This window comes from Cronobacter dublinensis subsp. dublinensis LMG 23823, assembly GCF_001277235.1.
GTDB classification, from domain to species: Bacteria; Pseudomonadota; Gammaproteobacteria; order Enterobacterales; family Enterobacteriaceae; genus Cronobacter; species Cronobacter dublinensis.
In genome coordinates this window covers 629,012-1,090,384 of record NZ_CP012266.1, presented here as the reverse complement: position 1 = coordinate 1,090,384, position 461,373 = coordinate 629,012, and the positions used below count along the sequence as shown (strand labels likewise).

Sequence of the window (461,373 nt, the reverse complement as noted above, 5' to 3'; positions counted from 1 at the left end):
TCCACAGATAGTGCGCCACCTGACGCACGCCGATTTCATGCGCGGCGCCGCCGAGGTTAAAGAAGCAGTAATGCACGCGGCAGCCGCGACGCATCAGCATGTAGCTGGAGACACCGGAGTCGAAACCGCCGGAAATCAGCGACAGCACATCTTCCTGGGTGCCTATTGGGAAACCGCCGATGCCTTCGTAGCGGCCTTTGATCAACAGCAGACGATCATCTTCAATCTCCAGATTGACGGTGACGTCTGGCTGCTTGAGTTTGACGCGGGCGGATTCAATATGCTGATTTAAACCGCCGCCGACATAGCGCTCCACTTCAATAGAGCTAAACTCATGTTGACCGCGTCGCTTAACGCGCACGCAGAACGTTTTCCCTTCGAGCTGCTCACGCCAGTTGGCGAGCGCTTTCTCGAAAATGTCGTGCATGTCCGTGAACGGCACATCATCCACTTCCAGCACGTGGTGAATGCCGGGAATGCGGGTCAGCGCGTCAAGCACGGTATCGTGCATGGTTTCATCTTTAATACGCACCACGATATGGTCCCAGTGGCGAACCACGGCAAGATTTTCATCGTAGTGTTTCAGTACGTTACGAATATTCCCGGTCAGGATTTTTATAAAGCGCAACCGCACAGACTGGCTTTTAATGGTGATTTCCGGGAATAATTTAATGATAAACTTCATGGTGGCTATGATTCGTTGGCAAGCCCACCGGGGCTTAGAAAAGAGTACTGCAGGACGTCGAGCGCCTGCATCGTGAGCCCGGCAGTATATCACCATCGCGGTGTAACTGCGCCAGTTACCAACCCACAAGGCGTTATTTGCTAATCTTTGCGTCTCCGCTACCATGCAGTGTCGCTGAAATGACAGTTAACCCATAGAGTCAGACATTTACTATGCCGAAGAAAAATGAACAGCCGGCCAGCTTCGAAACAGCCCTGTCGGAACTTGAGCTTATCGTCACCCGTCTGGAAAGCGGCGACCTGCCGCTCGAAGAGGCGCTCAATGAATTTGAACGCGGCGTGCAGCTCGCGCGCCAGGGCCAGGTAAAACTGCAACAGGCGGAGCAGCGCGTGCAGATCCTGCTTTCTCAGAACGAAGACGCGCCTCTTACCCCCTTTACGCCGGACGCCGAGTAAACATGGATTTCAGTCAACAGCTTCAGTCGCAGGCTGAGCGGGCCAACAGCGCGCTGCAGCATTTTATCGGCGCCCTGCCGTTTCAGAAGAGTCCACTGGTTGAGGCGATGCTCTACGGCACATTATTAGGCGGTAAACGCCTGCGGCCGTTCCTGGTCTACGCGACCGGCGAAATGTTCGGCGTCAATCCGACCGCGCTGGATGCCCCGGCCGCCGCCATCGAGTGTATTCACGCCTATTCGCTGATGCATGACGATCTGCCGGCGATGGACGACGACGACCTGCGCCGCGGTCAGCCTACCTGCCATATCCGCTTTGGCGAAGCGAGCGCTATTCTCGCAGGCGACGCGCTGCAAACGCTGGCGTTCTCTATTTTAAGCGACGCGCCGATGGACAACGTGACGCTGCGCGACCGTCTCGCGATGGTCTCTGAGCTCGCGAAAGCGAGCGGCGTGGCGGGCATGTGCGGCGGTCAGGCGCTCGATCTCGAAGCCGAAGGCCAGCAGGTCGATCTCGACGCGCTGGAGCGCATCCATCGCCATAAAACCGGCGCGCTTATCCGCGCGGCGGTTCGCATGGGCGCCTTATGCGCTGGCGATAAAGGCCGCGAGGCGCTGGGTTATCTTGACAGCTACGCAGAAAGCATCGGCCTCGCCTTCCAGGTACAGGATGACATTCTGGATGTGGTGGGTGATACTGCAACCCTTGGTAAACGCCAGGGTGCCGATCAGCAACTTGGCAAAAGCACCTATCCCGCCCTGCTGGGTCTTGAGCACGCTCAGGCGAAAGCGCGCAGTTTGTGCGACGACGCGCTGGCGGCGCTGGCGCCGCTGAAAGCCCAGGCGCTGGATACCGCGACACTGGAAGCGTTAGCGAATTTCATAATCCAACGTGATAAATAAACGTATAACACCACGATGAGTCTCTGATGAGTTTTGATACTGCCAAATACCCGACCCTGGCGCTGGTGGACTCCACTGCACAGCTGCGCCTGTTGCCAAAAGAGAGTCTGCCGAAGCTGTGCGACGAGCTGCGTCGTTACCTGCTCGACAGCGTGAGCCGCTCAAGCGGACACTTCGCCTCCGGGCTTGGCACGGTGGAGCTTACCGTGGCGTTGCATTACGTCTACAACACGCCGTTCGACCAGCTGGTCTGGGACGTGGGCCATCAGGCCTACCCGCATAAAATTCTGACCGGACGCCGTGACCGCATCGGCACCATTCGTCAGAAAGGCGGCCTGCACCCGTTCCCGTGGCGCGGCGAGAGCGAGTATGACGTGTTAAGCGTCGGCCACTCGTCCACCTCCATCAGCGCAGGCATCGGCATCGCCGTCGCCGCGGCGCGCGAGGAGAAAAACCGCCGCACCGTCTGCGTGATTGGCGACGGCGCCATCACGGCCGGCATGGCGTTCGAGGCGATGAACCACGCGGGCGATATTCGCCCGGACATGCTGGTTATCCTTAACGACAACGAAATGTCGATTTCCGAGAACGTCGGCGCGCTGAATAACCATCTGGCGCAGCTGCTTTCCGGCAAGCTCTATTCACGGCTTCGCGAAGGCGGCAAACGCGTCTTCTCCAATGTGCCGCCCATCAAAGAACTGCTCAAGCGCACCGAAGAGCACATCAAAGGGATGGTGGTGCCGGGCACGCTGTTTGAAGAGCTGGGCTTTAACTATATCGGCCCGGTAGATGGCCACGACGTGCTGGGCCTGGTGCATACGCTCAAAAACATGCGCGACCTCAAAGGCCCCCAGTTCCTGCATATCATGACCAAAAAAGGTCGTGGTTATGAACCCGCCGAGAAAGACCCCATTACTTTCCACGCGGTGCCGAAATTCGATCCGGAAAGCGGCACGCTGCCGAAAAGCAGCGGCGGCCAGCCGAGCTATTCGAAAATTTTCGGCGACTGGCTGTGTGAAACCGCGGCGAAAGACGACAAGCTGATGGCGATCACCCCCGCCATGCGCGAGGGCTCCGGCATGGTCGAGTTCTCCCGCCAGTATCCGGGGCAATATTTCGACGTGGCGATTGCCGAGCAGCACGCGGTCACCTTCGCGGCGGGTCTCGCGATTGGCGGTTATAAGCCGGTGGTGGCTATTTACTCTACCTTCCTGCAACGCGCCTATGACCAGGTTATCCACGACGTCGCTATCCAGAAATTGCCGGTGCTGTTCGCGATTGACCGCGCGGGCATCGTCGGTGCCGATGGTCAGACGCATCAGGGCGCGTTCGATCTCTCTTATCTGCGCTGCATCCCTGATATGGTCATCATGACGCCGAGCGATGAGAACGAGTGCCGCCAGATGCTGTTTACCGGCTATCACTACAACGACGGCCCGAGCGCTGTCCGTTACCCGCGCGGCAATGCGCTTGGCGTCACGCTGGAGCCGCTCCAGAAACTGCCGATTGGCAAAGGCGTGGTGAAACGCCACGGCGAAAAAGTGGCGCTGCTCAACTTCGGCACGCTGCTGCCGGAGGCCACTCAGGCCGCCGAAGCGCTCAACGCGACGCTTGTGGATATGCGCTTTGTGAAACCGCTCGATGAAGCGCTGATCATGGAGCTTGTCGAACGCCACGAGGCGCTGGTGACGATCGAAGAGAACGCCATTATGGGCGGCGCAGGCAGTGGCGTTAACGAGCTGCTGATGGCGAAGCGTAAACCGGTGCCGGTGCTGAATCTCGGTCTGCCGGATCACTTTATCCCGCAGGGCACCCAGGACGAAGCGCGCGCGGAGATTGGCCTTACCGCCGACGGCATCACGCGGCGCGTGCGCGACTGGCTCGCCTGACCTCTGCTTCGTTTCCGCTCCTGCTATGCTTAAAGGTACCTTTGTGACCCTAAAGCAGGAGCGGAACCATGCAATACAAGCAATTAGGAAAAACCGACCTTCAGGTTTCCCGTCTGTGCCTGGGCTGTATGACATTTGGCGAGCCGGACCGCGGTAACCACGCCTGGACTCTCCCCGAAGAAAGCAGCCGCCTTATCATCAAACACGCCCTCAATGGCGGCATTAACTTTTTCGACACCGCCAACAGCTATTCCGACGGCAGCAGCGAAGAGATCGTCGGGCGCGCGCTGCGCGATTTCGCACGCCGCGAGGATGTCGTTGTCGCCACCAAGGTCTATCACCAGGTCGGCGACCTGCCGCAGGGGCTCTCCCGCCCGCAGATCCTGCGCTCCATTGACGACAGCCTGCGCCGCCTCGGCATGGAGTATGTCGACCTGCTACAAATCCACCGCTGGGACTACGACACGCCGATTGAAGAGACGCTGGAGGCGTTAAACGAGGTGGTGAAAGCCGGTAAAGCGCGCTATATCGGCGCGTCTTCCATGCATCCGCACCAGTTCGAACAGGCGCTGAACCTGCAAAAAGAGAACGGCTGGGCGCCGTTCGTCACCATGCAAAACCACTACAACCTGATTTATCGCGAAGAGGAGCAGGAGATGCTGCCGCTCTGCTATCGCGAAGGCGTGGCCGTTATCCCGTGGAGCCCGCTGGCGCGTGGCCGTCTCACTCGTCCGTGGGGCGAAACCACGGCGCGGCTGGTGTCTGATGAATTTGGCAAAACGCTCTACAGCGAAACCGAAGAGAACGACGCCAGGATCGCCGAACGGCTGGCGTATATCGCGCAGGATAAAGGCGTCAGCCGCGCGCAGGTGGCGCTCGCCTGGCTGCTGAGCAAACCGGGCGTTGTCGCGCCGATTATCGGCGCGTCGCGCGAGGAGCAGTTGCAGGAGCTGATCGAAGCGGTTGAGGTGACGCTCACCAGCGAGGAGATGGCCGAGCTGGAAACGCCTTATAAAGCGCATCCGGTCGTTGGGTTTAAATAAGCCAAAAAAAATCAGCCCTCAGAAGCGAGGGCTGACGGTTTTAAATCAGGCCGATGGGCCAGTGATGGCCAATCCAGTAGAGCAGGCCCGCCGAGATAATCCCTGCCACGATGTCATCCACCATGATCCCCATGCCGCCGTGAACGTTGCGGTCAAACCAGCGGATAGGCCAGGGTTTCCACATATCGAAAATACGGAAAATCACAAACCCGGCGGCGACCCATTGCCAGTCGTGGGTGGGCAGCGCCATGAGCGTTATCCACATGCCGATAAACTCATCCCAGACGATGCTGCCGTGATCGTGCACGCCCATGTCTTTGGCGGTCTGATGGCAGAGATAGACCCCGAGGCTGATGCCGAACATCACCACCAGCGAGTAGAGCTGCCAGGGCAGAAACGTCATCAGATACCAGAACGGGATCGCGGCAAGCGAGCCCATCGTGCCCGGCACCCACGGGCTTAAACCGCTGCCAAAGCCCGTGGCGAGCAGGTGCCAGGGGTTGCGTAAATTCAGCCGGCTTTTAGCGACATCCTTATTAAACGTGCGTTTCGAAGTGGTCATATCCTTTCCAGTCGAGCGTTACCGGCGCGCCATCGCGTAAAAAAACCATGCCTTCGGCAGCAGTGGTCAGCTGTCCGATGCAGGTCACGGGCACGCCGAGATGATTCACCGCCACCTCCAGCGCACCGCGATTAATCTCCGACACCGTAAAGCAGAGTTCGTAATCTTCGCCGCCCGACAACGCCCAGCGCAGCGCCTGTTCCGGCGTGGTGTTGCGCGTCATTGCGGCTGAATACGGAATTTCGTCAAGATCGATGCGCGCGCCGCAGTCGCTTGCCTTGAGGATGTGCCCGAGATCGGAAATCAGCCCGTCGGAGAGATCGATAGCCGCGCTCGCCAGCCCGCGCAGCGCCTGACCGTGCAACACACGCGGCGTCGGGCGCAGGTGGCGTTTAATGAGATAGTCGGCATCGGGGTCGTTCTCTGGTGTCAGGCGCTGCTGCAAAATCGCAAGCCCCGCGGCGCTGTCGCCCGGCGTGCCGGTGATGTAGACCCAGTCGCCAGGCCGCGCGCCCGAGCGTTTCAGCGCCCGTCCGGCCGGGACGAAACCGTGAATGCCAAGCGTCATCGACAGCGGGCCGCGCGTGGTGTCGCCGCCGATAAGCTGCATATCGTAATAGTTGAGTTGTTCAAACAGGCTGTCGCTGAAGGCCTCAAGCCAGGGCTCATTGACCTCCGGCAGGGTTAATGCCAGCGTCAGCCAGGCCGGGTCGGCGCCCATCGCCGCCAGATCGCTCACGTTGACTGCCAGCGCCTTGTAGCCGAGATCGCGCGGATCGATATCCGGTAAAAAGTGAATGCCTGATACCAGCGTGTCGGTACTGATCGCCAGGGTCTGCTTCTCCGGCACGGTTAACAGCGCGCAGTCGTCACCGATGCCGGTTTCAACATCAAGACGAGAGCTTCTGACCCGATCGAAATAACGTGCAATCAGGGAAAACTCGCCGCATGCCATAGGGTTATGCCTCAACACAAGAGAAAAGAAGAAAAGGCCGGAAGCCCGGCCTCAGACAGCAGACGAAGAACAGCAGGTTCTTCGCATTGATGACCATAGTAGACAATCGCCAGCTTTTTGCCCGTCTGACGCACAGAACGGTAAAAGAAAACGAGCGCCAGGTCTCGCCTGCCGATGGCAGGCGGATTTTACTTTTTGTTGGGGCGGATATACGGCGCGGCTTTGTCGAGCACGCCATTGACGAACTTGTGGCTGTCTTCGGCACCGAAGACTTTCGCCAGCTCAATCGCTTCGTTGATGGCCACTTTGTACGGCACATCGTCACGTTTTGAGAGTTCGAACAGCGCGATGCGCAGCACCGCTTTCTCCACCTGGCCCAGCTCTTCGAGCTGACGGGACAGGTACGGCTTCATCAGGCCGTCGAGATAGCCGCTGTTGGTCGCCACCCCGGAGAGCAGTTCGCGGAAATACATCACGTCCACATCTTTGACATCCTGTTCCGCCAGGAACTGGTATTCAACATCGGCGATGTCGTTATGGGACAACTGCCAGGAGTAAAGCGCCTGGACGGCACACTCACGGGCGCGGCGACGAGCAGCAGGTTTCACGGAATTCCCCTTACAAAAAAATCAGGCCTGGATAGCCTTCAGGACATTAATCATTTCAAGCGCGGTCAGCGCCGCTTCGGCGCCCTTGTTACCGGCTTTGGTGCCAGCGCGTTCGATGGCTTGTTCAATACTTTCAGTGGTGAGTACGCCAAAAGCTACCGGGATTTCGCTGTTCTGCGCCACGTGGGCCAGACCATTGCTGGCGCCGCCCGCAACGTATTCGAAATGCGCAGTGCCGCCGCGGATCACCGTACCGAGCGCGATAACCGCGTCATACTTTGCGGTTTTCGCCAGCGCCTGTGCCGCCAGCGGCAGCTCGTAAGCGCCTGGCACCCACACCACGGTGATGTTTTCATCTTTTACCTGACCAATACGTTTCAGGGCGTCGATCGCGCCTTCCAGCAGGCTGTCATTGATGAAGTTGTTGAAACGCGCAATGGCGATGGCGACGCGAGCGTCCGGGGCAGCAACGGTAGCTTCAATAATGTTCATACTCTTACCTTAGGGTTATGTAGCCCCCGCAGGGGGCGGATTTTATCATACTCTTTCGCGCACTGCTTACGTTTTACGTCCCGCCGTCAGGCGAGCGCGAGGCGCAGGCGCAAATCGGGGCCGACCTGTACGACGTCGCGAAATTCCAGACGCGGCGCGTCGCAGAGTCGCTCAAGGCCTGGCAGCGCGAAAAGCCCGCGGGCCTCGCTGCCGAGCAGTTTCGGGGCCATATACACGATAAGTTCGTCCACCAGACCGGCATGGAGCAGCGCGCCGGCGAGCTGCGGGCCCGCTTCCACCCACAGGCTGTTCACCTGGCGTTTGCCCAGTTGCATCATCAGCAGGACGAGATCCAGCTTGCCGTTATGTACCGGCGTCGGAAGTTGTTCAACGCCCGCAGGCCAGACGGCGTCGTCAGGGGTGGCGCGGGCAAGCCAGGTTTCGCCAGGCTGATTGACAATCCTGTGTGCGGGCGTCACCTGATTCTGACGGTCAAGCACGATACGCAGCGGCTGGCGCAGGTTTTCACGCGGGTAAAGCGCCTGCGTGTCTTCGCCGAGTTCGTCCCAGCGCACGGTCATCGACGGGTCGTCCGCCAGCACGGTGGCGCTGGTAGTGAGGATAGCATGGCTTTCGGCGCGCAGACGCTGCACGTCCCGCCGGGCCTGCGGCGAGGTTATCCACTGGCTTTCACCGCTCGCCATCGCCGTGCGCCCGTCAAGCGACGCGCCAAGCTTGAGTTGAATAAACGGAAAGCCGGTGCGCATGCGCTTGAGAAAACCTTTATTCAGGGCCTCGGCCTCGCTCATCATCAGCCCGTGGCTGACGTCGATGCCCGCCTGCTGCAAACGATAGAGCCCGCGCCCCGCCACTTGCGGGTTCGGGTCCTGCATCGCCGCGACGACGCGCGCGACGCCCGCGTTAATCAGCGCGTCGCAGCACGGCGGCGTGCGTCCGTGATGGCTGCACGGCTCCAGCGTGACATACGCCGTCGCGCCGCGCGCCCTGTCGCCCGCCATACGCAGCGCGTGGACTTCCGCATGCGGCTCGCCTGCGCGCAGGTGGAAGCCTTCGCCGACAATCGCGCCATCCTTAACGATAACGCAGCCTACGCGCGGGTTGGGGTGTGTGGTAAAGCGTCCCTGGCCCGCGAGCGTGAGCGCGCGCGCCATGTAAAATTCGTCGGACATCGGTTAATCCTGTAAGCGGGCGATCTCTTCGCCGAATTCGCGGATATCTTCAAAGCTGCGGTAGACCGAGGCGAAGCGGATATACGCCACTTTATCGAGCTTTTTGAGCTGTTCCATGACCAGATTGCCGATAAGTTTGCTCGGTACTTCGCGCTCGCCGGTGGCGCGCAGGTGGGATTTGATATGGTTGATGGCCATTTCGACGTCGTCGGAACTGACCGGACGCTTTTCCAGCGCTTTCTGCATGCCGCTGCGCAGTTTGTCTTCGTTAAAGGGCTCGCGCACGTCGTTGCTTTTCACCACGCGCGGCATCACCAGCTCGGCCACCTCAAACGTCGTGAAACGCTCATGGCACACCAGGCACTGGCGGCGACGGCGTACCGAGGAGCCCTCACCCACCAGGCGGGAATCGATCACTTTAGTGTCAACGGCGAAACAGAACGGGCAATGCATAGCGCTTCCTGACTGAAAAAGTTAACTGAACAACAGTTTACCCTGAACTGGCGGGACTACAAAGACGCAACCATTTTGAGACAAAGGCGCTATGCCAGACGCGCCGCCAGGCTCTACCATTACTGCACCTCACCTTTTTCAGGAAAAGCGAACAATGACAACACGTTATCTGAAATGGCTGATCGCAGGCAGCACCCTGGCCCTGAGCGCCTGCGCCCCGCAAAGCGAAGTGCGCCAGATGCACCAGAATGTCAGCACGCTGAATCACGAAATGACGAAGCTGAAGCAGGAAACCGTCAAAATCACGCAGCAGAACGCGCTGAATGTAAAATCGCAAAGCGGTGTTTACCTGTTGCCGGGCTCGAACACTCCGGCGCGCCTCAGCAGTCAGCTCGGGATGCTGAAAATGTCGCTGCGCAACGTCTCGGCAGGCGCGAACGGCACGCAGGCGGCGCTATTTATTCAGAGTGAATCCAACGAACCGCTGCCCGCCTTTACCGGCACCGTAGAATGGGGCCAGCTGCAGGGCACGACGGAAAACTATCAGGAAGTGAACGTGCAGAATCAGCCGTTCAGCGCGCCTGCCAGCACGCTGGCGCCAGGCGACGTTTCGATTCCACTGACGCTTAGTGGTATTACGCCAGAACAACTGGGTTTTATCCGCGTGCATGATATCCAGCCGCTTATCGCCAGCGACGCCGTCGTCGCGCCGTAATGCTCCCTTAGCCAGCGGCGCACCATTTGTTACATTCGCGCCGCTGCGCCCTCTTGCGTTCTCACGCCGTTAACTTCCGTCTTTTGCCGCCATTTCCATAAAAAGTGGCACCACGAATGTTGGCAGAGTTCCCTTATGCCGTTAGAATCCGCTTTCCGATGTACGCAAACGTGAACGCAATCGATTACGTACATGACAAGAATGTGAAATGCCACATATTTTTGTGAGGCTGGATACTTATAATAGGCAGCACAATTTATGCGGTGGCGGCCAGCCCGCCAAATGCGAAAGCTTTACTCCACCCAGAAATGGGGATTTCCTTAAAACAGTGGCTCTATTATGAAAAAAATTGTTTTAGCTGCCGGTGCAGCCCTGGCGCTCTCCACCTCTTTTACTGCCAGTGCGGCAGAAACCAGCAATAGCGAGTTTGTTTCCGACTGGTGGCACCAGAGCGTGAACGTCGTGGGCAGCTACCACACCCGCTTCGGACCGACCATCCGCAACGATACCTATCTGGAATATGAAGCTTTCGCGAAAAAAGACTGGTTTGATTTCTATGGCTACCTGGATGCGCCGGTATTCTTCGGCGGCAACCGCGATGCCAAAGGGATCTGGAACAAGGGTTCCCCGCTGTTTATGGAGATCGAACCGCGTTTCTCCATCGACAAACTGACCGGCACCAGCCTGGCGTTCGGCCCGTTCAAAGAGTGGTACTTCGCCAACAACTATATCTATGATATGGGTCGTAACGACTCTCAGGAACAGAGCACCTGGTATATGGGCCTCGGCACCGATATCGACACCGGCCTGCCGATGAGCCTCTCCCTGAACGTCTATGCCAAATACCAGTGGCAGAACTACGGCGCCCCGAATGAAAACGAGTGGGATGGCTACCGCTTCAAAGTGAAATACTTTGTGCCGATCACCCAGCTGTGGGGCGGCAACCTGAGCTATATCGGCTTTACTAACTTTGACTGGGGTTCAGACCTCGGCGATAAAGGCGGTTACGCGCTCAATGGCGTGAAGGCCCGCACGAACGACTCCATCGCCTCCAGCCATATCCTGGCGCTGAACTACGATCACTGGCACTACTCTGTAGTGGCGCGTTACTGGCACAACGGCGGCCAGTGGAACGACGATGCCGAACTGGCATTCACCAACTACAACACCCGCTCTACCGGTTGGGGTGGTTACCTGGTCGTCGGTTACAACTTCTGAGCCTGACAAGCTCAATGAAAAAGCCAGCGTATGCTGGCTTTTTTTATGGGCGCGGGTGACAAATAGCGAGCAAACCTGCTGCCTGCAACGCGCACGGCGCATCATCAAGGCGAAAAAAAACCGCAGGCCAAAACCTGCGGTTTTTACTGTCACGTAACGTCTCAGGCGATTACGGCAGAATGGAGGGCTGATCGGCGCCCTCTTTTTCCACCTTCTGCTGCAGCAGATGTTCACGCTTCATGCCGAGCTTGAGCGCCAGCGCGGACGCGACGTAAATCGACGACGCCGTACCGATGGACACGCCGATAAGCATGGTCAGCGAGAAGCCCTTCAGCATCGCGCCGCCGAACAGGTACAGCATGAGGATCACGACAAGCGTGGTGCCGGAGGTGATCAACGTCCTTTGCAACGTCTGGGTCAGCGACACGTTAAAGATTTCGTAAGGCGTACCGCGACGGATTTTGCGGAAGTTCTCACGAATACGGTCGGAGACCACGATGCTGTCGTTCAGCGAGTAACCGATGACCGACATCAGCGAGGCGATGATGGTCAGGTCAATCTCTATCTGGAACAGCGACAGTATGCCCATCGTGATGATAACGTCGTGCGCCAGCGCGATAACCACACCCGCCGCCAGACGCCACTCAAAGCGGAATCCGACGTATACCAGAATGGAAATCAGCGCGACCAGCAGCGCCATCGCGCCCGCCTGGGCGAGATCCGCGCCTACGCTCGGACCGACGAACTCGATACGCTTCACCGCCGCGTTCTGGCCGGTGGCTTCGTTAATCACGTTCAGCACTTTGCTGCCAAGCGTCTGACCGCCGGTTTCGCTCGGTGCTGGCGGCATACGTACCATGATGTCGCGGCTGCTGCCGAAGTTCTGCAGCAGCGGCTCTTCAAAGCCCGCCTTTTCCAGCGACTGGCGCATTAAATCCAGATCCGCAGGTTTTTCCAGCGCTATCTCGATGACCGTACCGCCAGTGAAATCCAGGCCCCAGTTAAAGCCGCGCACGCCCATCACCACAATCGAGGCGACAAGCAGCAGGCCGGAAATGGCGAAGGCCCAGTAGTCCCAGCGCATAAAGTCATAGACTTTACGGCCGTGGTTCAATTGTTCAACAGTATATTCCTGTGCCACAACGCACTCCTCAGATAGACAGCTTGTTGATGCGTTTGCCGCCGTACAACAGGTTTACAATGGCACGGGTACCGACAATAGCGGTGAACATGGAGGTCGCCACGCCGATACCGGTCGTGATAGCAAACCCTTTAATCGCGCCGGTCCCCACTGCGTACAGGATGATGACCTTAATCAGCGTCGTGATGTTGGCGTCGAAAATGGAGCTGAACGCCCCGCGATAGCCTTCATCAATCGCCTGCTGGACCGAACGACCGTTGCTGAGCTCTTCTTTAATACGCTCGTTAATCAGTACGTTCGCATCGACCGCGACCGCAAGGGTTAACACAATCCCCGCGATACCCGGCATGGTCAGCGTCGCGCCCGGCAGCAGCGACATAATGCCGACGATCAGCACCAGGTTCGCCAGCAGCGCCGAGGTGGCGATAAGACCGAACTTCTTATAGAACAGGACCATGAAGAGGATGGAGACCGCGAGGCCCGCCAGACACGCTTCCAGACCCTGAGTGATGTTCTGCATACCCAGCGTCGGGCCGATGGTGCGCTCTTCTACAATCTGGATCGGCGCAATCAGCGCGCCCGCACGCAGCAGCAGCGAGAGTTGACGCGCTTCGTTCGCATTGTCGATGCCGGTAATCACGAAGTTCTGACCAAGACGCGCCTGAATGGTCGCGACGTTAATCACCTCTTCGTCTTTCGCCAGAATGCTGCGCCCGTTAGCGTCTTTCTTACCGCTGTCCTTATATTCCACAAAGAGCGTCGCCATCGGTTTACGCAGGTTGTCTTTGGTGAAGTTGGACATGATATTGCCGCCCGAGCTGTCGAGCGAAATATTCACCTGCGGCATGTTGTACTGGTCAACGCCGGAGGTGGAATCGGTAATATGATCGCCGGTCAGAATCACGCGTTTGTACAGCACCACTGGCTGGCCTTCACGCGTCATCTTCACTTCGGAATCGCCAGGAATACGGCCCGCGGCGATGGCAGAAGGGTCGACAGAGTTGTTAACCAGACGGAATTCAAGCGTCGCGGTCGCGCCGAGGATCTCTTTGGCGCGCGCGGTGTCCTGAATACCCGGCAGTTCAACCACAATGCGGTCGGTGCCCTGACGCTGTACCAGCGGCTCAGCGACGCCCAGTTGGTTAACGCGGTTACGCAGGATATTAATGTTCTGCTGAACGGCATATTCACGCGCTTCGCGCAGACGTTCATCAGACGGCACCGCGCGCAGGCTGTTATCACCCTGGCTTGAGATAACCATATCGCGATGACGGGCAGTCAGATAAGAAACCGCGGCGTCACGGGTGTCGCCGTCGCGGAACTGGATCGTCATGCCGTAGTTTTCAGCTTTACGGACGTTAGTCCAGTTCAGGCCTTTATCGCGCAGATCGCTGCGCATGCCGTCCATGTTCTGCTCCTGGAGCTTGCTAAGCGCGGTTTGCATATCCACTTCCATCAGGAAGTGCACGCCGCCGCGCAGGTCAAGACCCAGCTTCATTGGTTCAGCGGAAATAGTGGTGAGCCAGCGTGGGGTGGCAGGCGCGAGGTTAAGCGCAACGACGAATTGATCGCCCAGCGCGCTCATCAGCGCTTCGCGAGCGCGCAGTTGAGTATCGGTGGAGTCAAAGCGCGCAAGAATGGCGCCCTCTTCCAGAGCCACAGATTTCGCGGAGATTTTTTCTTTTTGTAACGTATTCTGGACCTGGACCAGCGTTTGATCACTGGCGGCGACGCCGCGCGCGCCAGTGATTTGAACAGCCGGATCCTCACCATACAGGTTGGGAAGTGCATAAAGCAGGCCGACGAGAAGCACGACGACCAGCATAAGGTACTTCCACAAAGGATAACGGTTTAACACGGCAGTTCCCTTTGGGAAAACAATGGATTACAGCGCCTTCATGGTGCCTTTCGGCAGGACGGCTGCGACGAAGTCACGCTTGATAACCACTTCAGTGGTGTCGTTCAGGGCGATAGCAATGTAGCCGTTTTCCGCTACTTTGGTCACGCGGCCGACCAGACCACCGTTTGTGAGCACTTCATCGCCTTTCGCGATAGAGCTCATAAGGTTTTTATGTTCTTTGGTGCGCTTCTGCTGCGGACGCAGGATCATGAAATAGAAGATCAGACCAAATACCACCAGCATCAGGATCAGTGACATCGGGCTGCCCTGAGCCGGCGCACCGCCAGCGGCTACCGCATCAGAAATAAAAAAGCTCATTCAAATTCCCTCATTATTAAATTAATCAACGTTCAACGGTGGCACCGGCCGCCCCTGACGTTGGTAGAAATCCGCGACGAAGTGCTCTAATTTACCCTCTTCAATAGCCTTGCGTAAACCAGCCATTAAGCGCTGGTAGTGGCGAAGGTTATGAATGGTATTAAGACGCGCGCCCAGTATTTCGTTGCAACGGTCGAGATGATGCAAGTAGGCGCGTGAATAATTGCGACAGGTATAGCAATCACACTCAGGATCCAGCGGCCCCGTATCGCTTTTGTACTTCGCGTTGCGGATTTTCACCACGCCTTCGGTGACGAAAAGATGGCCATTGCGAGCGTTACGCGTCGGCATTACGCAGTCGAACATATCAATGCCGCGACGTACGCCTTCGACCAGGTCTTCCGGTTTGCCCACGCCCATCAGGTAGCGCGGTTTATCTGCCGGGATCTGCGGGCAGACATGTTCCAGAATGCGGTGCATATCTTCCTTCGGCTCGCCGACAGCCAGGCCGCCGACAGCGTAGCCATCAAAGCCTATCTCTACCAGACCTTTAACTGAGATATCGCGTAAATCTTCGTAAACGCTACCCTGAATAATACCGAACAGCGCGTTTTTATTACCGAGGCTGTCAAAGCGGTCGCGGCTGCGTTTCGCCCAGCGCAGCGACATCTCCATCGAGCGCTTCGCGTAGTCCCAGTCAGCCGGGTACGGCGTGCATTCGTCGAAGATCATCACGATGTCAGAGCCGAGATCGAACTGGATCTCCATCGATTTTTCCGGGTCGAGGAAAATCGGATCGCCGTTGATCGGGTTGCGGAAATGCACGCCCTGCTCGGTGATTTTACGGATATCGCCCAGACTGAAGACCTGGAAGCCGCCGGAGTCGGTCAGGATCGGGCCTTTCCACTGCATAAAATCGTGCAGGTCGCCGTGCAGTTTCATGATCTCCTGGCCAGGACGCAGCCAGAGGTGAAAGGTGTTGCCGAGGATAATCTGCGCGCCGGTGGCTTCCACTTCTTCCGGCGTCATGCCTTTAACGGTGCCGTAAGTGCCCACAGGCATAAACGCCGGGGTTTCCACCACGCCGCGATCAAATACCAGGCGGCCGCGGCGTGCGCGGCCATCGGTCGTATCAAGTTCGAATTTCACGTTTTTCTCCACATCAGAGAGACAGTCTGATGATTAATGTTACAGGGTGAAGGCCCCCTTCACCCCGGCCCTCTCCGGTTAAGGAGAGAGAAAAAAGCGGCAAGCGCCCGGTTATTCGCCCGGACGCTCGAAAATGGCCTGCGGATTGTACGTGATATACATCGCGTCGCCGTAACTAAAAAAGCGATACTCCGCTTTTACCGCTTCGCGGTAGGCGTTCATGGTGTGCTGATAGCCCGCAAACGCCGACACCAGCATGATGAGCGTCGATTCCGGCAGGTGGAAGTTCGTCACCAGCGCGTCGATCACCTGATACTGATAGCCCGGGTAGATAAAGATCTGGGTGTCGCCGAAAAACGGCGCGATCGGCGCGTCTGTCGCGGCCTGCGCCGCGCTTTCCAGCGAGCGTACCGATGTGGTGCCGACGGCAACTACTTTATTACCGCGCGCTTTCGCCGCCAGCACCGCGTCAACCACGTCCTGCGGCACTTCCGCGTATTCGGAGTGCATCACATGATCTTCGATGCTCTCCACGCGCACCGGCTGGAACGTGCCCGCGCCGACGTGCAGCGTCACGAACGCCATCTCAACGCCTTTTTCGCGCAGGCGCGCCAGCAACGGCTCGTCAAAATGCAGTCCCGCCGTCGGTGCCGCGACCGCGCCCGGTTTTTCGCTGTAGACGGTCTGATAGAGTTCGCGGTCGGACGCTTCGTCCGGGCGTTCGATATAGGGCGGCAGCGGCATATGGCCGATGCTGTTGAGAATATCAAGCACCGGACGCTCGTCGTTAAACTGCACTTCAAACAGCGCGTCGTGGCGTGCGGTCATGGTCGCGTTTACGCTTTCATCATCGCCCAACAGCAGCTCTGCGCCCGGCTTCGGCGCTTTGGACGCGCGGATATGAGCCAGCACGCGGTGGTCGTCGAGCATACGCTCCACCAGCACTTCAATCTTGCCGCCGCTCGCCTTACGGCCAAACAGGCGCGCCGGGATCACGCGGGTGTTATTAAAGACCAGCAGATCGCCGGGGTTGAGCTTATCGAGTAAATCGGTGAAAGTGCCGTGCGTGAGATCGCCCGTCGGCCCGTCGAGCGACAGCAGGCGACAGGCGCTGCGCTGAGCTTGTGGATAGTGAGCTATCAGGGATTCGGGTAATTCAAAGGAGAAATCGGTCAAACGCATGGCTGGAACTCTGACTTAAAAAACAGGCGGCTAGTCTAGTGCCGGGGCGCGCTCCCTGCAACTGATAAGCCGCTTTATCTCTCTTTCTGGAAAGGATCGTTATGAATTTTCTCGCCCATTTGCACCTCGCGCATCTTGCGCAAAGTTCGCTGCCCGGCAACCTGATGGCGGACTTTGTGCGCGGCAAACCGGACGCGCTTTACCCGGCGGATGTCGTGGCGGGAATTTACATGCACCGGCGCGTGGATGTACTCACCGATAACCTGCCGGAAGTCCGTGAAGCGCGCGACTGGTTCCGCCCGGAAACCCGCCGCGTAGCCCCGGTCACGCTGGACGTGATGTGGGATCACTTTCTCTCGCGACACTGGGCGCAGATCTCGCCCGCTCTCCCGCTCGGCCAGTTTGTCGGCTATGCGCACGCGTTGATCCTGCCAACGCTCCCCGACGCGCCCGAGCGTTTCGTCAACCTCAACGAGGTGCTCTGGCGCGAACGCTGGATGGAGCGCTACCGCGAAATGGACTTTATCGCCCGCGTGCTCAACGGCATGGCGAGCCGCCGCCCGAAGCTGGCGGCCCTGCGCGACTCCTGGGACGATCTCGATACCCATTACGCCGCGCTGGAGCGCCAGTTCTGGCGCTTCTACCCGCGTATGATGGAGATGGCGCGCCAGCAGACCCTCTGATTACGCCGCTTTTTCGCCGCGGATCTCCCGCCACAGCCGCCAGGCGAGCAGCAGCAGCCCGGCGGCGCCCGCCACCAGTACAGCCCAGATAAGCCACGTGTAGCTCGTGCTGCGCTGCGCGACGGCGTCTTTCGCGACCAGCCGCGCATCGCCGCCCAGCGCCACGGATCTGGCCGCCTGCGCGTAAGGCAGCGTCTCAAGGCTGCGCTGCCCCGGCACCAGCGTTTGCAGCGCGAGCGCCTGCGGCTGTGCGGCGCCATTGCCCCAGGCGAGCAGGAACGGACCGCTCCCCTGAGCGTTAAACACCAGCGTTTTTTCATCACGCTCGCCGGTCACTTCCGGCAGCGCCTCCCCGAAGCGCTGATTGACAGCGCGCACGCGCAGGGAGGAAATCAGCTCGCCGTGCAGGGCGATCCTCACCACCGGGCGATCCGCCAGGCGGTAAATCACGGTGCGGGCGAGCGGCTGCCAGGCCATGTTGTCCGCGCTGCGGTAGTCGATTTCTACCGGCACGACGGCGTTCTCCTGCGCCGGGCGCAGCGTCAGCGCATCAAACGGCTGCGGGCGCGACCAGCGGTAGACCGCCGCGTCGTCGGGCGTTTTCACGCCCTGCGCGGGCAGCGGTATGCGCACCGGCTGCGGATGCGGCGCCTGCCACTGTCCGGTCGCTGCGGTAAAACTGAGCGGCGCGCTGGCGTTTTTCACCACCACCAGCAGGTATTTCGCGCCGGAGAGCCTCAGCCCGTCACTGAAATCCACCTTGTCCTGCAACAGACGACGATCGCCCGAGGTTAAATCCATCAGCGGCGCGTCGGTCACTTCCGGCTGCCAGTCGCGCAGCGCCTCGCTGCTGAGGATATCGACCCGCGCCTGCCAGCCCTTCGCCTGCTGCGGCCAGGCGAGGCGCAGCTGCGTCAGCACCTGCTCGCCATGCCCTTCGCCAAGCGGAATAAGCCAGCTCGCGCTCATCGTCTCGCCGGGCGAGTTTTCCAGACGAACCTGCACGCCCGACGGCATGGTCAGCAGCACCGCGTTCGGGTCATCCTCGCGGGTGGGTTGTTGCGGCTGCGCCTCGAGCTTATATACCGTCAGCGGCGCGCTTTGCGGCGCAGGCGCGGGCGGCGTCGTGGTTTCCAGCGCGAAAGGCAAGTTCGCGCCCTGCGCGTTGAATACGCGGACATCACGCAGATCCGGGAAGGCGCTCTGCTGATAGACCGCCTCCGGCAATACCAGTTGATACCAGGGCGACTGCCCTTCGACGGCGAGCTCCATGCCGCGCGCGTAAGCCTGCGGGCTCTCCGCCCGGGTTGACGCGTCATCACCTGCCGCGCAAGCGGCGGCCACCGCCCAGACGAGGGCTATCCAGTATGATTTCATTCTGACTCTCCCTGACGGGTGTTGACCGGCTGCGCCGCTTTCGGCGGCAGCGGAGAAAAATAACCCACAATCAGCACCAGCACCGCGACGCCGATAAACGCCACGGCGCGCGCGAGGCCGCCGCCATGAGCGCTGTCCACCAGCATCAGCTTCACAATCACTACGCCAAGCAGCCCCGCGCCGCAGAACCAGCCCTGCCGCGCGCCTTTACGCGTGGCGCGCACCATGACCAGCAACGCCAGCAGCATCCAGAGCAGCGCGAAGGTGGTCTGCACCAGGCGCGAATCCCACAGCGCATCAGCATACCAGGGAATGTCGCCTGCCCAGGCGAGCGTGCGCAGCACCAGCCCGTTGCCCCACCAGAACAGCAGCGCCAGCCAGGCGAGCGGCGCCCAGGGCTGCGCCTGGCGCAGAAGCGGCATCCAGAAGCGCGTCAGCAGCCGCCACCAGCTCAGCACCGCCAGCAGCGCAAAGCCCGCGCCAAGCTCCAGCGGGTTGAGCAACGGCAGATACGGCCAGTCGGCCGTCACGCCATTGAGCAGATTGCCGGTGAGCAGTAACAGCGCAAGCGCAGGCGCGAGCGGCGCGAGCCCCGGCCCGCTGTAAAGCGCAGGCCACGCCGCGAACGGCCACCACTGCCGCCGTAATGCCGCCTTCACCAGCAGCACGATGGCTGCGCTGACGGCCAGAATAATCCCCGTCTGCCACGCCTCGCTGCCCCACGGCAGGCTGTCGGTAAACCACCAGGTCTCGGCAGCAACGGCCAGCAGCAGCATCCAGAACAGCGACAGATGCAGCCCCTGCTGAAGACGAACCGGCAGCGCGCTGGCATCCCGGCGCAGCAGCCACAGCGCGCACGGCAGCGCCAGACACCAGACGAGGCTGTGCCAGCCTGCCCGGACCAGCGCGCCGTCAATCATCAGATGGCACAGCAGCATCAGCGTCATGCCCGGCCACAGCAGCCAGACGGCATGACCAAGATCCGGCCACGCGGCTTTACGCGCGGTCACGCGCCACAGCAACGCGGAGAGCGCGAGCAGCGCAAGCGTACAGGCGACGCCCGTAGAGGCATCATGGAACGCCCAGCGCGACGCCGCGATCAGCGCCATCAGCCAGAACGCGATACCCGCGCCAAGATGCGCGCGGCTCACCTGTCGCTGCGGCTCACGCCACAGCCAGCCGCCCGCGAGCCAGCAGAGCGCCAGCACCGCGCAGATAAACGCCGCGTTCAGCAGCGCGATGCCGTCGAGCCAGGCGTACATCGCGCTCGCCGCCGCCAGCGCCAGCAGCGCGCTGCCGCTGTAGCTCATGCGGCGCTGGGCCTGTTGCATGCCGAACCACAGCAGTCCGAGCCCTTCCAGCGCCCAGGCGAGCGCCGTCCAGCGTGCCGAGAGCGCCAGCGGAATGGCGAGCGTGACAAACGCGCCGCCGAGCGCCAGTCCGCCCATCGCCAGTATGCGCCCGTGCTGCGGGTAGCGGCGCAGCGCGAAACGAGCGAGCAGCAGATAGACCAACCCGAAACCGAGCGCGGAAAACGCCGGGCCGTAGGTCCAGTGGCGGGTTATCGCGTACTGCATCCCGAACCCGATCAGCGGCGGCGCAAACAGCAGCACGCCGTCGACGATTTTCTTCTGCTGCTGCGCGCGTAGCGACAGCGCCACGCAGACCACGCCGAAGAGCAGAATATTGGCGATTAAAAAGATCTGGCAGCTCAGCCACTCATCCGGCTGATAACCATTGATCCCCCAGAGACCCGCCACGCCGAAGGTAAACAGGAGCCCGAGCAGATTCAGCTCGCGCCAGTGCTGCCAGACGCTCACGGCGGCGATGCCCACGGAAAGCAGCAGATAGAATGAGAACAGCGCGATATGGCTGCCGCCGCCGGTAGAGAGCAGCAGCGGCGCGAGATAACCGCCGAGGCTCGCCAGCATCGCGAGACTTAATGCGCGTTGCAGCACCGCCAGCGCCACGCTCGCGGCGCATACGACCAGCATCAAACCGAAAGCCAGCGGCATCGGCAGCATCTGCCAGAGCCGGAACGCGCCGAAAATGGTGATATAGAGCGCGCCAACCGCGCCGCCCTGAAGGATCAGCGCGTAGAGGGGAGAGGTATGCCGCAGCCGCCAGCCGAACGCCAGCAGCGCCAGTCCTGCGACGCCCGCGCCCGCGACGCGCAGCTCCAGCGGCAGCATGTCGCGCTCGACGCTATAGCGCAGGAGGAAAGAGAGCCCTAAAAAGAGCAGGATCACGCCGATTTTGGCGAGCGGATTGCCCTGCATAAACCAATGGGCCAGGCCTGAAAACACGCCGCCCAGAGCTGACTCGCCGCCGTTTTCCTGAACCGGCGTCTCGCGGCGCGGCGCAGTGTCACGCGTCTTCGGTTTCGCCGCAGACCGCACCGCCTGCGACCAGACCGGCGGCGCATCAGCCGCCTGCGGCGCAGGTGTCGGTTCAGGTTCATTTACAGGCTCAGCCGCAGCGGTGACAGGCGCAGGCGCCGCCTGCCACGCAGACGATACGACAGGCGCAGGCGCGCTCGCCGCCGGGGCGCCCTCAAGCCGCGCTTCCAGCGTCGCTACCCGCTCGCGCAGGCGCTGCAGTTCGGTTTCGTTACGTGCGCTGCGCGTGAGCGCCATGATGGCCATGATGGGCACCACGACCACGCAGAACAGCGCAATCAGAGCAGCAAACACAAAAATCTCATCCATTGATTTCAGACCCTGCGGCAGATGTGCGGCTACTTTCCCATATCTGAATGAAAAGCGGTATTCCTTTACCGCGTTTCGGTGCGCTTATCGCGCGCGCCAGATAACCGCCGCTCCTGCCGCCAGCCGCAGCGCCTGTCCTTCCAGCGCGCCGTCGCCCTCTTCACGCGTCCAGGTATTGCCCTCAAGCAGCGGCGAGAACGCCAGCGTCACGTCGCAGGCCGCGCCGCGATTGAGCGCCACCAGCACCCGCTCCTGCTGAAAGACGCGCGCGAAGACGATAACGTCGCCTTTTGCGTACATCACCTGACACCCGCCGGCGCGCAGCGCCCGGCTGCGGTGGCGCAGGCGCGCGAGGCGCTGATAGAGCGCGAGCAGTTCGCCGTCCTGCTGCGCCTTATCCCACGGGAACGGCTGGCGGCAGAACGGATCGTTGCCGCCCTCGACGCCCACTTCGTCGCCATAAAAAATGCAGGGCACGCCAGGCCAGCAGAAAAGCCATACCGCCGCCGCCCGCAGACGCGCCGGATCGCCGTTAACCAGCGTCTTAAAGCGCGCGGTGTCGTGACTGTCGAGCTGGTTAAACATCCGCAACTGCTGCTGGTGCGACAGCGCCGCGCGGTACTCTTCCATCCAGCGGATGCAGTCGGCGGCGTCGAGCCGTTGCGGCTCAAGGCCCTGATCCACGCCCGCGAGAAAACTCCACAGCGGCGTGGTAAAGCCGCGGTAGTTCATCGCCGCGTCTTCCGCGTCGTTTTGCAGCCACTGGCGCGCGTCGCCGAAATGCTCACCAAAGACAAACGCCTGCGGATTAACCGCTTTGGCGGCGCGCGTAATGCCCTCAACATGGCGCAGGTTTTCTTTCGCCCCGCCGCGCTCGCCGAGCATATGCACCACGTCGAGCCGCCAGCCGTCGATACTCCACGGCGCTTTCAGCCAGTGTTTCACCACGCTCGCTTCGCCCGCGTAAATTTCCTCCACCACGCCGCGCTCGGCGAAATCGAGCTTCGGCAGGCTGTCGTAACCGAGCCAGCAGAACGCGTGGCCGTCATCGGTGAAGCTGTACCAGTTGCGCGTTGGCGAGTCAGGGTGATGGCACGCGCCATCAGCGCCGTGGTTCTGGCGATCAAACCACGGGTGCGTGTCGCCGGTGTGGTTAAAGACGCCGTCCAGAATCAGGCGCATATCCGCCTCACGCGTTTTTTCGCGCAGGCGCAGCAGCGCCTCGTCACCGCCGAACTGCGGATCGACGTGGCGGTAATCGGCGGTGTCATATTTATGCACGCTCGGCGCGCTAAAGATCGGGTTGAGGTAGAGCGCCGTGACGCCGAGCTTTTTCAGGTAGGGAAGCTTTTCGCAGATGCCATCGAGATCGCCGCCGTAAAACGTCGAGGCGCCCGCCTCCTGGCTTACCGGCTCATGCCAGTCGCGCAGGATGATGTCGCGTCCCTGGTCGTGGTGATAGTAAACCTTGTCCTGCTGCGCCCCGCGCGGCGTGCTGCGGGCAAAGCGGTCCGGGAAAATCTGATAAAACACCTGGTCCTGCACCCAGTCCGGGCCGTCGTCCGGCGCGTCAATCGCGAACAGCGCCAGGCGGGCCGGCGGAAATTCGCTAAAGCCCAGCGGGCTGAACCACTGCTGGCGATCGCGCCAGAGCAGTTTAAAGGCGTAGCGGCGGCGCGGCTGGCCGTCGCCGAGCGGAATGCTCGCCTGCCACGCGCTGACCTCCGGGTGCGGCGCGCCTGGCAGGCGCTTCATGGTAAAGGGCGTTTCTTCGTTATCGCGCTCATAGCGCAGTACGACAGTTTCCGGCAGCGCGTCGCCCTTGAGCCAGAGGGTTATCTGTAACGTCTCCCCTTGCTTGCGAATAAAGGGCGCGACGGGGAGATGCCAGGCATTCAACATACACTTAATCCTTAATCGACAGAAAACGGGGCGATCTTTTCACACGGGCAACCGCGCGCCTTCCTCATTCTGGATTTTATTGGGGGAGGAGACGGGAGGCGGAGAATCTCAGGTGAGCGTAGAGCGAAAACGACATCCCCGCCAGGCGGCGGGGATGATGGGAGAAATTACGCGGACAGGCGGGCGTCGCGGCGGCGTTTAAACACCCAGCCGACCAGTAGCAGCGCAATCCACGCGAAACCGACGTAGAGCGAAATGCGGGTATCCGGATGCCAGCCAATCAGCGCGATAATAAAGGCCAGGAAAATCAGGCCCACAATGGTGGTCGCCACCCCGCCCGGCACTTTGAATTTCAGCGCGTTGGCTTCATCCGCGCTCAGGCGGCGGCGGAACGCCACCTGCGAGAGAAGGATCATAATCCACACCCAGACGGTCGCGAACGTCGCGAGCGACGCAATCACCAGGAAGACGTTTTCCGGCATGATGTAGTTGAGGTACACCGCCAGCAGCATCGCGAAGCACATCACCACGACCGTCACCCACGGAATGCCGCGGCGCGAGGTTTTGGCGAACACTTTCGGCGCGCTCCCCTGCTCCGCCATGCCGTGCAGCATACGGCCAACGCCGAACACGTCGCTGTTAATCGCCGACAGCGAGGCGGTCAGCACCACGAAGTTCAGGATGCCCGCCGCAATAGTAATGCCCATATGCTGGAAGGTCAGGACGAACGGGCTGCCGTTGGTGCCCACTTCATTCCACGGGTAGATAGACATGATCACAAACAGCGTGCCGACATAAAACACAAGGATACGCAGCGGTACCGAATTAATGGCGCGCGGAATGGATTTCGCCGGGTCGTTCGCCTCGCCCGCGGTGATGCCGATGATCTCAATACCGCCGTAGGCGAACATGACCATTTGCAGCGCCATCACGGTGCCAATCCAGCCGTTCGCGAAGAAGCCGCCGTTGCTCCACAGGTTATGGATGCCGGTCGGCTGACCGCCGTTGCCGAAACCCCAGATAATGATGCCGATACCGGCGGCAATCATGATGATGATGGTGGCGACTTTAAAGAACGAGAACCAGAACTCCAGCTCGCCGAACACTTTTACGCTCATCAGGTTGATGCCGCAGATAATCAGCACCACGCTCAGCACCCACACCCAGTGCGGCACCGTCGGGAACCAGACGCCCATATAGATGCCGAACGCGGTGACGTCGGCGATGGCGACAATCAGGATTTCAAAGCAGTAGGTCCAGCCGGTGATATAGCCAGCGAGCGGGCCGAGGTAGTCCTGCGCGTAGCGAGAGAAAGAGCTCGCCGCCGGGTTATGCACCGACATTTCACCGAGCGCGCGCATAATGATATACGCCGCCACGCCGCCGATGATGTACGCCAGCAGTACGCTCGGGCCCGCCATTTTGATAGCGTCCGCCGAGCCGTAAAACAGGCCGGTGCCAATCGCTGAACCCAGCGCCATAAAGCGGATGTGTCTTGTACTCAACCCGCGCTTGAGCTTGTTCTCGTTTTCCATCTTTCCAGTACCACGTCATACAATAAAAAACCACGGAGCCAGGCCCCGTGGTTCAACAATCAACCGACGATCAATGTGCGGTGGAAGTCACGCTCCGTCCGGCCGTACGATCCCAGACGGCCGCCGCCAGTGCAATCACGATGGTCGGCAGCAGCCAGGCCAGCCCCTGATCCGCCATCGGCAGTTTCTGAGTCCAGGCCGGAAGGATACCGCTTATCGCCGAGGCTTTCACCCCATCAATCAAACCAAACAGCAGACTGACCGCCATCGCCGGGGCGATAACACGGCTCGCATTATGCCACCAGCCGCGGGTAAAGCTCAGTACAACGAGTGCGATACACGGCGGATAGATGGCCGTCAGCACCGGGATCGAGAACTGAATCAGCTGGCTTAAGCCGAGATTCGACACCACCATTGAGAACAGGCCGAGGATAAACACCAGCGTGCGGTAGGAGAGCGGCAGATACTGCGCGAAAAACTCGGCGCAGGCGCAGGTCAGGCCGACCGCGGTCACCATGCACGCCAGGAAGATCAGCCCCGCCAGCAGTAAGCTGCCCGCGCCGCCAAAGGTATGCTGAACATACGCGTGCAGAATCGCCGCGCCGTTAGCGGATTGATCGACAAGCGTCGCGCTGTCAGAGCCCAGACGGAACAGCGCCAGATAAAGCAGCGTCAGGCCGACGCCCGCCATCAGGCCCGCGAGCACCGTGTAGCGCGTCAGCAGACACGAGTCTTCAACACCGCGCGAACGCGCCGCGTTGACGATAACAATCCCGAACACCATCGCGCCCAGCGTATCCATCGTCAGATAGCCGTTCACAAAGCCGTTGGAAAACGCTGCTTTCTGATAGGTTTCCGTCGCCACGCTGATATCGCCCGCCGGCCAGACAATAGCCGCCACCGACAGCACCACCAGCGCGATGATTTTCAGCGGCGCCAGGAAGTTGCCCACGGTATCCAGCAGTTTGCCCGGATAGAGCGACACCAGGATAACCAGCGCGAAGTAGACCAGGCTGTAAATCAGCAGCGGCAGCGTGCCGTCACCGGTCAGTGGCGCGATGCCCACTTCGAACGACACGGTCGCGGTGCGCGGCGTGGCGAACAGCGGCCCCACGGCCAGATAGCAGACGGTCGCGAGCAGAATACCCGCCACGCGGCCAATCGGGTGGCTCAGGCTGTCAACGCCGCCGCCCACTTTCGCCAGTGCCACCACGGTCAGCACAGGCAGACCAACGGCGGTTATCAGAAAGCCGATCGCCGCCGTCCAGACATGCGGACCGGCCTGCAAACCAACCATAGGAGGGAAAATGATATTGCCCGCGCCGACGAACAGCGCAAAGGTCATAAACCCCAGTGCGATAATGTCGCGCGATTTTAACTGATGGGTCATAAGATTTACTGCCTGTGGATGTGGTGTTGAAATTGAATAGTTTTTATCGTCAGCCTGCTGACGAAAACACGGCCATTTCAGACGCTGACAGCGGGATATGCTTCCCGATCACGCTGGCGAAGAATTGTTTTTCGGTTTACCGCGCAAAAACAGTCGGTCTGGCAATAGCAGGGGCGCAATTTAAACGCTTATAACGTTTAAAGGCAAGACGGGATCGTAAAACCAGACCTTTATGCCAGATCTAAGTTTCAGGGCAGTGATAAAATCTAATTTCGTAAAAAACCTCCGGCGATTCGCGCGGGCAAAAAAGCAGCAAACGATGAAAAAAGCGCTGAATGGCGGATAAAAAATGAATAAGGCCAGCTTATGGCTGGCCCTGGAAAGCAGACGTTACAAGCTACAGCGCAGAATCGGCGCTGGCAGGCGCGGCAGCAATGAGTCTTTCCGGCAGCAGAAACGAAAACGTCGTTCCTTTACCGGGCGTGCTTTCTATCTCAAGACGCGCGTCGTGGTGCGTCAGCGCATGTTTCACAATCGCGAGCCCGAGTCCGCTGCCGCCGGTCTGGCGCGAGCGCGCCTTATCCACCCGGTAGAACCGCTCGGTCAGGCGCGGAATATGCTCCGCGGCGATCCCAGGCCCGGTATCCGCCACGCTAAAGCGCGCGCCGTGAGCCACATGTTCCCAGCGTACCGTGATATGCGTGCCCGCCGGCGTATGGTTGACCGCGTTATACACGAGGTTGGAAATCGCGCTGCGCAACTGCTCATCATTGCCGAGCACTTTAAGCTGCGAGTCTACTTCGAAGGTAAAGGTGTGCTTCTGCTGGCTCAGCGTCTGCGCTTCGCGCTCCACCACCCGCAGCATCATCGGCACGTCGATGGTTTCGTTAAGCTGCATCGCGGGCGCCGCCTCGATTTTCGAGAGCGTCAGCAGCTGTTTCACCAGCCCTTCCATCCGGTAGGTTTGCTCGCGCATGGTATGCAGCGCTTTCTCGCGAAGCGGCCCTTCGAGCACCTGCTCATGCATCATCTCAAGATAGCCCTGCAATACGGTGAGCGGCGTGCGCAACTCATGGCTGACGTTGGCGAAGAAGTTGCGCCGCGCGCCTTCGAGCTGATGCATCTGCGTCACGTCGCGCGCTACCATCAGCAGCTGATCTTCGCTGTAGGGCATCACGCGGAACTCCAGATGCCGCCCGTTATTGAGCACCAGATGCAGCGGGCGGTTAAACGCCTGCCCGCGCAGGTAGCTGGTGAACTCGGGGTAGCGCAGCAGGTTAAGGATATTCTGCCCGTTATCGTCGGGCCAGCGCAGGCCAAGCAGCTGTTGCGCAAGGCCGTTACACCAGAAGATGACGCCCTCTTCTGTGGTCAGCACCACGGCGTCAGGCAGCGATTCCGCGCCGCTGCGAAAGCGTTTGATAAGATTGCCCAGTTCGCGACGGCGCTTTTTATTGCGCAACTGCATCTGGTGCAGGCCGTAGAGCAGCGGCTCCCAGCTGCCGCTGCCGGGCGGCGGCGTCATGCTGCGATCCACCCACAGCCACCAGGAGAGCCGCAGCAGATTCCAGAAATGCCAGATAAGCAATCCGGTCACCGCCGCCAGTAAAAACCATGCCAGATAGCCGAATATCGCCCCGAGAACCAGCGCCGGGATACAGCAGAGCATCAGCTCCAGCACCAGTCTTTTCCATGACAGCCGTTCCAGCACGCGTCACACTCCTGTTTTGGGTTTAAAAACGCGTCGAGAACCGATAACCCGTGCCGCGCACCGTTTGTACCATTCTGTCATGACCGCTATGTTCCAGCGCCTTGCGAAGGCGGCGAATATGCACATCGACGGTGCGATCCTCCACATACACATTGGTGCCCCAGACGTGGTTCAGCAGCTGTTCGCGGCTGTATACGCGCTCCGGGTGTGTCATAAAGAAGTGTAACAGTTTGAATTCGGTCGGCCCCATATCGAGGGGATTTTCGCCGGTCATCACGCGATGTGATGACGGATCGAGGCTTAAGCCCTGCATTTCAATGACTTCATCTACCGCCATCGGTGAAATGCGCCGCATGACAGCTTTAATACGCGCCACCAGCTCTTTCGGGGAAAACGGCTTGGTAATGTAATCATCCGCGCCCGTTTCCAGGCCGCGCACGCGATCTTCTTCTTCGCCGCGCGCCGTCAGCATCACCACCGGGATCTCGCGGGTCAACGCTTCACGCTTGATATGTTTAATAAACTGGATCCCCGATCCGCCAGGCAGCATCCAGTCCAGCAAAATCAGATCCGGCCAGGGCTCATTGAGTTGGTTCACCGCACTGTCATAATCTTCCGCTTCCACCGGCTGGAAACCGTTTTGTTCCAGTACGAAGCACACCATCTCGCGGATAGGTGCTTCATCTTCAACGACCAGAATACGTCTCGCCATGATTCGCCCTGTTAAATAAAGTAAACAGTATGTTATGCGGCGCCATTATGCGTCAGATTTATGACAGATTTATGAAAAAGATGACCGTAAGATGACCTGTCAGCGCAGGCGAAAAAACCACGCGGCGCGACGAAACAGGACACCCGCCGTACCGGATGTTTATAATCCCCTTCTCGCTTTTTAGCCACAGGGCATCCCATGCGTATTCTGCATACCTCAGACTGGCATCTTGGTCAAAATTTTTATGCCAAAAGCCGCGCGGCTGAACATGAAGCCTTTCTCGACTGGCTGCTCGGCGCGGCCATCGCGCATCAGGTGGACGCGATTATCGTCGCGGGCGATATCTTCGATACCGGCGCGCCGCCAAGTTATGCGCGCGAGCTCTACAACAGATTTGTGGTCAAACTGCAGGCGGCGCAGTGCCCGCTTATCGTGCTTGGCGGCAACCACGACTCGGTCGCGACGCTCAATGAATCCCGCGAGCTGCTCGCCTGTCTCAATACGCAGGTGATCGCCAGCGCGCAGCTCACGCCGGAAAGCCAGGCCACATTATTATACCGCCGCGACGGCGAGCCCGGCGCGGTGCTCTGCCCCATTCCGTTCCTGCGCCCGCGCGATGTGCTGCGAAGCCTCAGCGGGCAGTCGGGGCGCGAAAAACAGCAGCAGTTGCTGGAGGCCATCAGCCAGCACTACCAGCAGAGCTATGAGGCCGCCTGCGCGCTTCGCGGCGAGCGTAATTTGCCGATTATCGCCACCGGCCATCTCACTACCGTTGGCGTGACCAAAAGTGACGCGGTACGCGACATCTATATAGGCACGCTTGACGCTTTCCCGGCGGACCGTTTTCCACCCGCCGATTACATTGCGCTTGGCCATATCCACCGCGCCCAGAAAGTGGCGGGCTGCGAGCACATCCGCTACAGCGGCTCACCGATTGCGCTGAGCTTTGATGAAACCGGCAAAGAGAAAAGCGTGTTTCTGGTGGAGTTCGCTGACGGCAAATTGCACGACGTCACGGCGCTCCCGGTGCCGGTCAGTCAGCCGCTCGCGGTGTTAAAAGGCAGCCTGGAATCCATCACCGCGCAGCTCGAACAGTGGCGCGACGCGCCGGATGAGCCCAAAGTCTGGCTCGATATCGAAATCGACACCAGCGAGTTCCTGCACGACATGCACCGTCAGATAAGCCAGATTACCGAAAGCCTGCCGGTGGAAGTCGTCCTGCTGCGCCGCAGCCGCGAAATGCGCGAGCGCGCGCTCGGCACGCTCAGCACCGAAACCTTAAGCGAGCTTGGCGTCGAAGAAGTATTTGAGCGCCGTCTGGAGCTGGAGGCGCTGGAGGAACCCGAGCGGGCGCGGCTGCGCACGCTGTTCGCCCGCACGCTGGAGAGCCTGCACGAGGAGGACGACGCATGAAAATCTTAACCCTGCGGCTGAAAAACCTGAACTCGCTGAAAGGCGAATGGAAAATCGACTTTACCGCCGAGCCGTTCGCCAGCAACGGGCTGTTCGCCATCACCGGCCCGACGGGCGCGGGCAAAACCACGCTGCTTGACGCCATCTGCCTCGCGCTCTATCACCGCACGCCGCGCCTGAACGCGCTGTCGCAAAGCCAGAACGACTTAATGACCCGCGACACCGCCGAATGCCTGGCGGAGGTAGAATTTGAAGTCAAAGGCGTCGCCTGGCGCGCCTTCTGGAGCCAGAGCCGCGCCCGCGGCCAGCCGGACGGCAATCTGCAAGCCCCGCGCGTGGAGCTTGCGCGCTGCGACGACGGCAAAATCATCGCCGATAAAATCAAAGACAAACTCGATCGCATCGCCGCGCTCACCGGGCTCGATTACGACCGCTTTACCCGCTCGATGATGCTCTCGCAGGGGCAGTTCGCCGCGTTTCTCAACGCCGAGGCCAGAGCGCGTGCCGAACTGTTAGAAGAACTGACCGGCACTGAAATTTACGGCCAGGTCTCGGCGCGCATCTTCGAGCAGCATAAAGAGGCCCGCAGCCAGCTTGAGAAGCTGGAATCTCAGGCGCAGGGCGTCACGCTACTGGACGAGGCACAACGCGAAAGCCTGACGACAGGTTTGCAGGCGCTCACTGACGATGAAAAAACGCAGCTGGCGCAGCAGCGTCAGTTACAGCAGCAGCACCTGTGGCTGACCCAGCGCGGCGCGCTCGCCGCCGCGCTTGAGGCGGCCCGCCGGGGTACGGCACAGGCGGAACAGGCGTTACAGGACGCCGCCCCGCAGCTCGCCCGGCTGGAGGCGGCGCTGCCAGCGGAAAAACTGCGTCCGGCCTGGCTGCGCTGTCAGGAGCTGGAGACCTCGCTTGCCGCCACCCGACGTCAGCACGAAGAAGTGAGCGTTCGCTTACAGGAAAGCGCGCAGCGCCGCCGGGCGATCCGCCAGGCGGCGGCGGAGCAGGCGCAGACCCGCAGCGATGAGCTCGACCAGGTGGCCCGCTGGCTGACAGAGCACGACCGCTATCGCCTCTGGAGCAGCGAACTGGCGGGATGGCGCGCGGTGCTGGCGCAGCAAAAACGCGACAGCCAGCAGTTACAGGCGCTCAACGACAGCATCGCGGCCACCCGGCGCAAGCGCGACGCGCTGGCGCAGACCGGGCTTGCGCTCTCGCCAGAAGACGCCGCCCGCGCGCTCGCAACGCTCAATGAACAGCGCCCGCTGCGCCAGCAGCTGGCGACGCTTCAGGCCGCCTTTGCGCCACTCACCCGCCGTAAAGCGCGCCAGCAGGAAACCAGCGCCGCGCTGCAAACGCAAATCCAGCAGCTGGAGCAGCAGCTTGCGCAAAAACGCCAGGATTACAAAACCAAACAGGATGAAGTGACCCGCGCGAAAGCGGTGTGCGAGCTGGAGCAGCAGATAGCAAACCTGGTCGACGCGCGCGCGCGCCTGCAACCTGGCAGCCCCTGCCCGCTCTGCGGCGCGACCGAACATCCGGCGGTGGAGGCGTATCAGGCGCTGAAGCCCGACGCCAGCCGCCTGCGTCTCACGCAGCTGGAGCAGGAAAAAGAGCAGCTCGGCGCCGAGGGCGCAGCGCTGCGCGGTCAGCTCGACGCGCTGGTAAAACAGCGCCAGCAGCAGGAAAGCGAAGCGACAAGCCTGCTGGAAGAAGAGCAAGCGCTCACCTCTCAGTGGCAGACGCTCTGCGCCGCCGCCGCACTCAACGCGGCGCCGGGCGACGATATCAACCCGTGGCTTGATGAACAGACACAGCGCGAGCAGCAGCTGCATCTGCTGCGCGAACGCCAGACGCTGGATGACGCCCTCCACAGCGCGCAGCGTCAGCGCGCCGCGCTTGAGGACGCGTATCAGGCCCAGCAGGCGGCGCTTCGCGCCCAGCTGGCGGCGTTCTCGCTCACCGCGCCGGACGATAACGACCCGGCGCCATGGTTCGCCGCGCGTGAAGAAGAAGCGCAGCGCTGGCAGCAGCAGCACGAGCACCAGCAGCGCCTGCGCGAGCAGCTCGCGGCCTGCGAAAATCTCCTCGCCCTGCTGCCGCAGGAGGGCGACGCGCCCGCCGCCGCCCTGCCGGTGGATGACCTGCCGCGCGCGGGCCAGCAGGCCCACACGCTCTGTCTGTCGCTGGAAGCCCAGTGGCAGACGCTCGGCGCGCAGCTTGAACAGGAACGCACGCGCCATCAGGCCGCCCTGCGCGCCTTCGATGAGGCGCTGGCCGCGAGCCAGTTTGCCGATAAAGCGGCGTTTCTCGCCGCCCTGCTGGACGACGCGACGCTGCGTCAGCTGGAGGCGTTACAGCAGCGGCTGACGCGCGAGCGCGAGGCGCAGCAGACGCTGCTGGCGCAGGCGCAACAGGCGCTGGAGAGCCATCTCAACGCCCGCCCGGCAACACTTGATGACGCCGTCGACGCGCGCCAGAGCGAAGCGGCGCTGGCGCTTATCGCGGAGCAATTGCGCGATAACACCACGCGGCAGGGCGAGCTGCGCCAGCAGCTGCGTCAGGATGAAGAGAACCGCGCGCGCCTGACATCGCTGCTGGCTCATATCGACGCGGCACGCCGCGAGGCCGACGAGTGGGGCCAGCTCAACCACCTGGTCGGTTCCCAGAAAGGCGACAAGTTCCGTAAATTCGCCCAGGGGCTTACGCTCGATAATCTGGTGTGGCTCGCCAACAATCAGCTGACGCGCCTGCATGGCCGTTATCTGCTTAAGCGCAAGCTGAGCGAAGACCTGGAGCTTGAAGTGGTCGATACCTGGCAGGCGGACGCGGTGCGCGACACCCGCACACTCTCCGGCGGCGAGAGTTTCCTGGTGAGCCTGGCCCTGGCGCTGGCGCTCTCGGATCTGGTGAGCCATAAAACCCGCATCGATTCGCTGTTCCTTGATGAGGGCTTCGGCACGCTGGACGCGCAGACGCTCGACACCGCGCTGGACGCCCTCGACGCGCTGAACGCCAGCGGCAAAACCATCGGCGTCATCAGTCATGTCGAGGCGATGAAAGAGCGCATCCCGGTGCAGATTAAGGTTCGTAAGATTAACGGGCTTGGCGTGAGCCGGCTGGCGCGGGAGTATCAGGTCGACTGATAAAAGGGGCATCGCGCCCCTTTTTTATTGTTGTGCTTATGCGCGTGTCGCGGGCCAGAGCCAGGCCGCGCCGCGCACGCCGCTGGAGTCGCCGTGTACCGCTTTGCGCACCGGCGTTTCGCACTCGCCGCCAAACACCCAGTGTTTCATCAGCGGCGGTACGGTTTTATAGAGCCGGTCGACGTTGCTCATCCCGCCGCCCAGCACAATGACATCCGGGTCGAGAATATTGACGATATGCGCCAGCGATTTCGCGAGCCGCAGCTCGTAACGGCTGAGCGCGAGCTCCGCCAGCGCATCCTGCGCGTCCACGAGGCGAATGATTTCGCTGCCCTTCAGCGGCTGACCGCTCAGGCGATGGTAGTCGGTCGCAAAGCCCGTGCCGGAGATGAAGGTTTCGATACAGCCCTGCTTGCCGCAGTAGCACGGCACCTCGTCGCGATAGCGCAGCTCATCTTCATCCATCCACGGCAGCGGGTTATGGCCCCACTCGCCCGCGTTGCCGTTGGCGCCGATATGGCTTTGACCGCCCAGCGCAATCCCGGAGCCGCAGCCGGTGCCGATGATCACCGCGAACACGGTCTGCGCGCCCGCCGCTGCGCCATCCACCGCCTCGGAGACGGCGAAACAATTGGCGTCGTTCGCGAGCCGCACCTCGCGCGACAGCCGCGCGCTCAGGTCTTTATCCAGCGTCTGACCGTTCAGCCAGGTGGAGTTGGCGTTTTTCACTACGCCAGTGTAAGGCGAGAGCGTGCCCGGAATACCGACGCCCACCGTGCCGCGCTCGCCGGTCGCCTGCTCCGCCATCTCCACCAGCCCGGCGATAGTTTCAACGGTTTGCGCATAATCGTCGCGCGGCGTCGGCACGCGGTGGCGAAAACGCTGCTCGCCGTCGTCGCTAAGCGCAATCACTTCGGTTTTGGTGCCGCCTAAATCGATCCCAATACGCACGTCTGCTTCCTCATATTCAATGACTTACCTGGAGAGTAGATAACCTGCCCGTGAAAGGCAATGAAACGCCGCGGCTGATTCGTTATCATGCCCGCTGCGTTTAACTACCAGGCCGTGGAAATCAACATGCTGTGGTTCAAAAATTTAATGGTTTACCGTTTAAACCGCGACGCGGCGCTGCGTGCCGATGAGATGGAAAAGCAGTTAGCGGCGTTTACCTTCACCCCGTGCGGCAGCCAGGATATGGCGAAAACCGGCTGGGTCCCGCCAATCGGCGGCGGCAGCGACGCGCTGACTCATGTCGCCAACGGTCAGATTGTCATTTGCGCGCGCAAAGAAGAGAAAATTCTGCCGACGCCGGTAATTAAACAGGCGCTGGAGGCGAAAATCGCCCGTCTGGAGGCCGACCAGGGCCGCAAGCTGAAAAAGACGGAAAAAGATTCGCTGAAAGATGAAGTGCTGCACTCGCTGCTGCCGCGCGCGTTCAGCCGCTTCAGCCAGACGATGATGTGGATAGACACCGCCAGCGGGCTTATCGTGGTGGACTGCGCCAGCGCCAAAAAAGCGGAAGACACGCTGGCGCTGCTGCGCAAAAGCCTCGGCTCGCTGCCGGTCGTACCGCTGACGCTGGAAAACCCGATTGAGCTGACGCTCACCGAGTGGGTGCGCGCGAACAACGTGCCGCAGGGTTTTCAGCTGCTCGACGAAGCGGAGCTTAAGGCTATCCTCGAAGACGGCGGCGTGATCCGCTGTAAAAAGCAGGAGCTGGTCAGCGATGAAATCGCGGTGCATATCGAAGCGGGCAAAGTGGTCACCAAACTGGCGCTCGACTGGCAGCAGCGCGTGCAGTTTATGCTGTGCGACGACGGCTCGCTCAAGCGCCTGAAATTCGCCGATGAACTGCGCGATCAGAACGACGACATCGCGCGTGAAGATGTGGCACAGCGCTTTGACGCCGATTTCACGCTGATGACCGGCGAACTGGCGGCGCTTATCCAGAACTTAGTGGAAGCGCTGGGCGGCGAAGCCCAACGCTGATGCATTCGCGTCGCCCCGTCCGGGGCGGCGCCATTACAGGTAACGGCAGAGATACGACGTCGGCTCAGCCACCTGCAAATGAAATTCGCTGTGTCCCGGCACGTGAAATACCTGCCCCGCCTCATACGTTTTCCATTCGGTTTCGCCCGGCAGCAGCACGTTCAGCGCGCCGCTAATCACCGTCATCTCTTCCGGCTGCGCGGTACCAAACGTGTACTCGCCCTCCGCCATCACGCCCACACTGGCGCGGCCTGTGCTGCTGCTGGTGAAGCCGATAGATTTCACTTTACCGGAGAAGTAGTCATTACTCTGAAGCATAAGCAGGCCCTTATCGAAAAAATGGTTGGAAAAACAATATAGAGGGCCAGCCTGAGGGCTGTCACGTAAATTGTGACGCCCGCTCAGACAAGGAGTTCGGAGGCAAGCCGCGCCACCAGCACATTGCTGAGGAGCACCGGCACATCCAGCGCCTTTTGCAGCAAATCGCGGTGTTTTTGATGGAAACCGAGGCAGTCGAGCAGCAGAACATCCGCCCCTTGCGCCAGCAGATCGCGCCCCGCGCCAATCAACTCATCTTCCGTGCCGTAAAAGGGATTCGCCAGCGAATAGTGCGGCGGGTTTTCAAGCACCTGCCACTTCCGGGCCTGCGCTGGCATTAACTCCGGGACAGGCAAAATGATGCCGACCTGATGCCCGTCGACAATCGACGCCACCAGCGGCGGAATGATGCGATCCGGCTCCAGCAGCATCGCATTGCGCGCACGCAGACCAGAAAAGCGCTGCGTGCTCATCAGTAAAATGACGTCATAACCCTGGTTATCGAGCACTTCGATAACGCTTTGCAGCGCCCTTTCGGTTTTGGCTTTCGATACCGTCGCTTTTTCGCCGTCGCTCAGCATGGTGATAAGCGTCTCTTCGTCGCCAGAAACGCCGTAATCCGCCAGCGCTTCCTCGCGCGACAGCTTGCCCATGAGACTCAGATGGGTGATTTGCTGTTCATCAATATGTTCCGTTAACAGCGGCAGAACCTCGCTGACAGGCACAACGCCGATGGTGAGTATCGCCAGAGTCGCACGCATTTTCTTATCGCCTTTTTTTACAGCTTCTCACATTAATAACGGCACCCTTTGCCCAAAACTTGAGCGCAAGCGAAGGGGGAATCAACAAGCGTAGCAGCTTTCCGGCGCCGCACCGTGACAAAAAACCACCGCCGCGCCTGCTGCTGTGGTTAATCATAACGTATCGTTAACATTAGTTTTGGATGAAAGGTGTGATGCAAAACGGCAGGCACGTTTTTTCAGACTGGCGGTAAGCGCAGCGTCACGCTGGCACCTGCCGCCGGAGGGGCGGTCAGGATTTATCCGGATCTTCGTAACGGCGCTTGGCGTCCAGCGCTTCCTGCTCGGTGGGGTGCTCGCTGATAAGCGAATCGGGCTCCGGGTGATCGGCGCGCAGCTGATAGCTGGTGACGGTTTTACCCGGCACGCCTTTTTCAACGGGAACCACGCGCGCCTCGCGCGGATAGGGGGGTCTGCTCGGCATAGCTCTTCCTTAATGATCGTGGACGAGCTGTAAGTATAGACAATCCCGGCACTTAGCTGGCATGCGCCGGTTGCAGCGCCGCGATAATGCGCGAGACAACGCTTGCCGGGGTATCGGCAGCGTCAATAACATGATGCGCGCAGGCGCGATAGAGCGCGTCGCGCACCGCGAGCACTTCCGCGATCTCTTCGGTCACTGGCTTGCCGGTCAGCGTCGGGCGCTGCCCTTCTTCCGGGAACGCCTCAAGGCGCTGCGCCAGCACCGCCACAGGGACATTCAGATAAATCACCACGCCGTGCTGGCGCATAAACTCGCGGTTCCCGTCGCGCAGCACCATGCCGCCGCCGGTCGCCACGACCGTCGCAGGTAGGGTGACCGCCTGCAACGCCTCGCTTTCACGGTCACGAAAGCCCGGCCAGCCCTCTTTCTCCACCACCTCGGCGACGGTCATTTGCGTCTGCTCGAACAGCCAGCGGTCGGTATCGGCAAAGCCGTACCCCAGCGCGCGAGCCAGCGCCTCGCCAGTCGTGGTTTTGCCGCAGCCGCGTGCGCCGATTAAATAAATGGGTTGATTCATGGATGGATTACCTCACCTTTCGCTAGTGCGAAAGGGTTAGAACGCAGGCCGTAAGCCATGAGTTTAACAATAAACTAGTACACAGGACAGGCGTAAATTTAAACTTACAAAAGTGCTGATATTGCGCGTGATCCCGCGCAGGATAACCGTTCTGCCAAAAGCAAAGTGTAAACCAGCGCTACCACTTGCGAGAATACGCAAAACGCGCCCACCTTACTTGAAAGCGGATGTCGAACACAACCCCGCCCTTAGCCGCACCCGGTTACATATTTCTTATTTCCTTTACGCGCCGGACATTTACAAGTGTGGATTTTTCTCCAGACTTACTATTAACGCCATCAATGACAGAGGGATGAATCATGCAATCTGAAGAGCAACGTCTGATTGACGGGCTTTTTGACCGACTCAAAGCCGCCAGCGAAAACAGCGCGCCGCGCGATGCCGACGCCGAGCGCTGGATCGAGCAGCATATGCGCACGCAACCCGGCGCGGCGTATTACATGGCGCAAACTATTCTTATCCAGGAAGCGGCCATGAAGCAGCTTAATGCTCGCCTCCAGTCGCTGGAAGCGGAAGTGGAGCAACTAAAACACTCCGCCAGCCATCAGCAGAGCAGCGGCGGCTTCCTGGCCGGACTGTTCGGCGGCAACAAAAACGAACCGCAAGCGCCGCGTCCGCAGGCAAGCCTGCGCGGCTCAGACCCTATCCCCGGCGCGCAGCAGTATCAGAGCGCGCCGCCTTCTGGTTATGCGCCGCAGGCGGCTCAGGGGCAGTATTATAACAACGCGAACGCGCCGCGCGGCGGCGGCTTTATGGCGGGCGCCCTGCAGACCGCGGCAGGCGTCGCGGGCGGCGTGGTGCTCGGCAATATGCTGACCAGTATGTTCAGCCACCACCAGCCGGAAGAAATCGTCAACATCATCAATGAACCGGCGCAGGCGGCCGACGCGAGCCCGGTCAATGCTGTCGAGGATTACAACCAGGCGGATGACAGCCAGTTCCTGAATCAGGACGCTGGCTTACAGCAGGACAACGGCAACGACTACGTCCCGGCGAGCGGCGAAGATGACTGGAATAACGACTTCGCCGGCGATGACTTCGGCGGCGACGATTTTGGCGGCGACGACGATAACTGGGTTTAAGCCTGCCGCTTCTGGCCGCTGAGCCATTTGTCGAGCTCAGCGGCGAACTGCTGGCGATCGCGCTGGCTCAGGGCATCCGGGCCGCCGGTCTGGATGCCGCTGGCGCGCAGCGTATCCATAAAATCGCGCATCGTCAGGCGCTCGCGAATCGTGGCTTCGCTGTAGCGCTCGCCGCGCGGGTTCAGCGCCACCGCCCCTTTCGCTATCACTTCAGCCGCCAGCGGAATATCCGCCGTCACCACTAAATCGCCCGGCTCGCAGCAGCGCACAATTTCGTTATCCGCTACGTCGAAGCCCGCAGGTACCTGGCGGGCGCGGATAAACCGCGACGGCGGCACGCGCAGGGGCTGGTTCGCCACCAGAATCACCGGGGTTTCGGTGCGCTCGGCGGCGCGGAACAGCACTTCTTTAATCACTTTCGGACACGCATCGGCATCCACCCAGACTGGCATTACGACTCCTGATTGTCGGCGGGAATAATGGAGATTTTGCCATTTTTCTCAAGGATGGCGAATTTTATCTCCTCCAGCCGCTCGATCCCCTGGCTGGTGCGGGCGGAACTTAAAATATCGTCACGGGAAATCCCCGCTTTCTTCATACGTGCGGTGAGCAGCCGGCCATGTTCCACCAGGATCAGGGGCGAGCCGTCAAGCAGCAGATCGAGACGCGGAAACGCATTCTTCAGATAACTCAGCAGGATATCCAGCACAATCAGCGTAATGATGGTGATGGCCGCGCCGGTAAAGGAAAAATCGTTGCCCAGCAGCGCCTGCTGTGTCGCCTCGCTGATAATAAGCAGCAGCACGAAATCAAAGGAATTCATCTCCATCAGCGTGCGGCGACCGGCGATTTTCAGCACCACCAGCAGTAAAAAATACATGCCTGCGGCGCGTAATACGCTGTCCATGTTGTTCTCCTACGGATAAACCCACTGGGTGAGATGCACCGGCGACGCGCCCTGAAGCGTCACGGCAGAGGTTAAGCGCCCCGCCGACTGCGGCTGCGTCACCATCCAGACGGCGTGCGCGCCATCGGGCGTCGGCGCAAAGGTGAGCGTCAGCGTGTGCTGGCCGGTATGAGTAATAAGCGGCTGTGGCTGTAGGGTTTGCAGCGTCAGGTTGTCGGGGAAATCGCCGCTGAAGGTCAGCGTCACCGGCTGGTTTTTCGGCCCCTGAATACGCAGCGCAAACGGCTCATCGCTTTCGGCGCGCAGAAAGCGCTGGTATTCGATAGTCAGGCTTTTTTCGCGATTGGTGGCCGACGTTTCACTCAGCCAGCCGTCGGAAAAGCCGCCGAGCAGCGCGATAAGCACTATCGCGAACAGCAGCCAGTTACCGCCCTGCTGGATACGCCACTCGACGCGCTGGGCGTGCATATGTTCGCGCACCGGCACCTCACGGCTGGCGCGTTCGTCACAGACAGATTTCGCCATCACACACCTCCCTGGATTCAGGATAAGCGTAGCCGAAGCCTTAACGTATTGCCTGAAAGCGCGTTAAGCTATACCTCTTGTGAATCTGGACGCGATAAAACGGAGTGATGCTGTGGAAAAGAAAATTGGCTTTATCGGTTGCGGCAACATGGGCAAGGCTATCCTCGGCGGCCTGCTGGCAAGCGGCCAGGCACAGGCGGAAAGCGTGTTTGTGTATACGCCATCTGAAGAGAGCCGGGCTGCGCTGAAAGAAGAATATGGCGTGAACACAGTCGCCAGCGCGCAGGAAGTGGCGCAGGCGGCCGATATCGTGTTTGGGGCAGTGAAGCCCAATATCATGCTGAAAGTCATGAGCGATATCGCCTCCAGCCTGAACAAAGATTCGCTGGTCGTCTCCATCGCTGCCGGTATTACGCTCGATCAGCTCGCCACCGTGCTGGGACACGATCGCAAAATCGTGCGCACCATGCCAAACACGCCTTCATTAGTGGGTGCCGGGATGACCTCCATCACACCGAACGCGCTCGCCAGCGACGAAGACATTCAGAATGTGCTCGCGATATTCCGAAGCTTCGGCGAAGCGGAAGTGGTAGCGGAATATCTGATCCATCCTGTGGTGGGCGTGAGCGGCTCGGCCCCGGCATATGTCTTCATGTTTATCGAAGCAATGGCCGACGCGGCCGTACTTGGCGGTATGCCGCGCGCGCAGGCGTATAAATTCGCCGCCCAGGCGGTGATGGGCTCGGCGAAAATGGTGCTGGAAACCGGCAAACATCCGGGCGAGCTGAAAGATATGGTCTGCTCGCCAGGCGGCACGACCATCGAAGCGGTGCGGGTGCTGGAGGAGCGCGGCATGCGCGCTGCGGTCATTGAAGCGATGGCCCAGTGCATGGTGAAATCGGAAAAGCTCAGTAAGGGCTAAAACGAAAGGGCTACCACCGGTAGCCCTTTTTGCTGGTTCACTGCCCGATATCGCGCAGCTTCTTGCCCGACATCAGGTTCTTCTCGATATGTTCGAGCGTGACGTTTTTGGTCTCCGGGATAAGCCAGAACGTGACGCCGACAAACGCCAGGTTCAACGCCGTGTAAAGCCAGAACGTCCCCGCCGCGCCGATATGGTCAATAAGCGTCAGGAAGGTGGCTCCGATAATCATGTTCGACACCCAGTTGGTGGTGGTGGAACAGGTGACGCCGAAGTCGCGGCATTTCAGCGGCTGGATTTCCGAGCACAAAATCCAGACCACCGGCGCGGCGCTCATGGCGTAACCCGCGATACACATCATGGTCATGCCAACGGAAAGCCAGGAGATGCCGGTAGAGATCTGTCCGCGATCGACCTGCATCAGGCAGTAGCCGAGCACCAGCGTGCCAAGCGCCATCACGCTAAAGCCGATTTTCAGCGCCGGTTTACGCCCGGCTTTATCAACGGTAAACACCGCGATAAACGTCGCGAGCATAAAGGTCAGCCCTACCACGACCGTTGCGATCATCTGCTGTTCAGTGCTGGCGAACCCCGCCATCTGGAAGATTTTCGGCGAGTAATACATGATGATATTCATGCCGGTGAACTGCTGCATCGCCTGCAACAGCATGCCGAGAAACACGGCGCGGCGCACGTTGCGGTTGGCGGTAAACAGCGCCCAGCCGCCCTGCTTCACCTTCAGGCTTTCGCGAATTTCATTAAGCTCCTCGCGCGCTTTTTCCGAGGTGTCGCGCAGCATCCGCAGCACGTTTTCCGCCTCAATATGCATCCCTTTGGCCGCAAGCCACCGCGGGCTGTTTGGCAAAAACACCACCATCACCAGCAGGATCACGGCGGGCAGCGCCAGCACGCCGAGCATGGCGCGCCAGTTGCCGCTGTAGCTAAGCGCGGTATCAGACAAAAACGCCAGCAGAATGCCGAGCGTCACCATCAGCTGATACAGGCTTATCATTTTGCCGCGCACTTTTTCAGACGCCATCTCTGAAAGATAGAGCGGCGCGGTATAGGAGGCGATCCCGACCGCGACGCCCAAAAGCACGCGGGCCGCGAGCAGGATTTCCAGCGAATGCGCAAACGCGGATCCGAGCGAACCGAGAATAAACAGCACCGCGCCCGCCAGCAGGCTGTACTTACGCCCGAGCCGCGACGAGAGCCAGCCGTTAAACAGCGCGCCCAGCGCCGCGCCGAGCATCATGCTGCTCACCACCCATTCCTGAGCGCGACTGCTTAAGCTGAAATGATCGGTGATAAAGGGCAGCGCCCCGGCGATAACGCCGATATCCAGACCAAACAGCAGGCCCGCGACGGCGGCAGAAAAAGAAACAAACAGATTCATGCGGCGCGCTTTACGTTCCTGAGCGCTGGCAGCAGGCGAGAATTCACTTACCGAGGACATCTTATTTCTCCCGTTAAAGGCAATCAGCCATCCTCATAACGGTAGTGGTAACGCCGCAGAGACGTCAGGCGGGAAACGGCGAAGATATGGATAAAATTGCTATGAGGTTGGGTTTTGTGATGCAGGTTATAAAACAGAAAAAACGCTTCACCTCGCGCTATAACCCCACATGGCGGGAATTAATGTGATGCCGCTCGGTAATTTTCACTAATGAAAGCCGCAATCCGGCTTTTCTCTCATGGACAATCAAGGAGTTTACTGTCTTCATCCGTGCGCTGATGCCTTTTTAACCTGACGCAAAGACGCCCGTCAGCGGTGACCTGAGCTCACGCACTGTGGCGCCTACCAGCGATATAAAGAGAATACAGAAAAAGCGCAGCCGGTTATTTTTATCGGCACGCTTATCAGTCAGACAATAAACTTATGACAACAGCGAGAATATATTTTAAAGCGTGGGGGAAGCACCTTTGCAATTAGCACTGGCGCAATACGTAAAAGCTATTATCGTGGAGCCGCGGTTACCTCTTAAGCATTAAGCTCCGCACGGACCAGCCGCTGCTTAAAATAACCGTAACACTGCCAGCTATTCTTTGATTCAGAGCGTGAGAATAATCCGCCTCACGAAGAAGCCAGCAAATAAAAGCGCGTATTAGCATACTGTTATTCTGTGACAGAAAAATAACGCGGCTCGCCCGTTATGCGCTCAGGTTCTGGGGTGCCGCAGCAGCTTTTTTACGTATTGCAGGAGCAGCTCGGTATCGCGCTGCGGAATATGGCTTTCCGGCTCCACCCCTTCGAGCGCCCCTTCCACGCTTGCGATAAGCGTCTGTTGCGTTTCGCTATCCAGATGACGCAGCAAGGCGGTGACGACAATCTCCAGGGCCTCGACCTGCGCCACTAACTCTTTGGACTCTTCTTCCTTTTCTGCAAGCTTGAGCAGCAGTTCAGCTATAAGGTTTTTCATAACTGTCTTCCCGTGAAATTGTTGCTGTGAAGTTATCATTAGCCATCGGGGTTGCCTAGTGATCGCAACGGCTTTTTTTAATGTCGCACCGGTTTTGTGCGGTGCCACAAAAAATCCATCTGAGCGAAACGTTTTACTTACAGAAATAAGACAGGGGCATAAGAAAGCGATTATCAGCGCGCTATTCGCCGTGGTGTGCCGCAAGCCATTAATTGGCCGCGAGGGCGGTTTTAATTATTCGCGGCCTTTGCGTTACGTCTTAACGCCGCAGCGAACTGCCAGACGTTCAGCACCAGCACGATTGCCGTGGCGATAAAGACCCAGCGGTAGCCTGCCGCGGCGGAAATCCCGGCCCCCATCAGCGGCCCCAGCACGTTGCCGAGGTACATAAACGACTGGTTGTAGCCGAAAATCCGCCCGGTCACGTTATCGGAGGAGTACTTCACCAGCAGCGTCTGCACGGCCGGGAACATGGCGCCGTCGGCGAAGCCGAGCAGAAACCGCAGCACCGCGAGCTGCAAGGGCGAGGTGACGAACGACATCGCGAAAAACAGCACGACCGCGATGACAAGGGTTGCCATCAGCACCCGCGCGGTACCGATACGGTCGCCTAACCGCCCGAGACGCGGCGCGCTGAGAAGCGCCGAGACGCCAGGCACCGCCGCGATCATCCCGCTTAAGAAGGCGATATTGCTGCTGTCCGGCGTCAGTTCTTTAATAAAGAGCGCGAGTATCGGGCTGACGGAGCCGTTGGAGAGCTGGATAACCATGGTGGTGATAAACAGGCTCACCACCAGCCACGGGGCCGGCAGCGTGGCGAACACGGCTTTGCCGCTGAGCTGTTCGCGCTTTGAAAGCCTGGGGCGCGCGCCCTCTTTAATCAGGAACAGCGTTACCGCGAAACTTATCATCAGCAACAGCGCGGTTATCAGAAAGACCGGACGCAGCCCGACGCTGTCGGCCAGGAAGCCGCCCATCAGCGGGCCTAAAATGACGCCGCTTATCTGCGCGGTGGAGAGCGTACTGAGCGCCCAGCCGCTGCGATCGCGCGGCACCTGAGACGCCACCAGCGCCATCGCGTTCGGAATATACCCTGAGGTAAGCCCCATCAACGCGCGCAGCGCGAAGAGCTGCCAGACGCTGGTCGCGAAGGCCTGCAGCAGAATCGCCACCGCCATGCCGAGCGAGGCGCGCAGCAGCATCAGCTTGCGGCCCTTACGGTCGGCAAGGCTGCCCCAGAGCGGCGAGACAAACGCCGATACCAGAAAGGTGACGCTGAATGTCAGCCCGGACCAGAGCGACAGCGCCTCATGCGACTGCACGCCGAGCTCGGCGACATAGAGCGGCAAAAACGGAAGGATTTGGCTGATAGCAAGGCCGGTGAAGAAACAGCCAAACCAGACGGAGATAAGATTAACCTTCCAGGATTCCATACGCGCGCTATCTGCTTTCTGTAAGTCGATGAAGAGTAAGAGTATCAGGATGCGTCCAGGGAGAAATGCCCATCAGTGCGGCCTGTAATATTTTGGACGCTTATTATTAATATAAAATCATTTGTGACATTTATCACACCACCGGGCCGTATTCGCCGACGATTATCCTTAGCGGCAGATCCCGAAACCGCGCATGCCGAAGTGGAAATGGTTGGCGTGCGCCGCGTTATAGTCCGGCCCGAGCGCGTTGCCGAAGTAAAGGCAGCTCTGGCCAAACAGCGCGCGCAGCGTCTCGCCGCGCGGTCCGCTCTCCTTCCAGCCTTTCAGCACGCTTATCTGCTGGCCGTTGGCGAAACGAAACGCGCTGACATCCAGCGCGTCCGCCGTCGCGTGTTCGCTTAAGCGCGCGTTGGCGCGATGATAGATATTGCGGCAGGCGTAGCTGCCATAGTGGTCGATGCGTACCAGTGGGCTGCCCACCATCGCCGCGCCGATGGGTTTCGCCTGTTGCTGTACATACATGGCGCTACTGAGCGCCAGCGGGCAGCTTGCGAGAAACGAGCTGCTGAGTTTTACCTCACCGAAGCTTTGCACCCGCACCGGCGAGTCGAGCGGGCAGTTGCCCTGGGTTGAGGTCTGGACGCGATACTGGATCATGTCCCGCTTGCGGGCTTCGTCGAGCAGCGCCAGGCACGCCTGCGGATCGTTCGCCATCTGGCGCAGTTTGTAGCGCGTCACCATCGTCGGCGGATCGAGCGGCGACAGCGGCGCGAACGGGTTATACCAGGCAGGCAAATAGTCATACAGCCAGACGCCTGCCAGCGCCGTTAATGCCAGCGTCGTTACCATCGCTATCCCTTTTTTCGCCATGTCACCGCCGTAAACCCGTCACAAAATCAAAGTATAACCGCTTCGCGCCAGGGGGCGACGAACCACATGAATCCGCCTGCCGGGCGTGCTATGTTGTGGACTTTCGTCTGCTTTGAGGATGGGTTGTAAAAATGGCAAAACTGCGCGTGGGCATTGTGTTTGGCGGAAAATCAGCGGAGCACGAGGTGTCGCTTCAGTCGGCGAAGAATATCGTCGATGCGATTGATAAAGAAAAATTCGACGTGGTGCTGCTTGGCATTGATAAACAGGGCCAGTGGCATGTGAACGACGCGTCGCGCTATCTGCTGAACGCCGATAACCCGGCGCGTATCGCCCTGCACCGCTCGGAGAAAAACGTCGCGCTGATCCCAGGCCAGAGCGCGCAGCAGCTGATCGATTCCGATAACCGCCAGGCGCTGCCGCAACTTGATGTTATCTTCCCCATCGTCCACGGCACGCTCGGCGAAGACGGCTCCCTGCAGGGGATGCTGCGCATGGCGAATATTCCGTTTGTCGGCGCAGGCGTGCTGGGCTCGGCGGTCAGCATGGATAAAGACGTCGCCAAGCGTCTGCTGCGCGACGCCGGTCTTGCCGTCGCGCCGTTTATTACGCTGACCCGCGCGAACCGCCAGCGCATCACCTTCGCCGAGGTTAAAGCGCAGCTCGGCCTGCCGCTGTTCGTCAAACCGGCGAATCAGGGCTCATCGGTCGGCGTCAGCAAGGTCAACGACGAGGCGCAGTATCACGCCGCCGTCGCGCTGGCCTTTGAGTTCGACCATAAAGTCGTGGTGGAAACCGGCATTCAGGGCCGTGAGATTGAGTGCGCGGTGCTGGGTAACGAGGATCCGCAGGCGAGCACCTGCGGCGAGATCGTGGTGAACAGCGAGTTTTATTCTTACGACACCAAATACATCGACGATCAGGCCGCCCGCGTGGTGGTGCCTGCCGATATCGCGCCGGAGATCAACGAGAAGATCCGCGCCATCGCAGTACGCGCGTTTCAGGCGCTGGAGTGCGCCGGCCTCGCGCGCGTCGACGTGTTCCTGAGGCCGGACAACGAGGTGATCATTAATGAGATCAACACGCTGCCGGGCTTTACCAACATCAGCATGTATCCAAAACTGTGGCAGGCGAGCGGCATCGGTTACCAGGAACTGATCACCCGCCTGATTGAACTGGCGCTGGCGCGCCATCAGGCCGATGCGGCGCTGAAAAGCTCCATCACCGGCTAAAACGCCCTACTCTTGCGCCGTCCCCGGCTCTTCCGGGCGACGGCGGATAATAAAGCCCGCTATCCAGAAGCAAATCACCCACGTCACCAGTCCCACCGCATAGGTTTGCCAGCCTTTCGCTTCAAACCCCAGCAGGCCAATCACGCCGTTCATAATAAAAATCAGGCCCAGTGCGACCGCGTAATAGTGCCAGTCACGGCGAATTTTGGCAGAGAGTTGCATGGTGGCTCCTAAGCGTCAAAAAAAGCATCTTCGCATATCCCTCAGCGCCTGTCTGTGGCCCGTGTCGCGCGGTGTGAAGCCCATTACGGTTACGCTTAAAAGACGCCAAAAAGCGCCAGTAACCTGATTTTCTGAAGGGGAATATCGATAAGCGGCGCGGGCAGGAAAAGTCTGAATGTTAACCACTTATTAACGCAGTTACAGAAATGTGAGAATCGACATAATTTTGACATTCAGGAGTAATCTGCCCGCCAAATTACCACGAATCCGATATTGACAAATAAATTCTCCTGCCAAACTTCACCCTGTACCACCTGGCGTCACGCCAGTACGAAGGTCGAATACCCGGAGGTCTGTATGGCTGAGATATCGTTACCCAAACCCATAATCGCCGGGAAACCTGGAAAGTCCTCCGCGCTGGGCAACCTCGCTTACGCGCTGTTTGTATTGTTTTCTTTCTGGGTTGGCGCGCAACTCCTGAATGTCGTGGTGCACGCGCCGGGCGTTCTGGATAATCTGATGCAGATGCAGGAGAACGGCCGTCCCCAAATCAAAATGGGGCTCGCGGTCGGCACCGTGTTCGCGCTGGTGCCGTTTCTGGCAGGCTGTGTCTTTGCGATGGTCATGGCGTTTTTCTTTCGCCTGCGACGTCGTCGCCTTTAATCTTTACTCATACAGCGTGCCCGACGATCGTCCACGCGCTTTGCGAACCACGCTGTGGTGAGCTTACGCGTGATCTTCGGGCTTTCTAATTGAATACCCGGCAACAGCTCACGTGGCAGCGCCTTACCGGCGCGTTTATCCGCGAGCGCAAACACCTTTTTGTACAGTTCGCTGTCGCTGAAATCCTCGCTATCCCCTTTCGCCAGCGCACGATGGATCTCGCTCTCGCTCATATCGAGCCTGCCCGCCACTTTACGCACCGCGTTTTCGGTCGCGCCCGGCTCGTCGCTGTCATAACGGATCAGATCGCCGTCAAGCGCCAGCTTCACGCCGCTCGCCTTGCTGACCGCATTCTGAAACGCCGCGTTGCGGCTCGCATACCAGCCGGCGTTGAAATCGGCGAAGCGATAGAGCGGACGCGAGTAGTCCACCGGGTAGTTAAGCAGGTGATAAATACCGAACCAGAGCCCGCCGCGCCGCGTAAAGACCTCCTGGCGCAGCGTGCCGTCAACGTCATACGGGTAACCGCGCGCGTGGGCTTCGGCAAACGCGATGCTGACCTGCATCGGCCCGCCGGTATGCACCGGGTTTAAGTTGCCGAACAGCGTCTGACCGAGCGGCACCATGCCGATGAAATCATCGAAAATCGCGCTCAGCTCGCGTTCGGACTTCACGTTATCGAGCCGTTCGCTGTAGCTTTTGCCGTTGGGGGATTTAATCAGCAGCGCGGTGCGCACCACAAAGGCGGGAATGTGCAGCTTACCGGCGCGGCGCTCAATCTCCTTCCAGGCGATATTGCCAAGCCCCGGCACCTGCGGATCGGCCTGATAATTCGACTCCTGCTCCGCTACCGCCAGCACCGAACAGATGTTCTCTTCGCTGGGCGTAATCTTCTGCGTTTCAAACGCGCGGGCGATGTCGCGCGCCCAGCCGTCACGGTCTTTCACGCTGGCGGGCATTTTCTGCTTCACCACGGCGCGCACGTCGAGCGGTTTTGCGCCTTTTGGCGTCTCAGAGGTCTGGCTGGTACAGCCCGCCAGCGCCAGCAGCGCGGCGAGCGTGAGGGGGCGAAAGCGGGTGGAAAAGTCAAACGTGGCGGCCATGATTATCCTGTCAGGCGGGGTTCAGGCCGATTACCCTGCCACGTTTTTGCCGCCGCGAAAAGCGGATCGCTCCGAAGACGCAGCGGCAGCGCGCGTTACATCGCTTCGTGCGCCTCTGGCTCGGGGGCGGGTTTATCATTCAGCGTGCGCTCAAAGCTGCGCAGACGTTTGTAGATAGACAGCAGCTCCACCAGCGTCGTCCAGGAACTGATCAGATACTGGAACGCGCCGCGAACCTCGCCAAACACGTTGCCAATCTGCGACATCAACCCCAACGTAATCGTCCCTGCCGCAATCGACGGGAACATCAAAAACAGGCCGAAGATCGCATCCACCTGCAAATAGAGAATGCGGGCGATGTTGAAATAGGTGTAGTGGAAATAGAGGCGGAAATAGTTAAAGCGCACGTTGCTGAAGAGCGCCTGCACGGTCTGCGGATCGGCGCGCGTCGGATCGTCTTCGCCATACACCAGCTCTTTACGGTAGGCGGCCTCGACGCGCTGGTTGCGAAACTCCAGTCCCGGCAGCTTGATCCCAACCAGCGCTAACAGCCCGGTGCCGAGCAGCGCCCAGATGAGCGCGGCAAATACCAGACCATACGGCACGGCCCCCACCACCGGCAGTTCTTTCACATGCGGCGAGAGCGCCACCAGCACCGGCAGAAAGGCTATCAGCGTCATCACCGCTTTCAGCAGCGACACGCCCATATCTTCAAGCGTGCTGGCGAAACGCATGGTGTCTTCCTGCACGCGCTGCGCGGCGCCTTCGATGTGGCGCAGCCGCTGCCAGTTCGCCATGTAGTATTCGTTCATGGCGGTGCGCCAGCGGAAGATGTAATGGCTGATGAAAAAGTTGTTAAGCACGCCGACGGTCACGTAGATAAGCGCGATGCCGAGAAACACCATGAGGCCGCTATACAGCTGCTCGATTTTCACTTTATTCGGCGCGCCGAGCGCCGTCTGGATCAGATCGAAAAACGGCGCGTACCAGGCGTTAATGGCGACGCTCAGCTCCACCATAAACCAGGTGACGAAGATCAGCAGCGCCGAGCCCAGAACTGACCAGCGCTGCCAGCGGTGCGGGCTGTAAATGCGCCAGAAGAGGGCGAACAGCCCGACGCAGAGCGCGTAATACGCGTAGAAAAGCAGAAAACTGCCCGACCAGAAACGGGCCGCGCTGATGGGCAGTTCGCCCGCGACACCGAGCCGGTGGCTAAGCCAGTCGCCGCCGAGCTGCCAGGCGATGACGGCAAGCATCGCCCAGACCAGCGCCGATAAAAAAAACGCGGTGGGACGAGGAAAAAAGGATTTAAACATCAATCACTCCTGCAAATATTCTTGTTTTTGCTGTTGCTGTATGACCGCAGCCCTGCCCTCGCGGCAGGGGCGTTGAGTGTAACCTGACGAACGGCCAGCACGCCGCCCGGATTGTTTCTGAAAATGTAACCTTTGCAAAAATGTCACGGCGTGGCCCACGCTCGCGCCGTGATGAGACAGACCGCAGGCGCGTTAGTTCGCCTGCCACGCGGTGAGTATCGACGCGGTGCTCAGCACCCGCAGCGGATTGCCCGGCACCGTCAGGTTGGCCCACACCTCGTTGTAATGCTCAATAAGCACCGGCGCGGTCGCGGCCGTTCGATTGGCGGTGGTGTGGGCGTCCCCGGCGATGGTGACGCGAAAACCGCGGCTTGCCGCCTGTTTGATAGTCGTGTCCACGCAATAGTCGCTCGCACAACCGCACACCACGAAGGCCTCAATGTTGCGCTCGCGCAGCAGCGCCTCAAGCGGCGTGTTCCAGAAGGCGTCGCAGGCGGTTTTGGTCACCCTCAGAGCGTGTTCGGGCACATTCAGCGCTGGCAGCAGCGCGAACCCTGGCGAGTCTTCTTCCAGCCCGCCCGCTTCGGCGTGCTGAATAATAATCACCTGTTCCGCGCCCGCCATCAGCGCATTGATGCGCGCGGTTCGCCCTTCCCGGTCAAAACGCGGCGTCGCGAAAACACCGTTCTGCATATCAATCACCATCACAACCTGGGGTACAGACATTGCACACTCCTCCTGCGGGGAAAGCAGGAGGTTACCACAGGCGAAGCGGTACCGATTGCACAAAAAATTGGCGTAAAAAAACCTGTTGTTACGCGTCGTTACGTTTTTTCGACAACGGACGCGCTTTTCGGGCCTTTGCAGATCCGCGCGCAGTAGTATAAATACCCTCTATCCCCGCTCACTGAATGGATTGCTTCGTTGAAACGTTGTCTGCTCTCCTGCGCCCTGCTGATTAGCGCAGCCTTTCCTGCGGCCCAGGCCGCGCAAACCTCGCCGGACCCGATCTTTGCGTCCGATATCGTCGACCGTTACGCCAACCATATTTTCTACGGCAGCGGCGCGACCGGCATGGCGATCGTGGTGATTGACGGTAACCAGCGCGTGTTCCGAAGCTTCGGCGAAACGCGCCCCGGCAATAACGTTCGCCCGCAGCTCGACTCGGTTATCCGTATCGCCTCGCTCACCAAACTGATGACCAGCGAAATGCTGGTGAAAATGCTCGATCAGGGCGTGGTGAAGCTTGACGATCCGCTGAGCCGTTACGCGCCGTCCGGCGCGCGCGTGCCGACGTATCAGGGCGAGCCTATCCGGCTGGTGAATCTCGCCACGCATACCAGCGCCTTGCCCCGCGAGCAGCCGGGCGGCGCGGCGAAACGCCCGGTGTTCGTCTGGCCGACGCGTCAGCAGCGCTGGGAGTGGCTCTCCACCGCGACGTTAAAAGCAGCGCCTGGCGCGACGGCGGCCTATTCCAATCTCGCCTTTGACCTGCTGGCCGACGCGCTGGCGAACGCCGCAGGTAAGCCTTACACCCAGCTGTTTGAAGAGCAGATAACCCGTCCGCTCGGCATGAAAGACACCACGTTTACGCCCTCGCCGGATCAGTGCAAGCGCCTGATGGTGGCCGAAAAAGGCGCCAGCCCGTGCAATAACACGCTGGCGGCGATTGGCAGCGGCGGGGTCTACTCCACGCCGGACGACATGATGCGCTGGATGCAGCAGTTCCTGGCGTCCGATTTTCACCGCCGCAGCGCGCAGGCCGACCGGATGCAGACGCTGATTTATCAGCGCACGCAGCTGACCCGCGTGGTGGGTATGGACGTGCCGGGCAAGGCCGACGCGCTCGGGCTTGGCTGGGTCTATATGGCTCCGAAAGACGGCCGCCCCGGCATCATCCAGAAAACCGGCGGCGGCGGCGGTTTCATCACTTACATGGCGATGGTGCCGCAGAGCAATATCGGCGCGTTCGTGGTGGTAACCCGTTCGCCGCTCACCCGCTTTACCAACATGAGCGACGGCATCAACGATCTGGTGACCGAACTGAGCGGCAACAAACCGCTCTCAACGCCGGAATCGTAACCGCACTCACGGCGCCCCGGGGCGCCGTTTTCTTTCCGCATTCAATAGTTGAGCGGCAGCTTATTCACCGCCACCAGCTTTCCCTTCTGCATTTCAATGTATTTGCCTTTACGCAGCTCAGCGAGCACTTCGGCAATCACCGAACGGGAAATATGGGTGTGATTCTGGATATGGTGGATGACGCCTATCTGGGCGCGCAGCTCCGGGCTCCAGCCCGCCATCGTCAGCAACGTGGCGCGGATCTGTGAATAGGTCGTGGTGCCGATAAAGTGCGCGTCGCGCCACTCAAACCAGCGCATCAGCCAGGTCTGCCAGTGGCAGAACGATTTCCACAGCTGGCGATGCTCGATAATTTCTATCGCCCGGCGCACCGGCATACGAAAGCCACGACACGGCGTCTCGGTCATCAACGTATAGCGCAGCGGTTCCGGGATCACGGCGTCGGAAAAGCTCAAATAAAGCGGCGCGGTCATTAAATCGACGTGAATGCGGTTCTGCTCACGCCAGACATTGAGGCTCCCGTCCTTAAAAAACCAGCACTGCGGCTCGCCCTGCTCGTTGAAAAACGAGAGTTCACAATGGGCGTCAATATCAAAAGGGGTTCCTGCCGGGCCGAGATGACGCGCAAGCGCATCGAGATGATGACGGGGTTTTACCAGATCTAACACGCGAGATATCCATTTCAGGTGTGTTGATGGGAACTGCCTGTCCGCGCGGGACAGGCAGCTTTTAACGCTACATCATGCGGTTACCAGGTGTATTTGACGCCGACATTGGCCGCCCAGTCCTGGTCCACATCGCCGCCGCCCAGATAGTTGGCGTCCGCGTAGGCGCTGAAGTTTTTGGTGAAGCTGAATTTGCCGCCCAGACCCGCACGAACCGCCGAGCCTTCGACGCCGTTATCGATAGCATCGCCGTTCACGTCGGCGTCGTTATCGTTCGCATCGTCGTAGACGTAAGCCAGTTTCGCATACGGGGTGAAGGACTGATCGTTACCGTAGTTGAAGGTGTAACCGAGATCCGCGCCCAGCTCGTAACGCAGGCTGTCATAAGACTGGCTGTTGACGCGCATATCGTTGCTCAGCTGATAGCCGTCGCCGTCCTGGAACAGCCCGGAGACGCTGGCATAAGGCGTCAGGTAGCCCTGCGGGTTAAACGCCCAGTCGTAGCCCAGTTTCAGCCCGAAGCCCCAGGCGTCGGAAGACACATCGCCGGACACCGCCTGGCCGTCGCTCATCACCGCGCTCAGGTCATTGCTGAAATGGCTGTAGCTCAGGCTGGAGTCGAGGAACACATTATTGGCGAACTGCGCGGAGGCGTACAGGCGCGCTGACTGGCTGTCCTGGTCGACGCTGCCGGTGCGATCGTCCATATCGCCTTTCGCAAAGCCTGCGGCCGCGCCGATCATCCATTTGGCGTTATTGCCGTCCACCTGTTTATCGATACCCACCATCAGGCCGCTCACATCCTGGTCATAGCTCAGCTCGCCGGTATCGCCATTGAAATTGCCGCCGAAGTAGGTCACCCAGGCGCCGCCGGTATCCGCCGCGCTGTGACGCCCCTGCGCGAGACGCGTGCTCAGCACATCCTGCTCCAGGTTCCAGATATTGGTATTGGCGGAAGGAATACTCAGCGCCATATTCGCGTAGTCGGTCAACTCGCGCTGCTTCAGCACCACGGTGTCGCCCTGCTGCTGCGACTCGTAAGTGTACGCGCCCAGATCGGCCTTATTGGCGGCGGTAAAACGCGCGGTCGTGGCGTCGTTATCGTCGTACACCCGCACCACTTCGTTGCCCTGATAGTCCGCGATCGCGCCCGCGCCGGTAGCGTTATCGATACGCACCCGGTAGTTGCCCGATATATCGCCGTTCACCGCCAGATGGCCGTCGGCATTCAGCGCAATCACGCCGTCATCGTAGTCTTTCTGATGCGGATCGTTGGTGACGTAACGCGCGTTGCCAAGCGAGGCGTCCAGCACATAGTCGCGGCTCGCCACGTTCAGTACGCCGCCGTCGGTCAGTACCACGTGGTCGGTGTCCACTTGTCCCAGGCCGAGGTTCAGCTGCGCGCCGTTATCAACGGTCAGCGTGTTGGCGTACAGCGCGGCGGTCTCTTCCGTAAGCGTCGCCTGGCTGCCGCTGTCGAGGGTCAGGGAATCGGTCGCCACCGCGCCGTCGTCGCCGATATTCAGCGTTGACGCATTGGTCAGCGTGATGGAATCCGCCAGCAGCGAGGAGCTTTCGACGTTCACTTGTGAATAGTTATCCACCGCCAGCGCGTCGATGTTCGAGACTTTACGGGTATCCCACTCGGAGCCGTTTTGCAGCGTCACGTTGAAAAGGCCGCTCTGGTAGACTTCGTTGCCCGTTACATGGCCCGCTTCGTTAAACGCCGTGTCGCTGTTTTCGATGCCATAGGTAGAGCCCGGCCAGAGGCTGTTCGGCTGATAGTCATACAGCTCGGCGGTCGCTTCGACATTCGAAATCGCAGCGCCGACCCATTTGCTGCCGTTGGTGAGCGTCACGTCCAGACGGTCGGTATCATCCCAGCCGTTGGAATCCAGCGTGCCGTCGCCGTTGACGTCATAGGCGTTAACGTGCGTCGTGACCGGATTGCCGTCATCGTCAGGCGTCGTGCGATCATACCCGCCGAAATTCTCATCAAACGTGCTTTCGAAATAGATATCGCCGTTAATGGTTGAGCTATCGAAAGCGGCCGTCGTCTGCATGGCGTTATCCGCAGCCGGACTGGCAACCACGGCCAGCGCAATATCATCGGCGGTAATGGCGTTATCGTAATCGCTCGCCTTGCCGGTATGGCCGTAAAAACCGCGGGTGCCTTCATCCGTCCATGAGCCGGAGCTCAGCACGGAATCTTTCACCACAAGGGTGTTATTAAAAATCTCGCTGCTATTTGAGCCCGTCGCAGACGTCACATCCTGATTATCTTCCCATTCATATCCCTGCGTCAGCGTAATACCAGCGACATGGGAGTTATTCTGGATAACCAGATCGGTTTCCTGATCGAGCGTAATAGCCGTGCCGAGGTTGTAAATATCCTGGGACGCCGTCGTTTTATCGTCGGCGTTATAATAGGTATAATGCTCGAAATCATCGTCGATGGTTGAATTATCGACGGTTAACGCCAGCCGATTATAGAGATAATCCCCGGTGCGGTTATCGCAATTATCAGTCATACACTGGGAGGTGATCATCCCGTGAATGGTGCTGTCTTTAATGGTCAGCGCGTTGCGGTTGTTATTATTGCTGGTGCCATCGTCGAGATACCAGGTGGAAATAACGCCATCGACATGCGCGCCGGAAATTTGCGGATAAATATTGCCATTATAATAATCAGCGCCATAGTCATAGCCGACATAGCCCTGATACATAATGCCGCCATCATAATAAAACGTGTCGTAGCTTTTGCCAGAAATATCCGTGGCAGCGGAGGCCTGAGAAGCGATAGCCATCGTACAGGCCACGGCTAATTGTGAGACTACAAGTTTCTTTTTCCAGGAGCGCATTTATCATCCCTCCTCAGGGACATCACAAAGTTGGTCCATCAAATGGTTTGCCGTAATACAAACGCGGTGTATTAACGACAAAATTATGCACGCCGGGAAATTAAAGGTTCAATTCTTCTTTACGCTTTGTATGAATTCAAACTCTTTGGTTTTTAACGCCAGCACGCATAATTGATGCCGCCGCCTTTTATCGCCTCGTTCTGGAAATAATCACGCCTGCGCGCCACGGGAAAACGATTACTCATTCAAATAAAACCTCGTTGCTTTATTGGATTGAAAAATAAAATAACCACCAGCAATAAAAATAATTACCGCTGCGCTCCGGGCACTTTTTACATTTCCTGCGGCATACTCATCTATAATGTGAATATCTCAACGGCATGGAGAACAGAAATCGAATGAACGAAAAACTTCAGCACGCCGCGAAACAGGCCGGCATTTATCTCAGCCAGCGCGGGCTACGACTGGCGACGGCGGAATCCTGCACCGGTGGGCTTATTACCTATACGCTGTGCGCCACCGAAGATACCACTGCCTTTTATTCGAGCGGTTTTATCACTTACACCAATGAAGCCAAGCAGCGCATGCTGGGCGTGAAAGAAGAGACGCTGCGCCTCTACACCGCCGTGAGCGAACAGACGGTACATGAAATGGCGGCGGGCGCGCGTGAGCGCTCCGGCGAAGATATCAGCCTGTCGGTAAGCGGCTACGCCGGGCCATCTGGCGGCGAAGACGGCACGCCGCCCGGCACCGTGTGGTTCGGCTGGGGGATGCCCGGCCAGGAAACCGTGGCGGAAAAACGCCACTTCAACGGCGACCCCAAAACCGTTATCGATCAGGCTGCGGTCTTTGCGCTGGAGCGCCTCGTTGAACTGCTAAAAGAACGGGAATGACCGACGCAATCAGGCCTGCCCGCGCGGTTGCACCCCGGCAGGCCTTGCGCGCTGCGCCTGCGCGCGGGTTAGCGCCCACAATCGTCAAACATCCGCCCCCGTTTCGGGTTAAAATAAAACCTGTCTCATTTCTCTGATAAGAAGCAATTATGGTCGATTTTTCATTGAGTTCCCGCCCGCGCCGCCTGCGCCAGTCCGCCTCGCTGCGTGCCATGTTTGAAGAAACCACGTTAAGCCGCAACGATCTGGTGCTGCCGATTTTCGTTGAGGAAGCGCTGGACGACTACAAGCCGATTGCCGCCATGCCAGGCGTGATGCGCATCCCGGAAAAATACCTTGCCCGTGAAATCGAGCGTATCGCGAAAGCGGGCATCCGCTCCGTCATGACGTTCGGCATTTCGCACCACACCGACGAGTGCGGCAGCGACACCTGGAATGAAAACGGCCTGGTGGCGCGCATGTCGCGTATCGCCAAAGACGCGGTGCCGGAAATGATCGTGATGTCGGACACCTGCTTTTGCGAATACACCACGCACGGCCACTGCGGCGTGCTGTGCGAGCACGGCGTGGATAACGACGCCACGCTGATCAACCTGGGCCGTCAGGCCGTGGTGGCCGCTGCTGCAGGCGCGGACTTTATCGCCCCTTCCGCCGCAATGGACGGCCAGGTGAAGGCTATTCGCCAGGCGCTGGACGCGGCGGGCTTCACGGACACCGCGATTTTCTCGTATTCCACCAAGTTCGCGTCGTCGTTCTACGGCCCGTTCCGCGAAGCCGCTGGCACCGCGCTGAAAGGCGATCGTAAAACCTATCAGATGAGCCCGATGAACCGCCGCGAAGCGATCCGTGAATCGCTGCTGGATGAAGCCGAAGGCGCGGACGCGCTGATGGTCAAACCGGCGGGCGCGTATCTCGATATCCTGCGCGATGTGCGCGAACGTACCAGCCTGCCGCTCGGCGCTTATCAGGTGAGCGGTGAGTACGCGATGATCAAATTCGCCGCCCAGGCGGGCGCGATTGACGAAGAAAAAGTGGTTCTGGAAAGCCTCGGCGCTATCAAGCGCGCGGGGGCGGATCTTATTTTCAGCTACTTCGCCCTCGATCTGGCCGAGAAAAACATTCTCTGACCTGCCGCGGCGGACGCCCTGTCCGCCGCCGTTTCTCCCGCGCTCCACGCGCTGTGACCGTTCCTTCACGCCCCTGACATGCTGGCGTCATCTTCCGGGTCTATCACTGTCTGCAGACGGTTCCCGAGGAGACACAACCGTGTTTAGCATCGACAACGTTCTGGACGATCTCTACCCGCAGAAAACCCCCGCCCCCTGGCTTAAAAAAACGCTCAAGCGTCTGCTGTATGAACAGGAGTTTCAGGATTTTGCCGCCCGCCATCGCCACCTTAAGGGGCTCGATATGGTCGAGCAGGTGCTGGAGCATCTTGATATTCGCTGCGATTTGCCAGCGCGCGCGCTGGAGCAAATCCCCGACAACGGCCCGCTGGTCGTCGTCGCCAACCACCCGACCGGCACCGCCGACGGCCTGGCGCTGCTCTACGCCATCTCCCGCGTGCGCCGCGATGTGCGCGTGGTGGCAAACCGCATGCTGAGCCATCTGGAGCCGCTTTCATCGCTCTTTATCGCCGTCGATAATCTCGGCAACCGCACCCGCAAAACCGCCATTAAAGAGATGGAAACGCATCTGGAGCGCGGCGGCGCCCTGATTTTCTTCCCGTCTGGCGAGGTCTCGCGCCCCGGAATGGAGGGCATCCAGGACGGCGTCTGGAACGCCGGGTTTGTGAAGCTCGCGAGCCGCTACCGCGCGCCGGTTTTGCCGGTCCATATCGCCGGGCGTAACAGCCTGGCATTCTACGGCGCCGCCCTTGTCGCCCCGCCGCTCGCCATGCTTATGCTCATTCGCGAAATGTTCCGCAAGCGCGGCACGACGCTGCCGGTGAATATCGGCGAGCGCATTCCCTGGAGCGCCTGGCACGATGCGAGCACGCCGCCGCGCGAGATGGCGGCACGCTTTCGCCTGCACGTGGCGCGCCTCGGCAAGGGACAAAAAGGCTGCTTTAAAACGGAATGCGCCATCGCGCGCCCGGAAGACCGGGCGGTGCTGCGCCGTGCGCTGGCCAGCGCCGAGACGCTCGGCAAAACGCCGGATGGTAAAACCATCTACCTGTGGCGGCGCGACGGTATGGAAGAAGCGCCGGTGCTGCGCGAGCTGGGACGGCTGCGCGAAATCGCCTTTCGCGCGGTGGGCGAAGGCAGCGGCAAGCGTCGCGATACCGACGCCTATGACGACGACTACTGGCATCTGGTGCTGTGGGATGACGCGGCGCTGGAGATTGTCGGCGCGTATCGCTTTATCCCGACCGCGCAGCAGGTGGCGCTGCGCGGGCCGCAGGGGCTGTACAGCCACAGCCTGTTTCACTACGACGAGCGGATGAATGACGTGTTAAGCCAGGGGATTGAGCTTGGTCGCAGCTTTATCCAGCCGCAGTATTGGGGACGGCGCGGGCTCGACTATCTCTGGTCGGGTATCGGCGCGTATCTGGCGCGCTACCCGCAGTACCGCTATCTCTTCGGTCCGGTGTCGATTTCCGGCGGCCTGCCGCCCGCCGCGCGGGATCTGCTGGTGGCGTTTTACCGGCTCTGGTTCCCCGCGCAGCACCCGCTCGCCGCCTCGCGCCGCCCTTATCCGGTTTCGTTGCCGGAGGCGTTGGCGCAGTTCGGCGGCGAAAATTATCAGGAGGATTTAACGCGCCTGAAATCGCTGCTCGGCAATCTCGGCTGCGGCATACCGCCGCTCTACAAGCAATATTCGGAGCTCTGCGAGCCCGGCGGCGTGCAGTTTATCGATTTCGGCAGCGATCCGGCGTTCAGCGACTGCGTCGATGGTCTGGTGCTGGTCGATTTAACGCGCCTTAAAGCGTCACGCCGGGAGCGTTATCTCGGCGCGATATAGCGCTCGCCCGGAAGATGGAGGGTGCGCTTCGCTTACCCGCCCTACCAAAAACTGATGTGAACTCTGTAGAGTGGGTAAGCGCAGCGTACCCACCGGTTAACCACAACCCCACGCCACATTTCACCCATAAAAAAACACCCGGCAAGCCGGGTGTTTTAATTACTGGGGGAATCGTAAGACTTATGCAGCAGGCTGGGCAGCCGGTTTAGCCGCGTCGTGTTTTACGGCTTTTTTGTGGTGCTTTTTAGCAGCCTGGGCTTTCTGCTCAGCAGCCGGTTTCTGCTCGGCGGCTTTCTTGTGGTGTTTTTTTGCAGCCTGCGCTTTCTGCTCTACGGCTTTCTTGTGCGCTTTTTTGTGGTGCGTTTTCGCTGCAGGCGCTTTAGCCGGCGCGGCAGTGGTCGTGGTGGTTGCAGCAGCAGCCGGAGCCGGTGCAGCGGTGGTATCAGCCGCGAACGCAGCAGCAGACAGACCCATAGTGGCGGCAACAACCAGCGCTAATACTTTTTTCATCTCTATACCCTCGAATTGGCTTTTAGTTACCCCGCGTCGGGGCTCTGGAAATCACTATAGAGATGCAACGCCGCCGCTTCAGTGAGTGATTGGTATCGGCGTGTAACCGAATGTACAAGCGAGCGTAAAAAGAGAGGGCGCCGTAGCGCCCCTGGTTTAACCGGCCCGGTAAAAGGGCTTATCGCCTAAGATTGTCGCGCGGTGCATCACGCGCCGCTCGGGCAGATAATCGGCGTTGGCGTAATGCTGCGTCACGCGGTTATCCCACAGCGCCACGTCGTTTTCCTGCCAGCGCCAGCGCACCTGAAACTCCGGTTTGGTGACGTGTGCGAAAAGAAAGCCCAGCAGCGCGTCGCTCTCTTTGGGCGACAGATCCACAATGCGCGTCGTAAAGCCTTCGTTGACGAACAGCGCCTGTTTGCCGCTCACCGGATGCGTGCGCACCACCGGATGCAGCAGCGGCGGGTTTTTCTGTGCCGCCGTGCGCCAGCGCTGATGCTCTTCCGGCGTTTTCATGTGCTTCCACTCCGGGAAGGAGTGACGGAAATCGTGCTCGGCGCGCAGGCCGCTTAACAACTGCTGAATTGGGGCGGAGAGCGCTTCGAACGCCGCGATGCCGCTCGTCCAGAGCGTGTCACCGCCGGTTGAAGGCAGTTGCTTCGCCGCAAGGATAGCGCCTGCGGGCGGCCTGTCGATAAAGGTTACGTCGGTGTGCCAGTTGTCATTATCCGGCGGGTTATCGTTATGCGTATCCAGCACGATTATCTCCTCGACGCCCTCGGCGTGCGGGTAGACCGGGTGAATATGCAGATCGCCAAAGCGCATCGCCAGCGCCCGCTGCTGGTGCGGGGTAATGGGCTGGTCGCGCACGAACAGCACCTGATGGCGGATCAGCGCGTGATACAGCTGCTCGAACTGGCTGTCGCTCAGCGGTTTCGCCAGAGTGATATCGGATACCTGAGCGCCGATGTACGGCCCCAGCGGCGTGATAGTAATGCGTTCGCTCATTGTGTTTCTCCATGCCAGGGCGTAAGACGGCGCGTCAGCGCGCGCAGCCCCAGTTCTAAAATAAAAGCCACCAGGGCTATCACCGCGATGCCTGCCAGCACCACGTCGGTCGCCAGAAACTCCCCGGCGGACTGCACCATAAACCCCAGTCCGCGCGTGGCGGCGATAAGCTCGGCGGCGACCAGCGTCGACCAGCCCACACCAAGCCCAATGCGCAGACCGGTTAAAATTTCCGGCAGCGCGCCGGGCAAAATCACGTGCCAGAGCAGCTGCCAGCGGCTTGCGCCCAGCGACTGCGCGGCGCGGATACGCACCTGCTGTGCGCTTTTAACGCCCGCCAGCGCCGACATCGCCACCGGCGCGAAAATCGCGAGATAGATAAGCAGCACTTTGGCGGTCTCGCCGATGCCGAACCAGATAACCATCAGCGGCAGATAGGCGAGCGGCGGAATGGGCCGGTAAAGCTCAATCAGCGGGTCGAGAATGGCGCGAAGCGTGGGGTTCAGCCCCATCGCGATGCCGACCGGAATGCCGATAAGCGCCGCGGCCAGCAGCGCGGTCAGCATGCGCCCGAGACTCGCGCCGAGGTGCGCCCAGAGCGTCGCATCCATAAACCCCTGCGGCCCGGCGATGGTGATAAGCTGGCGCAGCACCTGCTGCGGCGCGGGCAGAAACAGCGGGCTGACCAATTGTAGGGCCGTCGCCGCCCACCACAGCGCCAGCAGCGCGCCCAGCGTGGCGAGGCTGATGGTCAGCGGGCGGGGTGCCGCCCGGCGACGACGCGCGGGTTGGCGTGTCGCGTTATCGTTAATCAGTACGCTCATGGGCGCTCTCCCGTAATTCAAAGACCCGGCTCAGAACATATTCCCGGCGGGCGATAAACGCCGGATCGGATTTAATGCTGCGCGCCGGTTCGCCTGCGACAAACCGCCTCGCGAAATCAAGCCGCAGCCGCTCCTGTACCTGGCCTGGCCCTGGCGAGAGAAGGACTAAGTCGGTCGCCATAAAGACCGCCTCTTCGATGTCGTGGGTGATGAGCAGCACTTTCTTGCCGCTCCCGGCCCACAGGCGCAGCAGCAGCGTCTGCATCTGTTCGCGGGTGAAGGCGTCGAGCGCGCCGAACGGTTCGTCGAGCAGTAATAGTCGCGGATCGGCCGCCAGCGCGCGGGCGATGCCGACACGCTGGCGCTGACCGCCGGAGAGCTGCCAGATAAACCGGCTGGCCGCGCCCTCAAGCCCTACTTTCGCGAGCATCTCGCGGGCCCGGACGCGGCGTTCTTCACGCCCGACGCCCTGCAACTGCAACCCGAACGCGACGTTATCCAGCACGCTGCGCCACGGCAGCAGCCCCTCATGCTGAAACACCACGCCGCGGTCAGCGCCGGGGCCGGTAACCGGCTGGCCGTCCAGCGTGATGCTCCCGGCCGTAAACGGCAAAAAACCGGCGATAAGATTCAGCAGCGTGGTTTTTCCGCAGCCGGACGGACCGAGCACCACCAGCAGCTCGCCGTCGTCCAGCGTCAGGTTGATATCGGCAAGCGCGGGCTTGCCGTCGAAACTGGCATGCAGATGAGAGACCCTTAACATCGCGCCCCCTTACGGCTGAGCCAGCGGCTTCACAAAGCGGTCAGTTACGAACGCGCGGTAATCCTGGCCGGCCTGCGCCACTTTGCCCTGCGCTTTCAAAAAGGCCGCGGTATCGACGATAGCCTGATTCACCGGCCCGTTAAGCTGCTCTACCTGCTGGCTTGCGGTGAGATAGGTGTTGCCCTGCACCAGCCCCGGCACATCGCTTTGCGGCACGCCGCTTAAGCGCGACAGCTTTTCCAGATGCGCGGGCTGCTTCAGCCACGCCTGCGGATTGTCGATATAACCGCGCTGTGCCGCGAGCGCGCTGCGGGCAAAGGCGCTCACCACCTCCGGGTGTTTCTCGGCGAAGTCCTTACGCACTACCCAGACATCCAGCGTCGGCGAGCCCCATTTCCCGACGTCAGCGGAGTCGGTCAGTACGTTGCCCTCTTTTTCGAGCGCGTTAACGGCGGGTGCCCAGACGTACGCGCCGTCGATATCGCCCCGCTGCCAGGCGGCAATGATCGCGGGCGGCTGGAGATTCACAATCTGTAGCTGATCGGGTTTGATGCCCCAGTGTTTCAGAGCCGCAAGCAGGCTGTAGTGAGTAGTGGAGATAAACGGCACCGCGATGCGTTTGCCGATAAGATCCTGCGGCGAGCGAATCGACTTTTTCACCACCAGCGCTTCGGAATTACCGAGCTGCGAGGCGAGCAGAAACACTTCGATGGGGAGATTCTGGCTTGCCGCCACGGCGAGCGGGCTGGAGCCGATATTGCCTATCTGGACGTCGCCCGAGGCGAGCGCGCGCACCACGCTTGCGCCGCTGTCGAATTTACGCCAGTCGACCTTCGCACCGCTCTCTTTCTCAAAGGTATTGTCCGCCTGCGCCACTTTCGCCGGTTCGGCGGAGGTCTGATACGCGACGGTAACGTCGACCGCCTGCGCCTGGAAGGCCCACAGCGCCAGTGCGCCCAACAAGGTAATGCGCGATGAAATTGCCATAATGTCTGCTCCCCTTCTTTTGTTATGGGGGCAGTATTTCCGGCACGCGACGTTTGATAAAGGAATAAAAAGGCATCGCTCATGCCGAATCGTTTTTAGAAAAAAAGCGGCAATGGATAGTTAATTTTGTGCGGTATGGCGGGGTGATGAGCGGGATGGCGGGTGAGGCCAGAAATGGCGGGTGCGCTTCGCTTACCCGCCCTACATTCTGACGTGTGAGCCCGGCAATATCCTCAACGCCGCGCGCTCAGCGCCGCGATATCGGCAGGCGTGGTGCGACAACACCCGCCAATAAGCGCGGCACCCGCGGCGCGCCAGGCGTCGAGATGGTGCGACAGCGTATGGCAGGTATGGCCGTCGTGACGCCAGGTTTTACTGACCGCGTCATACTGTTCGCCAGAGTTAGGATAAACCACCAGCGGCAGCGGCGTGGCGTCATGCAGGCGCGCCAGCGCGGCGCAGGCGTCTTCCAGCGGAACGCAATTAATACCGAGCGCCACAATCTGTGGATATGGCGCGAGCGCGGCTGCTACATCGGCGAGCGGCGAGCCGTCGCTGATGTGCTCGCTGTCGCGAAGCGTAAACGAAAACCACGCGCGGGCCTGCGGGTACTGCGCCAGCAGCACGGCGAGCGCGCGGGCCTCGGCAAGCGACGGCAGCGTTTCGCACGCCAGCAGATCCACGCCCGCCTCAAGCAGCGCCTCCACGCGCGGGCGATGGAACGCCGCGAATTGCGCGTCGGTCAGCTGGTAATCCCCGCGATATTCAGAGCCGTCCGCCAGGTACGCGCCATACGGCCCGACGGAGCCCGCCACCAGCAGCGGCCCGGCATCCGGCTGCTCCCTGAGGAAATCCTCGCGTGCCTGCCGCGCGAGCGCAACGCTTCGCGCAATCAGCGCGCGCGACTGCGCCTCATCCAGCCCGCGCGCCGCAAAACCGGCGGGCGTCGCCTGATAGCTCGCGGTAATAGCGCACTGCGCCCCGGCGCGGAAGTAATCAAGATGCACCGCGTAAATCAGCTCCGGCTGCTCCATCAGCACTTTCGCCGACCACAGGCTGTCCGCGAGATTGCAGCCGCGCGCCTCAAGCTCGGTGGCGAGCGCGCCGTCCAGCACCACAAACGGCTGCTGGCTTAAAAGAGGGGTTAACGGGTTATTCAGCGACATGGCGAGACTCCTCGTGGCGGCGCGTGCGGAAAAAGTGCGTCAGATAATACGCGCCGTAGCAGAACGCGACAAACGGCAGCCCGCACCATAGCGCGATGCGCTGGCCTGGGTCGAACGCCAGCCCGACGCAGGCGATAAGGCAGAGCGCGAAGCCGAGGATCGGCGTCAGCGGATACCAGGGCGCGCGGTAGTGCAGTTCACTGAGCGCCCGGCCTTCGGCCAGATGACGACGGCGAAATAAAAAGTGCGCGGCGCAGATACTGAGCCACACCGCCACCACCGCAAAACCGGAAATCGCCGACAGCGCCACGAAAACGGTATCCGGCGCCACCACGCTTGAAAAGAGCGCCAGCACGCCGCCCAGCATACTCACCGACAGTGCGGTCAGCGGCACGCCGCGGCGCGTCAGGCGCGAGAAGCTGCGCGGCAGCGTGCGCTCGTTCGACAGCGACCAGAGCATCCGACCGGAGGCATAGAGCCCCGAGTTCGCCGCAGAAAGGATCGCGGTGAGAATAACGAAGTTAATGATATCGGCGGCGTACGGGATGCCGATTTTCTCAAACACCAGCACGAACGGGCTTTTCACCACGCCCGCCTGATCCATCGGGATCAGCGCCGCCAGCACCAGCACGGTGCCGAGGAAGAAAATCACCAGCCGCACGATGGTGGTGCGGATAGCGACCGGCACCACCTGCTGCGGGTTTTCGGTCTCGCCCGCCGCGATGCCGATAAGCTCGGTGCCGGAAAACGCGAAGTTCACCGCAACCATCGTCATCAGGATAGGCAGCGTCCCGGCGGGGAACCAGCCTGCGGCGGTCAGGTTATGAAATAGCGGCGCGGGCGAGCCGTCTTTCATCGGCAGAATGCCGAACATCGCCGCTCCGCCCAGTACGATAAACGCCACGATGGTGACCACTTTAATCAGCGAAAACCAGAACTCGCCCTCGGCGAACAGGCGCGTGGAGAAGACGTTGAGCGCGAAAATCACGACGCAGAACACCAGACACCAGACCCACACCGGCACCTGCGGGAACCAGTATTGCATACAGAACCCGGCGGCGGTAAAGCTTGAGCCAAGCGCCACCGTCCACGTCAGCCAGTAAAGCCAGGCGACGGTATAGCCGGTCGCCGGGCCTAAATAGCGCGCGGCGTAGACGTGAAACGCGCCGGTCTCGGGCATCGCGACGGCGAGCTCGCCGAGACACTGCATCACCAGCCAGACCACCAACGCGCCGATAAGGTACGCCAGCAGCGTGCCCGCCGCGCCAGTGGTGGAAATGATATAGCCGGTATTAAAAAACAGCCCGGTGCCGATAACGCCCCCCAGCGAGAGCATCACCAGATGACGGGCCTTCATGGTGCGTTGTAACTGCTGCGATTCCTGCATAAACCCTTCTATACGTTCAGACGTCTAAACATCCATAAGTGAACGTTATACCGGGAAGCCGCGTAAATTGCAAAAGCCCTCGCGCTACCAGCCAGTTATCGGCAGCTCGCCGTTCTGCTCCCGTCTTATCATTCACCGCATACATACTTCGCAACATCCTTACCTGGCGAAGCCCGGGGGGCGTTACTACCTTTAAGTCACTATAACAAGGGTGCCTCCCCAGCGGAGAAGCCGCTCTTATTCGCTGCGGCACACGTTCGCAGCCCTGGCAAGGTGAGTCTGAGGAAGCATGATGAGTGAGTCTCTCTGTACCCTGTTTTATGACGGGAGGCCAGTGACTGGCCAGGCAAACATCCCCCTGATTGATTTTTTGACCGCAGGTGGCCTGAAGCTGCCCCACGTGTGCTATCACCCTTCTCTTACGCCAATGCAGACCTGCGATGTCTGCTGGGTGCAGTATCAGGGAGAACTGGTGCGCGGCTGCACGCTGAAAAGCGAAGAAGGCATGGAGATAACCAGCCGTACCCCCGAGGCTGAAGCCGCACAGCATGAAGGCATGGACAGGCTGCTGGCGAAGCACGAGCTTTACTGCACCGTCTGTGAGCACAACACCGGCGACTGCACGCTGCATAACGCCGTCGCCGATATGCACATTCCCATTCAGCGCTACGAATACCAGCGCAAGCCTTATGTGAAAGATCACTCCAACCCGTTTTACACCTATGACCCTGACCAGTGCATTCTGTGCGGGCGTTGCGTGGAAGCGTGTCAGAACGTCGAGGTCAATGAAACGCTGAGTATCGATTACACCATGGAACATCCACGCGTGCTGTGGGACGGTGGCGACACGATTGCGGGTTCGAGCTGCGTCAGTTGCGGTCATTGCGTCACCGTCTGCCCGTGTAACGCCTTGCTTGAGAAAACCATGCAGCCCGACGCCGGGCCGTTTACCCGCATGAAGCAGACCCTCAAGCGCCCGATGATCGATCTGGTAAAAGCTATTGAAAACACGACCGGCGCTGAAATCATCACAGGTATTTCGGTCATGGACATGCACTGGCGGCAGCCGGAAATCAAACGGACCAAAACGGTCTGCACCTACTGCGGCGTGGGGTGCAGTTTCGAAATCTGGACGCGAGACCGCCATGTGCTGAAAGTGCAGCCGGTCGCCGATGCCCCCGCCAATGGGATTTCCACCTGCGTAAAAGGCAAGTTCGCCTGGGATTTTCTTAACGATAAAGCCCGCCTGACCACACCGCTTATCCGTGAAAATGACCGGTTCCGCGAGGCGAGCTGGGATGAAGCGCTGGATGTGGTGGCGCGCCGCCTGCTCAGCATCCGTGACGAACATGGCCCGCAAAGTATTGGTTTTATTGGCTCCAGCAAGGCGAGCAATGAAGAAGCGTATCTGACGCAGAAAATCGCGCGGCTCATTCTTGGCACCAACAGCGTCGATAACTCCTCGCGCTACTGTCAGAACCCGGCCACCAAAGGGCTGTTTCGCACCGTCGGCTACGGCGGCGACGCGGGCACCATTGACGACCTTCATAACGCGTCATTGATAGTGATCGTCGGCAGCAATACCGCAGAAAACCACCCGGTGATCGCCGCACGGATGAAAGCAGCGAAAAAACATCACGGGCAACAGTTGCTGGTCGTCGACCCGCGCCGTCACGAAATGGCCGAACGCGCCGATCGTTACCTGCGTATACGCCCCGGCACCGATATGGTTTGGGCATCGGCGATGGCCCGCTACATGTTTGATAACGGCTACGCCGACGAGGCGTTTCTCGCAAGCCGCGTTAACCAGGTGGATGACTATCGCCAGTCGCTCGCGCCGTTCACGCTGGAATACGCTGCCGACATCACCGGGCTTACGGTCGAAGAACTGACCGCCGCCGCCGAGCTTATCGGCAACGCGCCCTCTGTCTGCATCGTTTGGGCGATGGGTATCACCCAGCACAGCCACGGCGCAGACACCAGCACGGCGCTCTCTAACCTGCTGCTGGTCACCGGCAATTACGGTCGCCCCGGCACCGGCGGCTACCCGATGCGCGGACACAATAACGTGCAGGGCGCGAGCGATTTCGGCTGCCTGAAAAACTACTACCCCGGTTATGAATCGGTCAGCGATGAAAACGTACGCGCCCGATGGGCGAAAGCCTGGGGAGTGGCACCGGAAAAACTGTCGCTGGAGGTGGGCGCAGATAACTTCGAAATGGTGGCGCGCGCGCGCACGAAAGAGGTTCGCGCCATGTATGTCATTGGCGAAGAGACGGCGTTTTCCGACGCCGACAGCGCTAATGTCCATGAAGGCTTTGCCAGCCTCGATTTTCTGGTCGTTCAGGATCTCTTTTTTAGCCGCACCGCGCAGTTCGCCGATGTGGTGCTGCCCGCCTGCCCGAGTATCGAAAAAGACGGCACCTTTGTGAATACCGAACGGCGCATTCAGCGCTTTTACGAGGCGATGCCGCCGCTTGGCGACAGCCGCCCGGACTGGCGCATTCTCACCGAGCTCGCCGCCCGCATGGGCCATGACTGGGGCTACACCCACCCGTCGCAAATCATGGCGGAGGCGGCTGGCATCGCCACGCTATTCGCGGGTGTCAGCTATGAACGACTTGAGGGCTGGAACTCCCAGCTCTGGCCGGTGAAGCCCGATGGTGAAAGCACGCCGCTGCTCTACACCGACGGGTTCAACTTTCCGGACGGGCGCGCTGTTCTTTACCCACTGGAGTGGCGGCCGCCTGCCGAAGCGCCGGATGAGGAGTACGATCTGGCACTCAACAACGGGCGCATGCTGGAGCATTTCCAGTCCACCAACCAAAGCGGACGCGGCGGGCGCACGACCTCGCTGTCGCCTGACTGGTTTGTGGAGATAAGCCCTGACCTTGCCGCCGAGCGTGAGCTTTTCGAGGGCGACTGGGTGAAACTCACCTCGCGGCGCGGCTCGCTGGAAGTGCCGGTGGTTATCACCGACCGCGTGGCGGGCCCGTCGCTCTTTATCGCTATCCATCAGGGCAAACCTGGTATTAATGCGCTCACTGGCGAGCATCGCGATCCCGACGTCAACACGCCTGCGTATAAAGAACTGGCAGTAAGGCTTGAGAAGCTCTCACGCGCGCCGCACCCATCCCCGCTGCCGCCGCACAATTTCCGCTACGGCGACCGCACGCCGATAGCGCATGTGCCGGTCGAAGAGAAATGGCAGCGTGACGATTATCGCCTGCCGCCTGAACAGGAACCTCATCCGGAGAAATTTTAATGGCCAAAGCGATTGACTATCAGCCCGAGCCGCCGCAAATCGGCCCAACGGCAGACGAAGAGCTGCAACGTCTGCTCCAGACGCTGCATGAACATGGCGTGCTGCGTCTGACCAACGATCTGGTGGCGTCCAACAACGAGTGGATCAAGGTCATTATCAACGGCCTGAGCCGACAGGGCTCGCTGAATGTTATCCAGAATATCTCCGTCCTGCTGATGGCGCTTTCCACCATTCCGCCGGAGCGAATGTATAAGCTTGCCTTCGGCGTGCGCGATTTCGCCGCGGAACTGAGCCGGGAAGAAGAACGGCCTGAGAGTGAACAGACCAACGCGCCGGGGGCGCGTGGTGCCTGGAAAATGCTGCATGACGACGAGCTGTGGCGCTCGCTGACGCCGCTGCTGAACGGTCTGAAAGCCTTCTCCCGCCGGATGGAGGAGGATGTGGACAAACCCATCTCATCGTTTACCGGTAAGCCGAGCGACGCCTGACAATGATAAGTCCGGAAACCGCGCTGCTGCTGGCGCGCAGCCAGTTTGCCTTCACTATCGGGTTTCACATCGTGCTGGCGGCGCTGACGATGGGCCTCGCGCTGTGGCTGATGCTGCTGGAGGGCCTGTGGCTGTGGCGCAGGCAGCGCGTTTACCTGAACCTCTATCAATACTGGTGCAAGGTGTTTGCGCTGAACGTCGCGGTGGGCGTGGTGACGGGCGTGCTGATGGAGTTTCAGTTCGGCGCCAACTGGGGCGAGCTCTCCAGCCGGGCCGGGGCGGTGATAGGCCCGCTGATGTATATGGAAGTGCTGGTGGCATTTTTCCTCGAAGCGGGCTTTATGGGCGTGGTGCTGTTCGGCATGGGCAAAGTGCGCCCGTGGGTGCATTTTCTCGCGACCTGCGTGGTGGCCGCGGGCTCGCTGTTCAGCGCCTTCTGGATACTTGCCGCGAACTCATGGATGCAGACGCCCGCCGGTTTTATCATCGGGCCCGATGGCCGTTTTCAGCCCGTCGACTGGTGGGCCGTTATCTTTAACCCGTCCTTTCCCTTCCGGCTTACCCATATGTCCATCGCCGCGCTACTGTCGACTGCCTGTCTGGTGGCCGCCGTCGGCGGCTGGCATCTGCTGAAACGCCCCGATGAGCCGGGCGCACGGCGGATGTTCTCCTGGGGGCTGTGGCTGCTGCTCGTGCTCGCGCCGGTGCAGGCGGTGGTGGGCGACCTGCATGGCGAAAACACCCGCGATCATCAGCCGGTGAAACTGGCGGCGATGGAAGGCAGCTGGAACCCACCCCCGCCCGGCGAAGGCGAGCCGCTGCGGCTGTTCGCTATTCCGGATATGCAGGCCCGGCGCAACCATGCTGAAGTGGCCATCCCGTCCGCAGGCTCGCTCTACCTGCGCCATAATCTCACCGGCGTGATCCACAGCCTCAATCAGTATCCGCCGGATGAACTCCCGTGGGTGCCGGGCGTGTTTTTCGCGTTTCGCGCAATGGTGGGGCTTGGCTTTCTGATGATGTTCGCGGGCGTCGCCGGGCTGGTGGTGCGCCTGCGAGGCCGGTTGTGGGACGCGCGCTGGCTGCAACGCGGCATGGTGGCGATGGCCCCTGCGGGGCTTATCGCGATGCTCGCGGGCTGGGTCGTCACGGAAACGGGCCGCCAGCCGTGGACCATCTACGGGCTGCTGCTGACCCGCGACAGCGCCTCGCCCGTGGCGCCCTCGCTGGTGCTGGGCTCGTTTGGCGCGATTGTCGCGGTCTATCTGCTGGTGTTCGGCCTCGGCCTGTGGTTTATGCTGCGCCTGCTCGCCAGACCGCCCGGTGAAGCCGGGCCTGACGCCAACCCCGCGGTGGCGGCGCAAACCGGCCGCGGCATCGCGCCGCAGAGCCTGCGAGAGCGCGCGGATGACTGAATTGCTGTTGTCTCTCCCGCTGTTAACGCTGCTCTGCGCCGTCGCGCTCGCCGCGGGCGTGCTGATTTATGTGCTGCTCGACGGCGCGGATCTCGGCGTCGGGCTGCTCGCGCCGTTTCACTCGTCGCAGGCGCGCCAGCAGATGAATATTTCTCTGCTACCGGTCTGGGATGGCAACGAAACCTGGCTGGTGCTGACCGCCGGCGCGCTACTGGCGATGTTTCCCGTCGCCTTCAGCATTCTCTACAGCGCGCTCTACCTGCCGGTCTATATCATGCTGCTGGCGCTGATCGTGCGCGGCATGGCGATTGAGTACCAATCGCTGCACCCACGGCTCTTCGATGCGCTGTTTATCATCGGCTCCTGGCTTGCGAGCCTGAGCCAGGGCGCGACGATGGGCGCCTGGGTGGAAGGCATTACGCATGACGGCGCGACATTCACCGGCGGCGCGATGGACTGGTTATCGCCATTTTCGGCCTACTGCGCGATAGCGCTCAGCGTCGGGTACGCGCTGCTGGGCGCCTGCTGGCTTATCTGGCGCGGCGAAGGCGAGCTCAACGCCTTGGCGCGACGTCAGGCGATGTGGCTTGCGCCGCTCACCGCCGCGCTGCTGGCGGGGTTGCTTATCTGGACGGTGCAACTGAATGAGGCCTACCGGCTCCATTTGCAGGCGTGGGCATGGAGCGGGCCGCTGGCCGTCACCGGGCTGCTGGCGTTCGCCGGACTTATTGCGGCCCTGCGCCAGCGGCGCGATTTCCTGCCGCTCGCCATGACGCTGGTGTTATTTATGGTCGCGTTCGGCGCGATGCTGCTCGCCGTTTTTCCGTTTATTCTGCCGCCGAAACTGCTCCTCACCCAGGCCGCCGCGCCGCCCGCCACGCAAAAGCTGATGCTGGCCGCCTTCGGCGTCTTCGTGCCCGTTACGCTTATCTATAACAGCTGGGGCTTCTGGGTATTTCGCGGCAAAATTCACGCCGCGCGCGACGATGACCGCCCCTGACAGCGCCGCGCGGAAAACAGAAATAAGAAAAAGAATAACAGGAACCCCTAATGTGAATATTCGCGGCGCGAAAGCGAAGTGAATATTCACTCGGGTAGTTTTTAAAGAAACCCAAAAAGGAAACGATTTTACCGGGGTAAAAGAAGCGTATTATTCGCGGCGGGTGCCTGAAGCTTTTTGGTTTCAGGCATTGTGCAGGTTCCCAAAAAGATGAAGGCCCCGAGTTAATTAACTTAACCCGAGGCCGACACATGAACCCGAACAGTTCATATGTTAGCCTCTTACTCGCCTCACGGCAAGGAGAATGGCTATGAAGGACAATACTTTTATCTGGTGCGTTATTATTGTCTGCGTGACGCTATTAATGTTCACCACCCTCTCACGGGAAACGCTTTGCGAGCTGCGCTTGCGGGGCGCGAGCATGGAGGTTGTCGCTTCACTGGCTTGTAAATCCAGAGAGTAAGCGTCTGACGCGGGGAGCAATCCCCGCGATTTGACTGGCGGTTTTATGCCTCTCAGGCACCCTTTTTTATCACGCCTTATTATTATCGCCTTAATACGCGCGCGCTTTATTATTCCGTTAACCCGTAACAGGAGCCTGTATTATTGGTAATTGCGAAAGCCGGCTGGCGGTGCGGCCAATATCGTCAAGCGCCACGCCGTCAATAATCTCCGCCACCTTATATTCACTGGCGACAAATACCTGCCGCTGTTTATCATAGAGCACGTCAATAAGATTAATAAACCGCTGCTGCGCGGCCGGATTAACCTGCGCGAGCCGCGGCACCGCGTCAATAAACCAGCAGGAATACGATTCGCAGAGCGTTAAATAATCCATTACGGCCGTCGTCGCTTCGCATAATCCCGCAAAGGTAAAGTGCAGTATCTCGCCCGGCGGCGAGGCGGCATAAAACGTGTGATACCCCGCCGCGACGGCAAATTCGCCGTGGACGACAGGCAGCCCGAAAGCCTCGCGCTGGGCAACAGTTCCGGGATAGAGCCACGCGCCCTGGCTGAACGGCCCGGCGTCGCTTGCGGCAGTAAGACGGTAATCGCGCTCGCCGTTGAGCGCGAAAATCGTCATTTCGCGCTCAATAAGGGCAATCGACGGCACAAACAGCTCGTGATAAAGCGGGTGCGCCAGCAGCTCGCGCGGAGAATAGTTGGAGGTCAGGATAAGCGTGATGCGCATCGACAGCGCTACCTCCAGCAGCTTTTTCGCCAGCATCGCATCGCCCGGATCGTGCAGGTGGAATTCATCAAAGCAGAGCAGCCGCGCGTCGCCGAGCAGCTCACGCAACGCCGCCTCCAGCGGCTGATGCATCATGCACTGATGCAGTTCACGAAAGAAATCATGAAAGTGGGCGCGTTTTTTCGCGGCGCACGGCAGCGAGGCAAAAAAGCTATCGACGATAAAGCTTTTGCCGCGCCCCGGTCGGCCCCAGACATAGAGCCCGGCGAAGCGCGCACGGTCCGCCAGCAGCGGGGCCGCGAGCGCCTCCAGCGCCGCGACCAGCTGCGCCTGATCGGCATCCAGGCGCAGCGCATGCTCCTGCGCGCGCTGGCGCATGACGTCGCTAAACGAAAAGGGTACGGCGGTCCCGGCCATCGTGACGGCTCCATATGTAAACAAAATGTTATTAACCCACAACCCGCACGCTTTTTCAAAGCCTGTCGCACGATTCACCAAAGCAGCGCACTGTCAGCACCACGCTGGCGCATGCAGACCTGGCGGCCCCGCGCCGTGCGGGCCTGCGCGGCTGGTACGCTCTTTGCAGCGCTCGCCAGGTCTATCCGTCGTCTTACGAGGTGAGGTATGAGCGAACAGCAGGCAGGGTTAAAACGCACGCTGGGCAGTTTCCGGCTGTGGGGCATCGCGGTGGGGCTGGTGATTTCCGGCGAGTATTTCGGCTGGAGCTATGGCTGGTCTCAGGCGGGCACGATGGGCTTTCTGGTGGTGGCGCTGGCGATTGCCGCCATGTATTGCGCGTTTATCTTTAGCTTTACCGAACTGACGACCGCCATTCCGCACGCGGGCGGGCCGTTCGCTTACGCCTGCCGGGCCTTTGGCCCCACCGGGGGGTTTATCGCGGGCTTCGCCACGCTGGTAGAGTTTGTGTTCGCCCCGCCTGCCATCGCGATGGCCATCGGTGCTTATCTTAACGTGCAGTTTCCGTCGCTCGACCCGAAATGGATCGCCTGCGGCGCTTATGTCATCTTTATGACGCTCAATATTCTCGGCGTCGGCATCGCCGCCACTTTTGAGCTTATCGTCACCCTGCTCGCCATTTTCGAGCTGCTGGTGTTTATGGGCGTGGTTGCACCAGGCTTTTCATGGAGCCACTTTACCGCGCACGGCTGGTCGGGGGCGGAGAATTTCAGTAGCCTCGCTCTGCCGGGTATGTTTGCCGCCATCCCCTTCGCCATCTGGTTTTTCTTAGCCATTGAGGGCGCGTCGATGGCCGCGGAAGAAGCGAAAGATCCGCAGCGCACCATTCCGCGAGCGCTCGGCGGCGGCATTATCACCCTGACGGTGCTGGCGCTCGGCGTGATGATCTTCGCAGGCGGCGTCGGCGACTGGCGCGCGCTCGCGAATATTAACGATCCGCTGCCGCAGGCGATGAAAACCATCGTCGGGGCCAACAGCGGCTGGCTGCATATGCTGGTGTGGCTCGGCCTGTTTGGCCTGGTGGCGTCGTTTCACGGCATTATCATGGGTTATTCACGGCAGATTTTCTCGCTGGCGCGCGCAGGCTTTCTGCCGGCGGGCCTCGCGGCTGTCCACCCGCGCACCCGCACGCCGCACCGGGCGATCCTCGCGGGCGGCATTGTCGGGATTGCAGCTATCTTCTCCGATTCGCTGATCACCATAAACGGGATGTCGCTCACGGCCAGCATCGTCACCATGTCGGTGTTTGGGGCTATTGTTATGTATATCGTCTCGATGGCCGCGCTGTTTAAGCTGCGGCGCAGCGAGCCGCATCTGGCGCGGCCTTTCCGCGCGCCGCTCTGGCCGCTGGCACCCGCGTTCGCGCTGGGTATGGCCCTGCTCTGCCTCGTGGCGATGGTCTGGTTTAACCCGGCGCTGGCCGCGATTTTCGCCGTGATGATGCTGGCAGGCTACCTGTGGTTCCGGCTGACCGCCAGCGCGCGGGCCGCCGCCGCCGTTGACGCCCAGCTACGCGTCGCCTCATAAGGAGCGCTTGTGTATCGCACTACGCTTACGCATTCGACATACCGTTTCGACAGCCTGAAAACGCTGCTGGCGAAAGCCACGCCCGCGCGTTCGGGCGATATGCTGGCGGGCATCGCGGCGCAAAGCGCCGCCGAGCGAATGGCGGCGAAGATGGCGCTGGCCGACGTGCCGCTGCGCGACATCCTCGATAACCCCGTCATCCCGTATGAGCAGGATGAGGTGACGCGGCTGATTATCGACACTCATGACCGCGACGCCTTCGCGCCGGTCAGCCATCTGACGGTCGGCGATTTTCGCGACTGGCTGCTGGATGAGTCGACCACCAGCGAGACGCTGGCGCGGGTAGCGCCGGGCATCACGCCGGAGATGGCGGCGGCGGTCAGCAAATTAATGCGCAATCAGGATCTGATCCTCGCCGCCAGCAAATGCCGCGTGGTGACGCGCTTTCGCAACACCATCGGCCTGCCGGGCCATTTAAGCGTGCGCTTACAACCGAATCATCCGACGGACGACCTGCGCGGCATCGCCGCCAGTATGCTCGACGGGCTGTTCTACGGCAGCGGCGACGCGGTGGTCGGCATTAACCCGGCGAGCGACAGCCTGCCGGTGCTGGAGCGGCTCAACTATATGCTGGATGATGTCATCAGCCGTTTTGAGATCCCGACGCAGTCCTGCGTGCTGACGCATGTGACCAATACGCTCCAGCTTATCGAGCGCGGCGCGCCGGTGGACCTGGTGTTTCAGTCAGTGGCGGGCACCGAGGCGGCGAACAGCGGCTTTGGCATCAGCCTGGCGCTCCTTCAGGAGGCACACGAGGCGGCGCTGAGTCTCGGGCGCGGCACGCTCGGCGACAACGTGATGTATTTCGAGACCGGCCAGGGAAGCTGTCTTTCTTCAAACGCGCATCACGGCGTCGATCAGCAGACCTGCGAGGCGCGGGCCTACGCGGTGGCGCGCCACTTTAAGCCGCTGCTGGTCAACACCGTGGTGGGGTTTATCGGCCCGGAATACCTCTATGACGGCAAACAGATCATCCGCGCCGGGCTTGAGGATCACTTCTGCGGCAAGCTAATGGGACTGCCGCTCGGCTGCGACGTCTGTTACACCAACCACGCCGAGGCGGATCAGGACGACATGGACACGCTGCTGACGCTGCTTGCCGCCGCCGGGCTGACGTTTCTTATCGGCGTGCCGGGCGCGGACGACATTATGCTGAATTACCAGAGCACGTCATTTCACGACGCGCTCTACATCCGTCGCCTGCTGGGCCTGAAGCACGCCCCGGAATTCGCCGCCTGGCTTGAGAAAATGCAGATAATCAACGCCCAGGGCGACCTGCGCCTGACCGGCGCGAACCATCCGCTGTTGACGGCGCTGCCGCAGGGGGAAAACGTATGAGCATCCACGACAGCTGGGAACTGCTACGCCAGTTTACCGACGCCCGCATCGCGCTCGGGCGCAGCGGCGCGAGCCTTCCTACCGATGAGGTGCTGAAATTCGGTCTGGCGCATGCGCAGGCGCGCGACGCCATCCATCAGCCCTTCGACAGCGAGCAGTTGCGTACCGCGCTGGAGGCGCTCGGGCTTGCGACGCTTACCGTGCACAGCGCCGCGCCCGATCGCGCCACCTATCTGCACCGCCCGGATCTGGGCCGCCGTCTGGATGACGAGAGCCGCGCGATGCTGAGCGCGCGTAAACGCGACGCCGATTTGCTGCTGGTGATTGGCGACGGGCTCTCATCCCACGCCGTGCACCGCCAGTCGGTCGGGTTTATCCGCGCCCTGCTGCCCTATATCGACACGCTCGGCTTATCGCTTGCGCCCGTGGTGCTGGCGCACCAGTCGCGGGTGGCATTAGGGGATGATATCGGCGAGGCGCTGGGCGCGCGGGCCGTCGCGATCCTGATTGGCGAGCGCCCCGGCCTGTCGTCGCCGGATAGCCTCGGGGTCTACCTCACCTGGCAGCCGCAGCGCTCGCGTATTGAGTCCGAGCGCAACTGCATCTCCAATATCCGCCCGGAAGGGCTGCCGTGGGAGGCAGCGGCGTTTAAGCTCGCCTGGCTGCTGGAGCAAGCGTTTTTACGCAGGCTCACCGGCGTGAAGCTCAAGGATGAGAGCGATAACCCGGCGCTGCATGGCGTGGTGAAACCGCGATTAAGCCAAAAAAAAGCCCCGCACTGAGCGGGGCTTTTTTATTAAGCGAATTAAGTGTAGAGCGACGCTTCACCTGCCGGGCGGGTTTTGAAGCGGCGGTGGATCCAGAGATACTGCTCCGGCGCGCGCAGAATTTCGCGCTCGATAACCTTGTTCATGTAACAGGCCGCGGCGGCTTCGTCTTCGCGCGGATAACCCTGCAACTCCGGCTGGATAATCAGCTTATAACCGCTGGCGTCGGGGTTGCGGATCATCACAATGGTCAGCATCGCCGCATTGCTCAGGCGTGACAACACATAAGTGCCGCGCGTGGTCGCCGCGTTATTGACCGCGAACAGCGGCGCGAAGGTGCTGCCGCGCGGGCCGTAATCCTGGTCCGGCGCGAACCAAACCGCTTCGCCCTGCTTCAGCGCGTGCACCATGCCTTTGAGATCTTTACGGTCGATCATCGCTTTGTTGGAACGCATACGCCCTTTGGTCTGCGCCCATTCCATCGCTTTATTATTGTGCGGGCGGTACATCGCCATCATCGGCTTGCACAGCCCCATCACGCGACCGCCCAGCTCCAGCGACATAAAATGCACGCCGATGACGATAACGCCGCGCTGCTGCGCGTTCGCCTGGTGCAGATGGTGAAGCCCTTCAACGTTAAACCATTTTTTGATGCGCGCGTCCGACCAGAACCAGGCCATGCCGGTTTCCAGCAGCGCCATGCCGAGCGACAGAAAGTTTTCCTGAATCAGCTGCTCTTTTTGCGCCTCGCTGAAGTTCGGGAAGCACAGCTCAAGGTTGCGACGCAGGATTTTTTCACGGCGCTTGAGAAAGCGGCGCGAGTTGCCGCCGAGGAACGCGCCTAAGCGCATTAGCAGCGGATGCGGCATCTGCACGAGCAGCCACAACAGGCCGAGCCCGAACCAGGTAAACCAGTAACGCGGATTCAGCAGCGCGCGGGAAAACGGCATGACATTTTTCATAAAGCACCTTTATGCACAGCGGTGTATCGCATAAAGAAGCCGTTCCGTAAGCGGTACAAACCAGACAGAGAATGATTCAGCAGGGATAATGCCTTCCTGCTACAAAATAAAATACGGGGAGGTAAAAAAGAAGATGCGCCGTAATGGCTCCCGGTTTGAATTAAAGTAATGTCAGAATGTGAATAAAAAGTGGCCTTTTCATGAATTCTGAAACATTTCGCCGTATTACGTGGTAATTTCTGGCGACAGCCGCAGCAAAACGCCGCAGTGAGTAATATTAACCCGCTAATGATAACAACCTTAATTAACTGAAACTGGCTCCAGCCTTTGGGGCATTCTGCGGCTGGTAATTTGCATCGTCTTGTATTTGAAACATATTTGTAACGCAGTGCGGTGTGGTTCAGCACGTTATCAACTACAGCGATGACGCTAAGCGTCAGAATGACGGCTTTGCGCGCGAAAAGATAGCGTAATTTTGTAAAGAAAGCGATGGAATTATGGAGAACGGGTAAAAATAAAACCTTTAGGAATAATACCCTCGCTATTTACTTTTACGACATAATGGCGTTATCCGCCGGGTATTATTTCCCGGCACGTTATTATACTGGCTAAAAATAATGCCTTAATCCGAAAATGGCCCAGTAAATCGCCGAGGCCCCCAGATACGCCCAGCATCCCCAGTACGCGAGCGGCTCACGGTCACTTTTCGCGCGCGGTAAAAAAGCAAACAGATAACAGGCCGCTGCAATTAACGATACAAAATAAAAAAACTTCATGCCGTCCCTCCTGAAATTATCCGCATAACCGTTTTCGGACGTCGTCATTCACAGAATAGACAGCTTTGCCCGGTTATGCGCAGTTTCCGTCCGGGGCCTCGCGGTGCGCCACAATGTTAAACCCCTCTTGCGCGCCAGGCGGAACGAAATAGCGCGTTACCTGCGCGAACTGGGCGTCCGTGGCGGCGAAATCGTGCCCACCCTGCTGGTTACGGCGACGCAGACGCGCCAGGCAGACCGCGTCCGGCACATCCAGCCAGTGCAGCTCATGCGCTGCGCCGCTGGCGTCAATCAGATTTTTCATCCAGGCGCGGCTCTGCGGCGTGTTAGCCGGGAAATCAAGCACCAGGCTCAGGCCGGCGTCAAGCAGCGCGGTGAGATGCGGCGTCATCGCTTCGCGAAGCCGGGCGGCGAAACGGACATAATCGGCGACCTCCGTCATCTCCGGGCCATAAAGCCGCGCAAGCCAGACGTCCTCACTGACGATCACCGCGTTCGCCTCGCGCGCCAGCGCGGCGGCGAGCGTCGATTTCCCTGCGGCGATTTTGCCGCACAGCAGATAGAGCGTCGGTCCGGGTTTACAGGAAAGCGTGTGGGACATCGTCAGCCTCGCAGCAGTGGCCTGCAAGGCGCCCGCCCTGCAGGCGGGTAAGCGATACGCGTTATCCCTCCGACCAGAAGGCGGTGCGAATAATCGCGGCGATAACAGCGTGTGGGAGTCGGTTCATGCCTTCACGCTAACAGGCGGGCATTTTCCAGGCAATGCCCGCCTGCCAATCCCACCGATTCCAGGGGGCGCGTTACGCCTTTAAGACCGTCACGCCCTGCGCGGCAAACGGCGCGAGCAGGCTGTCGGCGGTGTCGCCTTCCACCACCAGCGTATGGATAAGCGAGATGTCGCCGATGCAGAACGCGGAAGCGGCATTGAGCTTTTCACGCGAGGCCATAACCACCGTTTCGGCCGCGCGCGAGGCCAGCGCGCGCTTCACGCACGCCTCTTCATAGTCGCCGGTGCTCAGGCCCGCGTCGGCGCGAATGCCGGTCACGCCCATAAAAAACAGGTCGGCGCGCAGATGGCTCATCGCCTCGATAGCCGCCGCGCCCACCGAGACGATGGAGTGTTTAAACAGCCGCCCGCCGATAAGGATCACCTCAATACGCGGATGCTCCACCAGCAGCAGCGCGATGCCGGGGCTGTGGGTGATGACGGTAATCGCGAGATCCGGCGGCAGGCATTTCACCAGTTCGCTGGTCGTCGTGCCGCCGTCGAGCATCACAATCTGTCCCGGCTCAATCAGGGCTGCGGCGCGCCGGGCTACCGCCCGTTTGGAGTCGAGCGACAACTGGCTGCGGCCCGCGAAATCCACCACCGCCGCCGATGCCGGTAACGCGCCGCCATGCACGCGTTGCAGACGGCCTTCGGCGGAGAGCTCGCGCAGATCGCGCCGTATCGTATCTTCCGAGACGTTAAACCACTCGCTGAGCGCCCGGGACTGCACCTGCCCTTCTGCCGCCAGTTTTTCCAGGATGAGTTTTTTACGTTGTGACGTCAGCATACGGGTTTCCTGTTGCACGATATTTCTTGACCATGCACGAATATGCACGTTATGTTGCCAATTCTACCTGTGGAGACGCCATCATGCCATCTGTTCGTGAAAAAGTACGCATTATCGGGACGCAAACCCTGTCTGACGACTGGTATGTGCTGAAGAAATATACCTTCGATTACCAGCGCCGCGACGGTCAGTGGCAGCGCCAGAGCCGCGAAGCCTACGATCGCGGCAACGGCGCGACCATCCTGCTGTATAACCGCGCCGAGCGCTGCGTTGTGCTCACCCGCCAGTTTCGCCTGCCGGTTTTCCTTAACGGTTACGACGGGCTGCTGACCGAAACCGCGGCGGGCCTGCTCGATGACGCCGAGCCTGAAGCGCGCATCCGGGCGGAAGCCGAAGAAGAGACCGGCTATCTGGTGGAAAACGTGGAGAAAGTGTTTGAAGCCTATATGAGCCCCGGCTCGGTCACGGAAAAACTCTATTTCTTTGTCGGCGAATACCATCCGACGCGCCGACGCGGCGCGGGCGGCGGGGTCGCGGAAGAAGGCGAGGATATCGAGGTCGTAAAAATGCCCATCGACGAGGCGCTGCGCGCGGTGCGCGACGGCGAGATAGTCGATGCCAAAACCATCATGCTGCTGCAATACGCGGCGCTGAACGCACTGATTTAAGGATACGACGATGAGCAAACTGATTCTGGTGGCAGGCCCGTGGCGCAGCGGCACCAACGGCGATGAAACCCTGATGCGGCAGAACCTGGCGCGCCTTGAGCAGGCGGCGCTGGCGCTGTTTGAGCGTGGCCATGTGCCAGTTATCGGCGAATGGCTCGCGCTGCCGCTCGCCGGAGCAGCTGGCAGTGAGAAGCCCGGCGATGCGATAAGCGAGCGGTTTTTGTATCCGGTCGCACACCGTCTGGTGGCGAAATGCGACGCGGTGTTGCGCCTGCCTGGCGCCTCCGGGGGCGCGGATCGTGATGTGGAAATTGCCCGGGAACATGGGCTAACGATTTACTTTTCGCTGGAGGACGTGCCGCAGGCGTAATGCCTGAAGTTGCACGTTTGGCGCCGCAACCGGCAGGTTCGGGCGACGGCGCCGGTATTAAATAATCCTGTCGCCCCACTCCACCGCTTCGAGAAACAGCTGCTGCACCTGCGCTTCGCTCATATTGAGCTGTTTCATCCCCTGCGTGACGCCCTGCCAGTGGTTCTGCTCGTAGCCTTCGTAGAGATCCAGCAGCGCGCCGAGCGTACCGCTGCGGTTCAGCAGCGCCTCGCGCACGATGACCGGTACGGTTATCTGCTCCAGCAGTACCGCCATCGGCACGCTCAGAATAATATCCAGCCGCGAGAACAGCCCGGCGATAAAGGCGTCGTTTTCATCGACGCTCGCGCCCGTTTGCGCAACCGCCATTTCGCAAAAGCGCCCGCAGGCGAGGCTGTAGTTAAACAGCTCGGTGACCGCAGGCTCGCTGCTGTGGGTGACGGCCAGAATCGCGATAAACCGCCGCAACTCGCTGAGCCCTAAGAAATAAAGAATATTACGGAAGGGCAAAACATCCGCATTGGCGTGGTGGTTGATTTTATATTTGATGTTATTGACGTAGCGCATCAGCTTGTAGGTAATCGCCACATCGCGGCTGATGAGCTCTTCAATTTTGCGCATATCCGGATTTGCCGACACCACTTCATTGAGCAATTGCAGAATAAACATCTGCTGCTCCGGCAATTTACGGGTCTTGATCATTTCCGGCTCGCCATAAAAATAGCCCTGGAAACGCTGAAATCCCATCTCTTTGTAGAGGGTAAATTGCTCGCGGGTTTCGACTTTTTCAGCCAGTAATTTGCGGTTGCTAATATTATTGTCACGAATAAAGCGTGCAATTTGCTCCGGTGTTAATGCCTGAATATCGAATTTAATAATGGTGACATACGGCAGGAAATTCGACCACGCCTCGCTCAATCGAAAGTTATCAAGAGCAAAACGAAAGCCTTTGTAATACATCTCCCGTACCATTTTTAACAGCTCGGGTTCCGGGGCCGCGTTCTGATGGATCTCAATCACCACTTTTTCCGCCGGCAGCGTTTGCGCCAGGCCGTTGACGATCATCTCATGCGGAAAATTGATATAGGACGTGTGCGGTCCCACCAGACGTTGCAACGGCGTGACAAGGAATTGCTCCGCCAGCAGATGGTTGGTGGCGTATTCTTCCGTTACCAGCGGAAACGTATTGGTCAATCCATTGCGATAAAGCAGCTCATACGCGACGGTATTAAGCGCAGCGTCAAAGATTGGCTGCCTGGCGATAAAGGAATACATATTCACCTCCAGTCTGGTATTTACGTAGCATCCCTGGCGAAAACGCAGTTTACGCTGAAGCTCACGGCCCGCAGACATTTTTAACGCGGATTTTATGAAAAAATATGATGATGGTTAAGTTTTATCTTATTCATCGACTCTGGTCGGCGCAGTCTTGCTCACGTATCGCTGTTTTTTTATTCGATCCGCCGAAATAATAGGTTATTTTCTCTACGCTTTTTTTTAGCGGTAATAAACTTTTATTTTGTTGTCATAAAAAAATCGGTTTGCGTACCCGCTAAATTTCAGGGGGAGAATAGGTTGCGCCGCTCTCGATTGCAGGCGACAGGCGCGTATGCAACGGCCGGGTCAGCGACACAAACCCGCGCGCCGCCGCCCGACCATATCCCTCTCAGCCGCAAGCACCTCGCGCGCGGTCATTCCGGGCACTCGAAAACGCAGGTTCTTAACCGCGTTCGGCAAAAGAAGCCTGTCGATATCTCACCCCAAAACATAAACAATGCTTATCATCAAAAGAAAGCGTTATCGGAAAACAAAAGACGAGAAGCAATATATTCTCGCAGAAAACCACGCGCCCACGAATTTTAAAAGATGCTTTTCTTATCCACGTTATAACAAAGACTTACTCAGGCTGACTATCACCAGACTCATCATTTCATGATGAATTACTTTTTGTTTCTGTTATAGCCACTCGCATTTGCTTACCCAGAATTTTTAAAACTTTACAAAGCTGATAAACCTTTAAACTTTAATTTCTCTTATAGGAATTTCCTGAGGCATAAATATCGCTGAATAATGCTACTTATTAATTTCGCCGTAGCGAGCTCACGGAGAATGCCCGTCACGGGCCGTCGATATTCGCTCGTTGGATCCCTCATGGAGACCGTATTTTGACCACCCTAAAACCTCTTCTGGCCAAAAACCGTAGCTGGGCGCAGCAGCGTCTTCAACGGGACCCGGATTACTTTGACAAACACCGCGATCAGCAGCAGCCGCACTCGCTGTGGATTGGCTGTTCCGACAGCCGTGTACCGGCGGAAGTGCTCACCGGCTCTCACCCAGGCGAGCTGTTCGTGCACCGCAACATCGCCAACATGGTCGACCCGGACGACGATAATTTTATGAGCGTGCTGCAATACGCGCTGCACTACCTGAAAGTGAAACGCATCGTGGTGTGCGGCCATTACGGCTGCGGCGGCGTGCAGGCGGCGCTGACCCTGCCGCAGATGTCGCTTGCCCAGGAGTCTTCTTCGCTGGCGCGGCGTATCAGCCACCTGCGCGAGGCGCTGTCGCAGCATATCGCCGGGCGCGACGCGTCGCCGCCCGATACGCAAACCCTGAATCATCTGGTGGAAGCCAACGTCATCGCGCAGTTCAACCGTCTGGTGCAGACCCGCACGGTGCGCAACATCTGGCGCAGCGGTCAGGAGCTGAACGTGTACGGTTGCGTCTATGACCTGGCCTCCGGCCATCTGGACATGCTGACGGAACAAACGGGGGAGGAAGCATAATGAACATGAATACGCTGCGCCAGGACAGCCTGGCGGGGGTGGTTGTCTTTCTCGTGGCGCTGCCGCTCTGCCTTGGCATCGCCCAGGCAAGCGGCCTGCCGCCGTTTGTCGGTCTGCTGACCGGCATTATCGGCGGCCTGGTGGTCACGGCATTAAGCCCATCGCGCTTTGCGGTCAGCGGCCCCGCCGCGGGCCTGGTGACGATTGTCGTCGCCTCGATTGAAAGCCTCGGCTCGTTTTCGGCGTTTCTGCTGGCGCTGGTGCTGGCGGGCGTGCTGCAAATCGCGCTCGGGCTTATCCGCGCCGGGCGGTTTATCGCGCTGGTGCCGGGCAGCGTCATTAAAGGGATGCTGGCGGCGATCGGCCTGCTGTTAATTATGCAGCAGATCCCGGTGGCGCTGGGCGCGGCGGATGAAAACAGCCTGCTTGCGGTGTTTCGCGAGGGCTTCACGTTCTCGCCGGTCTCCATCGCGGTCGCGGCAGCCGGGCTGCTGTTAATGGCGCTCTGGAGCTCCCCCGCCATCCGGCGCGTGAAAAGCCTCGCCTGGATCCCAGGCCCCCTGGTGGCGGTGCTGGCAGGCTGCGTCACGACGCTTGCCCTCAGCCACAGCGCGCCCGCGCTGCTTGAGCGCCTGCCGCTTATCACGCTCCCGGAGTTCGCAAACTTAGGCGCGCTGGTCTCCGAACTGGAAGCCCCCGCCTGGCAGGCGCTGACCAATCCGTCGGTGTATGTGGTGGCGGTGACGCTCGCGCTGGTGGCGAGCCTGGAAACGCTCTTAAGCCAGGAGGCGCTGAAAAAGCTGCGCCCGCAGAATCCGCCGCCGTCGCCCAACCGCGAAATGCTGGCGCAGGGCGCGGGCAATCTGCTGGCAGGTCTTGTGGGCGCGATGCCGATCACGGCGGTGATCGTGCGCAGCTCCGTGAACGTCAGCACCGGCGCGCAGACCAAACTGTCGATTTTCATTCACGGCGCGCTGCTGCTTATTTGCGTGCTGTGGTTTCGCGACGTCTTAATGACCATCCCGCTGGCGAGCCTCGCGGCGGTGCTGCTCTATACCGGCTACAAGCTCGCCACGCCGCGTCTTTTTGTCGGGCAGTTTCGCGCGGGCGCGCAGCAGTATGTGCCGTTCCTCGCGACCATCATCGGCATCATCGCCTTCGGGATGCTCGCAGGCATCGGCATCGGTCTTGTCGCCCAGATAGCGCTCAGCCTCTGGCACAGCCATCGTAACGCCATGCAGCTGGCGCGCTATGACGACCACTACGTGCTGCGCATTCACCAGAACCTGACGTTTATGCACAACCCGCGCCTGCAAGCGCTGCTGGATAAAATTCCGGAAAAGAGCGTGGTGATTGTCGAGCATGACAACGCCGACTATTTCGACCCGGATGTCAAAGCCGTGCTGAGCGACTTCGCGCAGAACGCGCCGCAGCGCGGTATTCGCCTCACCCAGTGGCCGGTTACCTGACCCCGCCGGGGGCCTTTTCACAGGCCCCCGCCGTTCCCCTTCGACAATCTCTGCGCCCTTCAGCTACGTTTATAAGACCCTCCGGGATGAAGTGGATGCCGCGACGCTGTAGTATCCGGCTGCTTTTAATGACAATAAGGACGCACCATGAACTCGAAAGAGATGTCCAGGGGCTTTTTTATCCTGATCCTGTTTATCGTTTCGATCCTCTTTTTCAATCTTGTAAAACCGTATCTTTCCGCCGTGCTGTGGGCGGTGATCCTGGCCGTCATCTTTTACCCGATAAAGCGCAGGCTCTGTCACATGATGAACGGGCGCAACAACATCGCCTCGCTCTTAACCGTGGTGCTTATCTGCCTGCTGGTCTTCGTGCCGCTGGCGGTGGTGGCCTCGTCGCTGGTGAGCGAATTCAACGCCGTTTACAGCGATGTGCAGGCCAATAACACCTCGCTACCGACGTTGCTGGCCGATGTGGTGCGCATCCTGCCGGACTGGGCGCAGCGGATGCTGGCGGAAAACCAGCTCGACAACGCGACCGCCATCCAGGAGAAGATCTCCGGCGTGGCGCTTAAGGGCAGCCAGTATGTAGCGGGCAGTCTTTTTCTCATCAGCCGCAACACGTTCAGCGTGGTGATAGGCTTCGGCATCATGCTCTACCTGCTGTTTTTCCTGCTGAAGGATGGCTCGCGGCTGGTGTCAGTGGTGCTGAGCGCGGTGCCGCTCTCCGATAAAGTGAAACAGCGGCTGTTTCGCCGCTTCGCCGCCGTGGCGCGCGCCACGGTGAAAGGCACGGTCGTGGTGGCCATCGTACAGGGCATTCTGGGCGGCGTGGCGTTTTACTTCGCGGGTATTGGCGCGAGCATCCTCTGGGGTTCGCTGATGGCATTTCTGTCGCTGGTGCCTGCGGTCGGCGCCGCGCTTATCTGGGTACCGGCGGTGATTTATCTCTTCACGACCGGCGCGATAATCAAAGCCGTGCTGCTGACCGCGTTTTTCGTGGTGGTCGTGGGCCTTGCCGATAATCTGCTGCGCCCGCTGCTGGTGGGGAAAGATATCCGTATGCCCGACTGGCTGATTTTACTCTCGACCCTCGGCGGGCTGGAAGTGTACGGCATTAACGGCTTCGTGGTGGGGCCGCTTATCGCCGCGCTCTTCGTCACCTGCTGGAATACGTTCTCCGCCGGTCCCGGACGCTCCTCCGTCGCGGTTGAGAAAAAAGACGATCTGCCTTCCTGACCAGGCGTTCACACCATCACCAAAAGAGAAAGGGCCGCGCCGCGCGGCCCTTTTTTTACAGGGACGGTCAGTCGCGCTGCCAGTAAACCGGCGTGCCGAACGCCTCGACAAAGTAGTCGATCGCCGCGCGCACGTTGAGCGGCGGATGCCGTGCGTTCGGGTAAATGGCCGCGATATGCTGCGCCTCCGTGTTGATTGCCGCCTCATACTCCGGCAACACTTTCGTCAACCTGCCCTGCTTAAGCCACTCCCCCATCAGCCAGTCCGGGAACAGGACAAGCCCCATGCCGTCGAGCGCCGCCGTCAGCAGCGAGCTGGCGTTATTCGAGACGAGCCGCGCGCTTATCGGGTAATGCACCCACGGCTCGCCGGGCCTGCGCGCCAGCCAGCGGTTGGGCCCTGACGAACCGCTGTAGACCAGACACTGATGCGCGCGGAAATCCTCCGGCGACGCGGGCGCGCCGTAGCGCGCCAGATAACGCGGCGCGGCGGCGAAATAATAGCGCTGTTCGCAAAACACGCGGGCGTGAAAGCTGGAATCGGTGAGCGTGCCGATGCGCACGATAAGATCGGTAGCGTCGCGATGCGGGTCGACATAATCGTCGGTCTGGGTCAGTTCCAGCTGCAGGCGCGGGTAGCGCTCCGCAAGGCCGGTCAGCCACGGCGCGATATGCCGCTGGCCGAAGAACACCGGCGCGTTGATGCGCAGCAGCCCGGAAGGTTCAAGCGCCCTGTCCTGCAACTCGCGCCTGGCCTCGCTGAACTGCTCGGCGATGCCGCGCGCGTACTGCGCAAACAGCCGCCCGGCTTCGGTAGGGATGACGGCGCGGGTGTTGCGGTAGAAAAGCTGCTGGCCGAGCGCCTCCTCAAGCTGGCGGATAACCCGCGAGATCATCGAGGCCGACACGCCCTCCCGGCGCGCCACGGCCGAGAAACTCTCCCCGTCAAAGACGCTGATAAACAGCTGTAGCGCCCGAATATTGACTGAACCGGTATCCATCATCTGTGCCAATCCTGCAAAGGTGTTTCGTGCATCGTAGCGTTTTTCAGCACAGCGCGCTGCACTACACTGCGCGGCCTTCGCGATTTTTTTAAGGATAACCATGCAGCTTTTATTGATAGCGCTCGTGATTGCGGGCGGGATGGGGCTTTCCGTTGAGGCGGGCCTGCTGGGGCCGCTCGGCGGCGAAGTCGGCGATTTCTGGGCGGCGTTCAGCATCTTCGGCGTCGGCGCGGCGCTCACTTTTCTGCTGATGCTGTTCTACAGCCCGCGCAATAGCCCGTCGTTTTTCGCCCAGCCCGGCTGGCAGCTGACCGGCGGCCTGCTCGGCGCGGGGTATGTCGTGATCCTCACCGTCGCGACGCCCGTTATCGGTATCGCCATGACGATGATAGGCATTCTTGCAGGCCAGGTTTTTAAGAGCCTGATTATCGACCACTTTGGGCTGTTCGGCGTCGAACGCCGACCGATGGACATACTGCGCCTGCTGGCGCTGCTGTTTATTCTCGCCGCCCTGGCGCTGGTCGCCCACAGTTAAGGAAGCGCAATGACAACCATCATGATTATTCTCGCCATTATTGGCGGCGCGCTGCTGAGCATTCAGGCGGCCATTAACGGCCAGCTCGGCGGTAAAGTGGGCGTGTTCCGCTGCGCCTTTCTGACGTTTTCAGTAGGCGCGCTGGTCTGCGCGCTGCTGATTTTCTTCTTCGAGCCGACGCACGCGACCTCGCTGCTGGACGTGCCGAAGTGGCAACTTACCGGCGCGTTGTGCGGCGTACCTTATATTGTGATTATGGTGCTGGCGGTACAGCGCATCGGCACGGCGGTCGCGACGGTGGCGGTGATTTTCGGCCAGCTCGCCATGAGTATGCTTATCGATAACTTTGGCTGGCTCGGCAACGCGGCCATCCCGTTTTCACTCAGCCGCCTCGGCGCGGTGGCGTGCCTTGCGGTCGCGCTGGCGCTGATTTACCTCAGCAACCGGCGGGCGGCTACGCCTCGCGCAGCTGACTAAACAGGGCAATCAGCGTACTGACGGCGGCGTCCGGCACCACCAGATCCTTTTTCACGATCAGATGCAGGGGCGTGGCGCGTCGCGCGCCGTGGGCAAGCGGCAGCGCGCGCAGCAGCCCCTGCGAGAGCGGGCCTGCGATGCGCGCCTCCGGCAGCCAGCCATAGCCCACCTGATGCAGCACCGCCTCGATGGCGGCGTCCACCGTTGAAAACACCCACTGCTCGGGCTCGCCGCCTGCGCGCGGCGACTCGCCGCCCGCCAGCCGGATGCGGGCGTAGCGCCCGAGCGCCTCTTCGCCAATCGGCCCCGGCATCTGCGCCAGCGGATGATCGCGGTGCGCCACCGCCACAAAATTCACGTTCATCAGCCATTCGCCGCGCCCGGTGCCGTCTTCGCGACGCGAGAGCACCAGCAGATCGGCGCTGGCGTGCGCGGCGAGCGTATCGCTCTGGCTCTCCAGCACTTCGGTCAGCTGTACCTGGGTGGACGGATGCTGGCGCTGGAACTCGCGCAGAATGGCGAACAGCGCCTCGCGCGGGAAGATATTATCAACCACCAGCTCAAGCCGCGTGCGGGTGCCGTCGCGAAGCGTGGCGGCGTGCGCCTCCACCCAGCTAAAGGCGCTGAGCAGCGGGCGCACCTGCGCCAGCAGCAGTTCGCCTGCGGGCGTCAGCACCGCGCGGCGGCCCCGGGTCTCCAGCAGCGCCACGCCGAGCCGCTCCTGCAGCAGCGCCAGGTTATAGCTCACCGACGACTGGCTGCGGTGCGTGCTGTCCGCCGCCCGCGCGAAACTGCCTTCTTCCACCACTTTGTCCAGCAGGGCCCACTGTTCCAGCGTTGTTTTATGCATAACCCATCGAATTTTTGAATCAATTTTATGCAAAATTAGCGTTATTCATTAAAAAAATAAAGGTCTATGCTTATTTCAACAACATAAAGGAGGCCAATCATGAGCAACTTCGACAAACATGACTTAAGCGGTTTTGTGGGTAAACATCTGGTCTATACCTACGACAACGGCTGGAACTACGAGCTGTACATTAAAAATGAAAACACCATCGACTACCGCATCCACAGCGGCATCGTCGGCAACCGCTGGGTGAAAGATCAGCGCGTGTATATCGTTCGCGTCGGCGAAAACATCTATAAAGTGTCCTGGACCGAGCCGACCGGCACCGATGTCAGCCTTATCGCCAACCTCGGCGACCGTCTGTTCCACGGCACCATTTTCTTCCCGCGCTGGGTAATGAACGATCCGAAGAAAACCGTCTGCTTCCAGAATGACCATATCGCACAGATGGAAGCCTACCGCGAAGCCGGCCCGGCGTACCCGACCGAAGTGATCGACGAGTTCGCCACCATTACCTTCGTGCGCGACTGCGGCGCCAATGACGACAGCGTCATCGCCTGCCCGGCGAGCGAACTGCCCGCGGATTTCCCGAACAATCTGCGCTAATCCTCTCCTCGCGCAGCCACGGCTCGCCTTATGGCGGGCCTTTTTTTGCCTTTCTCCCGTCATCTGCCGCCAGACTGTGACCGCGCTCTCATAGTCTACGCTTAAAGCATTACCGTTTCGCCGCCCTGCGGCGGTTGCGCAAGCGTTGACCAGAGAAAGGATTATCCCGCCTGTGAAAAATAAGACCTACCGCTCCCCCGCGCGTCAGCAAGGCTACGCGGGTCTCGGTGATTACGCCGTCATCGGCGAAGGCCGTTCGGTGGCGCTCATCGCCCCGGATGGCGCTATCGACTGGTGGTGTGTGCCGAACCTCGATTCGCCGCCGCTCTTTGACCGTATTCTCGACGCGCCCGAAGGCGGCTATTTCGCGCTGACGCCGGAAGAAGAATGGGAGATGTCGCGCAGCTATCGTGAAAACAGCAATGTGCTGGAGACGCGCTATAAAACCGCCTCCGGCGAAGTGCTGATTACCGAATCGATTAACAGCACCTTTGCCGGACGCCTGCCGTGGAGCGAAATGGCAAGGCGTGTCGAGGGCATTAAAGGACACGTGCGCCTGAAGGTGCAGTTTAAGCCCGGCACGCGCGCCCGCACCTGTTCGCCGTGGCTGGATCACGTCCAGGAGAAAACGATTTTCCATCTTGATGACCTGATGATTGCCCTGCGGCTCTCTGAGGATGTGGAGACCACGCGCTGTGACGACGAAGGAATGGAAGGCTCGTTAATCACCGCGCCCGGCTCGCACTCGCTGGTGGCACTGGTCGCGACGGAAAAAGAGCCGCTGGCCATGCCGCCGCTTGAAAAAATCGATCAGCGTATTGAAACCAGCCATCTTGCCTGGCGTGACTGGGCAGAAAACCTCTGCTGGAATGGCCCGTTTGGGCATCATGTGAAACGCTCGGCGCTGGCGCTGAAATTCCTCTGGTACGCACCGACCGGTGCGCTCGCAGCATCGGCCACAACCTCACTGCCGGAAGGGCTCGGCAAAGAAAAAAATTATGACTATCGCTACGCCTGGGTACGCGACGCCTGCCTGATTATCAAATCGTTCGTCTACATGGGGGCGATTGAAGATTGTAAGGCAGCGTTTTCGTGGCTTACGTCGACGATCATCCGCCACGACGGCAGGCTGCGGGCCTGCTACACGCTGGAAGGCGGCCTGGTGCCGGAGGAGCGTTACCCGCAGCTGGAAGGTTACCAGGGCACGGAGCCGGTGCGGGTCGGCAATAATGCTCGCGATCAGTTTCAGCCCAGCATGTATGGCGATTTGCTGGCGACCGCGCGGCTGTTCGTTGAAGTGGGGCATGTGCTCGATCTCGCCACCTCGCGTCTGCTTGGGCATCTGGCGAACCGCTGCGCCGATCGCTGGCGGCTGCCCGATTCCGGCATCTGGGAGTTGCCCGAGGAGCGCCAGTATACGCACTCGAAAATGGCCTGCTGGCTGGCGCTCGATCAGGCAGTAGCGCTCGCCGAAATAGGACATATCGAACCGACCTGGAAGGGCCGCTGGGCGCGCGAGCGTGACCGCATCAGCGAGTGGATAGAAACGCACTGCTGGAGCGAAAGCCGTCAGGCGTACACCTTCTATGCGGGCAGTGAGACGCTCGACGCCGCCATCAGCCTCACCCACTATTACGGCAGTAAAATTAACCGCAAGCGAATGCTCTCAACCCTTGAGGCGATTTATCAGGAGCTTGGCCACAACAGTCCGATGCTCTATCGCTACTCGGGCGTCGAGGTGGAAGAGAGCACGTTTGTGGCCTGCGCCTTCTGGCGCGTCGAGGCGCTGGCAGAGCTTAAAAAGCGCGATCAGGCGCAAAAAGATATGAAAGAAATCCTGGATACCCTGTGCCAGAGCGGCAATGTGCAAATTTTCAACGAGATGTACGACACTCGCACCGGCGGCTGGCGCGGCAATATGCCGCTCGGGCTAAGCCATCTTTCGCTGATTTGCGCCGCCAACGCGCTGTCCGAGGAGAATCCGGGGCACAGGATTTGAGAAAGCAGGCGGCTTGCCGCCTGCTGGCGCGCTGGTTTTATGGGGCGGTAAACTCCGCCGCATATTTCCGTAATGCCCACGATGTCGTCCTGAGCGTTATCCAGACTTCGTAGCGCTCGCCGCGCCTGTAAGCGATATTCGGCAGGCAGGTTTTCCAGGCAGGGAGCATTTTATGGGTTTCAGTAAACAGGCCATTGCCATCTGAAAACGCGTAATAAGTGATGACGTCATGCTTTGCCGCGTCGGGGATCGAGATACAAATAGGGTTGCTCTGTATCGTCACACTGGCCGCCTCAGAAAATACCGGCCGATCGGCGCCTGACCACACGCAGCCCGCCAAAAGGCTACTCATCGAAACGGTCAATAACGGTTTCATATAAGCTCAGCAATCGGGCGACATCATTAAACGAGAAAGGGTTGAGGCATTTCTTGAGTTGGGCCCACTGCCTGATGGTGTGATATTTAAGAACCCAGTAATCCGCGACGATGCACGCCTGCTGTTCCATCGCGTATGTCTTCAGAGGACGGTTTTTCTCGAGCGTATAAAAATAGCTTACCGCCCAGGAGAACAGGCCCCGTAATTTGACCTGATAGCCATGTTGAAATTGCCAGACATGCATCATTTCATGCATGAATAAGTGCTGTAAACGCAGCGGGCTGCTGGCGAAATTGTCACAGTACTCTGTGGGTAAAAACCAGATATCGCCATCAGGGGATACTGCGGTATGCGCGGTCTGAAATCCGAACGGAAACCAGGGCGCGTTGTGAATATAAGTCTTTTGATAATTCAGCGAGTTTTTATAAAGCAGTTTCGCTGCGCTGATTTCGCCTGGGGTTAAATGGCGGGCGCTCTCCATTTCCATGTACTGCCTCCGTTATGACGCATTGCTATGATTTTGTGGTCAAAATCATAGCATTCAGCCGACACCGACACGGGCTGAGCCCTGTCCAGATATACACATACCGGGCATACGAACGCCCAGGCGAAGATTATGACGCGGTTCGGCGCTCAAAATAAAACGGGGCTGCACGCTGGCAGCCCCGTAAAGATATCGCTATCGCTAATCAGTTATTTACCGGAATGACCGCACCTTTATATTTGGTGCGGATCCAGTCCTGAATCTGTTTAGAGTGCAGCACGTTCACCAGCGCCACGATATCTTTTTTCTTCTCGTCGCCTTTATGCACGGTAATGATGTTGGCGTACGGGTTGTTTTCACCGCTCTCGACGGCAATCGGATCTTTCACCGGGTCGAGGCCTGCGTCGATGGCGTAGTTGGCGTTAATCACCACCGCGTCGCCTTCGTCGTTGTTATACATCTGCGGCAGCAGAGAGCCTTCCACGTTCGGCAGGAACTTCAGCTTTTTCGGGTTATCCACGATGTCACTGATGCGCGCGTCAACTTTACTCACGCCCGGTTTCAGCTTGATAACGCCTTCGCGCTCGAAGATTGAGAGGATACGGCCTTCTTCCGCCACGGCGTCACGCATGATGACTTTGCCGCCTTCCGGCAGGTCTTTAAGCGATTTGTATTTTTTCGAGTAGATGCCGATAGGCTCGATGTGGATCGCGCCCGCGCTGACAAAATCATAGGTTTTATCGTCGGCGTGGTCTTTGAGCACGCTGTTCAGATACGGGATGTGCTGGAAGTAGTTCGCGTCGATGTCGCGACTCGCCAGCGCCGTGTTCGGCAGGATGTAATCCTGGAACGGGCGGATTTCCAGATCGATCCCCTGCTTCGCCAGGATAGGCTTCGCCTGCTCCAGAATTTCCGCGTGCGGCACGTTGGACGCGCCTACGGTCAGGGTGTCGGCCCACGCGGAAACGCTCAGGGTGGCGGCGGCAATCAGCGTCAGTACTCTTTTCATGATGTGTGTTCTCTGTTGTTGTTAGCGTTTATCTAAATAAGAGGTTAAGGCGTCACCGATGAACTGAATGATGAAGACAATCACCAGTATAGCGACCGTCGCCACCAGCGTGACGTCGTTGTGGTTACGCTGGAATCCTTCCAGATAAGCAAGGTTCCCTAACCCGCCAGCGCCGATCACCCCGGCCATCGCGCTGTAGCTGACCAGCGCAATCAGAGTCACGGTAATGCCCGACACCAGCGCGGGGGACGATTCCGGCAGCAGAACCCGGAAAATCAACGTGCTCATGCGCGCGCCCATCGAACGGGTGGCTTCAATCACCCCTTTGTCGACTTCGCGCAGGCCAATCTCCACCAGACGCGCATAGAACGGCGCGGCCCCGACAATCAGCGCCGGCAGCGCGGCGTTAGCGCCGAGAATGGTGCCGATAATCGTTTTGGTAAACGGGATCAGCAACACAATCAAAATGATGAACGGGATGGAACGGAACACGTTCACCACGATGGAGATAACGCCGTAGACCAGACGGTTTTCAAACAGCCCGCCGCGCGCCGTCAAAAACAGTGCCAGGCCGAGCACAATACCGAGCACAAAGGTGGCGACGCCGGAGAGCGCGGTCATGTAGAGCGTCTCCTGGGTGGCGGCCAGCAGCTGGTCGAGCTTCAGATGAGGAAAAAGTGACTCAAGCATGTTTGATAACCTCGCAGTGGATCTCATGCAGGCGTAAATCGGCGAGGATATTCTCCAGCTGTTCCGGCGTCGCCACCACGTGCAGCCAGAGCTGGCCAAACACGCCGTGGGCGGTCTGGGTCATTTTGCCGTGCAGAATATTAAAAGGCAGGCCGTAGCGCAGCGTCAGTTCGCCCACCACCGGCTTGTGCGTGCTGTGCCCGACGAACGTCAGTTTGATAACGGCGCCGTTAAGCTCGCCTGCAAGCGCCGGGTCGAACGCTTCATCACCATCTTCCTGGCTAATCTGGCGCACGAACTGGCGGGTGATCGGCTGCTGCGGATGCGTAAAGACCTGCAACACGTCGCCCTCTTCCACCACGCGCCCCTCCTCCATGACCGCCACGCGATCGCAGATTTTACGCACCACGTGCATCTCATGGGTGATGAGTACAATGGTGAGACCGAAGCGGCGGTTAATATCCTGGAGCAGATCGAGGATCTGATCGGTGGTTTGCGGGTCGAGCGCCGAAGTGGCTTCGTCGCACAGCAGGACATCCGGGCGGTTCGCCAGCGCGCGGGCGATGCCGACGCGCTGCTTCTGCCCGCCGGAAAGGCGTGAAGGATAGGCGTTTTCGCGCCCCTTCAGGCCGACAAGGTCGATAAGCTCCGCCACGCGGGTTTTAATTTCCGCTTTCGGCACGCCGGCGATTTGCATCGAAAAGGCGATGTTCTCGCTGACGGTGCGCGACCAGAGCAGGTTGAAGTGCTGGAACACCATGCTGATTTTCAGGCGCGCCTGGCGCAGCGATTCGCCGCGCGCGGCCGAAATCTCTTTACCCGCGATAGTCACGGTGCCGGAGGTCGGTTTTTCGAGACCGTTTAACAGGCGAATCAGGGTGCTTTTCCCCGCGCCGCTGTAGCCGATGATGCCGTAGATCTGTCCACGCTCAACGTTCAGGTTGACGTCATCTACCGCCGTAATGGTGTCCTTACCCTGATGAAACAGCTTTGAGATGTTCCTTAAAACTATCATAAGGTTTTACTTTCCTTCAGCGGCGCACTGCCGCAAAACACAGGGTGCGCCACGCGCAGACGTTCCGACTTTAGGTCTTATCCTGGAGGAATATACCGAAAGGCCTGAGGGTGAACATGAATAAAAGAGAATGTTATATAACAGATGATTCTAAACCGCACCAGCGTATGAAGCGTGACCAGCGCCTGCGCGGCTCGCGGTCGAGACGGGCTGGTTTTGCCCCATAAAAAAACGCAGGCTGACTGCGCCTGCGTTGTTCTCTGAACGGTTTATTGTCAGGTGCCTATCATGCCGCCGTCGGCCTTGACGATAACCACGGTCGAGGAGCGCGGACGGCCCGCGTTCGCGCCGTCAGGCCAGCTTGAAACCGCCGTCGGATGTTGCGGGTCGCTCAGTCCTTCGCCCGGCTCGCCCGGATGCTGGATATTGATAAACAGCGTGCGGTTATCCGGCGTGAACGCAATGCCGGTGATTTCGCAGCCGCGCGGCCCGGTCAGGAAGCGGCGGAACTCGTTGGTGCCGGGGATCGTCGCCACCATCTGGTTGTTGCCCATGCCGTCATAATCTTTGCGGTTGATGGTCGAGGACGACACGTCGGTCTGGATCCAGAGCACGCCACGATGATCGAAGCTCAGGCCGTCGGCGCTGCCGAATTCCGCGCCCTTCATGCTGCCTTTGGCTTCCGGTTTGTCGGTATCGGTGCGACCGCCCATCACCAGAATATCCCAGGCGAACTGCTGCGCGGTCGGGTCGCCGTTCTGCTCCAGCCAGTGCATGATATGGCCGTAGACGTTTTTGGCGCGCGGGTTGGCGGCATCCACCGGCGCTTTGCCTTCCTTGCCGCGATCGCTGTTGTTGGTGAGCGTGCAGTAGACGCTGCCGGTATGGTACGGGTCGACGGCAATCCATTCCGGGCGGTCCATTTTGGTGGCGCCTACGGCGTCTGCCGCGAGACGGGTTTTCACCAGCAGATCGCCCTGGTTCTCAAAACCTTTGCTGGCGTCGAGCCCGTTCTGGCCGAAGACCAGCGGCAGCCACTCGCCTTTGCCGTCGTCGTTAAATTTCGCCACATACAGCGTGCCGTTCTCCAGCAGGTGCATGTTAGCTTTGCGATCGTTCGGGTTGTATTTACCTTCGGAGACGAATTTATAGATGTATTCGAATTTCTGGTCATCGCCCATATAGACCACAACGCGATTATCCGGCGCGAGCGTCACGGCGGCGCCTTCATGCTTGATGCGGCCAAGCGCGGTGTGCTTGCGCGGTACGGAATGCGGATCGTAAGGGTCGATTTCCACTACCCAGCCGAAACGGTTCGGTTCGTTCGGCGTGGCGTCGACGCTGAATCGCTTGTCGACTTCGTTCCAGCGGTAGGAGTCGTCGCTGTCGCTGATGCCGTAGCGCTTCTCCAGCGGGTTCATTTCCGCTTTCTTGACGAAAATATCGGACCAGTTCTCTTCGCACGTCAGGTAGGTGCCCCACGGCGTAAAGCCGTTGGCGCAGTTCTGCATGGTGCCGAGAATGGTCTCGCCTTTCGGGTCGGCGGCGGTCTGCATCAGTTTATTGTGCAGCGCCGGGCCGGTAATTTTCATCGGCGTGTTGACCGTGATGCGGCGCGCGAAGGAGGAAGGGCGCACCACTTCCCAGCCTTGCTGGCCTTTTTTCACTTCGATAACCGACACGCCCATCGCGTTCTGGCCTTTCAGCGCTTTATCCGCGTTCCAGTTGGCTTCGCCATCTTTAAACAGCAGGCCGTTATCGATGTATTCGTGGTTCAGGGCGAGCAGGCCATGATCGGCGCTGTGTCCGCCCTGCGGCAGGCTAAACCACGCCATGCCGTCGTGGTGCATCCCGGCCTGCGCCGCCTGCTCTTGCGCGGTGTTGCTGCCGTCGGTTTTGAAAACCGGCAGGTTGCCCGCAAGCCCGGTGGCGTCGCCCCACTTATAGAAAGGCTTCGCGATGTAGCCTTCCGGCACGATAACCGTATCTTCCGTGGAAACCGGCAGACTGGTGAAGCCGAGCGCCGTGGCTTTGCCGAGGTTGCCGCTGGCGTGCGCGACCGCTTTCGCCAGCGCGTTTTCCGGCTTCAGCAGAAACGGAAACGCTGCCGCAGCGCCAGCAACCGCGCCGGCCTGCAACAGGCGACGGCGCGACAGATAGACTTCCGCTACCTGCGAGAACGCGCGGTTATCGCTCTGGTTGCTGATCTCTTCACTATGCTCACGTTTGAATAAGGTTTTTAACGGTCTGCCCATCGCGGTTTCCTTTCGGGATGTCGTTTTTGAGGGGAATAGTTTTTATGCACGTGAGGCTACGGAATATTTGTTACAGAATTATAACAATCAGCGGTAAAAAAAAAGGGAAGCCAGACGGCTTCCCTGTGTGGATCCACGCGCCTGTTACGATCGCGCTTTATCCATCTGCGCCCGATACGCCCGGCGTTCGCGGGCGCGGCGCTGGCCTTCAGGGCTGTTATCCAGCCAGTCGTGCAGGTAGTGCTCAATTTGTTCCAGGCTGCGGTTGCGGGTTTCCGGCACGCATTTGATAACAAATGTCGCCCCCAGGATGCCGATTGCCGCGAAGATAAAGAAGGTGCCGGAGAGCCCGACCCAGGCGAGCAGGATCGGGAAGAAAAGCGAGATCAGGAAGTTGGCTATCCACATCGCGAACACCGCGCCGCCCATAAAGATACCGCGCAGGCGGGTAGGGAAAATCTCCGAGAGCAACAGCCAGGTGACCGGCGAGAGCGCGCCCTGCTGGAAACACAGGAACATCAGCATTCCCGCCAGCACCATATAGCCGCGCAGCGCATCCGGCTGGCCGTTGACGGTTTCCGGCAGCAGATAACTGATAGCGCCGATAAACACCAGACAGGCGGTACAGCCGAACTGACCAATCATGGTCATGGTACGCCGCCCGATTTTACCGAGCATCCAGATGCCGACAAACGTCATCAGTACTGAGACCACGCCGTTGGCGACGGTCGCCACCAGCGCGCCGTTATCGGACATTCCGACCGCCGTCAGCACCGTCGGCGCGTAATACATAATGGTGTTCACGCCGGTTAACTGCTGAATAACGGCGATGCCGATACCAATCAGGAACAGTTTAAACAGCCACGGGGTGAGCAGTTCGCGCAGACGCGGTTTGCCCTGCGCGCGCTGGGCTTCGAGCGTCTCTTCAATCTCCATCATTTCCCAGTCTACGTCCTCGGGGCGACGGGTGCGATCCAGCACGCGACGCGCTTCGGCAAGACGCCCTTTCATGGCGTACCAGCGCGGCGTATCAGGCATAAACATCATGCCAAACCACAGCAGCACGGCGGGCAGCGTCGCAACCGCCAGCATCCAGCGCCAGGTGGACTCGCCGCCCCACAGCTCGTGGAACGACGCGTTAGAGATATACGCCAGCAATTGCCCGGAGACGATCATCAGCTCCTGCAACGTGACCAGCTGGCCACGCTTGTTAGCGGGCGCTATCTCCGCGATATAGACCGGTACCGTTGCCGCGGCACCGCCCACCGCCACGCCGAGCACCAGGCGAAAGAAAATCATCCACGACACGTCCGGCGCCATCGCCGTGCCAACGGCACCGATAGCAAAAATGACTGCCAGATAAATGATGATTTTCTTTCGTCCCGCAGCGTTCGCCATATGGCCCGCCAGCAGCGCGCCAAAGGCGGCGCCAAACAGCAGCGAGCTGGTGATAAGGCCTGTTGTAAGCGGGGTAAGGTGCAGTTCGCTGCCCATAAACAGCAACGCGCCGGAGATAACGCCGGTGTCGTAACCAAAAAGCAGACCGCCGAGCGTGGCGATAAGCGCAATCACTTTGACAAACGGCGACGTCGGCGCATCGCTGTTAGGCCCTGATGCTCTGTTAAGGGTGAGATATTGTTCTTTAGTCATAAAAGACTCCAGTAACCTGCCGTTCAGGGAAAACGAGGCGGCCAGTTGCCAGGGGCCGGGCTCGGTTGATGATATATTCACCACAACTAATTTAGATCGAATATTTCATTTATATAAACAATGAAACTTTAATTTTGAGTTACTGGTCATGTTTTGTTATTGATTTGTGATAATCAGCACGTAGCTGAACAAGGATCGCCAGAGTCCCAACAGACACACAGAGATAGAAACATCACAATAGACTGATATAAATGAATAAATAAGATGAGGAAGGCAAAGACCAGCGGTAACGTAACGCGGGGCGTGCCGACACCGCCATGCAGACAGCGCCAGCCATAATGAAACGTTGTTTTCATAATAAAGCAGATTGGATGGCTGTGCCCGCCAGGTTGCACGTGACGGGCCAGCACGTCATGGTCAGATCCCGGCGGTCTCCCGGATATAACGCCGCGCTTTTACCGCGTATTCAAAGGGATTCGCGAGTGCCGGGTCCTGCTCGGCCTCCACCACCATCCAGCCCCGATAGCCATGCTTATCCAGCAGCTGGAAGACCGGGCGGAAATCAATAGCCCCGTCGCCTGGCACGGTGAAGGTGCCCTTCCTGACGCCCGCCAGGAACGACAGCCCGTCGCGCTTAACCTCGTCTATCACGGCCGGGCGCACGTCTTTGAGATGCACGTGATTGATGCGCGGCAGGTGTTTTTCCAGAATCGCGAGCATGGCCGCTTCGCTGCCTTCGGAATACCAGGCGTGTCCGGTGTCATAGAGCAGATACACCGACGCATCCACCCGGGACATAAACGTGTCTATCTCCTGCGCGGTCTGGATGCCGGTGCCCATATGGTGATGCAGACAGACCTGCATGCCCTTTTCGGCGGCGAGCTGTCCAAGCGTATTGTAGCCCTCCGTCACGCGCGCCCACTCCTCCTCGCTGAAACAGGGTTTATCCGCCCCCATCACCGGCAGCGTGGTGCACTGAATGCTGCCGCTCTGCTCGGAGCAGCCAATCACTTTCGCGCCCATCGCATGCAGGAAATTCATGTGATTGACGAACTCGTCGAGGGTTTTCTCCCGCTCGCCCGCCGCAAAAAAGGTGCTAAACCAGGCGTTGCAGATTTCCATACCGCGGATAGCCAGCATCGGTTTCAGAATGGCCGGATCGCGCGGGTATTTGCTGCCGACTTCGCTGCCGGTAAAACCCGCCAGCGCCATTTCGCTGACCGTCTGCTGGAAGGTGTTTTCGCTGCCCAGCTCCGGCATATCGTCGTTTGTCCAGCCGATCGGGGCGATGGCCAGCTTCACGTGTTGCTTATTCATAATGCGCCTCTCTGGCAAACCGCTGCGGCTTAACGGCCCAGCAGTTCGCGCTCAATCAGTTCACGGGTTTCCACCGCCTGGTATTTCATTTTCTCCGGGTAGCCGAAGAGCGACGCGGCGACAATCGGCTCGCCGCCGACCTTAAAAGTCTGGCGGGCGAACCCCATATCGCGCAGCGTGCTGAACAGCGCCTGAAAATCGACGTCGCCCTCCCCTACGCCGACATGCTGATGAACCGCGGCGTCGACGCCCGGCGGGTTGACGATATAGCGACAGTGGCGGGTGTGGTTCATGGTGTCGGCGATCAGCACATGCGACAGGTCATCCCCGGCGTAGCGCAGCATCTTTTCCACCTCGCCTTTGCCTTTGTCATAAAAGAAGGTGTGCGGCACGCTGTAGACATATTTCACGTTATCGCTGCGAAACGATTTCACAATATCGACGGTCTCGTTGTTCTCTTCGCAGAAATCCCACGGGTGCGCCTGGATCTCCACGCGCAACCCCTCGCGCTCGAAAATCGGCAGCAGTTCCTCCATTGAGCGATAGAACATCTCCTCGCAGATCTCCGGCTGGTTTGGGTCGCCGGAAAGCTCGGTGTTGATCACCTGCACATCCATCTCGATAGCGATTTCGATAAGGCGCTTCCAGTTTTTCACCGCCGCCTGACGCCGCAGCTCGTCCGGGCCCGACCAGCGGTAGACGCAAATAAAGGAAGAAAGCGCAACGCCGGTGTCGCGCAGCGCCTTTTTATACTCGGCAATCACCTCGCGGCCCGCTTTCGGGTGCTTATAAAACGGGTTGATTTGCGGGTGCGGCGACTGCTCAATGTATTGATACCCCCACTCCGCGACCTGCCGGACCATATTCGTAATCCCGAGGTCTTTAATGACGTCGACGTCAAATGCGATTTTCATGGTTAACCCCTGTCAGTTCAGTAGCCGGCTGCGACATTAGCGCAGGTAAAACGCCGGGCGCTCCGGCAGGCTGATGCTCTCCTGCGCGCCGCTCTCCTGCGCCTTCAGACACGCATCCGCCGCAACAGACGCCGCATAGCCGTCCCAGGCGGACGGGCCGCGCAGTTCGCCCGCTTTTACGTCATTGATAAACGCCTGCAGCTCCACGTCATACGCTTTAATGAAGCGGTCTTTCCAGTCGGTCAGGATCGTGGTGGCAAGCTTCGCCGCTTTACGCATCTGCACCGACGACGGCTCCGGCAGACGGGCAATGCCGGTCTCGCCGACCACTTCGCACTGGATGTCGTAGCCGTAGCGGCAGTTAACGAAAATCTCGACGTCGATAAGCGTTCCTTTGCGGGTCTCCAGCATGACGATTTGCGGATCTTTGAGCTGCGCGTGGGTGTGCGACGTGGCGCGCGGGAAACGCACCTGCACCGAGGTGTAGTCGTCGTTCAGCAGCCAGCGCAATACGTCGAGCTCATGGATAAGCGTGCTGGTGATGGCCATATCGGTGGTGTAGTTCTCGCCCACTTCCGGGTTGCGGTGCGCGCAGTGCAGCATCAGCGGCGCGCCAATGTCGCCGCTATCGATAACGCCTTTGAGCGCCTGGTAGCCTTCGTCGTAAGGGCGCATAAAGCCGACCTGCACCAGGCGGCGGCCCGCTTTCATCTCTGCATCGACAATGCGGCGACAACCTTCAGCGGTCATGGCGAGCGGCTTTTCGCAGAACACCGGTTTGCCTGCTTCGATAGCACCAAGCGTAAACGCTTCGTGCGTCGGGTCCCATGAGGTGACAATCAGCGCGTCCACATCCTGCGCCTTAATCACATCCTGCCCGTCGGCATACACTTCCGCTTGCAGGCCAAGCGTGGTCACCGCGGCGCGCGCGTTGTCCAGGTTGATGTCCGATACGGCAACGACGGTTGCGCCTTGCAGCACCTGAGTGCAGCGACGGATATGTTCTTTACCAATGGCGCCTGCGCCAATTACGCCTAATCTGAGCGACATAAGGGTTATCTCCGGAATAATCAGGGTTAAGGTAAGTTGTCTTGTTAAGTGAACAATCAGTAATCCCGCGCCTGCGCGCGTTTTTCGTTAATCTGTTGCGCCACCCGTTGAATACGTTCGCTCAGCGCCTGCTGCGCCACGCCGACGTTCCACCAGCTGCCATATTTGTGCACCATCGTTTTGGGCAACACTTTGATATCAATAAGGGTGCTGACCGTCTCGCGCTGGGCCGCTTCCAGCGCCGCTTTCAGTTCATCAAGCGTAGTGACGCGCCAGGTTTTGCAGCCGTAGCCCGCCGCGATGGCGGCGAAGTTCACCGGCACCAGCCCGCCGTTTAACTGGCCGCTTTCGGCGGAGCGGAAGCGGAATTCGGTACCGAAACTGTCCATGCCGTGTTCCATTTGCAGATTGTTGATACAGCCGTTGGTCATGTTGTCGAACAGCAGCACGTTGATTTTCGCGCCTTCCTGTAAGGAGGTGATGAGCTCTGAATGCAGCATCATGAACGCGCCGTCGCCGACCATCGCGTAGACCTCGCGCTGCGGCTCGGCGAGCTTCACGCCGAGCGCCGCGTTCACTTCATACCCCATGCAGGAATAGCCGTACTCGACGTGATAAGCATTGGGCGCGCGGGTGCGCCAGACACGTTGCAGATCGCCCGGCAGGCTGCCCGCCGCCGCGACGATCACCGCCTCTTCGGGTAATGCCTCATTAAGCAGGCCGAGCACGCTGCTCTGGGTCAGCGTCGAGTCGGTCAGTTGACGAAACTCCCGATAGACCGATTTGCGGTCGAGATGGTCGTCTATTTCCGGGACAAAGCCGTTTTCCTGAAAGGTGGCCTGATAAACGCGGTGCGTCTCTTTCATCTGGCGGCTCTGTACGGCGGCAATCTGCTCGCCCCAGCCCGCCTGCCACGCGGTATCGCCAAGCGCCGCGTCAAGCGCCGTCAGCGCCTCGCGGGCGTCGGCCAGCAGCGGAATACCGTCAAGTTTCCAGGCGTCGAAATTGCTGACGTTGATGTTGAGAAACCGCACGCCCGGATGCTGGAAAATCCATTTCGAGGCGGTGGTGAAATCGGTAAAACGGGTCCCGACGCCGATCACCAGATCCGCCTCTTTGGCAAGCAGGTTCGCTGCAAGACAGCCGGTTTCCCCGACGCCGCCGACGTTATACGGGTGCGACGAGAGGAGCGTGCCTTTTCCTGCCTGGGTCTCGGCGAACGGAATGCGATAACGCTCAGCGAACTGCGCCAGCGCCTCGCCCGCCCCGGAATACTTCACCCCACCGCCGCAGACAATCAGCGGTTTGCGGCTCGCCAGAATCGCATTCACCGCGTCGTTTAGCTGCGCGGCGCTTGCCGGACGACGGTCGAGACGATGCACGCGGCGGACGAAAAATTCCGGCGGATAATCCCAGGCTTCGCCCTGGACATCCTGCGGCAGCGCCAGCGTCACCGCGCCGGTTTCCGCCGGATCGGTCAGGACGCGCATGGCGTTAATGCAGGCGCTCATCAGCTGTTCCGGGCGCGTAATGCGATCCCAGTATTTACTGACGGCGCGAAAGGCGTCGTTGGTGCTGATGCTAAGATCGTAGCTCTGCTCTATCTGCTGCAATACCGGATCCGGCTGGCGGGTGGCAAAGACATCGCCCGGCAGCAGCAAGAGCGGAATACGGTTGGCAGTGGCCGTCGCGGCGGCGGTTATCATGTTGGCGGCACCGGGGCCGACCGACGAGGTGCAGGCGAGGATCTGGCGGCGCAGCGACTGTCTGGCGAAACCGGTGGCCGCATGGGCCATCCCCTGTTCGTTGCGGCCCTGATAGAGGCGCAGTTCGCCGCGCTCCTGCTCCAGCGCCTGGCCAAGCCCCAGCACATTGCCATGGCCGAAAATGGCGAAAATGCCTTTGACGAATTTGACGGTCTCGCCATCCACCTCCAGATACTGGTTATCAAGAAACTTCACCAGCGCCTGCGCCATTGTCAGTCTCTGCTTGCCCATGTTCGCCTTCCTTTTTAAGCCAATGTCATGCAGGCTCGCTCTGGTATCTGTGTAAAAGCGGACTGCCTGCCGGAATCTGTCTGGATTATAGGCAAACATATTTTTCATAAAACCAAAATACAGATGAAATGTTTCATTTTGCGAGAACGATCAAACTCTATTTCGCTGGCGGGCTTTTTCTGTGGCAGGGATCGCGAAATGCGGTAACCTGCAACGCCGCGCGGCACAGGATAACCACTCAGAGTCTATGCGTTTGCGGCGGTCAGACAGGCGCTGCCACGAAGCAAAGTCGATGACTGCTCGCTGCGCGCTGACGACACGCAGAGTGGAATAGCGTTCACATTTTTGGTTTTTTAGTTTCAAACTAATTTGTAAATGAAATATTTATTTCTCATACTACGTTCAACCGTTAACCCTCAGGCTGCTTGCGGGCGCGCCGCCGGCTCTCCGGCCCTCTCGTGAAGCAGGCATGCAAAAGGAAACCGTAGCTATGAATGCAGCAGTTAAGCGGCTCGATGTCATTTGTATTGGCCGTGTTGCCGTGGATCTCTACGCGCAGCAAATCGGCGCGAGGCTTGAAGATGTAGCGACCTTCGCCAAATATCTCGGCGGATCGTCAGGCAATGTCGCGTTTGGTACCGCGATCCAGGGGCTAAAATCGGCGATGCTGGCCCGCGTGGGGGATGAACATAATGGACGTTTCCTGCGTGAAACGCTGACACGCGCAGGCGTCGATACCGAATACCTGATAACCGATAAACAACGGCTGACGGCGCTGGTGATGCTCGGCATTAAAGACCAGGAGACGTTTCCGTTAATTTTCTACCGCGATAACTGCGCCGACATGGCGCTGACGCCGCAGGATATCAACGAAGACTATATCGCCTCCGCCCGCGCGCTGGCGGTAACCGGCACGCACCTCTCGCACCCGGACACCCGCGCCGCCGTGCTGAAAGCGCTGGAATACGCGCGCCGCCACGGGCTGCGTACCGCGCTGGATATCGACTACCGTCCGGTTCTGTGGGGCCTGACCTCGCCTGGCGACGGTGAAACGCGTTATGTGGAGTCAGAGCCCGTGACGCGCCAGCTTCAGGAAGTGCTGCATCTTTTCGATCTGGTGGTCGGTACGGAAGAGGAGTTTCATATCGCGGGCGGCAGCACCGACACGCTGACGGCGCTGAAAAACGTCCGCCACGCGACGAACGCCACGCTGGTGTGCAAGCGCGGGCCGATGGGCTGCGTGGTGCTGGAAGGGGCGGTGCCTGACGGCTGGGACGCGGTTCCGCTCTTTCAGGGCGTGCGCGTGGAGGTGCTGAACGTGCTGGGCGCGGGTGATGCGTTTATGTCCGGGCTGCTGCGCGGCTGGCTGAACGACGAAGGCTGGGAGCAGGCCTGCCGCTACGCCAACGCCTGCGGCGCGCTGGTGGTCTCCCGCCACGGCTGCGCACCGGCGATGCCGACCCGTGCTGAACTTGATGACTATCTGGCGCGTGCCGATGCGGTGCCGCGCCCGGATCTCGACGATCGCTTAAACCATCTGCATCGCGTGACCGCCCGCCGTCAGGCCTGGCCGGAGCTGTGCATCTTCGCCTTCGATCATCGCAAACAGCTCGCCGACCTGGCTTGCAACACCGGCTGCGACGAAGCGCGCATCCCGGCGCTGAAACAGCTGCTGCTACAGGCCGCGAAAGACGCGGCGCAGGAGACGGGGCTTGAGGGACGCAGCGGCATTTTGGCCGACGGCACTTACGGCCAGCGCGCGCTGAACGCTATTACCGGCCAGGGCTGGTGGATTGGCCGCCCGATTGAGCTGCCGGGCTCTCGCCCGCTGCGCCTTGAGCATGGCGATATCGGCTCGCAGCTCGCGAGCTGGCCGCTGGAACATGTGGTGAAATGCCTGGTGTTTTACCATCCGCACGATCCGGCCGCGCTTCGCGAAGAACAGGACGCGCTGCTGCTGGATGTGTGGCGCGCCTGTCAGCAGTCGGGGCATGAACTGCTGCTGGAAGTGATTTTGCCGGAGAACGGCCCCGATAAAGACAGGCAGCATTACCACAGGATGTTGGCGCATTTTTATCAGCTCGGCATTAAACCGGACTGGTGGAAACTGCCGCCGCTGGCGAGCCACCACTGGCAGGCCATCAGCGCGCTGATTGAGCAGGAAGATCCGTACTGCCGCGGCATCCTGCTGCTCGGCCTCGACGCGCCGCAGGAGCAGTTGCGCGAAGGGTTCGCTGAAGCGGCAACGCACCCCATCATCAAAGGCTTTGCGGTCGGGCGCACCATTTTTGGTCAGCCGTCGCGCCGCTGGATGCAGGGCGAGCTGAGCGACGAGGCACTGATCCGCGAGGTAAAAAACAATTACCTGACGCTTATCGACTTCTGGCGCGACGCGCGCCGTTAACCTTCCCGCGGAGCGGCCCTGTCGCTCCGCGCCTTTCTGCTTCGTGAAATGAATCGCGTATTTCATCCGGGAAAATGAAAAATTCGCTTCATTTGATACACTGACACAAGCTTTCCTTCTTTTTCCCCTTTTTCAGGCACGATACATGGCAAATAATCCGACCCAGCTCTCCATCCTTCAGGATGAAATTCGTCGCCGGTATGACGAGCTCAGCAAACGACTAAAACAGGTGGCGCGCTACATTCTCGATAACAGCAACAGCGTGGCGTTCGACACCGTGGCCTCTATCGCCCAGCAGGCGGATGTGCCGCCCTCCACCCTTATCCGCTTCGCCAACGCGTTCGGCTTCAGCGGTTTTAATGAGATGAAGCAGATGTTCAGACAGCATCTGATGGAGGAGACCGCTAACTATACCGAGCGCGCACGCCTGTTCCGCCAGACCGCCAGCGAAGAGACCAGCGCCCCGGAAACGCCGGCGGAAATCCTCAGCATGTTTACGATGGTCAACAGCCAGGCGCTGCAACAGCTGGCGATGCAGATGGCGCCGGAAGATCTGGAAAACGCGGTGAAGCTGCTGGCGGAGGCGGAAAATATTTATGTGATAGGCCTGCGCCGCTCGTTCAGCGTCGCGTCTTACCTCACCTACGCGCTGCGCCATCTCGATCGCAAGGCGTTTCTTATCGACGGGCTGGGCGGCATGTTTACCGAGCAGTTAAGCCTGGTGGGGCCGAAAGATGTGGTGGTGGCGGTCAGCTTCTCGCCTTATTCCCGCGAAGTGGTGGAACTGGTAGAGCTGGGCGCCCAGCGCAAAGCGCGCCAGATTGCGATTACCGACAGCCAGGTAAGCCCGCTCGCCGCCTTCAGCGATGTCTGTTTTGTGGTACGCGAAGCCCAGGTGGACGGCTTCCGCTCGCAGGTGGCCTCGCTCTGTCTCGCCCAGACGCTCGCCGTGTCGCTGGCGCTTAACAACAGTAAAAACGCGCAGCAGCAGAGCGCCTGACGCGCGCCACAAAAAAAACGGCCCGGATGGGCCGTTTTTGTTTCCACGCTTAGCGCCGCGGATAGTCGTCGCGGTTGATCCAGGCGTGGTCCTCTTCCCAGGTAAACAGCCATTTGCGCTCCGGCCCTGCCATCACGTTCAGGTAATAGCTGTCATAACCCGCAATCGCCGCGACCGGATGATAGCCGCGCGGCACCATCACCACGTCGTGATTGTAGGGGGCCATGCAGGCGTCGAGACTGCGGTCGTCGGTGTAGACGCGCTGAAACGCGAAGCCCTGCGGCGGGTCGAAGCGGTGATAGTAGGTCTCTTCAAGCTGCGTCTCCTGGCCCGGCACCGGAGTATCGTGCTTGTGCGCGGGCCAGGAGCTGGTCGCGCCCTCTTCGGTATACACCTCGACCACCAGCAGCGCGTCCGCCTCGCCGCTGTCCGGCAGGATGTTATGCACCAGACGCTGATTGCGCCCCTTGCCGCGATGCTCAACACCCACCTCTTGCGGCGTTATCACTCGCGCAGGCAGCGCGCCTTTGCCCGGCGCGCTACAGACCGCGAGTTCCAGACTGGAATCCGCCGTCACTTCAATTTGCTCCTGCGGCGGCACGTAGACCGACCACGGCGGCGTGCGCTCAAACGGCGACATCCGCCCGCCGAGCCCCGGAAAATCCGCCTTGCGCGTTTTCACCGAGGCAAGTCCCGCCACCAGCACCAGGCACAGCTCCCGGTCACCGCTCTCAAGCGTGAGCGTTTCACCCTCTTTCAACATCCAGACATCAAAGCCGATATAACGCCAGCCAGCGTTTTCCGGGGTGATGTGCTGAAGATGGCGCGCGTCGCGCTGCGCCTTTGCAAGTAACGACATGGCTCCTCCTGGAAAAACTTAACCGAGCGTCGGCATACTGAATTCAGAGACGGTCTGCTGCCCCTGCGGCCAGCGTACCGTGGCAGTTTTCATGCGGGTGTAGAACCGCACGCCGTCCGGCCCGTGTACATTCAGCGCGCCGAAGACGGAACGCTTCCAGCCGCCGAAGCTGTGGAATGCCATCGGCACCGGTACCGGCACGTTGACGCCCACCATCCCTGCCTGCACGTCATGCACGAACTCGCGCGCCGTGTGGCCGTTGCTGGTGAAAATAGCGCTGCCGTTGCCGAACTCATGGCTGTTAATCAGCGCCAGCGCGCTCTCGTAGTCCGGCGCGCGCACGATGCCAAGCACCGGCCCGAAAATCTCTTCGCGCCAGATGACCATCTCCGGGGTTACGTTATCAAACAGCGTGCCGCCCACGTAATAACCCGCTTCATAACCCGGCAGGCGGAAACGGCGACCATCCACCACCAGCTTCGCGCCCTCGTTAACGCCCTTCTCAATATAGCCCAGGACTTTTTTCTGGTGCGCGTCAGAGACGACCGGCCCCATCTCATTCTCTTCCGGCCCGCGCATACAGCCTGGGCCCACTTTCAGCGCTTCCACCAGCGGCGTGAGGCGCGCAATCAGCTTATCCGCCGTTTCGTCGCCCACCGCGACCACAATCGGCAGCGCCATACAGCGCTCGCCCGCCGAGCCAAACGCGCCGCCCATAATGGCGTTGACCGTCGCGTCGAGATCCGCATCCGGCATCACGATAGCGTGGTTTTTCGCCGCACCGAACGCCTGCACGCGTTTGCCGTACGCGCTGGCGGTTTTGTAGATATGCTCCGCCACGCCGGACGAGCCGACAAAGCTCACCGCCGCGATGCGCGGATCGGTATAGAGCTGTTCAGCGTCTTCATTGCTGCAATGCACGACGTTAAAAACGCCGTCCGGCAACCCGGCCTCTTTCAGCAACTCCGCCATGCGCACCGCGGCAGTCGGCGCCAGCGCGGGCGGCTTGAGCACAAAGCTGTTGCCGCACGCGAGCGCTATCGGGAACATCCACATCGGCACCATCGCCGGGAAGTTAAACGGAGTGATCCCGGCGACCACGCCGAGCGGCTGCATCAGGGAGTAGCTGTCGACGCGGGTACCGACATCCGAGGAGTATTCGCCTTTGATCAGGTGCGGAATACCGCAGGCGAACTCCACCACTTCCATGCCGCGCGTCAGTTCGCCCATCGCGTCTGACCAGACCTTGCCGTGTTCGCTGACGATAATCGCCGCCAGTTCTTCGGCGTGTTGTTCCAGCAGCATTTTGAAATGAAACAGCACCCTGGCGCGGCGCAGCGGCGTGGTGTTCGACCAGGCGGCGAACGCCTCATGGGCGACCTGGATTGCGCCTGAGACCTCCTGGGCTGTGGATTGCGTCAATTCGCGCACCGGTTTGCCCGTGGCCGGGTCGAAGACCGGCACCGTCTGGTTGCTGCTGCTGTTGCAGATTTTCCCGCCGATAAAGTTTCCTGTGATATTCATGCTTAGCCTCGTCGTCTGGAGGGGGTCAATGTCGTCGCCGTGCCGGCTCGTGTAAAAACATCTGCCTTTATCCTGGCCAAATGAAATGAATATTTCAATAAAGCAATCAAATGGAATTTAATTTTGGTGACTATGGTCGCATTTTCATCCCGCGACGCGTTGCCCCGCTTTCACCTTACCGGTTCACCCCCTGAAACATCACGGATCATGCCGCGTATCACTGACATATCCGCCAGCTTCAACGCTTTTTTTGCGAAGCCGATCAAAGAATCCGCATTTCAAATATTGCCAATTATGAAATAAATGTTTTGATTAAAGACAGACCCGTTTTTCATTCTGTTGCTTTCAGGAGAGTACGATGACCATTGCACTGCACCGCTTCTGCGTTAACCGCAAAATCGCGCCGGGGCTCGATATCCCCGCGTTCTTTAAGCTTGTTAACCGGCTTGGGCTGAACAAGGTCGAGCTGCGTAATGACATGCCCGGCGGCAGCGTGACAGACGGCCTCGGCCATGCGCAGGTACGCGAACTGGCGGCGCGTTACGGTATTGAAATTGTCACGATTAACGCCGTTTATCCGTTTAACCAGCGCACGCCTGCGGTGCGCGAGCTCACCGAGTCGCTGCTGAAAGAGGCGCAGGCGGTGGGCGCGGCGGGGCTGGTGCTCTGCCCGCTGAATGACGGAAGCCACATCGCGCCCGACGAGACCCTGGCCGCGCTGCGGGATCTCGCCCCTCTCTTTGCGCGCTACGGCATTCAGGGGCTGGTCGAGCCGCTCGGTTTTCCGCAAAGCTCGCTGCGCTCGGCGGCGCAGGCCCAGACGTTGATCCGCGACGCCAGCGCTCCTTTTAAGCTGCTGATCGACACCTTTCACCACGCGCTCTACCCGCAGGCGGCGCAGGAGTTCGCGCAGGTGGACGTGTCGATGATTGGGCTGGTGCACCTCTCAGGCGTAGAGGACGCGCGCCCGTTCGACGCGCTCACCGACGATCAGCGCATCATGCTGACGCCAGGCGATCGTCTGAACTCGGTTGAGCAGGTTAACGCGCTGGAGGCGCGGGGCTATCAGGGGATTTACGCTTTTGAGCCGTTCTCATCAGCGCTGGCGACATGGAGCGAAGCGGATATCGAGCGTGAGATCCTCAGCAGCATTGAGCTTGTGCGCCAGCACGTTGCCTGAGCCCGGGCGCGCAAAACGGCGATAAAATCACCTGTGGTCGGGGCGCGGTTTCAGGTATGATGCGAGGCCAGATCCCGTGGCGCCAGGCGTTGTCGGGGTTGTCCTTTATTCAGAACCGAGCGCGTCAATGAGAGTCACCCCGGCCAACACCGTTGAATCCATTATCTTTTGCCTGCTGTTTATCTTTTTCTTTTTAAACCTTCCGCACCTGCTGTTCGCCCTGCTGCACGCCACCGAGCTGCGCGACGTCGCTGCGGTGGTGAACGTGGTGCCGTTTCTGGATGACTTTAACGCGTATTTTATTGAGCTTGCGGTGGTGTCGGTTATCTGTTCGCTGATAACGACCGTGGCGGGCAAGTGTCTCTGGATGCAGTGGCGCGGGTGACGCGCCGGATGTGAAACACGCTGGCGCGACGCGCCAGCGTGAAGCCGCCTCAGATAGACGTGCGGCGATAGCTGCGATACTCCGGCAGCCAGAAGTTTTCTTCAATGGCCTGCAACAGCGCCTCGGCGGAGGTTTTCACCGCCACACCCTGCTGCTGCGCCATTTTCCCTACCGCAAACGCGATATCCTTCGACACCTGCTGAATGTCGGTCAGCGGCGGCAGCACCAGCCCGCTGCCGGTATTAACGAGCGGCGAATGGGACGCCAGCGCTTCGCTCGCCGCCATCATCATTTCATCGGTAACGCGCAGCGCGCCGGACGAAATAATCCCCAGCCCGATGCCGGGGAAGATGTACGCGTTGTTGCACTGGGCAATCGGGTAGGTTTTCTCTTTCACCGTTACCGGCTGGAACGGGCTGCCCGTCGCCACCAGCGCCGCGCCGTCGGTCCAGTTCAGGATGTCGTGCGGCGTCGCCTCGACGCGTGACGTCGGGTTGGAAAGCGGCATCACGATCGGGCGCGCGCAGTGCTTATGCATCTCGCGGATGATCTCTTCGGTGAAGAGCCCGGTCTGGCCGGAAACGCCAATCAGAATGTCCGGTTTGGCATTGCGCACCACATCCAGCAGCGAGAGGGCATCGCTTTGCGTATCCCAGCCCTGCAGGCTCTCGCGTTTTTGCACCAGCTTCGACTGGAACGACAGCAGGTTCGGCATGTTGTCGGTCAGCAGGCCGAAGCGGTCGACCATATAAACGCGCGCCCGCGCCTGCTCGTCGGTTAAGCCGCCTTCGGTGCGCATCCAGGCGATGATCTGCTCGGCGATGCCGCACCCGGCGGAGCCTGCGCCGAGGAAGACGATTTTCTGCTCGCAAAGCTGGCTGCCTGCCGCGCGGCTCGCCGCAATCAGCGTGCCGAGCGTGACCGCCGCGGTGCCCTGGATATCATCGTTAAAGCAGCAGATTTCGTCGCGATAGCGCTCCAGCAGCGGCATCGCGTTTTTCTGCGCGAAGTCTTCAAACTGCAGCAGCACGTTCGGCCAGCGCTGTTTCACGGCCTGGATGAAATCATCGACAAAGGCGTAGTACTCGTCATCGGTGATGCGCGGATGACGCCAGCCCATGTAGAGCGGATCGTTCAGCAGCTGCTGGTTGTTGGTGCCGACATCCAGCACGATAGGCAACGTGTAAGCCGGACTGATGCCGCCGCAGGAGGTATAGAGCGAGAGCTTGCCGATAGGAATGCCCATGCCGCCGATGCCCTGGTCGCCGAGGCCGAGAATACGCTCGCCGTCGGTCACCACGATCACTTTGATGTTATGGATCGGCACGTTTTGCAGAATGTCGTCCATGTTGTGGCGGTTCGGCCAGGAGATAAACACCCCGCGGGCGCGGCGGTAGATCTCAGAGAAACGTTCACAGGCGGAGCCCACCGTCGGGGTGTAGATGATGGGCATCATCACTTCGAGATGGTTTTCCAGCAGGCGGTAGAACAGGGTTTCGTTGGTGTCCTGGATGTTGCGCAGGTAAATGTGTTTATCAATATCCGTTTTGAAATCTTCAAACTGTCGCCACGCGCGCTCCGCCTGCTCTTCAATGGTTTCCACCACTTCCGGCAGCAGCCCCAACAGGTTGAAGTTGCTGCGCTCCTCCATGCTGAAGGCGCTGCCTTTATTCAGTAGCGGAAACTCCAGCAGAACCGGACCGGCGTAGGGAATGTAAAGCGAACGGTTTTTTTTGTGTTTGATTTCCATCTGTCTCACTCTTTTTTGCGCGGCAGAAGCCTTATCACCGGCTCTCTGGAGGCCGCGTCGGAACGGGCGGATTACCATAGCGGCACATAGTGTATAAGAAAGCGGCCCGCCACTCTTCCATAAATGGACAGATTTCTGACGTCAATGCTATGCAATTTATTCATTCAGGGGAATGACGGAGGAGCCGGGCTCCCCCGTCAGGGTGTGGGCGTCAGGCAAGCGAGGAGTCGGGCGATTTCTCAAGCGCCGCGCGCGGCCGACCCTGTAGCGTGAAGAAAGAGATGACGGTAAAGCCAAGCGTAATCAGCCCCAGTATCAAATAGGTCTGCTGGAAGCCGACCGTGTCGTACATCCGCCCCGCCCAGGTGGAGAGCACAACGCCGGAGAGCTGTTTCGAGAGGTTAAAGCCTACCAGGAACAGCGTGGCGGAAAGGCGCGGGTCAAACACCGCCGAAATGTATTTAAAGGTGCCCACCAGCAGGAACGGCAGCTCGAACATATGCAGCGTTTTCAGCACGATAACTTGCCAGTCGGCGGTGGCGAACGACGAGCCGATAATGCGCATAGACATAATGGCGCCCGCTATCAGCAACGCGTTTTTACTGCCGATGCGGTTGATGATAAACGGCGTGAAGAACATTACGGTGGCGTTGAGCAGCTCGCCGCCGGTGGTGACGAAGCCGAAGATCTGCGTGCCACGCTCCGGGCTTGAGAAAAAGCCTTTGAAGAAGTTGGCGAACTGCTGGTCGAAGACGTCATAAACGCTCGCCACGCCCACCACGTAGATGATAAACGCCCAGAAGCTGCGCATTCTGAACAGCTCGCTCACAAGCTTCATCGAGAACGCCTGGCTGGTCTCCTGGGTGCCGGAAATCAGGTTGCCGCTCTCCCCCGCCGGGCGTGAGAACCACAGGACGCCTGCGAGTATCAGCGCGCACGCCGAGGCCACCCAGAAGATGATATTGGGGTTCACGCCAAACAGCATGCCGGTCATGGAGGCGCACAGCGCCCAGCCCACGCAGCCGGAGACGCGCACTTTGCCATATTCAAAATTATTGGCGCGACTCACGCGTTCAATATATGCCTCCACGGCGCCTGAGCCGCTCGAAAACACGATGCCGAGATAGCAGCCGCCGACAAACGCCCCGACCCAGATGTTAAACGCCAGCAGCGGTTTAAGCACAAAGATAAAGAACGGCGCAAACAGCACCAGCAGGCCGGTAATCGTCCACAGCAGATGTTTACGCAGCCCGAGCTTATCGGACACCAGCCCGAACACCGGCTGGAAGATAATCGCGAACAGCGAGATGCACGAGAAGACGATCCCCGTATCCGTTTTATTCAGGTGGGCGACATCCGCGAGCCACACCGGAAAGAACGGAAAGTAGGCCGACATAATGAAGTAGTAGAAAAAGAAGAACAGCAAAAAGAATAGGAAGTTCTGTCTTTCAACCGGGGTCAGGGCAGGCTTATTCATCGTTCACCTTTCGTGTTAATGAGGCTGTTTTTGTTGTTAAAGCCGGGGCAAGCCCCGGCGGTCGCGCCCTGTCAGCCTTGCCGTCTGCGCAGGGTAAAGCGGTAGCGGTATTCCCGCGCGCTCAGCAGATATTCCGGGTGCACGCTCGGGGTCCAGGAGTCATCCCCGCCGACGCCCATATGGAAACCGTCAATCGTGAGCCAGATGCCCGCCTCCGGCTGCAGTTTGTGCCAGTGGCTGGTCTCCATGAGCTGGCGGGTACCGTACGGGCTTAACGAGAAATGAAACTCGCCCTCGGCCAGCCAGCCGTTCCAGTTCAGCTCGCGGGTATTGCAGCGCAGGCCGTTCTCAGTAGGGAAAATGTACGGCGTGGAGAGCTCAGCAAGCGGCAGCGTCCAGCGTGAGAAACAGGCGCTGCTCAGCCGGTCCGGGTAGTTCTCATGCGGGCCGAGGCCGAGCCAGCTGGCCGTCTCTTCGCCGCCGCGCAGCTGGCAGACGACGCCGATACGCGGCAGCGGCGGCAGCGCCGGGCTGCGCTCGACGTCGATATCGCAGTGCAGGGCGCCCTGGTTATCCACGACCATACGCCAGCGGCTGAGAATGGCCGGGCCGTCCGCCAGACCGCGGGCGAAATACGCGTGCTGCACGCGCACTTCCACGCCCTCGCGGGTGGTTTGCGCCTCGCAGGCCAGGCAGCGGTGTTCGGCGTCATACAGCCCCGCCGCTTTCCAGCGCTCCACCCAGGCGTTCGGGTCGATGCGTTCCACTTCGCTGACGCCGATATCGTTATCCAGCGGCGCGCGAATAAACTGATCGGCAAGCGGCGTCAGCAGTTGATCTTCGCCGTCGTCGCTCCACTGGGTAAGCAGCCCGCTGGCGCGGCTGACGCGCCAGACCTGACGCCCATGGCGGATGACAAATTCCGCGTCGGCTATCTCAAGCGCGGGCGCTTCGCCCGCCACCGGCGGTTCGGGCAGCGCCAGCGGCGCGGCAAGCGGCCACTGCGCCCAGGCGCTGAGATGCCCCTCCGGCGACCACGCCGTCGCCTGCGGCTGTTCCACGCGCACGTGCAGCCAGATGGCGTCGTCGCCCGCCTGAGCGCTAAAGCCGTTCTCGCTGAGCGTCAGCACGCAGCTCTCCTGTGGGCCAAGCTCCAGCGCGGTTTCGCCACTGATGCGTGTTTCGCCGCGCACCTCGACGCTCCAGACCAGGCGCTCGTTGTCGTTGTCGCGGAACAGGTATTCGCTGGTCACTTCGATTTGCAGCGGGCTTTCGCTCACCAGCCGGAACTGGAAGAACTGCTGCTGATGCTTCGCCTCATACAGCGCCGGGTGCGGCGTGCGGTCCGGGAAGACCAGCCCGTTCATGCAGAACTGTCGGTCGTTCGGCGTGTCGCCGAAATCGCCGCCGTAGGCCCACCAGCGGCTGCCGTCCGGCTCCACGCGCGTGATGGCCTGGTCGGCCCAGTCCCAGATAAACCCGCCCTGCAGGCGCGGATACTGGCGGAACGCGTCCCAGTAGTCGGCAAAATTACCGAGGCTGTTGCCCATCGCGTGGGCGTATTCGCAGAGGATCAGCGGGCGGGTTTCGCCGGGCATCGAGATCCACTTTTTAATCGACCATTTCGGCACCGCCGGGATAAGCTGATCCGTTTCTACCCGGGCGTACATCGGGCAGATGATGTCGGTGGCGCGCGTATCCGCCCCGCCGCCTTCATACTGCACCGGGCGCGTCGGGTCCTGATGCTTGATCCAGTTGTAGAGCGCGGTGTGGGTCGCGCCGTTGCCCGACTCATTGCCGAGCGACCAGATAATAATGCTCGGGTGGTTACGGTTGCATTTCACCATCCGGGTGACGCGCTCGCTGTAGGCGCCAAGCCACACCGGGTCATCCGACAGGCGGCTCATCGGCTCCATGCCGTGGGTTTCGATATTCGCTTCATCCACCACGTAAAGCCCGTAGCGGCTGCACAACTCATACCAGCGCGGCTGGTTGGGGTAGTGCGAGCAACGCACGGCGTTAAAGTTGTTCTGCTTCATCAGCAGGATGTCCTGCACCATCGCCGCCTCATCCACCGCCTGGCCTTTTTCCGGGTGATGCTCGTGGCGGTTGACGCCGCGAATAAGCAGCGGCTGGCCATTGAGCGTCAGCAGGCCATTGTGGATTTCCACGCGACGAAAGCCGACGTCGTGCGCCTCGGAGACTAACGCCATACCGTCAGTGTCCAGCAGCGTCACGACCGCGCGGTAGAGGTGCGGCGCTTCGGCGCTCCAGAGCAGCGGATTGTCGACATCGAGCGAGAGCGTCACGCGCTCCGGGTAGTTACCGCGCTCATCAATCGGGGCGGAGCCGAGCGCCCGCGTCTGGCTCGCCACTTCGGTGTCGCCGTGCCACAGCGCCAGGCTGACGCTGAGCCCGCGCGCGGCGGACGTCACCTCCACCTCGCTAAACAGCGTGGCGTGGCGCAGCGATGGCGCAAGCTCGGTATGGACGCGCACGTCTGCGAAGGCCTGCTCCGGGAGATGCAGCAGGCTCACCGGGCGGAAAATCCCGCTCATGCGCCACATATCCTGATCTTCCAGATACGTGCCGTCCGACCAGCGCAGCACCAGCACGCACAGGCGGTTGCGGCCCGCGTGCAGCACGTCAGTGAGATCGAACTCCGCTGGCAGACGGCTATCCTGGGAGTACCCCACCCACTGCCCGTTACACCAGAGATAAAACGCCGAGTTCACGCCGCCGAAGACGATGCGCGTGCGGCCCGCTTCGAGCCACGCCTGCGGCACGTCGATATCGCGCGAATAGCAGCCGGTCGGGTTGTCGTCCGGCACAAACGGCGGGTTGACCGGGATCGGGTAGCGCACGTTGGTGTAGATCGGGGTGTCATAGCCTTCCATCTGCCAGTTCGACGGCACCGTTGTGGCTCGGGCATCCGTGAGATCGGCCGCCAGCCAGACATCCGGCACCTGATGAGGGCTTGAGAAAAAGCTGAACTGCCACTCGCCGTCGAGCGACAGCACGGCGTCGGAGGCGTCGCCCCGGCGCGCCTGGCAGGCGTCACGCCAGCCGTGCAGCGGCGTGTGGGAAGGCAGGCGGTTCACGCTGGTAATAGCCGGATTTTGCCAGTCGTTACGGGCAAGGATGGTCGCCAGCGGGCGCGTCTGCAGCTCGTTAAAAGCAGTGGTGGTGGGGTTTTCTGTCATGATGGTTCCCTGGAAATCAAAAAATGTCGTGCGCTAACATTGATAATCAGCATGGCGGGAAACCGGGCGGATCGCGAACAGCGGCTTTTCAGAATGAGAACCTGGATCACATCACAGCCATGAATGGATCCAGAAATGGGATCTTCATCACACCGATAATGTTAGCGCACGACATTTCACGCCAGAAATTGACTTTCGCCGCCGCCATCACCGATCATTGCGCCGACGAGAGGCAGAGGAAAGGCGATGAAAAAACGACTCAGCACGCTGGATGACGTGGCGCAGAAGGCCGGGGTGTCGCACCAGACGGTGTCGCGCGTGCTTAACAAACCGGCGCTGGTGTCGCCCGCCACCCGACAGCGGGTGCTGGAGGCCATGGAGGCGTTACAGTTTGTGCCAAACCGCAGCGCGCAGCTGCTGGCGGGCAAAGCCACCCGCACGCTCGGTTTTATTACCGTCTCTCTCGCGCTCCACGCGCCGTCGCAGATTGCCGCCGCCATTAAAAGCCACGCCGCGCGGGCGGGCTACAGCGTGGTGATCGCCACCCTGGAAACCGGCGCGCTGGAGGAGCTGCAACGCTCGCTAAATGAGATGCGCGCGCAGAAAGTGGACGGGGTTATCATCAACCTGCCGCTCGGGGCCGACGCGGCGGCGACACTCGCGGCGCAAAACAGCGATCTGTTGTGCCAGTTTCTCGACGTGCCCGCCGACAGCGACGTGTTTCACGTGAGCTTTGATCCGCGCGACGGCTCGCGCCAGAGCGTGGAGTTTCTGCTTGATGCCGGGCATCGGCAGGTAGCGCTACTCGCAGGGCCCGCGCATTCGGTCGCCTCGGCAATGCGTCTCGCCTGCTGGCAGGAAGTACTGGCGGAGCGCGGCCTGCGCGCCTGCGCGCTGCTGCACGGCGACTGGAGTTCGAAAGATGCCTGGCAGCAGACGCTCAGCCTGTTTCGCACGCGGCGCGACATCACCGCGCTGCTGGTGGCTAACGACCAGATGGCCTTCGGCGCGATGAGCGCGCTGGACGAGCTCGGCCTGCGCGTGCCGCAGGATGTCTCGGTGATTGGCTATGACGACACGCCGGACAGTGCCTATTTCATTCCGCCGCTCACCACCGTCGAGCAGGATTTCAACCGCCTCGGCGCGGAATCGGTGCGCCGGATGGTGGCGCGCCTCACCGGTCACGGCGACGGCGGCTCGACGCTGCTGCCGACGCGTTTCATCGAACGCCGTTCCACCACGTCGCTGCGCGACCGTCACGCCGATCGCGAGCGCCTGCTCGATGAGATGGCGCGTCTGGTGAAAGCGCTGCGCGAGTGCTGAGCACGACGCCGGAGACCCCACTCTGGCGTTTACGGTTATTTCCTTCCTCTTTTGCGCATTTTCCCTGCCTTTTAGCGGCCTGTTCGCGCCGATGATTTTCGCTTTCAATTGCAAATGATTATTAGTAACATTCTCAACTTCTGTGAAAGGGTGTTTCAGTTTATGGCAGGATCCGCTGGCGCAGACGCCGGGAAAATCCCCTTTTGCGTTATCTGACAATAAGTTAAACCAAATGGAGTTGTCTGATGAACCACAAGACCGGCGCCCTGGCGCTGCTGGTGACGCTCGCCCTTATCGGCTGCGCGACACACCCTTCCCCCGCCCCGGCCACCGCTCCGGCTCCCGCAGCACACACCCAGCACGATCACCTCGTGAAGCGCGAACTCGCTTACGGCGTGTATGAGATGGCGCTAAGCCCGGCGGGCAACGCGCTCTATGTCGCCACCGCGCAGTCGTTTAAGGACGTGCAGGGCGGCGTAATTTACAGGCTCGATCCGCAGTCGCTGATCACGCTCGGCGAAACCCATACCGACCTGAAAAATTTCGGCATCGCCACCGCGCCGGACGGTAAAACGGTCTGGGTGACCAACTCGCTCGATGGCGGCATCAGCGCGCTCGACACCGCCACCGGGAAAATCACCGGTCGCCTGCTGTTTGGCGAGCGTAACGAGAAAGGCTTCCCGTCCGGGGCGCGTGAAATTCTCTGGCACGACGGCATGCTGTATGTCGGTGCCGTCGCCGATCCGGCGGTGATCTGGGTGGTTGACGCGAAAACGCTGAAGCTTAAAAAACGCATTAAAAACGCGGGCAAATGGGTCACGGGCCTGCACTTCTCCCCAGCCACGCAACGGATCTACGCGGCGAACGGCGGCGGCGAAATTCTTGTTATCAACCCGACCACGCAGCGCATTGAGAAGCGCTGGAAACCGCTTGGCGACAAACCGGCGCTGCTGCTGAACATGGCGGAAGATCCGGCGACCGGCCGCCTGTTCGTCACCGACAATTCGAAAGCGAAAACCACGCTGGTGCTGGATATCCGCAGCGGCGACGTCATTAAACAGCTCGACGTGGGCGATTCACTGGCGGTGAAATTCAACCCGCAGCGCCAGGAGATCTACATCACCCGGCGCGACGGCGGAAAACTCCTGAGCCTTGACGCCGCCACCTATAAGGTGAAAAAGCAGTGGGATCTGCCGCCGAATCCGAACAGCCTGCTGCTCTCGCCAGATGGCCAGACGCTGTGGGTCACCGTCAAACAGCCTTTTAACAAAGACCACTCCACCAAAGGGCCGGAGCAGGTGGTGCGCATCGACCTGAAATAACCGTTTACGGGCCCGACAAGGGGCCCGTTTCCTTACAAAAATAATGACAGGACAACCTCGGGGATGAAACACGTAACGTTACGCCAGACGCTGCTGGCGATGGCCGTGGGCTGCGCCGCGTCTTACGCGCACGCGGAAGAGACTATCGTGGTGCAGGCCGCCCGCGAGGCGTTTACGCCGGGCGGCGACACGCCGCCACCCGCCTATCTGGATGGTCAGGTGGCGCACGGCGGGCGGCTCGGGATGCTCGGCGAGCAGCGCGCGATGGACGTGCCGTTTAACGTCATCAGCTTTACCTCAAAGCTCGTGGAAGATCAGCAGGCGCGCACCGTCGCTGACGTGGTGCGTAACGATGCGGGCGTGCAGAACGTGCAGGGCTACGGCAACTTCCAGGAGACCTACCGCATTCGCGGCTTTGCGCTGGAAGGCGACGACATGACCTTCAGCGGTCTTGGCGGCGTGATGCCGCGTCAGGTGGTGGAGATGGCGATGGTTGACCGCGTCGAGATCTTCAAAGGCGCCAACGCGCTGGTCAACGGCGCGTCCACCACCGGCGTGGGCGGCGTTATCAACCTTGAGCCGAAACATGCCGACGCCCTGCCGCTCACCCGGCTTGGCGTCGATTACACCTCAGCACGTCAGGCGGGCGTCACGCTGGATGCCGGACGGCGTTTCGGCGAGACGGACCAGTTCGGCGTGCGCGTAAACCTGGTGCAGCGCGAAGGCGAGACGGCGGTGGATAATGAAAAGCGCCGCACTACCTTTGCTTCCGTCGGCCTGGATTATAAAGGCGATCGCCTCAAAACCTCGCTCGATCTGGGTTATCAGAAACAGGGCTTCCACGGCGGGCGAATCGGGGTGGATGTTCGCAATGTCGATTTCATTCCGGCCGTGCCGAAAGCAACGCAGAATTACAGCCAGGACTGGGTTTACAGCGATCTCGAAAGCCAGTTCGGCATGGCGCGCGCTGAGTATGCGCTCGCCGACGACTGGACGCTCTATGGCGGCTTCGGCGGCCAGCACAGCCATGAGAAAGGGCTGTACGCCACACCGCGGCTGATTAACGCCGACGGCGACGCCACGATGGGTCGCATGGATACCAACCGAATTATCGATAATGCCAGCGGGATGGGCGGCGTGCGCGGGCGCTTTGACACCGGGTTTATTTCGCATCAGGTGAACCTGGGGTATTCGGCCATCGCGCGCCGCGACGCCACGGCCTGGCGCATGGCGAAAACCACCAAAACCGTCAATATTTACGATCCGCGCGACGTGGGCCGCCCGCCCAACGCCAGCGCCAGCGGCAACTACGGCTCGCCGCCGACCACCGGCCGCTCGCGCACCCAGGGCTGGCTGCTGAGCGATACGCTCGGCGTGCTGGATGACCGGGTACTGCTGACGGTCGCCGCGCGCCATCAGAAAGTGGTGGTGCGCAAATACAGCGCCAAAACGGGCGATGAAACTCTCGATTCGCGCTTTAACGACAGCCGCTGGATGCCGACTTACGGCATCGTTTACAAGCCGACCGAACAGGTATCGCTTTACGCCAACCATACCGAATCGCTGGAGCCTGGCGGCAGCGCGCCGGCTACCGCCGCCAACTACGGGGAGAGCACCGGCATTTTGCATTCAAAGCAGAATGAAGCAGGCGTGAAAATTGACTTCGGGCGGCTCGGCGGCACGCTGACCGCCTTTGAAATCAAAAAGCCCGTCGCCACCCAGGACAGCGTCACCAATATCTACGCGCTCAGCGGCGAGCAGCGCAACCGCGGCGTGGAGCTGAACCTCTTCGGCGAGCCGGTGCTGGGGCTGCGCCTGAACGCCAGCGCCACCTGGATTGACCCGCAAATGACCCGCACCAAAGACGGCGCGAATGACGGTCACGACGCCGTCGGCGTGCCGCGCTTCGCGATGCGCGTGGGCGGCGAGGTGGATATCGCGCCGGTCGAGGGGCTGACCGCCAGCGCCTGGGTGAACCACACCGGCGAGCAGTACGTTAACGCCGCCAACACCCGCAAGCTGGACGACTTCACCACGCTCGATCTCGGCGTGCGTTACCGCATGACGCTTAACGATCAGCAGAATACCGTGACGTGGCGCGCGGGCATCGATAACGTCACCAATGAGAAATACTGGTCGACCGTGGAAAGCAGCGGCATTTACCTCTATCAGGGCAAACCGCGCACGCTGAAACTCTCCATGAGCTACGATTTTTAAGCCGCACCCGCCGGGCCTCCCGGCGGGTTTCACCTTTAGCGGTCTTTATCCTCTTCCTTCATGCGCGCCCGAATGCCGCCGTCGATGGTCGTCGTGTCGGCCATCGGCTGATAAATCGCACCGGTCGTTGGCGCCAGCGGTTGCGCTTTTTCCACCGAGCGGCTTATCACCTTCGCCGAGAGTTTCTCGGTCATGTCCGGGAACAGATGGTGCGACAGGTTAGACGAGCGCGCCTTCCAGCCCACCGGGATCTCCTCTTCCGGTTTGAAGCAGGCTTTGACCATCGCGTCGATCACTTTCTCCGGCGAGTCCATCGCGGCCATGCGCGGCGCGTGGCCGGTATAGTTGGCGGCGTGGGTCCACCACGGCGTATCCACCGCCCACGGCATGATGGTCGCCACTTTGATGTCGTTATAGTCATTGAGCCGCAGCTCTTCGTTGATAGTGCGCCCGAGGCTCAGGACCGCCGCTTTGGTGGCGGCGTAGCTCGACTGAAACGCGAGCGGCACTTCGCTGTCCACGGAGCCGGTGTTGATCAGCACGCCGAAGCCCTGGGCAATGAAATGTTTTACCGCTACGTGCGCGCCGTAGATGACGCCTTTGAGGTTTACATCCACCAGACGTTCGTGATCGGCCAACGGGATCTCCCAGAACCAGCCGAGCGCCCCAATGCCGACGTTATTGATCCAGACGTTAATCGGCCCGAAGCGCGCGATCGCCGCCTGCGCCAGACGCTCCACCTGATCAGGCTGGCTGACGTCCGTCTCCACCGCCAGCGCGTGGCCGCCACCGGCGTTGATCTCCTGCGCCAGCGCCTCCAGCGCCTCACCCCGTCGCGCCGCCAGCACCACATTCGCGCCGCGTTTCGCCAGCGCTAACGCCGCGCCACGCCCAAAACCGCTCGACGCCCCGGTGATGACGATGGTGGTGTTGATCATTCGCTCTTCAGACATACCGGCCCCCTTTAATCAGCAGATTGCCGCACCGCCACAGGCTTGCAGGACGGCGCAGCCCCGCTTTTAGTCTGGACCGGGATGCGCAGAACGCAAAAAGGATGGTTTTTTAGCTGCCCGCTAACCCTGAAATTAAAACGGCTTCGTTTAAGGGGAACGGGGTATAAAGGGGTCCGGTCAGTGCCATTGTTATTCCCCGATGCTTACTAAAAATCATAATAACAACTGTATGCTCTGGTGGGCTTTCGCTTCTGTCATTGTCAGCCTGTTTTATACCGTCAATCCTCGCTGTGACGTCTGGACTGAAAGAAACCCGTCGCGACTTATCAATTTTTTCGATTTCGCTGACAAAAAAGGATGGCCCAAGCCATCCTTTTTTCGCATAAACGCAGCCCACTCAGGCGCGCAGACCGCCTGCCAGCAGCGTAAAGGCGTCGATCATCTTCGGCAGCGCCTGCTGCGGATCGGGGCTTGCCGCCACCCACAGCGCGGCATTGAGCGCCGCGCCGTTCAGCAGCCGCGCGGCGGCGTCGGGATCGACCGGTTTGATAACCCCGCTCTCCATCATACGGATAACCGTCTGGCGCGTGGCATCAAGGCAGCTGTTCTGGCTTGGCCACTGCGCCGGATCGCCGAGAAACGCCGGGCCGTCCAGCAGCACGATGCGCCGCACTTCTTCATCCAGCGCCATCCGGATATACGCCACGCCTTCGGCAAGCAGCGTCGCCCAGTCATCGCCGGCGTTCGCGGCAGCGGCCTTCGCGCGCTGCGCCATCTCGCCATCCACCTGCGCCACCACGGCGGCGAGCAGCCCTTTTTTATCGCCGAAATTATGATACAGCGCGCCGCGCGTCAGGCCGACGCTCGCGGTGAGTTCATCCATTGAGGCGGCGGCAAAGCCTTTTTCGGCAAACCCCTTACGCGCCGCCGCAATGAGCTTCGCGCGGTTTTCTTCCATCGTGTCGATGCGGCGTCTTGCAGCCATAACTCCTCCATTTCACATACGGATCGTATTTCAATTGACATACGCGGCGTATGTATGATTATTATTCACATACGCCACGTATATTAAATCAATAACCGGCGCGTTGCATCCGCCTTGCGCCTGACCGATAAGAGGAACCGCTATGATTGCCCGTGAACCTGTTTTCCCCGCTCACCGCCATGCGCTCTATGAAGAACACGGCTACTCCGCCGCTATTCGTTCCGGCGACCTGCTGTTTGTCTCAGGGCAGGTCGGCAGCCGCGCCGACGGCACGCCTGAGCCGGATTTCGACGCCCAGGTGCGCCTCGCCTTTGAGAACCTGCGCGCGACGCTCGCCGCCGCGGGCTGTACGTTTGACGATCTGGTGGATGTCACCACTTTTCATACCGATCCGCAAAACCAGTTCCCGACGATTATGGCGGTCAAGCAGGCTATTTTCCCGCAGCCGCCATTCCCGAACTGGACCGCCGTCGGCGTCACCTGGCTTGCGGGGTTTGATTTTGAAATCAAGGTGATCGCCCGCATCCCGGACGCGCCGCGCGCATAAAAAGAGGATGGCATCAGCCATCCTTTTTCAGCAGCAATGCGTTACAGCCCACGGCGCGCCATGAACAGCGCCAGATCCACCAGCCGGTTGGAGAAGCCCCATTCGTTATCATACCAAGCGAGGATTTTGACCATATTGCCGCCAATCACCAGCGTCGAGAGACCGTCGATAATGGACGAGCGCGGATCGCCTCGGTAGTCGCTGGAGACCAGCGGCTCGTCGCTGTAGCCGAGAATGCCTTTTAGCGGCCCGTCCTGGGATGCGTTCAGGAACGCGGCGTTGACCGCTTCCACGGTGACATCACGCTCAAGCGTGACGGTGAGATCGACAATCGAGACGACCGGCACCGGCACCCGCAAAGAGTAGCCCGTCATGCGACCATCCAGTTCCGGGATCACTTTGCCGATCGCCTTCGCCGCGCCGCTGGAATAAGGCACGATGGAGAGCGCCGCCGCGCGGGCGCCGCGCAGGTCTTTCTCGGGCTGATCGTGGAGCGCCTGGCTGTTGGTGTAAGCATGCGTCGTGTTCATCAGGCCGTGACGGATGCCAAACTGCTGATGCAGCACCTGGGCGGCAGGCGCGAGGCCGTTGGTGGTGCAGCTGCCGTTGCTGACCACGCGGTGTTGCGCCGGATCGTACTGCTCATGGTTAACGCCCATCACGATGGTCAGGTCGTCGTTTTTGGCCGGTGCCGAGATGATGACACGCTTCGCGCCGCCTTTCGTGATGTGCGCTTCGGCCTGCGCTTTATCGGTGAAGAAACCGGTGGCTTCGATGACAATCTCTACGCCCACGCTGCTCCACGGAATATTGCCGGGGTCGCGCTCGGAGAAGACGCGAATGGCGCGCCCGTCGAGCTTAAGTTCGCCCTCGCCCGCCTCTACGGTCGCAGGCAGCGTGCCGAGCAGGGAGTCATGTTTGAGCAGATGCGCCAGGGTTTTGCTGTCGGTGAGATCGTTAATCGCCACCACCTGAAACGCCTCATTGCCCAGCGCGGCGCGTAATACGTTGCGGCCGATACGGCCAAACCCGTTAATGCCAACCTTAACCATGATAAAGCTCCTCTGTTAACGTTCTGTAGAGAGTGTGTAACAGAGGAGAGATGGCGTAAATGACGAGATTAGATCACTTTACGCCAGAACGCGGGCGCAGAAGCGTTCGCGGTATTCAGACGGGGTAAGATGCAGATTGCGCTCAAAGACGCGCCGCAGGTTAATGCCGTTGCCGAAGCCGCACAGGGTGGCGACCTGCTCAACGCTTTCGCTCCCCTGCTCCAGCCGCTGGCGGGCGGCGTCAAGGCGCGCCTCTTCGACATAGCGCGCGGGCGACACGCCGGTTTCACGGGTAAAGACGCGGGTGAAATTGCGCGGACTCATCGCCACGTGCTCCGCCAGCCGCTCGACGCTGAGGTCGTGCGCCAGGTTTTCGAGGATCCACCCCTGAAGGTCGCGGATCGGGCCGGGCGTTTTCGCCTGCGTCAGCAAGTAGCGGCTGAACTGCGACTGCCCGCCGGGGCGGCGCAGGTACATCACCAGCTCCTGCGCGACGTTGCGCGCCAGTTCAAACCCACCGTCTTCCTCCAGCAGCGCAAGGGTCAGATCAAAGCCCGACGTGACACCGGCGGAGGTCCAGATGTCGCCATCCTGCACATAGATAGGCCCGCGCTCCACGGTCACCGCCGGGAAGCGCGCGGCGAGCGTATCGAGCATCCGCCAGTGGGTCGTGGCCCGTCGCCCGTCCAGCAGACCGGCCTGCGCCAGCAGCAGCGCCCCGCCGCACACCGAGACCACGCGTCGGGCATACGGGGCCGCCTGCGCGAGCCATTGCGCCACCTGATCGCCCTCCTCTTCCGTGAGACCGCGGCCAGTCACCATGATCGTGTCGAACGGCGTTTGCGGCGCGAGATCGCACAGGCGATGCTCCGCCAGCAGCTTAAAGCCGGAGGCGCCGTGAATGACGTGGTGCGGCTGCGTGGTGGCGAGCGTCACCTGGTAATGCGGCTCAGGCGCGGACGCGGGCCGCAGCTGATTGGCGCGGGTAAAGATATCCGCGATGCCGGTCGCTTCAAGCAGCATGCCCCCTTCCGGGGCGATGATCAGAATCGTTTTCATGTCCTGAAAAATACGCTTTATACAAATTAAGTCAACATGAGCGCTTTACCGCCCGGCGTATTCTGAGCGTCGCGTGCGTGAACTCTGCGGCCGTCAACAGGGATAACCCGTGATGAAATAAGGACAATCGCAGGGAAATACGCGAAGCGGAAAAAGTAGAGACGGGAGAACGGGCGCGGTGGTGTCGCGAGGCCGCGTTATTGTCAGAAAGGGTTCCCGCTGCCAGCGCAGCGGGGCAAGCCTTACTTGCGCGATTGCCAGTCGCGTTCGCAGTGTTCCTTCGCTTCGGCCAGTAAGTCACGCAGTTCCGGCGCGCCGTCGCTGTAGCCGTAATCCATCGTGCTGCTGGCGGCCTGCTGCTCCTGCTGCGCGGCGAAGCGGATCTCATCCTGCTGCGGCTGCCATTCGCCGCTGTCGTCGCGCACAAACCGCGTGGCGTACTGCGGCTGTTTGTCGTCCTCGCCGTAAATTTCATATTTACACTCAGGCGCGTTTTCCGGCCCAAATTCCAGGGTATCAATCAGATGTGACTCTGCCATCGTGCCTCCTTCAACAGGTGAAAAATAAAGGGTAGTACAGGGAAGCGGAATGCGCCGGTGGCGTGTAGAATAACCGAAGCGCGGAACGAGAGATAAATAAGGAAAAGTGCAGTGCTGAGAAAAATTATTTTCTTTTTCGTTGAGCCGTACTTACATTACGTCGCCATTTTATTTATTGTGCTCGGCGCCGTTATTTTTGATTTTATTGTTCCTGAGTATGCCGGCCCATTGACCTTTATGTGGCTGGTGCACGTTGTTTACTGGTTTGTGAAATATGTGCCCCCGTATGTGAAATTTAGCAAATAATCCGCATTCAGGTAATACCTCTGCACACTCTGTGCACAGAGGCCATCACCCTATTATTCCTCCCGCAGCGTCAGCTTACCATCGGGCGTTTCTATGTACATATTCCTGTCAACACCGTAAAAAACCTTTTTATTGACATTGCCATGAATCATCAAAGCAATATCATTATAAATACAACGTTCTTTTCTTTTTATATCATCAAAGCAATGGTAATCGTCAACAGAGCCATCATTACTGCCAGTTGGCAAACTTTCATAGCCGTCAAAGTTCATTATTATTACATAAAAATTCTCTTTATTTTTAATAACACCATACTGTTCCTGAAGGCGATTTTGATTTTCCTTCCACCATTTTATTTTACCTTTACTGGTCACTGGTAGATTTTCAACATATACAGCACTGCCATCAACCCTAATAACTTTCGTGGGCGCAATCAAACGCCAAACCAGCCATGCAAAGCAAAAAAACAATGCGGTAAAAATCGCTTTTTTAAACATTACACTTACCCGTTAATGTCACTTTCGCTTCAAAATTAGTGAAAAACGGTTTAAAAGCAAACCGATTGAAACGTTGTAATACAAACCAAATTCTGAAGAAGGTAAAAGCACTAAATTGCGGTTTATTAATATCATCCACATCAAGGCCAAAATGGTCCTGTGCTTTAAAACGAATAACGGCAGTATATTTACCAGAATCAAAGAATAGTGACTCAACACTCACTTCCGTACTATTAATATCATGTACTGACACACCCATTCCATTGATACAGGACTGCCAACCAACAAACTTTGGCAAGCGCGCCCGTCGGATATACTCACTAAAAACCTGAGGCGTTAGCACGCTTTTTTTATAGTCGAAACCATCAAGAACTTCTTTTATAACATTCAACACACTATCATCAGACTTATCATTAAGGATAGTTTCCTTATAAGCCTGGTTCATCTTTAAATCATAGTAATCCTTACCATCCTTATAATGCATATGATCTATCAACTTAACGATAAGACCTTTATAGGTCCCCATGAAGGAGAAAGTTCGTGACTGAGTTTTGAAGTCAGCAAAAAGCATTTCAACTACTCTCTCTTTTGTATACGGCGGAAGTCGACGCAAAGCAGGGTTGACCTGCTCCCCGTTGATTAATACACCGCGATGTTAGTAATGTCTTCATAAGCCACATGAGGACATCCCCATGAAGAAGCGTTTTTCCGACGAACAGATCATCAGTATCCTCCGCGAGGCTGAAGCCGGGGTTTCTGCCCGTGAGCTCTGCCGTAAGCACGCCATTTCCGACGCCACCTTTTACACCTGGCGCAAGAAGTATGGCGGTATGGAGGTGCCCGAGGTTAAGCGCCTGAAGTCGCTTGAGGAAGAGAACGCCAGACTCAAGAAGCTGCTTGCCGAAGCCATGCTGGATAAGGAGGCGCTTCAGGTGGCTCTGGGGCGAAAGTACTGACGACAGGCCAGAAGCGGGAAGCCGTTGAGTTTATGTGTGATGCAACCGGTCTGTCGCAACGTCGAGCCTGCAGGCTTACAGGTTTGTCTCTGTCGACCTGCCGCTACGAGGCTCAGCGTCCGGCGGTTGATGCGCATTTATCAGAGCGCATTATTGAGCTGGCACTGGAGCGCAGGCGTTTTGGCTACCGCCGCATCTGGCAATTACTGCGCCGTGAAGGCCTTCAGGTTAATCACAAGCGCGTGTACCGTCTTTATCATCTCAGCGGGCTGGGCGTAAAACGCAGACGACGTCGTAAAGGACTGGCAACGGAACGTCTGCCGCTGCTCCGCCCGGAAGCGCCCAACCTGACCTGGTCGATGGATTTCGTCATGGACGCACTGGCCACCGGTCGCAGGATAAAGTGCCTGACCTGTGTGGACGACTTCACGAAGGAGTGCCTGACAATTACCACAGCATTCGGGATTTCAGGCGTTCAGGTCACGCGTATACTGGACAGCATTGCACTGTTTCGAGGCTATCCGGCGACAATAAGAACTGACCAGGGGCCGGAGTTTACCTGCCGCGTACTGGATCAATGGGCCTTTGAGCATGGTGTTGAGTTGCGCTTAATCCAGCCGGGCAAGCCAACGCAGAACGGATTTATTGAGAGCTTTAACGGACGATTTCGCGATGAATGTCTGAATGAGCACTGGTTCAGCGATATCGTTCACGCCAGGAAAATCATTAATGACTGGCGGCAGGATTATAACGAGTGTCGTCCACATTCGGCACTGAATTATCAGACGCCATCAGAGTTTGCAGCACGGTGGCGAAATGAAAAATATGAAGATAAACAAACCGACATTACTAACTGACGGTTGTATCTAATACTGGGGGCAGGTCAGGGTGATCATAAGGCGAACGATAAGTACAGTAATCAATGAAAGGAGACACTTGATATAGTTTAAACCGTTTTTTTAGCGTTTGTTCATCAAAATCGCCGCACTGCATGTCGTCAGCGTTCCGATCGTTAAAAGGTTTTTTAGTTGTGAAAATAGTTAAAGGCCTTATTAGCGCATCCATAGCATTATTTCCCTCTTTAAATGGTTCGTGAAGCGCACATTATACAACCCCTTGTAAGTCATCAAATCGTCTCATAAGAAAACTCTTTCTAATGTCACAAAAAAACAAACATTGCCAGTACTCTGGATGCTCTTTACATATACAATAAGCAATAATTATAAATATCAAAAATGTCTCAAATACTTCAAACGTATTCAGCATGAGGAATCAAATTAATATTGTCATAATCAATACCAAATAATTGAAAGCAGTAATCGGTTTGCAAAAAACCTTCTGAAAATACAATAGAGCAGCCCCATAGCCCAACGCCTCAACCAAACCGCACCCACGTTTAAGCGCATCCCCCTTTCCCATGCCACAATACGTTCACCGTTTGTTTACACCGGAGCGCCGATGCACGCCCTTCACTCCTCTTTTTCAGCCGTGTTTGACGGCCATAACGATCTGCTGCTGCGTCTGTGGCTGCGCGCTGAAAGCGAGCCTGTCGGCGCGGTGTTCAGCGGCCTTGAAGGCGGTCATCTGGATTATCCGCGGATGCGTCAGGGCGGTTTTGCGGGCGGGCTGTTTGCCGTGTTCGTGCCGCCGCCGGAGTATGTCGCGCAGATGCGCAACCTGCCGCTGGCGGATGCCGAAACGATGCACGATCCGCTCGCCATCACCCAGGCGCAGATAGCGCTGTTCCAGCAGATGGCGCAGGCGTCCGACGGGAAGATGCGCGTCTGCCTGAGCGTGGCGGATATCGAGCAGTGCATCACGGACGGCGTGGTAGCGCTGGTGCTGCATATCGAAGGCGCGCAGGCGATAAATGCGCAGCTCGAACCACTCGACGCTCTGATAGCCCAGGGCGTACGCAGCATCGGGCCGTTCTGGAACCTGCCGAATGCGTTTGGCGAAGGGGTCAGCGGGCCGTTCCCCGGCTCGCCGGACACCGGCACCGGGTTAACGCCTGCGGGTAAAGCGCTTATCCGCGCCTGTCGCGAACGTCATCTGCTGGTGGATGTCTCGCACATGAACCAGAAGGCGTTTTTCGATACCGCGGCGATTGGCGGCGGGCCGCTGGTGGCGACGCACTCCAACGCCCACGCGCTCTGCGCGCAGCCGCGCAACCTTACCGATGAGCAGCTGGCGGCTATTAAAGCGAGCGACGGCCTGGTGGGCGTCAACTTCGGCACCGCCTTTCTGCGCGCCGACGGGCAGCGCAACGGTGATACGCCCTTATCTGAAATTGTTACGCACGTTGAGTATCTGATTACTAAACTGGGTGAAGACCGGGTGGCGTTCGGATCGGATTTCGACGGCATCAGCCTGCCGGATGCGATGGGCGACGTCACCGGTTTACCGCGTCTGATGGAGGCGCTGGCAGTGGCCGGGTTCGATGCGCCGCTGCTCGAAAAGCTCGCCTGGCGCAACTGGTTGCGTGTTCTCAGGCTCGCCTTTGGAGAAACGCAATAAATGGCTAAGCATTTAAGTTGCGATCTGGATCACATTTACGCAACATAAGCGCGCCGGTAATCGGTTTCACCAGGGTGATGAAAAATCACCCATTTTATGAGGAGTAAGACTATGACCACGTGGACTAAACCTGCGTTTGTTGACCTGCGCCTGGGTCTGGAAGTGACGCTGTACATTTCCAACCGTTAATCGCCTGTGCCCGCGGCATCGCGGGCACCTTTTCTCTTTTCCTTTCCGGTTCGACACATGCAGATCAAAGTTCTCGGCTCGGCGGCGGGCGGCGGTTTCCCTCAGTGGAACTGCAACTGCGCCAACTGCCAGGGCGTGCGTAATGGCACGATAAAGACCTCCGCCCGTACCCAGTCCTCTATCGCCGTGAGCGATGACGGTAAAAACTGGGTGCTGTGCAACGTCTCGCCCGACATTTGCCACCAGCTTCTCGCCTCACCCGAATTGCATAATCCCGAGGTGCTGCGCGGCACCGGCATCGGCGCGATTATTCTCACCGACAGCCAGATCGATCACAGCGCGGGATTACTCAATTTACGTGAAGGCTGCCCGCACCACGTCTGGTGCACGCCGGAAGTGCATGAGGATCTGAGCACCGGTTTTCCGGTCTTCCCGATGCTCACCCACTGGAACGGTGGGCTGATTCATCACGCCATCGCGCCGCTGGAACGCTTTCAGACGCGGGTCTGTCCGACGGTGCAGTTCACCGCCATTCCACTCCTGAGCAACGCGCCGCCCTATTCGCCCTACCGCGGCCGCCCGCTGCCGGGCCATAACGTGGCGCTGTTTATCGAAGAAGAAGGCGGCAAGAGCCTGCTCTATGCGCCGGGGCTCGGCGAGCCGGACGACACCATTCTGCCATGGCTTGAACGCGCCGATGTACTGCTGATTGACGGCACGCTGTGGCGCGACAACGAGCTTGCCGCCACCGGCGTCGGCCACAACACCGGCAAAGCGATGGGCCACCTGGCGCTCTCGGAAGAACAGGGGCTCGCGGCGCTGCTGGCGCGCCTGCCGGCGGAGCGCAAAATTCTTATTCATATTAACAATACCAACCCGATCCTCAACGAGGACTCGGCGGAGCGCCAGTTCCTGCACCAGCAGGGCATCGAGGTGAGCCACGACGGGATGGTAATCGCGCTGTAAGAGGCTTTATGACCGAGCAACGACTGCTGACGCCCGACGAATTCGAGGCGGCGCTGCGCGCGAAAGGCGCGTTCTATCATATTCACCACCCCTATCACATCGCCATGCATAACGGCGAGGCGACCCGCGAGCAGATCCAGGGCTGGGTGGCGAACCGGTTCTATTATCAGACCAGCATTCCCATCAAGGACGCCGCCATTATGGCGAACTGTCCGCACCCGGAAGTGCGCCGCCAGTGGGTGCAGCGCATTCTCGATCACGACGGCTATGACGGCAGCGAAGGCGGCATTGAAGCCTGGCTGCGGCTTGGCGAGGCGGTCGGGCTGTCGCGCGAGTCGCTGCTCTCCGAAGAGCGCGTGCTGCCGGGCGTGCGCTTCGCGGTAGATGCCTATGTTAACTTCGCCCGCCGCGCCAGCTGGGAAGAAGCCGCGTGCAGTTCGCTCACCGAGCTGTTCGCCCCGCAGATCCATCAGGCGCGGCTCGACAGCTGGCCGCAGCACTACACCTGGATCGACGCGCAAGGCTATGACTATTTCCGCAGCCGCTTAAGCCAGGCGCGCCGCGACGTGGAACACGGGCTGTCGCTTGCGCTGGAGTACTGCAATACGCTGGAGCGCCAGCAGCGAATGCTGGAGATTTTACAGTTCAAGCTCGACATCCTCTGGAGCATGCTCGACGCCATGACGATGGCCTGGATGCTGGACAGAGCCCCTTATCACACCGTCACCCGCGAGCCGGTGTGGCACAAACGGAGACTGGTCTGATGCAGCCTGAACGCCATCATATTCCGCACTTTCGCCGCGGTTACCGCCTGCAATGGGAAGAGGCGCAGAACACGCATGTGATCCTCTACCCGGAGGGCATGGCGAAACTGAACGAGAGCGCGGCGGCCATTCTGCAACTCGTGGACGGCCAGCAGACCACGGGCGCGATAATCGACGCGCTGGAGGCGCGCTTCCCGGAGGCGGGCTCGCTCACCGACGACGTGCTGGGCTTTCTGGGCCTGGCGTATCAACAAAAGTGGGTGATTTTCCGTGAGTGACGCGAAACCCGTGAATCCGCCGCTGTGGCTGCTGGCGGAGCTGACCTACCGCTGCCCGCTGCAATGCCCCTATTGCTCGAACCCGCTCGACTTCGCCGCCCAGGAAAATGAGCTCACGACGGAGCAGTGGATTGACGTCTTTCGCCAGGCGCGCGCGATGGGCGCGGTGCAGCTCGGGTTTTCAGGCGGCGAGCCGCTGGTGCGTAAAGATCTGCCGGAGCTTATCGCTGCCGCGCGCGGCATGGGTTTTTACACCAACCTCATCACCTCCGGCATCGGGCTTACCGAGAAAAAGCTCCAGACTTTCGCCGATGCCGGGCTCGATCATATTCAGATAAGCTTCCAGGCGAGCGACAAGACGCTGAACGCGGCGCTGGCGGGCAATGAGAAAGCGTTTCACCAGAAGCTCGCGATGGCGAAAGCGGTGAAAGCGCTCGGCTACCCGATGGTGCTGAACTTCGTGCTGCACCGCCATAACATCGACCAGATCGACCGCATCATTGAGCTCGCCATTCAGCTGGAGGCGGACGACGTGGAGCTTGCCACCTGCCAGTTTTACGGCTGGGCGCACCTCAACCGTGAAGGGCTGCTGCCGACCCGCGAGCAGATCGCCCACGCCGAGGCGGTGGTGAAACAGTACCGCGAGAAGATGGCCGACACCGGCAACCTCGCCAACCTGCTGTTTGTGACGCCCGATTACTACGAAGAGCGCCCGAAAGGCTGCATGGGCGGCTGGGGCGCGATTTTCCTCTCGGTGACGCCGGAAGGCACCGCGCTGCCGTGCCACAGCGCGCGCCAGCTGCCGGTGAAATTCCCCTCGGTGCTGGAACAGTCGCTGTCGCATATCTGGTATGAGTCGTTCGGGTTTAACCGCTACCGCGGTAACGACTGGATGCCGGAGCCGTGCCGCTCGTGTCCTGAAAAAGAGCAGGATTTCGGCGGCTGCCGCTGCCAGGCGTTTATGCTGACCGGCGATGCGGCCAACGCCGACCCGGTGTGCAGCAAATCGCCGCACCACGGTACGATCCTCGCCGCGCGCGAAGCCGCGAACCAGACGCAGATGGGCATTGGCGACCTGCGTTTTCGCAACCGCGCTAACTCGCAACTCATCTTTAAAACGCCGCAATGACCCGCACTCTCCGGCTCGAAAACGGCGTAACGCTCACGCTTATCCACCAGCCGCAGGCCACGCAGGCGGCGGCGCTCTGGCGCGTGAACGCCGGCAGCCTGCATGAGCCGGACGCCTGGCCGGGGCTCGCGCACCTGCTGGAGCATATGCTGTTTCGCGGCAGCGACGGTTACCCGGATGACGAGCGCCTGATGCGCTGGGTGCCAGACCAGGGTGGGCGGCTTAACGCCTCCACCCGGCTGTGCCAGACCGCATTTTTCTTCGAAGCGCCTGCGCAGGCGCTTAAGCCCGGGCTTTCGCGCCTTACCGATATGCTGGTCGCCCCGCGCCTGGCGCCCGGGGCGCTGATGCAGGAGACAGCGGTGATTGACGCCGAGTACCGGCTGCTGGCGCAGGATGCCGCCACCCGGCGCGAGGCGGCGTTGCTGGCCTTAACGGCGGGCGATGCGCGGCTGACGCGCCTGCGCATCGGTCATCAGGCGGCGTTCGGCGACGATGCCCCGCGGCTGCGTGCGGCGTTAAGCGCATTTCATGAGCAGCACTATCACGCCGCGAATCTGCACCTCTTTCTCTGCGGCCCGCAGCCGCTGAATGAGCTCGAAACGCTGGCCCGCGAGGCTGCCGCGCGTATCCCGCCTGGCGTGGCCGCGCCGCTGGCCATTAACGCCCGCACGGGCGGCTCGGGCGCGCTCGCCCAGCCAGGGTTTGCGCAGCTGGAACTGAGCTTTTTACTGCCGGCTGACGTGCGCCCTGCTCTGCGTCTGCTGGCGCATGCCCTTCACAGCGAAGCGCCCGGCGGGCTGATGGCGGCGCTGCGCGAGCAGGCGCTCGCCGATGACGCCACGCTTGAGGCCGACGCGCTGGACGACGCCACGCTCTGGCTGCGTCTCGCCTTCACGCTCGCGGACGAGACGATAAACCCGGCCCGCGTGGACGCGCTGTTTCACCGCTGGCTGGCCGCCCTCGCCGCGCTGCCGGAGGGCGCGCTGTCGCCGCTGCGACGGCTCGCCGATGAGGATTTCGCCGCGCTGGGACCGATGGACACCCTGCGCGCCCACGCGTTCGGCCTGCCGCCGGTGGAGGCAAAGGCGCTGCCTGCGCTGCTGGCAGCACTCCGGGCGCAGCGCCCGACGCGACTATGGCTGGCTCCGGACGTCAACGGCGCGCCGGTCAAGACACAGGGGCTGAGGTTGATGCTTGGGGCGTTTCCGGCCACGCACGACGCCCTGCCTGTAAACACTGAATTTTCCCCCGCGCCGGTCTTCCCACCCGCACTCGCCGTGGCGCTGCCGGGCGACTGCGCGCCGCTCGCGTGGCAGCCCGGCGCTGAAACGGTTGCACTGACGCTTACGCCCGCGCCGGGCACCGTCGTCAGCGAGCGTCGCGGCATGGAGCTCCTCTCACGCCTGCGCCCGCTGTGCGACCGGGCGCGCCTCGACGGCGGCGCGCTGCAGGTGGGGCTGGCGGACGGGCGCTGGCGCATCGCGCTTTCCGGCAGCGAGCCGCTGGTTATCACTATCCTTACGGAGATGATGACGTACCTGTGGGAGCCGGATGAGCGCTACACCGCCGAAGCTGAACGGCTGGCGCAGCGCGCGCAGGCGCAGGAGAGCCAGGCCATCGCGGTGCGCCGCCTGCTGGCGCAGCTGCCCCGCGAACTGCGGATGGCCACGCACGTTCCGGGCACGCAGGCGTGGCAGGCGACGCTTGAGGGCGGCGGCCCGCTCCTGCACGACGCCCTCGCGCGCCGCTTAAGCGATTTCCCCTTCCCGCTCGTCACCCCGGCGCCGCCGCGCCCGCTGCCCACGCCGCGCCGCTTTACGCTGCCCGCCGCCGGGCCCGACAGCGCCCTGCTGCTGTTTGTGCCGCTGCCATCTTCGCAGCGCACGGCCGCCGCCGCGCTCCACGCGCCGTTTTTTCAGCATATGCGCGTGGACCAGAACATCGGTTACGTGGCGCAGTGCCAGTGGCACGCCTGCGCTGGCTACGAAGGGCTGCTGGCGCTGTTACAGTCGCCGCACCTTACGCCCGATGCGCTGTTACGTGAGACCGCCGCGTTTTTTGAACGTCAGGGTGACGTCTGGCGCGATGTGATGTCGCAGGCCTGGGTGGGAAGTGTGTCGGCGGAAGGTGCGGAGCGATAACTTAGCATAATTCTGAATAATATATTCCCCCCCCAAAAAAACACTTCACCGATGAGAATAAGTTAAACCTGTTTAATTATTCTTTGATAATAAAATAGCCAAAATAGAATCAGAAAGATTGTGATTGAAATTAATATAATGAAAATATTATATAGAATGACAAATTCATTCTCATTGTAAATATCATTATAAAATATAATCATCATATTTTTAAGTTATATAATTCACACAGGGAATAACAGTGAGGCATCATCATAAACCACGTATTTTAGATTAACTGATTCTGTCGGCGCATGTGGTACAAATAACCGCGAGGATGTTGCAAAGATTCAAAAAAGCATTATTGAGGCGGGTTACAGTCGGAACACTGGCCGTAATATAAAGAGTGATGGTAAATGCTCTGCTGACACTATAGAGGCTATTCGATGGTATCAGCGGCTTTTGAATATTTCTGTTACCGGCCTGGTTAATCCCACTGATATTTGGTTCCTTGAAGCTATGGAGAATGCTTCTTCTTTGAGACGAAACCATACAAGCAACGGGATATTGTCAGTAAGAGAAGGACAACTTACGTTTGATTATGAAGGCGTAGATTATATTACTGCCGTTGATCCTTTCCGACAGCCAACTCGTATGCCTTGCTTTTCTCGTATATTACATCATCCAGCCATTAGCTCAGGTGTAACGATAGGCCGAGGCTATGATATGAAAAAGAGAAGCGCAGGAGAAATATTATTTACGTTAAGACAGGCTGGGATTGAAGAATACAAATCGCAGATTTGTGCTAAAGCCTCCTTTTTATCTGGTAAAAAAGCCTCCTCTTTTATTGAGCTTTACGGACCATTGGTCGGTGAGATAACACATCAACAACAAATACGGCTTTTTGAATTATCTTATAAGGAGAAAAAGGACTATGCAAAAAATATTTATGAACGTAGCGCTGCTGATATAAAAAATGCTCTTCGCTGGGAACAGATAGAGTTAAGGATTCGCGACGTATTTGTAGACACAATTTACCAAGGGAATAACACCGCAAAAGAAATGGCAATAATTATAGCTAAAGATCAAAGCAGAAATGGTATTATAGACTATCTTCGCAATGACATTTATCAGAAAAAAGACTCTCAAAGACTGGCCCTAAGGTTGAGGTATCTTCAGTGAAAAGATTCTTATTTTTAATCAGCTTATGCTCGCTATGTATAACAGCCGCTGCGACCCCTCTTCACCACCCGGCCGTTGAGCGCTGCATAAAACAGTATGGTGAAAACAGTGATGAATGCCTGGGTACGCTAAACGATCGTTCTCAGCAAGCGTTAAAGAAAGCTTTTGAAGCAAAACTCAGCGAGATTAACGCATTCGATTTTACCCGATGGTGGAGAGGCTCACAGGCGCAAAAAGACCAGATGATTGCCACGCTTAAGAAAAATCAGGCGGCATGGCTGTCGTACCGGGACGACTATTGCGGGCTGGTGACAACTGCTGATCAAGGAACCCATGCTTTCAGCGAGAATATGCTGAGTTGCATCATAAATATGAATAGCGAACGGGAAAAAGCGTTATCGGCCATTCAGCTAGCCCCGGCAGAATAAAGGGGGCTTTGTTGATTGGGTAAATTTAAAAAGGAAGCGTGTTTAAGAAACGAATATGACAAATCGCCTCTTTATGGCCTTACTCTGGCCGCTGGTTTCACTGGCAGCCGCGAACGATGTACCGGCCCCCGTTACGGCCGCCGTACAGTTTAATCAGTGGTACATCGAGCAGGTTGCACGCGGCAAAGCGCCTCTGACCGATTACGCCGGGCTAAGCCGCTATGTCACCGCCGGCACCCTTCAAAAACTTAAAGCGCAGGCAGCCTTAGATCCGAATGACTATGACGTCCCGGACGTAGATATGTTTATTAAGGCGCAGGGCGTGGGCGATGACTGGCAGCAGATCACCGCCGTCGCCAGCGATGCGGATGCGGCATGCAATAATGTCTATATCGCGTTTGGCAAAAAACAGGATCACATCGTGATTGATTGCATGGTTGAAGAAGGGAATGTCTGGAAAGTGCAGTCGGTGGCGAATGTGGCATTCTCCCGTAATCTCCCTCACCCTTAGCCGTTTTAAAACCGCCTCCGCAGAGGCGGTTTCCCGCCTTATTTTTTAAGATCCACCTGATAAAAAATGTGTTTGCCGAACGGATCGACTTCATAGCCGGTGACGTTTTTGCGTACCGGCTCGAAGATCGTTGAGTGAGCGATCATCACGGCGGGCATTTGATCGTGCATCATCTGCTGCGCCTGCCGGTAGAGCGCTTCGCGCGTCGGGCGATCGCTGGTGGCTTTCGCCTCGCTGATGAGCTTATCGAACGGCGCATAGCACCACTTCGCGGAGTTCGAGCCGCCGTTGGCGGACTGGCAGGTAAAGAGCGGGCCGAAGAAGTTATCCGGGTCGCCGGTGGCGGTCGTCCAGCCCATCAGCGCCGCCTGATGTTCGCCGCCTTTCACGCGTTTTAAATATTCGCCCCATTCATACGTGACGACATGCGCTTTGACGCCGATTTTCGCCCAGTCGGCCTGGATCATCTCCGCCATGCGTTTGGCGTTCGGGTTATAGGGCCGCTGCACGGGCATCGCCCAGAGATCGATAGTAAAGCCGTCCGGCATGCCCGCCGCTTTCAGCAGCGCTTTGGCCTGTTCCGGCGCGTAGTCATAATCTTTTAAGCCCTGATCCGCGCTCCAGACGCCCGGCGGCAGGAGATTTTTCGCCGCTGTCCCGGTGCCCTGGAATACGGCGTCGATAATCGCAGGCTTGTTGATGGCCATTGCCAGCGCCTGGCGCACTTTGACGTTATCAAGCGGCGGTTTCTGGGTGTTGAACGCGAGGAAGCCTGTGTTCAGCCCCGATTTGCTCAGCAGGTTAATCTGCGGGTTTGCCTTCATGCGCGGCAGGTCCGCCGGATTCGGGAACGGCATCACCTGACACTCGTTTTTCTCAAGCTTGGCGTAGCGCACCGAGGCGTCCGGCGTGATGCTGAACACCAGCCGGTCGAGCTTTGCTCTGCCCTGCCAGTACTGATCAAACGCTGTAAACAGGATGCGCGAATCTTTCTGATACTGCGCGAGCTTAAACGGCCCGGTGCCGATCGGATCCATGTCCACGCGCTCCGGCGTGCCGGCTTTCAGCATCGCGTCGGCATATTCCGCCGACAAAATAGACGCGAAATACCAGCCAAGATCGGCCACGAACGGCGCCTCGGGGTGGGCGAGCGTGAAGCGCACGGTGTGGTCATCCACTTTATCGATAGCCGTGATGAGCTTGCCGAATTCCAGACTTTCAAAGTTGGAGTAGTTACCGTTCGAGACGTTGTGGTACGGGTGTTTCGGGTCCTTCTGGCGCATAAACGAGAAGATGACGTCGTCGGCGTTGAAATCGCGCGTTGGTTTGAAATATTTGTTGCTCTGGAATTTCACGCCCTTGCGCAGATGGAAGGTGTACGTTTTGCCATCGTCGCTGACTTCCCAGCGCTCCGCGAGGCTCGGCACGAGTTCGGTGGTGCCGGTTTTAAAATCCACCAGCCGGTTATAGACCGGCACGGCGCTGGCGTCGACGCTGGTGCCGGAGGTATAGAGCTGCGGGTTAAAGTTTTCCGGCGAGCCTTCAGAGCAATAGACCAGCGTACTCGCGCCCGCAGCGGCGCTGGTCGTCAGGGCGGCGAGCGCCAGCGCGTGAATCGTGTGCTTGCTAATCATCGTAATTCCTTTATGTTTTTTATTTCGTGCCAAAGGAGTCTGATTCTTCGTCACTTCATCAATAACATTAAAAGCACAACGCAAACACCTGATAACACAAATAAAGAAGGATCCACCATGCCATCACCGCTCGGCAGTCAATTAACCCGTCGCTTTTTTCGCTACCTGGCAATCACCAGCCAGAGTGATGCGTCCGCCACTACCCTGCCCAGCACGCCAGGCCAGCATGAGATGGCCCGTGCCCTCGCCGAAGAGCTGCAAACCCTGGGCCTGGAACAAATTATTATTGATGAGCACGCGACCGTTACCGCGGTGAAAAAGGGCACGGTGCCGGGCGCGCCGCGCATCGGTTTTATCACCCATACCGACACCGTGGACGTCGGACTGTCGCCGGAGATTCATCCACAAATCCTCACGTTTACCGGTGAAGATCTCTGTCTGAACGCGAAAGAAGATATCTGGCTGCGGGTGAACGAGCGTCCGGAAATAAAAGCCTACCCGAACGAAGAGATTATTTTCAGCGACGGTACCAGCGTGCTCGGCGCGGACAATAAAGCAGCGGTGACGGTGGTAATGACGCTGCTGGAGAACCTGACGCCGCAGATGCGTCACGGCGATATCGTGGTGGCGTTTGTGCCGGATGAAGAGATTGGCCTGCGGGGCGCGAAGGCGCTGGATCTTGCACGCTTTGACGTAGATTTCGCCTATACCATCGACTGCTGCGAGCTGGGCGAAGTGGTGTATGAGAACTTTAACGCGGCGCAGGCGGAGATCCGCTTTACCGGCGTGACGGCGCACCCGATGGCCTCGAAAGGCGTGCTGGTGAACCCGCTGCTGATGGCGACCGATTTTATCAGCCACTTCGACCGCCAGGAGACGCCGGAGCACACCGCCGGGCGTGAAGGCTATGTGTGGTTTAACGGTATGCAGGCGAGCCAGAACAGCGCGACGCTGAACGCCAGCATCCGCGATTTCGACCTTCAGGCTTTTGAGCGCCGTAAACAGCAGCTGCATGACGTGGCGCAGAACATCGCCGCCGCGCACCCGACCGCGAAAGTGGACATCACCATCAGCGACGTTTACAGCAATATCAGCAACGCGATTGGCGATGACCGCCGACCGATTGACCTGATTTATCAGGCGCTGGAGGCGCTCGATATACAACCGAAAACCATCCCGATGCGCGGCGGCACCGACGGCGCGGCGCTCTCCGCGAAGGGATTATTAACGCCGAATTTCTTTACCGGCGCGCATAACTTCCATTCACGGTTTGAGTTTCTGCCGGTGAAATCGTTTGAGGCGTCGTATCACGTGGCGCTGAAGATCTGTTTGCTGGCGGCGGGGTAACTACTGGACTTAAGATGACGCAGGCCTGACCCGGTTCACGCCGCGGTTGCCTGCTTCATACCCCAAAAACGTGCCGTTTAACGCATCGATATAAAACCGCACCGGCGTAGAAAAGACAAAATCCATCCAGGCACCGGTTTCTGCCATACCGTCGTCGAGCGTCGACACAATAAAACAGAGTGTTTCATCAAGCCGGCCTTTCGTTACCGCCAGGTTTTTCTCATTCCAGCTTAAGCGATACTGTTTCGCACAGGCTTTTGCGATGCGCAGGGCTTCGTATTTAATGATCACTGTTGCAGGCCTTCCAGCACTTATCGGGTTGTATACTATGCCAGGCCGTGCGGTTTGCCGTCACGTTGCTTCAACGTGTTATATAGCGCCTGCATGTTCGATTATTCCTGAATGACAGCCAGCCCTTGCCCCGTTGTAAATGTTGATTGGTACTGACGCGCGTCTTTCGCGTTGATAACGGTCGCAATCAGCACTGTATAAGATTTTCCTGCAACGAAGTGAAACCCTTTAACGGGTAAACACTCCACGTCGGCAACCCAAACCGGGTGAGCAACGTCATAATGAATAATAGTGCTGGAGGGCCTGGCGCTTTCCATGATTTCCATCCAGTCGAGCCTTTCGCCCTGTTGTGCCGGCACGCGGATGCAGATATTGCCACTGACTGCTGTCACGCTGGCCGCAAGCCTCGGCGGTAATGTGACACAGCCTGCCAGCATAAAGAACAGTACCGATGTACAGAGGCTTAAACGAATCATGAGCGCTTTCTTCCGTAAATGATTTTTTCGTACAAGCCGATAAGATCTTGTGGCCTGTCAAGCCCACGATATTTGCAAAATCGCCCCGGAATATTCTGTCGCTGAAAGTTCCATTCACCAAAACCTTTAACAATGAGTAGCCAGTAATCAGCGATAATGGAAGCTTGTTGTTCAAGACTATACTCGACCAATGTGCTTCTATCCAACCGGTAATGATAATCAGCAGCCCAGCTAAATAACCCTCGCATTCTGACCCACATACCATGTTCACGTTGCCACACATGTGCTAGTTCATGGATGAATGTATGCTTCAGTAGTGTATCGACCTGAGGAACGGAATAATCCGCCCGGTAAAATGGCTCTCTGAACCAAATCTCGCCATTCGGTGCCATTGCCGTAAATTTATTTTGCAAACCGAAAGGGAGATAGCTGTCATAATGTATCCAGACCCTGGGCCAGGTAATAGCATTACCATAAACCTTTTTGGCCATTGCTATCTCTCCCCCCGTTATGAGACGTAACTTCCCTTCCTGAATACTTTGATTTTCCTTTTTCATGGCAAATACCTTTTATAACGCGCTGCCTTGGCATATCGCTTACAGCATTCCTTTCATCATCATGAAGAGCTGAACTTATAATAAATGCCTTTTCTTTTAAATTTTTTGAAAAAATAACATTTCAGAATTTGCTTCAGACGAACACGTAACAAGATCTGTTATTAAGGAAAAAGGGCCTTGCCAGTAATCATTTTCACAACATCTTGTCATATGAAATTACGCATTGCTTTTAAGACTGCTTGTGGGGAAACTATCGTAGAGATGAAAGAGCGTGACTCATCTTTTCATTTGTAGCAGAAAAGTGGTTCGCTCACATTAAAGGAAAAATGCTAAAAGTAAGGGATTTACTGTAATGAAAAAAATAGCCTTTATCATTTCTTTGCTGCTGGTCAGCTACGCTTCGCTGGCGGCAGATGAAAAAGACATTACCGCGGATAACGCCGTCGACCAGTGCCTGGATAAGTATTACGAATTCAGCAGCGAATGTCTGGAAGATCTAAACGATAAAACCGAAGCCGAACTTAAAAAGGCGTATGAGACGAAGCTCAAATCGCTGGAGCGTGTTGATTACACTAAATGGTGGATGGGCGATGAAGACCGTAAAAAAAGGATGATTGAGGCCTTTCGCAAAAGTCAGCGTGACTGGCTGACCTACCGGGACGGTTATTGCGACGTAGCGACTACCGCAGCGCAGGGTACTCACTTTCTCGGTGCGGCGTCGGTAGGTTGTAACATCAATATGAACAAACGGCGCATTAAAGAGATACAGCTAATCGTGGTTGAGACGACCAGGTGAAGAACCCTGGCTACCAGTGGCAACGCGTCTGGCAGGGTAACAAGATTTTTATCCTAAAGAGACACCGGTTAATGGCGGCTACGCGCGTAAAATGGCGGTATTCAGGATTCAGGATTCAGGATTCAGGTTAAAGACTCAACGTAAGAGATTTACTGCAATAAAAAAAATCGTTTTTATCATTTCTGTGTTGCTGGTCAGCCACGCTTCGCTGGCAGTTCAAACAACAAACGTAACGCGAAACGATGAAGTGAAAGCCTGCGAAGAACAATATGGCGATGAGAACAGCGAATGCTTAGGCGACATTGATGATAAATCCACCAGGGCACTCAATAAAGCTTACGCGGACAAGCTTAAGGAGATGGAGAACTTTGATTACACTAAATGGTGGATGGGCGATGAGGACCGCAAAAAACGGATGATTGAATTATTCAAAAGAAGCCAGGCCGAATGGCTCAAATATCGTGATGATTATTGCGGCGTTGCAGTGGCAGAAGCAGCGAGCACGCACTACCTGGGAAATGCCGCCACGGCCTGTAACATCAATATGAACAGACAGCGTATTAAAGAAATACAGATGCTTCACATAACGAGCCTGGAATAAAAGGTTTTTTAATCCCTTTCTGATTATTGCATTGTACTGGCGCGCCAGATAAAGAAAGGCCGGGAACCCCCGGCCTTTTTGTCAGTTCAGCGGCCCGGCAGGTTGCCCGGCACAGTCTTCATAGCCCTCTCCGGTGCGCACAAAACAGGGCGCTCTCACAAATTCCCCCAGATGATGAACGAGATCGAACAACAGCCCGGTAAGAGGTTTCGCGGTTTCCTGGGCGAGCGCGCGGCTGATGAGCGCCATATTCAGCGCCTGACAGTAGCGGCTCAGCATCTGCGCGTCGCTGCCGATGCAGAACGGCACCTCTGAAGGGAGCGACTCGGCCGTCAGTGAAGCAAACAGATGCGCTGGCACCGGTCTGTCGAGCGCGGCCGCGAGGGATTCCAGCATCAGCGCCAGTCTCCCGGCCAGCGCCAGAAACAGCGTCGTGTCTTCGCATTCAATCAGCTCACAGACCGTCTCTTCACACAGCGTGGCGAGCGTGAAGAAATCCATTTCCGCCGTGATCGGCCCTTCGCACAGCGTATGCAGGCTCAACATTCTGGAATGCGCCGACGGCGGCATCGGCGTGGCGGGAGCGTTCAGATTGAGATTATGGCCCTCATTTTCAGGGCGTGCGGGTGTGTTACTATTGACGTTAGCCATAGCGTTAGTCCTATTAACGTTTGTGGTCAGAGGCCCGGAAGTGTTGGCGCACTTTCGGGTCTCGCTTATTGAGCCGGTGGGCTCAGATAAGGCAAACATTACTCGTAGTGTGTCCAACACTGCAATCTTGAAAAGTGTGTTATTAAAGACAAAACGTTCAAATCAGAGGATGACAAGAATGGCCACCAAAGCGATTAATGGAAAGTCTCCAACTCTCGCTGCTTGCGTACCACATGAAATTGTGCGGGAAATGCAAAAGGTGCGAAAAGAAGGCGAGAGTATTGGACAGTTTGTTGTTGAGGCTTTGCGAAAAGAAATAGAAAATAGAAAATAGAAAATAGAAAATAGGAAATAGAAAAAATTGGACATCAACAAATGCATCTGAATGGGAAAAGAAAACACTTAATTAAATAGACACCTCTCAAGATTTTTAACCCCGGCCTTAAAGCGGGGCATCCATCATATAATACAGTCGTTAATCTATTTTTTGTTCCCAAGTCTCATTGCCTGTCCCTGCCGCATTTCTTCATACCACTTTTAAAAACACTTTATATTTTTATTAGAAATATTGAGCATTGTCATTAAATTTAAATCCTGACATATTATCAAACATCTGACGGAGGCCGATGTCAATTCCATTTTCAACTCAATAATCATAGCTTAGTGTTTTTATATTTTTTAATTTTTGCTATTTTCAGATTAACGAATTTGATAAATATAATTCCCGCATAGATGACACCAAAAAAAACACAGCGCGTATTAATGTTTTTATGAGTACATTTATCATAATGCTGGCAGGGTTAATTTATATATTTTATTAACTAGCAACTCTAACCGCATTAGAAAAAATTGAGGCAGGATTGCAAATAGCAGTTATCAGCGCAATAATATGACGATGGCAAAAATAGTTATATTCGCAGGCTTAATTTGCAGACCGAAATATATGTCGTCATATTAATTCTCACCTAGTTAATAGGCTTTTTAGCAGCAAAGAAGAGCATTTACTGATTAGATGTTGGGTAAATTTGGTGTTTTCTCTCATACCAGATTAGATAAAAATGCCCATTGAGTTCAATACCCCAAGCTCTTTTGGTTGCACCTAACCTAAATCTAAAAATGCTCTCAAACTGCTCATATCCAAGTTCTAACCATCTTCTGACAGCATCATCACATAGCTCCGTTATTTCGTGTCCGTGATGCATGAGATGCCCAGATTCAGAAACCATACGTTGTATTTCTGCCCAATCAAGCCCCTCTAAGTTATTCATATTTAAAGTTATGGGGTCCTCCCACTCTTCTGTCGTCCATTTTCTGGGTTCCAGGAGAGCATCACCTGCACGCCAGCTCCAATGACCATCACAATCAGCATGACGCGCACACCAAGTCATTAGAAGGCCGTGACGAGAACCAGAAACTTTTATTATCGGTTGTTTTGGAACTTCAAGAGATCCTAAGGCTGAACCTATGATAGGTATTTTTTGCAAGTCAGGCAGGCGCTCAATCTTAGGAGTGTTGGAGATAATCGCTTCTCGATGGGCAGAAGCAAGCCGGACTGCTTTTTCTTTCTTTCTTTCAGTCCTAGCTTGTTTTCTCTCTTGCCTGCTTAACTTGTTAGTCATACTAGAGTGAGGAATAGTATTCGGCCATTGATGCTTTAGTGATCACTTCGGAACATGAAGCCATTGGTTGTAGATCTCCTCTAGCCTCTAACCATGGAGCCTCTTTATGAGTGAGGTTGCTCAACCACTGCGCCGTTTTATCACCGTAAAAATCAAGAACTTTATCAATGGTTTCTTTTTGATGTGCACTCAAAAGAGAAGTATCCCCCTCGCTAAAAACGGCTTCGCTAACTTTGAACAAGCCTCTATGTTTCGCATAAAGGCATTTGTTAACAGGGCCATTAGCCCATGCTTCAAACTCTTCAGGGAAAATCTCTTCTTCATCCCAGACTAAAGCCCATGCTTGGCTATAGTACGCGAGCTTCTGTAGCTTCATGGCCGTAATTTCGCCTGTTTTTTCAAGTATATATTTTGCGGCATCTATTACGCTTGCCATAGAAAATCCCCTTTTGTTTTCGCCTACCAATGTTTATTACCGTTAATAATCGCATATAGACGTGGGGATTGCCTATCGTAAAATGCCTTCTGACAGATATATGTGATGATTCGCTCTCTATAGTACAAAAGCCCGAGTAGTTACATTGAGGGGCTCTTAAGAGATGCTTGCGTGGTGCCGATAATAGGAGTCGAACCTACGACCTTCGCATTACGAATGCGCTGCTCTACCAACTGAGCTATATCGGCCCTGAGGAAGGGTGTGCCTTAGCACGGGGTAAAAGCTTAAGTAAAAGCGGGTGATGCGTCAATGCCCTTGCGGTTCAAGCGGCGATTTTTGCATCACCCGGTGCGTAGTTAAGCACGAATCGTATCGTCGCCGTAGCCAATCCACTTGTAGGTGGTCAGCGCTTCGAGGCCCATCGGGCCGCGGGCGTGCAGCTTCTGGGTGCTCACGGCCACTTCGGCCCCCAGGCCGAACTGCGCGCCGTCGGTAAAGCGCGTCGAGGCGTTCACATACACCGCGGAAGAATCCACTTCATTTACGAAACGGTCGGCGTGGCGCAATGTGCGGGTGAGAATGGCGTCCGAATGCTGGGTGCCGTGCGCGCGAATATGCGCGATGGCCCCGTCGATGCCCGCCACCAGCTTCACGTTGAGATCGAGCGACAGCCATTCGTCGTCAAGCTCTTCCGCTTTCACCGCCACCACGTTCGCCGGGCCGCCGGCAAGCAGCGCCAGCGCACGCTCGTCAGCATGCAGCGTTACGCCGCGCGCGTGCATCGCCTGGCTGAGCTCCGGCAGAAAACGCTCTGCGATGGCCTCATGCACCAGCAGCGTCTCCACTGTATTACAGGTGCTCGGGCGCTGGGTTTTGGCATTGGTGATGATGTTGAGCGCAGGCGCGAACTCAGCGCTTTCATCAACGAAAATATGACATACGCCGATGCCGCCGGTAATAACCGGAATGGTTGACTGCTCGCGGCAAAGCTTATGCAGCCCAGCCCCGCCGCGCGGGATCAGCATGTCGATGTATTTGTCCATGCGCAGCATTTCACTAACCAGCGCGCGGTCCGGGCTTTCGATGGCCTGAACGGCGGCGGCGGGCAGGCCGCACTCTTCCAGCGCTTTCTGGATAACTTTCACCGTCGCCGCGTTGGTGCGCCAGGTTTCTTTACCGCCGCGCAGGATAGCCGCGTTGCCGGTTTTCAGGCACAGGGAGGCGACATCCACCGTCACATTCGGGCGCGCTTCATAAATCACGCCGACCACACCGAGCGGCACGCGGCGGCGCTCGATGCGCAGGCCGCTTTCCAGCAGGCCGCCGTCGATAACCTGGCCTACCGGATCGGCCAGATGACAGACCTGGCGCACGTCGTTCGCAATAGCGTGTAAGCGCTGCGGGTTGAGCGCGAGGCGGTCTAACAGCGCCTCGCTCAGCCCGTTGCGGCGCGCCTCCAGCAAGTCCTGCTCGTTGGCGAGCAAAATCTCTTCTGATTGCGCTTCTAAATAATCAGCGATTTTCTCCAGCACGCGGTTTTTCTCGCGCGAGGAGAGCAGCGCCATCTGATATGAGGCGGCTTTGGCCGCCTGGCCCATCTGCTCCAGCATGGCAGGCTCCTTATTGGGTGATCATGTCGTCGCGGTGAACGGCCACCGGGCCATATTCATAACCGAGAATGGCGTCAATCTGCTGCGAGTGGTGCCCGGCGATGCGGCGCAGCGCGTCGCTGTTGTAGCGCGTGACGCCGTGGGCGATGTCGCGCCCTTCCAGATTGCGGATGCGGATAACTTCACCGCGCGAAAAGTTGCCGGTAACGCTTCTGATGCCTTTTGGCAGCAGCGAGCTGCCGCGTTCCATAATGGCGGCCTGCGCGCCCTCGTCAACGGTGATTTCGCCAGCGGGCGGCGCGCCGAAGATCCAGCGTTTGCGGTTCTCAAGCGGCGTCTGCTGCGGGTGGAAGCGCGTGCCGACCGGCAGCCCTTCGATAACGTCGTTAATCACGCCAGGCTTGCTGCCTGCGGCGATCACGGTCTCGATGCCCGCGCGGCCCGCGACATCCGCCGCCTGAAGCTTGGTGCCCATGCCGCCGGTGCCGAGCCCGGAGACGCTGTCGCCCGCAATCGCGCGCAGGGTGTCGTCGATGCCGTAGACATCCTGAATCAGCTCGGCCTGCGGGTTGTTGCGCGGGTCGGCGGTGAAGAGGCCCTGCTGGTCGGTCAGCAGCAGCAGTTTATCGGCGCCTGCGAGAATGGCCGCCAGCGCCGAGAGATTGTCGTTGTCGCCCACTTTGATTTCCGCGGTCGCGACCGCGTCGTTTTCGTTGATGACCGGCACGATACGGTTATCGAGCAGCGCTGTCAGCGTGTCGCGCGCGTTGAGAAAACGTTCGCGATCTTCCATATCCGCGCGGGTGAGCAGCATCTGCCCCACGTGGATGCCGTAAATCGAGAAAAGCTGCTCCCAGAGCTGAATCAAACGGCTCTGACCAACCGCCGCCAGCAGCTGCTTGGAGGCGATGGTCGCCGGGAGTTCCGGGTAGCCCAGGTGTTCGCGCCCGGCGGCAATCGCCCCGGACGTGACAATCACAATACGATGCCCGGCCGCGTGCTGCTGCGCGCACTGGCGCACCAGTTCGACAATATGGGCGCGATTGAGGCGACGCGAGCCGCCGGTCAGGACGCTGGTCCCCAGTTTCACTACCAGGGTCTGGCTGTTACTCATGATGTTTTGCCGTATCAACGAAATTGGAAAAATTAAACCCAAAATGACGTTGTAACAGGAGAGCGCGCCCTTGCCAACTCCCGGCCCGAAAAACCGCACGGCGCGCAGACGAACCGGCAAGCATAGCGGCGCTGTTTGATATTTTTATTACAGTTTACGAAAAATATATCTTTTTAAAATTTATCTTACTTTGTCATATTTTTTTCATATCTGACCGTTAAAACCCATCTTGTTTTTTCACAGGTCTTTGACCCGCGAATTTTAGCGCGTAAATAATGATTGGGATTAATGATGAAAAAGAGCACTCTGGCATTAGTGGTGATGGGTATTGTTGCGTCTTCTGCTGTTCAGGCCGCAGAGGTGTTTAATAAGGGCGGCAATAAAGTCAATATTTATGGCCGTGTAAAAGCCATGCATTATATGAGCGACGACGCGGGCAACGACGGCGATAAAACTTACGCACGTCTGGGCTTTAAAGGCGAAACGCAGGTCAACAGCGACCTGACCGGTTACGGCCAGTGGGAATATGAAATCGCCGGTAACCGCGCTGAAAACGACGGTTCGCAGAAAACCCGTCTGGCGTTCGCCGGTCTGAAAGTGAAAGATTTCGGCTCACTGGATTACGGCCGCAACCTGGGCGCGCTGTATGACGTGGAAGCCTGGACCGATATGTTCCCGGAATTCGGCGGCGACTCCTCGGCGAAAACCGATAACTTCATGACTAAACGCACAACCGGCGTCGCGACCTACCGCAACACCGATTTCTTCGGCGCTATCGACGGCCTGAACATGACCCTGCAATACCAGGGCAAAAACGAGCGCTCTGATTACTCCACCGCGAACGGTGACGGCTTCGGCACCGCGCTGACCTATGATTTCGGCGGCAGCGATTTCGTGCTGGGCGGCGCGTACACCACCTCTGACCGCACCAACGTGCAGGAGCTGAAAGCGCTCGGCGGCGGCGAGCGTGCTGAGGCATGGGCGGCTGGCGCGAAATATGACGCCAATAACCTGTACCTTGCGGTGATGTACTCTGAAACTCGCAACATGACCCCGATTAAAGGCGCTGACGCCGCCGATCAGGGCTTTGCCAACAAAACCCAGAACTTCGAAGCCGTGGTGCAGTACCAGTTCGACTTCGGCCTGCGCCCGTCCCTGGGCTACGTGATGCAGAAAGGCAAAGATATCGAAAACGGTATCGGCGATCAGGATCTGGTGGAATATATTGATGTGGGCGCCACTTACTACTTCAACAAAAACATGTCCGCGTTTGTGGATTATAAAATCAACCAGATCGATGAAGATGACGTTACCCGTCGTCTGAAAATTTCTACCGATGATGTTGTGGCTGTCGGACTGAATTATCAGTTCTGATGACGCACAGGCGCGAAAATAAACGCGCCTGATTAAACGGGTGGCTACGATAAAAAATAACCCCGCTTCGGCGGGGTTATTTTTTACTCTGGTTTAAGCATTAACTGAAATGCGGCTTATGCAGAAAGCTTAAAATTTTCTGTCACCGGCTCCAGTTTTAAATCCATCGAAGCGAGCAGCGCACGCAATCTTTCATGGAAGTCACGCAGCGTTTTCTCAAGCTTCTCTTTTACTTCGTCGTCTTTGATAGGGATGGCATTCCAGTCGCCCTCTTTATCAAACAGGCCAAACTGCCAGGTGTAGGTAAAACGATCTTCCTCTGCTTCCAGCTCCATCCACCAGCCCCAGAATTCACGTTTCTCCGGCGCGGGTTTGACGTTGACGCAAACCGCCAGGCAGTCAAAGAAAAAGCGGTTGCCTTCGCACTGCCCTTCACGAATATAGGGGCCAAGGGCAGTGAATTTCTTAATCATCCTGCTTTTCGGGTGTCCACTCGGTAACGTCATTGCGATCTCCTTTTGTGAAGCCACTGTTTTACCAAACCAATGGAAATTAGCAAATCATTAACGCAATTTATGGTTTACCCACCCGGAAATCTCATACAGCGCCTTATCGAAGTTGCTGTACACAGGCGAAGTGGGGATCTCCAGCAGTTTACCCGCGACAGATGACGAGGCGATTAAACGCGCTTCCTCTTCCGGGCTGAACGGATCGTTTTTCCAGAAGCCCGCCAGCATCGGCGTCGGGCAACGGCGGCCGAGCAGCCCCTGCGTTTTCAGCGAATAGCGGTTAAGCTCGACGCGCAGCGCGTTGTCCGAGGCGTCATACATGCCAAGACGGCTTGCCAGCACATCCATATACATCTCCGGCACCCGATCCTGCTGCGTCGGATCGCTAAAGAGCTGATGCACCATCGGGCCGAGACACGCCACCGCTTTAAGGCGCGGCGCCTCCAGATACGCCAGCCGCACCGCCACGTTCGCCCCGAAGCGGAACCCGAATGCCGCCACGCGGGTGTGATCGACCCACGGCAGCGTCGGCAGCGCCTGCAACACATGCTGATGCAGCAGGCTGGAGTCCTGCGTAAGCGTCCATTTCGCCGACGCGCCGACGGACGGCATATCGATGGTCAGCATCGCGATGCCGAGCGGCGCGAAGTAGCGCTCGAAGAGGTTAAAGTAGTCGCTTTGCAGGGAATCAAGCCCGCCGCAAATCAGCACGGTCGGGAAAGGCCCCTGCCCGCCTTTGGGCAGATGCAAAAAGCCGTTGATGGACGCGCCGCCAGGAATCGCGAACGTCAGCTCGCGCAGTTCGCCGGAAAGGCGCGTGGCCGCTTCTTCGTAGGCGCGATTGGCGAGCGCCTGCGCCTGCTCGGCAAGCACGTCGCCTTTGAGGTGCGGATAGGCGGCGATACTGTAAAGGGTGGAGGCCATCAGCCACGCCTTGCCGATGGCCTGCTCGTCCGTTTCCTGGCCCGCGCGCTGCTGCCATGTCATGGCCTGCTTCGACCATTCGTAGTTCCAGTTGCCACCGCGATAGCCGACGACCGTGTCGTACAGGGCGGGATCGGTGCGTTCGGCGTCGCTTAATACGATGCGCGACTGCACCTCAAGGATTTCCAGCGGATCAACGCCGCGCCAGACCCACATCAGGCGGTTTATCATGCGATACCAGTGCGGCACCGTTTTACCGTCCAGCGTCGACTGAATATCCGGAGGCGGGGCATGCTGAAGACGACGCACCAGCGTCGAGGTTTCGGGGTGTTTAAACCGTGGCTTAAACAGGGTTTCGCTCAGGTTTGCCTGCGACATGCTCTGCCTCCGTGAAAACGTCACAAAGTTTGATTGTACTCGCAGGCGATGCCTAAAAACAAAAACGCCCGGCAGTGCCGGGCGTAAAGATGCGTAAGGACGGGATTAACGGCCAGACAGCGGCGGTACGAAGACCACGCCCATGTCCCACGGCTGCTCAATCCAGGTGTCCTGCGGGATGTCGATGACGTAGTCATCCACCAGCGGCTGACCTGCCGGTTTTGCGAAAATAGTGACGAAACGGGCTTTCGGGTACATTTCGCGGATAGCCACTGCGGTGCCGCCGGTATCCACCAGATCGTCCACCACGATAAAGCCTTCGCCATCGCCTTCCGCGCGTTTGATAACCTTCAGTTCACGCTGGTTGTCATGGTCGTAGCTGGAGATACAGACGGTATCGACGTGACGGATACCCAGTTCACGCGCCAGCAGTGCGCCCGGCACCAGACCGCCGCGGCTGACGGCGATAATGCCTTTCCACTGCTCGGCCGGCAGCAGGCGGCTCGCCAGCTTGCGTGCGTGGATCTGTAACATATCCCAGGTGACAACGTATTTTTCGCTCATGTGAAGTGTCCCGGCCAGTTTAAAAAACGGCTTAAAAAGTGTTCAGGGGGAAAATAGGTTGCGCGAGATTATAGAGATCTGAGCCGCTAAAAACCAGTGCCATGCGGCACGGGCCGTGGTTTTTGCTCGCTTTGGTCTGCACGGCATAAAAGAAAGTGGTATTCTCGGACGATTGCCCAGGCCCGTCTTGCGGCACATCACAACGATAACCCAGAGGCCCGTTCGCCGCATTGCAGCGGGCTCAGTCAAGGAGACTTAACGTGTCTGAACTGTCTCAACTCTCCCCTCAACCGCTGTGGGATATTTTCGCGAAAATCTGCTCCATTCCTCACCCGTCCTACCATGAAGAACAACTCGCCGAACACATCATGGGCTGGGCGAAGGAAAAAGGCCTGTTCGCCGAGCGCGATCAGGTGGGCAACATTTTACTTCGCAAACCGGCGACCGCCGGCATGGAAAACCGCAAGCCGGTCGTGCTGCAGGCGCACCTGGATATGGTGCCGCAGAAAAATAACGACACCGTTCATGACTTCACGAAAGATCCTATCCAGCCGTACATCGACGGCGAGTGGGTGAAAGCACGTGGCACTACACTTGGCGCGGACAACGGCATCGGCATGGCCTCCGCGCTGGCGGTGCTGGCGGATGATTCCGTCGAGCACGGCCCGCTGGAAGTGCTGCTGACCATGACCGAAGAAGCCGGGATGGACGGCGCGTTCGGTCTGCAGGCAGGCTGGCTGCAGGCGGATATTCTGATCAACACCGATTCCGAAGAAGAAGGCGAAATCTACATGGGTTGCGCCGGCGGCATCGATTTTATCTCCACGCTGAAAGTTTCCCGCGAGGCGATCCCGGCCGGTTTCGAGACGTTTAAACTGACGCTCAAAGGCCTGAAAGGCGGCCACTCCGGCGGCGATGTCCACCTGGGCCTCGGCAACGCCAATAAACTGCTGGCCCGTTTCCTGTTCGCGCATGCGCAGGACCTGGATTTACGCCTGGTGGATTTTAACGGCGGTACGCTGCGTAACGCCATCCCGCGCGAAGCGTTCGCAACCGTCGCGGTGCCTGCCGCTAAAGCGGGCGAGCTGAAAGCGCTGGCGGATACCTTCCTCGCCATTCTTAAAAACGAGCTGTCCGTTAAAGAGAAGAACATTACCGTTCTGCTGGAAGCGGCCACGACCGATAAAGCCGCGCTGACCGCGCAGAGCCGCGATACCTTTGTCGCGCTGCTGAACGCGATGCCGAACGGCGTTATCCGCAATTCTGACGTCGCAAAAGGCGTGGTGGAAACCTCCCTGAACGTGGGCGTGGTGACCATGAACGACGAGCAGGCGGAAATCATCTGCCTGATCCGCTCGCTCATCGACAGTGGTAAAGATTACGTGGTGGGCATGCTGGAGTCGCTCGGTAAGCTTGCGGGCGCGCAGACCGTCGCCAAAGGCAGCTATCCGGGCTGGCAGCCGGACGCCAGTTCGCCGGTGATGCATCTGGTGCGAGAAACCTACCAGCGTCTGTTTAACAAAACGCCGAACATTCAGGTGATCCACGCCGGTCTGGAATGCGGTCTGTTCAAAAAACCGTACCCGCAGATGGATATGGTTTCCATCGGGCCGACCATTACCGGACCGCACTCGCCGGATGAGCAGGTGCATATCGAGAGCGTGGGCCAGTACTGGACCCTGCTGACCGAGCTGCTGAAAGCGATCCCGGTGAAATAAACGTTTATGCAGAATAAAGGCGGCCCCGAGGCCGCCTTTTTTATTTGCGCGGTGGCGGGTGCGCTTTGGGGAATGGCGGGCGCGCTGCGCTTACCCGCCCTACGTCCTGGAAAGTTAACGTTCTCCAGGGTGGGTAAGCGCAGCGCACCCACCGGTCCGGCAAGAAAAAGCTTACAGTCCCAGCACCAGCTGGCGTTCGAGCTGCGGATCCAGCAGCGTCACGTGCAGCCCCACCAGCCGCACGCCGCGCCCGGCGCGTCGCTCATCCCAGGTTTTTTTGGCGGTCGCGATCAGGTCGTCTTTATTGAGGCGCGGCCAGACATGCTCCTGGGTCGTCAGCTGGAAATCGTTAAACTTGAGTTTGACGCCCTGCCGCGCGATGCGCAGGTCGGGTTTAACCTTCGCGAGCCGCAGTTCCAGCTCAGGGTAAAGGCGCTCGATAATCGCCTCGCACTCGGCCCAGTCGTGAATATCTTCCGCGAGCGTGCGCTCCACGCCCACCGATTTACGCTGTCTGTCGCTGCTTATCTCGCGGTCGTCGATTCCCTGGCTGCGCTCCCACAGCACCCGCCCGAACTTACCAAAGCGCTTAAGCAGCGCGGCGAGATCGCTTTTTTGCACATCCTCACAGGTACGCAGACCGAGGCTCTCAAGCTTCGCCGCCGTCACCTTGCCGACGCCCGGGATCTTGCCAAGCGGCAGCGTGCGTAAAAATGCAGGCACCTCTTCAGGCGTTATCACATATTGTCCGTTGGGCTTGTTGAGATCGGAGGCTATCTTGGCGAGGAATTTTATGGGCGCCACGCCCGCCGACGCGGTGAGCTGTAATTCGTTAAATATCGTCTGGCGGATTTCGCGCGCCATCAGCGTGGCCGAGCCGTAACAGTGCGGGCTGTCGGTGACGTCCAGATACGCCTCGTCGAGCGACAGCGGTTCAATCAACGGGGTATAACGCGAGAAGATGTCACGGATGTGCGCGGAGGCTTCTTTATAAGCATCAAAGCGGCCGGGCAGGAGCGTGAGGTGCGGGCAGAGCTTGAGCGCCATGCCGGTCGGCATCGCGCTGCGCACGCCATATTTACGCGCCGGGTAGTTAGCGGTACTGATCACACCGCGGCGTTCGCGGCTGCCGCCAATGGCGAGGGGAATATCGCGCAGGGCCGGATTATCGCGCATCTCAACCGCCGCGAAAAAGCAGTCCATATCGACATGAATGATTTTGCGCATACCCCGGCCTCACACTGTATGTGTATACAGTCTGGCAAAAAAGCGACGCTGCGGCAACCTTCCTTATTTCCGCCTGATTGAGTAAATTCAATGCGGCGCGAGCAAGTTAAGCAGAACTTAATTGTAAACGCAGTAGCCAGCGCTTGCGAAAAATAACAGCGGTGCTAATGTGAGCGCTCCCGAACCAGAATAGTCTTATTTTGGATCCCTTCGCCGTTCCGGCATTGGTCTTGGCTTTATCAAGGAAACAAGCAGTATGCGTAAACTCGCATTGTTAATCGCAATGCTTCTGGTGTCGTGCTTTTCATGGGCCAGTACAGTCAGCAGCGACAGCGTTACCCCGATAAAAAAAGAATTAAAACAGCAGTTAATGGGTTCCCCGGTTTATATCCAGATCTTTAAGGAAGAGCGCACGCTTGAGCTGTACGTCAAGATGGGCGAGCAGTATCAGTTACTGGATAGCTACCGCATCTGCAACTATTCCGGCGGTCTTGGGCCGAAACGCCGTCAGGGCGATTTCAAAAGCCCGGAAGGCTTTTATAGCGTGCAGCGCGGCCAGCTCAAACCCGACAGCCGTTTTTATAAAGCGATTAATATCGGTTTTCCGAACGCCTTTGACCGCGCTAATGGCTATGAAGGGAAATATCTGATGATTCACGGCGCCTGCGTTTCCGTGGGTTGCTACGCGATGACCGATAAAAATATCGATGAGATTTTCCAGTTCGTCACCGGCGCGCTGGTGTTTGGTCAGCCGAACGTCCAGGTGAGCATTTATCCGTTCCGCATGACCGACGCCAACATGGAGCGTCACAAGTATTCGTACTTCATCGGGTTCTGGAAACAGCTGAAACCGGGGTATGACTACTTTATGACGACCCATCAGCCGCCGGTGGTCTCGGTGGTGAATGGCAACTACGTGGTGAGCAAACCGCTCAACAGCAGCGTGGTGCACCCGCAGCTGGCGTCAAACTACGCGCTCCCCGAGACAAAATAACGCCCACTCGCCTGGCATGATTTTGTGCCAGGTTTCATTGCCCGTCAGCGGCTGCGTGGCAATCACTGTGACCACATCATTCGGTGTGGTCTCTTCCTGAAAATCAATCTCCACATCCTGATCGAGCAGTTTGGCGACGCCAAACGGCGCGCGGCGCGTTATCCAGAAAAGATTAGTGGAGCAGAACGCCATCACGTAGCGCCCGTCGGAGAGCAGCATATTAAAGACGCCCTTCTCACGCAGTTCGCCCGCGAGCTGCGCGATATACCGAAAGACCGCCGTCATATTGCCCGGCGTGCGCGGGTAGCGCGTGGTGAGCTTGTGCAGCAACCAGCAAAAGGCTTTTTCGCTGTCGGTTTCGCCAATCGGGCGAAACGGGCCGGTGTCGAGCGACCGGTAACCGGTGAGCTGACCGTTATGAGCGTAAGTCCAGTTGCGGCCCCAGAGTTCGCGGGTAAACGGATGGGTGTTTTCCAGCGCCACTTCGCCGCGGTTCGCCTGACGAATATGCGCCACCACCGAGCAGGATTTAATAGGGTAATCCTGCACCAGCTTTGCGATAGGTGAGTTGTAGCTCGGCTGTGGGTCTTTAAACGTGCGACAGCCTTTGCCTTCATAGAAGGTGATGCCCCAGCCGTCTTTATGCGGCCCGGTTCCCCCGCCTCGCTGCACGAGGCCGGTAAAGCTAAAGCAGATATCGGTCGGCACGTTGGCGCTCATCCCGAGCAGTTCGCACATGATTCACCTCGTCACACGCCGCCTTCCTGACAGAAGGCGTCACTGGGGCAGCCGGACGCGCGACGCGCGCCCGTCCCGGCACAACAGCCTTATCAGGCTTTAACCATCTCTTTTTCAATCAGCTGGATCAGGATGTGGATCACTTTGATGTGAATTTCCTGGATACGGTCAGCATAGCCGAAATGCGGCACGCGGATTTCCACATCGGCGGTGCCCGCCATTTTGCCGCCGTCTTTGCCGGTGAGCGTGATGACTTTCATGCCCTTCTCACGCGCGGCCTCGATGGCTTTAATCACGTTGCCGGAGTTGCCGGAGGTAGAGATACCGAGCAGCACGTCACCCTCACGCCCTACCGCTTCAACATAGCGGGAGAAGATGTGGTCGTAACCGAAATCGTTGCCGACGCAGGAGATGTGGCTGACGTCGGAAATCGCGATCGCCGGATAGCCCGGACGGTTTTCACGGTAGCGTCCGGTCAGTTCTTCGGCGAAGTGCATCGCGTCGCAGTGCGAACCGCCGTTGCCGCAGGAGAGCACTTTGCCGCCCGCTTTGAAGCTGTCCGCCAGCAACACCGCCGCACGCTGGATAGCGTGGATATTGGCTTCATCTTTCAGAAAGTTAGCCAGCGTTTCGGCAGCTTCGTTCAGCTCGTTACGAATCAGATCCTGGTACATGAGGGATATCCTTCAGCATTAAAAAGTAACCGTATGCAGTGTAACGGATAGCGCCGGGAGCGAGAAGTGCTACGCCGCGGCCTGCGTGCAGGTTTTGCGTTTACGTGCGGCAACAATGTGAGCCAGGTTGTAATTATTTTGTGAACGCATTGCTAAAAAAAGCAACATCCTCTACAACCATATCATCACAAGTGGTCAGACCTCCTACAAACAAGGGAGCTTTTCTTTATGATGATCTTGAGTATCGTTGCCACCCTCGTACTTATCGGTGCGCTGTTTTATCACCGCGTCAGCCTGACGCTCAGCAGCCTGATCCTGCTGGCCTGGACCGCAGCCCTGGGCGCCGTTGGCCTCTGGTCGCTGTGGCTGCTGGTGCCGCTGGCTATCATTCTGGTTCCCTTTAACGTCACGCCAATGCGTAAATCGCTTATCTCGGCACCGGTGTTCCGCGGCTTCCGTAAGGTGATGCCGCCGATGTCGCGCACCGAGAAAGAGGCGATCGACGCCGGTACCACCTGGTGGGAAGGCGATCTGTTTCGCGGCAACCCGGACTGGCAAAAGCTGCATAACTACCCGCAGCCGAAGCTGACCGCCGAAGAGCAGGCGTTCCTCGACGGCCCGGTGGAAGAAGCATGCCGTATGGCCAATGACTTCCAGATAACCCATGAAATGGCGGATCTGCCGCCGGAGCTGTGGGCGTACCTGAAAGAACATCGCTTCTTCGCGATGATCATTAAAAAAGAGTACGGCGGTCTGGAATTTTCGGCATATGCGCAGTCCCGCGTGCTGCAAAAACTCTCCGGCGTCTCGGGTATTCTCGCGATTACCGTCGGCGTGCCGAACTCGCTCGGCCCTGGCGAACTGCTGCAACACTACGGCACCGAAGCGCAGAAGAACCATTATCTGCCGCGCCTGGCGCGTGGGCTGGAAATCCCCTGCTTCGCGCTCACCAGCCCCGAAGCAGGCTCTGATGCAGGCGCTATCCCGGATACCGGCGTGGTCTGTATGGGTGAATGGCAGGGCGAACAGGTGCTCGGCATGCGTCTCACCTGGAACAAGCGCTATATTACGCTCGCGCCAATCGCGACCGTGCTGGGCCTCGCGTTTAAACTCTCTGACCCCGATCGCCTGCTGGGTGGCGAACAAGAACTCGGCATTACCTGTGCGCTGATCCCAACGAACACCCCGGGCGTGGAAATCGGCCGACGCCACTTCCCGCTTAACGTGCCGTTCCAGAACGGCCCGACGCGCGGCAAAGATATCTTCGTGCCGATCGACTACATCATCGGCGGCCCGAAAATGGCCGGTCAGGGCTGGCGTATGCTGGTGGAATGTCTGTCGGTGGGTCGCGGCATTACCCTGCCGTCTAACTCAACCGGCGGCCTGAAATCGGTGGCGCTGGCGACCGGCGCTTATGCCCATATCCGCCGTCAGTTCAAAATCTCTATCGGTAAAATGGAAGGGATCGAAGAGCCGCTGGCGCGCATCGCGGGTAACGCCTATGTAATGGATGCGGCGGCGTCGCTTATCACCTACGGTATTATGCTCGGTGAAAAACCGGCGGTGCTGTCGGCGATTGTGAAATATCACTGTACCCATCGTGGTCAGCAGTCGATTATCGATGCGATGGATATCGCAGGCGGTAAAGGCATTATGCTCGGCGAGGGCAACTTCCTTGCCCGTGCTTACCAGGGCGCGCCTATCGCGATCACCGTAGAAGGCGCCAACATTCTGACCCGCAGCATGATGATCTTCGGCCAGGGCGCCATCCGCTGCCATCCGTATGTGCTGGAAGAGATGGCGGCAGCGCAGAATAACGACGTTAACGCGTTTGATAAACTGCTGTTCCGCCATATCGGCCATGTCGGCAGCAACCTGGTGCGCAGCTTCTGGCTCGGCCTGACCAACGGCCTGACCAGCAGCAGCCCGACCCGCGACGCCACGCGCCGCTACTATCAGCATATCAACCGCCTGAGCGCCAGCCTGGCGCTGCTCTCCGACGTCTCAATGGCGGTGCTGGGCGGCAGCCTGAAGCGTCGCGAGCGTATCTCGGCGCGCCTTGGCGACGTGCTGAGCCAGCTCTACCTGGCGTCTGCGGTGCTGAAACGCTATGACGACGAAGGCCGTCAGGAAGCGGATCTCCCGCTGGTGCACTGGGGCGTGCAGGACGCGTTGCATCAGGCCGAGCAGGCAATCAGCGATCTGCTGCGTAACTTCCCGAACGGCGCGGTCGCGGGCCTGCTGAGCCTGGCGATTTTCCCGGCGGGCCGTCGTTACGACGCGCCGTCTGATCGCCTTGATCATAAGCTTGCGAAGATCCTGCAAACGCCGTCAGCCACCCGCTCACGTATCGGTCGCGGTCAATATCTGACACCGAGCGAGCATAACCCGGTGGGGCTGCTGGAGCAGGCGCTTGAAGATGTGATGGCCGCCGACCCTATCCACCAGCGGATCTGCAAAGAGATGGGCAAAAACCTGCCGTTCACCCGTCTTGATGAGCTGGCGAAACGCGCACTGAAAGAAGGCCGCATCAATGATGACGAAGCGGCAATCCTGATTCGCGCTGAAGAAAGCCGTCTGCGCAGCATTAATGTGGACGATTTCGAGCCAGAAGCGCTGGCCACCCAGCCGGTAAAGCTGCCAGAAGCGGTGCGTAAAGTTGAAGCTGCCTGATCATTCTGCGTAAAAAAACCTCGCTCCGGCGGGGTTTTTTATTGCCTCGCATCCTGTCGCGCGCATGATAAAGTGACCTGAGTTGCCAATGACGGGGGAGTCTGAACGTGTCTGGTTTGAAAATTTCACTGCTGCAGCAGTCGCTGACCTGGATGGACGGGCCCGCCAACCTGCGCCATTTCGACATCTTGCTGGAAAAGGTGCAGGGACGGGATCTCATTGTGCTGCCGGAGATGTTTACTACCGGCTTCGCGATGGAAGCCGCGCAGGCGTCGCTCCCGGAAGAAACCGTCGTCGCCTGGATGCAGGAAAAAGCGCGTCAGACGAACGCGATGGTGGCAGGCAGCGCGGCGCTACAAACCGAGCGCGGCCCGGTGAACCGTTTTCTGCTGATCGAGCCGCATGGCGCGGTGCACCGCTACGACAAACGTCACCTGTTCCGCATGGCCGACGAGCATCAGCATTATGTGGCGGGCAACACGCGGATTATCGTGCAATGGCGCGGCTGGCGCATTCTGCCGCTGGTCTGTTACGACCTGCGCTTCCCGGTCTGGTCGCGCAACCGTAATGATTACGACCTGGCTCTTTACGTAGCGAACTGGCCTGCCCCGCGCGCCCTGCACTGGCAGGCGCTGCTGACGGCGCGCGCTATCGAGAATCAGGCGTATGTCGCTGGCTGCAACCGGGTGGGGAGCGACGGCAACGGCCATCACTACCGCGGCGACAGCCGCATCATTAATCCGCAGGGTGAAATTATCGCCGCAAGCGACGCGCATCAGGCGGTTCGTCTGGAAGCGGAGCTGTCTCTGGAGTCGCTGAACGACTATCGCGAAAAATTCCCCGCCTGGCAGGACGCCGACCCGTTTACGCTCGGGTGACAGTCAGGGGCTGCTGAAAGACGGCCCGTTGATTTCATGGGCGCTGAAATGACGAAAGCCCGAATCATTGCTGATTCGGGCTTTCTGAATAGTGGCGGAACGGACGGGACTCGAACCCGCGACCCCCTGCGTGACAGGCAGGTATTCTAACCGACTGAACTACCGCTCCGCGTTGTGTTCCCTGGGGAACGGGGCGAATATTACGGGCTGCCCCTGGAGCCGTCAACGGTTTTTCTCACATTTCGAATCGTTTGCTTTAAAAATCGCCCGCAAGGCGATTTTGTCAGCGTTTTCAGCGTACTCACGCGCGCCAGAGGCAGCTGCCGCCCTTTTTCTGCACCAGATCGAGACGTGACTCATGCGCCGCCAGCTCTTCATCACAGGCCCGAACGACCTTAAGGCGCGATGCCTGACGCACCACGCGCTGAATGCCGGTGTCGCCCTGCTGTTGCTGCCCATCCCCTTCCATCGCGAACGCAATGGACGTCTGCCCGCCGGTCATCGCCAGATAGACTTCCGCCAGAATTTGGGAGTCGAGCAATGCGCCGTGCAGCGTACGCTTGGTGTTGTCTATTTCATAACGCGAACATAATGCATCGAGGCTGTTGCGCTTGCCCGGGAACATCTTACGGGCCATCGCCAGGCTATCGGTGATTTTGCAGAATGTTTCGGTTTTCGGAATGCCGCGATTGAGCATGCCGAATTCGTAATCCATAAAGCCGATATCGAACGACGCGTTATGGATGACCAGCTCAGCGCCACGGATGTAATCGAGAAAATCGTCCACCACATCGCCAAAAACCGGTTTATTGAGTAAAAACTCATCGGAGATCCCGTGAACCATAAAGGCTTCCGGGTCCACCAGCCGGTCGGGCTTGAGGTAGACGTGAAAGTTATTGCCGGTCAGGCGACGGTTAATCACTTCGACCGCACCGATCTCAATAATGCGGTGCCCTTCATAATGGGCGCCTATCTGGTTCATACCGGTGGTTTCGGTATCCAGAACGATCTGTCGTGTAATAGCTGTGCTCATAGCGCTCGTTTATGTCAGACTTGGCTTTTTACTCACAGGAAGTCTACCAGAGATGCGTAAACAGGTAGAAATTTTCACCGATGGATCTTGTCTCGGCAATCCGGGGCCGGGCGGTTATGGCGCGATCCTGCGTTACAAACAGCATGAGCGCACCTTCAGCGCCGGCTATCGCCTGACGACCAATAACCGTATGGAACTGATGGCGGCGATTGTATCGCTGGAGGCGCTGCGCGAGCACTGTATTGTGACGCTCAGCACCGACAGTCAGTATGTGCGCCAGGGCATTACGCAGTGGATCCATAACTGGAAAAAGCGCGGCTGGAAAACCGCCGACAAGAAGCCGGTTAAAAATGTCGATTTATGGCAGCGGCTGGATACGGCGCTGGGCCAGCACGAGATTAAATGGGAATGGGTCAAAGGCCACGCCGGTCATCCGGAAAACGAACGCTGCGACGAACTGGCGCGCGCGGCCGCTATGGCGCCCACGCTTGAAGACACCGGTTATCAGCCGGAAACCGCAGCCAGTTAAGGTTTACGATACTGGCGCGTGGCGCCGACCGCCGGGCGTAGCTGCGTACGGGCGCGGGGCTTCATTAATGGATTGATAGTCAGCGGGATGGTGCGCTTACGCGCCACCATAACCTGCAAACAGCCCAGCGCAGGCAGATGTTTCGTCAGCATTTTGCCGCCCTGCCGGCACCACGGCAGCACCTGGCAGCGGTTATAATAAAGCAGCTCGAAGTTAAGCAGCGACAGCCAGTCCATCTGGCGCATCAGGGTAAACATGCGGCTGTTCACCGGCGCGCGTTTGCGAACGAACGGCAGGAGCTTAGCGGCTCCCAGCAGGCTGAGCGGATTAAAACTGGTCATGATGAGCCAGCCATCGTCAATCAGCACCCGATCTGCTTCGTTGAGCATCTGATGCGGATCGGTACACCACGGCAGCGTATGCGCCAGCAGGCAGGCATCAACGGATTTCGCGGCAAACGGCAGATGCAACGGATCGCCCTGCACCTGCAGCCCATCGCCTTGCAGCGCAATATTGACCTGATGGGAAATAGCGCAGGCCCCGGTGTTTATCTCCGCGCTCAGATTGCCTATCTTAAGCAAATGAAAGCCATACATTTTCCCAAGCCAGGGCTGGAGTTCCCGCTCAAGCGTCGCGCGGTAATTATCGCCCCAGGCAAACGCATCCCAGTGGGCCGGTGCGCTGAATGTCGCGGGTGTCCTTGCCGGTTTCATCACTACCTTCCGTAACGCATAAGAGGTGATTTATGAATCTTAACAGTATTCCTGCTTTAGAGGATAACTACATCTGGGTGTTGAATAATGAAGACGGCCAGTGCCTGATTGTCGACCCTGGCGAGGCGGAACCGGTGTTGCACGCCATAGAAGAAAACCAGTGGCAGCCGGTGGCGATTTTACTGACGCATCATCATCACGATCATACCGGCGGGGTGAAAGCCTTAGTGACGCGTTTTCCTGATATCGTCGTTTACGGGCCTGAAGAAACCCGCAGCAAAGGCGCGCAAGTTATAGTCAACGAGGGCGAGAAGTTCAACATTCTGGGCTGTGAATTCCTCGCATTGGCGACGCCAGGTCACACTTTAGGACATTTCTCATATTTCAGTTTCCCTTATCTGTTCTGTGGTGACACGATGTTTTCCGCTGGCTGTGGACGTCTGTTTGAAGGTACGCCGAAGCAGATGTATCAATCCTTCCAGAAAATAAATGCCCTGCCCGATGAAACCCTTATTTGCTGCGCTCACGAGTACACATTAAGCAATCTTAAGTTTTTAGTGGCTATTTTGCCTGACGATCCGGTTTTAACCCAATATTATCGAGAAGTTAATGAGTTACGTGCAAAAAATCAAAAAACACTCCCCTCAATTCTTAAAAATGAGCGCCAAATAAATCTTTACCTTCGTATGGAAGATGATGATTTAATTAATAAAATTAATCCAGACCTGCGGTTGTCTCCTCCTGAAGAGAGATTTGCATGGTTAAGGTCAAAGAAAGATAACTTCTAAAAATTCTTGCTTGTATTCGGGAAGCTTCGCCGTTATTATTGCTCGTCTTTTAAGCAACTATTGACACACACATGAAGGCAAAAGCGATCTTACTCGCCTCTGTCCTGCTTGTGGGGTGCCAGGCGTCGCAACACGACGGCAGCGTCCAACAGCATGCACAGAGCCTTTCTGCGGCTGGTCAAGGGGAAGCAGGAAAGTTCGCTGGTCGAGCGGCTTCTGCGCGGTGGATGGATGATGGAACGTTCCTCGCGCAAGATCAGGACCTGTGGACTTTCATTGGCGACGAGCTAAAGATGGGGATTCCGGAAAATGACCGGATCCGCGAACAAAAACAGAAGTATTTGAGTAATAAGAGCTATCTCCACGATGTAACTTTACGGGCAGAGCCGTATATGTACTGGATAGCCGGGCAGATTAAGAAACGTAATATGCCAATGGAACTGGTACTACTACCCATAGTGGAGAGCGCTTTTAACCCCCACGCGACATCTGGCGCGAATGCCGCAGGCATCTGGCAGATTGTTCCGAGCACGGGGCGGAATTATGGTTTAAAACAGACCCGGAATTACGACGCGCGTCGTGATGTGGTGGCGTCAACAACTGCCGCACTGAACATGATGCAACGTCTGAACCGTATGTTTGACGGCGACTGGTTACTGACTGTCGCAGCCTATAACAGCGGCGAAGGTCGTGTATTGAAGGCAATGAAAGCGAATAAAGCACGTGGCATGCCCACGGATTTTTGGTCGCTCTCACTGCCACAGGAAACCAAAATTTACGTGCCGAAAATGCTGGCGCTGAGTGACATACTCAAAAACAGCAAAAGGTATGGGGTGCGTTTACCGACAACGGATGAAAGCCGCGCGCTGGCTCGCGTGAAAGTGAATAATCCGGTGGAAATGGAACAGCTGGCGGAAATGGCCGGGATTTCAGTGAATAAGCTGAAAACCTTCAACGCAGGCGTTAAGGGTTCAACCCTTGGCGACAGCGGGCCGCAGTACGTGATGGTTCCGCAGAAGCATGCGCAGCAGTTGCGCACGTCTCTGGCAGCCGGTGAAATTGCTGCGGTTCAGCCGACGCTGGTCGCAGATAACTCACTGTCTGCGCGGACCTATAAAGTGCGTTCCGGCGATACGCTTTCGGCGATCGCCGCACGAATGAACGTCAGCACCAAAGATTTGCAGCGCTGGAATAATCTGCGCGGCGCGAAGCTGAAACCAGGCCAGACGTTGTCCGTTGGCACCGTCAGCAGCTCAGGCGAGCTGGCGAGCAACAGCGACAGCATCACCTATAAAGTGCGCAAGGGCGATTCGCTCTCAAGCATAGCTAAGCGTCACGGCGTTAACATCAAGGATGTGTTGCGCTGGAATAGCGATACGGACAATCTGCAACCGGGCGATCAAATCACCCTGTTTGTGAAGAACAGTTCGACGCCCGATTCCTGACAGACAGCCGCAGTCTTATGAAAAGGCACCGATTCCCCCGGTGCCTTTTTCTTTTTCCGCGTTAAGCGGCTTTCCCTGCTTCAATCATTATCGTATCGCTGGTGAACGAACCGTCGTCCTGCAGCGTAAAATAGCGCCGTACCTCGGCTGACGCGCTGTGCTGATAAGCACGGATCGCCTGCGCCAGTACGTCGGGCGTGCGCATGCGCGCAATCCAGCTGCTGAACTCAAGCTCCAGCCGGTCGGTGCCGACATCGCGCGTAATAAGCCCCGCCTGGTTAAACATCTGCAACCACTCACCGCTGGCGTAGTTACGAACGTGCGAGGTATCGCGCAGCGCTTCGACGGTCTGCAGCCAGATATCCAGTACCGGATGACCGGGCGACAGAATATCCATCATGATGACCGTGCCACCCGGCTTCAGCACACGCTTGATCTCGCGCAGCGCGAGGCCCACGTCATGCCAGTGGTGCGCCGAATAGCGGCTTATCACGATATCAAAGCTCTCTGCGTCAAACGGCAATGACTCCGCATATCCCTGACATGTCGAAAGATGACTGAAACCACGCTCGCGCGCCGCCTCCGCCACCACTGCCAGCATGGAGGAGGATAAGTCATACGCGACAACTTCTCGCACCTGCTCTGCGGCGGCAAAGCTGGCGTGCCCTGCCCCGCAACCGAGATCGAGCACCCGCGCCTGCGGGAACGCCGACAGACGCTCGCGCAGGTGCAGAAGATCCCGTCCCGTCGCATGTACCTGGCTGGTTAAATAGGCTTTCGCCTGGGAGCCAAACTGTTTTTCTACGTTGTCGTGATGAGAGTGTGTTGCCATTGTTATGTCCTTGCGTTGAGTAAAAGAAAGGGCAGGCACAGGGTCTGCCCAACGGCAGACCTGACACCCCTTACTTCTGCTCAGGTTTGCCGGGACTGAATTCGACGAGTAGCGGGTTGTGATCGGAGGCGCGGGTCACCAGCACGGAAGCTTCCTGGACGGCCAGACCGCGATAAAACACGAAATCGAGCGGGCGACCGAACGCGCGGCGGCGCTGGTCATCGGTAAAGCGCACTTCACGCAGCGACATTTCACGCGCGAAGCGGTAAAGCGCGTTCATTCTCGGGCGGCTCCAGGCGTTGAAATCACCCGCCATGATCACCGGACCGCTATGGTGGCCAATCTGATCGCCGATGGGCCCCAGCTGTTTACTGTAGACATCGACCCCGAGACTGAAATTAACCGCATGAATGTTTACCACCATCAGCAAACGACCGTCCGGCAGCGGATAGACCGTCACCAGCGCGGATTTAGACAGACGCAGGATAGGCTCACGCTCGCGCAGCGGGCAGCAATACACCGGATGGGCGGCAGAGAGCGTCATCACGCCTGACGGGTGTTGCGGCAGCACAAAGGCGGGCACCTGATCGGCCGCCAGATAGTTGGTCGTGGCGAATCTCACCAGCTCAGGCGTCGTCTGCGCCTCCTGTAAGAGCACCAGGTGCGCTTCCTTACCGAAATTTTGCAGGACAGACAGCCATTCAGCGCGTTGCTGTTTGAAGATATTCCAGACCAGCACTCTGAGCGAGCCGTCTCCAGGCAAGGGGGCTCCGGCGGGCAATGCCTTCCCTATACTCGCAAACGATCCTGGCGCCAGAATGCGTTCTGCTGGCTGACCGGCGACATAGCGCATGGCATAAGTATTTTTTCGCACGTTTCGCTGCTAACCCCTGTAGATGTGTTCGCAAGATAAGCGACCTTTACCCGTTATAGGGATTTTAGCTCACAGATGCAATGGCCGTGGGAAAGCCGAAGGCGTGACTGCGTAAAGCACTCCCGAAAATCGAGCGGGCTTAAGACATATGCGCAGCCGTGTCTGTCGTAAGAGCGCCGAAGGCAAAGCCATGCGTGCGACAGGTTTCACTTCCTGCGGCGTTATTAATGACGTACAGCGTAGCGCTGTGGTTAAATAACAAAAATAAGCAAAGTCTGGATACAATTTTGCCTTTGGAGCAACAATGAAAGCCTCTTCTGATGAACTGATTATCTTCGTTGCGGTGGTGGAAAGCGGAAGCTTTAGCCGGGCGGCGGAGCAGCTAAATCTCGCGAATTCAGCCGTCAGCCGGGCCGTAAAAAAACTTGAGATGAAGCTCGGCGTCAGTTTGCTTAACCGTACAACGCGCCAGTTGAGCCTGACGGAAGAAGGTGAACGTTATTTCCGCCGCGTCCAACTGGTGTTACAGGAAATGGGAGCAGCCGAAACCGAACTGATGGAAAGCCGACAAACGCCACGCGGGCTGCTGCGAATCGATGCCGCCACGCCGGTTATCCTGCATTTGCTGATGCCGATGATTAAGCCTTTTCGCGAGCGCTACCCGGAGGTCACACTCTCACTCGTTTCCTCTGAGACGTTTATTAATCTCATCGAGCGTAAAGTGGATGTGGCTATTCGGGCGGGAACGCTGACCGATTCCAGCCTGCGGGCAAGGCCGCTCTTTACCAGCTATCGCAAAATTGTTGCGGCGCCCGATTACCTTGAGCACCACGGCATGCCCACCACTATCTGCGATCTCAAAACGCATGTTTGTCTGGGCTTTACAGAGCCGGTTACGCTTAATACCTGGCCGGTCGCCTGTGAAGACGGGCAGTTGCTGGACATTGCGCCGGGGATGACATCGAACAGCGGCGAGACGCTCAAGCAGCTATGCCTGACCGGTAACGGCATTGCCTGCCTGTCGGATTACATGATTGATAAAGAGATTGAACGTGGAGAACTGGTCGAATTACTGGCGGAGTACCGCCTGCCGGTAGAGATGCCTTTTAGCGCGGTGTATTACAGCGATCGCGCGGTCAGTACACGCATCAGGAGCTTCATCGACTTCCTGAGCGAGCAGATAAAAAAATAGCCCCCGAAGGGGCTATAGTGTCAATCCCATGCCGGAGCCAGTCCATCAGGGCTGACCAGACGATCGTGACGATCGAGCGCGGCGATCGCCGCCATATCGTCATTGTCGAGCTTCAACGCTAATGCGCCGAGATTACTTTGCAGGTTTTCGCGCTTCGTTGATGACGGGATCACCGCGTATCCTTGCGCCATCGCCCAGCTGAGAATGACCTGTGCGGGGGTAGCCTGATGTTTCTGCGCAATCTGGCCAATAACCTCATCCTTCAGCGCGTTGCCATAGGCTAGCGTCATATAAGACGTAATATGAATACCGTGCTTTTGCGCCCATTCGGTAACCTTTCGGTTTTGCAGATAAGGAGACAGCTCAATCTGGTTGGTGGCAATCTGATCGGCACCAATGGCATCAATGGCTTCCTGCATCAGCGCTACCGTGAAGTTAGATATGCCGATTTCACGCGTCAGCCCCTGCGCTTTGGCGTCAAGCAGCGCGTGCAGCGACTCCGCTACGCTCACGGCATTACCCGGTGAAGGCCAGTGGATCAGTGTCAGATCGACATAATCGGTCCGCAGCTTTTTCAGGCTTTCCTGCAGGCTTGGGATCAGGCGATCCTTGCTAAGATTTTCTGTCCAGATTTTAGTGGTGATATATAGCGCTTCGCGCGTAACCCCGCTCTCGTCAATGGCCTGGCCGATTGCAGCTTCATTGCCATAAATCTGCGCGGTATCAATTGCGCGGTAGCCTAAAGTCAGCGCATCTTTTACCGATGCGATAACCACATCATCTTTCAGCCGAAACGTGCCTAAACCAAATGCAGGAACTGTCATGTCTTACCTCTCTTTTAAAAGCAGGAGAGAAGTATGAAAGGAATGAAACGCTTGAAAAAGAACAATAACAGCAGGAGTTTTTTGCGAAATTCGCAATTAAGAAAGTTGAGACGAAAAAAAACCCTGAGCATTTGTTCAGGGCTTCATAATAAGTGGCGGAACGGACGGGACTCGAACCCGCGACCCCCTGCGTGACAGGCAGGTATTCTAACCGACTGAACTACCGCTCCACCGAATTTCTTCACACCACCGGATTATTGTTCCGGCTTACTGCTTAATTTGATGCCTGGCAGTTCCCTACTCTCGCATGGGGAGGCCCCACACTACCATCGGCGCTACGGCGTTTCACTTCTGAGTTCGGCATGGGGTCAGGTGGGACCACCGCGCTACAGCCGCCAGGCAAATTCTGTCCGTCCACCGCTTACGCCATGAACGTTTATCCGTCACAAGCTGAATTGTCTCTCAACACGCCAGACTTCTTTGGCGTTGTAAGGTTAAGCCTCACGGTTCATTAGTACCGGTTAGCTCAACGCATCGCTGCGCTTACACACCCGGCCTATCAACGTCGTCGTCTTCAACGTTCCTTCAGGAGACTTATAGTCTCAGGGAGAACTCATCTCGGGGCAAGTTTCGTGCTTAGATGCTTTCAGCACTTATCTCTTCCGCATTTAGCTACCGGGCAGTGCCATTGGCATGACAACCCGAACACCAGTGATGCGTCCACTCCGGTCCTCTCGTACTGGGAGCAGCCCCCCTCAATTCTCCAGCGCCCACGGCAGATAGGGACCGAACTGTCTCACGACGTTCTAAACCCAGCTCGCGTACCACTTTAAATGGCGAACAGCCATACCCTTGGGACCTACTTCAGCCCCAGGATGTGATGAGCCGACATCGAGGTGCCAAACACCGCCGTCGATATGAACTCTTGGGCGGTATCAGCCTGTTATCCCCGGAGTACCTTTTATCCGTTGAGCGATGGCCCTTCCATACAGAACCACCGGATCACTATGACCTGCTTTCGCACCTGCTCGAGCCGTCACTCTCGCAGTCAAGCCAGCTTATGCCATTGCACTAACCTCCTGATGTCCGACCAGGATTAGCTGACCTTCGTGCTCCTCCGTTACACTTTGGGAGGAGACCGCCCCAGTCAAACTACCCACCAGACACTGTCCCCACGCCAGATTATGGCGCCAGGTTAGAACATCAAACATTAAAGGGTGGTATTTCAAGGTTGGCTCCACGCAGACTGGCGTCCACGCTTCAAAGCCTCCCACCTATCCTACACATCAAGGCTCAATGTTCAGTGTCAAGCTGTAGTAAAGGTTCACGGGGTCTTTCCGTCTTGCCGCGGGTACACTGCATCTTCACAGCGAGTTCAATTTCACTGAGTCTCGGGTGGAGACAGCCTGGCCATCATTACGCCATTCGTGCAGGTCGGAACTTACCCGACAAGGAATTTCGCTACCTTAGGACCGTTATAGTTACGGCCGCCGTTTACCGGGGCTTCGATCAGGAGCTTCTCTTGCGATAACCCCATCAATTAACCTTCCGGCACCGGGCAGGCGTCACACCGTATACGTCCACTTTCGTGTTTGCACAGTGCTGTGTTTTTAATAAACAGTTGCAGCCAGCTGGTATCTTCGACTGACTTCAGCTCCACCCGCAGGGGCTTCACCTACATGTCAGCGTGCCTTCTCCCGAAGTTACGGCACCATTTTGCCTAGTTCCTTCACCCGAGTTCTCTCAAGCGCCTTGGTATTCTCTACCTGACCACCTGTGTCGGTTTGGGGTACGATTTCGTGTTACCTGATGCTTAGAGGCTTTTCCTGGAAGCAGGGCATTTGTTACTTCAGCACCGTAGTGCCTCGTCATCACGCCTCAGTGTTAAAGTGAACCGGATTTACCTGGAACACACACCTACACGCTTAAACCGGGACAACCGTCGCCCGGCCAACATAGCCTTCTCCGTCCCCCCTTCGCAGTAACACCAAGTACAGGAATATTAACCTGTTTCCCATCGACTACGCCTTTCGGCCTCGCCTTAGGGGTCGACTCACCCTGCCCCGATTAACGTTGGACAGGAACCCTTGGTCTTCCGGCGAGCGGGCTTTTCACCCGCTTTATCGTTACTTATGTCAGCATTCGCACTTCTGATACCTCCAGCATGCCTCACAGCACACCTTCACAGGCTTACAGAACGCTCCCCTACCCAACAACACATAGTGTCGCTGCCGCAGCTTCGGTGCATGGTTTAGCCCCGTTACATCTTCCGCGCAGGCCGACTCGACCAGTGAGCTATTACGCTTTCTTTAAATGATGGCTGCTTCTAAGCCAACATCCTGGCTGTCTGTGCCTTCCCACATCGTTTCCCACTTAACCATGACTTTGGGACCTTAGCTGGCGGTCTGGGTTGTTTCCCTCTTCACGACGGACGTTAGCACCCGCCGTGTGTCTCCCGTGATAACATTCTTCGGTATTCGTAGTTTGCATCGGGTTGGTAAGCCGGGATGGCCCCCTAGCCGAAACAGTGCTCTACCCCCGAAGATGAGTTCACGAGGCGCTACCTAAATAGCTTTCGGGGAGAACCAGCTATCTCCCGGTTTGATTGGCCTTTCACCCCCAGCCACAGGTCATCCGCTAATTTTTCAACATTAGTCGGTTCGGTCCTCCAGTTAGTGTTACCCAACCTTCAACCTGCCCATGGCTAGATCACCGGGTTTCGGGTCTATACCCTGCAACTTAACGCCCAATTAAGACTCGGTTTCCCTTCGGCTCCCCTATACGGTTAACCTTGCTACAGAATATAAGTCGCTGACCCATTATACAAAAGGTACGCAGTCACCCTCTTACGAAGGCTCCCACTGCTTGTACGTACACGGTTTCAGGTTCTGTTTCACTCCCCTCGCCGGGGTTCTTTTCGCCTTTCCCTCACGGTACTGGTTCACTATCGGTCAGTCAGGAGTATTTAGCCTTGGAGGATGGTCCCCCCATCTTCAGACAGGATATCACGTGTCCCGCCCTACTCATCGAGCTCACAGCCTGTGTGCCTTCGTGTACGGGGCTGTCACCCTGTATCGCCGGCCTTTCCAGACCGTTCCACTGACACACAAGCTGATTCAGGCTCTGGGCTGTTCCCCGTTCGCTCGCCGCTACTGGGGGAATCTCGGTTGATTTCTTTTCCTCGGGGTACTTAGATGTTTCAGTTCCCCCGGTTCGCCTCACAGCACTATGTATTCATGCTGAGATAGTGTGACGAATCACACTGGGTTTCCCCATTCGGACATCGCCGGCTATAACGGTTCATATCACCTTACCGGCGCTTTTCGCAGATTAGCACGTCCTTCATCGCCTCTGACTGCCAGGGCATCCACCGTGTACGCTTGTTCGCTTAACCTCACAACCCGAAGAAGTCTTCGTGCTGCGAGTTTGAGAGACTCTGACACACCGCGCATTCCTTATTTACGGAAGAATGCAGCAGCGTGTCTGTTTCAATTTTCAGCTTGTTCCGGATTGTTAAAGAGCAAATACCTCAAACGTGACTTAACAGTCAGTTTTGAGATATCGGTTGGTTGTGTCTTTCACCCACACCCAGCAAGTGGCGTCCCCTAGGGGATTCGAACCCCTGTTGCCGCCGTGAAAGGGCGGAGTCCTAACCGCTAGACGAAGGGGACGTGAAATTTGCATTGCGAATCGCCGATTCGCTAATTTCACGTAAAGGTGAGATTTTCTTGAGAAAATCGAGCGACAATGTTATTTGTCACCGCACCCCCTACGCGTGGCGCCTTGCTCGTTACTTTTCTATCAGACAATCTGTGTGAGCACTACGAGGTTGTATCTTGCAGGTAAGGAGGTGATCCAACCGCAGGTTCCCCTACGGTTACCTTGTTACGACTTCACCCCAGTCATGAATCACAAAGTGGTAAGCGCCCTCCCGAAGGTTAAGCTACCTACTTCTTTTGCAACCCACTCCCATGGTGTGACGGGCGGTGTGTACAAGGCCCGGGAACGTATTCACCGTGGCATTCTGATCCACGATTACTAGCGATTCCGACTTCATGGAGTCGAGTTGCAGACTCCAATCCGGACTACGACGCACTTTATGAGGTCCGCTTGCTCTCGCGAGGTCGCTTCTCTTTGTATGCGCCATTGTAGCACGTGTGTAGCCCTGGTCGTAAGGGCCATGATGACTTGACGTCATCCCCACCTTCCTCCGGTTTATCACCGGCAGTCTCCTTTGAGTTCCCACCATTACGTGCTGGCAACAAAGGATAAGGGTTGCGCTCGTTGCGGGACTTAACCCAACATTTCACAACACGAGCTGACGACAGCCATGCAGCACCTGTCTCAGAGTTCCCGAAGGCACTCCCGCATCTCTGCAGGATTCTCTGGATGTCAAGACCAGGTAAGGTTCTTCGCGTTGCATCGAATTAAACCACATGCTCCACCGCTTGTGCGGGCCCCCGTCAATTCATTTGAGTTTTAACCTTGCGGCCGTACTCCCCAGGCGGTCGACTTAACGCGTTAGCTCCGGAAGCCACGCCTCAAGGGCACAACCTCCAAGTCGACATCGTTTACGGCGTGGACTACCAGGGTATCTAATCCTGTTTGCTCCCCACGCTTTCGCACCTGAGCGTCAGTCTTCGTCCAGGGGGCCGCCTTCGCCACCGGTATTCCTCCAGATCTCTACGCATTTCACCGCTACACCTGGAATTCTACCCCCCTCTACGAGACTCAAGCTTGCCAGTTTCAAATGCAGTTCCCAGGTTGAGCCCGGGGATTTCACATCTGACTTAACAAACCGCCTGCGTGCGCTTTACGCCCAGTAATTCCGATTAACGCTTGCACCCTCCGTATTACCGCGGCTGCTGGCACGGAGTTAGCCGGTGCTTCTTCTGCGAGTAACGTCAATTGCTGTGGTTATTAACCACAACACCTTCCTCCTCGCTGAAAGTACTTTACAACCCGAAGGCCTTCTTCATACACGCGGCATGGCTGCATCAGGCTTGCGCCCATTGTGCAATATTCCCCACTGCTGCCTCCCGTAGGAGTCTGGACCGTGTCTCAGTTCCAGTGTGGCTGGTCATCCTCTCAGACCAGCTAGGGATCGTCGCCTAGGTGAGCCTTTACCCCACCTACTAGCTAATCCCATCTGGGCACATCTGATGGCATGAGGCCCGAAGGTCCCCCACTTTGGTCCGAAGACGTTATGCGGTATTAGCTACCGTTTCCAGTAGTTATCCCCCTCCATCAGGCAGTTTCCCAGACATTACTCACCCGTCCGCCGCTCGTCAGCAAATCAGCAAGCTGATTCCTGTTACCGCCCGACTTGCATGTGTTAGGCCTGCCGCCAGCGTTCAATCTGAGCCATGATCAAACTCTTCAATTAAAGTTTGATGCTCAAAGAATTAAACTGTTAGTTCGTAATGAATTAACTGTTGTTCACTTGAGACTTGATAATCATTTATCGTCCGAAGACGTTAAGATATCAGTGCCCCGAGTGCCCACACAGATTGTCTGATAAATTGTTAAAGAGCGGTGCGACGCGGCTTTCAGCCTGCTGTCGCGAGGTGGCGTATATTACGCTTTCCTCTTTCAGAGTCAACCCTTAATTTCAGGGTTTTTCTCTTTCCGACTTACCGTCGCTGTGTGATGTTTCTCATCAGCGCCGTGTCGATGGAGGCGCATTATAGGGAGCCACGTCGTAATGGCAAGCGGAAAACTTAAAAAAAATCACAACCGCTCACCTTTTCAACATTACGCTCGTTTTTAGCGCTTTTTGATGGCATCCGGCAGTGCAGACAGACTATTTAACACCCAATCCGCTGCCGCTTCTGCCTCAGGCGTCACAGGTTTGCCGGTGCGCACCAGAACTTTTGTCCCGACGCCTGCCGCTGCTGCCGCCTGCATATCTTCTAATTTATCGCCCACCATATAAGAAGCAGCCATATCAATGTGCAGAAAATCGCGGGCGGAGATCAGCATGCCTGGCTGCGGCTTGCGGCAATCGCAGTTCTGGCGGAACTCTTCCACCGCACCTTCCGGGTGATGCGGGCAATAATAGATACCGTCGAGATCGACACCGCGGTCGGCCAGCGACCAGTCCATCCACTCCGTCAGCTGTTCGAACTGCGCTTCCGTGAATTTCCCGCGCGCGATGCCAGACTGATTCGTCACCAGCACCAGCGCAAAGCCCATTGCTTTAAGCTCACGCATCGCCTCGATAACGCCATCAATGAATTCAAACCGATCGATTTCGTGCACATAACCGTGATCGATATTAATCGTGCCGTCACGGTCGAGAAAAATTGCCGGTACAGATTTAGCCACCTGAAAAACTCCTGCCTTAAATAATGCCGCCTAGTATCGCATGATTCCTGGACGGAGAAAGCGCTCATTGCAGCCGTCAGATTGATTTAGACGTCTGGATGCCTTAACATCCATCCTGTTTACGGACACCACCCGTATCAGGCAGAACAAAATGCCACGGCTAACTCCTATAAGATAATAAATAACCAGATGATCAAACTGTCCAATATCACCAAAGTATTCCAGCAGGGAAATCGCACCATCCAGGCACTGAATAATGTCAGCCTGCATGTCCCGGCCGGGCAGATTTATGGCGTGATTGGCGCCTCCGGCGCCGGTAAAAGCACGCTTATTCGCTGCGTCAATCTGCTTGAACGCCCGACCGAGGGCAGCGTGCTGGTCGGCGGCCAGGAACTGACCGCCCTTTCCGAATCTGAGCTCACCAAAGCCCGTCGCCAGATTGGCATGATTTTCCAGCATTTTAATCTGCTGGCTTCGCGCACTGTTTTTGGCAACATCGCGCTCCCGCTGGAGCTCGACAACACGCCGCGCGACGAAATTAAGCGTCGCGTCACCGAGCTGTTGGATCTAGTTGGCCTAAGTGAAAAGCAGGATGCGTATCCGGCAAACCTCTCCGGCGGTCAGAAACAGCGCGTAGCGATCGCCCGTGCGCTGGCAAGCAACCCGAAAGTACTGCTTTGCGATGAAGCCACCAGCGCGCTCGACCCCGCCACCACCCGCTCCATACTGGAACTGTTAAAAGACATTAACCGTCGTCTGGGCCTGACGATTCTGCTCATCACTCATGAAATGGACGTGGTGAAGCGCATCTGCGATTGCGTCGCGGTTATCAGCAATGGCGAGCTCATTGAGCAGGACAGCGTCAGCGAAGTGTTTTCCCATCCGAAGACGCCGCTGGCTCAGCAGTTTATTCAGTCCACGCTACATCTTGATATTCCGGAAGATTACGCCCAGCGTCTTGACGCGCAGTCCAGCGAAGGCCGCGTGCCGCTGCTGCGCCTTGAATTCACCGGTCAGTCTGTCGATGCTCCGCTCCTTTCAGAAACAGCGCGTCGCTATAACGTTAATAACAATATTATCAGCGCGCAGATGGATTACGCCGGCGGCGTCAAGTTCGGCATCATGCTGACGGAAATGCACGGCACACAGGAAGAAACGCAAGCGGCCATCGCTTACCTGCAACAACATCATGTAAAAGTAGAGGTTCTGGGTTATGTCTGAAGCAATGATGGGGTTACTGGTGCGAGGCGTCTGGGAGACGCTCGCGATGACCTTTGTCTCCGGCTTTTTCGGTTTCGTCATTGGTCTGCCGGTCGGCGTACTTTTATATGTCACGCGTCCGGGGCAGATTATCGAAAACGCGAAGCTCTATCGCGTCCTCTCCGCGCTGGTGAATATCTTCCGCTCCATTCCTTTCATTATCTTACTGGTATGGATGATCCCGTTCACCCGCGTCATTGTCGGCACCTCGATTGGCCTGCAGGCCGCTATCGTGCCGCTGACGGTCGGCGCCGCGCCGTTTATCGCCCGTATGGTCGAAAACGCCCTGCTGGAGATCCCGTCAGGTCTTATCGAAGCCTCGCGCGCCATGGGTGCCACGCCGATGCAAATCGTTCGTAAGGTACTGCTGCCAGAAGCGCTGCCGGGTCTTGTTAACGCCGCTACTATTACGCTGATCACCCTGGTGGGCTATTCCGCCATGGGCGGCGCGGTCGGCGCAGGCGGTCTTGGGCAAATTGGTTATCAGTACGGTTACATCGGTTATAACGCAACCGTGATGAACACCGTATTAGTATTACTGGTAGTACTGGTGTATTTAATTCAATTCTCAGGCGATCGCATCGTCCGGGCTGTCACTCACAAGTAACGTTACACACAACATCAAATACTTTTCAGTTAAGGAATGGTTATGTCTTTCAAGTTTAAAACCTTTGCGGCAGTAGGCGCCCTGCTCGGCACGCTGGCTCTGGCAGGTTGCGGTCAGGAAGAAAAAGATCCGAACCATATTAAAGTGGGCGTGATTGTGGGTGCGGAACAGCAGGTCGCTGAAGTCGCGAAGAAAGTAGCGAAAGAGAAATATGGTCTGGACGTCGAACTGGTCACGTTTAACGACTACGTACTGCCGAACGAAGCGCTGAGCAAAGGTGACATTGACGCCAACGCCTTCCAGCACAAACCGTATCTGGATCAGCAAATCAAAGACCGCGGCTATAAGCTGGTTTCCGTCGGTAACACCTTCGTTTACCCGATTGCCGGTTACTCCCGCAAAATCAAATCACTGGAAGACTTACAGCCAGGCGCGCAGGTTGCCGTGCCGAACGATCCGACGAACCTCGGCCGTTCCCTGCTGCTGCTGCAGAAAGTGGGGCTGATTAAGCTTAAAGATGATATCGGCCTGCTGCCGACCGTGCTGGATATCACCGAAAACCCGAAAAACCTGAAGATCGTCGAGCTGGAAGCGCCGCAGCTGCCGCGCTCGCTGGATGACGATCAGATTGCGCTGGCGGTTATCAACACCACCTACGCCAGCCAGATCAACCTGACGCCGGCTAAAGACGGCATCTTCGTAGAAGACAAAGACTCGCCGTACGTGAACATGATCGTGACCCGCGAAGATAACAAAGACGCGGAAAACGTGAAGAAATTCGTGCAGGCTTATCAATCTGATGAAGTCAACGCCGCCGCGAACAAAGTGTTTAACGGTGGCGCCGTTAAAGGCTGGTAAGCCAGTTTGGTTATCTTCGCTAATAATGTCAGGACGGGCTTAAGCCCGTCTTGTTATTTCTGCAAGCTCCTGATTCAATAAGCCACGTTTTTATCACCGACGAGGAATTATTATGCGTGCTTTACCGATCTGTCTTTTAGCATTCATCCTGAGCGGCTGTTCCGTGCTAAGCAGATCCCCTGTAGAACCTGTTCAAAGCACCGCGTCGCCGCAAAAATCCGAGCCTGTCCGCCCGAAAACGGTACGCCCTGCTCCGGTGAAAATCTATACCAATGCAGAAGATCTGGTGGGCAAACCCTTCCGCGATTTAGGCGAAGTGAGCGGCGAATCCTGCCAGGCCACTAACCAGGACTCTCCGCCGAACATCCCGACGGCCCGCAAGCGCCTGCAAATCAACGCCTCGAAAATGAAAGCGAACGCCGTTCTGCTGCACAGCTGTGAAGTTACTAGCGGCACGCCGGGCTGCTACCGCCAGGCCGTCTGCGTAGGCTCGGCCCTTAGCGTTCCGACCAAATGACCGGATTTGCATTTGAGCAAATCGGCGTCATTCGCTCGCCTTACAAAGAAAAATTCGCCGTGCCGCGCCAGCCGGGCCTTGTCAACAGCGCGCGCGGCGAGCTGCATCTGATAGCGCCCTATAATCAGCCCGACGCGGTGCGCGGGCTGGAAGGGTTTAGCCATATCTGGATCCTGTTTGTCTTTCATCAGACGATGGAAGGCGGCTGGCGTCCTACCGTGCGTCCCCCGCGCCTTGGCGGCAATGCCCGCATGGGCGTTTTCGCGACACGTTCTACCTTCCGGCCCAATCCCATCGGCATGTCGCTGGTCGAGCTTCAGGGCATCCGCACCGAGAAAGAACATGTCATCCTGACGCTTGGTGGACTGGATCTGGTGGACGGCACGCCGGTCGTGGATATCAAGCCTTACCTGCCATTCGCCGAAGCGCAGCCCGACGCGCGCGCAGGCTATGCCCAGCAGGCGCCGGACGCTGCCGTTCCGGTCACCTTTACCGATGAGATAACGCACGCGTTAACGGACCTTGAGAAACGCTATCCGATGCTGAAACGCTTTATCGTCGAGGTCTTGTCACAGGACCCGCGTCCGGCCTACCGTAAAGAAGAAGAAACCGGTAAAAGCTACGCCGTCTGGCTGCTCGATTTCAACGTCCGCTGGCGCGTCACGCCGCAGGGCTTTGAGGTCTACGCGCTGGAGCCGCGTTAATTTCTTGAGCCTCTCTTTTGGCCGCCCTTTCTCACTGGTACACTAAACCACTTTTTTGTGTCAGGCTTTAGCATGCCTGAATTCACACGTTCAAACGGAACCGTAACAACATGCGTACTAGCCAATATCTGCTCTCCACTCTGAAGGAGACACCTGCCGACGCGGAGGTTATCAGCCACCAGCTGATGCTGCGCGCCGGGATGATCCGCAAACTGGCCTCCGGGTTATACACCTGGCTGCCGACCGGTCTGCGCGTCCTGAAAAAAGTCGAAAACATCGTGCGTGAAGAGATGAACAACGCCGGTGCTATCGAGGTGTCGATGCCAGTGGTTCAGCCAGCTGAGCTGTGGCAGGAGAGCGGCCGCTGGGAGCAGTACGGTCCGGAGCTGCTGCGTTTTGTCGATCGCGGCGATCGCGCGTTCGTTCTCGGCCCGACGCATGAAGAAGTCATCACCGATCTGATCCGCAACGAGCTGAGCTCTTATAAGCAACTGCCGCTCAACTTCTTCCAGATCCAGACCAAATTCCGCGACGAAGTGCGCCCGCGTTTCGGCGTGATGCGCTCGCGCGAGTTCCTGATGAAAGACGCTTACTCTTTCCATACCTCCCAGGAATCGCTGCAGCAGACGTACGACGCGATGTATGAGGCCTACAGCAAAATCTTCAGCCGTATGGGTCTCGATTTCCGTCCGGTACAGGCCGATACCGGCTCGATTGGCGGCAGCGCGTCTCATGAGTTCCAGGTGCTGGCGCAGAGCGGCGAAGACGATATCGTCTTCTCCGACACGTCCGACTACGCCGCGAACATTGAATTTGCCGAAGCCGTTGCGCCGGCAACCCCGCGCGCCGCCGCAAACCAGGAGATGACGCTGGTTGACACGCCGAACGCGAAAACCATCGCCGAGCTGGTCGAGCAATTCAACCTGCCGGTCGAGAAAACCGTGAAAACGCTGCTGGTTAAAGCCGCCGAAGGCAGTGAATATCCGCTGGTCGCCCTGCTGGTGCGCGGCGATCACGAACTGAACGACGTGAAAGCAGAGAAACTGGCGCAGGTGGCAAGCCCGCTGACGTTCGCGACCGAAGCGGAAATCCGCGCGGTAGTCAACGCGGGGCCTGGCTCTCTTGGCCCGGTGAACATGCCGGTTCCGGTGATTATCGACCGCAGCGTTGCCGCCATGAGCGATTTCGCCGCAGGCGCCAACATCGACGGCAAACACTATTTCGGCATCAACTGGGATCGTGATATCGCGACGCCAGAAGTGGCCGATATCCGTAACGTCGTGGCCGGCGATCCGAGCCCGGACGGCCAGGGTACGTTACTCATCAAGCGCGGCATCGAAGTGGGTCACATCTTCCAGCTGGGCACCAAATACTCCGACGCGCTGAAAGCGTCCGTTCAGGGCGAAGATGGCCGCAACCAGATCCTGACCATGGGCTGCTACGGCATCGGCGTGACGCGCGTGGTGGCTGCGGCTATCGAGCAGAACCATGACGATCGCGGCATCGTCTGGCCGGACGCTATCGCGCCGTTCCAGGTCGCTATTCTGCCGATGAACATGCACAAATCCTTCCGCGTGCAGGAGCTTGCCGAGAAACTCTACGCTGAGCTTCGCGCCAAAGGCATCGACGTGCTGATGGATGACCGTAAAGAGCGTCCGGGCGTCATGTTCGCCGACATGGAACTCATCGGTATTCCGCACACGGTCGTTATCGGCGATCGCAACCTCGACAACGACGAGATTGAATACAAATACCGTCGCGACGGCGAGAAGAAGATGATCAAAACCGGCGACATCCTGGATTACCTGGTCGCCAACGTGAAGCGTTAAGCGCCTTCGCACTCCGCATAAAAAAGGCCCTCAGTCGAGGGCCTTTTTCTTATCCGCATCGGTTACGGATTATCGCAATCTTTACCGGGCTTAAACGCCACTTTCCGGTCAGCCACCAGCTGTTTTTGCACCGTACCGTTCGCTGGATCCACGGTCATGCTGAAGTGCGCCTCCACCACCAGCAGCACCGATTTCTCGCGGATAGCGCGCGCGAGCTGGTCATCGTGCGCGAGTGTGGCGTGATTCGCCACGCCGGACTGTCGCCCGGTCGCGCAGTCGGTAAACGTCACGGCATTCGCGTTTTGCTGATACATCCCGGTCATGGTCATCGGCGTTACCGGCAGCGGATCGCGGGCGGGTTCAAGACGATAATTAAGCGACGACTCGATAGCGTGGCCTTCGGTGTCGAGCATCTCCAGCGCCTCGCCCCGTGCGCGGAAGTAATGTTTATCGCCCTGGCTGTCCGTCAGCACCAGTTTATCCGCGGTACGCGCCCAGGTGCCGTAAGAGGCAAACACCGCCTGCCCTTTCGCGCCCTGATAGCGCTGGTTCATCACCCAGGTGCCATCTTTTTCTAAAAACAGCGCCGTCTCAATGCCTTCGCAGTCAGCACAGGGCAGCACGCCTTTCCAGCTCTGCTGCATCGGTTTTAATTCCGCCGCGCTGGCTGGCACCAGCGTCTGCATTTCCGCCCGGTTATGACAGCCAAACAGCGAAAACAGGCTCAGGGCCGCCGCTGCGCAAAAGATAATTTTCTTCACCGTATTTCCTTATCGTTCGGTTGTGCTTTTAATCCGGCATACCGCGCACTTTTCCCCGCAGGGCTTTGGTGGCGGATTTATGGGTTTTCGCCTCCAGGCGACGCACTTTCGACGCGCGCGTTGGACGAGTCTCCTTTCGACGCTTTTGCGTAGCGGTAAGTTCCCTGACCAGCATTATCAGACGCGCCAGCGCCGCCTCGCGGTTCATTTCCTGGCTGCGATACTCCTGCGCTTTGATAACCACAACACCTTCCGCCGTGATGAGATGATGGCTCGCCGAGAGCAGGCGGGCTTTCCACTCCTCCGGCAGGCTGGAGGCGTTAATGTCAAACCGCAGATGAATAGCCGTCGAGCTTTTATTCACGTGCTGGCCGCCCGCACCCTGCGCCCGGATGGCGCTGAAGGTCACTTCGTCGTCGGGCACCGCCACGTTTCGTGAAAACGTAATCATGCCGAGGCTTGCCAGACGGTCGGGTGCAGCTCCAGATTCTGCTTCGCGTCGGACAGCCAGATAACGCCTTCCTGCAACGTGACCTGCAGCGTCATGGTGCGCTCCGCCAGCGCGCTCAGCTGGACGAGCTGCTCATCGTTGATATACCAGATGGTCAGGTTCTTATACTGCTTAAGCTTATCCTGATTCTGCTGCCACCATACCTGGGCCGCGCGGTCGTTGTAGGTAAACAGGGCCACCTGCTGCGACTGGCTGACCGCTTTCTTAAGGCGTCGCTCTTCCGGCAGACCCAGTTCAATCCAGAGATCGATACCGAGATGATCGTTGCGCAGCCAGATTTCCGGCTCGTCGTCGGCGCACAGGCCGCGGGTGAACTGCAACCGCTCGTCGGCGTACATCATCCAGGCCAGCAGACGCAGCATCATCCGCTCCTGCGTTTCCGAAGGATGACGCGCGAGCGTCAGGTTGATGTCGAGAAACTGCTGCCGGTCGAGATCGGCCACATTGACCGCCGCTTTATAAATGGTTGCTTTTAACGCCATAGGGCCCCCTGAAAAGTTGGGGGGTATTGTAGCCCAATCCGCGGCGGCTGGCTGCCGATTCAAGCGGAGCGCGGCAGGCGCGCGGGCACCCGCGCTATGGCTCTGATGACTATGGTATAGTCACCTTGCTAAACAGAGTTTAACTACGTAGGCTTAGACTTGCATCCCGCGGTGAAGTCTGTCGTCAGGCTCTGACAGGAGGGCATGTGGATAAATATTGTGAATTAATACGACAGCGCTATTCGCAGATAGCCAGCGGCGACCTTGGGTACATCCCCGACGCGCTGGGCTGCGTATTAAGGGTTCTGAATGAGGTGGCCTCTGACGAAGCCCTTTCAGAGTCGATCAGGGAACAGGCGGCTTATGCTGCCGCGAACTTACTGGTGAGCGATTATGTCAATGAATGATGCCTATCAACCCATCAACTGCGATGACTATGACAACCTCGAACTCGCCTGCCAGCATCATCTGTTACTGACGCTGGAACTGAAAAGCGGCGAGGTCATTAAGGCCAAAGCGCAGGATCTGGTTTCGCGCAAAAACGTCGAATATTTAGTTGCCGATGAAGCCGGTGCCGTACGCGAATTGCGTCTCGATAAAATCGCCAGCTTCAGCCATCCACAAATCGGCACGGTCGTCGTCAGCGAATCCTGACGCACGTTCCGTCTGAACGGGCAGCCCTGGGGCTGCCCTTTTTTATGGTTTCTGTCCGGCGTAATACGCCGCGAGATTCGCCATATCCTCATCCGAAAGACCACTGACGTACGCCTTCATGATCTCCGCCTGGCCGCCGCTGCGCTCGCCTTTTTTATAGGCCTGCAACGCGTGCTCCAGATACGCCTCGTTCTGCCCTGCAAGATTAGGATACAGCGGCGCGCTGGCTTTGCCCGTCGCGCCGTGACAGGCGACGCACATCACCGCTTTCTCTTCGCCCGCCGCCGGGTCGCCTTTGGCCTGCGCCGTCAGGCTAAGGCCCAGCAGGCACGCCAGCCAAAAAAGTTGCTTACTCATCGTTATGCTCCTTATGCCAGGCAAGCCGCAAGCCTGGTTCGTTCTGCGCCTGGCCTTCACGGGTGACAAACAAACCGGGGGCGCAGATGGGTTGCTCATCATAAAACAGAATGGGCGTGGTTTCGCGCCGCCAGGGCGGCACCTGGAGTTCCTGCCAGAGTTTTTTAAGCGGGCGTCCGCGATCGCGCCCGACAATATAAAGCGTGCCCGGCGCGCTAAAGCGCACCGAGAGGGTTTCCTGCGCACGCGGGGCGCGCACGGCGTCGCCCTCGCCACCAAAGGCCAGCGCGCCGAGCGCCTGCGGCAGCAGTAGCGGACGGCTTGCATCCTGCCAGGGGATAATAGTCTGACGCTGTCCGCGGCGCGCTTTAATCCACCAGAGTCGCCCCTGATAGCGCCGCGCTTCATTGTCGCCCACTTTGAGGCGTGGGCTTGCATCTTCACGACTTTGCGCCACTTCGTCCCAGATCCGTTGCAGCGTGGCGCGCGCCGGCATCGGTGCGTTGAGCGCAGCCAGCCAGCGGCGCAGCAGCGCGGCGCGCTTGCGCTCGCTCATGCTTTCAAGCGGCGCGATAGCGAGCGTTTTACCTTCCATCAGCGCAGCCAGTTCCGGCGCCAGCAGCTCATCCAGCAGTTGTTCCTGCTCGCCGCACAGCTGCGCGCTGCGGGCCGCCGCCTGGGTGAAATGCGGCCAGCGGGCTTCCAGCGCAGGCAAAATGCGCAGGCGTAAAAAGTTACGATCGTAGCGATCGTCCTGATTGCTTTCGTCGTCGATCCACAGAAGCTCGTGGCGATCGGCCCAGGCTTCGAGCTGCGCGCGCGGTGTGTTCAGCAGCGGGCGTAGAATGACGCTGCCCGCAAACAGCAGCTCGGCGGGCATCGCCGCCAGCCCCGCCGGGCCGCTGCCGCGCTTAAGCGCCAGCAGCAGGGTCTCGCACTGATCGTCCAGATGCTGCGCCGTGACCAGCGCCTCGCCGGGCACAAGCGCGGCTTCAAATGCCTGATAGCGCGCCTTGCGGGCCTGCGCCTCAACGCCGAGCCCTTCCTCGCGCAGTTCCACATACGCCAGCTCAAGCGGCACCTGCCAGCGATGACACATTGCCTGACAGTGCGCCGCCCAGCGGTCAGCGTTCGGGCTGATGCCGTGATGCACGTGAATGGCGCGCAGGCGCAGCGCAGGGCAAGCCTCGCGCAGTCGCACCAGCTGATGGAGTAACACCGTCGAATCGAGCCCGCCGCTGTAGGCCACCAGTAGCTGGCGTCGGCCCCGCAGGGCACAGAGCAGAGAAGTATCCATTGCGTCGAAAGAAAGAGAAGCCATTGCCGGGCAACTTACCGGGCAATGGCGTCGGGAGCAAGCGTTACTGCTGGTAGAGCTCCAGCGGCAGGCCGTCCGGGTCGGCGAAGAAGGTAAAGCGTTTGCCGGTCAGCGGGTCCACGCGCACCGGCTCGCACGTTACGCCGCGGCTTTCCAGAAACGCCGCCGCCTGGTCCACATCCTCGACGCTGAAGGCGAGATGGCGCAGGCCGCAGGCTTCCGGATGGCTTGGCCGCGCCGGCGGGAACGGAAACGAGAACAGCTCAATGACATACTGGCCGTTGAGCGCCAGATCGCCCTTCCAGGAATCGCGCGCGTCGCGATAGACCTCCGACAGCAGAGTAAACCCCAGCGTGTCGCAGTAAAACGCTTTGCTGCGGTGATAATCCGTCGCGATGATGGCGATATGGTGAATCTGTTTTAAACCCAGCATAATCCCTCCTTATGATTGTCTGGCACGTTACTGAGCCTGGCGCGGCAAAACAAGGGCTTACTCGCTTTTTAGGACACGTACCCTATAGACGCCGTCTTCGCCGCACTTCGCCCCGTGAATGTCGGTTTCAAAGCCTGGATAGTGCCGGCCAATCGAGCAGAGCATTAACAGGAAATCGAGCACCGCGCGCGACGCCTCGGTGATCATCTCGCCGGGCATCACCAGCGGCACGCCGGGCGGATATGGCAGGATCATGTTGGCCGAGACGCGCCCGATCAGCTTTTCTATCTCCACCGTTTCGACATTGCCCTTCACCTGCTGCTGGTACATCTCGTGCGGCGTCATTTTCATTTCCGGCAAGACATCGAACGCACGCAGCATCAGATCCGGGAGATCGTGCTGCTGGATAAGCTTATGGATCCCCTGCGCCAGCTCCTGCACGCGCATATTGCGATAGAAATCCGGATCCTCCGCCCAGAGATCGGGCAGCATGTTTTTCACCCGCAGGTTGAGATCGTAAGCGCGCTTAAACTCCGTCAGCCCGCGCAGCAGGCCCATCGCGCGGGTTTTGTCGATCCCGATACTGAACAGAAACAGCAGGTTGTAAGGCCCGGTTTTCTCCACCACCACGCCGCGCTCGTCGAGGAATTTTGCCACCAGCGCAGCCGGGATCCCCTCTTTTTCCATGTTGCCTTGCGCGTCCATCCCTGGCGTCAGAATGGTGACTTTCACCGGATCGAGATACATATGATCGCTATCGGCATGGGTAAAACCATGCCAGTCGTCGCCGGGCGTGATTGGCCAGCAGTCCGCCTCGTCAATCTCCTCCGGCTGCCAGATGTCGAAGAACCAGCTGTCGGTCTCCTCGCGAAGGCGCTGCACCTCTTTGCGAAAATGCAGCGCGCGCTCCACCGAGCGGTTGATGAGCCGTCGGCCTGGATTGCCGCGCAGCATCGCCGCCGCGGTTTCAATCGACGCTACCAGCGGATAGCTCGGCGAGGTCGTGGTGTGCATCATGTAGGCTTCGTTAAACGTCTCTTCGTCATACTCGCCTTTAATATGAATCAGCGACGCCTGCGACAGCGCTGCCAGCATTTTGTGAGTCGACTGGGTTTCAAAGAAGACTTTGCCCGGCACGCGATCGCCGCTCATGCCGCTTTTGCCTTTGTAGATCGGGTGAAAATGGGTGTATGGCACCCAGGCGGAATCGAAATGGATCGAGGGCACGTCCAGCGTCTGTTTGATCCAGTTGGTGTTATACAGCAGCCCGTCGTAGGTCGAGTTAGTAATAACCGCGTGCACCGGCCAGCTGGCGTCCGGCGTCTGCGCCACTTTTTGCGCTATCGCATCGCGGGTAAACTCGCGCTTCGGAATGCCGCCCAGAATGCCAAGCGCGTTGCGCGTCGGCTTAAGCCACAGCGGCACGATATCGCTCATCATCAGCAAGTGCGTAAGCGACTTATGGCAGTTGCGATCGATAAGCACGGTACTGCCCGCATGGGCGGCGTACATCCCGATGATTTTGTTGGAGGTGGACGTGCCGTTAGTGACCATATAGCTCTGCTCGGCACCAAACGTGCGGGCGATATACTCTTCCGCCTCCAGATGCGGGCCGGTGTGGTCAAGCAGCGAGCCCAGCTCTGTCACCGAGATGGAGACATCGGCCTTGAGCGTATTGCCGCCGAAAAAATCGTAAAACAGGCAGCCGACCGGGCTTTTCTGATACGCCGTCCCGCCCATATGGCCCGGTGTGCAGAACGTGTATTTGCCTTCTTTCACATAGGTAAAGAGGGCTTTAGTAAACGGCGGCGTGATGTTGTCGAGATATTCCTGCGTGTACTGGCGTATACGCGTCGCGATATCGTCAGCAATACCGAGCGAATATTCGAAAAACCAGAGCGCCATGCGCATGTCGTTAGCGCTGACATCCAGTGTGGAGTGGGTATTGATAAAGGCATACAGCGGCAGATATTCATTAAGCTGATTGATCTCACAGCATAAATCGAGGCTGTACTCGTCCCAGTCAAAGATGACGCCGCAGATGCGTGGATTATGCTCAATAAATTTCAGCAGATCGTTGCTGTTTTTCGGCCAAATCAGCTGAAAGCCCTGATGCTGCAGCGCCGCCTGCAACTCCTTCATCGGCTCGTCTTTATAGAAGACGCCGTGCGGCCCCATGATGGCGATGATATTCACTGCTTACCCCCTGGCAAAAAAAACCGTCTGGTAAGCATAGTTGAAGGAACAACGCCAGCGTCTCGCTGGCGTTGGGTGTTGCGTAACGGCGCGTTACAGCGCGTCCCAGGCGTCCTGCCAGCTGATGCCCGCGCCGGGCTCATAGTAGGCGGGCGCCACGCCGCACCAGCCGCCCGCCGGGAACGGCTTGCACTGGTAGAGCGCGCCGTGGTTAAGCACGATATCGCCCGGCTTCCAGCTGTGGGTTGCCGACCAGGACGGATAGTTCACCGGTCCGGCATCCGGCGTTTTGGCCTTCGCTTTTACGTTGAGCACGTAGCTCACGGTATCGCTCAGCTTGCCGTCTTCCACTTTCAGGCTGATGGTGTACTGCGCGTCGCTGGCGCTTTCCGGCGCGTTGAACGTGATGACGCTCTTGTCTTTGCCGCTCAGCGTCTGGCCGGTTTGCGCCATCCAGGTGTAAGTCAGCGCATCGCCGTTGGCATCGGTAGAGCCCGCCGCGCTCAGCGACACTTTGCTGCCGGCATCCACCGCGCCGACCGGGCCGCTGATGCGAGCCACCGGCGCGACATTGCTGGCGGAAGGCTCAGGCGTCGGCGCAGGTTGCGGCTGCGGCGTGGCGCCACCGGAAGCGTCATCGACAATTTTCACGTTAAAGTGGTTTTGTACGCATTTCGCGTAGTCGCCTTCTTTAAACGCGCTGAACGGCGTCTGGTAGCCCACCAGCTGGCACGCGTAAGCCTGACCATCCGGCGTCGTGGTGCTCCAGCTCCAGTCCATTTCCCAGTAAATCGGCAGCGCGCCGGCGCCGCCTGCGTCAAACTGCTTCATTTTCTTACAACCCAGCACTTCATCCGCCGGGACCGGCACCTTCAGGTATTTAGCGAACTCTTTGTAATACGCGATACGGTTCAGCGACTGCGCATTTTCCGCCTCGCCGCCACACTCCACGCCGCCGTTGATTATCTGAATGGTGACGCCAAAGCCAGGCACCAGTCCGCTCTCTTTATCGTGCGCGTTCGGCGTCCAGGTGCCGTCGATGACATGCAGCATGCCAGGCTTCGGCGGCTGCGGGTAGACAAAGAAAAAGAGCGCGCTGGCGAGGTTCAGCCAGGAATCGGCCACCAGCCCGGGTTTATCGAGCAGCGGACGAACGTCGCCGTACATCGCGTCAGAGAACGGTCCGTAGTTGTAGTTATACGAGAGCTGTTTTGCGCCGCGCCCGAAATAACTCATGTAGTCGCCGTCTTTATCTTTACCGCAGGGCCAGGTCTGCCCCTGCCAGGTGTCAGGATTACACTCGCCGTTATAACCGCCCTTCTGCCCTTCGCTCCAGCCCATTTCGCGCAGATAGACCAGCGCCTGACGCCACTCCGGCTGCTCGCGCCAGCTCTCGTGGCCGCCGGTTTCCTGGGCGAAATGCGCAAACATGGTGGCGAGCGATTTACGGCAGATAGCCTCGGCGTCGCGCCCGTCGCTGTAAGCGCTACAGACCGCCGGGAATTTGCCGACCGCTTTGAGGAAATTGCTGTAGGTGTATTCCGGCGCGCGCAGCGGAAAGAGATATTCCCAGTCCTGGGCGCTCAGGATTTTCTCCACCCGCTTAACGTTATCCGGGTTGGCGGCGCGTCCTGGCGCTATCTGTTCGACCTCGGCGTTATCCAGGGTGCGAATTGCGCTTTTTACCGACTGCATCAGTGGAAAGTTCGTCAGCTCATGCTCTTTTTTGGTGAGGTCGCTGGCGTTAAGCGTGTATGGCGTCGTGCTGCTGAGTAATGGCGCGGCAAAAACCGGCGAGCCAGCAAGAAGCCCAGCGGCGCCTATCGCCGCCATTTTTACTATTTCCATTCCGGTGTCCCCTTTGGTTGTGGTTCACCAGCGAGTGTAGGAAGGGAAAATGCGGCGTCATGTCACGTTAACTCATCGCTAAAATCACATTTCATCAGCGGCGCGCAGCCATAAAAAAGGGCCGCTCGCGCGACCCTCAGTGAGATTTTTATTCGCCGTTTATCAGGCGTAACCGTAGCTCATCAGACGCTGATAGCGGCGGTTGAGCAGATCTTCGGTGCTCAGCACATCGAGATCGGCGAGATCCGCCAGCAGCTGCGCCTTCAGCGACTGCGCCATCACTTCCGGGTTGCGGTGCGCGCCGCCCAGCGGTTCCGGGATCACGCTGTCGATAAGCTTCAGCTCTTTCAGGCGCGGCGCGATGATGCCCATCGCTTCGGCGGCAAGCGGCGCTTTGTCGGCGCTTTTCCACAGAATCGACGCACAGCCTTCCGGAGAGATAACGGAATAAGTGCTGTATTGCAGCATGTTGACTTTGTCGCCCACGCCGATAGCCAGCGCGCCGCCAGAGCCGCCTTCGCCAATCACGGTGCAGATAACTGGCACTTTCAGGCGAGACATTTCACGCAGGTTACGGGCGATCGCCTCAGACTGACCACGCTCCTCCGCGCCCACGCCCGGATACGCGCCGGGGGTGTCGATAAAGGTGACGATCGGCATCTTAAAACGCTCGGCCATTTCCATCAGGCGCAGCGCCTTGCGGTAACCTTCCGGCGCTGGCATCCCGAAGTTGCGGCGGATCTTTTCTTTGGTTTCACGCCCTTTCTGGTGGCCGATGATCATCACCGGACGCCCGTCCAGACGCGCAATCCCGCCAACGATCGCTTTGTCGTCGGCATAGGCGCGATCGCCTGCCAGCTCGTCAAACTCCTCAAAGGCCAGGCGGACATAATCCAGGGTATAAGGACGCTGCGGATGACGCGCCAGCTGGGCAATTTGCCAGGCTCCCAGATCGGCGAAGATTTTACGGGTCAGCTCTACGCTCTTTTCGCGCAGGCGGTGCACCTCTTCGTCGATGTTAATATCCAGTTTCTCATCCTGACGGCTAACCGCAGTCAGGGAATCGATTTTCGCTTCCAGCTCTGCAATCGGCTGTTCAAAATCAAGGAAATTCAGACTCATAGTATTCCTGTATTAGTCAAACTCCAGTTCCACCTGCTCCGAACCTGGCAGGCCACGCGGATTGCGTCCAGCGATTCAGGCTCCCGGAACCTGATGCAGTGCATCAGTCAAACTCCAGTTCCACCTGTTCCGAACCAATCAGGCCGCGCAGATCGTTGAGTAAACGATCGTTCGGAGAGACACGCCACGTCGCGCCAAAGCGCAGCCGGGCGCGTGCATCCGCCCTCTGATAGTAGAGATGTACTGGAATGGTTCCCGAACGGTGGGGTTCCAGAGACTGACGGAGTCGGTTTAAAAGCTGGTCATCAATTTGCCTGTCCGTCAGCGAGATAGCAAGCCCGCGCGCATACTTTTCGCGGGCTTCGTCAATGTCCATGACTTCGCGGGCGGTCATTTTAAGGCCCCCGCTGAAGTCATCAAAGCTGACCTGTCCGCTGACGATAAGGATTCGGTCTTTTTCCAGCAGATGCTGGTATTTTTCCAGCGCGTCAGTGAACAACATCACTTCAAGACGCCCGGAACGGTCATCCAGCGTACAGATGCCGATACGATTGCCGCGCTTGGTGACCATTACCCGCGCGGAAATTATCAGACCCGCCGCCGTGGTCAGTTTGCCACGTTCGGTCGGGTGCATATCTTTGAGACGCATACCGCCGACATAGCGATCGATCTCTTTAAGGTACTGGTTAATCGGGTGACCGGTGAGGTACAGCCCCAGCGTTTCGCGCTCGCCCTCCAGCACCACCTGCTCCGGCCACGGCTGACAGTTGGCGTAGGACTGCTCGACCTGTTCCGGCTCTTCCGCCAGCACGCCGAACATGTCCGCCTGGCCAATCGCCTCGGCTTTCGCGTGTTGATCCGCCGCTTTCAGGGCGTCGCCGAGCGAATTCATCAGCGCGGCGCGATGCGGGCCGAGACGGTCAAACGCCCCGGACATGATCAGTTTTTCCAGCACCCGGCGGTTGAGCTTTTTGGTGTCGGTCCGCGCGCAGAGGTCGAACAGCTCGCGGAAGTAGCCGTCTTTGTTACGCGCCTCGATGATAGCCTCGATAGGCCCTTCACCAACGCCTTTAATCGCGCCGATACCGTAGACAATCTCTCCGTCGTCGTTGACGTGGAAATGGTACAGACCGGAGTTTATGTCTGGCGGCAGGATCTTAAGCCCCATGCGCCAGCATTCGTCCACCAGCCCCACCACTTTATCGGTGTTGTCCATATCGGCCGTCATCACCGCCGCCATGAACTCCGCCGGATAGTGGGCTTTAAGCCACAGCGTCTGGTATGACACCAAAGCATAGGCGGCGGAGTGCGATTTGTTAAATCCGTACCCGGCGAATTTTTCCACCAGGTCAAAGATTTTCATCGCCAGCTCGCCGTCGACGCCGTTGTTTTTCGCGCCATCTTCAAAGATAGAGCGCTGCTTGGCCATCTCCTCGGGTTTCTTTTTACCCATGGCGCGACGCAGCATATCCGCGCCGCCGAGGGTATAACCCGAGAGCACCTGGGCTATCTGCATCACCTGCTCCTGATACAGAATAATGCCGTAGGTCGGCTCCAGCACCGGTTTGAGGCTTTCATGCTGCCACTGAATATCCGGGTAGGAAATCGCCTCGCGCCCGTGCTTACGGTCGATAAAGTTATCCACCATGCCCGATTGCAGCGGCCCCGGACGGAACAGGGCCACCAGGGCTATCATATCTTCGAAGCAGTCAGGCTGAAGGCGCTTGATGAGATCTTTCATGCCGCGCGATTCAAGCTGGAAAACCGCGGTGGTTTCCGAGCGCTGCAGCATGTCGAAGCTTTTCTTGTCATCAAGCGGGATAGCCGCGATGTCGATAGGTTCCAGCCCCTGCTTCGCGCGCCGGGCGTTTATCATGTCCAGCGCCCAGTTGATGATGGTAAGCGTGCGCAGCCCCAGGAAGTCGAACTTCACCAGCCCTGCGTATTCAACATCGTTTTTATCGAACTGGGTGACCGGATGCTGGCCCATTTCGTCGCAATAGAGCGGGGCGAAATCGGTAATCTGGGTCGGCGCGATGACTACGCCGCCCGCGTGTTTACCGGCGTTACGCGTGACGCCTTCAAGCTTGCGCGCCATGTCGATGAGGGCTTTCACCTCTTCATCGGCATCGTAAATTTCCTGCAGCTGTGGCTCGACTTCGAACGCTTTGGCAAGCGTCATGCCCGGATCCGGCGGCACCAGTTTCGAGATGCGATCGACGAATCCGTAAGGGTGGCCCAGTACGCGGCCCACGTCGCGAATGACCGCTTTCGCCGCCATCGTACCGAAGGTGATAATCTGCGATACCGCCTCGCGACCGTACATGTCCGCCACGTGTTCGATCACCTGGTCGCGTTTCTCCATGCAGAAGTCGACGTCGAAGTCGGGCATCGAGACACGTTCCGGGTTAAGGAAACGTTCGAACAGGAGGTCGAATTCCAGCGGATCGAGGTCGGTGATTTTCAGCGCGTACGCCACCAGCGACCCTGCGCCCGAACCACGGCCCGGCCCTACCGGAATACCGTTATCCTTCGACCACTGGATAAACTCCATCACGATCAGGAAGTAACCCGGGAAACCCATCTGGTTGATAACCTGAAGCTCAATATCCAGGCGTTCGTCATAGGCCGGGCGCTTCTGCGCGCGCTCTTCCGGGTCCGGGAACAGGAATTCCAGACGCTCTTCCAGCCCCTCTTTGGATTTCAGGACCAGAAAATCTTCCGTGGTCATGTCGCCGGTCGGGAATTTCGGCAGGAAGTATTCGCCAAGACGCACCGTCACGTTACAGCGACGGGCAATCTCGACGCTGTTTTCCAGCGCCTCCGGAATATCGGAGAACAGCTCGCACATCTCATCTTCGGTACGCAGGTATTGCTGCGGCGAATAGTGGCGCGGCCTTTTCGGGTCGTCGAGCGTAAAGCCGTCGTGAATGGCGACGCGAATTTCATGCGCGTCGAAATCTCCGGGCTCGATAAAGCGCACGTCGTTGGTAGCGACAACCGGCACGCCTTTTTCTTCCGCCAGCGCGACCGCCGCATGGAGATAGCGCTCTTCATCAGGACGACCGGTACGGACAAGCTCCAGATAGTAGCGATCCGGAAAGTGTTCCTGGTAAAACGCCAGCGCCTGCTCGGCCATCACGTTGTTGCCACGAAGTAAACACTTACCGACATCCCCCTGACGACCGCCGGAGAGCAGGATCAGCCCTTCGCCGAGTTCGGCCAGCCACTGCTGGTCAATCCACGGGCCCAAAGCGCCGTAACCGCGCTGGTAGGCGCGCGAAATAAGCAGCGTCAGGTTCTGATAGCCGGTGTTATTCGCCGCCAGCACCGTGATATGCGAAAAATCTTCGCCCAGCAGTTCGCACTGCATATTGAAATCGGCGCCGATAATTGGCTTCACGCCGACGCCATGCGCGCCACCATAAAATTTCACCAGCCCGCACAGGTTGGTGAAGTCGGTGATCGCAAAGGCAGGCATGCCAAGCGCGGCCGCCTTTTTTACCAGCGGCCCCGTTTTAGCCAGTCCATCTATCATGGAATAGTCACTGTGCACCCTCAGGTGCACAAAACGAGGTTCAGCCATTTCTGTTTCCGGTTAACTCTGTTTGTCGGTTAAGAGGCGAGGCCCAGCGCGCGCTTGACCGGCGCGAAGCTGCGCCGATGGTGAGCCGTTACGCCGTGCTCGGCCAGCCGCTCAAGATGAAAGGCGGTAGGATAGCCCTTATGCTGAGCGAATCCGTATTGAGGAAAGGTGAGGTCCAGTTCAGCCATTTCCGCGTCGCGCGTGACTTTAGCCAGTATCGACGCGGCGCTGATTTCCGCTACCCTGCTGTCGCCTTTAACGACCGCCATGCTGGGCATCGGCAGCGCCGGACAGCGGTTGCCGTCCACCAGCACATATTCCGGCGTCACGGCGAGGTTCGCGACCGCGCGCTGCATCGCCAGCATCGTGGCGTGAAGGATATTCAGCTCGTCGATTTCGTGCGGCTCCGCGCGACCGAGACTCCAGGCGATCGCTTTCTCTTTGATTTCATCAAAGAGCGCAAGGCGACGCTTTTCAGACAGCTTTTTGGAATCCGCCAGCCCGACAATAGGCTTTAGCGGATCGAGGATCACCGCAGCGGTGACCACAGCGCCGACCAGCGGGCCGCGCCCCACTTCGTCAACGCCCGCCACCAGATGCGTGTGAGGATAGATAAATTCCATCATTGCGCCAGTTCCAGCACCGCGTCCGCCGCCTGTTCATCGGCATTGCAGCGGATCTGCTGATGCAGTTTACGGAAAGTGTCGTGCATCTCATGGCTCTGTTTGCCATCGGCCAGCAGCGGCAGCAGCGCGGCGGCGAGCTTTTGCGGCTCGCACTCATCCTGCAGCAGCTCTTTGACCAGCTCGCGCCCGGCAAGCAGGTTTGGCAGCGACACAAATTCAGTTTTGACCAGCCGTTTGGCAAGCCAGAAGGTAAACGGCTTCATGCGATAGCCGACCACCATCGGGCATTTGGCCAGCATACATTCAAGCGCAGCGGTGCCAGAAGCCAGCAGCGCCGCATCGCTTGCGATCATCGCCTCGCGCGCGTGGCCGTCAAGCAGATGCGCGGTCAGCTCCGGCGCAACTTCCGCTTTGATGCGCTCGAACTGCTCACGCCGCTTCGCATTAACCAGCGGCACGACGATTTCGAGATCCGGGTAATGTTCGCGTAAACGCAGCGCGGTTTTCAGGAAATCCGCGCTCAGCATCTCCACTTCGGCGCTGCGGCTGCCCGGCAACAGGGCCAGACAGCGAGCGTCATGAGCGATGCCCAGTACGTCGCGCGCCGCGTTTTTGTCAGGATCCAGCGGCATGGCGTCGGCCATGGTATGCCCGATAAAGCGACACGGAACGTTAAATTTGTCATAAAACGCTTTTTCGAAAGGCAGAAACGCGAGCACCAGGTCGGTGGCTCTGCCTATTTTGAAAACGCGTTTCTGGCGCCAGGCCCAGACGGAAGGGCTGACGTAGTGAATGGTGCGAATGCCCTGTTGTTTCAGGTTGCCTTCGAGCGTGATGTTGAAATCCGGCGCGTCGATACCGACGAACACGTCCGGTTTCAGCGCAGCGAAGCGCTGCGTGAGGTCGGCGCGGATATGCAGCAGGCGGCGCAGGCGGCCCAGTACTTCCACGATCCCCATCACCGCCAGCTCTTCCATCTCATACCAGGCTTCGCAGCCTTCGGCCTGCATACGCGGACCTGCGACGCCGACAAAACGCGCATTGGGCACGCGCGCTTTGAGCGCCCGGATGAGACCGGCACCAAGAATATCGCCGGAGGTTTCTCCGGCGACCAGGGCAATCGTCAGCGGACGAGTCATTAACGGATCAGACCACGCGTGGAGCGGGCGAAGAAATCGTAGAATGGCTGCACTTCAGGATGCTTTGCGGCAATCTCGGCGATTTCCGGCTTCACCTCGTCCAGCGTCTTACCGCTGCGGTAAAGCAGCTTGTAAGCGTTACGGATAGCGTGCAGCGCTTCTTTGCTGAAGCCGCGACGCTTGAGCCCTTCGATATTGACGCCAAACGGCGTTGCGTGGTTGCCCTGCGCAATCACGTAAGGCGGCACGTCCTGCGCGACGCCGGAGCAACCGCCAACCATGACGTGTGCCCCGATGATGCAGAACTGATGCACGGCCGTCATACCGCCGATGATAGCGAAATCATCGACAGAGACATGCCCGGCAAGCGTGGCGTTATTGGCAAGAATGCAGCGGCTGCCGACAGTGCAATCGTGCGCGATATGCGCGTTGATCATCAGCAGGTTGTCGCTGCCCACCTTCGTCAGACCACCTCCCTGTTCCGTGCCGCGATGAATGGTGACGCTCTCGCGAATGCGGTTGCGATCGCCAATCTCGACGCGGGTCGGTTCGCCAGCATATTTCAGATCCTGGTTAACCTCGCCGATGGAGGCGAACTGGTAAATCTCGTTATCGCGGCCGATCGTAGTATGACCATTCACGACAACATGAGACTTCAGTACGGTACCTTCACCGATTTTTACATCAGGGCCGACAATACAAAACGGACCAATATGGGCGTTGGCACCGATAACGGCACCCTCTTCCACAATGGCGGTAGGATGAATAAAGGCGGTCTTATCAATCACGTATCAGGCCTCCCGGCTCCGTGCACACATCATGGTGGCTTCACAAACCACTTTACCGTCAACCAGCGCGACGCCTTTGAAGCGAGTCACTCCACGGCGCGTTTTTTCAAAGGTAACTTCCATCACCATCTGGTCGCCTGGCACGACAGGACGCTTAAAGCGCGCTTCGTCGATGCCTGCAAAATAGTAAAGTTCACCCGGCTCCAGTTTGCCAACGCTTTTGAAAGCCAGAATACCGGTCGCTTGCGCCATGGCTTCTAAAATCAACACACCCGGAAAAATGGGTTTACCAGGAAAGTGACCCTGGAAAAAAGGCTCGTTAACAGAGACATTTTTTACTGCGCGTAGAAAACGACCTTCTTCAAAATCCAGCACACGATCCACCAGCAAGAATGGATAACGGTGCGGAAGAAGCTCTAAAATCTCTTCAATGTGCAGAGTATGAGTTTCAGTAGTCAAAATACTCTTCCTGTCTAAAAATATACTGAATGGGCAATAATAACACGGCCTGCGGCGATTCTGGATCGCTTGCAGGCCGCGGTTCTGTTGGCGGGCAGGCTTTATTTACCGGCGAGTCAGTCTTGCTGAGTGACTTTACGCTCAACTGCTTTTAAGCGTTTGTTCATTTCATCAATATTCATCACCAGCGCCGCCGTTTTGCGCCACACTTTGTTCGGTTGCAGCGGTATGCCTGAAGAGTAGACCCCAGGTTCAGTAATAGGACGCATCACCATCCCCATCCCTGTTACCGTTACTTTGTCGCAGATTTCCATATGGCCGTTAATCACGCTGGCGCCGCCAATCATGCAGTAGCGGCCGATTTTGAGGCTGCCAGCCATGATAACGCCGCCTGCGACCGCCGTATTGTCGCCAATCACGACGTTATGTGCAATCTGGCACTGATTATCAATGATCACGCCATTGCCGATAATCGTGTCATCCAGCGCGCCACGGTCAATCGTCGTGCAAGCGCCGATCTCGACGCGATCGCCGATAATCACGCGACCAAGCTGCGGAATTTTAACCCAATTGCCACGATCGTTGGCGTAGCCGAAGCCGTCCGCGCCGATAACGGTGCTGGATTGGATCAGGCAGTGCTCGCCAATCTGAATATCATGATAAATGCTGACGTTCGCCCACAGGCGAGTACCGGCGCCGAGCGTACTGTTTTTACCGACAAAACAGCCAGGGCCGATAACGACGTTGTCACCAAGCACCACGCCGGATTCAATCACAGCGTTAGCGCCAACGGCCACGTTATTGCCAAGACGCGCGGAAGGGTCAATCACCGCGCTGGGCGCGATGCTGGCCGCCGGCTGCGGCGTGGTGTCGAGAATCTGAGCCATGCGCGCGTAAGTCAGGTAGGGGTTCTTCACTACCAGCGCGGCGCTGTTGGCAAAAGGAAGGTCGGCCTCGGTCATCACGACAGCAGAGGCCTGGCAGTGCGCCAGTTGTTCACGGTAACGCGGGTTCACCATGAACGTGATTTGCCCAGGTTGTGCAGATTGCATGGAAGCGACGCCGGTGATGACGATATCGCCATCACCGTGTAACTCCGCATCCAACTGTTGAGCTAAATCAGCCAGTCGAATTGAAGGCATTACTTATTTAACCTGTTTCAGCACATCGGCAGTGATGTCTTTCACATCGTTGCTGGTGTAAGCCACAGTGTTGGCATCTACCACCAGATCGATATCCTGGTCAGCAGCCACTTTTTTGACGGCAGCCTGAATACGGGTAACCAGCTTGCCGCGCTCTTCGTTAGAGCGACGCGCGCGATCCTGTTCAAACTGCTGCGCTTTACCGGAGAACTCCTGGCGACCAGCCATGACGTCTTTCTCCAGTTTGCTGCGCTCGCTCGCCTTCATGGTAGAGCCGTCACGCTGCAGACGCTGCATTTTGGACTGCAGGTCGCTTTCCATACGCTGCAGTTCGCCGGCGCGGCCTTTGAACTCGTTTTCCAGCGTTTTGGATACGCCCGTGCTCTGTGCAACCTGCTGGAACAGATTACCCATGTTAACTACAGCGATCTTGTCAGCAGCCTGAGCTGATGCTGCCATTGCCAGGCCAAGACCTGCAGCGAATAACCACTTTTTCACAATAAACTCCTTACCATCCCATGTGTGCCCGAAGGCACTCTTCTTTGCGTGGCCCGGATGCGTGCTAGGCGCACGCACCGAAAGTCATCGCGACTGCTAAACGCATTCCCTTGTAACGAACATTACCAGGTCTTGCCAATATTGAACTGGAACTGTTCCGCTTCGTCTCCATCGTATTTCTTGAACGGCTGAGCGTACGAGAACACCAGCGGCCCCAGCGGAGACATCCATTGTAATGCGATACCCGCAGACATACGGATGTTGCTCGGATCGCTATAATCCGGCACGCCCGCCGCACGCATGGCAGCGGTGTTCTGCCAGTTGGTATCCCAGACGGTACCCGCGTCGACAAACAGCGACGTACGAACGGAGTTCGCGTATTTCTCGCTCAGGAACGGCGTCGGGGTAATAAACTCAAGGCTCGCGACGCCCATGGCGTTACCGCCGACCGCATCGTCGGACGAGCAGTAGCCGCCTGCCGCTTTGTCACAGTTATCCAGACCCGGACCGCTGTAATAAACGGCTTTAGGACCGATGTTGTTGGACTGGAAGCCGCGCACAGTGCTTGAACCGCCCGCATAGAAGTTTTCATAGAACGGCATCTCTTTGCCGCTCAGACCGTCGCCGTAACCCCAGCGAGTACGACCAAGCACTACCCATTTGTGGTCTTCATCGATAGGCATGTAGGTCGCCGTATCGAGCGTGACTTTGTAGAACTCGTTATCGGAGCCCGGAATCGTCACTTTACCGTTCAGGTTCACACGTGAACCTGCGGTCGGGAAGAAGCCGCGGTCGAGGTTGTTGTAGGTCCAGCCGTAGTTCAGCGTGAAATCATCCGCCGAGAAGCCGTTGTCATCGGAGGTCGTTTTCGCGCTCTGCCCCAGTGAGTCCAGATAACGCCACATCGCCACCTGCGGTTCCATATTGGACAGGTCGTTATGAACGTAACCTAAGCCGAGGCGCAGCGTGTTGTATTCGTTAACCGGGAAGCCCAGCGTCCCATCCACACCATAGCTTTTGTTGGTATAGGAAGAGAGGTCCGCATCGTCTGCTTTAAAGTCGTTGTAGAAGATGCGCCCGCCGAGGCTGACACCATCCACCGTAAAGTACGGGTTGGTGACAGAGAATTCGGAGTACGTCTGGTAGTCGTTTTTGGTGCCGTTGATGCCAACGGAATAACCTGTACCGAGCCAGTTATCCTGCTGCACGCCAACCTGGAAGCTCACGCCGCTTTCGGTGCCATAACCGACGCCGAAGTTAAAGCTGCCGGTGTTGCGCTCTTTAACTTTGTACACCACATCAACCTGATCCGGGCTGCCGGAGACGCGCTGAGTATCCACATCCACGGTTTCGAAATAGCCGAGGCGGTTCAGACGCTCTTTACCCTGATCGACCAGATTGCTGCCGAGCCACGCGCCTTCCATCTGACGCATTTCACGACGCAGCACGGCATCTTTGGAGGTATCGTTACCTTCAAAGCGAATTTTACGTACATAGAAGCGGTTGCCGGAATCGACATTGACATGCAGCTTAACGGTCTTATCGGCATCGTTGATTTCCGGCTGCGTCTGCACGCGCGGATAGGCATAACCGTAACGGCCAAGCAGCTTTTTAATGTCGTCTTCCATACGGGTCACTTTCGTGCCGTTGTAAAGCTCGCCTGGCTGCATTTTGGTCAGCGACTCGATTTCGGCGGAGTGACCGGCCAGGTTGCCGCTCACTTCAACGCCCGCAATCTTGTACTGATCGCCTTCGGTCACGTTGATGGTGACGTAGATACCTTTTTTATCCGGCGTCAGGCTGACCTGCGTGGAGTCGATATTAAAGCGCGCGTAACCGCGATCGAGGTAGTAGCTACGCAGCGTTTCGAGATCGCCCTGAAGCTTTTGCTTCTGGTATTTACGATCGCCGACCACATTCCACCACGGCACTTCATCGCGCAGTTGGAAGTTGGAAATCAGTTCTTCGGTGCTGAAAGCGCGGTTGCCGACGATGTTGATCTGCTGGATCTTCGCCGAAACGCCTTCCTGGAAGACAAGCTTCAGGTCAACGCGGTTACGCGGCAGCGGCGTCACAACCGCTTTTACGCTGGCGCTGTATTTACCGACGCTGTAGTAGAAATCTTCCAGACCTTTTTCGATATCGGAAAGCGTGGTGCGGTCAAGGGATTCGCCGACGCGCACGCCTGAGGCTTCAAGGTTCTGCTTGAGCATGTCGTCTTTCACCGACTTGTTGCCGGAGAAAGTGATGCTGGCTATCGTCGGGCGCTCTTTCACCTGAACGAGCAGCGTATCGCCATCGCGCAGCACCCGCACATCCTCGAAGTTGCCGGAGGCAAACAGCGCGCGGATAGTATTACTGATATCCTCGTCATTAACCGTATCGCCAACGCGAACCGGCATGCTGAGGAGGGCCGCACCAACGGCGACTCGCTGCAGGCCTTCGAAATGAATGTCCTTCACTACGAACCCGTCTGCACCGTATACGGTGGCGCTGCTAAACAGCAGCGACGCTATGAGCAACTTTTTCATCGCCATCGTTGTTATGCGTTCTTCCTAACCTGCTCTCTATAGCCGAGAGAAATCATTGAAAAGTGCAAGCCCCATTAACAGCACCAGCAAAATAGAGCCAATGCGATAACTAAAGTCTTGAACTCGCTCGGAAACCGGCCCGCCTTTAAGCTTCTCAATCGCCAGGAACAGCAAATGTCCCCCGTCGAGTACGGGTAGCGGGAACAGATTGATAATCCCTAAGTTCACGCTGATTAGCGCCAGAAACATCAGGTAGTAAATCAACCCAAACTCCGCTGACATCCCTGCGCCCTGGGCAATCGAGATTGGCCCACTGAGGTTGTTCAGCTTAACGTCGCCGGTCAGTAATTTTCCCAGCATGTTGACCGTCAGCTTCATCAGTTGCCACGTTTTCACCGTAGCTTCTGTGACAGCGTTGAACGGCCCATACTGGCGCACAGTTTTATACTCATCGGGCAGCGGCGCGATTTTCGGCACCACGCCTGCAAACCCTTCCGCCTTTTCGTTACCGGGTTTTGTATCCGGTATCAGCGTCAAAGACAAGGGGCTCCCCTGCCTTTCTACGTCGATTGCGAGCGGACGCGCCGGATTATCCCGGACCATCGTCACAAAGGCTGACCACTCACTGAGCGGCTGCCCATCGACTTTAACGATCCTGTCTCCGGCTTGCAAACCCGCTTTGCTGGCCGCCGACTTTGGCTGCACCTGCGCAAGCACAGGTTCAATCTTCGGCCCGAACGGCCGAATACCCAGCGACGCTACCGGATCTTCTTTATCAGGCTCAAACTGCCACTGACGTAAATCGAGCACTTTATCCGTGGCGGCGCTGTCCCCAGGCGTTGCGACGCTTAGCGTCACGTTCTCTTCGCCGATACGACCGACCAGCGCGAGACGCACAGCATCCCAGTCTGGCGTTTCGATGCCGTCAACGGCTTTTAGTTCCGTGCCTGGTGCGATTTGTGCCTGCGCGGCGATGGAATTGGGCGTTATTTCACCAATCACAGGCTTCACGCCCGGAACGCCCATCATGAAAACGATCCAGTAGGCGAAAATAGCGAAGAGGAAATTTGCGACAGGGCCGGCGGCGATAATCGCGGCGCGTTGCGCCACGGTTTTATTGTTGAACGCGGCATGGCGCAGTTCCGGTGCAACCGGCTCCACGCGCTCGTCGAGCATTTTGACGTAGCCGCCCAGCGGGATTAGGGCAATAACATATTCGGTGCCGTGACGGTCGGTGCGCTGCCACAGCGCTTTACCAAAGCCAACGGAGAAGCGCTCCACGCGCACTCCCGCTTTGCGGGCAACCCAGAAATGGCCGAACTCATGCACCGTGATAAGAACGCCCAGTGCGATGATAAACGCCGCCAGATTCCAGAGTATGCTCAACATAATTTATTCCGTTAAATCGTCCTGAAGACCAGCAGCAGCAGGCAGGCGAACACCGGCACCGCCGCCGTCAGGCTATCGATGCGATCCAGAATGCCGCCGTGGCCTGGGATCAGATGTCCGCTGTCTTTGATGCCCGCTTCGCGCTTGAACATGCTTTCCGTTAAATCGCCGAGCACCGAGGCCAGCGCGGCGACGATAGAACAGGTCAAAAGCGTCACAGGCGCGACGTTAAGATCCGCCCACGCGCCATAAATCCAGGAGATGACAGCCGCGGTAAACAGTCCGCCGATAAAGCCCTGCCAGGTTTTCCCCGGAGAGACTTTCGGCGCGAGCTTATGCTTACCGAACATCTTACCGAACATGTACGCGCCGGAATCCGCGCCCCAGACCAGAAACATCACATACAGCAGCCAGAGCGCGCCGCTATAGTGGTTAGCGTCATAATGCCAGGCGCGCAGCGCCACCATGCCCCAGAAAAACGGCACGATAGTCAGCAGACCGAACACCAGGCGCAGCGCTTTGGAATGACGCCAGAACGCTGCGGAATTCGGGTAAAAAAGCACCAGCAACAGGGCAACCACCCACCAGCCCAGCGACGCCCAGAGCGCGCCTTCTACCAGAGGAACGTTAACCGGCGCCTGATAAATGGGCAGAAAAAACAGCATCAGCGCCAGAAGCAGCCCGCAAAGCAGCGCCAGCCACACCCGTTGAGATCGGGAAACAAAACCGCTCAGTTGCCCCCATTCCCAGGCGGCCAGCACGCACACGACCAGCGTCGCGATAGCGAAACCCATCGGCGGCAACAGAAACAGCGCGGCGATAACAACCGGTATTAAAACAAACGCAGAAATCAGGCGATACTTCAGCAAAAGCTACCCCCATCAGGCATCGATGCCGCCAGGTGCCGTGCCGCCGAACCGGCGTTCCCGGTTGGCAAAGGCATTTAGCGCACCTTCAAAGTCTTGTTCATCAAAATCAGGCCAGAGAACATCGGTAAAATAGAGTTCTGCATAGGCGATTTGCCACAGCAGGAAATTACTGATGCGATGCTCTCCCCCTGTCCTAATCACTAAATCTACGGGAGCCAACTCATTCATGCAGATCTGCTTACTGAGCATCTCTTCATCAATCTGGTCAGGACGCAAAACCCCTTCCTGGACCTGTGCCGCTAAATGCTGCACTCCCTGAATAATATCCCAACGTCCGCCATAATTCGCGGCGATATTTAACGTCAGCCCGCTATTCTGGCTGGTTAACGCCTCAGCTTTGTGGATGCGGTCCTGTAAACGGGTGTTGAAACGGCTGATATCGCCGATGACCCGCAAACGCACGTTATGGCGATGCAGACTTTTGACTTCGCTGTCGAGCGCCCAGACGAATAACTCCATCAGCGCGCTGACTTCCTGAGCGGGGCGGTTCCAGTTCTCGCTGCTGAATGCGTAAAGCGTCAGTGCCTCGATACCATTGTTTGCAGCGAAAGAGACCGCGCGGCGAACTGACTTCGCCCCTGCTTTATGGCCAAAGGCTCGGATTTTCCCTTGTCTTTTCGCCCAGCGACCATTGCCATCCATAATAATGGCAACATGGCGCGCGCCATGTGCGGGCAAGTTTTCGCTTAATGGAAGGTTTACAGACAACATAACGCGTATTTATTCCCTGATAAGGATTAAGCGGTACTCAGGAATACTGAAGCCTTTGCATAAAAAAGCCGTGACAACCACGGCTCGCCCGACCGGTCAGGCTCACCCACCCGTATTCAGGTGGCGCAGACTATATCACCGAAGCAGAGCGCTCACAAATAACGTCGCCTTCGCCGCGTGATTAATCATCAGCTTGCGAGAGCGGTCACCCGCTTGTGCGCTACCTTGCGCGCTTCGGCATCAACGGTGAGTACTTCATCCACACTTTGCGGTTCGCGAAGATCCATGTCGTCCAGCACCGCCTGATTCAGCGCTGCGATATCCGTAAAACGAATCTCTCCGGCAAGGAAAGCGGCGACCGTAATTTCATTCGCCGCGTTAAGCGCCGTCGTCGCCGCCTGCCCGTGCTCAAAGGCATCCATGGCAAGCTTCAGACACGGATAGCGCAGATAATCTGGCTCGCAGAAGCTCAGCGTCGCTATCTTGCAAAAATCCAGAGGCGATACGCCGGAAGGGACACGCGCCGGCCAGGCCATCGTATGCGCGATGGGGGTGCGCATATCGGGTTCGCCCAGTTGAGCCAGCACGCTGCCGTCGGCATAACGCACCATAGAATGAATCACCGACTGTGGATGAATCAGCACTTCCATCTGGTCTGCCCGGGCGTTAAACAGCCAGCGAGCTTCAATGTATTCGAGACCTTTATTCATCATGGTAGCCGAATCGACGGATATTTTACGCCCCATCGACCAGTTAGGATGACGACACGCCTGGTCCGGCGTCATTGCCGCCAGTTCAGACAACGGCGTTTGTCGAAACGGTCCACCAGATCCGGTGAGGATAATCGAAGAAACTCCGCTTTCCTCAAGTTTAGCGTACCCCAGGTTGTGTTGAATTGTTGCCGGTAAACTCTGAAAAATCGCGTTGTGCTCGCTGTCTACCGGCAGCAACTGCGCGCCGCTGCGGGCCACGGCGTCCATAAACAGCCGCCCGCAGGTGACCAGCGACTCTTTATTCGCCAGTAACACTTGCTTACCTGCGGCGATGGCCGCAAGCGTCGGCAGAAGCCCGGCGGCGCCGACGATCGCCGCCATGACCTGTGTGACTTCATCAAGCGCTGCCATCTCGCAGGCCGCGTCACGCCCGGCCAGTACCTCAGTCTGACTGCCCTGCTCACGCAGCGCCGCGCGCAACGCAGCCGCGCTCGCCTCATCATCCATCACCGCGAAACGAGGACGGAACTCCAGGCATTGCTCAACCATTCGGGCGACATTCTTGCCCGCCACCAGCGCGGTAACCGAAAATTCATCGGGGTTATGGCGGATTACATCAAGGGTGCTGCAACCGATAGAACCGGTAGAGCCGAGAATGGTTAAATGCTTCATGAGGCGCTCAACGTGAAATAAGAATAAACGCATCGCGCAGGCGCGCGATCCAATGCAAAACGCCGCCAGCGAAAACCGCGATGCGGCTCTCCTGTACGGCGTTTACAGTATCATCAGAAAGGGATCAGAACTGCATCAGCTCAGCTTCTTTATCAGCCAGCGCCGCGTCCACTTTCTTGATGGCGGCGTCAGTCATTTTCTGAACGTCGTCCTGAGAACGGCGATCTTCATCTTCGCCAATCTCTTTGTCTTTCAGCAGCGCTTTCACTTTATCGTTCGCGTCGCGACGGACGTTACGGATAGCAACGCGCGCCTGCTCGGCTTCGCCACGAACCACTTTGATGAGGTCTTTACGACGCTCTTCGGTCAGCGGCGGCAGCGGAACGCGGATATCGCTGCCCGCGGAACTCGGGTTCAGGCCGAGGTCAGATGCCATAATCGCTTTCTCAACGGCCGGGCTCATCGAGCGGTCGAATACGTTGATTTTCAGCGTACGGGAATCTTCGACGGTAACGTTAGCCAGCTGACGCAGCGGCGTCGGCGTGCCGTAATATTCCACCACGATCCCGTCCAGCAGGCTCGGGGAAGCGCGGCCGGTGCGCACTTTGCTGATTTGGGTTTTAAACGCTTCAACGCATTTGTCCATGCGTACTTCAGCATCTTTTCTGATATCGCTAATCACGTTACGAATCCTTGAAAACTGGTTATCAGGCAGACCACACCCGCGCCACGATGCCTTGCGGCTGCGTGCTAAGTATAGCCTTCTTTATCTTGCGGCACCCGACGGGTCGCCTGGTCACGGAAACCGATTTTAAAGCGGAATCTTACCCTGATTCCCTGAAAACGAAAATTATTCTGTAATCAGAGTGCCTTCTTTTTCGCCCATAACAACGCGGCGCAGCGCGCCAGGCTTATTCATATTAAATACGCGAATCGGCAGTTTGTGGTCGCGGGCAAGCGTAAAGGCCGCCAGATCCATAACTTTCAGCTCTTTTTCCAGCACTTCCTGGTAGGAAAGCTGATCGTAAAGCGTCGCGGTCGGATCTTTCATCGGGTCAGCGGAGTAAACGCCGTCAACTTTGGTGGCTTTCAGCACCACGTCAGCTTCAATTTCGATACCGCGCAGGCAGGCGGCGGAATCGGTGGTGAAGAACGGATTGCCGGTGCCGGCAGACAGAATGACCACGCGGTTATTGCGCAGCAGGCTGATAGCCTCAGCCCAGCTGTAATTGTCGCACACGCCGTTTAACGGGAAGGCGGACATCAGGCGAGCGTTAACATAGGCGCGGTGCAGCGCGTCGCGCATGGCAAGGCCGTTCATGACGGTCGCCAGCATGCCCATGTGGTCGCCCACGACACGGTTCATACCGGCTTTCGCCAGGCCCGCGCCGCGGAATAAGTTGCCGCCGCCGATTACCACCCCGACCTGGATGCCCAGCTCCACCAGCTCTTTAATTTCCTGAGCCATGCGATCCAGTATGCTCGCATCAATACCGAAGCCCTCTGCTCCTTGCAGCGCTTCGCCACTCAGCTTGAGCAGAATGCGTTTATAAACGGGTTTTGCATTGGTAGCCATGTTTCTTTCCTGGAACTGTCAACGAATGGGATGGTTAATTCAGGCGACATGATGCGTCGCATTCCGGCTCTGGCTATATAAGAGCAGGCCGAAATTTATGAATGACGGATAAAAAGGAGCCGCCCTCAGGCGGCTCTTTTACACCATTAAGACTGGCGGGACATGGCAGCAACTTCGGCTGCGAAGTCAGTCTCAACTTTCTGGATGCCTTCGCCCACTTCGAAGCGGATGAAGTTGGTTACGTCAGCGTTGTGCTCTTTGAGCAGCTGAGCAACGGTTTTGCTCGGATCCATAACGAAAGGCTGACCGGTCAGAGAAACTTCGCCGGTGAATTTCTTCATGCGGCCTTCAACCATTTTCTCTGCGATTTCTTTCGGCTTGCCAGACTGCATGGCGATGTCCAGCTGAACCTGGTACTCTTTTTCTACCACGTCAGCAGACACGTCTTCCGGCTTAACGAATTCCGGCTTGCTCGCAGCAACGTGCATCGCCAGCTGTTTAACCAGCTCTTCGTCAGCATTTTTCGCCGCAACCAGAACGCCGATACGCGCGCCGTGCAGGTAGCTTGCCAGAACGTCACCATCCAGGGATGCAACGCGACGGATGTTGATGTTTTCACCGATTTTAGCAACCAGTGCAACGCGCTCTTCTTCGAACTGCGCTTTCAAAACCTCAACGTCGGTGATTTTGCCCGCAAAAGCCGCGTCCAGTACTTTGTCAGCGAAGGCCTGGAAACCACCATCTTTAGCAACGAAGTCGGTCTGGCAGTTAACTTCCAGGATAACACCGTAGTTGCCTTCGATCTTGGTTTTGATCACGCCGTCAGCAGCAACGTTGCCTGCTTTTTTCGCCGCTTTGATCGCGCCAGATTTACGCATGTTTTCGATAGCCAGCTCGATGTCGCCATTAGCTTCAACCAGAGCTTTTTTACATTCCATCATGCCTGCGCCAGTACGTTCGCGCAGCTCTTTTACCAGGGAAGCGGTAATTTCAGCCATTCTATAATCCTCGGTTATCTCGTGCGGGGAGATAAGTCCAGACCTGCCGGAAGGCTCCGGCACGTCCGACTCAAACAAAAAAGGGAGCCTGAGACAGGCCCCCTAACCAAACTTGTTACTACCTGGTTAATAAGGGCTCTAAAAGAGCATGCCTTATTATTCAGCTTCTACGAAGCTTTCTTCCGCCTGAGCAGCCAGATCCTGAGAACGGCCTTCACGAACGGTTGCAGCAACAGCATTCAGGTACAGGCTGACAGCACGGATGGCGTCATCGTTACCCGGGATAACGAAGTCAACACCGTCCGGATCGGAGTTGGTATCAACGATGGCAAATACCGGGATACCCAGGTTGTTTGCTTCTTTGATAGCGATGTGCTCGTGGTCAGCGTCGATAACGAACAGTGCGTCCGGCAGGCCGCCCATGTCTTTGATACCGCCGAGGCTGTTTTCCAGCTTGTCCAGCTCACGAGTGCGCATCAGCGCTTCTTTTTTGGTCAGCTTATCGAAGGTGCCGTCCTGAGACTGAGTTTCCAGATCTTTCAGGCGCTTGATGGACTGACGAACGGTTTTCCAGTTAGTCAGCATACCGCCCAGCCAGCGATGGTTCACGAAGAACTGATCGCAGCTGTTAGCAGCTTCTTTCACCGCTTCGCTTGCAGCGCGTTTGGTACCGACGAACAGAATCTTACCTTTACGGGAAGAAATTTTGCTCAGCTCAGCCAGGGCTTCGTTGAACATCGGTACGGTTTTCTCAAGGTTGATGATGTGAACTTTGTTACGCGCACCGAAGATGAACGGCTTCATTTTCGGGTTCCAGTAACGGGTCTGGTGACCAAAGTGAACACCAGCCTTGAGCATGTCGCGCATGGAAACAGTTGCCATGATTTAAAACCTCTGTTTAAAAGTTGGGGTTATGCCTCCACGTATCCCATATTACCGACCCCGAAGGGCACCCCGGAATATGTGCCGATACGTGTGTGTTATTACACAAAGTGAGAGTAGTCGCCTCTGTGCCAGGATTCTGGTACAGAAGTCCGGCGCGCTTTATATCACAATTTCGCCATAGACTCCAATAGTTGTTCACAGATGGTGCCCTTAATGATTCTCAATTTGGCACCTTCCTGATGCCTTGATACCATTGTTTTACATTTATCAGTATTGCCGACTTTTCCGGCACCAGCGGACCAGATTATGGCTATTTCAATCAAAACTCCTGAAGAAATCGAGAAAATGCGCGTCGCGGGCAGGCTTGCCGCTGAAGTGCTTGAGATGATCGAAGAACATGTTAAACCGGGCGTCAGCACCGGCGAACTGGATCGCATCTGTCACGATTACATCACTAATCACCAGCAGGCGATCTCCGCGTGCCTGAACTATCACGGCTTTCCGAAATCCGTGTGCATCTCCATTAACGAAGTGGTGTGCCACGGTATTCCTGATGACGGCAAGCTGCTCAAAGATGGCGATATCGTTAACATCGACGTGACCGTCATTAAAGACGACTACCACGGCGACACGTCCAAAATGTTTATCGTCGGCAAACCGACCATTCTGGGCGAGCGCCTGTGCCGCATCACCCAGGAGAGCCTGTATGTCGCGCTGCGCATGGTGAAGCCGGGCATTCGCCTGCGTACTCTGGGCGCCGCGATTCAGAAATTTGTCGAAGCAGAAGGGTTCTCCGTGGTGCGCGAATATTGCGGTCACGGCATTGGCCGCGGCTTCCACGAAGAGCCGCAGGTGCTGCATTACGATGCTGACGACGGCGGCGTGGTGCTGCAGCCGGGCATGACCTTCACGGTCGAGCCGATGGTTAACGCCGGCGACTACCGCATCCGTACCATGAAGGACGGCTGGACGGTGAAAACCAAGGATCGCAGCTTGTCTGCGCAGTACGAGCATACTATTGTGGTCACGGATAACGGCTGCGAAATTCTGACGTTGCGTAAAGACGACACCATACCCAACATCATTTCGCATAACGACTAATAAGAAGCCGGCCAACGCCGGCTTTTTTTATGGGTGGCGCATGATGAGCAACACATTACCTGAGCAGTCTGTGAATACCACGCTCGCTCCTCTTCCCGGACAGCCTGAAAACCCCGCCACCTGGCCTGCCGACGCGCTCACCTGCGCGCTAATAAAACAGCATCTCGACGCTTTCCAGCAGTGGCTCGGCGCCGCGTTTGACGACGGCTATAGCGCCGAGCGGCTGATTGAAGCGCGCACCGAATTTATCGATCAGCTCCTGCAGCGGCTGTGGCTCGCCGCCGGTTTCGGCGAAACCCCGGATACCGCGCTCGTGGCGGTCGGCGGTTACGGGCGTGGCGAGTTGCACCCGCTTTCAGATATCGATCTGCTGATCCTCAGCCGCAAGCGCCTGTCCGAAGAACAAGCGCAGAAAGTAGGTGAACTGCTCACCCTCCTGTGGGACGTCAAGCTTGAAGTCGGCCACAGCGTACGCACGCTTGAAGAGTGCCTGCTGGAAGGGCTATCCGATCTCACCGTCGCCACCAACCTGATTGAATCACGCCTGCTTATTGGCGACGTGGCGCTCTTTCTGGAGCTGCAAAAGCACATTTTCAGCGACGGTTTCTGGCCCTCTGAAAAGTTTTTCGCCGCAAAGGTCGATGAACAGAACGAGCGCCATCAGCGCTATCACGGCACCAGCTACAATCTCGAACCGGATATTAAAAGCAGCCCCGGCGGCCTGCGTGATATTCACACCCTGCAATGGGTGGCGCGCCGCCACTTCGGCGCCACGTCGCTGCGTGAAATGGTCGGCTTCGGCTTTCTGACCGAAGCAGAGCGCAACGAGCTCGACGAGTGCCAGCACCTGCTGTGGCGCATTCGCTTTGCGCTGCATCTGGAGCTTAACCGCTACGACAACCGTCTGCTGTTCGACCGCCAGCTTAGCGTCGCCCAGCGCCTGCGTTATGAAGGCGAAGGCAACGAGCCGGTCGAGCATATGATGAAGGATTTCTACCGCGTCACGCGGCGCGTCGGCGAGCTCAACCAGATGCTGCTGCAACTGTTTGATGAGGCTATCCTCGCGCTGACGACCGACGAAAAACCGCGGGTGCTGGACGACGATTTCCAGCTACGCGGCTCGCTTATCGACCTGCGCGATGAAACGCTCTTTATCCGCGAGCCGCAGGCCATTCTGCGCATGTTTTATATGATGGTGCGTAACCGCGACATCACCGGCATTTATTCCACCACGCTGCGTCACCTGCGCCATGCGCGCCGCCATCTGAAACAGCCGCTGTGCTACATCCCCGAGGCCCGCTCGCTGTTTCTGGCGATGCTGCGCCACCCCGGCGCGGTCAGCCGCGGCCTGCTGCCGATGCACCGCCACAGCGTGCTGTGGGCTTATATGCCGCAGTGGTCGCATATCGTCGGGCAGATGCAGTTCGACCTGTTTCACGCCTACACGGTAGATGAACACACCATCCGCGTGCTGCTGAAGCTCGAAAGCTTCGCAAAAGAAGAGACACGCTCGAAACACCCGCTCTGCGTAGAGCTCTGGCCGCGTCTGTCACACCCGGAGCTTATTCTTATCGCCGCGCTGTTTCACGATATCGCCAAAGGGCGTGGCGGCGACCACTCGGTGCTGGGCGCGCAGGACATTCTGAAATTCGCCGAGCTGCACGGCCTGAATTCGCGCGAAACCCAGCTTGTCGCGTGGCTGGTGCGTCATCACTTGCTGATGTCCGTCACCGCCCAGCGCCGCGACATCCAGGATCCGGAAGTGATTAAACAGTTCGCCGAGGAAGTGCAGACGGAGAACCGGCTGCGTTATCTGGTCTGCCTGACAGTGGCGGATATCTGCGCCACCAACGAAACGCTCTGGAACAGCTGGAAGCAAAGCCTGCTGCGCGAGCTTTACTTCGCCACCGAGAAACAACTGCGTCGCGGCATGCAGAGCACGCCCGACATGCGCGAACGGGTGCGCCACCATCAGTTGCAGGCGCTGGCGCTGCTGCGCATGGAAAACATAGACGAAGAGGCGCTGCATCATATCTGGGGACGCTGCCGCGCCAACTACTTCGTGCGCCACAGCCCGAACCAGCTCGCCTGGCACGCGCGTCATCTGCTCAGACACGATCTCAGCCAGCCGCTTATCCTGCTTAGCCCGCAGGCGACCCGCGGCGGCACCGAGATCTTCATCTGGAGCCCGGACCGCCCTTATCTGTTCGCCGCGGTCTGCGCCGAGCTCGACCGGCGCAATCTGAGCGTCCACGACGCGCAGATCTTCACGACCCGCGACGACATGGCGATGGATACTTTTATCGTGCTGGAGCCGGACGGCAGCCCGCTCTCCCCCGACCGTCACGAGGCGATTCGCCACGGTCTCGAACAGGCCATCACGCAGCGTACCTGGCAGCCGCCGCAGCCGCGTCGTCAGCCGGCCAAACTGCGCCACTTTACGGTGGATACCGAGGTCAATTTCCTGCCGACCCACACCGAGAGAAAATCGTTTCTTGAGCTTATCGCGCTCGATCAGCCAGGGCTTCTGGCGCGCGTCGGCCAGGTCTTCGCCGACCTCGGTATCTCCCTGCACGGAGCCCGAATCACCACGATCGGCGAGCGAGTAGAAGATTTATTTATAATCGCGACAGCGGACCGGCGTGGCCTTAATAATCTGCTCCAGCAAGAGGTGAGACAACGGTTGACAGAGGCCCTCAATCCAAACGATAAAGTGTAGTGAATTTTTAATACCCAAAAGTTATCAGGAAAGACGCTAATTATGCAGCAGCTACAGAACGTTATTGAATCCGCTTTCGAGCGCCGCGCCGATATCACCCCGGCGAACGTCGATGCCGTCACCCGCGAGGCGGTAAAACAGGTTATCGCCCTGCTGGACAGCGGCGAACTGCGCGTCGCAGAGAAGATCAACGGCGAGTGGGTCACCCACCAGTGGCTGAAGAAAGCGGTGCTGCTTTCCTTCCGTATTAACGACAATCAGGTTATCGAGGGCGCTGAAAGCCGCTACTTCGACAAAGTGCCGATGAAATTCGCGGATTACGACGAAGCGCGCTTTCAGAAAGAAGGCTTCCGCGTCGTGCCGCCAGCCGCCGTTCGTCAGGGCGCGTTTATCGCGCGCAACACCGTGCTGATGCCGTCTTACGTCAACATCGGCGCGTATGTCGATGAAGGCACCATGGTAGATACCTGGGCGACCGTCGGCTCCTGCGCGCAGATCGGTAAAAACGTTCACCTCTCCGGCGGCGTCGGTATCGGCGGCGTGCTGGAGCCGCTGCAGGCGAACCCGACCATCATCGAAGACAACTGCTTTATCGGCGCGCGCTCTGAAGTGGTAGAAGGCGTTATCGTCGAAGAAGGCTCCGTTATCTCGATGGGCGTTTACATCGGCCAGAGCACCAAAATTTACGACCGTGAAACCGGCGAAGTCTTCTACGGTCGCGTACCGGCGGGCTCCGTGGTGGTGTCCGGCAACCTGCCGTCGAAGGATGGCAAATACAGCCTCTACTGCGCGGTGATCGTCAAGAAAGTCGACGCGAAGACCCGCGGCAAGGTAGGCATCAACGAACTGCTGCGTACCATCGACTAAGCAGAACGTAAAAAGGCGGGCCTGGCCCGCTTTTTTAACATATGAAGGTGGCGCAAAGAGATCTTTTCGTTAATTATCTAAAGGTTAATATTTCCCCAGGGGGATCGCTATGTACGACAATCTTAAGAGTCTTGGCATAACCAATCCTGATGAAATCGACCGTTACAGTCTGCGCCAGGAAGCGAACAACGATATCCTGAAGATCTACTTTCATAAGGATAGAGGCGAGTTCTTCGCCAAGAGCGTGAAGTTTAAATACCCACGCCAGCGCAAAACCGTGGTCGCCGACGGCGTCGGTCAGGGTTACAAAGAGGTGCAGGAGATAAGCCCCAATCTGCGCTACGTGATAGACGAGCTGGATCAAATCTGTCAGCGCGATCGCACCGAAGTGGATCTGAAACGCAAAATTCTCGACGATCTGCGCCACCTGGAAAGCGTGGTGGCAAATAAAATTTCTGAGATTGAATCCGATCTCGAAAAGCTGACCCGCAATAAATAAGCGCGTTCGCGAGAACATCAGACAGAAAAAAGGCCGCATTCGCGGCCTTTTCTTTTTCGCTACCGATTACTGCATCAGCAGGTAGATAGAGCTGTCGCCACGCTGGATATTCAGCGCCAGTACCGACGGCTTGCTGTCGAGGATTTTACGCAGTTCAGCGATGTTGTTCACCGGCTGCTGGTTCGCGCCGACGATAACGTCACCTTTCTTCAGGCCAATGCGCGCCGCAGGCGAGCCCGGTTTCACGCTGTTGACCATCACGCCTTTATCCTTGCCGCTACGGTTGGTCATCTCCGCCCCTTCGATACCGCTGAAGATGGAAGAAGAGTCGACCTGCGTCTGGCTGCTCTGCTGCAGTTCCAGCTCCACATTCACCGGCTTGCCGTCGCGCAGCAGGCCAAGCGTCAGTTTCGTGCCGACCGGCATGGTGCCGACCTGCGCGCGCAGCCCTGCGAAGCTGTTAATCGGCTTACCGTTAAGCGACACAATCACATCGCCCGCTTTCACGCCCGCTTTCGCGGCAGAGGAGTTCGCCAGCACCTGGCTTACGAACGCGCCGCGCTGGGCGTCCACTTTCATCGCCTTGGCGAGTTCAGAGTTCAGCTCGGTGCCCATAATACCCAGCTCGCCGCGTTTCACCTGACCATATTCCACCATCTGCGTCGTCAGGCTTTTCACCATGTTGCTCGGGATAGCAAAGCCGATGCCGATGTTGCCGCCGTCCGGTGCCAGGATCGCGGTGTTGATGCCGATAAGCTCGCCGTTCAGGTTCACCAGCGCGCCGCCGGAGTTCCCGCGGTTAATCGCCGCATCGGTCTGGATAAAGTTCTCGTAGTTCTCGGCGTTCAGGCCGCTACGACCGAGCGCGGAGACGATACCTGAGGTCACGGTTTCGCCAAGGCCGAACGGGTTACCGATAGCGACCGCGTAGTCGCCGACGCGCAGGCTGTCAGAATCCGCAAGTTTAATCGCGGTCAGGTTTTTCGGATCCTGAATCTGGATCAGCGCAATGTCGGAGCGCGGATCTTTACCCACGATTTTGGCGTCCAGCTTGCGGCCGTCGCTCAGCTGCACTTTGATGGTGGTCGCGTTATCCACCACGTGGTTATTGGTCACCACATAGCCTTTGGCGGCGTCGATAATCACGCCAGAGCCCAGCGCCATGAATTTCTGCTGCTGGCCGCCGCCGTCAGCGCCGCCAGGGCCTCCCTGACAGAATGGCGAACTCTGGAACGGCGAGCCATCCTGACAGAACGGCGAATCATCGCCGAAAAACTGCTGGAAGTTACGCGGCATACGCGGCGTGTTCACCGTCGTGCTGCCCTCGACGTTAATGCTGACAACGGAAGGCATCACTTTTTCCAGCATCGGCGCCAGGCTCGGCATCGCCTGCGACGTGACCGCAGATGCCGTCTCAGCGGCAAAGGAAACCGGGCTTAACGCCAGTCCAAGGCTCAGAGCCAGCGCACTCATTGCTAACGTGGTTTTTTTCATCATTTCATTCCCAACTAACAAGTAACGCAAATAAATTGCTGTGAAGGTGACTACTCAGAGCGAATTTATAGCGCGAAGTTCCACCGTTAATTTTCTGAAAAAAGTAAAAATTTATTGGCCGTCTTTACAAAACGCAACGGCATTATTCCACCGCCATTAGCCTGCGATATTCATCCCATGCATATAAATCAGTCATCCCGCTGATATAGTCCTGGATGAGACGGCAGCGATAATAATATTCCCAGACGGGGAAATCTGCCGCCTGCGGGTGCAAATTATTCACCGCTTCTATATAAGCCAGCCGGTGGCGGGAAGAGAGCTTATGGTAAAGGCGCGATTCAATCGGTAGCCCGCGCACGCTCTCTTTTTCCACCAGCTCGCGAAATTGCGCCAGCGTCAGCGACAGCAGCGGGCGATAAATATCCAGCAGGCCGCTAATCACCCGGTAGCCCTGTAATTCCAGCTGTTCGACGTCAGGGTGGTTAAACACATGACGCACCGCGACATTTTTATAAAGCTCCAGCAGGCGGCTAAACGGGCTGTCATCTTCCAGCAGCGCATGATTAAAAGAGCCGTCAAACACCGCCGGCAGATTATCAATAAAACGCTGGGCGGCGTAGGGCGCCAGCCGGTTTAACGTATTGACGCGCAGATACATAAAGAACTGATCTTCCGCGCTGTGGTGCAGCTGATTCGTGCCCGATTTATCCCAGGCGTTTTGCACCACCAGATTGAAGAGATCGCCAGACTGATGCTCGCCCCACGCGTCATAAAGATGCTGATATAACTGCTCGACGCTGAAGATGCGTTTTTCCACCGCGTCTTCGAGATCCGCCACGCAATAGGAAATATCGTCGGCCGCCTCCATAATCCAGGCGAGCGGGAAGCGACTGTAAGCGTCTAATTGCAATTCTTTACGTAGCCGCGAAATATAGTGCTCTTCCGAGAGATAAAACCCCGGCTTTTTCATCAGATAACTGTGGGTTTCCGGCACCGGGCCGGTATGCCAGGCCGGGCGCGTATATTTAAGAATGCCGCCGACCTGCGCCCAGGTCAGGTTCATGCGCAGCAGCGTATGCACCAGGCGAATGCCCTGCGCGTTGCCCTCAAAATGGCACAGGTCACTGCGCACTTTGCGGCGCAGGGCGTTGAGGTCCTCTTCGCCCTCCTGCAAGCGCAGCGCCTGCACCGCGCAGCGATCCTGGCTTACCGGCAGATTCTCGGCATCGGCCGGAAAGAGCCGCTGGCTGAACCAGTCGTTAATCGCCGCCTCGCCGAAATGGCCAAACGGCGGGTTGCCGATGTCGTGCATCAGGCACGCCATCTCGACGATGCTCTCAAACGGCCCGGTCAGCTCCGCAAGGCCATACGCCTCAAGCAGCCCCTGCTCTTTCAGGCGGCTTAACACCTCTTTAGCGATATAGCGCCCGACCTGCTGCACCTCAAGCGAGTGCGTCAGGCGGGTGCGCACCGCGGCGTTGCGCTCAAGGGGGAAGACCTGGGTTTTCTGTTGCAGGCGGCGGATCGCGGGCGAGTTAATAATGCGGCCGCGATCGCTTTCAAAGATACGCAGGATCTCGTGTTCGCTTTTCACGCCCTGCGGTGAGCGATACCGGCGATGCCAGTTGATTTTGTTTCGGAAATCGATTTTCTGCATCCGCCCTCCCGGTCTGCGCGCGCACGCGAATTAATTCCTTGCTGTCTGCCATGATAGACTATGCCTCTGAATCCATCATTTAGCGAGTATCTCTATGAAAGCAGGCATTATTGGCGCAATGGAAGAAGAAGTGACGCTGCTGCGTGACAAAATCGACAACCGCCAGACCCTGAATATCGCCGGCTGCGAAATTTACACCGGCACCCTCAACGGCGTGGACGTCGCGCTGCTGAAATCGGGCATCGGCAAAGTTTCCGCCGCGATGGGCGCGACGCTGCTGCTGGAGCACTGCAAACCTGACGTGGTGATCAATACCGGTTCCGCGGGCGGCCTCGCGCCCTCGCTGAAAGTGGGCGATATCGTCGTGTCCGATGAAGTGCGCTATCACGACGCCGACGTCACCGCGTTCGGCTACGAATATGGCCAAATGGCCGGTTGTCCGGCGGCGTTCAAAGCCGATGAGAAACTGATCGCGGCGGCGCAGGCGACGATTGAACAGCTGAACCTGCACGCGGTGCGCGGGCTGGTGGTCAGCGGCGACGCGTTCATCAACGGTTCGGTGAATCTCGCGAAAATCCGCCATAACTTCCCGCAGGCGATTGCGGTGGAGATGGAAGCAACCGCTATTGGTCACGTCTGCCACAACTTCGGCGTGCCGTTTGTCGTGGTACGCGCGATTTCTGACGTCGCGGATCAGCAGTCGCACCTGAGCTTTGAAGAGTTCCTGGCGGTGGCGGCGAAGCAGTCGAGCCTGATGGTGGAGACGCTGCTCACGAGCCTGAACCGTGGCTAAGCGTTGGCTTAACAGGGCGCTGGTCGCCCTGCTTTTTCTCCCGGCGTGGCTCTGCGCCGCGCCACGCGTCATCACTCTCTCCCCCGCCAATACCGAACTCGCCTTTGCCGCTGGCATTACGCCCGTTGCAGTGAGCGCTTATTCCGATTACCCCGACGCGGCGCGTAAGCTTGAGCAGGTCGCCAACTGGCAGGGCATGAACCTTGAGCGCATCGTCGCGCTGAAGCCCGATCTGCTGGTTGCCTGGCGCGGCGGCAACCCGGAACGACAGGTCAATCAGCTTCAATCGCTCGGTATTAAGGTGCTCTGGCTCGATCCGCAAAATGTCGCGCAGATAGCTGACGCCCTGCGCGCGCTGGCCGCTTACAGCCCGACGCCTGAGACGGCGCAGTCGGCGGCGCGCGCGCTCGAACAGCGCTGGCAGGCGCTCGCCGCGCGTTATGGGACAGCTGCGAAAAAACGCGTCTTTATTCAGTTCGGCACGCGTCCGCTCTTCACCACCGGCAAAGCGTCTGTCCAGAATGAGATAGTCGAGACCTGCGGCGGCGCCAATATCTTTGCCGACAGCCCCGTTCCCTGGCCGCAGGTGAGCCGCGAACAGGTGCTGGCTCGCCAGCCGCAGGCCGTGATTATTACCGGCGGTGACACGGTTATCGCCGCCACGCGGCAGTTCTGGCGGCCACAGCTCGACGTGCCGGTCATAAGCATTAACGATGACTGGTTTGAGCGCGCGGGCCCGCGTATTATCCTCGCCGCGAATCAGCTCTGCCAGGCGCTGGCAGAGGTAAAATAACGAGTCGAGGAACATCATGCTGGTTTACTGGCTGGATATTATTGGCACCGCGGTGTTTGCCATCTCCGGCGTTTTGCTGGCGGGCAAACTGCGTATGGATCCGTTCGGCGTGCTGGTGCTGGGCGTCGTCACCGCGGTCGGTGGCGGCACGATCCGCGATATGGCGCTCGATCACGGCCCGGTGTTTTGGGTAAGAGATCCTACCGATCTGGTGGTGGCGATGGTGACATGTTTACTGACCATCGCGCTGGTGCGCCAGCCGCGCCGTCTGCCGAAGTGGATACTGCCGGTGCTGGATGCCGTCGGTCTGGCGGTCTTTGTCGGCATTGGGGTGAATAAAGCGTTTATGGCGGGCACCGGGCCGCTGGTCGCTATCTGTATGGGCGTGGTGACGGGCGTCGGCGGCGGTATTATTCGCGACGTGCTGGCGCGCGAAATCCCGATGATCCTGCGCACTGAAATCTACGCCACCGCCTGCATCGTGGGCGGCATCGTCCACGCCACCGCGTTTTACACCTTTACGGTGCCGCTGGAGCAGGCCAGCATGATGGGCATGGCGGTGACGCTGGCCATCCGGCTTGCGGCCATTCGCTGGCACCTGAAGCTGCCCACCTTTGCGCTCGACGAGAAAGCGTAAACCATAAAAAAAGCCGTGTCGCAAAACACGGCTTTTTTGTTTCAGCTGACTATCAGACGCTGAAGGAAGAACCACACCCGCAGGTGCTGGTGGCGTTCGGGTTATTCACCACAAAGCGCGAGCCTTCGAGGCCTTCGGTGTAATCCACCGCGCCGCCGACCAGGTATTGCAGGCTCATCGGGTCAACGACCAGCGACACGCCCTGTTTCTCGATAGTCATATCGCCATCGTTGATCTGGTCGTCAAAGGTAAAACCATACTGGAAGCCGCTGCAACCACCACCGGTGATGTAGACGCGCAGCTTGAGATTCGGGTTGTCTTCGTCTGCGATCAGGCTTTTTACTTTATTGGCGGCTGCGTCGGTAAACTGCAGCGGCAGCGCTACGTCATCACTCATTTTTTGCTCCCGTGGAAACCAGCAATCGGGCAAAGAATAACCCGATCTTTAGGGCCATTATCTATTACCCTGGTAAATCGTTCAAGTATTCCGCCCGTCGGCCTGCGCCTGTCGCTCCGCCTCCTGCTTCGCCAGCGTGCGCGCCAGGATGGTCGAGTAGAGCGGCTTGCCGCCGAGGAACTGGGCGAGCAGTGTCGCGCCGAGACAGGTAATAATCATTGGCAAAATGAGCTGGTAATTATCGGTCATCTCCAGCACAAGCACGATGCCGGTTATTGGCGCTCTCACCGAGGCCGCCAGCAGCGCGCCCATTCCGGCGATGGCGAAGGTGCCCGCCTGTAAGTGCCAGTCCGGGAACCAGGCGGCGCACGCCATGCCGAACGCGCTGCCAAGCAGCGTGCCAAGCGCCAGCATCGGCGCGAAAATGCCGCCCGGCGCGCCGGAAGAGAAACAGAGCACCGTCGTCACTACGCGGGCGATAAAAATAAACAGCAGCATACCGACGGTGAAATTGCCCGCCGCCGCGATGGGGATCAGATCAAATCCGCCGCCTGCCGCGACTGGCTCCCACAACGCCAGCAGGCCGCACAGGCCGCCGATCCCGCCGCCGAGCAGCACCCAGCGGGTAATATTGCCGTGATGAATACGGGCAAACACATCCTGCATGCCGAGCACCAGGCGATTAAACAGCGGGCCTATCGCGCCGAAAATAATACCCAGCAGCAGATAGAGCCACAGCGTATGGACCGGCGCGTTGGTCAGTTGCCCGACCTCAATCACCGCCCGCTCGCCGTTAAAGACGCGAAACACGATGCTCGACATAATCACGCCGGTAAACACCGCTTTGATGGAAATCAGGTTGTAGCGAAACTGCGGGCGCATCTCTTCAATAATGAACAGAATGCCCGCCAGCGGCGCGTTAAAGGCCGCCGCAAGCCCGGCCGCCGCGCCGGTCGCCAGCAGCGTATGGCGCGCTTCGGCGTCGCTGCGGCGAAACAGATCCAACACCATGCGCCCGATATTGCCGCCAATCTGCACCGTCGGCCCTTCCCGCCCCAGCACCATGCCCGCGCCGAGCGTGCCCATACCGCCGATAAATTTCACCGGCAGCACCCGCCACCAGCGCACCGGGCGTAGCTCTTCCAGCGCCCCTTCGATTTCAGGAATGCCCGACCCGCCCGCCTCCGGCGCGAAGCGGCGCACCAGAAAATACCCGACCATCGCCAGCAGCGCGGAGACAATAAACGCCAGCGGCCAGACGCGCCACGGGTTGTCCGCCGCCTGCACCAGCAGCCCGATGCGCTGCTGCGCCACCCAGACCACGGCTTTTTCAAACGCGACGCCCGCAAGCCCCGTCACAAGGCCAGTGAGCGCCGCCAGCAGCAAAATCGTCAACGGCGTTTTATCGCGCAGCAAAAGCTGGCGGATAATCGCGGCGCGTCGAAAACCGCTGACGCGGCGAGTGGATGTCGTCTGCGAATTCATGCGAACGGTTTCTCCGGGGGAAATTCAGGTTGCGCATTGTACGCCCTGCGGCGACGTCATTCAAAAAAGCCCTTCGGGGGGCAGCGTTTAATCGGGCAAAACTTTCATAACCCGGAAGGGATGACTTAGAATAGTCCGTTATCTCTCTTTCCCCGAATCAGGAGCCGATTCATGAGTAAGTCTGAAAACCTCTTTGCCGCTGCCCGCGAACTTATCCCTGGCGGCGTAAACTCGCCGGTGCGCGCCTTTACCGGCGTGGGCGGTACGCCGCTGTTTATCGAACGGGCGGACGGGGCTTATCTCTATGACGCCGACGGCAAAGCCTATATCGACTATGTCGGCTCCTGGGGCCCGATGGTGCTGGGCCACAACCACCCGGCTATCCGTAACGCGGTGATTGAAGCGGCGCAGCGCGGCCTGAGCTTCGGCGCGCCGACCGAAATGGAAGTTAAAATGGCGCAGCTCGTCACCGAGCTGGTCCCGACGATGGATATGGTGCGTATGGTGAACTCCGGCACCGAGGCGACCATGAGCGCCATCCGTCTGGCGCGCGGCTTTACCCGCCGCGACAAAATCATCAAATTTGAAGGCTGTTATCACGGCCACGCCGATCACCTGCTGGTGAAAGCGGGCTCCGGCGCGCTGACGCTCGGCCAGCCGAACTCGCCGGGCGTACCGGCGGATTTCGCCAAACATACCCTGACCTGCACCTATAACGATCTCGCTTCCGTGCGCGAGGCGTTCGAGCTTTACCCTCAGGATATCGCCTGCATTATCGTCGAGCCTGTCGCGGGCAACATGAACTGCATCCTGCCGCAGCCCGATTTCCTGCCGGGTCTGCGCGCGCTGTGCGATGAATTCGGCGCGCTGCTGATTATCGATGAAGTGATGACCGGTTTCCGCGTCGCGCTGGCGGGCGCGCAGGCGCATTACAACGTGGTGCCGGATTTGACCTGCCTTGGCAAAATCATCGGCGGCGGTATGCCGGTGGGCGCGTTCGGCGGGCGTCGCGAAGTCATGGAAGCGCTGGCCCCGACCGGCCCGGTCTATCAGGCGGGCACGCTCTCCGGCAACCCGATCGCGATGGCGGCGGGCTTCGCCTGCCTGAGCGAAGTGTCGCAGCCGGGCGTGCACAGCACGCTGGACACGCTGACGACGCAGCTGGCGGAAGGCCTGCGTGACGCCGCGCAGGAGACGGGCGTGTCGCTGGTGGTCAACCATGTCGGCGGGATGTTCGGTATCTTCTTTACCGACGCCGATAGCGTGACCTGCTATCAGGACGTGGTGAAATGCGACGTCGAGCGCTTTAAGCGTTTCTTCCATCTGATGCTGGAAGAAGGCGTCTATTTCGCGCCGTCCGCGTTCGAAGCGGGCTTTATGTCCATCGCGCACAGCGAAGAAGACATCAACACTACCATCGACGCCGCACGCCGGGTGTTCGCGAAGCTGTAATCGGGTTTGTTACCGTGGCGGGTGCGCTTACGCTTACCCGCCCTACATTTACGAAACGCCTGATTTTCTCTCGCTCGCGGGTGCGCTTACCGTTTAACCGCCCGCGAGCCCCCCCGCCTTCCCTACCGGCTCTGCTTACGCAGCAGATACACAAAATAGGGCGCACCGATAAACGTCGCCAGCAGCCCTGCCGGGATCTGATACGGGAACATCGCCATACGCCCCGCCCAGTCGGCCAGCATCATCAGCATACCGCCCAACAGCGAGGCGATAACCAGCTGCGGCAGCGCGCGGCGAAAACCGAGCATGCGCGTAATATGCGGCGCCATCAGGCCAATAAAGCTCAGCGGGCCGATGGTCAGCGTCGCCGCCGCGGTCAGCGCCGAGGCGAGCAACAGCAGCACGACGCGCGTCGGCGTCAGCGCCATCCCCACAGCCCGCGCGGTATCGCCGCCGAGCGGCAGCACCGTCAGCCAGCGGCGGCACAGCGGCGTTACCGCCAGCAGCGCCAGCATCACCCACAGCGAATTCTGCGCCTGCTGCGGCGTCACGCGGTAGGTGGAGCCGGAGATCCACGTGATCACCTGCGCCATGCGCGGATCGCCGCTCGCCTGGAGCATCACCAGCAGCATCGTGAAAGCCGTACTCAGCGCCATCCCGGCCAGCAGCATCCGGTGCGGCGAAAACCCGCCGCGTCCGGCGGCAACCAGAATAATCATCAGCGTCGCCGCCGCACCGAGGCTCCCCGCCGGCAGCAGCCAGCCGAAGGCGTCGCCCGGCACGAACAGCAGCATCATCACTACGCCGAACGCGGCCCCGGAGCTGATGCCCAGCACTTCCGGGCTCGCCATCGGGTTGCCGGTCAGCCGCTGGATAATGCAGCCCGCCGCCGCCAGCATCGTGCCCGCGCACAGCGCCGCCAGCACGCGCGGCCAGCGCCAGCCCAGCAGCTCGCGCAGGATGTCGCCCTGCGCCCAGACCCAGCCGTCGGCATCACGCCCGAAGCAGAGCGCCAGCGCCGCCACGCCCAGGAGCAGCAGCAGGCCCGCCAGCGTCCAGCGCGCCAGGTGGCCGCGCTCCGCCGGAATGCGGTCGCCCGCGTTCATCTCCGGCGCGCTCATGGTGCGCAGACGCGGCAACAGCCACAGCAGCAGCGGCGCGCCAAACAGTGCCGTCGCCATGCCGGTGGAGACCTCCAGCCAGACGCGGGAGAGCCAGAGAATAAATTGATCGGAAAGCCACAGCAGCAGCGCGCCGATAAACGACGCCAGCAGCAGCCGCGCCAGCAGCCGCCGCGCGCCGAGCATCTTTGCAAGCAGCGGCGCGAACAGGCCGATAAACCCGATGATCCCGACCGCATTCACCAGCAACGCGCTGATGACAATCGCCAGCGTCAGCGTGGCAAGGCGCGCCAGCGACAGCGCCAGCCCGAGGTTGCGCGCCACGCCGTCGTCCAGCCCCATAAGGGTTAACGGACGCAGCAGCAGCAGCGTCAGGAGCAGGCCCGCCAGCAGCTGCGGCCACAGCCGCGCCGCCACGCTCCAGTCGTTCTGGTTCAGCGCGCCGGTGCTCCATAAAAACATGCTTTGCAGCTGATCGTGGTGAAACAGCACCAGCAGTTGATTGACCGCGCCGCAGTAAAGGCTGACTACCAGGCCTGCCAGAATCAGCGTCACCGGCGAGAGGCGTTTGCCCCAGGCGACGCCGAACACCAGTAGCCCGACGACGCAGGCCCCCGCCAGCGCCGCGAACTGCCCCGTCAGCACGCCGCCGGGCAACGCCCAGAGCGTGGCGACGGTGACGCCAAGCTGCGCGCCGGTCGCCACCCCAAGCGTGGTCGGCTCGGCCAGCGGGTTACGCAATACCTGCTGGAACAGCACGCCCACCAGCCCCAGTCCCGCGCCCACCAGCAGCGACACCGCAAAACGCGGCAGGAGGCTGTAGTGGAACAGCATCTGGTCAATGGCGTCGATATCCGGTTGCCACAGCGCCTCGCGCCACTGCGCGCGCGGCAGCCAGGCGGTGAGGTTGACCCAGCTCAGGCCGAGCGCCAGCGCGAACAACAGCCCCAGCAGCAGCGCCGGGAAAAGCAGATGACGTGGCTTCATGCCCGGCCTCCCAGCGCGTTATCCAGCACCCGGCCAAAGCGCATCGCCGAGAGCGTCGCGCCGTAGAACCAGACCGCGGGCACGCGCTGAAAGCGTCCTGCGCGTATAAAGGGCATCGCCTGCCACAATGGCGTGGCGGCAAGCTGGCGCATCGCCTGATCGTCGCCATGCTCAAAACAGATAACATCGGCGTCTTTAAACTGCGCGAGCCGCTCGACGCCGACAATCGCGCTGCCCCAGAAGTTTGTGCCATCCTGCCAGGCGTTAGGCACGTTGACCGCGTCCAGCACCGGCTGGAACAGGCTGTTGGTGCCGATGGTCAGCGCATGGCGCGCATCGAGCAGCGACATCATCAACAGCGGCCGTCCGCCACGCCCCGCAAAGCGCGGCTTCATCCGCGCCAGGAACTGGTCGAACGCATCGAGATGCGCTTTCGCGCCCGCCTGAAGACCCAGCCGCTCCGCCAGCGCCAGCAGCGACTGACGCGCCATCGACAGCGGCGCTTTGCCGTCGGTAAAGGTCACGCCCATGCCGGGCGCGATACGCTTAAGCTGCGCCTCTGCCGGGCCATAGCCGGATGACCAGAACATCAGCGACGGCTTTAGCTGGGTGAGCAGTTCGAGATTCGGCTCGGTGCGCAGGCCGACGTCGATAACCGAGTCCGGCAGCGGCGGAGAGTTGACCCACAGCCGGTAGTTCGGCACGTCCGCCACCGCGTAAGGCGTCACGCCGAGCGCCAGCAGCTGTTCGACGGGCAGCCATTCGAGCGCCACAATACGTTTAAGATCGACCGTCGCCGCGCGCGCGTTGGCCATCTGCCACATCAGCGGCGAGAGCGCCATCGCCGTCATCAGACGCCGACGGCTAAAAGGCGTTGAGAGAACATCACGCATCAGCAGACAAAGCTCACCGGTGCCAGGCCCGCCGGATGCGGCAGAATGCCCATCGGAATGCCATAGATTTGCTGTAGTGTCTCGCCGTTCATTAATTCCAGCGGACTGCCCTGGGCTATCATTTCGCCGCCGCGCAGCGCCACCAGATGATCGCAGTAGCGCGCCGCCATGTTGATATCGTGCAGCACAGCGATAACCGTGAGGCCGCGCTGCTGGCTTAAGCGGTGAATCAGCGCCAGCACGTCCACCTGGTGAGCGATATCCAGCGCCGAGGTCGGTTCGTCAAGCAGCAGGCAGCGGCTGTTTTGCGCCACCAGCATGGCGATCCACGCGCGCTGGCGTTCGCCACCGGAGAGGCTGTCCACCAGCCGGTGCGCCAGCGGCTTCAGCCCAACAAGACTTATCGCCTCTTCCACCCGCTCGCGGTCTTGTGCGCCGAAGCGGCCAAGCGCGCCGTGCCACGGATAGCGACCAATCGCCACCAGCTCGCGCGCCGTCATCCCTTCGGCGGCGGGCAACTGCTGCGGCAGATACGCCACTTCGCGCGCGAACGCCTTGCTGTTCCAGCCCGCCAGCGGTTCACCGTTGAGAAAAATTTCGCCTTCGGAGGGTTTCTGGTGACGGCCAAGCATTTTCAGCAGCGTGGATTTGCCGGAGCCGTTGTGGCCGATAAGCCCGGTGACTTTGCCCGCTGGAAAGGTGAGCGACAAGGGGTGAAGCAGCGTGCGTCCGGGCACACGGAAAGAGAGATCTTTTAAAGAAAAACCAGCATCGGGCGGGGAAGTTTTGTCCTGCATGATAGCCAACTTGTTGAAGGGCACGCAAAGCGTGCCCGAAGACGGATCAGAAGCGGAATGTTGCGGTCGCCGTTACCTGACGTTCCGCGCCCCAGTAGCATGCGTAATCTTTGTAGCAGCTAGAGACATACTCGCGGTCAAACAGGTTATTGACGTTTAAGGCGACAGACGATCCCGGCAGGCCTAAGCGCGCCAGATCGTATTTCACCATCGCATCCGCCACGGTGTAACTTGCAACGTTGAACGGTTTGTCTTTGTTATCGCCATAGGCATAGTAGCTTACGGTGTTCCCGACATAACGGCCGCCAGCGCCGATTGTCAGCCCGCTCAGCGCGGTATCGTGGAAGGTATAATCCGCCCACAGCGAGGCCATATTACGCGGCACTTCCGCCGGACGCTTATCTTCAAAGAGCGTGTCATGCGTGTATTTCGCATCGGTAAAGCTGTAAGCCGCGGTCACGTTGACGTTGGCTGACACCGCGGCTTTTGCTTCCAGTTCAATGCCACGGGAACGGATCTCGCCGCCCTGAACGCTAAAGAGATTATTCGCCGGATCGGCCGTCAGATTTTTGTCTTTGGTGAGCTGATATACCGCCGCCGTCAACACGACCGGCATATCTTTCGGTACATATTTTACGCCAGCTTCATACTGCTTCCCGCGCGAAGGGTCGAACGGCTTGCCGCTGGCACTTGAACCCGACACCGGTTCAAAGGATTCGCTGTAGCTGAAGTATGGGGAAACGCCGTTATCGAACAGGTAGTTAATGCCGCCACGCCAGGTGAACTGCTGGTCGTTAATCTCAGCAAGCGCGCCGGAGGAACGGGTATAGGTGGACGTTTTCGCAAAGTCGTAACGACCGCCTAAGGTCATCACCCACTTATTCCACTCCGCCTGATCCTGCACATACAGGCCCGTTTGCTCCTGACGGTTAATCACATCATAAAGGAAGTTAACGTTAACGTTAGGGTTGCCATACTGCGGATCCAGCATGTTGAGCGAGCTGGCAGTGCCGTAGTCTGCGTTAATGTCGTTACGCATGCGGGAGTAATCCACGCCCGTCAGCAGCGTATGGTCTACAGCGCCCGTCGCGAAATCAGACTGCAACTGCGTATCGACACTGAAGGCATTCATGTCTTCATCGGAACGCACATACGCACGGTTAATCGTCGCCGGTGCTTTAAACTCGTTGCCGTAAACCGAGCGATAGAGCGTATGTACGCGGTTATAACGCAGGTTCTGGCGCACCGTGAAGGTATCGTCAAAGGCGTGTGAGAAGCTGTAGCCGACCATCTGCTGACGGCGGGACATCTTGTTGTTTTCTTCACCTTCGTTGAAATCGGTCGGCAGCTTATGCGCCTTACCGTTAGCGTCGTAATAAGGGACAATCGTGCCGGAGCGCGGCAGCCAGCCGTAGAATCCCGCGTCCGGATCGCTCTGGAAATTACTCAGGAATGTGAAATCAGTTTGGTTATCCGGACGCCAGCTAAAGGACGGCGCAATGGCATAACGCGTCGATTTCGCCATCTCCTGCTGGGCATTCTGGCTGCGGCCCAATCCGGTCAGGCGATAGGACCAGACGCCAGCGTCGTCAATCGCGTCGCTGAAATCAAAACCGGTTTGCCACAGGTTATGAGAACCAGCCTTGAACTGCACTTCGCGCAGCGGCTCGGTAGTCGGGCGTTTGCTAACCATGCTGACGATCCCGCCAGGGTTGCTGTTGCCATAGAGCACGGAGGTCGGCCCGCGCATCAGTTCAACGCGTTCCAGGAAATAAGGGTCCATAGAGACTTCAGAATAGTTGTTGCCCTGAAGCTTCATGCCGTCGAGATACTGGTTGGTGTTCACCGTCGTCGACGTCGTAAAACCACGAATAGTCACGACGTCGTAAGTCGAGGAGCTACCGCGCGTGGCGAAGACGCTCGGCGTATAACTTAACACGTCTTTGACCGTTGTCGGCTGGCGGGTGTCCATCTCTTCCCGCGTGACAACCGAAACAGATTGCGGCGTTTTTTCAATCGGCGTATCGGTTTTGGTGGTAGTTGCGGAACGCTTCGCCGCAATGGTCGGGGCCGGGCCCCAGGCGCTCTCCTGCGCGGCTGCGGAAGCGGAAACAGTAATGGTTTCCTCTTTCTGACCGTGGTCAGCGGCAACGGCGGAGGCAGCAAAGCCGCCGCATGCCGTGGCGACGAAAACCGCCAGTCTGCAAATCCTGGTGTTGATCTGAGTGTGAGTAGAACGCGCCATGCTAATTTCTCTGCGTGAAAGTGACAAATGATAACGTAAACGAGAATTATTATTATGCGCCCGAGATAATATGCGAAAGGCTGTTTATATAGCAAGCGCCTGGCGCAGCGCGGGCCGCCAATGGCCCAATTCCTCACCAGAAGCGATTATCCGGTTAATCAGGGGATGCCGGAACGTTACCGGCCCTTTAACTCGCGGTGAAAATAAAAAGGGCTTAGCCCTCTTCCCGCCGAAGCCGGAGAGGCGCTAAGCCCTGTGTTCCCGAACGGGACGTCAGTTGCTGCCGAACATATCTTTAATCCAGCCCGCGACGCCGTCGCTCTTCTCTTCCTGCTGCGGCGCCTGTTGCTGTTGCTGCTGTTGCGGCTGCTGCGGCGCGGACTGCTCGAACGGATTGCCCGACGGCGCGACCGGCTGGCTCTGCTGGCAGAGCGTGTTCGGATCGCTGGTCCAGACCGGCAGCGTGCGCATGCCGCCGCCGCAAAGGAAATTGCCCATATCATCGACGCCCATGTCGACAATATCTTCCGGCGGCGTCAGATCCAGCGGGATCGGCGACTGATTACTCAGATAGCGCTGGTAAATCGCCATCGCGCCGCTCGCTCCGTAGAGTTTAGTCGGCTGGTTATTGTCGCGGCCCACCCAGGTGATCACCACTTCACGCCCGTCGATACCGGCAAACCAGGTGTCAACGTTATTGTTGGTGGTGCCGGTTTTACCCGCCAGGTGCAGTTTCGGGAATTTCACCGCCAGCGCATGCCCGGTGCCGCGCTGTACCACCTGCTGCATCGTCCAGAGCGTCAGGTAGGCGGCCTGCGCCGGTACGGCGCGCTCCGACTGCGGGAAGCTCTGATACAGCACGCTGCCATCTTCCGCGATAACCGAGCGCAGCACGGACAGCTGAGCGCGGTTGCCGCCGCTCGCGATGGTCTGGAACGCCTGCGCCACTTCAACCGGCGTCAGGTTCAGTGCGCCAAGCAACATCGACGGCACGGCGTGCAGCTGGTTTTCCGGCGCGCCGAGTTTTTTCCAGGTCTCGGTCACGGCCGGTAAACCCAGCGCCATCCCGAGGTTCACCGTCGGCACGTTCATGGAGCGCGTCAGCGCGTCCACCAGCATTACCTGCCCGCTGAAACGGTGATCGTCATTCTGCGGCGACCACACCTGACCATTCGGCTGGCGCAGGGAGATCGGCGCATCGGCGATCCAGGTGTTCAGGCGGTAGGTGTTGGGCTGGCTTAACGCCGTCAGATAGGTCGCCGGTTTCGCGAGCGAGCCAATCGAGCGACGTGCCTGCATCGCACGGTTATAGCCCGCGAACTGCGGGTTCGCGCCGCCCACCATCGCGCGGACTTCGCCGGTAAAGCGGTCCACCACGACCATCGCGGTTTCCAGATCCTTCAGCTTACGCTGTTTGATAAGCGCCGGAATGCCTTCCACCGCCGCTTTTTCCGCTGCGTCCTGCGCCACGGAATCAAAGGTAGTGAAAATCTTCACGCCGGAGAGATCTTTGACTTTATCGCCAAGCTTCGACTGCAGCTCCTGACGCACCATCTGCATAAACGCTGGCTGCGGGGAGATAACGCCGCCGCGCGGCTGCACCCCGAGCGGACGGGCGCTCAGCATGTCGTAGAGCTCCTGGTCGATGACCTTCTGCTCCTGCAACAGGCGCAGCACCAGGTTACGACGCTCCAGCGCCAGTTTCGGGTTACGCCACGGGTTGTAGAGCGACGCGCCTTTCACCATGCCCACCAGCAGCGCCTGCTGATCGAGGCTCAGCTCGTCAACCGGACGGCCAAAGTAGTAGAGGCTCGCCAGCGGGAAGCCGCGAATCTGATCGTCGCCGCTCTGACCGAGATAGACCTCGTTGAGATAGAGCTCAAGGATGCGGTCTTTGCCGTAGCGCGCGTCCATGATCAGCGCCATGTACGCTTCGTTGGCTTTACGCCACAGCGTGCGCTTGTTGGTCAGGAACAGGTTTTTCACCAGCTGCTGGGTCAGCGTACTGCCGCCCTGCACCGCGCGACCCGCCGTCAGGTTCGCCAGCACGGCGCGCCCGATGGAGTAAACGCTGATGCCGTCATGCTCATAGAAATGACGGTCTTCGGTGGCGATTAGCGTATCCACCAGCAGGTCCGGGAAGCCGGAGCGCGGCACAAACAGGCGCTGTTCACCGTTCGGCGACGAGAGCATCGTAATCAGACGCGGATCGAGGCGGAAGAAACCGAAGTTGCGGTTGCTGTCCATATTCTCAATCGTGGCCAGATGGTCGCCGTCAAACTCCAGGCGCGCGCGGATCTGCCCTTCTTTGCTGTCCGGGAAATCGAACGGACGGCGGATCATCTCGATGCTGTTGGCCTGAACGGTAAACTCGCCAGGGCGCGTCATTTTCGTCACCTGACGATACTGCGTCGCCTCCAGCAGCTTCACCATCTCCTGCTTGCTGATGGTCATATCCGGTTCAAGGTTGACCATACGGCCATAGACCGCCGCCGGCAGCTGCCAGACTTTGCCATCAATACGGCTGCGGATTTTTTGATCCAGATAAACGCCGTAGATAACAAACAGCACCACAAAAACCACAAACAGCTTTAACAGAAGCCACAGCCAGCGGCGTTTGCCGCGCGGTTTTCCGCCGTTGCCTTTTTTGCCTTTTACCTTACGCGGCATCGGCTCCTCATCGTCTTCGTCTTCATACTCATCGTCATAATCCTCTTCCCTGAGACGACGACGGCTTACCTTCTGTTTTGCCGGACGCGTCGGTCGTCCTTTGCGTCCAATAGGTTCGCGGTCATTCCCCGCCATGCTTTTTCTCCACAACATACAGGCGCAAAGGCCAGATTCTTGGCTCTTCCGCCCGCAGGCGGAAGAAGAAAGCTCTCAAATCATCGCGACGGCATCGCCGCCGCTACTGATACTTTTTGGTGCGCCGGGTTGGCAGCGCGTTAGCCGGATCGTCCGGCCAGACGTGTTTCGGGTAGCGCCCTTTCATCTCTTTCTGCACCTCTTTCCAGGCGCCGCGCCAGAACGCGCTGAGATCGCGCGTGATTTGCAGCGGCCGCTGGGCGGGTGAAAGCAGTTCGAGCGTGAGAGGCACCCGACCTTCAGCGATAACCGGTGTTTCCGCCTCGCCAAACATCTCCTGAATGCGCACCGCCAGCGCCGGTGGGTTTTCCTCATGATAGCGAATCGCTATCCGGCTGCCGGTCGGCACAGTGTAATGCCCCGGCAGCGCACTATCCAGCCGTTGCCGCTGCTGCCAGTCGAGTAAATGCAGCAGCGCCTGGGCGAGATTGATGTTTTTCAGCGCACGCAACGAGTGAACGCCGCGCAGTTCCGGCAGCAGCCAGACATCCAGCGACGCCAGCAGCGCCTCGTCGCTCACGTCCGGCCACGGGTGTTCCGGCAGAAAGCGCGCCGCGCAGTGTAAACGCAGGCGCAGCTGTTCGGCCTCCGGCGTCCAGTTAAGAACAGAAAGCCCTTTTTCGCGAATGCCGTTGAGCATCGCCTGATGCAGTTCTTCTTCGGAGGGTTTTGAAAGCGGCTGGGTTTTCAGCACCAGTTGGCCGACCTGCCAGCGGCGCTGCGCGCGCAGCGTGCCTTGTTCGTCGTTCCACTCCAGCGAGTCGCGCTGGCGCAACAGATCCGGGCAATCAGCAATCAGCGCGTCGATGTCCAGCGGCAGCGCCTGTAAAATCCGCGCGTCGGCGCTGTGGCTGCCCTGCAACAGCAGCGGCGCGATAAGCCATTCGTAGCGCGTCATCGCGTCGTCTTTATCGAGCATCGCGCCCATGCCGTTGGCGAGCTGATAACGCCCCTCTTCGCCGCGACGCCGCGCGATGCGGTCGCTGAACGCGCCAGCCAGCAGCGAGGGAGCAAGCGTCAGCGACGGCGCGCCGCCTTTCGCGTTCAGCCGCTTCATCAACTGCACGCTACGGGCCTGCCAGTTGCCCTGGCTTCTGGAAAGCGCGCCGCGCAAATCCGTCTCCGTGCCGCGCGGCGGCTCTTCGAGAATAGCGGCGAGCCGCACCGCCGTCGCCTGGGCGTCCGCGCCCTGCGCGCTGACCAGCATCGCCGCGAGCCGCGGATCGTTGCCGAGCTGCGCCATCTGGCGTCCACGCGCGGTCAGTTGGCCATCTTTCAGCGCGCCAAGCGTGGTCAGCAGCTGGCGCGCGGCGGCAAGGTTCACCGCAGGCGGCAGATCCAGCCAGTTGAGTTCGGCGACATCGCGACAGCCCCACATCAGCAGCTCCAGCAGAAGCCCGGAGAGATCGCTCTGGGTGATTTCGGCTTCCGCCTGCGCGCTTGCGCGCTCCGCCTGTTCTTTCGGGATGAGATGCAGACAGATGCCCGGCTCAAGACGCCCGGCGCGACCGGCCCGCTGGGTCATTGAGGCCTGGCTGATGCGCTGGGTGATAAGTCGCGTCAGGCCGGTGCGGGCGTCAAAGCGCGCCACGCGCTCCTGCGCGCTGTCCACCACCAGCCGGATGCCTTCGATGGTCAGGCTGGTTTCCGCGATATTGGTGGCCAGCACCACTTTGCGAAAGCCTGGCGGCGCGGGCAGGATGGCTTTGCGCTGTTCGGCGAGCGGCAGTGCGCCGTAGAGCGGACAGAGCAGCACATCGCGCCCGACGCGTTCTGCAAGCTGCGTCTGTACCCGCTGGATCTCGCCCACGCCCGGCAAAAACAGCAGCAGCGAGCCCGCCTCTTCGCGAAGCAGCCCACTGACCGCCTGCGCGACAGCCTCATCAAAACGCTGATGCGTCGGCAGCGGCTGGTAGCGCCGCGTCACCGGAAAGCTGCGCCCTTCGGACACCACCGTCGGCGCCTGCGGCAATAGCGCCTGGAGACGATCGTTATCGAGCGTCGCGGACATGATCAGCAGCTTAAGATCCTCGCGCAGCCCTTGCTGGACATCGAGCAGCAGCGCCAGCGCGAGATCCGCCTGCAGGCTGCGCTCGTGGAACTCATCGAGAATGACCAGCGACACGCCGGACAGCTCCGGGTCACGCTGCAGCAGCCGCGTCAGAATGCCTTCGGTCACCACTTCCAGCCGGGTGGCCGGGCCGGTGCAACTCTCGGCGCGCATGCGGTAGCCGACGGTTTCGCCGCACGGCTCGCCAAGCTGATCCGCCAGCCGCTGCGCCACGTTGCGCGCCGCCAGCCGCCGGGGCTCCAGCATGATGATTTTCCCGTCGACGACGCCGGATTTCAGGATCTCCAGCGGCAGCCAGGTCGATTTCCCGGCGCCGGTCGGGGCGCTAAGCAGTACCTGAGGCGCGAGCTTCAGGGCGTTGAGTAGTTCAGGCAAAACGGCGGCGACCGGTAAAGACGACACGACAGGCTCCAGGGGGTTACTATGAAAGGCACGCATTGTAGCATTCCCCCGATCATTACGAGTTACCGCTATGTCAGACCAGAAACGGCTGTTTTTCGCGCTGCCTCTGCCCGCCGAGCTTCAGCAACACATCATGGAATGGCGCGCCGAGACCTTCGCGCCCGACGCGGGCAGGCCCATCGCCGCCGCTAATCTGCATATTACGCTCGCTTTTTTAGGCGACGTCAGCGCGCAGAAGCAACGCACGCTCAGCGCGCTCGCCGGGCGTATCAGCCAGCAGGCATTTACGCTGCATCTTGATGACGCGGGCCACTGGCCCCGCTCGCAGGTGGTCTGGCTGGGCTCGCGCCAGCCGCCGCGCGGCCTGTTGCAGCTCGCGAATCTTCTGCGCGCGCAGGCCGCGCGCAGCGGTTGCCCACAAAGCGCGCAGCCCTTTCATCCGCATGTCACATTACTGCGTAACGCTCAGCACCCGGTCAGGCTGCCGCCGCCAGGGTTTGGCTGGGCGCTTGCCGCGCGGGAATTTGTGCTGTATGAGTCGCGTTTTGAAAAGGGACGTACCCGTTACCAGCCGCTGGAGCGCTGGTCTCTTAACCCATAAGGAAGCGACATGGAATTTACGCCCGCCCTGCAACCGGCCCGGCTGATTGCGCGCTATAAGCGCTTTCTTGCCGATGTGGTTACGCCACAAGGCGAAACCCTGACCCTGCACTGCCCGAACACCGGCGCGATGACCGGCTGCGCGACGCCGGGGGATACCGTCTGGTATTCCACCTCAAGCGTTGCGACGCGCAAATACCCGCACACCTGGGAGCTGACGCAGACCCGTGAGGGCGCGTTGATTTGCGTGAATACGCTGCGGGCGAACGCCGTCGTGAAAGAGACGCTACAGGCGCAGCGGCTGCCTGCGTTTGCCGGTTACGAGAGCCTGAAGAGCGAAGTGAAGTACGGCGCGGAGCGCAGCCGAATTGACTTCATGTTACAGGCGAGTGACAAGGTTAACTGCTATATTGAGGTGAAATCCGTGACGCTGTCGGAGCCGGATTCAGGCTACTTCCCGGATGCGGTGACCGCGCGCGGTCAGAAGCATTTACGGGAGCTGATGAGCGTAGTGGAAAACGGGGATCGCGCCGTGCTGTTGTTCGCCGTGCTGCACTCCGCCATTACGCAGGTCGCTCCGGCACGCCACATTGATGAACGCTACGCCGACCTCTTAAGCGAGGCGCAGCGCAAGGGGGTGGAAGTCCTGGCCTGGAAGGCCTCGCTCTCCGCCAGTGAGATAACGCTGACGTCGCCTTTGCCGGTTCGCTTATAACCAGTTGATCCGCAATCGACTAATAATGATACGGCCGCGTGCGCAAATACGCTTTTCCTCACAGGGTTGTCAAGTGTAACGTTTAGATAATTGCTATCCTGAAAAGCTTCTGTTATTTATAGCGGCCTGATTTTTCCCCCGAGAAGGGGATCGATAGTGCGTGTTAAGGAGAAGCAACATGCAAGAAGGGCAAAACCGTAAAACATCGTCCCTGAGTATTCTCGCCATCGCTGGGGTGGAGCCGTATCAGGAGAAGCCGGGCGAAGAGTATATGAACGAAGCCCAGCTGGCGCACTTCAAGCGTATTCTTGAGGCATGGCGTAATCAACTCCGGGATGAAGTCGATCGCACCGTAACCCATATGCAGGATGAAGCTGCAAACTTCCCGGATCCGGTAGACCGTGCCGCCCAGGAAGAAGAATTCAGCCTTGAGCTGCGTAACCGTGACCGTGAGCGTAAGCTCATCAAAAAGATTGAAAAAACGCTGAAAAAAGTGGAAGACGAAGATTTCGGCTACTGCGAATCCTGCGGTGTTGAAATCGGTATCCGTCGCCTCGAAGCGCGTCCGACCGCCGATCTGTGCATCGACTGTAAGACGCTCGCCGAAATCCGCGAAAAACAGATGGCCGGCTAATCACCGACACACATTAATAACACTTACGGCGGGATTTCCCGCCGTATTCTTTTATGTCCGCCATCGCCATGTCTGTTAAACCTTATATCGGGCGTTTTGCCCCCTCTCCTTCCGGCGAACTGCATTTCGGCTCGCTTATCGCCGCGCTCGGCAGTTATCTGCAGGCCCGCGCCTCGCAGGGTACCTGGCTGGTGCGCATTGAAGATATCGATCCGCCGCGCGAAGTGCCCGGCGCCGCCGACGCGATCCTGCGCCAGCTTGAGCACTACGGCCTGCACTGGGACGGCGAGGTGCTGTACCAGTCGCAACGCCACGACGCCTACCGCGAGGCGCTAACATACCTGCGCGAGCACGGGCTGAGCTACTACTGCACCTGCCCGCGCAGCCGCATTCAGCAGATGGGCGGCGTCTATGACGGCCACTGCCGCACGCGGCGCCTCGGCCCGGAAAACGCCGCCGTGCGCCTGCTGCAGACGCATCCGGTGATGGCCTTCACCGATACCCTGCGTGGCGAACTCGCTGCCGACCCGGCGCTCGCGCGCGAAGATTTTATTATTCATCGCCGCGACGGGCTGTTCGCCTATAACCTGGCGGTCGTGGTGGATGATCACTTCCAGGGCGTGACGGAAATCGTACGCGGGGCGGATCTTATCGCGCCGACGGTGCGCCAGATTTCGCTCTATCAGCAACTGGGGTGGCAGGCGCCGGATTACGTGCATCTGCCGCTGGTGGTCAACCCGGACGGCAATAAACTATCCAAGCAGAATCACGCGCCGCCGCTGCCCGAGGGCGATCCGCGTCCGGTGCTGGCCGCCGCGCTGGGGTTCTTAAATCAGCCGGTCGATGACGACTGGCGCGCGCTTTCCACCGAAACGCTGTTGCGTAATGCGGTGGAAAAATGGGATCTCAGCGCGGTGCCTGCGGCGGTGGCCGCGAATCCGGCATTCTCAAATGCGTTGCGCTGAGCTATATTAGCCGCTGTTTTTTGTCCAGAGACTGACACTACCGAGGTGCACCATTTTTACCCGAGTCGCTAATTTTTGCCGTAAGGTGTTAAACCGCGAGGAGAGCGTGGTTGACGAAGGCGCCGCACAGCCCGCCATAACCATTATCCCGCGTGAACAGCACACTATCTCCCGCAAAGATATCAGTGAGAACGCGCTCAAAGTGATGTACCGCCTGAACAAAGCCGGTTATGAAGCCTGGCTGGTGGGCGGCGGTGTGCGCGATCTGCTGCTTGGCAAAAAACCGAAAGATTTCGACATCACCACCAACGCCACGCCGGATCAGGTGCGCAAGCTGTTTCGCAACTGCCGCCTCGTTGGCCGCCGTTTCCGTCTGGCGCACGTTATGTTCGGCCCTGAAATCATCGAAGTCGCCACCTTCCGTGGCCATCATGAAGAGAGCGTGAGCGATCGCGCCACGTCACAGCGCGGCCAGAACGGCATGCTGCTGCGCGACAACATCTTCGGCTCTATCGAAGAAGACGCCCAGCGTCGCGACTTCACCATCAACAGCCTTTACTACAGCGTGGCCGATTTCACGGTGCGCGATTACGTAGGCGGTCTTAACGATCTGAATGACGGCATTATCCGTCTGATTGGCGATCCGGAAACCCGCTACCGCGAAGATCCGGTGCGTATGCTGCGCGCGGTGCGTTTCGCCGCCAAGCTTGATATGCGCATCAGCCCGGAGACCGGCGAGCCGATTCCGCGCCTCGCCACGCTGTTAAACGATGTGCCGCCGGCGCGTCTGTTTGAAGAATCCTTAAAGCTGTTACAGGCGGGCTACGGTTACGCCACGTATCGCCTGCTGTGCGAATATAACCTGTTCCAGCCGCTGTTCCCGGGCATTAGCCGCTATTTCACCGAGAAAGGTGACAGCCCGATGGAGCGCATTATCACGCAGGTGCTGAAAAACACCGATAACCGCATTCATAACGACATGCGCGTGAACCCGGCGTTCCTGTTTGCCGCCATGTACTGGTATCCGCAGCTCGAAATGGCGCAGAAAATCGCCCAGGAGAGCGGGCTTGCCTACTACGACGCCTTCGCGCTGGCGATGAACGACGTGCTGGACGAAGCCTGCCGCTCGCTCGCGATCCCGAAACGCATCACCACGCTTATTCGTGATATCTGGATGTTGCAGCTGCGCCTGTCGCGCCGTCAGGGCAAACGCGCCTGGAAGCTGATGGAGCATCCGAAATTCCGCGCCGCCTACGATCTGCTGGCGCTGCGCGCCGAAGCCGAGAACAACGGCGAGCTGCAACGCCTGACGAACTGGTGGGGCGAATTCCAGTCCGCCGCGCCGCCGCTGCAAAAAAATATGCTCACCGATCTGGGCGACGAACCGGCTGAACGCCGTCGTCAGCGTCGTCCCCGCCGCCGCGCTCCGCGCCGCGAGGGCAGCGCGTGACCCTTGCCTATATCGCGCTCGGCAGCAATCTCGCCGAGCCGCTTTCTCAGGTGAATGACGCGCTGGCCGCGCTGGCGCAGATCCCACACAGCCGGATCGTGGCGACCTCGCCGTTTTACCGCACGCCACCGCTGGGCCCGCAGGATCAGCCTGATTACCTCAACGCCGCTGTCGCGCTGGAAACCGCGCTCGCACCGGAGGCATTGCTGGATAATACGCAGCGCATCGAGCTGCAACAGGGACGGGTGCGTAAGGCGGAGCGCTGGGGGCCGCGCACGCTCGATCTCGACATCATGCTGTTTGGCGACGAGACGATACACACCGAACGGCTGACGGTTCCTCATTACGACATGAAAAACCGCGCCTTTATGCTGCTGCCGCTTGCAGAGATCGCGCCCGCGCTGCGCTTCCCGGATGGCGAATGCGTAGCTGAGGTGCTTGAACGCCTTGATTGTTCAGCAATTCGCCACTGGTAAAGCAAAAACTTCCTCTTCGCATTTCCGCGCAGTATCCTCCCGCAATCGCATCGTTTACACTGCTTTTTTTCTGTTTGCGGGACACCCATGAAACCGACAACCATTTCTCAATTGCGACGCCTGAAGGAAGCGGGCAAGAAGTTCGCCACCATTACCGCCTACGATTTCAGTTTTGCGAAACTCTTTGAAGAAGAAGGGATTGGCGTCATGCTGGTCGGCGATTCTTTGGGCATGACAGTCCAGGGACACGACTCCACCCTGCCGGTAACGGTAGACGATATCGCCTACCATACCCGTGCCGTGCGTCGCGGCGCACCGCACTGTCTGCTGCTCGCAGACCTGCCGTTTATGGCCTACCCCACGCCAGAACAGGCGTTTGAAAACAGCGCCGCCGTGATGCGCGCAGGTGCCAATATGGTGAAAATTGAGGGTGGCCGCTGGCTTGCTGACACGGTACGCATGCTGACCGAGCGCGCCGTGCCGGTGTGTGGCCATCTGGGCCTGACGCCGCAGTCGGTGAATATTTTCGGCGGTTATAAAGTGCAGGGTCGCGATGACGCCGCTGCGCAGACGCTGCTGGACGACGCGTTAGCGCTGGAGGCCGCAGGCGCGCAACTACTGGTGCTGGAATGCGTGCCGGTCGCGCTGGCGCAGCGCATTACCAGCGCGCTTTCAATTCCGGTTATCGGCATCGGCGCAGGCAACGTGACGGACGGGCAGATTCTGGTGATGCATGACGCCTTCGGCATTACTGGCGGCCATATCCCCAAATTTGCCAAAAACTTTCTGGCGCAAGCGGGTGATATGCGTGCGGCGGTACGTGAGTATATTGCAGAAGTGGAGTCCGGCGTTTATCCGGGAGCTGAGCACAGTTTCAATTAATCACAAAAAAGCGGCGCTTATGTGCCGCTTTTTATTATCAGCGTTTCCTTACAGACGCTGAATTTCAATCGTCATGGTTCCCTGATAATCGCCAGGCACTACATCCTGATTGTGCAATTTCACCATGCCCAGTTTAAATTTCGTGAAAGGTAAAACAGCGCGAAGCGTGCCGGTGTTGATAGCAACCGGAATACCGTCGGTGTTGTAAGTCGCAACGCCAATACCCTTAGCCGCATCTTCGCTGGTGCTATTGTTCGCAAGGACCGTGCCGCTGGCATTGTCTTTTTCACCGGTGAACCTGAAGAAAATATGATTATTTTCAACCTGAGAACGGCAATAGTCCGTATTGCTGACTGTTAGCATTAACGTTGTACCTCCAGTGTAGACTTTATTCTGGTCTCCAAGGTCATCAACAGAAGTATTAAAATTAATGGCGCTTTGGCTAAGTCCTACGGCACAGGATGTCTCGTAACCCGTATTTAGCGTACCAAAAATATGGACCTGTGCATCGCTATCACTGACGCTAACCTGCGCCAATGCCTGAGAGATAAACAGGGATGATAAAATTAGCATCCCAGCTACTTTTTTCATAAAGGGTCCTCACTATATAGAATTATACCGACGGAGAAGCTGTCCGTCTGACTGATGCGCAGAAAAACGTGAGCGCGGCGTGGTTAAAAACATTCACGCCGCAAATAACAACTATTTTTCACCGCATCCGCACAATTCTAGCAAAGATTATTTTCACTTCTTCACGGATGATGCGTTGAAATATAACCTCAAAATATCAATAAAACTATTTCAGGCTAAATAGCAGGCGAATACATTCATTATATTTATATTCGGCGGCGAACTTCTGTTAACGGAACCCGCAATGACTTCGCTTTACTATTTGTGATTTGAATAGATACATCCTCTACTCCGGTAACATGACGCTTGCCGCATCGCTGCCACGCGTCGTTGCCCTAACCTGGCGTAAACCCGATGTCAGGCATTGTGATGACCGCGTATTGTGCGTATCGTCATGCCCGGAGCTATTCACACAAGCATATTGTTTTCACTACAGGAGTCTTGATTGTGTTGATTATTGAAACCTTACCGCTGCTGCGTCAGCATATCCGCCGCCTGCGTATGGAAGGCAAACGCATCGCACTGGTGCCGACGATGGGTAATCTTCATGATGGCCATATGAAACTGGTGGATGAGGCGAAAGCCCATGCCGATGCGGTGGTGGTAAGCATTTTCGTTAATCCGATGCAGTTTGACCGCGCCGACGATCTTGCGCGCTACCCGCGCACGCTTCAGGAAGACTGTGAAAAACTGAAAAAACGCGGCGCGGATATTGTCTTCGCCCCGACCCCAGAAGAAGTCTATCCGCAGGGCATGGGCGAGCAGACATTTGTCGATGTCCCGGGCATTTCAACCATCCTCGAAGGCGCGAGCCGTCCGGGACATTTTCGCGGCGTCTCCACCGTCGTCAGCAAGCTTTTTAACCTGGTTCAGCCGGACGTGGCTTGCTTCGGTGAAAAGGATTATCAACAGCTCGCGCTGATCCGCAAAATGGTCGCCGATATGGGCTATGACATCGATATCATCGGCGTGCCGACGGTGCGTGCTAAAGACGGTCTGGCGCTCAGTTCGCGTAACGGCTATCTCACCAGTGACCAGCGCAAAATCGCGCCGGGCCTGAGCAAAGTGATGAATGCGATGGCAGAGAAACTGCGCACAGGCGAGCGCGATCTGGAGGCGATTATCGCCGCGGCACGCGAGGAACTCAGCGAGAAAGGCTTCCGCCCCGACGACCTGCAAATCCGCGATGCCGACACGCTGCTGGCGCTCTCGCCTGCAAGCAAACGGGCGGTGATCCTGATGGCCGCATGGCTTGGTCAGGCGCGGTTAATCGACAATCAGACCGTGGAGTTAGCCCAGTAGACAGCATGGTTAAAAAGGGCAATACTGCCCGGGATAAATTCCTGGCGCCGGGTCACCGCCCGGCGCTGACGACATTCTGGTAAACAGGGTTCAAGTTATGATTCGCACCATGTTGCAGGGCAAACTGCACCGCGTCAAAGTTACTCAGGCGGACCTGCATTATGAAGGCTCCTGCGCCATCGATCAGGATTTCCTCGAGGCCGCGGGCATTCTGGAATATGAAGCTATTGATATCTACAACGTGACCAACGGGAAACGTTTTTCGACTTACGCTATCGCGGGCGAGCGCGGCTCGAAAATCATTTCGGTCAACGGCGCGGCAGCCCACTGCGCGGATGTCGGCGATATCCTGATTATCGCAAGCTATGTGACCATGCCGGATGAGCAGGCGCGCAGCTGGCAGCCGAAAGTCGCCTATTTTGACGGCGACAACGAGATGAAACGTCTCGCCAAAGCGGTGCCGGTGCAGGTGGCGTAAGCGCCCCGTCCCGGCAGATAAAGCCCTCCTCGCGAGGGCTTTTTTTATCCCTGTGGTTGGTTACTGATGATTTTCGACATGGTTTCGAGCGAGTCGGTGCGCAGAATATAGAGGCGTTTTAGCAGGAACGGGTTATCACCCGGCTTCACCTTCCCTTTCACCGTCGTCACCGCCAGATGAAACCCGGCGTCGCCCGCCGCCTTCACCGCTTTATCGTCATAACCGCCGAACGGATACGAGAGAAACAGCACGTGCGGGTTGAACTGGCCCAGCGCGCGGCGCGAGCGTTTGTAATCAAAAAGAATATTGTGATACGTGCGGCTTAGCAGGATCGGATGATGCGCGCCGTCGGTGCGGTGCAGAAAATGGGTGTGCGATTGAATATCAAACACGTCCTGAATCGCCTTCAGCTCAGACACGCTCATGAACTGCAGCGATTTTGGCGCCCACGGCTGCGGGTGGCGCTTAATGCGTGACGAGATAATAAATGCCGTCGCCTTAAAGCCATACTCTTTAAGCACCGGATAGGCGTAGCGATACACCGATTTCAGGCCGTCGTCGAAGGTAATGACCACCGCGCGGGCGGGCAGATTAGCGCGGTTATGCACGTAGCCGTCGAGATCGTAGAGGCTCAGCGTGGCGTAGCCCTGGTCGCGCAGCCAGGTCATCTGGTTACTGAACGCGCGCACCGAGGTCGTGGTGGAGGTATGACGAAACCGGGTGTTCTCTTCATCACGCAGGATATGGTGATACGTCAGCACCGGAATGCCGTTATCCTCCTGCGCCTCCAGGCTGCTGACATAGCCCAGCCGGTCGCCGATGCGAATCTGATACCAGGTCTGGTTCAGGCGGTCTTTCAGTTTGCCGACAATCGGGTAACGCAGGTTTTGCGCGAGCGTGCCGAGCGGCGCGCTGTTGATGTCCGGCTCGTTATAGAGAGTAACATCCCGCCAGGTCAGCAAATTCTGGTTGCTGAGCGGTTTATTGAGATCGCCCAGGCTGTCTTTCACCCGGTTGTTGCCCTGCACGTCGGTCAGGTGATTTTTGTCGATAAAACCGGTGCCGAAACCGAAGCGGAATTCATAATAGTCGGCGGCAATCGGGACAACGGCGAGCAGTTGCCCTTCGCGGATCGTGCCGACAGTCTGCACGTTATCGCCCACTTTAGCCCAGATGGCGGCATCTTCCGTGGTTTGCATATATTGCGCGGGAACGGGGTCATTGCCGAGCAGGCTCGCCTGCGCGACGCCTGCACAGACCATCAGCAGGCAGATAAAAAGACGCTTTAACATAGAAATGAAGGAACAGTGACGGCCAGAGGTGAAATTGTGTGCATTTTAACAAAAGTGACATGAATACCAAGTCAATCTGTTATTTATCGCGCAGCAGGACAAACGGCGGGTTCTTTTGTTGCTGATGCCAGAGGCTGGTGACGCCCTCGCCGCCAGCCTGCACGATGGCGTCGCGAAACGCGGCGCTGTCGCACGCGTCGCGTAGCGGGTACATCTGCGTCAGCAACGCCATGGTGACCCCGGCAATCACTTCGCTGTGCGGGTATTTATGGCTTAACAACGCCGCCGCGCGATACGGCGCGCCGCCGACGGTGTCGGTGAGGAAAATGACGCCGTCGCCAGCATCCACGTGCCAGAGCGCGTCGCACATCATGCGGCTTAGCATATTGGTGCTGAGCCCCGCCCAGTAATCCACCGTGCGGCACAGCGTCAGCGGGCCATACTGCGCCTCAAGCTTCTCAGCATAGTCGCGGGCGGCGTAATCGTGACAGGCGATAACCCAACCTAACATGGCAGATCTCCTTGCATCAGGTCGGGTAGTGTAGCGAAGTGGCGGCGCGTCGGCGTGATATTCATCAACGCCGACGCGGTTAACGCATCAGGAACGCAGGCCGCGCCCGCGGCTAATGAGATACCAGCACAGCAGGTAGAACGCGACGATAAAGCACGCCAGCACCGCGACGGTAAACAGCAGCGGCACATCAGAAATGCCGAGGAAACCAAAGCGGAAGCCGCTAATCATGTAGACAACCGGGTTTAAATGCGACAGCGCCTGCCAGAACGGCGGCAGCAGCGTCAGTGAATAAAACACCCCGCCAAGATAAGTGAGCGGCGTCAGCACAAAGGTCGGAATGAGGCTGATATCGTCAAACGTTTTGGCGAAGACCGCGTTTAGCAGGCCCGCGAGCGAGAACAGAATAGCGGTCATCAGCAGCGTCAGGGCGACAAACAGCCACGAGTGGACATGGAACGGCACGAAGAACAGCGACACGGCCGTTACCAGCACGCCGACGCACAGCCCGCGCGCCACTCCACCGCCCACATAACCGGCGATAATCACATGCGTAGGCACGGGTGCCACCAGCAGCTCTTCGATATTGCGCTGAAACTTGGCGCTGAAGAATGACGACGCCACGTTGGCGTAGGAGTTGGTGATAACCGCCATCATGATGAGACCCGGCACGATGAACTGCATGTAGCTAAAGCCGTGCATTTCGCCGATACGCGAGCCAATAAGATTGCCGAAAATAATAAAATAGAGGGTCATGGTGATGACCGGCGGCACCAGGGTCTGGATCCAGATGCGGGCGAACCGGTTCACTTCTTTCGCCCAGATACTTTTCAGGGCGACCCAGTAAAGCTGCATCATGCGCGATCTCCTTGTTTTTCATTCACCAGCGTGACGAACAGCTCTTCAAGACGGTTCGCTTTATTACGCATACTCAGCACCTGCACGCCCTGGGCGGTGAGCTGATTAAAGACGCTGTTGATGCCCTGCTCGCGCAGCACTTCCACTTCAAGGGTGGCGGTATCCACCAGACGATACTGATAGCCTTCAAGCTTCGGCAGCGGGCTTTTCGCCGCGAGATCGAGAATAAACGTCTCTGATTTCAGCTTGGAAAGTAGCGATTTCATCGACGTGTTTTCCACCAGTTCACCACGCTGGATGATGCCAATGTTACGGCACAGCATTTCCGCTTCTTCAAGGTAATGCGTGGTGAGAATGATCGTCGTGCCTTTGTCATTGAGATCTTTCAAAAAGCCCCACATCGAGCGGCGCAGTTCGATATCGACGCCCGCCGTCGGTTCATCAAGGATCAGCAGCTTCGGCTCGTGCATCAGGGCGCGGGCAATCATCAGACGACGCTTCATCCCGCCAGAGAGCATACGCGCGCGTTCGTTGCGTTTTTCCCACAGATCGAGCTGGTTTAAATACTTTTCGCTGCGCTCGATGGCCTCCCGGCGCTCCACGCCGTAATAACCCGCCTGATTGACCACGATCTGCTGTACGGTCTCGAAGGGGTTGAAGTTAAACTCCTGCGGCACCAGTCCAAGCTGGCGTTTGGCGTTCACCACATCCCGTTCCAGATCGTACCCAAACACGCGCACCCGACCGGAGGATTTATTGACCAGTGAGCTGATGATGCCGATGGTGGTCGACTTTCCCGCGCCGTTAGGCCCCAGCAGGGCGTAAAAATCCCCCGCTTCGACTTGTAAATCAATGCCGCGCAGCGCCTGTACGCCGCCCGGATAGGTTTTTTTAAGCTGCTCCAGCTCCAGTGCAATTGTCATGGATGTCCAGTCACCTTGTTTTCTTGCATAAGTTGTATGGTTTAAAAAAAAGTTTAGTTGCCCTATATTACCCCAACGCAATTGTCTGGTTACAGGTCGTTAACCTCTATGAAAGATATCAGCACACTTATTAGTAATAACGAAATCTGGTCAAAAATGCTGGTGGAAGAAGACCCTGGCTTTTTTGAACGTCTGGCGCAGGCGCAGAAACCACGATTTCTGTGGATCGGCTGTTCCGACAGCCGCGTACCGGCTGAACGTTTGACCGGCCTTGAGCCGGGCGAGATTTTCGTCCACCGCAACGTCGCGAACCTGGTTATCCACACCGATCTTAACTGCCTCTCTGTGGTGCAGTACGCGGTCGACGTGCTGGAAGTAGAACATATCATTATCTGCGGCCACTACGGCTGCGGCGGCGTGCAGGCGGCGGTGGAAAACCCGGAGCTTGGCCTTATCAACAACTGGCTGCTGCACATCCGCGACATCTGGTTTAAACATAGCGCGCTGCTGAACGAACTGCCGCAGGAGAAACGTCTCGACACCCTGTGCGAGCTGAACGTGATGGAGCAGGTCTATAACCTCGGCCACTCCACCATTATGCAGTCCGCCTGGAAACGCGGCCAGAACGTCACGCTGCACGGCTGGGCTTACGGCATTCACGATGGCCTCCTGCGCGATCTGGACGTGACCGCCACTAACCGCGACACCCTGGAACAGGGCTATCGCAAAGGCGTTTCCAACATTCAGAAAACGCACGCCAGCCATAAGTAAGGGCGTTCGTGAAATAAAAAAGGGGCCAAAGGCCCCTTTTTTTGCGCGCTGGATTTACTCTTCCAGCATCACCACGTTGCCGATATACGGCAGATGACGATAGCGCTGGGCGTAATCGATGCCGTAACCCACCACAAATTTATCCGGGATCGAGAAGCCGACAAACTCCACTTCGACCTCCACTTCGCGACGCGACGGTTTATCCAGCAGCGTACAGATAGCGAGCGATTTCGGCCCGCGCAGGCTCAGGATCTCGCGCACTTTCGACAGCGTATTGCCGGAGTCGATAATATCTTCAACGATCAGCACATCCTTGCCGCGAATATCTTCATCCAGGTCTTTGAGGATTTTGACATCCCGCGTTGAGGACATGCCGCTGCCATAGCTGGAGGCGGTCATAAAATCGACTTCATGCCCGACCTTGACCTGACGACACAGGTCCGCCATGAACATAAAAGAGCCACGCAGCAGCCCAACCAGCACCATTTCGCTGCCGCTGTCCTGATAGCGTTCCGTAATCTGACGGCCCAGTTCCTCAACGCGCGCCTTGATTTCCGCCTCGGAAATCATCACTTCAACAGTATGTTTCATATCGCTAACCGTTTGATTTAAAAATAAATCACCGCTACCCGCCGCGGCTGCCGCCGGTAACGATTGAGAAGCGGGGCAGTATACCAGTAAAACGCCCTGACGGCAGAAAAGTGCGAAAAGCTCTTTTTGTGATTAAGATCACATATGTTAACAACTATAATAACTTGCTACTTAAAAATTAAGAGTGTGGTTATGGCAGAAACAAAAAAGACACAATCACGACTTCTCGTGATTCTCACAGCCCTGTTCGCAGCATTATCAGGGCTGTATTTATTGGTTGGTGGAATATGGCTGGTTTCAATCGGGGGGTCCTGGTACTACCCCATCGCAGGGGTGGGCATGCTGGCGACAGCGTGGTTACTCTGGAAACGTAACGCCGCGGCGCTGTGGCTTTACGCCATTATCCTGCTTGGGACGATGGCATGGGGCATCTGGGAAGTCGGCTTCGACTTCTGGGCGCTGACGCCGCGTTGCGACGTACTGGTGTTCTTCGGCGTCTGGCTTATCCTGCCTTTCGTCTGGCGTCGCCTCAGCACGCCGTCACGCGCAGGCGTACCAGCGCTGCTGGTCTCGTTAATTATCACTGCCGGGCTCCTGTTCTGGGCGGGCTTTAACGATCCGCAGGAAATCAACGGCACGCTCAGCGCGGACAGCACGCCTGCCGCCGTGAACGGCAGCCAGAGCATTCCTGACGGCGACTGGCCGGCTTACGGGCGTAACCAGGAAGGTCAGCGTTACTCTCCGCTTAAGCAGATCAACACCGATAACGTTCATCAGCTGAAAGAAGCCTGGGTGTTCCGCACCGGCGACCTGAAGCTACCGAACGATCCGGGTGAAATCACTAACGAAGTGACGCCGATTAAAGTGGGCGACACCCTTTTCCTTTGCACCGCGCACCAGCGTCTTTTCGCCGTTGATGCCGCGACCGGTAAAGAGAAATGGCACTTCGATCCGCAGCTGAATACGAACCCGACGTTCCAGCACGTCACCTGCCGCGGCGTGTCTTATCACGAAGCGACGGCGGCGAATGCTAACCCGGACGTTGTCGCGGATTGCCCGCGTCGTATTATCCTGCCGGTGAACGACGGTCGTCTGTTTGCGGTGAATGCGGATAACGGCAAGCTGTGTGAAAGCTTCGCTAATAAAGGCATTCTGAACCTGCAAACCAACATGCCGGTCACGACGCCGGGTATGTATGAGCCGACGTCTCCGCCGATCGTCACCGATAAGGTGATTGTTATCGCAGGCGCGGTGACCGATAACTTCTCCACCCGTGAGCCGTCAGGCGTCATCCGTGGTTTTGATATCAACACCGGTAAACTGCTGTGGGCGTTCGATCCGGGTGCGAAAGACCCGAATGCTATCCCGGCCGACGAGCATCACTTCTCGCTGAACTCCCCGAACTCGTGGGCGCCAGCGTCTTATGATGCGAAACTCGACATGGTCTACCTGCCGATGGGCGTGACCACCCCGGATATCTGGGGCGGCAACCGCACGCCGGAGCAGGAGCGCTACGCGAGCTCTATCGTCGCGCTGAACGCCTCGACCGGTAAGCTGGTGTGGTCTTATCAGACCGTTCACCACGACCTGTGGGATATGGACCTGCCTGCGCAGCCGACGCTCGCCGACATTACCGTGAAAGGCGAAACCGTTCCGGTGATTTACGCTCCGGCGAAAACCGGCAACATCTTTGTGCTGGATCGCCGCAACGGCAAGCTGGTTGTCCCGGCACCGGAAAAACCGGTTCCGCAGGGTGCTGCGAAAGGCGACTACGTGACGCCGACGCAGCCGTTCTCCGACCTTTCCTTCCGTCCGAAGAAAGATCTGAGCGGCGCGGATATGTGGGGCGCCACGATGTATGACCAGCTGGTCTGCCGCGTGATGTTCCACAGCCTGCGTTACGAAGGCATCTTTACCCCGCCGTCTGAGCAGGGCACGCTGGTGTTCCCGGGTAACCTGGGGATGTTCGAATGGGGCGGTCTGGCTATCGATCCGCACCGTCAGGTGGCGATTGCCAACCCGATGGCGCTGCCGTTCGTGTCCAAACTCGTTCCGCGTGGTCCGGGCAACCCGATGGAGCAGCCGAAAGACGCGCAGGGCACCGGCAGTGAATCCGGTATCCAGCCGCAGTACGGCGTGCCTTACGGCGTGACCCTGAACCCGTTCCTCTCTCCGTTTGGTCTGCCGTGTAAGCAGCCGGCATGGGGTTATATCTCCGCGCTGGATCTGAAGACCAACGACGTGGTGTGGAAAAAACGTATCGGTACGCCGCGCGACAGCATGCCGTTCCCGATGCCGTTCCCGGTGCCGTTTAACATGGGTATGCCGATGCTTGGTGGTCCTATCACCACCGGCGGCAACGTCCTGTTCATTGGCGCGACGGCGGATAACTACCTGCGCGCGTACAACGTGACCAACGGCGAGAAGCTGTGGGAAGCCCGCCTGCCGGCTGGCGGCCAGGCGACGCCGATGACCTATGAAGTGAACGGCAAGCAGTATGTCGTGATCTCCGCAGGCGGCCACGGCTCGTTCGGCACCAAAATGGGCGATTATATCGTCGCCTATGCGCTGCCGGATGATGCGAAGTAACCGTTGTCAGATAAAACAAAGCCCCTCATCGAGGGGCTTTTTTTATGGGTGGGGTTTGTGGGGCGGGATTATTCGAAAACCGGTGGGTGTGCTTCGCTTACCCACCCTACGCCGCGCTCACCGTCAATGTTGTAGGGCGGGTAAGCGAAGCGCACCCGCCATCACCCATCACGCCACCGTAAAACCTAACATCATCCCGGTGTCTTCGTGCTCTAACAAATGGCAATGCGCCATATAGGCATGCTCCGCCGACGCCGCGTAATCAAAACGCACCAACACTTCGCTGCGCGCGCCTTCCACCCAGACGGTGTCTTTCCACCCGGCGCGATGCGCGGCGGGCGGCTTGCCGTTTTCGGTCAGAATGCGGAACTGCGTGCCGTGGATATGGAACGGATGCAACATCATGTCGCCCTCGCCGGAAACGGTCCAGCGCTCATATTTTCCGAGCGCCGCCGCGAACGCGGGCGCGTTCATATCAAACGCCTTTCCGTTAATCTTATTGGCGTTGTGGAAATCGAACCCGTGCCCGCCGTGGTTCATCGCGCCGTGCGACATCTTGCCGTGGCCCATCTGGTCCATCATCTGCCCGTGCGGGTTGCCTGCCAGCGCCTGTTTGCCGTAGCGTTTCGTCAGCGCCTGCATACCCATCATATCGAGCATCGGATCCATCATTAATTGCAGCCAGCGTTCCTGAAGCCCGTCGAGCGAAGGCAGCGCCGGGACGTCCACCAGCTTATCCGGCAGCGTGCCCGAGGCGGGCACCACGACAGGCTGTATGCGCACCACCGGCTGCGGTTTATCAAACGGCGCGACCGTCATGCCCATCTGCGTCACCGGCAGCGTCACGATATCGAAAGGTTTGCCGTCGCGGGTTTCCACCAGCACCTCGAAACGCTCGCCCATCAGCATCGGCAGTTCGGTCACTTTAACCGGCTCTGCCAGCAGACCGCCATCGCTGGCGATAACGTACAGCGGACGATTATCGCTGGCGGCGATGTTCAGCGTGCGCGCGTTACAGCCGTTCAGCAGACGCAGGCGCAGCCAGCCTTTCGGCGGCGTATGCTGCGGATACACTGCGCCGTTACACAGCAGCGTATCGCCAAACCAGCCCACGGCGGCGGTCATCACATCCAGCTGATAATCGACCTCGCCGTCCGCGGTAAATTTTTTATCCTGAATAATCAGCGGCACGTCGTCGACGCCCCACAGCTTCGGCAGCATCAGTTGCAGACTTTCGGTATCTTCAATCAGCACCAGGCCCGCCAGCCCCATCGCGACCTGATGCCCGGTTTTGCCGTGCTGATGCGGATGGAACCAGCACGTCGCGGCGCGCTGCTCCGGCGTAAAGCTCACGCTGCGGGTCTGCCCCGGCGCGATGACGCCCTGCGGGCCGCCGTCCACCGCGCCCGGCACTTCCAGCCCGTGCCAGTGCACCGTCGTCTCTTCGGCGAGCGTATTGCGGATCTCAACATTCACCGGCTTGCCCTGACGCAGCTTAATCGCCGGGCCAAGTAACGAGCCGTTATAGCCCCAGGTGGTGACATTTTTCCCGGCGAACGCGGTTTTGCCCGCCTGCACCGTGAGCTGAATGCGACTGCTGGCGTCAGGCGTCAGCAGCGCGGGAATGGGCAGCGCCGGTTGCTCTGCGGCAAACGCGGCCCGGCTCCATGTCGGCAGCGCGCTTAACGCGCCCAGCGCGGCGGTGTACTTAATAAAATCTCGGCGTTGCATCTTCCAGTCCTTATCGTCAACGTGCACCCGTTGAGCTTAAACCCTCCCCTTGCAGGAAGGTCAAGTCTGGCGCGTCATAAGTGCAATCCGCATAGCGGCAGGGCGAATAAAAATGCACGTAAAAAGGCGCTGTGACCGCGGTTTGCCTGCATAAATATCCTCGTCGCGCCTGAACGAAATGTGCTATCGTTGGGTATCGGTTGGCGAGTGGTAGACGTGATGAGAAAAGTAGTCAGGCTAATGTTTCTGGGCTGTCTGTTGGCCTTTTCCACCAACAGTTTTGCGCTGAGTGAATCAGAAGCGGAAGACATGGCCGACCTGACGGCTGTTTTTGTATTTCTGAAAAACGATTGCGGCTACCAGAACCTGCCGAACGGACAGATCCGCCGCGCGCTGGTGTTTTTCGCCCAGCAAAACCAGTGGGATTTAAGCAACTACGACAGCTTCAATATGAAGGCGCTCGGCGAGGACAGCTATCGCGATCTGAGCGGCATCGCTATTCCTACCGCGAAAAAGTGCAAAGCGCTGGCGCGCGACTCGCTCAGCCTGCTTGCCTACGTGAAGTAATCCCCTCCCCTGCTCCTCTGGTGAAATCGTGACCGTGCATCCACGGTCATAGTTAGCTATGATGTTGCGCCCGTTTTTAAGGGTTGTTAACGAAGGAGGTTCAGCCAGTGACCGAGAATCCTATGTGGCACGAAACGCTGCACGATCAGTTTGGTCAATACTTTGCCGTCGACAAAGTGCTCTATCGCGAAAAGACCGATCATCAGGATCTGATTATTTTCGAGAACGCCGCCTTTGGCCGGGTGATGGCACTTGATGGCGTGGTGCAAACCACCGAACGCGACGAGTTTATCTACCACGAGATGATGACGCACGTCCCACTGCTGGCCCACGGCCACGCGAAGCGCGTGTTGATTATCGGCGGCGGCGACGGCGCGATGCTGCGCGAAGTGACCCGTCATAAGGGCGTGGAATCCATCACGATGGTGGAGATCGACGCGGGCGTGGTGGCGTTTTGCCGCGAGCATCTTCCCAACCACAACGCTGGCAGCTACGACGATCCGCGCTTTACGCTGGTGATTGACGACGGCGTGAATTTCGTCAACCAGACCACCCAGAAATTCGACGTGATTATCTCCGACTGCACCGATCCTATCGGTCCGGGCGAGAGCCTGTTTACGTCCGCGTTTTACGAAGGGTGCAAGCGCTGCCTCAATCCAGGCGGGATTTTTGTCGCGCAGAACGGCGTCTGCTTCCTGCAGCAGGAGGAAGCCATCGGCAGCCATAAAAAGCTCAGCCACTATTTTGGCGACGTCAGCTTCTATCAGGCGGCCATCCCCACCTACTACGGCGGCATCATGACCTTCGCCTGGGCGACCGATAACGAGGCCCTGCGCAAACTGCCGACCGAAACCTTACAGGCGCGCTTTCACGCCGCCGGGCTGAAGTGCCGTTATTACAATCCGGCCATTCATACGGCAGCCTTCGCTCTGCCGCAATATTTGCAAGATGCCCTGGCGTCTCAGGCATCCTAAGGAGGTGATAAAAATTGAAAAAGCTGAAACTGCATGGCTTTAACAACCTGACCAAAAGCCTGAGTTTTTGTATTTACGATATTTGCTACGCCAAAACGGCGGAAGAGCGCGATGGCTATATCGCGTATATCGATGAACTCTATAATGCTAACCGTCTGACAGAAATCCTGACGGAAACCTGCTCGATTATCGGTGCCAATATCCTGAATATCGCGCGCCAGGATTATGAGCCCCAGGGCGCCAGCGTCACGATTCTGGTAAGCGAAGAGCCGGTCGACCCGCAGCTTATCGACAAAACCGAGCACCCCGGCCCGCTGCCGGAGACCGTGGTCGCACATCTCGACAAGAGCCATATTTGCGTCCACACCTACCCGGAAAGCCACCCTGAAGGCGGCCTGTGCACCTTCCGCGCCGATATCGAAGTCTCGACCTGCGGCGTAATTTCGCCTCTTAAGGCGCTGAATTATTTAATCCACCAGCTTGAGTCCGATATTGTGACCATCGACTATCGCGTGCGCGGCTTCACCCGCGACGTGAACGGCATGAAACACTTTATCGATCACGAAATTAACTCGATTCAGAACTTTTTGTCCGACGACATGAAAGCGCTGTATGACATGGTGGACGTGAACGTTTATCAGGAAAACATCTTCCATACCAAGATGTTGCTTAAGGAGTTCGACCTTAAGCACTATATGTTCCACACCCGACCGGAAGAGTTAACCGAAGAAGAGCGCAAGGTCATTACCGACCTGCTCTGGAAAGAGATGCGCGAAATCTATTACGGACGCAATATTCCGTCCGTATAACCCCGCGCGGCGCACGGACGCGCCGCGTTATCCGTACTGCGCCAGAAAGTCGCGATACGCTTTCACCACCTGAAGGAAATCCTCGACGCCGCACAGCGACAGGCTCTCTTCATCGTAGTAACTCATGCCTTCTTCCATTTCATCGCCGGAAAATTCCAGCTGATTGGCGCGCACCATGACTTCTTCGCCATCGAGCCACAGGGTGTATTCATGGCCGGTCTTCTGCCACTGCCGCTCGCTGCCCTTTACCTCGCGCGTCGCCGCTTCCACTTCATCCAGCAGCGCCAGATTGCCTTTTACTTCTTCGTTGAACCAGTGCCCGAGCGCTTCGTGGCCCATTGAAAGGCGGACTTTCACCCCACCGGTGATGTCGCGTAAAAATTCATAATCCATGGTGTTTTCCTCTGGCCCGGCGGTGCCTGACCGCGGCATTGTTTATCTGTTGTTATTATCGCAGCATGAAACGCAAAGGAAAGCGCTGCCACCGACGAAACTGAAAACACCGCCGTAGACAAGCGGTTGCATTTGCTGTGGTACTCTTGGTTTATCTTAAGTACCGATGAATAGGGTTGCCTGTGAATCTTTCTCTCCTGCGCCGCGCGCTGCTGCTCACCACCGTCGCGCTGCCGCTCTCCGCCGCCTATGCCGGCGAGGCCGTGCGCCTCGAATGCGTCAACCGCGGCAACGTGCTGGTCTCGTTCTTCAAATACCACCTCTCGACGATGAAATGGAAAAATCATTTCCAGATAGCGTCCGGCATTGAGAAGAGCAAAACCGACAACGGCACGCCTTATGAGACGATTTCGTTTCGTAACGGCGACGATCTGATCTACTTCCCGGAAAATGAGCGCTATGTGCTGTTCGACGCCGGCAAGCAAAAACCGGAACGCTGCCAGGTGGAAGGCGAGTTCACTTATCCTGTCGTGAGCCTGCCGCGCTACGACGGCAAAGCCGAGTCGTGAGCCGTTAACCGCAATAAAAAAGGGAAGCCGCTGGCTTCCCTTTTTACTGGCTTGCCCGCCGCGAATGACGCCGGGCAAAGCGTGCGTTATACCGCGGTCTGGAAAATCACGCCGTCCGCTTTCTCAGTGTACTGATTCAGCTGGTCGAAGTTCAGATAACGGTAGGTGTCCACGGCGGTTTTATCCACCTGAGACATGAACTGCTGATACTCATCCGGCGTCGGCAGACGACCGATCAGCGCCGCGACGGCAGCGAGTTCGGCAGACGCCAGATAGACGTTCGCGCCGGTACCGAGACGGTTCGGGAAGTTACGGGTGGAGGTGGATACCACCGTCGCACCGTCCGCCACGCGCGCCTGGTTCCCCATGCACAGCGAGCAGCCCGGGATCTCGATACGCGCGCCGCTCTTACCAAAGACGCTGTAGTAGCCTTCTTCGGTGAGCTGTGCGGCGTCCATACGGGTCGGCGGCGCAACCCACAGACGGGTCGGCAGCTGGCCTTTATGGGTATCCAGCAGCTTACCGGCAGCGCGGAAGTGACCGATGTTGGTCATGCACGAGCCGATAAACACTTCGTCAATCTTATCGCCGGTGACGTCAGAGAGCAGACGCGCATCGTCCGGATCGTTCGGCGCGCACAGGATAGGCTCTTTGATTTCATTGAGATCGATGTCGATCACCGCCGCGTATTCCGCGTCAGCATCCGCTTCCAGCAGTTGAGGATCGGCAAGCCACTTCTCCATCCCCTGAATACGACGCTCCAGCGTACGGCGATCGCCGTAGCCTTCGGCAATCATCCACTTCAGCAGCACGATGTTGGAGTTGAGGTACTCAATAATCGGCTCTTTGTTGAGCTTGATGGTGCAGCCCGCCGCAGAGCGCTCGGCAGAGGCGTCGGTCAGCTCAAACGCCTGCTCGACTTTCAGATCCGGCAAGCCTTCGATTTCCAGGATGCGACCAGAGAAGATGTTTTTCTTGCCCTTCTTCTCAACGGTCAGCAGGCCCTGCTGGATAGCGTAGTAAGGGATGGCGTGAACCAGGTCACGAAGCGTAATCCCCGGCTGCATCTGGCCCTTAAAGCGCACCAGCACCGATTCCGGCATATCGAGCGGCATCACGCCGGTCGCGGCCGCGAACGCCACAAGGCCAGAGCCCGCCGGGAACGAAATACCGATCGGGAAACGGGTGTGGGAGTCGCCGCCGGTGCCGACGGTATCCGGCAGCAGCATGCGGTTCAGCCAGGAGTGGATAACGCCGTCGCCCGGACGCAGCGACACGCCGCCGCGATTCATGATGAAGTCCGGCAACGTGTGGTGCGTGGTCACGTCGACCGGCTTCGGATACGCCGCCGTGTGGCAGAAGGACTGCATCACCAGATCGGCGGAGAAGCCGAGGCACGCCAGGTCTTTCAGCTCATCGCGGGTCATCGGGCCGGTGGTGTCCTGAGAGCCCACGGAGGTCATTTTCGGCTCGCAGTACGCGCCCGGACGAACGCCGGCGACGCCGCACGCGCGGCCGACCATCTTCTGCGCCAGGGAGTAGCCGCGGTTGCTTTCCGCTACGTCTTTGGCGTGACGGAACACGTCGCTGTGCGGCAGCCCCAGCGCTTCACGCGCTTTGGTCGTCAGGCCGCGACCGATGATCAGCGGAATACGACCGCCCGCGCGCACTTCGTCAATCAGCACGTCGGTTTTCAGTTCGAAATTCGCCAGCAGCTCGCCGGTTTCGTGGTTACGCACTTCGCCTTTGAACGGGTAGATGTCAATCACATCGCCCATGTTCAGGTTAGATACGTCCACTTCGACCGGCAGCGCGCCCGCATCTTCCATCGTGTTGAAGAAGATAGGCGCGATTTTGCCGCCGAGCACCACGCCGCCGCCGCGTTTGTTCGGCACGAACGGGATGTCGTCGCCCATAAACCACAGCACGGAGTTGGTGGCGGATTTACGGGAAGAGCCGGTGCCGACCACATCGCCGACGTAGGCCAGCGGGAAGCCTTTCTGCTGCAGGGCCTCAATTTGTTTAACAGGGCCGACGGCGCCGGGTTGATCCGGCTCGATGCCTTCACGGGCGTTTTTCAGCATCGCCAGCGCGTGCAGCGGGATATCCGGGCGCGACCAGGCGTCCGGCGCCGGGGAGAGATCGTCGGTGTTGGTTTCGCCGGTCACTTTGAATACGGTGACGGTGATTTTCTCAGGCAGCGACGGGCGCGACAGGAACCATTCGGCATCGGCCCAGGATTGCATGATCTGCTTCGCGTACACGTTGCCCGCTTTCGCTTTCTCTTCCACGTCGTAGAAGTTGTCGAACATCAGCAGCGTGTGGGACAGCGCTTTCGCGGCAATCGGCGCCAGCTTTTCGTTATCCAGCGCTTCAATCAGCGGATGAATGTTATAGCCGCCCTGCATGGTGCCCAACAGTTCAATAGCTTTTTCAGGGGTTACCAGCGGGCAGGATGCATCACCTTTGGCGACAGCGGCAAGGAAACCTGCTTTTACATAGGCGGCTTCGTCAACGCCCGGGGGGACACGGTTGGTCAGCAGGTCTAACAGAAACTCTTCTTCACCCGCGGGCGGGTTCTTCAGCAGCTCGACGAGTGCGGCCATTTGGGTTGCATCTAAGGGTTTGGCTACAATCCCCTCGGCGGCACGCTCAGCTACGTGCTTACGGTATTCTTCTAGCACGACGGTTCTCCTCGCTCTCATTGTCATAGTCGGAGCCAGGCTTCTCTCTTCACGCTCCTGTGAGACAGCAGTTTGTAGGGTAAATGCCCGGTTCCGCGACGGGCAGAATAGCAGGAATCTGGTGAAGTGTTAATCTGTTTACAAAAAAGCAACATTAAATCTTTGCTGAATCGTTAAGGTCCGCAGAACGCGTTTGCGAAGTGCGATTTCAGGCACAAAAAAACCGCCGGGTGGCGGTTTCCTTGTTGTGCGCGGGTGGTAGCAGACACCGTTGCACCGTTTATGTGGCAAGCATGACACAGGGAGAATGATGGCATCAGACTGCTCTGCTCGCAAGCTCAGTTGTACGTTTTGCGTACCGCTTTCAGAATTTACATGTAACTTGCTGCAAGCGCTGAAATCCCCTTCCGCCCTTCTCTTCGACCCGCTAAATTAGCGCCTGGCCTGCTTCGCTGGTGTAGCAGCCAGTCACCGGGCCTGGAAGCAGTTCCATTAACCTACGTGGCAAGCATGACATACTTGCCTGGTTCTGCCTTTCCCGGTGAAGAGAGGATCAACGTAGCGCCTTCGGGACTACTCGCAATGGAGATGCGTTGGCTTATTGCGCTCATCGTTGCGCTGGGTTCACTGCTGGCGGCGTCGCACGGTGGCTGGAATATTTCCGACATCACGGTGCTGCTGGTGTTGAATCTGGGCAATTAAGCTGCTGACCGCCCGCAAGGGCGGTCTTCTTAGTCGCCCGTCCTGCGCTTTGTTATCGGTTATCATTGAGCAATAAATACTCATCCTCTTATTCCGGACTACACGGTCCCTTTCCCCTTTAACGTTAAAAAAGGAAAACACGTTTAGCCCTGATAAAACCTGGCAGCCTGTGGCCCCTGAACGCCGTCCATAAAAAAAGCGGCCACAGGCCGCTTTTTTCATCTGAAGAAACTTATTTCTTCTTCGCTTTCGGGTTCGGCAGGTCGGTGATGCTACCTTCGAACACTTCCGCCGCCAGGCCCACAGACTCGTGCAGCGTCGGGTGCGCGTGGATGGTGAGCGCGATGTCTTCCGCGTCACAGCCCATTTCGATAGCCAGACCGATTTCACCCAGCAGCTCGCCGCCGTTGGTGCCGACAATCGCGCCGCCGATAACACGGTGGGTTTCTTTGTCGAAAATCAGTTTGGTCATACCGTCTGCGCAATCGGAAGCGATAGCACGGCCAGAAGCCGCCCACGGGAAGGTGGCGGTTTCATAGCTGATGCCTTTCTCTTTCGCTTCTTTCTCGGTCAGACCCACCCATGCCACTTCTGGCTCGGTGTAAGCGATGGACGGGATCACTTTCGGGTCGAAGTAGTGTTTCATGCCCGCGATAACTTCAGCGGCCACGTGACCTTCGTGAACCCCTTTGTGCGCCAGCATCGGCTGACCGACGATGTCGCCGATAGCGTAGATGTGCGGCACGTTGGTGCGCAGCTGTTTGTCAACGCGGATGAAGCCACGGTCGTCCACTTCCACGCCCGCTTTGCCCGCATCCAGGTTTTTGCCATTCGGCACACGGCCGATAGCCACCAGCACGGCATCGTAACGCTGCGCTTCGGCAGGCGCTTTTTTACCTTCCATGGAAACGTAAATACCGTCTTCTTTCGCTTCAACGGCAGTTACTTTGGTTTCCAGCATCAGGTTGAATTTCTTGCTGATACGCTTGGTGAAGACTTTAACGATGTCTTTGTCGGCAGCCGGGATCACCTGGTCGAACATTTCAACCACGTCAATCTCTGAACCCAGCGCATGGTAAACGGTACCCATCTCCAGACCGATGATACCGCCGCCCATGACCAGCATACGTTTCGGTACTTCTTTCAGTTCCAGGGCGTCGGTGGAATCCCATACGCGCGGATCTTCATGCGGAATAAACGGCAGCTGAATCGGACGAGAGCCCGCCGCGATAATCGCGTTGTCGAAGTTGATCACGGTTTTGCCGTTCTCGCCTTCCACTTCCAGGGTGTTCGCGCCGGTGAATTTACCGAGGCCGTTCACCACTTTGACTTTACGGCCTTTGGCCATACCCGCCAGACCACCGGTCAGCTGAGTGATGACTTTTTCTTTCCAGGTGCGGATTTTATCGATGTCGGTTTTCGGCTCGCCAAAAACGATACCGTGCTCGGCCAGCGCTTTCGCTTCTTCGATGACTTTCGCAACGTGCAGCAGAGCTTTAGAAGGGATACAGCCTACGTTCAGGCAAACACCGCCCAGGGTGTTGTAACGCTCGACAATGACGGTTTCCAGACCTAAGTCAGCGCAACGGAAGGCCGCAGAGTAGCCTGCCGGGCCTGCCCCAAGTACCACGACCTGAGTTTTGATTTCAGTACTCATCATGACCTCTTTGTAATTTTCCGGCGGGTCTGACGCTTATATTTTAACGCCCATCATCCACCGGGACGTTCTATCCGCCTGCATTTTACAAAACTGTTAACAATTTTGAAACAACAAACGGCAAACGAATCCTTTTGGCATCGGATAATTTCGCACAGTCTGGCGGAATTACCAGAAAAAAGCCGGCCGTCAGGCCGGCTTTTTCGCTTACATCACCAGGCGGCGAATGTCAGACAGCATATTGTTGATGATGGTGATGAAACGCGCACCATCAGCACCGTCGATCACGCGGTGGTCGAAGGAAAGAGAGATTGGCATCATCAGACGCGGCACAAACTCTTTACCATTCCACACCGGCTCCATCGCAGACTTGGAGACACCGAGGATAGCCACTTCCGGCGCGTTCACGATCGGCGCGAAGTGGGTGGTGCCCAGGCCGCCGATGCTGGAGATGGTGAAGCAACCGCCCTGCATTTCGCCAGCAGTCAGCTTACCGTCACGCGCTTTTTTGGAGATAGTGGTCAGCTCGCGAGACAGCTCGGTAATGCTCTTCTTGTTCACGTCTTTGAAGACCGGAACTACCAGACCATTCGGGGTGTCAACCGCAACACCGATGTTGATGTATTTCTTCAGCGTCAGGCGCTGGCCATCTTCAGACAGTGAGCTGTTGAAGCGAGGCATCTGCTCAAGGGCCGCCGCAACGGCTTTCATGATGAAGACCACTGGGGTGAATTTCACGTCCAGTTTACGCTTCTCAGCTTCGGCGTTCTGCTGTTTGCGGAACGCTTCCAGATCGGTGATGTCAGTTTTGTCGAAGTGCGTAACGTGCGGGATCATGACCCAGTTACGGCTCAGGTTCGCGCCAGAGATTTTCTGGATGCGGCCCAGTTCCACTTCTTCCACTTCACCAAACTTGCTGAAGTCTACTTTCGGCCACGGCAGCATGCCCGGGATACCGCCGCCAGCGGCAGCAGCCGGCGCCGCTTCAGCGCGTTTCACCGCGTCTTTCACGTAAGCCTGAACGTCTTCGCGCAGGATGCGGCCTTTACGACCGGTGCCTTTCACTTTCGCCAGGTTAACGCCGAACTCACGCGCCAGACGACGGATCAGCGGGGTCGCGTGAACGTAAGCGTCGTTCTCAGCGAACTCAGATTTGCCTTCGGCTTTCGCAGCAGGCGCCGCAGCCGGTTTGTCAGCTTTCGCCGCCGGAGCCGGTGCCGCCGCTTCCTGTTTCGCCGCCGGAGCCGCAGCAGGTGCCGCGCCTTCTACTTCGAAGACCATAATCAGGGAGCCGGTGGAGACTTTATCGCCCACGTTCACTTTCAGCTCTTTCACGGTGCCCGCGAACGGCGCCGGAACTTCCATAGAGGCTTTGTCGCCTTCTACGGTGATGAGAGACTGTTCAGCGGTGACTTTGTCGCCCACTTTCACCAGCACTTCGGTCACTTCGACTTCATCGCCACCGATATCCGGTACGTTGACGTCTTTCGCGCCCGCAGCAGCAGCCGGTGCAGATGCGGCCTGCTCGGTCACCTGCGGTTTCGCTTCCGCAGCCGGTGCCGCGCCTTCCACTTCGAAGACCATGATCAGGGAACCGGTGGAGACTTTGTCGCCGGTGTTGATTTTGATCTCTTTCACCTTGCCCGCGAACGGTGCCGGGACTTCCATAGAGGCTTTGTCGCCTTCTACGGTGATAAGAGACTGCTCAGCGGTCACGCTGTCGCCAACTTTCACCAGGATTTCAGTGACTTCAACTTCATCGCCGCCGATATCCGGTACGTTAACGTCTTTTGCCGCCGCAGCCGCCGGTGCAGCAGACTGCGCCGGTGCCGCTTCTTTCTTCTCTTCTGCCTTAGCAGGTGCAGCAGCGGCTGCACCGTCGGCGGAATCGAAAATCATGATCAGTTTGCCGGTTTCGACTTTGTCACCCACGGACACTTTGATCTCTTTGACCACACCCGCCTGCGGAGACGGGACTTCCATAGAGGCTTTGTCGCCTTCTACGGTGATCAGCGACTGTTCAGCTTCAACCTTGTCGCCCACTTTGACCAGGATCTCGGTGACTTCAACTTCGTCCGCCCCGATGTCCGGTACATTGATTTCGATAGCCATTATTTCTTTACCTCTTATGCCAGACGCGGGTTGACTTTATCTGCATCGATATTGAATTTGGTGATGGCGTCAGCCACAACTTTCTTATCGATTTCACCACGTTTAGCCAGTTCGCCCAGCGCTGCGACGACCACATAAGAAGCATCAACTTCGAAGTGGTGACGCAGGTTTTCGCGGCTGTCAGAGCGGCCAAAGCCGTCGGTGCCCAGTACGCGATAATCGTCAGCCGGTACATAAGTACGAACCTGCTCGGCGAACAGTTTCATATAGTCGGTGGATGCCACTGCCGGCGCATCGTTCATCACCTGAGCGATGTACGGAACGCGCGGGGTTTCCAGCGGGTGCAGCATGTTCCAGCGCTCGCAATCCTGACCGTCACGAGCAAGCTCAGTGAAGGAGGTCACGCTGTAAACGTCAGAGCCCACGCCGTACTCTTTCGCGAGGATCTGTGCCGCTTCACGGACGTGACGCAGGATAGAGCCGGAGCCCAGCAGCTGAACTTTACCTTTCTCGCCTGCAACGGTTTCGAGTTTGTAGATACCTTTACGGATACCTTCCTCAGCGCCCTGCGGCATGGCCGGCATGTGGTAGTTTTCGTTCAGCGTGGTGATGTAGTAGTACACGTTCTCCTGCGCTTCACCGTACATACGCTGCAGACCGTCATGCATGATGACAGCAACTTCGTAAGCGAAAGCCGGATCGTAGGAGATGCAGTTCGGGATAGTCAGCGACTGAATGTGGCTGTGGCCATCTTCGTGCTGCAGACCTTCGCCGTTAAGCGTGGTACGACCGGAGGTGCCGCCGATCAGGAAGCCGCGCGCCTGCTGGTCGCCCGCAGCCCAGCACAGGTCGCCGATACGCTGGAACCCGAACATGGAGTAGTAGATGTAGAACGGGATCATCGGCAGGTTGTTGGTGCTGTAAGAGGTCGCCGCCGCCAGCCAGGAAGAACCTGCGCCCAGCTCGTTGATCCCTTCCTGCAGAATCTGGCCTTTCTCGTCTTCTTTGTAGTAGGCAACCTGCTCACGGTCCTGCGGGGTGTACTGCTGGCCGTTCGGGCTGTAGATACCAATCTGACGGAACAGACCTTCCATACCGAAGGTACGGGCTTCGTCGGCAATGATAGGAACCAGACGGTCTTTGATAGACGGGTTCTTCAGCATTACGTTCAGAGCACGTACGAAAGCGATAGTGGTGGAGATCTCTTTGCTCTGCTCATCCAGCAGGGAGCGGAAATCTTCCAGCGCCGGCAGCTCCAGTTTCTCGGTGAAGTTCGGCTGGCGAGACGGCAGGTAACCGTGCAGCGCCTGGCGGCGTTCGTGCAGGTACTTGTACTCTTCAGAGCCTTCCGGGAAGGTGATGTACGGCAGTTTTTCCAGCTGCTCGTCGGTCACCGGTACGCTGAAACGGTCACGGACGTAGCGAACGCCGTCCATGTTCATTTTCTTCACCTGGTGAGCGATGTTCTTACCTTCGGCGGTGTCGCCCATGCCGTAACCTTTAATGGTGTGAGCAAGGATAACGGTCGCTTTGCCTTTGGTTTCTTTCGCTTTTTTGAATGCAGCGTAGATTTTCTTCGGATCGTGGCCGCCACGGTTCAGAGCCCAAATCTCATCGTCAGACCAGTCTGCGACCAGTGCTGCGGTCTCCGGGTATTTACCGAAGAAGTGCTCGCGCACGTAGGCACCGTTTTTGGATTTGAAGGTCTGATAGTCGCCGTCAACGGTTTCGTTCATCAGCTGGACCAGTTTACCGCTGGTGTCTTTACGCAGCAGCTCGTCCCAACGTGAACCCCACATCACCTTGATAACGTTCCAGCCGGCGCCTTCGAAGATGCCTTCCAGTTCGTTGATGATTTTGCCGTTACCGGTGACCGGGCCGTCCAGACGCTGCAGGTTGCAGTTGATGACGAAGACCAGGTTGTCCAGTTTTTCACGGGTCGCGATGGTGATGGCGCCTTTGGATTCCGGCTCATCCATCTCACCGTCGCCGAGGAAGGCGTAAACGGTCTGCTCAGAGGTATCTTTCAGGCCGCGGTGTTCCAGATATTTCAGGAATTTCGCCTGGTAGATAGCGCCGATCGGGCCAAGGCCCATGGATACAGTCGGGAACTGCCAGAATTCCGGCATCAGTTTCGGGTGCGGGTAAGAAGACAGACCGTTGCCGTGAACTTCCTGACGGAAATTGTTCATCTGCTCTTCGGTCAGGCGGCCTTCAAGGAAAGCGCGCGCGTAAACGCCCGGAGAGATGTGGCCCTGGAAGTAGACCAGGTCGCCGCCGTCTTTGTCGTTGCGCGCACGGAAGAAGTGGTTAAAGCACACTTCGTAGACGGTCGCGGAAGACTGGAAGGACGCCATGTGGCCGCCGAGCTCGAGGTCTTTTTTGGACGCACGCAGCACGGTCATAATGGCGTTCCAGCGGATAGCAGAACGAATACGGCGCTCCAGTTCCAGATTACCCGGGTATTCCGGCTCTTCTTCAACGGGGATGGTATTGATGTACTGACGGGCGGCACTGCCCGCCGCTACGTTCACGCCGCCTTTACGGGCTTCGGAAAGCAGCTTATCGATCAGATACTGAGCACGCTCAACACCTTCTTCACGGATTACCGATTCGATCGCCTGTAGCCAGTCGCGAGTTTCGATCGGATCCACGTCATTTTGTAAACGTTCTGACATGGGGGTATTCCTTATCATCTATCTAATACGTTGATTTATCTGGAACCTGTCCCATTGCACTCTGTGCTCTTACAGCGTCCGGCTGCGTCTTTAGCGGCTGTGCGCCCCCTTCATGTTGTGAGGGCTTCATCTTGCCGCCGCGATGCAACCTGAACTACGGGCACTTAACAAAGCGCAATAAGACAGGTTCTGGGTTTAGTTGCCGCGCTTCAATGGCGCTTTTGGTACAAATCTTCCGGCATACGCCAGAAAAACATTAATTCTTGCGCTGCTCCAGACGACGCAGCGAGCGATCGCGACGACTCTGCTCACGGCTGCGATCCAGCAAAATTTCTTCAATGAACGCCAGGTGACGGTGCGACGCTTCCCGCGCCTGTTCCGGTTCCCGCGCCATAATCGCCTCATAAATACGGGTGCGATGACCGCTGACCAGCGGCAGCATTTCACGTCGCGCGTAGAGCAATTCGAAGTTCTGACGGACGTTTTGCGCCAGCATCGGCTCCATGCAGCGTAGCAGATGAAGCAGCACTACATTATGGGCGGCTTCCGTTACCGCTATCTGATACTGCACCACCGCGTTTGATTCTGCGTCCAGATCGCCGGACTCCTGGGCGCGCTCAATGGCCTGATGACATTCGCTGATGCGCGTTCTGTCTTCATCAGTGCTGCGAAGCGCCGCGTAGTATGCCGCGATGCCTTCCAGCGCGTGGCGCGTCTCAAGCAGATCAAACTGGGATTCGGGGTGGTCAGAGAGGAGTTCTACCAGCGGGTCGCTGAAGCTTTGCCAGAGCGTACTCTGAACAAAAGTACCGCCGCCCTGGCGACGAAGCAGCAGGCCCTTCGCTTCGAGACGCTGAATCGCCTCTCGCAGGGAGGGTCGGGAAACGTCGAACTGTTTAGCCAGTTCGCGTTCAGGAGGCAGTTTTTCGCCGGGACGCAGCGTCCCTTCGAGGATCAAAAACTCCAGTTGCTGCTCAATCACATCGGAAAGTTTTGGTTGGCGGATTTTGCTGTAGGCCATTATTCCCTGTCTCTGCCATTTCGCCCGGAGTCAATTGGTATGACCAATTTAACGTTCGTGTCGCTAAAGTAACAAAGTATTCACCTTCTGTCCATCCTGGTTTTGATTGAAATCAGGAAAGCCCGCATATTTTAACAATCATAAAGAAATAACGTTTCAGAAATGTAACTCCGGGCAAATGAACCCGTTACCTCAAAAGCGGTAGTTTTAACTTTCGTGAAACGTAAAGCCGTGCAAACTGAACCGATTCATTAGATTAAAATATGAATATCCATTCAGATCCCTCGCTTAAAATAAATCAATGCGCCTGTCTGCTGAATAAACGCGGCGATTTACAAATGGTTTCTTTTTATTCACTCCGCGTGAAGCCCTGAGAAAGCAGGTGCATTTGGCTGCGCTTATCACTATTCTTGGCGCTGCGGTAGTCGTTATTACAAATTTCATCCTTATTGGCTGTAAAGAAAAGACTACACACAGCGACATAACAACATTACAGCAGCGCCACGCTGCGGATAAAAAACAACCACACACGAGGTTTTATGATGGAAGGTCAACAGCACGGCGACACGCTGAAGCGCGGCCTCAAAAACCGCCATATTCAGCTTATCGCGCTGGGTGGTGCTATCGGTACGGGTCTGTTTCTGGGCAGCGCCTCCGTAATCCAGTCCGCAGGGCCGGGGATTATTCTCGGTTACGCCATCGCGGGGTTTATCGCCTTTCTGATCATGCGCCAGCTCGGCGAAATGGTCGTCGAGGAGCCCGTTGCAGGCTCATTCAGCCACTTTGCCTATAAATACTGGGGCGGCTTCGCGGGGTTTGCCTCCGGCTGGAACTACTGGGTGCTGTATGTGCTGGTGGCGATGGCCGAGCTGACGGCGGTCGGTAAGTATATCCAGTTCTGGTGGCCGGAAATCCCCACCTGGGCCTCTGCTGCCGTCTTCTTTGTGGTTATCAACGCCATCAACCTGACCAACGTCAAAGTGTTCGGCGAGATGGAGTTCTGGTTCGCCATTATTAAAGTTATCGCGGTGGTCGCGATGATCCTGTTCGGCGCCTGGCTGCTGTTTAGCGACACCGCGGGTCCGCAGGCGACGGTGCGCAACCTCTGGGATCAGGGCGGCTTCCTGCCGAACGGTCTCTCCGGGCTGGTCATGATGATGGCGATTATCATGTTCTCTTTCGGCGGTCTTGAGCTGGTCGGCATCACGGCGGCGGAAGCGGACGAGCCGGAAAAAAGCATTCCGAAAGCTACCAATCAGGTTATCTACCGCATTCTGATCTTCTATGTAGGGTCGCTGGCTGTGCTGCTCTCCCTGCTGCCGTGGACGCGTATCACCGCGGATACCAGCCCGTTCGTGCTGATTTTCCACGAACTCGGCGATTCGCTGGTGGCAAACGCGCTGAACATCGTGGTGCTGACCGCCGCGCTCTCCGTCTACAACAGCTGCGTTTACTGCAACAGCCGCATGCTGTTCGGCCTCGCCAAACAGGGCAATGCCCCCCAGGCGCTGCAAAAAGTCGACAAACGCGGCGTGCCGGTGAACACCATTCTGGTTTCTGCGGCCTTTACCGCGCTGTGTGTGCTGATTAACTATCTGGCCCCGCAGGAAGCCTTCGGCCTGCTGATGGCGCTGGTGGTCTCCGCGCTGGTGATCAACTGGGCGATGATTAGCCTGGCCCATATGCGTTTTCGCCGCGCCAAACAGCAGCAGGGCGTCACGCCGCGCTTCCCGGCGCTGCTCTATCCGGCCGGTAACTGGCTGTGCCTTATCTTCATGGCCGCGGTGCTGGTGATTATGCTAATGACGCCGGGCATGGCGATTTCCGTATGGCTGATCCCGGTATGGCTGGTCATCCTCGGTATCGGCTACCTCGTGAAAGAGAAAAAAGCGAAAGCGGCGCACGCCCGCTAAGCGATAAAATCCTCACCCGACCGGGTGAGGGTTGTTACCTTCCTCACAAATTCCTTCGCACAACACGATTATCCATCTCTGCGACCTATTACTGCTGCGCAGTTTTGCTTAGGCCGAATGATACTTCTGTCCATATTATTCACCGGAGATGTGTCGATGGAAAACAGCAGACTCTCTGTCAAAGAAAAAATCGGCTATGGAATGGGTGACGCCGGATGCAATATCATCTTTGGCGCCATCATGTTGTTTGTTAATTACTTCTATACCGATATTTTTGGCCTTGCCCCGGCGCTGGTGGGCGTATTGCTTCTCTCAATTCGCGTTATCGATGCGGTGACCGACCCGATTATGGGCGCTATTGCCGACCGCACTCGCAGCCGCTTCGGGCGTTTTCGTCCATGGCTGCTGTGGATAGCGTTCCCGTATGCCCTGTTCAGCGTGCTGATGTTTACCACGCCGGACTGGAGCTACAGCAGCAAAGTTGTCTATGCCTTTGTGACCTACTTCCTGCTCTCCATTACCTATACCGCCATCAACATCCCCTACTGCTCGCTTGGCAGCGTTATTACTAACGACCCGAAAGAGCGCGTCGCCTGCCAGTCTTACCGTTTCGTGATGGTGGGCATCGCCACCCTGCTGCTCTCCCTGACGCTGTTGCCGATGGTCGATTACTTCGGCGGCGGCGATAAGGCCAAAGGCTATCAGATTGCCATGACCATTCTGGCGCTGATTGGCATGTGCATGTTTCTGTTCAGCTTCGCCACCGTGCGCGAGCGTATCCGCCCGGCGGTGCCGACCAATGACGACTTAAAAGCCGATCTGAAAGACGTGTGGAAGAACGACCAGTGGGTGCGCATTTTGCTGCTGACTATCTGCAACGTCTGCCCCGGTTTTATCCGCATGGCGGCCACCATGTATTACGTCACCTGGGTGATGCAGCAAAGCACCAGCTTCGCCACGCTGTTTATCAGCCTCGGCGTGGTGGGCATGATGATTGGCAGTACGCTTGCCAAAGTGCTGACCGACCGCTGGTGCAAGCTGAAAGTCTTCTTCTGGACCAACATCGTGCTGGCGATTTTCTCAAGCGGTTTCTACTTCCTGAATCCGCACGCCACCGTGCTGATTGTGGTGATGTATTTCCTGCTCAACGTGCTGCACCAGATCCCGTCGCCGCTGCACTGGTCGCTGATGGCGGATGTCGATGATTACGGCGAGTGGAAAACCGGCAAACGTATTACCGGCATCAGCTTCTCCGGCAACCTCTTTTTCCTCAAGCTGGGGCTGGCTATCGCGGGCGCACTGGTGGGCTTCCTGCTCTCCTGGTATGGCTACGATGCGGGCGCTAAAGCCCAGAGCGACAGCGCGCTTAACGGCATCGTCATGCTGTTTACCGTCATACCGGGCGTCGGGTATCTGATAACCGCAGGCGTTGTGCGCATGCTGAAAGTGGACCGCGAACTGATGGCGCGTATTCAGAGCGACCTGGAAAAACGCCGCGAAAATTACCGCGAGCTTGCTGATTACCCGCAAACCAAACCTGTGGAAGTTAAACCTTAAGGAGCGATGATGAATACTTCTCCCTGGCCGAATCCGCTGATTGAACAGCGCGCCGACCCGTTTATTCTGCACCATCAGGGCCAGTACTATTTTATCGCCTCGGTCCCGGAATATGACCGGCTGGAGATCCGCCGCGCGCCGTCTATTGAGTCGCTGCGTCACGCCGCACCGGTGGTGGTCTGGCGTAAGCCGGACACCGGTCCGACAAGCGAGCTTATCTGGGCGCCGGAGCTGCACTATATCCAGGGCAAGTGGTACATCTACTTTGCCGCCGCCCCGACGCGCGGGCTGAAAGACAGCATGTTCCAGCACCGGATGTATGTCCTGGAGTGCGCGGACAGCGATCCGCTGACCGGCACCTGGGTGGAAAAAGGCCAGATCAAAACGCCGTATGACACCTTTTCACTGGATGCGACGACGTTCGAGCATCAGGGCAAACTCTGGTATTTATGGGCGCAGAAAGCGCCGGATATTCCGGGCAACTCCAATCTCTACCTGTGCGAGATGGAAAACCCGTGGACGCTGAAAGGCGAACCGGTGATGCTGAGCAAACCGGAGCTGGAGTGGGAGTGCCGCGGCTTTTTAGTCAATGAAGGCCCGGCGGTCGTGAAACATGGGGAGCGTTTGTTTGTCGCCTACTCCGCGAGCGCCACCGATGAAAACTACTGCATAGGGCTGCTGTGGATCGATCAGGCGGCGGACATGCGCGACCCGCGCAACTGGCATAAATCACCGCAGCCGGTTTTTACCACCAGTTACGAGAACCGGCAGTACGGTCCGGGCCACAACAGCTTCACTACGACGCCGGACGGCCAGGACGTGCTGGTCTACCACGCGCGTAACTATACGGAAATCGAAGGCGATCCGCTCTGGGACCCGAACCGCCATACCCGCGTGAAGCTGGTCACCTGGGATAAAGACGGCATGCCGCAGTTTGGCGTACCGCCCGCCGATCACCCCTGATGCGCTTCAACGGCGCGCTCACATGAGCGTGCCGTATATCGTCAGCAGCGCCACCACGACCACAATCACCAGCGTCGCCTTCTTCGCCATCGATACCGCCGCTTTCGGCGTTTCCACTTTATCGACATGCGGTTCGCGCGCCAGCGCAAACTGCGCAAGGCCGGTCAGCACCTGATACTGCGAGGTAAAGCGGTCAAGCAGCGAGGCGAACCATGCAGGCAGCGCTTTCTCTCCATGCCCGACCAGCGCATACACCACGCCCGCCAGACGCACCGGCACCCAGTCCAGCACATGCAGCACCGCGTCAATGCCTGAAAGCAGGCGCTGATGCGGCGTGTGATGCCGGGCAACCCAGCTTTGCCAGGCGCGTAAGAACGCGTAACCGGTCAGCGTGACCGGGCCCCACATGCCGCCCACAACAAACCAGAACATCGGTGCCAGATAAAAACGGTAGTTTACCCACAGCAGGCCGTTTTGTAGCTCGCGCAGGTACTCCCGCTCATCGCAGCCGGGCGGCACGCCATGGATGAGCGTCAGTTCATACGCCATGTTTTCGCGCGCATGGACGTCATCCTGGCTCGCCGCTTTGAGGTAGGCGTGATAGTGCCTGCGCACGCCACCCGCGCCGATGCACAGCACGCCGATGAGAATCCAGAAGATCAGCAGCGGCACATTAAAGAACCATCCTTCCAGCGCATGCAGGCACAGGAAAACGACCAGCATCGCCAGCACCGTCATGCCGAGCGTATAAAACAGGGAGAAACGGCGCACGCGGCGGAACAGCGGTTCAAGGCGATGATCCAGTTGCCAGTGCTCGCCCAGTTTGAAAAGCCGTTCGGCGATAAGCACCAGCAGCAGGGTGAAAAGCGTCATCTCATCTCCTTATCAGACGGGTCGGCCACCAGCGCGCGAAAGCGCGGCCAGTCAAAAGCCGGACCAGGATCGGTTTTACGTTCAGGCGCGATATCGCTGTGGCCGGTCATATGGCCCGTCATCGTCGGGTACAGCGCCAGCAACGCGCGGGTCACGGCGGCTAACTGCCGGTACTGCGCATCGGTGTAGGCGAGCGTGTCCGTCCCCTCAAGCTCAATACCGATGGAAAAATCGTTGCAGCGTTCGCGCCCCTGATAGCAGGATACGCCAGCGTGCCAGGCGCGTTTATTAAAAGGCACATACTGCACAATTTCGCCGTCGCGTCGGATCAGGCAGTGGGCCGACACGCGCAGCTGGGCGATACCCGCGAAGTAAGAATGCGCATCCGGGTCGAGCGTACCGGCGAACAGCGCATCGATCCACGGGCCGCCAAATTCCCCTGGCGGCAGGCTAATGTTATGCACCACCAGCAACGAAGGTGCCTCGTCCCCTGGTCGGCAATCATGATGCGGCGAGGGCGCGTGTCGGGCATCCACCAGCCAGCCATCTTTCACCTGCATGCGCAGTTCTCCTTTCTGTGGTACTCAAACTCGCTTCAGAGTAGCATGTTTCATTCCTTTGATTAGCCACCAATCTGGAGTTATATCATGCCGCCTCGCCGTTACAATCCGGACCATCGACGTGACGCGCTACTGGAAAGAATCACCCTGGATATCCCTGTTACCGTCGCTCAGGCCTTGCGTGAAGATCTCGGCGGCGAAACGGATGCCAGCCGGGATATTACCGCGCAGTTGTTACCGCCAGACAGTCGCTCGCACGCGGTGGTTATCACACGTGAAGCGGGCGTGTTCTGCGGGAAACGCTGGGTTGATGAAGTATTTATCCAGCTTGGCGGCGATGTCAGCGTGACCTGGCGCGTGAATGATGGCGACAGCGTGCAGCCCGATCAGCCCCTCTTCGAACTCGAAGGCCCCTCCCGTGTTCTGTTGACCGGCGAGCGCACCGCGCTGAACTTCGTCCAGACGCTTTCCGGCGTCGCCAGTGAAGTGCGTCGCTATGTGGCGCTGCTGGAAGGCACGCATACCCAACTGCTCGACACCCGTAAAACCATACCGGGCCTGCGCAGCGCGCTGAAATACGCGGTACTGTGTGGCGGCGGGGCGAATCATCGCCTCGGCTTGTCCGATGCGTTTCTGATTAAAGAAAACCATATTATTGCCTCCGGCTCGGTGCGCCAGGCGGTGGAAAAAGCGTTCTGGCTGCACCCGGACGTGCCGGTAGAAGTCGAAGTGGAATCGCTGGACGAGCTGGACGACGCCCTCAAGGCTGGCGCGGATATCATCATGCTCGATAACTTTAACGTTGAGCAGATGCGCGCCGCGGTTAAACGCACTGCGGGCCAGGCGCGGCTTGAGGTTTCCGGCAACGTTACGCTGGAAACGCTGCGCGCATTCGCCGAAACCGGCGTGGATTACATCTCTGTCGGAGCGTTGACTAAACATATTCGCGCGCTCGACCTCTCTATGCGTTTTCGCTAAATCCGCGTTTCTCGACACCCCACCGGGCAGGTTTGCGCCTGCCCTCGCCTTGCGGCCTATCATCAATATTCTCCTCGGGTTTGTCGCGCACTTTTTGCAAGATACGATTGTTTTTTAACGATTTTGCGAGACGTACGCAGCGGCATTGTTGTGTTCTGCAAGTACATAAAATTCTTCTGAAGACAGATTCCTGAATCTGTTTCTTTGCATGGTTCCTCCTGCGACGTCCTGACAGAGTGTCGTCACCCAAACAAGGAGGAAACATGAACAGACAGAGCGGCTTTACGCTGATTGAACTGATGGTGGTGATAGGCATCATCGCCATTCTTAGCGCCATTGGCGTACCGGCATACCAGAACTACCTGCGCAAAGCGGCGCTGACGGATATGCTGCAAACCGTGACGCCCTACCGCACCGCCATTGAGCTTTGCGTTATCGATCGCGGCGGGCTGAGCAGCTGCGATGCCAGCACCAACGGTATTCCGGGCCCTAAAACGACCCGGTATGTGAGCGAAATGACTGTAGCACAAGGCGTCATCAGCGTGACGGGTCAGGATAGCCTTAACGGTTTGTCGGTCACCCTGACGCCTCAGTGGAACAGCGCTAACGGCATGGAGGGATGGAAGCGGACCTGTGCCACCAGCGATGCCGCGTTGCAACAGGCCTGCGAAGATGTCTTTCGCAGCACGCTACCGTAAGCGAGGGCGCTGACGATGCCTCTCGATTATCTGCATACCCTGTGCCAGCGTTATAACGCGCTGGTGCTGAACATCGACGACGCCACGGTGCATATCGCCGTGGCGGGCGAGCCCAGCGCCGAGCTTATGGACGCGCTGCGTTTTTCCACGCACCGGCATATTGATATCGAATGCTGGAGCGCCGAGCGGCTCGAAAAAGAGCGCCAGCTTGCCGCAGATTCATTACACCCTGCCGTACAGGAGGAGAGCGCCTCGGTCGTGCAGGTGATTGACCAGACGCTACAACAGGCGCTACAGCGGCGCGCGTCTGATATTCACTTTGAACCGGCGCAAACGCATTACCAGATACGGTTTCGCATCGACGGCGTACTGTACGCGCTGCCGCCACTGCCAGCGACGCTTGCCAGCGCGCTTACCGCTCGCCTGAAAGTACTGGGTAATCTTGATATTGCCGAACGCCGCTTACCGCAGGACGGGCAGTTCAGTATCGAGCTTGCGGGCCGGACGGTCTCGTTTCGTATCTCGACCCTGCTTTGTCGCTGCGGCGAAAAGGTAGTTTTGCGTCTGCTGCAACAAACGGAGCAGCCACTTGAGGTCCAGGCGCTGGGCCTGTCGCACACGCAACAGACGCTTTTTTGCCAGGCGTTGCAGCGCCCGCAGGGGTTGATTCTGGTCACCGGGCCTACCGGGAGCGGCAAAACCGTCACGCTCTATACGGCGCTCAGCACGCTTAACGATCCACAGGTCAATATCTGCAGCGTAGAAGACCCGGTAGAGATCCCGGTAACCGGGCTTAACCAGACGCCAGTGCTGCCCAAAGCAGGGCTGACATTTCAGGCCGTGTTGCGCGCCTTATTAAGGCAGGACCCGGATGTCATCATGATTGGCGAAATTCGCGATCTCGAAACCGCCGAGATCGCCGCTAAGGCCGCGCAAACCGGGCATCTGGTGCTCTCCACGCTGCATACCAACTCCACAACCGAAACCTTAGTCCGTCTGGAACAAATGGGACTGCCGCGCTGGATGCTCGCCTCGGCGCTGGAGCTGGTCATTGCGCAGCGTCTGGTCAGAAAGCTCTGCCCTTACTGCCGCATATTTTCACAAGAGCCTGTGACGCTTCCCGCCTCGCTCTTGCCACGCCCGCTCCACCCTTATAAGGCCTGCGGATGCGAGCGCTGCTATGGCGGTTACTATGGACGGATTGCGCTTTTCGAGCTGCTCAGCATCAATGCGGCGCTGCGCCAGACTGTCGCCAGCGGCGCGCCGCTTGAGGAGATAGCCTCACAGGCGCGGGCGCAGGGGATGACCACGCTTTTCGAACATGGTTTACAGGCCGTGGAGTCCGGCATGACCACGCTGGAAGAGCTTTATCGCGTCTCGGGTGTGCCTCATGGATAATCAGTTATGGCGCTGGCGCGGTGTTAATAAAGACGGCGTCAGCGATGCGGGTGTGCTCTGGGCGCCGGACAAAATCAGCGCGTCGTTACAGCTCATGGATAGCGACGTTCATCCGTTAATGCTTAAGCGGGCAAGCATTAATAAACGGTACTGGGGCAGCGAGCACAAGATTCTGGTGATCCGCCAGCTGGCCGCGCTGCTGCAGGCGGGCGTTAGCCTGACGCAGGGGCTGACTATGCTGGCGAGCCAGCACCCGGTGGCCCAGTGGCAGGCGCTGCTTGGGCAACTGTCGCAGCAGTTAGGGCGAGGCGTCGCCTTTTCGCAAACCCTGCGCCAGTGGCCGGAAATCTTTCCCCCGCTGTTTGTCTCGCTCATGCAAACGGGCGAGCTGACCGGGAAGCTGGACGTATGTTGTCAGCAGCTGGCGCAACAGCAGGAAGATCAGCAAAAGCTGCGCAAGCAGGTCATTAAGGCGCTGCGCTACCCGGCATTTATTTTTATCGTCGCGCTGTTGCTGACGCTCGGAATGACATGTTTTGTTCTGCCACAGTTTACGGCTATCTACCGCTCTTTTAACACGCCGCTACCGCTGGTAACGCGTGCCGTTATCGCGCTGTCAGAGGCCTTAATGCACTACGCCGCCTGGTGGCTCAGCCTGTTGCTGCTGGCTCCGCTGGTGATTATCAGGCTGCGGCGCAGGCCGGAATGGCAGCTGCGCGAGGCCACCTTACTGCTGAAAGTGCCACTGTTCGGCCCGCTTATACGTGGGCAGCAGCTAAGCCAGATTTATACGGTGCTTTCATTGATGCAGCGCGCGGGGATTCCATTACTTCAGAGCCTAGCAAGCGTTGAGGAAACGCTGGCGTCGCCCCTATGGAGACAGGCGGTCGGTCGTGTTAAACAAAGCATCGCCGAAGGCTTGCCGCTATGGAGGGCGCTGGAGCAGGAAGTCGTATTTACCGCGTTGTGCATTCAGCTGATTCGTACCGGAGAAGAAACCGGCGCGCTGGATATCATGCTGGAAAAACTCGCCGGATGGCATCTGGGGCAAACCTCCGAGCGCGCCCAGACGCTTGCAGCCACGCTGGAGCCGCTGATGATGATGGTCATTGGGCTGATTGTCGGTACGCTGGTGGTAGCGATGTATCTGCCGATATTCCGGCTGGGAGACGCGATGAGCGGAATGAATTAACGCTGGCGCAGGGGCTGCGCCAGCCTGAGGTTAACGGGTCAGAGGCTGTTAAAGACCCGGTTTTCCTGCTCCTGCACACGAATAAAGGTGGTGCGTTTAGTGAGCTCTTTAAGACGCGAGGCACCGACATAGGTACAGGCGGAACGCAGACCACCCAGAATATCACGGGCCGTCTCTTCTACCGGTCCGCGCAGCGGCAGCTTCACGGTTTTCCCCTCTGCGGCGCGGTATTGCGCCACACCGCCGACGTGACGGTTCATCGCGGATTCAGAGCTCATGCCGTAGAAGAGCATGAATTTTTCGCCGTTCTGCTCAACGACGGTGCCGCCGCTTTCGTCGTGACCTGCCAGCATACCGCCCAGCATCACGAAGTCCGCGCCGCCACCGAAGGCTTTCGCCACGTCGCCCGGTACGGTACAGCCGCCGTCGCTGATTATCTGACCGCCAAGGCCGTGCGCGGCGTCAGCGCATTCAATCACGGCGGAAAGCTGCGGGTAGCCAACGCCGGTTTTAACGCGAGTGGTGCAGACAGAGCCCGGACCAATGCCGACTTTAACGATATCGGCTCCGGCGAGGATCAGCTCTTCGCACATTTCGCCAGTAACGACGTTGCCCGCGATAATGGCTTTATCAGGCCAGGCGGCGCGCGCCTTCGCGACGAACTGAACGAAATGCTCCGAATAGCCGTTCGCGACATCGATGCAGATAAACTGGAGCGACGGCGAAAGGGCGAGAATTTCTTTGGTTTTTTCAAAATCAGCATCAGAGGTGCCGGTGGATACCATTACATGCTTCAGCACGCCAGCGGATACCGACCGGACGAATTCGGCCCACTCCTGCACGCTGTAGTGCTTATGCACCGCCGTCAGAATATCGAACGCTGCCAGCGCCTGCGCCATGCCAAATGTCCCTACGGTATCCATATTGGCAGCAATAATCGGAACACCAGACCATTGAACGCGGGAGTGTTTAAAGGTGAACTGACGCTCCAGTTCAACATCAGAGCGACTTTTGAGAGTAGAGCGTTTCGGGCGGATAAGAACGTCTTTAAAGCCTAACTTCAGATCTTCTTCAATACGCATGTGCGGTTCCTGGGTTAATGGCGATGAGCGCGTAACGTGCGCGGCGTGACAACTGCCAACTCCAGTGACGTTATCATACGCACTAATAATGGCGCCGCAAGACTGCGAAAGCGCGCTTTTTTACGCTACAATCCTATAAATTTACCTTGTGCGCGAGGACGATAAACGAGGCCGCAGGCACTGTTCTCGCGCGCACCGCAACCCGATGAAACAAAAACATTTTCACGGGATTTATACCTATTTTAACGATTCGGGATGATGGCTTTATGGTTTATACGGTAGCACTGACGGGCGGTATCGGAAGCGGCAAAAGTACGGTCGCCGACGCCTTTGCCCGTCTCGGCGTTACCGTGGTGGATGCCGATATCATCGCCCGCCAGGTGGTTGAGCCAGGCACCGCCGGTTTAAATGCCATTATTGCCCGGTTCGGACAGACAATTTGCAACCCCGACGGCACGCTCAATCGCCGTGCGCTACGTGAAATTATCTTCTCAAGCCCTCAGGAAAAATCCTGGCTTAACGGGCTGCTGCACCCGCTCATTCATCAACAAACGCAGGCTGAACTTGCGCATGCCGCCTCGCCCTATGCGCTTTGGGTCGTGCCGTTGCTGGTTGAGAATCAACTCCATGCGAAAGCTAATCGCGTACTGGTGGTGGACGTGACGCCAGAAACACAGATACTGCGCACCATGCAGCGCGATGGGGTCTCCCGTGAGCATGCCAGGCAGATCCTGAACGCGCAGGCCACTCGCGAGGCCCGGTTAGCTGTCGCTGATGACGTTATAGATAATAACGGCTCGCCGGAAACGATCACCGAAGATGTGGCGCGTCTGCATCAACGTTATCTGCAACTGGCGGCTCAGGCCGTACCACAGGAAAATAAGTAATGCAGACTCACGTTCTTTTTGAACATCCCCTGAATGAAAAAATGCGCACCTGGCTGCGCATCGAATTTCTCATCCAGCAAATGAAAGCGTTGCTGCCTGTCAGCGATCACGCCACCGCGCTGCACTTCTTTCGCAACGTGGGCGATTTGCTGGACGTCTTTGAGCGCGGAGATACCCGCACCGAACTGCTGAAAGAGCTGGAGCGCCAGCAGCGTAAACTGCAAAGCTGGGCCGAAGTGCCAGGGGTCGACAACGAACGCATCGAGGCACTGCGTCAGCAGTTGAAAGCGCGCAGCGCTGTCTTAATGGCCGCGCCTCGTCTGGGGCAGATGCTGCGTGAAGACCGTCTCATCGCGCTGGTCCGCCAGCGTTTAAGCATTCCGGGCGGCTGCTGTAGCTTTGATTTACCGCTGCTGCACGTCTGGCTCTGCTCGCCGCAGGAAGAGCGCGACGTTCAGGTGAACAGCTGGCTTGCCACATTACAGCCGTTGACGCACACGCTGGAGATGATTCTGGATTTAATTCGCCAGTCTGCGCCGTTTCGCAAGCAAACCAGCCTGAACGGGTTTTATCAGGACAACGGCGATGACGCCGACCTGCTGCGCCTGCAGATCCCGCTTGAAGAAGCGCTTTACCCACAGATTTCCGGCCATAAAAGCCGGTTCGCAATCCGCTTTATGCCGCTCGACAGCGAGCACGGGCGCGTACCGGAACGGTTCGATTTTGAACTGGCCTGTTGTTAAGGAATATAGATGTCAGACGCGACTATCGTTAACTGCCCGACCTGCGGCAAAGAAATTATCTGGGGCGAACAGAGCCCGTATCGTCCGTTTTGTTCAAAACGCTGCCAGCTTATTGACCTGGGAGAATGGGCCGCTGAAGAGAAACGCATTCCCAGCAACGGCGATCGCTCCGACAGCGATGGCTGGAGCGAGGAAGAAAACCTGCCTTAAGACTGCACGCGCAGCTTCGCTATCACAGGCTCGTTAGCGGGAGGAAAGGCCTCCGCTTCCAGAGCCTGCTGATGCACCCAGCGCCCCGGTTGCCCTTCTTTTCCCCACGGTTCGCCTTCCCAGTTTTCCACCAGGAAAAACCACAGGCTGATGTGGCGATCGGGGAATTCATATTCCAGCGTTTCAAACAGCGTGGCGGACGTCACCACGATCCCGGTCTCTTCCTGAAGCTCACGACAGAGCGCCGCCTCCGGCGTTTCGCCTGCTTCGATTTTACCGCCAGGGAATTCCCATTTATTCGCCATGTGCGCATCGGCGGCGCGCTGCGTAATAAAGATTTCGCCCTGCGGATTACGCACGATACCTACCACGATTTGCAGTTTTTTCATTGTTTTCTTCCTGTAAAAAAGGCGCAGATATCTGCGCCTTTTGTGACGGGTAAGATCCGCTTAGCTTAAGCGGCCGTGGCACTGCTTATATTTCTTACCGGAGCCGCACGGACACGGATCGTTACGACCAACTTTGCGCTCGCCGGTCTGCTCGGCAAGTGCGGCGGCGGCAGCGGTTTCGTCATCCTGATGGCTGAGCTGCTGCATCTGGGCTAAGCGCTCAGCTTCTTCACGACGCTGCTGCTCCATCGCTTCGACTTCTTCCGGCATCCGCACCTGCACTTTACTGATGGTGCTGATCACTTCATATTTCAGCGATTCCAGCATGGCGGCGAACATGGCGAAAGATTCGCGCTTATATTCCTGCTTCGGATCTTTTTGCGCATAACCGCGCAGGTGGATGCCCTGACGCAGGTAATCCATCGCCGCAAGGTGCTCTTTCCAGAGCGAATCCAGCGTCTGCAGCATCACGCCTTTTTCGAAGTGACGCATCATCTCAGCGCCAACCACTTCTTCCTTGCGGGCGTAAACTTCTTTCGCGCTTTCCAGAATACGCTCACGCAGAGTTTCTTCATGCAGATCCGGCTCTTTATCCAGCCACTCTGCAATCGGCAACTCCAGATCGAAATCGTTTTTCAGGCGCTCTTCAAGACCCGGGATATCCCACATCTCTTCCAGCGACTGCGGCGGAATATGCGCGTCGATGGTCGCTTTGAAGACGTCTTCGCGGATGCTGTTGATGGTCTCGCTGATGTCAGCCACATCCAGCAGCTCGTTACGCTGGGTGTAGATGGCGCGGCGCTGATCGTTGGCGACGTCATCATATTCCAGCAGCTGTTTACGGATGTCGAAGTTACGGCTTTCAACTTTACGCTGCGCGTTGGCAATCGCCTTCGTGACCCACGGGTGCTCAATCGCCTCTCCCGGTTTCATCCCCAGTTTACGCATCATGTTAGCCACACGATCCGAGGCGAAAATACGCATCAGCGCATCTTCCATGGAGAGATAGAAGCGAGAAGACCCCGGATCGCCCTGACGACCGGAACGGCCACGCAGCTGGTTGTCGATACGGCGAGATTCGTGACGCTCGGTGCCGATAATGTGCAGACCGCCGGATGCGAGTACCGCATCGTGACGTTTCTGCCAGTCGGCTTTGATCTGCGCAATCTGTTCTTCAGTTGGCGCTTCCAGCTCGGCAACTTCCGCCTGCCAGCTGCCGCCCAGCATAATATCGGTACCACGACCCGCCATGTTGGTGGCGATAGTCACCGCGCCCGGATAACCGGCCTGGGCGACGATATCCGCTTCGCGGGCGTGGAATTTGGCGTTCAGCACGTTGTGCTCAATGCCCGCTCTGGTCAGCGCCTGAGAAATCACTTCGGATTTCTCGATGGAAATGGTACCCACCAGAACCGGCTGGCCTTTCGCCGTGCGGTCTTTGATGTCTTCGATGATAGCGTCGATCTTCTCGGCTTCGGTCATGTAGACCAGATCCGGCAGATCCTTACGCACCATCGGACGGTTCGTCGGTACCACAACGGTATCCAGCTTATAAATTGAGCTGAATTCAAACGCTTCGGTGTCCGCCGTACCGGTCATCCCGGCCAGTTTTTCATAAAGACGGAAATAGTTCTGGAAGGTGATGGACGCGAGCGTCTGGTTTTCGTTCTGGATTTCCACGCCTTCTTTGGCTTCTACCGCCTGATGGAGACCATCCGACCAGCGGCGGCCCTGCATGGTACGCCCGGTGTGCTCATCGACAATAATGACCTCACCGTCTTTAACGATGTAATCGACGTCGCGGGTGAAGAGCACATGCGCACGCAGCGCGGCAGTGACGTGATGCATCAGCATGATGTTGCCCGGCGAATAGAGCGACTCGCCTTCGTCCATGATGCCCTCTTTCACCAGCAGCTCTTCGACCAGCACCTGGCCGCGTTCGGTCAGGTTTACCTGACGCGCTTTTTCATCGACCGAGAAGTGGCCTTCGCCCTGGAAGGTGTCGGAGTCTTCTTTCTCCTGACGCACCAAATGCGGGATAATTTTGTTAACTTTCTTGTAAAGTTCGGAGCTGTCTTCAGCCGGGCCGGAGATGATAAGCGGCGTACGGGCTTCGTCGATAAGAATGGAGTCAACCTCATCCACCAGCGCATAGTGAAGTTTACGCTGCACGCGCTCTTCCGGGCTAAACGCCATATTATCGCGCAGGTAGTCGAAACCATATTCGTTGTTGGTGCCGTAGGTAATATCCGCCGCATAGGCTTCGCGTTTAGCGGGAGCCGGCATGCCGGACATGTTCACCGCAACGCTCATGCCTAAGAACTCAAACAGCGGGCGGTTGTTTTCGGCGTCACGCTGCGCCAGGTAATCGTTGACGGTCACGACGTGAACGCCTTTGCCGGTCAGCGCGTTCAGGTAAGCAGGCAGCGTCGCCGTCAGGGTTTTACCTTCACCGGTACGCATTTCCGCGATGCAGCGATCGTTAAGCACCATACCGCCCAGCAGCTGAACATCAAAGTGACGCATGCCAAACACGCGTTTGCTCGCTTCACGCACCACGGCGAAAGCTTCCGGTAGCAGGCTTTCCAGCGTTTCGCCCTTCTCCAGGCGCGCGCGGAATTCTGCGGTTTTACCTTTCAGTTCTTCATCGGAAAGCTTTTCCAGCGCCGGTTCCATGCCGTTAATAAGCGCAACGGCCTTACGCATACGACGTAAGGTACGATCGTTACGACTACCAAAAACTTTGGTTAACATTTTGATTAACATAATAAATTCTCTGAAGCCTCGCACAGGCAAAAATAGATAATGAAAAAAACGAAATGACTCAGGCGAGGAGACAAGGACCGGCGCGAATACCCTGAACCTGGCTTATCCAGGCGGGAACCGTAAAGGAAAGTTGCGGATGCAGGCGCGGCGCGGACTGAACAGGCGTGGCAGCAGGCTGAAATACCTGCGTGAGCATCGCGCTTAAGGTGTCAAGCAGCGCCAGATGTTGCGCTTTTAGCGGCAGGCTTTCTTCCATCGCCACCGGCAGCGCTTGCGGCGCCATGGCGAAAGAGAGATGACGTATAACAGTGCGAATGGCATGCTGCTGCCAGTAATCAACGCCAAATGATGCCGAACGGCGCGAACTTTCACCCAGCAACGCCAGGGTATCGAAATTGCGCAGGGTACCGGTATGGCTGCTGCTAGCTTCAGCGGGCGCAACGGGCTCGGCGTTATTATTGAGCGCAGGCAGGCCAAGACTGGCCGCGACCATCCCCAACAGGAGATGCGGCCAGAAATAGCGTCTTCCAAACTGTCGCCAACGCGTGAATAAACCAGGCACTGTAACCCACCGGATAACGCCGACAGCGCCAGCGTTATGTTGTCATTAATAAGGGCGTAAATATTACCATCATTCCCGCGAGGCGGCAGCAGTATCGCTGCGATACCTTACGCATTCCGCACAAGAAACCAGCAATTAGTCATTACCAGAAGGATGGTAAAAGCAGGGTAAAAGGCGAAGAGAAAAATGGCTGTACAAGAGCAATAAAAAAACGACTGGTGAACACAGGCCGGAGAGAGTACCTGGTCTACCAGTCGTCTTTAGTCAGACTATGCTGTTACGCCAGCACCAGCGACGGCGCTTTAAAAGCCAGAGGCAGTTCAGCCTCATTTTCATAGGTGACGTATTCCCAGGCTTCCTGTTTCGCAAGGACGGCCTGAAGCAGTTTATTGTTCAGCGCATGACCCGACTTATAGGCGGTAAACGCGCCGATAATGTTGTGGCCACACATGAACAGGTCACCAATCGCATCCAGCATTTTGTGACGAACGAATTCATCTTCAAAACGCAGGCCGTCTTCATTCAGTACGCGATAATCGTCAACAACGATGGCACAATCGAAGCTGCCGCCCAGGCACAAACCGCGGGACTGCAGATATTCGATATCGCGCATGAAACCGAAAGTACGGGCGCGGCTGATCTGGCGCATAAACGCGTCTGCAGAGAAATTCATGCAGTAGCGCTGATTGCTGGCATCAATCGCCGGGTGGTTGAAGTCAATGGTGAAGTCCAGCGAAAAACCGTTAAACGGTTTAAATTCCGCCCATTTATCACCGTCTTCAACGCGCACGGTTTCTTTGATGCGTAAGAATTTCTTCGCAACGTTCAGCTCATCAATACCTGCGTCAACCAGCAGGTACACGAACGGCGCGGCGCTGCCATCCATAATCGGGATTTCAGGCGCGTCCACTTCGACGATGATGTTGTCGATACCGAGGCCAGCCAGCGCGGCGTTCAGGTGCTCGACGGTCGAAATCCGCACATCATGCTCATTGACCAGGCAAGTACAGAGCATGGTATCACGCACAGATTTGGCATCGGCCGGGAAGTCTACCGGAGGATTCAAGTCGGTGCGACGATAGATGACCCCGGTATTTGCCGGCGCAGGGCGCAGCGTCAGGGTGACTTTTTTGCCGGTATGCAAACCGACGCCAGTCGCCTGAACGATACGTTTAAGAGTCCTTTGTTTGATCATCGTATAATCTCGCCAAATAATTCACCTTACCGATAGTGTACATCACAACCGGTGGGGCATTTTAGCACAAAGAGCGCATCTGCCCAACTTCCGGCTTATTCTTAATCAGCCTGCTTACGCAGAAACGCCGGGATATCCAGATAATCTGGCTCTTTCGCCGTCTGCGGCGTCGGGTCGTTGACCACTTTAGAAGCCGGTTTCTGCTCCTGAGTCAGCGGCGCCATACCGTGCTGCTGGTAACGATCCATCGCTGGCTGCTGCGCCTGCTTGTTGGTCACCAGTGTGATTTCAGGACGTTTGTCCATGCCGATACCGGTCGCCACGACGGTTACGCGCAGTTCATCGTTCATATCCGGGTCGAGAGACGTACCGATAACCACCGTCGCGTTATCCGAAGCGAATGCGCGGATAGTGTTACCCACGGTTTCGAACTCATCCAGACGCAGGTCGAAGCCCGCAGTGATGTTGACCAGAACGCCACGCGCGCCGGACAGATCGATATCTTCCAGCAGCGGAGAAGAAATCGCCATTTCGGCTGCTTCTTCCGCACGGTCTTCACCGCTCGCAACGCCGGAGCCCATCATGGCGTAACCCATTTCAGACATCACGGTGCGCACGTCTGCGAAGTCGACGTTCATCAGGCCCGGACGGGTAATCAGCTCGGCGATACCCTGCACCGCGCCTTTCAGCACGTCGTTAGCCGCGCCAAACGCGTCCAGCAGGGAAATCCCACGACCCAGCACTTTCAGCAGCTTGTCGTTAGGGATGGTGATCAGGGAGTCGACATGACGGGAGAGCTCGGCGATACCCTGCTCGGCAAAAGCCATACGCTTCTTGCCTTCAAAGTTAAACGGCTTGGTGACAACCGCCACGGTCAGAATGCCGAGGTCTTTTGCCACTTCAGCAACAACCGGCGCCGCGCCGGTGCCAGTACCGCCGCCCATACCGGCTGCGATAAACACCATGTCTGCGCCATCTAAGGCGGCGCGCAGCGCTTCGCGGTCTTCTTCCGCAGCGTTGCGACCCACTTCCGGGTTCGCGCCTGCGCCCAGACCTTTCGTGATGCCGCTACCAATCTGGATAGTCTGGCCAACTGCGGTTTTACGCAGCGCCTGGGCATCCGTGTTTACTGCGAAGAACTCTACGCCTTCGATGCGCTCGCGCACCATATGTTCTACGGCGTTACCGCCGCCGCCACCGACGCCGATGACTTTAATCACCGCGTCGTTGGTCAGTTCCATAGGTTCAAACATAATTTCTCTCCGTTTTGTGCCTTTCGCCTGAGACCGCTAATTTTGTCCGGTCTCTGAAAAAAATTAAAACTCTTTTCGCAGCCAGCTGTTGATCCGTTTGATCCACGAGCCCACTGAAGTTCGTTTTTCCACTTCCGCCTCACCGCTCATATGCGATTCTTTACCATAATGCAGTAAACCCACCGCCGTGGAGTAATAAGGCTCCTGGGCGTAATCGGTAAGGCCAGTAATATTTAAGGGCTGTCCGATACGCACCTGCGTATGGAACACCCGCTGCGCGCACGCCGCCAGACCTTCAATTTGCGCCGCGCCGCCGGTTAATACAATCCCCGCCGCAAGATGATGTTTCACACCCTGCTGGCGAAGCTGCTCCTGCAACTGCAGAATTTCTTCGTTAACCAGATTAAGCAGCTCGGTATAACGCGGCTCAATCACTTCCGCCAGCGTCTGGCGCTGCAGGCTGCGCGGCGGACGACCGCCTACGCTCGGCACTTCAACGCTCTCGTCTTTACCGACGAGGGAACCCAGCGCACAACCGTGGCGCACTTTGATCGCTTCGGCGTCGCTCGGCGGCGTGCCGAACGCGTAGGCGATATCGCTGGTCACGACGTTACCCGCATAAGGGATAACTTTAGTATGGCGCAGCGCGCCGCCGGTATAGACGGCGATATCCATTGTACCACCGCCGATATCCACTACGCAGACACCCAGCTCACGCTCGTCTTCCGTTAATACGGAATAACTCGACGCCAGGCCCGCAAAAATAAGTTGGTCAACTTTCAGGCCGCAACGTTCCACCGCCTTGACGATGTTTTTCGCCATGTCGTTGTGACAGGTGATTAAATGTACTTTCGCCTGCATGCGAACGCCGGATAACCCGACCGGGTTTTTAATCCCTTCCTGGTAATCAATAGCGTATTCCTGCGGAATCACATGCAAAACGCGATGTTCGTCACGCACGCGTACTGATTTTGCGGTATGGACAACATTTTCAACATCTTCCTGCGTCACTTCCTCTTCGGAGATCGGCACCATGCCGATTTCGTTCTGGCAGCTGATATGCTTGCCGGAAAGCGCCAGGTAAACAGAAGAAATCTGGCAATCCGCCATCAGTTCGGCCTGGTCTATGGCGCGCTGAACGCACTTCACCACAGATTCCAGATCGTTGACGCCGCCTTTATCCATCCCCCGGGACGGACAGCTCCCCACGCCAATGATATTAATCATACCGTCGGGCAGAACTTCCCCTACCAAAGCGGCAACCTTCGCGGTGCCAATCTCCAGTCCAACTACCAGTTTTCTGTCCGTCGCCTTAATCATTGTTGCTCTGCCTGTGCCTGATTCTGTTGCTGATTAATGTCCTCAGTGGGGGCCGGCTCCCAGCCGACCGCCGCGCCGGAGTCGTAGCGCAAATCGACGTAGCTTATCCGCTTGCCGTCAGTTTGCGCTTGCTGTTGCAGAACCGGGTACAGCTCTACAAAGCGTTCCAGGCGTTTCATGGTGTCATCCCGGCCGAGATTGAGCTTGATATCATTGCTCAGCGTCACCTGCCAGGAGCGACGCGCGGTCATTGCCGCGTCTTTCAACGTAAATTTATCTTTCGCCAGCACCTGGCCCATCGCCCGGTAACCTTGCAGCACTTCATTCTCGCTGCCTTCAGGGCCGTAAAGCAGCGGTAAGTTCTGCTTACTGGCGCGATCGGCCGGCACGCTAAAGGCGGTGCCGTCGGTATCGATCATGTGCTGGTCATTCCAGCGTGCTATCGGCACATATTCAACCAGATGAATCTTCAATTCGTCCGGCCACTGCTTTCTTACGCTGGCCTGCTTGATCCACGGCAAGCGTTCAATCTGATTCTGGATAATATTCACGTCCTGCGTCATAAACGTCCCCGGCGCGCCCAGCGCCAGGATGGACTGACGAATATCATCGTTGCGGGTGTAATGACGCTCGCCCGTCACCACCAGCTTTGAGAGCGGCAGGCGCTGGGCGTCTTCCATCCACCCCAGCACCATCCAGCCGCCGAATATCACGGTTAACACGACCGCCAGCAGAAAGACGATGCCTGCAAGACGCGTCCCATTATTACGGCGCGAAACCGTATTTTCTTCAGGACGATTTTTCGTGTTCAGCGCAGCCTGCGACATATCAGTCCGCCAGCTCCAGAATACGCACCACCAGCTGCGAGAAGCTCATGCCCGCCTGTCGCGCCGCCATCGGCACCAGACTATGGCTGGTCATGCCAGGCGCCGTGTTCACCTCAAGCAGGTAGAACTCGCCGTCGCTGTCCTGCATCACGTCCACGCGGCCCCAGCCCTGACAACCCAGCACGCGCCAGGCCTCCAGCACCAGCGCCTGCAGCGCCTGCTCGCGGTCGGCATCAATGCCGCTCGGGCAGAAATACTGCGTCTCGTCCGAGAGGTATTTCGCCTCATAGTCGTAAAACACGCCGGCAGGCTGAATGCGAATAGAGGGCAATATTTCATCGCCCAGGATAGCCACGGTAAACTCCGGGCCGCTCAGCCATTTCTCTACCAACACCTCGCTGTCATGCTCGAACGCCAGTTCAAGCGCGGGCAACAGCGCTTCGGCACTGTCGACTTTCGACATGCCGACGCTTGAGCCCTCACGGCTCGGCTTCACGATAACCGGCAGGCCCAGCGCGGCGATACGCGCTGTCAGCGTTTCGCTCAGGCCGCTTGCGATATCGCGACGCTCCAGCGCCACCCACGACGCGACCGGCAGCCCGGCACCCTGCCAGAGCAGTTTGGTGCGCCGCTTATCCATCGTGATGGCCGAGGCCATTACGCCGCTGCCGGTATAAGGCAGGCCGAGATAGTCCAGCGTACCCTGGAGCGTACCGTCTTCGCCGCCGCGACCATGCAGCGCGATGAAAACTTTATCGAACCCTTCTTCTTTCAGCGTCGTGACGCACACGTCGCGCGGGTCGATGGCATACGCATCGACGCCCGCCTCTTTGAGCCCCGCCAGCACGGCGCTGCCCGATTGCAGGGAAACCTCACGCTCCGCTGAGCTGCCGCCCAGCAGTACGGCGATTTTCTCAGCCATGTGCGTTTTCCTCCGGTTGCAGCTTCGCTTCCGCCAGCTGGCGCGCGATTTTACCGATATTCCCCGCGCCCTGAACCAGAATCAAATCGTTACCCGACAGCACCGGCGCCAGCATTGCGGCGACCTGCGCCGGATCCGAGACCAGAATCGGATCGACTTTGCCGCGCGCACGAATGGTGCGGCACAGGGAACGGCTGTCGGCGCCAGGGATCGGCGCTTCGCCCGCCGGGTACACATCCAGCATTAACAGTACGTCAACCTGCGACAGTACGTTGGCGAAATCGTCATAGAGATCGCGCGTGCGGGTGTAACGGTGCGGCTGGAAAATCATGACCAGGTTTTTCTCCGGCCAGCCGGCGCGCGCGGCGCGTACCGTCGCGTCGACTTCTGTCGGGTGATGGCCGTAGTCGTCCACCAGCATCGCCGTGCCGGTTTTGCCGTTCACGTCAGCCAGCGGAAACTCGCCCAGGAAATCGAAACGACGCCCGGTGCCCTGGAAGCTTTCCAGCGCGCGCAGAATGGCCTCGTCTTCAATGCCCTCTTCCGTCGCCACCGACACCGCCGCCGCCGCGTTAAGCGCGTTATGGCGGCCCGGCGCGTTGAGCGTCACGTGCAGTTCAGGTTTGTCCTGACGCACCAGGGTGAAGTGCCCCTGCGCGCCGGTCTGACGATAATTTCCCACACGTACATCGGCATCTTCGCTGAAACCATAAGTGGTAATTTGACGGCCGACGCGCGGCAGCAGCTCGCGGATCACCGGATCGTCAACACACATCACCGCACGGCCATAAAACGGCAGGTTGTGCAGGAAGTTAATAAACGTCTGTTTCAGGTTCTCGAAGTCGCCATGGTACGTGTCCATGTGGTCGGCTTCGATATTGGTGACGATGGCCACCATCGGCTGCAAATGCAGGAACGAAGCGTCGCTTTCGTCGGCTTCGGCAATCAGATACCGGCTGCTGCCGAGACGCGCGTGCGTCCCCGCCGCTTTCACCAGCCCGCCGTTGACGAAAGTCGGGTCCAGCCCGGCTTCGGCATAAATGCTCGACACCATCGCGGTGGTCGTCGTCTTGCCATGCGTCCCCGCGACGGCGATGCCGTGGCGAAAACGCATCAGTTCCGCCAGCATCTCCGCACGGCGAATCACCGGAATGCGCGCCTCGTGGGCCGCCACAATTTCCGGGTTATCCGCAGAAATCGCGCTGGAGACCACGACCACGCTCGCGTCCAGCACGTTCTCCGGACGGTGGTTGAAATAAATCGTGGCGCCAAGCGCCGTCAACTGCTGCGTGACAGCGTTCGGCGCCAGATCCGACCCGCTGATCTGGTAGCCTTCGTTAGCCAGCACTTCCGCAATGCCGCCCATACCGGCGCCGCCGATGCCAACGAAGTGAATGTGCCGGACGCGACGCATCTCGGGCACGATAGAACGCAGTTTCGCCAGTTGTTGTGTATTCATTCTTTAAAAGCCTTTGGCAAACGCCATAACATCATCAATTCACGCGGAACAAACCTTATCCGCAATCGTTACGCGCGAGCGACCGCGCGTACTTCATCCGCGACCCTTTCGGTCGCGTCGGGAATGGCGGCAGCTCGCGCGCGCTCAGCCATGTCGAGCAGCGTAGCGCGATCCCATCCCTTCAGCGTTTCGCTGACTGCCGCAACGGTAAACTGCGGCTGCTCCAGAATTTTCGCCGCGCCCGCTTTTTCGAGCGGCAGCGCGTTCCAGTACTGCTGTCTGTCTTTATGCTGGAACGGCACAAACAGCGCCGGTAAGCCTGCCGCGGCGATTTCACTCACCGTCAGCGCGCCGGAGCGGCAGACGACCACATCCGCCCATGCGTAGGCGGCCGCCATGTCGTCGATAAATTCCGTGACTTTATGCTGCGGCTGGCCCGCGTCGGCATAGGCTTTCTGGACATCCGCCTGCGCACCTTTACCGCTCTGATGCCAGACTGTCACGGCCTCGCCCAGTTGCGCCGCCACCTGCGGCATCGTCTGGTTCAGCACGCGCGCGCCCTGCGAGCCGCCAACCACCAACACACGCACCGGGCCTTCGCGACCCGCGAGACGCGCCTGCGGCAGCGGCAGCGCCAGCACATCGGTGCGCACCGGGTTGCCCACGACGTCCGCGTTCGGGAACGCACCGGGAAACGCCTGCATCACGCGGCTCGCAATTTTGGCGAGCCATTTGTTGGTCAGCCCGGCGATGCCGTTTTGTTCATGCAGGACGACCGGAATACCAAGCGACCATGCCGCAAGCCCGCCAGGTCCAGACACATAGCCGCCCATGCCCAGCACCACATCGGGCCGGAAACGCTTCATGATCGCCCGAGCCTGACGCCAGGCGTTGAAAATACGCACCGGCGCCAGCAGCAATGCCTTCGCGCCTTTACCACGCAGCCCGGAGATGCGAATGAAATCGATCTCAATACCGTGTTTCGGCACCAGGTCTGCCTCCATGCGATCGGCGGTCCCCAGCCAGCGAACCTGCCATCCCTGCGCCATCAGATGGTGCGCTACGGCGAGCCCCGGAAAGACGTGTCCGCCCGTTCCGCCCGCCATCACCATCAGCCGCTTTGGTTGACCACTCATCGTGAACCTCGTGTAAACGCCTGGGCTTTCTCCAGACGCGTTTCATAATCTATGCGCAACAAAAACATAATCGCCGTCGACATGATAAGCAGGCTCGAACCGCCGTAACTGATAAGCGGCAGCGTCAGGCCTTTGGTCGGCAGCATACCCGCCGCCGCGCCGACGTTTACCAGCGCCTGGAAACTAAACCAGATGCCGATAGAACAGGCCAAAAAGCCCGCGAAACGTTGATCGGTTTCCAGCGCGCGACGCCCGATCGACATGGCGCGAAAAGCCACGAAGAATACCATCAAAAGCGCTAGTACCACACCGATATATCCCAGTTCTTCCCCAATAATGGAGAAGATGAAGTCGGTATGCGCTTCGGGTAAATACTCCAGCTTCTGGACCGAATTCCCGAGCCCCTGCCCCCATAACTCGCCGCGACCAAACGCCATCAGCGACTGGGTAAGCTGGTAGCCGCTGCCGAACGGATCTTCCCACGGGTTCCAGAACGACGTCACGCGGCGAATACGGTACGGTTCGGCCAGAATCAGCAGCACGACTGCCGAAATCCCCATGCCGATAATCGCGATGAACTGCCAGAGTTTGGCGCCCGCGAGAAACAGCATCGCAAGCGTGGTCACAAACAGCACCACTACCGTACCGAGGTCAGGCTGAGCGAGCAGCAGCACCGCCATGACGAGGATGACGCCCATCGGTTTTAAGAAGCCGCGCAGGTTGTTGCGCACCTCGTCAACCTTACGCACCAGATAGTTCGACAGATAACAAAAGAGCGAGAGCTTGGAGAATTCCGCAGGCTGAATACGCAGCGGGCCCAGCGCAATCCAGCGCGACGCGCCGTTGACCGAGCTCCCCACCACCAGCACGATGAGCAGCATCACAATAGAGGCGAGCAGCATCGCGGCGCTGTGGCGCTGCCAGAACTCCATCGGCAGGCGCAGCGTAATCAGCGCCAGGCCAAACGCCAGCAGAATGTATATGCCATCACGCTTGGCAAACAGGAACGGATCGTCCGCCAGACGCTGTCCCACCGGCATTGAGGCCGAGGTCACCATGATAAAACCGATCGCCGCGAGCCCAAGCGTCAACCACAGCAGCGTGCGGTCGTACATGACCAGGCTTGTGGTATCTTTCTCGCGCGAGCCCATCACCCAGCCGCGAAGCGCCATAAAAAGCCAGGCGAGAATGCCCATACCGGGCAAGCGCGGCAGGCGAAGGCGCGGGAGAGATAAGCGCATCAGCCAAGCTCCTTTGCAAGCCGCGTAAAGATATCGCCGCGCTGTTCGAAATTCTTAAACTGATCGAGGCTGGCGCAGGCCGGCGACAGCAGCACCATATCGCCCGGCTGTACGCGCCCGGCAATCAGCTTCATCGCCTCTTCCATCGTCTCTGTACGCTCCGCGATTTCCGGGCGCAGCGCTGCCAGCGCGTCGCCGTCACGGCCAAAGCAATAGAGACGCACGCGTTCGCCCGTCAGGTAGCGCGCCAGCGGGGAGAAATCGGCTGACTTACCGTCGCCGCCCAGCAGCAGGTGCAGCGTACCGTCAAGATGCAGGCCGTTCAGCGCCGCCTCGGTGCTGCCGACGTTGGTCGCTTTGGAGTCGTTAATCCAGCGCACGCCGTTATGCTCGAAAGCGAGCTGGAAACGGTGCGCCAGGCCGCCAAACGTGGTGAGCGCTTTGAGACTGCTGGCGCGCGGCAGGCCCGCGGCGTCAGCCAGCGCCAGCGCCGCCAGCGCATTGGTATAGTTATGCTGGCCGACCAGTTGCATCTCTTTGACGTTAAGGACTTTCTCGCCGCGCACGCGCAGCCAGGTTTCGCCCTGCTGACGGTTGAGGTGGTAATCCCCGACATCAATGCCAAAGCTCACGCAGCGCGCGTCAGCGCCACGCACCGGCATGGTCAGCGCGTCATCGGCATTGACTACGCACACCGCCGCGTTTTCATAAATCCGTAATTTTGCCGCGCGATACTGCTGCAGGCCGAGCGGGTAACGGTCCATGTGATCTTCGGTCACGTTAAGGATAGTCGCGGCCGCCGCCTTCAGGCTGGAGGTGGTTTCCAGCTGGAAACTGGAAAGCTCAAGCACGTAAAGCTCGCGCTCTTCCCCAAGCAGCATCAGCGCTGGCAGGCCAATATTGCCGCCCACGCCAACGTTCACGCCCGCCGCTTTCGCCATTTCGCCCACAAGCGTCGTCACGGTGCTTTTCCCGTTCGAGCCGGTAATGGCGATGATTGGCGCCTGCGCCTCGCGGCAGAACAGTTCGATATCGCCGACGATTTCAACACCCGCGTCCGCCGCCGCACTCAGCGACGGATGTGCAAGCGCCATGCCGGGACTCGCGACAATCAGATCCGCGCCGGAAAGCCAGGCGTCGTTCAGCGAGCCGAGATGGCGCTCTACCTCTTCCGGCAGCTTATCGAGCCCCGGCGGGGCGATTCGGGTATCCATGACGCGCGGCGTCACGCCGCGCCCGAGGAAAAAGTCCACGCAGGAAAGGCCGGTTAACCCAAGCCCGATGATGACGACTTTTTTACCCTGATAATCTGCCATGATTAACGCACCTTAAGCGTAGCCAGGCCAATCAGCACCAGCATCAGCGAGATAACCCAGAAGCGCACAATCACGCGCGGCTCCGGCCAGCCTTTCAGTTCATAGTGGTGATGAATCGGCGCCATACGGAAAATGCGCTGACCGCGAAGCTTGAAGGAGCCCACCTGCAGGATGACCGACAGGGTTTCCACAACGAAGACGCCGCCCATAATCACCAGCAGGAACTCCTGACGCAGCAGCACGGCAATAATGCCGAGCGCGCCGCCGAGCGCCAGCGAACCGACATCGCCCATGAAAACCTGCGCCGGATAGGTGTTAAACCACAGGAAGCCAAGCCCCGCGCCGACAATCGCCGTACAGACAATCACCAATTCGCCCGCGTGGCGCAGATACGGGATGTGCAGATACTCCGCGAACTTGACGTTACCGGTCGCCCAGGCGACCAGCGCGAACCCGGCGGCCACCAGCACGGTTGGCATGATAGCCAGACCATCCAGGCCGTCGGTCAGATTCACAGCGTTGCCGGTGCCGACAATCACGAAATAGGCCAGCAGTACGTAGAAAAGACCAAGCTGCGGCATCACGTCTTTAAAGAACGGCACGACCAGCTCGGTCGCTGGCGTATCTTTGCCAGTAATATACAGCGCAAACGCCACGGTCAGCGCAATGACGGACATCCAGAAATATTTCCAGCGGGCAATCAGGCCCTTGGTGTCTTTACGCACCACCTTGCGGTAATCGTCGACAAAGCCCACCGCGCCGTAGCCGACCAGCACAAACAGCACACACCAGACATACGGGTTCGACGGATAGGCCCACAGCAGCACCGACACCACAATGGAGGTGAGGATCATGATGCCGCCCATCGTCGGCGTGCCGCGCTTGCTGAAGTGCGACTCCGGGCCGTCGTTACGCACGACCTGGCCGAAAGAGAGTTTCTGTAAATGCGCGATCAGGCGCGGCCCCATCCATAACGAGATAAACAGCGCGGTCAGCAGGCTGACGATGGCGCGAAACGTCAGGTATGAAAAGACGTTAAAGCCGGAATAATATTTGACCAGATACTCGGCCAGCCACACTAACATGTCCCGTTCTCCTGTAATGCGCGCACCACCTCTTCCATGGCAGCACTACGTGAACCTTTCACTAAAAGGGTGATGATGGAATGCTCGTTGATAAGGGTTTTAAGGCGTGCAACCACGGCCTGCTTATCGCTGAAATGTTCGCCCACGCCGCTCGCGCGGCTGATGGCTTCGCTGAGCGTACCGACGCTCAGGACTTTATCAATGCCCGCCGCTTTCGCCGCGTCGCCCACCTGCTGATGACAGGCTTCGGCTTCATCGCCAAGCTCCGCCATATCGCCAACGACCATCACGCGATAGCCCGGCATTTCAGACAGCACCTGCGCCGCGGCGGTCATGGAGCCGACGTTGGCGTTATAGCTGTCATCCAGCAGCAGCTGATTTTCTGCAAGCTGAACCGGGAACAGACGCCCCGGCACCGCTTTGAGCTTCGCCAGACCGGCTTTAATCGCCTGATGCGGCGCGCCGACGGCCATCGCCAGCGCGGAGGCGGCCAGCGCGTTAGCGATGTTATGGCGCCCCGGCAGCGGCAGCAGAACGTCCACGTCGCCCGTCGGGGTGCGCAGCGTAAATTCGGTGCCATGGCTGGTGATATGAATATTGGTGGCGCTGAAATCACTGGTGGCGAGGTTTGGCGAGAAGCGCCAGACCTTGCGATTGCCGATAACGCTCTGCCAGTTCAGCCAGTCGTTATTATCGGCGTTCATGATAGCGATGCCGTTTTCCGGCAGCCCGGTGAAGATTTCGCCTTTGGCTTTCGCGACACCCGCGAGCGAGCCGAAGCCTTCCAGGTGCGCCGCCGCCAGATTATTCACCAGCGCCGCTTCAGGGCGCGTCAGGCTCACGGTCCAGGCAATTTCGCCCTGATGGTTCGCGCCAAGCTCAATCACCGCGAACTGATGTTCCGGCGTGAGGCGCAGCAGCGTCATCGGCACGCCGATATCGTTATTCAGGTTGCCCGCGGTGTAGAGCGTATTGCCGCACTCGCCAAGAATGGCGGCGGTCATCTCTTTCACCGAGGTCTTGCCGGAAGAACCGGTCAGCGCGACCACGCGCGCAGGCACCTGCTGTCTTACCCAGGCAGCCAGCTCGCCAAACGCCAGCCGGGTATCGGCCACCACCAGCTGCGGCAGAGCGATATCCAGCTTACGGCTGACCAGCAGCGCGCCCGCGCCGCCCGCCTGCGCCTGTCCGGCAAAATCGTGCGCGTCGAAACGCTCGCCCTTCAGCGCCACAAACAGGCAGCCTGGCGTAAGCCTGCGGGTGTCGGTCGTTACCGCGTCGACCTCAGCGTCGACGCCATGCAGCTCGCCTTTCAGCACAGCGGCGAGCTGGCTCAGAGATACGCGAATCATGCCACTGCTCCCAGCAGGCGCGCCGCGGTGACGCGGTCGGAGTAATCAAGCCGGCGGGTGCCGACAATCTGGTAATCTTCGTGGCCTTTACCGGCCACCAGCACGACGTCATTTTCCGACGCCTGCATAATGGCGTTGGTCACGGCTTCGGCACGGCCTTCGACCACCCGCGCGCGGCCCGCATCCAGCATGCCGGTAAGGATATCGGCGATGATCGCTTTCGGATCTTCCGTGCGCGGGTTGTCATCGGTGACCACCACGACATCGGCAAACTGTTCGGCAATCGCGCCCATCAGGGGACGCTTGCCTTTATCGCGATCGCCGCCGCAGCCGAAGACGCACCAGAGTTTGCCTGCGCAGTGCAGACGCGCGGCCTGCAGGGCTTTTTCGAGCGCGTCCGGCGTGTGGGCGTAGTCGACCACCACGGTCGGTTTGCCCGGCGCGCTGAACACTTCCATGCGGCCATTAACCGGCTGGAGGCGCGGCGCGCTTGCCAGCAGCGCGGCGAGCGGATAGCCCAGCGCCAGCAGCGTCGCCAGCGCCAGCAACAGATTGCTGACGTTGAACGCGCCCATCAGGCGGCTGTCAATCTCGCCCTCGCCCCATGAGGAGCTGAAACGCAGCGTGGCGCCGCGGTCGTGATACTCCACCGCGTCAGCGCGCAGCCAGCGTCCGTGGCAGTCCGGGTTAATGTTATTTTCCATCGACACCGCAACCGCATCCGGCAGCTGCGTAAGCCACCGACGGCCCACGTCATCGTCGGCGTTGATAATCGCCTGACCATAGTGATGCGAGGAAAACAGCAGCCATTTCGCCGCTTCGTAATGATCCATATCGCCGTGATAGTCGAGGTGATCGCGGCTTAAATTGGTAAAGACGCTGGCGGCGAATTTCAGCGCGGCCACGCGGTGCTGCACCAGACCGTGGGACGACACTTCCATCGCGGCGACGCTTGCGCCCTGCCCGGCGAGACCTGCCAGCACATGCTGTACGTCCACCGCGGAGCCGGTCGTGTTTTCCGTCGGACTCACTTTGCCAAGCAGCCCGTTGCCGACCGTGCCCATCACGGCGCTGGTTTCGCCCAGCAACTGGCACCACTGCGCGATAAGTTGCGTGGTGGTGGTTTTGCCGTTGGTGCCCGTCACGCCAATCAGGCGCAGACGCTCGGACGGCTCATCATAAAAACGCCCCGCCAGCGCCGAAAGACGCTCGTTGAGCTGGCTTAAATAGATAACCGGCACGCCGTGGATCTCACGGACTTCGCCGTCCGTCGCCTCGCCTTTCGCTTCGGCGACGATGGCAGCTACACCTTGCGCTATCGCCTGCGGGATATACCGACGCCCGTCCGCCTGATGACCGACCACCGCCACAAAGAGATCCCCGGCCGCCGCAACGCGGCTGTCCAGGGTCATCTCCCGCAGAGCTCGCGCAGGCAGATTAGCTACCCACGGAGCGAGAAGGTCGCGCAAATTACGATCTGCCACCTGTTCCCTCTTCTCGATTAATTACGAATTCACTTTTTTCGCCCGTTGTCAGCGCGTCCGGTTCGATGTTCATGGTGCGCAGAACGCCGCCCATGATGGCACCAAAGACCGGCGCGGAAACGGCGCCGCCGTAGTATTTGCCCGCCTGCGGATCGTTAATCACCACCACCAGCGCGAAACGCGGATTGCTGGCAGGTGCAACGCCTGCGGTGTAAGCAATGTATTTGTTGATGTATCGTCCGTCCGGCCCGACTTTTTTCGCCGTACCGGTTTTAATCGCAATGCGGTAGCCCTTAATGGCCGCCTTCACGCCGCCGCCGCCCGGCAACGCCACGCTTTCCATCATGTGCACCACGGTACGCACGATGGATTCCGGGAAGATGCGCTCGCCAGGAACCGGCGGGTCGACTTTCGTGATAGACAGCGGGCGATAGACGCCGTAGCTGCCAATCGTCGCGTAGACTCGCGCTAACTGTAACGGCGTTACCATTAGCCCGTAGCCGAATGAGAAGGTGGCCCTCTCTATGTCAGACCACCGTTGTTTTTGTGGATATAAGCCACTGCGTTCTCCGACCAGCCCAAGATTCGTGGACTTGCCGAGTCCAAAACGTGAGTAAGTATCTACTAACGCTGAGGACGGCATCGCTAACGCCAGTTTGGAAACCCCGACGTTACTCGACTTCTGTAAAACCCCGGTAAGCGTCAGCTCGCTGTAGCGGGCGACGTCTTTGATTTCATGACCGTTGATCCGATAAGGAACGGTATTGAGCACCGTATTTTCCTGCACCACGCCGCGCTGCAGCGCCGTCATCACCACCATCGGTTTTACGGTAGAACCAGGCTCGAAGACATCGGTGATCGTGCGGTTACGCATGACGTCTTTCGGCGTGCCGGTGATGTTGTTCGGGTTGTAGGAGGGGCTGTTGGCCATCGCCAGCACTTCGCCAGTGTTCACATCCACCAGCACCGCGCTGCCGGATTCCGCCTTGTTAAACGCCACGGCGTTATTAAGTTCGCGGTAGACCAGCGCCTGAAGGCGTTCGTCGATGCTTAACGCCAGGTTATGCGCCGCCTGGCTGTCGGTGGAGGAGATATCCTCAATTACACGGCCATAGCGGTCTTTACGCACGATACGCTCGCCGGGCTGGCCGGTAAGCCATTTATCGAAGCTTTTTTCGACGCCTTCGATGCCCTGGCTGTCAACGTTGGTAAAGCCGATGAGGTGAGCGGTCACTGCGCCTGAAGGGTAGTAACGGCGTGATTCTTCACGCAGATGGATGCCAGGCAGCTTGAGCTTTTTGATGTAGTCGCCGATATCCGGGTTTACCTGACGCGCCAGATAGATAAAGCGGCCTTTCGGGTTAGCGTTGACGCGAGCGGAAAGCTGATCGAGCGGAATTTTGAGCGCGTCGGAGAGCGCCTTCCAGCGGTTATCAAGCGTGATGCCGCCAGCGTCGTGCAGTTCTTTCGGATCGGCCCAGATGGCTTTTACCGGCACGCTCACCGCCAGCGGACGCCCGGAGCGGTCGGTTATCATGCCGCGCGCGGTGGATACTTCCTGCACGCGCAGTGAACGCATATCGCCCTGGCGCACCAGCATATCCGGGTCGACAATTTGCAGCCAGGCGACGCGCGCCAGGAGAAAGGCCAGCGCCAAAAAGATGCAGCCGCAAAGCAACGCAAAACGCCAACTAATAAAGTTGGCCTGTTCTTCCTGACGTTTTGGTTTAAGCGTCTTTGCTGCTGCTTTCATTCGCCTGGTCAGTCCTTATTTCTGCACCACAATATTTTCCTGCGAGGGATCGACATGCTGCATTTGCAGCTTTTCCGTTGCGATCCGTTCAACCCGGCTGTGATCGCCGAGCGCGTTTTCTTCAAGGATCAGGTTGCGCCATTCGATATCCAGCGCGTCGCGCTCCAGTACCAGTTGCTCGCGCTGTGCGGTGAGCAGACGGGTGTGGTGCGCGGTCGTGACCACGAAGATCGCGGTCACGATAATGGCGATAAACAGACAGAGCGGCAGTTTCCCGTAGCGCAGAAGATCGCCGCCGATCACGGCGGGCAGCGCGTGACGCTCGGTGCTGCTAAGCGATCCGGTGACTTTGCTGAGGGTTTCTGTCACCCGGTTGATCATGCGCCGGTCCTCTCGGCGACGCGCAATACAGAGCTGCGCGCGCGCGGGTTCTCAGCGACTTCGGCCTCGCCCGGCATCAGCTTGCCCAGCGCGCGCAATTCGCGACCGCCGAGCTTTTGCAGTTGCGCTTCGGTCATCGGCAGCCCCGCCGGCACCTGCGGCCCACGGCTCTGTTCACGCATAAAGCGTTTCACCAGACGATCTTCCAGCGAATGGAAACTAATGACGGAAAGACGCCCGCCCGGTGCCAGTACGGACACCGCGCCTTTTAGCGCCTGTTCTATCTCTTCAAGTTCGCTGTTCACCCAGATGCGTACTGCCTGGAACGTGCGGGTGGCGGGGTGTTTGAATTTATCTTTCACCGGCGTAGCCGCCGCCACGACTTCCGCCAGCTCCTTGGTGCGGGTCATCGGCAGCTCGCGGTTGCGCTCAACGATGGCGCGCGCGATACGTTTCGCGAAACGCTCTTCACCAAAGGTTTTCAGCACCCAGGCGATATCCGCTTCTTCCGCGTTACGCAGCCATTCGGCGGCAGACTGGCCGCGAGTGGGATCCATACGCATATCCAGTGGGCCGTCGCGCATAAAAGAGAAGCCGCGCTCAGGATCGTCAAGCTGCGGCGACGACACGCCGAGATCGAGAAGGATACCGTCGATTTTGCCCTGCAACTCTCGCTCCTGGACATAGTCGCCAAGCGCGGAGAAAGGACCGTGAATGATGGAGAAGCGCGGATCGTCAATGGCGGCAGCCGCCGCAATCGCTTGCGGATCGCGATCGATCGCCAGTAAACGCCCTTTTTCGCCCAGCTGTGAAAGGATCAGGCGCGAGTGTCCGCCGCGGCCAAAGGTGCCGTCAATGTAAATGCCGTCTGGACGTATATTCAGGCCGTTGACGGCCTCATCAAGGAGCACCGTCGTATGTTTATAATTTTCCATCATATTTTATAAAGACAAATCCTGCAGCCGCTCCGACAACACTTCAGAAGATGACTGCTCAGCGTCGATGTCTTCCATGACCTGTTGATGCCAGGTCTCTTCGTCCCACAGCTCAAATTTGTTGAACTGCCCGACCAGCATCACTTGTTTGGTCAATCCGGCGTGTTGCCGTAATACGGGTGCTAATAAAAGACGGCCCGCACTGTCCATCTGGCATTCGCTGGCATGGCCCAGCAGCAGGCGCTGCACTCGACGTTCTGCGGGGTTCATGCTCGACAGACGCGACAATTTTTGTTCGATAATTACCCATTCGGGCAGGGTATAAAGCAGCAGGCAGGGATGGTGAATATCGATGGTGCAAACCATCTGTCCGGACGAGGCGTCGTTCAGTAAATCGCGATAGCGCGTCGGAACGGATAACCGCCCTTTGCTGTCGAGAGTAACCAACGTTGCGCCACGAAACATTCCCGCCTCACTGAGCTCAGCCCTTTTTCACCACTTTATCCCACAAAATCCCACCCACCGGAGTTTACGGAGCGGAGGAAAAGCTTGTCAAGCCAGCACCGGGGCAGCCTTCAACAAAAGATTCGGCGCTGACAACGAGAAAGCGGCAAATAAAATCCCTGCCATACTGACGAGGCAAAATTAACGCTATGAATATTTGTAAGAAAAATGACGAATACACACAGGACCGTTAAAAACCACTTAATACGATCGGTGAAGAGGACTAAGTGTTGAGTTTGCGACGCGAGCGGCATTTTAAGGTAAAAGGCCTGGAGTTAACAGCGTCTGCTGTGGTTTAGCGCGCTTTTCTCCGCGGGAGGCGAACGCACTGAAACGCCAGCGCTTGTTGAAGTCATTTCGTGGCGCAGGGCGGTTACAAAGTTACACATAAGAAATAATTGGTTACGACTAATCTCGGACGCCCCATCACTTCTGCACGATGCGGAGCGCCTGTGTCAGTCTGTGTAAAAAGACGCCGGAATTATCCGAATCCAGAGAAAAGGCAGCCGAAGCTGCCTTTTTGCATTTTTTGCGTAGCGCCTTAACGACGGCTCAGGCTGCCGCGCCGGTAAAGATTACGGCGAATGCGGGTCAGGCCCGGTCGCGGTTTGCGGGGTTCGTCGAGGCTTGCCAGCACCAGTTCGAGCACGCGCTCCGCCACGTCGCGATGACGTTGCGCGACCGCCAATACCGGGCATTGCAGGAAATCCAGCAGTTCGTTATCACCGAAGGTGGCGATGGCGAGTTCAGACGGCAGACGCCCTTCGCGCTTGAGCGTCACATCCATCACCCCCTGCAACAGCGCAAAAGAGGTGGTGAACAGCGCCTGCGGCATCGGGTGCGTTTCCAGCCATTTTTCAAACAGCGCGGCGGCGGCTTCACGCTCGTAGCTGTTGGCATATAAAAAGTGCACCTCACGCGGATCGTCTTTCCACGCGCTGCGAAACCCTTGCTCGCGCAGGAAGCTCACCGAGAGCTCCGGCAGCGCGCCGAGATAAAGTACGGTTTCGGCCGGGAATGTGCGCAGCTCGCTTGCCAGCATTTCGGCATCGTCCTGATCGGCGCCGACGACGCTCGTGAAGTGTTCGCGATCCAGCGCGCGATCCAGCGCGACGATCGGGAAGGCGTCATTCGCCCAGCGCTGATAAAACGGATGTTCAGGAGGTAAAGAGGTGGAAACGATGATGGCGTCGACCTGGCGCTGCAACAGGTGCTCAATGCAGCGCATTTCGTTATCGGGCTGATCTTCCGAGCAGGCGATAAGCAGTTGATACCCGCGCTGGCGCGCCTGGCGTTCAAGGTAGTTGGCGATTCGGGTATAGCTGGTGTTTTCAAGATCGGGGATAACCAGTCCGATGGAGCGCGTACGGCCCGCGCGCAGGCCCGCAGCGACGGCGTTCGGGTGGTAGTTATGCTCACGCACCACGGCCATCACTTTCTCAACGGTTTTATCACTCACACGGTACTGCCGGGCTTTTCCATTAATGACATAGCTCGCCGTGGTGCGCGACACGCCAGCCAGCCGCGCGATTTCATCCAGTTTCACGTTTGCCCCTTAACAAGAGTGTTACTCCATAACCTTTGAAGGGTTATAAGTTAAAATCCTTAACATCTAAGCGCAGAATAGTACCCTGAGCAACTGCTTTTGCGCGCGCCTGTCGCGCCTGCTGCAAAAAAAAGCCCGGCAGAAGCCGGGCGGAGATATAACAACAAGGCAAAACGGTTAACGCATAATTTTTTCGCCGCGGGAGAGACCCACCACGCCGGAGCGCGCCACTTCCACGATTTTCGCCACATCGCGAATGCTGGCAAGGAACGCGTCGAGCTTTTCGCTGGTGCCCGCGAGCTGCACGGTATAGAGCGACGGCGTGACGTCGATTATCTGGCCGCGGAAGATCTCGGCGCTGCGCTTTACTTCCTCACGGCCATAGCCGCTTGCCTGGATTTTCACCAGCATGATTTCGCGCTCGACATGCGCGCCCTGCCCCAGCTCGCTGACGCGCAACACGTCCACCAGCTTATGCAGTTGCTTTTCGATCTGCTCCAGTACTTTTTCATCGCCGACCGTCTGGATAGTCATTCGTGAGAGCGTCGGATCGTCGGTGGGGGCGACCGTCAGGCTTTCTATGTTATAGCCGCGCTGCGCGAAGAGCCCGATCACACGAGACAACGAGCCCGATTCATTTTCCAGTAAGACTGATAATATCCGGCGCATAATCAGGTTCTCTCCGTTTTGCTTAACCACATTTCATCCATTCCGCCGCCGCGAACGTGCATCGGATAGACATGCTCCGTTCCGTCCACGGTCACATCGACAAACACCAGCCGGTTATTGCGCACATGCTCCAGCGCCTCGCTGAGCTTGCTTTCAAGCTCCTCCGGGCGAGTGATGGAAATCCCGACATGCCCGTAAGCCTCAGCCAGTTTGACGAAATCAGGCAGCGATTCCATGTAAGACTGCGAGTGGCGACCAGAATAGATCATATCCTGCCACTGCTTCACCATGCCCAGATAACGGTTGTTCAGGTTAAGCACCAGCACCGGCAGTTCATACTGCAGCGCGGTGGAGAGCTCCTGAATGTTCATCTGAATACTGCCGTCGCCGGTCACGCATACGACGGTTTCTTCCGGCAGCGCCAGCTTCACGCCGAGCGCCGCCGGCAGGCCGAAGCCCATCGTCCCGAGGCCGCCGGAGTTTATCCAGCGGCGCGGTTTATCAAAGGTGTAATGCAGCGCGGCGAACATCTGATGCTGGCCGACATCGGACGTCACATAGGCGTCGCCGTTGGTCAGACGATACAGCGTTTCGATAGCCGCCTGCGGTTTGATGCTGCCGCTGTCGCGGTCATAATTGAGGCACTGACGGGCGCGCCACTGCTCAATCTGCTGCCACCAGTCGCGAAGCTCATCGAGCGGCTGCTGGCTCTCTTCCTGGCCCAGCAGTTCAAGCATCTGGCTCAGCACCTGACGCGCATCGCCAACGATGGGCACATCCGCCGCCACGGTTTTGGAAATCGAGGTCGGGTCGATGTCGATGTGCAGTACGGTGGCGTTCGGGCAGTACTTCGCCAGGTTGTTGGTGGTGCGGTCGTCAAAGCGCACGCCGACCGCGAAAATCACATCGGCGTTATGCATCGTCATGTTGGCTTCGTAGGTGCCGTGCATCCCCAGCATACCCAGCGCCTGGCGGTGCGTGCCCGGAAACGCGCCAAGTCCCATTAAGGAAGACACCACCGGCACGTTGAGTTTTTCCGCCAGCGCGCGCAGTTCGTTTTCGCACGCCGCCGTGATAGCGCCGCCGCCCACGTACATCACCGGTTTTTGGGCGGCCACCAGCGTTTGCAGGGCACGTTTGATCTGCCCTTTATGGCCCTGAGTGGTCGGGTTGTAGGAGCGCATGCTGACGGTATCCGGCCAGACGTAAGGCAGCTTTTTCGCCGGGTTGAGAATATCTTTCGGCAAATCGACCACCACCGGGCCCGGTCTGCCGCTCGCGGCGAGCCAGAACGCCTTCTTCAGCACCGTCGGGATATCTTCGGTCTGCTTCACCAGAAAGCTGTGTTTCACCACCGGGCGGGAGATCCCCACCATGTCGCACTCCTGGAAAGCGTCATAGCCAATCAGCGAGGTCGCCACCTGGCCTGATAGCACCACCAGCGGAATGGAGTCCATGTAAGCCGTGGCGATACCGGTAATCGCGTTGGTGGCGCCAGGGCCTGAGGTCACCAGCACCACGCCCACCTCACCGGTGGCACGCGCCAGGCCATCTGCCATATGCACCGCGGCTTGTTCATGGCGCACCAGCACATGATCAATCCCGCCAACGGTGTGCAGCGCGTCATAAATATCGAGCACGGCACCACCGGGATAACCGAATACTTGCTTCACGCCCTGATCGATAAGCGATCGGACGACCATCTCGGCTCCAGACAACATCTCCATGGTTTGCCTCCAGGCTTTTGTTTACGGACTGACGGCAGAAGTCATTTTCCGCACGGTCACTGGTACAGGTGTGATGTCCTGTCGTTAATTATCATTATGAGTTCTCCCTAACATAACCGCTGGAAATGAGGCAGGCAATTAGCAATCGGCGGCCAGCGCGCCTGCGAAATTACCGCACGGCGCTAAAGAAAAGCGGTTAAACGGAGAGATATGCTGAATATAAGCGGCGCTTATGACCGTTAATTTCGCGAGGCCCATTCCTGACAGTGATAAATCAAAAAACGGAGGGGAGAGGCAGACCAGCAGCGAGGCGGTAAATAACGACAGAATAAAATGCTGGAAAAGCGAAGAGATAAAGTAAAACGGGCGGCCATGGCCGCCCGGGAAAACGCAAGAGGCTGTCAGCGACGACAGACATTCGATAACAGCTCCTCCATCCATTGATGTCCCTTATCGCGCCCGGCCGCTTCATGCCAGGAGAGATAACAGGTGCGGCTGTTTAATTTAAACGGCAGCGGCATAATTTGCAGTTGCAGCGTATGCTCGTAATCCTGCGCCAGCCAGCGCGGCGCGATGGTAATAAGATTGGTGCGCGAGACGACATTCAGCACGCTGGTCATCGCCATTCCCTGATAAGCGATCGCGGCCTGTTTTTCAGCGGTGTCATACCACGGCAGGCTAAAAGAGCTAAAGCGATCCAGGGCCACCACGGCGTGTTGTTCTTTAAATACGTCGTTTTCGCGTAACAGGTTATCTTTACGCGGATGGCTTTGGCTGCACACTAACACCATTTCATCTTTGAATAGCGGCACGCAGGTAAACTCCGGGCGGCGGAATTCATCATAACCGATAACAAATTCCGTCTCCTGATAACGCAGCTGATGTTCGATATTCTGATTCAGCGAAGATTTAAATACTAAATGAATATTGGGTGCGATATTCATTACGCTGTTATAAATAATCGATGTCAGCAGGTTATCCAGCGGGCTGCACACGCAGAGGTTAAACAGCCTTTCGCTGCTGAGCGGTTCAAAGCCGGAGCCCGGCAGCTCATTTTGCACCAGTTGCAGCGCCTGACGAATCGACCCGAACAGCTGGCATGCCCGTACCGTCGGCTGTATGCCGCGCCCGTAGCGTACAAACAATTCGTCATTAAACATCACTTTAAGGCGTGCCACGGCGTTACTGACGGCAGGCTGGGACATGCCCAGCATATGTGCGGCGCGGGTGATATTTTGCTCCTGCATCACCGCATCAAAAACCGTCAACAGATTAAGATCGACCGTGCGTAATTGAGGTTTCAGCCCATCGGGTACGGGTGAATGTTCAATATGATCACCAGACATAGTCTACTCCACTGATACATTATTCCCTTTGCATGCATTACCCAAAACATTCCGTTTTCATGAAGCAATCTCAGGCAAAAGAGGAGGTTAAATTTTCATAAAAAGTATTTAATTCGCAATAGAAGATCATTAATAGACAATAAAAATAACTCTCCTGATACTTTTGGACTTTGTTTATCATGTCTTTCTTGTTACGGCGTGATCAAATCATAAAAAAGACGAATAAACAATAATTCACTTTATGAATTATCAATTCAGTTTTAGTAACTTCTTCTCTTTTCTCATAAATGATGGGCGCAGTTTTAAAACGGCATCGGGAAAACCACTCGCCCTCCCCATTCGCCGCTTCAATTAATTGACATGGTAAATATTTTAATGCATCGAAACCGCTAAAAAGCGCCCAGAAATGGGCACTCCGGGTACGTGAATACTTACGCCTCGCTTAACCTATACACATATTTTATATAAAAGCGATTACTCAGCATAATCCACTAAATCCGCTTTCAGCGATGCACGGCGGCGTTAACTGTAGAATTCAGGACAGGGGGTTGACATGGCCTGAGCTATCCAGTACCACTAAAAGCCTCTTAACGCATTTATTCGGGACGTGAGTCATGATTCGCATCGTTCGTTTTACTGGTCTACTACTACTAAACGCATCTTCAGTGCGCGGTAGACTGGTGCGCGACGTTCGGCGATAACGCTTGAGTCAGGTCATCAGAAATACGAAAACCCGCGCCGCTGCGCGGGTTTTTTTATGCTCACGCAAGGCGCCCCAGTACAGATAAAGGACCCCCCATCATGAGCCAGCAAGTCATTATTTTTGATACTACATTGCGTGACGGTGAGCAGGCGCTTCAGGCAAGCCTGAGCGTAAAAGAAAAACTGCAAATCGCGCTGGCGCTTGAGCGTATGCGTGTTGATGTCATGGAGGTCGGTTTTCCAGTCTCGTCGCCGGGCGATTTCGAGTCGGTACAGACGATTGCCCGTCAGGTGAAAAACAGCCGCGTCTGCGCGCTGGCCCGCTGCGTGGAAAAAGATATCGACGTGGCGGCGGAATCCCTGAAAGTCGCGGAAGCGTTTCGTATTCATACCTTTATCGCCACCTCGCCGATGCACATCGCCACCAAACTGCGCAGCACGCTGGATGAAGTGATTGAGCGCGCCGTCTATATGGTTAAACGCGCCCGCAACTACACCGACGATGTCGAGTTCTCCTGTGAGGATGCCGGTCGAACCCCTATCGAGGATCTGGCGCGGGTCGTGGAAGCCGCTATCAACGCCGGTGCCACCACGATTAATATTCCTGACACCGTTGGTTACACCCTGCCCTTCGAATTTAGCAACATTATTAGCGGCCTGTATGCGCGCGTGCCGAATATCGACAAAGCGATTATTTCCGTCCATACCCACGATGATTTGGGCATGGCGGTCGGCAACGCCATGGCCGCCGTCAACGCAGGCGCGCGTCAGGTGGAAGGCACGCTGAACGGCATTGGCGAACGCGCAGGCAACTGCGCGCTGGAAGAAGTCATCATGGCCATCAAGCTGCGCCAGAACCTGATGAACGTCCACACCACCATTAACCATCAGGAGATCTGGCGCACCAGCCAGACCGTCAGCCAGATCTGCAACATGCCTATTCCGGCGAACAAAGCCGTGGTGGGCGCGGGCGCCTTCGCCCACTCTTCGGGCATCCATCAGGATGGCGTGCTGAAAAACCGCGAAAACTACGAAATCATGACCCCGGAATCCATCGGTCTGAACCAGGTGCAGCTGAACCTGACGTCCCGCTCCGGCCGCGCCGCCGTGAAGCACCGTATGGAAGAGATGGGCTATCACGAGAACGATTACAACCTGGACGATTTGTATGACGCCTTCCTGAAGCTGGCGGACAAAAAAGGCCAGGTGTTTGATTACGATCTGGAAGCGCTGGCCTTTATCAACAAGCAGCACGAAGAGCCGGAGCATTTCCGTCTGGAATACTTCAGCGTGCAGTCCGGCTCCAGCGCCATGGCCACCGCCTCCGTGAAGCTCGCCTGTGGCGAAGAAGTGAAAGCCGAAGCCGCCAACGGCAACGGCCCGGTTGACGCGGTCTATCAGGCTATCAACCGCATCACCGATTACGACATTGAGCTGGTGAAATACCAGTTAGGCGCGAAAGGCCACGGCAAAAACGCGCTGGGCCAGGTGGATATCGTGGTCAGCTACAACGGTCGCCACTTCCACGGCGTGGGCCTGACCACGGATATCGTCGAATCCTCCGCGCGCGCGATGATCAACGTGCTGAACAATATCTGGCGCGCCGGCGAAGTAGAAAAAGAGTTGCAACGCAAAGCACAGAATAAAGAACACAACCAGGAAACCGTGTGATGTCTAAAAATTATCATATTGCAGTTTTGCCGGGCGACGGTATTGGCCCGGAAGTGATGGCGCAAGCCCTGAAAGTACTGGATGCCGTTCGTGGCCGTTTCGATATGCGTATCACCACCAGCCACTACGATGTTGGCGGTATCGCCATTGACCGCCACGGCAACCCGCTGCCGCAGGCGACGGTAGAGGGCTGCGAGCAGGCCGATGCCATTCTGTTCGGCTCAGTCGGCGGCCCGAAGTGGGAAAACCTGCCCCCGACGCAGCAGCCGGAGCGCGGCGCGCTGCTGCCGCTGCGTAAACACTTTAAACTGTTCAGCAACCTGCGCCCGGCGAAGCTCTATCCGGGCCTGGAAGAATTCTGCCCGCTGCGCGCGGATATCGCCGCCAACGGCTTTGACATCCTCTGCGTGCGCGAGCTCACCGGCGGCATCTACTTCGGCCAGCCGAAGGGCCGCGACGGCAGCGGCATGCATGAAAAAGCGTTCGACACCGAGGTTTATCACCGTTTCGAAATCGAGCGTATCGCACGCATCGCGTTCGAGTCGGCGCGCAAACGCCGCAATAAAGTCACCTCAATTGATAAAGCGAACGTACTGCAAACGTCCCTGCTGTGGCGGGAAATCGTCAATGAAATCGGCAAAGAGTACCCGGATGTCGAGCTGGCGCACATGTACATCGACAACGCCACCATGCAGCTGATTAAAGACCCGTCGCAGTTTGACGTGCTGCTCTGCTCCAACCTGTTCGGCGATATCCTGTCGGATGAATGCGCGATGATCACAGGCTCAATGGGCATGCTGCCTTCCGCCAGCCTCAACGAGCAAGGCTTTGGCCTGTACGAGCCCGCAGGCGGCTCCGCGCCGGATATCGCCGGGAAAAATATCGCCAACCCGATTGCCCAGATCCTGTCGCTCTCGCTGCTGCTGCGCTATAGCCTGGAAGCCGACGACGCCGCGACGGCGATTGAACACGCCATTAACCGCGCGCTGGCAGAAGGCGTACGCACCGGCGACCTGGCCCGCGGCGGCCAGGCTGTCAGCACCGATGAAATGGGCGATATCATTGCCCGCTATGTGGCCGAAGGGGTGTAATCATGGCAAAGACCTTATATCAGAAGCTGTTTGACGCTCACGTGGTTCATGAGGCCCCGAACGAAACGCCGCTGCTCTACATCGACCGCCACCTGGTGCATGAAGTCACCTCGCCGCAAGCATTTGACGGCCTGCGCGCGCATGGTCGCCCGGTGCGCCAGCCGCGTAAAACCTTCGCGACGATGGATCACAACGTCTCCACCCAGACCAAAGACATCAACGCCTCCGGTGAAATGGCCCGCATCCAGATGCAGGAGCTGATTAAGAACTGCAACGAGTTCGGCGTCGAGCTCTATGACCTGAACCATCCGTATCAGGGTATCGTGCATGTCATGGGGCCTGAGCAAGGCATCACCCTGCCGGGGATGACCATTGTCTGCGGCGACTCCCACACCGCCACCCACGGCGCGTTCGGCGCGCTGGCGTTCGGTATCGGCACGTCGGAAGTGGAACATGTGCTGGCGACGCAGACCCTCAAGCAGGGCCGCGCGAAGACCATGAAGATTGAGGTGAACGGCACGGCCGCGCCGGGCATCACCGCGAAAGACATTGTGCTGGCGATCATCGGTAAAACCGGCAGCGCCGGCGGCACCGGCTATGTGGTGGAGTTCTGCGGCGACGCCATCCGCGCGCTGAGCATGGAAGGCCGCATGACGCTGTGCAACATGGCGATTGAAATGGGTGCCAAAGCGGGCCTGGTCGCACCGGATGAAACCACGTTTAACTATGTCAAAGGCCGTCTGCACGCGCCGAAAGGCCAGGATTTTGCTGACGCCGTCGAATACTGGAAGACGCTGAAAACCGACGACGGCGCGCAGTTTGACGCCGTGGTGACGCTGAATGCCGAAGATATCGCGCCGCAGGTCACCTGGGGCACCAATCCAGGGCAGGTTATTTCGGTTAGCGATGCCATCCCCGACCCGGCCTCTTTCTCCGATCCGGTCGAGCGCGCCTCCGCTGAAAAAGCGCTGGCTTATATGGGCCTGAAACCTGGCGTGCCGCTGACCGATGTGGCTATCGACAAAGTCTTTATCGGCTCCTGCACCAACTCGCGTATTGAAGACTTGCGCGCCGCCGCCGAAATCGCCAAAGGCCGTAAAGTGGCGCCGGGGGTACAGGCGCTGGTCGTGCCGGGCTCCGGGCCGGTAAAAGCGCAGGCCGAAGCAGAAGGGCTCGATAAAATTTTCATCGAGGCGGGTTTCGAATGGCGCCTGCCGGGCTGCTCTATGTGCCTTGCGATGAACAACGATCGTCTGAATCCGGGCGAGCGCTGCGCCTCCACCAGCAACCGTAACTTCGAAGGCCGTCAGGGCCGCGGCGGACGCACGCATCTGGTGAGCCCGGCGATGGCCGCCGCCGCCGCTGTGACCGGCCATTTCGCCGATATCCGTAGCCTGAAATAAGGGGAACACCATGGCAGAGAAATTTACCCAACACACCGGTCTGGTGGTTCCGCTGGATGCGGCGAACGTGGATACCGACGCGATCATCCCGAAGCAGTTTCTGCAAAAGGTCACCCGCACCGGCTTTGGCGCGCACCTGTTTAACGACTGGCGCTTTCTGGACGACAAAGGCGAGCAGCCGAACCCGGAGTTCGTCCTGAATTTCCCGGAGTATAAGGGCGCGTCGATTTTGCTGGCGCGCGAGAACTTCGGCTGCGGCTCGTCGCGCGAGCACGCGCCGTGGGCGCTGACCGATTACGGTTTTAAAGTAGTGATTGCGCCGAGCTTCGCCGATATTTTTTACGGCAACAGCTTTAATAACCAGTTGCTGCCGGTCACGCTCAGCGATGAAGAAGTGGATGAGATGTTTGCGCTGGTGAAGGCTAACCCCGGCATCCGCTTTGAAGTGGATCTGGAGGCGCAGGTGGTGAAAGCGGGTGAGAAATCTTACGCCTTCAGCATCGACGCGTTTCGTCGCCACTGTATGCTGAACGGGCTCGACAGCATTGGCCTTACGCTGCAACACGACGACGCCATCGCCGCGTATGAGAAAAAACAGCCCGCGTTTATGGGCTGAGTGTTACAGGCTTTGCCATGACCACGGCGGGTGCGCTGCGCACCCGCCATCAAACAAACCGCCCCCGCCTTAAACGTCCTTCACCCGGCTCGTCAGCCCCAGCGCCACCAGCGCAAGCGCCGCAATCACCGGATACACGGCGTAATGTCCGAAACTCTCCACCAGCGCCCCTTGCACCACACCCGCGAGGATAACCCCCGTCCCGATGCTGTTGCTAAACAGCGTGGTGGCGGAGCCGGCGCGACCCGGCATTAAATCCTGAAACCAGATCATCCCAATCCCGGCGACAACCCCAATAAAGACCGCGTTAAAAAGCTGCAACCCCAGCAGCGCCTCTCGGCTGTGGAAGAGATTCAGCCCCGCGTAGAACAGCACGCCTGCGCCCACCGCCAGCAGCATCATCGGTTTTTTACCGAACCGCTTCACGTACAACCCGGCCAACAGCATCGCCGGGATCTCAAGCCCCGCCGCGGTGCCCATCAGCACGCCCGCGAGGCTCTCCGGCAGCGCTAAATCCTGACTCACCCACAGCGGCATATCAATGATATACATCGTGTTGCAGGTCCACATCAGCACCGAGGCGATAAACAGCATCCGCACGTTTTTGTCTTTCCAGCCGCTCACCTGCGTCAGCGCCATGTCGGCAGGCTGCGCAATGCGCGCCACCGACGGCAGCGCGAAAAAGATAATCGCCAGGCTCAGCGCAAAAATCCCGGCGGCGATTAAAAACATGGTGGTGAAACCGAAGCTCAGCGCCAGCATAAATGAGAGCGGCGGCCCGATAACCCAGGCGAGCGATAGCTGGGCGCGCATCACCGAGCTGAACATCACGGCCTCGCGGGCGGAGTTATCGGCATATTCGCGCGCCAGGGCAAAGAGCTGCGGCATGGCGGTGTTCGCGAGCGACGCCAGCATCACGCCCGCGGTAATCAGCGTCAGATAGTGACGGTTAAAGGCGAACAGCACGCAGTTGCCGACCGCCATCAGACAACAAAAAAGGATCAGCTTGCGCCGGTCGCCACGGCTGTCGGAGCGCTTCGCCAGCAGCAGGCTGACTGCAATCCCGGCGATGGCGTTAACCGTATAAAACAGCCCGACCCAGAACGGCGGCGCGCCGACTTCCCGGCTCAGAAACAGGCTCAGCGTCGGTGCCTGTAGCGCTCCCGCCACCCCCATCATAAAAGCGACGATCATAAAGGCGAGATAGACCAGATTGAGACGTCTTGCAGGCGTAAGGAACCACAACATGGGGCGCATCCTTTCGTTTGGGGCGGGCGGAAAAGTGTTCATGATAGACGAAAAAAGCCAGCAGTAGCACACTGCTGGCAGGTGAAAAGCACCAATACTCAGTTACACGTGATGTCCGCTTAGCGGCGCTTAAACGTCACCGGGAAAGTCGCTTCCCACTGCATCACTTCATTCAGCATGTGTTGCGGCGCCCTGCTGCTCAGGCGGGCCAGCCATGAGCCGGAAAGACGCTGCGTTACGCTAAAATACCGTTGATAAAACCTGCCAGTTGACGACGTTTTCATAAGCACCTCCGCTTTCATCGAAGAGAAGTATTGCCGTAATATAGGGAATATTAAATTGATGAGTTTCCCGCAGGAGTTCCCCTTTTATGCCTTCAGGTCGTCTGCAACAGCAATTCATCCGCCTGTGGCAATGCTGCGACGGCAAGCCGCAGGAAACCACGCTCAATGAACTGGCGGATCTGCTTAACTGCTCGCGCCGCCATATGCGTACGCTGCTGAATGCGATGCAGGCGCGCGGCTGGCTGACGTGGGAGGCTGAAGCCGGACGCGGCAAGCGCTCCAGACTGCGTTTTCTCTATACCGGGCTCGCGCTTCAGCAGCAGCGGGCGGAAGATCTGCTGGAGCAGGACAGGATCGATCAGCTGGTGCAGATCGTCGGCGATAAATCCGCCGTGCGCCAGATGCTGCTCTCGCATCTTGGCCGCAGCTTCCGGCAGGGGCGTCATATCCTGCGCGTGCTTTACTATCGGCCGCTGCAAAACCTGCTGCCCGGCAGCGCGCTGCGCCGCTCAGAAACCCATATCGCCCGGCAAATCTTCAGCGGGCTGACGCGCATAAACGAGGAAAACGGGGAACTGGAAGCGGATATCGCTCATCACTGGCAGCAGATTTCCCCTTTTCACTGGCGCTTTTTCTTACGCCCCGGCATTCATTTTCATCATGGCCGCGAGCTCGACATGCTCGATGTCATCAGCTCGCTGCAACGTATCTGCGCCCTGCCGCTGTACGCCCATATCCATCAGGTCGTCTCTCCCACCGCCTGGACGCTCGATATTCACCTGAGCGAGCCGGATGACTGGCTGCCGTGGCTGCTCGGCAGCGTGCCGGCGATGATCCTCCCGCGCGAATGGCCGGATTTGCCCAAATTCGCCAGCCAGCCGGTCGGCACCGGCCCCTACGCGGTGGTGCGCAATAACAGCACGCAGCTGAAAATTCACGCCTTCGACGACTACTTCGGCTACCGGGCGCTTATCGACGAAGTGAATTTCTGGGTGCTGCCGGATATCGGCGAAGAGTTAAGCTGCGCCGTGCAGCTCGAAGGCCCGACGCGCGAGCCTGAAGAGAAAGCCGTCGAAAGCCGGCTCGAAGAGGGCTGTTACTACCTGCTGTTTGATTCCCGCTCGCGCGTCGGGGCCATGCCGCAGGTCAGGCGCTGGATAAGCCATCTGTTCACGCCCGCGCGCCTCTTGCACCACGCCGCGCCACAGTATCAGCGCATCTGGTTCCCGGCCTATGGCCTGCTGCCGCGCTGGCACCACGCGCCGCAAATTCTGGAGGCCCAAAAGCCCGCCGGGCTGGAGCGCCTGACGCTCACCTTCTATGGCGATCATAATGAGAACCAAATTATCGGCGCGCTTTTACGCGATATCCTGGCGCAGGAGCAGGTCGAGCTGGAGCTGCGTGAAGTGAGCTATGAGGAGTGGTATCAGGGCGAAATAACCAGCGATTTGTGGCTAAACAGCGCCAACTTCACGCTGCCGCTCGATTTCTCGCTGTTTGCGCAGCTGTGCGAAGTGCCGCTCATCCAGCGCTGTATCCCGCTCGACTGGCAGGGCGACGCGCAGCGCTGGCGCACCGGCGCGCTCAATCTGCCGCAGTGGTGCCGCACCATGCTGGAGCGGCAGGATATCTTACCGCTTATCCACCACTGGCTGATGTTGCAGGGCCAGCGCAGCATGCGCGGCGTGAGGATGAACACCCTCGGCTGGTTTGATTTTAAATCCGCCTGGTTCGCGCCACCCGAGCCGTAACCCTTTCGCAACATTACGCAAATCATTACAATGGGCCGTTCTCAACGGGGTGCCGCCGGAAAACCGGCGCGCTGAGATAATACCCGTCGAACCTGATCCGGATAACGCCGGCGAAGGGATTTGAGGCTACCGCTCAAAATCCTTTGCCCCCATTTGATAAAGGTGCAAAGTGTTAAAAAAACTGCTTCCGCTGCTGGCGCTGGTCGCCGTCCCGGCTTTTGCCAAACCTGTACTGACCGTCTACACCTACGATTCCTTCTCCTCCGAATGGGGCCCTGGCCCGAAAATCAAAACCGCTTTTGAGGCGCAGTGCGGCTGCGAGCTGAAATACGTGGCGCTGGAAGATGGCGTCTCGCTGCTCAACCGCCTGCGCATGGAAGGCAAAAACAGCAAAGCCGATGTGGTGCTGGGGCTTGATAACAACCTGCTGCAGGCCGCGACCGCCACCGGGTTGTTCGCGAAAAGTGGCGTCCCGGCAGACGCGGTCACTGTGCCTGGCGGCTGGAGTAACGACACGTTCGTGCCGTTCGACTATGGCTGGTTCGCCTTCGTCTATGACAAAAACAAGCTGAAAAACCCGCCGAAAAGCCTGAAAGAACTGGTGGAGAGCGACCAGAAATGGCGCGTCATTTATGAAGATCCTCGCACCAGCACGCCAGGGCTTGGCCTGCTGCTCTGGATGCAGAAAGTCTATGGCGACAAAACGGCGGACGCGTGGCAGAAACTCGCGGCGAAAACCGTCACCGTCACGAAGGGCTGGAGCGAAGCCTACGGCCTGTTCCTGAAAGGCGAAGGCGATCTGGTGCTGAGCTACACCACCTCGCCGGCCTACCACATTATCGAAGAGAAAAAAGAGAACTACGCCGCCGCGAACTTTAGCGAAGGCCACTATTTGCAGGTGGAAGTCGCCGGGCGCACCGCCGCCAGCAAACAGCCGGAACTGGCGGAAAAATTCCTCAAATTTATGGTGTCGCCTGCGTTCCAGAATGCGATCCCGACCGGCAACTGGATGTATCCGGTCGCGGGTGTCGCGCTGCCGGAGGGCTTCAACGCGCTGACGAAACCGCACACCTCGCTACAATTCACCGCTGAGGATGTGGCCGCGCAGCGCGCGCAATGGACGAGCGAATGGCAACGCGCCGTGAGCCGCTGATCCCAGGCTGGCTCTGGCCGGGCCTCATCGCCGCCCTGCTGATGGCAGCGGTGGCGCTGGCGGCCTTCGCGGCGCTCTGGACGCACGCGCCGCACACCGATGCCCGCGCCCTGCTGAACGACAGCTACCTGTGGCATGTGGTGCGCTTCTCCTTCTGGCAGGCGTTTCTCTCGGCCCTGATCTCCGTCGTGCCTGCCATTCCTCTTGCCCGCGCGCTCTACCGCCGTCGCTTTCCGGGGCGGCGAACGCTGCTGCGCCTGTGCGCCATGACGCTTATCCTGCCCGTGCTGGTGGCGATTTTCGGCCTGCTCAGCGTTTACGGGCGCAGCGGCTGGCTTGCCGCCCTCTGCGCGGCGCTCGGCATCGAATGGTCTTTTTCGCCCTACGGCTTACAGGGCATTCTGCTGGCGCACCTCTTTTTTAATATGCCGATGGCGACCCGTCTGCTGTACCAGACCCTGACGCAGATCCCCGGCGAACAGCGCCAGCTGGCCGCGCAGCTGGGCATGCGCGGCTGGGATTTCTTCCGACTGGTGGAGTGGCCCTGGCTGCGCCGCCAAATCCCACCGGTGGCCGCGCTCATTTTTATGCTGTGCTTTGCAAGCTTCGCCACGGTGCTGGCGCTCGGCGGCGGGCCGCAAGCCACCACCATTGAGCTTGCCATCTATCAGGCGCTGAGCTACGACTACGATCCGGGCCGGGCCGCGCTGCTGGCGTTGATTCAGATGGGCTGCTGTCTGTCGCTTATTCTGCTTAGTCAACGGCTTAGCAAAGCGATTCCGGTCGGCGCGACGCTGGTGCGCGGCTGGCGCAACCCGGAAGATTCGTGGCGCAGCAAACTGACTGACGGCCTGTTGATTGCCGCCGCGCTGCTGCTGCTGCTGCCGCCGCTGCTGGCGGTGCTGGTAGATGGCCTGAGCGGCGACATTCGCCACGCGCTCGCCGACCCGGCCTTGTGGCGCGCGCTCTGGACATCATTGCGCATCGCGCTTGCCGCAGGCCTGCTGTGCGTTATCCTGACCATGATGCTGCTCTGGAGCATCCGCGAGCTCCACCTGCGACACCGCCGTCTTGCGGGGCAAAGCCTGGAGCTCTGCGGCGTGCTGATCCTCGCCATGCCGGGCATCGTGCTCGCGACCGGCTTTTTCCTGCTGCTGAACGCCACCATCGGCCTGCCGGAGCGCGCCGACGCGATAGTGATTTTCACCAACGCGCTGATGGCTATCCCTTACGCGCTGAAAGTGCTGGATAACCCGATGCGTGACATCGCCGCACGTTACGGCGCGCTCTGCGCGTCGCTTGAGATTCGCGGCCTGAACCGGCTGCGACTGGTGGAGGCGCGCGCGCTGCGCGTACCGCTCGCGCAGGCGATGGCGTTCGCCTGCGTGCTGTCGATTGGCGATTTCGGCGTGGTGGCCCTGTTCGGCAATGAGGATTTCCGCACGTTGCCGTTTTACCTCTACCAGCAGATTGGCGCTTATCGCAGCGATGCGGGCGCGGTGACGGCGCTGCTGCTGCTCATGCTCTGTTTTCTGCTGTTCACCTTGATTGAAAAACTTCCGGGGCGCCATGCTGACACTGACTGATCTCACCTGGCTGTATCACCATCTGCCGATGCGCTTTACGCTCGACGTGCGCGAGACCGAGCGGATAGCGGTGCTGGGGCCAAGCGGCGCGGGCAAAAGCACGCTGCTCAACCTGATTGCCGGGTTTCTCGCCCCCGCGAGCGGCACGCTGCGCCTCGCGGGCGAAGATCATACCCACACGCCGCCGTCACAGCGCCCGGTGTCGATGCTGTTTCAGGAAAATAATCTGTTTAATCATCTGACGGTGCGCCAGAACATTAGCCTCGGGCTGTCGCCCGGCCTGCGCCTGAACGCGCAGCAGAAGCGTCAGGTGGAAGAGATGGCGGGTAAAATGGCGATTGGCGATCTGCTGGAGCGGCTGCCCACGGCGCTCTCCGGCGGCCAGCGTCAGCGGGTCGCGCTGGCGCGGTGTCTGGTGCGCCAGCGCCCGATTCTGCTGCTCGACGAGCCGTTTTCCGCGCTCGACCCGGCGCTGCGTCAGGAGATGCTGACGCTGCTGGAGCAACTCTGCGAGGAAGATGGCACAACGCTTCTGATGGTCTCACACAGCGTGGAGGACGCGGCGCGCATCGCCCCGCGCAGTCTGGTGGTCGTGGAAGGCAGAATCGTCTGGGACGGCCCCACCGCGCAACTGCTGAGCGGCGAGGCCAGCGCCTCAGCGCTGCTCGGCATTGCGCCTCACTGAGCGCCGGTGACTACTTTCCAGAGGATCGCGCGATAGACCGGCATCAGCGGATGGCTCTGAATTGCAAACAGCGCCACACCCGCCGCCACCGCCACGCCGGGCGCCAGCCAGTGCAGGCGCGCGCGCGGCAGATAGCGCGTGAGGCGGTCTTCGGTTTTGCCGCTGCGCCACCAGCGCCACAGCAGCCACGCGGCCAGCCATATCAGCAGCGCCACCCCGCCTAACAGCCATTTAAACGCGGCGCTTTTCATCTCCGGCGGAATGTCGATAGCGGCCCCTGCCAGGATACCCGGCAGGAAATAGAACGGCGGCCAGAGCAGGCAGCCGAGAAGATTCGGCACCAGGAATTTACGCACCGGTAGATCGAGCATGCCCGCCACCATCGGCACCAGCGGGCGCGTCGGCCCGACGAATCGTCCGACGAGAATGGTAAAGAGGCTATGCTGATGCAGCGCGTGTTCAGTTTTATCGAGCAGCGCCTTGTGTTTTTTCAGGAATGACCAGCGATGCAGCGGCTTTTTAAAACGCCAGCCGAGCCAGAACGAGATCCAGTCGCCGAGGAGGCAGCCGATAATTCCCACCGCCCAGGCCTGGTAGAAATTCACCTCGCCGCTGCCGATGAGCGCGCCGAGCGCCGCCATCAGCACGGTGCCAGGCAGCAGCAGCCCGACCAGCGCCAGAGATTCGAGGAACGCTACCAGCGCAATGGCAATCAGCGAATACGCCACTGACTGAGTGATAAAGTGTTCCAGCAAAGCTTCCATAACGCATCCGGTAAAGTGACGAAGAGAGGATTCTCCTGAGCGCCATGTCCTGCGTCAAGACATCCTTCTTTAACCATACTTTACTTTACCAGGCATGACACAACGCCCGCCCTGCCTTACTCACATCCGGCGCGGAATTCGCTCGGGCTCGCCCCGGTGCATTTTTTAAAGACGCGCGAGAAATAGAGCTGATCTTCAAACCCGACATTGCGTCCGACACTCGCAATCGGCATACGCGTGGTGCTGAGCAGCAGCTTCGCCTGGCTGATGCGCTGATCCTCGCGCCAGCTCAGCACGCTGACGCCCAGCTGCTGGCGGAAGAGATGCGACAGGCGCGACGGCGACAGACAGACGTGCTGCGCGACGCTTGCGATATCAAAATGGCTGTCGGCCAGATGATCGCTGATGTACTGACAGGCGTCGCGCACCCGGCTGTCGAGCGGCGCCTTCAGCGATTCGCTGATAGCCTCGACGCGGCGCAGCAGCAGTTGCTCCAGCAGGTTGATAGCCAGCAGCTCGGCATAGCGCCCCGGCCCCTGAGCGGCGTCGATGATCGCCTGAAACAGCGCCGAGAACTGCTCGTGATGCGCTTCATCGGGGCGATAAAACCCGGTCTGGCCGAAAATCGCCGGCCAGTTCAGCCATTCATGCCAGTAGGCGCGCGGGCGGAAGTAGACCCACTGGTGATACCACTCTTTCGCCTCCGGGCTGCGGCCATAGTGATGCACTTCGCCAGGCGGGAAGAGCAGCATATCGCCGGGGCGGCAGAGAAATTCCTTACCCTGATTTTTCACCACGCCTTCGCCGCGCACCGTCAGGTTGAGAATAAAGCCTTTCATACCGAGCGGCCGGTCGATAAAGAAATCGAGATAGCTGTCGGACTCAATCGGCGTCAGTCCGGCCACCAGGTGGGCGTTGAACGAGTAACCGGGCAGCAGAGGATCGTTTTGCGTTTCAGCCATTTTCACGGCGCTCCGAAGCGAGAGTGAAGAAACCATTTGTCCATATCGTTATTTTAGCCGCAACCGGCAGGTACGGGGGCGCGCTTCAGGGCGACGCCCGCAGCTTAAGCCCGCTTTATTACAGAAAATAACCTGTATTGCCGTCGCTGTCAGGCTTTTTAATACATAACCGAAGTGTCTATAAGTGCGGCAGAAATGTCCACATCGAATATTTGCGTGGCGTCACAAATTCTCGCTTCACAGCATTTTTATCCATAAGTTCAGCGGATCCACCCTGACCCTTTTGACGGGGTAAAACTAATGTTCTCTCCATGTTTGTTTATCGCATGGAGTATGAAGATGGCTATTGCGCTGGGACTCGATTTTGGCAGCGACTCGGTTCGGGCTTTGGCGGTGGATTGCGCCACCGGTGCCGAACTTGCCACAAGCGTTGAGTGGTATCCACGCTGGCAGGAGGGGCGCTATTGCGACGCGGCCCGCAACCAGTTCCGCCATCATCCGCGGGATTACATTGAATCAATGGAAGCGGCGCTGAAAACCGTGCTGGCGGAACTCTCGCCGGAACAGCGCGCCGCCGTCGTGGGCATCGGCGTCGACAGCACCGGCTCGACGCCTGCGCCGATTGACGCCAGCGGCAACGTGCTGGCGCTGAACCCGGAGTTCGCCGACAACCCCAACGCGATGTTTGTGCTCTGGAAAGATCACACCTCGGTGGACGAAGCGGAAGAAATCACCCGCCTGTGCCATACGCCGGGCAAAGCGGATTACTCGCGCTACATCGGCGGCATTTACTCCAGCGAATGGTTCTGGGCCAAAATTCTGCACGTAACGCGCCAGGACAGCGCCGTGGCCCAGGCCGCCGCCTCGTGGATTGAACTGTGCGACTGGGTGCCCGCTCTGCTCTCCGGCACTACGCGCCCGGCGGATATTCGCCGCGGCCGCTGCAGCGCCGGACACAAATCGCTGTGGCATGAGAGCTGGGGCGGCCTGCCGCCCGCGAGCTTTTTCGACGAGCTCGACCCGCTGATTAACCAGCATCTCGACTACCCGATGTTTACCGACACCTTCACTGCCGACATTCCGGTGGGCAACCTCTGCGCCGACTGGGCGCAGCGCCTCGGCCTGCCGGAGAGCGTGGTCATCTCCGGCGGCGCGTTTGACTGTCATATGGGCGCGGTGGGCGCAGGCGCACAGCCGAACACGCTGGTCAAAGTTATTGGCACCTCCACCTGCGACATTCTGGTGGCGGAAAAAGCGGATGTCGGCGATCGCGCCGTGAAAGGCATTTGCGGTCAGGTGGATGGCAGCGTGGTGCCGGATTTCATCGGGCTGGAAGCCGGTCAGTCGGCGTTTGGCGATATCTACGCCTGGTTTGGTCGCCTGCTCGGCTGGCCGCTCGACACCCTGGCGCAACAGCACCCGGAACTGAAACCGCAGATCGAGGCGAGCAAAAAACAGCTTCTGCCTCAGCTGACCGAAGCGTGGGCGAAAAACCCGTCGCTCGATCATCTGCCGGTGATCCTCGACTGGTTTAACGGCCGCCGCACGCCGTTCGCCAACCAGCGCCTGAAAGGCGTTATTACCGATCTTAACCTCGCCACCGACGCGCCGCTGCTGTTCGGCGGGCTGATTGCCGCCACCGCCTTCGGCGCGCGCGCCATTCAGGAGTGCTTTATCGACCAGGGTATCGCCGTTAACAACGTGATGGCGCTCGGCGGTATCGCCCGTAAAAACCCGGTGATCATGCAGGTGTGCTGCGACGTGCTGAACCGTCCGCTGCAAATCGTCGCCTCCGATCAGTGCTGCGCGCTGGGCGCGGCCATCTTCGCCGCCGTCGCGGCGGGCGCGCATGCCGACATTCCGCAGGCGCAGCAGGCGATGGCCAGCCAGATTGAAAGCACGCTGGAGCCGCAACCAGAGCGCGCCGCACGTTTCGAACAACTCTACCGCCGCTTCCAGCAATGGTCGCAAAGCGCGGAACAACACTATCTCCCTTCAGCCGCCACCCCGCAGTCTGCCGAGCACGCAGGCCAGGCGGCCCTGACACATTAAGGACACGATGATGACAATTTTCGATCAATACGAAGTGTGGTTTGTGATTGGCAGCCAGCACCTTTACGGCCCTGAAACGCTGCGTCAGGTGAATCAGCACGCCGAGCAGGTGGTGAATGCGCTGAACGCCGAAGCAAAACTGCCGTGCAGGCTGGTGTTAAAGCCGCTCGGCACCACACCGGACGAAATCACCGCCATCTGTCGTGACGCTAACTACGACGATAAATGCGCGGGCCTGGTGGTGTGGCTGCACACCTTCTCGCCAGCCAAGATGTGGATCAACGGCCTGTCCATCCTCAACAAACCGCTGCTGCAGTTCCATACCCAGTTCAACGCCCAGATCCCGTGGGGCAGCATCGACATGGACTTTATGAACCTGAACCAGACCGCCCACGGCGGCCGCGAGTTCGGCTTCATCGGCGCGCGTATGCGTCTGCAACACAGCGTCGTGACCGGCCACTGGCAGGATAAGCAGTCCCAGGGGCGTCTCGGTGCGTGGATGCGTCAGGCGGTGTCGAAACAGGATACCCGCCATCTGAAAGTGGCGCGTTTTGGCGACAACATGCGTGAAGTCGCGGTGACCGAAGGGGATAAAGTCGCGGCGCAGATCAAGTTTGGTTTTTCGGTGAACACCTGGGGCGTGGGCGACCTGGTGGCTATCGTTAATGACGTCAGCGAAGGCGATATCAACGCGCTGGTGGATGAATATGAAAGCAGCTACCGCCTGACCGCCGCCGCGCAGATCAACGGCGATAAACGCCAGAACGTTATCGACGCGGCGCGCATCGAGCTTGGCATGAAGCGCTTCCTGGAGGACGGCGGCTTCCACGCCTTCACCACCACGTTTGAAGATCTGCACGGCCTGAAACAGCTGCCGGGCCTCGCGGTTCAGCGCCTCATGCAGCAGGGCTACGGCTTTGCGGGTGAAGGCGACTGGAAAACCGCCGCGCTGCTGCGCATCATGAAAGTGATGTCCACCGGCCTTGAAGGCGGCACCTCCTTTATGGAGGACTACACCTACAACTTCGAAAACGGCAACGACATGGTGCTGGGTTCCCACATGCTGGAAGTCTGCCCGACCATCGCCACGCCGGAAAAACCGATCCTCGACGTGCAATACCTCGGCATCGGCGGCAAAGCCGATCCGGCGCGCCTGATCTTCTCGACCACCACCGGCCCGGCGGTGAACGCGAGCCTTATCGATCTGGGCGATCGCTTCCGTCTGCTGGTGAACTGCGTCGACGCGGTGGAAACCCCGCACTCCCTACCGAAGCTGCCGGTCGCCAACGCGCTGTGGAAAGCCCAGCCGGATCTGCCAACGGCCTCTGAAGCCTGGATCCTCGCAGGCGGCGCGCACCACACCGTCTTCAGCCAGGCCCTGACGCTCGACGACATGCGCCTGTTCGCTGAAATGCACGACCTTGAACTTGCCGTTATCGACAACGACACCCGCCTGCCGGCCTTTAAAGACGCGCTGCGCTGGAATGAAGTCTATTACGGCTTCAAACGTTAACGCACGACTGCCCGACGGCGCTCGTTGACCGGCCTGTGATATCGCAGGCCGTACGCGACGCGCCCTCCGGCATGGAGACGACAATGTTAGAAGAACTCAAGCGCCAGGTGCTGGAAGCCAATCTGGCGCTGCCAAAGCACAATCTGGTGACGCTGACGTGGGGGAACGTCAGCGCGGTTGACCGCGAGCGCGGCGTGTTGGTTATCAAGCCCTCCGGCGTCGATTACACCCTGATGACCGCCGACGATATGGTGGTAGTCAGCATCGAGACCGGCGAGGTCGTCGAAGGCACCAAAAAGCCCTCTTCCGACACGCCGACTCACCGCCTGCTCTATCAACAGTTCCCGACCATCGGCGGCATCGTGCATACCCATTCGCGCCACGCCACCATCTGGGCGCAGGCGGGTCTGCCTATCCCGGCGACCGGTACGACGCATGCCGACTACTTCTACGGCGCGATCCCCTGCACCCGTAAAATGACGGATGAAGAGATTAACGGCGCGTATGAATGGGAAACCGGCGTGGTGATCGCTGAAACCTTCCGTGAACACGACATCGACCCGGCCCAGATGCCCGGCGTGCTGGTGCATTCGCACGGCCCTTTCGCCTGGGGCAAAGACGCGGTCGACGCCGTGCATAACGCGATTGTGCTGGAAGAAGTGGCTTATATGGGCATCTTCTGCCGCCAGCTCGCGCCCGAACTGCCGGACATGCAGCAGACGCTGCTGGATAAACACTACCTGCGCAAACACGGCGCAAAAGCGTATTACGGGCAGTAAAACCGCGCCCGGCAGCGCCGCCGGGCGAAAATACACCTGTATAAAACCCCAGCAAAACACCCTCAACCAGGCTATAATCACGCCTGGTTTTTTACGTGAGTACGCAGCGTGGCTGAAGCGCATCAGGGGTTTATTTTAAGCCGACACTGGCGGGATACCCCGCAGGGCACAGAGATTGAATTCTGGCTGGCGACGGACGCCGGGCCGCTGCGGGTTTGCCTGCCGCCGCAGGAGTCGGTGGCGTTTATCCCGCAGGCCGAACGTCCGCGCGCCGAAAGCCTGCTGACGCAGGAGAACGACGCGCGCTTCGCACCGCCAGCTGATGCGCCTTGATAAGCTGCTGCGCGAGAACGGCGTAACGGTCTACGAGGCGGATATCCGCCCACCGGAGCGCTTTCTGATGGAGCGCTTTATCACCGCCCCCGTGTGGGTCAGCGGCGAGCGTCAGGGCGACCGGTTAATTAACGCCCGCCTGAAACCCAATCCGCACTATCGCCCGCCGCTCAAATGGGTGTCGCTGGATATCGAAACCACCCGCCACGGCGAGCTGTACTGCATTGGTCTCGAAGGCTGCGGCTCCCGCGTGGTGTACATGCTCGGGCCGGAGAACGGCGACGCCTCTGGTCTCGATTTCGAACTGGAATATGTCGCAAGCCGCCCGCAGCTGATTGAAAAGCTCAACGCCTGGTTCGCCCGGCACGATCCGGACGTGCTGATAGGCTGGAACGTCGTCCAGTTCGATCTGCGTATGCTGCAAAAACATGCCGAGCGCTACGGCGTGCCGCTGCGGCTCGGTCGCGGCGGCAGCGATCTGGAGTGGCGCGAGCACGGGTTTAAAAACGGCGTGTTTTTCGCACAGGCGCCCGGGCGGCTGATTATCGACGGCATCGAGGCGCTAAAATCCGCCTTCTGGAATTTCTCGTCGTTTTCGCTGGAGGCGGTGTCGCAGGAGCTGCTCGGCGAAGGCAAAGCCATCGACAATCCGTGGCAGCGCATGGAGGAGATTGACCGCCGTTTCGCCGAAGACAAACCCGCGCTCGCCACCTATAACCTGAAAGACTGCGAGCTGGTGACGCGCATTTTCCATAAAACGGAGATTATGCCGTTTCTGCTGGAGCGCGCCACGGTCAACGGCCTGCCCGTTGACCGGCACGGCGGTTCGGTGGCGGCGTTCAGCCACCTCTATTTTCCGCGTATGCACCGCGCGGGCTTCGTGGCGCCGAACCTCGGCGCGGTGCCGCCGCAGGCAAGCCCCGGCGGCTATGTGATGGATTCGCAGCCCGGCCTGTATGACTCGGTGCTGGTGCTGGATTACAAAAGCCTCTACCCGTCGATTATTCGCACCTTTCTTATCGACCCGGTCGGTCTGGTGGAAGGGCTCGGCGCGCCGCACAGCGCGGCGAGCGTGGAAGGCTTTATCGGCGCCTGGTTTTCGCGCAAAACGCACTGCCTGCCGGCAATCGTCACGCAGATCTGGCAGGGGCGCGAAGAGGCCAAACGGCTTGGCAACAAACCGCTCTCCCAGGCCCTGAAAATCATTATGAATGCGTTTTACGGCGTGCTCGGCACCAGCGCGTGCCGCTTCTTCGACCCGCGCCTCGCCTCTTCTATTACCATGCGCGGCCATGACATCATGCGTCAGACCAAAGCGCTTATCGAAGCGCAGGGTTACACGGTGATTTACGGCGACACCGACTCCACCTTCGTGTGGCTGAAAAGCCCGCACGGCGAAGCGGAGGCCGCGCAGACAGGCCAGCGGCTGGTGGCGCACGTTAACGCGTGGTGGAAACAGCATCTGCAGGAGAGCATGGGGCTTGAGAGCGCGCTGGAGCTGGAGTTTGAAACCCACTTCTGCCGTTTTCTGATGCCGACGATCCGCGGCGCGGAGACCGGCAGCAAGAAGCGCTACGCGGGGCTGATTCAGGAAGGAGACCGCCAGCGCATGGTGTTTAAAGGGCTTGAAACAGTGCGTACCGACTGGACGCCGCTTGCCCAGCAGTTCCAGCAGGATCTCTACCTGCGGATTTTTCGCCGCGAGCCGTATCAGGATTACATCCGCGATACCATCGCCCGGCTGATGGCGGGCGAACTGGACGACAGACTGGTCTATCGCAAGCGCCTGCGCCGCCCGCTCAGCGAATATCAGCGCAACGTGCCGCCGCATGTTCGCGCGGCGCGGCTGGCCGATGAGCATAACGCGCGCCTCGGACGTCCGGCGCAGTATCAGAACCGCGGCACCATTAAATATGTCTGGACGGTAAACGGCCCGGAGCCGGTGGATTATCAGCAGGGCGCGCTCGACTACGATCACTATTTAACGAAGCAGTTAGAGCCCGTCGCCGATGGGATCTTACCCTTCATGGAAGATGACTTTGCTACACTGATGACAGGGCAGATGGGGCTTTTTTGACGCGTGACGAACGTCCTGCCATCCAGTACCATAGCGCCCTTTTCACATCACCCTGATTGCGACACCCCGCCTGCGCGCAGGCGGGAGTCATACTATTGCCTGCACATTTGATAAGAGAATAGAGCCGATATATATGCCTTTTACACTTGGTCAACGCTGGATCAGCGATACGGAAAGCGAACTGGGACTGGGCACCGTGGTGGCGATCGACGCCCGCATGGTGACCCTGCTTTTCCCGGCTACCGGTGAAAATCGTCTGTATGCCCGAAATGACTCCCCGGTCACTCGCGTGATGTTCAACCCCGGCGATACCGTGACCAGCCACGAAGGCTGGCAGTTGAAAGTGGCTGAAGTAAAGGAAGAGAACGGCTTACTTATTTATATCGGCACCCGTCTGGATACGCTTGAGGAAAATGTCACGCTGCGCGAAGTGTTCCTCGACAGCAAGCTGGTGTTCAGCAAACCGCAGGACCGTCTGTTCGCCGGTCAGATTGACCGCATGGACCGTTTCGCCCTGCGCTTTCGCGCCCGCAAATACCAGAGCGAACAGTACCGGATGCCGTGGAGCGGCCTGCGCGGCCAGCGCACTAACCTTATCCCGCACCAGCTGAATATCGCCAACGACGTGGGCCGCCGCCATGCGCCGCGCGTCCTGCTGGCGGACGAAGTAGGCCTCGGCAAAACCATCGAAGCCGGGATGATCATTCATCAGCAGCTGCTTGCGGGCGCTGCCGAGCGCGTGCTGATTGTCGTGCCGGAAACGCTCCAGCACCAGTGGCTGGTGGAGATGCTGCGCCGCTTCAACCTGCGTTTTTCGCTGTTCGACGACGAGCGCTATACCGAAGCCCAGCACGAATCTGACAACCCGTTCGACACCGAACAGCTGGTCATCTGCTCGCTCGATTTCGTGCGCCGTAATAAGCAGCGCCTTGAGCACCTGTGCGACGCCGAGTGGGACCTGCTGGTGGTGGACGAAGCGCACCACCTGGTCTGGAGCGAGGACGCGCCGAGCCGCGAATATCAGGCGATTGAACAACTGGCCGAACGCGTGGCGGGCGTGCTGCTGCTGACCGCGACGCCGGAACAGCTCGGCATGGAGAGCCACTTCGCGCGCCTGCGCCTGCTGGACCCGAGCCGTTTCCACGATTTCGCGCAGTTTGTCGAAGAGCAGCAGAACTACCGCCCGGTGGCGGACGCCGTCGCGCTGCTGCTGGCGGGCACGCACCTTAGCGATGAACAGCTCAACACCTTAAGCGAGCTGATTGGCGAGCAGGATATCGAGCCGCTGCTGCAAACCGCCAACAGCGACCGCGACGGCGCTGGTGCCGCGCGTCAGGAGCTGGTCTCAATGCTGATGGACCGCCACGGCACCAGCCGTGTGCTGTTCCGTAACACCCGCAACGGCGTGAAAGGCTTCCCGCAGCGCGAGCTGCACACCATTAAGCTGCCGCTGCCGACCCAGTACCAGACCGCCATTAAAGTCTCCGGCATCATGGGCGCGCGTAAATCTGCCGAAGAACGCGCGCGCGATATGCTCTACCCTGAGCAGATTTATCAGGAGTTTGAAGGCGACAGCGGCACCTGGTGGAACTTCGACCCGCGCGTGGAGTGGCTGATGGGCTACCTCACCAGCCATCGCTCGCAAAAAGTGCTGGTGATCTGCGCCAAAGCGGCCACCGCGCTGCAGCTGGAGCAGGTGCTGCGCGAGCGCGAAGGCATCCGCGCCGCCGTGTTCCATGAAGGCATGTCGATTATCGAGCGCGACCGCGCGGCGGCCTGGTTTGCCGAAGAAGATACCGGCGCGCAGGTGCTGCTGTGCTCGGAAATCGGCTCCGAAGGGCGCAACTTCCAGTTCGCAAGCCAGCTGGTGATGTTCGACTTGCCGTTCAACCCCGATCTGCTGGAGCAACGTATCGGCCGTCTGGATCGTATCGGCCAGGCGCACGATATTCAGATCCACGTGCCGTACCTCGAAAAAACCGCGCAGTCGGTGCTGGTGCGCTGGTATCACGAAGGCCTGGACGCGTTCGAGCATACCTGCCCGACCGGCCGCGCCATCTACGACAGCGTTTATGAGCAGCTGATTGGTTATCTGGCCGCGCCGGAAAACACCGAGGGCTTTGACGACCTCATTCAGGCGTGCCGCAAACAGCATGATGAACTGAAAGCGCAGCTGGAACAGGGCCGCGATCGCCTGCTGGAGATCCACTCCAACGGCGGCGAAAAAGCCCAGCAGCTCGCTGACGCCATCGCCGAACAGGATGACGATACGGGGCTTGTGAACTTCGCCATGAACCTGTTCGACATCGTGGGCATTAATCAGGACGACCGCGGCGAGCATATGATTGTGCTGACGCCGTCCGATCACATGCTGGTGCCGGATTTCCCTGGCCTGCCGGAAGATGGCTGCACCATCACCTTTAGCCGTGACGTGGCGCTGTCGCGCGAAGACGCGCAGTTCATCACCTGGGAGCATCCGCTTATCCGCAACGGTCTGGATCTTATCCTCTCCGGCGATACTGGCAGTTGCACGATTTCTCTGCTGAAGAACAAGGCGCTGCCGGTCGGCACGCTGCTGCTGGAGCTTATCTACGTGGTGGAAGCCAAAGCGCCGAAGCAGCTGCAGCTCAACCGCTTCCTGCCGCCGACGCCGGTGCGCATGCTGCTCGATAAAAACGGCAATAACCTGGCAGGCCAGGTGGAGTTTGAAAGCTTCAACCGCCAGCTGAGCGCCGTTAACCGCCACACCGGCAGCAAGCTGGTGAATGCGGTACAGCAGGAAGTGCACGCGATCATTCAGGGCGGCGAAGCCCAGGTGGAAAAAGCGGCCCGCGAGCTTATCGACGCGGCGCGCCAGGAAGCCGATGACAAGCTCACCGCCGAACTGTCGCGCCTCGAAGCGCTGCGCGCCGTGAACCCGAACATTCGCGACGACGAGCTGGCGGCTATCGAGCAAAACCGCCAGCAGGTGCTGGAGAATCTCAACCAGGCGAGCTGGCGGCTGGATGCGCTGCGTCTCATCGTGGTGACCCACCAGTAACCGGAGCGAAACATGCTGGACGTCTACAACCCGCCGCAGGATCCCTGGCTGCTCATCCTTTATCAGGATGAACACATCATGGTGGTGAATAAACCGAGCGGTTTACTCTCCGTGCCGGGGCGACTCGACGAGCATAAAGACAGCGTGATGACCCGTATTCAGCGCGATTTCCCGACGGCGGAGTCGGTGCATCGCCTGGATATGGCCACCAGCGGGGTGATTGCCGTCGCGCTGACTAAAGCCGCGGAGCGCGAGCTCAAGCGGCAGTTTCGCGAACGCGAGCCGAAAAAGCAGTACGTGGCGCGCGTCTGGGGACACCCGGAGAAGGCGGAAGGCGTGGTGGATTTGCCGCTGATTTGCGACTGGCCGAACCGGCCAAAGCAGAAGGTCTGCTTCGAAACCGGCAAGGCGGCGCAAACCGAGTACGAGGTGCTGGAGTACGCGGATGACCACACCGCCCGCGTGCTGCTTAAGCCCATTACCGGGCGTTCGCATCAGTTGCGCGTACATATGATGGCGCTTGGGCATCCGATCCTCGGGGATAAGTTTTACGCTACCCCGCAGGCGCTCGCACTGGCGCCGCGCCTGTTGCTGCACGCCGAACAGCTCACCATTACCCACCCGGCCTACGGCACGCCGATGACGTTCCGGGCGCCCGCGGATTTTTAAACCGTCCGTGACCCGTAAAAAGAAAAAGAGACGCAAAAGCGTCTCTTTTTTTATGGCCCAACGGTCATGGCGCGAGGTTGTCTTAACGAAACCCTTTCGCCGTTTTGATGAGATCGTAGGCTTTCTGGATTTCCTGCGCTTTTTCCTGCGCCATTTGCATCATCTGCGGCGGCAGGCCTTTAGCGACCAGCTTGTCAGGGTGATGCTCGCTCATCTGCTTGCGGTAAGCGCGCTTGATGGTCGTCGCGTCGTCGGTGGTTTTAACGCCCAGCACGTTGCAGGCGTCTTCCAGCGTCGGCGCGCGCGAAGCCTGTTGCGGCTCGCCGCTGCCGCTGCCCCAGGATTGCTGACCGCCGCCAAACTGCGCGCCGCCCTGCATCATGCGCAGGAACTGATCGAACTGCATGCGGGAAATGCCCAGCTCCTCGCCAATCACATACAGCACGTCGCGCTCTTTCGGGTGCAGCGAGCCGTCCGCGAAGGCGGTCTGGATCTGAATTTCCAGAAACATCCGAATCAGATCGAAGCGGCCAAAACAGACGCTGCGCAGCTGACGCATTTTATCGCGCAGCGGATAGTCATTCTCCTTGCCGACGCGAAACGCGTTGCGGGCTGCGTCTCGCGACGTCCCGTGCAGGTTCATGCGATCCATAAACTGCGTCGCCACCTGAATATCGGCTTCGGTGACACGACCTTTCGATTTGGTCAGGTGTCCCATCACCTCAAACGTGGTGGCGAAGAAGAGCGACTGACGTTCCTGCTGGCTGGTGAACCAGACGGTACGGCGGCTGCGCGCTTTGTCTATCATATGGCCTATCACCAGGCCGAGGATGACGCCCCAGACTCCACCGCCGACCAGCAGCCCGGTGAGCCCTCCAACCAGTTTTCCCCAATACTGCATATACTCCCCAAATCGTCATGCCGTCAGCCAGAAATTCCTTTATCATACCTGCCATTTAAAGCGGTGCCTAACCGGCAGGCAGAAAAGCAGACAGGATAACACTGGCGCTGTAGTGATGAGTAAGTTAGTCTCTGACCGTTTGCCGACGCGAAGCCATTGATGATGGAACCACGAATAACTCGTATGAAAAAACGTATTCCCACCTTGCTGGCCACCATGATTGGCACAGCCCTTTACAGCCAACAAGGCATGGCTGCCGATCTTGCTTCTCAGTGTAAGCTTGGCATTCCCACCTACAACCGTCCTCTGGTGCAGGGCGAGCCTAACCAGCTGCCGGTGACGATTAACGCCGATCACGCTAAAGGTAACTACCCGGACGACGCGGTGTTTACCGGTAATGTGGATATTCAGCAAGGTAATGGTCGCCTGCAGGCGGATGAAGTGCAGCTTCATCAGAAACAAGCGGAAGGCCAGCCAGAGCCCGTGCGCACGGTCGATGCCCTGGGTAATGTGCACTATGATGACAATCAGGTCATCCTGAAAGGTCCTAAAGCGTGGGCAAATTTAAATACTAAAGATACGAACGTCTGGCAGGGCGACTACCAGATGGTTGGCCGTCAGGGACGCGGTACTGCGGATGTCATGAAGCAGCGCGGTCAAAACCGCTACACCATCCTGGAAAACGGCTCCTTTACGTCGTGTCTGCCGGGCTCTGACACCTGGAGCGTAGTCGGCAGCGAAGTGATCCACGACCGTGAAGAGCAGGTCGCGGAAATCTGGAACGCGCGCTTTAAGCTTGGCCCGGTGCCGGTGTTCTACAGCCCTTATTTACAGCTGCCGGTCGGCGACAAACGCCGCTCAGGCTTCCTGATCCCGAACGCGCAGTACAGTAAAAGCAACTATTTCGAGTTTTCCTTACCGTACTACTGGAATATCGCGCCGAACTTCGACGCCACCATTACGCCGCACTATATGCATAAGCGCGGCAATGTGCAGTGGCAGAATGAATTCCGCTACCTGACCCGTGCGGGCGCGGGCCTGATGGAGTTCGATTATCTGCCTTCCGATAACGTCTATCAGGACGAGCATCCGGAAATGGGTGATAAACACCGCTGGCTGTTCTACTGGCAGCATGGCGGCGTGATGGATCAGGTGTGGCGCTTTAACGTTAACTACACCAAAGTCAGCGACACCAGCTACTTCAACGATTTTAATTCTAAATACGGCTCAAGTACCGACGGCTACGCGACGCAGTTCTTCAGCGTTGGCTATGCGGTGCAGGACTTCGACGCAACGCTTTCCGCGCGCCAGTTCCAGGTCTTCGATGCTAACCGGGGCAGCGCCTACCGCGCCGAGCCGCAACTGGATGTCAACTTCTACCAGAACGACGTCGGCCCGTTTGATGCTCGCCTCTACGCGCAGGCGGTCCACTTCACTAACGTGAACGAAAACCTGCCGGAAGCGACGCGTCTGCATCTTGAGCCGACCATCAACCTGCCGATGTCTAACGACTGGGGCAGCCTGAATGCCGAAGCGAAGCTGCTGGCGACCCACTATCAGCAGGATAATCTGGAACGCTACCGGGCGTATCGCGGCGGCAGCAACGAGGCGGCGAACAACCTGGAAGACTCCGTTAACCGCGTCCTTCCGCAGTTTAAGCTCGACGGCAAAATGGTATTTGAGCGCGACGCCAGCCTTATCGGCGACGGCTTTACCCAGACGCTGGAGCCGCGTGCCCAGTATCTCTACGTGCCGTACCGCGATCAGAGCACTATTAACAACTACGACTCTTCGCTGCTGCAGTCCGATTACTCCGGCCTGTTCCGCGACCGTACCTATGGCGGCCTCGACCGTATCGCCTCCGCGAACCAGGTCACGACCGGCGTCACGTCGCGCGTTTATGACGACGCCTCCGTTGAACGTTTTAACGTTTCTGTGGGTCAAATCTACTACTTCACCCAGTCCCGTACCGGCGATGACGATATCAACTGGGAGAAGAATAAAGATACCGGCTCGATGGTCTGGGCGGGCGACACCTACTGGCGCATCAGCGATCGCTGGGGTCTGCGCGGCGGCGTGCAGTATGACGCGCGTCTTGCGAACGTCGCCACCGGCAACGGCGTGCTTGAATATCATCGCGATGAAGATCGTGTGGTACAGCTGAACTACCGTTACGCCAGCCCTGAGTACATTCAGGCGACGCTGCCTTCCTATTCGACGGCAGAACAGTATAAAGACGGTATCAATCAGGTGGGCATGACGGCGAGCTGGCCGATTGTGGATCGCTGGTCGGTGGTGGGCGCGTACTACTACGACACGAATGCCAACGAAGCGGCCGATCAAATGCTCGGCGTGCAGTATAACTCCTGCTGTTATGCCATTCGCGTCGGTTATGAGCGGAAACTCAACGGTTGGGAATCCGACAAGAGCAAATACGACGAAGTCATCGGCTTCAACATTGAGCTGCGTGGCCTGAGTTCCAACTACGGTCTCGGCACCCAGCAGATGCTGCGCTCGAATATTCTGCCGTATCAGCGCTCGATGTAATGCTCAGGTTTTGACACATTCTCCGCTTTGCGGTTAAACGAAATGGAAAAGGTATGAAGAACTGGAAAACGCTGCTTCTCGGTATCACCCTGGTGGTGAATACCAGCTTCGCTGCTCCGCAGGTTGTCGATAAAGTTGCAGCCGTCGTGAACAACGGCGTGGTACTGGAAAGTGACGTTGATGGCCTTATGCAGTCGGTAAAGCTTAATGCAAACCAGGCGGGCCAGCAGCTCCCGGACGACAGCACGCTGCGTCATCAGATCCTCGAACGTCTGATCATGGATCAGATTATGTTGCAGATGGGTCAGAAAATGGGCGTGAAAGTCAGCGATGAGCAGCTCGATCAGGCCATCGCCAATATCGCCAAACAAAACAATATGTCGCTCGATCAGATGCGTAGCCGTCTGGCCTACGATGGCCTGAACTACAACACCTATCGCGCGCAGATCCGCAAAGAGATGATCATCTCTGAAGTGCGTAATAACGAAGTGCGTCGTCGCGTCACTATCCTGCCCCAGGAAGTGGAAACGCTGGCCGAACAGGTTGGCAACCAGAACGACGCCAGCACCGAGCTGAACCTGAGCCACATTCTGATCCCGCTGCCGGAAAACCCGACCGCCGATCAGGTGAGCGAAGCGGAAGCCCAGGCGCGTTCAATTATCGATCAGGCGCGTAACGGCGGCGATTTCGGCAAACTGGCGATTACTTATTCCGCTGACCAGCAGGCGCTGAAAGGCGGCCAGATGGGCTGGGGACGTATTCAGGAGCTGCCTTCCGTCTTCGCTCAGGCGCTGAGCACCGCGAAGAAAGGCGACGTAATTGGCCCGATCCGCTCCGGCGTCGGCTTCCATATCATTAAAGTTAACGATCTGCGCGGCCAGTCTCAGACCGTGTCAGTGACAGAAGTTCACGCGCGCCACATTCTGCTGAAGCCGTCGCCGATCATGACCGATCAGCAGGCGCGTCTGAAGCTTGAAGAGATCGCCGCAGACATTAAGAGCGGGAAAACCACCTTTGCTCAGGCCGCGCGCGAGTTCTCGCAGGATCCGGGCTCCGCTAACCAGGGCGGCGATCTGGGCTGGGCAGCAGCGGACGTTTACGATCCGGCCTTCCGCGATGCGCTGATGAACCTCAGCAAAGGCCAGATGAGCACGCCGGTGCACTCCTCCTTCGGCTGGCACCTGATTGAGCTGATGGATACCCGTAAATCTGACCGCACCGATGCCGCGCAGAAAGATCGCGCCTACCGGATGCTGTTTAACCGCAAATTCTCCGAAGAAGTTGCCACCTGGATGCAGGAACAACGCGCCAGCGCTTACGTGAAAATTCTGAGCAACTAATGGTAAAAACGCCACGAGTGGTCATTACCCCCGGCGAGCCCGCCGGGATTGGCCCCGATCTGGTTGTTGCGCTTGCCCAGCACGCCTGGCCTGCGCAACTGGTGGTTTGCGCCGACCCGACGCTGCTCACAGCCCGGGCGGCGCAGCTCCAGTTACCGCTCACGCTATTGCCCTTCTCTTCCGACGCCCCCGCCTGCCCACAACCGGCGGGCACGCTCACTCTCCTGCCCGTCACCTTACAGGCGCCTGTCGTTCCCGGCACGCTGGAGGCGGCTAACGGCATTTATGTCGTCGAAACGCTGGCGCGCGCCTGCGATGGCTGCCTTAGCGGCGAATTCGACGCGCTGGTGACCGGGCCGGTACACAAAGGCATTATCAACGACGCGGGCATCCCGTTTACCGGGCATACCGAGTTTTTTGAAGCGCGCTCGGGTAGCGAGAAAGTGGTCATGATGCTCGCCACCGAAGCGCTACGCGTGGCGCTGGTGACTACGCATCTGCCGCTGAAAGCGGTGGCGGAGGCCATCACGCCGGATCTGCTGCGCCATATCCTCACCACGTTGCACCACGACCTGCAAAGCAAGTTCGGCATCGCGCAGCCGCATGTGCTGGTCTGCGGCCTGAACCCGCACGCGGGCGAAGGCGGTCATATGGGCACCGAGGAGATCGACACGATAATCCCGGTGCTGGAAGAGATGCGCGCGCGCGGGATGCATCTGACCGGCCCGCTACCGGCCGACACGCTTTTCCAGCCCAAATACCTCGAAAACGCCGATGCTGTGCTGGCGATGTACCACGATCAGGGTCTGCCCGTGCTAAAATACCAGGGATTTGGCCGCGCGGTGAACATTACGCTCGGCCTGCCTTTTATCCGCACGTCGGTCGATCACGGCACCGCGCTGGAGCTGGCAGGATCAGGAAATGCCAGCGTCGGCAGTTTTATTACGGCGCTTAATCTCGCCATCAGCATGGTTACGAACAGTAAGAATCAATGAATAATCGAGTCCATCAGGGCCATTTAGCCCGCAAACGCTTCGGGCAAAACTTCCTTAACGATCAGTTTGTGATCGACAGTATCGTCTCGGCGATTAACCCGCAGAAAGGCCAGGCGATGGTTGAAATCGGCCCAGGTCTGGCGGCGTTAACCGAGCCGGTGGGCGAACGCCTCGACCAGCTTACCGTTATCGAGCTGGACCGCGATCTCGCCGCGCGTCTGCAAACCCATCCGTTCCTCGGCCCGAAGCTGACTATCTATCAGCAGGACGCCATGACCATGAATTTCGGCGAACTCGCCGAGAAAATGGGGCAACCGCTGCGCGTGTTCGGCAACCTGCCGTATAACATCTCCACGCCGCTGATGTTCCACCTGTTTAGCTATACTGATGCGATTGCCGACATGCACTTCATGCTGCAAAAAGAAGTGGTCAACCGTCTGGTTGCCGGTCCGAACAGTAAAGCGTATGGTCGCTTAAGCGTGATGGCGCAATATTTCTGTCAGGTGATCCCGGTGCTCGAAGTGCCGCCGACCGCCTTTACGCCGCCGCCTAAAGTCGATTCCGCCGTGGTGCGCCTTGTGCCTCACGCCACGCCGCCGAACCCGGTGAAAGAGCTGCGTCTGTTAAGCCGCCTCACCACCGAAGCGTTTAACCAGCGTCGTAAAACGATCCGCAACAGCCTCGGCAATGTGTTCAGCCCGGAAGTGCTGACGTCGCTCGGCATCGATCCGGCCATGCGCGCGGAGAATATTTCTGTTGCGCAGTACTGCCAGATGGCGAACTATTTAGCTGATAATCCGCCCTCGAAGGAGAGCTAAACATGGTTGATTCACCCCGCGTTTGCGTACAGGTACAGAGCGTTTATATCGAGGCTCAGTCTTCTCCCGAGGATGAGCGTTTCGTCTTTGCCTATACCGTCACCGTCCGCAATCTGGGGCGAACGCCTGTTCAGCTGCTGGGCCGCTACTGGCTTATCACCAACGGCAACGGTAAAGAGACCGAAGTTCAGGGTGAAGGCGTGGTTGGGGTTCAGCCTCATATCCAGCCTGGCGGCGAATATCAGTACACCAGCGGCGCGGTTATTGAAACGCCGTTCGGCACCATGCAGGGCCATTATGAGATGGTAGACGACCAGGGCAACGGCTTCCGCCTTGATATCCCGGTTTTCCGCCTCGCCATTCCCACACTTATTCACTGATACGATGTCTACATATCTCATTGGCGACGTTCATGGTTGCTACGATGAACTGGTCGCGCTGTTACAGCAGGTCGAATTCACGCCTGGTAAAGATACGCTGTGGCTGACCGGCGATCTGGTGGCCCGCGGCCCCGGCTCGCTGGAAGTGCTGCGCTATGTGCGCTCATTGGGCGATGCCGTGCGCCTGGTGCTGGGCAACCACGATCTGCATCTGCTGGCCGTTTTCGCGGGCATCAGCCGTAATAAGCCGAAGGACAGGGTCACGCCGCTGCTGGAAGCGCCGGACGCTGACGAGCTTATCAACTGGCTGCGCCGTCAGCCGCTGTTGCAGGTGGATGAAGAGAAAAAGCTGGTGATGGCCCATGCGGGCATCACGCCGCAGTGGGATCTCGCCACCGCGCAGGCCTGCGCGCGCGATGTCGAAGCGGTACTCTCAAGCGACAGCTACCCGCTGTTTCTGGACGCGATGTATGGCGATATGCCAAACAACTGGTCGCCTGAGCTGACCGGCCTCGCCCGCCTGCGTTTTATCACCAATGCCTTTACGCGCATGCGTTACTGCTTCCCGAACGGCCAGCTGGATATGTACTGCAAGGAGAGCCCGGAAAGCGCGCCTGCGCCGCTGAAGCCGTGGTTCGCCATTCCCGGTCCGGTCGCCGACGAGTATGCGATTGTGTTCGGGCACTGGGCGTCGCTTGAAGGCAAAGGCACGCCGGAAAACATCTACGGGCTGGATACCGGCTGCTGCTGGGGTGGCACCCTCACCTGCCTGCGCTGGGAAGATAAAGCCGTTTTCACCCAGCACTCCAACCGCCAGACCGACAGCGACGACGATAAAGCAGCCGTCGCGTCCTGATTGTTTTTCTGTAAAAGGTGGATGCGCTTCGCTTATCCACCCTACATTCCAACGCTACCTTTAACCCAGGGCAGGTAAGCGAAGCGCCCTCGCCGTCGCAGCCCCATAAAAAAAGCGGACACGCCATGCGCCTCCGCTTTTTCAGTCCCACCGTTGCCTGAATGCGGCTTAACGGCGCTCGAGGATCTCGAAACAATAGCTGTGCGAGTTTTTCTCGTCGGCGTCATGAAACTCGCTAAATACCGACTGCCACTCGTCCGGCTCGTAATCCGGGAAATGGGTATCGCCTTCCACTTCCGCATCGATATGGGTGAGATAAAGACGCTGCGCGCGCGGCAGGAACTGCTCGTAAACGCGACCGCCGCCGATGACCATCACTTCTTCGGCATCGCCGCAGGCCTGCAGCGCCTCTTCCACGGAACGCACCCACACCACGCGATCGTCATCGCCAGGACGGCTGCTGAGCACGATGTTTTTACGCCCCGGCAGCGGACGACCGATCGACTCCCAGGTCAGACGCCCCATGATAACCGGTTTGTTAAGCGTGTTACGTTTAAACCAGGCGAGATCGGCAGGGAGGTCCCACGGCATGGCGTTTTCCATACCAATTACGCGATCCACCGCTAAGGCCGCAATCAGACTGATCATTGATAATTTCCCAGTGTAAAAAATTGCCGCCACTATACGGAAAGCGCAATCTTTAGTCGACTGGCGACCTGAACCAGGCGGAGAATTTTTTTCGTTCTGCTGTGCGGTGCACGATGCGCACGTTGCCGCCTGTGTGTTATCTGTTTGAAACCACACGCGCTTCGTCTTTACACCCCCGTAAAGCCCGCTGACGCAGATGCCAAAACAGGCCGAATGCTTTATAGTGCGCGCTCGCTGATGTGAGGATTGACCATGCTGGAAACCACTCTTTTTGTTGCCACCATTGCGGCGCTGGGCATGCTCTCGCCGGGCCCCGACTTCTTTCTGGTTATCAAAAACGCCGCGCGCTATCCCCGCAGCGCGGCGATGATGACGGCGGCGGGCGTGATCGCCGGCGTCATCACGCATATGACCTACTGTGTGGCGGGTATTGCGGTGGTGATTACCACGACACCCTGGCTTTTCGGCGCCCTGAAGTATGTCGGCGCGGCGTATCTGGTCTGGCTTGGTGTCAACGCGCTGCTGGCCCGCGGCACCACCAGCCTGGCGCTGGACGGCGTGGCGCAGGAATCCACCTCGCTTAAAAAAGCGTTTCTCCAGGGCTATCTTTGCAACCTGCTGAACCCGAAAGCCACGCTGTTTTTCCTGGCGATGTTTACTCAGGTGCTGAACGTCAATTCCGGCATGATGGAAAAGCTCTGGTACGCGGGCATTATCGTCGCGCTGACGCTGGTCTGGTGGCCGCTGCTGGTGTGGCTTATCCAGAGCGCGCCGGTGCGCCGCGGCCTCACCAAAGCGCAGAAAGTTATCGATAAACTGCTGGGCGGCATGCTGCTGGCGCTCGGGATCAAGGTGGCGCTCAGTTAACCCGCGCTCGCCCCGTATGAAAAGAAAACGCCCCTGACGGGGCGTTTTTTATGGCTGCGGTTTTATGGCCGGTTCATCGGCGTCGTCGCCGGTGTGCTTGCCCTCCTGCGTGCCCTGCCAGCCGTGACGCTGGATAAGCGACAGATGCGCGCGGTCTTCGCTGATAATCTCCGTCAGCATCGCGCTGGTGCGCCTGAAGGTCGCCGCGCGCGCCGTCGTGTCGTTATCGCCGTCGGCCATCTCATCGACCATTTGCTGGTTATAACAGCGGAACAGGTCGGCGCGCTCGCGCGCTTCGTAGCCGCCAATGCCAAGCTCCTCCAGCGCCATGCGCCCAACCCGCAGCGCGCCTTCGAACGTTTCACGCTCCGGCTGCGCGACGCCTGCCTGACGCAGCCGAATATAGTGGTCGACATCACGGGCGCGGGCGATGATCCGCACCTGCGGGAAGTGCGTCTGCACCAGCTCAGTCAGCTGTAAATTCGCCTGCGGATCGTCGATGGCGTTAATCAGCACTTCGGCTTTCGCCACCCCGGCAGACTCCAGCAGATCCACGCGCGTGGCGTCGCCATAAAACACTTTCATGCCGAACTTGCGCAGGGTTTCAATATGATCCGGGTCGTGATCGAGTACCACCATTTTGACGCCGCTTGAGAGCAGCAAACGGCCCGCAATCTGCCCGAAACGTCCGAAGCCCGCGATGATAACGCGCGGCTGCTCTTCGTCTATCTCGTCCGCCTCGCGCGCCTGCTGCTGCCCCGCTTTTTCAAGACGGCTTAACAGCACCAGCAGCAGCGGCGTCGCCGCCATCGAGAGCGCGACGGCGAGCGTCAGCGCCTTCGCCCATTCGGCATCCAGCACCTCTGCGCTGCGCGCCGCGCCGAAAATCACAAAGGCGAATTCGCTCCCCTGGCCTAACAGCACCGCGAACCAGCGCCGCTGACGGCCCGGCACGTTCAGCGGCTTCGCCACCAGCCACAGCGTCACGGTTTTAATCAGCAGGAAACCGAACAGCAGCGTCAGCACCCGCAGCGGATGCGCCACCAGCGTTCCGAAATCGATCGACATGCCGACACCGATGAAAAAGAGCCCCAGCAGCAGCCCTTTAAAGGGCTCGATATCGCTCTCCAGCGCATGCCGGTATTCAGAGCTCGCCAGCAGCACGCCCGCGAGAAACGCGCCCATCGCCATCGACAGCCCGGCCTCTTCCAGCAGCAGGCCGAAGCCGAACACCAGAAACAGCGCCACGGCGCTGAACACTTCCCGCAGGCCGGATCGCGCCACGAAGCGCAGGGCCGGGCGCGCCACAAAACGGCCGAGTAACACGACCAGCGCCAGCGCGCCGACCACTTTCAGCGCCGAGAGCAGAAACGCGCTGGCGGTCGTCGCCTCGCCGCTCGCAGCCAGCAACGGGATCATCGCCACCAGCGGAATGGCGGCGATATCCTGGAACAACAACACGGCGAACGCGCTGCGCCCCATCTGTGAAGCCGTCAGGTTACGCTCGTTCATCGCCTGCATGGCGATGGCGGTGGAGGAGAGCGCGAGCGTCAGGCCAATCAGGATCGCCACCTGCCAGCGTAACCCGAGCGCGACGCAAAAGCCGCCGAGCAGCAAGCCGCATGCGCCCATCTGCAACGCCCCGCCGCCAAACACCGACGCGCGCAGCTTCCACAGGCGTTGCGGATCCAGTTCAAGGCCAATGACAAACAGCATCAGCACCACGCCGATTTCGGCAAAATGCAGGATAGCCTGCGCGTCCGTCACCAGCCGCAATCCCCACGGGCCAATCAGCCCGCCCGCAATCAGATAACCGAGCACCGAGCCGAGCCCGAGGCGCACCGCGACCGGCACGATCAGCGCCGCCGACCCCAGGTAGATCAGCGCCTGAATGAGAGTATGACTATCCATGGTGATGCTCCTGCCAGTCGGTTAACCGTTTTTGATATTCGCGCGCCTTGCCTTCCAGCGTTTCGTCATCACATACAAAGGTGCGATGCATGACGTAGGGCGTCAGCCAGTTGAGACCGCAATAGAGCGCCGTCGCCTGCAGCGGCTGGGCGAGCACGTCAAAACCCGGATGATCGCCGATGTCAAAATGGTGTTTATCGCCGCCTGTCGTCACCGCCCACAGCACGCTTTTGCCCTTCAGCGCCGTGGCGCCTTTACCGTAGGCCCAGCCGTGAGCCAGCACTTTATCGATCCAGAGCTTGAAAAGCGGCGGCACGCTGTACCACTGCATCGGATGCTGCCAGACGATTAAATCGGCGCGGGCGAGCGCCTCCTGTTCGGCGGCGACGTTAATATTGAAATCAGGGTAAAGCTGGTAAAGCGAGCGCACTTCGAGTTCGTCCAGTCCCTGCACGTGCTCCAGCATCCGCCGGTTGGCGTGGGAGTGGCGCGGATAGGGATGCGCATAAATAATTAAAATCATAACCTTGCCTGTGTCGCTGCCCGTTAGAGGAATGGAATGAGTGTAGCCAGTTAACGGGCGCGCTTACAGGGACAATCCGCAGGGATATTGGCGTGAATACCGCCCGCCGACACGCGGCGCGGCGCATTCACGGGTGCCAGCCTCCGCGCGGGCAGGCATAATGTTCACTCCATCATCTGCGCCGCAAGGATTGCCGCTATGAAAAAATCACTTATTCCCGCGCTGGCCTGCCTCCTTTCAGGGTGTTTTCTCGGCGATCGCGTCAGTTTTCTGCCCGCGCAAACCGCGGTCGCCGACGGAAAGGTCTGCGTATCCGTCGATGAAGAATACGTACCCACGCCGGAAAAAATCCTGCGCGTGAGCGTCTGGAGTGACGAGGCGCAAGCCGATGTTTATGAAAAGAATCTGGTGACAAAGGCGTTGATGCTGGACGCGCGTCGCTGCGCGCCGGTGTTTGACGATTTTCATTTTGCGCCGGACAAGACCTATAGCGCGGCCGTCGACACGACGTCGCACAGGTATATCACGCGGGGATTTTCGGTTGTCACAACGGGGGAAGGCGTCGCGGTTCAGGACCACGACTGACGGGAATTCACCGCCCGGCGCATGAATACGGCGAATGCCGGACGCGGGCGGTGGAGTACGGGTCGCGTTAGTTATCCAGCTCGCTCATGGATTTAACCTGATCGCGGTTAATCTGCTCGGTCTGGCCGGTCTGCGCGTTTTTATACGACACCAGGCCAGTATCTTTATCGACTTCCGGTTTACCGTCGGTGACAACGGTGTTGCCATCCGTGGTTTTGACAGCCTGATTGGATGAACAGCCCGCCACGGTAAACAGTGTAGCGGCAGCAAAAATGGACGTTAACAGTAGGTTCGATCGCATGGTGTTCTCCCTGCTTTTCGTTGGTTTTAATCAATCACCTTATTATTTTAGATGTATGTACTGATAACGTGTGGAAATACAGAAGGTTCTGAGGCCGGGCACACGCTATGCGGATGCCCGGCGGTCAGCTATTACGGCTTGAGCTCGAGGATCGTGCCCATCATGGTGTGGTTAATATTGGTCATCACTTCGTAATAACGGGTCAGTTCTTCACCGCCCGCCTGAGGGCTGCGCCATTTCTCCCGGTTCTGTTTTTCAAACGCTTTCAGCAGATCTTTCTGATCGTCCGCCGACGGCGCGTGAATAAAGTCATTATAAATTTTGGTGGCTTCATTCAGGTTCTGCTGAAGTTCAGGAGATTTGAAATTTGCGGTGATAGCTGGCGGCTGATAGCTCGAATCCGTGATGCGCATATTCTCCGTGTATTCCACTGACGGAGAGAACTCGTTGTTATAAAAATGCTTAAAGTCCTCAACGCGGAAAATTTTGGTTTTGTAGTTATCGGCAGAGGTCGATGACATCGATTCCGGGAAGGCTTCTGTCGGCTGCAGCTCCCAGTTTTTCATTGAGTTATCGATAAAGAGCTCGCTGCCCATATCTTCGAACGGACCAGTAACAGTCTCCCCGTCAATCGTCAGGTTATGCACATCGCCATTTTCAGAAGTAGGTTTTACCCCTTCCGCCAGATATTTTTGTATCACATAAATATAGCGAGTACGGGTCGGGTTAATTAACCCGCTGACGCCCGAGCGAGGCCAGGCGCCAAATACGCTGAATTTGACTTTATCGCCATTTTCCAGCGTCAGCGTGTGTTGACCCGCGTCCAGTTTAATATTTTGTGATTCTTTAGCCGGAACCGTGATTTTCTGATCATCGACAGAAATTGCTAAGGGTTTCCCGGTCGGGTTATCAATCAGAAATTCTCGGCTCTCATTGCCGCCAAAGCAGGCGGTCAATGCCAGACAGGCACCCAAAAGCATGGCTCTTTTTAACACGTGTTTCTCCTTGAACGTGAAACTGGACTTCGGTAAACGATACGGCCTTAAGGGTAACGGATGACCACACCGGAATGAAAAATTAATTGGCTATCAAATTTAGGGGGGCGCCCGAAAAAAAAGCCAGCTTACGCTGGCTTTTTGGTCATGCATGACCGCTTACTTCGTGATTTGCGCGTGCATCTCCTGCACGGAAATCACTTTTTCTTTGGCATCCGCGTTTAGCGCCATGGCGGTGGCGAAGCCGCCGTTCAGCGTCGTGTCGTAATGCACTTTGTACTGCAGGGCGCTGCGGCGAATCAGCTTGGAGTCTTCAATCGCCTGGCGGCCTGCGGTGGTGTTGATGATGTAGGTGTATTCGCCATTCTTGATACGGTCCTGAATGTGCGGACGCCCTTCATGCACCTTGTTCACCAGACGCGGGTTAATGCCAGCCTCGCCCAGCACAATCGCGGTGCCGTGCGTCGCGTCGAGCTCGAAGCCGAACTTCAGCAGCTTGGCGGCGAGATCCACCACGCGCTCTTTATCGCCTTCACGCACCGAGAGCAGCGCGCGGCCCTGTTTCTTCATGGTGGAGTTGCTGCCGAGCTGCGCTTTGGCGAACGCCTCCGCGAAGGTGCGACCCACGCCCATGACTTCGCCGGTGGAGCGCATTTCCGGCCCCAGCAGCGGGTCGACGCCCGGGAATTTATTGAACGGCAGCACCACTTCTTTCACCGAGTAGTACGGCGGGATGATTTCTTTAGTCACGCCCTGCTCGCTCAGCGTCTGGCCGACCATTACGCGCGCCGCCACTTTCGCCAGCGGCACGCCGGTGGCTTTGGAGACGAACGGCACGGTACGCGCGGCGCGCGGGTTCACTTCAATCAGGTAGACTTCGTTGTCTTTGACCGCGAACTGGACGTTCATCAGGCCGCGCACCTGGAGCTCGAAGGCCAGCTTCTGTACCTGCTGGCGCATCACGTCCTGAATTTCCTGGCTTAAGGTATAGGCTGGCAGCGAGCACGCGGAGTCGCCGGAGTGCACGCCCGCCTGCTCGATGTGTTCCATAATGCCGCCAATCAGCACCTTTTCGCCGTCGCAGATGGCGTCCACGTCCACTTCAACGGCGTCGTCCAGGAAGCGGTCCAGCAGAACTGGCGCGTCGTTGGAGACGCTGACCGCCGTCTGGAAGTAGCGACGCAGGTCGGCTTCGTCGTAGACGATTTCCATCGCGCGGCCACCCAGCACATAAGACGGGCGCACCACCAGCGGGTAGCCGATTTCTTTCGCCTTCTCAACGGCCATCTCAATGGCGGTGACGGTGGCGTTCGCCGGCTGCTTCAGCTTCAGACGGTCTACCGCCTGCTGGAAACGCTCGCGGTCTTCGGCGCGGTCGATAGCATCCGGGCTGGTGCCGATAACCGGCACGCCTGCTGCTTCCAGCGCGCGCGCCAGTTTCAGCGGGGTCTGGCCGCCGTACTGCACGATAACGCCTTTCGGCTTCTCGATGCGCACGATTTCCAGCACGTCTTCCAGCGTCACCGGCTCGAAGTAGAGACGGTCGGAAGTGTCGTAGTCGGTCGAAACCGTTTCCGGGTTACAGTTGACCATGATGGTCTCGTAGCCGTCTTCGCGCAGCGCCAGTGCGGCGTGTACGCAGCAGTAGTCGAACTCAATGCCCTGGCCGATACGGTTCGGCCCGCCGCCCAGCACCATGATTTTTTCGCGATCCTGGTTCGGGTTGGCCTCGCACTCATCTTCATAGGTGGAGTACATGTAGGCGGTATCGGTGGCGAATTCCGCCGCGCAGGTATCCACACGCTTGTAGACCGGGTGCAGGTTGTACTGTTCGCGCAGCTTGCGGATTTCCGACTCGCTGACGCCCGCGAGTTTCGCCAGACGCGCATCGGCGAAGCCTTTACGCTTGAGCATCCGCAGGAAATCGGCATCAAGGCCGTTAATGCCCTGCTCGGCGACCTGCTCTTCCAGGCGCACCAGCTCTTCAATCTGCACCAGGAACCAGCGGTCGATGTTAGTAAGATTGAAAACACCGTCAACGGACAGCCCTGCACGGAAGGCATCAGCGATGTACCAGATACGCTCGGCGCCCGCGTCTTTCAACTCGCGGCGGATTTTGGTCAGCGCTTCCGGGTCGTCAAGGCTGACTTTCGGGTCGAAACCGGTCGCGCCCACTTCCAGGCCGCGCAGCGCTTTCTGCATCGATTCCTGCTGGGTGCGGCCAATCGCCATCACTTCGCCGACGGATTTCATCTGGGTGGTCAGGCGGTCGTTGGCGCCTGCGAATTTTTCAAAGTTAAAGCGCGGGATTTTGGTGACGACATAGTCGATGGACGGCTCGAACGATGCTGGCGTGCGGCCGCCGGTGATGTCGTTCATCAGCTCGTCGAGGGTGTAACCCACCGCCAGTTTTGCCGCAATTTTGGCAATCGGGAAACCGGTCGCTTTGGACGCCAGCGCCGAGGAGCGCGACACGCGCGGGTTCATCTCGATAACAATCAGGCGGCCATTTTTCGGGTTCACCGCAAACTGCACGTTGGAACCGCCGGTTTCGACGCCGATTTCACGCAGTACCGCCATCGAGGCGTTACGCATGATCTGGTATTCCTTGTCGGTCAGCGTCTGGGCCGGGGCCACGGTGATGGAGTCGCCGGTATGGATACCCATCGCGTCGAAGTTTTCGATAGAGCAGACGATGATGCAGTTGTCGTTCTTATCACGCACCACTTCCATCTCGTACTCTTTCCAGCCGATCAGCGACTCGTCAATCAGCAGCTCTTTGGTCGGGGAAAGGTCGAGGCCGCGGGCGCAGATCTCTTCGAACTCTTCGCGGTTATACGCGATGCCGCCGCCGGTGCCGCCCATCGTAAAGGACGGACGAATGATGCACGGGTAACCGACATCTGCCGCGACCGCCAGCGCTTCGTCCATCGTATGGGCGATGCCGGAGCGCGCGGTTTCCAGACCGATTTTCTTCATCGCCACGTCAAAACGGCGGCGGTCTTCGGCTTTATCAATCGCGTCGGCAGTCGCGCCAATCATGGTCACGCCAAACTCTTCCAGCACGCCCTGACGCTCCAGCTCCAGCGCGCAGTTCAGCGCCGTCTGGCCGCCCATCGTCGGCAGCACCGCGTCCGGGCGCTCTTTTTCGATGATTTTGCGCACAACTTCCCAGTGGATGGGCTCGATGTACGTCGCGTCGGCCATCTCCGGGTCGGTCATGATGGTTGCCGGGTTGGAGTTCACCAGGATAACGCGGTAGCCCTCTTCACGCAGCGCTTTACACGCCTGCGCGCCGGAGTAGTCGAATTCGCACGCCTGGCCGATAACAATCGGGCCTGCGCCAAGGATCAGGATGCTTTTAATGTCTGTACGTTTTGGCATTTTCTCTCGGGCTCCTGATTATTTAGCTGTCTTACGGTATTGCTCAATAAGTTCGATGAAATGATCGAACAGTGGCGCGGCGTCGTGCGGGCCGGGGCTCGCTTCAGGGTGCCCCTGGAAGCTGAACGCCGGTTTATCGGTGCGGTGAATACCCTGTAGGGTGTTATCAAACAGGGATTTGTGGGTCACACGCAGCGTGGCGGGCATCGATGCTTCATCGACCGCAAAGCCGTGGTTCTGAGCGGTGATCATCACGCAGTTATTGTCGAGATCTTTGACCGGATGGTTGCCGCCGTGGTGGCCGAACTTCATCTTCACGGTTTTCGCCCCGCTCGCCAGCGCCAGCAGCTGATGGCCGAGACAGATGCCGAATACCGGGATGTCGGTTTCCAGGAAGGACTTGATGGCACTGATGGCGTAATCGCATGGCGCCGGGTCGCCAGGACCGTTTGAGAGGAAGATGCCGTCCGGGTTCATTTTCAGCACGTCTTCCGCCGGGGTCTGCGCCGGGACTACCGTCAGGCGGCAGCCGCGGTCCACCAGCATACGCAGGATGTTGCGCTTCACGCCGTAGTCGTAAGCCACCACGTGGTAAGGCAGTTCTTCTTCTTTCTTCGCTTCCGGCAGTTCGTCTTTGAGCGTCCAGCTGCCCTGTGTCCAGCTCCAGGCTTCCGTCGTAGTCACTTCTTTCGCGAGATCCATACCGTTCAGGCCCGGGAAGGCCTGCGCTTTCTCGAGCGCCAGCGCGGCATCGACATTATCCCCTGCGATGATGCAGCCGTTCTGAGCGCCTTTCTCACGCAGCAGACGTGTCAGCTTGCGGGTATCGATATCGGCAATCGCCACGATGTTATGGCGCTTCAGGTAAGAAGAGAGATCCTCGGTGCTGCGGTAGTTGCTGGCAATCAGCGGCAAATCGCGGATCACAAGACCCTGCGCATGTACCCGGGAGGACTCGGCGTCGGCGTCGTTCGTACCGACATTACCAATATGAGGATAAGTAAGAGTGACAATCTGGCGGGAGTAGGAAGGATCAGTGAGGATTTCTTGATAACCGGTCATAGAAGTATTGAAAACAACTTCCCCTACTGCCGTACCTGTTGCCCCGATGGCCCGACCGTAGAATTGGGTCCCGTCTTCCAGAACCAACAGCGCTGACTTAATCAAAACGTCCTCCAGGGAATAAACAGTCAATTTATTTGCATATTAATTCAACCAGCATGGCTAAATCAACGCAAAACCGCCTGAATAGCGAATTTTTGGCAAACGGCGGCATTCTAGAGAGAAGGTGGGGGAAAGTCTACCCAAAAACGTACTTTTTATTGTTTTTTTGGCGGCTTTAATAAAAACAAGAGAAATGACAGGCAAAAAACAAAGAAAACGAAGCGCAGAAAACGGTTGCGACGCGAGAAAAGTAAAGAGGAATCATAACACAGCTTTTAAAGTGGACCAAACGGTCAAAATTCACAACCTGATAACCAAAAAACACACCTAAAACGTAAATTTTTCCAATTTCATTGAAATGTCCTAACCAAACCCTTAAAAAATCAAAAATAAAAAAGGGCAATAAATTATTGCCCTCTCAATCAAAACGTTATGATTGTAATGACCACATCACGATGGATAACAAAAATCACAATTCGTTAAGCCCCAGCACGTCCCGCATATCAAAAAAGCCATTTTTACGACCCTTCAGCCACAATGCCGCGCGAACCGCGCCGTTAGCAAAAGTCATCCGGCTGGAGGCTTTATGGGTAATTTCAATGCGCTCGCCGACATCGGCAAACAGGGCGGTGTGCTCACCGACGATATCGCCCGCGCGTACCGTGGCAAATCCAATGGTGCCGGGCTCCCGCTCACCGGTATAACCTTCGCGCGCGTACACGGCGCAGCTTTTCAGATCTTTATTCAGCGCACCGGCAATCGCCTCGCCCATCGCCAGCGCAGTGCCGGAAGGCGCATCCACTTTATGACGGTGGTGCGCCTCAATAATTTCGATATCGGTGTAATCGCCCATCACCTGCGCCGCTTTTTCAAGCAGCTTAAGCATCACGTTAACGCCGACGCTGAAATTGGCGGCGAAAACCACCGGGATCGCCGTCGCGGCATCACGAATGGCAGCTTTACCGGCATCGTCAAAGCCGGTAGTGCCGATAACCATGCCTTTACCGTGTGCGCGGCAGAACGCCAGATACGCGAGCGTACCTTCCGGTCGGGTGAAATCGATAAGCACGTCGAAGTCATCTTTCACCGCCTCAAGGCTGCTCTGGAGGATAACGCCCGTCGCGCCTGCGCCCGCCAGCTCGCCGGCGTCGGCACCCAGCAGCGTTGAGCCTTCGCGTACCAGCGCCGCGCCCAGCGCCACGCCATCCATTGAAATGGCTGCCTGGATTAACTGGCGCCCCATGCGGCCACTCGCCCCCGCGATCGCGACGCGGACCTGTGCTTCATGCATATTTATACTCTTCAGATTGCTTAGAAATCGTTCTCAGGTTAACCAGCCTGCCCGCAGGCCGCCAGCTGAAAACAGGGATAATTAGAAATTTATGACAAAACGGCGGGGATATCAGTAAAAGGCGTAGAAAGCCTGCAATTTATAAGGGCATTGTTGTCGATGCAGGCAGGCATTTTCGCCTGCCCCGAGGGTTAATCCGTCAGCTCGTACGCCACCAGCAGCTGCCCTTTTTTCACTTTAATACTGGTGAGCGTGACCTCACCGACCTGCGAGAGCGACACGACATGCGTACCGCCGCAGCCGTAGACCGGCAGATCGCCGAACCGCACCTGGCGACGTCCGTCGACGAAATCCACCTGACGCGGCAGACTGGCGGCAACCCACTGCGTTATCGCCGCGGTAAACGCCTCGCGCTCGGGCGCGTCCGTCGCCGTATCGGGCGCAAAGGTGATTTTGCCCTCGCCCGGCCAGTGGTGCGCCTTGACAGGCCGCCAGCCGAGTTGTTCGCCCGCGTAGCCAATCAAATGCCCCGCCGAGTGCCAGCGGGTGTGGCGGGTGCGGAGCGTTTCATCGACCGCAAGCGTGGCGGGGCCCGTTGCCAGCGGCTGCGCCAGCAGATGTATCACCGTGTCGCCGCGATTTTCGACGCGCAGCACCGGCACGCCGTTGATGGTGCCGCTATCGGCAGGTTGCCCGCCGCCCTGCGGGTGAAACAGCGTCCTGTCCAGTTCAACTTCATAGTCGCCCTGCGCGTTTTGCTCGCAGCGCAGCACCGTCGCTTCGCCCGTTAAGGCGTCACTCAGGTAGTAGTCTCGTTGTGTCATTGTTTTCCTCCCGGTTCACCACACAGTATATTTGTTATTCCCGCAGCGATAATCCTGTGTGGTAACAACGAACCTTTGCATCAGGCGCACAAATATGAATTTAGCCCTCCTGCCCGATATCGCGGTTTTCGTCCAGGTGGTGGAAACCGGCAGCTTTTCTGCCGCCGCGCGAAAGCTTGGCAGCACGCCCTCTTCCGTCAGCCGCAGCGTCTCACGCCTTGAGCGCGAACTGGGCTGTAAGCTGCTGGTGCGCACCACCCGCAAGCTGCGCCTGAGCGAGGCGGGCAGCGGTGTGTTTCAGCGCGCCGCCAGTATGATGGACGCCGCCCGCGACGTCATGGCGCTCGGCGGTACCGCCTCGCAGGCACCGCAGGGAAGAGTGACGCTCGGCGTGCCGAAAGCCGTAGGCCGCTTCGTGATCCATCCGCTGATGGAAGAATTTCTGGCGCGCTATCAGGAGGTCGACATCTGCCTGCGTCTTGAAGACCGCTATATGGATCTGATTGATGATGAAGTGGATCTGGCGCTGCGCATCACTGATTCGCCCTCTCCCGGCTTGTATGGCAAACCGCTGATGGCGATAGAACACCTGCTGTGCGCCACCCCAGAGTATCTGGCGCGCCACGGCACGCCGCAGACGCCTCAGGAATTACGTCAGCACAGCTGCATCAGCCTTGGCGAAACGGCGGTGGACGCCCGCTGGAAATTTCGTCGTGAGGGGAAAAGCGTGGTGGTGCAGACCCACGGACGCTACGCCGCCAACCATACCGGCGTGCGCCTCGACGCGGTAAAACGCCATCTCGGCATCGGCAGCCTGCCACGCTTTACGGCAGGCGACGCGCTGGCGGCAGGCGAGATTGTTCAGGTGCTGGCGGAGTGGGAATTTATCAGCAGCTATTCCGGCAGGCTCTGGCTGCTGTGGTCGGCGGGCCGGCATATGCCCGCCAAAATCCGGGTGCTTATCGACTATCTGAGCGAAAAACTCTGCATAAGACCGTGAGTTACGGCGCGCGCGCCAGCGTCTGCGCCACCCATTCGCGAAAGGCTGCGACATCGATATCCAGCGCCACCTGCGCGTTTGCGGGCCGGTTTAACCGGCCCTCGATATCCACAACCGTGGTGCCCGCCGTGTAGTCGCCACGGGTTTCCACCGCGACAAAACAGCGCTTAAGCGTAAACAGCTCAGGCCTGAGTAGCCAGGCGATGGCGCAGAGATCGTGCATGCGCAGCCCGGTTGTCATGCTGCCTGCGCGGTAGTGACTGAAGAGCGCGTGGAGCAGCTGGCCAGTCCGGTTCAGTGCGGGCAGCGCGGCGAGATAGTCGGGCGTCAGTACCGCCTGATGCGTGACGTCGAGCCCGCACATCACAATTTCAATGCCGCTCTCAAACACCCGCGCGGCCGCTTCGGGATCGATGGCGATATTAAACTCGGCGTTCGGCGTGAAGTTGCCCCGCCCGGCGGAGCCGCCCATCATCACCAGCCGGTTGATTTTCGCGGTACACGCCGGGTAGTGCGTCAGTAGCAGCGCGATATTGGTGAGCGGCCCGATAGTGACAAGCGTCAGCGGCTCGGGGCTTGCCATCAGGCGTTCATACATCGCCTGAAACGCGGGCACATTAAGGGTCTTCCGGTCGTGTGCCGGGAAATCGTAACCATCCATGCCCGATTCGCCGTGAATTGAGGCGGCATCGCGCAGCGGGCGCGTCAGCGGCGTGGCCGCACCCTGCGCGACTGGCACATCAGCCTGCCAGAAATGCAGCAGTTGCAGCGCGTTGCGGGTGGTTTTCTCCACGCTGACGTTACCTGCCACGGTGGTAATGAGCTGTAAATCGATCTCAGGCGAGAACAGCGCGGCGGCGATGGCCACGGCATCGTCAATTCCCGGATCGGTATCGAGAATAATCGGCGTTTTTTTCACACAATGTCCTGTCATCACTGGCCTGCTTGCGGATAAAAAAATGCCGGACGATGTTCACCGTCCGGCATGCTGTTATCGGTACGCGCGTGAAATTTACTGCACTTCGCGGGCGTCGATGCGCAGCTCCTTCGGCACTTCGAACACGATGTTCTCTTCGCGGCCGGTGAGCTCGTGGGCGTCGCTGCCGCCGAGCGCTTTCAGGCGCGCAATGACGTTCTGCACCAGGATATCCGGCGCCGACGCGCCTGCGGTAACGCCCACGCACGCGGCGTTCCGCACCCAGGCTTCCTGAATGTCGTTCGCGTCATCAATGAGATACGCGGTTTTACCCATGCGCTGGGCAAGTTCCGCCAGGCGGTTGGAGTTAGAGGAGTTTTTCGAGCCTACCACTAACACCACGTCAGCCTGTTCCGCCAGCGCCCGCACCGCTTCCTGACGATTGGTGGTGGCGTAGCAGATATCATCTTTGCGTGGGCCGACGATTTTCGGGAAGCGACGGCGCAGCGCGTCAATAACGTCCGAAGTGTCGTCCACCGACAGCGTCGTCTGGGTCATAAAGGAGAGGTTATCTTCATTCTTGACCGTAATTTTCCAGACGTCATCCGGCGATTCCACCAGGTACATACCGCCTTGCGGGTTGCTGTACTGGCCCATCGTGCCTTCCACTTCCGGATGACCGGCGTGGCCGATGAGGATTGCTTCTTCGCCGCGGCGGCTGGAGCGCGCCACTTCCATATGCACTTTGGTGACCAGCGGACAGGTGGCATCAAACACCGTTAAGTCGCGGCTTTTCGCTTCATTGCGCACCGCCTGGGAAACGCCGTGCGCGGAGAAAATCAGGATAGCGCCGTCCGGCACCTCGCTGATTTGCTCGATAAAAATTGCGCCGCGCTCGCGCAGGCTGTCCACGACATAGCGGTTATGCACCACTTCATGGCGAACGTAGATAGGCGCGCCGTAAATCGCCAGCGCGTTTTCCACAATGCTGATAGCGCGGTCCACGCCTGCGCAGAAGCCGCGCGGGTTAGCCAACAGGATCTGCATCAGAACTCTCCAGCGCCGGATCGATTTCCAGCACGTCTATATCAAAATGAAGGGTATGCCCGGCGAGCGGATGGTTGAAATCCACCGTAATGGAGTCGCCGTTGATTTCACGGATGACGCCCGGCATTTCGCTGCCGTCCATGGCGGTAAACAGCATGATGGCGCCGATGTCCGGCTCGCCCGCGTCGATAAACTCGCGGCGGGAGAAGTACTGGATAAGATCCGGGCTCGGCGTTCCGAAGGCGTCTTCCGGCAGCAGCGTAAACGCTTTTTTATCGCCCGCATGCAGGCCCAGCAGCTCGCGCTCCAGCCCCTGCGACAGCGAACCGTCGCCCAGGCGGAACAGCGCGGGTTTGCCGCTGTTGCGGCTCGACTCCGCCGTGGAGCCGTCTTCAAGCTTCAGCGTAAAGTGCACCAGCACCGCGCTGTTGCTCTGTATTGATGTAGACATGCAGGTTGCTCACTTGTTTTCAGGCACCGGGCTACGGGAGGCCATAATGTCTGTAAGCCGGGCGGGCGAAAGCCTCGCCCGGCATTGATATTTACGCCTGCGCTTTCGCGGCAGGCTTAGGCAGGAAGCCTTCCAGCACGATTAACGCCGCGCCGATACAGATAGCGGTATCGGCCAGGTTAAAGGTGGCGAAATGCCAGTCGCCGACATAGAAATCAATCATATCGACCACAAAGCCGTGCCACAGACGGTCGAACAGATTGCCGAGCGCGCCGCCAATAATCAGCGCGTAAGCAATGTTGTTCAGCTTCTGGCTCGCCTTCGAGCGATACATCATGACCGCGAGCAGCACGCAGATGCCGATAGCGATACCGGCGAAGAACCAGCGCTGCCAGCCGCCTTTATCCGCGAGGAAGCTGAACGCCGCGCCGTAGTTGCGCGCATAGTGCAGATTCAGCGACGGGAACAGAGAGACGGTGTCCCCCAGCGCAAAGTGCTGGAGGATTAACGCCTTGCTACCCAGGTCGACAATCAGCACGACCACAACCAGCCACAGCCAGCGCAGACCGGTGGAAAGAATCGGTTTACTCATCAGGCGAACTTACGTTTTTCGCCGTCACCGGCGACGTTGCTGACACAGCGACCGCAGATTTCTGCGTGTTCCGCCACCTTGCCGATATCGGTGGTGTAGTGCCAGCAGCGCGGGCACTTCTCACCTTCGGCTTTTGCAAGCGCCACTTTCAGCCCTTTGAGCAATTCGCTCTGCTGGGCATCGGCGGCGGCGCTGGCATAATCCTCAACCTTCGCCTGCGAGGTCAACAGGACAAATCGTAATTCCTCGCCAAGCGCGGTGAGCTTCGCCGCCAGTTCCGGCTCTGCGTACAGGGTGACCGCGGCTTCCAGCGACCCGCCGACTTTCTTATCAGCGCGCGCCTGCTCAATCACCTTGTTCACTTCGCCGCGCACTTTCAGCAGCGCGTCCCAGTATGCGTCGTTCATGGTTTCAGTTTCCGCGAGACCAAACAGGCCGTCGTACCATTCGCCCGTGAAGACATATTTCTCACGCGCGCCCGGCAGGTAGCCCCAGATCTCATCGGCGGTAAAGGACATGATCGGCGCCATCCAGCGCACCAGCGCTTCGGCGATATGATACAGCGCGGTCTGACAGCTACGACGCGCCACGCTGTCTGCTTTCGCGGTGTACTGACGGTCTTTGATGATGTCGAGATAGAACGAGCCCATTTCGATGGAGCAGAAGCGCATCAGGCGCTGCACCACTTCGTGGAAATCGTAAGCGTCATACGCTTTCACGATATCGTCCTGCGCGGCTTTCGCGCAGCCGACGGCCCAGCGATCCAGCACGACCATCTCTTCCGGTTTCACCATGTCTTTCGCCGGATCGAACCCGTTCAGGTTGGCCAGCAGGAAGCGCGCGGTGTTACGGATACGACGATACGCATCGGCGGCGCGTTTCAAAATCTCGTCAGAGACGGCCATTTCGCCGGTGTAGTCGGTCGACGCCACCCACAGACGCAGAATGTCAGCGCCCAGTTTGTTCATGACGTCCTGCGGAGAGACCGTGTTGCCGATGGATTTCGACATCTTGCGGCCCTGACCATCGACGGTGAAGCCGTGGGTCAGTACCTGACGGTACGGCGCTTTGCCTTTCATGGCGGTGGAGATCATCAGCGAAGACATAAACCAGCCGCGATGCTGGTCAGAGCCTTCGAGGTACATATCCGCCGCATGGCCGGCGAATTCCGGGCGCACGTCAACCACCGACGAGTGGGTTGAACCCGAGTCGAACCAGACGTCCAGCGTATCCGGCACTTTTTCATAGACATCGGCGTCATCGCCCATGATGTCGCGCGGGTCGAGATCCCACCACGCCTGAATACCGTCCTGCTCAACGCGTTTTGCGACTTCTTCCATCAGCTCCAGGGTGCGCGGATGCAGTTCCTGCGTCTCTTTATGGACGAACAGGGACATCGGCACGCCCCAGGTGCGCTGGCGGGAGATACACCAGTCCGGGCGATTCGCGACCATCGATTCGATACGCGCCTGGCCCCAGTCCGGGATCCACTGCACGTCTTTGATCTCTTTGAGCGACTGCGCGCGCAGGCCTTTTTGATCCATGCTGACGAACCACTGCGGCGTGGCGCGGAAGATGATCGGCGTTTTGTGACGCCAGCAGCACGGGTAGCTGTGCAGCAGTTTTTCGACATGCAGCAGTGAACCGTTGTCACGCAGCAGGTTAACGATAATGTCGTTCGCTTTGAAGACGTTAACGCCATCGAGCGTCGGGTATGTGCCCGGCAGATAGGCGCCGTCCGGGCCGACCGGGTTGGCGATTTCCAGACCATATTTCTGGCTGATGGTGTAGTCGTCCGGGCCGTGGCCGCCAGCGGTATGCACCGCGCCGGTACCGGCATCGAGCGTGACGTGCTCGCCGAGGATCGCCGGAACGTCAAAGCCCATGAACGGGTGCGTAAAGCGCATCAGCTCAAGCTGCGCGCCTTTGGCTTCGCCGAGCACGGTGTAATCCGCAACGTTAATGCGCTTCATCACGCTTTCAAGCAGCTCTTTCGCCACGATCAGCGCCTGGCCTTCGACCTGTACCAGCACATAGTCAATGTCGGCATGCAAAGAGATTGCGCGGTTGGCAGGCAGTGTCCATGGCGTGGTGGTCCAGATAACCAGCGAGACCGGGCCGTTGACATTCTGCGCGCCGAATTTCGCCGCGACCGCCGCTGGCTCTACCGCGTTAAAGGCGACATCAATGGACGGCGATGTTTTGTCGTAATACTCCACTTCCGCCTCAGCGAGCGCGGAGCGGCAGTCAACGCACCAGTGCACCGGCTTGGCGCCTTTGTGCAGATGGCCGTTGCCGATGATTTTACCGAGCGCGCGGATGATGTTGGCTTCGGTTTTGAAATCCATCGTCAGGTACGGGTGCGACCAGTCGCCCAGCACGCCGAGACGGATAAAGTCCTGACGCTGGCCATCAACCTGGGTCGCAGCGTATTCGCGGCACTTAGCGCGGAATTCGGCGGCGGTAAATTTCTCACCCGGCTTGCCATATTCCTGCTCGACTTTCAGTTCGATAGGCAGCCCGTGGCAGTCCCAGCCCGGCACATACGGGGAGTCATAACCGGCAAGCCCTTTGGACTTCACGATAATGTCTTTCAGAATCTTGTTAACCGAGTGACCGATATGAATGCTGCCATTCGCATAAGGAGGGCCATCATGCAGAATGAAGGTTTTTTTGCCTTTTTTGGCTGCACGAATGATGCCGTAGAGGTCATCATCGGTCCAACGCGCCAGCATTCCCGGTTCGCGTTTGGCGAGATCGCCACGCATCGGGAACCCTGTTTCCGGCAAATTCAGGGTTGATTTAAAGTCACTCATCAGATTCTCGGTTCCGTATTTCGGTTTGATAATTAGCCGATTCAGGCGTTACGCCGGTGTCGGTAGCCCAAAAAAGTCGCGGGCGGTGATCACGTCTCTGGCGATTTGCGCCTTGAGTTCATCAAGCGAGGCAAACCGCTGTTCATTGCGTATTTTTTTACGCAGCACTACATCTATATGGCGGCCGTAGAGGTCGATTGCAACGTCCAGCAGATGAACTTCAAGCTGCTGACGCAGGCCGGCCACCGTCGGGCGGGTGCCGATATTGGCGACGCCGGGCAGCGGTTTGTCGCTGATGCCCAGCACTTCCACCGCATATACGCCCTTAACGGGCGAAACCTGACGGCGCAGCGGTACGTTCGCCGTCGGGAAACCTATGGTGCGCCCGAGCGCGTCGCCGTGGACCACGCGCCCGGAGATGGCGAAAGGCCGTCCGAGCAGGTTTTCCGCGAGCGCTAAATCATCCTGCGCGAGCGCCTGGCGCACCGCGGTGCTGCTAATGCGCACGCCTTCATCGCAAAACGTTTGCGTGCTGGTGACTTCAAAGCCATATTCGCGCCCGGCTTTCTGTAATAACAAGAAATCCCCTTCGCGACCAGCGCCAAAGCGGAAATCATCTCCGGTCGCCAGAAATTTAACGCCGAGGCGTTCTACCAGCAGATCGCTGACGAAGTTCTGCGCCGTCAGCGCGGCAAAGCGGCGGTCAAAGCGAATGCACAGCACGTAATCCACGCCGCAACGGGCGAGATAGCGCAGCTTTTCACGCAGCCGCGTCAGCCGTGCGGGGGCTTTATCGGCGGCGAAAAGCTCAAGCGGCTGCGGCTCGAAAATCATGACCATGACGGGAAGGCCGCGCTCGCGCCCTTGCGCGCATAGCCCGCTCAGCAATGCCTGGTGACCACGATGCACGCCATCGAAATTGCCGATGGTCAGCACGCAACCGTGATGCTCAGAGGTGAGATTATGTATGCCGCGTATCAGCTTCATGACTGGCTCAGAACAGTGAAAATCGTCGGATTATACCTTGTACAGCCTTTAAGGTTAACCGACGATTTGGCCCTGTCAGCCATAAACCGGCAACGATTTCATCGCGCTGCGCAACGGTTTCACGCCGAACGCGAATTTTGTCCCACAAAGACTGTATTCGCACGAGGCAAGCTGGTAGAATCTTGCGCCATCACTACGTAACGAGCGCCGCATAACAACGGCGCTTATTTGCACAAATCCATTGACAAAAGAAGGCTGAAAGGGCATATTCCTCGGCCTTTGAATTGTCCACATAGATCATATTTGGGAGTTGGACCTTGGCTAATATCAAATCAGCTAAGAAGCGTGCCGTTCAGTCTGAAAAGGCCCGTAAGCACAACGCAAGCCGTCGCTCTATGATGCGTACTTTCATCAAGAAAGTATACGCAGCGATTGAAGCTGGCGACAAAGCTGCTGCACAGAAAGCATTTAACGAAATGCAACCAATCGTGGATCGTCAGGCTGCTAAAGGTCTGATCCACAAAAACAAAGCTGCGCGTCATAAGGCTAACCTGGCTGCACAGATCAGCAAACTGGCTTAATCGCCGTTGGTTGTCGCTTGTTGAAAGCAGCTTGTTAAAAAAACCCGCATTTGCGGGTTTTTTTATGCCTGCCGTTTTATTTCGGCGGCATAAACAGCGCCGAGTAATCGCGATTGCAGATGCGCTGCACCGCCGGGTGTTGGATCATCCGCTCCGCGAAAATCGCGTGATACTCTTCCATCACGTTATCCACCCGTCCTATCTCGACGATATTGTCATCGTCATAAAAATCGTGCGCGTAAAGGCTTGGCGCGACAAACACGGCGTTATGCGCCGCGCCGAACGCTTTCATCAGCGCCGCATCGTCAAACTCGCCGAGAATTTCCACCTTCAGCCCTTGTGAGTGGATCCAGTTAAGGAGTTTGCGCCCGAGCATCGAACGACGTCCCGGGATCAACAACCGCCGCTCTTCAAGACACGCCGGAAACGGTTTTTTCGGCGCGGGGCTCTGGCACCAGAAACTGACGCTACACTCGCCTATCTTGACGGAAAACAGCCCCGCCTGCTGCGTGGAATCGATAGGGCAGTCGGAGATAATCATATCGAGCTTATGCTGGCTGAGCTGTTCCAGCAGCATCTCATGCGTGGATTCAAAACAGCGCAGATGGATTTGTTCATCTTCCACGACCGCCGCATCCAGCACGCCGCTCACCAGCCGTTTGGAGAGCGCGTCCGCCACGCCGACATCAAACAGCAAATGGGATTCTTTGCGGTAATTGATGATATCCAGCATCTCCTGGCTCAGGGTAAACATGCGGTCGGCATAGCGAAACACCAGCTGTCCCAGCTCGCTCGGCTCAAGGCCCCTGCCCTTGCGCTTAAACAGTTTGCCCTGCAGCCGCTCCTCCAGCGCTTTTATCTGCCCGGTAATGGTTTGCGGCGTGAGATAGAGCGCCTCGGCGGCACCGACGACCGAGCCTGCTTTGCAAACCTGCCAGAAGTAGTACAGATGGTTGTAATTGATGTGAGACATAAGCGCATTCTCCCTGGCGTCCGTGAGAGCGAGCGGCCTTCACTCCGGAAGGCCGCATAATAAAGCGGGTGCTAACGCGTTCCCGACAAATGGCTGCGCAGCATCAGATAGCCTGTGACCGCAGCCATCAATGAACCGACCAGAATACCCAACTTCGCCCAGGTCACCAGCGCGGCATCGACATCGCCAAACGCCAGCGAGGCGATAAAAATGGACATGGTAAATCCGATGCCGCACAGCACGCCGACCGCCAGAATCGTCTTCTGGCTGACGCCCGGCGGCAGCGTGGCCCACTTAAGCTTCACCGCCAGCGCGCAAAAAAGGCTGATGCCAAGCGGCTTGCCGATGAACAGCCCGGCGATAATCCCCAGCGGCAGCAGCGAAGCGAGGCCCGCCAGCGTGACGCCCTCAAGCGAAACGCCGGCATTGGCGAACGCAAAAAGCGGCAGGATCATAAAGGCTACCCACGGATGCAGCGCGTGCTCAAGCGTACCTGCGGGTGAATGGCCCTTATCAGCCTTAAGCGGCACAAAAAAGCCGATGATTACGCCGGCGAGCGTGGCGTGCACGCCGGATTTCAGTACCGCCGTCCAGAGCACGACGCCCACCAGAATATAGACGCCGACGCGGCGCACATTGCAGATATTGAGCAGCGCCAGCACGGCAATCGCTCCTGCCGCCACCAGCAGCGATACCATTGACAGCGAACTGGTGTAAAAGAGCGCAATAATCACAATCGCGCCGAGATCATCAATGATGGCCAGCGCCATCAAAAAGATTTTCAGCGCAGGCGGCACGCGACTGCCGAGCAGCGCCAGGATCCCCAGCGCGAACGCGATGTCAGTCGCCGCCGGGATGGCCCAGCCCACGCGGGTTACCGGATCCTGGAAGTTAAACGCCAGATAGAGCGCGGCCGGAACGACCATGCCGCCCAGCGCGGCAATGACCGGCAGCGAGGCTTGTCGCAGGCTCGCGAGCGAGCCCTGGACCAGTTCGCGCTTAACCTCCAGCCCGACCAGCAAAAAGAACACGGCCATCAGGGCGTCGTTCACCCACAGCAGCATGTTCTTTTTAATTTCCAGCGCGCCAACCTGTAGCTCTACCGGCGTGCTGAGAAAGCCTTCGTACAGATCATGTGTCGCACTCATGTTCGCCAACAGCATGGCCAGCGCGGCGGCCGCAATCAGAACGATGCCGCCCGCAGCCTCGCTTTTAAAGAATCCTTGTACCGTTTTTATCATGATGGTTCATCCAGAAGCGCAGGTTGAATAGTCATTAAAAAGTGTCAGGTATAAGGATAGCGGCCTTTACTGTTCGAAAAAGCAGTTTATTCTGCGCTAATAGATCGGCAAAAACGAGTTATTCATAGGCAGGGTGAGACGCGCGTAAAAAAGGCTCCGGTAATCCTTACCCGGAGCCTGAAGTCCGCTCAAACGCGGGCTGAGCGGAAAAGAGGGAATATGACGTGATGATCAGTAGGCGCCCAGATCGGTCCAGACCTGATACGGCGCGCTGTTCAGATCCGGCTGGTCGCCCTGCGAGTACCAGTTGACCTGATAGTTATGGCCTTTCCAGCTCACCTTCTCGAAGGTGCCCCACTTCGCGCCATAAATGGTGCTGGCATTCCAGAGCGGATACGGCGCGTTGCCCGATCCGCTGTCATCCGGCGTCGGGGTCGGTGTGGGGGTCGGTTGCGGCTCAGGCGTCGGGGTCGGCGCGGGCGTGTCGTCGCCGGTCGAAGACGCATTGCCCGGCACGGCGGTCACCACAAAACGCTGCTGTGAAGAGGGCTCGTTTTTGCTGTCGCGCACAAAGAGCGTGAACTGGTAATCGGTGCTCTGCGTGACAACCGGCACGTCGAATTCAATCACGGCGGCGCCCTTATCCGCCACGCTGATGGTAGACGGCACGCCCCAGCTAAAGCTCAGCGCATCATTATCTTCATCGCGGGATGCCTCGCCGGAGAGCTGAATACGTGACCCGCCGACCACACGCAGCTGGATTGCCGCCACAGGCGCATGGTTTACCGCAGGCGCAGGCTCGTTGTCGCTGCTGCCGCTATCCGGTTCAGAAACGTTGATGCCTTCAAAATAGAACGGCTTCATATCCACCGTCTGGGTTTCAATTTCATACCCCAGCCCTTCACGCGCGGCATTCACCAGCACGCCGTTATCCTGGTCGATAGTCCAGGTAAACAGCCCGCCAAGATTACGCGACGCGGCATACTGGCCTTTGGCTTTGACCGAGCGCGGCGTATCGAGCGACATAAACAGCTTGCTTTGCGGGTTATAGAGGTAATCCGCGTTGGCGACTTTATCGGTGTAAACATTAAAGCCGTTACGCCCTTTCTGGTTTTCCAGATCGAGGTAGTTGTAGATGGTGTCGTACCATTCGGTGCTGCCGGATTCGAACGTCCCGGTGGTGGTGCCGTTGCCCGGCGTGTACGCGCCTTTCAGCGGCGAGAAGCTCTCAATCACCGCGTTGCGCGCGTTACGGGTATAACCGGCGTAACCAATATTAATACGATCGGAAGGGAAACCTTCGGCAATCAGATAATCCACCACGGCTTCGATGCTCCAGCCGCCCGCGGTCAGCGGGGTCAGATTGGTGTGATGCGTCAGGGTGTCCGCCCACGGCGTACCGAAGAAGTCATAGGTCATCACGTTAATGGCGTACAGACCGGCATCCAGCAGCGCTTTAACGTTGGAGTATTCGAGCGTGGAAACCACGGCCGAGCTGGCAATCGAGATTTTCACATCGCTGCGCCCTGCCGCGCTGAGCTGTTTTTTCAGCTCGGCGATAAGCAATGCATAGTTAGCGCCATCTTCCGGGCCGTGCGGGTTGCCGTTACCGTCGGCGTTCGGGTATTCCCAGTCGATATCTACTTCGCTGAACATCGGGAACTGTTTAAACAGTTTGACCACGCCTGCGGCGAACGTTTTGCGCGAGGAGTCGGTTTTCGACATCTCGTGGAAACCGTTACTCATGGTCCAGCCGCCGATACTCATAGAGAGCGCCAGAGTATGCCCCTGCTGCTTCGCTTTTTGCTGGAGATCGCGCAGACCGCCCAGCAGACCTTTCGTGGTCGCCTGCGTGACGGTTGCCGGATCGATATCCCAGCCGCTGGTGGTATGACCGCAGTTCTCGTAAGACTGAAAATCGCCCCACGGGTCGAGGAAGGTCGGTTCGTTGGTGTTTTTGTTCGTCTGACGCGCGGCATTTTCAATGGTGTATTGCTTTTCGCCTTTGTCGCCAACGATCCCGAGGAAGCCAAAAATTATCTTGTCATAGGCGGTGGGAGATACTTTCGCGAGATCGTAGCCGCGGCCACGATTAGACGGCGTGTCATCACCCTGCAGTCGGCCATCATATTGCGACCAGTCGGTGTAATAACCAAACACCTTAGGTTTATTAGCAGCCTTATATTTGTTATATACCGGCTTCGCCACCCGGGCTGCCGTATAACTGTATTTTTCAGCCTCGCTGGCAGGATTAAATCCATCGGCGGCGTTGCTGGTTTCTGTCAGGCTGTCGCCCTGAATTAATTTACTTGTAGCCATGTTTATTTTCCTTCGTGAAAAGTGAGTGCAGTACTTTCTGCGCTAACTATCATGAGCGGATAAAAATGAACCTGCCAATCACAACTAATAAAACGACAATAAAAAACAAAATTATTCATGACAAATATTACAAAAGAGTAAAATTAGCATAAATTTTCTTGAATTTATCGTTAAATATCAAGTATATAATTCAAAATATATTATGTATTGAAAATTAAGCATCCTTTAACTTGCACTTAAAATGGATTTAATAACAGTGCCGAATCGTGATCTGAACTGCCGTTTCGTTAAATAAAAACAACTTTTTTAGTGGGGGCTATGGAAAATAAGCAAGCTGATCTTTACTCTCTAAAGCGCTAAAGGAAATTCCCCACCATATATTTATATCTGTCTGCAGGTGATATATGAAAAGCTATGTTATTAATCGCAATTGTATTTTTACAGAAGCGAATAACGAATTAAAAAACACGGATAATGCATGTGTTATCAAAATGACAACCATGCGGGCGCGTTGCCTGAGTTTCATTATTGAAAATGCTAAAAACGGCATAATCGAAAAGCAGCAAATCGCCACGGTGCTCTGGGGTAGCCGTGGCCAGTACATCAGCGATGCCAACCTGACACAGGTGCTTTACCTGCTGCGTCGGGATTTACGCACGCTTGGCATCAATGATTTGTTTGTCACCGTGCCTAAGCTTGGCATCAAAGTGAACGATGACATCCCTGTCGATCTGCTGACCGTCGAAAACCACAAAAAACCTAAGCGAGCAGGGTGGATGGTGGCGCTGTTCGCCGTCTTTATCATCTGCGTGTTGGCGCTTGTTACTTTTATGGATGTGAGCAACTCCTGAACTTCTGCTGCGAGGAACCCTTATGAATCCTGTCATTGACGGCATCCTGGACATAGAAGGAAATTATGTGAATCATCCTGCCGATTCTGGCGGCCCCACAAAGTGGGGCATTACCGAGAAAACCGCCAGAGCGCACGGTTATCAAGGCGACATGCGCGATCTCACCCGCGAGGAGGCGTATAACATTCTGGAGAAAGACTACTGGATAGCGCCGGGTTTTAACCGCGTCGCTCAGTATTCGCTCCCCGTGGCGTTTGAGCTTTGCGACGCGGGCACCAATATTGGTCCGGCGATCCCCGCGCGCTGGCTCCAGCGCTGGCTGAATGTTTTCAATCGTCAGCAGAAGCTGTATGCGGATCTGGTCGTTGATGGCGCCATCGGCAAAAACACGCTGGATGCGCTGAAGCGCTACCTTGATGAACGCGGTAAAGAAGGAGAAACCGTGCTGGTGAAGGCGTTGAACTGCACGCAAGGCGACTACTATCTTGATATCACGGAAAAGCGGGAAGCTAACGAGGCGTTTATTTACGGCTGGCTACGCGAAAGGGTTACCATGCCTTAAGAAAGGAACAGAAAAAGCCCGCGTTTATTGCGGGCTTTTGTTGGATTATTTAATCAGGCTCGCGCCGCTCAAAAAGTTTTTTACTTTGTCGCTTAATATCCGCAGTATCGGTGTTGCGAATACACCGCCCAGCCCTGCCACCATCAGCACCATATTAAAACTCATGTTGCGGTCAATCGCGGCCACGCTCAGCAGAAAGGCGGTAAAACACGAGATAGCGATCTGCGCCAGGCAATCCATAATATCTCTGTGCGTCTCGTTCCTTTCACGCTTCATCAGATAGCTGACAAAGCCGCCCCAGCCGCCGATAGCGATAATGGTTAATAAAATCTCCAGTTCAACCAGAACCAGTTTAGGTGTGGCAATATGCGCTGCAATAGACATGATAAACCTCGTAGTCAGTAAACGTTAAATGAATACGCCGTCTGGCGATGCAATAAAGTTAGCAATCTAACCAGTAGCAAGGTAATCATTTGTTCTCACTCACCAGGGCGCCTGTCGTTTTTCGGCCTGATTGTTTTTTACTCATAAAAACAGAAAGCGATGATTTACAGAAGCGGCACACGCTATTTACGATAGTTAATGAGGGTTTGCAGCATCGCGATAACATCGCGTATCTGGTCACGCTGGGGGTTATGACGGTGCCATCCGGCATAAACTTTAATTATTTCAATGTCCATTTCATCAGGCAGTGTAATAAGCGCAATACGGTATTTCGCTTGCGCCTGAAAAAAACGGGCGATTTTTAAAGGCAAAATTGCGATAAGCGATGAGTTTTCAATAACGCTTAATAAACCATTTATTGAATCTGTATAGTATCCAGCAGAGAATGAGGTGTTGAAAAATGAGAAAACATCATTATTTTTGTTCTCTTTTTTTAATACTGGTTTAACTTTATAAGGCTGATAAATTGCGTGTCTTGAGCTGTAAAGATTAGCAAGGGATAGCTGAGGTAATTCGCAAAGCGGGTTACGGGCATTACAGATAACCGTATACTGCCGGTACTGATCAATAATCGTTTGTTCGATATCCGGTTCGCTAAAATAATGCGTCGAGACCAGTAAATCGCTTTTCCCTGTATATAAGTCGTTGCTTTGGCGAGAGAAGGCTTTGCCAGTGGAGGAGAAGTAATGGAGGCGAAAATGCTCAAACAGTTCCATATCAAAGAGCTGAGAGAAGTAGTACTGTTCGCTGACATCATCGCCAGTAATCTTCATCTCGTACCGGGAGGGCGTTGACGCGGCGCGGTCAAACGTCGCATTGATAATATCCATCGCTTTGCTGTAAGCGCGATGAATTTCCTGCGCGCGCGGCGTCGGGGTCAGACCTTCGCGGGTTCGAATAAAAAGCTCTTCGTTATAGGTTTGCTGCAGACGCTGAATAGCAAGAGTGATAGCGGCGGGAGTGACCTGAAGCTGCCGGGAAGCGCGTGCCGCATTGCCTGCGGTGATGACGGCGTCAAAAACTTTGATGAGGTTATAATCAAACTCACTGGCACCGTTTTTCTTCTTCATGCGTCAGAGTACCCTGCCGTGCGGGAAAGTAACAAAATAGGAGGTTCAGCAGTCTCTGGCAAAATCAATTTACCTCACCATGATGTCGATTTTTATCAAATTTTAACGATGCAGGGCGGAGGGTAGCAAGGCGGAAACTATAACGAGACCAATAAAGACCGCAAATCGCTATTTTCTGCATAGCAAGTAAAGTCTTATAAAAAAGCCTGAAATGGCGAAAACCATTTCAGGCTAATATCACGGCTCGTAAAAGCAGAACGATTAGCGCGTTAAGTCATCAAAAAACTTTTTCACGCCATCGAAGAAGCTTTTAGAGCGCGGGCTGTTCTTTTCGCCGGTCGGCCCGCCGAAACTCTCCTGCAGTTCCTGCAGCAGCGCTTTCTGACGATCGTTAAGCCCGACTGGCGTCTCGACGACCACGCGGCACAGCAGATCGCCCTGGGCGCCGCCACGCACCGATTTCACGCCTTTTCCGCGCATGCGGAACAGCTTGCCGGTCTGGGTTTCGCTCGGCACTTTCAGCATCACGCGGCCATCCAGCGTCGGCACTTCAATCTCGCCGCCCAGCGCGGCCATCGCGAAGTTAATCGGTACTTCGCAATACAAGTTATTGCCTTCACGTTCGAAGATCGGGTGCTGTTTCACCTGCACCTGAACGTACAGATCGCCTGCTGGCGCGCCGTGCTCGCCAGCTTCGCCTTCACCTGCCAGACGAATACGATCGCCGGTATCCACGCCCGCCGGGATTTTCACCGACAGCGTTTTGGTTTTCTCGATGCGGCCATGACCGTGGCAGTTGTTGCACGGATCTTTAATCAGCGTACCGCGGCCCTGACAGTGCGGACAGGTCTGCTGTACGGCGAAAAAGCCCTGACGCATCTGCACCTGACCCGCGCCATGACAGGTCGGACAGGTCTGCGGCTGGCTGCCAGGTTTGGCACCATTGCCGTGGCATACCTCGCACTCTTCAAGCGTCGGGATGCGAATCTCTTTGGTGACGCCGCGCACCGCTTCTTCCAGCGTCAGCTCCATGTTGTAGCGTAAATCCGCGCCGCGCGAGGCGCGACGACCACGTCCGCCGCCGAAGATATCGCCGAAGACGTCGCCGAAAATATCGCTGAAGTCCGCGCCGTTGCCAAAGCCGCCGCCGAAACCACCGCCGCCCATGCCGCCCTGTTCAAAGGCCGCGTGACCATACTGGTCATAAGCGGCGCGTTTTTGCGCATCGGTGAGGATTTCGTAGGCTTCTTTAATCTCTTTAAATTTACCTTCGGCCTCTTTATCACCCTGGTTACGGTCCGGGTGATATTTCATGGCCAGGCGTTTATACGCCTTTTTTATTTCACGCTCGTCCGCCGTTTTCGGGACGCCTAAAATTTCGTAATAGTCTCTTTTCGCCATTTTTTATCTGCCCCTGACATGCATGCACGGGCGTGGAGAAACTCCTACGCCCGTGCCAGTGTTATCTACCCTGCATCAGGGCGATTATTTTTTGTCTTTAACTTCTTCGAACTCAGCGTCAACGACGTCGTCATCTTTCGCATTGTTCGCAGAAGCGTCAGCGGAGCCCGTCTGCTGCTGAGCATGCTGCTGCTGAGCAATTTCCATCAGCTTCTGGGAAACCTGCGCCAGCGCCTGCATTTTCGCTTCGATATCCGCTTTGTCTTCGCCTTTCAGGGACGCTTCCAGCGCGGTCAGCGCGGATTCGATAGCGGTTTTGTCATCCGCCGGCAGTTTATCGCCTGCTTCTTCCACTTGTTTACGGGTGCTGTGCACCAGGTGATCGGCCTGGTTGCGGGTCTGTACCAGCTCTTCGAACTTACGGTCAGCTTCTGCGTTCGCTTCCGCTTCGCGCACCATTTTCTGGATCTCGTCTTCGTTCAGACCAGAAGAAGCCTTGATGGTGATTTTCTGCTCTTTGCCGCTGTTTTTGTCTTTCGCGGACACGTGCAGAATACCGTCGGCGTCGATGTCGAAGGTCACTTCGATCTGCGGCATGCCGCGCGGCGCCGGGTTGATACCATCCAGGTTAAACTGACCCAGAGATTTGTTATCGGCAGCGCGTTTACGCTCACCCTGCAGCACGTGAATGGTCACGGCGGACTGGTTGTCTTCAGCCGTCGAGAACACCTGGCTGTGCTTGGTCGGGATGGTGGTGTTTTTGGTGATGAGCGGGGTCATCACGCCACCCATGGTTTCGATACCCAGCGACAGCGGGGTCACGTCCAGCAGCAGCACGTCTTTCACGTCACCGGTCAGTACGCCGCCCTGCACCGCTGCGCCGATAGCGACAGCTTCGTCCGGGTTAACGTCTTTACGCGGCTCTTTACCGAAGAACTCAGCGACTTTCTTCTGAACCATCGGCATACGGGTCTGACCGCCGACCAGGATAACGTCGTTGATGTCCGACACAGACAGGCCAGCGTCCTGCAGCGCGACTTTCAGCGGCTCGATAGAACGGTTCACCAGGTCTTCGACCAGGCTTTCCAGTTTCGCGCGAGTCACTTTGATGTTCATGTGTTTCGGACCGGTCGCGTCTGCGGTGATGTACGGCAGGTTCACGTCGGTCTGCTGAGCGGAAGAAAGCTCGATTTTCGCTTTTTCTGCCGCTTCTTTCAGGCGCTGCATCGCCAGCGGGTCGTTGCGCAGGTCGATGCCCTGATCTTTCTTGAACTCTTCTACCAGATAGTTGATCAGGCGGCTGTCGAAGTCTTCACCACCGAGGTGGGTATCACCGTTGGTCGCCAGCACTTCGAAGGTTTTTTCACCGTCAACTTCATCGATTTCGATGATGGAGATATCGAACGTACCGCCACCCAGGTCATAAACCGCGATGGTACGGTTGCCAGTTTCTTTATCCAGGCCGTAAGCCAGCGCTGCGGCAGTCGGTTCGTTGATAATACGTTTGACTTCCAGACCCGCGATGCGGCCGGCGTCTTTGGTAGCCTGACGCTGCGCGTCGTTGAAGTAAGCCGGAACGGTAATAACCGCTTCAGTCACCGGCTCGCCCAGGTAATCCTCGGCGGTTTTCTTCATTTTTTTCAGCACTTCGGCAGAGATCTGCGGCGGCGCCATTTTCTGGCCTTTCACGTCGAGCCACGCATCGCCGTTATCCGCGGCAATGATTTTGTACGGCATGATAGACACGTCGCGCTGAACTTCTTCGTCCTGGAAGCGGCGGCCAATCAGGCGTTTGATCGCGAACAGGGTGTTCTGCGGGTTAGTCACTGCCTGACGTTTAGCCGGCTGACCTACCAGAGTTTCACCATCCTGAGTGTATGCAATGATAGAAGGCGTGGTGCGGTCGCCTTCCGCATTTTCCAGCACGCGAGCCTGAGTGCCATCCATAATCGCTACACAAGAGTTGGTTGTACCCAGGTCAATACCAATAATTTTACCCATCTAAACGTCTCCACTAAAAAATCGTCATCATGTGGTATGAACCTGTTATGCGGGCTAACGGTGGGGATTCAACCGTCCACCGCCCTTTTTTTTCAGGCTCATCCATTGCGGTTGACTACAAGATGGGGTCGCTCAGCCCGCCATCAAGGGGCAAAGCGCAAAATTTTTTTATTTTCTCCCTTCTCAGATCATAGACGGCGCGAAACCGCCTGATTATGATGCCGCGCCCCGTAACGAAAGATAACGTCCGGGGCGTTACTTTTTGCAAATTTTTCCTATTATTTTGAGGGTTTATGGGCAACATTAAGTTGGCTAATCCAGCCCCCCTGGGGTTAATGGGCTTTGGTATGACTACCATTCTGCTCAATCTGCACAACATCGGCATGTTCCCGCTGGACGGCATTATTCTGGCGATGGGGATCTTCTACGGCGGTATCGCGCAAATTTTTGCCGGTCTGCTGGAGTATAAAAAAGGCAATACCTTCGGTTTAACCGCGTTTACTTCGTATGGTTCGTTCTGGCTGACGCTGGTCGCTATCCTGCTGCTGCCGAAAATGGGCCTTGCAGACGCCGCCAACGGCCATTTCCTGGGCGTTTACTTAGGCATCTGGGGCGTATTCACGCTGTTTATGTTCTTCGGTACGCTCTGCGCCGCGCGCATGCTGCAATTTGTGTTCCTGAGCCTGACGGTGCTGTTCGCCCTGCTGGCGGTCGGCCATCTGACGGATAACGAAAGCATCGTGCATATCGCAGGCTGGATTGGCCTCGTGTGCGGCGCCAGCGCGATTTACCTCGCGATGGGTGAAGTGCTGAACGAACAGTACGGCCGTACCGTACTGCCGATTGGCGAGAAACACTGAGTTTCGCGTTACGTCGTGCCTGCGGGCACGACACTTTCCTGATGCGCTGATTGACGCGCCGTTCATCCTGACTGTGCCACGCTTACCCTATCCTCTTTATTCGGCACGTATTTATGAACACCCCTTCTTCCCCTTCATCCCTGTGGCATCGCTGGGCCGCGCTACTGCTGACCGGCCTTCTCGCGGGCCTCGCGGGGATGCTCCTTGCCATGCTGCTGCATGAAATCCAGCACCTCGCGTATGGCTACAGCCAGCATCAACTCCTCGGCGCGCGCTCTTTTTTAGAGGGCGTGAGCGACGCGGGCGCGGCGCGGCGTTTTCTGGTGTTGATAGCGGCGGGCCTCGTTGCGGGCGGCGGCTGGTGGTTGCTTGGCCGCTACGGTAAAAAACGCGTCAGCATCAGCGCGGCGGTCGCACGCCCTGATAACCCGATGCCACCCAAAACCACGCTGGTTCATATTCTTTTGCAAATCGTGACGGTCGCGATGGGCTCGCCGCTCGGGCGCGAAGTAGCGCCGCGCGAGGCGGGCGCGCTACTGGCGGGCGGTATCGCCCGTCGTATGCGTTTAACTCAGGATGAGATCCGCCTGATGATCGCCTGCGGCTCCGGGGCCGGGCTGGCGGCGGTCTATAACGTGCCGCTCGCAGGCGCTATTTTCACGCTGGAGGTGTTGCTGGTGAGCTTCAGCCGCGAGGCGGCGCTGGCCGCGCTCGTTACCTCCGCGCTGGCGGCCTGGATTGCCACGCTCGGTCTCGGCGACGAACATCAGTACCGTTTTGGCACCGAAGCGGCGGTGCTGTCGCTGGTTATCTGGGGTGCGCTCTCCGGCCCGCTGTTCGGCGCGGCCGCGTATCTGTTTCGCCGCTTCACGCAGCGCGCCCGTGCAAACGTGCGCGCTGACTGGCAGATGCCGGTATTAAGCCTGCTTGCCTTTCTGCTGCTCGGCACGCTGGCCGTCTGGTTTCCTCAGTTGCCTGGCAACGGCAAAGGCCCGACGCAGCTTACTCTTAGCGGCGACGTAACGCTCACGCTCGCGTTTACGCTGCTGTGCCTGAAAGTCGTGGTTATCGGGGCGGTGTTGCGCGGCGGCGCGGAGGGCGGCCTGCTGACGCCAGGGCTCACCATCGGCGCGCTGCTGGGCTCGGTTATCTTTTTGCTGGCGGGGCGTTACTTCCCCGGCAGCGACATGGCAGGCTTCGCCCTGACCGGCGCCGCCGGGTTTTTATCCGCGTCTATGATGATGCCTTTCACGGCAGCGATGCTGATGCTCGAATTCACCCGCATGGATCATCGTTTTATCGTGCCGGTCGTGCTGTGCGTCGCCGGCGCGTTCGCCACGTGTCGTCTGCTGGAGCAGCGCGCCTCGTAGATTAGAGCTGCGCAGGCTCCGCCACGGCGTGCGCGGCGTCAGCCTGACGCTTTCGGCCCAGCCAGACGCCGAGCCCTAATCCCATCAGCGAGAGCGCCAGCACATACCAGGCGGGCGCCATCGGCGAGACGCCCATCAGCATAGTGACCGCAATGGGCGTCAGGCCGCCAAAGATGGCGTACGCCACGTTGTAAGAGAACGAAATGCCGGTAAAGCGCACCGCCGCCGGAAACGCGCGTACCATCACGAAAGGCACCGCCCCCACCACGCCGACGCATAACCCCACCACGCCATACAGCAAAAAGAGCTGTTCAGGATGCGCGCCGGAAAGGTGATAAAACGCCCAGCTGGAGGCCGCAAGCAGCACGCTACCGACAATAAAGGTCCGGCTGGCGCCGAAGCGATCGGCTGCCAGGCCCGCCAGCAGACACCCGACGCAGAGCATGATCGTAGCGATACTGTTAGCCTTGAGCGTAACCGCAGGCGCGAAGCCGTACTGTTTCTGTAGCCAGACCGGCGACATCAAAATCACCACCACGATCCCGGCCGACAGCAGCCACGTCAGCAGCATCGAGATAATCACGCCCTGACGATGCTTCACCACCACGGCTTTCACCGGCAGCTCCCGGGCCAGCGCCTTGCGCTGCTGCATCTCAAGGAAAATCGGCGTCTCCTGAAGCCAGCGGCGCAGATACATCGCCACCAGACCAAACGCGCCGCCGAGCAGGAACGGAATACGCCAGCCGCCGTCATGGATGGCCTGCGGCGTCATGCTAGTGTTGATGAGAGTCGCCACCACCGATCCCAGCAGAATGCCCACCGTCAACCCGGCGGTCAGCGTGCCGCAGGCGATGCCGATGCGCTTTTCCGGCACATGTTCTGCGACGAACACCCACGCGCCGGGGACTTCGCCGCCGATAGCCGCGCCCTGCAGAATACGCATCAGCAGCAGCGACACGGGCGCTGCGATGCCCATCGCCGCGTAGTCCGGCAGCAGGCCAATCAGCAGCGTCGGCACCGCCATCAGCAAAATGCTCAGGGTGAACATTTTTTTGCGCCCGACCAGATCGCCGAAATGCGCCATGATGATGCCGCCCAGCGGTCGCGCCAGATAACCCGCCGCGAAAATGCCGAAGGTCTGCACCTGACGCAGCCACTCCGGAATATCCGGCGGGAAGAAAAGTTCCCCGACGACCGCCGCGAAGAAGACAAAAATAATGAAGTCGTAGAATTCCAGCGCGCCACCGAGGGCCGCCAGCGTCAGGGTTTTGTAGTCCTGACGATTAAGTGGGCGTGTTTGCTGTTCCATAACGAACCGTTTGTAAAGAGGTGGGCGTGAATTAGCTTATCGTGAAAACGTAAACTTAAAGTTACTATATCGTTAAATCACCGTCACGCCACCCTCAAACAATGTTTATGCCAGCAACAGCAAATAATCAGCTTTTTACTTCAAGAATTGCGCTTTTGGGGCGAAAAGCCGCTACGACACTGGCGTTAGTTTCAACGTAAGGACCATCCAGCAACTGAATGCAGTACGGTACGCTGGCAAATATTCCTGACACTTTTACCTGGCCGTGCTCGTCTCTGAGCCCTTCGAGCGTCTCCTTAATGGATTTGGGCTGGCCCGGCAGGTTGAGGATCAGCGCCTGTTTGCGTATTACGCCCACCTGACGCGATAGGATCGCCGTCGGGACGAAATTAAGGCTTATCTGGCGCATCTGTTCGCCAAAGCCCGGCATTTCACGATCGGCGACGGCAAGCGTGGCGTCAGGCGTCACGTCGCGCCGCGCCGGGCCGGTACCGCCAGTGGTGAGCACCAGATGACAGCCCATTTCATCCACCAGTTCGCAGAGCGTCTGTTCGATAAGCGGCTGTTCGTCAGGCACCAGGCGGGTCTCCAGTACGAACGGGGTCGTCAGCGCCTGCGTGAGCCATGCTTCGAGCGCCGGAATGCCTTTATCCTGATAAACACCGCTGGAAGCGCGGTCAGAAACTGAAACTAAGCCTATGCGTAACGTATCCATATCATTTCCGAAAATGAGTGCGGTTTTGCGAAATGATACACGCCAGAGCGGATTGCAGACAGGGAGGGAGTGCAAGAAACGTGGCCGGCGAGGCCGGCCACGGAGGGATTACAGCAGGTCTTCGACCATTTTTTCCAGTTTTTCCTGGTCGATGGCGAACTTGCGGATACCGTCCGCCAGTTTGTCCACGGCCATCGGATCCTGGTTGTGCTCCCAGAAGAACTGAGATTCGGTCAGACGCTCCGGACGCGCTTTCACTTCGCCGGTGAACGCCAGTTTACGCTCAACGGTGCCTTCGCTTTCTGCCAGCTCTTTCAGCAGCGCAGGGGCGATAGTCAGACGGTCGCAGCCCGCCAGCTCAAGGATTTCGCCGACGTTACGGAAGCTCGCGCCCATGACCACGGTTTCATAGCCGTGCTGTTTGTAGTACTCGTAGATTTCCGTAACCGAAACCACGCCCGGATCTTCCTGCGGCGCGTACTCTTTCTTGTCGGTGTTAGCTTTGTACCAGTCGAGGATACGGCCCACGAACGGAGAGATCAGGTAAACGCCCGCTTCAGCGCACGCACGCGCCTGCGCGAAGGAGAACAGCAGCGTCAGGTTACAGTTGATGCCTTCTTTCTCAAGCTGCTCGGCGGCGCGGATGCCCTGCCAGGTGGAAGCGAGTTTGATCAGAATGCGATCGTTGCTGATGCCAGCGTCGTTATAGAGCTTAATCAGGCGCTTGGCTTTCGCGATGCTGCCTTCGGTGTCATAGGAAAGACGCGCGTCAACTTCGGTAGAGATACGGCCAGGGATAAGCTTCAGGATTTCCAGACCGATGTTCACCGCCAGTTTGTCGGTGGCATCCACCACCTGCTGAGCGCGGTCGCTGCTCTGGCTTTTCGCCCAGGTCACCGCGTCGTCAATCAGCTTGCGGTATTCAGGGATCTGCGCGGCGTTAAGGATCAGAGAAGGGTTAGTCGTGGCATCCTGCGGCTGGTACAGCTTCATTGCCGCGATGTCTCCAGTGTCAGCAACCACGGTTGTGAACTGACGAAGGGAGGTCAATTTGTCCGTCATGATAGTGTTTCTCTTTTGAACTTCGTGTCAGGGAGATGTAACCGGTCTGCGGTGATGATAACACGAGACTTTTCGAGCGCAACCGGGGCAATCGCGTCGTAGCCATGTGATAAACTGCTTTTATTTCAGGCTCTGCGCTTGCAGGGAAGGCGTGTCGGCGGCCCTCGTCGCCGGCATCAGGCGGGGCCGTGCCGCGGGGAACAGGCATGTCAGATTTTCTTTTATTTATCAGCGAAATACTTTGGGGTTCAGCCATGCTATATCTGCTGGCTGGCGCGGGTCTGTGGTTTTGCTGGCGCACCCGGTTTATCCCGTTCCGCTACCTGCGCTTTTTTCCGCGCGCGCTGAGCCGCAGCCTGCGCCCCTCCGGCAGCGGGCTGACGGCGTTTGAAGCGCTCTGCACCAGCGTTGCCGCGCGGGTCGGCAGCGGAAATATCGCCGGCGTCGCGTTCGCGATTATCAGCGGCGGGCCGGGCGCGGTGTTCTGGATGTGGGTCGCCGGGCTTATCGGCATGGCGACATCTTTTGCCGAAAACGCGCTGGGCCAGCTCTACAAAGGGCGCGACCGCGAAGGCAACTTTCGCGGCGGCCCGGCCTGGTATATGGAGCGCGGGCTCGGCATGCGCTGGATGGGCGTGCTGTTTTCGCTGTTTTTAATCTTCACTTTCGGACTTCTCTTTAACGCCGCGCAGGCGGGCGCGCTCTCGCAAGCGCTCGGCAGAGCGTTAACGCTCCCCCTCTATGTCAGCAGCGCGCTGCTGGCGCTGTGCCTGCTGCCGATGCTGCTGCTCGGTTTTAAAGGTGTGGCGCGGCTGATGAGCCGCGTGGTGCCGTTAATCGCAGGGATCTGGGTGCTGACCGCGCTGGTGATGATGGCCCTGCATTTCTCCGCCCTGCCCGGCATTTTGCTGATGATTGTGCGCAGCGCCTTTGGCTGGCATGAAGTCGCCTCCGGCGCGGTCGCCTGGAGCATCAGCCAGGCGTTGACCAGCGGCTTTCAGCGCGGGATGTTTTCTAACGAGGCGGGCATGGGCGCCACGCCTAACGCCGCCGCCGCTGCGACCTCCTGGCCGCCCCACCCTGCCGCGCAGGGTATTGTGCAGATGATCGGCGTCTTTATCGACACCCTGGTTATCTGTTCCTCCACCGCGTTTATTGTGCTGCTGGCCGGTGTGCCGGAGTCCCGGCACGTCGCAATCGACGGGCTCACGCTCGCGCGTGAATCGCTCGGTCAGCTTGCGGGGCCGTGGGCGAAAGATCTGGTCGCGGGCGTGATTGTCCTGTTCGCGTTTATCTCTATCGTCGCCAATTACGCGTATGCCGAAAACAATCTGGTGTTTCTGCGCAGGTACACGCCCCCGTACCGCTGGCTGCTGCGCCTTGCGGTCATCGCGATGGTGTTCGCCGGGCCGTTCTTTAATTTGCCGCTGCTGCGCCAGGTTGCCGAAGTGGCGATGGCATTGATGGCCGTGATGAATCTCACCGCGATCCTGCTGCTCTCGCCGGTAGTGAAATGCATCGCCGACGACTACCTGCGCCAGCGCAGGCTGGGGCTGAAGCCCGTTTTCAATTCCGACCGTTACCCGGACATCGCCCGTCAGGTGGAGCCGGATATCTGGCGCAGCGCGCCGCTGGAGTAAGCGCGTTCAATCGCAGCCATTGGTTCACTTTACGGCGTTCTTTGGTAGAGTCTCGGGAAAACGAAGAAAGGAAACGCCATGCTGATTCTTATTTCCCCCGCCAAGACGCTGGATTACCAGAGTCCGCTTGCCACGACGCGCTACACACAGCCTGAACTGCTCGACCACGCGCAGGCGCTTATCGACATCGCCCGTCGCCTGACCGACGCCGAGATAGCCGACCTGATGAGCATCAGCAGCAAGCTGGCCTCGCTTAACGCTACCCGTTTCAACGACTGGCAGCCCGATTTCACGCCGGACAACGCCCGTCAGGCGATCCTGGCGTTTAAAGGCGATGTCTACACCGGCCTCGACGCGCAAACCTTCAGCGAGGCGGATTTCGACTTCGCCCAGCAGCACCTGCGTATGCTCTCCGGGTTGTACGGCGTGCTGCGCCCGCTCGACCTCATGCAGCCGTACCGTCTGGAAATGGGCACGCGTCTGGCGAACCCGAAAGGCAAAGATCTCTACACCTTCTGGGGCGATACGATCACGCAAAAGCTCAACGAGGCGATTGCCGCTCAGGGCGATAACGTGGTGGTGAACCTGGCGTCGGATGAATATTACAAAGCGGTGAAGCCTGCAAAGCTGAATGCGGAAATCATCAAACCGGTGTTCCTTGATGAGAAGAACGGCAAATTCAAAATCATCAGCTTCTACGCCAAAAAGGCGCGCGGCCTGATGAGCCGCTACATCATTGAACATCGTCTGACAAAGCCGGAACAACTGACGGCGTTTGACAGCGAGGGATATTTCTTCGATGAAGCCGCCTCAGGCGGCGGCGAACTGGTCTTTAAGCGTCACGAGCAATAAAAAAACCGCCTGCAACGCAGGCGGTTTTGTTTTCATTGCGCCTTTGCCTGTTACGGCGCTTTGTTCATCATCAGTTCACGCAGCGCGGCGAAATCCGCAGGCAGTGAATGCGACAGCAGCGGCAGGTCTACGCGCTCGGCCAGCTCCGGTGGCAGTTCCAGCGTTTCGCCCAGTACGGCTTCGACGCTCTCTTTAAATTTCGCCGGGTGCGCGGTGCCGAGGAACAGCCCGTATTCGCCAGGGCGTAGCTGATCGCGCAGCGCGCGGTAGGCAACCGCCGCGTGCGGTTCGGAGAGATAGCCCAGCTCGCGCAGTTCGCGCATGGTCGCCTTCGTGGTCTCATCATCGATGGTCGCCACGCCCAGTTCGTTCAGACGCCAGATTTTGCGGCGGAACAGCTCTTCCACGCGCGGCCAGTTGTTCGGCTGTGACACATCCATCGCGTTGGAGAGCGTCGCCACCGTCGCGTTCGGCAGCCACTCGCCGTGTTGCAGGAAACGCGGCACTGTGTCGTTGGCGTTGGTGGCGGCGATAAAGCGCTTCACCGGCAGCCCCGCGGATTTCGCCAGCAGCCCGGCCGTCAAGTCGCCGAAGTTGCCGCTCGGCACCGAGACCACCAGCTGGTTGCGGGCCTCCTGCGGCAGCTGGGCGACCGCTTCAAAGTAGTAGCAAATCTGCGCCAGCAGGCGGCTGATGTTGATGGAGTTGGCGGAGTTAAGGCCGAGCGTCGCTTTCAGTTCTTCGTCGTCGAACGCCTGTTTCACCAGCGCCTGGCAGGCGTCGAAATCGCCGTCGATGGCGACGGTTTCAATGTTGCCGCCGAGCGTACAGAACAGTTTCTCCTGCAGCGGGCTGATTTTGCCGCGCGGATAGAGAATGACAACCTGTACATTTTTCAGCCCGTAAAAGGCATGGGCCACGGCAGCGCCGGTGTCGCCGGACGTTGCGGTCAGAATGGTGACCGGCTTATCGCCGCTGATTTGCGTCAGCATCTGCGCCATAAAGCGGCCGCCGAAATCTTTAAAGGCCAGCGTCGGGCCGTGGAACAGCTCCAGACAGCCGATATCGTCCGCCACCTGGCTTACCGGAGCCGGGAACGTAAAGGCGTTCGCCACGCGCTGGCGCAGAATGTCCGCCGGGATCTCATCGCCAATATAGGCCGAAAGAATTTTGCTGCTGCGCGAGACGAAATCCATCTCCAGCATCTCGTCGATTTCGGTCAGGCTGAATTCTGGCAAATCGTGCGGGAAAAAGAGCCCCTGCTGTTTACCCAGTCCCTGCGTGACGGCCTGCGCAAAGCTGACCTGCTCATTATGATCTTTCAGATTGTAGAGTTTCATGCGTTATCCCAGTACTCGTGCGCCAGCCGTGTCGAGACGGCAAATATGTACAAAGCCTTCCTGATTTTGCAGATAGTGCTGCTTCAGCCACTCCGCCACCCGCTGCGCGGTGTCGGTTTTATCACAGACCGCGAACAGCGTCGGGCCGGAGCCAGAAATACCGCAGGCCAGCGCCCCGATCTCCGTCGCCGCCTGGCGTGCCTCGCTGAAGCCCGGCAGCAATGTAGTCCGGTACGGCTCGGCGATGACATCACGCATCAGTTTAGCGGCAAGCTGCGGCTGGCGCGTATGGCAGGCGTGAATAAAGCCCGCCAGATAACGCCCGTGGCTGATGCAGTCCTGGCGGCGATATTGCGCCGGTAAAATGGCCCGCGCCTCGGCGGTGGAAACTTTGATCCCCGGATACGCCATCACCCACAGCCACTCGTCAAAACACGGCACCGGCTGGCTGATGATGTGGTTTTCTTCCAGCATCAATTGCAGGCCGCCCAGAAAACAGGGGGCGACGTTATCGTAATGCACGCTGCCGGAGATGCGCCCTTCCAGCTCGCCCATTAAGGTTAACAGGCGGTCATCGCTGAGCGGTTTGCCGCAAAATTCATTCATCGCCATCAGGCCCGCCACCACAGAGCAGGCGCTGGAGCCCAGCCCGGAGCCGATCGGCATGTTCTTCTCAAGCGTCATGGCGACCGGCACGGTTTTCCCGATCTCCTGACAGAAACGCTCCCAGCACTGCCAGACGATATTTTCACGCGGCTCGGCAGGCAGCTTGCTGACGAAGCGCCCGGTATTGGTCAGCGAAAATTCCGCCGCCGCCTCGACCGTCACGCAGTCGCCCAGCAGCTCGCCATTCACCGGCGACACCGCAGCGCCTAATACGTCAAACCCCACGCTGACGTTGCCAATGGAGGCCGGGGCATACACTTTAACCATCTTAAACTCCTAACTTCCATGACAGGGTGCGCAGCAGATCGGCGAACACGCCCGCCGCCGTCACATCGTTACCCGCGCCGTAGCCGCGCAGCACCAGCGGCAGCGGCTGGTAGTAGCGGCTGTAGAACGCCAGCGCGTTTTCGCCGTTTTTCACTTTATAAAGCGGATCGTTGCCGTCCACCGCGGCGATTTTCACGCGGCAGACGCCGTCTTCTTCAATGGTGCCGATGTAGCGCAGCACTTTGCCTTCGTCGCGGGCCTGCGCCACGCGGGCGGCGAACGCATCGTCCAGTTGCGGCAGGCGCGCCATAAAGCTCTCAGTATCACCGCTGGCGTCAAAGCTCTCCGGCAGCACCGGCTCGATGACGATATCGCTAAGCTCAAGGTGGCGGCCCGTTTCACGCGCCAGGATAAGCAGCTTGCGCGCCACGTCCATACCGGAGAGATCGTCGCGCGGATCCGGCTCGGTATAGCCCATTTCACGCGCCACGCGGGTCGCTTCCGACAGGTTCATGCCCTCGTCGAGCTTGCCGAAAATAAACGACAGCGAGCCGGAAAGAATGCCCGCGAAGCGTTGCAGCTCGTCACCGGCGTTGAGCAGGTTTTGCAGGTTTTCGATAACCGGCAGCCCTGCCCCAACGTTGGTGTCATAAAGGAACTTGCGACGCGACGCGGCGGCAGCGTGGCGCAGCTGGTGGTAGTAATCCATCGATGAGGTGTTGGCCTTCTTGTTCGGCGTTACCACGTGGAAACCCTCGCGCAGGAAGTCGGCATACTGATCCGCCACCGCCTGGTTAGAGGTACAGTCGACGATCACCGGGTTTAGCAGGTGATACTCTTTCACAAGGCGGATCAGACGCCCTAGGTTGAACGGCTCGTTGGCATCCGCCAGCGCCGTGCGCCAGTTTTCGAGATCCAGCCCGTGGACATTGGTCAGCAGCGCTTTTGAATTCGCCACGCCGCAGACGCGCAGATCGATATGCTTCTGCTTAAGCCAGGTTTGCTGACGCTTTAACTGCTCCAGCAGCGCGCCGCCGACGCCGCCGACGCCGATGACAAAGACTTCAATGACCTGATCGGTGTTGAACAGCATCTGGTGCGTGACGCGCACGCCGGTGACCGCATCGTCATTATTCACCACGACGGAAATCGAGCGCTCCGACGAGCCCTGCGCGATCGCCACGATATTGATATTGGCGCGGGCGAGGGCGGCAAAGAATTTCGCCGAAATGCCGCGCAGCGTGCGCATGCCGTCGCCCACGACCGAGATAATCGCGAGGCGCTCCATAATGGCCAGCGGCTCCAGCAGCCCTTCTTTGAGTTCCAGATAGAATTCATCTTCCATTGCACGCTGCGCGCGGGCGCAGTCGCTTTGCGGCACGCAGAAGCTGATGCTGTATTCGGACGACGACTGGGTAATCAACACCACCGAGATCCCGGCGCGGGACATGGTCGCGAAGACGCGCGCGGCCATTCCTACCATGCCTTTCATGCCCGGGCCGGAGACGTTAAACATCGCCATATTATTGAGGTTGCTGATGCCCTTCACCGGCAGGCCGTCTTCATCGCTGGACGCGCCAATCAGCGTGCCTGGCGCCTGCGGGTTGCCGGTATTTTTAATCAGACAGGGGATCTGGAACTGCGCGATAGGGGTGATGGTGCGGGGGTGGAGAACTTTGGCGCCGAAGTAGGAGAGCTCCATCGCCTCCTGATACGACATCGACTTCAGGAGCCTCGCGTCCGGCACCTGGCGCGGGTCGCAGGTATAGACGCCGTCGACGTCGGTCCAGATCTCGCAACAGTCGGCGCGCAGACACGCCGCCAGCACCGCAGCGGAGTAGTCGGAGCCGTTACGCCCGAGGACGACCAGTTCGCCTTTGTCGTTACCGGCGGTAAAGCCTGCCATCAGGATCATGTGATCCGCCGGGATTTTGCTGGCCGCGATGCGGCGGGTGGATTCGGCGATATCGACGGTGGATTCCAGGTAATGGCCGACGGCAAGCAGTTTTTCCACCGGATCGATAACCGTCACTTTATGGCCGCGCGCCTCAAGCAGCGCCGACATAATGGCGATAGAGAGCTTTTCGCCGCGGCAGATCAGCGCCGCGTTGATGCTGTCCGGGCACTGGCCAAGCAGGCTGATGCCGTGCAGCACATGTTTTATCTGCGCGAACTCCTGATCGACCACCGCTTTCATCTGCGCATACGGGAAATCGGGCTGGGCCTCGCTGAGCCCTTTTAACAGTTCGGCAAAAATACGTTCGGCATCGCTGATATTCGGCAGGGCATCCTGGCCACTGATAGTTTTTTCGATCATCGCCACCAGATGGTTGGTGATTTTCGCGGGGGCAGAAAGAACGGTCGCTACCTGCCCCTGCCTGGCATTGCTCTCCAGAATGTCGGCGACACGCATAAAGCGCTCTGCGTTCGCGACCGATGTACCGCCGAATTTCAACACTCGCATGGTTGTTACCCCTTGATTTTATGCCGAAAAAAAAGCCCGCACTGTTCAGGTGCGGGCTTTTTTCAGTTTTTCCTGTACGCGTCAGCCCGCCCCGTTACCTGTGGTAATGGTGGTGGTAGTAATAATGGTAGTCAGGCTGATGCGAATCATGGATGTTGTGTGCTCTGTACTTTTCTGTTTTCTGTCCTGTATCTCTATTGGTTAAAGTAATCGTCAGGTTAAGTCAACGAATATTTCATTTACGCACCGGCCGAAACTTTCCTGGCGAATAGCGAAAAAAGCGGTCTTTACACCCCAAAAACCCGGTGATTTCCCTGTTAATTTAGCATTTAATGCTATCGATACCCCATCGGTTAGCATTTCAGCCCGCCACTTTTTTTTCGATATCGTGCAGCAAACGATGCAACATGGCGGTGTCGCGCTGCTCAAGCAGCCCGAGACGCTGTTGCAGCCAGTCGGCCATTTTGATGTCGTCTGCGACGCCGAGCGTAGTCAGCAACGCGTCGATGCGCAGGCGTAACGCTTTCAACTGATGATGGTCAGCCTCTGGCGTTGCGGCAGGCGCATTTTGCATCAGCGCCGTTAATTGATAGCAGTACACCATCACCGCCTGGCCCAGGTTCAGCGACGGGTAATCGGCGACCATCGGCACGCCGGTCAACACGTCAGCCAGCGCCAGCTCGTCATTGGTCAGCCCCGAATCTTCGCGCCCGAACACCAGCGCGGTTACTGGCAGCCAGGCGGCTTTTTCTTCCAGCAGCGGCAGCAGCTGTTGCGGCGTCGCGTAGTAATGGAACTTTGCGCGGCTGCGCGCCGTGGTGGCGACGGTGAAATCCACGTCGGCGAGCGCATCGGCGAGGGTGTCGTAATGCTTTGTATTATCGAGAATGTCTCCCGCGCCGTGGGCGACGCGACGCGCCGCCGGGTCGAGATGCGCCGTGCTGTCAACGATCCTCAGTTCGGTAAATCCCATGGTTTTCATAGCGCGCGCGGCGGCGCCGACGTTTTCAGGTCTGGCGGGTGACACCAGAATAATGGGCAAACGCATAAGGCTCTCTGTGATCCTGTCGTGGAAAAAATAGCGCGCGCTAATTAATACGCGTCGCGAATTTACATTTTATATACAATTTCATGCCCGTCGTGGCCATAAAATAGATAAACAGACGTTATGAAAATAACGCGCGGAATCGGGCTTATTGTGCTGTAAAAACCGCCTTATCCGGCTGTTTATCATCAATAAAAACAATACAAATTCCGCTTGCTTATCGGATTCGCTTTGTTTATTAGTTAAGAGGCGAAATTATCCGCTATGTTACTTAAATGTAATCAGAGTTAGTTCTTCGCTGCGATGATCTCATCAAACTGTTAACGTGCTACAATTGAACTTGATATATGTCAACGAAGCGTAGTTTTATTGGGTGTTGGTATCGTATCATCCTGTTATGTTGCTGTTAAAATGGTTAGGATGACTGCCGTTTTTGACACCGTCGGGTCCAGAGGGAAAAGTACCCACGACCGAGCTAATGATGTTGTTGACGTTGATGGAAAGTGCATCAAGAACGCAATTACGTACTTTAGTCATGTTAGGCCGGGCATGTTAATTTATGGCATGTATAAGGCAGGTCAGGGACTTTTGTACTTCCTGTTTCGATTTAGTTGGCAATTTTTAGGTAGCAAACATGCAGACCCCGCACATTCTTATCGTTGAAGACGAGTTGGTAACACGCAACACGTTAAAAAGTATTTTCGAAGCAGAAGGCTATGATGTGTCCGAAGCCACCGATGGCGCCGAGATGCACCAGATCCTCTCTGACAATGATATCAACCTGGTTATCATGGATATCAACCTGCCGGGTAAAAACGGTCTGCTGCTGGCGCGCGAACTGCGCGAGCAAGCGAATGTCGCCCTGATGTTCCTGACCGGCCGTGATAACGAGGTGGATAAAATCTTAGGCCTCGAAATCGGCGCTGACGATTATATCACCAAGCCATTTAACCCCCGTGAACTCACCATCCGCGCCCGCAACCTGCTCTCCCGCACCATGAATCTCGGTACGGTGAGCGAAGAGCGTCGCAGCGTGGAAAGCTATAAGTTCAACGGCTGGGAGCTTGATATCAACAGCCGCTCGCTGATTAGCCCGAATGGCGAGCAGTATAAACTGCCGCGCAGCGAATTCCGCGCCATGCTGCATTTCTGCGAAAATCCGGGCAAGATCCAGACCCGTGCGGAACTGCTGAAGAAAATGACCGGTCGCGAGCTGAAGCCGCACGACCGCACCGTCGATGTGACCATCCGTCGCATTCGCAAACATTTCGAATCCACGCCGGACACCCCGGAAATCATCGCCACCATTCATGGCGAAGGTTACCGTTTCTGCGGCGATCTGCAGGAATAAACGCGTCGGCGCAACGCAAAATGGGCGGAGATTCCGCCCTTTTTTATTGCCTGCATTTTACTTCCACAGCCGGAACCGCTCCTCCTGCGGCGCGGGAGTCAGGCGCGTGAAGCGCGCTTTCGCGGGCGTCAGCGCATACCAGTCGATATGGCGCGTCAGCAGCATCACCGCCGTCAGCGCGGCGAACAGCAGGCCGCTGCCGAGCAACAGCGCGAAATCCTGCGAGCGCAGCAGCTGCCACAGCACGCCGTCAAGCGCCAGCAGACCGCCCGCGAAGATCAGGCTGCGCCGCCATCCTTTCAGCACTGCCTGGAGATAGAGCGCGTTCAGCGTCGCCCCCGCGAGGCTCGCCACAAGCCAGGCCAGGTTAAAGCCGATATGCTCGGAAAACGCCAGCAGCAACAGATAGAACATGACCAGTGAGAGCCCAACCAGCAGATACTGTACCGGGTGCATCGTAATGCCGCTCAGCGTTTCGCAGACGAAAAACGCCATATAGGTCAGCGCTATCAGCAGCACCGCATATTTCACTGCGCGATCCGTGAGCTGATACTGATCCACCGGCGTCGCCACCGTCACGCTGAACGCGGGCAGCGAACTCAGCCTCACGTCTTCCCCCTTCTGAAAATAGCCGTCGAGATTATTGGCATACCAGCTGCTGCGCCATTTCGCCGCAAAGCCGCTGGCGGAGATCTCCCGCGACGCAGGCAGGAAATTGCCGTAAAAGTTAGGGTGCGGCCAGTTGCTGATAAGCGACATCTCGCTGCTGCGCCCCAGCGGCACGACGGAAAACGCGCCGGTGCCGTTCAGCTCCAGCGAGAAGCGGACCGCGAGCGTCGGCGTCTCCAGCAGCGCGGACGGTACGTTCGCGTGCAGCCCCTCACCGCCCTCGTCAAGCCCGGTGCCCGGTTCGACCGCCAGCGTCTGCCCGTTAATGTTCAGCGCGCCCACGGTGCCAATGCCGCGCGAATCACCTACCGCCATCACCAGCCGCGCTTCGCCCAGCCGGTAATGCGCGTCGGGTTTCATCGCCTGCGCGGGCGGCGTAAAGCGCGCCTCCAGCGACACGTCGCTGCGCCACACCTGCCCTTCGTAAATGCCGACATGACGCGGCTCAACCGCCTGCTTTCCCGTCACCACCAGCGACTCCGGCAGCCAGTAGCGGATAAAGCTGCGCTCCTGGGTCACCTCTTTGCCCTCTTCCATCGTGGTGGTGATTTCGGTAACCGGAATAGCGATAAGCGGCCCGACAAGTTTTTGCGGCCCGCTGGTGCTCTGCTCAAGCGAGTGAGTAACGTGATCGCGGTAATCGGCGCGATCGCCGATGACGACGCTCAGAATGCGCAGCGGGATCAACAGCAGGGCCATACAGCCCAGCAGCGCCATGCCTTTTAACATCAGTGGTGATTTCAACATAAGCCTCTCCTCTTCGATGCTGCCGAAGATAGAGGGCTTATGTGGGGTGAAAATGAAGTTATGTGAAGTGCCGGTGAAGTCAGGCGGGAAGTAACGTCAGCCGCGCCTCGACGCCGCCTTCCGGCCGGTTAGCAAGCGTAATTTCCCCCTGATGAAGCCGCGCGACTTCCTGCACGAACGCGAGCCCGAGGCCGCTGCTCTTCTGCCCGTCGGCGCGCGGCAGCGAATAGAACCGCTCGAAAATGCGCGCCAGCGCGTAATCCGGAATGCCGCTGCCGGTATCGGTCACACGCACGACGACGCGCCCGCCTTCCTGCCACGCGCCAAGCGTTATCTCGCCCTGCGGCGGCGTGAAGTCGAGGGCGTTCACCAGCAGATTGCCGATAGCCTGCAACAACAGCGCCTCATCACCCGCCACGCGCAGGTCGCCAGGAGCCGGGTCGATACACAGACGCACCGCGTGGTGCAGAAACGACGAGGCGTGCAGCTCCGCCAGCGTGGCGAAGAGCGGCGCCAGTAAGACCGGCTCCGGCGCGATCTCCAGCCGGTTTTCGAGCTTCGCCTGGTGCAGCAGGGTTTCCACCAGCACCTGCATGCGCGCGTTTTGCTGCAAAATATTCTCGCTGAAGCGCCGCGCTACGTCGGGCGGCGGCGCTTCGCGCAGAATTTCTGCCGCACCGCGAATGCCCGCCAGCGGGCTTTTCAGTTCGTGGGTCAGCGCATGGACGTACTGCTCAATATAATTTTTGCCTTCAAGGCGCACGCGCATGTTTTCCAGCGCCTGGGCGAGACGCCGCAGTTCGCTGCTGCCGGGGTCAGGCAGCGGCAGCGGCGCCGCGCCGGTGACCGAATCGGCGTAACGCACCAGCCTGCCGATAGAGCGGTTGATCCACAGCACCATCACGATGCCGGTCAGCAGCGCGATGCCGAGCAGCGCAATACCCGCCATCATGATGCGATGCTCGCTGCGGCGGATAACCGGCGCGAGCGCGATATTCGGCTTACCGACGCTCAGCACGCCGATGATGCGGCCCGCGTCGCGCACGGGAGCCGCGACATACATCACCGTGCTGTCCGGGTCATCCTGATGCAGCGGCGAACTGCGCGCGCCGTAGTGCCCGCGCAGCGTTAACCAGACATCGTTCCAGCGCGAATAATCCTGCCCCACCGCCTCGCCGCTGGAGTCAAACACCACCCGCCCCTGCGCGTCTGTCAGATAAACGCGGTACTCATTACGCACTTTTTTAATGCCGCTGATGTTGGCATTTACCGGGTAGCGGTTAAGCCGCTCAAACGCCTGCGCCAGCTGCCCGTCGCGCGGATGCCCCGCCAGCAGATCATCGCGGGCAATTTCCGCCAGCAGCGTTGCGGTGTCGTTGAGCGAACCTTCTGTCGCCCGCCGCACGCCGGGCTTGATCTCCTGAACGAAAATCGCGAGCACAAACCAGGCCGCCACGGCGACAATCAGAAAATAGCCCAGCAGAAGCCGCATACCGATGCGCATCAGCTGACCGTCAGGCTGTAACCCAGCCCCCGATGGGTATTGATGGGCGAGGCGTCCGGGTTGACCGCGCGCAGCTTGGCGCGCAGGGTTTTGATATGGGTATCCACGGTGCGATCGAAACTGTCGTTCGCGTCGCCCCAGACTTTATCCATCAGCTGCTGGCGCGAATACACGCGGCCCGGTGCCAGCAGCAACGTTTTCAGCAACAGAAACTCATAGCGGGTCAGCGGCAGCGGCTGGCCGCACCAGGCGATGTGCGCGGCGTCGTCGTTCAGCTCGAAGCTCCCTACGCGCACCACGTTTTGCGCGCCGCTCTGCTGCTTTTGCAGACGCCGCAAAATCGTGCGCACGCGGGCGCAGACTTCACGCGGCGAAAACGGCTTGGCGACATAGTCATCCGCGCCGATTTCAAGGCCGATGAGCTTGTCCACTTCTTCGCTGCGCGCGGTGAGGAACAGCACCGGCAGCGCCGGGTGTGCCGCCAGTAACTGGCGGCACAGCTCGAAACCGCTGATATCCGGCAGGCCGACATCCAGCACGACCAGATCGGGCAAGGCGTGCCGGGCCGCGTCGAGCGCGGGCAGCCCACGCTCAAAGGCGCGCACCGTGAAGCCCTCAAGCTGCATCACATACGCCAGCGCGTCGCTGATGCTGGTTTCATCCTCCACCAGCCAGACGGTTGTCTGATTCATCCTGAATAGTCCTGTGAATTACCGGGCCTGGCCCCACGGCATAATCGGCACCGCGCTCAGCGCGTTCTTCGGCGAGCCTTCCACCACTTTGTCGGAATAGGTCAGGTAGGCCAGCGTGTTGCGTTTCGCGTCATAAAAACGCACCACCTGTAATTTTTTAAATACCAGCGAGGTGCGCTTCTGGAAGACGACATCGCCCTGCGCCTTACTGGCTTTGATTTTATCGCTCAGCTCGATAGGCCCGACCTGCTGGCAGGAAATCGCCGCGTCGGAGGTGTCTTCCGCCAGGCCCAGCCCGCCTTTGATACCCCCGGTTTTTGCGCGGCTCAGGTAGCAGGTCACATTTTTGACATCCGGATCGTCAAACGCTTCCACGACGATTTTGTGATCCGGCCCCAGCCATTTGAACACCGTGTCTACCGAGCCAATCTCTTCAGCCCGCAAACCACCGCTTAACGCCATAAACATTAGGGGAACTAATAACACCCGATATTTCATATTGTTACCATTCATTTAAGGTTACGTTTCGTGATTATTCACTGTGAGAACAAAAAACCTTACAGATCACATTGTTACTCAAAAAACCCTTTTTGTAGCAGCAGATCTCGCCCAGAGCGCAAAAGAAAACACTGAATGCCAGAAGAGCAAAAAATGCTACTATTCGCTACCCACTTTTTCAGGCACTGCGTTTAAGGATGAGGATTATATATGGATCAGTCTGGGATCATTCGGGATCTGCTTACCTGGCTGGAAGGCCATCTTGATCATCCCTTGTCTCTGGACAATGTGGCGGCCAAAGCCGGGTATTCCAAGTGGCATCTGCAACGGATGTTCAAAGAGGTAACGGGCCAGGCTATCGGCGCGTATATCCGCGCGCGCCGTTTGTCGAAATCCGCCGTCGCTCTGCGTCTGACCGCTCGTCCTATCCTTGATATCGCGCTGCAATACCGCTTCGACTCGCAGCAGACGTTTACCCGCGCCTTTAAAAAACAGTTTTCGCTAACGCCCGCGCTCTATCGCCGCTCGCCGGACTGGAACGCGCAGGGCATGTGTCCGCCGATTCGCCTTGAAGCGTTCACGCCGCCGCCTCACCAGTTTGTAACGCTCGCGCCGCTGCAACTCACGGGCCTTACGCAGAGCTATACCTGCTCGCTGGAGCAAATCTCTGAAATGCGCCAGCAGATGCGCGTCCAGTTCTGGCGGGAATTTCTCGCAAACTGCCCGACAATCCCGCCTGCATTTTACGGCCTGAACGAATCGCGTCCGAGCGCAGAGAAAGACGACGAGCAGGAAGTCTTTTACACCACCGCGCTGCCGGAGCCGCTGGCGGAAGGCTGCGTGGAACATGCGCACCCGGTCACGCTGGAAGGCGGCGATTATGTGCAGTTCACCTACGAAGGTCCGGGCACTGGCGTACAGGAATTTATCCTGACGGTATATGGTACCTGCATGCCCGCCCTGGGGCTGACACGCCGCCGCGGCCAGGATATTGAGCGCTATTTCCTCTCAGAAGAAACCAGCGCTCAGGAACGCGATATAAACCTGCGCTGCGAGTACCTGATCCCCATCCGCCGTTAACGCTGTAACTCATCCAGCGCAGGCGCATCGAGGTGCGACACATCGCCTGCCGTCTCCACCACCCAACCGGACGCGAGCCACGGGCTCTCCTGATAATCCACGCGGGAAATCGAACAGTTACGCAAGCGCAGGCGGCGCTCCGCGTAGGCGGGCAGGCCAAGAATGGTGCTCACCAGGCAACCCAGCGCCATGCCGTGACTTACCAGGAGCGGGCGGCTGCCTTCCGGCAGTTCGAGACAGGCGTTCAGCGCGCCATGCATACGATCGCTCACCTCCTGCATCGACTCCCCTTGCGGAATGCGTCCATCCGGCGTGCCGTTGACCAGTTGACGACGCCAGCCCTCTTCTTCGTCGGTGAGCGTGTCAAGATGACGCCTTTCGAGAATGCCCATATCCAGCTCGCGCAGGCGGGCGTCCAGTATCACGTCACAGCCACAGCCCCGCGCGATAATCTCCGCCGTGCGGCGGGTTCGCCCCAGATCGCTGCTGATGATATGCGTGATGCCAAGCGCTTTAGCGCGCTGCGCTACCTGCATGGCCTGGTGTTCCCCTTTTTCCGTCAATGGGCTGTCCGATTGCCCCTGGATGCGTCGCTCGGCGTTCCACTGCGTTTCACCGTGGCGAACCAGATATACCTGTAACATGCTTTTTATCCGTTATACTGCTGCGACTTAAACGTCTGTGAGTGTGAGTTGATTATGTACCATGTTGTCTGCGCCACGACGAATCCAGCCAAAATTCAGGCGATTCTGCGTGCGTTTAGCGAGATTTTCGGCGAAGCATCCTGCCATATTGACGCCGTCTCCGTCGATAGTGGCGTGCCGGAGCAGCCGCTGGGAAGCGACGAGACGCGCACAGGCGCGCGCCAGCGCGTCATGAACGCCCGCGCCCTTCGCCCGCAGGCCGACTACTGGGTGGCGATTGAAGCCGGTATTGATGAAGGCAGCACGTTCAGCTGGGTAGTGATTGAAAGCGCGCAACAGCGCGGCGAAGCGCGTTCGGCGACACTGCCGCTGCCTGCGGCGATCCTTGAAGAAGTACGCGCCGGGAAGGCACTGGGGCCGGTGATGTCCGCCTGGACAGGCATTGACGAAATTGGACGTAAAGAAGGGGCTATCGGCATTTTCACCGCCGGCAAGCTGACGCGCAGCAGCGTCTACCATCAGGCGGTGATCCTGGCCTTAAGCCCCTTTCATAACGCGATTTACCGCTGAGCCTGTAACAGCTCCTGCTCAAGCCACTGACGCAGCTCGGCGGGCGCCGCTTTCAGACTGTTAGAGCCGCGGGTAATCGTCGCGATCCCCGCGCCCAGCTCGCTTTTCAGCTCGCGCTGGCTCATCTCGCCGCGCAGCAACTCTTCGATAATGCGCACGCGCGTGCCGAGCGCGGCGCGCTCGTCCGGCGTTAACAGCAGCGTTAACAGGGGAAGATGAAGCTCATCGTCAAAAGATTGCTTCAGGAGCGCCACAAAGCGCAGCCACTCCTGATGGCTCTGTTCGGCCTGGGCCGCGGAATAAGTTGAATGTTGAGTCATCGGATGCCGCCATACTCGTTCACTAGTACGCCAGCATAGCACAACACCGCCGATCAGTAACGGCGGCGCCACTCCGCATCGCTCATCAACACCGGTTTATCGCCCATGAAATAGCGGTAATACGCATCATAGGCCAGCACGTTTTTCACATAGCCGCGCGTCTCGGAAAACGGAATACTTTCGACAAACGCCACCGCGTCGATGCGCCCGGCGCTGTTGCCAAGCCAGGTCCGCACGCGTCCCGGCCCGGCGTTATACGCGGCGGAAGCGAAAATGCGGTTGTTGTCGAACATCTGATAGACATACTGCAAATAGCTGGTGCCTATCTGGATGTTGGTTTCCGGGTCGAGCAGCTGCGCGCTGCTGCTGTAACCTGGCAGATTAAACATCTTCACCGTATGAGTCGCGGTGCCGGGCATTATCTGCATCAGGCCCGACGCGCCGACTGGCGAGCGCACTTTCGGGTTCCAGGCGCTCTCCTGGCGCGCGATGGCCATCGCATAGCTCTGCGGCACGGCTTTGTCGCTCACGTAGCGGGCGAACAGATCTTTATACGCCAGCGGGAAGCGCTCTTCGAGCTGATCCCAGAGCTTGCCGGCGATCGTCGCCTGCACGCTCAGATCCCACCAGTTACGATCAAACGCGTAGCGCGCCAGCGCCGCCTGCTCCTGCTTGCTGCGGCTGGTCACGAGATTCGCCCATTCGCTGCGCGCGGTGTTATCAAGCCCCCAGTACATCAGCTCGCGCACGCGCGCCATCTCTGCGCCTTCAAACAGCGCGGCGTTCACCGTCGGCGCTTTATCCACGCGCAGCGGATAATCCTCGCCAAGCCGTTGCGCCGCCGCCATCGGGTAGAAGCCGCGCTGCTGCATCAGCGCATGCAGAATGGTTTTCGCCTCGTCCTCGCGCCCGCGCTCCATCAGGAGATCAGCCTGCCAGTAGCGCCATTCGTCTTTCTCTTTCGCCTCCATCGGCAGGCGCGCAAGCCAGGTGTTCAGCCCGCTGCGATCGCCCGTACCGAGCGCCATACGCACCCGGCGCTCAATCAGCGAGGTCGATTCAGAACGCATAATGGCGTCGTCGCGCCAGCGGGCCTGCTCGGCGGTCACGTCACTGCCCATGAGGCGCCACGCCACGATATCGCGCAGCTCCTGCGCCTGCGCGTCGTTCAGCTGCTGCGCCTGAATAAGCGACGGGATCATCAGCCGGGCGTTTTCCGCATCTTCGCGGGCGACGCTTGCGAACGCCACTGCCGCCATCTGACGGGTGAAGTCGGTCGCGCCGACGCTGCGCACAAACGTCATCACGCTATTGGGATCGTTTGCGAGACTCACCAGCGCGCTGCTGATGGTCTGGTAATCAGACGGCAACTGACCGGCCAGCGAACTCACCAGCCGCGTGTTGCCCTCTTTCATCGCGAGACGAATACGCTCAAGGTAAGCCAGCGGATCCTGCGCGCCGGAAGTACGCCACGCCGCAAAAAGACGATCGCACGCTGCGGGCAGGTTTTTGCCGGTCTGCCAGAGATCTTTCGCGCCCTGCCACGCGCCCTGCGCGTCGCCGGTGTTAAATTTCGCGTAGTAGTAATTGCACTGCGCCTCGGTGCTACCCGGCGGCTGCGGGCTGAAGGCGAGAAGGCCGCGCCAGTCTTCGCGGCGCGCCAGTTCATTCACAAAGCGCGAGGTGAGCGAACGCGCCGGCGGCAGCGTCGGGTTCGCCTGAATAAACTGCTGCACCGTGAGTGTTGGCTGATTCATCAGGTCATCGGTGAGCTGGCGGTACTGCAAATAGGGATAGAGCGGATAGGTTTGCAGCGTGGGCATTAACTGCTCCACGACGTCCATCTGCCGGTTATCCCACGCTTGTTTGATCTGCGCATAGCGGCTGCGCTGCTCGTCGAGCGAATCGGCGCGTGCGGCCTGGCCGAGCGCCAGCAGGCAGACGCCCGCTGCCAGCCACCGCCAGACGGCTTGTCTGGATGTTCCCACAATCCTTCCTCATGTTAATTGACTGACCGGCAGCCTCATGCCGCCTGAAATTCTCAGATACCTCATGCTAACCAGGCGAACGCCGTTGCGCCATGTCGCGAACATTTTTTTACCATTCGCGCTTTAATGTCTTGTCTGGCGCATTCGCGGCGTTGCTGGCTGGGATTAAGCGCTGAAAACAGCTAAACTTCGCCACTGTTAAACCCTTAATCATGATAAGAGGCGAAGTCCAACGTGGCTCAATTCGTATACACCATGCATCGCGTCGGCAAAGTCGTTCCGCCGAAGCGACACATTCTGAAGAATATCTCTCTGAGCTTTTTCCCTGGCGCCAAAATCGGTGTGCTGGGCCTGAATGGCGCCGGTAAATCCACCCTGCTGCGCATCATGGCGGGCATCGATAAAGATATCGAAGGTGAAGCCCGTCCGCAGCCTGGCATCAAAATCGGCTACCTGCCGCAGGAACCTCAGCTGAACCTGGAACACACCGTTCGCGAATCCGTTGAAGAAGCGGTGTCCGAGGTGGTTAACGCGCTGAAAGGTCTGGATGAAGTGTATGCCAAATACGCCGAACCGGATGCCGACTTCGATAAGCTTGCCGCGCAACAGGGCAAGTATGAAGAAATCATTCAGGCGCATGACGGTCATAACCTGAACGTTCAGCTGGAGCGCGCGGCCGATGCCCTGCGTCTGCCGGACTGGGACGCGAAAATCGCGAACCTCTCCGGGGGTGAACGCCGCCGCGTGGCGCTCTGCCGCCTGCTGCTGGAAAAACCGGACATGCTGCTGCTCGACGAACCAACCAACCACCTGGATGCGGAATCCGTGGCATGGCTGGAGCGCTTCCTGCACGACTTCGAAGGCACCGTAGTGGCGATTACCCACGACCGTTACTTCCTCGATAACGTCGCGGGCTGGATCCTGGAGCTTGACCGCGGTGAAGGCATTCCGTGGGAAGGCAACTACTCCTCCTGGCTTGAGCAGAAAGATCAGCGTCTGGCCCAGGAAGCGTCTCAGGAAGCGGCGCGTCGTAAATCTATCGAGAAAGAGCTGGAATGGGTGCGTCAGGGCGCCAAAGGCCGTCAGTCCAAGGGCAAAGCCCGTCTGGCGCGCTTTGAAGAGCTCAACAGCACCGAGTACCAGAAACGTAACGAAACTAACGAACTCTTTATTCCGCCGGGACCGCGTCTTGGCGATAAAGTGGTGGAAGTCAGCAACCTGCGTAAATCCTACGGCGACCGCGTGCTGATTGACGACCTGAGCTTCTCCGTGCCGAAAGGCGCGATTGTCGGCATTATCGGTCCGAACGGCGCGGGTAAATCGACGCTGTTTCGCATGATGTCCGGGCAGGAACAGCCGGACAGCGGCACCATCACGCTTGGCGACACCGTGAAGCTCGCATCCGTCGATCAGTTCCGTGACGCGATGGACAACAGCAAAACCGTCTGGGAAGAAGTGTCCGGCGGGCTGGATATCATGAAGATCGGCAACACCGAGATGCCGAGCCGCGCTTACGTGGGCCGCTTTAACTTTAAAGGTGTGGACCAGGGCAAGCGCGTCGGCGAGTTGTCCGGTGGTGAGCGCGGTCGTCTGCATCTGGCGAAGCTGCTGCAGGTTGGCGGCAACATGCTGCTGCTCGATGAACCGACCAACGACCTGGATATCGAAACCCTGCGCGCGCTGGAAAACGCCCTGCTGGAGTTCCCGGGCTGCGCGATGGTTATCTCGCACGACCGCTGGTTCCTTGACCGTATCGCCACGCATATCCTGGATTACCAGGATGAGGGCAAAGTGGAATTCTTCGAAGGTAACTTCACCGAATACGAAGAGTACAAGAAACGCACGCTCGGCGCAGAAGCGCTGGAGCCGAAGCGTATCAAATACAAACGTATCGCCAAGTAATTCCATTCACGGCCTTCGCAAGAAGGCCGTTTTTTTATCTCGCTTATCCTTAAGATTTATACTCGCCCCCAATTCCGATTTAAGGCCACTTTATTGTCCATTCATACTTATTATGGTAATTAATAAACCATATTTGGCTCTTTGGGTTTCATAAGGTTTATCCGGTATCATCCGACCGTAAATCTTATTATTGGCGTTTATTATTTTCATGGACTGAAAATGTCACGGAATCGGTGTCAGGGTAAGCAGACCACCATCTGCGCGTCGTTAACGTCATCTCTCCTCGCTTTTCATCATTTTCACCGTCAATACATAAAAACGACAATCCGCTTTTAGTGTTACTAACGACACGCGCTGCGGCTTACGGCTATGCTGGCCGCTTTATGTTTGTCGACAACGCTATTTCTGCTGGCAATGTCAGAAATAAACGCCGGAAGCCATAAAAACATTTTTTATAAAAATAATTTTCTATCATTTATTCATAAAATTAATGGTATTCAGACCGTGCTCAATAAAATAAAGCTCTTTTTAGCAGGAATGCGGCAACGGGATATTTCCCGCGGCGTGCGCGTCTTTCAGTGCCATAGCGCGAAAATCCTTATTGGCGCGCCGATGCTGCTGCTGGCCGTTTACCTGCTGATTTTCAGCCAGCCGCGCTATGTCAGCGAATCGCAGGTGGTCATCAAGCGCGCCAGCGATATCGAGAGCGGCAGCCTGAACATCGGTCTGCTGATGGGGGCGGCTAACCCGAGCTCCGCCGAGGACGCGCTTTATCTCAAAGAGTACCTGCACTCGCCGGATCTGCTAAAAACGCTCGACCGCCAGCTCGATTTTAAAAAGGCGTTTGGCGCAAGCGGGCTGGATCTCTTCTATCACCTCAGCGCTAACGCGACCGCCGAAGAGTTTCTCGATTACTACCGCCACCGCATCGCCATCCGTTACGACAATAAAAATGGCTTGCTGACTATCGAAACCCAGGGCTTCACGCCGCAGTTCGCGCTGCGCTTTAACCAGGCGGTGCTGAAAGAGTCCGAGCGCTTTATCAACGAGCTTTCGCACCAGATAGCGCGCGATCAGCAGGCGTTTGCCGAAGGCGAACTGGAAAAAGCCCGCCAGCGGCTGGACGCCAGCAAAAGCGCGCTGCTCGCCTTTCAGAACCGTAACCAGATGCTGGATCCGCAGGCCTCCGCTGTCGCGGCGAGCTCGGCGGTTAACAACCTGACCGAGCAAAAGATCCGCCTTGAAACCGAATTGCGCACGCTGCTGACCTATCTGCGCGAAGACGCGCCGCCAGTGGTGACCACCAAAAACACGCTCGCCTCCATCAACGCTCAGATAGACAAAGAAAAAAACAGCATTACGGCCCCGGAAGGCAACCGGCTTAACCGCGTAGCGGCGGACTTCGACGAACTGAAATCACGGGTGACGTTCGACACCGATCTCTACCAGCTCGCCCTGACGGCTATCGAAAAAACGCGCGTGGAGGCGGCCCGCAAGCTGAAAAGCCTGTCGGTCATCAGCTCCCCCCAGCTGGCGGAAGAGTCGCGCTACCCCGAGACACTCTACCTGCTGGCCTGCGGACTGCTGATCTGCAGCCTGCTGTTCGGCACGCTCAAACTGTTGCTGGCGATTATTGACGATCACCGCGTGTAACCCTGCTGCTTTAACCCCTGAGAGAGTTATGAAAAACGTTTCATCCGCCTCACTGATCTTTTTCTGTCTGACGGCCAGCGCCAGCGCGCTCGATGTAACTGCCGACCCGGCGCTGACCGGCGCGGCGCCGATCCTCACGCCCACGGCGTCGGCACCGGTTAGCGCAGACGGTTTCGATAACACCCCGCCGCCCGCGCCCGCTGCCGTGATGAGCCGCATGTTCGGCGCGCAGCTCTTTACCTCGCCCGGCGCCGAGGGCGGCGCCAGCATCGCCTTTAACCCGAACTATGTGATTGGCCTCGGCGACACCATTCAGGTGCGCCTGTGGGGCGCGTTCACCTATGACGGCACGCTGACCGTCGACCCGAAAGGCAATATTTTTCTGCCGAATGTCGGCCCGCTAAAGGTGGCAGGCGTCACCAACAGCCAGCTCAACACGCTGGTTATCATGCGCGTGAAAGAGGTGTATCAGTCCAACGTCAATGTTTACGCCTCGCTGTTGCAGGCGCAGCCAGTCAAGGTGTTTGTCACCGGCTACGTGCGCACGCCAGGCCTTTACGGCGGCGTGGCGTCCGATTCGCTGCTCTCCTATCTCAGCAAAGCGGGCGGCGTGGACAGCGAGCGCGGCAGCTATGTCGACATCACCGTCAAGCGCGGCGCGAAAACGCGCTCGCATGTGAATCTGTATGATTTCCTGCTCAACGGCAGCCTCAGCCTGTCGCAGTTCGCCGATGGCGACACTATTATCGTCGGGCCTCGCCAGCACACGTTCGGCGTCGAAGGCGACGTGTTTAACAGCTATGACTTTGAATTCACCGACGAACGGATGCCGGTTTCCGAGGCGCTGCGCTGGGCGCGCCCCAGACCGGGCGCGACGCACATCACGCTGGTGCGCCAGCAGGGCGCGATGAAACAGAGCGAATATTTCCCGATTAGCGAGGCGGCCAGCCGCACGCTTCAGGATGGCGACAGAATGGTGGTGAGCTCCGACCGCTACACCGGCACCATTCAGGTACGCGTGGAAGGCGCGCACTCCGGCGAACATGCGATGGTGCTGCCATACGGCGCCACGATGCGCCAGGTGTTGGCGAAGCTGCGCCCCAACAGCATGTCGCAACTCAACGCCATTAAGCTTTATCGCCGCTCGGTCGCGCTGCGCCAGAAAGAGATGCTCGACCTGTCGCTGCAAAAACTGGAGCAGGCGTCGCTGTCGGCGCAATCCTCGACGCAGGAAGAGTCACGCCTGCGTATGCAGGAGGCGCAGCTGGTGAGCCGCTTTGTGGCGAAAGCCCGCACCGTCGTGCCGCAGGGTGAAGTGGTGCTGAGCGAAAACAACCTCGATTCGGTGCTGCTGGAAGATGGCGACGTCATTACCATTCCGGAGAAAACCTCGCTGGTGATGGTGCATGGCGAAGTGCTGTTCCCCAACGCCGTCACCTGGGAAAAAGGGCTCGATCCGGAAGATTACATCGCCAAATGCGGCGGCATGACCCAGAAAGCCAGCGGCGCGAAAGTGATTGTCATCCGCCAGAACGGCGCGGCGCTCGATGCCGAAGAGGTGGATGATATGCAGCCTGGCGACGAGCTGATGGTGCTGCCGAAGTATGAGTCGAAGAATATCGAAGTCACACGCGGTATTTCGACCATCCTCTACCAGCTCGCCGTCGCGGCGAAAGTCATCCTGACGCTGTGATGATGAATACCACGGTCCTCGGGATTTTCTCACCGGGTATCTGGCGCATTCCGGGTTTAGCCCGGCTGCTGCAGGTGCCGTGCCGCAAACTCGCGTTGCGCCGTGCGATCCCGGCGGAGGTAGGCGCCATTGCCGTCTGGGGCAACCGCCCCAGCGCGGCGGCAGCTGTTGCCCGCGCTCGCGAAGCGGGGCTACCGGTTATTCGTCTCGAAGAGGGCTTTATCCGCTCACCCGGCCCGGCGGCGCAGGGTTATCCGCCGCTCTCGCTGGTGATGGATGACAAGGGGATTTACTACGACGCCAGCCGTCCAAGTGCGCTGGAAACGCTGATTCAGGATACGCACGGCAACGCCGCGCTCAGCGCCCAGGCGCAGGAGGCGATGCGGCTTATTGTGCAGGGCGATCTGGCGAAATATAACCACGCCCCGCCCTTTGACGGCGCGCCCGCAGCCCGCGCGGTGCTGGTAGTGGATCAAACGCAGGGCGATATGTCCGTCACGTTTGGTAACGCCAGCGCGGCGTCGTTCCGGCTGATGCTGGAGGTCGCCCGCGCCGAAAACCCGGATGCCGAAATCTGGGTCAAAACGCATCCGGACGTCTTGCACGGCAACAAGCGCGGCTACCTGGGCGACCTGCCGCCTGACGCCCGCCTGCGGCCGATCGCGCAGGATGCCAGCCCGCAGTCGCTGCTGCGTCACGTGGCGCGCGTCTACACCGTCACCTCGCACTATGGTTTTGAAGCATTGATGGCAGGCAAACCGGTAGTCTGCTTCGGGCAACCCTGGTATGCCGGATGGGGGCTGACGGACGACCGCCATCCGGCGGCGCAGGCGCTGGCGGCCCGTCGCGGTAGCGCGCCCCTGCTTGCGCTGGTGAGCGCGGCCTATTTACGCTACGCGCGCTACCTGAACCCGCAAACAAACGAGCCCGGCACGCTGTTTGACGTCCTGGAATACCTGAGGCTCTACCGCCGTCATCAACTGGCGCTGCGCGGCACGCTGTGGGCGCCGGGACTGTCGTTCTGGAAACGCAGCATTCTGAAGCCGTTTCTCGCCACGGCGGATAACCGCCTGTGTTTTTCACGCGTCCCCCCGGCGGCTCACGCCTGCGTCGTCTGGGGAACCGCGGGCGAAGCGCGCTGGCAGGCCATCGCACAGGCGCGCGGGATGGCCGTCTGGCGCATGGAAGACGGCTTTCTGCGCTCGGTGGGGCTGGGTTCGGATCTCCATGCGCCGCTGTCGCTGGTGCTGGATAAACGCGGCATTTACTACGACGCCACCCGTGCAAGCGATCTGGAAGATGCCCTTAACGCCGTGAGCCTGACGCCTGATCAGGCCGCCCGCGCTGAGCGTTTGCGCCAGCATATTGTCGAAAGCGGCGTGAGCAAATACAACGCGGGCACCGCGTGGCGGCTGCCCGGCGAAGCCAGAGGCCGACGCGTTCTGCTGGTGCCAGGACAGGTGAGCAATGACGCCTCGCTCAGCGGCGGCGCGCAGCACATTCAGACCGTTACCGCGCTGCTGCGCCTCGTGCGCGCCAGAAACCCGCAGGCGTATATCGTCTTCAAACCGCATCCGGATGTCGTCGCAGGCAACCGTGCCGGAGAGCCCGACGGCAAAAACGCGCTGCGCTGGGCGGACTGCCTCGCCACACAGGCTGACATCACAAGCGTGCTCGACCAGGTCGATGAAGTACACACCCTCACCTCACTCACCGGTTTTGAAGCGCTGCTGCGCGGCAAAACGGTGTATTGCTACGGCATGCCGTTTTACGCCGGATGGGGCCTGACGCACGATGAATATACCTGCCCGCGCCGCACCCGGCGGCTTACGCTGAATGCGCTTATCCACACGACGCTTATCGATTACCCCTTCTACCTGCACCCGACGCGGAAAACGCCGATGAGCGCGGAAGACGCCGTCATGCTCCTGAGCGCCTCGCCGATACGCCGCGGCGCGCTTACCGCCCGGCGCAAAAGGCTTACGCCTCTTGTGAACAAAGCCCGCCACCTCATTCACGCTTTTCTGGGCGCGCGGTAACCTCCTGTGATCCGCAGCGCCCTTGACACTCTGCTTTCCGGCCAGAAATACCTGCTATTGCAGGGGCCGATGGGGCCGTTTTTCCGCCATCTCGGCGACTGGTTAGAGAGCAAAGGCCGCGAAGCGCGACAGGTGGTGTTTAACGGCGGCGACCAGTTCTACGCCCGCAAAGGGAAAAGCCTGGCGTACCGGGGAGTGCCGGACGATTTCGGCACGTGGCTTGGCGCGACGCGCGGCGACTGGCCATTTGATACGCTGGTCTGTTTTGGCGACTGTCGACCGCTGCATCAGGCTGCCCGCCGCTGGGCGCAGGCGCAGGGGATCCGTTTTCTGGTGTTTGAAGAGGGCTATTTGCGTCCGTGTTTTATCACGCTTGAAGAGAATGGCGTCAACGGGTTCTCCGACCTGCCGCGCGAGGCGGCGTTTTATCGGGGTTTGCCTGCGCAGCACGCGCCGGACGTTAAGCGCATCGCGCCTTCCACCTTACGGCGCATCGGCCACGCGGCCTGGTATTATCTGATGGGCTGCTACCATCAACGCGCGTTTGCGCGCTACCGGCACCACAAATGCTTTTCCCCCTGGTATGAAGGCGCATGCTGGACGCTCGCCGCAGCGCGTAAGTTCTGGTATCGCGCCACGGAGCACAGACTCCGCCGCGCGCTTGCGACGCGCTACCGCGGGCGCTACTTTCTGGCGATCCTGCAGGTCTTCAACGACAGCCAGCTGCGGTGCCACAGCGGTTATCACGACATGCGAGCGTTTATTGCAGAGACGCTTGGCTCGTTTGCGCGCCATGCCCCACCATCGCGGATGCTGGTCATCAAGCACCATCCGATGGATCGCGGGCATCGCAATTACCGCGCGTTTATCAATGCGCTGAGCGCACGTTATGGCGTCGGCGAGCGGGTGATTTACGTCCACGATGTTCCGCTGCCCGAACTGCTCAGCAATACAGCGGGGGTCGTGACCATCAACAGCACCGCAGGGATCTCCGCGCTTATCCACAATAAGCCATTGAAAGTAATGGGCAGCGCACTGTATGACATCGACGGGATCACGTTTCAGGGCGCGCTGGACGCGTTCTGGCGCGCGCCCTTTCGCCCGGACCACCGCTTGTTTTCAGCGTTTCGCTGCTATCTGATGCGCTGTACCCAAATCAACACCGTCTTTTACAGCCGGGAAAACCCTTTCAGCGGGTTATAAACTCGCTTTACGGGTGAGATACACGCGGTTATCTTCGCTGAATACCTCCAGCGCCTCGCTGGTAGCCAGCACGCGGTTTGCCAGCGCAGGGTCGGTTTCCAGCGCTTTACGCGCCCAGACCTGCTGGCAGGTAATATCCAGCCACAGCTGATACGTACCGATGGGCAAGGACGCCAGCGAAAGGCCTTCATAGCGCGCCGTACAGAACCAGCCTTTGTCATAATTCACAAAGCCTTCCTCGTAGAGCTGGCGGGTGAGAATGGCGCGGTGGGCTTTCGCGATGCGAAACACCTCTTCAAAGCCGTCTTTTTTGCATACCAGATCAACCTGAATATCCTGATACTCCGCGCAGCTCAGCCCTTTCAGCACCGCCACGCCCTCCGGGAACAGCCGCGCGCCATTAACAGCGACCTTTTTCAGCACCGCCACCGGCTCAGGTTTAATCGGGCGTGGCAGCACACGATTATCCGCCGTCAGGACACATTCGCCGTAGCGCGGAACCGCACCCTGAGAAAGCGCATAGAAAATCCCTAACAGTAGAGGCACATGATATGACGTGACCTGATTATGCTCTCTGATAAGCATCGACTGCGCCATAAACAGATTAAAGTTTTGGTATTTCCTGAAGGCAGGAATATAGGGTTTTACTTCAGTTTCATACTGGCAGTCGGCTTCGGAGGTTAACAGGTAGATATTTTTATCAAGCGCGGTGTCGCTGTTTAACTGGCACGGCAATAGCGTATCCAGGCGATGCGCAGACGCCTCACTCTCGTCGCCAGTCATATGCGTAAAAACGTCGGGCCAGTGGTTTTTTGCATAGCTGCCGATATGAAACTGCGGCACCGTCGAAACTATATTTTTAAAGCCGTATTTAAGGCCATACCACAGCGCCGCGCTACCGCCTTTCGAGAATCCGGCCAGCGTACACTGCGTTTTATCAAGGTCATAGCGCGCCAGCATCATCTCAATAAACGCGATCACCGTCTGCTCGACGCTAAAATCGTTGTTCTGACACAGGTAATAGGTGCAGGCGTTATTAAAATCGTCTTTGATCCACACGACATGCGACGGACAATCCTGGAGAGCGTTGGCAAAATCATACGTAAACATACCGGCCCCCCCAAACCCACTGAAAATAAAAATCATATGCTGCGTGTCATATTTTCTTTTTTTAAAGCGGTATTTAATTTGTACGCCATTAACAATTTCAGTTTGCTCTGACATTTTTACTCCATAAAAAAACAGGCGCGGGTTTATTGCGCCTGTTCTGAATGATTAACGTTTATTGTTGGATATCTGACTTAACGGAAAACTCGCGCAGGAGCCGCAGATTTTGTAATTTCTCCGCTGCGTTGGCAGGCATCTGTTGCGGATAATGACGCAACAAGTTGAGCCAGCAATCATAGGCGTCATCCCAGTCTTCGCAGAGCTGTGCCAGGTCGCAGCGCAACATCCACGCCGGCTGGTTATAACGGCTGATTCTGTTACGCACCACCGAGAGCGCCTGACTAAAGCGCCCGGCCTCTTTTAATGCGCGGGCATAGATAAGACAAAGCTCATCATCCGGGTTATCGCGGGCTTCCAGCAGCGCGATCGCTTCGTTTGTTTTCTTAAGCGTCAGGCACGCCTGCGCGTAAACCTTCAGGAAACGCACGTCATTTTTCAAGGCGCTTTTCAGGGTGGCGAAGAGCGCATATATTTCTGCGCTTTTACCCGTGCGCAATAGCGCCACGCAGTAATAATAGAGATGCTCATCCGGCAGATTACCGATATCCGCACAGGCCTTATTAAGCTGCGTAAGGATTTTCTCCCAGTTCTGGCGCAGGAAGGCCAGACGCGCGATTTTCAACCGGCACTGCGGATCGTTTTCAATATATTTCTCATATTTCACCAGACACTGATGGGCGTCATTGAGCTTATTCAGCTGCTGATAGCAATAAGAAAGCGTAATTAAAAGCTTATTTTCCAGGCTTTCTGTCGATGTCACATCCACGCCCTGCTCCTCGACATACGCAATCCCTTCGGCCCATTTTTTCTTAGCAAGCAGGAGACAGAACCGGGCGTAATGGAACCCCGTTACGGGGCGCGCTTTCTTACACAGGGCCTCCAGAACAGCAACCTGCTCGCTGCGGCAAAGACAGTAACAGTAACGGGCGTTATCCACGTGGGTTTCGCACGCCTCCTGCCAGTAGAATACCGCCTGCTGCCAGTGATGCTCCGCCATTTCGAGCAGCGCGCGACTGACGCTGAGCGCGTGATGACTTTGCTGCGGATAACGCGCATACCAGCCATCAATAACCTGCCGCGCCGCCACGGTTTTACCCTGCTTGCGCAGGGCTTCGGCAAGCCCTGCACAGCCCTGCGCATCTTCCTCCTGGGTAAGCGTCAGCGCCAGATACGCCTGCCAGCGTTTCTCGGCCAATGCCCAGCGGCGAGCACTGCCCGCCTGACGGGCGTACTGCTGGTAGATGTCCGCATCGGCGAAGCCATCCGGTAAAGGCGCATCCAGCGACGCGATCGCCTGATACGTGCGCTCGCAGTTCTGCCCGTCGCGATAAGGGAAGGTCTGACTGATACGCTTGAGGATTTTCGCAGAGGGCACCGCGTTATTTTTCAGCAGCGTGTTCAGCTCTTTAAACAGCGCTTTTTCCGTTTCAACCACCGGGCCAAACCCGTGCTCGCGGTAGTCGAAGTAGCCTTTGGAATACACATGGCCTGCAAAGAATTCTTTAGCGTCAAACTGGTAGTAGATTGTTTGTTTATTTTGAACAGCCATTTCAAAAGCCACAGATGAGTAGTCAGTAATCATCAGCGCGGCTCGATTAAATGTTTCCTGAATACTCCCCGTTACATGAGTAATAACGTCAATAAACTCTGGAACGTCGAATCCCTCTAAATAAGGCAAAATATTAAAGTGAGGAAAAAACGCCACACGGTAATTATATTTTTCAGCATACTCAGCCAACAGTGGAGATTGTAAAAAGCTTTTCCAGCGCAAAGTAAAATCACTTCCAAAAAATGATGGATTTATTTCACGCTCATCACCATCCCCTAAAACCTTGCCGACTATGCTTTGTCGCCATGTTGGCATAATTACGATTAGTCTTTCTGGTTGGCTGTAATTATTTATCAGTTTGTCGTGCCGTGGCAATCCAGTCAAAAAGACTTCTTTTTTAGAGGAAAAATATTTAGTAAAATCATTACTTATCGAATGATACTCCGCTGATGATGACGCTATAAAGCAATTGATTTCTTCTTTTGTGTTTAACCAACCAGAAAGATCGTCTTTAATGACCCCATGCTGTAAAAATACAAAGTGCCTTCCTGTAAGCATTTTAGGGCCCAATAAATTAGTAACGTAGTAATTAGCATGGGAGCTAATCACTTTACTGCATGAGCCGAGAGCAAGCTTATGCTCCATAGAACCAAATTCAAGCAGGTTAAACCCTTCTTTTTCCAGACGAGCCCAGTCATGTGACTCTCGCTTTAAAGCAAAGAAAATTTTTCTTTCTGGATAATTTTTTTGAACATAGCGATAAAGATGTTCGGCATTGTCATCAGCCTGAGTATCGCGGTCTATAAAAACCCAGGCGCCTATATAATCTTTTTTCTTTGCATACTTAGGCATCATAGAAGAAAAAGACTTAACAATTTCGCATGGGTTCAGGCCATCCTTATGCTGCTTCCCGCCGAGAGAAATACGCGTCGGCAATCCTGATACAGATACTTTTATGTTCTGCGCATTACCCAGTGCGACCCACAGCCGTCGCTCCAGAATTAAGGTTTCATCCATAAAGTCATGGCGGATAGTTTTGGCATAGGCCGGGATTGCGTCAGCGCCATCCAGCGTAATCTGCTCAAGGCCGACAAGGCGGGTAAAATAGCGAAGCTGCGCCATGTGTTTATGCGGATCGTATTTTTCTACATATACGATTTGCGCCTCGGGCTGGAGATCTTTGAAAAACGACAGCATCGCTACTTTATGGAAAAACCAGGCACCCGCCAGCTCGAAATTCATAATGGTATTTTTATCGAGATAACCAAAAATCTCTTTAAGCTTACGAATAAACGTTTGTTTTTCATCTGCTGACAAAAAGGCGCTACGTCCACCATGATTGGTTAACCATTTGAGATACCAGACAATCTCATAAATGACCGTCCTTTGTATATTTACCGGCACTACACCCTCTTTTTCGGCGTAGGATTTTAAGACGTCCAGGTAACCATAAACAGGAACATGCGTGAACCGCTCCTTTTTAGTCCAGGAGGTGTCCAGTGTAGACGAGCCATCCTCACGCTTGCGGTAATAATATTTAGAATGCGTTAAAAATGCGGCATGTCCGTTTTTTTCACCTTGTAAATAGCGGGCAACGAAATGCGCGTCCTCAAAATTAGGCTTAACTCTGGTATCGAAATATACATTTTTTAACGCTATCATATCCGAACGAAAAAATGCCGTACTGGCTGATAACTGGATCTCTTTTTCCATTTCAGCAAGCGGCACCAGCTGATTGCCCTTTTTAAACTTATAAGCCAAAGGGTGTGCATCTTTGTACTGATTTTTAGCCTCATAAAACATAATGATATTACAACCCACCATTTTGACGTCTTTATCGTTATGCTGATAAAGAAAAGCATCGAGGTTGTAAAAATAAGCGACATCAACGAAATCATCCGGGTCGATAAACGTCACCCACTCCGTAGCCACATGCTGCAATCCGTTGTTACGGGCGGCAGACTGCCCGGCGTTTTCCTGATAGATATACGTGATATTGTTCGGATATTTCTTTTGCCATTTTTTAATAATGTCGCCAGAATTATCTGTCGAACCATCATCGACCAGGATCAGCTGAATATGCTTTTTAAACTTCAGCCGCTGATTGATAAAGCTTTTAAAATAGTCATCCAGAAAGGCGCTGACGTTATACACTGCCGACACCACCGTATAGTCGTAGTGCCCGTCTTCTTTTTTAAGATGCAGCTTACTTAATTTCCGTGCCTGATTGGCAGCCATGTCGCTGAAGAACAGCCTGGGGTCCCTTACCAGCTTGCGAAGTTTATTACTAAACATTTTTGTGCGTTCCATTTTCAAAATATGTTCCCAGCATGTCAATCAATTGGTCCTGATAATTAGGGGTACTTGTGTTACGAGAAGAAAAATCATTGGCGCAGAAGGAATGCGGCGAGGCATTATTCTGTTGGCCATTAATCAGCGCGCGATAATGCATTTTTGCGGCGGGGGATCGCACGTTGAAGTAATAACAGATATCCCTTGCGGGCGTGGCCATTCCCAGGATATAGGTCAGCCAGGGCACCAGAAACGTCGGCAAATTCAAGTCGTTGTCGCTTCTGAATTTACCTGGCAGAAACGCCTCGATTTGCTGGTGGTATCGCTGTCGGGTCTCGGTAAAAAGGCTTTTACGCAGCGGCACATAGGTGTGGGCCAGCGGCGCATCGGGTGCAAAGCCTGTATCCTCTGCCAGCAGCGCTCTGGCGTTCAACGACGCGGCGAGCGCTGGTGTCGGGCTCCCGCGCTGCGCCATCGCCGTCAGGCTCTTACCGGCGATAAAGAGCGACGCCAGGCCATTACTTCTGAAAAAATGACTTGCCGGCAGCTCGCGCGCCACAAACACATCATCATTGAAATAGATAAAATGTTCGGCAAGCCCAGGAATAAGATGTAAATGCGCTTCGATGACGTGCGAGTTAAACGTAGGCAAATATTGTGGCGGAATAATCTCTGCATGAGAGATAAGCTTGATCTTTTCTATATCTCTGGCCCAGGGTAGAGAATGCCCGTCGACGACAATATAGATAAAGCGCACCCAGGGCATAAACCGCAATACGCTCAATACTGAATAATAGATTTCATTATGGTTATCAAAACGAGCCAGATCGCCGTCCGTATTTTCACCCGACTGTAAATAAGTATGCTGGTACTGCTGAAATTTTTTGACCCAGCGTGGGTCGCCATTATCGACCCAGGTAAAAACCACATCGACCGGAAAATTAACCGCAAACATGTTCTCCAGCGCGAGGTCGTGCTTAAGTAGCACCCCCTCTTCCGCGACCGGGCAGTGGATCTCATTAAAGATAAGCGGATGTTTTTTAAGCAAGTAATCTCTTAAAAATACGCCGGGAGACGCGAGCAGCTTGCGGGCTTTTCTGTATAACATGATTACAGATTTTCCTGTGCCTTATAGGCATTAATGGCGTCATCGACATCGTCGTAATACTGAACGTGATTTTCCCGGCCTATAAACACCGCTGCATCGCAATAGTGCTTTAGGGAATTGAGGTTATGCGACACCATCAAAAAGCAGGCGTCGCGGTGGCGTTCTTCAAAGACCATTTCGCATTTTTTACGAAAGCTGGCGTCACCGACGGCGGTGACTTCATCCACCAGATAGTAATCAAACGTAAACGCCATGCTCAGGCCGAAACCGAGGCGCGCCTTCATGCCGGACGAGTACGCTTTGACTGGCATATCAAAGTACTTACCGAGCTCGGCAAAATCTTCGACAAACGCCACTTTCTGGCGCAGCGCCTCTTTCGTGGCATAGAGCCGTGCTACAAACTTGACGTTTTCCCGCCCGGTCAGGCTGCCCTGAAAACCGCCCGCCAGACCGACCGGCCAGGAGATAGTGGCGCGGGAGACAATCCGCCCGCTGTCCGGGTTATCTGTGCCGCCAATCATGCGCAGCAGCGTGGATTTCCCGGCGCCGTTGCGCCCGATTAACGCCACGCTCTGCCCCGCCGGGAGCGTCAGGTTGAGATCTTTAAACACATAGTGCCGCCCCGCGGGCGTGCGGTATGACTTTGTGAGGTTTTCGATATTTATCATGAGGTCAGCATCGCCTCTTCCTGATGACGATAAAGCGCAAGGCCGGTAAAAAGTACCACCAGCGTGCTGATGGCAAGGTATGTCAGGCTCGCGCCGTCGCTCTCATAGCTGGTCGCAAGCGTTTCCCGTGTGAGTTCAACCACATGCACCAGCGGATTCCATGCCACCCAGCGCTGATACTCCTGCGGAATGGTGTTAAGCGAATACATCACGCAGGAGATGAAATAGAGCGGGCGCGTCAGCAGCGGCAGAAATTTCTCCGCCTCCGGAAACGCGCTGCTGATGACCATGAAAATCAGCCCGGTACCGAAAGAGAAAATAACCAGACAGCCCCAGACGCAAAATAGCGTTAACAGATGCGAGCAGGTAAATATCTCGCCCATCATTGCCAGCATCGCGAGCAATAGCAGATAAACCGCGATATAAATCCCCGCCTCCAGCAGCGTTCTGGCGATTATCGTATCAACGGGCTTTACCGGACGATAATTAAAAAGCCCCTGATTCGCCTCAATGGCATTAACAGAACGCCCCGTAATATGGCTAAAAATAAAATAGGGAATAATGCCGCTTAGCAGAAATACCGGAAAAGAGATATCCGGCAGGGTTCGTTCCATGACAAAATCCAGAACAAACAGCAGAATAGCGAGATGCAGTAAGGGTTCAAGCAAGGCCCAGCCGTAACCGAGGCGGAACTTGCCGAAACGCGTTTTTATCTCCCTTAAAAAGAGCGCCAGCACGGTGGCGCGCTGAACAGCCAGTCCATGTCTTTTCATTTATCGTTCCTGATGACAGTGTTGCGAACAGGCTACCGCCGTGGGATATACCCATAGCCGTGGCGAGGCGCGCTTCCGCTGTCGTAAAAAGAGCAACGCACGCGGGCTATCGCTCGCGTGAATATAAACCGAGTTAATTAAAGCTCACGTATTATTTGCCGTAGTTATTAATGTCCATCATTACGGCAGCAGAAGGGCGTTACAATAATTCTGGCGCGTAAAATACCACAACGCATTATCTCCATAAATAACTTATGGCGGGTTTCTTTTTTTAGAGCGTGTGTTTTTCTGATTTTTATTTATCTTTTTTTATCCGTTTTAATACCAGAAATAACTACTATGAGTCTGAAATCGTCATTTTGTCGTAAAAACGGGTAACGCCTTCATAGCCAAGTGCAAAATTGATATAGCTTACCAGCGCAGGCGAATTGAGCTTGCGCCCCGGATAAACCAGGTAGAGATCGTTGCCGGTGACGGTCCATTCCGGCAGAACACTGACCAGCGCGCCCTGCCGGAGCGTGTCGTCCAGTAAGAACGCGGGCAGCAGCGTGATCCCCGCCCCGGCCAGCGCGCTTTCGCGGGCGTAGAGCAAATTATCGGTCTGGTGCATGTGATTGAGATGACAGCGGTAGAGCTCGCGGTCGCGCTGGAGTAGCCATTCGGTCCAGGCTCGGTGCACCACGACTCGGTGCTCTACCAGTTGCGACGGGTGCGTAAGTGTCGGGTAACGCGAGAGATAGCCAGGCGAGGCGAGCAGATAACGCGGGCAATGGCCGATTTTACGGCCAATCAGCGAGGAGTCCTGAGGCTTGCCGGTGCGCAGCGCCACGTCAAAGCCTTCCATGACCAGATCCCGCACGTCGTCAGAGATAAAGACCTCCAGCGTGATATCGGGGTATTTCGTGAGAAACTCCGCATTCATGCGCGCGAGCAGCGTCGCGCCGATGCCCGCCGGGCTGGTAATGCGCAGCCTACCGCTGGGGTTGTCGCGAAGCCGCTGGACGGCAAGATCCGCGCGTTCGCTGGCATCCAGCATTTCGCGACAGTGCACCAGATAGTGCTCGCCAGCAAACGTCAGGCTCAGCTTACGCGTGGTGCGATTGAGCAGCCGCAGCCCGACGTGCGCCTCAAGCTGGCTGATGCGCTGGCTGACGCTTGATTTCGGCAGTCCCGCTTTCTGCGCCGCCGCCGTGAAACTGCCGGTTTCCGCGACCAGCGCGAAGAGCGCCATATCCTGCAGATGCTTAAACATGATTGTTCATCTCTCACGAACACGCCGTTCTGGATTGTCCATCTTATCACCCCCATTCAGCTCGCATAGACTACATTCAACACAACACGCTCTGAACGCACTCTGCATAAGGAATACACCATGTCTGTTAAAGCGATTGCCGTTAACCCGGATGCGCCGGAAAGCTTTATTGAAGTCACCCAGCCGATGCCGCAGCCTGGCGACTACGATCTGCTGGTCGAAGTGAAAGCGGTTTCTATCAACCCGGTCGATACCAAAGTCCACGCCAGCCTGCAAAAAAACGGCCTCCAGGAACCGCGCGTGCTGGGCTGGGACGCGAGCGGCATCGTGACTGCCATGGGCAGCAAGGTCAGCGGTTTTAAGGCGGGCGATGAAGTCTATTACGCCGGCGATATTACCCGTCCGGGCAGCAACGCCAGCCATCAGTTGATCGACGCCCGCATCGTGGGCCATAAACCGCGCACGCTCTCCTGGGCCGCTGCCGCGGCTATCCCGCTGACGGCGCTGACCGCGTGGGAAGGATTATTCGAGCGGCTGAATATTCAGGACGCAGGAGAAGATAAAACGCTGCTGATTATCGGCGGCGCGGGCGGCGTAGGGTCGCTGGCTATCCCGTTCGCGCGTCTGCGCAGCAAAGTGAAAATTATCGCCACCGCCTCACGTGAAGATTCGGCGCAGTGGTGCCGGGATCGCGGCGCGGATCTGGTGGTGAACTATCGGGATCTACCGGGTGAACTGGCGCAACACGACATTAAATTTGTCGATTACATTTTTATTCTGAATGATACCGACGGCCACTGGGCGGCGGTAAGCCAGCTTATCGCGCCGCAGGGGCATATTTGCAGCATCGTCGAAAACGCGCACCCGCTGGATCAGGACGCGCTGAAATCGAAATCGGCCGCGCTGCACTGGGAATTTATGTATACCCGCAGCATGTATCAGACCGCTGATATGGCGCGCCAGGGCGAGATCCTGAACGAGGTCGCAAAGCTGGTAGAGGCAGGCGAAGTTGAAAGCGCGCTGAGTGAGACATTCCACGGGCTGAGCGTTGAGAGCATCACCAACGCACACCGTAAAGTGTTGGAAGGCCATATGCGCGGCAAAGTGGTGGTGGCGTTTTAATCGCGACGCTGGCGGGTGCGCTGCGCTTACCCGCCCTGCACTGAACTGAGCTTACGGATAGTCATAGGGTGGGTAAGCGTAGCGCACCCACCTTCTATACGATGAAAAAACTACGCCTGCTCACCCATCAGCTGCTTCACGAGCTCCACGCAGCGCAGAAAACGCGAATCGTAATCCGGCTCCTCGACATGCACATACTCGATATTATTTTCCTCGAGCATCGACACCAGCAGCGACTGAAACTCCTTGCGATCCACTGAACTGCCGAGGCTTCGCAGCCCGTCCGCCACCCACGGCGTATTGTTCTCCAGCAGGATGACCAGGTCGAAGCGGTACTCATCCACCAGCGCCTGCACAAACGGATGCTCGCGCCCTTCGTACTTCTTACAGAACGCCTGCGTGGTGACAAAATCGGTGTCGACAAAGGCCACTTTATTGGCGTACTTCACCGCAAAATCAATATATTGCGCATGGCCGAGCGCGATTTTGTCGTAGTCGGAATATTGCAGCGCCATCTCGTCGCCGCCCAGATGCGAGAACACATAATCGCGGCCATATTCCCAGGCGCTGGTGGTGTTGAAGATATTGGCGAGCTTGTTCACCAGCATCGATTTCCCGCTCGACTCGCCGCCGAGGATAGCCACCGTGCGCACAAAAAACGGCTTCACTTCGGTAGGAATGTATTCCCAGTAGCGGAACGGGTTGGCACGGATTTGCGCGCCGCTGATATTCATAAAGGTGCGCTTCGGGTCGATAATCACGGTCTCGATGCCGAGATGTTCGCGATACTGCGGCGCGTCAGCCTCTTCGGAGGTATAGATGGTATCGGGCTCAATGCCCTTCTCTGCCATAAACGCGGTGATCCCTTCGCTCCAGACATCCCAGCCGTGCGGGTACGGCTCCATGCCCTCTTCATTAAACGCATGAATACGGATGTTTTTCTGGTATTTGAAGGTTTGCAGCAGCCAGCGCAGGCGGTCGCTGATGGTGGGCTGTTGCGACATCGCGCTCTCTTCGAACAGCGTGCGGTCGCGCTTTTCGTCGTAGCCCATAATGATGTGCAGCTCATCGACCTGGCTACAGGCGCGCTGGATGAGATAAATATGGCCGGTGTGTAGCGGATAAAACTTGCCGAACACAACGCCGACGCGCTTCTGACGGCGCGGGAACTCAAGGCCCAGAAAACGGTGCAGCGCTTCGAGCTTCTGCGCGCTGGGACTTTTGATTTTGGCGTTGAGCAGCTGGCTTAAATAGCCTTTAGTCATGCCGCAGGCCGCCGCTACCTGTTGTAAGGTGCAGCCCTTTTGACGGATCGCGTTTTTAAGATAGTCGAATGACAAGATGCGCTGCCTCCTGCAATTACCCTGTATCTGTCGAGCTGCGGGGGCGCGGGCGGGTTTCCGGCCTTACGTCAGTAAGATCAGGACTCCCCGTTCGCGGCCGCCCGCAAGGCGGCTAGTGTGGGTAATAACCCATTGAATAATTAATTATAAGTCGTCAAAGACAGTTAGCGCATCCGCAAGCTTTTTAACACCGAAAATTTGCATGCCTTCCGGCACTTTTTTCGGCACGTTGGCGGCGGGCACGATGGCGCGACGAAAACCGTGTTTCGCCGCTTCGGAGATACGCTCCTGGCCGCTCGGCACCGGGCGAATTTCCCCCGCGAGGCCGACCTCGCCAAACACGACGAGATCCTGCGGCAGCGGACGGTCGCGCAGGCTCGATACCATCGCCAGTAGCAGCGCCAGGTCCGCGCTGGTCTCGGTGACTTTCACCCCGCCGACCACGTTGACGAATACATCCTGATCGGCCATTTGCAGACCGCCGTGGCGGTGCAACACCGCGAGGAGAATGGCGAGACGGTTCTGTTCAAGACCCACCGCCACGCGTCTGGGGTTGCCCATCATCGACTGATCCACCAGCGCCTGGATCTCCACCAGCAGCGGGCGCGTGCCTTCCCAGACCACCATTACCGAGCTGCCGGAGGTCACTTCATCGCCGCGACTTAAGAAAATCGCCGACGGGTTGCTGACTTCGCGCAGCCCCTGTTCCGTCATCGCGAAGACGCCCAGCTCATTCACCGCGCCGAAGCGGTTTTTATGGCTGCGCAGCGTGCGAAAACGCGAATCGGCATCGCCATCGAGCAGCACCGAACAGTCGATGCAGTGTTCGAGCACTTTCGGCCCCGCCAGCGAGCCGTCTTTGGTCACATGACCGACCATGACAATCGCCACGCCGCGAGTTTTGGCGAAACGCGTCAGGTAGGCGGCGGTTTCACGCACCTGCGCGACGCTGCCCGGCGACGACTGGACATCCGCCATGTGCATCACCTGAATGGAGTCGATAACCATCAGCTTCGGCTGCTCTTCTTCGGCGATAAGGCAGATCTGCTCGATGCTGGTTTCCGAGAGCATGTTGAGATTGGTGGTCGGCAGGCCCAGACGGTGCGCGCGCATCGCCACCTGTTGCAGCGACTCCTCGCCGGTGACATAGAGCGTTTTCATCTGCTCGCCGAGCTTGCAGAGCGTTTGCAGCAGCAGCGTCGATTTCCCGGCGCCCGGGTTGCCGCCAATCAGAATGGCGCTGCCCGGCACCACGCCGCCGCCGAGCACGCGGTCGAATTCTTTAAAGCCGGTCGAAAAGCGCGGCAGTTCTTCCAGGCTTATCTCAGAGAGCTTCTGCACTTTGGCTACGCCCGCGTTGCCCGCATAGCCGGAGAGACGTTCATTGCGCGCCGCTTGCGGCGAGGCGGCGAGACGCACCTCGGTGATGGTATTCCAGGCATGACAGGCGCTGCACTGCCCCTGCCAGCGCGGATAATCCGCACCACACTCGTTACAGACAAATGCGCGTTTTGGAGCTTTCGCCACCTTTTACCTCTTTATTTCGGATTCAGGCTGCCGGAGAGGATACAGAAAACCCCCATCAGATCAGCGTGACGGATTGTGATTTCCGTCTTTTCATTCACTTTCGGTTTGGCGTGGTAGGCAATGCCCAGCCCCGCGGTCTGGATCATCGGCAGGTCGTTGGCGCCGTCGCCAATCGCCACGGTCTGGCCTGCCGGGATCGCGTATTTTTCAGCGAGACGCTGTAAGGTTTGCGCCTTGAAGCGGGCGTCAACAATCTGCCCGGTGACGTCGCCGGTCAGCCGACCGTTTTCCACCGCCAGTTCATTGGCGACCACATCGTCCAGGTGGAGTTTGTCCTGCAGATATTGCGCGAAGTAAGTAAAACCGCCGGAGGCGATAGCCACTTTCCAGCCCAGCGCGTGCAGTTTCAGCACCAGCGAGGTCAGGCCCGGCATCAGCGGCAGCACGTCGCGTACCTGGCGCAGAATATCGGCGTCTGCGCCTTTTAGCGTGCCAACGCGCGCTTTCAGGCTGGCGGTGAAATCCAGCTCGCCGCGCATGGCGCGCTCGGTCACTTCCGCCACTTCGTCGCCGGTTCCGGCAAGCTTCGCGATTTCATCAATGCATTCGATCTGGATAGCCGTGGAATCCATATCCATCACCAGCAGGCCGGGCGTTTTCAGATGCGGGATTTTACCGAGCGGCGCGACATCGAGGCCGGAATCATGCGCCAGACGCGTCGCGCGCGGCGTCAGCGAGCCCGCGAGACGGATCACCTGATAATCTTCCACGCACCACGCGTTGACGATAACCATCGCCGCGCCGAGCTTATGCTGATATTGGGTCAGACTTTGCTTATTTAAACCCCGTCCGTACAGGAGCCAGCCGCTTTGACCGGCGTGATAATCCAGCGGCATCACTTCGTCACCGCTTAAAGAAAGGGGCAATCCAGGCCAGAGAGAAACCTCATTCGGCAGGTCGCACCAGGTAAGACTGTTCGGCATTCAGGCTCCTGTAAATAGTATCGGGGCGGGACAAAACAACGCATGAGGCTACCTTGTCTGCGGCGCTTCTGGCAACATTAAGCTTCAAAATTTAAGCAGGTACTCTATGGCCCGGGCAAAACTCAAATTTCGGCTGCATCGCGCAGTGATTGTACTCATCTGTCTGGCGCTGCTGGTGGCGCTGATGCAGGGCGCGTCCTGGTTCAGCCAGAGCCATCAACAGTCCCGTAATATCCAGATGGAAGAGCTCGCCCGCACGCTGGCCCGCCAGGTGAGCTACAGCCTCGTGCCGCTGATCAAAGGCGAAAACCCGGATGAAAAGCGCGTAGGCGCGCTTCTGCGCCAGCTGACGGAAGAGAGCCGCGTTCTCGACGCCAGCGTCTATGACCAGCAGGGAGAACTTATCGCGCGCGCCGGTGAGAGCGTTAACGTGCGCGACCGGCTGGCGCTCGACGGGAAAAAGGCAGGCAGCTACTTTAACGAGCAGATCGTTCAGCCGGTGCAGGATAAAAGCGGGCCCATCGGTTACCTGCGTTTGACGCTCGACACGCACAGCCTGCCGACCGAAGCGCGCCAGGTCGATAACACCACCAATATTCTGCGCCTGATGATGCTGCTGGCGCTCGCCATCGGCATTGTGCTGACGCGCACGCTCCTGCAGGGCAAACGCACCCGCTGGCAGCAGTCGCCATTCCTGCTGACCGCCAGCAAATCGGTGCCCGAAGAAGAGAGCGAACCCGACGCGCCAGCGGACGACAAACGCGCGTGACACCGCGTGATACAATGGGCGTTTTTCAATGCTTAAGGGAAAACGCCCGTGTCCTCTCTACGCCTGCTTATTTCCGATTCTTACGATCCCTGGTTTAACCTGGCGGTGGAAGAGTGCATCTTCCGCCAGATGCCCGCCACCCAGCGCGTGCTGTTTCTTTGGCGCAACGCTGACACCGTCGTGATTGGCCGGGCGCAGAACCCGTGGAAAGAGTGCAACACCCGCCGCATGGAGGAAGATAACGTGCGTCTGGCCCGGCGCAGCAGCGGCGGCGGCGCGGTGTTCCACGATCTCGGCAACACCTGTTTCACCTTTATGGCGGGCAAGCCAGAGTATGACAAAAGCGTCTCCACGACGATTGTGATTAACGCGCTGGCGCAGCTTGGCGTGCAGGCGTCGGCCTCCGGGCGCAACGATTTAGTGGTGGAGACCGCCGAAGGGCCGCGCAAAATTTCCGGCTCCGCCTACCGCGAGACGATGGATCGCGGCTTCCACCACGGCACGCTGCTGCTGAACGCCGATTTAAGCCGACTGGCGAATTACCTGAACCCGGATAAGAAAAAGCTCCAGGCGAAAGGAATCACTTCCGTGCGCGGGCGCGTCGCCAACCTTAACGATTTCAGGCCGGGCATCACGCACGCCCAGGTGTGCGAGGCGGTGATGGACGCGTTTTTCGCCTATTACGGCGAGCATGTGTCCGCCGAGGTGATTTCACCCGACGCGTTCCCGGATTTGCCAGGATTTGCGCAAACGTTCGCCCGTCAGAGCAGCTGGGAGTGGAATTTCGGCCAGGCGCCCGCCTTTACGCATCAGCTGGACGAGCGTTTTGTCTGGGGCGGCGTGGAGCTGCATTTCGATGTGGAAAAAGGGCATATCACCCGCACTCAGCTGTTTACCGACAGCCTTAACCCCGCGCCGCTGGAGGCGCTGGCGAGCCGGTTGTCGGGCTGCGTGTATCAGGCCGACGCGTTGCAGCACACCTGCGAGGCGTTGGCCGCAGAATTTCCGGCGCAGGCGGCGGAGCTTCGCGAAGTGGGCGCGTGGATGGCGCAGGCGGTACGTTGAGTTAACGGGTGCGCTTACCCGCCCTACAAAACCTTTGCCCTGATGGCGGGCGCGCTGCGCTTACCCGTCCTGCAAAAACATCACTCTTTACGCGCGTAGGGCGGGTAAGCGTCAGCGCACCCGCCATTTCTTTTGGCTTTTAAAGCCACCCACCACGGCCAATAAAAAAGAGCGCCGCAGCGCCCTTTTCTTTTCACCTGATGCCAGCGAAAGCTTACGCTTTATCGCCCAGCAGCACGGATTCCAGCGCGATTTTGATCATGTCGTTAAACGTGGTCTGACGCTCTGCCGCGGTGGTCTGCTCATGGGTGCGGATATGGTCGGACACAGTGCAGATGGTCAGCGCTTTCGCGCCAAATTCCGCCGCCACGCCGTAGATGCCCGCCGCTTCCATTTCCACGCCCAGGATGCCGTATTTTTCCATCACGTCGAACATGGACGGGTCCGGCGTATAGAACAGGTCGGCGGAGAAGATGTTGCCGACGCGCGCGTCAACGCCCAGCGCTTTGGCCGCGTCAACCGCGTTACGTACCATGTCGAAATCCGCGATGGCTGCGAAATCGTGATCTTTGAAACGCAGACGGTTCACTTTAGAGTCGGTGCACGCGCCCATACCGATCACCACGTCACGCAGTTTCACATCGGCACGTACCGCACCGCAGGAGCCCACGCGAATGATTTTCTTCACGCCGAAATCGGTGATCAGCTCTTTGGTGTAGATGGAGCAGGACGGAATGCCCATGCCGTGGCCCATCACGGAAATTTTGCGGCCTTTGTAGGTACCGGTAAAGCCCAGCATGCCGCGCACGTTGTTTACTTCGCGCACGTCTTCGAGGAAAGTTTCTGCAATGTGTTTAGCGCGCAGCGGGTCGCCCGGCATCAGTACGACGTCTGCGAAATCACCCATCTCGGCGTTAATATGTGGGGTTGCCATCTTATTTTCCTTTTTAATCTTTTATCTCGCCGGGTGGCGGCTGCGCCTTACCCGGCCTGTATTCTGTGCTCCCTCTCACTGTGGAGAGGGTTGGGGTGAGGACATCTGGCCGCCCTCAATCCCTTTAGAACATCGCTTTGCCATATTCCATGTCAGACAGGCCAAAATATTTGGCGACGGTCTGGCCGATATCGGCAAACGTCTCGCGATGGCCGAGCGAGCCCGGTTTCACTTTCGGGCCGTAAACCAGCACCGGGATATGCTCACGGGTATGGTCGGTGCCTTTCCAGGTCGGGTCGCAGCCGTGGTCAGCGGTAAAGATGATGATGTCATCTTCGCCCACCAGCTCCAGCAGCTCCGGCAAGCGGCGGTCGAACAGCTCAAGGCCGCCCGCGTAGCCTGCGACATCGCGGCGATGGCCCCAGGAGGAGTCGAAATCCACGAAGTTGGTGAACACAATCGTGTTGTCGCCCGCTTCTTTCATCTCTTTGATGGTGGCGTCGAACAGCGCGTCCAGCCCGGTGGCTTTCACCTTTTTGGTGATGCCCATGTTGGCGTAGATATCCGCGATTTTACCGACGGAAACGACGTGACCGCCCTTCTCGTCCACCAGCTTTTTCAGCACCACCGGTGACGGCGGCTCGACCGCCAGGTCGTGACGGTTGCCGGTGCGCTGGAAGTTGCCCGCTTTATCGCCGATAAACGGACGCGCGATCACGCGACCAATGTTGTAGCCGCCTTCGGTCAGCTCTTCACGCGCGATTTCGCACAGCTCATAGAGTCTGTCCAGGCCGAACGTCTCTTCGTGGCAGGCAATCTGGAACACCGAGTCGGCAGAGGTATAGAAAATCGGCTTGCCGGTTTTCATATGCTCTTCGCCAAGTTCATCCAGAATCACCGTACCGGAAGAGTGGCAGTTGCCGAGGTAGCCCGGCAGGTTCGCGCGTTCCACCAGCTTGTCGAGCAGCTCCTGCGGGAAGCTGTTTTTCTCGTCGGTAAAGTAACCCCAGTCGAACAGGACCGGCACACCAGCGATTTCCCAGTGGCCTGACGGCGTATCTTTACCGGAAGAAAGCTCATGTGCCCAGGCGTAGGCGCCGGTGATTTCCGCATTGCCGTCCATCCCGGCAGGAATAAAGCCCGTCGCGCCTTCATGCGCTTTCGCAAGGCCCAGCTTTGTCAGATTCGGCAGATGCAGCGGGCCTTTACGGCCGATGTCCGCTTCACCTTTGGCGCAGGCCTCGGCGATGTGGCCGAGCGTATCGGAGCCCACGTCGCCGAAGCGTTCCGCGTCTTCCGTCGCGCCAATACCAAAGGAGTCCAGCACCATGATAAATGCACGTTTCATATTTTCTCCGTACCTTTTGCGCTGTAAAAAAGTGATCAGATCAGTATGCCACTTATTGGCTGATTCTGCGATAGACAACCGGTGACGCTTTCGCCGCCGTATCGTCAACCTTAATGGCCGCTTTTACCGCTGCCGCCGCTTCCTGCCAGCTCGCCTCGCTCTTCGCGTGGATGATGGCAAGCGGTCGTTCGCCGTCCACCTGCTCGCCGAGACGCGCCATATCGGTTAACCCGACGCTGTAATCAATGCTGTCGGACGCCTGACGACGACCGCCGCCCATCGACACCACCGCCATTCCGAGCGCGCGGGTATCCATCTCGGTAATAAACCCGCTGCGGTCGGCATAAACAGCTTTGCTGAGCGTGGCGGCAGGCAGATAGCGGTCGTAGTTTTCAACAAAGTCCGCCGGGCCATTTTGCGCGGCCACCATGCGGCCAAAGATTTCCGCCGCGCTGCCGTTATCCAGCACCCGCTGAAGTTTCGCGCGCGCCTCGGCGTCGTCTTTCGCGAGCCCGCCGGAGAGCAGCATCTCCACGCACAGCGCCATGGTGACGTCCAGCAGGCGCGGGTTGCGGTAATCGCCGGTGAGGAAGCGCACCGCTTCACGCACTTCCACCGCATTGCCTGCGCTTGAGGCCAGCACTTCATTCATGTCGGTCAGCAGCGCCGTGGTGCGCACGCCTGCGCCGTTAGCCACGCCGACAATCGCCTGCGCGAGCTCTTCAGAAAGCGCATAAGTGGGCATAAACGCCCCGCTGCCGACCTTCACGTCCATCACCAGCGCATCGAGCCCTTCGGCAAGTTTTTTCGCGAGGATCGAGGCGGTGATCAGTGGAATCGAATCGACCGTCGCCGTGATATCGCGCGTGGCGTAAAAGCGCTTATCCGCCGGCGCGAGCGAGTTGGTCTGGCCGATAATCGCGACGCCCACATTTTTAATAATGTCGCGAAAGCGATTATCGTCCGGGAAAATATCGAACCCCGGGATCGCTTCGAGTTTATCGAGCGTGCCGCCGGTATGGCCCAGTCCACGCCCGGAAATCATCGGAATATAGCCGCCGCACGCCGCCACCATTGGGCCGAGCATCAGCGACGTGACGTCGCCCACGCCGCCGGTGGAGTGTTTGTCCACGACCGGGCCATTCAGATTGAGGCTTTTCCAGTCCAGCACGGTGCCGGAATCACGCATCGCCATCGTCAGCGAGACTCGCTCCGGCATGGTCATGTCGTGAAAGAAAATGGTCATCGCCAGCGCGGCGATCTGTCCTTCGGAAACGGTATTGTCGCGAATGCCGTTAATAAAAAAGCGGATTTCGTCGTCGCTAAGCGCGTGGCCGTCGCGTTTTTTACGAATAATTTCCTGAGCGAGGAACACGATAACCCCCGTGAATTAGGGTGAATAATGGCGGGCAGCGCTACGGCTTGCCCGTATTACGATCCTGGGGCCTGACAGCGATGCGCTGTCAGGCGCAGAGCGGATTAATAGCTGCTGGCGCTTTTGCCGTCACCGTGGCCGAGCGCCTGTAACAGGCTTGCCAGCAGGCTGGAGGCGCCGAAGCGATAGTGGCGGGCATCCGCCCAGTCAGCGCCGAGCAGTTCGTCGGCAACCGCCAGGTATTTCGCTGCGTCTTCTGCGGTGCGCACGCCGCCTGCCGGTTTAAAGCCAACGGTTTTCGCCACGCCCATATCGCGGATCACTTCGAGCATAATGCGCGCGCTTTCCGGGGTCGCGTTAACCGGCACTTTACCGGTAGAGGTTTTAATGAAGTCTGCGCCAGCTTTGATGGAAATTTCAGACGCTTTGCGGATCAGCGCTTCTTCTTTCAGTTCGCCGGTTTCGATGATGACTTTCAGCAGCACGTTGGCCGCGGCGCAGGCCTCTTTACAGGCTTTCACCAGGTCAAAACCGACCTGCTCGTTGCCCGCCATCAGCGCGCGATACGGGAACACCACGTCCACTTCATCCGCGCCGTAAGCGATAGCCGCGCGGGTTTCCGCGAGCGCGATATCGATATCATCGTTGCCGTGCGGGAAGTTGGTCACGGTCGCGATACGGATATCCGGCGTGCCCTGTGCATTCAGCGTTTTGCGGGCAATCGGGATAAAGCGCGGGTAGATGCAGACGGCGGCAGTATTGCCCACCGGGGTTTTCGCCTGATGACACAATGCGATGACTTTCTCATTGGTGTCGTCGTCATTCAGGGTGGTAAGGTCCATCAGCTGCAGCGCACGCAGGCTGCTTTTGGTTAAATCGGTCATAACTTTCTCCAACAAAAAAATGCATCTCGGATGAGAAACTCAACACGTTGGAGCGGTCGTGGTTCCATGAAGAAGAGCGGCGTCGACCGCCGTCACGCTGAGATCCGTCTCACCGCACATCATTGCCATCAATGTTAAAATTCTAACACTGACGGGCGGAATGATTTTGTGCCTTGTTTCACAAATTACAAAGTAATGGTTGCATACTTTCAGCCATTATATGTGATTAACACAACATTATGACAGTCTGAAGCGCGCGCCGGACACAAAAAAGGCTGGCGCGAGGCCAGCCTGAATGTCACAGAAAATGTGAAAATAATAACATTTTCACACAGGGCTACAGCGCCAGAAACACACCGGCGATGGTCGCGCTCATGAGGTTCGAGAGCGTGCCGGCGGCAACGGCTTTTAGTCCGAGCTGCGCGACGTCATGACGTCGGCTGGGCGCCATGCTGCCAAGCCCGCCAATCAAAATGGCGATAGAAGAAAGGTTAGCAAATCCGCAGAGCGCGAAAGAAATAATCGCTTTGGTATGCGCCGAGAGCACCTGCAGACCGGCGGCCGCCACGGCGGCGTCATCTTTCAGGTATTCGCCGAAATTCATGTAGGCCACGAATTCGTTGATGATGAGCTTCTGGCCGATAAACGATCCCGCCACCATCGCCTCTTCCCACGGCACGCCAATCAGCCACGCCACCGGTGAGAATACCCAGCCCAGGATCAGCTGCAATGAGAGCTCCGGATGGTTAAACCAGCCGCCGATGCCGGAGAGCATGCCGTTCAGCAGAGCAATCAGCGCCACGAACGCCAGCAGCATCGCGCCGACGTTCAGCGCCAGCTGCATCCCGGCGGACGCGCCGGAGGCGGCAGCGTCCAGCACGTTCGACGGACGATCCGGATCGTGCTGCACGCGCTCAAGGTGCGGGGCATCGTTGGGTTGTTCGGTTTCCGGGATCATGATTTTCGCAAACAGCAGACCGCCGGGCGCCGCCATGAAAGAGGCGGCGATGAGGTATTCCAGCGGCACACCCATCTGGGCATAGCCCGCCAGTACTGACCCCGCAACAGACGCCAGCCCGCCGCACATCACCGCGAAGAGTTCCGAGCGGGTCATTGTCGCGATATAAGGACGCACCACCAGCGGCGCTTCGGTCTGACCGACAAAAATATTGGCGGTGGCTGAAAGCGATTCGGTACGGGAGGTTTTCAGCACTTTACGCAGCGCGCCGCCAAGCAGGCGGATAACCAGTTGCATAATGCCGAGGTAGTAAAGCACCGCAATCAGCGAGGAGAAAAAGACGATAACCGGCAGCACGCGCAGCGCGAAGATAAACCCGCCGCCGCCGAATACCTCGAACATTTTGTCCGACACCAGGCCGCCAAACAAAAACGAAATGCCGCTATTGCCGTAAGCGATGACATTCGCCACGCCTTCGGACATCGCCAGCAGCACTTTACGGCCCGCCGGCACGTAGAGCACCAGCGCCCCGATGGCAACCTGAATCAGCCAGGCGCCCGCGACGGTGCGCAGGTTTATCGCTTTACGGTTACTGGAAAGCGCGACGGCTATCGCAAGCAACGCCAACATTCCCACCAGCCCCATGAGTATTTGCATACAGTATCCCTGTGTAATGAGTGAATTATGAGTGTCCCGCGCGCGCAGGCGGGGCGATTTAACGACAGGGAATGAAGGTAAATCCAGACGCTTTACGCTTTTTTAAGCAACCGTGGATTTCCGGTCACATTTTAGGCGCGGGAAGAGCGTGCGGGTGTTTTCAAGAAGGGTATGGGCGATAACATCAGGCGGCTCGGGGCGCAGCTCGCACAGAACGTCAAACACACCGTTGACCCGCTCGGGACGGTTTGGCTGCCCTTGCCAGCCGTTAAGCGGCATATCTGGCGCGTCGGTTTCCAGAAGCAGCGCGGAAAGCGGCAGTCGCGCCATCACGTCACGGGTCTTCTGCGCACGCGGGTAGGTAATGGTGCCGCCCACACCGATGTAATAACCCAGCTCAATAAAGCGCTGCGCCTGTTGCAGACTGCCCGCGAAGCCGTGCACCACGCCGGTACAGGGCAGCGCGTGGCGCTTTAAGTGCATCGCGAGCTTATCGTGGGTGCGGCGCGAATGCAGAATGACCGGCAGTTCATAGCGCTTCGCGAGCCGCAACTGGGCGTCGAGGATAGCCTCCTGGCGTTCAAAAAGCGGGTTTTCCATGTAGAGATCGAGCCCGATTTCGCCTATCGCCACCAGTTTATCCGCCTGCCGCTGCAGATGATGCTCAAGCAGCGCCAGGCTTGCGTCATCATGGTTGCCGATAACAATCGGGTGCAGGCCGATGGCCGCCCACAGAGCCGGGTAGCGCGCGGCGAGCTCAAGCACGGTAGCAAAACGCGCCGCTTCAATCGCGGGCACGATGATGTGCTCAACGCCCGCCTCAGCGGCCTGCGCGAGGCTTACCGCCTCCGCGCCGGTAAAAGGCGGAAAATCGAAATGGCAGTGGGTGTCGATAAAGCGCCGCGTCATGCCAGATCCTCATCGTTAAACGTCGCGTCGTTCGCATGCTCGGTTTTCACCAGCGGCGCGTCGAACGCGTCGTTCGCGACCGTCGCAGGCGGCACCACGATGGTCGCCTCCGCAGCCACCGGCACCAGGATTTCAGCAGGCGCGGCCACGGTCGCTTCCGCCGGTACGGCGACAGGCAACACGGGCGGCATACGGTAGCGACGCAGCGGCGGCTTGCTGACCAGCAGCCTGCCGACCGTCGCCAGGAAATAGCGCCCGCACAGGCGGCCCAGCTTGTAATCTTCCATCAGCGCGGGCACGCGGCTGCCGAGCGCCATACTGGTGAGCGCGCGGGGCGGCGAAATTTCGAAAATGCGCAGTTTGCCGGGCGGCTTTTCGATAAATTCCTGAATCTCGCGGTAGGTGGTTTCGTGATGCTGCACCAGGTTCAGCAGCGGCTGAAGGCTGCTGTCGGTAAGCCAGCGTTCCATGCGTTTGAACCATTGCGGGGTGTAGAACGCCTGCGACGGCACGGTGCGGATGACCACAAGTGTAGTGGCGCCGAGGCGCGCCGCCTCCCGCACCGGAATGGCGTCGCTGACGCCGCCGTCGAAATAGTTCACGCCGTCGATATCGACGCCGGGGCGATAAAAACCAGGAATGGCGCTGGAGGCGCGCACGATATCAAGCCAGTTATTCTCCTGCGGCGCGAAATAGCCCGGCGAGAAGTCGTCACGGCGACAGGCGCACATATAAAACGCCTTGCCCGCCTCGAAAAGCCGCATCGCGTTGCCCATCTCAAGCGGCATACGCGCCGCAGTCGCCTCGTTCAGCCAGTCGAGATCGATAAGATTGCCGCCGCGCACGAAGCGCACCGGGTCAAAGAAATCGCGTGAGGTGGTAAAGCGGGTAATGACACGCCGCGCGTAACCCGGCTGGTTACAAACGTATGCCGAGAGGTTTTGCGCCCCGGCGGACGTGCCGAGAAAGAAATCGAACGGGTTAAATTGCGCGCGCATGAATTCGTCCAGCACGCCGGCTGTAAAGATCCCGCGCTGGCCGCCCCCTTCGCAGACAATCGCCAGCTTGCCGGGACGAAACGGTTTCACTGCCAGCGGCGCTATGTTGCCCGGCGTTACGGGAATTCGTTGTCCCACCCTGCTTTCCTGTTTTTATCCGTCGCGCGCCGCGCGAACGTTACCGATGCCATAAACGAGCAAAGCCAGTCACAGGGACTGGCTTTGCCGTCTGTCGGTTATCTTTTTATCACACTACGGGCGTCGACGACCCATAAAAAGGCTAACCAGGAACAGAATAATACCGACGACGAAAACGATCTTCGCTGCGCCTGCTGCGGTACCTGCCAGGCCACCAAAGCCCAGAGCGGCCGCAATCAACGCGATAACCAGAAAGATAATGCCCCAACGAAACATAAGACTCTCCTTTACCATAGTTAATCTTTATACCGCTTCTTAATGAACGCAGCGTCCACTGGCGGTGTTATCCAGCTATTATTGCTTCCCCTTTCTCCCGGCCGTAACCGGGAGAGCGGTTTGCCTGTTACGACTTCACTTTTAAATCGTTTTTCACGCTTTTCACGCCATCAATCGCTTTCGCGATGCTTTCAGCGCGCTGAGACTGTTTTTCAGACTCTACGGTACCGGAAAGCTGCACCACACCGTCGGTGGTTTCGACTTTCACATTACGCGAAGGCACGATGTCATCCGCCAGCAGTTTCGCTTTGATTTCGCTGGTGGTGGCCGCATCACCCGCATAACCTTTCACCGACGCGTCTTTACCGTCGCGAACGTGCAGCTTGTCGCTTACAGAAGCGACGCCCTCAACGCCTTTGGCGATTTTCACCGCTTCCTCGGCCTGGGCCTGGCTTTCTACAAAGCCGCTCAGCGTCACAACGCTTTTCTCGGTTTTCACAGAGATGTCGGTGCTCTTAATCTTTTCGTCATCTACCAGCGCCGCTTTCACTTTGGCAGTGATGGCGCTGTCATCCATGAAATTACCGACTTTATTCATAGAGCTATCGATTTTTTGCCCTGCACTATCCGCAGTGGATTTGGTGCTTTCAACGGCGGAGTTTTCTGCGAACGCAGAAGAGGACGCCATGACAGAACCCAACACAACAGCCAGCAGAGTTTTTGAAATCTTAGTCTTGTTCATCGATTCATTCCTGTGGTTTGCTCAGAATTTGAGCCGCAAGCCGCCACGTCAGCGGCTTTTCCTAACAGCAGGCATTCGCGCTGCTGATGAGTTATTCGCGCCGCACCGGTAAGGCATTATCAGAGGGTTAGTCAGACAGTCAGCCGTTACGTTGCGAAAACTCAGTTATTAATATGGCAATAATAACGTTTATGATGATGAATCACCGGGTTGGAAGCGCTTAACGGCATTTCATCCCGACGACAGCGTCATCATATTGTTAAATATAGATCAGGTTCGCAAAAACGCCTGGGCAGGGGCGGGAAAAATCGCCAAAACAGCTGTGAAAGCAGGAATTTAAGAACATTCCGCATCGCGGAAAAAAGGCGGGAAAGCAAGACAGGACGCGGCTTTGCCGCGTCCTGGAGGGGATTAGTGCTCGCGCGTTTTCCGGAAGGTCACATCCGGGTAACGCTCTTGCGTCAGGTTGAGGTTAACCATGGTCGGCGCGATGTACGTCAGGTTATCGCCGCCGTCCAGCGCCAGCTGGATCTCGTTCTTACGCTTGAACTCTTCAAATTTCTTCACGTCGTCGCACTCTACCCAGCGGGCCGTCGAGACGTTGACCGATTCGTAAATCGCCTCAACGCTGTACTCGGTTTTAAGACGCGACATGACCACGTCAAACTGAAGCACACCGACTGCGCCCACAATCAGGTCGTTGTTGGAGAGCGGACGGAACACCTGCACCGCGCCCTCTTCCGAAAGCTGGACCAGCCCTTTGAGCAGCTGTTTCTGCTTGAGCGGATCTTTCAGGCGGATACGGCGGAACAGTTCCGGGGCGAAGTTCGGGATACCGGTGAACTTCATGGATTCACCCTGGGTAAAGGTGTCGCCAATCTGAATGGTGCCGTGGTTATGCAGGCCGATGATGTCGCCCGGATACGCCTCTTCAACGTGCGAACGGTCGCCCGCCATGAAGGTCAGCGCGTCGGAGATGACGACATCTTTACCGGTGCGCACCTGGCGCAGCTTCATGCCCTTTTCATATTTACCGGACACCACACGCATAAACGCCACGCGGTCACGGTGTTTCGGGTCCATGTTGGCCTGGATCTTAAACACGAAGCCGGAGAATTTCTCCTCGCTCGCCTCGACCACGCGGCCATCGGTCTGACGCGGCATCGGCGCAGGCGCCCACTCCACGAGGCCGTCCAGCATATGATCGACGCCGAAGTTGCCAAGTGCGGTCCCGAAGAACACCGGTGTGATTTCGCCGCTCAGGAACAGTTCTTTATCGAACTCGTGCGAGGCACCTTTCACCAGCTCCAGCTCGTCGCGCAGTTGCGCAGCCAGCTCTTCGCCCACCGCCTTGTCGAGCTCCGGGTTATCGAGGCCTTTAACAATGCGCACTTCCTGAATCGTGTGGCCCTGCCCGGTCTGGTAGAGGTAGGTTTCGTCGTTATAAAGGTGGTAAACGCCTTTAAAGAGTTTGCCGCAGCCAATCGGCCAGGTGATCGGCGCGCAGGCGATCCGCAGCTCGCTTTCCACTTCATCCAGCAGTTCCATCGGGTCGCGGATGTCACGGTCGAGTTTGTTCATAAAGGTCAGGATCGGCGTGTCGCGCAGACGGGTAACTTCCATCAGCTTACGGGTACGATCCTCAACGCCTTTCGCGGCGTCGATAACCATCAGGCAGCAGTCCACCGCCGTCAGCGTGCGGTAGGTATCTTCCGAGAAGTCTTCGTGGCCGGGGGTGTCCAGCAGGTTGACGAGACAATCATGGTAAGGGAACTGCATCACGGAGGTGGTAATAGAAATACCACGCTGCTTTTCCATCTCCATCCAGTCCGATTTCGCGTGCTGGCTGGAGCCGCGGCCTTTTACCGTACCGGCAACCTGAATCGCCTGTCCGAACAGCAGCACCTTTTCGGTGATCGTCGTTTTACCGGCGTCCGGGTGCGAGATGATCGCGAAGGTGCGGCGCTTGGCCACCTCTTGCAAATAAGGAGACAACGTCATAATCAAAATCTTCTGTGTAAGCGCGCGGCCAGGCGCCACGCGGCGAGTGAGCGAAAAATGCGGCTATTTTACCCATCCGAAAGGGTCAGACAATCATTGTTTACACAGCAATTGCTCCAGTTCGCTTAATGAGGTGACCTGCCAGGTCGGAGCGATATCTTCCGGCAGCGTGCGGCCGTGGCTGTTCAGCCAGCAGGTGGCGAAGCCGGCGTTAATGCCGCCGAGAATATCGGACTCCGCGGTATCGCCCACCATCAGTACGCGCGAGCGGTCAGGATTGCCCATTTTCGCGAGCGCGTAGTCGAAGATTTCCGGCGCGGGCTTTGCGACGCCGACCTGTTCCGAGATAACCAGTAAGTCAAAATAGTCCCGAAATCCGGTGCGCTCAAGACGGATCTGCTGGAGCGCCGTAAAGCCGTTGGTGATAATGCCAAGCTTCACTTTGCCTTTCAGCGAGTCCAGCAAAGAGGCGGCCCCCGGCAGCGGCGCGCAGATCTCCGCCATCGCGTTTAAAAACGCGCTGTTCAGATCGCCCGCCGGTACGCTCAGACGGTCAGACCAGCCCTGAAAACGCTGGTGCTGAAGCTGCAGCGCGTTGATGGCGCCGTTCTGGTAATCGACCCACAGCGGTTTATTCACGGCCTGGTAGTCGTGATAGTCCTGTTCGGTAAAGGTCACGCTGTAGTCCAGGAACATGCGCTGCAGGCCGCCAAAGGCGTCGAAAGTAAACAGCGTTTCGTCAGCGTCAAAAAGAATCCAGTCCCACTTCATTACGTCACCTTTATTCAGTATTAACCCAGCGGCAAAGCCATGATGATGGCGTCTTCGCGCCCGTCAGGCGTCGGATAATAGTTGCGGCGCACGGTCGCCTCGTTAAAGCCCAGGCTTTCATATAACGCGCGCGCCGCGTGGTTGGACGCGCGAACTTCAAGCCAGAGCGTCAGCACATCGCGCTGCTCCAGCGCCACGATAAGATGCTCCAGCAGCGCTCGTCCCAGACCGCGGCGCTGAAACGCCGGGTCAACCGCGATATTAAACAGCGTGGCTTCATCCAGCACGACCTGGGTTATCGCGAAGGCGGCCATTACGCCGTCCACGTCGAGCCGCAGGTTCAGATAGCGTTCGCCCTGATTGCTGGCGAAGGTCTTTTCGCTCCACGGAAAGGCGTGAGCGCGCTGTTCAATCGCGAAAGCCGCCGCCAGATCAGCGGGCTGGAGTAAGGAAATCATCTTCATGCTCGCAAATTTGTTGCCAGAGATCGGCGCGTGCCGCGCCGCTGCGCTGTAGCGTTTCCAGCCCTGGCGTGACCAGCCGTGCGCCAGGCAGTTCAAGCGCCGCCTCGACGCCGAGGCACCAGCTGTTGCATTGGGCATCGTGCAGCATCGCCACGCGGTCAGGGGTGAGTTGCATCACCTGGTCGGCGTCGAGCGCCAGCGCGCGCAGCACATCTTTAATGAACGGCTGGCTCAGCGACGGCGGCTCGGCGGCCACCATGACCAGGCGGATATGAGAAGGCAGCACGATGGCGATTTCACCCAGCAGCGCGGCGGGGCGACGCAATACCCACTGGGTAATGCCCAGTTGCTGTAATCGCCAGTCTCGTCGGGATGTCATAGGGATGCCTGAATCAGTGCCGAAGGGGCGCAAATATAGCAAATCCGTCGAACATGCGCCAACAAACCACTATAATCGCCCCTCAAGTTTCCGAAGGAGTGTTTCATGTCTGGTTTTTCCCCGGCAAGCGAAGTTCTGCTGCGCCACAGTGATGATTTTACCGAAAGCCGCGTTCTGTTTGCCGGCGATATGCAGGATGACCTGCCTGCGCGTTTTGATACCGCGCAAAGCCGCGCGCATACGCAGCAGTTCCACCACTGGCAGGTGCTGAGCAAGCCGATGGGCGATAACGCGCGCTACGGCCTGGTGGCCGATGCCGATATCGTGGCGGACAGCGATACGCTTATCTACTACTGGCCTAAAAACAAACCCGAAGCGCAGTTCCAGCTGATGAACCTGCTGTCGCTGCTGCCCGTGGGCACTGATATTTTCGTCGTGGGCGAGAACCGCAGCGGCGTGCGCAGCGCCGAAGCGATGCTCGAAGAATACTGTCCGCTGAACAAAATCGACAGCGCGCGCCGCTGCGGGCTTTATCACGGCCGTCTCGAAAAGCAGCCAACCTTCAATCCTGACGGCTGGTGGGGCGAGTATGACGTTGACGGGCTGACCATCAAAACGTTGCCGGGCGTCTTCAGCCGCGACGGGCTGGATGTCGGCAGCGATCTCCTGCTCTCCACCCTCTCGCCGCACACGAAAGGCAAAGTGCTGGATGTCGGTTGCGGGACGGGCGTGCTGGCGGCAGTGCTGGCGAGCCATTCGCCGAAAGTGCGCCTGACCCTGTGCGACGTGAGCGCGCCAGCGGTGGAAGCGAGCCGCGCGACGCTTGCCGCGAACGGCTTTGAAGGCGAGGTCATCGCCAGCAACGTGTTCTCGGAAATTAAAGGTCGCTTCGACATGATTATCTCTAACCCGCCGTTCCACGACGGCATGGAGACCAGTTTTGAAGCCGCGCAGACGCTGATCCGCAGCGCCGTGCGCCACCTGAACATCGGCGGCGAGCTGCGTATCGTGGCGAACGCGTTTCTGCCGTACCCGAACGTGCTGGACGAAACCTTCGGCAACCACGAAGTGCTGGCGCAGACGGGTCGCTTTAAAGTTTACCGCGCCGTGATGGGTCGCAACGCGAAGCGTTAACGGTATTCATGCGAGAAATGCCGCTTTTTGCATCATTCAGAAAAGCGGCACGAAATTAAGTATTGACGAAGTCCAGAAAACATCTAGAATGCGCCTCCGTGGTTGCAATACTTCCCGGTATTGCTGGTATGCGAAGGTGGCGGAATTGGTAGACGCGCTAGCTTCAGGTGTTAGTGTCCTCTGGACGTGGGGGTTCAAGTCCCCCCCCTCGCACCAAAGACCACGCAAGAAAGTATCGCTCGCACTGCGCGAAGGTGGCGGAATTGGTAGACGCGCTAGCTTCAGGTGTTAGTGTCCTTCGGACGTGGGGGTTCAAGTCCCCCCCCTCGCACCAATGCGATGGCGATACGATAAAAGAGACAGTGCGAAGGTGGCGGAATTGGTAGACGCGCTAGCTTCAGGTGTTAGTGTCCTTCGGACGTGGGGGTTCAAGTCCCCCCCCTCGCACCACTTCTTTTATCTCTTCTTACTCTTCAGCCTTTCCTGCTTTTTCTTTATTATTTCCCTGCTTTCAAGCTTCAAGGTTCCAACCTTTGCGTTAATTCAGCGCTATGTGCAAGTGCGATACGATAAGCATTAAACCGCTGGCGAAAGCGATGCATGACGGCAGCAGGACATAATGCCGCAGACGCGGATGGTAGAGCATGCCGACCGTCGTCAGTAGCGCCAGCACAATGATCACCCGCCACTGCGCCCAGCTCAGCTCATTCCACGCCAGCATCGCCACCAGCGCCCCCGGCAAAAGGACAGCCCAACCACTTTCCAGTCGTCTGTACAACATCGTTTCGCCTCTCGTATCGATAATGATAACCAATATCATATGATATAAATTCTTATTTGTCAGCGGAAATAGATTTAGCGCTGCTTTACTTTGGTTAAGAGGTAATGACATACCGGGAGGAAGGTGATAAATTGTCCGCCATGCTTAAGAAAATTCTCATTCTCAGTAACATGGCATAATAAGCCCATCTTTTATCTGGCTTTTATAAAAACCTGATAGCGCTGAATAAGTCACCAACGGATATGACTGCAAATAACTGGCGAGCTCTGACAAAAGAAAAATATCAGCTCTCCCTGAAACTCTTCCTGTTTCTCAATCTGTTTTCCGCGCTGTTTAATCTCGTGGATCCGCTTTATGACTATCCGCATATTCCCTGGCCCTCTTTAGGCGTTATCGCGCTAAGCGGCGCCCTGCTGCTGCGCGCGCAAACTCGCGCGTTCAGCCTCAACGCTATCAACCTTATGGCGCTCCTGACGGGCGCGCTCTGGTCGTGGAATATCTGGCTGAAAAGCCCGTGGTGCGTTTTTCATGACGGCACCTGTCTGCTTATTACCTTACTCGGCGCGCTGTTTATCGCCGCGCTCTCTTTTATAAATATGCTGGGCGCGTTTAGCGGTTTTTGTCTGCCCATTACCGCCACGATCCTCTGGCTGGATAAAGGCCAGCATCCGGTGCTATATGCTTATACGCTGGCGCTGCCGTTAATTGGCCTGGTTATTCAGCATCTGATAGCCCGACGCAGCGATATTTTCGCGCGCCAGATGATGCAGCAGTTAATAGATGAAAAAGCGACGCTCACCGATCTGAGCATGATGGACCCGCTCACCGGCCTCTGTAACCGTCGTGGCTTTCAGAACCGCTTCGCTAACCTGCCGCCGGACGCAGGCCAGCAGTTCGTACTGTTGATGGATATCGACCATTTCAAAGCCTATAACGATCACTACGGTCATATGATGGGCGACCAGGCGCTGACGCGCGTGTCGGCGGCAATTCGTGATTCGGTTCGCTCGCGGGATATTGTCACCCGCTACGGCGGCGAGGAGTTTATGGTGCTGCTCACACGCGCCGATGAGCAGAGCGCGCGGCGGACGGCCGAGCGCATCCGCCAGCGGGTTTACGATCTGCGTATTGCACATATCTTTAATGAAAGCGTGGCGACCAACGTGACGCTGAGCATTGGCATCGCCCCGCTGGAGAATGGCGACATCGACGACGCGCTGCGCCGCGCCGATGAGGCGCTATACGCCGCTAAAAACAAAGGCCGCAATCACATTCTGTATTACGAGGCCCGGCGCGCCGCCTGACGCCTGACGCCTGACGCCTGACGCCTGACGCCTGACGCCTGACGCCTGACGCCTGACGCCTCCGCCAGTCTGCCCGACGCGCCGGTTTCATGGTCAAACCGCTTGCTATCGTTTCCACCTATAGTTAGGATTGGCAATCATTATCATTTAGATTTGCTATTCAGACTCCGCTATGGCTTATCGCTCTCTTCATTCTGTTGATGAACTTATCTGGCGCGCCCCGCTGCAACGTCCGCCTTCGACGCTGGCGGTTCGCCTGCGTGACGCGTTTACGACGCACCGCGCGCATTTTCACGACATTATGAAGCTCGACGAGACGCCGCCCGCCACGGCGCTGAGCTTTAGCGAATGGTCGCAGCCTGCGGCACTCGCCTCGTTAATGGCGCTCTATTCCGATCATATCTATCGCAACGATCCCACCGCCGCACGTGAAAACAAACCGCTGAAATCGCTCTGGGCGCAGTGGTATCTCGGTCTGCTGGTGCCGCCGCTGATGCTCGCGCTGCTGACGCAGCCGCAGGCGCTGTCTGTAAGCGATGAGAATATCGCACTGGAATTTCATGAAACAGGTCGCGCGGCCTGCTTTTACGTGACGGTGGAAGAAGACCGCCACGCGACGGCGCTTACCGCGCGCGCGCGGCTGGAGAAGCTTGTGGTGGACGTGATAACGCCGGTCGTTGAGGCGCTGGAGGCCTCTGGCGATATTAACGGCAAACTTATCTGGAGCAACACCGGCTATCTGATTAACTGGTGCTTCGGCGAATGGCGCGAGTGGCTCGGCGAAGAAACCGTGAGCGCGCTTCGCCAGAGCTGCTTTTTCGAAAAAACGTTGCTTAACGGCCGGGATAACCCGTTGTTTCGCACCGTTGTCCTGCGTGAAGGCCTTCTTGTGCGCCGCACCTGCTGCCAGCGTTATAAGCTGCCCGATGTGCAGCAGTGCGGCGACTGCACCCTCAAATAGTTAACGGCGGGTTGCCCCGCCGTTTCGTTATCAGGCAGCCTGTTCACCTGCCCCCTGCGCCTCTTTCAGCGCTTCTTCAGCTTCCTGCGCCAGCAGTTGCTTCTCGTAGACTTTAAAGAACGGGAAGTAAATGATGGCCGACACCACCGCCAGCACAACGACCAGCAGCGCGGCACGGAAATCCCAGCCCAGCGCCCAGGCGGCGCCAACCGGCGCGGGCGCGGTCCACGGCACCACAGAGATAACCCGACCAATCAAATCAAATTTCATCGCCGCCCAGGCGAGCACCGCGTTCACCATCGGGGCCAGCAGGAACGGAATGAAAAATACCGGGTTCATCACGATAGGCGTACCGAAAATCACCGGCTCATTAATGTTGAAAAGGCTCGGCACTACGCTCAGGCGTCCAATAGAGCGCAGGTGCGCGGAGCGGCTGCGCAGGTAGCAGAACACCAGACCCATCGTCGCACCGGAGCCGCCGATAACGATAAAGAACGTCCAGAACGCTTCCATAAAGATGTGCGGCAGCGGCGCGCTCTGCGCCAGCGCGGTCTGGTTAAGGCCGAGGTTCGTCAGCCAGAACATCTGTAGCATGCCGGAGACGATCGCCGCGCCATGAATGCCTGCAAACCAGAGCAGATGGCCAATCAGCACCGCCAGCAGGATCGCCGGCAACGAATCCGCCGCCGATACCAGCGGCTTGAATACCGACATGATCGCCTGCGGGATCAGCATGTCAAACTGCGACTGGATCAACAGGCTCAGCGGATAAAGCGTGAGCACGACGACCAGCACCGGGATCAGCAAATCGAAGGAGTTTTTAATCATCGGCGGTACCTGATCCGGCAGGCGGATGCCGATATTATGCGCCTTCAGAAAACGCATCATCTCTACACAGTAAATCGCCACCAGAATCGCGGTGAAAATCCCGGTGCCGCCGAGGCTGTCCACCGGCAGCGTGCCCTTGGTTTTCGGCGCAGCCACCAGCAGAAACGCCATCAGCGACAGCATGGCGCACATGAAAGGGTCCAGCTGGTGCGATTTGACGTAGTGTTTGCCGAGGTTGTACGCGATGGCGGCGCAGATATAGATCGACATGATCCCCATCGTCATATCAAACGGGGTGAGGATCTGGCCTTCGAACTGTTTTGCCATATCCAGCCACGCGCGGGCAAATCCGAGCGTGGTATCCGGCGAAAACGGCGGATAAGCAAAGACCAGCAAAAAAGAGCCGACTATCATAAACGGCATAGCGGAGATAAAACCGTCGCGAATCGCCATAACGTGGCGTTGCGCAGAAATGCGGGAAGCTATCGGGCTAACATAATTTTCAACAAAGCGAAAAATCACATTAAATGCAGCATGGTTGGCAGACATGGCGGTTCTCCTGTCAGGCAATCAACGTGAATACGCGGCGGGTGACCGTCGCGCATCATCCCATAATCCATTGAACTGAAAACCGTAACCGGGCGTGTCGCTCTGCTTCCTGCGCAGCGAAAGCATCCGGGCTGCAGCGGCGTAACTGAGAAAATAAGGTTTCATAGACGGCTCTTATTATTGGTTACAGAGGGAGGTTACCTAACCAGTATTAATCCGCCGGAGTGCGTCTGCAACCGGTTACAGTAACCGGTTTCTTTGATTGTGAAGGAGATCCAGAAAACACCGGATAGCCGCCGAAAATGACTTTTCCGATAATTTACAAAACCTGGCCCTGTATGCCAGATTAGGACAGCCATTTTCAGGAGAAATAAATGAGTCTGGAATCCGTGCGGCAATTTTTTGTCGAAAATGCCCCCGATATTGAAATCATCGAACTGAATCAAAGCACCGCCACCGTCGCCCTGGCGGCTGCCGCTCATCAGGTTGAACCCGGTCAGATAGCCAAAACGCTCTCGCTGAAAGTGAAAGATCAGGTGATTCTGGTCGTTGCTAAAGGCGACGCTCGCCTCGATAACAAAAAGCTGAAAACCACGTTTGGCGCGAAAGCGCGGATGCTCAGCAGTGACGAAGTGGTGACCTGGACAGGCCATCCGGTTGGCGGCGTTTGTCCGTTTGGGCTGGAAAACGCGCTGGCGGTTTATTGTGATGTGTCGCTGCGCCAGTATGACGAAGTGCTCCCCGCCGCAGGCGCCATTCACAGCGCGGTGCGCATCTCGCCGAATCGCCTGGCGGAACTGACGCAGGCACAATGGGTGGATGTCTGCCTGTAAAAGGTGAGCGTGGCAAGCCTCGCGCCCGGCTGGCGCGCGTGCGGCGCTTATAACCCTGCCTTATACAACACGCCGCGCCGCCGCAGGCTTAAAACAAGCCTGCCCGGTGCAGGAGAATATCCGCCGCGTTCAGCAAGCCGGCATCGGTATGCACCCCAAGCTTCAGCATCGCGTTAAATTTGTGCGCGCGAATGGTTTTAATATTGCGCTCAAGATGACAGGCAATCTGCGACACCGAATAGCCGTCCGTCAGATAGCGCAAAATGATCCGCTCAGTCGGGCTCAACAGCCGCGATCCCTGGCTTGTATACCAGGCTTTATTTGGCGATTCGCTGGCGCGTGCCGAATCATTCATTGCTGACGTCAGCTCATCGGTAAAACGCGACAGCGTTTCCGATTTATCGATAATCCCCTGCAATGGCGTTGGGGAAAGCTGGCTTATCAGCTTCGCCTCATTGACGTTATTCACCATCACGATGCGTTTCATTCGTGGAAAGGCTTTCGCCATTTCGCTGACGAACTGCAGGCAATCTCGCCGGTGTTCACGCGTGCCATCAAGCGAAAAGATAACGGCGGAAAAGTGGCGACTTGCCTGCGCCTGAATAAACGCGTGGTGATCGGCAAATATCTCCAGGCGGCATGATGTCGAATGATTTACCTTCAGCAGCGATCGTATTCCTTCACCACTCATTACGCATTTTTCGATGAGCGCAACGCTTCGTTTTTCGACTCCGTGTTCCATTCGGCCTGTTCCTTATGTAATGAAATTAAATTTAATTCTTTTAATCCCTGCAGGCTGCTTATCCAGGCATACATTTCTGCATTTCCGCGCAACGATAAGCGCCGCATCGCACTGTTTTTCTGCGCGCTGATCGTCTTATTGCTTTTTTTCAGCATCTGGGCGATTTGATTTATTCCCCAGCCTTTGCCGAGCAGGCGTAATACCTGTCTTTCCGACGAGGTCAGCATGACCGTTGACGCGGATTCGTTATCCTGCGGCGGGCGTGGAGTAACTAACATCTGGCTGACACGCTCGGCTTTTTCACGCCCAAGCCGCACCGCACTCACGACGCCATCTACCGACTCTGCCGTAGAGAGCAGTGTGGTTTCCGGACGCATCAGCAGCTGCACCGCCAGGCTGAACGTGGCGGCGGGAACGAGAAATATCCAGTGTACGCCGGGCGCCTGCGCCACCAGCGAGTAATAAGCCTCGCATTCGCGGCGCGCGTCTTCCACCGCGCAGGGCAGTTCCGCCAGCACCATATCAACCGGGTTTAACAGCGGCAGCGACAATTCCGCGCTGCCTTTATAATGGTACAGTTCCGTCTCCGGGAAATGGCGGCGCATAATCGCCTCCAGTCCGGTATGCATGACAGGGATTTGGCTAATGATAAGGCCTTGTTTGCAACGTCCTGGTAACATATTTCCTCCGGTTATATCCTTCCGGCCAAACCTATTTTTAAAACTTATTGATGAGGTAATGTCATAAAACCGCAAAAATAAAAAAAGAAAAACCGCAGCGAAAACAGCAAAAGCAGATAATGTATATAAGTAGACAGAAAGAATTTCCCGCCTGGGTAAACATCGGCATTCTATGAACCCTTTATTTTACTGTCAACGACAAAAAAAGCGAAAAATACGCCACGTGAGATTAAAGGATATTCTCATCGTAAAAAGATAAAAAATGTCTATTTATATACATTAAGCATTCCATCAATAATAAGTTTTATCGCACAGCGTAGCGCCTTTTTAATTTATCCATAAATGGATGATTAATAAAATACCGGTTCGCCAGCCGACGCGCATGACCGGTGCCGTGGCTAAAAAGCGCTGAAAAATGCAGCAAGCTTGATCTGCCTCCACGGCTGCGTTTCGCCATACATGTTAATAATGGACACTTCTGGCGCCTCGACGCCCTCTTTCACCAGGACCGAATATGGAAGCGGATGCTTTAGCGCAGCGGGACGTCACCCGTTTGTGTATTCAGTGCGGGCTTTATTTGTTGCAGCACGGCGCGGAAAGCGCGCTGATAGAAGAACTGACGACGCGGCTTGGCGTCGCGCTCGGTATGGACAGCGTGGAAAGCTCCATCTCCGCCAATGCGATTGTGTTGACCACCATTAAGGATCACCACTGTCTCACCACAACGCGCAAAAATGTCGACCGCGGCATCAATATGCATATGGTGACGGAAGTGCAGCACATCGTGATTATGGCCGAGCATAAACTGCTCGATCGCTACGATGTCGAAAAGCGTTTTTCGCAGCTCAAGCCCCTGCGTTATCCGCGCTGGCAGGTGGTGCTGATGGTGGGGCTCTCCTGCGCCTGTTTTTGCAAAATGAACAAAGGCGGCTGGGATGGCGCGCTGGTGACGTTTATCGCCAGCACGCTCGCGATGTATGTCCGCCAGACGCTGACGCAGCGCCATCTGCACCCGCAAATTAACTTCTGCCTGACCGCCTTTGTGGCGACGACCGTCTCCGGCCTGCTGCTGGCGCTGCCGCCGTTCGCCGGTACTTCCGCCGTCGCGATGGCCGCCAGCGTCCTGCTGTTAGTGCCAGGGTTTCCGCTTATCAACGCGGTGGCGGATATGTTTAAAGGCCATGTGAATACCGGTCTCGCCCGCTGGGCGATGGCGAGCCTGCTGACGCTCGCGACCTGCATCGGTGTGATTATGGCAATGGCGGTATGGGGGCTGCGGGGATGGATGTAATGCGTATTATCGCGCTGATGCTGGAAGATATGCTGCTTTCCGCCATTCCGGCGGCGGGCTTTGCGATGGTGTTTAACGTGCCGCGCCGCGCCCTGCTCTGGTGCGCGCTGCTGGGCGCGGTCGGCCACGGCTCGCGTACGGTGATGATGATGCTCGGTCTGAATATCGAGTGGGGCACGTTTCTCGCGGCGATGCTGGTGGGCTGCATCGGCATCCAGTGGTCGCGCTGGTATCTCGCGCACCCGAAAGTCTTTACCGTCGCAGCGGTGATCCCGATGTTCCCCGGCATCTCGGCGTATTCGGCGATGATCTCGGCGGTAAAAATCAGCCACTTCGGCTATAGCGACCCGTTAATGGTCTCGCTGGTGACCAACTTTCTTAAGGCGGCGTCTACCGTCGGCGCGCTGTCGATTGGGTTGTCGTTGCCCGGTCTGTGGCTATACCGTAAACGCCCCCGCGTATAACGGTCACGTCTATCACAGCGACAGCCAAAACTCACTTGCAATTAAATCGTGCGCTATCTATATTGAAAGCATGAAGACAAAAGAACAACAAAGCGCGGGTCTCTCGCTGAGTTTAGATAATCAGCTCTGCTTCGCGCTCTACTCGACAAACCTGGCGCTGCATAAAATTTATCGCCAGTTGCTGACGCCGCTGGGGCTGACTTACGGTGATGATGGTGCTGTGGGAGCAGGACGAGGTCACGGTGTCGGAAATTGGCGAACGGTTATATCTCGACTCCGCCACGCTCACGCCGCTGCTAAAGCGTATGGAGACCGCCGGGCTGCTGATGCGTCAGCGCTCGCGTCAGGATGAGAGACAAGTCATCGTCACGCTGACCGACGCAGGCCGGGAATTAAAGGCCGAGGCCAGCGAGATACCAGGCTCGGTGCTCTGCGCGACCGCATGCGACAGAGAAACCCTGATGAGCCTTAAAGCGCAGCTGGAAGATTTACGCCATAATTTACATCAGTCGTAAGCGCCGTCCCTGGATGGCGTTCACGTAAAATATAAGTAGCGCACGATTAAATCGCCTAAAACTCAAAAAAGGAATGTTGCATGTCTTTAGAAAACGTTATCTACCGCGCCAAAGCAAAAGCCACTGGAGGCCGTGACGGCCGCGCCACCTCTTCTGATGGCGTGCTTGACGTGAAGCTGGGCGTACCGAAAGAGATGGGCGGCATGGGCGGCGACGTCACTAACCCGGAACAACTGTTTGCCGCAGGCTACTCCGCCTGCTTCCTGGGCGCGATGAAGTTTGTCTCCGCTCGCGACAAAATCGCCATGCCGAAAGACGCGTTTATCGAAGGCGAAGTGGGGATTGGCCCGCTGCCGACCGGTTTTGGTATCGAAGCGACCCTGAATATTCACCTGCCGGGGATGGACGCGGCAGAGGCGCAGAAACTGGTCGATGCGGCGCATATCGTCTGCCCGTACTCCAACGCGACCCGCGGCAACATCGACGTAACGCTGAACATTATTGCCTGACGCTATCCCCGCCAACGGGGAAGCTTAAAATAAAAAACGAAACTGCCCTCACCAGGGGACCCGGAGCGCGCCAGATGTTATGGCGCGCTCTTTTTTTTACACGCCCGCTCCTAAGCCAATAAGCTCAAACCCCGGGCCGGGTTATGCTACTATGAAGGAATTATCGTCTCTGCTGGCCATTTATTCGCCAGTGTCTGATAACGCTTTGATTGAGAACGTTTTATGTCTTCCAGAATCCTGACCCCTGATGTCGTTGATATTGACGCCTTCCGGCGCAATCCCGGTGGCGCGCTCGCGCATGCCGAACGTGGGGCCGTGGCGGTGTTTGATAACAATGCGCCTGCATTTTATGCCGTGACCCCGGCGCGCATGGCGGAACTACTGGCGCTGGAAAAACAGCTGGCCGCGCCCCGCTCCGATGTCGCGCTGGAAGCGCAGTTTTTTGACGAAGGGAATGACGTCGCCCAGCCCGTACCGGTGCCGATGGGCAAGTTCGCCATGTACCCCGGCTGGCAGCCCGACCCGGACTTCCAGCGCATGGCCGCGCTGTGGGGCATTCCGCTGGCGCAGCCTGTCACCAGCGAAGAGCTGGCCTCTTTCGTCGCCTACTGGCAGGCGGAAGGAAAGGTCTTCCACCATATCCAGTGGCAGCAAAAGCTGGCGCGCAGCATTCAGATGAACCGCGCCACCTTTACGTCTTCCGCGCGGCGCGACGTGAACGCCATTCCACAGCCGGACGACCAGATTCCTGACGGATTCCGGGGGTAACGATGAAAAACGTCACTGACCTGATGATGCGCCTGAAGCGGCTGATGCCGCCTGACGTAAAGCCCGCCTTTAAATCCGGCGAAGAGCTTCTCGCCTGGCAACAGGAGCAGGGGCGTCTTCGCTCGGAGGCTATCGAGCGCGAAAACCGGGCGATGAAAATGCAGCGCACGTTTAACCGCTCCGGCATTCGCCCGCTGCATCAGAACTGCTCTTTTGATAACTACCGCGTTGAAAACGACGGGCAGATGAACGCGCTCAGCAAAGCGCGCCAGTATGTCGAGGCGTTCGAGGGCAATATCGCGAGCTTTGTCTTCGCCGGCAAACCCGGCACGGGCAAAAACCACCTTGCCGCCGCCATCTGCAATGAACTGCTGCTGCGCGGAAAATCGGTAATGATCATTACCGTCGCCGATATCATGTCCGCCATGAAAGACACCTTCAGCAGCCGCGAAACCAGTGAAGAGCAGCTGCTAAAAGATCTCAGCAGCGTCGATCTGCTGGTGATCGACGAGATCGGCATGCAGAGCGAATCGCGCTATGAAAAAGTGATCATCAATCAGCTGGTGGATCGCCGCTCGTCATCCAAACGCCCGACCGGTATGCTGACCAACCAGAACATGGATGAAATGACCAAACTGCTGGGCGAGCGCGTTATGGATCGCATGCGTCTTGGCAACAGCCTGTGGGTGAATTTCAACTGGGACAGCTACCGCAGCCGCGTCACCGGTAAAGAGTACTAACCGCATCGCATCACCGGGGCGTGCGACCTGCGCTCCGGCTCTTCCTTCCCGTTTCGCTTATATTTCGCCTTTCGCCAGTGAAATCTGCTCTGTAATAAAATTTTCATAAAAGAAGCTGCTTTTTACCGCTTCCGCTAACTGTCCATTAATAAACACCTCTTTTTACGCTACGTCCTGTGCCACGCCGCGCCACAGGCGATGAGACCCGGCTCAAAAAATCGCATATCTAAACCTTATCTGAACTGATCCACAGAAAGATGACGCTAGAATTGTAGGAGTGTGACAGCAAAGTTATATTCCAACGCTAAAAAAGTGGTTTAACCCCAACGGGCCTGGCGCCTTCGCTGCGAGGATGTGGTGTTGTCAGAGTGGCTTTCCCTACTGTTATTTATCGCCTCGGTGGCGATTTACGCCTTTAAGGCCGGTCGTAATACCTGGTGGTTCATCGCGACCCTGGTGGTGTTGGGGCTGTGCGTGATTCTGAACCTGACGCTGCTTGCCAGTAACTATTTTACCGGGGATGGCATCAACGACGCGGTGCTCTATACGCTCACCAACAGCCTCACCGGCGCGGGCGTCAGCAAGTATATTCTGCCAGGCGTCGGGCTCGTCGCGGCGCTGCTGGCGGTCTTCGGCCTGCTGACGTGGATCCTGCGCCGCCGTCGCCATATGCCGTATCACTTCGGCTACAGCTTTGCGGCGCTGCTGCTGGCGCTCGCCTCGGTCGACGCCAGCCCGGCCTTTCGCCAGATAACCGAACTGGTGAAATCCCAGACCGCCGAGGGCGACCCGGATTTCGCGGCATACTACAAAGAGCCGCAAAAGCGTATCGACAACCCGCAGCTCAACCTGGTCTATATCTACGGCGAAAGCCTGGAGCGTACCTATTTTGACGATGAAGCCTTCCCGAACCTGACGCCGGAACTGGGCGCGCTTAAAAACGACGGGATTGACTTCAGCCAGACCGCGCAGCTGCCCGGCACCGACTACACCATTGCAGGCATGGTCGCTTCGCAGTGCGGCATTCCGCTGTTTGCGCCGTTCGAGGGCAACGCGTCCGCCTCCATGTCGAGCTTCTTCCCACAAAACGTCTGCCTGGGCGACATCCTGAAAAATTCTGGCTACGAAAACTATTTTATTCAGGGCGCCAACCTGCGCTTCGCCGGGAAAGACGTCTTTCTGAAATCCCACGGCTTCGATAACCTCTATGGCGCGGAAGAACTGAAAACCGTGGTGGCGGACCCGGCCTATCGCAACGACTGGGGCTTCTACGACGACACGGTGCTCGACGAAGTCTGGAAAAAGTACGAAGCGCTCTCAAAAGCGGGCAAACGCTTTTCGCTCTTCACGCTGACCGTGGACACGCATCACCCGGACGGTTTTGTCTCGCGCACCTGCAAACGCAAAAGCTATGCGTTCGACGGTAAGCCAAACCAGTCTTTCAGCGCGGTCAGTTGCAGCCAGGAGCACATCGCGGCGCTGATTAACAAAATCAAAGCCTCGCCTTACTTTAAAAACACCGTCATCGTCGTCTCTTCCGATCACCTGGCGATGAACAACACCGCGTATAAATACCTCAGCAAGCAGGATCGCAATAACCTGTTCTTTATTCTGCGCGGCGACCAGCCGCAGCAGGATCGGGTGGCGGTGAAGCGCAACACGATGGATAACGGCGCCACGGTGCTGGATATTCTCGGCGGCGATAACTATCTCGGGCTCGGGCGCAGCAGCCTTTCCGGCCAGTCGCTCTCGACCGTGTTCCTGAATATGAAATCGAAAGTGCTCGCCTGGAAGCCCGATATCATCAGCCTGTGGAAATTCCCGTCGTCGATTAAAGATTTCACCGTCGATACGCAAAAACAGACGATTGCCTTCTCCGGCAGCCACTTCCGCCTGCCGCTCCTGCTGCGGGTGGCGGATAAACGCATCGAGCCGCTGCCGGAGAGCGAATACTCCGCCCCGCTGCGCTTCCAGCTGGCGGATTTCGCCCCGCGCGATAACTTCCTGTGGGTGGATAACTGCTACAAAATGGCGCGTCTGTGGGCGCCTGAGCTTGCGCTTTCCACTGACTATTGCGTCTCGCAGGGCCAGCTTGGCGGCGAGCAGCGCGTACAGCGGGTCGATAAAGCGACCTGGCAGGGCAAAGCGGCGTTTCGTGATACGGTCATCGACACCGCGCGCTATCAGCACAACGTCGAGACGCTCAAGGTGATGGATAACGACATCCGCTATCAGGCCGACAGCTTTATCTTCAACGTGGCGGGCGCGCCGGAAGAGGTCAAACAGTTCTCCGGCATTTCACGCCCGGAGTCCTGGGGGCGCTGGTCCAACGCGCAGCTGGGCGACGCGGTAAAAATTGAGTATCGCCATCCCCTGCCGGAGAAATTCTCGCTGGTCATCACGGCCAAAGCCTATGGCCCGAACGCCGGAAAACCGGTGCCGGTGAAAGTGGGCGACAGCGAGCAGACGCTGACGCTCGGCAACGAGGTGTCGACCACCACGCTTTACTTCGAGAATCCGACGCGCAGCAATACGCTGGTGATTGTGCCGCCCGCGCCGCAGTCCACCAACGAGGGCAACATTCTTGGCCATTCGCCGCGCCGTCTCGGCATCGGCATGGTGTCCATTAAGGTGATTAACGCGAGCGGGTGATCCCGCTCGTTACCCGAGCCGCTTTCTGCGCTTCGCGGAATACATCACGCTATCGCTCTCTTTGATCATCTCCAGCAGCGAATCAAACGCGCCTTCATCGCGGTTGAGCATGCCGTAAGAGTAATTGATGTTGTAAGGCTTGCCGGCGTGCTGGTTGTGAGCATCCAGGCTCGCGCGCAGCCTATCGAGAAACGCCTGGGTGTCGCTCTCCCGGGTCAGCAGCACGGCGAACTCATCGCCACCGAGCCGCCCGGCGATATCTTTCGGGCCCAGGTGCTGGCGCAGTTGCGCCGAGAACGTTTTCAGCACTTCATCGCCTTCGGCATGGCCCCACAGATCGTTGATAGGCTTAAACTTATCGAGGTCAAAATAGAGGATGCTGAACGGCTCGCTGTTATCTTTCAGCGCCGTAAAACGCTTCTCGCCGCTGCGGTAAAAGCCGCGACGGTTGGGTATGCCGGTCAGGCTGTCGGTCATCGCCATGCTGATGACGTGAAACTCATCTTCGACGATAAACGCCAGATCTTTGAGCGTCACAACATCCTCATCGCTGAACTCGCGCGGCATGCTATCGATAAGGCAGAGCGTGCCGACCACCGCACCATCCGGCAGACGCACCGGGTAACCCGCGTAAAACCGGATAAACGGCTCGCCGGTCACCAGCGGATTATCATGAAAACGCTCGTCGAGGCGGGCGTCATTTACGATAAACGGCCCTTCCTGCAAAATCGCGTGCCCGCAGAACGACACGTCGCGCGTGGTCTCGCGCGTGTTCAGCCCCTGGCAGGCCAGCAGCCACTGACGGTCGCGATCCAGCAGGCTTATCAGCGCCACCGGCACCTGAAAGAGTTTTTTCGCCACCCGCGTCAGACGTTCGAAACGCTCGTCATCCCGGGTATCCAGCAGATCCATCATATACAGCGACTTCAGTCGCTCTTCTTCGTTCTCCGGAATCCCAGGAAATTTCATTGTCTACCCCCGCGTTAATGGCCGTGCGCCCCGTCATATTACAGAGCGATGGTGCCAGAAAATATATGCTGTCAATCGAAGGAGTATAGGTGGAAAAACAGCGGGTTTGCGTCACGGAAAACTCCGGTTTGCGCGTGCCGTGACGTCAGGCGGTCGGTTTCAGCCGGTTCGCCACCACAATGCGCGAGCGCCCCATCTCTTTGGCGAGATAAAGCGCGATATCGGCATTTTTCACCAGGTTCTCGCGGCGCGCGTGATCGGGCCAGGTGGCGAGACCGATCGACACCGAGACCGGGCCAATCTCCTGGCTGTTATAGCGCAGCGACAGCCCGCTAACCTGGTGCAAAATGCGCGTCGCCAGCGCATGCGCCTGGGTCTCCGCCATGCCGGGCAGCAACACCAGAAACTCTTCGCCGCCGTAGCGAAACGCCTGCGCCGTGTCGCTAAGCGTGGCCCGCATCGCGCGGGCTATCTCTTTGAGGGCCGCATCGCCCGCGTCGTGGCCATACTGGTCATTAAGCGTTTTGAAATAGTCGATATCTATCATCAGACAGCTCACCGGCGCGCCGGACGCCTCCGCCTGGCTGATACAGGCGTGCAGCGCTTCTTCCAGGTGATAGCGGTTGCGCATGCCGGTCAGCGGGTCGTACATCGCTTTTTCAATAAGTTCGTCGCGAAGCTTCTGGTTCGCCAGCGCCAGCGCCAGCGTCTCGGCCATCAGTTCCAGATAGACATAGGGCGGCTCTCTGTCCTCGTTGATTTTCTCAAACGACAGCAACCCGATGGTTTCATTCTGGGCTATCAGCGGCACGCAGATAGCCTTCGTCGCGGCGAAAGCCGACAGATGTTTGCAGGGGATATCCACCAGGTCACGGCCTGGGCTGTGCATCTGCCCGCGGCGCAGCGCCCAGCATTCGTCAGGCGTAAACGCCGTGTCGCCGCCGGAGACGTCAAGCCAGCGCGCGACGCAGGTCATGAGATTATCGCGGCTATCAAGCACATATAAACGCCCTGCCAGCCCCGGCGCGATTTGCGGGGCAAACAGCCGCGTCAGCTCGATAATATCGTGACGCGATTCGCTCCCCTGCAACCGCTGGGTCATCCGTGAAAGCAGCCGCCGGATGGCCCAGTCGGCGTCGCGCTCCTGTTCCAGCCGCTGGCGCGCCAGACCGTTTTCACGAAAGATATGAATCGCCTGCGCCATATCGCCGATTTCATCCACCTGCTGCAACAGCGGGGCTTCCACGTCGTAATCCTGTGTCGCCAGCCGGTTGACCACATCGCTCAGCTTCACCACCGGTTGCAGAATGCGGCGCTTGAGAATAAACCCAAGCACAAAGAGAAACAGCAGCGCGGTCAGCCCCACCATGATTTCAGAGAGCGTGCGCAGCCGCATCGAGGCGTCGGTCGCCTGCTGGATAGCGGCGCTGGTGCGCTGGTCAAGGAGGCTTCGAAAATGCGCGAACTGAAAATCCATCTTGTCGAGTTCATGTTCATAGCCCACGCCAAACAGCAGCTGCATGGCCCGTTCGTTATCGCCGCGCGCCACCGCGTCTACTGCCTGCTGCTGTTCATCTTCCAGCTCGTGCGCAAGCGCCATGCCCTCGCGTAAATGGTCTAACTCTTCAGGCGAGGCGCCCACATCCCGCAGCCGCGCCAGATGCGCCTCGTCGTTATCGTCCTGCGCTTTTTTCGCCTGCCAGGCGGCGAGATCTTCCGCCCTGCGATCCACCACATAGACGCGCGCCAGCTCGGTGAGCGCGTACGTCTCCTGCTCGACCGTTTCCGTCAGCCTGTCAAATGCCGCGCTTTGCCGCACCGCCGCCCGCTCTTCTTTATCAGCGCTGGAAGCCATCATCAGCACCACGCCGGAGGCGAGCGTCAGCGCGACCGTCGCGCCATAGGCAAAATTGGTAATTGTTGCGATGCGCACAAAGAATCCCGTTGGTTAAGAGAGAGCTGGTCGCCGCACGCCTGACAAAGCAACGTCATCGTCGGTCCAAACAGATAAATTATAGAAACAGTTAACCGATTCTTTATATAAATGGATCGAGACGGGACGTCAGCGCCATAAAAAAAGCCCCCGCCGCGCGAGCGACGGGGGCCTGTTGCCCGAAAACGCTTAGAACGTTTCCCAGTTATCGCTGCCCTGCGCCACCACCGGCTTGCGCGGTGCGACCGGCGCGATGCTTGCCGCGACAGGGCTTACGTCACGCGGCTTTTCGCGCGCGTCCTGGGTGATGCGGAACACGGCGACAGACTGGGTCAGGCGGCTCGCCTGCTCTTCCAGCGCGCTCGCCGCGGCGGCGGACTGTTCCACCAGCGAGGCGTTCTGCTGGGTCACGCGGTCCATCTCGGAAACAGCCAGGCCCACCTGGTCGATGCCGCGGCTCTGCTCGTCAGAGGCAGAGGCGATTTCGCCCATGATATCGGTCACGCGGGTGACGGCGCTGACAATTTCGCCCATGGTTTCACCGGCGCTTTCCACCAGCGTCGAGCCCACATCCACTTTGCTGACGGAATCTTCGATAAGACCTTTGATCTCTTTCGCGGCCTGCGCGCTGCGCTGCGCCAGGTTACGTACTTCGCCTGCCACCACGGCGAAACCGCGACCCTGCTCACCGGCACGCGCGGCTTCTACCGCGGCGTTCAGCGCCAGGATGTTGGTCTGGAACGCGATGCCGTCGATAACGCTGGTGATATCCGCAATCTTCTGGGAGCTGCCGGCGATGTCGCGCATCGTCTGCACCACGTTATCCACCACTTTGCCGCCTTTCTGGGCGGTTTCCGACGCGCTCAGCGCGAGCTGGCTCGCCTGACGGGCGTTTTCGGCGTTCTGTTTCACGGTCGCGGTCAGCTCTTCCATGCTGGCGGCGGTCTCTTCCAGAGACGCGGCCTGCTCTTCGGTACGGGAAGAGAGATCGTTGTTACCGGCAGAGATTTCGCTCGCGCCGCTGTAAATCGCATCCGCGCCTTTACGCACGTCACCCACGGTGCGCACCAGTTCGCCCTGCATATGTTTAATGCTGGCGGCCAGCTGGCCCATTTCGTTGGTGCCGTCCACCTCAATCCGACGCGCCAGGTCGCCGCTCGCGATGTGGCGAATACTGTCGATAAGGCGATTGAGCGGAGTGATAAGCGTATTCTGAATACCGAACCAGACGCTGACGATCACCGCCAGTACTGCTGCCAGCACGCCGACCAAGATCCAGATAGCCATGCTGTAGGAGCTGTTGCTGTCTTCCACGGCAATCGCGTACAGGCGGTCGTTCTGCGCCATGTAATCGGTGTAGGCTTTCTCGAAACCGTCCTGATATTTCTGGGTCGGCTGGTCAAAGAATTCGTTGATTTTCCCGGCGCCGAGCAGCTGGATAAGCTCCGCCAGCGCGCCGTGATAGATGTCGTAGTTGCGCTTAATTTCCTGAGCGTACTCCTCACTCTGACGCGGGTCGCGCGGCAGGGCCTCGTAATCCGCCCAGTGTTTTTCCGCCTGCTTCAGTGAGGTGCTGGCAATCTGCATCAGCTCCTGCACCGTTGCGCCGCTGCCAATGTTGCTCGCATCCATCATATGACGGATACCGGCGCGGTTGAGGGTGTTACGGGTCTGGATCAGCGCGACCCAACTGCCGTTCAGCGTGGACTGCTGCTGACGGATGGTTTGCAGAACGGTGAAATTTTCCTTGTCACTTTTGATGGCATTAAAGAACAGGCCACCGGAAGCCATTTGCAGCAGGCCAAACAGGGCCAGAACAAACAGCAAACTGGTTACAACTTTTATGCGGTTTAACATGGTTTCTCTTCCCGATACGACAGATGGAGAGAGTTTCGGCATTAACCCCAAAAACTTTATATGGATAACTCCCGTAAATGCCGGATTTTTGTACTAACTTTGGTGGGGAAAGCGCCATAAATACGCAGTGTGTGACGCAGGTCATGTTGTGACGTTGAGGAAAACAAATTAAGCCCCGCTTAATTCCCAATTACAGCGCCACGAAATAGCGCTTAACCGCAAAGCCTCAGCCGTTTGCTCGAAACCAGTGATAAAAAAACAAAACTGAAAATAAATGTTTGCAGGAGCACCTGTGGCGGTTGAAAAATAGCCCAGGCGCCGCATTAATTTGATAACACGAAATATAGTAACGATACGCAAGTGTTTACCGTGGAAACTTTTATAACGGAAGGCAGCATTCGAAATAGCGGGGCAGCGACTGTCGTGTGACGCGCGTACCGTATAGAAGATAATTATTTTTAGCTTTAATATCAATGGCATATGTTATGACGTCAGTTATTCTTATCGTCATTTAATAAAGGAATATTCACGGCCAGTCCATTGGCATACACTTTCAGTCTTCTACGATGCCGTCTTGCTACAGGGAGAATAAAAAGCGATGGCCGAGGTATTTTTCACTCTCACCAGCATTGTCCTGGTCATTACGGGTATTTATTTCATTATCTCATTTCAGATGGAAAGAGCAGCAAAGTTCAAAGCCGCGGCTATCAGAGTCGATGCCCGTATCCTTGAAATGCGCTACTCCAGCTCTTCTGACTCCGGCAGCGTGACGTACAAAATGAAGGTGACCTTCACAACGGACAGGGGCCCGGAAACGGCGGTGGGTTCCGCCACGTTGTCGCCGCCGGATATGATTTACGTGAAAGATCACAAAACCATTCCGACCTATTACTTAAAAGACAATCCGCAAAAAATATTGATAGCCGCGGATGAGATCCCCGATTTGCTGTCGCAGTAAGCCTCCTCAACAATAAAGGCGCCTTCCGTGGCGCCTTTGTTCATTACCGCAAATATTACCGCCAGAAATGCCGGTGTATCAGAAGTTCCAGCTGAAGCCCGCGTTGACGCTGTTGTCCTGATAGTTTTCTGAAACCAGCCCGCTGTAGCCGAGCGACAGATGCGCGTTGCGGTTCAGGGCGACTTCCGCGCTCGCTTTCAGCACCGTGCCGTCGCGTGAGGCTGACACACTATTGGTCACAAACGGCGTGCTGCTGCCCTTGAACTTCAGGCCCGTGCCGCGATCGAGCTCGCCATACTGATGCTGCCAGCCCACTTCACCGCGCAGCGCCACGGTCGTTTCGGCGGTGGCGTCCCACTCAAGCCCGGAACGCAGGCCAAGCGTGGAGAACGTCGCGTCGGTGTGCTGTTTGTCGGCACGCAGCGCCGTCGCCCCGCCCTGCTCGTTGATGCGGTTGTTTTCAAAGTTCACGTAAGAGACGTTGGCGAACGGCTCAACGCTGACCATCCCCGCTGCCAGCTGATAACCCGCTTCCGCGAAGAACTGCTCGGTACGGGCGTTATATTTCGCGTCGCTATGATCCGACTGCGTACCAAAGCGCACCGAACGGCTGGTGTCGAAGCGGTGCCAGGTGTAGCCCGCGCCTGCGCGCAGCGCCAGCTCGCCGAGCTGTTTACCGCCGTAGACCGCCAGATGGTAGTTATCGCTGTCCGCGTTCGCGCCGTAGCCGCCGTCAAGCGACGTGCGGGTATAGCCGGTCGCGACGCCCATGCGCCAGTCATCGGCATACGCGGAGTCGAGCCCGAGCAGCACGCCGTACGTGGAAGCCTGATACCCGGTGGCGTTCTCATCGCCGGAGGCGTGATCCCACGCACCCAGCAGCTTCGCCCACGCGCCGCCGTCATCGGCCGCCACCGGCGAAACGCTGGTCAGCCCTTCCGCCTGACGCAGACGCTCATTGACCGTATCGCGCAGGTAGCGGCTGTCGTTAATCTGCGCCGAAGCGATATCCGCGTGGATTTGCCCGCCGAGCTGGCGGAACGCCTGACGCGCCTGCGCGACCGAACCAGTGGCGAGAAGGCTTTCGTACACCGGATTGCCCGCGCCGAGCGCCTCCAGCGCCCCCGCGACAGCGCGACCGTTGGCCGTATTGGCAACACTTGCAAAAGTCGTATCGTTACGCGCCACATCCAGTTGCACCTGTCCGCCCGCGTAGCCCAGCGAGGTGCCGAGGAACAGATAATCCGGCGCCACGCTGTCGAACTGGCCGGTCACGCCGTTGGTCGCCGACAAAATGTTGTACTGCTGACCCAGCAGGCTGCGCACTTCCGCCTGGCTCAGCAGGTTGCTGCTGTTCTCCAGCGAGACCGCCACTTCGCCGCCGTTCAGCGCAATCGCGCCGGTGGCATTAATCACGTCGCTGCGCCCGTCCGGCGAGACTTCCACCGCGTAGCGCGAGCCAGGCTGGAAGGTCACATCGCCATTGACGTTCAGCGTGCCGATGGAGTTGCCCGGCGCGACAGTACCGCCGCGGGCCGCCGTCAGCGAACCAACGGTCCCGTTGCCCGCCAGCACGCCCTGCTGCTGCACGGTCACGTCAGAGGTCACAGAGCCGTTAACCACCAGCAGGCCGTCATTGATCAGTGTCGGGCCGGTGTACGTGCTCGCGCCGGTCAGCCACAGCGCGCCCGCGCCCTGTTTGGTCAGGCCGCCGTGGCCGGAGATATCGTTCGACCACACATCCATCGCGCACTGAATATCGCTACAGGTGCGCGCCAGGTTCGTGCCCGCTTCCACGACCTCTCCGATGCCGGGGATATCGGCGATAAACTGCGACGAGCCGTAGGCGACGCCGTCCGGATCCGGGACGCGGAATTCCTCAGGAATATCGGCCACGGTGTAGAACATGCCCGGCCCGTGAATGGCCTTGCTAAGATCGATCATCCCCCAGCCATACAACGCGTCGATGCCCGGATCGCCCATATCCACCGCGGTGGTTTTCAGCACCTGGGCGATTTGCTCGCCGGTCATATACGGGAAGCGCTCCATCAGCACCGCCACGCTGCCCGCCACGTGCGGCGCGGCCATCGAGGTGCCGCTGTAGTTGGCATAATCGGTGGTGAGCGTCTCAGGGCTGGTGCCTTCGATAACCGAACTGTAGATACGGCTGCCCGGCGCCGAGACGCAGAAGCTCGCCGTGTAACCGCAGCGGGAGGAGAACGTACTGATGGTGTAAGGAATGCTGTTGGCGGAGGCCGGATCTTTCATCACGCTCGCGACAGACAGCCAGTTCGGCGCGATATCCGGCACAAAGTACGCCAGCCCCGCTATCGCATCCGGGTTATTGAGGTTGTAGTCATTACCGGCGGCGAAAATAGTGACGATGCCGCTGCGGGCCGCGTCGATAGCGCCCTGATACGCGCCGCCGGGTTTGGTGCCGAGGATCTGTTTTATCTGATCGAACTGCGCCTGCGCGTCAGCAACCGTGAAGTGCGGATAGGCCGGATCTTTGCCGCCCTGATCGAATTTTTCTGTAATGCCGATGCCCCAGCTGTTGTTGATGATGCGCGCGCCGCTGTCCATCAGCGCATGCCAGCCCGCCTCATACACCGCGCCGTCATTGCCAAGAATAATGCCGTCTTCCGGGCCAGGGTCGCCGTTTTCGGCGCTGATAATCTGGGCGTTAAACGCTACGCCATGCATCGCCCCGCCGTCGCGGCTGCCAGCCGCGATACCGCCTACGTGGGTACCGTGCGCGCCGAGCTCGCCGTCGGAATCCACAGAGGGCGTTCCGTCATAGCGGAAGGCGTCGCCCTTCTTCACCGGAATATACGGGTCGGTATATTCACGAATCCCTTCTGTCACCAGGTTGATGACTTTATTGGTGCCGGAGAATTCCGGGTGCAGCGCGTAAACCGGCTGATCGAAAATACCCAGCTTAATACCTTTGCCGGTATATCCCGCCGCGTAGGCTTCATCGGCGTGAATAGCGCCGAGGCCCCATTCGGCATTATATTCGCTGCTGCGCCAGCTGGCGGCGTCGCCCGCTTTGCCCTGCTCAATATAATTACTGGCCGCCGCCTGTCCGACACCGGCCAGCCCTAAGGCTATTGCCACCGCGCTCATGCGAATACGGCGCCCGCCCCGTGCAGGCGAATATCCCGCCTGAACAGGTTCCACTGCTCTGCTTCTGTTGATCATCCCAGAGACCGTCCATTGTTAGTTTGCAATGGGCCAGATGTGCCAGCCCTTATTGTCATAGGTATGACGCGCGGCCACCGGGCCGTCGCGGATATAAAGGTTAAGCAGAATTTATTAATTTATGCCAGCCCTCAAATAAGAGGGAAACATTTTAAAAAGTGACCTGCGTCATATTATTTTTTTATCACTTTTACTGTTTCAGCGGGTTAAAACCGTGCGCGATAAATAACGCCGTCGCGGCAGCGCTGGTTTACCGCTTCGCTTATTAGCGTTAAAAAAATAAAAACAGTGAAATATTAATCGATTACCATAAGTAAACTATAAGCATCATAATAGTAATTTTATGCAAATATAAAACCAGGAAAGCACCTGACATAATATTTACGACGTATTTCTCAATTATGTATAAATAAAAATTAAAAAAGCCTATGGCGCATTTTCTGGATTTTAGGACGTTTCTTAAAAATGAATGAAAAATAATCAGCCAGCGATTATTTACTTCAATGGCTGCGCTCCGGCGTAAAAAAAGCGCCCGCAGGCGCTTGTGCAATAACAGTATTAATACGAGGCGATTCAGGAATAGCGTAGCGTCTCGGGCTCGCGGCGCAGAATAACCTCGCCGTGACGCACCGAGTAGCGCGCTTTAGCCTGGCGGCGCACCACTTCGTAATCATCCGGCGCGTCCAGCACCACCAGATTCGCCGGACGCCCTTCGCCAATGCCGTAGTTATCGCCAAGATTCAGCGCCCGTGCGCTGTTATCGGTGACAAAATCCAGGCTGCGCTGTAAATCCTCATAGCCCATCATGTGGCAGATATGCAGCCCGGCGTCGAGCACGCGCAGAATGTTGCCGTTGCCGAGCGGATACCACGGATCTTTAATCGAATCCTGCCCGAAGCAGACATTCATGCCTGCGCGATCCAGCTCCGCTACGCGCGTCACCCCGCGCCGCTTCGGCCAGGTGTCAAAACGCCCCTGCAAATGAATGCTCTCGGTCGGGCAGGAGACAAAGCTTAACCCTGCGCGTCTGAGCAGGCGAAAAAGCTTTGAGCAATACGCGTTGTCGTAAGAGCCCATCGCCACCGTGTGGCTCGCCGTCACGCGCGCGCCCATGCCGCGTACCCGGGTTTCTTCCGCCAGCACTTCGAGAAAGCGCGACTGCGCGTCGTCGGTCTCATCGCAATGCACATCCACCAGACAACCGGTGCGCTCGGCGAGATCCATCAGGAATTTCACCGAGCTGACGCCCTGCTCGCGGGTATTTTCAAAATGCGGAATGCCGCCCACCACATCCGCGCCCATCTCCACGGCCTGCTCCATCAGCGCCCGGCCCTGCGGGAAGGATTCAATGCCCTCCTGCGGGAACGCGACGATTTGTAAGTCGATAAGATGGCGCGCCTCTTCTTTTACTTCCAGCATCGCTTTCAGCGCGGCAAGCGTCGGGTCGGTCACATCCACATGGGTGCGCACGTGCTGAATGCCGTGGTCGCGCAGCATACCGATGGTCGTGTGCGCGCGGCGCTTGGTGTCTTCATGGGTGATGGTGGCTTTGCGCTGGCCCCAGCGCTCGATGCCTTCAAACAGCGTGCCGCTCATGTTCCACTCAGGCTCGCCCGCCGTCAGGGTGGCGTCCAGATGAATATGCGGCTCCACTAGCGGCGCAATCACCAGCCCGCCCTGCGCATCGAGTGCGCCCTCATGCGGCGGCTGCATCGCCGTCTGCGGCGTAATGGCCTTGATGAGCCCGCCCTCCAGCACGATCGTGAACCAGCCTTCGCGGCGGCGTAAACGGGCATTAACGATATTCATAACGGCTCCTTTCAGTAAAACGGTAAGGGCGGCTCACGGTTGCGGCTCCGCCACCGCGCGGCGCGGTTGCCGGCCACGCGCCAGGCGCATCAACAAAAGATAGCTCGCCGCCGACACCGCGATGCCCACCAGCGGGGCTATCCACGGCGAAAAGTACGCGGTCAGCGC

Annotated in this window: 403 protein-coding genes, 7 tRNA genes, 3 rRNA genes, 5 pseudogenes, 1 riboswitch and 1 other annotated feature (2 of these 420 only partly in view); of the genes and pseudogenes, 165 read left to right on the top strand and 253 right to left on the bottom strand. The window is 58.2% G+C overall.

The window, feature by feature from the left end; translation table 11 throughout:
* On the bottom strand, positions 1-685 hold the 5' portion of the coding sequence (thiI, locus tag AFK67_RS05005) for a tRNA uracil 4-sulfurtransferase ThiI (protein ID WP_007720365.1). The gene continues 764 nt to the left of window position 1, outside the view; 685 of the gene's 1,449 nt are visible here — the first part of the coding sequence; the start codon lies at positions 683-685; its stop codon lies off the left edge, out of view.
* A 212-nt stretch (positions 686-897) separates the two neighbouring features.
* On the opposite strand from thiI, the gene xseB reads away from it, so the two are divergent.
* From xseB to AFK67_RS04985, 4 genes are all read left to right on the top strand, one after another.
* Positions 898-1,140, top strand: coding sequence for an exodeoxyribonuclease VII small subunit (gene xseB, locus AFK67_RS05000; protein WP_007755514.1), 243 nt, complete (start codon positions 898-900; stop codon positions 1,138-1,140).
* A gap of 2 nt (positions 1,141-1,142) precedes the next feature.
* Positions 1,143-2,042 (top strand): (2E,6E)-farnesyl diphosphate synthase, encoded by a 900-nt coding sequence (gene ispA, locus AFK67_RS04995; RefSeq protein ID WP_032967112.1) that lies wholly within the window; start codon positions 1,143-1,145, stop codon positions 2,040-2,042.
* 26 nt (positions 2,043-2,068) lie between these two features.
* The gene (gene dxs / locus AFK67_RS04990) at positions 2,069-3,931 is read left to right on the top strand and encodes a 1-deoxy-D-xylulose-5-phosphate synthase (RefSeq protein ID WP_038884081.1); all 1,863 of its coding nucleotides are present in this window, start codon (positions 2,069-2,071) and stop codon (positions 3,929-3,931) included.
* A 68-nt stretch (positions 3,932-3,999) separates the two neighbouring features.
* The gene (locus AFK67_RS04985) at positions 4,000-4,974 is read left to right on the top strand and encodes an aldo/keto reductase (RefSeq protein ID WP_007720371.1); all 975 of its coding nucleotides are present in this window, start codon (positions 4,000-4,002) and stop codon (positions 4,972-4,974) included.
* Positions 4,975-5,014: 40 nt separating this feature from the next.
* Here AFK67_RS04985 and pgpA read toward each other — a convergent pair whose 3' ends face one another.
* The 6 genes from pgpA to nrdR all read right to left on the bottom strand — a co-directional run bounded on the left by pgpA (position 5,015) and on the right by nrdR (position 9,234).
* Positions 5,015-5,536: a phosphatidylglycerophosphatase A gene (gene pgpA, locus AFK67_RS04980; RefSeq protein ID WP_007720372.1), complete on the bottom strand. Its 522-nt coding sequence runs from the start codon at positions 5,534-5,536 to the stop codon at positions 5,015-5,017.
* Positions 5,511-6,491: a thiamine-phosphate kinase gene (gene thiL, locus AFK67_RS04975; protein ID WP_038884084.1), complete on the bottom strand. Its 981-nt coding sequence runs from the start codon at positions 6,489-6,491 to the stop codon at positions 5,511-5,513. The genes pgpA and thiL overlap by 26 nt, the downstream gene beginning before the upstream one ends.
* Before the next feature lie 188 nt (positions 6,492-6,679).
* Entirely contained in the window at positions 6,680-7,099 is a 420-nt protein-coding gene (gene nusB, locus AFK67_RS04970; protein WP_007720376.1) for a transcription antitermination factor NusB, read from the bottom strand.
* A 21-nt stretch (positions 7,100-7,120) separates the two neighbouring features.
* Positions 7,121-7,591: a 6,7-dimethyl-8-ribityllumazine synthase gene (ribH, locus tag AFK67_RS04965; protein WP_038864365.1), complete on the bottom strand. Its 471-nt coding sequence runs from the start codon at positions 7,589-7,591 to the stop codon at positions 7,121-7,123.
* An 86-nt stretch (positions 7,592-7,677) separates the two neighbouring features.
* Positions 7,678-8,781 (bottom strand): bifunctional diaminohydroxyphosphoribosylaminopyrimidine deaminase/5-amino-6-(5-phosphoribosylamino)uracil reductase RibD, encoded by a 1,104-nt coding sequence (gene ribD / locus AFK67_RS04960; protein ID WP_038884086.1) that lies wholly within the window; start codon positions 8,779-8,781, stop codon positions 7,678-7,680.
* Positions 8,782-8,784: 3 nt separating this feature from the next.
* Entirely contained in the window at positions 8,785-9,234 is a 450-nt protein-coding gene (gene nrdR, locus AFK67_RS04955; RefSeq protein WP_007673903.1) for a transcriptional regulator NrdR, read from the bottom strand.
* A gap of 154 nt (positions 9,235-9,388) precedes the next feature.
* Between nrdR and AFK67_RS04950 the strand changes: the two genes are divergently transcribed.
* Together AFK67_RS04950 and AFK67_RS04945 are read left to right on the top strand one after the other, a co-directional pair.
* Entirely contained in the window at positions 9,389-9,949 is a 561-nt protein-coding gene (locus tag AFK67_RS04950) for a SadB/YajI family lipoprotein (RefSeq protein ID WP_007720380.1), read from the top strand.
* Positions 9,950-10,288: 339 nt separating this feature from the next.
* Complete coding sequence (locus AFK67_RS04945; protein ID WP_007720382.1) at positions 10,289-11,167, top strand: nucleoside-specific channel-forming protein Tsx; 879 nt, start codon at positions 10,289-10,291, stop codon at positions 11,165-11,167.
* A 169-nt stretch (positions 11,168-11,336) separates the two neighbouring features.
* Here the strand turns inward: AFK67_RS04945 and secF are convergent, their stop codons facing one another.
* From secF to queA, 5 genes are all read right to left on the bottom strand, one after another.
* On the bottom strand, positions 11,337-12,308 hold the full coding sequence (secF, locus tag AFK67_RS04940) for a protein translocase subunit SecF (protein WP_007720385.1): 972 nt from the start codon (positions 12,306-12,308) through the stop codon (positions 11,337-11,339).
* A gap of 10 nt (positions 12,309-12,318) precedes the next feature.
* Positions 12,319-14,166, bottom strand: coding sequence for a protein translocase subunit SecD (gene secD, locus AFK67_RS04935; protein ID WP_071602754.1), 1,848 nt, complete (start codon positions 14,164-14,166; stop codon positions 12,319-12,321).
* Between the two features lie 27 nt (positions 14,167-14,193).
* Positions 14,194-14,526, bottom strand: a complete 333-nt coding sequence (gene yajC / locus AFK67_RS04930) for a preprotein translocase subunit YajC (RefSeq protein ID WP_007720388.1) — start codon at positions 14,524-14,526, stop codon at positions 14,194-14,196.
* A 21-nt stretch (positions 14,527-14,547) separates the two neighbouring features.
* Entirely contained in the window at positions 14,548-15,675 is a 1,128-nt protein-coding gene (gene tgt / locus AFK67_RS04925) for a tRNA guanosine(34) transglycosylase Tgt (protein WP_004387763.1), read from the bottom strand.
* A gap of 111 nt (positions 15,676-15,786) precedes the next feature.
* A complete protein-coding gene (gene queA, locus AFK67_RS04920; RefSeq protein ID WP_007720392.1) occupies positions 15,787-16,857 on the bottom strand; it encodes a tRNA preQ1(34) S-adenosylmethionine ribosyltransferase-isomerase QueA in 1,071 nt (356 codons plus the stop codon).
* Positions 16,858-16,958: 101 nt separating this feature from the next.
* Here queA and acpH point away from each other — a divergent pair, with 101 nt between their 5' ends.
* Complete coding sequence (acpH, locus tag AFK67_RS04915; RefSeq protein WP_007720394.1) at positions 16,959-17,540, top strand: ACP phosphodiesterase; 582 nt, start codon at positions 16,959-16,961, stop codon at positions 17,538-17,540.
* On the opposite strand, the gene AFK67_RS04910 is transcribed toward acpH, so the two are convergent.
* The 7 genes from AFK67_RS04910 to phoB form a co-directional block, all read right to left on the bottom strand.
* On the bottom strand, positions 17,541-18,917 hold the full coding sequence (locus AFK67_RS04910) for a DUF3999 family protein (RefSeq protein WP_007720395.1): 1,377 nt from the start codon (positions 18,915-18,917) through the stop codon (positions 17,541-17,543).
* A complete protein-coding gene (locus tag AFK67_RS04905; protein WP_007720397.1) occupies positions 18,914-21,625 on the bottom strand; it encodes a DUF2339 domain-containing protein in 2,712 nt (903 codons plus the stop codon). The genes AFK67_RS04910 and AFK67_RS04905 overlap by 4 nt, the downstream gene beginning before the upstream one ends.
* An 84-nt stretch (positions 21,626-21,709) precedes the next feature.
* Positions 21,710-23,527, bottom strand: coding sequence for a maltodextrin glucosidase (malZ, locus tag AFK67_RS04900; RefSeq protein WP_007720404.1), 1,818 nt, complete (start codon positions 23,525-23,527; stop codon positions 21,710-21,712).
* A 167-nt stretch (positions 23,528-23,694) separates the two neighbouring features.
* Positions 23,695-25,062 carry a proline-specific permease ProY gene (proY, locus tag AFK67_RS04895; RefSeq protein ID WP_007720405.1) on the bottom strand — a complete coding sequence of 456 codons (1,368 nt, stop codon included), beginning with the start codon at positions 25,060-25,062 and terminating at the stop codon, positions 23,695-23,697.
* A gap of 70 nt (positions 25,063-25,132) precedes the next feature.
* A complete protein-coding gene (gene brnQ / locus AFK67_RS04890; RefSeq protein ID WP_007720406.1) occupies positions 25,133-26,452 on the bottom strand; it encodes a branched-chain amino acid transporter carrier protein BrnQ in 1,320 nt (439 codons plus the stop codon).
* Positions 26,453-26,849: 397 nt separating this feature from the next.
* Positions 26,850-28,163: a phosphate regulon sensor histidine kinase PhoR gene (phoR, locus tag AFK67_RS04885; protein ID WP_007720407.1), complete on the bottom strand. Its 1,314-nt coding sequence runs from the start codon at positions 28,161-28,163 to the stop codon at positions 26,850-26,852.
* 22 nt (positions 28,164-28,185) lie between these two features.
* Positions 28,186-28,875, bottom strand: coding sequence for a phosphate response regulator transcription factor PhoB (gene phoB / locus AFK67_RS04880; RefSeq protein ID WP_007720408.1), 690 nt, complete (start codon positions 28,873-28,875; stop codon positions 28,186-28,188).
* 198 nt (positions 28,876-29,073) lie between these two features.
* Here phoB and sbcD point away from each other — a divergent pair, with 198 nt between their 5' ends.
* Both sbcD and sbcC read left to right on the top strand, forming a co-directional pair.
* Positions 29,074-30,288 (top strand): exonuclease subunit SbcD, encoded by a 1,215-nt coding sequence (gene sbcD, locus AFK67_RS04875; protein ID WP_007720409.1) that lies wholly within the window; start codon positions 29,074-29,076, stop codon positions 30,286-30,288.
* Complete coding sequence (gene sbcC / locus AFK67_RS04870) at positions 30,285-33,434, top strand: exonuclease subunit SbcC (protein ID WP_007720410.1); 3,150 nt, start codon at positions 30,285-30,287, stop codon at positions 33,432-33,434. Before sbcD ends, sbcC begins: the two co-directional genes overlap by 4 nt.
* 36 nt (positions 33,435-33,470) lie before the next feature.
* Here the strand turns inward: sbcC and mak are convergent, their stop codons facing one another.
* Complete coding sequence (mak, locus tag AFK67_RS04865) at positions 33,471-34,385, bottom strand: fructokinase (protein WP_007720412.1); 915 nt, start codon at positions 34,383-34,385, stop codon at positions 33,471-33,473.
* A gap of 126 nt (positions 34,386-34,511) precedes the next feature.
* Between mak and rdgC the strand changes: the two genes are divergently transcribed.
* Entirely contained in the window at positions 34,512-35,423 is a 912-nt protein-coding gene (gene rdgC / locus AFK67_RS04860) for a recombination-associated protein RdgC (RefSeq protein WP_032967116.1), read from the top strand.
* A gap of 33 nt (positions 35,424-35,456) precedes the next feature.
* Here rdgC and ppnP read toward each other — a convergent pair whose 3' ends face one another.
* The 4 genes from ppnP to aroL all read right to left on the bottom strand — a co-directional run bounded on the left by ppnP (position 35,457) and on the right by aroL (position 37,542).
* The gene (gene ppnP, locus AFK67_RS04855; protein WP_007720414.1) at positions 35,457-35,741 is read right to left on the bottom strand and encodes a pyrimidine/purine nucleoside phosphorylase; all 285 of its coding nucleotides are present in this window, start codon (positions 35,739-35,741) and stop codon (positions 35,457-35,459) included.
* Positions 35,742-35,824: 83 nt separating this feature from the next.
* Positions 35,825-36,502 carry an AroM family protein gene (locus AFK67_RS04850; protein ID WP_007720415.1) on the bottom strand — a complete coding sequence of 226 codons (678 nt, stop codon included), beginning with the start codon at positions 36,500-36,502 and terminating at the stop codon, positions 35,825-35,827.
* Positions 36,503-36,773: 271 nt separating this feature from the next.
* A complete protein-coding gene (locus AFK67_RS04845; RefSeq protein WP_007720416.1) occupies positions 36,774-36,965 on the bottom strand; it encodes a YaiA family protein in 192 nt (63 codons plus the stop codon).
* Between the two features lie 52 nt (positions 36,966-37,017).
* Positions 37,018-37,542, bottom strand: coding sequence for a shikimate kinase AroL (gene aroL / locus AFK67_RS04840; protein WP_007720418.1), 525 nt, complete (start codon positions 37,540-37,542; stop codon positions 37,018-37,020).
* Positions 37,543-37,901: 359 nt separating this feature from the next.
* On the opposite strand from aroL, the gene AFK67_RS04835 reads away from it, so the two are divergent.
* Positions 37,902-38,684, top strand: coding sequence for a DUF2076 domain-containing protein (locus AFK67_RS04835; RefSeq protein ID WP_007720419.1), 783 nt, complete (start codon positions 37,902-37,904; stop codon positions 38,682-38,684).
* On the opposite strand, the gene AFK67_RS04830 is transcribed toward AFK67_RS04835, so the two are convergent.
* Genes AFK67_RS04830 through AFK67_RS04820 form a run of 3 tightly spaced genes read right to left on the bottom strand, consistent with a single transcriptional unit; the run spans position 38,681 to position 40,116 of the window.
* The gene (locus AFK67_RS04830; protein WP_007720421.1) at positions 38,681-39,136 is read right to left on the bottom strand and encodes a YaiI/YqxD family protein; all 456 of its coding nucleotides are present in this window, start codon (positions 39,134-39,136) and stop codon (positions 38,681-38,683) included. The genes AFK67_RS04835 and AFK67_RS04830 overlap by 4 nt on opposite strands.
* Positions 39,136-39,591 carry a DUF421 domain-containing protein gene (locus tag AFK67_RS04825; RefSeq protein ID WP_007720423.1) on the bottom strand — a complete coding sequence of 152 codons (456 nt, stop codon included), beginning with the start codon at positions 39,589-39,591 and terminating at the stop codon, positions 39,136-39,138. The genes AFK67_RS04830 and AFK67_RS04825 overlap by 1 nt, the downstream gene beginning before the upstream one ends.
* A 9-nt stretch (positions 39,592-39,600) precedes the next feature.
* Entirely contained in the window at positions 39,601-40,116 is a 516-nt protein-coding gene (locus AFK67_RS04820; RefSeq protein WP_007720424.1) for a hypothetical protein, read from the bottom strand.
* A 112-nt stretch (positions 40,117-40,228) separates the two neighbouring features.
* Here AFK67_RS04820 and proC point away from each other — a divergent pair, with 112 nt between their 5' ends.
* Positions 40,229-41,038: a pyrroline-5-carboxylate reductase gene (gene proC / locus AFK67_RS04815; RefSeq protein ID WP_007720427.1), complete on the top strand. Its 810-nt coding sequence runs from the start codon at positions 40,229-40,231 to the stop codon at positions 41,036-41,038.
* Between the two features lie 37 nt (positions 41,039-41,075).
* Here proC and AFK67_RS04810 read toward each other — a convergent pair whose 3' ends face one another.
* The 4 genes from AFK67_RS04810 to AFK67_RS04795 all read right to left on the bottom strand — a co-directional run bounded on the left by AFK67_RS04810 (position 41,076) and on the right by AFK67_RS04795 (position 45,761).
* Entirely contained in the window at positions 41,076-42,494 is a 1,419-nt protein-coding gene (locus AFK67_RS04810; protein WP_007720428.1) for a sugar porter family MFS transporter, read from the bottom strand.
* A gap of 703 nt (positions 42,495-43,197) precedes the next feature.
* Complete coding sequence (iraP, locus tag AFK67_RS04805) at positions 43,198-43,458, bottom strand: anti-adapter protein IraP (RefSeq protein ID WP_007720432.1); 261 nt, start codon at positions 43,456-43,458, stop codon at positions 43,198-43,200.
* 230 nt (positions 43,459-43,688) lie between these two features.
* Complete coding sequence (locus AFK67_RS04800) at positions 43,689-44,891, bottom strand: multidrug efflux MFS transporter (RefSeq protein WP_007720433.1); 1,203 nt, start codon at positions 44,889-44,891, stop codon at positions 43,689-43,691.
* Between the two features lie 168 nt (positions 44,892-45,059).
* Entirely contained in the window at positions 45,060-45,761 is a 702-nt protein-coding gene (locus AFK67_RS04795; protein ID WP_007720435.1) for an extensin-like domain-containing protein, read from the bottom strand.
* A gap of 131 nt (positions 45,762-45,892) precedes the next feature.
* Between AFK67_RS04795 and ddlA the strand changes: the two genes are divergently transcribed.
* Positions 45,893-46,993: a D-alanine--D-alanine ligase gene (gene ddlA / locus AFK67_RS04790; RefSeq protein WP_007720437.1), complete on the top strand. Its 1,101-nt coding sequence runs from the start codon at positions 45,893-45,895 to the stop codon at positions 46,991-46,993.
* A gap of 6 nt (positions 46,994-46,999) precedes the next feature.
* Here the strand turns inward: ddlA and AFK67_RS04785 are convergent, their stop codons facing one another.
* Positions 47,000-47,215: a DUF2754 family protein gene (locus AFK67_RS04785; protein WP_007720440.1), complete on the bottom strand. Its 216-nt coding sequence runs from the start codon at positions 47,213-47,215 to the stop codon at positions 47,000-47,002.
* A 357-nt stretch (positions 47,216-47,572) separates the two neighbouring features.
* On the opposite strand from AFK67_RS04785, the gene AFK67_RS04780 reads away from it, so the two are divergent.
* Positions 47,573-47,878: a DUF2755 family protein gene (locus tag AFK67_RS04780; RefSeq protein WP_007720445.1), complete on the top strand. Its 306-nt coding sequence runs from the start codon at positions 47,573-47,575 to the stop codon at positions 47,876-47,878.
* On the opposite strand, the gene AFK67_RS04775 is transcribed toward AFK67_RS04780, so the two are convergent.
* The 3 genes from AFK67_RS04775 to AFK67_RS04765 form a co-directional block, all read right to left on the bottom strand.
* A complete protein-coding gene (locus tag AFK67_RS04775) occupies positions 47,875-48,981 on the bottom strand; it encodes a DUF1615 domain-containing protein (RefSeq protein ID WP_007720446.1) in 1,107 nt (368 codons plus the stop codon). The two genes, AFK67_RS04780 and AFK67_RS04775, sit on opposite strands and share 4 nt — an antisense overlap.
* Positions 48,982-49,076: 95 nt before the next feature.
* Entirely contained in the window at positions 49,077-50,297 is a 1,221-nt protein-coding gene (gene sbmA / locus AFK67_RS04770; protein WP_038884096.1) for a peptide antibiotic transporter SbmA, read from the bottom strand.
* Between the two features lie 192 nt (positions 50,298-50,489).
* Positions 50,490-51,023, bottom strand: a complete 534-nt coding sequence (locus AFK67_RS04765) for an isochorismatase family protein (protein WP_007720452.1) — start codon at positions 51,021-51,023, stop codon at positions 50,490-50,492.
* Between the two features lie 198 nt (positions 51,024-51,221).
* Here AFK67_RS04765 and ampH point away from each other — a divergent pair, with 198 nt between their 5' ends.
* A complete protein-coding gene (ampH, locus tag AFK67_RS04760; protein WP_007720455.1) occupies positions 51,222-52,379 on the top strand; it encodes a D-alanyl-D-alanine-carboxypeptidase/endopeptidase AmpH in 1,158 nt (385 codons plus the stop codon).
* Positions 52,380-52,420: 41 nt separating this feature from the next.
* On the opposite strand, the gene AFK67_RS04755 is transcribed toward ampH, so the two are convergent.
* A complete protein-coding gene (locus tag AFK67_RS04755) occupies positions 52,421-53,047 on the bottom strand; it encodes a helix-turn-helix domain-containing protein (protein ID WP_007720457.1) in 627 nt (208 codons plus the stop codon).
* 80 nt (positions 53,048-53,127) lie between these two features.
* Positions 53,128-55,905 (bottom strand): autotransporter YaiT-related protein, encoded by a 2,778-nt coding sequence (locus AFK67_RS04750; RefSeq protein ID WP_007720458.1) that lies wholly within the window; start codon positions 55,903-55,905, stop codon positions 53,128-53,130.
* Between the two features lie 398 nt (positions 55,906-56,303).
* Here AFK67_RS04750 and AFK67_RS04745 point away from each other — a divergent pair, with 398 nt between their 5' ends.
* From AFK67_RS04745 to AFK67_RS04735, 3 genes are all read left to right on the top strand, one after another.
* Positions 56,304-56,798 carry a CinA family protein gene (locus AFK67_RS04745; protein ID WP_007720461.1) on the top strand — a complete coding sequence of 165 codons (495 nt, stop codon included), beginning with the start codon at positions 56,304-56,306 and terminating at the stop codon, positions 56,796-56,798.
* Between the two features lie 149 nt (positions 56,799-56,947).
* Positions 56,948-57,925 carry a porphobilinogen synthase gene (hemB, locus tag AFK67_RS04740; protein WP_007720464.1) on the top strand — a complete coding sequence of 326 codons (978 nt, stop codon included), beginning with the start codon at positions 56,948-56,950 and terminating at the stop codon, positions 57,923-57,925.
* Positions 57,926-58,064: 139 nt separating this feature from the next.
* Positions 58,065-59,762 carry a bifunctional ornithine lipid synthase OlsF gene (locus AFK67_RS04735; RefSeq protein WP_038884100.1) on the top strand — a complete coding sequence of 566 codons (1,698 nt, stop codon included), beginning with the start codon at positions 58,065-58,067 and terminating at the stop codon, positions 59,760-59,762.
* A gap of 180 nt (positions 59,763-59,942) precedes the next feature.
* Here AFK67_RS04735 and asr read toward each other — a convergent pair whose 3' ends face one another.
* The 7 genes from asr to mmuP form a co-directional block, all read right to left on the bottom strand.
* Complete coding sequence (gene asr, locus AFK67_RS04730) at positions 59,943-60,272, bottom strand: acid resistance repetitive basic protein Asr (RefSeq protein WP_007720469.1); 330 nt, start codon at positions 60,270-60,272, stop codon at positions 59,943-59,945.
* 156 nt (positions 60,273-60,428) lie between these two features.
* On the bottom strand, positions 60,429-61,280 hold the full coding sequence (gene tauD, locus AFK67_RS04725; protein WP_007720471.1) for a taurine dioxygenase: 852 nt from the start codon (positions 61,278-61,280) through the stop codon (positions 60,429-60,431).
* The gene (tauC, locus tag AFK67_RS04720) at positions 61,277-62,104 is read right to left on the bottom strand and encodes a taurine ABC transporter permease TauC (RefSeq protein ID WP_007720473.1); all 828 of its coding nucleotides are present in this window, start codon (positions 62,102-62,104) and stop codon (positions 61,277-61,279) included. The genes tauD and tauC overlap by 4 nt, the downstream gene beginning before the upstream one ends.
* A complete protein-coding gene (gene tauB / locus AFK67_RS04715) occupies positions 62,088-62,867 on the bottom strand; it encodes a taurine ABC transporter ATP-binding subunit (protein WP_007720475.1) in 780 nt (259 codons plus the stop codon). Before tauB ends, tauC begins: the two co-directional genes overlap by 17 nt.
* 9 nt (positions 62,868-62,876) lie before the next feature.
* Positions 62,877-63,854, bottom strand: coding sequence for a taurine ABC transporter substrate-binding protein (gene tauA / locus AFK67_RS04710; protein ID WP_007720477.1), 978 nt, complete (start codon positions 63,852-63,854; stop codon positions 62,877-62,879).
* A 233-nt stretch (positions 63,855-64,087) separates the two neighbouring features.
* Positions 64,088-65,020: a homocysteine S-methyltransferase gene (gene mmuM / locus AFK67_RS04705; RefSeq protein WP_007720480.1), complete on the bottom strand. Its 933-nt coding sequence runs from the start codon at positions 65,018-65,020 to the stop codon at positions 64,088-64,090.
* On the bottom strand, positions 65,007-66,407 hold the full coding sequence (gene mmuP / locus AFK67_RS04700) for an S-methylmethionine permease (protein ID WP_007720485.1): 1,401 nt from the start codon (positions 66,405-66,407) through the stop codon (positions 65,007-65,009). The genes mmuM and mmuP overlap by 14 nt, the downstream gene beginning before the upstream one ends.
* A 292-nt stretch (positions 66,408-66,699) precedes the next feature.
* On the opposite strand from mmuP, the gene fdhF reads away from it, so the two are divergent.
* The 5 genes from fdhF (at position 66,700) to AFK67_RS04675 (ending at position 73,038) form a co-directional block, all read left to right on the top strand.
* Positions 66,700-69,672 (top strand): formate dehydrogenase subunit alpha, encoded by a 2,973-nt coding sequence (fdhF, locus tag AFK67_RS04695; RefSeq protein ID WP_032967098.1) that lies wholly within the window; start codon positions 66,700-66,702, stop codon positions 69,670-69,672.
* Complete coding sequence (locus AFK67_RS04690; protein WP_007720491.1) at positions 69,672-70,160, top strand: helical membrane plugin domain-containing protein; 489 nt, start codon at positions 69,672-69,674, stop codon at positions 70,158-70,160. Before fdhF ends, AFK67_RS04690 begins: the two co-directional genes overlap by 1 nt.
* Positions 70,161-70,162: 2 nt before the next feature.
* A complete protein-coding gene (locus AFK67_RS04685; RefSeq protein WP_038884103.1) occupies positions 70,163-71,575 on the top strand; it encodes a cytochrome ubiquinol oxidase subunit I in 1,413 nt (470 codons plus the stop codon).
* Entirely contained in the window at positions 71,568-72,575 is a 1,008-nt protein-coding gene (locus AFK67_RS04680) for a cytochrome d ubiquinol oxidase subunit II (RefSeq protein WP_038884105.1), read from the top strand. Before AFK67_RS04685 ends, AFK67_RS04680 begins: the two co-directional genes overlap by 8 nt.
* A gap of 310 nt (positions 72,576-72,885) precedes the next feature.
* Entirely contained in the window at positions 72,886-73,038 is a 153-nt protein-coding gene (locus AFK67_RS04675) for a Hok/Gef family protein (RefSeq protein WP_007753358.1), read from the top strand.
* Between the two features lie 117 nt (positions 73,039-73,155).
* Here the strand turns inward: AFK67_RS04675 and zapE are convergent, their stop codons facing one another.
* Positions 73,156-74,184: a cell division protein ZapE gene (gene zapE / locus AFK67_RS04670; protein WP_007720494.1), complete on the bottom strand. Its 1,029-nt coding sequence runs from the start codon at positions 74,182-74,184 to the stop codon at positions 73,156-73,158.
* 207 nt (positions 74,185-74,391) lie between these two features.
* On the opposite strand from zapE, the gene eat reads away from it, so the two are divergent.
* From eat to eutC, 3 genes are read left to right on the top strand one after another with little or no spacing between them, the layout of a single operon-like run.
* Positions 74,392-75,771: an ethanolamine permease gene (gene eat / locus AFK67_RS04665; protein WP_007720495.1), complete on the top strand. Its 1,380-nt coding sequence runs from the start codon at positions 74,392-74,394 to the stop codon at positions 75,769-75,771.
* Between the two features lie 9 nt (positions 75,772-75,780).
* The gene (locus tag AFK67_RS04660; protein WP_007720496.1) at positions 75,781-77,169 is read left to right on the top strand and encodes an ethanolamine ammonia-lyase subunit EutB; all 1,389 of its coding nucleotides are present in this window, start codon (positions 75,781-75,783) and stop codon (positions 77,167-77,169) included.
* Positions 77,166-77,951 (top strand): ethanolamine ammonia-lyase subunit EutC, encoded by a 786-nt coding sequence (gene eutC / locus AFK67_RS04655; protein WP_038884107.1) that lies wholly within the window; start codon positions 77,166-77,168, stop codon positions 77,949-77,951. Before AFK67_RS04660 ends, eutC begins: the two co-directional genes overlap by 4 nt.
* A gap of 23 nt (positions 77,952-77,974) precedes the next feature.
* Here eutC and lpxP read toward each other — a convergent pair whose 3' ends face one another.
* The 3 genes from lpxP to AFK67_RS04640 form a co-directional block, all read right to left on the bottom strand.
* A complete protein-coding gene (gene lpxP, locus AFK67_RS04650) occupies positions 77,975-78,898 on the bottom strand; it encodes a kdo(2)-lipid IV(A) palmitoleoyltransferase (protein ID WP_007720497.1) in 924 nt (307 codons plus the stop codon).
* Positions 78,899-79,747: 849 nt separating this feature from the next.
* On the bottom strand, positions 79,748-80,275 hold the full coding sequence (locus AFK67_RS04645) for a P-loop nucleotide/nucleoside kinase family protein (protein WP_007720499.1): 528 nt from the start codon (positions 80,273-80,275) through the stop codon (positions 79,748-79,750).
* A 199-nt stretch (positions 80,276-80,474) separates the two neighbouring features.
* Positions 80,475-81,230: a DeoR/GlpR family DNA-binding transcription regulator gene (locus AFK67_RS04640; protein WP_038873938.1), complete on the bottom strand. Its 756-nt coding sequence runs from the start codon at positions 81,228-81,230 to the stop codon at positions 80,475-80,477.
* Positions 81,231-81,313: 83 nt separating this feature from the next.
* On the opposite strand from AFK67_RS04640, the gene AFK67_RS04635 reads away from it, so the two are divergent.
* Both AFK67_RS04635 and AFK67_RS04630 read left to right on the top strand, forming a co-directional pair.
* Positions 81,314-81,898, top strand: a complete 585-nt coding sequence (locus AFK67_RS04635; protein WP_007720502.1) for an NUDIX domain-containing protein — start codon at positions 81,314-81,316, stop codon at positions 81,896-81,898.
* A gap of 10 nt (positions 81,899-81,908) precedes the next feature.
* Entirely contained in the window at positions 81,909-82,268 is a 360-nt protein-coding gene (locus AFK67_RS04630; RefSeq protein WP_007720503.1) for a hypothetical protein, read from the top strand.
* A 57-nt stretch (positions 82,269-82,325) separates the two neighbouring features.
* Here the strand turns inward: AFK67_RS04630 and AFK67_RS04625 are convergent, their stop codons facing one another.
* Positions 82,326-83,543 carry an EAL and HDOD domain-containing protein gene (locus tag AFK67_RS04625; protein WP_038884108.1) on the bottom strand — a complete coding sequence of 406 codons (1,218 nt, stop codon included), beginning with the start codon at positions 83,541-83,543 and terminating at the stop codon, positions 82,326-82,328.
* 890 nt (positions 83,544-84,433) lie between these two features.
* Here AFK67_RS04625 and AFK67_RS04620 point away from each other — a divergent pair.
* From AFK67_RS04620 to AFK67_RS04610, 3 genes are all read left to right on the top strand, one after another.
* Positions 84,434-85,054, top strand: coding sequence for a carbonic anhydrase (locus tag AFK67_RS04620; RefSeq protein ID WP_007720506.1), 621 nt, complete (start codon positions 84,434-84,436; stop codon positions 85,052-85,054).
* Between the two features lie 5 nt (positions 85,055-85,059).
* Entirely contained in the window at positions 85,060-86,523 is a 1,464-nt protein-coding gene (locus AFK67_RS04615) for a SulP family inorganic anion transporter (protein ID WP_085958829.1), read from the top strand.
* A gap of 147 nt (positions 86,524-86,670) precedes the next feature.
* Complete coding sequence (locus AFK67_RS04610; RefSeq protein WP_038884111.1) at positions 86,671-87,759, top strand: AI-2E family transporter; 1,089 nt, start codon at positions 86,671-86,673, stop codon at positions 87,757-87,759.
* A 67-nt stretch (positions 87,760-87,826) separates the two neighbouring features.
* On the opposite strand, the gene AFK67_RS04605 is transcribed toward AFK67_RS04610, so the two are convergent.
* On the bottom strand, positions 87,827-88,762 hold the full coding sequence (locus AFK67_RS04605; protein ID WP_032967102.1) for a LysR family transcriptional regulator: 936 nt from the start codon (positions 88,760-88,762) through the stop codon (positions 87,827-87,829).
* Between the two features lie 100 nt (positions 88,763-88,862).
* Here AFK67_RS04605 and AFK67_RS04600 point away from each other — a divergent pair, with 100 nt between their 5' ends.
* Positions 88,863-89,297: a DMT family transporter gene (locus AFK67_RS04600; RefSeq protein ID WP_007720510.1), complete on the top strand. Its 435-nt coding sequence runs from the start codon at positions 88,863-88,865 to the stop codon at positions 89,295-89,297.
* A gap of 9 nt (positions 89,298-89,306) precedes the next feature.
* A complete protein-coding gene (locus AFK67_RS04595) occupies positions 89,307-89,774 on the top strand; it encodes a DMT family transporter (RefSeq protein ID WP_007720512.1) in 468 nt (155 codons plus the stop codon).
* Here the strand turns inward: AFK67_RS04595 and AFK67_RS04590 are convergent.
* Positions 89,752-90,624, bottom strand: a complete 873-nt coding sequence (locus AFK67_RS04590) for a LysR family transcriptional regulator (protein ID WP_032967120.1) — start codon at positions 90,622-90,624, stop codon at positions 89,752-89,754. The two genes, AFK67_RS04595 and AFK67_RS04590, sit on opposite strands and share 23 nt — an antisense overlap.
* Positions 90,625-90,723: 99 nt before the next feature.
* On the opposite strand from AFK67_RS04590, the gene AFK67_RS04585 reads away from it, so the two are divergent.
* Complete coding sequence (locus AFK67_RS04585; protein ID WP_007720516.1) at positions 90,724-91,230, top strand: phenolic acid decarboxylase; 507 nt, start codon at positions 90,724-90,726, stop codon at positions 91,228-91,230.
* A 172-nt stretch (positions 91,231-91,402) separates the two neighbouring features.
* Positions 91,403-93,229: a glycoside hydrolase family 15 protein gene (locus tag AFK67_RS04580; protein ID WP_007720522.1), complete on the top strand. Its 1,827-nt coding sequence runs from the start codon at positions 91,403-91,405 to the stop codon at positions 93,227-93,229.
* A 37-nt stretch (positions 93,230-93,266) separates the two neighbouring features.
* On the opposite strand, the gene AFK67_RS04575 is transcribed toward AFK67_RS04580, so the two are convergent.
* The 11 genes from AFK67_RS04575 to iolD form a co-directional block, all read right to left on the bottom strand.
* Entirely contained in the window at positions 93,267-93,605 is a 339-nt protein-coding gene (locus AFK67_RS04575) for a putative T6SS immunity periplasmic lipoprotein (RefSeq protein WP_235047924.1), read from the bottom strand.
* On the bottom strand, positions 93,574-94,092 hold the full coding sequence (locus AFK67_RS23350; RefSeq protein WP_007720528.1) for a hypothetical protein: 519 nt from the start codon (positions 94,090-94,092) through the stop codon (positions 93,574-93,576). Before AFK67_RS23350 ends, AFK67_RS04575 begins: the two co-directional genes overlap by 32 nt.
* 202 nt (positions 94,093-94,294) lie before the next feature.
* Positions 94,295-95,098: a MetQ/NlpA family ABC transporter substrate-binding protein gene (locus AFK67_RS04565; protein ID WP_007720529.1), complete on the bottom strand. Its 804-nt coding sequence runs from the start codon at positions 95,096-95,098 to the stop codon at positions 94,295-94,297.
* 21 nt (positions 95,099-95,119) lie between these two features.
* Positions 95,120-95,788 carry a methionine ABC transporter permease gene (locus AFK67_RS04560; protein WP_007720530.1) on the bottom strand — a complete coding sequence of 223 codons (669 nt, stop codon included), beginning with the start codon at positions 95,786-95,788 and terminating at the stop codon, positions 95,120-95,122.
* Positions 95,781-96,803: a methionine ABC transporter ATP-binding protein gene (locus AFK67_RS04555; protein WP_007720531.1), complete on the bottom strand. Its 1,023-nt coding sequence runs from the start codon at positions 96,801-96,803 to the stop codon at positions 95,781-95,783. The genes AFK67_RS04560 and AFK67_RS04555 overlap by 8 nt, the downstream gene beginning before the upstream one ends.
* Positions 96,804-97,078: 275 nt before the next feature.
* Complete coding sequence (locus AFK67_RS04550) at positions 97,079-99,058, bottom strand: PhoX family protein (protein ID WP_007720532.1); 1,980 nt, start codon at positions 99,056-99,058, stop codon at positions 97,079-97,081.
* A 144-nt stretch (positions 99,059-99,202) separates the two neighbouring features.
* Positions 99,203-100,708: a sugar porter family MFS transporter gene (locus AFK67_RS04545; RefSeq protein ID WP_032967104.1), complete on the bottom strand. Its 1,506-nt coding sequence runs from the start codon at positions 100,706-100,708 to the stop codon at positions 99,203-99,205.
* Positions 100,709-101,125: 417 nt separating this feature from the next.
* Entirely contained in the window at positions 101,126-102,025 is a 900-nt protein-coding gene (gene iolE / locus AFK67_RS04540) for a myo-inosose-2 dehydratase (RefSeq protein WP_007720536.1), read from the bottom strand.
* Between the two features lie 29 nt (positions 102,026-102,054).
* Complete coding sequence (locus AFK67_RS04535; protein WP_007720538.1) at positions 102,055-102,939, bottom strand: sugar phosphate isomerase/epimerase family protein; 885 nt, start codon at positions 102,937-102,939, stop codon at positions 102,055-102,057.
* Between the two features lie 36 nt (positions 102,940-102,975).
* A complete protein-coding gene (locus AFK67_RS04530) occupies positions 102,976-103,989 on the bottom strand; it encodes a bifunctional inositol 2-dehydrogenase/D-chiro-inositol 1-dehydrogenase (RefSeq protein ID WP_007720542.1) in 1,014 nt (337 codons plus the stop codon).
* Between the two features lie 56 nt (positions 103,990-104,045).
* Entirely contained in the window at positions 104,046-105,986 is a 1,941-nt protein-coding gene (iolD, locus tag AFK67_RS04525) for a 3D-(3,5/4)-trihydroxycyclohexane-1,2-dione acylhydrolase (decyclizing) (RefSeq protein WP_007720545.1), read from the bottom strand.
* A 490-nt stretch (positions 105,987-106,476) separates the two neighbouring features.
* Between iolD and AFK67_RS04520 the strand changes: the two genes are divergently transcribed.
* Entirely contained in the window at positions 106,477-108,390 is a 1,914-nt protein-coding gene (locus AFK67_RS04520; RefSeq protein ID WP_007720548.1) for a bifunctional 5-dehydro-2-deoxygluconokinase/5-dehydro-2-deoxyphosphogluconate aldolase, read from the top strand.
* 145 nt (positions 108,391-108,535) lie between these two features.
* Complete coding sequence (locus tag AFK67_RS04515) at positions 108,536-109,390, top strand: MurR/RpiR family transcriptional regulator (protein WP_007720551.1); 855 nt, start codon at positions 108,536-108,538, stop codon at positions 109,388-109,390.
* Positions 109,391-109,439: 49 nt separating this feature from the next.
* Here the strand turns inward: AFK67_RS04515 and iolB are convergent, their stop codons facing one another.
* Together iolB and AFK67_RS04505 are read right to left on the bottom strand one after the other, a co-directional pair.
* A complete protein-coding gene (gene iolB, locus AFK67_RS04510) occupies positions 109,440-110,249 on the bottom strand; it encodes a 5-deoxy-glucuronate isomerase (protein ID WP_007720553.1) in 810 nt (269 codons plus the stop codon).
* A gap of 18 nt (positions 110,250-110,267) precedes the next feature.
* Positions 110,268-111,773 carry a CoA-acylating methylmalonate-semialdehyde dehydrogenase gene (locus AFK67_RS04505; protein ID WP_007720555.1) on the bottom strand — a complete coding sequence of 502 codons (1,506 nt, stop codon included), beginning with the start codon at positions 111,771-111,773 and terminating at the stop codon, positions 110,268-110,270.
* Between the two features lie 358 nt (positions 111,774-112,131).
* On the opposite strand from AFK67_RS04505, the gene AFK67_RS04500 reads away from it, so the two are divergent.
* Together AFK67_RS04500 and AFK67_RS04495 are read left to right on the top strand one after the other, a co-directional pair.
* The gene (locus AFK67_RS04500; protein ID WP_007720558.1) at positions 112,132-112,953 is read left to right on the top strand and encodes a TIM barrel protein; all 822 of its coding nucleotides are present in this window, start codon (positions 112,132-112,134) and stop codon (positions 112,951-112,953) included.
* A 127-nt stretch (positions 112,954-113,080) separates the two neighbouring features.
* Positions 113,081-113,338 (top strand): hypothetical protein, encoded by a 258-nt coding sequence (locus AFK67_RS04495; RefSeq protein ID WP_007720560.1) that lies wholly within the window; start codon positions 113,081-113,083, stop codon positions 113,336-113,338.
* 49 nt (positions 113,339-113,387) lie between these two features.
* On the opposite strand, the gene AFK67_RS04490 is transcribed toward AFK67_RS04495, so the two are convergent.
* The 3 genes from AFK67_RS04490 to AFK67_RS04480 all read right to left on the bottom strand — a co-directional run bounded on the left by AFK67_RS04490 (position 113,388) and on the right by AFK67_RS04480 (position 119,768).
* Positions 113,388-115,088 (bottom strand): NAD-dependent malic enzyme, encoded by a 1,701-nt coding sequence (locus AFK67_RS04490; RefSeq protein WP_038874001.1) that lies wholly within the window; start codon positions 115,086-115,088, stop codon positions 113,388-113,390.
* A 211-nt stretch (positions 115,089-115,299) separates the two neighbouring features.
* Complete coding sequence (locus AFK67_RS04485; RefSeq protein ID WP_007720565.1) at positions 115,300-116,565, bottom strand: oligosaccharide MFS transporter; 1,266 nt, start codon at positions 116,563-116,565, stop codon at positions 115,300-115,302.
* A 71-nt stretch (positions 116,566-116,636) separates the two neighbouring features.
* On the bottom strand, positions 116,637-119,768 hold the full coding sequence (locus AFK67_RS04480; protein WP_050569283.1) for a beta-galactosidase: 3,132 nt from the start codon (positions 119,766-119,768) through the stop codon (positions 116,637-116,639).
* A gap of 246 nt (positions 119,769-120,014) precedes the next feature.
* On the opposite strand from AFK67_RS04480, the gene AFK67_RS04470 reads away from it, so the two are divergent.
* The 3 genes from AFK67_RS04470 (at position 120,015) to AFK67_RS04460 (ending at position 124,630) form a co-directional block, all read left to right on the top strand.
* Positions 120,015-121,091: a LacI family DNA-binding transcriptional regulator gene (locus tag AFK67_RS04470; protein ID WP_007720569.1), complete on the top strand. Its 1,077-nt coding sequence runs from the start codon at positions 120,015-120,017 to the stop codon at positions 121,089-121,091.
* Between the two features lie 245 nt (positions 121,092-121,336).
* Positions 121,337-122,413 carry a YncE family protein gene (locus AFK67_RS04465; RefSeq protein ID WP_007720573.1) on the top strand — a complete coding sequence of 359 codons (1,077 nt, stop codon included), beginning with the start codon at positions 121,337-121,339 and terminating at the stop codon, positions 122,411-122,413.
* A gap of 63 nt (positions 122,414-122,476) precedes the next feature.
* The gene (locus tag AFK67_RS04460; protein ID WP_007720577.1) at positions 122,477-124,630 is read left to right on the top strand and encodes a TonB-dependent receptor; all 2,154 of its coding nucleotides are present in this window, start codon (positions 122,477-122,479) and stop codon (positions 124,628-124,630) included.
* Between the two features lie 35 nt (positions 124,631-124,665).
* Here AFK67_RS04460 and AFK67_RS04455 read toward each other — a convergent pair whose 3' ends face one another.
* Both AFK67_RS04455 and AFK67_RS04450 read right to left on the bottom strand, forming a co-directional pair.
* Positions 124,666-125,583, bottom strand: coding sequence for an SDR family NAD(P)-dependent oxidoreductase (locus tag AFK67_RS04455; RefSeq protein WP_007720580.1), 918 nt, complete (start codon positions 125,581-125,583; stop codon positions 124,666-124,668).
* A 397-nt stretch (positions 125,584-125,980) separates the two neighbouring features.
* Positions 125,981-126,568 (bottom strand): TetR/AcrR family transcriptional regulator, encoded by a 588-nt coding sequence (locus AFK67_RS04450; RefSeq protein WP_007720589.1) that lies wholly within the window; start codon positions 126,566-126,568, stop codon positions 125,981-125,983.
* 142 nt (positions 126,569-126,710) lie between these two features.
* Here AFK67_RS04450 and AFK67_RS04445 point away from each other — a divergent pair, with 142 nt between their 5' ends.
* Complete coding sequence (locus tag AFK67_RS04445) at positions 126,711-127,115, top strand: RidA family protein (protein WP_038884116.1); 405 nt, start codon at positions 126,711-126,713, stop codon at positions 127,113-127,115.
* A gap of 41 nt (positions 127,116-127,156) precedes the next feature.
* Here the strand turns inward: AFK67_RS04445 and gap are convergent, their stop codons facing one another.
* The 5 genes from gap to AFK67_RS04415 all read right to left on the bottom strand — a co-directional run bounded on the left by gap (position 127,157) and on the right by AFK67_RS04415 (position 131,181).
* A complete protein-coding gene (gap, locus tag AFK67_RS04440) occupies positions 127,157-128,167 on the bottom strand; it encodes a type I glyceraldehyde-3-phosphate dehydrogenase (RefSeq protein ID WP_007720594.1) in 1,011 nt (336 codons plus the stop codon).
* A gap of 78 nt (positions 128,168-128,245) precedes the next feature.
* Positions 128,246-129,226 carry a GlxA family transcriptional regulator gene (locus tag AFK67_RS04435; RefSeq protein WP_007720598.1) on the bottom strand — a complete coding sequence of 327 codons (981 nt, stop codon included), beginning with the start codon at positions 129,224-129,226 and terminating at the stop codon, positions 128,246-128,248.
* A 242-nt stretch (positions 129,227-129,468) separates the two neighbouring features.
* Positions 129,469-129,765 carry a hypothetical protein gene (locus AFK67_RS04430; RefSeq protein ID WP_007720601.1) on the bottom strand — a complete coding sequence of 99 codons (297 nt, stop codon included), beginning with the start codon at positions 129,763-129,765 and terminating at the stop codon, positions 129,469-129,471.
* A 359-nt stretch (positions 129,766-130,124) separates the two neighbouring features.
* Positions 130,125-130,568, bottom strand: coding sequence for a DUF943 family protein (locus tag AFK67_RS04420; RefSeq protein ID WP_032967108.1), 444 nt, complete (start codon positions 130,566-130,568; stop codon positions 130,125-130,127).
* Positions 130,561-131,181 (bottom strand): YPO3983 family protein, encoded by a 621-nt coding sequence (locus tag AFK67_RS04415; RefSeq protein ID WP_071602757.1) that lies wholly within the window; start codon positions 131,179-131,181, stop codon positions 130,561-130,563. Before AFK67_RS04415 ends, AFK67_RS04420 begins: the two co-directional genes overlap by 8 nt.
* A 79-nt stretch (positions 131,182-131,260) precedes the next feature.
* On the opposite strand from AFK67_RS04415, the gene AFK67_RS04405 reads away from it, so the two are divergent.
* A protein-coding gene (locus tag AFK67_RS04405) for an IS3 family transposase (RefSeq protein WP_085958808.1) occupies positions 131,261-132,381 on the top strand; the annotation gives its coding sequence in 2 pieces (ribosomal slippage) (positions 131,261-131,519 and positions 131,519-132,381; 1,122 coding nt in all).
* On the opposite strand, the gene AFK67_RS23345 is transcribed toward AFK67_RS04405, so the two are convergent.
* Positions 132,374-132,589, bottom strand: coding sequence for a DUF3289 family protein (locus AFK67_RS23345; RefSeq protein ID WP_071882610.1), 216 nt, complete (start codon positions 132,587-132,589; stop codon positions 132,374-132,376). The genes AFK67_RS04405 and AFK67_RS23345 overlap by 8 nt on opposite strands.
* 393 nt (positions 132,590-132,982) lie before the next feature.
* Between AFK67_RS23345 and AFK67_RS04400 the strand changes: the two genes are divergently transcribed.
* From AFK67_RS04400 to AFK67_RS04360, 10 genes and pseudogenes are all read left to right on the top strand, one after another.
* Positions 132,983-134,041, top strand: a complete 1,059-nt coding sequence (locus AFK67_RS04400) for a dipeptidase (RefSeq protein WP_007733527.1) — start codon at positions 132,983-132,985, stop codon at positions 134,039-134,041.
* Positions 134,042-134,152: 111 nt separating this feature from the next.
* Positions 134,153-134,230, top strand: coding sequence for a pyrroloquinoline quinone precursor peptide PqqA (gene pqqA, locus AFK67_RS21530; RefSeq protein WP_071601127.1), 78 nt, complete (start codon positions 134,153-134,155; stop codon positions 134,228-134,230).
* A 57-nt stretch (positions 134,231-134,287) separates the two neighbouring features.
* On the top strand, positions 134,288-135,196 hold the full coding sequence (pqqB, locus tag AFK67_RS04395; RefSeq protein WP_038884154.1) for a pyrroloquinoline quinone biosynthesis protein PqqB: 909 nt from the start codon (positions 134,288-134,290) through the stop codon (positions 135,194-135,196).
* An 8-nt stretch (positions 135,197-135,204) separates the two neighbouring features.
* Positions 135,205-135,960, top strand: coding sequence for a pyrroloquinoline-quinone synthase PqqC (gene pqqC / locus AFK67_RS04390; RefSeq protein ID WP_007733524.1), 756 nt, complete (start codon positions 135,205-135,207; stop codon positions 135,958-135,960).
* Complete coding sequence (pqqD, locus tag AFK67_RS04385; protein ID WP_007733523.1) at positions 135,960-136,238, top strand: pyrroloquinoline quinone biosynthesis peptide chaperone PqqD; 279 nt, start codon at positions 135,960-135,962, stop codon at positions 136,236-136,238. The genes pqqC and pqqD overlap by 1 nt, the downstream gene beginning before the upstream one ends.
* Positions 136,231-137,367, top strand: a complete 1,137-nt coding sequence (pqqE, locus tag AFK67_RS04380) for a pyrroloquinoline quinone biosynthesis protein PqqE (RefSeq protein WP_032967672.1) — start codon at positions 136,231-136,233, stop codon at positions 137,365-137,367. The genes pqqD and pqqE overlap by 8 nt, the downstream gene beginning before the upstream one ends.
* Positions 137,364-139,511, top strand: a complete 2,148-nt coding sequence (gene pqqF, locus AFK67_RS04375; protein ID WP_038884157.1) for a pyrroloquinoline quinone biosynthesis protein PqqF — start codon at positions 137,364-137,366, stop codon at positions 139,509-139,511. Before pqqE ends, pqqF begins: the two co-directional genes overlap by 4 nt.
* Positions 139,512-139,746: 235 nt before the next feature.
* Positions 139,747-140,672, top strand: a pseudogene (locus AFK67_RS04370) (peptidoglycan-binding protein).
* Positions 140,669-141,100: a lysozyme inhibitor LprI family protein gene (locus AFK67_RS21525; protein ID WP_071602759.1), complete on the top strand. Its 432-nt coding sequence runs from the start codon at positions 140,669-140,671 to the stop codon at positions 141,098-141,100. The pseudogene AFK67_RS04370 and the gene AFK67_RS21525 overlap by 4 nt, the downstream one beginning before the upstream one ends.
* Before the next feature lie 55 nt (positions 141,101-141,155).
* Positions 141,156-141,611: a DUF3828 domain-containing protein gene (locus AFK67_RS04360; protein WP_007713344.1), complete on the top strand. Its 456-nt coding sequence runs from the start codon at positions 141,156-141,158 to the stop codon at positions 141,609-141,611.
* Positions 141,612-141,649: 38 nt separating this feature from the next.
* Here the strand turns inward: AFK67_RS04360 and AFK67_RS04355 are convergent, their stop codons facing one another.
* Entirely contained in the window at positions 141,650-143,245 is a 1,596-nt protein-coding gene (locus tag AFK67_RS04355; RefSeq protein WP_038884160.1) for an ABC transporter substrate-binding protein, read from the bottom strand.
* 117 nt (positions 143,246-143,362) lie between these two features.
* Between AFK67_RS04355 and pepT the strand changes: the two genes are divergently transcribed.
* Positions 143,363-144,592, top strand: a complete 1,230-nt coding sequence (pepT, locus tag AFK67_RS04350) for a peptidase T (RefSeq protein ID WP_038884163.1) — start codon at positions 143,363-143,365, stop codon at positions 144,590-144,592.
* Positions 144,593-144,601: 9 nt separating this feature from the next.
* On the opposite strand, the gene AFK67_RS04345 is transcribed toward pepT, so the two are convergent.
* From AFK67_RS04345 to AFK67_RS04335, 3 genes are all read right to left on the bottom strand, one after another.
* A complete protein-coding gene (locus tag AFK67_RS04345; protein WP_007713335.1) occupies positions 144,602-144,883 on the bottom strand; it encodes a hypothetical protein in 282 nt (93 codons plus the stop codon).
* Positions 144,884-144,984: 101 nt separating this feature from the next.
* Complete coding sequence (locus AFK67_RS23335; protein ID WP_235047926.1) at positions 144,985-145,359, bottom strand: putative T6SS immunity periplasmic lipoprotein; 375 nt, start codon at positions 145,357-145,359, stop codon at positions 144,985-144,987.
* Positions 145,356-145,916 carry a hypothetical protein gene (locus AFK67_RS04335; protein ID WP_032966536.1) on the bottom strand — a complete coding sequence of 187 codons (561 nt, stop codon included), beginning with the start codon at positions 145,914-145,916 and terminating at the stop codon, positions 145,356-145,358. Before AFK67_RS04335 ends, AFK67_RS23335 begins: the two co-directional genes overlap by 4 nt.
* 352 nt (positions 145,917-146,268) lie before the next feature.
* On the opposite strand from AFK67_RS04335, the gene AFK67_RS04330 reads away from it, so the two are divergent.
* Both AFK67_RS04330 and AFK67_RS04325 read left to right on the top strand, forming a co-directional pair.
* On the top strand, positions 146,269-146,712 hold the full coding sequence (locus AFK67_RS04330; protein ID WP_007713327.1) for a lysozyme inhibitor LprI family protein: 444 nt from the start codon (positions 146,269-146,271) through the stop codon (positions 146,710-146,712).
* Between the two features lie 157 nt (positions 146,713-146,869).
* A complete protein-coding gene (locus tag AFK67_RS04325) occupies positions 146,870-147,313 on the top strand; it encodes a lysozyme inhibitor LprI family protein (RefSeq protein WP_038884179.1) in 444 nt (147 codons plus the stop codon).
* Positions 147,314-147,394: 81 nt separating this feature from the next.
* Here AFK67_RS04325 and AFK67_RS04320 read toward each other — a convergent pair whose 3' ends face one another.
* Positions 147,395-147,964 (bottom strand): hypothetical protein, encoded by a 570-nt coding sequence (locus AFK67_RS04320; protein WP_007720171.1) that lies wholly within the window; start codon positions 147,962-147,964, stop codon positions 147,395-147,397.
* Positions 147,965-148,142: 178 nt separating this feature from the next.
* Between AFK67_RS04320 and AFK67_RS23165 the strand changes: the two genes are divergently transcribed.
* Positions 148,143-148,298 carry a YlcI/YnfO family protein gene (locus AFK67_RS23165; protein WP_085958827.1) on the top strand — a complete coding sequence of 52 codons (156 nt, stop codon included), beginning with the start codon at positions 148,143-148,145 and terminating at the stop codon, positions 148,296-148,298.
* A 667-nt stretch (positions 148,299-148,965) separates the two neighbouring features.
* Here the strand turns inward: AFK67_RS23165 and AFK67_RS22715 are convergent.
* The 5 genes from AFK67_RS22715 to proB form a co-directional block, all read right to left on the bottom strand.
* Positions 148,966-149,583: a hypothetical protein gene (locus tag AFK67_RS22715; RefSeq protein WP_134792919.1), complete on the bottom strand. Its 618-nt coding sequence runs from the start codon at positions 149,581-149,583 to the stop codon at positions 148,966-148,968.
* A gap of 1 nt (position 149,584) precedes the next feature.
* Positions 149,585-150,019 (bottom strand): Panacea domain-containing protein, encoded by a 435-nt coding sequence (locus AFK67_RS04315; RefSeq protein ID WP_032967078.1) that lies wholly within the window; start codon positions 150,017-150,019, stop codon positions 149,585-149,587.
* A 172-nt stretch (positions 150,020-150,191) separates the two neighbouring features.
* A tRNA-Thr gene (locus AFK67_RS04310) sits at positions 150,192-150,267 on the bottom strand.
* Positions 150,268-150,375: 108 nt separating this feature from the next.
* Positions 150,376-151,629 carry a glutamate-5-semialdehyde dehydrogenase gene (proA, locus tag AFK67_RS04305; protein ID WP_038884168.1) on the bottom strand — a complete coding sequence of 418 codons (1,254 nt, stop codon included), beginning with the start codon at positions 151,627-151,629 and terminating at the stop codon, positions 150,376-150,378.
* Between the two features lie 10 nt (positions 151,630-151,639).
* Complete coding sequence (gene proB, locus AFK67_RS04300) at positions 151,640-152,743, bottom strand: glutamate 5-kinase (protein ID WP_032967076.1); 1,104 nt, start codon at positions 152,741-152,743, stop codon at positions 151,640-151,642.
* A gap of 291 nt (positions 152,744-153,034) precedes the next feature.
* On the opposite strand from proB, the gene phoE reads away from it, so the two are divergent.
* Positions 153,035-154,117, top strand: coding sequence for a phosphoporin PhoE (phoE, locus tag AFK67_RS04295; protein WP_032967082.1), 1,083 nt, complete (start codon positions 153,035-153,037; stop codon positions 154,115-154,117).
* Between the two features lie 116 nt (positions 154,118-154,233).
* Here phoE and crl read toward each other — a convergent pair whose 3' ends face one another.
* From crl to gpt, 3 genes are all read right to left on the bottom strand, one after another.
* Entirely contained in the window at positions 154,234-154,623 is a 390-nt protein-coding gene (crl, locus tag AFK67_RS04290; RefSeq protein WP_007720164.1) for a sigma factor-binding protein Crl, read from the bottom strand.
* Between the two features lie 57 nt (positions 154,624-154,680).
* Positions 154,681-155,928 (bottom strand): esterase FrsA, encoded by a 1,248-nt coding sequence (frsA, locus tag AFK67_RS04285; RefSeq protein ID WP_007720163.1) that lies wholly within the window; start codon positions 155,926-155,928, stop codon positions 154,681-154,683.
* 105 nt (positions 155,929-156,033) lie between these two features.
* Complete coding sequence (gene gpt / locus AFK67_RS04280; RefSeq protein ID WP_004385350.1) at positions 156,034-156,492, bottom strand: xanthine phosphoribosyltransferase; 459 nt, start codon at positions 156,490-156,492, stop codon at positions 156,034-156,036.
* Between the two features lie 260 nt (positions 156,493-156,752).
* Between gpt and pepD the strand changes: the two genes are divergently transcribed.
* Positions 156,753-158,210: a cytosol nonspecific dipeptidase gene (gene pepD, locus AFK67_RS04275; protein ID WP_038884172.1), complete on the top strand. Its 1,458-nt coding sequence runs from the start codon at positions 156,753-156,755 to the stop codon at positions 158,208-158,210.
* A 171-nt stretch (positions 158,211-158,381) separates the two neighbouring features.
* On the opposite strand, the gene dinB is transcribed toward pepD, so the two are convergent.
* A complete protein-coding gene (dinB, locus tag AFK67_RS04270) occupies positions 158,382-159,437 on the bottom strand; it encodes a DNA polymerase IV (RefSeq protein ID WP_038884175.1) in 1,056 nt (351 codons plus the stop codon).
* A 256-nt stretch (positions 159,438-159,693) separates the two neighbouring features.
* Between dinB and dpaA the strand changes: the two genes are divergently transcribed.
* Positions 159,694-160,431: a peptidoglycan meso-diaminopimelic acid protein amidase gene (gene dpaA, locus AFK67_RS04265; RefSeq protein ID WP_007720160.1), complete on the top strand. Its 738-nt coding sequence runs from the start codon at positions 159,694-159,696 to the stop codon at positions 160,429-160,431.
* Here the strand turns inward: dpaA and AFK67_RS04260 are convergent.
* Together AFK67_RS04260 and lpcA are read right to left on the bottom strand one after the other, a co-directional pair.
* Entirely contained in the window at positions 160,402-161,169 is a 768-nt protein-coding gene (locus AFK67_RS04260) for a class II glutamine amidotransferase (protein WP_007720158.1), read from the bottom strand. The two genes, dpaA and AFK67_RS04260, sit on opposite strands and share 30 nt — an antisense overlap.
* 92 nt (positions 161,170-161,261) lie before the next feature.
* Positions 161,262-161,843, bottom strand: coding sequence for a D-sedoheptulose 7-phosphate isomerase (gene lpcA / locus AFK67_RS04255; RefSeq protein ID WP_007720156.1), 582 nt, complete (start codon positions 161,841-161,843; stop codon positions 161,262-161,264).
* A gap of 228 nt (positions 161,844-162,071) precedes the next feature.
* On the opposite strand from lpcA, the gene fadE reads away from it, so the two are divergent.
* Both fadE and AFK67_RS04245 read left to right on the top strand, forming a co-directional pair.
* A complete protein-coding gene (gene fadE, locus AFK67_RS04250) occupies positions 162,072-164,516 on the top strand; it encodes an acyl-CoA dehydrogenase FadE (RefSeq protein ID WP_007720153.1) in 2,445 nt (814 codons plus the stop codon).
* A gap of 107 nt (positions 164,517-164,623) precedes the next feature.
* Positions 164,624-165,394: an amidohydrolase gene (locus AFK67_RS04245; RefSeq protein WP_007720152.1), complete on the top strand. Its 771-nt coding sequence runs from the start codon at positions 164,624-164,626 to the stop codon at positions 165,392-165,394.
* 92 nt (positions 165,395-165,486) lie between these two features.
* On the opposite strand, the gene AFK67_RS04240 is transcribed toward AFK67_RS04245, so the two are convergent.
* Both AFK67_RS04240 and dnaQ read right to left on the bottom strand, forming a co-directional pair.
* Positions 165,487-165,563: transfer RNA gene (locus AFK67_RS04240), tRNA-Asp, on the bottom strand.
* Between the two features lie 132 nt (positions 165,564-165,695).
* On the bottom strand, positions 165,696-166,427 hold the full coding sequence (dnaQ, locus tag AFK67_RS04235) for a DNA polymerase III subunit epsilon (protein ID WP_007720151.1): 732 nt from the start codon (positions 166,425-166,427) through the stop codon (positions 165,696-165,698).
* Here dnaQ and rnhA point away from each other — a divergent pair.
* Positions 166,381-166,956 (top strand): ribonuclease HI, encoded by a 576-nt coding sequence (gene rnhA, locus AFK67_RS04230; protein ID WP_162140668.1) that lies wholly within the window; start codon positions 166,381-166,383, stop codon positions 166,954-166,956. The two genes, dnaQ and rnhA, sit on opposite strands and share 47 nt — an antisense overlap.
* Here the strand turns inward: rnhA and AFK67_RS04225 are convergent.
* Positions 166,953-167,669 (bottom strand): class I SAM-dependent methyltransferase, encoded by a 717-nt coding sequence (locus tag AFK67_RS04225; RefSeq protein WP_007720147.1) that lies wholly within the window; start codon positions 167,667-167,669, stop codon positions 166,953-166,955. The two genes, rnhA and AFK67_RS04225, sit on opposite strands and share 4 nt — an antisense overlap.
* 32 nt (positions 167,670-167,701) lie before the next feature.
* Here AFK67_RS04225 and gloB point away from each other — a divergent pair, with 32 nt between their 5' ends.
* Together gloB and mltD are read left to right on the top strand one after the other, a co-directional pair.
* Entirely contained in the window at positions 167,702-168,457 is a 756-nt protein-coding gene (gene gloB / locus AFK67_RS04220) for a hydroxyacylglutathione hydrolase (RefSeq protein WP_007720144.1), read from the top strand.
* Positions 168,458-168,528: 71 nt separating this feature from the next.
* Entirely contained in the window at positions 168,529-169,902 is a 1,374-nt protein-coding gene (gene mltD, locus AFK67_RS04215; protein ID WP_032967074.1) for a murein transglycosylase D, read from the top strand.
* Positions 169,903-169,963: 61 nt separating this feature from the next.
* Here mltD and AFK67_RS04210 read toward each other — a convergent pair whose 3' ends face one another.
* Positions 169,964-170,734 (bottom strand): class I SAM-dependent methyltransferase, encoded by a 771-nt coding sequence (locus tag AFK67_RS04210; protein WP_007720138.1) that lies wholly within the window; start codon positions 170,732-170,734, stop codon positions 169,964-169,966.
* A gap of 70 nt (positions 170,735-170,804) precedes the next feature.
* Positions 170,805-171,608, bottom strand: a complete 804-nt coding sequence (locus tag AFK67_RS04205; RefSeq protein WP_004387420.1) for an endonuclease/exonuclease/phosphatase family protein — start codon at positions 171,606-171,608, stop codon at positions 170,805-170,807.
* Positions 171,609-171,912: 304 nt separating this feature from the next.
* Between AFK67_RS04205 and yafC the strand changes: the two genes are divergently transcribed.
* Positions 171,913-172,800: a DNA-binding transcriptional regulator YafC gene (gene yafC, locus AFK67_RS04200; protein ID WP_007720136.1), complete on the top strand. Its 888-nt coding sequence runs from the start codon at positions 171,913-171,915 to the stop codon at positions 172,798-172,800.
* A gap of 20 nt (positions 172,801-172,820) precedes the next feature.
* On the opposite strand, the gene dkgB is transcribed toward yafC, so the two are convergent.
* The 7 genes from dkgB to gmhB all read right to left on the bottom strand — a co-directional run bounded on the left by dkgB (position 172,821) and on the right by gmhB (position 179,951).
* Positions 172,821-173,624 (bottom strand): 2,5-didehydrogluconate reductase DkgB, encoded by an 804-nt coding sequence (dkgB, locus tag AFK67_RS04195; RefSeq protein ID WP_007720134.1) that lies wholly within the window; start codon positions 173,622-173,624, stop codon positions 172,821-172,823.
* 153 nt (positions 173,625-173,777) lie between these two features.
* Positions 173,778-173,854: transfer RNA gene (locus AFK67_RS04190), tRNA-Asp, on the bottom strand.
* Between the two features lie 54 nt (positions 173,855-173,908).
* Positions 173,909-174,024, bottom strand: a 5S ribosomal RNA gene (gene rrf, locus AFK67_RS04185).
* A gap of 90 nt (positions 174,025-174,114) precedes the next feature.
* Positions 174,115-177,018, bottom strand: a 23S ribosomal RNA gene (locus tag AFK67_RS04180).
* 202 nt (positions 177,019-177,220) lie between these two features.
* Positions 177,221-177,295, bottom strand: a tRNA-Glu gene (locus tag AFK67_RS04175).
* A 172-nt stretch (positions 177,296-177,467) separates the two neighbouring features.
* Positions 177,468-179,010 (bottom strand): 16S ribosomal RNA (locus AFK67_RS04170).
* The 16S, 23S and 5S rRNA genes sit together here with 2 tRNA genes alongside, the layout of an rRNA operon.
* 380 nt (positions 179,011-179,390) lie before the next feature.
* Positions 179,391-179,951, bottom strand: coding sequence for a D-glycero-beta-D-manno-heptose 1,7-bisphosphate 7-phosphatase (gene gmhB / locus AFK67_RS04165; protein ID WP_007718176.1), 561 nt, complete (start codon positions 179,949-179,951; stop codon positions 179,391-179,393).
* Between the two features lie 189 nt (positions 179,952-180,140).
* Between gmhB and metN the strand changes: the two genes are divergently transcribed.
* The 6 genes from metN (at position 180,141) to proS (ending at position 185,726) form a co-directional block, all read left to right on the top strand.
* The gene (metN, locus tag AFK67_RS04160) at positions 180,141-181,172 is read left to right on the top strand and encodes a methionine ABC transporter ATP-binding protein MetN (RefSeq protein WP_007718172.1); all 1,032 of its coding nucleotides are present in this window, start codon (positions 180,141-180,143) and stop codon (positions 181,170-181,172) included.
* Positions 181,165-181,818, top strand: coding sequence for a methionine ABC transporter permease MetI (locus tag AFK67_RS04155; protein ID WP_032966926.1), 654 nt, complete (start codon positions 181,165-181,167; stop codon positions 181,816-181,818). Before metN ends, AFK67_RS04155 begins: the two co-directional genes overlap by 8 nt.
* A gap of 42 nt (positions 181,819-181,860) precedes the next feature.
* Entirely contained in the window at positions 181,861-182,676 is an 816-nt protein-coding gene (locus tag AFK67_RS04150) for a MetQ/NlpA family lipoprotein (protein ID WP_007718167.1), read from the top strand.
* Between the two features lie 112 nt (positions 182,677-182,788).
* Positions 182,789-183,193 (top strand): envelope stress sensor lipoprotein RcsF, encoded by a 405-nt coding sequence (gene rcsF / locus AFK67_RS04145; protein WP_038884749.1) that lies wholly within the window; start codon positions 182,789-182,791, stop codon positions 183,191-183,193.
* A complete protein-coding gene (tsaA, locus tag AFK67_RS04140) occupies positions 183,190-183,897 on the top strand; it encodes a tRNA (N6-threonylcarbamoyladenosine(37)-N6)-methyltransferase TrmO (RefSeq protein WP_007718160.1) in 708 nt (235 codons plus the stop codon). The genes rcsF and tsaA overlap by 4 nt, the downstream gene beginning before the upstream one ends.
* A gap of 110 nt (positions 183,898-184,007) precedes the next feature.
* On the top strand, positions 184,008-185,726 hold the full coding sequence (gene proS / locus AFK67_RS04135) for a proline--tRNA ligase (RefSeq protein ID WP_007718157.1): 1,719 nt from the start codon (positions 184,008-184,010) through the stop codon (positions 185,724-185,726).
* A gap of 62 nt (positions 185,727-185,788) precedes the next feature.
* Here the strand turns inward: proS and nlpE are convergent, their stop codons facing one another.
* Genes nlpE through AFK67_RS04120 form a run of 3 tightly spaced genes read right to left on the bottom strand, consistent with a single transcriptional unit; the run spans position 185,789 to position 187,480 of the window.
* Complete coding sequence (nlpE, locus tag AFK67_RS04130) at positions 185,789-186,487, bottom strand: envelope stress response activation lipoprotein NlpE (RefSeq protein ID WP_038884752.1); 699 nt, start codon at positions 186,485-186,487, stop codon at positions 185,789-185,791.
* Positions 186,488-186,515: 28 nt separating this feature from the next.
* Positions 186,516-186,938: an alternative ribosome rescue aminoacyl-tRNA hydrolase ArfB gene (gene arfB / locus AFK67_RS04125; protein ID WP_007718152.1), complete on the bottom strand. Its 423-nt coding sequence runs from the start codon at positions 186,936-186,938 to the stop codon at positions 186,516-186,518.
* Complete coding sequence (locus tag AFK67_RS04120) at positions 186,935-187,480, bottom strand: YaeQ family protein (RefSeq protein WP_007718149.1); 546 nt, start codon at positions 187,478-187,480, stop codon at positions 186,935-186,937. Before AFK67_RS04120 ends, arfB begins: the two co-directional genes overlap by 4 nt.
* A gap of 206 nt (positions 187,481-187,686) precedes the next feature.
* Here AFK67_RS04120 and AFK67_RS04115 point away from each other — a divergent pair, with 206 nt between their 5' ends.
* Together AFK67_RS04115 and rof are read left to right on the top strand one after the other, a co-directional pair.
* Positions 187,687-187,887, top strand: a complete 201-nt coding sequence (locus AFK67_RS04115) for a YaeP family protein (RefSeq protein WP_007718147.1) — start codon at positions 187,687-187,689, stop codon at positions 187,885-187,887.
* On the top strand, positions 187,874-188,134 hold the full coding sequence (gene rof, locus AFK67_RS04110) for a Rho-binding antiterminator (protein ID WP_032966924.1): 261 nt from the start codon (positions 187,874-187,876) through the stop codon (positions 188,132-188,134). Before AFK67_RS04115 ends, rof begins: the two co-directional genes overlap by 14 nt.
* A gap of 42 nt (positions 188,135-188,176) precedes the next feature.
* Here rof and AFK67_RS04105 read toward each other — a convergent pair whose 3' ends face one another.
* From AFK67_RS04105 to rpsB, 22 genes are all read right to left on the bottom strand, one after another.
* Entirely contained in the window at positions 188,177-188,491 is a 315-nt protein-coding gene (locus tag AFK67_RS04105; protein ID WP_038884754.1) for a c-type cytochrome, read from the bottom strand.
* Positions 188,484-189,788 (bottom strand): tRNA lysidine(34) synthetase TilS, encoded by a 1,305-nt coding sequence (tilS, locus tag AFK67_RS04100; RefSeq protein ID WP_038884756.1) that lies wholly within the window; start codon positions 189,786-189,788, stop codon positions 188,484-188,486. Before tilS ends, AFK67_RS04105 begins: the two co-directional genes overlap by 8 nt.
* A gap of 64 nt (positions 189,789-189,852) precedes the next feature.
* A complete protein-coding gene (locus AFK67_RS04095; RefSeq protein ID WP_007718138.1) occupies positions 189,853-190,242 on the bottom strand; it encodes a VOC family protein in 390 nt (129 codons plus the stop codon).
* Positions 190,243-190,299: 57 nt separating this feature from the next.
* Entirely contained in the window at positions 190,300-192,438 is a 2,139-nt protein-coding gene (locus AFK67_RS04090) for a lysine decarboxylase LdcC (protein ID WP_007718137.1), read from the bottom strand.
* 93 nt (positions 192,439-192,531) lie between these two features.
* Entirely contained in the window at positions 192,532-194,286 is a 1,755-nt protein-coding gene (locus AFK67_RS04085; RefSeq protein WP_038884759.1) for a chitinase, read from the bottom strand.
* Between the two features lie 162 nt (positions 194,287-194,448).
* The gene (accA, locus tag AFK67_RS04080) at positions 194,449-195,408 is read right to left on the bottom strand and encodes an acetyl-CoA carboxylase carboxyl transferase subunit alpha (protein WP_007718135.1); all 960 of its coding nucleotides are present in this window, start codon (positions 195,406-195,408) and stop codon (positions 194,449-194,451) included.
* A gap of 103 nt (positions 195,409-195,511) precedes the next feature.
* Complete coding sequence (gene dnaE / locus AFK67_RS04075; protein WP_038884761.1) at positions 195,512-198,994, bottom strand: DNA polymerase III subunit alpha; 3,483 nt, start codon at positions 198,992-198,994, stop codon at positions 195,512-195,514.
* A gap of 29 nt (positions 198,995-199,023) precedes the next feature.
* Positions 199,024-199,620: a ribonuclease HII gene (gene rnhB / locus AFK67_RS04070; RefSeq protein WP_007718133.1), complete on the bottom strand. Its 597-nt coding sequence runs from the start codon at positions 199,618-199,620 to the stop codon at positions 199,024-199,026.
* The gene (lpxB, locus tag AFK67_RS04065; RefSeq protein WP_007718124.1) at positions 199,617-200,759 is read right to left on the bottom strand and encodes a lipid-A-disaccharide synthase; all 1,143 of its coding nucleotides are present in this window, start codon (positions 200,757-200,759) and stop codon (positions 199,617-199,619) included. Before lpxB ends, rnhB begins: the two co-directional genes overlap by 4 nt.
* On the bottom strand, positions 200,759-201,547 hold the full coding sequence (lpxA, locus tag AFK67_RS04060) for an acyl-ACP--UDP-N-acetylglucosamine O-acyltransferase (protein WP_038884764.1): 789 nt from the start codon (positions 201,545-201,547) through the stop codon (positions 200,759-200,761). Before lpxA ends, lpxB begins: the two co-directional genes overlap by 1 nt.
* Positions 201,548-201,550: 3 nt before the next feature.
* Positions 201,551-202,006 carry a 3-hydroxyacyl-ACP dehydratase FabZ gene (fabZ, locus tag AFK67_RS04055; protein WP_004386127.1) on the bottom strand — a complete coding sequence of 152 codons (456 nt, stop codon included), beginning with the start codon at positions 202,004-202,006 and terminating at the stop codon, positions 201,551-201,553.
* 116 nt (positions 202,007-202,122) lie between these two features.
* Positions 202,123-203,148: a UDP-3-O-(3-hydroxymyristoyl)glucosamine N-acyltransferase gene (gene lpxD, locus AFK67_RS04050; protein WP_007718118.1), complete on the bottom strand. Its 1,026-nt coding sequence runs from the start codon at positions 203,146-203,148 to the stop codon at positions 202,123-202,125.
* A 3-nt stretch (positions 203,149-203,151) separates the two neighbouring features.
* On the bottom strand, positions 203,152-203,646 hold the full coding sequence (skp, locus tag AFK67_RS04045; protein ID WP_007718116.1) for a molecular chaperone Skp: 495 nt from the start codon (positions 203,644-203,646) through the stop codon (positions 203,152-203,154).
* Positions 203,647-203,768: 122 nt separating this feature from the next.
* Complete coding sequence (gene bamA / locus AFK67_RS04040; RefSeq protein WP_007718114.1) at positions 203,769-206,183, bottom strand: outer membrane protein assembly factor BamA; 2,415 nt, start codon at positions 206,181-206,183, stop codon at positions 203,769-203,771.
* 30 nt (positions 206,184-206,213) lie between these two features.
* Complete coding sequence (rseP, locus tag AFK67_RS04035; protein ID WP_007718111.1) at positions 206,214-207,566, bottom strand: sigma E protease regulator RseP; 1,353 nt, start codon at positions 207,564-207,566, stop codon at positions 206,214-206,216.
* Between the two features lie 11 nt (positions 207,567-207,577).
* Positions 207,578-208,435 carry a phosphatidate cytidylyltransferase gene (cdsA, locus tag AFK67_RS04030; RefSeq protein WP_007718107.1) on the bottom strand — a complete coding sequence of 286 codons (858 nt, stop codon included), beginning with the start codon at positions 208,433-208,435 and terminating at the stop codon, positions 207,578-207,580.
* 12 nt (positions 208,436-208,447) lie between these two features.
* On the bottom strand, positions 208,448-209,206 hold the full coding sequence (gene ispU / locus AFK67_RS04025) for a (2E,6E)-farnesyl-diphosphate-specific ditrans,polycis-undecaprenyl-diphosphate synthase (protein ID WP_007718104.1): 759 nt from the start codon (positions 209,204-209,206) through the stop codon (positions 208,448-208,450).
* 188 nt (positions 209,207-209,394) lie between these two features.
* Entirely contained in the window at positions 209,395-210,591 is a 1,197-nt protein-coding gene (gene ispC, locus AFK67_RS04020; protein ID WP_007718102.1) for a 1-deoxy-D-xylulose-5-phosphate reductoisomerase, read from the bottom strand.
* A gap of 124 nt (positions 210,592-210,715) precedes the next feature.
* The gene (gene frr / locus AFK67_RS04015; RefSeq protein ID WP_007666696.1) at positions 210,716-211,273 is read right to left on the bottom strand and encodes a ribosome recycling factor; all 558 of its coding nucleotides are present in this window, start codon (positions 211,271-211,273) and stop codon (positions 210,716-210,718) included.
* 168 nt (positions 211,274-211,441) lie between these two features.
* The gene (gene pyrH, locus AFK67_RS04010) at positions 211,442-212,167 is read right to left on the bottom strand and encodes a UMP kinase (protein ID WP_007718090.1); all 726 of its coding nucleotides are present in this window, start codon (positions 212,165-212,167) and stop codon (positions 211,442-211,444) included.
* A 146-nt stretch (positions 212,168-212,313) separates the two neighbouring features.
* The gene (gene tsf / locus AFK67_RS04005; RefSeq protein WP_007718088.1) at positions 212,314-213,165 is read right to left on the bottom strand and encodes a translation elongation factor Ts; all 852 of its coding nucleotides are present in this window, start codon (positions 213,163-213,165) and stop codon (positions 212,314-212,316) included.
* Between the two features lie 156 nt (positions 213,166-213,321).
* Positions 213,322-214,047, bottom strand: a complete 726-nt coding sequence (gene rpsB, locus AFK67_RS04000; RefSeq protein WP_007750081.1) for a 30S ribosomal protein S2 — start codon at positions 214,045-214,047, stop codon at positions 213,322-213,324.
* Positions 214,048-214,356: 309 nt separating this feature from the next.
* On the opposite strand from rpsB, the gene map reads away from it, so the two are divergent.
* The 4 genes from map (at position 214,357) to AFK67_RS03980 (ending at position 219,236) form a co-directional block, all read left to right on the top strand.
* A complete protein-coding gene (gene map / locus AFK67_RS03995; protein ID WP_007718085.1) occupies positions 214,357-215,151 on the top strand; it encodes a type I methionyl aminopeptidase in 795 nt (264 codons plus the stop codon).
* Between the two features lie 43 nt (positions 215,152-215,194).
* Positions 215,195-217,870 carry a bifunctional uridylyltransferase/uridylyl-removing protein GlnD gene (gene glnD / locus AFK67_RS03990; protein WP_038884804.1) on the top strand — a complete coding sequence of 892 codons (2,676 nt, stop codon included), beginning with the start codon at positions 215,195-215,197 and terminating at the stop codon, positions 217,868-217,870.
* Between the two features lie 42 nt (positions 217,871-217,912).
* On the top strand, positions 217,913-218,737 hold the full coding sequence (gene dapD, locus AFK67_RS03985) for a 2,3,4,5-tetrahydropyridine-2,6-dicarboxylate N-succinyltransferase (protein WP_007718083.1): 825 nt from the start codon (positions 217,913-217,915) through the stop codon (positions 218,735-218,737).
* Positions 218,738-218,846: 109 nt separating this feature from the next.
* Positions 218,847-219,236 (top strand): DUF3461 family protein, encoded by a 390-nt coding sequence (locus AFK67_RS03980; RefSeq protein WP_007718082.1) that lies wholly within the window; start codon positions 218,847-218,849, stop codon positions 219,234-219,236.
* Between the two features lie 66 nt (positions 219,237-219,302).
* On the opposite strand, the gene degP is transcribed toward AFK67_RS03980, so the two are convergent.
* Positions 219,303-220,730, bottom strand: coding sequence for a serine endoprotease DegP (gene degP, locus AFK67_RS03975; protein WP_007718081.1), 1,428 nt, complete (start codon positions 220,728-220,730; stop codon positions 219,303-219,305).
* A 142-nt stretch (positions 220,731-220,872) separates the two neighbouring features.
* Positions 220,873-222,387, bottom strand: coding sequence for a dGTPase (dgt, locus tag AFK67_RS03970; RefSeq protein ID WP_038884772.1), 1,515 nt, complete (start codon positions 222,385-222,387; stop codon positions 220,873-220,875).
* Positions 222,388-222,481: 94 nt separating this feature from the next.
* On the opposite strand from dgt, the gene mtnN reads away from it, so the two are divergent.
* The 3 genes from mtnN to AFK67_RS03955 are packed head-to-tail and all read left to right on the top strand — an operon-like array spanning position 222,482 to position 224,610.
* Positions 222,482-223,180 carry a 5'-methylthioadenosine/S-adenosylhomocysteine nucleosidase gene (gene mtnN, locus AFK67_RS03965; RefSeq protein WP_007718079.1) on the top strand — a complete coding sequence of 233 codons (699 nt, stop codon included), beginning with the start codon at positions 222,482-222,484 and terminating at the stop codon, positions 223,178-223,180.
* Complete coding sequence (gene btuF, locus AFK67_RS03960; RefSeq protein ID WP_007718078.1) at positions 223,173-223,973, top strand: vitamin B12 ABC transporter substrate-binding protein BtuF; 801 nt, start codon at positions 223,173-223,175, stop codon at positions 223,971-223,973. The genes mtnN and btuF overlap by 8 nt, the downstream gene beginning before the upstream one ends.
* A 16-nt stretch (positions 223,974-223,989) precedes the next feature.
* Entirely contained in the window at positions 223,990-224,610 is a 621-nt protein-coding gene (locus AFK67_RS03955; RefSeq protein ID WP_007718077.1) for a TRIC cation channel family protein, read from the top strand.
* 52 nt (positions 224,611-224,662) lie between these two features.
* Here the strand turns inward: AFK67_RS03955 and erpA are convergent, their stop codons facing one another.
* Positions 224,663-225,007 (bottom strand): iron-sulfur cluster insertion protein ErpA, encoded by a 345-nt coding sequence (gene erpA, locus AFK67_RS03950; RefSeq protein WP_007718076.1) that lies wholly within the window; start codon positions 225,005-225,007, stop codon positions 224,663-224,665.
* An 81-nt stretch (positions 225,008-225,088) separates the two neighbouring features.
* The gene (gene clcA, locus AFK67_RS03945) at positions 225,089-226,492 is read right to left on the bottom strand and encodes a H(+)/Cl(-) exchange transporter ClcA (protein WP_007718075.1); all 1,404 of its coding nucleotides are present in this window, start codon (positions 226,490-226,492) and stop codon (positions 225,089-225,091) included.
* A gap of 171 nt (positions 226,493-226,663) precedes the next feature.
* Here clcA and hemL point away from each other — a divergent pair, with 171 nt between their 5' ends.
* Complete coding sequence (gene hemL / locus AFK67_RS03940; RefSeq protein ID WP_007718065.1) at positions 226,664-227,944, top strand: glutamate-1-semialdehyde 2,1-aminomutase; 1,281 nt, start codon at positions 226,664-226,666, stop codon at positions 227,942-227,944.
* Positions 227,945-228,066: 122 nt separating this feature from the next.
* Here the strand turns inward: hemL and fhuB are convergent, their stop codons facing one another.
* The 6 genes from fhuB to hrpB form a co-directional block, all read right to left on the bottom strand.
* Positions 228,067-230,052: a Fe(3+)-hydroxamate ABC transporter permease FhuB gene (gene fhuB, locus AFK67_RS03935; RefSeq protein ID WP_007718061.1), complete on the bottom strand. Its 1,986-nt coding sequence runs from the start codon at positions 230,050-230,052 to the stop codon at positions 228,067-228,069.
* Positions 230,049-230,945: a Fe(3+)-hydroxamate ABC transporter substrate-binding protein FhuD gene (fhuD, locus tag AFK67_RS03930; RefSeq protein ID WP_007718059.1), complete on the bottom strand. Its 897-nt coding sequence runs from the start codon at positions 230,943-230,945 to the stop codon at positions 230,049-230,051. Before fhuD ends, fhuB begins: the two co-directional genes overlap by 4 nt.
* The gene (gene fhuC, locus AFK67_RS03925; RefSeq protein ID WP_038884776.1) at positions 230,945-231,742 is read right to left on the bottom strand and encodes a Fe3+-hydroxamate ABC transporter ATP-binding protein FhuC; all 798 of its coding nucleotides are present in this window, start codon (positions 231,740-231,742) and stop codon (positions 230,945-230,947) included. The genes fhuD and fhuC overlap by 1 nt, the downstream gene beginning before the upstream one ends.
* Positions 231,743-231,788: 46 nt before the next feature.
* On the bottom strand, positions 231,789-233,987 hold the full coding sequence (gene fhuA / locus AFK67_RS03920) for a ferrichrome porin FhuA (RefSeq protein ID WP_007715406.1): 2,199 nt from the start codon (positions 233,985-233,987) through the stop codon (positions 231,789-231,791).
* Between the two features lie 273 nt (positions 233,988-234,260).
* Entirely contained in the window at positions 234,261-236,792 is a 2,532-nt protein-coding gene (gene mrcB, locus AFK67_RS03915) for a bifunctional glycosyl transferase/transpeptidase (protein WP_007715409.1), read from the bottom strand.
* Positions 236,793-236,895: 103 nt separating this feature from the next.
* A complete protein-coding gene (gene hrpB / locus AFK67_RS03910) occupies positions 236,896-239,325 on the bottom strand; it encodes an ATP-dependent helicase HrpB (protein ID WP_007715412.1) in 2,430 nt (809 codons plus the stop codon).
* 70 nt (positions 239,326-239,395) lie between these two features.
* Here hrpB and thpR point away from each other — a divergent pair, with 70 nt between their 5' ends.
* The 7 genes from thpR (at position 239,396) to panB (ending at position 245,047) form a co-directional block, all read left to right on the top strand.
* On the top strand, positions 239,396-239,926 hold the full coding sequence (gene thpR / locus AFK67_RS03905) for an RNA 2',3'-cyclic phosphodiesterase (RefSeq protein WP_007715415.1): 531 nt from the start codon (positions 239,396-239,398) through the stop codon (positions 239,924-239,926).
* A gap of 9 nt (positions 239,927-239,935) precedes the next feature.
* On the top strand, positions 239,936-240,640 hold the full coding sequence (gene sfsA / locus AFK67_RS03900) for a DNA/RNA nuclease SfsA (RefSeq protein WP_038884778.1): 705 nt from the start codon (positions 239,936-239,938) through the stop codon (positions 240,638-240,640).
* Between the two features lie 178 nt (positions 240,641-240,818).
* The gene (dksA, locus tag AFK67_RS03895; protein WP_007749299.1) at positions 240,819-241,274 is read left to right on the top strand and encodes an RNA polymerase-binding protein DksA; all 456 of its coding nucleotides are present in this window, start codon (positions 240,819-240,821) and stop codon (positions 241,272-241,274) included.
* Positions 241,275-241,342: 68 nt separating this feature from the next.
* On the top strand, positions 241,343-242,239 hold the full coding sequence (gluQRS, locus tag AFK67_RS03890; protein ID WP_032966714.1) for a tRNA glutamyl-Q(34) synthetase GluQRS: 897 nt from the start codon (positions 241,343-241,345) through the stop codon (positions 242,237-242,239).
* A gap of 52 nt (positions 242,240-242,291) precedes the next feature.
* Complete coding sequence (pcnB, locus tag AFK67_RS03885) at positions 242,292-243,689, top strand: polynucleotide adenylyltransferase PcnB (RefSeq protein ID WP_209019705.1); 1,398 nt, start codon at positions 242,292-242,294, stop codon at positions 243,687-243,689.
* Positions 243,686-244,165 carry a 2-amino-4-hydroxy-6-hydroxymethyldihydropteridine diphosphokinase gene (gene folK / locus AFK67_RS03880; protein WP_007715430.1) on the top strand — a complete coding sequence of 160 codons (480 nt, stop codon included), beginning with the start codon at positions 243,686-243,688 and terminating at the stop codon, positions 244,163-244,165. The genes pcnB and folK overlap by 4 nt, the downstream gene beginning before the upstream one ends.
* 87 nt (positions 244,166-244,252) lie before the next feature.
* Positions 244,253-245,047, top strand: a complete 795-nt coding sequence (gene panB / locus AFK67_RS03875; RefSeq protein WP_007715434.1) for a 3-methyl-2-oxobutanoate hydroxymethyltransferase — start codon at positions 244,253-244,255, stop codon at positions 245,045-245,047.
* A 48-nt stretch (positions 245,048-245,095) separates the two neighbouring features.
* On the opposite strand, the gene AFK67_RS03870 is transcribed toward panB, so the two are convergent.
* Entirely contained in the window at positions 245,096-245,638 is a 543-nt protein-coding gene (locus AFK67_RS03870; protein ID WP_032966711.1) for a fimbrial protein, read from the bottom strand.
* 486 nt (positions 245,639-246,124) lie between these two features.
* Between AFK67_RS03870 and panC the strand changes: the two genes are divergently transcribed.
* Positions 246,125-246,979 carry a pantoate--beta-alanine ligase gene (gene panC / locus AFK67_RS03865; protein ID WP_007715442.1) on the top strand — a complete coding sequence of 285 codons (855 nt, stop codon included), beginning with the start codon at positions 246,125-246,127 and terminating at the stop codon, positions 246,977-246,979.
* A gap of 97 nt (positions 246,980-247,076) precedes the next feature.
* Positions 247,077-247,457, top strand: a complete 381-nt coding sequence (panD, locus tag AFK67_RS03860) for an aspartate 1-decarboxylase (protein ID WP_004387652.1) — start codon at positions 247,077-247,079, stop codon at positions 247,455-247,457.
* A 44-nt stretch (positions 247,458-247,501) separates the two neighbouring features.
* On the opposite strand, the gene AFK67_RS03855 is transcribed toward panD, so the two are convergent.
* From AFK67_RS03855 to AFK67_RS03840, 4 genes are all read right to left on the bottom strand, one after another.
* On the bottom strand, positions 247,502-248,749 hold the full coding sequence (locus AFK67_RS03855) for a polysaccharide deacetylase family protein (RefSeq protein WP_038884781.1): 1,248 nt from the start codon (positions 248,747-248,749) through the stop codon (positions 247,502-247,504).
* Between the two features lie 79 nt (positions 248,750-248,828).
* Entirely contained in the window at positions 248,829-249,260 is a 432-nt protein-coding gene (locus AFK67_RS03850; protein ID WP_007715452.1) for a PTS sugar transporter subunit IIA, read from the bottom strand.
* A gap of 87 nt (positions 249,261-249,347) precedes the next feature.
* Entirely contained in the window at positions 249,348-250,118 is a 771-nt protein-coding gene (locus tag AFK67_RS03845) for an ABC transporter permease (protein WP_007715454.1), read from the bottom strand.
* Positions 250,115-251,041, bottom strand: a complete 927-nt coding sequence (locus AFK67_RS03840) for an ABC transporter ATP-binding protein (RefSeq protein ID WP_007715456.1) — start codon at positions 251,039-251,041, stop codon at positions 250,115-250,117. The genes AFK67_RS03845 and AFK67_RS03840 overlap by 4 nt, the downstream gene beginning before the upstream one ends.
* Before the next feature lie 108 nt (positions 251,042-251,149).
* On the opposite strand from AFK67_RS03840, the gene can reads away from it, so the two are divergent.
* Positions 251,150-251,812: a carbonate dehydratase gene (can, locus tag AFK67_RS03835; RefSeq protein ID WP_007715458.1), complete on the top strand. Its 663-nt coding sequence runs from the start codon at positions 251,150-251,152 to the stop codon at positions 251,810-251,812.
* 54 nt (positions 251,813-251,866) lie between these two features.
* Here the strand turns inward: can and hpt are convergent, their stop codons facing one another.
* Positions 251,867-252,403, bottom strand: coding sequence for a hypoxanthine phosphoribosyltransferase (gene hpt, locus AFK67_RS03830; RefSeq protein WP_007727223.1), 537 nt, complete (start codon positions 252,401-252,403; stop codon positions 251,867-251,869).
* A gap of 192 nt (positions 252,404-252,595) precedes the next feature.
* On the opposite strand from hpt, the gene AFK67_RS03825 reads away from it, so the two are divergent.
* Positions 252,596-254,992: a glucose/quinate/shikimate family membrane-bound PQQ-dependent dehydrogenase gene (locus AFK67_RS03825; RefSeq protein WP_032967456.1), complete on the top strand. Its 2,397-nt coding sequence runs from the start codon at positions 252,596-252,598 to the stop codon at positions 254,990-254,992.
* Positions 254,993-255,160: 168 nt separating this feature from the next.
* Here the strand turns inward: AFK67_RS03825 and cueO are convergent, their stop codons facing one another.
* The gene (gene cueO / locus AFK67_RS03820; RefSeq protein ID WP_007727218.1) at positions 255,161-256,723 is read right to left on the bottom strand and encodes a multicopper oxidase CueO; all 1,563 of its coding nucleotides are present in this window, start codon (positions 256,721-256,723) and stop codon (positions 255,161-255,163) included.
* A gap of 219 nt (positions 256,724-256,942) precedes the next feature.
* Here cueO and AFK67_RS03815 point away from each other — a divergent pair, with 219 nt between their 5' ends.
* The 3 genes from AFK67_RS03815 to speD all read left to right on the top strand — a co-directional run bounded on the left by AFK67_RS03815 (position 256,943) and on the right by speD (position 259,073).
* A complete protein-coding gene (locus AFK67_RS03815; protein WP_015386992.1) occupies positions 256,943-257,290 on the top strand; it encodes a YacC family pilotin-like protein in 348 nt (115 codons plus the stop codon).
* Positions 257,291-257,412: 122 nt separating this feature from the next.
* Positions 257,413-258,264, top strand: a complete 852-nt coding sequence (gene speE, locus AFK67_RS03810) for a polyamine aminopropyltransferase (protein ID WP_007727205.1) — start codon at positions 257,413-257,415, stop codon at positions 258,262-258,264.
* Positions 258,265-258,278: 14 nt separating this feature from the next.
* Positions 258,279-259,073: an adenosylmethionine decarboxylase gene (gene speD / locus AFK67_RS03805; RefSeq protein WP_007727204.1), complete on the top strand. Its 795-nt coding sequence runs from the start codon at positions 258,279-258,281 to the stop codon at positions 259,071-259,073.
* A gap of 27 nt (positions 259,074-259,100) precedes the next feature.
* On the opposite strand, the gene yacL is transcribed toward speD, so the two are convergent.
* The gene (gene yacL / locus AFK67_RS03800; protein WP_007727202.1) at positions 259,101-259,466 is read right to left on the bottom strand and encodes a protein YacL; all 366 of its coding nucleotides are present in this window, start codon (positions 259,464-259,466) and stop codon (positions 259,101-259,103) included.
* 182 nt (positions 259,467-259,648) lie between these two features.
* Here yacL and AFK67_RS03795 point away from each other — a divergent pair, with 182 nt between their 5' ends.
* The gene (locus tag AFK67_RS03795; RefSeq protein WP_007727192.1) at positions 259,649-260,035 is read left to right on the top strand and encodes a hypothetical protein; all 387 of its coding nucleotides are present in this window, start codon (positions 259,649-259,651) and stop codon (positions 260,033-260,035) included.
* 86 nt (positions 260,036-260,121) lie between these two features.
* Here the strand turns inward: AFK67_RS03795 and acnB are convergent, their stop codons facing one another.
* The 5 genes from acnB to pdhR all read right to left on the bottom strand — a co-directional run bounded on the left by acnB (position 260,122) and on the right by pdhR (position 270,889).
* Positions 260,122-262,719 carry a bifunctional aconitate hydratase 2/2-methylisocitrate dehydratase gene (gene acnB / locus AFK67_RS03790; protein ID WP_085958839.1) on the bottom strand — a complete coding sequence of 866 codons (2,598 nt, stop codon included), beginning with the start codon at positions 262,717-262,719 and terminating at the stop codon, positions 260,122-260,124.
* Between the two features lie 934 nt (positions 262,720-263,653).
* Entirely contained in the window at positions 263,654-265,078 is a 1,425-nt protein-coding gene (gene lpdA / locus AFK67_RS03785) for a dihydrolipoyl dehydrogenase (RefSeq protein ID WP_032991556.1), read from the bottom strand.
* A gap of 207 nt (positions 265,079-265,285) precedes the next feature.
* Positions 265,286-267,190 (bottom strand): pyruvate dehydrogenase complex dihydrolipoyllysine-residue acetyltransferase, encoded by a 1,905-nt coding sequence (aceF, locus tag AFK67_RS03780; RefSeq protein WP_007727186.1) that lies wholly within the window; start codon positions 267,188-267,190, stop codon positions 265,286-265,288.
* 14 nt (positions 267,191-267,204) lie between these two features.
* Positions 267,205-269,868, bottom strand: coding sequence for a pyruvate dehydrogenase (acetyl-transferring), homodimeric type (gene aceE / locus AFK67_RS03775; RefSeq protein ID WP_007727184.1), 2,664 nt, complete (start codon positions 269,866-269,868; stop codon positions 267,205-267,207).
* 256 nt (positions 269,869-270,124) lie between these two features.
* Positions 270,125-270,889: a pyruvate dehydrogenase complex transcriptional repressor PdhR gene (pdhR, locus tag AFK67_RS03770; protein ID WP_007727181.1), complete on the bottom strand. Its 765-nt coding sequence runs from the start codon at positions 270,887-270,889 to the stop codon at positions 270,125-270,127.
* A 542-nt stretch (positions 270,890-271,431) separates the two neighbouring features.
* On the opposite strand from pdhR, the gene aroP reads away from it, so the two are divergent.
* The 3 genes from aroP (at position 271,432) to AFK67_RS03755 (ending at position 275,322) form a co-directional block, all read left to right on the top strand.
* Positions 271,432-272,802, top strand: a complete 1,371-nt coding sequence (aroP, locus tag AFK67_RS03765; RefSeq protein WP_032967457.1) for an aromatic amino acid transporter AroP — start codon at positions 271,432-271,434, stop codon at positions 272,800-272,802.
* 156 nt (positions 272,803-272,958) lie between these two features.
* The gene (locus AFK67_RS03760) at positions 272,959-274,359 is read left to right on the top strand and encodes a glycoside-pentoside-hexuronide (GPH):cation symporter (protein ID WP_007727175.1); all 1,401 of its coding nucleotides are present in this window, start codon (positions 272,959-272,961) and stop codon (positions 274,357-274,359) included.
* A 9-nt stretch (positions 274,360-274,368) separates the two neighbouring features.
* Complete coding sequence (locus AFK67_RS03755; RefSeq protein WP_007727171.1) at positions 274,369-275,322, top strand: glycoside hydrolase family 43 protein; 954 nt, start codon at positions 274,369-274,371, stop codon at positions 275,320-275,322.
* A gap of 18 nt (positions 275,323-275,340) precedes the next feature.
* Here AFK67_RS03755 and ampE read toward each other — a convergent pair whose 3' ends face one another.
* Both ampE and ampD read right to left on the bottom strand, forming a co-directional pair.
* Positions 275,341-276,195, bottom strand: a complete 855-nt coding sequence (gene ampE / locus AFK67_RS03750; protein ID WP_007727166.1) for a beta-lactamase regulator AmpE — start codon at positions 276,193-276,195, stop codon at positions 275,341-275,343.
* Complete coding sequence (gene ampD / locus AFK67_RS03745; RefSeq protein ID WP_007727163.1) at positions 276,192-276,755, bottom strand: 1,6-anhydro-N-acetylmuramyl-L-alanine amidase AmpD; 564 nt, start codon at positions 276,753-276,755, stop codon at positions 276,192-276,194. Before ampD ends, ampE begins: the two co-directional genes overlap by 4 nt.
* 87 nt (positions 276,756-276,842) lie before the next feature.
* Between ampD and nadC the strand changes: the two genes are divergently transcribed.
* The 4 genes from nadC to hofC all read left to right on the top strand — a co-directional run bounded on the left by nadC (position 276,843) and on the right by hofC (position 281,021).
* Positions 276,843-277,733: a carboxylating nicotinate-nucleotide diphosphorylase gene (nadC, locus tag AFK67_RS03740; protein WP_032967454.1), complete on the top strand. Its 891-nt coding sequence runs from the start codon at positions 276,843-276,845 to the stop codon at positions 277,731-277,733.
* Positions 277,734-277,996: 263 nt separating this feature from the next.
* Positions 277,997-278,431 (top strand): prepilin peptidase-dependent pilin, encoded by a 435-nt coding sequence (gene ppdD / locus AFK67_RS03735; protein WP_007727160.1) that lies wholly within the window; start codon positions 277,997-277,999, stop codon positions 278,429-278,431.
* A gap of 15 nt (positions 278,432-278,446) precedes the next feature.
* A complete protein-coding gene (gene gspE / locus AFK67_RS03730; RefSeq protein WP_007727159.1) occupies positions 278,447-279,829 on the top strand; it encodes a type II secretion system protein GspE in 1,383 nt (460 codons plus the stop codon).
* Entirely contained in the window at positions 279,822-281,021 is a 1,200-nt protein-coding gene (hofC, locus tag AFK67_RS03725; protein WP_007727158.1) for a protein transport protein HofC, read from the top strand. Before gspE ends, hofC begins: the two co-directional genes overlap by 8 nt.
* Positions 281,022-281,059: 38 nt before the next feature.
* On the opposite strand, the gene AFK67_RS03720 is transcribed toward hofC, so the two are convergent.
* The gene (locus AFK67_RS03720) at positions 281,060-282,103 is read right to left on the bottom strand and encodes a GMP reductase (protein ID WP_007727157.1); all 1,044 of its coding nucleotides are present in this window, start codon (positions 282,101-282,103) and stop codon (positions 281,060-281,062) included.
* A gap of 266 nt (positions 282,104-282,369) precedes the next feature.
* On the opposite strand from AFK67_RS03720, the gene coaE reads away from it, so the two are divergent.
* From coaE to yacG, 3 genes are read left to right on the top strand one after another with little or no spacing between them, the layout of a single operon-like run.
* Positions 282,370-282,990 (top strand): dephospho-CoA kinase, encoded by a 621-nt coding sequence (gene coaE / locus AFK67_RS03715; RefSeq protein ID WP_007727156.1) that lies wholly within the window; start codon positions 282,370-282,372, stop codon positions 282,988-282,990.
* Entirely contained in the window at positions 282,990-283,733 is a 744-nt protein-coding gene (gene zapD / locus AFK67_RS03710; RefSeq protein WP_007727155.1) for a cell division protein ZapD, read from the top strand. The genes coaE and zapD overlap by 1 nt, the downstream gene beginning before the upstream one ends.
* Before the next feature lie 9 nt (positions 283,734-283,742).
* Entirely contained in the window at positions 283,743-283,943 is a 201-nt protein-coding gene (gene yacG / locus AFK67_RS03705) for a DNA gyrase inhibitor YacG (RefSeq protein ID WP_038884788.1), read from the top strand.
* Here yacG and mutT read toward each other — a convergent pair.
* The 23 genes from mutT to leuO form a co-directional block, all read right to left on the bottom strand.
* A complete protein-coding gene (gene mutT / locus AFK67_RS03700) occupies positions 283,940-284,332 on the bottom strand; it encodes an 8-oxo-dGTP diphosphatase MutT (protein WP_038884790.1) in 393 nt (130 codons plus the stop codon). The two genes, yacG and mutT, sit on opposite strands and share 4 nt — an antisense overlap.
* A gap of 60 nt (positions 284,333-284,392) precedes the next feature.
* Positions 284,393-287,098, bottom strand: coding sequence for a preprotein translocase subunit SecA (gene secA, locus AFK67_RS03695; RefSeq protein ID WP_007709781.1), 2,706 nt, complete (start codon positions 287,096-287,098; stop codon positions 284,393-284,395).
* Positions 287,099-287,156: 58 nt separating this feature from the next.
* Entirely contained in the window at positions 287,157-287,660 is a 504-nt protein-coding gene (gene secM / locus AFK67_RS03690; protein WP_071602790.1) for a secA translation cis-regulator SecM, read from the bottom strand.
* Positions 287,661-287,937: 277 nt separating this feature from the next.
* On the bottom strand, positions 287,938-288,855 hold the full coding sequence (gene lpxC, locus AFK67_RS03685) for a UDP-3-O-acyl-N-acetylglucosamine deacetylase (protein WP_007709783.1): 918 nt from the start codon (positions 288,853-288,855) through the stop codon (positions 287,938-287,940).
* 101 nt (positions 288,856-288,956) lie between these two features.
* Positions 288,957-290,108, bottom strand: a complete 1,152-nt coding sequence (gene ftsZ / locus AFK67_RS03680) for a cell division protein FtsZ (RefSeq protein ID WP_007677031.1) — start codon at positions 290,106-290,108, stop codon at positions 288,957-288,959.
* 63 nt (positions 290,109-290,171) lie between these two features.
* On the bottom strand, positions 290,172-291,428 hold the full coding sequence (gene ftsA, locus AFK67_RS03675) for a cell division protein FtsA (RefSeq protein ID WP_007709784.1): 1,257 nt from the start codon (positions 291,426-291,428) through the stop codon (positions 290,172-290,174).
* Complete coding sequence (gene ftsQ / locus AFK67_RS03670) at positions 291,425-292,255, bottom strand: cell division protein FtsQ (RefSeq protein ID WP_007709785.1); 831 nt, start codon at positions 292,253-292,255, stop codon at positions 291,425-291,427. Before ftsQ ends, ftsA begins: the two co-directional genes overlap by 4 nt.
* Position 292,256: 1 nt before the next feature.
* Positions 292,257-293,177 carry a D-alanine--D-alanine ligase gene (locus AFK67_RS03665; protein ID WP_007709786.1) on the bottom strand — a complete coding sequence of 307 codons (921 nt, stop codon included), beginning with the start codon at positions 293,175-293,177 and terminating at the stop codon, positions 292,257-292,259.
* Complete coding sequence (gene murC / locus AFK67_RS03660) at positions 293,170-294,636, bottom strand: UDP-N-acetylmuramate--L-alanine ligase (protein ID WP_007709789.1); 1,467 nt, start codon at positions 294,634-294,636, stop codon at positions 293,170-293,172. Before murC ends, AFK67_RS03665 begins: the two co-directional genes overlap by 8 nt.
* Positions 294,637-294,704: 68 nt before the next feature.
* Positions 294,705-295,772: an undecaprenyldiphospho-muramoylpentapeptide beta-N-acetylglucosaminyltransferase gene (gene murG / locus AFK67_RS03655; protein ID WP_007709793.1), complete on the bottom strand. Its 1,068-nt coding sequence runs from the start codon at positions 295,770-295,772 to the stop codon at positions 294,705-294,707.
* A complete protein-coding gene (gene ftsW / locus AFK67_RS03650; protein WP_007709796.1) occupies positions 295,769-297,013 on the bottom strand; it encodes a cell division protein FtsW in 1,245 nt (414 codons plus the stop codon). The genes murG and ftsW overlap by 4 nt, the downstream gene beginning before the upstream one ends.
* The gene (murD, locus tag AFK67_RS03645; protein ID WP_007709799.1) at positions 297,013-298,329 is read right to left on the bottom strand and encodes a UDP-N-acetylmuramoyl-L-alanine--D-glutamate ligase; all 1,317 of its coding nucleotides are present in this window, start codon (positions 298,327-298,329) and stop codon (positions 297,013-297,015) included. Before murD ends, ftsW begins: the two co-directional genes overlap by 1 nt.
* A gap of 2 nt (positions 298,330-298,331) precedes the next feature.
* The gene (gene mraY / locus AFK67_RS03640; RefSeq protein WP_007709802.1) at positions 298,332-299,414 is read right to left on the bottom strand and encodes a phospho-N-acetylmuramoyl-pentapeptide-transferase; all 1,083 of its coding nucleotides are present in this window, start codon (positions 299,412-299,414) and stop codon (positions 298,332-298,334) included.
* Complete coding sequence (gene murF / locus AFK67_RS03635) at positions 299,408-300,766, bottom strand: UDP-N-acetylmuramoyl-tripeptide--D-alanyl-D-alanine ligase (RefSeq protein WP_038884794.1); 1,359 nt, start codon at positions 300,764-300,766, stop codon at positions 299,408-299,410. The genes mraY and murF overlap by 7 nt, the downstream gene beginning before the upstream one ends.
* Complete coding sequence (murE, locus tag AFK67_RS03630) at positions 300,763-302,250, bottom strand: UDP-N-acetylmuramoyl-L-alanyl-D-glutamate--2,6-diaminopimelate ligase (RefSeq protein ID WP_038884796.1); 1,488 nt, start codon at positions 302,248-302,250, stop codon at positions 300,763-300,765. The genes murF and murE overlap by 4 nt, the downstream gene beginning before the upstream one ends.
* On the bottom strand, positions 302,237-304,003 hold the full coding sequence (locus AFK67_RS03625; RefSeq protein WP_038874650.1) for a peptidoglycan glycosyltransferase FtsI: 1,767 nt from the start codon (positions 304,001-304,003) through the stop codon (positions 302,237-302,239). The genes murE and AFK67_RS03625 overlap by 14 nt, the downstream gene beginning before the upstream one ends.
* A 15-nt stretch (positions 304,004-304,018) precedes the next feature.
* Positions 304,019-304,384: a cell division protein FtsL gene (gene ftsL / locus AFK67_RS03620; protein WP_007709819.1), complete on the bottom strand. Its 366-nt coding sequence runs from the start codon at positions 304,382-304,384 to the stop codon at positions 304,019-304,021.
* Positions 304,381-305,322: a 16S rRNA (cytosine(1402)-N(4))-methyltransferase RsmH gene (gene rsmH, locus AFK67_RS03615; RefSeq protein ID WP_007709822.1), complete on the bottom strand. Its 942-nt coding sequence runs from the start codon at positions 305,320-305,322 to the stop codon at positions 304,381-304,383. Before rsmH ends, ftsL begins: the two co-directional genes overlap by 4 nt.
* A 3-nt stretch (positions 305,323-305,325) precedes the next feature.
* Positions 305,326-305,784 carry a division/cell wall cluster transcriptional repressor MraZ gene (mraZ, locus tag AFK67_RS03610; protein ID WP_007709826.1) on the bottom strand — a complete coding sequence of 153 codons (459 nt, stop codon included), beginning with the start codon at positions 305,782-305,784 and terminating at the stop codon, positions 305,326-305,328.
* A gap of 580 nt (positions 305,785-306,364) precedes the next feature.
* On the bottom strand, positions 306,365-307,369 hold the full coding sequence (gene cra / locus AFK67_RS03605) for a catabolite repressor/activator (RefSeq protein ID WP_007709830.1): 1,005 nt from the start codon (positions 307,367-307,369) through the stop codon (positions 306,365-306,367).
* A 177-nt stretch (positions 307,370-307,546) separates the two neighbouring features.
* Entirely contained in the window at positions 307,547-308,038 is a 492-nt protein-coding gene (ilvN, locus tag AFK67_RS03600) for an acetolactate synthase small subunit (RefSeq protein WP_004386411.1), read from the bottom strand.
* A gap of 2 nt (positions 308,039-308,040) precedes the next feature.
* Positions 308,041-309,765, bottom strand: coding sequence for an acetolactate synthase 3 large subunit (gene ilvI / locus AFK67_RS03595; RefSeq protein WP_032966222.1), 1,725 nt, complete (start codon positions 309,763-309,765; stop codon positions 308,041-308,043).
* Between the two features lie 401 nt (positions 309,766-310,166).
* On the bottom strand, positions 310,167-311,111 hold the full coding sequence (gene leuO, locus AFK67_RS03585; protein WP_032966224.1) for a transcriptional regulator LeuO: 945 nt from the start codon (positions 311,109-311,111) through the stop codon (positions 310,167-310,169).
* Between the two features lie 614 nt (positions 311,112-311,725).
* On the opposite strand from leuO, the gene leuL reads away from it, so the two are divergent.
* The 5 genes from leuL (at position 311,726) to leuD (ending at position 316,594) form a co-directional block, all read left to right on the top strand.
* Positions 311,726-311,812, top strand: a complete 87-nt coding sequence (gene leuL, locus AFK67_RS23615; protein ID WP_105538031.1) for a leu operon leader peptide — start codon at positions 311,726-311,728, stop codon at positions 311,810-311,812.
* A 100-nt stretch (positions 311,813-311,912) separates the two neighbouring features.
* Positions 311,913-313,484 (top strand): 2-isopropylmalate synthase, encoded by a 1,572-nt coding sequence (leuA, locus tag AFK67_RS03580; protein WP_038884801.1) that lies wholly within the window; start codon positions 311,913-311,915, stop codon positions 313,482-313,484.
* The gene (gene leuB / locus AFK67_RS03575; RefSeq protein ID WP_007709845.1) at positions 313,484-314,575 is read left to right on the top strand and encodes a 3-isopropylmalate dehydrogenase; all 1,092 of its coding nucleotides are present in this window, start codon (positions 313,484-313,486) and stop codon (positions 314,573-314,575) included. The genes leuA and leuB overlap by 1 nt, the downstream gene beginning before the upstream one ends.
* A 2-nt stretch (positions 314,576-314,577) precedes the next feature.
* Positions 314,578-315,978 (top strand): 3-isopropylmalate dehydratase large subunit, encoded by a 1,401-nt coding sequence (leuC, locus tag AFK67_RS03570; protein WP_007709847.1) that lies wholly within the window; start codon positions 314,578-314,580, stop codon positions 315,976-315,978.
* A gap of 10 nt (positions 315,979-315,988) precedes the next feature.
* A complete protein-coding gene (gene leuD, locus AFK67_RS03565; RefSeq protein WP_007709849.1) occupies positions 315,989-316,594 on the top strand; it encodes a 3-isopropylmalate dehydratase small subunit in 606 nt (201 codons plus the stop codon).
* Between the two features lie 69 nt (positions 316,595-316,663).
* Here the strand turns inward: leuD and AFK67_RS03560 are convergent, their stop codons facing one another.
* Together AFK67_RS03560 and sgrT are read right to left on the bottom strand one after the other, a co-directional pair.
* The gene (locus AFK67_RS03560) at positions 316,664-317,842 is read right to left on the bottom strand and encodes a sugar efflux transporter (RefSeq protein ID WP_007709851.1); all 1,179 of its coding nucleotides are present in this window, start codon (positions 317,840-317,842) and stop codon (positions 316,664-316,666) included.
* 119 nt (positions 317,843-317,961) lie between these two features.
* Positions 317,962-318,126, bottom strand: a complete 165-nt coding sequence (sgrT, locus tag AFK67_RS03555; protein ID WP_007709853.1) for a glucose uptake inhibitor SgrT — start codon at positions 318,124-318,126, stop codon at positions 317,962-317,964.
* Positions 318,127-318,212: 86 nt separating this feature from the next.
* Here sgrT and sgrR point away from each other — a divergent pair, with 86 nt between their 5' ends.
* From sgrR to thiQ, 4 genes are all read left to right on the top strand, one after another.
* A complete protein-coding gene (gene sgrR, locus AFK67_RS03550; protein WP_007709854.1) occupies positions 318,213-319,877 on the top strand; it encodes an HTH-type transcriptional regulator SgrR in 1,665 nt (554 codons plus the stop codon).
* Positions 319,878-319,912: 35 nt separating this feature from the next.
* A riboswitch (TPP riboswitch) is annotated at positions 319,913-320,014 on the top strand.
* A gap of 32 nt (positions 320,015-320,046) precedes the next feature.
* On the top strand, positions 320,047-321,030 hold the full coding sequence (gene thiB, locus AFK67_RS03545) for a thiamine ABC transporter substrate binding subunit (RefSeq protein ID WP_007709855.1): 984 nt from the start codon (positions 320,047-320,049) through the stop codon (positions 321,028-321,030).
* Positions 321,006-322,616 carry a thiamine/thiamine pyrophosphate ABC transporter permease ThiP gene (thiP, locus tag AFK67_RS03540; RefSeq protein WP_007709857.1) on the top strand — a complete coding sequence of 537 codons (1,611 nt, stop codon included), beginning with the start codon at positions 321,006-321,008 and terminating at the stop codon, positions 322,614-322,616. The genes thiB and thiP overlap by 25 nt, the downstream gene beginning before the upstream one ends.
* Positions 322,600-323,301, top strand: coding sequence for a thiamine ABC transporter ATP-binding protein ThiQ (thiQ, locus tag AFK67_RS03535; RefSeq protein WP_007709859.1), 702 nt, complete (start codon positions 322,600-322,602; stop codon positions 323,299-323,301). The genes thiP and thiQ overlap by 17 nt, the downstream gene beginning before the upstream one ends.
* Here the strand turns inward: thiQ and AFK67_RS03530 are convergent.
* Together AFK67_RS03530 and araC are read right to left on the bottom strand one after the other, a co-directional pair.
* The gene (locus AFK67_RS03530) at positions 323,295-324,065 is read right to left on the bottom strand and encodes a DedA family protein (protein WP_007709861.1); all 771 of its coding nucleotides are present in this window, start codon (positions 324,063-324,065) and stop codon (positions 323,295-323,297) included. The two genes, thiQ and AFK67_RS03530, sit on opposite strands and share 7 nt — an antisense overlap.
* Positions 324,066-324,181: 116 nt before the next feature.
* Positions 324,182-325,027, bottom strand: a complete 846-nt coding sequence (gene araC / locus AFK67_RS03525; RefSeq protein ID WP_134792895.1) for an arabinose operon transcriptional regulator AraC — start codon at positions 325,025-325,027, stop codon at positions 324,182-324,184.
* A 339-nt stretch (positions 325,028-325,366) separates the two neighbouring features.
* Between araC and araB the strand changes: the two genes are divergently transcribed.
* The 6 genes and pseudogenes from araB (at position 325,367) to rluA (ending at position 335,490) form a co-directional block, all read left to right on the top strand.
* Positions 325,367-327,079, top strand: a complete 1,713-nt coding sequence (araB, locus tag AFK67_RS03520; RefSeq protein WP_007709870.1) for a ribulokinase — start codon at positions 325,367-325,369, stop codon at positions 327,077-327,079.
* 10 nt (positions 327,080-327,089) lie between these two features.
* Entirely contained in the window at positions 327,090-328,592 is a 1,503-nt protein-coding gene (gene araA / locus AFK67_RS03515; RefSeq protein WP_032966227.1) for an L-arabinose isomerase, read from the top strand.
* 83 nt (positions 328,593-328,675) lie between these two features.
* A complete protein-coding gene (gene araD, locus AFK67_RS03510; RefSeq protein WP_007747869.1) occupies positions 328,676-329,371 on the top strand; it encodes an L-ribulose-5-phosphate 4-epimerase in 696 nt (231 codons plus the stop codon).
* 108 nt (positions 329,372-329,479) lie between these two features.
* Positions 329,480-331,781: pseudogene (gene polB / locus AFK67_RS03505) on the top strand (DNA polymerase II).
* A gap of 133 nt (positions 331,782-331,914) precedes the next feature.
* Positions 331,915-334,821, top strand: coding sequence for an RNA polymerase-associated protein RapA (gene rapA / locus AFK67_RS03500; protein ID WP_007709901.1), 2,907 nt, complete (start codon positions 331,915-331,917; stop codon positions 334,819-334,821).
* Between the two features lie 12 nt (positions 334,822-334,833).
* The gene (gene rluA, locus AFK67_RS03495; protein ID WP_007709905.1) at positions 334,834-335,490 is read left to right on the top strand and encodes a bifunctional tRNA pseudouridine(32) synthase/23S rRNA pseudouridine(746) synthase RluA; all 657 of its coding nucleotides are present in this window, start codon (positions 334,834-334,836) and stop codon (positions 335,488-335,490) included.
* Positions 335,491-335,572: 82 nt separating this feature from the next.
* Here the strand turns inward: rluA and djlA are convergent, their stop codons facing one another.
* Positions 335,573-336,391, bottom strand: a complete 819-nt coding sequence (gene djlA, locus AFK67_RS03490; RefSeq protein ID WP_007709908.1) for a co-chaperone DjlA — start codon at positions 336,389-336,391, stop codon at positions 335,573-335,575.
* 183 nt (positions 336,392-336,574) lie between these two features.
* On the opposite strand from djlA, the gene lptD reads away from it, so the two are divergent.
* The 6 genes from lptD to apaH are packed head-to-tail and all read left to right on the top strand — an operon-like array spanning position 336,575 to position 343,327.
* Positions 336,575-338,938, top strand: a complete 2,364-nt coding sequence (lptD, locus tag AFK67_RS03485; RefSeq protein ID WP_007709915.1) for an LPS assembly protein LptD — start codon at positions 336,575-336,577, stop codon at positions 338,936-338,938.
* A gap of 53 nt (positions 338,939-338,991) precedes the next feature.
* Positions 338,992-340,278, top strand: a complete 1,287-nt coding sequence (surA, locus tag AFK67_RS03480) for a peptidylprolyl isomerase SurA (RefSeq protein WP_007709918.1) — start codon at positions 338,992-338,994, stop codon at positions 340,276-340,278.
* Positions 340,278-341,273, top strand: a complete 996-nt coding sequence (pdxA, locus tag AFK67_RS03475) for a 4-hydroxythreonine-4-phosphate dehydrogenase PdxA (RefSeq protein WP_032966229.1) — start codon at positions 340,278-340,280, stop codon at positions 341,271-341,273. The genes surA and pdxA overlap by 1 nt, the downstream gene beginning before the upstream one ends.
* The gene (gene rsmA, locus AFK67_RS03470) at positions 341,270-342,091 is read left to right on the top strand and encodes a 16S rRNA (adenine(1518)-N(6)/adenine(1519)-N(6))-dimethyltransferase RsmA (protein WP_007709924.1); all 822 of its coding nucleotides are present in this window, start codon (positions 341,270-341,272) and stop codon (positions 342,089-342,091) included. The genes pdxA and rsmA overlap by 4 nt, the downstream gene beginning before the upstream one ends.
* 2 nt (positions 342,092-342,093) lie before the next feature.
* A complete protein-coding gene (gene apaG / locus AFK67_RS03465) occupies positions 342,094-342,471 on the top strand; it encodes a Co2+/Mg2+ efflux facilitator ApaG/CorD (RefSeq protein WP_007709927.1) in 378 nt (125 codons plus the stop codon).
* A gap of 4 nt (positions 342,472-342,475) precedes the next feature.
* Entirely contained in the window at positions 342,476-343,327 is an 852-nt protein-coding gene (gene apaH / locus AFK67_RS03460) for a bis(5'-nucleosyl)-tetraphosphatase (symmetrical) ApaH (RefSeq protein WP_007709930.1), read from the top strand.
* 168 nt (positions 343,328-343,495) lie between these two features.
* Here apaH and folA read toward each other — a convergent pair whose 3' ends face one another.
* Positions 343,496-343,975 carry a type 3 dihydrofolate reductase gene (gene folA, locus AFK67_RS03455; protein ID WP_004386239.1) on the bottom strand — a complete coding sequence of 160 codons (480 nt, stop codon included), beginning with the start codon at positions 343,973-343,975 and terminating at the stop codon, positions 343,496-343,498.
* A gap of 252 nt (positions 343,976-344,227) precedes the next feature.
* Between folA and AFK67_RS03450 the strand changes: the two genes are divergently transcribed.
* On the top strand, positions 344,228-344,842 hold the full coding sequence (locus tag AFK67_RS03450; RefSeq protein ID WP_007709944.1) for a LysE family transporter: 615 nt from the start codon (positions 344,228-344,230) through the stop codon (positions 344,840-344,842).
* 48 nt (positions 344,843-344,890) lie between these two features.
* On the opposite strand, the gene kefC is transcribed toward AFK67_RS03450, so the two are convergent.
* Both kefC and kefF read right to left on the bottom strand, forming a co-directional pair.
* Positions 344,891-346,753: a glutathione-regulated potassium-efflux system protein KefC gene (kefC, locus tag AFK67_RS03445; protein ID WP_007709947.1), complete on the bottom strand. Its 1,863-nt coding sequence runs from the start codon at positions 346,751-346,753 to the stop codon at positions 344,891-344,893.
* Positions 346,746-347,276 (bottom strand): glutathione-regulated potassium-efflux system oxidoreductase KefF, encoded by a 531-nt coding sequence (gene kefF / locus AFK67_RS03440; RefSeq protein WP_007709949.1) that lies wholly within the window; start codon positions 347,274-347,276, stop codon positions 346,746-346,748. Before kefF ends, kefC begins: the two co-directional genes overlap by 8 nt.
* Positions 347,277-347,474: 198 nt before the next feature.
* Here kefF and AFK67_RS03435 point away from each other — a divergent pair, with 198 nt between their 5' ends.
* Positions 347,475-347,861 carry a putative T6SS immunity periplasmic lipoprotein gene (locus tag AFK67_RS03435; protein WP_007709953.1) on the top strand — a complete coding sequence of 129 codons (387 nt, stop codon included), beginning with the start codon at positions 347,475-347,477 and terminating at the stop codon, positions 347,859-347,861.
* Positions 347,862-347,928: 67 nt separating this feature from the next.
* Here AFK67_RS03435 and AFK67_RS03430 read toward each other — a convergent pair whose 3' ends face one another.
* From AFK67_RS03430 to AFK67_RS03405, 6 genes are all read right to left on the bottom strand, one after another.
* Positions 347,929-348,162, bottom strand: a complete 234-nt coding sequence (locus tag AFK67_RS03430) for a YgdI/YgdR family lipoprotein (protein WP_007709955.1) — start codon at positions 348,160-348,162, stop codon at positions 347,929-347,931.
* 131 nt (positions 348,163-348,293) lie between these two features.
* A complete protein-coding gene (locus AFK67_RS03425; RefSeq protein WP_007747379.1) occupies positions 348,294-349,157 on the bottom strand; it encodes a hypothetical protein in 864 nt (287 codons plus the stop codon).
* A 159-nt stretch (positions 349,158-349,316) separates the two neighbouring features.
* Positions 349,317-352,541 (bottom strand): carbamoyl-phosphate synthase large subunit, encoded by a 3,225-nt coding sequence (gene carB / locus AFK67_RS03420; RefSeq protein WP_007709963.1) that lies wholly within the window; start codon positions 352,539-352,541, stop codon positions 349,317-349,319.
* A gap of 18 nt (positions 352,542-352,559) precedes the next feature.
* Complete coding sequence (gene carA, locus AFK67_RS03415; RefSeq protein ID WP_032966231.1) at positions 352,560-353,708, bottom strand: glutamine-hydrolyzing carbamoyl-phosphate synthase small subunit; 1,149 nt, start codon at positions 353,706-353,708, stop codon at positions 352,560-352,562.
* A 466-nt stretch (positions 353,709-354,174) separates the two neighbouring features.
* On the bottom strand, positions 354,175-354,996 hold the full coding sequence (dapB, locus tag AFK67_RS03410) for a 4-hydroxy-tetrahydrodipicolinate reductase (protein ID WP_032966232.1): 822 nt from the start codon (positions 354,994-354,996) through the stop codon (positions 354,175-354,177).
* 191 nt (positions 354,997-355,187) lie between these two features.
* Positions 355,188-355,820, bottom strand: coding sequence for an alanyl-tRNA editing protein (locus AFK67_RS03405; RefSeq protein WP_007709979.1), 633 nt, complete (start codon positions 355,818-355,820; stop codon positions 355,188-355,190).
* Positions 355,821-355,914: 94 nt separating this feature from the next.
* On the opposite strand from AFK67_RS03405, the gene AFK67_RS03400 reads away from it, so the two are divergent.
* Positions 355,915-356,820: a LysR family transcriptional regulator gene (locus AFK67_RS03400; protein WP_007709982.1), complete on the top strand. Its 906-nt coding sequence runs from the start codon at positions 355,915-355,917 to the stop codon at positions 356,818-356,820.
* A gap of 1 nt (position 356,821) precedes the next feature.
* Here AFK67_RS03400 and rihC read toward each other — a convergent pair whose 3' ends face one another.
* The 7 genes and pseudogenes from rihC to AFK67_RS23565 form a co-directional block, all read right to left on the bottom strand.
* Complete coding sequence (gene rihC, locus AFK67_RS03395) at positions 356,822-357,739, bottom strand: ribonucleoside hydrolase RihC (RefSeq protein WP_007709985.1); 918 nt, start codon at positions 357,737-357,739, stop codon at positions 356,822-356,824.
* Between the two features lie 93 nt (positions 357,740-357,832).
* The gene (gene ispH / locus AFK67_RS03390; RefSeq protein WP_007747225.1) at positions 357,833-358,783 is read right to left on the bottom strand and encodes a 4-hydroxy-3-methylbut-2-enyl diphosphate reductase; all 951 of its coding nucleotides are present in this window, start codon (positions 358,781-358,783) and stop codon (positions 357,833-357,835) included.
* Entirely contained in the window at positions 358,764-359,234 is a 471-nt protein-coding gene (fkpB, locus tag AFK67_RS03385) for an FKBP-type peptidyl-prolyl cis-trans isomerase (RefSeq protein ID WP_004386255.1), read from the bottom strand. The genes ispH and fkpB overlap by 20 nt, the downstream gene beginning before the upstream one ends.
* Positions 359,235-359,325: 91 nt before the next feature.
* The gene (lspA, locus tag AFK67_RS03380) at positions 359,326-359,826 is read right to left on the bottom strand and encodes a signal peptidase II (RefSeq protein ID WP_007709990.1); all 501 of its coding nucleotides are present in this window, start codon (positions 359,824-359,826) and stop codon (positions 359,326-359,328) included.
* Entirely contained in the window at positions 359,826-362,642 is a 2,817-nt protein-coding gene (gene ileS, locus AFK67_RS03375; RefSeq protein WP_038884820.1) for an isoleucine--tRNA ligase, read from the bottom strand. Before ileS ends, lspA begins: the two co-directional genes overlap by 1 nt.
* Before the next feature lie 48 nt (positions 362,643-362,690).
* Positions 362,691-363,629: a bifunctional riboflavin kinase/FAD synthetase gene (gene ribF / locus AFK67_RS03370; RefSeq protein ID WP_007709996.1), complete on the bottom strand. Its 939-nt coding sequence runs from the start codon at positions 363,627-363,629 to the stop codon at positions 362,691-362,693.
* A 7-nt stretch (positions 363,630-363,636) separates the two neighbouring features.
* Positions 363,637-363,842, bottom strand: a pseudogene (locus AFK67_RS23565) (DUF2575 domain-containing protein).
* Between the two features lie 104 nt (positions 363,843-363,946).
* Here AFK67_RS23565 and rpsT point away from each other — a divergent pair.
* Positions 363,947-364,210: a 30S ribosomal protein S20 gene (gene rpsT, locus AFK67_RS03365; protein ID WP_032966233.1), complete on the top strand. Its 264-nt coding sequence runs from the start codon at positions 363,947-363,949 to the stop codon at positions 364,208-364,210.
* A 76-nt stretch (positions 364,211-364,286) separates the two neighbouring features.
* Here rpsT and nhaR read toward each other — a convergent pair whose 3' ends face one another.
* From nhaR to AFK67_RS03350, 3 genes are all read right to left on the bottom strand, one after another.
* Positions 364,287-365,183 (bottom strand): transcriptional activator NhaR, encoded by an 897-nt coding sequence (nhaR, locus tag AFK67_RS03360; protein WP_038874745.1) that lies wholly within the window; start codon positions 365,181-365,183, stop codon positions 364,287-364,289.
* A 71-nt stretch (positions 365,184-365,254) separates the two neighbouring features.
* Positions 365,255-366,424, bottom strand: a complete 1,170-nt coding sequence (gene nhaA / locus AFK67_RS03355) for a Na+/H+ antiporter NhaA (RefSeq protein WP_007734112.1) — start codon at positions 366,422-366,424, stop codon at positions 365,255-365,257.
* 231 nt (positions 366,425-366,655) lie between these two features.
* On the bottom strand, positions 366,656-368,743 hold the full coding sequence (locus AFK67_RS03350; protein ID WP_007734115.1) for a glycoside hydrolase family 18 protein: 2,088 nt from the start codon (positions 368,741-368,743) through the stop codon (positions 366,656-366,658).
* Positions 368,744-369,147: 404 nt separating this feature from the next.
* Here AFK67_RS03350 and AFK67_RS03345 point away from each other — a divergent pair, with 404 nt between their 5' ends.
* Together AFK67_RS03345 and AFK67_RS03340 are read left to right on the top strand one after the other, a co-directional pair.
* Positions 369,148-369,594: a winged helix-turn-helix domain-containing protein gene (locus AFK67_RS03345; RefSeq protein WP_007727368.1), complete on the top strand. Its 447-nt coding sequence runs from the start codon at positions 369,148-369,150 to the stop codon at positions 369,592-369,594.
* A 22-nt stretch (positions 369,595-369,616) separates the two neighbouring features.
* Positions 369,617-370,156, top strand: a complete 540-nt coding sequence (locus AFK67_RS03340; RefSeq protein WP_007727371.1) for a glycoside hydrolase family 108 protein — start codon at positions 369,617-369,619, stop codon at positions 370,154-370,156.
* A gap of 45 nt (positions 370,157-370,201) precedes the next feature.
* Here the strand turns inward: AFK67_RS03340 and AFK67_RS03335 are convergent, their stop codons facing one another.
* The 4 genes from AFK67_RS03335 to dnaK form a co-directional block, all read right to left on the bottom strand.
* Positions 370,202-370,540: a phage holin family protein gene (locus tag AFK67_RS03335; protein WP_007747111.1), complete on the bottom strand. Its 339-nt coding sequence runs from the start codon at positions 370,538-370,540 to the stop codon at positions 370,202-370,204.
* Between the two features lie 182 nt (positions 370,541-370,722).
* Complete coding sequence (locus tag AFK67_RS03330) at positions 370,723-371,670, bottom strand: LysR family transcriptional regulator (protein ID WP_007730147.1); 948 nt, start codon at positions 371,668-371,670, stop codon at positions 370,723-370,725.
* A gap of 261 nt (positions 371,671-371,931) precedes the next feature.
* The gene (gene dnaJ, locus AFK67_RS03325) at positions 371,932-373,071 is read right to left on the bottom strand and encodes a molecular chaperone DnaJ (RefSeq protein ID WP_007730146.1); all 1,140 of its coding nucleotides are present in this window, start codon (positions 373,069-373,071) and stop codon (positions 371,932-371,934) included.
* Between the two features lie 84 nt (positions 373,072-373,155).
* On the bottom strand, positions 373,156-375,072 hold the full coding sequence (gene dnaK / locus AFK67_RS03320; protein ID WP_038874760.1) for a molecular chaperone DnaK: 1,917 nt from the start codon (positions 375,070-375,072) through the stop codon (positions 373,156-373,158).
* Positions 375,073-375,365: 293 nt separating this feature from the next.
* On the opposite strand from dnaK, the gene satP reads away from it, so the two are divergent.
* Both satP and AFK67_RS03310 read left to right on the top strand, forming a co-directional pair.
* Positions 375,366-375,932, top strand: coding sequence for an acetate uptake transporter (satP, locus tag AFK67_RS03315; protein ID WP_032967579.1), 567 nt, complete (start codon positions 375,366-375,368; stop codon positions 375,930-375,932).
* A gap of 113 nt (positions 375,933-376,045) precedes the next feature.
* Positions 376,046-377,302, top strand: coding sequence for a chloride channel protein (locus AFK67_RS03310; protein WP_007730142.1), 1,257 nt, complete (start codon positions 376,046-376,048; stop codon positions 377,300-377,302).
* Between the two features lies 1 nt (position 377,303).
* Here the strand turns inward: AFK67_RS03310 and AFK67_RS03305 are convergent, their stop codons facing one another.
* From AFK67_RS03305 to tal, 3 genes are all read right to left on the bottom strand, one after another.
* Positions 377,304-378,611 (bottom strand): MFS transporter, encoded by a 1,308-nt coding sequence (locus AFK67_RS03305; protein ID WP_007730141.1) that lies wholly within the window; start codon positions 378,609-378,611, stop codon positions 377,304-377,306.
* 127 nt (positions 378,612-378,738) lie between these two features.
* Positions 378,739-379,326 carry a molybdopterin adenylyltransferase gene (gene mog / locus AFK67_RS03300; protein WP_007730139.1) on the bottom strand — a complete coding sequence of 196 codons (588 nt, stop codon included), beginning with the start codon at positions 379,324-379,326 and terminating at the stop codon, positions 378,739-378,741.
* Between the two features lie 108 nt (positions 379,327-379,434).
* Positions 379,435-380,388 carry a transaldolase gene (gene tal / locus AFK67_RS03295; protein ID WP_032967578.1) on the bottom strand — a complete coding sequence of 318 codons (954 nt, stop codon included), beginning with the start codon at positions 380,386-380,388 and terminating at the stop codon, positions 379,435-379,437.
* A 206-nt stretch (positions 380,389-380,594) separates the two neighbouring features.
* Here tal and AFK67_RS03290 point away from each other — a divergent pair, with 206 nt between their 5' ends.
* Both AFK67_RS03290 and yaaA read left to right on the top strand, forming a co-directional pair.
* The gene (locus AFK67_RS03290; protein ID WP_007730137.1) at positions 380,595-382,028 is read left to right on the top strand and encodes an alanine/glycine:cation symporter family protein; all 1,434 of its coding nucleotides are present in this window, start codon (positions 380,595-380,597) and stop codon (positions 382,026-382,028) included.
* A gap of 78 nt (positions 382,029-382,106) precedes the next feature.
* Positions 382,107-382,880: a peroxide stress protein YaaA gene (gene yaaA / locus AFK67_RS03285; RefSeq protein ID WP_007730136.1), complete on the top strand. Its 774-nt coding sequence runs from the start codon at positions 382,107-382,109 to the stop codon at positions 382,878-382,880.
* Positions 382,881-382,930: 50 nt separating this feature from the next.
* On the opposite strand, the gene thrC is transcribed toward yaaA, so the two are convergent.
* From thrC to yjjY, 6 genes and pseudogenes are all read right to left on the bottom strand, one after another.
* Complete coding sequence (gene thrC, locus AFK67_RS03280; RefSeq protein ID WP_007730135.1) at positions 382,931-384,220, bottom strand: threonine synthase; 1,290 nt, start codon at positions 384,218-384,220, stop codon at positions 382,931-382,933.
* A 3-nt stretch (positions 384,221-384,223) separates the two neighbouring features.
* A complete protein-coding gene (gene thrB / locus AFK67_RS03275) occupies positions 384,224-385,153 on the bottom strand; it encodes a homoserine kinase (RefSeq protein ID WP_007730134.1) in 930 nt (309 codons plus the stop codon).
* Position 385,154: 1 nt separating this feature from the next.
* Positions 385,155-387,617 carry a bifunctional aspartate kinase/homoserine dehydrogenase I gene (thrA, locus tag AFK67_RS03270; protein ID WP_032967577.1) on the bottom strand — a complete coding sequence of 821 codons (2,463 nt, stop codon included), beginning with the start codon at positions 387,615-387,617 and terminating at the stop codon, positions 385,155-385,157.
* A gap of 25 nt (positions 387,618-387,642) precedes the next feature.
* Positions 387,643-387,760 (bottom strand) — a sequence feature (Thr leader region).
* Positions 387,699-387,767, bottom strand: a complete 69-nt coding sequence (gene thrL, locus AFK67_RS21505) for a thr operon leader peptide (protein ID WP_071601047.1) — start codon at positions 387,765-387,767, stop codon at positions 387,699-387,701. (Overlaps the previous feature by 62 nt.)
* Before the next feature lie 211 nt (positions 387,768-387,978).
* A complete protein-coding gene (locus AFK67_RS03265; protein ID WP_007730132.1) occupies positions 387,979-388,665 on the bottom strand; it encodes a tRNA/rRNA methyltransferase in 687 nt (228 codons plus the stop codon).
* Positions 388,666-389,057: 392 nt separating this feature from the next.
* Positions 389,058-389,199: pseudogene (yjjY, locus tag AFK67_RS22695) on the bottom strand (YjjY family protein).
* Positions 389,200-389,296: 97 nt separating this feature from the next.
* Here yjjY and arcA point away from each other — a divergent pair.
* Positions 389,297-390,013, top strand: a complete 717-nt coding sequence (gene arcA / locus AFK67_RS03260) for a two-component system response regulator ArcA (protein WP_007675752.1) — start codon at positions 389,297-389,299, stop codon at positions 390,011-390,013.
* 57 nt (positions 390,014-390,070) lie between these two features.
* Here the strand turns inward: arcA and creD are convergent, their stop codons facing one another.
* The 4 genes from creD to creA form a co-directional block, all read right to left on the bottom strand.
* Positions 390,071-391,429, bottom strand: coding sequence for a cell envelope integrity protein CreD (gene creD, locus AFK67_RS03255; RefSeq protein ID WP_038884823.1), 1,359 nt, complete (start codon positions 391,427-391,429; stop codon positions 390,071-390,073).
* Between the two features lie 79 nt (positions 391,430-391,508).
* Positions 391,509-392,933, bottom strand: a complete 1,425-nt coding sequence (gene creC, locus AFK67_RS03250) for a two-component system sensor histidine kinase CreC (protein WP_007730126.1) — start codon at positions 392,931-392,933, stop codon at positions 391,509-391,511.
* Positions 392,933-393,625 (bottom strand): two-component system response regulator CreB, encoded by a 693-nt coding sequence (gene creB, locus AFK67_RS03245; RefSeq protein WP_007730123.1) that lies wholly within the window; start codon positions 393,623-393,625, stop codon positions 392,933-392,935. The genes creC and creB overlap by 1 nt, the downstream gene beginning before the upstream one ends.
* Positions 393,626-393,643: 18 nt before the next feature.
* Entirely contained in the window at positions 393,644-394,123 is a 480-nt protein-coding gene (gene creA, locus AFK67_RS03240; RefSeq protein ID WP_007730121.1) for a protein CreA, read from the bottom strand.
* Between the two features lie 210 nt (positions 394,124-394,333).
* Between creA and robA the strand changes: the two genes are divergently transcribed.
* Positions 394,334-395,203 (top strand): MDR efflux pump AcrAB transcriptional activator RobA, encoded by an 870-nt coding sequence (gene robA, locus AFK67_RS03235; protein ID WP_007730118.1) that lies wholly within the window; start codon positions 394,334-394,336, stop codon positions 395,201-395,203.
* On the opposite strand, the gene gpmB is transcribed toward robA, so the two are convergent.
* Positions 395,200-395,847, bottom strand: a complete 648-nt coding sequence (gene gpmB, locus AFK67_RS03230) for a 2,3-diphosphoglycerate-dependent phosphoglycerate mutase GpmB (RefSeq protein ID WP_007730116.1) — start codon at positions 395,845-395,847, stop codon at positions 395,200-395,202. The genes robA and gpmB overlap by 4 nt on opposite strands.
* A gap of 54 nt (positions 395,848-395,901) precedes the next feature.
* Here gpmB and yjjX point away from each other — a divergent pair, with 54 nt between their 5' ends.
* Positions 395,902-396,417: an inosine/xanthosine triphosphatase gene (gene yjjX / locus AFK67_RS03225; protein WP_007730114.1), complete on the top strand. Its 516-nt coding sequence runs from the start codon at positions 395,902-395,904 to the stop codon at positions 396,415-396,417.
* Here the strand turns inward: yjjX and trpR are convergent.
* Both trpR and sltY read right to left on the bottom strand, forming a co-directional pair.
* The gene (gene trpR, locus AFK67_RS03220; protein WP_007730112.1) at positions 396,408-396,737 is read right to left on the bottom strand and encodes a trp operon repressor; all 330 of its coding nucleotides are present in this window, start codon (positions 396,735-396,737) and stop codon (positions 396,408-396,410) included. The two genes, yjjX and trpR, sit on opposite strands and share 10 nt — an antisense overlap.
* A 53-nt stretch (positions 396,738-396,790) precedes the next feature.
* Positions 396,791-398,725, bottom strand: coding sequence for a murein transglycosylase (gene sltY, locus AFK67_RS03215; protein WP_038884826.1), 1,935 nt, complete (start codon positions 398,723-398,725; stop codon positions 396,791-396,793).
* Between the two features lie 234 nt (positions 398,726-398,959).
* Between sltY and ettA the strand changes: the two genes are divergently transcribed.
* The 5 genes from ettA (at position 398,960) to AFK67_RS03190 (ending at position 407,215) form a co-directional block, all read left to right on the top strand.
* Positions 398,960-400,627, top strand: a complete 1,668-nt coding sequence (ettA, locus tag AFK67_RS03210; protein ID WP_007756101.1) for an energy-dependent translational throttle protein EttA — start codon at positions 398,960-398,962, stop codon at positions 400,625-400,627.
* A 504-nt stretch (positions 400,628-401,131) separates the two neighbouring features.
* Complete coding sequence (locus AFK67_RS03205) at positions 401,132-402,280, top strand: KpsE/RkpR family capsule polysaccharide export protein (protein WP_032966935.1); 1,149 nt, start codon at positions 401,132-401,134, stop codon at positions 402,278-402,280.
* A gap of 28 nt (positions 402,281-402,308) precedes the next feature.
* Positions 402,309-403,973 carry a polysaccharide biosynthesis/export family protein gene (locus tag AFK67_RS03200; RefSeq protein ID WP_007718227.1) on the top strand — a complete coding sequence of 555 codons (1,665 nt, stop codon included), beginning with the start codon at positions 402,309-402,311 and terminating at the stop codon, positions 403,971-403,973.
* Between the two features lie 2 nt (positions 403,974-403,975).
* The gene (locus AFK67_RS03195; protein ID WP_038884847.1) at positions 403,976-406,012 is read left to right on the top strand and encodes a capsule polysaccharide biogenesis protein; all 2,037 of its coding nucleotides are present in this window, start codon (positions 403,976-403,978) and stop codon (positions 406,010-406,012) included.
* A 6-nt stretch (positions 406,013-406,018) separates the two neighbouring features.
* Complete coding sequence (locus AFK67_RS03190) at positions 406,019-407,215, top strand: capsule polysaccharide biogenesis protein (RefSeq protein WP_007718225.1); 1,197 nt, start codon at positions 406,019-406,021, stop codon at positions 407,213-407,215.
* On the opposite strand, the gene AFK67_RS03185 is transcribed toward AFK67_RS03190, so the two are convergent.
* From AFK67_RS03185 to AFK67_RS03160, 6 genes are all read right to left on the bottom strand, one after another.
* Positions 407,210-408,439 carry an alpha/beta hydrolase gene (locus tag AFK67_RS03185; RefSeq protein ID WP_007718223.1) on the bottom strand — a complete coding sequence of 410 codons (1,230 nt, stop codon included), beginning with the start codon at positions 408,437-408,439 and terminating at the stop codon, positions 407,210-407,212. The two genes, AFK67_RS03190 and AFK67_RS03185, sit on opposite strands and share 6 nt — an antisense overlap.
* A gap of 58 nt (positions 408,440-408,497) precedes the next feature.
* Positions 408,498-412,286, bottom strand: a complete 3,789-nt coding sequence (locus tag AFK67_RS03180; protein ID WP_007718221.1) for a CDP-glycerol glycerophosphotransferase family protein — start codon at positions 412,284-412,286, stop codon at positions 408,498-408,500.
* Positions 412,279-413,391: a stealth family protein gene (locus AFK67_RS03175; RefSeq protein WP_038884828.1), complete on the bottom strand. Its 1,113-nt coding sequence runs from the start codon at positions 413,389-413,391 to the stop codon at positions 412,279-412,281. The genes AFK67_RS03180 and AFK67_RS03175 overlap by 8 nt, the downstream gene beginning before the upstream one ends.
* A gap of 2 nt (positions 413,392-413,393) precedes the next feature.
* Positions 413,394-414,059: an ABC transporter ATP-binding protein gene (locus tag AFK67_RS03170; RefSeq protein WP_007716517.1), complete on the bottom strand. Its 666-nt coding sequence runs from the start codon at positions 414,057-414,059 to the stop codon at positions 413,394-413,396.
* A complete protein-coding gene (locus AFK67_RS03165; protein ID WP_007716518.1) occupies positions 414,056-414,832 on the bottom strand; it encodes an ABC transporter permease in 777 nt (258 codons plus the stop codon). Before AFK67_RS03165 ends, AFK67_RS03170 begins: the two co-directional genes overlap by 4 nt.
* 337 nt (positions 414,833-415,169) lie before the next feature.
* Positions 415,170-416,084, bottom strand: coding sequence for a LysR family transcriptional regulator (locus AFK67_RS03160; RefSeq protein WP_007716519.1), 915 nt, complete (start codon positions 416,082-416,084; stop codon positions 415,170-415,172).
* Positions 416,085-416,204: 120 nt separating this feature from the next.
* On the opposite strand from AFK67_RS03160, the gene AFK67_RS03155 reads away from it, so the two are divergent.
* Positions 416,205-417,206 (top strand): zinc-binding alcohol dehydrogenase family protein, encoded by a 1,002-nt coding sequence (locus AFK67_RS03155; RefSeq protein WP_007716520.1) that lies wholly within the window; start codon positions 416,205-416,207, stop codon positions 417,204-417,206.
* Positions 417,207-417,316: 110 nt separating this feature from the next.
* Here AFK67_RS03155 and nadR read toward each other — a convergent pair whose 3' ends face one another.
* From nadR to serB, 3 genes are all read right to left on the bottom strand, one after another.
* A complete protein-coding gene (gene nadR, locus AFK67_RS03150; RefSeq protein ID WP_032966833.1) occupies positions 417,317-418,549 on the bottom strand; it encodes a multifunctional transcriptional regulator/nicotinamide-nucleotide adenylyltransferase/ribosylnicotinamide kinase NadR in 1,233 nt (410 codons plus the stop codon).
* A 144-nt stretch (positions 418,550-418,693) separates the two neighbouring features.
* Positions 418,694-420,076 carry a DNA repair protein RadA gene (gene radA, locus AFK67_RS03145; protein WP_038884831.1) on the bottom strand — a complete coding sequence of 461 codons (1,383 nt, stop codon included), beginning with the start codon at positions 420,074-420,076 and terminating at the stop codon, positions 418,694-418,696.
* An 11-nt stretch (positions 420,077-420,087) separates the two neighbouring features.
* Complete coding sequence (gene serB / locus AFK67_RS03140; protein WP_032966835.1) at positions 420,088-421,059, bottom strand: phosphoserine phosphatase; 972 nt, start codon at positions 421,057-421,059, stop codon at positions 420,088-420,090.
* Positions 421,060-421,165: 106 nt separating this feature from the next.
* On the opposite strand from serB, the gene AFK67_RS03135 reads away from it, so the two are divergent.
* Positions 421,166-421,828: a YtjB family periplasmic protein gene (locus AFK67_RS03135; RefSeq protein ID WP_032966838.1), complete on the top strand. Its 663-nt coding sequence runs from the start codon at positions 421,166-421,168 to the stop codon at positions 421,826-421,828.
* A 48-nt stretch (positions 421,829-421,876) separates the two neighbouring features.
* A complete protein-coding gene (lplA, locus tag AFK67_RS03130) occupies positions 421,877-422,893 on the top strand; it encodes a lipoate--protein ligase (RefSeq protein WP_032966840.1) in 1,017 nt (338 codons plus the stop codon).
* 214 nt (positions 422,894-423,107) lie between these two features.
* Here the strand turns inward: lplA and deoD are convergent, their stop codons facing one another.
* The 13 genes from deoD to AFK67_RS03070 form a co-directional block, all read right to left on the bottom strand.
* On the bottom strand, positions 423,108-423,827 hold the full coding sequence (gene deoD, locus AFK67_RS03125) for a purine-nucleoside phosphorylase (protein WP_007712219.1): 720 nt from the start codon (positions 423,825-423,827) through the stop codon (positions 423,108-423,110).
* A gap of 124 nt (positions 423,828-423,951) precedes the next feature.
* Positions 423,952-425,175: a phosphopentomutase gene (deoB, locus tag AFK67_RS03120; protein ID WP_007712221.1), complete on the bottom strand. Its 1,224-nt coding sequence runs from the start codon at positions 425,173-425,175 to the stop codon at positions 423,952-423,954.
* A gap of 52 nt (positions 425,176-425,227) precedes the next feature.
* Positions 425,228-426,550, bottom strand: a complete 1,323-nt coding sequence (gene deoA, locus AFK67_RS03115; protein WP_007712224.1) for a thymidine phosphorylase — start codon at positions 426,548-426,550, stop codon at positions 425,228-425,230.
* A gap of 104 nt (positions 426,551-426,654) precedes the next feature.
* A complete protein-coding gene (gene deoC / locus AFK67_RS03110; RefSeq protein ID WP_007712227.1) occupies positions 426,655-427,434 on the bottom strand; it encodes a deoxyribose-phosphate aldolase in 780 nt (259 codons plus the stop codon).
* A 337-nt stretch (positions 427,435-427,771) separates the two neighbouring features.
* Entirely contained in the window at positions 427,772-429,049 is a 1,278-nt protein-coding gene (locus tag AFK67_RS03105) for a NupC/NupG family nucleoside CNT transporter (protein ID WP_007712230.1), read from the bottom strand.
* Positions 429,050-429,151: 102 nt separating this feature from the next.
* Entirely contained in the window at positions 429,152-429,958 is an 807-nt protein-coding gene (locus AFK67_RS03100; RefSeq protein WP_007712233.1) for a metal-dependent hydrolase, read from the bottom strand.
* On the bottom strand, positions 429,955-431,094 hold the full coding sequence (locus AFK67_RS03095; RefSeq protein WP_007712235.1) for a patatin-like phospholipase family protein: 1,140 nt from the start codon (positions 431,092-431,094) through the stop codon (positions 429,955-429,957). The genes AFK67_RS03100 and AFK67_RS03095 overlap by 4 nt, the downstream gene beginning before the upstream one ends.
* A gap of 114 nt (positions 431,095-431,208) precedes the next feature.
* Entirely contained in the window at positions 431,209-431,370 is a 162-nt protein-coding gene (locus tag AFK67_RS21500; RefSeq protein ID WP_002437547.1) for a DUF1328 domain-containing protein, read from the bottom strand.
* A 127-nt stretch (positions 431,371-431,497) separates the two neighbouring features.
* Positions 431,498-432,112: a molecular chaperone OsmY gene (gene osmY, locus AFK67_RS03090; protein ID WP_007755115.1), complete on the bottom strand. Its 615-nt coding sequence runs from the start codon at positions 432,110-432,112 to the stop codon at positions 431,498-431,500.
* A 411-nt stretch (positions 432,113-432,523) separates the two neighbouring features.
* A complete protein-coding gene (gene prfC / locus AFK67_RS03085) occupies positions 432,524-434,113 on the bottom strand; it encodes a peptide chain release factor 3 (RefSeq protein ID WP_032966421.1) in 1,590 nt (529 codons plus the stop codon).
* A 93-nt stretch (positions 434,114-434,206) separates the two neighbouring features.
* A complete protein-coding gene (gene yjjG / locus AFK67_RS03080) occupies positions 434,207-434,884 on the bottom strand; it encodes a pyrimidine 5'-nucleotidase (protein ID WP_007712239.1) in 678 nt (225 codons plus the stop codon).
* Positions 434,885-434,904: 20 nt separating this feature from the next.
* Positions 434,905-435,348, bottom strand: a complete 444-nt coding sequence (gene rimI / locus AFK67_RS03075) for a ribosomal protein S18-alanine N-acetyltransferase (protein WP_032966424.1) — start codon at positions 435,346-435,348, stop codon at positions 434,905-434,907.
* Complete coding sequence (locus AFK67_RS03070; RefSeq protein ID WP_007712241.1) at positions 435,317-435,727, bottom strand: DNA polymerase III subunit psi; 411 nt, start codon at positions 435,725-435,727, stop codon at positions 435,317-435,319. The genes rimI and AFK67_RS03070 overlap by 32 nt, the downstream gene beginning before the upstream one ends.
* Before the next feature lie 105 nt (positions 435,728-435,832).
* Here AFK67_RS03070 and rsmC point away from each other — a divergent pair, with 105 nt between their 5' ends.
* The 4 genes from rsmC (at position 435,833) to AFK67_RS03050 (ending at position 437,311) form a co-directional block, all read left to right on the top strand.
* The gene (gene rsmC, locus AFK67_RS03065; RefSeq protein WP_007712242.1) at positions 435,833-436,861 is read left to right on the top strand and encodes a 16S rRNA (guanine(1207)-N(2))-methyltransferase RsmC; all 1,029 of its coding nucleotides are present in this window, start codon (positions 435,833-435,835) and stop codon (positions 436,859-436,861) included.
* A 130-nt stretch (positions 436,862-436,991) separates the two neighbouring features.
* Positions 436,992-437,077 (top strand) — tRNA-Leu (locus AFK67_RS03060).
* A gap of 32 nt (positions 437,078-437,109) precedes the next feature.
* Positions 437,110-437,195, top strand: a tRNA-Leu gene (locus AFK67_RS03055).
* 30 nt (positions 437,196-437,225) lie between these two features.
* Positions 437,226-437,311 (top strand) — tRNA-Leu (locus AFK67_RS03050).
* A gap of 88 nt (positions 437,312-437,399) precedes the next feature.
* On the opposite strand, the gene AFK67_RS03045 is transcribed toward AFK67_RS03050, so the two are convergent.
* Positions 437,400-437,681, bottom strand: coding sequence for a DUF1435 domain-containing protein (locus AFK67_RS03045; protein ID WP_032966426.1), 282 nt, complete (start codon positions 437,679-437,681; stop codon positions 437,400-437,402).
* A 203-nt stretch (positions 437,682-437,884) separates the two neighbouring features.
* On the opposite strand from AFK67_RS03045, the gene AFK67_RS03040 reads away from it, so the two are divergent.
* Complete coding sequence (locus AFK67_RS03040; protein ID WP_007712246.1) at positions 437,885-438,946, top strand: GGDEF domain-containing protein; 1,062 nt, start codon at positions 437,885-437,887, stop codon at positions 438,944-438,946.
* Positions 438,947-439,118: 172 nt separating this feature from the next.
* Entirely contained in the window at positions 439,119-439,907 is a 789-nt protein-coding gene (gene fhuF / locus AFK67_RS03035; RefSeq protein WP_038884835.1) for a siderophore-iron reductase FhuF, read from the top strand.
* A 30-nt stretch (positions 439,908-439,937) separates the two neighbouring features.
* Here the strand turns inward: fhuF and AFK67_RS03030 are convergent, their stop codons facing one another.
* Entirely contained in the window at positions 439,938-441,284 is a 1,347-nt protein-coding gene (locus tag AFK67_RS03030; RefSeq protein ID WP_007732067.1) for a PTS sugar transporter subunit IIC, read from the bottom strand.
* Between the two features lie 374 nt (positions 441,285-441,658).
* Between AFK67_RS03030 and AFK67_RS03025 the strand changes: the two genes are divergently transcribed.
* The gene (locus tag AFK67_RS03025; RefSeq protein WP_007732071.1) at positions 441,659-442,117 is read left to right on the top strand and encodes a YbaK/EbsC family protein; all 459 of its coding nucleotides are present in this window, start codon (positions 441,659-441,661) and stop codon (positions 442,115-442,117) included.
* Between the two features lie 88 nt (positions 442,118-442,205).
* Here the strand turns inward: AFK67_RS03025 and bglJ are convergent, their stop codons facing one another.
* Both bglJ and AFK67_RS03015 read right to left on the bottom strand, forming a co-directional pair.
* The gene (gene bglJ / locus AFK67_RS03020; RefSeq protein ID WP_032967640.1) at positions 442,206-442,859 is read right to left on the bottom strand and encodes a DNA-binding transcriptional activator BglJ; all 654 of its coding nucleotides are present in this window, start codon (positions 442,857-442,859) and stop codon (positions 442,206-442,208) included.
* Positions 442,808-443,539: a helix-turn-helix transcriptional regulator gene (locus AFK67_RS03015; RefSeq protein ID WP_197336856.1), complete on the bottom strand. Its 732-nt coding sequence runs from the start codon at positions 443,537-443,539 to the stop codon at positions 442,808-442,810. Before AFK67_RS03015 ends, bglJ begins: the two co-directional genes overlap by 52 nt.
* A gap of 514 nt (positions 443,540-444,053) precedes the next feature.
* Here AFK67_RS03015 and AFK67_RS03010 point away from each other — a divergent pair.
* The 7 genes and pseudogenes from AFK67_RS03010 to opgB all read left to right on the top strand — a co-directional run bounded on the left by AFK67_RS03010 (position 444,054) and on the right by opgB (position 450,478).
* Complete coding sequence (locus tag AFK67_RS03010) at positions 444,054-444,830, top strand: threonine/serine exporter family protein (RefSeq protein WP_038874883.1); 777 nt, start codon at positions 444,054-444,056, stop codon at positions 444,828-444,830.
* Positions 444,821-445,294: a threonine/serine exporter gene (locus AFK67_RS03005; protein ID WP_032967641.1), complete on the top strand. Its 474-nt coding sequence runs from the start codon at positions 444,821-444,823 to the stop codon at positions 445,292-445,294. Before AFK67_RS03010 ends, AFK67_RS03005 begins: the two co-directional genes overlap by 10 nt.
* Positions 445,295-445,364: 70 nt before the next feature.
* Positions 445,365-445,809 (top strand): annotated as a pseudogene (locus tag AFK67_RS03000) (MarR family winged helix-turn-helix transcriptional regulator).
* 80 nt (positions 445,810-445,889) lie between these two features.
* A complete protein-coding gene (locus AFK67_RS02995; RefSeq protein WP_007732101.1) occupies positions 445,890-446,318 on the top strand; it encodes an organic hydroperoxide resistance protein in 429 nt (142 codons plus the stop codon).
* A 222-nt stretch (positions 446,319-446,540) separates the two neighbouring features.
* Positions 446,541-447,086, top strand: a complete 546-nt coding sequence (dnaT, locus tag AFK67_RS02990; RefSeq protein ID WP_032967642.1) for a primosomal protein DnaT — start codon at positions 446,541-446,543, stop codon at positions 447,084-447,086.
* Between the two features lie 2 nt (positions 447,087-447,088).
* Positions 447,089-447,826, top strand: coding sequence for a replicative helicase loader DnaC (gene dnaC / locus AFK67_RS02985; RefSeq protein ID WP_007732107.1), 738 nt, complete (start codon positions 447,089-447,091; stop codon positions 447,824-447,826).
* 360 nt (positions 447,827-448,186) lie between these two features.
* Positions 448,187-450,478, top strand: coding sequence for a phosphatidylglycerol--membrane-oligosaccharide glycerophosphotransferase (opgB, locus tag AFK67_RS02980; RefSeq protein WP_032967643.1), 2,292 nt, complete (start codon positions 448,187-448,189; stop codon positions 450,476-450,478).
* A gap of 9 nt (positions 450,479-450,487) precedes the next feature.
* On the opposite strand, the gene AFK67_RS02975 is transcribed toward opgB, so the two are convergent.
* The 3 genes from AFK67_RS02975 to tsr form a co-directional block, all read right to left on the bottom strand.
* Positions 450,488-451,447, bottom strand: a complete 960-nt coding sequence (locus AFK67_RS02975; RefSeq protein ID WP_007732123.1) for a sensor domain-containing diguanylate cyclase — start codon at positions 451,445-451,447, stop codon at positions 450,488-450,490.
* 145 nt (positions 451,448-451,592) lie between these two features.
* Positions 451,593-453,380 (bottom strand): diguanylate cyclase, encoded by a 1,788-nt coding sequence (locus tag AFK67_RS02970; protein ID WP_007732128.1) that lies wholly within the window; start codon positions 453,378-453,380, stop codon positions 451,593-451,595.
* 189 nt (positions 453,381-453,569) lie between these two features.
* Entirely contained in the window at positions 453,570-455,237 is a 1,668-nt protein-coding gene (gene tsr, locus AFK67_RS02965) for a methyl-accepting chemotaxis protein (protein WP_007732129.1), read from the bottom strand.
* Between the two features lie 598 nt (positions 455,238-455,835).
* Between tsr and AFK67_RS02960 the strand changes: the two genes are divergently transcribed.
* Positions 455,836-456,195, top strand: coding sequence for a DUF3592 domain-containing protein (locus tag AFK67_RS02960; protein WP_007732131.1), 360 nt, complete (start codon positions 455,836-455,838; stop codon positions 456,193-456,195).
* A 78-nt stretch (positions 456,196-456,273) separates the two neighbouring features.
* On the opposite strand, the gene AFK67_RS02955 is transcribed toward AFK67_RS02960, so the two are convergent.
* From AFK67_RS02955 to codB, 3 genes are all read right to left on the bottom strand, one after another.
* The gene (locus AFK67_RS02955; protein ID WP_007732133.1) at positions 456,274-459,321 is read right to left on the bottom strand and encodes an autotransporter serine protease; all 3,048 of its coding nucleotides are present in this window, start codon (positions 459,319-459,321) and stop codon (positions 456,274-456,276) included.
* A gap of 648 nt (positions 459,322-459,969) precedes the next feature.
* Positions 459,970-461,205 (bottom strand): cytosine deaminase, encoded by a 1,236-nt coding sequence (gene codA, locus AFK67_RS02950; RefSeq protein WP_038884840.1) that lies wholly within the window; start codon positions 461,203-461,205, stop codon positions 459,970-459,972.
* Positions 461,206-461,238: 33 nt separating this feature from the next.
* Positions 461,239-461,373 carry the final stretch of a cytosine permease gene (codB, locus tag AFK67_RS02945; RefSeq protein WP_007732138.1) on the bottom strand. The gene runs 1,134 nt beyond the window's last position, so the window shows 135 of its 1,269 coding nt (coding positions 1,135-1,269); its start codon lies beyond the right edge, outside the window — the gene reads right to left on this strand; its stop codon occupies positions 461,239-461,241.

Excerpts from the sequence above, each read along its gene's own strand:
- hofC (WP_007727158.1), top strand. The coding sequence starts at position 279,822 with ATGGATAATCAGTTATGGCGCTGGCGCGGTGTTAATAAAGACGGCGTC.
- AFK67_RS03845 (WP_007715454.1), bottom strand. The coding sequence starts at position 250,118 with ATGATGCAGCTTTACTGGGTCGCCCTGAAAAGTATCTGGGCGAAAGAA.
- AFK67_RS03350 (WP_007734115.1), bottom strand. The coding sequence starts at position 368,743 with ATGGCTACAAGTAAATTAATTCAGGGCGACAGCCTGACAGAAACCAGC.
- AFK67_RS04905 (WP_007720397.1), bottom strand. The coding sequence starts at position 21,625 with ATGGATGAGATTTTTGTGTTTGCTGCTCTGATTGCGCTGTTCTGCGTG.
- secA (WP_007709781.1), bottom strand. The coding sequence starts at position 287,098 with ATGTTAATCAAAATGTTAACCAAAGTTTTTGGTAGTCGTAACGATCGT.
- AFK67_RS03105 (WP_007712230.1), bottom strand. The coding sequence starts at position 429,049 with ATGCAAATACTCATGGGGCTGGTGGGAATGTTGGCGTTGCTTGCGATA.
- AFK67_RS04435 (WP_007720598.1), bottom strand. The coding sequence starts at position 129,226 with ATGAAAACGATTCTGATCATCGCCCCGGAAGGGGGCATGCTGCTTGAA.
- AFK67_RS03040 (WP_007712246.1), top strand. The coding sequence starts at position 437,885 with ATGACTGCAAATAACTGGCGAGCTCTGACAAAAGAAAAATATCAGCTC.
- can (WP_007715458.1), top strand. The coding sequence starts at position 251,150 with ATGAAAGATATCAGCACACTTATTAGTAATAACGAAATCTGGTCAAAA.
- AFK67_RS04225 (WP_007720147.1), bottom strand. The coding sequence starts at position 167,669 with ATGAAACCGGCAAGGACACCCGCGACATTCAGCGCACCGGCCCACTGG.
- AFK67_RS04745 (WP_007720461.1), top strand. The coding sequence starts at position 56,304 with ATGAACGAAAAACTTCAGCACGCCGCGAAACAGGCCGGCATTTATCTC.
- rseP (WP_007718111.1), bottom strand. The coding sequence starts at position 207,566 with ATGTTGAGCATACTCTGGAATCTGGCGGCGTTTATCATCGCACTGGGC.
- AFK67_RS04490 (WP_038874001.1), bottom strand. The coding sequence starts at position 115,088 with ATGGAAATCAAACACAAAAAAAACCGTTCGCTTTACATTCCCTACGCC.
- lptD (WP_007709915.1), top strand. The coding sequence starts at position 336,575 with ATGAAAAAACGTATTCCCACCTTGCTGGCCACCATGATTGGCACAGCC.
- AFK67_RS03170 (WP_007716517.1), bottom strand. The coding sequence starts at position 414,059 with ATGATAAATATCGAAAACCTCACAAAGTCATACCGCACGCCCGCGGGG.
- panB (WP_007715434.1), top strand. The coding sequence starts at position 244,253 with ATGAAACCGACAACCATTTCTCAATTGCGACGCCTGAAGGAAGCGGGC.
- dinB (WP_038884175.1), bottom strand. The coding sequence starts at position 159,437 with ATGCGCAAAATCATTCATGTCGATATGGACTGCTTTTTCGCGGCGGTT.
- AFK67_RS03625 (WP_038874650.1), bottom strand. The coding sequence starts at position 304,003 with ATGAAAGCAGCAGCAAAGACGCTTAAACCAAAACGTCAGGAAGAACAG.
- pqqA (WP_071601127.1), top strand. The coding sequence starts at position 134,153 with ATGACCACGTGGACTAAACCTGCGTTTGTTGACCTGCGCCTGGGTCTG.
- AFK67_RS03430 (WP_007709955.1), bottom strand. The coding sequence starts at position 348,162 with ATGCGATCGAACCTACTGTTAACGTCCATTTTTGCTGCCGCTACACTG.
- prfC (WP_032966421.1), bottom strand. The coding sequence starts at position 434,113 with ATGACGTTGTCTCCTTATTTGCAAGAGGTGGCCAAGCGCCGCACCTTC.
- AFK67_RS03435 (WP_007709953.1), top strand. The coding sequence starts at position 347,475 with ATGAAAAAATCACTTATTCCCGCGCTGGCCTGCCTCCTTTCAGGGTGT.
- ftsQ (WP_007709785.1), bottom strand. The coding sequence starts at position 292,255 with ATGTCGCAGGCTGCGCTGAACACGAAAAATCGTCCTGAAGAAAATACG.
- murG (WP_007709793.1), bottom strand. The coding sequence starts at position 295,772 with ATGAGTGGTCAACCAAAGCGGCTGATGGTGATGGCGGGCGGAACGGGC.
- phoE (WP_032967082.1), top strand. The coding sequence starts at position 153,035 with ATGAAAAAGAGCACTCTGGCATTAGTGGTGATGGGTATTGTTGCGTCT.
- leuL (WP_105538031.1), top strand. The coding sequence starts at position 311,726 with ATGATTCGCATCGTTCGTTTTACTGGTCTACTACTACTAAACGCATCT.
- fhuB (WP_007718061.1), bottom strand. The coding sequence starts at position 230,052 with ATGAAGCCACGTCATCTGCTTTTCCCGGCGCTGCTGCTGGGGCTGTTG.
- AFK67_RS04835 (WP_007720419.1), top strand. The coding sequence starts at position 37,902 with ATGCAATCTGAAGAGCAACGTCTGATTGACGGGCTTTTTGACCGACTC.
- frsA (WP_007720163.1), bottom strand. The coding sequence starts at position 155,928 with ATGTCGCAGGCAAACCTGAGCGAAACCCTGTTTAAGCCACGGTTTAAA.
- ftsW (WP_007709796.1), bottom strand. The coding sequence starts at position 297,013 with ATGCGCTTATCTCTCCCGCGCCTTCGCCTGCCGCGCTTGCCCGGTATG.
- lpxB (WP_007718124.1), bottom strand. The coding sequence starts at position 200,759 with ATGACTCGTCCGCTGACGATTGCCCTGGTCGCCGGAGAAACCTCCGGC.
- AFK67_RS02955 (WP_007732133.1), bottom strand. The coding sequence starts at position 459,321 with ATGAGCGCGGTGGCAATAGCCTTAGGGCTGGCCGGTGTCGGACAGGCG.
- AFK67_RS04360 (WP_007713344.1), top strand. The coding sequence starts at position 141,156 with ATGACAAATCGCCTCTTTATGGCCTTACTCTGGCCGCTGGTTTCACTG.
- AFK67_RS03135 (WP_032966838.1), top strand. The coding sequence starts at position 421,166 with ATGGCCCGGGCAAAACTCAAATTTCGGCTGCATCGCGCAGTGATTGTA.
- AFK67_RS03400 (WP_007709982.1), top strand. The coding sequence starts at position 355,915 with ATGAATTTAGCCCTCCTGCCCGATATCGCGGTTTTCGTCCAGGTGGTG.
- ribF (WP_007709996.1), bottom strand. The coding sequence starts at position 363,629 with ATGAAGCTGATACGCGGCATACATAATCTCACCTCTGAGCATCACGGT.
- ribH (WP_038864365.1), bottom strand. The coding sequence starts at position 7,591 with ATGAACATTATTGAAGCTACCGTTGCTGCCCCGGACGCTCGCGTCGCC.
- tauB (WP_007720475.1), bottom strand. The coding sequence starts at position 62,867 with ATGTTAAGGGTCTCTCATCTGCATGCCAGTTTCGACGGCAAGCCCGCG.
- AFK67_RS03345 (WP_007727368.1), top strand. The coding sequence starts at position 369,148 with ATGAAAAGCTATGTTATTAATCGCAATTGTATTTTTACAGAAGCGAAT.
- AFK67_RS04450 (WP_007720589.1), bottom strand. The coding sequence starts at position 126,568 with ATGGCTGCAAGACGCCGCATCGACACGATGGAAGAAAACCGCGCGAAG.
- malZ (WP_007720404.1), bottom strand. The coding sequence starts at position 23,527 with ATGTTGAATGCCTGGCATCTCCCCGTCGCGCCCTTTATTCGCAAGCAA.
- dgt (WP_038884772.1), bottom strand. The coding sequence starts at position 222,387 with ATGCAGAAAATCGATTTCCGAAACAAAATCAACTGGCATCGCCGGTAT.
- AFK67_RS04685 (WP_038884103.1), top strand. The coding sequence starts at position 70,163 with ATGATAAGTCCGGAAACCGCGCTGCTGCTGGCGCGCAGCCAGTTTGCC.
- thrC (WP_007730135.1), bottom strand. The coding sequence starts at position 384,220 with ATGAAACTCTACAATCTGAAAGATCATAATGAGCAGGTCAGCTTTGCG.
- AFK67_RS04645 (WP_007720499.1), bottom strand. The coding sequence starts at position 80,275 with ATGTCCCACACGCTTTCCTGTAAACCCGGACCGACGCTCTATCTGCTG.
- AFK67_RS03045 (WP_032966426.1), bottom strand. The coding sequence starts at position 437,681 with ATGATATTGGTTATCATTATCGATACGAGAGGCGAAACGATGTTGTAC.
- AFK67_RS04625 (WP_038884108.1), bottom strand. The coding sequence starts at position 83,543 with ATGTATTCCTTTATCGCCAGGCAGCCAATCTTTGACGCTGCGCTTAAT.
- AFK67_RS04950 (WP_007720380.1), top strand. The coding sequence starts at position 9,389 with ATGACAACACGTTATCTGAAATGGCTGATCGCAGGCAGCACCCTGGCC.
- AFK67_RS03195 (WP_038884847.1), top strand. The coding sequence starts at position 403,976 with ATGAATACCACGGTCCTCGGGATTTTCTCACCGGGTATCTGGCGCATT.
- murD (WP_007709799.1), bottom strand. The coding sequence starts at position 298,329 with ATGGCAGATTATCAGGGTAAAAAAGTCGTCATCATCGGGCTTGGGTTA.
- AFK67_RS04465 (WP_007720573.1), top strand. The coding sequence starts at position 121,337 with ATGAACCACAAGACCGGCGCCCTGGCGCTGCTGGTGACGCTCGCCCTT.
- AFK67_RS03955 (WP_007718077.1), top strand. The coding sequence starts at position 223,990 with ATGCTGGTTTACTGGCTGGATATTATTGGCACCGCGGTGTTTGCCATC.
- queA (WP_007720392.1), bottom strand. The coding sequence starts at position 16,857 with ATGCGTTTGACCGATTTCTCCTTTGAATTACCCGAATCCCTGATAGCT.
- AFK67_RS02960 (WP_007732131.1), top strand. The coding sequence starts at position 455,836 with ATGGCCGAGGTATTTTTCACTCTCACCAGCATTGTCCTGGTCATTACG.
- acpH (WP_007720394.1), top strand. The coding sequence starts at position 16,959 with ATGAATTTTCTCGCCCATTTGCACCTCGCGCATCTTGCGCAAAGTTCG.
- dnaT (WP_032967642.1), top strand. The coding sequence starts at position 446,541 with ATGTCTTCCAGAATCCTGACCCCTGATGTCGTTGATATTGACGCCTTC.
- fdhF (WP_032967098.1), top strand. The coding sequence starts at position 66,700 with ATGAGTGAGTCTCTCTGTACCCTGTTTTATGACGGGAGGCCAGTGACT.
- thpR (WP_007715415.1), top strand. The coding sequence starts at position 239,396 with ATGTCAGACCAGAAACGGCTGTTTTTCGCGCTGCCTCTGCCCGCCGAG.
- AFK67_RS03200 (WP_007718227.1), top strand. The coding sequence starts at position 402,309 with ATGAAAAACGTTTCATCCGCCTCACTGATCTTTTTCTGTCTGACGGCC.
- AFK67_RS03070 (WP_007712241.1), bottom strand. The coding sequence starts at position 435,727 with ATGACATCCCGACGAGACTGGCGATTACAGCAACTGGGCATTACCCAG.
- kefF (WP_007709949.1), bottom strand. The coding sequence starts at position 347,276 with ATGATTTTAATTATTTATGCGCATCCCTATCCGCGCCACTCCCACGCC.
- lpcA (WP_007720156.1), bottom strand. The coding sequence starts at position 161,843 with ATGTACCAGGATCTGATTCGTAACGAGCTGAACGAAGCTGCCGAAACG.
- rluA (WP_007709905.1), top strand. The coding sequence starts at position 334,834 with ATGCTGGACGTCTACAACCCGCCGCAGGATCCCTGGCTGCTCATCCTT.
- AFK67_RS03155 (WP_007716520.1), top strand. The coding sequence starts at position 416,205 with ATGTCTGTTAAAGCGATTGCCGTTAACCCGGATGCGCCGGAAAGCTTT.
- tauA (WP_007720477.1), bottom strand. The coding sequence starts at position 63,854 with ATGGCAATTTCATCGCGCATTACCTTGTTGGGCGCACTGGCGCTGTGG.
- nhaA (WP_007734112.1), bottom strand. The coding sequence starts at position 366,424 with ATGATAAAAACGGTACAAGGATTCTTTAAAAGCGAGGCTGCGGGCGGC.
- AFK67_RS03005 (WP_032967641.1), top strand. The coding sequence starts at position 444,821 with ATGGATGTAATGCGTATTATCGCGCTGATGCTGGAAGATATGCTGCTT.
- zapD (WP_007727155.1), top strand. The coding sequence starts at position 282,990 with ATGCAGACTCACGTTCTTTTTGAACATCCCCTGAATGAAAAAATGCGC.
- rsmA (WP_007709924.1), top strand. The coding sequence starts at position 341,270 with ATGAATAATCGAGTCCATCAGGGCCATTTAGCCCGCAAACGCTTCGGG.
- proA (WP_038884168.1), bottom strand. The coding sequence starts at position 151,629 with ATGCTGGAGCAGATGGGCCAGGCGGCCAAAGCCGCCTCATATCAGATG.
- AFK67_RS04910 (WP_007720395.1), bottom strand. The coding sequence starts at position 18,917 with ATGAAATCATACTGGATAGCCCTCGTCTGGGCGGTGGCCGCCGCTTGC.
- AFK67_RS03030 (WP_007732067.1), bottom strand. The coding sequence starts at position 441,284 with ATGTCTGCCAACCATGCTGCATTTAATGTGATTTTTCGCTTTGTTGAA.
- araC (WP_134792895.1), bottom strand. The coding sequence starts at position 325,027 with ATGGCTGAAACGCAAAACGATCCTCTGCTGCCCGGTTACTCGTTCAAC.
- mmuM (WP_007720480.1), bottom strand. The coding sequence starts at position 65,020 with ATGTCGCTGAATAACCCGTTAACCCCTCTTTTAAGCCAGCAGCCGTTT.
- AFK67_RS04565 (WP_007720529.1), bottom strand. The coding sequence starts at position 95,098 with ATGAAAAGAGTACTGACGCTGATTGCCGCCGCCACCCTGAGCGTTTCC.
- AFK67_RS04585 (WP_007720516.1), top strand. The coding sequence starts at position 90,724 with ATGAGCAACTTCGACAAACATGACTTAAGCGGTTTTGTGGGTAAACAT.
- pdxA (WP_032966229.1), top strand. The coding sequence starts at position 340,278 with ATGGTAAAAACGCCACGAGTGGTCATTACCCCCGGCGAGCCCGCCGGG.
- dnaJ (WP_007730146.1), bottom strand. The coding sequence starts at position 373,071 with ATGGCGAAAAGAGACTATTACGAAATTTTAGGCGTCCCGAAAACGGCG.
- AFK67_RS04690 (WP_007720491.1), top strand. The coding sequence starts at position 69,672 with ATGGCCAAAGCGATTGACTATCAGCCCGAGCCGCCGCAAATCGGCCCA.
- gloB (WP_007720144.1), top strand. The coding sequence starts at position 167,702 with ATGAATCTTAACAGTATTCCTGCTTTAGAGGATAACTACATCTGGGTG.
- AFK67_RS04455 (WP_007720580.1), bottom strand. The coding sequence starts at position 125,583 with ATGTCTGAAGAGCGAATGATCAACACCACCATCGTCATCACCGGGGCG.
- mtnN (WP_007718079.1), top strand. The coding sequence starts at position 222,482 with ATGAAAGCAGGCATTATTGGCGCAATGGAAGAAGAAGTGACGCTGCTG.
- iolE (WP_007720536.1), bottom strand. The coding sequence starts at position 102,025 with ATGAATAAGCAACACGTGAAGCTGGCCATCGCCCCGATCGGCTGGACA.
- sgrR (WP_007709854.1), top strand. The coding sequence starts at position 318,213 with ATGCCTTCAGGTCGTCTGCAACAGCAATTCATCCGCCTGTGGCAATGC.
- AFK67_RS03180 (WP_007718221.1), bottom strand. The coding sequence starts at position 412,286 with ATGTTTAGTAATAAACTTCGCAAGCTGGTAAGGGACCCCAGGCTGTTC.
- AFK67_RS04795 (WP_007720435.1), bottom strand. The coding sequence starts at position 45,761 with ATGGCGAAAAAAGGGATAGCGATGGTAACGACGCTGGCATTAACGGCG.
- AFK67_RS03265 (WP_007730132.1), bottom strand. The coding sequence starts at position 388,665 with ATGCGTTTGCCCATTATTCTGGTGTCACCCGCCAGACCTGAAAACGTC.
- AFK67_RS04780 (WP_007720445.1), top strand. The coding sequence starts at position 47,573 with ATGGCTGAGATATCGTTACCCAAACCCATAATCGCCGGGAAACCTGGA.
- AFK67_RS03025 (WP_007732071.1), top strand. The coding sequence starts at position 441,659 with ATGAGTCTGGAATCCGTGCGGCAATTTTTTGTCGAAAATGCCCCCGAT.
- phoB (WP_007720408.1), bottom strand. The coding sequence starts at position 28,875 with ATGGCGAGACGTATTCTGGTCGTTGAAGATGAAGCACCTATCCGCGAG.
- hemL (WP_007718065.1), top strand. The coding sequence starts at position 226,664 with ATGAGTAAGTCTGAAAACCTCTTTGCCGCTGCCCGCGAACTTATCCCT.
- ispA (WP_032967112.1), top strand. The coding sequence starts at position 1,143 with ATGGATTTCAGTCAACAGCTTCAGTCGCAGGCTGAGCGGGCCAACAGC.
- arfB (WP_007718152.1), bottom strand. The coding sequence starts at position 186,938 with ATGATTACGTTTTCACGAAACGTGGCGGTGCCCGACGACGAAGTGACC.
- brnQ (WP_007720406.1), bottom strand. The coding sequence starts at position 26,452 with ATGACCCATCAGTTAAAATCGCGCGACATTATCGCACTGGGGTTTATG.
- AFK67_RS04600 (WP_007720510.1), top strand. The coding sequence starts at position 88,863 with ATGCAGCTTTTATTGATAGCGCTCGTGATTGCGGGCGGGATGGGGCTT.
- AFK67_RS04575 (WP_235047924.1), bottom strand. The coding sequence starts at position 93,605 with ATGAAACCGTTATTGACCGTTTCGATGAGTAGCCTTTTGGCGGGCTGC.
- thiQ (WP_007709859.1), top strand. The coding sequence starts at position 322,600 with ATGCTGACACTGACTGATCTCACCTGGCTGTATCACCATCTGCCGATG.
- dnaC (WP_007732107.1), top strand. The coding sequence starts at position 447,089 with ATGAAAAACGTCACTGACCTGATGATGCGCCTGAAGCGGCTGATGCCG.
- leuD (WP_007709849.1), top strand. The coding sequence starts at position 315,989 with ATGGCAGAGAAATTTACCCAACACACCGGTCTGGTGGTTCCGCTGGAT.
- nrdR (WP_007673903.1), bottom strand. The coding sequence starts at position 9,234 with ATGCATTGCCCGTTCTGTTTCGCCGTTGACACTAAAGTGATCGATTCC.
- carB (WP_007709963.1), bottom strand. The coding sequence starts at position 352,541 with ATGCCAAAACGTACAGACATTAAAAGCATCCTGATCCTTGGCGCAGGC.
- rpsB (WP_007750081.1), bottom strand. The coding sequence starts at position 214,047 with ATGGCAACTGTTTCCATGCGCGACATGCTCAAGGCTGGTGTTCACTTT.
- glnD (WP_038884804.1), top strand. The coding sequence starts at position 215,195 with ATGAGCAACACATTACCTGAGCAGTCTGTGAATACCACGCTCGCTCCT.
- creB (WP_007730123.1), bottom strand. The coding sequence starts at position 393,625 with ATGAATCAGACAACCGTCTGGCTGGTGGAGGATGAAACCAGCATCAGC.
- AFK67_RS04530 (WP_007720542.1), bottom strand. The coding sequence starts at position 103,989 with ATGTCGCTCAGATTAGGCGTAATTGGCGCAGGCGCCATTGGTAAAGAA.
- asr (WP_007720469.1), bottom strand. The coding sequence starts at position 60,272 with ATGAAAAAAGTATTAGCGCTGGTTGTTGCCGCCACTATGGGTCTGTCT.
- lpdA (WP_032991556.1), bottom strand. The coding sequence starts at position 265,078 with ATGAGTACTGAAATCAAAACTCAGGTCGTGGTACTTGGGGCAGGCCCG.
- AFK67_RS04820 (WP_007720424.1), bottom strand. The coding sequence starts at position 40,116 with ATGGCGAAATCTGTCTGTGACGAACGCGCCAGCCGTGAGGTGCCGGTG.
- osmY (WP_007755115.1), bottom strand. The coding sequence starts at position 432,112 with ATGAACAAGACTAAGATTTCAAAAACTCTGCTGGCTGTTGTGTTGGGT.
- AFK67_RS04945 (WP_007720382.1), top strand. The coding sequence starts at position 10,289 with ATGAAAAAAATTGTTTTAGCTGCCGGTGCAGCCCTGGCGCTCTCCACC.
- satP (WP_032967579.1), top strand. The coding sequence starts at position 375,366 with ATGGGCAACATTAAGTTGGCTAATCCAGCCCCCCTGGGGTTAATGGGC.
- ampD (WP_007727163.1), bottom strand. The coding sequence starts at position 276,755 with ATGCAGGTGAAAGATGGCTGGCTGGTGGATGCCCGACACGCGCCCTCG.
- map (WP_007718085.1), top strand. The coding sequence starts at position 214,357 with ATGGCTATTTCAATCAAAACTCCTGAAGAAATCGAGAAAATGCGCGTC.
- AFK67_RS04545 (WP_032967104.1), bottom strand. The coding sequence starts at position 100,708 with ATGACTAAAGAACAATATCTCACCCTTAACAGAGCATCAGGGCCTAAC.
- djlA (WP_007709908.1), bottom strand. The coding sequence starts at position 336,391 with ATGCAGTATTGGGGAAAACTGGTTGGAGGGCTCACCGGGCTGCTGGTC.
- AFK67_RS03530 (WP_007709861.1), bottom strand. The coding sequence starts at position 324,065 with ATGGAAGCTTTGCTGGAACACTTTATCACTCAGTCAGTGGCGTATTCG.
- ampE (WP_007727166.1), bottom strand. The coding sequence starts at position 276,195 with ATGACGCTTTTCACCCTGCTGCTGGTGCTTATCGCCGAACGGCTTTTC.
- pepT (WP_038884163.1), top strand. The coding sequence starts at position 143,363 with ATGCCATCACCGCTCGGCAGTCAATTAACCCGTCGCTTTTTTCGCTAC.
- AFK67_RS04150 (WP_007718167.1), top strand. The coding sequence starts at position 181,861 with ATGTCTTTCAAGTTTAAAACCTTTGCGGCAGTAGGCGCCCTGCTCGGC.
- mmuP (WP_007720485.1), bottom strand. The coding sequence starts at position 66,407 with ATGCAGGAATCGCAGCAGTTACAACGCACCATGAAGGCCCGTCATCTG.
- AFK67_RS04640 (WP_038873938.1), bottom strand. The coding sequence starts at position 81,230 with ATGCTGACGTCACAACGTAAAAAACTCATCCTGGAAAAACTGGCGGCA.
- creC (WP_007730126.1), bottom strand. The coding sequence starts at position 392,933 with ATGCGCATCGGTATGCGGCTTCTGCTGGGCTATTTTCTGATTGTCGCC.
- AFK67_RS04155 (WP_032966926.1), top strand. The coding sequence starts at position 181,165 with ATGTCTGAAGCAATGATGGGGTTACTGGTGCGAGGCGTCTGGGAGACG.
- pqqD (WP_007733523.1), top strand. The coding sequence starts at position 135,960 with ATGCAGCCTGAACGCCATCATATTCCGCACTTTCGCCGCGGTTACCGC.
- yjjX (WP_007730114.1), top strand. The coding sequence starts at position 395,902 with ATGTACCATGTTGTCTGCGCCACGACGAATCCAGCCAAAATTCAGGCG.
- pyrH (WP_007718090.1), bottom strand. The coding sequence starts at position 212,167 with ATGGCTACCAATGCAAAACCCGTTTATAAACGCATTCTGCTCAAGCTG.
- rdgC (WP_032967116.1), top strand. The coding sequence starts at position 34,512 with ATGCTGTGGTTCAAAAATTTAATGGTTTACCGTTTAAACCGCGACGCG.
- murC (WP_007709789.1), bottom strand. The coding sequence starts at position 294,636 with ATGAATACACAACAACTGGCGAAACTGCGTTCTATCGTGCCCGAGATG.
- yacL (WP_007727202.1), bottom strand. The coding sequence starts at position 259,466 with ATGGATTATGAATTTTTACGCGACATCACCGGTGGGGTGAAAGTCCGC.
- mraZ (WP_007709826.1), bottom strand. The coding sequence starts at position 305,784 with ATGTTTCGTGGCGCAACGTTGGTTACTCTCGACAGCAAAGGGCGGTTA.
- fkpB (WP_004386255.1), bottom strand. The coding sequence starts at position 359,234 with ATGTCTACATCAATACAGAGCAACAGCGCGGTGCTGGTGCACTTTACG.
- AFK67_RS04680 (WP_038884105.1), top strand. The coding sequence starts at position 71,568 with ATGACTGAATTGCTGTTGTCTCTCCCGCTGTTAACGCTGCTCTGCGCC.
- AFK67_RS04590 (WP_032967120.1), bottom strand. The coding sequence starts at position 90,624 with ATGCATAAAACAACGCTGGAACAGTGGGCCCTGCTGGACAAAGTGGTG.
- serB (WP_032966835.1), bottom strand. The coding sequence starts at position 421,059 with ATGCCGAACAGTCTTACCTGGTGCGACCTGCCGAATGAGGTTTCTCTC.
- AFK67_RS03450 (WP_007709944.1), top strand. The coding sequence starts at position 344,228 with ATGCTGGAAACCACTCTTTTTGTTGCCACCATTGCGGCGCTGGGCATG.
- pgpA (WP_007720372.1), bottom strand. The coding sequence starts at position 5,536 with ATGACCACTTCGAAACGCACGTTTAATAAGGATGTCGCTAAAAGCCGG.
- AFK67_RS03335 (WP_007747111.1), bottom strand. The coding sequence starts at position 370,540 with ATGTCTATTGCAGCGCATATTGCCACACCTAAACTGGTTCTGGTTGAA.
- degP (WP_007718081.1), bottom strand. The coding sequence starts at position 220,730 with ATGAAAAAAACCACGTTAGCAATGAGTGCGCTGGCTCTGAGCCTTGGA.
- AFK67_RS03290 (WP_007730137.1), top strand. The coding sequence starts at position 380,595 with ATGTCAGATTTTCTTTTATTTATCAGCGAAATACTTTGGGGTTCAGCC.
- AFK67_RS04210 (WP_007720138.1), bottom strand. The coding sequence starts at position 170,734 with ATGGCAACACACTCTCATCACGACAACGTAGAAAAACAGTTTGGCTCC.
- trpR (WP_007730112.1), bottom strand. The coding sequence starts at position 396,737 with ATGACTCAACATTCAACTTATTCCGCGGCCCAGGCCGAACAGAGCCAT.
- ftsZ (WP_007677031.1), bottom strand. The coding sequence starts at position 290,108 with ATGTTTGAACCTATGGAACTGACCAACGACGCGGTGATTAAAGTCATC.
- AFK67_RS23335 (WP_235047926.1), bottom strand. The coding sequence starts at position 145,359 with ATGATTCGTTTAAGCCTCTGTACATCGGTACTGTTCTTTATGCTGGCA.
- deoC (WP_007712227.1), bottom strand. The coding sequence starts at position 427,434 with ATGACCGATTTAACCAAAAGCAGCCTGCGTGCGCTGCAGCTGATGGAC.
- leuA (WP_038884801.1), top strand. The coding sequence starts at position 311,913 with ATGAGCCAGCAAGTCATTATTTTTGATACTACATTGCGTGACGGTGAG.
- AFK67_RS04535 (WP_007720538.1), bottom strand. The coding sequence starts at position 102,939 with ATGAAAATCGCATTTGACGTCGACGTCATTAAAGACCTCGGGATTACG.
- AFK67_RS03840 (WP_007715456.1), bottom strand. The coding sequence starts at position 251,041 with ATGACAATTGCACTGGAGCTGGAGCAGCTTAAAAAAACCTATCCGGGC.
- AFK67_RS04555 (WP_007720531.1), bottom strand. The coding sequence starts at position 96,803 with ATGATAGTTTTAAGGAACATCTCAAAGCTGTTTCATCAGGGTAAGGAC.
- lpxC (WP_007709783.1), bottom strand. The coding sequence starts at position 288,855 with ATGATCAAACAAAGGACTCTTAAACGTATCGTTCAGGCGACTGGCGTC.
- AFK67_RS04430 (WP_007720601.1), bottom strand. The coding sequence starts at position 129,765 with ATGGCAGAGTCACATCTGATTGATACCCTGGAATTTGGGCCGGAAAAC.
- gspE (WP_007727159.1), top strand. The coding sequence starts at position 278,447 with ATGCCTCTCGATTATCTGCATACCCTGTGCCAGCGTTATAACGCGCTG.
- folA (WP_004386239.1), bottom strand. The coding sequence starts at position 343,975 with ATGATCAGTCTGATTGCGGCCTTAGCGGTGGATCGCGTAATTGGTATG.
- deoB (WP_007712221.1), bottom strand. The coding sequence starts at position 425,175 with ATGAAACGTGCATTTATCATGGTGCTGGACTCCTTTGGTATTGGCGCG.
- yajC (WP_007720388.1), bottom strand. The coding sequence starts at position 14,526 with ATGAGCTTTTTTATTTCTGATGCGGTAGCCGCTGGCGGTGCGCCGGCT.
- pqqB (WP_038884154.1), top strand. The coding sequence starts at position 134,288 with ATGCAGATCAAAGTTCTCGGCTCGGCGGCGGGCGGCGGTTTCCCTCAG.
- AFK67_RS04520 (WP_007720548.1), top strand. The coding sequence starts at position 106,477 with ATGAATGCAGCAGTTAAGCGGCTCGATGTCATTTGTATTGGCCGTGTT.
- AFK67_RS04560 (WP_007720530.1), bottom strand. The coding sequence starts at position 95,788 with ATGCTTGAGTCACTTTTTCCTCATCTGAAGCTCGACCAGCTGCTGGCC.
- AFK67_RS04775 (WP_007720446.1), bottom strand. The coding sequence starts at position 48,981 with ATGGCCGCCACGTTTGACTTTTCCACCCGCTTTCGCCCCCTCACGCTC.
- AFK67_RS04355 (WP_038884160.1), bottom strand. The coding sequence starts at position 143,245 with ATGATTAGCAAGCACACGATTCACGCGCTGGCGCTCGCCGCCCTGACG.
- AFK67_RS04400 (WP_007733527.1), top strand. The coding sequence starts at position 132,983 with ATGCACGCCCTTCACTCCTCTTTTTCAGCCGTGTTTGACGGCCATAAC.
- eutC (WP_038884107.1), top strand. The coding sequence starts at position 77,166 with ATGAGCATCCACGACAGCTGGGAACTGCTACGCCAGTTTACCGACGCC.
- mltD (WP_032967074.1), top strand. The coding sequence starts at position 168,529 with ATGAAGGCAAAAGCGATCTTACTCGCCTCTGTCCTGCTTGTGGGGTGC.
- rof (WP_032966924.1), top strand. The coding sequence starts at position 187,874 with ATGTCAATGAATGATGCCTATCAACCCATCAACTGCGATGACTATGAC.
- sfsA (WP_038884778.1), top strand. The coding sequence starts at position 239,936 with ATGGAATTTACGCCCGCCCTGCAACCGGCCCGGCTGATTGCGCGCTAT.
- AFK67_RS04595 (WP_007720512.1), top strand. The coding sequence starts at position 89,307 with ATGACAACCATCATGATTATTCTCGCCATTATTGGCGGCGCGCTGCTG.
- fhuC (WP_038884776.1), bottom strand. The coding sequence starts at position 231,742 with ATGCAGGACAAAACTTCCCCGCCCGATGCTGGTTTTTCTTTAAAAGAT.
- sbcD (WP_007720409.1), top strand. The coding sequence starts at position 29,074 with ATGCGTATTCTGCATACCTCAGACTGGCATCTTGGTCAAAATTTTTAT.
- AFK67_RS03330 (WP_007730147.1), bottom strand. The coding sequence starts at position 371,670 with ATGAAGAAGAAAAACGGTGCCAGTGAGTTTGATTATAACCTCATCAAA.
- AFK67_RS02975 (WP_007732123.1), bottom strand. The coding sequence starts at position 451,447 with ATGAAATTTCCTGGGATTCCGGAGAACGAAGAAGAGCGACTGAAGTCG.
- AFK67_RS03175 (WP_038884828.1), bottom strand. The coding sequence starts at position 413,391 with ATGTTATACAGAAAAGCCCGCAAGCTGCTCGCGTCTCCCGGCGTATTT.
- ispH (WP_007747225.1), bottom strand. The coding sequence starts at position 358,783 with ATGCAGATCCTGTTGGCTAACCCGCGCGGCTTCTGCGCAGGCGTGGAC.
- kefC (WP_007709947.1), bottom strand. The coding sequence starts at position 346,753 with ATGGATAGTCATACTCTCATTCAGGCGCTGATCTACCTGGGGTCGGCG.
- AFK67_RS03720 (WP_007727157.1), bottom strand. The coding sequence starts at position 282,103 with ATGCGTATTGAAGAAGATCTGAAGTTAGGCTTTAAAGACGTTCTTATC.
- zapE (WP_007720494.1), bottom strand. The coding sequence starts at position 74,184 with ATGGCCGGGACCGCCGTACCCTTTTCGTTTAGCGACGTCATGCGCCAG.
- ribD (WP_038884086.1), bottom strand. The coding sequence starts at position 8,781 with ATGTCCGACGAATTTTACATGGCGCGCGCGCTCACGCTCGCGGGCCAG.
- AFK67_RS04495 (WP_007720560.1), top strand. The coding sequence starts at position 113,081 with ATGAGAGTCACCCCGGCCAACACCGTTGAATCCATTATCTTTTGCCTG.
- fadE (WP_007720153.1), top strand. The coding sequence starts at position 162,072 with ATGATGATCTTGAGTATCGTTGCCACCCTCGTACTTATCGGTGCGCTG.
- aceF (WP_007727186.1), bottom strand. The coding sequence starts at position 267,190 with ATGGCTATCGAAATCAATGTACCGGACATCGGGGCGGACGAAGTTGAA.
- yaaA (WP_007730136.1), top strand. The coding sequence starts at position 382,107 with ATGCTGATTCTTATTTCCCCCGCCAAGACGCTGGATTACCAGAGTCCG.
- AFK67_RS04330 (WP_007713327.1), top strand. The coding sequence starts at position 146,269 with ATGAAAAAAATAGCCTTTATCATTTCTTTGCTGCTGGTCAGCTACGCT.
- dapB (WP_032966232.1), bottom strand. The coding sequence starts at position 354,996 with ATGCATGAAGCACAGGTCCGCGTCGCGATCGCGGGGGCGAGTGGCCGC.
- AFK67_RS03010 (WP_038874883.1), top strand. The coding sequence starts at position 444,054 with ATGGAAGCGGATGCTTTAGCGCAGCGGGACGTCACCCGTTTGTGTATT.
- thrA (WP_032967577.1), bottom strand. The coding sequence starts at position 387,617 with ATGCGAGTGTTGAAATTCGGCGGTACATCGGTCGCGAACGCAGAGCGC.
- tsaA (WP_007718160.1), top strand. The coding sequence starts at position 183,190 with ATGACCGGATTTGCATTTGAGCAAATCGGCGTCATTCGCTCGCCTTAC.
- rapA (WP_007709901.1), top strand. The coding sequence starts at position 331,915 with ATGCCTTTTACACTTGGTCAACGCTGGATCAGCGATACGGAAAGCGAA.
- iolB (WP_007720553.1), bottom strand. The coding sequence starts at position 110,249 with ATGTCGTTACTTGCAAAGGCGCAGCGCGACGCGCGCCATCTTCAGCAC.
- apaH (WP_007709930.1), top strand. The coding sequence starts at position 342,476 with ATGTCTACATATCTCATTGGCGACGTTCATGGTTGCTACGATGAACTG.
- araD (WP_007747869.1), top strand. The coding sequence starts at position 328,676 with ATGTTAGAAGAACTCAAGCGCCAGGTGCTGGAAGCCAATCTGGCGCTG.
- mrcB (WP_007715409.1), bottom strand. The coding sequence starts at position 236,792 with ATGGCGGGGAATGACCGCGAACCTATTGGACGCAAAGGACGACCGACG.
- yafC (WP_007720136.1), top strand. The coding sequence starts at position 171,913 with ATGAAAGCCTCTTCTGATGAACTGATTATCTTCGTTGCGGTGGTGGAA.
- aroP (WP_032967457.1), top strand. The coding sequence starts at position 271,432 with ATGGAAGGTCAACAGCACGGCGACACGCTGAAGCGCGGCCTCAAAAAC.
- AFK67_RS03760 (WP_007727175.1), top strand. The coding sequence starts at position 272,959 with ATGGAAAACAGCAGACTCTCTGTCAAAGAAAAAATCGGCTATGGAATG.
- AFK67_RS03165 (WP_007716518.1), bottom strand. The coding sequence starts at position 414,832 with ATGAAAAGACATGGACTGGCTGTTCAGCGCGCCACCGTGCTGGCGCTC.
- tsr (WP_007732129.1), bottom strand. The coding sequence starts at position 455,237 with ATGTTAAACCGCATAAAAGTTGTAACCAGTTTGCTGTTTGTTCTGGCC.
- dnaK (WP_038874760.1), bottom strand. The coding sequence starts at position 375,072 with ATGGGTAAAATTATTGGTATTGACCTGGGTACAACCAACTCTTGTGTA.
- AFK67_RS04825 (WP_007720423.1), bottom strand. The coding sequence starts at position 39,591 with ATGGACAGCGTATTACGCGCCGCAGGCATGTATTTTTTACTGCTGGTG.
- AFK67_RS04675 (WP_007753358.1), top strand. The coding sequence starts at position 72,886 with ATGAAGGACAATACTTTTATCTGGTGCGTTATTATTGTCTGCGTGACG.
- AFK67_RS03870 (WP_032966711.1), bottom strand. The coding sequence starts at position 245,638 with ATGAAAAAAGTAGCTGGGATGCTAATTTTATCATCCCTGTTTATCTCT.
- AFK67_RS04550 (WP_007720532.1), bottom strand. The coding sequence starts at position 99,058 with ATGGGCAGACCGTTAAAAACCTTATTCAAACGTGAGCATAGTGAAGAG.
- crl (WP_007720164.1), bottom strand. The coding sequence starts at position 154,623 with ATGACGTTACCGAGTGGACACCCGAAAAGCAGGATGATTAAGAAATTC.
- ddlA (WP_007720437.1), top strand. The coding sequence starts at position 45,893 with ATGGCAAAACTGCGCGTGGGCATTGTGTTTGGCGGAAAATCAGCGGAG.
- pdhR (WP_007727181.1), bottom strand. The coding sequence starts at position 270,889 with ATGGCCTACAGCAAAATCCGCCAACCAAAACTTTCCGATGTGATTGAG.
- AFK67_RS04480 (WP_050569283.1), bottom strand. The coding sequence starts at position 119,768 with ATGACAGAAAACCCCACCACCACTGCTTTTAACGAGCTGCAGACGCGC.
- araB (WP_007709870.1), top strand. The coding sequence starts at position 325,367 with ATGGCTATTGCGCTGGGACTCGATTTTGGCAGCGACTCGGTTCGGGCT.
- thrB (WP_007730134.1), bottom strand. The coding sequence starts at position 385,153 with ATGGTTAAAGTGTATGCCCCGGCCTCCATTGGCAACGTCAGCGTGGGG.
- gluQRS (WP_032966714.1), top strand. The coding sequence starts at position 241,343 with ATGTCTGTTAAACCTTATATCGGGCGTTTTGCCCCCTCTCCTTCCGGC.
- AFK67_RS04320 (WP_007720171.1), bottom strand. The coding sequence starts at position 147,964 with ATGGCTAACGTCAATAGTAACACACCCGCACGCCCTGAAAATGAGGGC.
- dkgB (WP_007720134.1), bottom strand. The coding sequence starts at position 173,624 with ATGACAGTTCCTGCATTTGGTTTAGGCACGTTTCGGCTGAAAGATGAT.
- ilvI (WP_032966222.1), bottom strand. The coding sequence starts at position 309,765 with ATGGAGATGTTGTCTGGAGCCGAGATGGTCGTCCGATCGCTTATCGAT.
- yjjG (WP_007712239.1), bottom strand. The coding sequence starts at position 434,884 with ATGAAGTGGGACTGGATTCTTTTTGACGCTGACGAAACGCTGTTTACT.
- AFK67_RS03310 (WP_007730142.1), top strand. The coding sequence starts at position 376,046 with ATGAACACCCCTTCTTCCCCTTCATCCCTGTGGCATCGCTGGGCCGCG.
- AFK67_RS04505 (WP_007720555.1), bottom strand. The coding sequence starts at position 111,773 with ATGAATATCACAGGAAACTTTATCGGCGGGAAAATCTGCAACAGCAGC.
- AFK67_RS04850 (WP_007720415.1), bottom strand. The coding sequence starts at position 36,502 with ATGCGTGCGACTCTGGCGATACTCACCATCGGCGTTGTGCCTGTCAGC.
- dksA (WP_007749299.1), top strand. The coding sequence starts at position 240,819 with ATGCAAGAAGGGCAAAACCGTAAAACATCGTCCCTGAGTATTCTCGCC.
- AFK67_RS23165 (WP_085958827.1), top strand. The coding sequence starts at position 148,143 with ATGGCCACCAAAGCGATTAATGGAAAGTCTCCAACTCTCGCTGCTTGC.
- ilvN (WP_004386411.1), bottom strand. The coding sequence starts at position 308,038 with ATGCGCCGGATATTATCAGTCTTACTGGAAAATGAATCGGGCTCGTTG.
- bamA (WP_007718114.1), bottom strand. The coding sequence starts at position 206,183 with ATGGCGATGAAAAAGTTGCTCATAGCGTCGCTGCTGTTTAGCAGCGCC.
- AFK67_RS04765 (WP_007720452.1), bottom strand. The coding sequence starts at position 51,023 with ATGTCTGTACCCCAGGTTGTGATGGTGATTGATATGCAGAACGGTGTT.
- AFK67_RS04845 (WP_007720416.1), bottom strand. The coding sequence starts at position 36,965 with ATGCCGAGCAGACCCCCCTATCCGCGCGAGGCGCGCGTGGTTCCCGTT.
- dnaE (WP_038884761.1), bottom strand. The coding sequence starts at position 198,994 with ATGGCTGAACCTCGTTTTGTGCACCTGAGGGTGCACAGTGACTATTCC.
- robA (WP_007730118.1), top strand. The coding sequence starts at position 394,334 with ATGGATCAGTCTGGGATCATTCGGGATCTGCTTACCTGGCTGGAAGGC.
- lspA (WP_007709990.1), bottom strand. The coding sequence starts at position 359,826 with ATGAGTAAACCGATTCTTTCCACCGGTCTGCGCTGGCTGTGGCTGGTT.
- AFK67_RS04800 (WP_007720433.1), bottom strand. The coding sequence starts at position 44,891 with ATGGAATCCTGGAAGGTTAATCTTATCTCCGTCTGGTTTGGCTGTTTC.
- speE (WP_007727205.1), top strand. The coding sequence starts at position 257,413 with ATGTGGCACGAAACGCTGCACGATCAGTTTGGTCAATACTTTGCCGTC.
- AFK67_RS03100 (WP_007712233.1), bottom strand. The coding sequence starts at position 429,958 with ATGACGCGGCGCTTTATCGACACCCACTGCCATTTCGATTTTCCGCCT.
- murF (WP_038884794.1), bottom strand. The coding sequence starts at position 300,766 with ATGATTCGCGTATCTCTGAGCCAGCTCGCCGCTGTGCTGAAAGGCGAG.
- AFK67_RS03305 (WP_007730141.1), bottom strand. The coding sequence starts at position 378,611 with ATGGAACAGCAAACACGCCCACTTAATCGTCAGGACTACAAAACCCTG.
- lpxD (WP_007718118.1), bottom strand. The coding sequence starts at position 203,148 with ATGCCTTCAATTCGACTGGCTGATTTAGCTCAACAGTTGGATGCGGAG.
- AFK67_RS03755 (WP_007727171.1), top strand. The coding sequence starts at position 274,369 with ATGAATACTTCTCCCTGGCCGAATCCGCTGATTGAACAGCGCGCCGAC.
- AFK67_RS03160 (WP_007716519.1), bottom strand. The coding sequence starts at position 416,084 with ATGTTTAAGCATCTGCAGGATATGGCGCTCTTCGCGCTGGTCGCGGAA.
- AFK67_RS04335 (WP_032966536.1), bottom strand. The coding sequence starts at position 145,916 with ATGAAAAAGGAAAATCAAAGTATTCAGGAAGGGAAGTTACGTCTCATA.
- clcA (WP_007718075.1), bottom strand. The coding sequence starts at position 226,492 with ATGAATTCGCAGACGACATCCACTCGCCGCGTCAGCGGTTTTCGACGC.
- AFK67_RS03405 (WP_007709979.1), bottom strand. The coding sequence starts at position 355,820 with ATGACACAACGAGACTACTACCTGAGTGACGCCTTAACGGGCGAAGCG.
- proB (WP_032967076.1), bottom strand. The coding sequence starts at position 152,743 with ATGAGTAACAGCCAGACCCTGGTAGTGAAACTGGGGACCAGCGTCCTG.
- lpxP (WP_007720497.1), bottom strand. The coding sequence starts at position 78,898 with ATGAAAAATGTCATGCCGTTTTCCCGCGCGCTGCTGAATCCGCGTTAC.
- AFK67_RS21500 (WP_002437547.1), bottom strand. The coding sequence starts at position 431,370 with ATGTTTCGTTGGGGCATTATCTTTCTGGTTATCGCGTTGATTGCGGCC.
- AFK67_RS03185 (WP_007718223.1), bottom strand. The coding sequence starts at position 408,439 with ATGTCAGAGCAAACTGAAATTGTTAATGGCGTACAAATTAAATACCGC.
- hpt (WP_007727223.1), bottom strand. The coding sequence starts at position 252,403 with ATGAAACATACTGTTGAAGTGATGATTTCCGAGGCGGAAATCAAGGCG.
- AFK67_RS03850 (WP_007715452.1), bottom strand. The coding sequence starts at position 249,260 with ATGTTAGGTTGGGTTATCGCCTGTCACGATTACGCCGCCCGCGACTAT.
- araA (WP_032966227.1), top strand. The coding sequence starts at position 327,090 with ATGACAATTTTCGATCAATACGAAGTGTGGTTTGTGATTGGCAGCCAG.
- AFK67_RS03560 (WP_007709851.1), bottom strand. The coding sequence starts at position 317,842 with ATGTTGTGGTTCCTTACGCCTGCAAGACGTCTCAATCTGGTCTATCTC.
- mog (WP_007730139.1), bottom strand. The coding sequence starts at position 379,326 with ATGGATACGTTACGCATAGGCTTAGTTTCAGTTTCTGACCGCGCTTCC.
- AFK67_RS04315 (WP_032967078.1), bottom strand. The coding sequence starts at position 150,019 with ATGGCAAGCGTAATAGATGCCGCAAAATATATACTTGAAAAAACAGGC.
- ppnP (WP_007720414.1), bottom strand. The coding sequence starts at position 35,741 with ATGCTTCAGAGTAATGACTACTTCTCCGGTAAAGTGAAATCTATCGGC.
- creA (WP_007730121.1), bottom strand. The coding sequence starts at position 394,123 with ATGAAATATCGGGTGTTATTAGTTCCCCTAATGTTTATGGCGTTAAGC.
- gpmB (WP_007730116.1), bottom strand. The coding sequence starts at position 395,847 with ATGTTACAGGTATATCTGGTTCGCCACGGTGAAACGCAGTGGAACGCC.
- AFK67_RS04610 (WP_038884111.1), top strand. The coding sequence starts at position 86,671 with ATGAACTCGAAAGAGATGTCCAGGGGCTTTTTTATCCTGATCCTGTTT.
- AFK67_RS04515 (WP_007720551.1), top strand. The coding sequence starts at position 108,536 with ATGGCAAATAATCCGACCCAGCTCTCCATCCTTCAGGATGAAATTCGT.
- AFK67_RS03815 (WP_015386992.1), top strand. The coding sequence starts at position 256,943 with ATGAGAAAAGTAGTCAGGCTAATGTTTCTGGGCTGTCTGTTGGCCTTT.
- iraP (WP_007720432.1), bottom strand. The coding sequence starts at position 43,458 with ATGAAAAACCTTATAGCTGAACTGCTGCTCAAGCTTGCAGAAAAGGAA.
- fhuA (WP_007715406.1), bottom strand. The coding sequence starts at position 233,987 with ATGGCGCGTTCTACTCACACTCAGATCAACACCAGGATTTGCAGACTG.
- AFK67_RS03825 (WP_032967456.1), top strand. The coding sequence starts at position 252,596 with ATGGCAGAAACAAAAAAGACACAATCACGACTTCTCGTGATTCTCACA.
- pqqF (WP_038884157.1), top strand. The coding sequence starts at position 137,364 with ATGACCCGCACTCTCCGGCTCGAAAACGGCGTAACGCTCACGCTTATC.
- deoD (WP_007712219.1), bottom strand. The coding sequence starts at position 423,827 with ATGGCAACCCCACATATTAACGCCGAGATGGGTGATTTCGCAGACGTC.
- accA (WP_007718135.1), bottom strand. The coding sequence starts at position 195,408 with ATGAGTCTGAATTTCCTTGATTTTGAACAGCCGATTGCAGAGCTGGAA.
- fhuD (WP_007718059.1), bottom strand. The coding sequence starts at position 230,945 with ATGCGTGATGTTCTCTCAACGCCTTTTAGCCGTCGGCGTCTGATGACG.
- eat (WP_007720495.1), top strand. The coding sequence starts at position 74,392 with ATGAGCGAACAGCAGGCAGGGTTAAAACGCACGCTGGGCAGTTTCCGG.
- sbcC (WP_007720410.1), top strand. The coding sequence starts at position 30,285 with ATGAAAATCTTAACCCTGCGGCTGAAAAACCTGAACTCGCTGAAAGGC.
- ileS (WP_038884820.1), bottom strand. The coding sequence starts at position 362,642 with ATGAGTGACTTTAAATCAACCCTGAATTTGCCGGAAACAGGGTTCCCG.
- creD (WP_038884823.1), bottom strand. The coding sequence starts at position 391,429 with ATGTTGAAATCACCACTGATGTTAAAAGGCATGGCGCTGCTGGGCTGT.
- erpA (WP_007718076.1), bottom strand. The coding sequence starts at position 225,007 with ATGAGTGATGACGTAGCGCTGCCGCTGCAGTTTACCGACGCAGCCGCC.
- AFK67_RS04120 (WP_007718149.1), bottom strand. The coding sequence starts at position 187,480 with ATGGCGTTAAAAGCAACCATTTATAAAGCGGCGGTCAATGTGGCCGAT.
- AFK67_RS04635 (WP_007720502.1), top strand. The coding sequence starts at position 81,314 with ATGCCATCTGTTCGTGAAAAAGTACGCATTATCGGGACGCAAACCCTG.
- AFK67_RS04785 (WP_007720440.1), bottom strand. The coding sequence starts at position 47,215 with ATGCAACTCTCTGCCAAAATTCGCCGTGACTGGCACTATTACGCGGTC.
- aceE (WP_007727184.1), bottom strand. The coding sequence starts at position 269,868 with ATGTCAGAACGTTTACAAAATGACGTGGATCCGATCGAAACTCGCGAC.
- AFK67_RS03855 (WP_038884781.1), bottom strand. The coding sequence starts at position 248,749 with ATGTTAAAGCGTCTTTTTATCTGCCTGCTGATGGTCTGTGCAGGCGTC.
- AFK67_RS03340 (WP_007727371.1), top strand. The coding sequence starts at position 369,617 with ATGAATCCTGTCATTGACGGCATCCTGGACATAGAAGGAAATTATGTG.
- sbmA (WP_038884096.1), bottom strand. The coding sequence starts at position 50,297 with ATGTTTAAATCCTTTTTTCCTCGTCCCACCGCGTTTTTTTTATCGGCG.
- thiL (WP_038884084.1), bottom strand. The coding sequence starts at position 6,491 with ATGGCATGCGGCGAGTTTTCCCTGATTGCACGTTATTTCGATCGGGTC.
- AFK67_RS04095 (WP_007718138.1), bottom strand. The coding sequence starts at position 190,242 with ATGCTGGGTTTAAAACAGATTCACCATATCGCCATCATCGCGACGGAT.
- AFK67_RS23345 (WP_071882610.1), bottom strand. The coding sequence starts at position 132,589 with ATGGATGCGCTAATAAGGCCTTTAACTATTTTCACAACTAAAAAACCT.
- AFK67_RS04500 (WP_007720558.1), top strand. The coding sequence starts at position 112,132 with ATGACCATTGCACTGCACCGCTTCTGCGTTAACCGCAAAATCGCGCCG.
- coaE (WP_007727156.1), top strand. The coding sequence starts at position 282,370 with ATGGTTTATACGGTAGCACTGACGGGCGGTATCGGAAGCGGCAAAAGT.
- ppdD (WP_007727160.1), top strand. The coding sequence starts at position 277,997 with ATGAACAGACAGAGCGGCTTTACGCTGATTGAACTGATGGTGGTGATA.
- surA (WP_007709918.1), top strand. The coding sequence starts at position 338,992 with ATGAAGAACTGGAAAACGCTGCTTCTCGGTATCACCCTGGTGGTGAAT.
- cueO (WP_007727218.1), bottom strand. The coding sequence starts at position 256,723 with ATGCAACGCCGAGATTTTATTAAGTACACCGCCGCGCTGGGCGCGTTA.
- proY (WP_007720405.1), bottom strand. The coding sequence starts at position 25,062 with ATGGAAAACGAGAACAAGCTCAAGCGCGGGTTGAGTACAAGACACATC.
- leuB (WP_007709845.1), top strand. The coding sequence starts at position 313,484 with ATGTCTAAAAATTATCATATTGCAGTTTTGCCGGGCGACGGTATTGGC.
- nhaR (WP_038874745.1), bottom strand. The coding sequence starts at position 365,183 with ATGTCTCACATCAATTACAACCATCTGTACTACTTCTGGCAGGTTTGC.
- sgrT (WP_007709853.1), bottom strand. The coding sequence starts at position 318,126 with ATGAAAACGTCGTCAACTGGCAGGTTTTATCAACGGTATTTTAGCGTA.
- AFK67_RS04085 (WP_038884759.1), bottom strand. The coding sequence starts at position 194,286 with ATGGAAATAGTAAAAATGGCGGCGATAGGCGCCGCTGGGCTTCTTGCT.
- rsmH (WP_007709822.1), bottom strand. The coding sequence starts at position 305,322 with ATGATGGAAAATTATAAACATACGACGGTGCTCCTTGATGAGGCCGTC.
- aroL (WP_007720418.1), bottom strand. The coding sequence starts at position 37,542 with ATGAATCAACCCATTTATTTAATCGGCGCACGCGGCTGCGGCAAAACC.
- mutT (WP_038884790.1), bottom strand. The coding sequence starts at position 284,332 with ATGAAAAAACTGCAAATCGTGGTAGGTATCGTGCGTAATCCGCAGGGC.
- rcsF (WP_038884749.1), top strand. The coding sequence starts at position 182,789 with ATGCGTGCTTTACCGATCTGTCTTTTAGCATTCATCCTGAGCGGCTGT.
- AFK67_RS04260 (WP_007720158.1), bottom strand. The coding sequence starts at position 161,169 with ATGTGCGAACTGCTCGGGATGAGCGCCAACGTGCCGACCGATATCTGC.
- AFK67_RS04445 (WP_038884116.1), top strand. The coding sequence starts at position 126,711 with ATGATTGCCCGTGAACCTGTTTTCCCCGCTCACCGCCATGCGCTCTAT.
- xseB (WP_007755514.1), top strand. The coding sequence starts at position 898 with ATGCCGAAGAAAAATGAACAGCCGGCCAGCTTCGAAACAGCCCTGTCG.
- AFK67_RS03980 (WP_007718082.1), top strand. The coding sequence starts at position 218,847 with ATGTACGACAATCTTAAGAGTCTTGGCATAACCAATCCTGATGAAATC.
- tsf (WP_007718088.1), bottom strand. The coding sequence starts at position 213,165 with ATGGCTGAAATTACCGCTTCCCTGGTAAAAGAGCTGCGCGAACGTACT.
- hemB (WP_007720464.1), top strand. The coding sequence starts at position 56,948 with ATGGTCGATTTTTCATTGAGTTCCCGCCCGCGCCGCCTGCGCCAGTCC.
- dpaA (WP_007720160.1), top strand. The coding sequence starts at position 159,694 with ATGCGTAAACTCGCATTGTTAATCGCAATGCTTCTGGTGTCGTGCTTT.
- metN (WP_007718172.1), top strand. The coding sequence starts at position 180,141 with ATGATCAAACTGTCCAATATCACCAAAGTATTCCAGCAGGGAAATCGC.
- AFK67_RS03665 (WP_007709786.1), bottom strand. The coding sequence starts at position 293,177 with ATGGCTGAGAAAATCGCCGTACTGCTGGGCGGCAGCTCAGCGGAGCGT.
- nadC (WP_032967454.1), top strand. The coding sequence starts at position 276,843 with ATGCCGCCTCGCCGTTACAATCCGGACCATCGACGTGACGCGCTACTG.
- proS (WP_007718157.1), top strand. The coding sequence starts at position 184,008 with ATGCGTACTAGCCAATATCTGCTCTCCACTCTGAAGGAGACACCTGCC.
- apaG (WP_007709927.1), top strand. The coding sequence starts at position 342,094 with ATGGTTGATTCACCCCGCGTTTGCGTACAGGTACAGAGCGTTTATATC.
- AFK67_RS04105 (WP_038884754.1), bottom strand. The coding sequence starts at position 188,491 with ATGAGTAAGCAACTTTTTTGGCTGGCGTGCCTGCTGGGCCTTAGCCTG.
- gap (WP_007720594.1), bottom strand. The coding sequence starts at position 128,167 with ATGGTTAAGGTTGGCATTAACGGGTTTGGCCGTATCGGCCGCAACGTA.
- pqqC (WP_007733524.1), top strand. The coding sequence starts at position 135,205 with ATGACCGAGCAACGACTGCTGACGCCCGACGAATTCGAGGCGGCGCTG.
- rnhB (WP_007718133.1), bottom strand. The coding sequence starts at position 199,620 with ATGATGGAATTTATCTATCCTCACACGCATCTGGTGGCGGGCGTTGAC.
- AFK67_RS03015 (WP_197336856.1), bottom strand. The coding sequence starts at position 443,539 with ATGTTACCAGGACGTTGCAAACAAGGCCTTATCATTAGCCAAATCCCT.
- bglJ (WP_032967640.1), bottom strand. The coding sequence starts at position 442,859 with ATGGAACACGGAGTCGAAAAACGAAGCGTTGCGCTCATCGAAAAATGC.
- AFK67_RS04460 (WP_007720577.1), top strand. The coding sequence starts at position 122,477 with ATGAAACACGTAACGTTACGCCAGACGCTGCTGGCGATGGCCGTGGGC.
- AFK67_RS02995 (WP_007732101.1), top strand. The coding sequence starts at position 445,890 with ATGTCTTTAGAAAACGTTATCTACCGCGCCAAAGCAAAAGCCACTGGA.
- leuO (WP_032966224.1), bottom strand. The coding sequence starts at position 311,111 with ATGTCTGGTGATCATATTGAACATTCACCCGTACCCGATGGGCTGAAA.
- AFK67_RS04420 (WP_032967108.1), bottom strand. The coding sequence starts at position 130,568 with ATGTTTAAAAAAGCGATTTTTACCGCATTGTTTTTTTGCTTTGCATGG.
- tilS (WP_038884756.1), bottom strand. The coding sequence starts at position 189,788 with ATGGATACTTCTCTGCTCTGTGCCCTGCGGGGCCGACGCCAGCTACTG.
- mraY (WP_007709802.1), bottom strand. The coding sequence starts at position 299,414 with ATGTTAGTGTGGCTGGCCGAGTATCTGGTCAAATATTATTCCGGCTTT.
- ispU (WP_007718104.1), bottom strand. The coding sequence starts at position 209,206 with ATGTTGTCTGTAAACCTTCCATTAAGCGAAAACTTGCCCGCACATGGC.
- AFK67_RS22715 (WP_134792919.1), bottom strand. The coding sequence starts at position 149,583 with ATGACTAACAAGTTAAGCAGGCAAGAGAGAAAACAAGCTAGGACTGAA.
- ispC (WP_007718102.1), bottom strand. The coding sequence starts at position 210,591 with ATGAAGCATTTAACCATTCTCGGCTCTACCGGTTCTATCGGTTGCAGC.
- panD (WP_004387652.1), top strand. The coding sequence starts at position 247,077 with ATGATTCGCACCATGTTGCAGGGCAAACTGCACCGCGTCAAAGTTACT.
- AFK67_RS04615 (WP_085958829.1), top strand. The coding sequence starts at position 85,060 with ATGAATACGCTGCGCCAGGACAGCCTGGCGGGGGTGGTTGTCTTTCTC.
- AFK67_RS04750 (WP_007720458.1), bottom strand. The coding sequence starts at position 55,905 with ATGCGCTCCTGGAAAAAGAAACTTGTAGTCTCACAATTAGCCGTGGCC.
- ftsL (WP_007709819.1), bottom strand. The coding sequence starts at position 304,384 with ATGATCAACCGGGTGACAGAAACCCTCAGCAAAGTCACCGGATCGCTT.
- AFK67_RS04830 (WP_007720421.1), bottom strand. The coding sequence starts at position 39,136 with ATGCCAGTCTGGGTGGATGCCGATGCGTGTCCGAAAGTGATTAAAGAA.
- AFK67_RS23350 (WP_007720528.1), bottom strand. The coding sequence starts at position 94,092 with ATGGAAATGGAGAGCGCCCGCCATTTAACCCCAGGCGAAATCAGCGCA.
- tauC (WP_007720473.1), bottom strand. The coding sequence starts at position 62,104 with ATGAGCGTACTGATTAACGATAACGCGACACGCCAACCCGCGCGTCGT.
- AFK67_RS04470 (WP_007720569.1), top strand. The coding sequence starts at position 120,015 with ATGAAAAAACGACTCAGCACGCTGGATGACGTGGCGCAGAAGGCCGGG.
- AFK67_RS04985 (WP_007720371.1), top strand. The coding sequence starts at position 4,000 with ATGCAATACAAGCAATTAGGAAAAACCGACCTTCAGGTTTCCCGTCTG.
- rimI (WP_032966424.1), bottom strand. The coding sequence starts at position 435,348 with ATGAAGATGATTTCCTTACTCCAGCCCGCTGATCTGGCGGCGGCTTTC.
- dapD (WP_007718083.1), top strand. The coding sequence starts at position 217,913 with ATGCAGCAGCTACAGAACGTTATTGAATCCGCTTTCGAGCGCCGCGCC.
- rsmC (WP_007712242.1), top strand. The coding sequence starts at position 435,833 with ATGTCTGGTTTTTCCCCGGCAAGCGAAGTTCTGCTGCGCCACAGTGAT.
- dnaQ (WP_007720151.1), bottom strand. The coding sequence starts at position 166,427 with ATGAGCACAGCTATTACACGACAGATCGTTCTGGATACCGAAACCACC.
- ftsA (WP_007709784.1), bottom strand. The coding sequence starts at position 291,428 with ATGATTAAGGCGACGGACAGAAAACTGGTAGTTGGACTGGAGATTGGC.
- AFK67_RS04630 (WP_007720503.1), top strand. The coding sequence starts at position 81,909 with ATGAGCAAACTGATTCTGGTGGCAGGCCCGTGGCGCAGCGGCACCAAC.
- tauD (WP_007720471.1), bottom strand. The coding sequence starts at position 61,280 with ATGAGCGAACGCATTACTATCACGCCGCTGGGGCCGTACATCGGCGCT.
- leuC (WP_007709847.1), top strand. The coding sequence starts at position 314,578 with ATGGCAAAGACCTTATATCAGAAGCTGTTTGACGCTCACGTGGTTCAT.
- codA (WP_038884840.1), bottom strand. The coding sequence starts at position 461,205 with ATGAATATCGTTAATGCCCGTTTACGCCGCCGCGAAGGCTGGTTCACG.
- fhuF (WP_038884835.1), top strand. The coding sequence starts at position 439,119 with ATGGCTTATCGCTCTCTTCATTCTGTTGATGAACTTATCTGGCGCGCC.
- AFK67_RS04810 (WP_007720428.1), bottom strand. The coding sequence starts at position 42,494 with ATGTCCTCGGTAAGTGAATTCTCGCCTGCTGCCAGCGCTCAGGAACGT.
- AFK67_RS04485 (WP_007720565.1), bottom strand. The coding sequence starts at position 116,565 with ATGAATAAGCCTGCCCTGACCCCGGTTGAAAGACAGAACTTCCTATTC.
- yacG (WP_038884788.1), top strand. The coding sequence starts at position 283,743 with ATGTCAGACGCGACTATCGTTAACTGCCCGACCTGCGGCAAAGAAATT.
- tal (WP_032967578.1), bottom strand. The coding sequence starts at position 380,388 with ATGACGGACAAATTGACCTCCCTTCGTCAGTTCACAACCGTGGTTGCT.
- thiP (WP_007709857.1), top strand. The coding sequence starts at position 321,006 with ATGGCAACGCGCCGTGAGCCGCTGATCCCAGGCTGGCTCTGGCCGGGC.
- dxs (WP_038884081.1), top strand. The coding sequence starts at position 2,069 with ATGAGTTTTGATACTGCCAAATACCCGACCCTGGCGCTGGTGGACTCC.
- AFK67_RS04605 (WP_032967102.1), bottom strand. The coding sequence starts at position 88,762 with ATGATGGATACCGGTTCAGTCAATATTCGGGCGCTACAGCTGTTTATC.
- arcA (WP_007675752.1), top strand. The coding sequence starts at position 389,297 with ATGCAGACCCCGCACATTCTTATCGTTGAAGACGAGTTGGTAACACGC.
- gpt (WP_004385350.1), bottom strand. The coding sequence starts at position 156,492 with ATGAGCGAAAAATACGTTGTCACCTGGGATATGTTACAGATCCACGCA.
- iolD (WP_007720545.1), bottom strand. The coding sequence starts at position 105,986 with ATGGGCAAGCAGAGACTGACAATGGCGCAGGCGCTGGTGAAGTTTCTT.